Consider the following 461373-nt stretch of genomic DNA (forward strand, 5'->3'; position numbering starts at 1 on the left):
GAGCATCTCCGACGAGAAGGTGCACGCCCGGGCTGGCGACCAACGGAAGATTCCCGGCGCCAAGCCCGAGGTTATGGATAGTATCGTGGCCGGGTGAGGCGATATAAACGGCCCTATTGAGGATCTGCGTCGCATTCAAAACAGTTCCATCGGCGAAGATGAACCTTTCGATGCCGGTTTTGTCCCCCGGGGCCCCCGTGTGACCATCGGTTGACGCGCCGGCGAACTCGCCGGCGACGGTCAGGCGCTCGCCGGTTGCGTTGTCGATGATGATGAGATCGATCTGTTGAGCGGCTGCAACCGCGAAGGTTACATCGCTCAGATTAAGGCCGCGCAGGCGCAGGGCGTCCGCCTTGACCCAAGCCGGGGAGTCGATCTCCGCAATCGTGTCATTGCCGTCACCGCCACCCCAGAAATAGACATCATTGCTCGCCGTTCCGGAGAGGGTGGTGTTGGGAGCCATGCCGTCGAACGAGCGCGCCGTGACGCCGTTTGGACTGGACGCAATCCCGCCGTCCGCCATCAGAACGAGGTCCGTTGCGTCCCAAATGGTTCCATCGTCGAACACGACGCGCTGGATAACGTTGGCAGGGCTCGTATCGGTCTGACCCTGCAGGACAATAGGGCTCTGGCCCGCCATGGTGAGGATCAGATCGTGTGCGTCAGGCGTTGGATTGCGAGTGACCCTCACGTCAGACGGTCTTACGCCCTTGATCTCGAGCGTATTGATCTGGTCATAGAAAACACCCTGGTCTCCATTCCCCTGAGGGGAGATCCAGGTTGGGCCGTCGCCGGAGGTCCAGACATAGGTATCGTTGCCGAGACCTCCGACGAGCGTCCGGGCGCCCTTTCCGGCATAGAGCGTATCGGAGCCATCGAAGCCATAGATGGTGACGTTCATGCCCGTCTGTTGCTGCTCCTGCGCCAGCAGCTTCGCCTCGATGTCGGCCTCGCTCCAGACGACGCCATCGGAGAACGCGATCCGCTGGATCGCCGCATCGGCGGGGTTGGTTCGGTAACTGAATGCGCTCGTGGAGCCGTAGTTGAACTCGTCCGCGATGGTGATCTGCCCCTGAGGCGAACCGTTCTTGCCGTCGATCTCGATGACGAGGTCGTTGATGCCTTTGCCCGGCCAGCGCAGCAGCGACACATCGGTCGAGGCAATGTCCGGCAATGACAGCGTGTCGACATAGCCGGAGCCCGGCGCCTTGTTCACCACGATCTTGTCGAAGCCGTCGCCGCGCCGGTAGACGAAAGTGTTGTTGCCTTTGCCGCCCTCAAGCACGTCGTCCCCGGGACCAGAGGTGATGGTTTCGTTTCCGTCGAACGCATAGATAGTGTTATTTCCGGTCGACAATGCCGCTTGATCGAGCAGCATCTGCTGCACTTGCGCCCTGGTCCATACGGTGCCGTCGTCGAACACGAGCTGATCGAACGGCAGCACATTGGCCGAGGAATTGTCGATCAGAAGGCCGCCGGAGGTGGTCTCCTTCGCCGAGATCAGAATGCCGGCGCCGCCGTCAGTGAAGATATCCGGAAAACGCACGCGCTGGATATCGACATCGGAAGACAGAATGCCCGAGACGCGGATCGTGACCGTGCCGCCCTGACCGTATTGCGGCGTGGCAATCGCGTAACCCTGCGACAGGCTATAGTCGTACTCGTAAGATCCGCCGTTCTGGTTAGCTACCAGGCTGGTGCCGGCCTGCAAGCGGGCCTGGACGTCGGCGGTGGTCCAGGTCGTGCCGTCGGCGAACACCACGCTGCCGATTGGAAAGCCGTACACCTGGTTGTCGACATAAGCGATCCGGTCGTTGGTCCCATCGAAGGTGAAAACCATGCTCGTGCCGAGCTGATAGATGTGGACCATGCCCGGTGTGATCGCGGCGCCGAAGTCGATCGTGTTGGCGCCGGTGTACCGGGGGTCGGCGACCACGTCGCGGCCATCGCCGGCGTCAAACTTTATCGTGTCGCCGCCACTGCCGATGATCACATCGCCGGGGGCACCCTGCATTGGCGGGTGGCTGAGCGAGGAGAGCACGTTCAAATTGGTCGCGTCGAGGGTGTCGGTGCCGCCGGTCCCCTGCATGACCAGGGCGTAGACGTCGTCGCGGGAAAGCACGGTTCCACCGGCAAACTGGAACGCAGTGATATCAGCGCCCGCAAACTCGTCGAGAATGTTGAGCGAGGAATTCGACCTCTTGAGTTTTACGATGAGGTCGGAGCCGAGCTTCGACCATTCGACGTCACTCTGGCTTACGTCCGCAGTGAACGCGACCGTGCCACCGAGGTCGTCGATGGTGTCGTGGCCGTAGCCGTGGCCGAACACGTAGGTGTCGTTGCCGTAGCCGCCGGCCAGGTAATTGTTGCCGGGACCGCTGTCCATCACGTCGGTATAATCCGACCCCAGAATGACGTTGTTCCCGGCTGTCTTGGCCAGCAGTTGCTGGCGGATCTGGTCGAACGTGATGAGAGTGCCGTCCGCAAACTGGAAATTCTGGACAACATCTGGAGCGAGACCGCCGACCCCGGCAAAGCCCCGAGCGAACTCCCCCTTGACCCACAGCGTCGAACCGTCGCTCAGCGTGACAACAAGATCGGGCGAGTTTCCGAGGCGAGCGAAGGTCACGTCTTGAGGCCGCACGCTGGCGCCGAACTGGATCGTTCTCGACGAGTCGCTCAGGGGGTTTCCCTGATGGTTCTGGACGACGTCGAAGGCGTCGCCGAAGTCGAAGACATAAGTTTTGTTGCCGTTGCCGCCGGATAGGTAGTGGATGCCGGTGCCGGGATCGAGCGTGTCGTTATAGTCGAAACCGTAGATCAACTTCTGTCCGGTGGTTTTGGCCTGCGCATCCAGCAGCTGGATGATCTGGTCCCAGGCGAAGCTGGATCCGTCGGCGAACGCGAGGCCTTCGATCCGATCGATCCAAATGGTTCCAACGACGCCGGTATATTCGGCCAGGAATTGACCAATGATGGTCAGCCGATCCGAGGTCCCGTTGATCGTGATATCGAGGTCGTTGGAATTGCCCTGGCGCGCGAAGCTCAGATCCGACAAGGCGATGCCTGGCCCGAACTTGACGTAGGCGGGCAAATTGTCCAGCGCCCAGGTCCGCTTTTGCTCGATCGTGTCGTGACCATAGCCGCGGCCGAAGAGATAGATGTCGCCGCCGCCGCCGCCGGACAGATAATGGCCGCCGCCCAGACCCGGATCGAGCACGTCCATGTCGGGCGTGCCGAGGATGATCTGATCGGTCGGGTCCGGATGCGAGACTGCCCAGGAGATGTCGGGCTTGTTCCACACCACCCCGTCGGAGAAGACGATCTGCTGCACCCCCATCTTGGGGTTCAGGTTGCCGCCGGCGAGCCCGGGCTTGATACCGATGAATTCGCCGACTACCCTGATCTGCTCGTTGGTGCCGTTGACGGTCAGGATCAGGTCGAGGCCGTCGCGGGTCGCGGTAACATCGGTCGAGCGCACATTGGTGAGGCGCAAGATGTCATCACCGCCGCTGCTGCCGCGGTCGGCATTGATCACGTCGTGTCCGAACGCGCCGCCCATGACGAAATTGTCGACCGATGTGTTGCTGGTGGTCACGGTCTGATCGCCACCGTGAAGATAGAAGATGTTCGGGCTACCCGACGGCCCCGCGATCGAGCTGCCGCCATCGATGATCTCGCCGGGCGGGACGCCCAGCGCTTCTCCGGCATGAACGATGCTGATCGGCAGGCCGACGCTCTCGTAGGACCGCACCATGCTGGCGAACTGATATCCATAGGTGACCAGGCGTCCTTCGCCGCGGTCGAAATCGCCGAGCACGATGTCGATGATCGGCTTCCATTGCGTCAGCCACGCGGTGGCACCGGCCGCATCCGCCGGCGCCGCGGCAAAAATGGCGCCGTACATCGGCGACAGTTCCTTGTCGCTGGTCGCCGAGAATTTGTCCGTCGATGAGTTGTAGACGAGGCCCGGGAAATACGAGGCGAGCGGTCCCTGCATCGCAAGCCGCACCGCCTCGAGATTCATCGCGGTCCATGCGCCGGTCACGAAAGACTGCATTGCGGCGAGCAGCGCGCCGGTATTGCCCAAGCTGCTATCGATCGGCAGCGGCGTGCCGAGGTAGCGCTCCATGAAGCCGATCTCGCCGGCTGTCAACACCGTCCAGCCAGGTTGCGCCATCACCTGCGCGAAGGTCGGACGACCGATGGTGTTGCCCTGCGCGTCGGTCACAGCATTGCCGCTGGCGAGCTTGAAATAGCCGCCGCCTTGCGGGTCGGTGAACCAATAGGCGAAATCGCTCACCGTGCTCGTGCCGCCGGAGTCGGTGTTGACCAGGATCGCCATGTCGGAATGGCCTGCGGCCGGGTCCAAGACCTGCAGATTGCCATTGGCGTCGGGCAGCGCCACGGCATGTGCCCATGCCTCAAAAATCGGCACTGCAGCGGCGCGCAGCGCGTTCAGATCGATTTGGTTCAAGTTGGAAAGATTAACGTTAATGGTGTCGATCAATGTTGGCGCAGCGCCTGCCTGCCCGGCTGTGGCCAGGGCCGGATCGATGGTCATGGCGACCCGCAGGTCGGTGAGCGTGCCGTATCCCTTCAGGTTGGGCAGCGCCGCCGCGGCCGCGCTCACGCTCTTGTCGCCTTTGTAGACGGAGTTGAACGGATCGGTCGAGAACGTCACGTCGTCGACCGCACCGGTAGTGCCGTCGGCACGCGTGAAACTGCCTGACGCGAGCACCGCGTTGCCCGCGATGCTCGTCCCGGTCGGCGCCGTGGACGCGACGTTGATCGACGCGATGCCGGCCTGCGCCAGCGTCATCAGTTCGCCGGGGTCGACCTTGCCGTCGCCGTTGCTATCGCGCCAGATGCGCAGCTGCGCATAGATCGGATCGCTGGCGTCAATCACTCCGTCGCCGTTGGTGTCATACTGCGCCAGCGCGGCGAATCCGCCGCCCTGCCCGCCCACGACCTCGCTGATGTCGTCGATCTGGCCGTTGCCGTTCTTGTCGATGACCAGGATGCCGTCGTTCTGCTCGAACCAGCCGGTATGCACACCAAAGCCGGTGTGGTTGGCATCGAACAGCGGTGCAGCAGCACTGACGCCGGTGAGATTGATGCCGCCGCCGGTGAGATCGAACACCAGCGGATCGTAGCCACCGGGAAAGAAGCACTTGCCGGTTCGCACGAAATACAACTCGTTGCCGAGCCTGAACGTCGTCGGGATGTTCTCTTCGTAGGGACGCTTCAGATCGAGCAGCTTTTCCGCGTCCGCGGAGGCCAGGCCGATGAAAATGCCGGCGGTCTGCTGGGTGAACGGGACGTTCGGGCCGCCCTGATAGTTCGCAACATACGTGATGTTGCCGAGCGTATCCTTGATGGCGAGTTCGCCGTGATTATCGACAGCATAGCTTGTGCCGTCCGGTCCGACGACCCACGGGCTCTCCGATCCGATTTGCCCCACCCCGCCGTGCTCGACGGTGCCGGCCGCGTTCACAATCTCATCGGTCGGCTTGGCGCCCTTGATGAGGATGTCGTTCGATATCACAAAAGCATCAAGCCCCTGACCCGCATTAATGACGGACCCGCGTCCGGCGTGCTTGAGAAAATTAGTGCCGTTCCCGAAATTGATGACGAGGTTGATGACCGAGCTGTCGATCGCGTCTTTGCCATTCCCGGTGTCTATCTGTTGAAGATGCGGAACATCGGCATTATCAAGTTTGACGGTAACGTCGGCATTTGGGAGGATAAGGTGTTCGAAGTTATAGGCGTACATTGAACCAAAGAGCGTCTTCGTTCTGAAGCTCAACGCCTCGTTGCCGCCGATGATTGGTCGGCTTTGAACGTTGACGCCAACTTGCATTGTGGAAAGGTCGAGGGTGTTAATCCCTTTTCCGCCATCGACAATACCCTGGATAGCTGGGAGATCGCTCATCTTGACAGTATCGTCCGCGTTGCCGGCTCGGACGATGATTCTTGACGACAGTGTCGTCGACGTCAGATCGATCGTGCTATTGTTGCCATTGATAGTGCCGGGAGCATCAAGCTTTCCCATGTAAATGGTAATTGAAGTAGTTAGGGCATTGTCCGTGTCGCTGGGATTGAAGTATGTATTGAACATACCATTCCAGTTTTGATAATAATTGCTGCTCATCCAGCCGTCCATTTGGCTAGATAGCGCCTGCAGATTCGCGACCGTCTGAGCACCGCCAACCGAATTGTGATTCATCACATAAGTTCGATTGTATTGACTCCACGGATTGTTGTCCGAAAGCAAGAAACTCCAGAATGCGGCGCTAGACGGCTTAGGCAGCGCCTGTTGCATCGCGTACATCGATGCAAAGACATCGTAAGTTCCGTAGGGGCTGGCTGATGGATCTAGAGTGGCAAAAGGTGTGTTGGTTCCGAAATAATCAAAAAGCGCGTTGCCGACCCATCCACCTTGTTCTTGTTTGAAATACCCATCAACGACAACGCGAGCGTCAGCCTGTGCTATCGTATCGATATCTGGAATTTTGCCATTATTGTTTAAGATGTCCTTCATGACATTGAAGGCGATGCCGTTCGACATCTTGTTGATCGTGCTGTCGCCCGGGTCTGTCCCAAACCGCAACTCATATTCAATTCTTGTATACTCTCTGGCCGTGAGAGCTTCGGCTGTTGCCGCGCCAGCGTTGATATTGGCCCCCGCGCGCAGAAACGTCCAAGCCGACTTGTCGACTCCGTCTATCGCTTGCGGGTTGCTTGGATCGCTGTTGTCGGTGATCCATCCGCCAACAGTCTTGTAGGCCCCGATGAACGCACCTTGCGTATCCGGCACACCTGTGGGGTCCTTCGCTAAGATCGCAACTTTCAGAGCGTCGATCTCTTGCTGCGTAAGGTTTGTGTTGTCGGCCGACACGAGACCGAGAACCTGAGCAATCTGAATAACCAATTGGTTGATCTGGTCCAGCGAAAGCACAAACGGATCGGCCATGCCTCAATCTCCCCATGTATCGGAACGACTAACTTCGTTGGCTATGGATTCTTGGTCAGACTGTCGAGCCACGCGCGGATATGCCTGTCGAAGACAAGGACGCCATCGGGTTCGTACATCGCACCTGGGGAAGCGACCTGCCCCGGTTCGATGATCGGCAAGTGGTCTTGCCGAAACTCGTATTGCACACTGAGTCCTCCGAGATATGAATAGGCAATCGGGGTGAAGCAATTGCGCCCTCGCAAATGACCCGGGTCTCCTCCACATGAGATTTCGATGGATGTGGGCGACTCATTGCCAATCCCAGGATAGACCAACCGATAAACCCGCGCTGACGGCGACGGATGGGGATCTGCACGAAAAGCACTGCGGGTGATCTCTTCGATGTAAGGCTCCGCCGTCTGCCTCAACGGCGGCGCATTCGGAAGGTCCAGCTTGGTCATACGACCTAGCGGAAGCTCGGCTTCATTCCTGATCACGAAAAACAAAAATGGTTGGCCGAGCGTGGCCGGTATATTCGCGGCGTCCAGCGTTAGTTTACTGAAATAGATGGAGGAAATCGTGACCGGCTGCGACGGACAGTTCGAGCCGAACCGTTCCGACAGAGGTGCGAGCGATGCGATATCAAGCCAACGCGGATCAACAAAGAGCGATAACGAGCCGACGACAAACTCGACCCGATGGCCGGGCGGACAAGCCTTGTTAAAATGTCCGGGTACTGGCGTCGGCAGTTTGTTCATCTTGCTGGAGTCTTGCGCAAAGGCGGACCCAAACACCATCGCTGACATGAAGCTCAGCACCGCGACGATTCCGCCTCGCTTGGCCAGCACACCCATCATGCCTCCGAACGCTTTCTATTTTCAGTCCCGCAGCCGAGATCGCCATCGCCATGTCGAGTTACAGTGCCATCGGGAGTTGCTCGTCGACCGCGTCCCGGGGCCGCACAGAGGGCGAGACGCGCGAGTGATCGACGACAGCGATGTCGTATAGATGGAACTTTCACTTGAGCTCCAACGAAAGGAAGATCAACTCTTTGCCAATCTCTGCCGGATTTGCCCGACAAAACGAAACTCCTTCTGCTCTCCGAGCAAAATTCGGAAAATGGAGAAATCGATCCAGCAACGTCCTAGCTCCAAAAACACTTCACTTGTTATTTTCAACGCTACGGCGACTCACGCGCTCCGACAAGTGAAGATTGCATCAATCTAAACGAACTACGTAAAATAGCTCGACAATTTTCAACGCTCGTTGACACGACAGTATTCTTATCTCTCCCGCAAACTCTCGTGCCCATACCGCAACAACGGCGACATCAAATATTCGATCAACCGCCGCCTGCCCGTCTTGATCTCGACCGTCACCGCCATGCCCGGCGCAAGATTGACCATCCTGTCCTCGATCTGCATCTTGCTTCCATCGAGCGCGACCCGCGCGGAATAGACGAGTTCCTGTCCCTCGGGCTCGCTCGAATCGGACAGCGCGCCATCGGGCTTTGCGAGGCCGGCTTTTGAGCCGGGCTTGTCGCGGACGATGGCGTCCTGCGACACGCTCACGACTTTTCCCTGCAGCAGCCCGTAACGGGTGAAATTGAACGTGTCGATCTTGACCTCGGCTTGCTGGCCGGCACTGACGAACCCGATGTCGCGGTTGGAAATCATCGCCTCGGCCTCGAGCCGGCTGTCGGCGGGCACCACGATCATGAGCTGCTGCGCCGGCGTCACCACGCCGCCCACGGTGTGGACCGCCAGTTGCTGCACGGCGCCGTCGATCGGCGAGCGCAAAATCTGCTCGCCGGTCTTGCGTTCGGCCTTGACAAGGTCCTGGCTGAATTCCGCCGCCTTCTTTTCCGCGTCCGCCAGATCGTTCAGCACTTGATGCTCATAGGCGGCCTTGGTCTGTTCGATCTGCTGCTCCAGCGCCTGACGGGCGGCAGTAACTTCCACGATCTTGCGCTGCTGCACCAGCCGCTCGTTCTGCTGTTCGACCAGCTTGGTCTGCGCGTCGAGATAGGCGATGCGGTTGCCATACTGGATTTCCATCGCCTTGCGCCGGACGGTCGCCCCCTCTTCGACAAGCGGAAGCGAGGCATCGATCTTGGCGATGGTCGCAATGATCGACTGCTGTTCGGCCTGTTTCTGCTCGATCTGCTGGTTGATGGAGGCAAGCTTTGCCATTTGCTCGGCGGCCTGGGCTCGCATCGACGCCCGGGTTCGCGCAATGTCGGCGTCCGTTGCGCCGGCGGGCGCCACCAGGTCGCGGGGAATCGTTGCCGCTTCAAAACCGTCACGAAGTGCGGTGAGCCGCGCGACATCGAGTTGGCTCGCGGTCAGATCCTGCGCGACGTGCTTGCGCTCGGCCTGGGTGACCGTGCGGTCAAGCTCGATCAGGACCTGATCGGTGGTGACGGTGTCGCCGTCCCGCACATGGATCGCCGAGACGATGCCGGTCTCAAGCGGCTGGATTGTCTTCGAGCGTCCGGTCGGAACGATTTTTCCGGATGCGGTGGCGATGATGTCGACATGACCGAAAATCGCCCAGACAATCGCGATCACGAAAAACAGGATGATCGTTGCGCCGATCGCCCGACCGACTGGCGAGGCAGGCGTCTCAAGGATTTCCAGCGCCGCCGGCAGAAACTGCCGCGCGGTGTCCTCTCGCTTCCAGCGCGGCTCGCTGGGCTTCGGTCCCGGTTCGTTTGGCAACGCCTCAGCCGACGACATGCAAACCCGCCTGCAATTGATGGAGGGTGGCGTAGCGCCCGGCCTTTTTCATCAGTTCGTCATGGGTTCCATCCTCGACCAGCCGCCCGCCCTCGATGGTGATGATGCGGTCGGCCTGGCGCACCGCCGACAGACGATGCGCGATGATCAACACTGTCCTGCCCGTCGCGATCTTGCGCATATTGCGCTGGATGATGTTCTCACTCTCGTAGTCGAGCGCGCTGGTCGCCTCGTCAAAGATCAGGATTCTCGGATTGGTCACCAGCGCCCGCGCGATTGCGATCCGCTGGCGCTGGCCGCCTGACAGACTCGCGCCCCGCTCGCCGACGATGGTGTTGTATCCGTCCGGCAATTCGAGAATGAATTCATGGGCGCCGGCGAGCTCGGCCGCCGCGATCACCCGCTCCATGCTCATGCCCGGATCGGCCAGCGCGATGTTGTCCCGGATCGAGCGGTTGAAGAGCACGTTCTCCTGCAGCACCGAGCCGATCTGGCGCCGCAGCCAGGCGACGTCGGCGACCATCAGATCGATGCCGTCGATCAGGATGCGGCCGGCCTCCGGCACATAGAGCCGCTGCACAAGTTTTGTCAGGGTGGATTTGCCGGAGCCGGAGGGACCGACGATGCCGATCACCTGCCCTGCCGAAATCTTCAAGGAGATGTCGGTGAGCGCCGTCGGCCCGTCGATGCGATAGCGGAACGTCACATGATCGAAGGTGATATCGCCGCGAATCGGAGGAAGTGCGGCACGGGAAGCATCGAAGGCCGGCTCCGGCGTGGTGTTCAGGATGTCGCCAAGCCGCGCGATCGACACCCGCGCCTGGTGAAAATCCTGCCAGAGCTGCGCCAATCGCAGCACCGGCTGCGCGACGCGGCCGGCCAGCATGTTGAAGGCGATGAGTTCGCCGACGGTCAATTGCCCCGCGATGACGAGATGCGCGCCGAAATACAGCGTCAGCGCCGTGACGATCTTGCTGATGAACTGGACAAACTGGCTGGTCCAGTTGCCGAGCGACAGCACGTCGAAACTGGAGCCGACATAGCCCGCGAGCTGCTCTTCCCAGCGCCGCTGCATCTGCGGCTCGATCGCCATCGCCTTCAGCGTCTGGATCGCGCTCACGCTCTCGACCAGGAACGACTGGTTCTCGGCGCCGCGATCGAACTTCTTTTCGAGTCGCCGCCGGAACACGGGCGTCACGCCGGCCGAAAGCGCGATATAGAAAGGAAACGACCCAACAACGATCCAGGACAACAATGGCGAGTAATAAAACATCACCGCCAGAAAGACAAAAGTGAAGCCGAGATCGATGACCAAAGTGAGCGCGGAGCTGGTCAAGAAATTCCGGATATTTTCGAGCTCACGCACCCTCGCAACGGAGTCGCCCGCGCGCCGTGTCTCGAAGTAAGCAATCGGCAAGGCTACAAGGTGTTTGTAAAGCCGGGCGCCCAGTTCGACATCGATGCGGTTGGTGGTGTGGGAGAACACATAAGTACGCAGCGCGCCCAGCACGGTCTCGAATATCGACACCGTGATCAACCCGACAACAAGCACGTCGAGCGTCGTGAAGCCGCGATGGGTCAACACCTTGTCGGTGACGACCTGAAAGAACAGCGGCGTAACCAGCGCAAAAAGCTGCAGAAAGAACGATGCGATCAACACCTCGCCCAACAGACCGCGGTATTTGTGCATCGCCTGCAGAAACCACGTGATGTCGAAGCGGCGCGCAACATCGGCCAGCGACGCGCGGCGGGCCATCAGCACGACGCGCCCGGTCCAGTCGTACTCGAACTCGGTGCGCTTGATGATCTGGGGACGGTTTTCCGATGGATTTTGGACGAGTGCGTCGTCCGCGGTCACCTTCCCGACAATGATAAAATTCTGGTCTTTGAGCTCGACGATCGCCGGCAGCGGCAGCTTCATCAAGCCTGCCCAGTTTTCGGTCACGGCGCGCGCCTTCAGCTTCAAATCCTTGGCACAGCGCAGCATCTCGGCCACGCCGATCGGGGCGCCGGAAAATTGATGCGCGATTTGCGCGGGATCAACCGAAACTTGATGGAAGCGCAGCAGCAGCGCCAGGCACTGCAAGCCCGTATCTTTAGGTACGGTTTCCATCTAAGCGGGTACTACCTGAAGTCGTTTTGAGGACTATCGCACGTATTCTCCAAACGCAAAATGCAAAATTTATTTTTTTGGGGAGGAATTTTCTTGGAAGTGTAATCCATTTGCGTGATCGCCCTCTGACCGTGTCACACCGACGGTCAAGGGTCGATCTTCCGCGTCAACAACACAGGCCCGCATACCAAGGGGATTTCTATCGACGCTAGGACTCTTACCCCACGCTCAGCCTGATGGGCTTTGTATTGTTGTTGGTGAGTTCGCTGCTCAACGTTTGCGTCTCACCAACGGCGCCGGCATACAGCTTCGACGAAATGCTCACTTTTCAAGCAGCGGAGATTCGCCGATCAGATGTTATGGAATAATCTTGCGGCAAGACGTCTGCTTTGAAGCGTAACGGACATCGGTCGTTGCTCGCTGACGAACGGCAGTGGCGCGGTGCGGCTCGTTTGGTGTGACCATAGTCAAGCCACACTGGGGTCAGCAAACATCCCTCTCACCATGAGTTGTCGAGTTCGCGGACCTCCCCAATGAACCTCAGCCTCCTTGCCAGCAGCCCGCGCATTATCCGAGGGCAAGGGTCATGTGCGTTGGCACGTGCGCGTCAATCGATACGCAAAATCGGACATAACGTTGGTGATCAGAATGGACCCGTCCAATACTACTATTCAGGACTACTTTCTGATTCCTTCGGCCGAATTAGCAAAAACGACGATCACGAAGCTTCGCGTAACCAGCCGGGTCTTTGGGGCGTCATGCCGACATGACACCCTCGACGCGTTCTACGGGATGCGCGCGCGCAATGCCTAAAACGCAGCCGGGCTTGATGCGATGTATCGCTCGATCTCCTTGGCAACTATGATCGCCGATCTCTCATCCATGTGAGCCGAGTCTACCCAGCGCAGCTCGGATCGATGAAAGTCGAATTCGGGCCAGTTCTTCGGGTCTGGAAATGTGGCATGCATCAGGGTGCGTGTCAGCACCGCAAAATGATAGTCTCCGAGCTGGCCCGGGTACGGAAGTTCATAAAACACCACGTGGCAACCGCGCCGCTCCAATTCTTCGACCATCGGCTTGATAGCGGCCACGTTCTTGGCAATGGCTTCGTCAAGGTTGCTCGCGCCGTATTCTCTCGCGGCGCTTTCAACTGAGGCAGCGATATCGTAGTCCGAAGGAGGAAGTTGCGGGAGCTTGGCTACGTCGTCCGCTACCGATTTCGTTTTGATCCAATAGTAGACGAGGGAAATGACCGCTCGAAATGGCCGAAACCATTGATACGGCGCGGCATCACTTTTTCCAAATTGTTCAAGGAGCCCGTGGTCGATTGGCCGGGACATGATATTCACTTCGACCATCGCGAGATGCGGGATCGAACTATAGCTTCCAACGATTGCGAGGCCGGTGAGCGGTGACCCTCCGGAAATCGCGATGTTTCGAACGGGCGACTTGAGGAAATAACCTTCCATCACGCGGTAGGTCATCGAACTACCGACCAAGACCACGCCGGGAGTTCTCTCAAAAACGTATCGGCTTAATGCGGGAAATGAACGGTCCTGTTTTACTATCGCGTAGAGCGATGGAAGCTGGACCAAAAATTCCGTCAAACCAATCACCAGCAGCGCACCGGCCACCGCCACCGAAGCCTTTGCGGGCCTTTTCATGCCCGCGCTTGCCTAGTCTTCTTTTTTAGTGCCGGCGGCAGCAACGCACATCCGAATGTTCGGCCAACCATCGTCTGCAAATACATCATGCGCGGGTTATCTAAGGACGAATCTAAACCAATCGACGCCGCGATCTGCAAGAGAATAATCCTTGTGGGCGTCAAGGAATGTCTGTTCTGGAATTGCAGTAAGTGTGTATCTCACGGCCTTTCCACTGAATTTTCGGATCGTGCCGGGTCCGTTTTCGCCCAAAAGTGAAAGCTGATTTTCCCGTTTGGTTGTTTTGGCAGATAGCGCAATCTTGGCCCAATACATCTTCTTTGCCCGTACTTCGCAAAGTGCATTCAGGGTTCTTGCCGGGTCTGGCACATATTGAAGGGCGCCCATTGAATGCATGACATCCACGGAACCAAGCCAGTTCGCGGCATCTCGCACCGAAGTAAAAAATCTAAGACGATCTGTCGCTAACTCTGATGCTCTTTGAACCATTAGCGGAGTTTCAACTACGGCCCAACGGACAATCGGTGATCGCGCCTGTTTATAGTGAACTCCGCAGCCGCCGCCAAAATCCAAAACCGTCGAGACGCCGGCCATCTCCGGCCAGTCGCTATCTGGTTCATAGGCCACTGTCTTTTTGAAAATGGTATCAACCAATTCGGATTGCTCGTAGCCCTCCAGGGTTTCGGAAAACGACGCAATCCGGCGTATGGTGGCGGCGATCAACTGGCGCATTCTTACTTCTCTACCACCACAATCCTACAGCGAACAATAGGTGATTTACCCGCTAGGAAATAGCGCGGCAAGTCCAGATTTACATATCTCTCTCCAAAAATTTGTCGTCAGTACGGGACCAAGCATCGGTTTTCCGGCTTCAGCCAGCCGCGCCAGTGCGGCGAGGGTCGTGTTCCGGATATTGGTGACGAGAAAACTTCCGGCGCTTGGGGCGGCGGCATGTCCCAGCGCATCATGGTCGTTATCGAATAGAGGTTACACATCAGGGAATCGTGTGAGAGCATGTAGCTTCTAAGACTGAAGACGGTTTGGGCGGGTGCCGAACATGCGCAGTGTCTCAATGACTGTCCGCTTGTCCTGATCCTGCATCATTGATGGAACGCAACAAGCGGACAGCGTTGGCTGGACTCTTAAGAAGGTGAACGGTCTCCATAAGACCCTCGTAGTCTTCCGCTGACATGAGGACGACGCTGCGACCATTCTGACGAGTTACGAAGAGGGGCGTGCGGCTGTCGCAGACTTCGTCCATGTAGGACGAGAGACTGCTGCGTAGCTGGGTATAAGAAACGTGTGCCAAATAAAACTCTCCAGGCAGGCTCAAGGCGTCCAAGAGTAAATGCGGTATGCGGTGCGCCGCAAGGGCAATAGCGAGGTTCGTCCGGTGAGTTTGCGGGTAACCATCAATGACGGTTTCGTCTGAATGTTGTTGATCTCGCGCTCTGGTTGCGCTTGGATGCCCGCCTGGCTTGGGGGAGTCTGTCGTTATGCGTGTTGTGAAGATTGTGGTGCTGTGTGCCATGCTGGGCGGCTGCGCCGCGTCTGCTCCGGAAGTCCGGACCCGATTGGGACAAGAATATATTGGAAAGAAATGTTGACACACTCGTGGTCCAATGGGCCTGGGTTCACGACACAAGTGCAACACCTGATAGGGTGTTGTGGCGATGGGACAATGTTATGGCCAGCTCAGCCTTGAGGAGCGCGTTGAGATTTACCGCCTGCATGCAGGCGGTAAATCTCAAAACGAAATTGCGTCTGCGCTCGACCGGGCGCCGTCAACGATCAGTCGGGAACTGCGGCGCAATTCCCGGCCTACCAAGGTCTGGACGGGGGGCTACGAGCCTGTCCGGGCGCAGCAATTGGCCGAGCGCCGGCGCCGGTGGGATGGCCGCTTCAAGCTGGCGCGTCAGCCGGACCTGCGGGACTGCGTGGGCAATAGCCTTGCGATGGGACATTCCCCAGAGCAGATCGCTGGCCGACTGGCGCTGGAACATGGTCGCGTCATCATCAGCCATGAGTCAATCTATCGTTTCATCTATCATCGTGCGGCTCAGAAGGATTACTGGCATCGTCTGCTGCCGCGCCGCAAACGAAGACGAGGGCATCGTCCAGGACGCAGCCCCGCCAGCCTCATCAAACAACGGCGTTCGATCACCGAACGCCCCGCCGAGGTCGAAGGCCGCGGGACGCCGGGCCATTGGGAAGCCGACTTCATGCTGTTCGCCCGATGTGGCCAGGGGTTGCTGGTTCTCCACGAACGACAAACTCGCTTCAGCATGGTTCAGCACCCGGTCGATCGAAAAGCTGTCCTCACCGCCCGGACCATCGCCCGTCAACTCGGCAAACTTCCACAGGCGATGCGCAAAACCATCAGCTTCGACAACGGAAACGAGTTCGCCGAGCACCACAGGCTTCACCAAACCCTCGGCGTCCAAACCTTCTTCTGCGATCCCCATAGTCCCTGGCAAAAAGGCGGCGTGGAAAACTCCATCGGGCGCCTACGACGCTCTCTGCCCCGCAAAACTGACCTCAAGCTTATCACGGCAGCCGACCTCAAGCGGCACGTTCAGCGCCTCAACGATACCCCGCGCAAATGCCTGGACTTCAAGACGCCCGCCGAGGCATTCTCAAAACTCAAATCAATCGTTGCACTTCAAACGTGACTTCATCGGGCACCGCCTACGAGCATGTTCAAGATGAATAGCGGTGAGGCCTCATACGTTTGGCAACTTTCGTCTGTGACCAATATCGCGGTGGACCACGGGTACGGGAGCGCAGCCACTTACGCCTGCGAGGTCAGTGTTATCGCGTCTCCGACCGGGTTGTCACGCAGCTCAACACCGAAGATTACAACCCCGGCGGCTCTGGATTGATAGGACTGGCCGGCGCTCTCGGTGCATACGGCAGCATGTGCGGCCAACGGCTCGGAATGAAGCCGCAGGGCTGATTGCTGAAGTCCCGCTTCAGTTTTCGCTGTCCCCAATGGGGATCCTTGAGCGATGACCAGCCGGCGACCGCGCGGAAGCGATGTCGGATCGTCAAGCGGTCGTTTCCAACCGCGGTTAACCGTCAAGCAGCAGTCTGATCTTCCTTGTCGGCACCACGAGCGACGATGCTAAGCGCATCATCGGGCAACGGTCGCTGCAGCGTCCTGGCTTCATCCCACGGCGCGCGCATCCAGACGTCGCGCTCTTCCTCCGTCGTCAGGATCACGGGCATCGCCTTCGGATGTACCGGCTCAACGATCGCGTTCGGCGTCGTCGTCAGGAAGCCGTAAACCAGGTGAGGGCCGGGGATTGGCTTGGACTTGGTGCCGCGGTCGCCCCGAAATTCAATCCAGATTCCGGCGAAGGCGAACAGCGGCCGGTCATCATTCAGCGCAAACCACACGACGTCTCTTTTGCCGGTCGCGGGATTGTGCTCCGGTGCATATTCCGCAAAGCTGTTCGCCCGGACTAAGCAACGGGTTTTCGGCTTCAGCCGGCCTCGCCAGTGCGGAGAGCTCGTGTTGCGGATGTTGGTCACCGGCGGCCCGCCGTTGCGCGGCGGGGGCGGCATGCCCCAGCGCATAATGGTCAGCGCGCGCTCGCCGCTGGTGGTGCGGACCACCGGTGCCGGATAGTCGGGAAACACCCCAGGCATTGGCGGCAGGTTGCCGACGTAGCGGTTCATCACGCGGAAGAGCGCGATGATAGCGGCCTGGTTGGTCGTGATCGAATAGAGGTTGCACATCGCTCGACGCCCTGACTTCCTGAAAACCTAAAAGACAAGCACTTGTGCCGTCGGGCAAATCAGTGATCTATGAGGTGCCCTGGCCTTTGTCAGGAGCCCTGCATGTCCGAACCAAATTCCGAGCTTGTCGAGATATCGAAGCTCAACGGCGACTTCAGACGCAACTACGGTAAGCTGATCGGCGCTTATCTTTACCTCCGCTCCATCAGTGCCGCGCGCGGCCGGACTCTCTTTTGGAGCGGCCTCTTGTTCGCGGCGTTCTCGGCAGCCGTGACTTGGTTGGAACGGCACGGCTTTTCATGGTTACACGTCGAGTGATTGACCTAGTCAGTGCATCCGGTGTTTCAAAACGCCGGCATTTGCGGCGCTTCAAGGCCTTGTCCGTAAATCTTATCATGCCCCGGGCAAGCTCACTTGTCTCAAACAGCAGATAGTCAAGCTCTGCGCCATGACCCCTTGCCAGCCTGATGACGACAATCCATCCAGGAGGCACATACGAGGGGCGATGGAAACCCCAGCGAAGCGAGTGGCTCTCCTTTTTAGGTGGCTCCGTCCGTGCGATTCGAAACGAGATGCCGAGTGCACGGTTGATCAAGAGGCAGTCCGCCGCGTTGTTGATATCGACGCGACCACCAGCCTTCTCGATTGTCGCAGCAATTTGGGAGGAGAGATTTGTTACTACGTTGGACCAACGACGCTTCGAATCGATCCAATCGCAATCACGCTTTGGGGTATAGCCGATAAGGCTGTACGCCTTTCGCAGTGTGCCGAAATGATCAATGTAGGTCGCCGAGGAAGGAAGACCGGGTGTTTCATTTATTATCTTGCTGGTGAGACGGCCATTCTTGTGGAGGGCTTTACGCAGGTGCGTTAGCATCTCGTCCTTGGGAAGGCTGATCCAACGTCCAAACATCAGTTGTTGAACCCGAGCGAATACGCTCGGCTCAATGATTGGCGGCAACGCGCCATTGGTCCTGACCCACAGGTGTTCCGGATTTTCGACGAGTTTCTGTTTCAGACGGCGTGATCGGCGATTATAGATCAGATTTCCAATGTAGCTCTCGTTGGTTAGAATGAAATGCACCGATATCCGGCTCCATGGCCTGCCTCTGCTGTTTGGGATACCCCTTCTATTCAATTCGCGGGCTATTTGACTTTCCGATCTGGTGATGAGGAACTGTTCGAATATCCACCTTACGGTAGCGACCTCGGTCGACGAGCCGGGCTGCAACCTAACGTGGTCAGTGAGCAAGTACTTGCGTTCGCCGCTCTTCAGTAAGTGTTTGGGTCGTGCAGTCTCGTCGACAAGCTCTCGACAGAGCCCATAGTTGGCCGGCCCGCCTTGCTTGAAGCCGAGGCTCGCCAGCCGACATTGCCCGGCGTGGACCTTCGCTGACAGGTCGCGGCTGTATTCTGCGGCCATCACTCGTTTCACATTTTTCACGATGCTCGATATCAAGCTTCCGTCGTTGTCAAACTGCTCCGCACAGTACGCAATCTTGATCCCGGCTCTTCTGCAGATAAATTCGTAATGTGCACTTTCATCGACGTCTTGGAAACGACCCCAGCGGCTCACGTCAAAGACGAGGATGTGGCCGAAGTCGGCGCGGCCGTGTTGAATGTCTCGGAGCAGATTTAGCAGCCCTGGTCTGTTCTTGATTGTGAGGCCGCTCTCACCGCTATCGCGATAGGTGCGTACAATCGTAAGATGGTGAGCTTGCGCATGTGCAGCAATTACGGCCGCCTGATTTTCAATCGAGTATCGCTGGTAATCGGTCGACATGCGGACATACTGTGCCGCGCGTAAAGCCGTTTGTGATTGAGGCAGTCGAGTCCTTTGGACCACTAATGCATTGCCCATCATCCGCTCCTAGAGTGGCGCAGCGGTGATGCTCGCTGGATTACGTCGTTTCCCTGCTCGACAGCAGCTTAACGCCAGCTGTGAGGGCGGTGCACGCGCTATCGCTCCCCCGGCCACCACGTCGAAGACGGATCACTGGCTGATATCTTGGTTGGCCGCAGCGCCACAATGTGGCTGCGTCCATAGGGGTAAGGCCGAACCGTCGCTCCACCACGCCTCCGCTAATGAAAATCCGTATCACAATCGGGGAATAAAAAGCCCTCAAAGCTGTCCTGTTAGGCAGATCAAGCCACGAACCGTCGCCGGGCGACCCTGGCACGACGTTATCGCGGCGAATTAATTAAGACTGGGCCACCACCGATGCGCCGGATACTGCCCCCTCAGCAGCAATCCGAATTCGTACGGGGATACTGCGCGTGGCCGGTCCTCAAACGCCTCATGACTCCGCCCATACCGACTGGTGGAAATCTTGGGTAACTCGACCTAAGGATGTTCGACAACGGAAATTTTTCTGGCGGCGGCTGTGCGACGTGGCAGCTTAATGGTCATCTACTTTGAAGTTGTGCAGCTATGCATCGCCTCTTCCACGAGTTTATTGAACACGTATCGAGCGCTCCAGACCCGGAGACCCTTCATGATGCCATGGCCAAGGCAGCCACAACGCTTGACCTGTCCAGCTTCGCCTACCTGTCCATGCCGCATCGAGCAGGCATCGCCCCGCGACTGATATCAAACTATCCGTCGGCCTGGACAACGCATTATCTGCAAAGGCGCTATGAGCGCTTTGACCCAGTAATCGCGCAGGCGCTTAATAATCCCGAGCCCTTTGAGTGGGGTCTCGGGGTCGGATCGATGATAGCATCCAAGCCCCAACAAGAACTGCTTGCAGAGGCCGCCAAATTCGGAGTCCGCTATGGCTTCACAGTCCCCATCCACGATAGTCGCGGCCCTGTCGCCGCGGTGACCTTCGCCACCGACGAGCGGAGACCGCAGTTCGAACGCTCAGTTAAACTGCATGCACGTGTGCTTCAGCTCATGGCGATGTACTTTCACGCTCATGCCCACCTCAGGTTCTTTCCCGCAAGAGCGATCGCAGGCGTGTCATTATCACCTCGCGAATTCGAGTGCCTCGAATGGGCTGCGCAAGGTAAGTCGGCTTGGGAGATCGGACGGATTCTCGGCATTTCACGGCACACCGTCGCCACCTATCTATTAAATGCCAAAACGAAGCTCGGTGTGCGCACCATCACTCAGGCCGTCGCGCGCCTAACGGCGTCAAAGTTGACTTTGCCGTGATACCAAGCTCGATCGCCTCCCTCAACTTCGGGAGGTGCATCGATCGACCTACTCGCTTTCAATGGAGCCCAGAGCATCCAGAGCAGGAGGCGAGCATGATGCAGCTGATAACGGCAGATTATTTTGGGAATTTTGTTCACGAGATTTCGGAAATGCACCGTCTGCGGTACCGCGTGTTCAAGGAGCGGCTCGATTGGGACGTTCAGTTCAGTGGCGATATGGAGATCGACGAATTCGATGCGCTTGATCCCGTCTATCTGCTGCATCGAGCAGGCGACGGCCGTGTTCAGGGCTGCGTGAGACTGCTTCCCTCGACCGGCCCCACTATGCTGCGCGATACGTTTCCGATCCTGTTGAACGGAGCATCCGCTCCTGCTAGCTCAGCAATCTGGGAAAGCAGCCGCTTTGCGCTCGATATTGACACGGAAGCACCGAAGACAGCTCACGGCCTCGCCAACGCGACCTACGAGCTTTTCGCCGGGATGATCGAGTTCGGGCTGTCGCGCCAGCTCACTGACATCGTTACCGTTACCGATGCGCGGATGGAGCGGATCTTACGGCGCGCGGGTTGGCCTTTGCGGCGAATTGGCGAAGCTCGCAGGCTCGGAAATACCTTGGCGGTCGCAGGCTATCTCGATGTGTCGATCGAGAGTTTGGCACGCGTCTGCACTGCAGGTGGCCTCAAGAGTCCTGTGCTTTGGGCGCCGGTCGCGCTCGTGGCTGCCTAAAAAGGACAGCAGCGGCACGCCGTGCGATAAACGGAGGCTCAAACACGAGCTAGCGGCCGAATCGTCGCTGCTTGTCGCCGTGACGGGCTCCGCATGGTGATATCACACTCTGCAAGTGTAGCGCGTCGAGAATTGCAACATGATTGATGGTGGATTATTCAAAGACACCAAGCCTCCGAGCCGAATGTCGGCTATCAACTTTCAGCACCTCCGATACGCGGTTGCAGCTGCAGACCATGGCAGCTTTCGGCGCGCTGCTGACGCGTTACTTTTGCGGCAATCGACGCTGAGCCGCTGCATTCGCCAACTAGAACATTCAGTTGGTGTGGCGATCTTCGAGCGATCAAGCGGCGGTGTACGCGCGACCGAAACGGGCCGCAATTTTTTGCGCATCGCTCGATCGATCCTGGAACAAATGGACTCACTCATCACCAATGCGTATATGGCCGGCCGCGGCGAAGCTGGCCGGCTCTCGATCGGCTTTTACACTTCGCTTTCAGCCGGCAATTTACGTGCAACACTTGTCGACTATGCGCAACGGTTTCCGCAAATCGACGTCGGCATGATCGAATGTTCGCGGACGCGACTTGTGACCGCTCTCCGCAATGGAACAATAGATCTCGCGATCGTGACCGGCGAGACACCTTTCTTGGAAAGCAAGTCGATGCCGCTTTGGAGCGAACGAATTTTTGTCTTACTACCGGAGGGCCATCGACTGACCAGCAGCGAAACTATCTATTGGACCGATCTGAAGGGCGAGACGCTGGTGCTAAGCCAACGTGATCCCGGACCCGAGATTCAGGACCTACTCATTGCCAAGCTCGCGTCACCGGAGGATCGGCCCAAACTGGTCCGTCACGATGTAAGCCAGGAGAGCATCAAGAGCCTAGTCGGCGCCGGCTTTGGTATCGGCTTGACGATTGAAGCCTCTCTCGGTGCTAGTTTTACCGGCGTGATTCTTAGGGAAGTCCGTGACGGGATTGGCCCAGCGCGAATGGGTCATTCGGCGAACTGGCGGGAGCACAATGAGAATCCTGCTCTGGCAAGCTTCCTGAAGCTTCTCAGAGAGCGCTATCCCTCCCCTTCAATCTGATTTTTACGCCGACCCTTTGCAAAGGCCCGGTCGGTCGTCATGAAACGCGCCAGCATCGGCGCCACCAGTTTTGAGGGATCGGTGATCGCTTGCCCGGTTTCGCGGGCTAGCGCTTCGGCGTAGGCAAGCAGATCACGATGCACTGCCGCCGGCAGTTCGATCGTTAGCTTGACCGGCTTGTCGTCCACAATGGCGCCGAGCTTGAGCTTTACCATATTTGTCTTCCTAACCTTTGTAAGGCTCGAGCACGAGGTCACGATTGACGATCACGCGGACCGGGAAACCAGGCCTAATCGTTAGCGTCGGTTGAATGTTGAGATTCCGTTGGACGACCTTCTGTCCCGTCTGATTCAAGCTATCGCTGGATCCGCGTCTGAGCGCCTGGATGATGTCGCCATTGTTGCCGGTATCGGAGCCGGCGCCGAGTTCACTTCCAACGCCAAGCAACGTGGACAGCAGCGCGGCCTTGAACAGACCGCCCCAATGATTGTCGACTTCATCCTCGAGGCCGGCATAACCCGCGGTGTCGGCGCCGGGCTGGCGCTCCAGCACGATGGAACGGCCGTTCGGCATGATCAGGCGGGTCCAAACCAACAGCACACGCGACTGACCGAACGAAACTTGGCTGTCGTAAACACCAATCAGTCTCGTCCCTTGCGGAACGAGAAGGAAGCGTCCGGTCGGACTATCGTAGACGTTCTCGGTCACCTGGGCGGTGATCTGGCCGGGCAGATCCGAGCGAATGCCGGTAATCAGCGACCCCGGGATGACATTGCCCGCCTGGACCACATACGACGATGCGGGCGCGGCGATCCTGTCCGGACTTGTGGTACGGCGATCGACCGATGCGTTGACGAAGGCAAGTTTACGGTCCTGGCCGTTCTGCCCGAGCGTCTCGTCGACTGAGGATTGGGCCGGTTGACCCGGCTGGGTTGACGTGGGAGCCGAGGAATCACTCGAAGCGGATTGGACGGACGGCAACGCCAACTCGCGAATACTGGTCGAGGCAAACAGCCGGCTCAGACGCGCGGCTTCGATCTCTTGACCGATGCGTTGCTGCTCCCCATCAATGGAAGGCACCGCCCCCGAAGGCGCGTTTTGCGCGTTCAATATTGGGCGTCCGAGATCGCCGGGCAGCGCTGGTCCGAGCGGTGGCACCTGGCGGGGCACACCGGCATAGTCCCGCGGAAGGCCGTTCAGTCCGTCGGCGACATTATGATGATCGATAGTATAGAGCTCGGATGGCGCGGATGTATGCGACCGATTATTCTGCAGCGCCCAGAACACGGCACCGAAGATTGCAAGCGATCCGATTGCCGCGCCTCCTGCAAGGACTTTTCGGGAGAGCCGAGTGACGCGCGGGCGCTCTGCGCGCAATCGCATCGATGCCGCCCGGTCTGAATCATTGTCGCCTCCCGGCCGAATGTCGGGTTCCGGCTCTAAACTCACCGCCCCGTCCCGTCGGTGCGGCTGATGCGGACGGTCTGCTGATGGTCACCTCCGATTCTTAGTTCTGCCGCTGCAAACAGGCGGTCGACGATGTAATAGTTCTGCCGCACGCGGTAATTGACGAGTTGACCATCGCCCTGCGGCCCGATGACAAACAATGGCGGGGCCTCTCCCTGCGCGATGCCGCTCGGCATCTCGATATAGACCTTGGACCCGTCATCGAAGGCGGAGACTGGGCGCCAGGGCGGGTTGTCGCCCTCGATCGCATAGCGAAACCGCAATCGCGAGATATCAACACCCTCGACAATTGGCGTGGCCGCCTCGGCGCTCGCGTTCTGGCGGCGCAGCGCGATCAGTTGGTCCTGCGGATATTGCCAAGAGACCGAGGCCATGTAGGTCTTCTCCGCCGAGCGAATCTCGAGGAGATAGGTGCGGCGATCGGTGTTGATGACAACATTGGAAACGAGATCAGGCCGTGTAGGTTTAACCAGGATGTGGATGCGCTTGGTCGGACCTGCTCCACTCTCGGTGTCGCCGATAATCCAGCGCACGGTATCCCCGGCCGCGACCGGACCGGAACCAACAAGTTGCTCGCCTTCCTGCAAGGCGACATCAGTCACCTGGCCCGGCGCGGCATAGACCTGATACAGCGCGCCCGGCGAGAACGGATAGACCTGCACCGCGTTGATGTAACCATTGCGGGTCGGTTGCACCCGGGCTGCGGCGTTGGCTTTCTCGACGCGTCTACGCGGATCGCCGGACTCTGGCTTCGAACGCGCGCCATGAAGCGGCTTGAGCTGGCCGGGAAGCGGCAACAGTTTTGGCAATTCGACCACCTCAACTGGCTTCGGCGGATCGGCGAGTTGGACGGCCGGCTCGGCGTCGTCATAGGAGATTTCCGGCGGGGGCTTTAGCGGAACAGCGCAGCCGGCAAGCGTTGAGACCGAAAAAAGCAGAACCGGCAATGCGGATCTACTCATGCAAAATGAACTCATTGCCCCAGTTCCTTCGACCAGTTGATGGCGTTAACGTAGACCCCAAGAGGATTCTTGCGCAGACGATCGGCGTCGCGGGGCGTGTCGATCACGACGGTGAGGATCGCGGTCCAACGCTCGGTCGCGCTTAAGCTGCCGTTCTCGTAAGCCCGCTGGATCCAGGCGACGCGGAACGAGGTCGGGGAAGCGCGGATGACGCTGGTGACCTCCACCGAAATCTGCAGTTTACCCAAATTGGCAAAGGGATCGTTGGTACGCGCGTACTCGTTGAGCGTGGCAGCACCACGGTCCGTGGTAAAGTCATAGGCGCGCAGCCAGTCCTGCCGCAGCACGATGCCATCGGCCGGCAATCCCCGCACGTCCTCGATGAAGCGCGCCAGGTGGAAAGCGATCTGTGGGTCAGCCGGCTGATAGCTGCTGTCGGCCGGCGCCACGGCCTGAGCCTGTCCGAGGCGATCGACTTGCACCACCCACGGCGTCACCGTGCCCCGCACCGACTGCCAAATAAGGCCTGACGCAAGGCCGCCTGATAACAGCAGACAACTGAACGCCATCAGCCGCCAATTGCTGGCCTGAATCCGGGCAGAGCCAATGCGCTCGTCCCAGACCTGTGCTGCCTTCTGATACGGGGTTTCGGGTGCGGGCGTGCGGCCGTAGCGCACGGAAGATCGTTTAAACATCAGCGTTCACCTTCAGTGAGATCGACGGAGGCCCCTCCGCCGCCGTGATCGGCGGAGCGGACCGCATGGGTTGCCGCGGAGGCGCCGTGGTTCACGGTCTGCGAGCGCTTCATGCGCGTCGCCCACGCGGGTGATGTACCAGCGGATGATGAAGCAGTTGACCCTGCGCTCTGCCCTGCTTCTGATGCTGCCGCACCTGCGGATCGACGAAGCGAGCCGGCGATACTTGAGACGCTAGATTGTGCGACTCCCGTAAGTCCGCCCGCGCGATAGGTGGCGGACGCTCCGGCAACCACCGAAGCGCTGCCTCGCGCAGCACTGGCGAGGGCTCCGCCTGCCGCCCCCGCGCCGATGACGGCACCCGCCGCTCCAGCGGCAACGACGCCACCCGCGGCCAAGCCCGTGCCAATGGCCGCGCCGGCGCCGAGTTGCGGACCGCCGGAGACAATGCCGTTAGCGATGCCGGGACCGAAGATGCCGAGGCCGAGCAATGCAAGAGCCGCGAGCACCATGGGCATGGCGTCTTCAATGGTCGGCTGGTTGCCGCCAAAGCCTGCGGTAAACTGAGAGAATAGATTCGAGCCGATGCCGACGATCACGGCTAACACCAGCACCTTGACCCCGGACGAGATGACGTTGCCGAGAACGCGCTCAGCGGCGAACGCGGTCTTGCCGAACAGGCCGAAAGGAATCAGCACGAAGCCCGCAAGCGTCGTCAGCTTGAACTCGATCAGCGTGATGAAGAGCTGGATCGCCAGGATAAAGAAGGCTAGCAGCACCACGATCCAGGCGAACAGCAGCACGACGATCTGAACGAAGTTCTCGAAGAAGCTGATGTATCCCATCAGGCCGGAGATCGAATCCAGGATCGGACGTCCGGCATCGATGCCAACCTGGGCGATGCGTCCCGGGCTGAGCAGATCGGCGGTCGACATGCTTGTGCCGGATGCCTTGAGACCGAGGCCTGCAAAACTCTCGAAGACGATACGGGCGAGATTGTTCCAATTGCCGATTAGATAGGCGAAGACGCCGACGAACAGCGTCTTCTTCGCCAACCGGGCAATGATGTCCTCGTCGGCTGCCCAGCTCCAGAATATGGCTGCAAGGGTTATGTCGATTGCCGCCAGTGTCGTGGCCAGGAACGCAACTTCACTGTTGAGCAGACCGAAGCCTGAATCGATGTAGCGGGTGAAGACCTCGAGGAAACGGTCAATGACGCCGGTGCCGCCCATCAGCGCTTCTCGCTCTGGACTTCAAACGGCGTGACCCGGTCCTGGCTCTTCGCCGGCCCGGTGACTGCGCTGGGGATTGGCTCCGCTGGAATCCGGATCGGTTTCACGGGCGCGAAGAAGTGCTGACGATTTTCAGCCCACGCGCGGCGGCAGCTGTCGAGTGCAATAGCTTCGTCAGCCGTGATGGTTCGACAGCGCGCGAGCTCTGATGCGAGCGCATCCGCTTGCTCGTGCTCCAGGGGCGCGATGATACCAGCGTCTTCGCCGCGCCGACTATGGATGACAGCGACGACCGCGGCGAACGCAAGAAACGCCATTACCGCGATCCGCACGAATTGTTGTGGCGTGATGTGGTCGGTCATCAGTGAAACATCTGAACGCTGGTGGACTGGTAGCCAACGCCAGGCGTCAGGAAGTGGCGAAGCTGCTCCCTCCCCTGATCCTGCGCAGCCGCCCGTTGCGCAGCTTCTAGGCTGGCGGCTCGACCTTGCGCCGCAACCGTCGCGGTGAGATCCGCGAGTTGTTGGGCCTGCAGCGCGACCAGTTGGTTACCGGCTTGCGTTGCCTGCAGCGCACCGGTGGCGGACTGGCTTGACGTCACCAGTGCGGACATCTGGGTTCGGTTGGTGTCGAGGTTGCCGACGACGCCGGCCTGCACCCGCAACGCATCTTGGAATGCCGCGACCGAGGTCTGCCAACGCACTTGCGCATTTGATATCAGCGTCTGGCTCGATGTAGACGCCGAAACCGGAGCGTAGGTCGTGGAAAAGGCGCGGTCGATCTGCTGGACGTCGTAGGCGATCCGCTGGGCCTGGGTCAGAAGCTGCTGCGTGCGTTGGATCGACTGCTGAAGTTGCTGCAAGGATGAGTACGGCAGGCTCGCAAGATTTCTCGCCTGGTTGATCAACATCTGGGCCTGATTTTGCAGAGACGTGATCTGATTGTTGATCTGCTGCAGCGCGCGGGCCGCGGTGAGCACGTTCTGCACATAATTGTTGGGATCGAAGACGACGATCTGCGCCGAGGACGGTACAGCCGTTGCTGCGATGGAGATCATGACGGCGCTTGCCGCCGCGAGATGACGGATTTTCATGGTAATCGCCCCTGGGTCGAGATATTGGGCATGACGTCGACAGCCCATTCGACACCGCGATGGGCCAGCCACGCGGCGGCAAAGGCACCGCCGCGACCGTGTTCGGCGACGATTTTCTCGATCGCGGCCTGATCCGATTTTGCCGAAGCTGCCGTGAAGGCGAGCGCGACGGCACCAAGCCCGAGCTCAAACAGTCGATTGCCGCGCCGCGACTGACAATAATAATCCCGCTTTGGCGTTGCCCGGGCAAGAATCTCGATCTGCCGGTCGTTGAGGCCAAAACGGCGATAGATCGCCGTGATCTGCGGTTCGATGGCGCGTTCGTTCGGCAGGAACAGCCGCGTCGGACAACTCTCGATGATGGCCGGAGCGATGGCCGAGCCATCGATGTCTGATAAGGATTGCGTGGCAAAAATGACCGACGCATTCTTCTTGCGCAACGTCTTCAGCCATTCGCGCAGTTGTCCTGCGAAACCTTCGTCGTCGAGGGCGAGCCAACCTTCGTCGACGATCAACAGGGTCGGGCGTCCGTCCAGCCGTCCCTCGATGCGATGGAAGAGATAGGCGAGTACCGCAGGTGCCGCACCGGTCCCAATCAGGCCTTCGGTTTCAAACGCCTGGACTTCGGCCTCTCCGAGACGTTCGGCCTCGGCGTCGAGCAGGCGCCCATACGGACCGCCCAAGCAATAAGGTTGCAGCGCGCGCTTGAGCCCTTGCGACTGCAGCAGCACCGACAGACCGGTCAGCGTGCGCTCCGAGATTGGCGCCGATGCCAGCGATGACAGTGCCGACCAGAGATGGTCTTTCGCTTCCGGCGTGACATTGATTTTTTCACGCGCCAGGATGTTGGCAATCCACTCGGCCGCCCAGCCGCGCTCAGCGGCATCGTCGATCGCGGCCAAGGGTTGGAGTGCGACGGGCTGGCTGGCATCATCCGACAGCGCGCCACCGAGGTCATGCCAGTCGCCGTCCATGGCAAGCGCGGCGGCGCGGATCGAGCCGCCGAAGTCGAACGCGAATACCTGCGAGCCCGGATACCGCCGGAACTGCAGCGCCATCAGCGCCAGCAATACGCTCTTGCCGGCGCCGGTCGGACCCACCACCAGCGTATGGCCGACATCGCCGACATGGAGCGAGAAGCGGAACGGGGTCGAGCCTTCGGTCTTGCCAAATAACAGCGGCGGTGCGTTGAAATGCTCGTCACGTACCGGTCCGGCCCAAACCGCCGATAGCGGAATCATGTGGGCGAGATTTAGCGTCGAGACCGGCGGCTGACGCACGTTGGCGTACGCGTGTCCCGGAAGCGAGCCGAGCCAAGCTTCTACCGCGTTGACGCTCTCGGTCATGCAGGTGAAGTCACGCCCCTGGATGACTTTCTCGACCAGCCGGAGCTTTTCGTCGGCGACCCGCGGGTCATCATCCCATACCGTCACTGTCGCTGTGACGAAGGCTTGCCCAATCGCGTCAGACCCGAGTTCCTGCAGCGCGGCATCGGCGTCCATTGCCTTGTTATGGGCATCGGTGTCGACGAGCGCCGAGGCCTCGTTGGTCATCACCTCCTTGAGGATCGCGGCGATCGATTTGCGCTTGGCAAACCATTGGCGGCGGATCTTGACCAGCAGCCTGGTGGCGTCGGTCTTGTCGAGCATGATCGCGCGAGTCGACCACCGGTAGGCGAAGGCCAACCGATTGAGTTCGTCCAGAATTCCAGGCGTCGTGACGGTCGGGAACCCGACGAGGGTGAGGACACGCAGATGCTTGTCGCCGAGCGAGGGCTCAAGACCACAGGTCAGCGGCTGATCCGCCAGCAACGCATCGAGATACATCGGGATCTCGGGCATGCGAACGCGCTGGCGATTGGTCGAAACGGTCGAATGGAGGTAGGTCAGTGTCTGCGAGTCATCGAGCCACCGGATCTCCGGCATGAAGCCTTCGACGAGCTGGAGCACGCGGTCGGTGCGATCGACGAAACCGCGCAAGATTTCGCGGGCATCGGCTCCTTCGTTGCGGTCGCGCCCTTCGTAGAGGAAGCGCTCGGCCCGCGCGGCGTCTTCTGGCGGCGGCAGATACAGGAAAGTGAGGAAATAGCTCGACTCGTAGTGGGCACCCTCCTCTTCGAATTCCTCACGGCGTTCCAGGTCAACCAGCGCCGATGCCACATCCGGAAATTGACCTTCGGGATATCGGCTAGCGGCATGACGCTGCGCCTCGACGAAGACTGCCCAGCCCGAACCGAGCCGTCGGAAAGCATTGTTCAAGCGGCCGGCGACGCCGACCAGTTCGGCCGGCACCGCGGAATCCAGATCTGGACCACGAAACTTCGCGGTGCGCTGGAACGAGCCGTCTTTATTGAGAACTACCCCCTCATCGACCAGAGCGGCCCAGGGCAAGAAATCTGCAAGCTGCGTGGTCGAGCGGCAATATTCTGCGAGGTTCATCATCGGCTCACACCCCCAGATAGCCAGCGATGCGAAGGTGCCGGCGCACCACATCGACAAATTGCGGATCGCGCTTCGCGGCCCACACCGCCGCCGCCTGCCCCATCACTCCCAACAGGATTCCAGCGATCCACAGCCGCAGGCCGAGGCCCAATGCGGCGGCCAGCGTGCCGTTGAGGATGGCGACCGCACGCGGCGCGCCGCCGAGCAGGATCGGTTCGGTCAGGGCGCGATGCACCGGCACACTGAAGCCAAGGATCGGTTCGGATCCTTCCATCACACCAGCACTCCACCACCGAACGAGAAGAACGACAGGAAGAAGGAACTCGCCGCGAACGCGATCGACAGACCGAACACGATCTGGATCAGTCGCCGGAAACCGCCTGACGTGTCGCCGAATGCCAGCGTCAACCCCGTGACGATGATGATGATCACGGCAAGGATCTTGGCGACCGGCCCCTCGACCGATTGCAGGATCTGATTCAGCGGCTGCTCCCACGGCATGTTCGAACCGGCCGCCCAAGCAGGGACGGATGCGAGAGATGCGATGCTGGTGATCGCGAGCGTTGTGGCGTAGCGATGGACGCGATGAAACGGTTGGAACATGATTAATCTCCGGCGGCGTGAAGCACGTAGTCGCCGTTCAGTCCGAGCCCTTGGACGCGGGCAAGCTCGGCGAGGCGTCGATCTCTTCCGCGGCCGGCCAGTACGGCGATGAATTGAATGGTCTCGGCGATGAGCGCGCGCGGGACGGTGACGACGGCTTCCTGAATCAACTGTTCCATCCTGCGGAGCGCGCCGAGTGCCGATCCCGCATGGATGGTGCCGACGCCACCCGGATGCCCGGTGCCCCAGGCCTTGAGCAGGTCGAGCGCTTCGGCTCCGCGCACCTCACCGATCGGGATGCGATCAGGACGCAATCGAAGCGAAGAGCGAACCAGATCGGAAAGCGAGGCGACGCCATCCTTGGTACGCAGCGCCACGAGATTCGGCGCTTTGCACTGCAGTTCACGGGTATCTTCGATCAGCACGACGCGATCGGCGGTCTTTGCGACCTCCGCCAACAGCGCATTCGTGAGTGTGGTCTTGCCGGTCGAGGTGCCGCCGGCGACAAGAATGTTACGGCGATCGGCCACGGCCGCACGCAATGTCTCGGCCTGCCCCGCCCGCATGATGCCGGCCGCGACGTAGTTATCGAGGGTGAAGACCGCGACAGCGGGTTTGCGAATCGCGAAGGCCGGCGCCGCCACGACTGGTGGCAGCAGGCCCTCAAAACGCTCGCCGGTTTCGGGCAACTCGGCTGATACCCGCGGCGAACCCGGATGCACTTCGGTGCCGATATGGTGCGCAACCAGACGGATGATCCGTTCGCCGTCACTGGGCGACAGACGCTCGCCGGTATCGACCAATCCGCCGGCCAGCCGATCGATCCAGAGCCGGCCGTCGGGATTAAGCATCACCTCAACGACTGCGGGGTCCTCCAGCCAGAGCGCAATGCTCGGGCCAAGGGCGGTGCGCAACATGCGCGCGCCACGCGACGTCGCTTCCTGATTGAGATCATGGATTGCCACTTGCGTCCCCCAACATCACTGACCAATTTTGGCGACCGCGAGTTGCGGTCGTGATGCCGGGATGATTAGAAAAGGCAGGATGTGTGATCGCGCAACAACATCTGATCAGGCGTAGTGCTCTGGCGTAGAAAGGCAGGGCGACGGCGGAACCGCTTAGGAGGAACTATCTGTTCGGTCCGACGCTCCGTCCGTGGGATTCACGTCTCGCGATATTTCCTGCGCCAGACTCTGTCCCCTTGCCAACCGCCGTCCAAGTGCTTCGACAAATCCTTCATAGCGTTCACGGCCCTTCGACTGAGCGGCGGCCTGCGCAGCATCCGGCAGCGGTGGCGTGACCGTCAACCAAAAGCGCACGAAGAGCGCCAATGCTTCGTTCGAAATGGTGAGGTGACGCTCCAACCGCTCAACCTGCCGCGTTAGGCGATCAAGCCTGCGGCCGAGCGCCGCCTCCATCCGTTCCGAATTATCTGGCGACAGGTAGGAGGAGAGTGCCGTTTCGACGACGAGTGCCTGCGGCACGCGCTTACAGCTCGCGTAATCGGCGAGTTGTCCCGCGAGATCCGGCGGCAGACGAAATGTGTGCTTGGTTCGCATCGATCAGTCCCTAGAGGTCGATGCCGTCGCCTGGATCCATCGCCGCCTGACGGGCCAGACCACGAGCTTGCTTACGGAGCGAGCGAGCGCGCACGGCGTCATCATCGGGGTCTTCCTCCCCGAAGACAAATTCCGGCGACGGTTTCGCTTGCTCAGGCAAAATCTCTTCGTGTTGGGGAAGTTCCGGCTCTCGGCGAATACCGCCATTCGCGGGATCATCGATATGCGTCTCGCCGGACGAACTGATGTCCCGCCCAGCGCTGACCGCAGGAGCTGGCAGTTGACTCCAATCGTCAGGCGAAGGCGCACCAGTATGCTTACTCACGACCGGTGGCGCCAAAACCCGTTCCGTCAATTGTGGATCTTCAAAATAACGAGCCTTCTTTGCCCGGATCGGCGCAACGCCTGAGACCAGCACCAGCTCATCGCCTGGCGGCAGCTGCATCACTTCGCCTGATGTAAGCAGCGGTCGCGCCGTCTCCTGACGAGAGACCATCAAATGACCAAGCCAGGGGCTGAGCCTGTGGCCGGCGTAGTTCTTCATCGCCCGCATCTCGGTCGCGGTTCCCAGCGCGTCCGAGACGCGTTTGGCGGTGCGCTCGTCGTTGGTCGCAAAGGACACCCGCACGTGGCAATTGTCGAGGATGGCGTTGTTCGGTCCGTAGGCCTTCTCAATCTGGTTAAGCGACTGGGCAATCAAGAAGCTCTTGAGGCCGTATCCTGCCATGAAGGCAAGCGCCGACTCGAAAAAGTCGAGGCGACCGAGTGCGGGAAATTCATCGAGCATCAGCAATAGCCGATGGCGCCGCCCTTTGGCATGCAGATCCTCTGTCAGACGCCGGCCGATCTGGTTGAGGATCAAGCGCACCAGAGGCTTAGTACGACTGATATCGGACGGTGGCACGACGAGATACAGAGTGGTGGGCCGATCGCTCTCGACGAGGTCGCGGATGCGCCATTCACAGTGACGGGTCACATTTGCCACGACCGGGTCGCGATAAAGTCCGAGGAACGACATCGCGGTTGAAAGCACGCCGGATCGTTCATTCTCGCTCTTGTTGAGAAGTTCCCGCGCGGCCGAGGCGATAACCGGATGCGGCCCGGCTTCGCCGAGATGCGCGGTTGTCATCATTGCCCGGAGCGTGGTCTCGATCGGCCGTTTCGGATCGGAGAGGAAGCCGGCAACACCCGCTAGCGTTTTGTCTGGTTCGGCATAAAGGACGTGAAGGATGGCGCCGACGAGCAAGGCGTGGCTGGTTTTCTCCCAATGGTTGCGACGTTCGAGCGATCCCTCGGGGTCAACCAGCACATCGGCGACGTTCTGGACATCGCGCACCTCCCATTCGCCGCGACGGACCTCAAGCAACGGATTGTACGCTGCCGACTTCGTGTTGGTCGGGTCGAACAGCAGCACACGGCCATGCCGGGCACGGAAGCCCGACGTCAAACTCCAGTTCTCGCCCTTGATGTCGTGGACAATGCAACTGCCCGGCCAAGTCAAAAGCGTCGGCACCACCAGGCCAACGCCCTTGCCCGATCGCGTCGGGGCGAAGCACAGCACATGTTCCGGCCCATCGTGGCGCAGATAATCGCGCTCAAATTGGCCGAGGATGACACCGTCTGGCGCGGCAAGGCCGGCGGCACGAATTTCCGCCAGCGTTGCCCAGCGGGCCGAGCCATAGGTCGCGGCAACCTTGGCCTCACGCGCCCGCCACACCGACATGCCGATAGCGACCGCGATCGAGATGAACCCGCCGGAGGCCGCGATGTAGGCGCCCTCGACGAAGACATGTGGCGCATAGGCATCGAACGCATACCACCACCAGAAGAACGACGGCGGTAGGTATACGGGAACGCCGGTGGCAATTTCGAACCAAGGCTGGCCTAGTTGCGGCTGGTAGCCGAGCTTCCAGGCGACCCACTGCGTCGCCGCCCACGTCGTGGCGAGCACGATCGCAAGTACGACGAGGATCTGGCCCCACAAGATTCGGGTTGCGGACATGGCCATCGAGGTTAAATGCCGCGCGGGACGCGGTCGGCAAGCGCCACATTGTTCGGTGCGTACAACCGACAGCTGTCGGCTAGGATTCGGATGGCCGCGGTCGCCACGCGACAGGTGGTCGCAAGGAGGCGCGCGGCATCACGAACCAAATCCATGCGGCGACCTGGAAGGCAACATTGAGAGCGAAGGCGGTTCGGTAGGCCTCTTCCGGATAATGTCCGGCATCTGGGAGCCATTGTTGGACCACGAGGCCCGTCGCATATTGCACGGCGAATGCCATGGCGACATGAAACAGATTCAGCGCCCCGTTCGCCCGCCCGGTCAATGCCTTGGGGAAATACTCGGCCAGAATGGCGTAACTTAGCACGGTTGCCGCGCCGGTCGCCGCCACACCGCTCCACAGCACATAGGACGGCAAGGGCAACCGCAGGATCAACGCCAACTGAATCGCGATAAAGAGGGTCGCGACCAGCCCCAGCAGTACTTCCGGTCCGACACCGCGGCGCCGCAGCCGATCGGCCGCGATGCCCAGCCCGATGCCACCAACACCGAGCGCGATCGCCATCATGAAGAGATGTCGCACCACCCCGGCCCGGTCGAAACCATCGACGTCGGCGAACCACTGTGCTGCCCACAGCCCCTGCAACGCCCAGGCCGTTCCGATAGAGCTCGCCGAGAGCGGCGCGAGACGCCAGAAGCGCGGATCGCCAAAAACCTTCTTCAAGCCGACCGAGACCGCTTTGCTTCTCGCCGGCGCCGCCTCCGGCACCACGAGGTGGACCAGGATCGCGCAGACCGCGGTCAGCGCCGCCAACAGACCGAAGAGTTCACGCCACCCGATCCGGGCAAGCAACAGTTCGGCCGGCCACGTCGCGGTCACCGCCCCGAGTGCGCCCAGCATGACCATCAAACCGTTCAGGAGCGGCACTCGCTCCCTGGGAAACCAGAGAACGAGGGCTTGCATGCCCGCGGTCAAGGCGGCGGCGACGCCGAGACCGATCAGGGCGCGGCCCAGAAGCAGCATCGGGAAATTCTCCGACGCCGCGAACAACGCCGAGCCGAGCGCCGCCACCACCATCAATGCGCTTTGGACCCGCCGCGGACCATAGCGGTCCAGGAGGATGCCGATCGGGATCTGGGCGGCGGCGAATGTCAGGAAGTAGACCGACGTCAGCAAGCCGAGATCGCCGGCACCCAACCCCAGATCTGTCGCGAGGGGCGTTGCCATGACCGCATTGATGGACCGGAACAGATAGGCCGCGTAATAGCCGGTGACGAAGGGCAGGAATACGCGAAGGATCAACGACCCGTTCGCGGCCAGGTTTGCTGCCACCTGTCGCCCGGTCACGCGCGAGGACTGCGCGGATTTTTCCGGGACAGCCGCCTCATCTTCATTGTTATCATCGTTGTTGCCGCGGCTGATCGTGGTGTCGATGAAACGTGCCTTCAAGACGTCGTCTCGAGGGGCAGCCGCCCTCGCCGCGCTGACCCTGTCGATCGTTTCTTGAATGAGGGGAACGCCCCGATCGACACGCCTTTCCACCTGCGCCGCGAACTCCTCGAAACGTTTGGCCCCGAGCGCAAAGGCCGCCTCTTGTGCGGCGGCCGGCAATAGCGGCGTCACCGCCAAATGGAAGCGTGCGTGAAGTGCGACCGTCTCATTCACGATCCGGAGATTGCGATCGAGTTGCTCGAGCTGGCCACTCATGGCCGCGAACTGACGGGCCAATGTCGCAGTATCGCTGAAGTCATCCTCAGATCCCAACAAACGATCGAGGGCCTCTTCGACCAGCGCCGATTTGGTAACGCCGGGACGGGTGGCCGCTTCAGCCAAACGCGCGGCCATGCCGTCGGAGAGATAGACACCAATTCTGGGCTTCATGTGAAAATTCCGCTCAAACGCAGATGATCGCGATCACTTCAGATCCAGGCGAAACAATTCAGCATCGGCCCGCTCCTGATTGAGATGGGACATGAACGCCGTGGGCTCTTCCAGATTGATGCCATGGCCGGTATTGGGGCAGATCCATAGCCCGGCATTGGGCAGCACGGATTTGAGCATCAAGTTGGTTTCGAGACAGGTGGCGTCCTCGTCACCCACGGCGAGCAATACCGGGATCGTCATTTCAGCGAATTTGTCGCGCAAATCGTGCAATGACGGCCGCACGGCTTGACAGCGCGCCATCGTGTGCGCCAAGCCCTGCGTCGAAAGCTGGCGCAGACGAGCGACGAATTCTTGCCAGCTTCTCGGATCCTTGTATTTCAACTGGATGCGAGCCGGCCCCCGCGCCATCCGCTCGGCCACGGCCGCCATCCCATGATCGATGAAGATCCGCGCAAGAACGGAAGTTTCCCGCAACCAATCGTCCCGCTGGGTGGGATGAGAACCCGACCCCACGCTGGCCGCAACGATGGCGCCGACTTTCTCGGGATAGCGCAGCCCGAATTGCAGGGCAGCATAACCGCCCGTGCTTAGTCCCACTAGATGGGCGCGTTCGATCGAAAGACCTCGCATCAGGGCGGCGATGTCGTCGGCCGCGCATTCCCAACCATACAAGACGGCATCTTCGGGGACATCGCTTGGCGGATAGCCCCTAGCGTTATAGGCAATGCAACGGTAGCCGCGCGAGAAATGGCGAAGCTGGGCTTCCCATCCACGGAGGTCGGAAGCGAATTCATGGATGAAGATGATCGGGTCGCCGTGGCCGCTGTCCTCGACGTAAAGCCTCGCCCCATCAGCATCGACATATGGCATCGCTTCTCGTCCCCATTCCACAACCTGCGCATCGCACGCGCAGAAGCAGAACATTCGATCGAGATACAATCGGTCCACCCGGAGCATCGGGCCTTGGCGTGGCGTGGCGTGGAATCACCGATAGGCCGGACCTCATCAGGATTTGCAGAACGCGGTTGGGCCGCCGTCGAGCCGATTTCCCTGAGAATCAAGGTCCGCGCGACCGAACACGACCGCGGCCTTTCGGATGACGCACGGACGAAGCGGCAGGTTGCAGCTCAGAGTCCGAGCCCTCGCTTTCGACCAAAACTCCAGTCGACTCCGCCGCCCGGTAACGTGACGCCGGAAACATGGCGACCGAGCTGCTGTTCGAGCGCCGGACGCCAGGGCACGAGTTGGAAGCCGATACCATCGTCGAGCATCGCGAACCGGCCGGAGCTCAAGATCATCCTCTGGCGGTAAACTCCCGCGACAGCCTCATCTTCCGCCGAGGCGCGGTAGATCAGCCCGGTCTCGGCGCTTATCTTCGCGGCCGCCGCGCTCAGTTCTTGCTTCCGCAGGGTATTGAGCAAATCACGCGCGAAGATGACACGCTGTCCCTGCCGGCGTGCAAGGCCTTCACCGGCGAGATGTTCGACGCGCCGGTCCATGGCCTCCCGCACCTCCTCCCCGAAACCGCCTCCCATCACAACAGGCTCGCGCGCGAGAAGCTGGCGGTCCAACCAAGTCGCACCAGGCGCCATGATCTGATGCTGCAAGGAGAGGTCCGATCGAACAGCCAGAGAGCGTCTGTTCCGACCGTTGGCGTCCTGATAGGTGCGTGCCTCCACGATCGCGCCAGGCGCAGCATCGCCGGTCAACTCAATATCCTGGAACTGAAGATGGTGCGTCCTGCCGTCGACCCCTTCGACGATCGCATACGCGGAGCCCCTCAATTCGTCATGGAGGCCGCGCGCCACCAGCCGACCGCGCACGGGATCGCCAAGGTCATCGCCATGCACGGCAAAACCCGACATATCGGCCTCACGACCTGCGCCCGTCATGACCCGGTGCATGGTCTTGATGATGTCGCCACGGATCCCGAGATCGCGAAGCGTCTGCTCGAGGCCCGACTTCAACGTCCAGCAAGCCGGAGCAACTTGTTCGGCCAAACCCAAGCGCTCGAGTTTTGCGGCTCGGCCGAGCAAAAGGCGGCGAAGCTGAGGGTCCTCACTCGAAGCGCCAGGGCGTAGATCGGCGAGCCCGGCACCTTCGTCTGCGATGTTGCGCAACGCCCGGTCGAGGCTGGTCCAGCGTTCAGCCTCGACTTCCCGTTCCAGAGCGGATCGGATCTCGTGTTCGCTGCGCGGCCCCAGTTCCAAGGTCACCCGTTCAGACGCACGGTCGCGGAAGCCACGACTGATGTAGTCGCGGCTGATGACGAGATCCTTCCCATCCTCGCCACGACCACGGATCAAAACATGGACATGCGGGTTGTCGGTATTCCAATGGTCGACCGCCACCCAATCGAGTTTCGAGCCAAGGTCGCGTTCGACGTCGCTCATCAATTCTCGTGTGAACGTGCGCAGGCTATCCAACTCGGCAGCGTCTTCGGGTGAGATGATGAAGCGGAAATGATGCCGGTCATCCTCGCATCGCTCGGCAAACGCCTTCTCGTCGGTGGCGTCACCGTTCGCATCGAACATCTTGGCCTCCGCGCCATCGCGCGTGACGCCTTCACGCTTCAGATAGGTGATGTGCTTGGGTAGCGGCGCCGAACGGAAGCGTGTCCCGTGATGACGGACGACCCGCGCCTTCATGACCACCCTGCGAGAAGTGGAGCGCAACGACAAGGAGAGCGCCGCACGCCGGCCACGGCCGAAACGTGAGCGGCTGGCGCCGGCCCTACCATGGCCGAAACTCTCACCGATGTGCCCGGCCCTCTTTGCGGCCCTCATCACCTGCCCCACGAAGCTCTTCGGGCGCCTAGCCCCTTGGTTGCCGTGGCGGATGCGACCGGGCCGAATGTGGATGTCGTCGTCACGCGTGCTCATGGCGCTGGACGTCCGTAAGAAAGAGACCGACGGCGCGCGGAACGTTGAAATTGTTGCACTTTGTGCCGCAAGAGCCAGCAGGTGCTATTGTCTCGATGTCCAAAATGTCTAGACCAACCAACCACATGCGCACGACGGAGGTCGGCGCTTTTCCCTTGCCATCCGTGGCTCGTATCTCCCCGTTCCCACAGCCTCACATCAGAGCACGCGACAATCCACGATGGACTACGATGAAGTGCGATCCAGGTCATTGCGGGCGAACCTCGTCAGCACGACGGACAAACAGGTTGTGCGACTGCGGCACGAGAGCGGAAAGATCGACAACTGCACGAACACCCGACGGGCGGCCTGGTTGCATGTCGGGTGATCGTCGATCATCAATCGAACGGCTCTCGCCGCGCACGACAAACAATGTCGCGCGCTGCCAATTAGACGAATCCGCAGCAGCGACCTTACGTTCGACCTGTCTGCCCCCGATCATCGGCGCAAGTGTCGCCACGCACGTCTGCGTTTCGTCGGGCAGCGGTCGGCCAGTTGCCAGATGGTGCTCGTAACGTCCAGGCCCTGCATTGTAGGCGGCAAGGAATCCTGGAGTGCCATAGCGGTCGTGCATCTCGCGCAGATACGCGGCGCCGGCCAGAATATTGTCGTGCGGATCGTAGGGATCGGTGCCGAGATTATAGCGGGCGCGCAACTCGATCCATGTCTCTGGCATGATCTGGGTCAGCCCCATGGCGCCTTTTCGCGAGCGCGCTCGGATGTCGCCAGCACTCTCAACACGCATAACCGCGCGTATCCAATGTTCCGGGATAGCGAACCGTTTGGACGCCTCGGTGATAAAACCCGCCAAGGGATCGATGGGCAGACCGTTCGCTTGATGCGTGGACGACAACGCTCGCTCGGCATGCGCCGCAACGCTGAACAGCATTGGTGATGCGAAAATCGCGACTATGCACGCTATCGCCCCGAGAGATCGCAAGGCTGCCATCGTGCTCGCGGCCGTCCAGGGTAAAGCGCTATCGCGCCGGCCTCGCGGCCGCCCTGGACCGCCGCTGCGCGCGACGGCCATCACGAACTTGGTCGGGACGGAGGAATGGTGCTGCATTGAATCGAACAGAGGAATGACCGATTTTTCGGGACGGACCATCACGATCACTCCTCCCTGGTCCAAACAGGAAGCGCCTTGCCGATGACGGAAGAACTAGGAACAACCCCAAAGTAGCGGCCGTCCAAAGAGTCTCCCGATTGCCAATTCATGAGAAAGAGCTCGTCCGCGCCAACGACGCGACATCCTTGCCAGACAGGCAAGGGACGGCCGCGGGTATCGCGCGACAGCGCTTCTCCCATGTCGATCTCATCGACCGAGATCGTCAGCCCTTTCCTGCAGACCGTTTGTCCAGGCAACGCCAGCACCCGCTTCAGCATGGGAACGCCGATCGGCAAATAGCCGTTCAGATCGAGAAAGGTCGCAAGCGGCTCGGGCGGTCGGACGGCCACGAGTTCGGTGACGGCAAGCCTGCCAGCGGGCTTCAGCTGGTAGAGACCGACCGGAACGCTCTTCGAGGCGTTCCAAATGTAGGCTGGCGTTGCCTCTCCCATCGTCGACATGACAAGGGCAACAGCTCCGAACGTCATAACAATTGTCGCCAACCGACGCTTCATGGCGCGATCCTCCGTCGATGAAGCCAAGCTTGATGGCGCGAACGTGTGTACGATCGCGGCTGTTCATTGACGGACAGACGGTTGTGGACGTGGTGCCAATAGTCGGGTGCTGCGTCGGCCGGATCGACGCCGAGCGCTTCAACGGAGTCGACAATTTGCAACACTCGCTCGACCTTGGGCCAACCGGCTAGCCGCAACAGGATATCGCCGCCCGGCCGCACATAGGGCACGGTCGCGCAGCGCTGGCCGGAAGGAACGGCCCGCACAATATCGATGCGCGAGATGACGGTGCCGAAGTCGTTGGAGGTCCAGCGCACGAACGCGAATATGCTGCCGGGTGAAAAAGAAAGGATGCGCCGCCGCTTATCGAGAATCTGTTCCTCGGCATGACGGCCGAATCGAATCCAGTTCTCGATACGCTTTTCGAGCCACAGAAGTTCGACATGCGTGAGGTTGCTCATGCAGTTGCTCCTTCGCAGGAGAATTGCCGAGCCGAAAAACGCGCAAGGCGCGTTACCAGGGTGGCCTTACCGCCAGCGCTCCTGTCGAGGAGCGCGCCGGTCGTGGCATTCCGTGCAACCAATCGCTGGCTATCCCCAGCGGTCGAGAACGGGCGGCCCGTTAGAAAGAATCCGAAGGATTCCAGGTTAGAGAAGTTACGGGTGTGGCAAGGCGTTGAATACCTAGACTTTTCAGCGGATTTTGGTCCCCGATAGCACGAGGATCGGGTCCCCGATAGCACGTGAGTTACGGTCCCCGATAGCACGAGATGATTCACAGCTTGTCCACCGATGCGGTTGCGAGGCCGCGACGGCGCAGAGCAGCCGTCAGCGGATCGACAGGAATGGGTGTGAAGTTGAGAAGCTCAGCGCCGCGCAGGCCGTGCTCGATGACGAGCCGATAACCGGGCAGTGTCTGGCGCCGGACGATCTCCCGCAGATCGTAAGCGAAGTGCTTTAGCGGCGAGAGGCTGCCGGATTTGGCGTGGAGATGGATGAGGTCAAAGCTCCAGCCTCCGTCTTGGCGACCGCCGTGCTTACGTACGAGCCGATAGAGCCAGCGCTCCAGGCCGCCGGTCAGGTCGAAATACGCCCGGTCGATGGTGAGGACGAGCGCTTCCTGCAGCACGCCGGCGTAAAACCAGTCCGGCAGGATCAATTCGAGTCCGCGCGGGTGTCCGTGCGTGTCCGCTGTCTCCTTCCATTCATTGATCCAGGAGAAGCGGTGCCGTCGACGTTCCGTGGGCTGTCGAATCGACGTCATTACAGTCGTTGATTGCAGCCGATCGAGCGCGGCTTTCAAGCGGTCGTAATCGCGCAAGCCGGTGCCGCGGCCGACAAAGGTAAGGATTTCGTACGGCGTTGCCGCCATTAGACGCGATGTTTTCAGACCGGCGTCGCGAGCTTCGACAATCTGCGAAGCAGCCCAGATCAGGACGTCCGCATCCCAGATGGTCGCCATGCCGTGCTCCGGCACAGCTTCGACGCGAATGGTGATCTTGCCGGCACGGAAGTCGATCGGAACAGTGCGCTTGGATTTGGCAAGCGAGAAGAAGGGATAGGCCATGAGATCCTGCGCGTCGCGCGGTGCGAGATCGCCGGGAAGCGCACGAAACAGATCAAGCTGCTCGCGTTCTGAGGTCTGTCTGCGCCGCATCGACACTGTGCTCCCGTGGCGATTAGCGGCGCACTTGGCCGGCGTAGGGCCGCGGAACGGCGGCATGCCGCTTAGCAGGCAACACGGTCCCGGCGCCGGGATCGGAGGTCGAGGTCTTGGCGCCTCGGTCGGCCCACGCCTTCAGATCCTCGAGCGCGTAGACGACGCGCCCACCGAGCTTTCGATAAGCGGGACCGGTCCCGTAAGTCCTGTGCTTTTCGAGTGTGCGGCCGGAGAGGCTGAGGAATCGCGCAGCTTCGGGCGTGCGCAGGTATCGCTGCGGCAATGCGGCATTCGGATCGGTCATCTGAGGGGCTCCATGATCTTCTGGAGCGCCGGCGAGGTCGGCGGCGCGTCGACGGTCACAGTGGCGGAGCAGAGCCTCGAAGGGGGATGCCGAAGATGAGGGGGCGTGTTTTCGATACCCCCGAAAAATCGCTTACTTCTTACGAGATGGCGGGCGCAGCAACGCTCGGTAGCCGCCGCGCATCAAAGCGAAACCGCTCTGAACCAGGCGAATGGTCCGATTGCGCAAATCGTGGGTTCGCCAGTCGCGTTCGGAAATGCGGCTGGCATCGAACAGGACTTCTGCAATTTCGCGATAAGTGCCGCCGTCCATGCGCGCGTCGAGCGCGCGCAGGGCGAGCGCCAGTCGTCGCCGGCGATGCGCGGAAAGCGCGTGTAGCGGCGCCCCCGGAGGCCTGCCATTAAGGGCTCGCCACAATCGCCTGCCTGCATCGGCGCGGAATTCAAAGTCGCGGTCGAACGGAAGTTCGACAGCATAGGTGACGGCAACGACTGACGCTTCTTTCAACCAAACGCGGTGCTCGGCACCGTGCAAATACAACACGGCGTGCCAACCGTCAGGCCCTTGCCTCAGTTGACCTTTGTTCAAGTCGCTGAGATCCAGGCTGACGTGCGAATGCGAACTCACCTGCAAGGCAGGCCGCACTGGCACGACCGTCGGCAGGACCTCCGGCGCCCAGAAGATCGTCTGTTCAAGACAAGATTGATCGGGATCAGCTGCGAAAAACCAACCCCCAACGGTGGCGAAATTCAGCACTTACGGTGAGACTGGCTGGTGAGGCACTCTGACGATCGTGTTGGAAACCGGGATTACGGCGCAGACATTCCCACGCAAATCCGGTGATTTCGGCCTCTTGGGCGCGGTCGTAGGCGTCCTGTGATCTCCAATCAAACGTAGACATTTGCGTCCCCATCGCATTGCGAGATTGCGGCGGGATAATTCTGAGGGGCAACGGTTGTGGGAAGTCCCCGATCATGCATCGCGTGATGCAGCAGATCGAGTTCTGATATCAAGGGAGCAACTTTTTCTATGGCACGCGGAAATTGGAGTTAAAGATTCGGATTTGATGCCCCGCCTCGCAAAAGGTGACGATATCCATGCTCCGTCATCCATTTTGCGCGGGTCAGATGAGTATCGAATGCACGCCTTGCACGGTCGAGCTCAAGGTCCGGATCAATGTGCAATACCAGTTGCGCCACCTCACGCCAGTCCGCTCCCTCCGCGTCCGCATCGAGCATTCGCAGATAGGTTATAATGTGCTCCTCGTCGTACACCGTGAGAACGGGGTCCGTCGGCGCTATCTCGGCAACGTCGGGATTTAAAGGCGGTTTCTGCATAAGATCCAATCTGGAGTGCTACCAGACTCTACGCCATAGTTTGGCCGCAATCCAGTCCGGCCGATCTTTGTAGTGATCGTATCTCGAAAAATCCGATCCAAGAGCAGCCTGTGACAATCATCGGCGGTCCCCGTTCGATGAGATTGGCCGTTGATGAATAGCACGCCTTGAGACGAATAGGAACGATCGTTCCTAGAACGATCGTTCCTATTCAGGTTCCGATGTCGCCATGGATCTTAAGGAGATCATGGCAGTGAACCTGCGTCGGAAACGCCACGATCTGCAAATGACGCAAGAAGAGCTGGCCGAGCGCGCGGGCCTAAGCGCCCGCTACGTCGGCGCGATCGAGCGCGGCGATGTATCGGCAAGCGTCACCGTGCTTGGGCAGATTGCGGAAGCGCTGGGAACCGAACCGGGAGACTTACTCAAGCGGTTTGGACGGGCGACCAGATCGTAGGTCGCAATCCCGGCGTACGGGGTCTCACCTCAAGGGCACCGATTTCCTCCGGCGGCTATCTTCATCAAGTCGCCGTAGCAAGCCTAGTGAGACATAAGCCTTCCGAAAACTTGATTCTTTTGTTGTGGCGATTCCCGGCCTCGGCATGTCCCGCGGGGCAGTCGCCGGTCACATCTATCCGATGGTGACAGCGATAATCTACCACCGACAACGCCGGCAGCAACCTAGGGGCCGACATTTTTGGTTTCGGGTCTGCGGTGGGGCGGCGGCACAATCAAAACCGCGCCGGCAAAGCGCCCCGCTCGATGAGCGGGGCGTTGAACTCCGGGTTTGCTCAGTCGCCGTTGGGCTTGCGGCTGCGGGACCAGATCAGGGTGTAGGTCTCGGCGTCTTCGTCGTCGAAGAGGTTGGCGTAGATCGGAGCGTTGAAGCTCGGATCGTCCAGCTTGACCGAGAGATAATCGCGACCCTCGGTGGAGCGCTTCGGCCAGGCGGCCCCGATCTCGGCGCGACCGACGTAGACCCGGTGGCTCGGAGCGTTGTCGTTGGTCCGGTCAGTCTCGGGGACGATGCGGACGCCCTTGGTCTGGAGGCTCAGGGTGACGATCTCGCCCTGGAATTCCTGGCCGGTTTTCTTGAATGAGCCGATGTTAGCCATGTCACTTCTCCTTGCTGTTTTCGAGCTCCGCGACCACCGCGGCCTCGATGGCGATCTGAAAGCCGAAGGCGATCGACGCCGCACCCGTTCGGGCCGAAGCGCAGCGGAGGATGGCGGCGGTGAGACTTTCTTGTCTCGCGAGGAATGGGCAAAGCCCAGGGGAAGAAAGTCTCACCGCCGCCGTTGCGGTTCAGGCGATCGAGGCGTAGCCGGCCTTCGGCCAGATCAAGCCAATGAGAGGCCAGGTGCTTGCGTGCGCTGAACAGCATTTTGGAGACGTGCCAGCTAGCGATCGGCCCACACAAGAGGCCCTACATTCCAGACGAAGGAAAAGAAAGCCTGGCGTGCAGAAAGGTGGCCATGTGTCGGCAAGCAGACCGGACCAACGAGAACGCGCCGAGCCACCGGACCATAGCCTGCTGACGAGATCCCCCCGCTCAGTCGAAGTGTGGGAGAGGACCGCGATGTCGCGGTCATGTTGGACGAACCGATATCGGCGCTGATCCCAACCGAGAGACGATAAACCCGTAGAGTCACCTGACCTTGGTCGTTGCCCCAATCGGCGGCTGGGCTGGGCTGAATGCAACGCCCGGTCTGAGAGCGGGCTGGGTCAAGATCGACACGCGTGCCCAGGCGGTGCACCCGACGCCGATGGCGCCAAGCATGGCGAACGATTCCCGCCACCATTCCTGTGGAATACCGTAGTGTGCAAGGGTAAGGGTCACATCATACCCGGCGCGAGCCGCCGGAACCGCGAACAGCAGCCGAATGAGAAGGCGGACAATGGGCGAGCGCGCGACGGAGAAGGCGTACTGTCCGAGCACGAGTGTGAAACCGGCCATAACGAAGCCAACAACGATGGCACCGAACGGACCTGCTCCGGCTTGATATGAATAGATCCCCACGGTCATGCCGACGAAGAACGGCAATGCGTGGGTCGCAAGCGCGAATAGTGCCCAGCAGAAGATGCCGAGACCGACGATATTAAGAAGAACACCTATGATGAGCATGGTGATGGTCCCCGTGACAAAGGTTGCAAGGGTCGCGCCTTCCACCACCACCACGGCGCGATCCCAAGAATAACCGATCCCGCCCGTGTTTGGAATCCCTTACGGTCAAGTTTCAGGCATGAACAAGCAATACAGGAGAGCAGCCCGGTCGCTTTGCGAGGGAGACCGACATTGAACGGTGGCGCTGACGTGTCGCCGTTGCCGGCCTTCGAGACGGCAATCAGGAAGGCCGGCATTTCGATTGTCGTTAGCTAAGCGGCAAGCTTGATCAGCCCAAGCTGCTGCAGCGCGGTGACGCCGTCGTCGAGTCCGATTTCCTCGGTGATCTTGCCGTCTTTCAGCTTTAGAACAGTCGTACCGGTAAATCGCATTTTCCGACCGGTGTTCGCGGGCAAGGAGCCGGCCAGGAAATCGCCGAACGCGGGGCCGGTGTGGGTCCCACCACCTTCCCAGCGGCCGACCACATAGTCGCCCTCCGCGATGAGATCGGCGGCGCCCCAGAAATTGAGATCGGGAAAGGCCTTACGGAAATCGGTCATGAAAGCCTTGATGTCTTCCCGTCCCCGACGTGGCTCGTGCAGTGAGTACTGAAGGAGCATATCCGGCGCGGCGAGTTCGTCGACGATTCCGAGATCGCACGTCTCACCCCAGAACTTGGTGAACCAGCGGCCGACGATGGCCTTGTTTTCATCTTCTCTTGACATGCTCTATCTCCTGTTTTGCTTCGTCGTCTCAGCTGACGACCGGGTCGATCGATGCGATGGACTCTGGAGCAGAGACGTACGGTCTGCCACCCGATTTCCGTTCTCTTCGCAAGGCGGCAAGCGCAGCCTTTACGAGAGGGCAACCGTTACAGCTGCGCAAGCGAGTCTAATGCGTACATAATATGCGAGGTGGGAGGGGTGGCGCTTACGCGCCACCATTGCCGAATTTCCAGACGGGAATGCCGAGCTTCCGCGCCTTGTCGGCCATGTTCTCCTGGATGCCGGTGCCGGGGAAGACCAGGACGCCAATCGGCAGCACATCGAGCATCTGATCGTTGCGCTTGAAGGGTGCTGCCCTGGCGTGTTTGGTCCAGTCGGGTTTGAAGGCGATCTGCGGAACCTTGCGGTGATCGGCCCAGCGGGCGGCGATACGCTCGGCGCCCTTCGGCGAACCGCCGTGCAGCAGCACCATGTCCGGATGTTTGGTATGGACCTGATCGAGCTTGTCCCAGATCAGGCGATGATCGTTGAAGTCGAGGCCGCCGGTGAAGACGATCTTCGGTCCCGCAGGCAATAGCACGTCGGTCTCGGCTCGGCGCTTGGCGGCAAGGAAGTCGCGACTGTCGATGACAGCCGAGGTCAGGGCGCGGTGGTTCACCATCGAGCCGCTGCGCGGATGCCAGTGCGATCCGCTGTGGCGGGCGAAGTGTTCGGCTGCCTGGTCGCGGAAATATTCCATGCTGTTGCGTCGCTCGATCAGTGTCATGCCCTCGGCTGTGAGGCGTTCCAATTCGACCGAGCGGATTTCGGAGCCATCCTGGTCGCGCTGGCTGCGCTTTTGCGCTTGTTCGTTGTCGTCGAGCTCACGTTCGACGCGCTCGTTGGCGCGGTGGAAGAGATTGACGGTCGACCACAAGAGATCCTCGAGGTCGGGTTCGAGGCGGGTTTCGCTCAAGCTCGCGATGAGTGCGTCGAAGATGTCGGCGACGGCGGCCGCCATGATACGGGCTTCGGGAAGCGGTCTCGGGTCGGGTTCGTCCTGGAAGGGGCGATAGCCGTGGAGCTGGAGTTCGGTGAGGATGTGGTCGGTCGGAGATGTGGCGTGCGGCGGCTCGTGGTCGGTCTCGTTGCGCTCGATCATCATGGTGGCTTTCCTTGGTCGGATCGGTCGCGCTCATCGCGGCCTTCATGGCGACGAAAGGCGGCGGGCGGGCCGGACCTGCACCGCGGAGCGCAGCGAAGCGGCCGAAGCAAAGCGGAGGATGGCGGGAGCCGGCTATTTTGCTTCGCGATGTAAAGCGCCCTTTAGGGCGCGACGGAAAATAGTCGGCGGACGCCATTGCGTGGCCGGACCGCTTGCCGCAGGGTCGCCCTCTCAAGAAGGCCGTGAGCGCGGCCCTCTCCGACAACAGAAGAAGCCTCGGGATTGATGGCGCATCGTCAGAGCGGGATACCTGCGTCATCCCCTGTTCCGGTCTAAACCCTCGTACTCAAGAACCGGACCGCGTCTTCAGGGGCGAGCTGGATGCGCAACGCTGCACGCAGGGCGTTGATGTCGAAGTTCCGCAGATCCTCGTTGAAGTCCCCACACTGCGGCGACAGCACGATCGCCTCGATCCTTGCCACCCGTGTTCGGCCGATCAAGCCGTTCATCGCGCCATCGCCGGCGCGATCGTCGTCACGGACGATATAGAGACGCCGTAACGTTGCCGGGAACAGGATGGCTCCGAGATGCGCGGCCGAGAGTGCAGCCACCATCGCCATGGTGGGCATGACGCAGCGGAGCGACAGCATGGTCTCGATGCCCTCGCCAGCCGCCATTACGTCGCCTGCCGGACCGAAACGGACCGCATGCCCGAGAAGGTGACCCATCGCGCGGCGTGGGGTATCGACCGGCGCCTTGTCGCGCCCGGACGGATCGAGCCAGGTACGGTGCGCGCCGGTGATGTGGCCCTGAAGATCGGTGACAGCAGCGATCATCGCCGGCCAGATTTCGGTCAGTGCGTCTGCCTCGGGACGATAGTAACAGCGTGGATGGAATCGCAGGCTACCTATACCATGCAGGTTAGTGATGCCGCGTCTCCGCAGGTAAGTCTCGACGACCGTCCCGACCATCGGCTTCGACTTGGCGAACAAACGCCGTGCCGATTCCGGCGAGCCAGTCGGCGCAGCAGACCAACGCGGTCGATAGTCCGACTCCGGCTCGGATCGCGGCAGGCTTAGAAAGCGTCGCGCCTCGTCAGCAACATCGTGGAAATCGACGAGGCCGCAACTTTCGCGGATAACGTCGAGCAGATCGCCGTGCTCACCGGTTGCCGCGTCGGTCCATTTACCGGCGGGGCGGCCGCCGGTGGCGCCGCTTTTCAGGCGGACGAACATCGATCGGCCCGTCGTGTTCCTGACATCCCCGACCTGCCAGTAATTTCCAACCCGCCGCCCGTTGGAGAGATAATGACGGCACACCGCCTCGGCCTCGCGCGCGAGACGATGTGCCAGCTCTGCCGCGTTGCGCGGCATGTCACGCCGCCGCCCGATCGGCGACCCGCGCAATCGGATAGCACCCCAGAACCTTGGCCAGGATCGCAGGACCGGTCGCATCGACCGGGACAAAGAAACGCAGCTTCCACGAAATGATCTCGCCGAACAGACCGTAGGCGCGCAGCCGGTCCCGCATCGGCTCGGAAAAACCGGTTAACTCGATCCGGTTCACACCCATCACGCGGACGCGCCTGACTTGAAGACCCTCAGCGAGATCGAGGATGGCCTTGCCATCGATCAGCGCGGTGAAGGCGTCGTCCGGCGAAAGATTCGACGTCCCGGCTTCCAGCGCACCGGCGACCCACGCGGGTGAGACCTTGCGGCCAATGATGCGCTCGCCGCTGTCGGTCTGGAGCCGATACACCCGCGTCGACTCGTTCGGCAGGCGCTTCCAGATCGGCAACAGCAAGCCCGCAACGATATGGATCTCGCTATTTGTGAACTCCGGAACCTCGGCGATTTCGGCCGCCCAGGCACGGGCGAAGGTGTCGCGATCGACTTCCCGCCAATGGGTCTGCGGCATCATTGCCAGCGGTATGGTCGGATGTTCCATCGGGCGGATCAGGCGAACCCGGCGTTCGACCTCGCCGTCGTCGAGCATCAGACTTCGGGCCGGAATCTGAACGGCGGCGCGGCCCGACTGGCTGTTGACCAGAGCAACCGCGCGGGGATTGGAGAGACGCTCCAGCGCCTCATCGAGCGTCACCGGACGGTTACGCTCGCGCTGGGTAATGGTCAGCAGCCGTGTCTCGGCAGACGTGCCGGGATGGGTGTAGATCGTCTGCCGGTCAGCGACGACGAAGCTCTCGGCCGTCAGCGTCTCCAGTCCAACATCGTAACTGCCGGACGCGATGGCGCCCTCAATCCGTGCGGTCAGCAATTGCTCGAACGCGGTGAACAGGATGTTTTGGAGATCGATGGTCAGCGCCAGTAGGCGATTGAGGAACGTCGTGATCGGCGGAAACTCGTCCTTGATTCCGTTGGAGTCGGTGAGCTTCAGCCCGGTCGCGTCCTCGAACGCCCCTAGCGAACAATCCCTGACCTTGCCGGTGACCAGCAGGACGTAGAGCTGGCGCAACGCATCGCGCGCGTAGTGACTTTCGAGATTGTCTTCGGGGCGGAACAGGCCCTGCCCGCCGGTCTGGCGCTGGCCTTTGGTAATGGCGCCCAACGTGTCGAGACGCCGCGCGATGGTCGACAGGAAGCGCTTTTCGGCCTTCACATTGGTGGCGATGGGCCGGAAGAGCGGCGGTTGCGCCTGGTTGGTACGGTTGGTGCGGCCCAATCCCTGGATGGCCGCGTCGGCTTTCCATCCGGCCTCTAGGAGATAATGCGTCCGCAAGCGCCGATTCTTCGCCGACAGCTCGGCGTGATAGGAGCGGCCCGTGCCGCCCGCGTCGGAGAAGACGAGGATGCGCTTGACGTCGTCCATGAATGCCTGGGTCTCGCCGAGGTTGGCGGAGCCGGCGCGATTCTCGACGACGAGGCGGTCGACGCCATCAGATCCGGTCTTGCGGATGATCCTCCGGGAGCGGCCCGTCACCTCGGCCACGATGTCGGTGCCAAAACGCTGCACGATCTGGTCGAGCGCGCCGTGAACCGGCGTCAACGACGCCAACTTCTCGATCAAGCGATCACGACGCGCGACGGCGTCCCGGCATTGTACCGGCTGGCCATCTCGGAAGGCCGGTCGCGACGACAGGTTACCTTCGCCATCGGTAAAGGGCTCGTGGAGTTGGGTCGGGAAGCTGTGCGCCAGATAATCCAGCACATATTCGCGCGGCGTAATGTCGACCTGGACATCGCCCCATTCCTCGGTCGGGATTTCGGCAAGCCGACGTTCCATCAACGCCTCGCCGGTCGAGACGATCTGGATCACGGCGGCATGGCCGTCCCTCAGATCGCGCTCGACTGCCGCGATCAGCGACGGCGTCTTCATCGCCGTGATGAGATGATTGAAGAAACGCTGTTTCGCCGATTCGAACGCTGATTTGGCGGCGGACTTGGCCTGCCCATTCAGCGTGCCGGTCGCGCCGGTGATGTTCGCCGCCCGCATGGCCGCGGCGAGATTGTTATGAATGATCGCGAAGGCGCCGGCATAGCTGTCATAGATGCGGATTTGCTCATCCGTGAGCTGATGCTCGATCAGCTCATACTCGATGCCTTCGTAGGACAGCGACCGCGCCGTGTAGAGACCAAGCGCCTTGAGGTCGCGCGCCAGCACCTCCATCGCCGCGACGCCGCCCGCCTCGATTGCCTCAACGAACTCGCTGCGCGTCGCGAACGGAAAGTCCTCGCCACCCCACAGCCCGAGGCGCTGGGCATAGGCGAGGTTATGAACTGTGGTGGCGCCGGTCGCCGAGACATAGACGATGCGCGCGTTAGGTAGGGCATGCTGAAGGCGAAGCCCCGCGCGACCCTGCTGCGACGCGGCCTGGTCGCCGCGTTCGCCCTTGCCGCCTGCGGCATTCTGCATCGCGTGGCTCTCATCGAAAATGATGACACCATCAAAATCGGCGCCCACCCATTCCACGATCTGTTTGACCCGAGAAGCCTTCTCGTCGCGCGCGTCGGATCGCAGCGTGGCGTAGGTGGTGAAAAGGACGCCCTGCTCCAGACAGATCGGCGCGCCCTGGCGGAAGCGCGACAGCGGCGTGACCAGCAGCCGTTCCATGCCGAGCGCCGACCAGTCACGCTGGGCGTCCTCGATTAGCTTGTCGGACTTGCTGATCCACACCGCGCGGCGGCGGCCCTTCAGCCAGTTGTCGAGCAGGATGCCGGCGACCTGACGGCCCTTCCCGGCGCCGGTGCCGTCTCCCAAAAACCAGCCGCGCCGGAAACGCACGGCATTGTCTGCGTCCTCGCGCGCCGCGCAGACGAGGTCAAAAGTCTCGTCAACAGTCCATGATCCCGCAAGGAGCTGGGAATGCGCCTCGCCCGCATAAATGACCGACTCAAGCTGCGCATCGGACAGCAGAGCTTTGGTAATGGTATCCATCGGAAGGTGCGGCCGATAGGACGGGACCGGCGGCGCCACCGAGGCCATAGCGGCGGATTGGACCAGCCTGGTGGGATGTGGCTGGGAACCGGGAATACGGATCGATTGAAGTGCATATTCTTCGTAAAGCGCATCGGTGATCCGGCCACCTTCAGCCGGTGTCCAAGCAACGGTCTCATAGACGAGTTCAGCCGCTGCGGGATCCGCTGTACGAGCCGCGACGCCGGACGGACGGATAACATGGGCGCGGACCGGTCCCGAAATGGACGGACGCGTGATCGACGGAGCTGCGGCAACAGCCGTTGCGATCGGCAGCCGTGCCGGAACGTACTCCGTGACCCATCCGAGCAGCGTGGCAACGTCTTGCGCCACGTCGAGAGGCGACGGAAACGTTATCGCGTCGACCGCAGGCAACCGATCAATCACGGTCAGCCGCGTCTCGATGGTGGTGCCGTGCTTGGCGAACACCGCGCCAGCAATGGCGGCGGTGAAGACGACTCGCCCCCGTTCCTGCAACCGGACGAAAGCGTCGGTCCAGACCGGGTTGTCCGGGGAGCAACTCGCTCCGGTGATTGCGACCAGCCGACCGCCTTCAGGGAGCCTCGCCAAGGCCGACGCGATATGTCGCAAGGCAGCGTCGGCCATGCGGCGATCGACGTTGGTGACGACCGAGAATGGCGGGTTCATCAGCACGACGCTTGGCTTGATGGCGGTGTCAAGATGATCATCGATGTGCGCAGCGTCTAAGCGCGTCACAGGCATACCGGGAAAGAGACGTGAAAGAAGTCCAGCGCGGGTTTCGGCGAGTTCGTTGAGAGCGAGCGATGCGCCCGACAGCTCGGCCAGGATCGCGAGCAGACCTGTACCGGCGGAAGGCTCCAGCACAATGTCCGCCGGGGTTATCGCGGCCGCGGCGCTCGCTGCGAAGCCGAGCGCGATGGGTGTGCTAAACTGCTGAAGCGCCTCGCTCTCTTCCGAACGGCGGGTGTGGGTGGGAAGAAGCCCGGCGATCTTTGCCAGCATCGGCAGCATCGCGGCAGGAGAATCGGCACGCGCGCGCATGGCCGGACCGAACTTGCGAAGGAACAGAACGGTGACCGCCTCACAGGCGTCGTAGGCCGTCTTCCAGTCCCATCCACCATCGGCGTCGGAGGTGCTAAAGGCGTTTTCCATCGCCGTGCGCAACATCGGCGCATCGACGCGCTGACCGCGCTCTAGATGTAGAAGAAGCTGTTGCGCGGCGCTAGCGATCGCGTCGGCCTTGTTCAGAGAGGTGGGCGTAACGGGAAGAGGCGCGGCCCCAACAGCGGCCACGGATGCGGGAATGATCGTCATGGAGGAAGCCTCGGAGAGCGGGGAAGGATCGAGCCGCAGGGCGCTCTCTCGACCGCGCCGGCTCAAACCCGTCCCGGCCTGCCTCTCCCTCTTACGGAGACGCTGACTGACCGCCAAGAAGATGCAGGCCTAGTTGCTCCGCACCGAGGAAGTGAAGGAAACAGCGCTTTCGTCTCATGACTCGGCGCGCTATCTTTCTGCCCATCGAGAATCGCAACAAAGTGACGAGATGAACGACCAAGAGCTCAAACGACGAGTCACTACGCCAGCCGAACGAGAGGCGCTGAAAGTGTTCAGGCGAGTTGAGGCCGAGAAGGCCATGACCGAGCACGAGAAGGCGCAAAAGGCGCTCAACGAAAATCGCGAGCGCCTTAAGGCGTTGCGATTGGCGCGGGACGCTGCCGAAAAGGCAAAGAGAACATGACGCCCACGCTTTTTCCTTCGGTCTTTACGATCGAGATCGGCGGCATCCCAACGGTGACGTTCGAAGCAAAGAGCTTGCGTGAAGCAAGCGAGATCTGCGACGCGCCGTGGCTACGAGAAGATTTCGCATCAGCGCATTCCAATGGTGCACCGCTATGGGACGGCAAAGCTCAGCTGAGAGCGCGCATGGGTTACGAGGGCGAGATCGCGACATTCGGCGACGCTTCCAAAGACGCTCAGCCATCCGATGGAATGTTGCTGGTCTATCTCATCGAATTGGACGACAACGACAGCGCAGAGGGTTCCGAACCCAGTTTATTTACGCAACAAGGCTGAGAAGCGACGGTAGAAGATTTCGTGCAAGCGGGGTCATGGATGACGCTTTTGTTCCTCGAAAGAAAAAGCCCGGCACAGAATGCCGGGCTTGGGACGGACCAAGGATAAGGAGATGCGGGCTGGTCGGAGCGCCGCACCTGGTAGATTATTCTGCCGCTATGATGTGCGGCCGTTCGTCGTCGGCCTCGGTGTCAGCTTCGTCCTCGCCAGCCGCGAGGAACTCCGGTAACGCATCGGGATCTGCAGTGGGGTCTCCTACCGCGCCCACCTCATCGAGACGAAGTGGTTCAGGCAACCAGCCGGTTCCCTCGAGCAGTCTCTCGGCCTCCCGCACCATGTCGCTCTTTTTCAGGTGGTCGATGAGTTGGACTGAGTGCTCGCCCTTGGCTTCGCGCACTGCTTCGAGAATACGAGGCTTGGTGACTCGGCCGAGATAGTTGTCGACGGTCGGCTTCCAACCCACTGCTGCCATGTCGAGTCCGACGGAGCGTGCAAGGACGTTGGCATGATCGAGCCTTCGGCGGACGCCGTGGGCGTTGACGCGGCCCTCATTGTAGCGGTTGGCCGGCTCATAGAGCGCATTGACCGCGGATGACGCGCAATGCGCGAACAACGCGGCCTGCTCTTTCCCGTCCAACGCCGTGAGGGCGTCCCAGAGGTCGCCTTCGTCCTTGGGAAGGCGGGCTTTCCATCCGTCCTGGCTCCCGTCGATAGCTTCCGCTGATGCACTCTCCTTCAAGCCGGGCGCTTGAGCGGGAAACGTCGGGGTCCGGATCGCAATTTCCAGGCAGCCGCTCGAGGATGCGAAGCGGTAGAAGGTTGCCAGGACAAAATTATGCAGCACCGCCTGGAAGGCGACAGCCGGATCGTTTGCCAGCGCGTTGCGCAATGCCAATGTGCGATGTGCGGTCAGCTCGGTGATGAGCCGATCCGGCAGCGGCTTGACCGTGTCGTCGTCCTCCTCCTCGACGGGTTCGGCTGGCGCGCCTCCGACCGTGATGACCGCGCGTTGGGCCACACCATTGGTAGTTGGCGCGTCGCCGTTCGTCTCTCCGTCGCCTTGTACCTCGCTTTCGGGATCGACGACGCTGGGTGCCTCGTCCTCCGGCCGCACGTAGCCACGGGCGATCGACAGCAAACCGTCGGCATCGATGCTGACGAAGACGCCGGCACGGGCGATCTCGGTCCGATCGTAGACGAGCGATCGAGTTTCGAAGACGGACCGCGCCGCCTCGATTTCTCCGAGACGCTGATCGATCTCGTCCGGCAGTTCGTCGGCGTCCTGGTAATCCTCCTCGATCTTGACATACTCGGCGTTGAGGGCGTCAAGCGTCGCGCGCTCCTCGTCCGTCAGATCAGCCAGTTCCCCCTCAATCTCTTGCAACCCGCTGGTGTGGCCGTACGGGAAATCGACCGCCACTGCGATCCACTTCCAGCCCTCAGCTGCGATCGTCTCGGCCTCGGCCTTCAGCCTCTCGGTGACCAGACGATCGAGCAGCGGCACATCCTGCAACCAGCCGCCATCGTCGTGTTCGAACAGATCCCGCATGACGGTGCCGCCGACCTGCTCGTAAGCATCCAGTCCGATGAACTGCGCACGGCGGTCGGATGCACGAACGGTGTTCTCCGTCAGCATCCGGCGGATCTGGTACGGCTCATCGTAATTGGAGCGTTTCACATTTTCCCAGACCTGCTCCTGACGCGCCTGGTCGGCCGTGACCGAGAACGCCATCAACTGTTCGAGGGTCATGCCATCGTCGGCATAGACGTCGTGCAACTTCGGCGACACTGACGCCAGACGCAGGCGCTGCTTGACGATCGCCGGCGAGACGAAGTGCCGCGCGGCGATATCCTCTTCGCTCATGCCACCGTCACGCAACAGCTTGAACGCGCGGAACTGATCGAGCGGATGCAGACCAACCCGCTGGTCATTCTCGGCGAGGGAATCGTCCTCGGCGATACCGCCATCGCGGACTACGCAGGGGACAGGTTGCGCCTTCGCCATACGCTTCTGCTTCACCAGCAGTTCCAGTGCGCGATAGCGGCGTCCGCCCGCCGGTACCTCGAACATGCCGGTCTCCTGGCCGTCGGCATCGACTACCGCACGAACGCTCAGGCTTTGCAGCAGGGTGCGTTGAGCGATGCTCTCCGCCAGTTGCTCGATCGAGACGCCAGCCTTCACGCGCCGGACGTTGGACTGGCTCAAGACCAGCTTGTTGAAGGGAATATCGCGGGAGGGACTGAGTTTGATTTTCTGAACGGTGCTTGCCATGTTGGATTCTCCACGACGGGCGGCCGAAAGACTCCCTCTCGGCCTCCAACCCGTCACAGACAATCCGGCTCTCCTCTCACTCTCTGACTGGCGACGGCGACCGAAAGCGGAAGCAGCGGGCTGACTCATCACACCGCCTCCTCGTTGCCCTCTGCGACGGCGCCGATCGCGAGCGGCAGAAAGGAGAGCAGGAAATCGGCGGCCTTCGATGCCGCGCTCGCGGCGCGCACGACGGCGCGATTATCCTCGCGCAGCACCTCCAGCCAGGAACCGATGTAATCGGCATGCCGCACGGTCGGAACGATACCGAGCGAGGCGCAGACGAACGCGCCCGCCATTTCTGCAGCCAGTTCCTCGCGCGCGTAGGATTTGGAGCCGAATGAACCCGAGTGGTCGCGGTTAAGGCGGGATGCATGTCCGGTCCAATGACCGAGTTCATGGAATGCGGTCCTGTGCCAATTGATCGGTTCGAAATAAGCCGCTGGCGGCGGCACCTGCACAAAATCCCCCGTTGTGTTGTAGTAGGCGCGCGCGCCGCCGATGCGGAAATCCGCGCCGGTGGCGGCTATCAACGCCTCGGCTCGGGGCTCAGCCTGGCCTGGTGGCGGCGGGACGACCGAGGCAGCGACCCCCTCGGGCAAGCCATCGCACTGGTCCGTGTTGAAGACGGTAAAGCGCTTGAGAAACGGGATAGCGCCTGGCTCTTCGCCGGCATCCGCTGCGCGCCGACGTTCGTCGTCTGGCGTGAAGCGATCGGCAAAGACGACGGTCGTTCCCCGTTCGCCCTTCCTGACGTGGCCGCCAAGCCCGAGCGCCTGACGAAAGGTGAGCCAGCTCTGTCCAGAGAAGCCGTAGTCGATAAGGGAACCCCATAGGATCAGTACATTAATCCCGGAATATCCGCGCTGCGTGGCAGCGTTGCGTGGCATGGCGAGCGGCGCCTTGATCGCCGCCGTCCCCCAGGGCTGGACCCAAGGGATACGGCCGACCTCCAGCTCGGCGATGATCTTGTCGGTGATTTCGGTGTAAAGACTCGGGCGGTCGTTGCCGGCACGAACTCGGGCGGTGTGTCTGGACATCGCGGTTCTCCGCGACGGGCGCCGGAAGCCTCTCTCCCGACCTTCAACCCGTCACGGCAGTCCCGGTCCACACTCTTACTCTCAACGGCGGTAACCCCGTATCTACTTCGGGGGAAACACACTCTGCACTCACGCGGCGGTTTTTGCGCCAGGGATGGAAGCCCGAAGGGTGAAGACCCGCGAAGCGGGGCTTCAGCGCAGCCAACAGCCCGGTCCCGCAGGGAGGCGCCGACAAGCCACGCAGGTTCTCGGCTTCGGTAGACTATCGATCGACCCACCAGCGCGCCGGTCAAAATAAAGGCGCTTCCGATGCAGATTGTTGCCGACATGCTTGCTCTACCGAAGGCAGCTCCTATGGCAGCGGGCCGCCATTGGCTAAATCAGCCTGCATCGCCATCAACAACTTTTGGGCCGATTTAGGCATGCCTGGATAGACTTCCCGGCCACTCTCCGCGTATTGGCGTGCGAAAAACCAGTCTTGAAATGAGCGATGCGCGAAGCGCAAACCTTAAGGGCCGCTCGAAGAGCGGGTCTGCATAAGCGCATGACTGCCCGCGACGATTCAGGATGTGAGGAAGCGCGGAAGACCGGGGATACCGCTCGGGTCGGCGCCGGCGTTTCGCCGGCGCTTCACCCTGGTGCGCGCGAGGGGCGGAGCCCCATAGTTCTTCACTAGAAAAAAAGAAGCGTATGGGTGGAGCGTCAGCGGAGACCACTCGCGGGTCGCGAGACCGGTTAAAAGGGCAGCCGCAGGAGCGTCAGCATAGCGCCGCCGAAGGCGGGACGCGGGACCGACTGCCCCCGGCGAGCGACTCAAGAGCGACTTCACCACGCGTTGGTATCAATTTTGCATTTGTGATATCGTCTCAATGTTGTGCATGTCGATACACGGCGTGTGCATGTTCACTGAGCCAGTTTTTTATAGAGGACGACATGGCCAAGAAAGCGAAGAAGGCAAAGAAGACCGCGAGGGCAGCCACCAAGAAGGTGGCAAAGAAGACTTCAAAGAAAAAGAAGTAGTCGTATCCGCGACTGAGAGATTGCGCCTCCGGGTCGCACCCCGGACGCAAGGCGAAACCTCTCCAAAGGATCTGAAATGTCCTTTGCAGCCGTTGGGTATCGCGGCAAGGTAAGATAAGGCCGGACCTTTGTGCAGGTGGCTACTGCATAAAGGTCCGGTTTTTCGTTTCTGCCCGGCGAAGGGAATGATCTGCTCTTGCGTGAAGGATCGATGCCGCAAGGCCGCGACGCTCTCGCGGCGCGGTTCACGAGAGCCTGGTCCGCGAATGCGGACGCGCCCACTATCGCGTTTCATTTGAAGCCATGGCGTGAGCGCAGCCGCACCTCTCGCACGACTTTCTCACGCGGCCGCGCGATCTTCCTTATCGGGGCCACGTGCCACGATCCGTAAAGCGTCATCCGGCAACGGCCGCTGCAAGGCCTTCGCCTCGTCCCAAGGCGCACGCATCCACACGTCGCGTTCTTCGTCGGTCATCAGGATCACCGGCATGGCCTTGGGATGGATCGGCTCGACGACTGCATTCGGCGCTGTGGTCAGAAAGCCGTAGACAAGATGAGGTCCGGCGATCGGCTTTGATTTGGTCCCGCGGTCACCTTTGAACTCGGTCCAGAGTCCGGCGAAAGCGAACAGGGGGCGGTCGTCGTTCAACGCGAACCACACGACATCCTTCTTGCCGGTCGCGGGGTTGGGCTCCGGAGCGTATTCGGCAAAGCTGTTGACCGGAACCAGACAGCGGTTGTCCGGTTTCAGCGAGCCGCGCCAATGCGGCGACGTGGTGTTGCGAATATTCGTAACGGGGAAGCCGCCGGCGCGTAGCGGCGGCGGCATGCCCCAGCGCATCATGGTCATTTCGCGTTCGGCGCCAGCGTTGCGTACGACTGGAGCAGGATAATCCGGAAACACGCCAGGCATCGATGGCAGATTGCCGACATAGCGGTTGATCACGCGAAAGAGCCTGATGATGGCCTCCTGATTGGTCGTGATCGAATAGAGATTGCACATTGTTTGACTGACCGTCACCCTCCGGTCAGGCCCCTTCGTTGTTCCGGCCCTGCCAATCTGTTAAAGTAATCGAGCCTAATCCGGATTTCGGGTCGATGGCTAACTCGCTTGTCATACGCAAGGGTACGAGTTTAGCGAAGCGCGACAAGGCCCTTCGGGCCGCCCAATATGTCCGCATGTCGACCGACTATCAACGGTATTCGATACAGAACCAGGCTGCGGCCATCGCGGCATTTGCCAGCCAAAAGAACCTCACGATCGTTCGTACCTATTTGGACGAGGGACGCAGCGGCCTGCGTATCAAGGGGCGGCCGGGGCTCATCGAGCTGATCAAAGATGTTCGCGCGGGTCAGGCGGATTTCGATCACGTCCTGGTCTACGACGTCAGCCGGTGGGGACGCTTCCAGGACGTCGACGAAAGCGCCCACTACGAGTTCGTCTGCAAGCAGAATGGCATCAAGGTCACCTATTGCGCGGAACAGTTCGACAACGACGGGAGCCTGCTGTCGAGCATTGTCAAAAACATCAAGCGGGTGATGGCGGCCGAATATAGCCGCGAGCTCTCGGTCAAGGTGCATACGGGTCAGTGCCGCGTTGCTAGCCTGGGCTTTCGGGTCGGCGGGCCTCTCACGTTCGGACTCCGCAGGGAATTGATCGACGAGAACCGGCACTCGAAGGGGGAACTCACCAGGGGACAGCGCAAGTCGCTTCAAACGGATCGCGTCCGGATTCGAGCAGGGTCTGACGAGGAGGGGGCGATCGTCAAATGGATATTCCATCAGTTTGTTGTCGAGTGCCAATCCGACATTGAAATCGCACGCCAGCTCAATCGGGCCGGCATTGCCAACGACAACAGGCGGCCGTGGACCGACAACATGATCCACCGGATTCTCAAAAACGAAAACTATGTCGGGAACATCATTTATAACCGCACGTCCCGGCGCCTTGGCCAAAAGTTGGTCAAGAACCCCCGCCATCAGTGGGTTCGCGGTGAGGCCCTGATCGATCCAATCGTCGATAGGAGCCTTTTTGCACAGGCGCAAAAGATCATGGCCGAGCGCTATCTTTCGCTTCCCGATGATCAAATGTTGTTGCGGCTGCGCCTGCTCCTGCATCGCAAACGAAAACTGAGCTTCAGAGTGATAGAAGATGCGGCCGGTGTCCCGTCGGTGGCGTCTTACGTCAAGCGCTTCGGGTCGCTTCGGAAGGTTTACGCGCTCGTCAGATATGTATCGCGGCGCGACTGTGACTGGATCGACACCAGAGGATTCTGGTCCGAGGTGCTGACAAGGCACGTGACTGAGGTCGTTGAAGCGCTGAGGTCAGACAAGGGATTTCGCGTCGATGTTGACGAGAAGCGCTCCTGCGTGACGATAAATGGAGAAACCAGGATATTCTTTTTGACAGCCCGCCAGGCCGCGAAGCGAAGACTGAACCATTTGCCTTATTGGAGAGTATATCGGAGACGGGAGATGTCCGGCTTTCTCGTAGCGCTGCGATTGGACGAACGGAACAAAGAAATAGAGGACTATCTGATCCTGCCGGCGTCGAGAATGCGGGGGGCCTATATCGGCTTTTCGAACGCGATGATTCACGGTGCAACGCGCGTCGAAACTCTGGATGACTTGATAGTGCAGATAAAAAAGTATTTTAGAAAGGGCTCCAAGTCAGGCGCCCCAAAGAGGTCAAGTGCCCGGCGGCGCACGCGGTAGCATCTGTGGCGAACGGCTTGGAATAGCACCTCTCAAGGCTACGGGTGTGCATTCGCGTCATCGGAGCACGTAGACGGTTTGCCGCCCGCCCGTATGCAGGCGCGATAGAGCCAAGGTTCGACATAGCTGCCCTTCCACATGCCGCGTCCGGCGTGTTCGGCCTCGCGCTGCACGGGGTCATACTTCGCTTTGGAATATTGAGGCCAATCCAGCGCAAGGCCGTTGCGCACCAGCCATTCACCCAGATCCGCCCCGTCTACCGAGCAGGTAGCGACGGTGCGTCCGTACTGATCAAGATTGATCGTCAAGCAGATTACCGTCCGCCGCGCGATGAAGCTATCGAGGTCGTTCGCGGCTTGCGCACCGCATCGGTACGGATAGCTCTCCTCGTCGCGGCAAAGCTGGGTGCTTTCCGGCGCATCGATGCCCCAAAGGCGGATGCGGATTCCGTGGATTTCGAGCGTATCGCCATCGATGACACTGGCCTGACCTGTCGGTTGATCGGCCATCGCGGGGCCAATCATCAACAGCAAGGCCATGATCGCGCCTGAGAATGTCTTGGTCATTTCCTTCGCCTGCTAGCGCATGTCGCGCGGATTGAATTTCGGCCAGTTTTCCAACGGTTTCAGCGACGGCAAGTTCTTCGGTCGCTCGGGGTAATGAAACTCCGAGCCGCGCAGCCAGCGGCCCTGGAAGCGATCCCAGAACAGGATGGCGTCCATCTGCCAGGTAAATTCGTGGACGCGCCAGACGCCTTCATTCTGGATGACTTCGCCCGTCGCATTGAATGGCAGGCTGTTGAGGCGACATAGCGCATTGATCTCGCTCCAGTGCTCGAGAATGTACATATCCTCCAGGGCGACATGATAAGGCCGGTCGGCGCGCCAGCGTGGCCCTCCCCCTCGTGGGTAAAAACCCTGACGCTGCGACATGAATTCCGGAATGCGGCTGATCGCCTTGCCGATCCGGCGCGCCTCGTCCGACGTGAGCTTGCAGGCGCCAAAGCTGTATCGCTGGGTATCGTCGCGGCAGAACAGCCACGCCACCGTCACGCCGTTGGCGTCCCGGACGGTGTAGCACTCGGAATTCTCCCGGATGAGGGTCCAGGGCGGCTTGAAATGCCGGGTTGGCTGGCTTGACACCATGAGAACAAAATAGGAACATAGCGACCAGCGGGTCAACCTGGAACGGCGTCATGTCCTCTGGTTCACAGCCGAACGCACATGACGCGGACGGGTTGGAGGCTGCCGTCGATCAGGCGGTCGCGGCGTGCGGCGGCGATATGCGCTCGACCATTCGCGCGCTGATTGTAGCCAACGACTATTTGGAATCTGAGGTAAGCGAACTGATGAAGGCCGTCTCTCACGCCTATGTGCGCGGGAGATTTCAGACTTATTCAGGCTGATCAATCTAGCGCTTGGGGAAACGCTTGCAAACGGGCTGTCGGCGGAGGATGAAAGCTGAGCGTTTAAATTTTCGTCTTAGGTCCCCATGGTTGAATTGACTTATAACATTGCCGATCTTCCTGATTACCCCGCGCTGCAACAGTTGGCGCGCGCCTTATGGCGCAACGGTTCTGTTCGGGGCGCTGCGGTTCTGATCGGGGCCGGCCTCAGCAAGAATGCGGAGCGGCCCGGGGACGATACGTTAGAACCTCCCTTATGGTGGGAATTAATGGAGGAAATGGTCGAGCGGCATTATCCGCACGACAAGAAGAGAGCACCAAGCAGCCCTCTGCGCATTGCCGAGGAATACCGAACCTATTCTGGTCAGGCAGGGCTCGACGACTTTCTGCGAACGCGCTTCCCGGACAAATCCTGGTCCCCCGGACCACTGCACGGAGCTCTGCTCGGATTACCGTGGAGCGACATACTCACGACCAATTGGGACACGCTCCTCGAACGCGCCGAAAATATGAACGATTATTCGTACGAAGTCGTACGAACTGAAGCCGATCTTACACACGCCCGATCGCCGCGCATCGTGAAATTGCATGGAACCATCGGTGATCCCGGTCCGCTTATTTTCGCGGAAGAGGATTACCGGACATATCCCGTGAAACATGCTGCCTTTGTCAATCTTGCCCGCCAGGTATTTATCGAGAACGAATTATGTTTGGTTGGATTTTCCGGCGACGATCCCAACTTCCTACAATGGGCTGGTTGGGTTCGTGATCATCTCGGCGGCAGCGCGCGTCGGATTTATCTCGTCGGCAATCTGCGCTTGGAACGGGCGACCAGAAGGTATTTGGAAGCTCATAACATTGCGCCCATTGATTTTGCCCCCCTCGTTGAGAAACTGACGCCGAACCTTCAGCATGCTACGGCGACTCGGATTTTTATCGATGAACTTCGCAAGGCGAAACCACCTCCGCGGCACGAATGGAAGTTAACCCCGCACGATCAGTTCCCTCTCGCGAAAGCAGGCATCGATGCGCACCAACGTGTGCACAAAGATAACGAGTTCGCTGCCGATCTGCTGAAGAATACGATCCCCCTCTTTAAGACCGACCGGGAAAATTATCCGGGATGGCTGGTCTGCCCGGCTCGACTCCGCCGATCGATCGCTTACACAGGCGATGCGCACTGGTTAGTGCGAAAGCCGGTGCTCGAACTCTTAGAACCCAAGCTTCGCGCCGAGGCCTTGTTCGAGATTCTGTGGCGTCGCACGGTCGCATTCGTTCCTTTGGACGTGCGGCTTGCCGATGCTCTCGCGGAACTTGTCGACAACAAGCCGGTAGAGATTGATCCCGATCTGCGCTTGCAGTTTGCCTTGGCGCTTATGCGTGACGCACGCGTGTCGCGCGATGAGGCCGGCTTGAAGCGGTGGGCTGGCGTCATCGAGGCCGAAGCCGCGGCCGACACGAGTGTACGGCAAGAGGTTGAATATCAATGGTGCTTGCGCGCGCGCGATCGGATGGATTTCGATACGCTGGCTGTGCGGCTCACCAACGTAAAGTCAGAAGACCCGATTTGGAAGTTGCGGTGCGCCGCCTTACATACGGAGCTCGGCGAATACGCAAAAGCAACGAAACTGATCAAAGACGCGACGGCGGACCTCGAACGTCGTCACAGACTCGATCGCAATTCGTTGGTCGTCAAATCGCACTTGGCGTGGGCTAGCTGGATCAGCGGGGCGTGCGACATGTGGGGCTCCATTGGTCAACCCAATCGCTCGCTTCCCTCCAGAGACTTCAAGGAGCTCGACATCGATCCTCGGGGAGAGCTCGAATACATCGAAGATAGCGCTGCCAGGATCGAAAAGAAACGCCGCGAAGAAGCCGTGGCAGTTCAGCCGGCATTCGAGCCGGGCCATTATCGCGAGGGATCTGCAACAACGCACGTGGGTTCGGATCCCGGTGTCGAGTTGCTATATGAGTTCGATCAACTCATCGAACATGCCGGTCTTCCTCTCCGGATCAATCGGGTCGATGTTTGCGGATCGACGGCACTTGTCGTCCTCGAAGCGGCGCCTCAGACCGATCCGGAATGGTATGTCTGGCTGTTCCGCGCCTTGCATTCTCATTTTGACAAACCGTTTGAGCGTCATTTCGGCCGGATCGCGACAGCACGGATACCGATCGCGACAACTTCGACGCTTCTTTCCATCGTCGAATCTGCCGTCACGTTGTGGACGCTCCGGGTCACCGCAGCGCGCACTCCCGAGCTTCGGGACGATGTCGATGCGTTGCGCCTAATGCTGATGACGTTATCGCGCCTGACGGTTCGGATGAGCCCGGATCAGGCGGCTCAAGCGCTCCGCAGAGCGATTGAACTGGCGAAAGAACCACTCGTCACGCATCATTGGTTGATTGATGCCATCGGCGAATTGGCAAAGTACGCAGTTAAAGCTATTCCCACCGCCCAGCGAGGCGCTTTTGCATTGACAGTGCTTGAGTTTCCGCTGCCTTCGGAGAAAGGCGTGCGCGGTCCGCATCCTCCTTGGCCGCAGATTGTTTTTGATATTTGGAATGCGCCGCCGACTCGGAATCCCGGCGACACCAGTTGGGATCATCGTGTGCGTCAGCTCTTAGCCATTGCGCAAAAAGGCAACATCGACAGGGAGTAAGCCACTTCGCAGCTCGCCTATCTCGCCGTCAGTGGGGCACTCAAGCCCGACGAAACAACCGCGTTCGGAAGCGCGCTTTGGTCGGATGTCGATGCGCAAGAGGGAGGTCTTCCCGCGGAATACGGGCCTCAATGCCGGCGTGTTTCTGCGGCTACCCGCAATAGAAGGCGTTGATAGACAAGCGAGGCTATCGGGTCGGCTGCTTGGCGCGAATTTGCGCGAAGTAATGCGGTTGTCGCCGCCAGTTGGCACGGTCGAAATAAGCCAGAAGGCCAATCATCTTGTCTCAATTACCAATGCAGCACGGTCCGGCCTTGTCGTACCAGCCGATCGGGCCGCGGAAATGTTTGACGAGATCGTTGCTTGGGAGTTCCAGCAGGTAAGGGACGATAGAGACCCTTTCGCCGTGTCGTTCGCCAAGAATTTTAACGATACCATTCGGCTTGCCGCGGGCTATGTGTTGACCGTTGCCGTAGTACCCGCCATGCGCGCCGAGCAACGCACGGTCGAGCGGGCGCGAGCCCTTATTGCTTTCATTCGACGAGCGCAGTCTTGGACCAGCATGCAAGCGTTGCCGCACTTTCTCGCGTCCGCTGTAGAGGTCACAGCCGACGTGATTTCGATCGTTCGGGCGGGATTGCTGGGTTCGGATTCCCAACAAGTGGGGAGCGCAGCTCAGGCTATTGTCGGCCGGGCCGAATTGGTCCGAAACGGAACACTTCCACAGTTGCCTCAAGCCCTTGTCGAACGGCTTATGGCAACGATCGAAGTGCGCCGCGTGTTTGGCCTTACCGCCATGCTCGCTGCGGCGCTGAAATTGCTGACTCTTGATTTCCTTGGGGCGGAAGACATCAAACGCCTGACGGAGACGATCTCAGAAATTCGTGGAGTACGTTACGAGGATATTGCGCTAAACACGATGGAGGCTGTTTCCGCGTCCCTTGTGCGCGCGGAGTGCGTGAAACTAGCCGTTGCGCTAAAGGACCGGGTCGCGGATGACGAGGCGCTGCTGGCCTGGATCGATGAAGCGAAGAGCGATCCGTTGCCTGAAGTTCGCTTTAGCTTGACCCAGCCAGCGGAAGACCATCCAGAATGAGCGGCCGGCGCGTCAACCTCCAACTCTTCGACGTCGGAGATTGGAAGGGGGATATCCGCTTCTTGGGCGTCATCGGCCTTTGCCTGTCTCCGCTGCCCGGCGCGCATGAGGCATCAGGAACGCCGTAAGAGACTCGAGGACGCTCGGCAAAGAACCAGGATCTATTGCGACGTCCTGGACGAACGCGGACCATTGTTGCTGCTTTGTGGGATCGTTGGCGAAGGCGGGTGTGAGTCCATCAGGCCGTTCGGTCGGGATTTTAGTTTTTCGCCGTGTGAACGTTGCGGCGATGGCTCGTGCGAGCCGATCGTCCTTGAAGTCGTAGGTTCGCATCAGAATCCAGATATCGTAAAAGTCCTTGAGCCGAGTATTGGCAAGACCCAGTACGACCATCGCCTGAAACTTCTCGGCGATGACTGTTTCTGGCGGATAGGCTTTCAAGTTCGGTGCCGGCTGATCCAGCAACACCGGCAGCTCAATCTCGTTCAAACCTGGTTCGGTCGCGTCGCCATAACCGATGTCGATAACGACCCTGACCCGGGCTCCATCAACCGTTGCATAGGTCTTCAAACGCAGACCGCTATATCCGGAATCTTCGCGGACCTGGTCGATAACGAGTTCGTTGATATTGAACACGACCGCATCGTCGGCCTTGATGGTGCAAATCTCGCGAAAAATCTTGAGCGTGAGTGCGGGATCGCTATCGCCGAATCCAAGCAGATCGAGGTCGCGTGTCGGGCGATGCGGATCGTCAAGCCAATGCCGCATAAGCATGGCGCCTTTCAGGACGAAGCTGTCCCGGTGTTTGGTCGTGCTGAGACGATAGAGGAGCCGCTCGAGCGTATAGCGCACGAGCAGCAACTCGAAAGGCTGATTGCGTTCTTTCGCAAGATTGAGCAGTCGCGCGCGGACCGAGGCGCCAATGTTTTGAAGCGGCTTACGCATCCACCGTGAGCGCCTCCAGACGGGGCTGTACGACTTTTTCCCAAATTCCTGCGTCGACCGCAAATTTGGCAATTTCCGCCGGAGTGGCTTTGCGAAGTCGAAGTGCGTCTTTCATGGCTTGGGTCGCGTTTGCAAAGCCTGTCGCCGAATTATAGAACGCTTTTTGATATTTGCCGCTCTTGAATAGGTCAACGATCGTTTTGGCTGGCGAGTAGATTTTGACAGACACGTCTTCGATGAGATGGTGCTCTACGCCCTTATCAAACTCCTTGTATCCGAAACGCGTAATTTGGATGCGCGGACGCGTAATCTTGGGACGCCAGTCGCGCGGACCGATGGCCATCCATACATAGGGAGGGATGCGGTCCGTCAGCTCGTGGAAGGCAAGCGCGGAGTCGTAGCAAATGATGCCGTTTGGAACGAGTTTCGCAGCGACGGCGAGCGAGTGATTACCGTCAAGCGAGGCATCGGGCAGTTGATAAAGGCCGCGGCTGAGCTGGTTAAGGGCTCCCTTCTCCTCCATGCGTGAGATGGTGGCGGCTGTGATGCCTTCTTTTAGAAATTCGGACAGCCGCATCATGCCCCGCTTGTGAAGCAGCGAAGTCGCCCGATCTTCTTGGCGTGGCAGCTCCTTTTCCATGAAACTGATATGATACAAAACATTGAAAAAGTCAATACATTGAATAGGATATGTATCATTACGGTTCTTAAGCCATTGATAAAACTCGTATTTACGACAACGAAAACAGCGTCACATTTCCTCACTGCCCGCTACCGCTAGTTTTACAATGACCTCGAACTACCAACTCTCAATTCCCATGTCGGCGCAGCGCTTAATCCCTTTTTATGCGACCGGTGACTCGACGGGATTGGCACATGGTATCGCAACATGGACCTTGAGACCTATTCACGATCGAAGCTCGCCGACTACGCGGCCCTCGCGGAGATCGTCGCGGCTATTCTAAAGGCGGCAATTTCGGCCTATCCGGAACCCCTTCGGTTGCAACAGGTCCAGCACCGGCCGAAAGACCCGGCGTCGTTAAAGAAGAAGCTAGAAGACCGTGGCCTCGCCGCAACCACCAGCCTCGAGAACGACATCAAGGATTTGGCCGGCTGCCGCCTTATCTTTTACACCAACTCCGATGTGTCGCACTTCCTACAGAGCGGCATCATTCAAGATAATTTCGATGTCGACTGGGATCGGACCAAAATTCATCATCCGGTTCCGGGGCAAACTGAACCCGACAATCTGTTTGTCTCTAACAACTATGTCCTAAAGCTCAAGACCGCACGAACGATCTTACCCGAATATGCCCGTTTTGACGGACTCTGGTGCGAGGTTCAGGTGCAAACAACCCTGAACCACGCCTGGTCTGAAATGGCGCATGACATCATCTACAAGAAGCCTGCATTGGCCGGCTTCGGCGCGAAGCTCTTTGAAGCCATCGATCGACGTCTTCAAAAGATAATGAATACCCATCTATTGCCGGCTGGCTACGAATTCCAAAAAGTTCTCGACGATTACGAACGTCTTCGGAGCGGCAAAGAACTGATCGACCGGGGAGCGCTCAAGACTCTCTCGGAATGCAGCGATAACAACGCCCGGTACGATTTGCTGGAACGATTTCGCGATTACGTCCTACCGAACTACGACGATCCGAAGAGCGTCTATCCGGAAATCAAAGAACGGCTTGTTGCGGCGGTCGCGGAGGCGCGTCTGACCAAAACACGCCCGCGCGAGACACCGTTCGGCAATTTTCCCGGCGTGGAAATCGGTCGGATCGTCGAGGTCACTTGTGACATTCTCGCACTGTATCGCTTCGTCGACATCGAACTTACTTTTAGCGCGATCTGTGACCTATTTAGGGGCGCTGAGAACGCCGATGAGCGCAAGCACCTGCTCGCGGCGGCCGAACGGCTGGCCCGAAACGACCTCGAAGTTTGGAAACAAGCCGGCCCCTACGTGCAAATTGTTCTGGTGGACACGATCGACGGGCTCGATCGTAGCCGATGGGAGCCCATCCGGCCGGTGTTGGTGGAGGTACTTGGCGAAGCACTCAAGAATGAGATTCAAGGGGTATCGAGTACATACAAGACGTTTACGTTATCTAGGGGCTCAACGCCGCCAAGCGAAGCACTTGCAGGCATGCGCGGCAAGGCTATCGACCTCCTCAAGGAGCTCTACCGGACGGGTTCAGCCGATAGTGAGAAGCGCCAAGTCAAGCTGGCGATGTTGGAAGCGACGCGCCGGCCCATGAACGGCACGAGCTCCCAGGCACAACTTCAGTCCATTCTGGAGAACAGCCGCGTGATCGTAGACTTCTTCGCCGAAATTGCGCCCGGTGAGTCATACGAAATGCTGCAAACGCTTGAACGCAGTCTGCTCTGGATGTACCGCCACAATCAGGGCACGGCCGGCACCGTTGAACCGGATGCGGCCGTTCTCGCGGCTCGTGACGCGCTCAACGCGAGCATCCTCAAATTCCGGGACATTGCGAATACGAACAAGGGTTTTGTGGTCTACAAAACTTTGGTCGGCCATGAGTCGGTCTTTCCTCCAGCGTGGGAGGGCTCCGCTTTCGACGTAAAGGGGCAAACGCAATATCGAAAAGAGCGCATCGATGAACTGGTAGGCGATGTCACCGAGCAAAATGCCGAGGAGTGGCTAAATATCTTGAAGCGCTGCGCCGCGACGGAATCCGACGATCTCGCGACATTTCCCAGTCTCGGAGAATTCTTGCAGAAGCTAAGCGAGACCAAACCGCTCATTGTGCTCGGATTTGTTGATCGGCTGGGCGATCGCCTGACCGGCTTTCTTGGCGTTATGTTGAGCGGGCTGGCGAAAAGTCATCAACGTGCGGCACTAGATGCGAGGATTGCGGAATGGCTTGCGCAAGAGAAGCATTTGGCCGAAATGGCGCATTATATCCAATTCGCGCCGGGATTTGATGGGGAGTTGCTGCGGAAGATCCTGATGGTTGGGATCAAGAGAGACGATGATGCTGTGGTCGTCCAGGTTATGGCCTCCTTTGCCAGACGATACGCCGATGCACAGGAAGGGACCATCACGACGATCTTCATGGCAGCGGTCCAGTACTTTACGGCGCGGAAGGACGCCCGTTGGGTCAACCTCGTGTGGTACATACCAAAAGAGCGGTCGCCGCTCCGTAAGCTTGATGCTGGGCAAGTGGACGCAATTCTCGAGAGCCTCGTGCATCTTCAGAGTATCGAGACTCATGGTGAGTGGGTATTGGCCAGTTTGGCGGAGAAGTATCCGGAAACGGTTTTCGATTTCTTCGTCGCGCGCTTGCAATACAAGGAGACGCGTGAGGAAGGCGAACGGTATGAGGACATTCCCTTTCAATTCGAATGTCTCCAGAAGTCGTTCGTCCGCATCGCCGAGCATGCGGTTGCGACTGTCCGCAAACGGTTCGTGAGCGGAGATTCGATGTTTCAGTTTCGCGGGGGACGCTTGCTGGCGATCAGCTTCCCCAATTTCGCTGAGCCCGTCCGTCGCAAATTGTTGTCCCTCGTTGAGACCGGCCATCGCGCAGACATCGAGTTCGTTCTGCGTGTGCTCACTAACTATCATGGACAGACTTTTCTGCACGAAATCTGTAAGGCCATCGTAAAGGCCCTGCCAGACGACGATCCTTTCCTCACTGACGTCGAGATCATTCTTGAAAGCACCGATGTCCTGACCGGTGAATTTGGACGGGTACACGCCTATACGGCCAAGAAGCAGGAAGTCGCGGATTGGCTCGCGGACCCCGACGCGCGAGTAAAGGCTTTTGCCAAACGCTATGCGCTGCTTCTTGATCGTCAGATTTCAGCCGAACAGAGACGCGCAGAGGAGAGCATCGAGTTGCGCAAGCGGACATACGGTGAGCCCGACGACAAAGAGAAATCTTGATCTTGCAATGCTGGTGCTGAATGACCGTACGATCTGACAAAACTTGAGAGACTGTTGAACGCTCTGTTTGAAGAGGCCTCGCTTTTAGGCGAATCGGCTCTCCCGGCACTGTCGCAACGGGACAGCTTATGAATGGACCGTATTGGCGGTCCTGGCGCATGACAGCGCGCATAAACCCTCGAGCGCAACGCCATCTGTGTAAACATGCTGATAGACGCCGTCGTTGCGAGATATCCTCATCTCGATCAGGACAAGTTCCATATGGGCTTACCGGGGCCACTTGATCCCGGAAATTGATAGCCCAACTGCGTTACGGTATTCACGACTGCACAGGCCAACTCGGCGACATGCCGCTGCAATTGCTTTAAGGCGGCAATGTTGATTGGAGTTTCAAAGACGCCACGCTTTTTGTCGACGTAAAGCGGAAGAGAACGTCCTTGCTCGTCAGGCACTCTCCATGAACCGTGGCAAATCGTGTTTCGCCAAACGGAAGCTTCACGGAGTTGCTTCAGCAAATCATCCAGATACGGAGGCGCGTCTTGATGTTTTCGTGCTGAGCTACCGTAGGAATCAATAAGGCCACCGAGCGGATCTTCAAGCGCCCTTTCTAGAGTAGGACGCCATTTTGCGTATTCGGATTCTATTTGATCGGGAAGAATTTGACGTGTTGCAGTGAAAGCAAATATCGCTTTTCCTAGAACCTCTTCAAGGAATCCGAAAGTACCGATGGCGCGTCCCAGCGTCTCCCAAAATGCGGCGTCATGCCGATGGGTTGGAAAATTCTCAGGTATCCGATCGATATCGACAGTAAACCTTTTGATCTCAGCTTCGTTCGTCATATTGACCAATTTCTTTTCGGTCGTGTCTCTAACCCGACTCCATCCTCGGGTGGCGTCAACTGATGCATATCACGACCAAAAGCGGGAAGGATCATTTTTACAAACCTTTGGGTCACTTTCGGCACAAATCGAAGCTGCCACCCGTCGCTTTGCCCACCATGAGAGGATCGCCGAACGAGCGTCAAACACGGTACCGAGCCAGGTATCTCACAACCCGAGGATCGACTTGAGTTTGTTGTATGCTCTCGCAACAACCGCTCGGACTCGGCTACCCCATGACCGCCGCTTGGCATCAACTGCTGCGTGCCGGGCTATCTGGCCACGCATAACCGACCCTGCCAGAGCGTCTGAGAAGGCAGGAAGCCACTCGACGCGCCCAGCGGTGATGAAATAGTGTGATTTACATGGAGCATCGCAAACCGCGATAGATGGCCGCACCGTAGCCATCCCGCCCTCCGATGTTACTTGATGGCTGTCTGGCACTAAGAACATCACTCGATGTCCGCATCCACATGCGCACAGCAGAGCGGCAACTTCGAATTCTTTGCTGTGATACACAACGCCAGCGCTTGGCTGCTTGGGAATGCGCTCTACAGCTTGGTAGACGAAACTCACTTAGCCCCTCCTTCCGCAACTATCTCAAGCATCGCGGTATCGAAGATGTAGCACGTTGCGTCGTCGAGGCGATCAAGAAGCTGGAAGTGCTGCTTGAACCTGATGACCGCCATCACAGCATTGAAGGCGTTGAGCTCGGTGATCTGGGCCTGTCTGCGGTATCCGCCCGCTGGAGCTTCACACAGCACGGAAGATTTTTAACGAGGAAGGATATGCGGATGTCATGATGGCGCTTAATGGCGTCAGTCAGATGTGGCTTTTTGCCTTATACGAGTTTCTGCGTACCTGGCGGCAACGCGCGATGCAGCTACTTCAGCTCGCAGACCAGTACGCGAAGACCAAACCTGCAAAGCAGAAGGCATTCCTTTCCAAAACCCTTGCTGACGCGAAGGGGAAGGAAAAGCATATTTTCTCGGGGAGTTCTTTTTATTCACACCACATTTCAAGAATCGCGGATACTGATTTTGTGGCTTCCATAAAAGCCTACTACGACAAGACTGACGGGTGGTTCGGCTTTATTGAAGAGCTGCGTATGAACCTCGCTAAACACGAGGTGCCGAAGAAGCGGGGGATGGTTACTGAAATGCCGGGTTACGCTCGCATGGGCCTGGTGACAGGCACATTGTATTGGCAATTCATCGACGCTCAGGGCGGACTTCAGAAACTGGACCGGCGAGAAGCGGCGAACTTTTTTCTCGACATTCAAGTGCCCGATTACGATGACGATAGGGACGAACTGCTAGAGTAACAGTTGCACATATTTATCGACGAGACCGGCACCTTCACCGGAATTGGACAGCCGCTTAGCATCTCCATGATCGGAGCGCTGATTGTCCCTGACGCGCGCCTGCGTAGTTTGGAGCGGGAATACGGCAAGCTGCGCAAATATCTGCCGACCGAAAATGGTGAGGTGAAAGGCAAACGTCCACCCGTAGCCGCCTCGGCGTACTGGTCGATCGCAACGATGATTGCCTGGAAGTGAAAATAGCACCACCCTTCCCGTACCGCGATGTCACGGGCTTTTGCCAATTGGCTTTGTGGTCGTGCCATTTTAGAAGCCCTACCAACTTCGCCCTCCAGAGCCCCGAGCCTGCGCGCCGGCTGCTGGCGCCCCACCCGGACGCGCATGTGTTCGATTTCTTGCCTGACGAAATCGAGGACTGGCATTTTTGGCCCCGTGGCTAGAGCCGCTACTGGTTGGTGTTCCGTCTTTCCGAGCCCCTATTCCTTCCAAACCACCAGTACGTCGAACCCCTCCGTGAATTTCTTTGGCTCCGGGAGCATTTTCGCTATTCGGGCGAATAACTCCTCAAGAGCTTTTATACAGGCCTCCGCGTCGGCCAGGCTTATGTTGTCTAGCTTGTGGAAGAACGCGTCCCCAAACTTGGTATTCGTCGGGACCGAATACCTCGCCTTCCAGATCACGACCTCTGACAGCCATGCGAGCAGTTTCGTTTCCGGCGCGCTGAAGGTCACACCGGCGTCTTTCGCCAGCTCCAGCAGATCGTGGCTCTTCAGGCTTTGGGAGAGCTTGTCGGCCCCAATGAGACCAGGGTCGTTGTGGACCATGACCCCCTTGAGGAGATTCTCTAACGCCGAGCCGAACAGACTGAAGGCTGGCAGCATGTCAGGGTGCGGATGGCTTACCGGGGCTTTGCCCTCTTCCCCAATCTCCTCCAGCGCTTTTTTATAAGCATGGTCGTAAAGCCGAAGGTCAGGAAGGTCCGCGTTGTACAAAATCAATGCGGCGCGCTTCAGTTTATCGGCCTTGCCGAGCCAGTGGTGCCATTCTTGGTAGTACTTGAAATTCTGCCGAAGGAACGAGTCTTCTGGTTGGTTGGACATTGATCACCGCATTATTAGAACGCCCGTCCTGCGGACCTTTCAACAAGCCCAACCCACCCGATGGCTGGATCTCGATTCTGGCCCTGATGAAAGACACGGGGCTACAACACCCATTGTGCTTGAGGCCGCGACCCAGCGGCCCATCAGAGCCAGAAGAAGCGTAAGGCAATCGCCAGAACGGCCAGAAGCAGTATTCCGACCGACAGGTATAGCAATCCGATCCCCCGTTGGAGGGGCTTCATATCGAAGCCCGAGATATTGTTTTGAAGAACCGCAAGCCTGAGTTTGACGTGACCGTTCGAGATATCAATATATCCAATCACGGCGATGATGAACCCCGCCGCGAACGCTGCAATAACTAAACCGATGTGCTTGAGCTGAGTATTCGTGCCGTAGTCTTCGAGTTGATAGAGGCAAGCCAGCTTTGCACCACTGTGTGCAACCAGCAATGAATTGGCTCCCCCCTGAAGAAGGTCGTGCCAGTCGTCGATGTCGGCCCTTACCTCAGCCTTGGCTGCGGCAAGTTTTTCCCCTTCGTCCATTTGCTCCTCCCACTAAACGCGACAGTGGTCGAGCATATCACCCTTGGCTTTCGCCCCGGCGGGCATCGCCCCGACTCCGCTCCAGGTATTTTCCCCGTCGCGATACTTTCAAGCAACCAACCGACCAATCACCCAGTTTCGATCGCAAGAGGGCTGACCGATAGAGTCTCGACTGACTTTGTATGACTGTCTCGCTTGGCAGTCCGTAGAGAGGATTCCCGATCCAAGGCTTTCACGGTCGGAGAACCCAACGAAATCGCCCCCCGCCACCCGCACGCAGTGCTGCTGTTTCTGGGCTTAATTGCCCGCGAATTGGCCCGGAGAATACGCGGCCTTCGGCAATCTGGCGGAGCAAGAGGGACTCGAACTGTCGGTGCGATTTACCTCTGCTTAAGCGCCCCCCGATCACAATTGAGTCATTACATCGCAGCCAACCCTGCCGGTTTTACGCTGCGACTTTCCTCCTGCCGCTTCCACGACGCTTCCACGAACGACATTTCAGGCTAAAATCCGGGCAGCAAAAAGCCCTCGAAAACGAAACGTTTTCAAGGGCTTGATGTCTGGTTGCGGGGATAGGATTTGAACCTATGACCTTCAGGTTATGAGCCTGAAGGTTCATTGAGATCCATTCGGGGACTTGAAGTCGGCTGTATACTTCGCGCGCATTGCGCGATTGCTATACTTGATTGCCCACGGCGCTTGGTAGCTCAACCCTTGCTCGGCGTAAGTGAAGCAGTTCACAAAGGTGCGCGGACCTCTCGCCCGCCAAGAATGGGAATCCCCTGACGTCGACCTTGCAAATCGGTAGGACGCTGACGGAGCGCGGGGCCGTCCCATGCGGGTTTGGCTTGATCGGAAGGGGGCCCGCCGGTTCACGCCGGCGAGTTTCACGAGGTGTCGCCGCGTTTTGGCCGGATGTTTGGCTACGATCGTAACGCTCTTCCCGAGGCTGAAATAGCGCCGTAGCGCAGCCCGTTCAGTTTGGGTGCGCATATCAGCAACGGGATACCAGCCAATGAGTTCAACAGATGCTGTGACGCGCCAAACGCAATCTCGGCCAAAAAGTGGCGCGGCCATGATGCGAATGACTATCGCGGTTGCTGCTCTGATTGTGATTGTAACCACCATGTTGCGGTCGCGATCTTCTTCGATCGAGCTATCGGCCGCTGCCAAGCCGCCGTTGCAAGAACTCCACACAATGGTGGGGGATCTTTCGCTCTTCCGGTATTTTGGCAGCTTGAGTTTCTAGTCAGCTCGCTCGGTACCGACTCTGGGATTAGGACAGCGCACGACACGGTCAGCCGCGGGCTTTGGGACTAGGAGCGCGAAAGAAGCCCGGCGAACCGTGAGGCCACCAGGCTTCTCGTTCACGGTACCACGCGCCGCATTGACTTCCGGCGGCGATATACCTTGACCGGTTTGGGTAGAATGCCAGTGCCACCGCAGCTAGGACAAGGCTGATATTGCAAACCTAGATCGGTCAAACACCCATTCGGGTTCTCATGAATTTGATTATGGAGATATCCCCCATGTCGAACATCTCGGCAAAATTCGCTTTCGCACTATTAGTGGCCTTTGCCTCCCTTGCCGCCTTATTTGCGCGACACGGAAGCTTGGCGGCAACGCGAAACATGCCAACGACAATCGGTTCTGGCGGGGTGCGGAAATGCTTCCAAGGCAGCCGTGCTGCCGCAACAGAGCGTAACGAATTTGTTCATTCCGATGGTGTCTGTCGGGCCCCACAGAATACCGTCGATGGGCCGGGAGTTTAGCCCTTGTCGGCAGCCACGAGCGACAATCCTCAACGCGCGTCATTGGGGCAACGGCCTGAGATCAGGGAGTCTGCTCGTTCCTGCCGCCACCGATGCCATAGGGCTTGTTCAAAAAGAACTGCCGGTTACCTAAGGCCGCCTCGGCATATTGGTCTATTAGCCCGTTTTTGTTGGGCTTCTGAGTCCTCTCCCCCAAGTCAATTCCTGCCCTATCCCGACCAATACTAACCGGTCCGGTGGCAATCGCGGTGGCAACCAGTGCGTAGCCAAGTTAGCCTATTGAACGTACGATTCGGAGACCGTCTTGGACCGACAGCATAGCGCGCCCATCATCCTTACTGCGGACGGCCGCTCAGTTGCTCTCGAACCCGTTCCGCAGCAGGGCATTGAGGCCACCTTGATGGAGGCCGAGATCCAAGCATTAGTCCACCTCCACCCCGCCGCCCTGCCGATCGCGGAAATCGACCCGATGTTCGTGGGTGCCGTGGCCGTTTGCCGGGAAATGCAGCTCGGCAAAGCGGGGCGCGTCGACAACTTTCTGGTCACTCCGTCGGGCTTGCCTGTGCTGGTCGAATGCAAGCTCTGGCGCAATCCGGAGGCGCGGCGCGAGGTGGTTGGTCAGATCCTCGACTATGCCAAGGTTTTAAGTCGCTGGTCCTTCTCTGATCTTCAGCGCGAAGTGGGCAGCCGCACCGGCCTGGGGCCCAATGCTCTACTGGAGCTGGTCCGCGCAGCTGACCCGAACGTGGGGGAGATTCAGTTCACCGACGCTGTCACCGCCAATCTACGCCGCGGCCGCTTCTTGCTGCTGATCCTGGGCGACGGTGTACGAGAGGATGTCGAGGCCATCGCTAGCTACCTGCAAGCCCATGCTGGCCTGCACTTCACCTTTGGCTTAGTAGAGTTTCCAATTTACCGTCTGCCCAGCGGTGAACGCCTAGTAGCCCCGCGCGTCGTCACCCGCACAACCTCTATTGTCCGAAACGTTGTTACAGCTCCCGAAGGCTATATAGTGCAAGAGCCGTCCGAAGCCGCGGCCGAGGCCGACGCGGACGCTGATCCCGACCGCGCTGCCCAGGCGGCTACCCACCAGGCCTTTTGGAAGGAGTTCCTGGACCATCATCTGCATCTCGACGACCGAACCCAAGACATTCCCAAGCCTGCCCGACAAGGTTACCTCGCCTTCATGCTGCCCGCTCCCCAAGGCAGCAGCTGGCTCGCCGTTTACCGAGACCTGCACAAGGGGGAGGTCGGCGTCTTCCTCTCGGCCAGCCAAAACAGCCCCGGCGAGAGCGCCATGAATGCCATCCTTGCGGACTGGAATATCATAGGCCCCAGTCTGAATGGTACGGCTCGCCTCACCGAAGACCGGTACAATCGCAAGCGGATCATCGATTCTAAGACCGTAGGAAATCTCAAAGACCCCGCAGTCCGAAAGGAGGCCTTTGATTGGCTGGCGGAACGCGTGAACACGTTCGTCAACGTCCTGCGCCCCCGCGTTAGGGACGCAGTCGCAGATCAATCTGTACCGCGCGACTAGGCGAAAACAGCGGGTCCCCTCTCACCCCCTACGTTTCCAAAACGACCCCGGCACCCGATTTCAAAATTCGTGAGTAAAGCCGTCGCCGCTGCCCAGCTCAGCGCTGCGGTGCCCGCGTATCCCGTCAGCGGGCGATGACGGCGGCGATCCATGCCGCGCCCTCGTGTGTGGAGGATTTTATAACCCCCAAGAAGCTTGCTGAAATTTGGTGCGCGGAGGCCGCTCTTGGCGGCTTCAAACCAGTATGGTGGAAGCAGATTTACATTTGGGCCGTCCTTAGGATCAGCCCACCACGCCTCCCTGAAATTTCAAACTGAGACATTCGCGATAAACAGGCCAGCGCCGCCGCGCGATAGCGGCGCCGGTGCGAGTTTGCGGGTTGGAGCTGGCCGAGTACCGGCGGCCGCTGGAAATGTATCCACGGCGATGCGAGAGCTTTGGCCTTATTGGCCCTCACTTTTGTGATCTAGCCGACAGACCGCCTTTCGCGAATCTGGCATTTTCGGGCGGCGTTTCTAATGAGCGTGGCCATGAATCTCTCCAGTACCGAAACAATCATTAAACCGAAGACGACCGGACACCGGAGGTGCGACCGCTGCGGCGCTCAACCCAGGCTGATTGGCAAGTTGTTGGACACCAGACGCGGCTGCACGGTGAGCAGGTTCGAATGCATCTGCGGCGAACGCATCTGGGCCGAAGATCGCGAGTAAGGGGGCCCCCGCCTCGCGCTTATCCGGATGGTCTGCACCGCGCGGTAGCGCCGCCATGCGAGTTCGCGCTCGCGGGCTGGCAAACATAGGCCGCCGCTAGAACGCATCCAGCGGCTGATGCCAAAAGGCTGGCCCAACCGCGTTCCGTCAGGGACCGGACCGACTGCACCAGGGCATTGCTGATACATGACGAAATTGGAAGGCCACGCTCAGTGTTTTCAAGGGCGGCGCCATCATGCCGATTCGTGTTCGCCTTTTTTACCAGTATTTGAAGCTTCTGATCTTCATCGCAGTGTGGATCGCGTTGGCGTGGTCTATTTGGCGATTGCTGTCTTAGGCGAGTCCCGGCATACAACTTTTTAACCATCCGTTAACCATAGCTATTCATGATGCTGGTCGAGTGTGTGTGTGTTCGCGACGGGCTTGAACTACATGGTGCAGCGTAATTCCAGAGCGTCAGTTGGAGGGGACGACAGCGTCCTGAGCTTTCCCCCACCGCCGGCACCAGACAGGGGAGCAACGGCCCTCGATCTGGTGTATCAAGCGGCCGATGTCTTCCGCGGTATGGAGAAGCACGCCCGTGAGACTGAAGCCCGCGCCCAGTCGCTTTGCACGAACGCCTTAGAAAGATTGCGGCTTGCCGAAATGCGAGCGGAGGCCGCCGAGCGGGCACAACGTGAACTCATCGTCAGCGCCGAACGTAAGCTGCAAGATGCGTGCCGAGCGCTGGAACAAGCCCAGTCCTGTATTGAAGCTCAGAAGGATAAGTTGACGGCCGTAGAGCTTCGCGCCGAAGTTGCTGAAGCCGAGGCGCGCCAAGCCAAGGAAGCGCTCGCGCTCGTTGAAGAGGCCATTCGCAAGCGTCTGCTTCGCGCAAACCCGGATGCCGATGGCAGGTTGACAGCGGTAGCCTGATCCATTGCGACTGCCATGGCTCACTGGGTGCTACCATGGGCAGGCGCGGCACGAGCGAACACACCCCTGCTGTGAGCTTGGCGGCGGCCGCCGCCCTTTAAGTCGACAGTTTGAAGTCGGGGGGTCGAGGTCGAGCAAAAAGGGGCCCGGTGTCTTCGGAGAGGCTCATTTTCATCATGGGACCACGCACGGCGTGACCCAACGCGCCTACGCTCCGTACCCTATCAGCCAGAATGCTGCCGCGCCGAACAGTGCTGCTGCCACGCGACACCCAATCGCCACTGAGAGCACCGCGAGGCCGCAGAAGATTGTGCTGATTGCCATGGTGTGTTCCTGTTACTTCGCCGCGCCGAGCCGGGTGAGCAGTCGTGACACCGCAGTTGGATGCCAAGTGTTTCGGCCGATTTCTGCCCAAACTGAATTGTCATCTCGACGATCACGGGCCACAAGCGCCGCAAAAACCAACGAAAGATCGTGCGGTCTCGCCCCAATGAAATCAAGATTTCTCCCAAATCGCGCCGATGGTCTCGCTATTTAGGCCTCGGGAGCAGGGTCCCGTTAAGAAGCTCATGCCAGGATGCTCGATGTTGCGTTTAGCGTGGGGACATCACCGATGGCGACGAACGATCTTATTTCCCTCCGTCTCTCCGTTCATGCCGAAGAACCCCAGCAGGTGGGCATCTTGAAAGCTTGGGACAGAGCGGTTACTGCGTCACAAATCATGAAAATGAGTATTTTGGTCGTAACGACGGCAGGGATCGTCTTCGCAGTTCTATCGGTGGAAAATCCAATCGTGCTTGCGAACGCCACGGCTTCCCTGGTCGGCACATCGGCGCCTCTGGATGGCACCCAGTCGATGCCAAAAATTCAATCAACCGCCGACGCCCCGGCTTTGTTGCCGACAGCAAGCGAAGCGCCGACGGGCGACGAAATTGCTGCCGCTTTTAAAACTGCTAATCAGAGCCAGACCGAAATCAGTCAGCCACCGGCCGAAGCCTTGTTGAAGCAATTCCAAGCTTGGGCGGCCGAGGAAGAGACGCGCGACGAAATTACCGGCGCTATTGAGCCTGCCGATCAGAGTCAGACCAAAATCCGTCAGCCGCCAGCCGAAGCCTTGTTGAAGCAATTTCAGGCTTGGGCGGCCGAGAAAGATGCAAGGGCAGAGGTCCGGCCCGTGAAAAATGCCCGCGAATATGTACGGTCCGAGCATAATGTCCGAGCAAAGGTCCGGCGTGTGCATAATGCACGGGTACACGTCCCGCCTGTGAAAAATGCCCGAGCAGAAGTCCGCCAAGAGCAAAATTCTCAGGCACAGGACCGGTCCGGGCAAAATGCCCAGGCATCGTGGCCCGAGCGAAAGTTCGGTTGGCTCGATTAGACGTAAAGGAAGTGACGCTGCACCTTGCCAACGCGGCATCGGCGCAGAGCCCGCTTTAGAGCAAACCGGTAGCCGCCACTTCGCCGGACTGCCCTCGTTCGTCCGCTGCACCCAATGATTCCTCAGGTCCAAGAAACGGCGCCAGCTCGGGGGTGAGCTGAGGCCGCTGGGGGCTTTGTCTCATGGGGGGCCTATAGAGACAGACCAAACATTACAATGCATTGCCACTCGTCCCCAAGACACCCATTAGGGTGTCAAGGCCCACCGCGCCGGTCCGCTGGACGCCCTTCTCATCGTGATTCCGCAGGCTGGAGGAGGATGGCCCGGGTAGGTCCCCGGCTTGAGGTCATGGCTGTCACTACGCCGCCATCCGCTGCGCCCGCTGATCGGCCGGCCGCCTGGGCCGTCCCGACTTGACGGCGGCACGACATTTACGGCCGATAGCGTCGGTGGGCTCAAGAATGGCCGCAAGCTTGTTGCGAAGGGCGATCGCATAGTAGTGCCAAAGCGTCTTCTCGCTGAAGAGGTCCAGACCACGCATTGTCCGCATGATCGCCGTCAGCGGGATCTTGTCAAAGGCCTCGATCCAGGCGAGCCCCTTCGTCGTCCACTCTGGGAGCATGCACAGCGCGACGGCGCTGACGATCGGTTCGATCAGCGCGTCCTGGTTTCCTTCCGACTCCAAAATGGTTCGGATCAGCAGCGTCACTTGACCGCGACCATCGCCATCACCGTACTTTTCAGATCGATAAAGGAGGCGCTGCAGAGCAAGCCGCACCTGTGCGTCGATCAGTGGTGCTTCGAACGAGACGAGAATGTCCTGTACCTGCCTTGCGACAGCATCCTTACATCCCTCCTGGAACGAAGCCGATAGGTTATTCGTGGGTTTAGGCCGCCGCTTTTCGCCATTAGAACGGGCTCGGTAAGGTCTTGTTAACTATCGGCAAGGCAACCTCAAAGAAGTGCTGAGCGACTCACGTTGTCATGGAGATTATGATGCTGACCCGAACGTTTGCCGCTTTGATCGCCGTCTTGGCGCTGGCCGCGCCTAGGGCTGCGTTGGCTGATGATGCCGTTGCAGGCGCCATCGTTGGAGCCATCACGGGCGCCGCGATAGCGACAGGCGCCGTCGTTCCGCACGAGCGTCGTGAGCCTTTGCGGGAATATATCGTCCGCGAAAACCGCCCATCGTATCATTACGACGAGGAGGTCGTCGTGGGCCGCGAGCTACCTCCTGGCGCGTATGAGTCTTATGAAGTGCCAGAGGAATACGTTCCGCGTGGGCATCACTATGCTATCATCAATGATCGGCCTGTAATCTTTCACCACGAAACGCGCCGCATCATTCACGTCTACGAATAATCCAGCAGGCGATTGTCGCATAGCCGGCCGGTTTACGCGGTCGGCAGCCGCGGCATCGTGAATTCGATTTGACCGTCGGAAGATAGCACCAGTTTTTGGCATCTACCCGCCGGTACTATTCGAAGGTTGTTCCAGCGTGCACGGCTATATTTCACGCCCGCGTCTCCGAGTCTCGATTAAACGCGCCGATGGTGTGATGGCACGATCGGCTGCGTCTGACGCGTAAAATGGGAAACTGGTCCGATGTTTTCCGGTTCTAGCGCACTGGCCGCTAATCATCCGCAGAATTGCGGGATCGACTGCTCTTGGAAACAGCTAAGAGCGCGCCGCCGAATGCCACAAGTATTGCGCAGACGCCAATCGCTACAGAAGCCAAAGCGAGCCATTGTTCAGTGGATCCCCTCCAGCTGGAGCTTAAGATCGGTTCGGCGGCTTCCAACCAGAAGAGAGCCGCCGCAACTAGACCAAAGCCGAGCGCGACTGAGATCTGGGTAGTAAAGCTGATTTTGCGGATGCGCATTGAAGCCTCCTTCAATCGCCCCAAACAATGATATGTAATGCCCAAAGGTTCCCGGCGGCCGTCACCTCACAAACGTGCGGGGAGCCCGTAGCAGTCTTTAGTTAGCTCGGGCTGAAGGTGGAAATGACGATAGTGAGGGTGTAGTTCCAGCGGGACAGACGTCGTGTGTGCCCGACCTCACCCGCCGCCGATCTCCAGATGTCCCCGAAGAATGCGCGCACAAAATTGGAAGAGCAATTCGACGCGCCGGTCGAACTCCCCGACTTTCTACGGCAGCTCTTTGAACTTGCCGAAGCTGTCAACCACGAGGGACACTTCCTTGCCGGATTTGACCGCCTTATAGGTCGTGACTTTGCCGGATCTGATTTCGCGGATTTGCGAATACCCAGCGGATTCAAGCTTAGCTACAAGCTCCTGTTGGGTCAGGCCAAAAGCGGGCGAGAAAACGGGAATGATCACTAGTGCGCAAAGCATCGCTTGGACTACTCGCAACATGATTCGTGCTCCTTGCCTTCCAGAACTACGTTCAACGCCCAGTTTGCCCAGGCGGTTCCGGAAACTGCCCACGGGGTAAGCGAAAGCTCGGAGGGATCAATGATCGCCTTTGATCCGATCCCGCTGCCGCGCGGTCGCCAGCTCATCACGCTCGAGGATGCCGGCGGAACTCCCGAAAGCCGAGCACGAGGCCGCGGAGTGGCAGGCGGCGATGGAAGCCCTGATCCTGGTCGCGGAACAGGACGGGCCGGTAATGTTTGCCAGGATCGGCATCATGCCGGCGCTAAAATCGTCATGTCGAGCGCGTGTTCAATCCCGACCGCAAAGATCATCGTTGGGGACGGCGGAAACTGGCGCGGGATCGATGAAATCGCCACCATCAACGTTTGCGGAACGATTTGCAGGCCGTACGCATTGACCGGCTGTGCTGCGCGGAGAGGCGCGAACGATCCGGAGAATGGCCTCGGCGTCCTGCCCACCCGAGGTCATTTTCGTTTCGCGGTGCGGCCATGGATCGCGTATTTCTCGCTCTGATCTTCACCGCCATCCTCGTTCTCGTCGCTGCATTGAGCGCGGCGCCCGGACCGCATGGCGATGCCATGAACCCCTCGAAAAAGGGGATAGTTTCAGTCCCGGCGAACAGCTTCTCGAAGTACGCTCCCGAGCGGAACCTCGTGACCAAGAAAAAGACGCAGTCTGGTTCGCGCTCACGATGACCGGCCGCTGTTTGCCTTCGCGGGCATCTGGACCGAGTTCAGGGGGGACCGCGGGACAAAATCGAAGCCAATCCCCGGCCCTCACCTGGTCTACGGCATCCTGACGACGGCGCCGAATGCGATCGTTGAGCCGATACACAGCCGGACGAATGCGGGGAGCCATCCCTTGGCTCGCTTGATCGCATCATGAACCAAGAGCAGTCTTGGTACCGCGAAAATCCGCTCTCGATCGACATGGAAACAGATTAGTCGAACGGCCGCCGGCTCACCCCCGGCGGGTTTCCTTAAGGCAGGGCAGATGGCGATCTACACTCAAAATGACGAATACGATAGCCAGGAATTGGACGATCTGGCGCTTGCCATCGGCTTGCTCACCGGCCGTCACGACTGGAAGGATGGACTGCCGCAAAAACGCTACCTAAATCCGGACGAGGAATTTGTAGCCCGCAAGGCGTTGGCTAGGTTATTGCGTAACCCCAAACCTTTAGACTCTGCGGTTCGCCGACAGCTAGCGGCTCTGTTCGATCCCGAAACAGAAACGGCGCCGTTTTCCTCATTCGACTCCGCTCCGATTGAGCGACGTTTGGAATTCAAGACACGTCACCGTGGCGGCGGCAAGACTCAGGCCCTCCGAAAGCTCGAAATCGGGATTGCATTTGACGGTCTGATGAAGCACCCGAAATACATCAGCGACCCGACTCTGCGGGCCATTGTTAAGCGGTACGAGGTGCGCAGAATAGATGATTTTGTATTGCCTGAGGGCGAGCGAATTCCGCAAGGGTATGCCATCGCGCGGGAGGACGCCTTGGCGGCAATCGCGGAGAGATTCAAAGTTTCCACGCGCTCCGTTGAAATGGCTGATGCTCACCTGAAAAAGATTGTCGGTAAGCGATGAAGGCATAAGGCCCTTATGCCTTCGCTGCATGTTGGTCGAAAAAGGTATGAACAGGAACCATCTTTAACAAACAAGGCGGTTTTCCAATGGACTCTACCTCATCGCCCTTTCTGACGCGCGAGCAAGCATTGCAGCGTCTCAATGAGCGCGGCTACCGCCGTTTTAGGCGCAGCAATTGCGCTTATAGCAGCCTATTCACTCTGGACGCTAAGAGGACGCGAATGAGGGGCCGTCGGGAAACGGCAGCCCGATCTCGAGCTACTTTCGTGTCTGTCGCTCTATTCGCCGCCGCGATCGCCACGCAGCGATCTCCTTCTACCGAGCTGTCTGCCGGAATGGATGCCGTGTTCACAGTTGCAGGCGATCTCGACGGTGGCCGGCATAAATAAGCTACGTCGGAATGAGCTGTGCGGTTGATCAAACAAAAGCCGGGCTGTGAGCTAGATCACGTCTTGCACCCCGAGAGAAATGATAGCGTGGGACGTGGGAATTGATGGTGATGATCAGAACGGGGTTCGATCATGCCCGCCTTATTCGACTTCCTCTACCGCGAATACTGCCGTGCCCGGCTCGCCGAAATGCGGAAACAGCTTCTGCTGGTCTCGGCTGAGAGCCATGATGTCCCAGAAGCGAATTGCGATGCCAGCCGTCCTGACTGCGCGGTTGATCGGGGTAGTAGCCGTTTCGGCGACTCGCAGCGCGAAGCCGGCCACCGAAGGCTAAGTTGAGGCACGCTGCGATGGCCCGGAGGCTCGTTGCGCCGGCCGCCTGTAGCGCTTGGCCGGCGCCCTACGCAGAGATCATGCGCGACACTGCCGTCGCGGCATAACGCTTGCCGTCGGCCGTGGTGTGGCCCGCAGCCTCTAGCTCAGCCGCAACGTCGCGTAGGGACCGCTTGCGTCCGTTAACGGTGTAACGCGCCAGCTTCTTCGCCAGGGCAACCATCTCAGGATTCCGCTCCTCATAGTTCTTGCGGCCGCCGCACTTGCCAGTAGCAGCCTTCTTTCGATCGCGCGCGCCCTTCAGCTTGGCCACCAGCATGGCCTTCTCGAATTGGCTGACTGAGCCAAGGATCTGGCGGATCATCACGGCCGTTGGCGTGTCATCGAGGAAAGCGTCGGGGCTGTCCGCCGCGATCAGCGTGATGCCGGCATCCTTCAGGTATCGCCAGCCTGTCTCCTGCACGATCAGGTCACGTGCAAATCGGCTCGCGGTCTCAACGATGATGGTGCGCACGCCGTTGCCGGCGATATGTTTCATCATGTCGGCGAAGCCTGGCCGTTGGTCGACGGGGTCGGCGCCCTTGATGCCGTCGTCGCTGTATTCGGCGATCAGCTCATAGCCGGCACTCTGGGCATATTTGGCGACGGCCTGGTGCTGGCGCTGCAGGGTGTCCTTGTCGGCCCCAACATTGGTCTCTGAGGAGGTGCGGAAGTAGGCAATAGCCTTTGTCAACTCTTTGCGAGACATGGGTTTATCCCTCAGTGCTGTATCAATTCTCGGAGGAAATGTAACAGAAGCAACAATGAGCGCAAGGCGATTCTCTGAGGAACTGTCGTGGCAGTAGCCGATTGAATGACTCCCCCCAAACTTGCACCAGGAGCGCTGCTGCCATGCGCCTTCAGACATATCGCGACGAAAACTGCTTTAGACATTTCGATTTGACTGGCGGAGGCGGCCACCCCTGGTCAATTGACCTAGTCGAAGTAACAGCGTCGGGCATCCTGCTGGTGGGCTTCGCCTGTGCCCTCGTAGCCCTATGGGCCCACTAGGATTCATCCGACGCACCCCCGCCAGTGAGCCCGGAACGATCCACGGCTCTAAGCGTTGGCCGCTTTATGGATAGGCAGACAAAGCACGAAATCCTGCTCTTGGCGTTCGGCACGATCATGATCGAGGCGCCGTTCCTCGCGATCGCCGTCGCCATTTTGAGCCGCTAGACCGTTTGGCAGGAGCCTACCGTGAGTGCGGCCGCAAGAGGCCGCCCTAGCCAAGGAACGGCAGTGCCGATCCGATCATGAGTGACCAGCGCTGCCAAGAGCCACTTTTTGCTCAGAATTTTTTTCGGGCCGGCGTCTGTGCGCCCAGCCATGAATTACGGCAGTTTCGCGCGCTCATGGAAACCCCTTCCGATCCAACCAATGATCCAGCCCATGATCAGCAATCCGAGAGGCGGTAATGAGAGGAGTGCCGCATCGTCCTTTTCGCTGTCCCAGATTCTAGTCACTTGGCGTGCCAACCTTTGCATGATTGGCGCAGCCGCTTCACAGGCGATGAGTTTTTGCGTAGTCGCCGCCACCCATCGGTTTCTTTCGGGTATAGAGCTGGCCTGCCAAGCCCCTTTTTTCTTGTTGATTTCGACATTGCTGGAATTGTCCACCTCTTCGCCGAGGTCCCACCGGTCGAAAGGCTGACCGTCAGGCCATTTGGCGAGCCGGGTCCAGCATTCACCTTCTGTACGGATCGACGCGGGCGCCCAATTCACATTCCACGGCTTGTTAACGTACTCGTACCATCCAATTGAGCCGACCCATGCCAGGGAAAGGGCCAGCCAAGCCCGAAAGAATCCTCGGCTCCAGTTCACTTTCATCCGAGATCCCCCCTCGCTCCGCCCGAAATCAAAAACTGACAGCGACCTGCAATAAGTCAACGGCTCCGACGTCGCCTGGCCGTACTCCTAGCGGGACATACCTCCGCCTCCGTCTGTCCTCCCCTCCCGAACTCGGAAAGAGAACACGGTCTTGGACCACGACTTCCAATCGCTTTATCCGGGCATCGCTTACGGCGATCAGTCGGTCCTCCAGATGGGATTTGGACCCATCTGAACGGGGGATATGAGTTGCCTCGGTTTATCGCTCGCCGATCGTGATGCTGCGAGCGGGGCCGGAGAACCTGACATGCGGCTTCGTCGTCCGTTCCGCCAGGATGAGAGCCCGCAATGTTGCCGGTGTCCTTTAAGTCAGAACCGGCTTTCTGGCTCGGGATGATGCGACCGAGCGCGCGCACTGTCGTTTATCGGGCGGCAGATCAATTGATCTCGCCGGCGGTGCGGAAAGGCAGGATCAAAACGCATCGCTATTCTCGCGACGGTCGACCGTGTTTCGTTGATTGCGGCGGGAGCCACCGAGCAGATACTTGGCTTTTAGGCGCCCCTCGATCAACGTCATCGCATAGTGAGCGACGTCGATGCCGATCCAATGCCGACCGTTCTTTTGAGCGCTCTCGAGGCTGGTTCCGCAACCGCAGAAAGGATCCAGAATTACGTCGCCGGGATTCGACGAAGCCTGGATGATGCGATCGAGCAAGACAACTGGCTTTTGAGTAGGATATGCTTTACGCGAGATAAATCTGGGCCTGGGTACAGCACGTCCGGTCGAAGCTGGGTTTCGATAATTAGGCATTACCGACGGTTGTCATCTCGCCACGGCAGGCGCGCCAGCCCCTGCCCCAATGATTGGTGGACATTGCGCCGTACAGCCGTCCAAACTTGGGGCCTGATTCCTCGCCCATGCGGACGCCAATCATGGCGTGTGGCCATTGTCCCCACCATTCGGCAATGACATCCGGATCCGTGGTCGCGCGGTTGAGGCCGCCCGCGATATATGGCGCCTTGTTGCTGGGCTTGCATGGAAACACGTGCCAACCGCGGCGCGCGTAATCTAGGGCGTACTCGCCAAGACTCTTCGCGGCTTGAAAATCGATAGCGGGGACGTTAGACTTTTCGCTGCTGATACTGCTTTGCGAATTTGCCCTGTCACTTTGCCGAGTGGCGGGGCTTCGCATTTCTGGGTTAGGAAATGCGAGCATTCCGCACCTCAGAAAGTTTGGGGAGCGCCTTCAAAACCCTTTGGAGATCAATGGGAGTAAGTTCTCCCAAATCTCGCGCTAAGTGTTTGATGTTGCGCCATAGCGCTCCTTCGCTTGGGGAGTGGAACGACCCCGCCCGGATCTGCACCATCTTCCGCGACGGCAAGGATCTCGTGTGCGAAGGCAACATCACAGTCGTTCCCGGAATTGAACCCATGGCGTTCGCGGGGCTGACGTTCCTTGCCGTCGCGTCGCTGATCGCGTTTCTCGGCGCCGTGTTCGGAGGCATGCCGCGGTCGGCGCACTCGTAAGAAACACCAAAGCCTAAAAATTCCGGCAGGGGCTTCACGATCAACGAGACCTTTCGGCGGTTATCTTATTTGTCGCTGTCTCCATGTCATTCAATTCAACGCTGTGAGGTTGCTACGCCCTACTCAACGACGCGCAACGCCCTGTCAAACCAAGCTATGTAGGATCGACGGCATTTGGCGGCCACCGGCTGCAATTGCGTGAGAACGAAAGCGAAAGAATAGTAGAACATGCATGCACAGGATTTGCACACGACTCTTGTCTAACTATTTGATCTTTATGAACTCTCCATCCAATCCATCATAGGACGAAGAACACAGCTCGTCGGCACACTGCTGTTGAGGGACTGCACTCGGCTGCGGAGTCTCTCCATTGCGGGTGCGACATCTCGAACGATCCGACGGATCAGAGTGCCCCCGCTAATAGCGCGACGCCGTTCTTCACGTTTTGGAGAGCCAAAGGCTAGCGAAAACCGTTTGAAAAACCGTTTTAGCCCGCGCTTCTCAAACGGTGAAACCGGCTAAGTTCTTGAAAGGATTGGTGGGCGCACCAGGGCTCGAACCTGGGACCCGATGATTAAGAGTCATCTGCTCTACCAACTGAGCTATGCGCCCGGAACTTAAGGCCGGGAAGCCTTCGCAAGAGGGCGTCGTTTAGCAAAGCGACCCCGCGATGTCCAGCAAACCGGCGGGGTTTTCCCGGCCCTCGGCAGGGGCCGGAAAACCCGAAAAAGCCGCCGGAATCCAACGGCCTTTCCGGTGTTCACGGCAATTGGGGACGGGGCGCGGTCAGAGCCGCTCCGCGCCACCCCGGTCGCCGTCGTCGTGATCCCGATCCATGCCCCGCTCGAACCGATGGTGCCGCCAGCCCTCGCCGCCAAAACGGCCCATATGGGTCAGGATGGCGAGACGACGCTTCTGGCCCTCGTCAAGGGTTTTGTAGAGCGGGTCAGCCGCATCCGCGATCTTCTTCAGAGCCGTAGCCGAAGCCGCCATGTTGTCGGCACGTTCGCGCAGGCGGGCGACCGGATCCTCGGATTGCGCATCCTGCGGTTCATTCATCCGCGCATTGGCGCGGTCGATCCGCAGTTTGGCAAAATCCCGCACCGCGGTCTCGACCGGCGGCCACAGCTTTTCCTGGTCCGCGTTGAGCTTCAGACCGGCGTGCACCGCAGCGATCCGCGCGTCAGCAAAGGCGGCGCGGTCTGCGGGATTCATCCGCGAGTGCTCCATGTGCTCATTGAACCACGGACGGTGCTGGGCATAGACCGCGGTCGAACCGGCGATGGCGAGTGCCGTGACGCCGGCAAGTGCAAACCTCTTCATGTGAACCTCCTTTGAAAGGTTACCCAAGGATGGGCGCGCTCGCTGTCGCAATCAACTTACAGTTTGGCAACAGTGCCCTCGCTGACGGAGATGTAATTCGCCGCGGTAACGGGCTAGTCAAACTATCTCAAATCATGCCGAGCAGCCGCGGCAGCCACAGCGAAATTTCGGGGATGTAGGTGATCAGGGCGAGGAACACCAGCATCGCGCACAGCCAGGGCAGCACCGACACCGTGATTTCGCTGATGCCCATTTTTGCGATGCCGCTGGCGATATAGAGATTGAGGCCCACCGGCGGATGGCACAGTCCGACTTCGGTATTGACGATCATCAGGACGCCCAGATGCACCGGATGAACGCCGATCTTGGTCGCTAGCGGAAACAGGATCGGCGCCATGATCAGAAGGATCGACGACGGGTCCATCACATTGCCGGCCGCCAGAAGTATGACGTTGACCACCAGCAGGAATGTCCAGACGCCAAAATTCTTGTCGATGATCCAGGCCGCCATCTCCTGCGGGATCTGCTCATGCGTCATCAGAAACGAGAACAGCACCGCGTTGGTGATGATGTAGAGCAGCATCGAACTCATGCTCGCCGCCTGCAGCAGCACCTTTGAGACTTCGCGAAGCTTCAGTTCCTTGTAGACGAACACGGTGATGAAGAAGGCATAGACCGCGGCGACCGCGGCGGCTTCGGTCGGCGTGAAGATCCCGCCATAGATGCCGCCGAGCACGATGACGATCAGCAACAGCCCCCAGACGCTTTCGCGGAACGCAGTCCATTGCTGGGCAATGGTTGCCCTGGGCAAGCGCGGATAGCCCCTGCGCCAGGCGATGTACCAGGTCACCGCCGCCAGCATCAGCGCCAGCATGATCCCCGGCACGATGCCGGCCATGAACAGCGCCCCGATCGAGGTGTTGGTGGAGACGCCATACAGCACCAGAATGATCGACGGCGGCACCAATATGCCGAGCGCGCCGGAGGTCGAGATCACGCCGACGCCGAAACGCCGCGGATAGCCGTGTTCCACCATCGCCGGCATCATGATCGAGCCGATTGCGACGACGGTCGCGACGCTCGATCCGGAAATCGCGGCGAACATCGCGCAGGCCGCCACTCCGGCAAGCCCAAGCCCGCCCGGCAAATGCCCGACCACCGAGGTGGTGAAGGCGATCATGCGGCGCGCGACGCCGCCGCGGGTTAAGAAGGTGCCGGCAAGGATAAAAAACGGGATGGCCATGATGCCGAAATTGTCCAGACCGGAAAACAGTTTCAGGCCGACGCTTTCGATCGGCACTTCCGTCATCGTGAACAGGAACGTCAGAACGGTCAGGCCGAGCGAAATCGAGATCGGCATGCCCGTCAGCATCAGGGCAAACAGCAATCCGAAGATCAGCGCCGCACTCATCAGGCTTCTCCGAGCGCGACCGGCGCTTTGGCACTGACTTCGACACCGTCGACATGGGTGACATCATGGTGCGGCAGATCGCCGGTCCAAAAATAGGTCCATGACACCTGCAGGAAGCGGAAGCACATCAGATAGGAGCCGAGCGGGATGCAGGCATAGACCAGCCAGCTCGGCAATTCGAGATCGGGCGAGACCTGATCGGTGCTCATCAATTCGAAGACGAATTTCGCGCCCATGGTGCCGACGATGAGGGTGAACAACGCGCCACCCAGCAGGCCGAACAGGATGACGCCCTTCTGCCAGCGCGGATTGAGCCGGTTGATCAGGACGTCGACGCCGACATGGATGCCGGTCCGCACGCCATAGGCGGCGCCGAACTTCGCCATCCAGATGAACATGTAGATGCACAATTCCTGCGACCAGGAGATGTGAATGCCGATCAGATAGGGATAGAGAAACGGCACCCCGGTGCCGAACCGGTGCACGACGGAGATGAAAATCAGGATCGTCGCCGCTGCCATCAGCGTGCTGATCAGGATTTCCTCGAGCCGATCAAGGATACGAAGCAACATCTTTCCTCTCGCGCGCCCGCGTGACCGGCGCCGTCCAAATCAAAAGCGGGCTCCCGCACTGTGCCGCGGAAAGCTCGCTCGTATTTCCCTCTAGTGGCTGGCTCCGCCGGTTTCCTTGATGAACTCGTCGATCAAGGGCTGGCCCACCCTGGCGGCGACGTCCTTGTAGACCGGCTCCATCGCCTTGCGCATGGCGGCATCCTGCTCCGTCGTCAGGGTGACGATCTCGGTCTTGCCGGCCTTCTTGATCGCCTCAAGCGCGTCGTCGTTTTCCTTGGCCGACTGCCCATTGCCGAAGGCGGTGGCTTCCTTCATCGCCTTTTCGAGCTGGGTGCGAATATCGGCCGGCAGGCCGTCCCAGAATTTCTTGTTCGTCACCACGACATAGCCGATGTAGCCGTGATTGGTCACGGTGGCGTATTTCTGCACCTCATGCATTTTCTGGGTGTAGATGTTCGACCAGGTGTTTTCCTGGCCGTCGACCACGCCGGTCTGCAGCGCCTGGTAGACTTCGCCAAACGCCATCACCTGCGGGATCGCGCCCAGCGAACGGAATTGCGCCTCGATCACCTTCGAGGACTGGATGCGGAATTTCAGGCCTTTGTAGTCCGCGGGCGTCACCAGCTTCCTGTTGGCGCTCATTTGCTTGAAACCGTTGTCCCAATAGGCGAGACCGGTCATGCCCTTGGGCTCGAGCAATTTAAGCAGTTTGGCGCCGAGCGGCCCGTCGGTGACTTTGCGCAAGGCGGCAAGGTCGGGCAGGATGTAGGGAAGATCGAACACTTCGAACTCGCGGACGCCGATCGGGCCGAACTTGGAGTTCGACGGTGCCAGCATCTGCACCGCGCCGAGCTGCAGCGCTTCCAGCTCTTCCTTGTCCTTGTAGAGTGTCGAATTCGGGTAGATTTCGACCTTGACCTTGCCGTCGGTATATTTCTCCGCGAGTTCCTTGAACTTTTCGGCGGCAGCGCCCTTCGGCGTGTTCGACGCCACGACGTGGCTGAATTTTATGACGATCGGCGACTGCGCCGACGCCGGCCCCACCAGCGCCAATGCCGCGACCGACGCCGCAACCATCACCAAATTACGCATGTTTCCTCCCGCCTGAACCTTACAAAGCGCGCGCAGCGCGGCTCCTAATTTTGTATGCCAGCGGCACCAATACAGAGAAGCGGTGCGAAATACCATTGCCCCTTTAGCAGGGGCTTTTTTGTAAGGATTTGCTGCAATGCAAAATAAACCCATCCCTTGTCATTCCGGGGCGCGCGACGCGCGAGCCCGGAATCCATACTCCCGATCGTGGTTATGGATTCCGGGCTCGCCGCGACGCGGCGCCCCGGAATGACAGTGAGTTTCAGTTTGCAAACAACCACGCCAACCCAAGACACGACTTCGCAATCTCGCGGCGCGATACGCCCGAGGTTTGCTGGAAAAGTTCCTTACCCTCTGATCAGAGGGCGCAGGGAATACCGGGTGCGCGCTGCACCCGCGGTCTCGTGTGCAAAAGTGTGCAAAAGAAACGCACACGAGCATACAGGTTCAGCGGAGGCAATCCGGCATTCCCTGCGCAGTGGTTTTAACGCTTATATCGTGCTCTCCCCGGCGATCGGGCTTGTTTGACACCGTCGCCTGCGAATATGGCTGTCAGAGCCCGGTTGGGATGACAGGCCTCCGCAGACTTGACGCCAACCGCTGAGGCGTCAGGACCACACGACTTCGCCGTCCGCTTCAGCGCCGTTCGTCTGCGCGCCCTGCCATCGCTCACGGATCGATAAAACCCGCCCTGCGATCACACCTGCGCGCGGGCACTGCCGCGTCCACCGCTCCCCGCCCCAACGTTCGTGACGATGGCCAACGCCCCTCTCTCGGGACGGGATGGCAAATCATGTAGCCTGATTTGCATTTCGGAAAAACAGAAATATTTTTGCAAATGGGGCTGGACAAGCGATTCACCGGGCTACTCACTGATTTGCCCGTCGGGTCAAATCAGTTGGTCCGTTTTGTCCCCGATAGCCGACGAATCCTTGTCGTAGCAAAGCGACGCGATGTGTCAGTAGCTGACCTTCGCTACATCGGTAGCGCCGCAAACTCGCCATCCGTCGTCGATAACGCACGATAGGTTCAATCCGTAATTCAAGAGCACACCTCCGAAGAGCTGATCCCAAACGCCGTCCCTTTGGGATTAACATTGAACCATAAAGCAACTCGGCTCGACACACCATCGTCACCCCAGTCTTTGAGATGGACTCATGCGCAAGCAAAAGCGCCCCGTGCGATTTGGCAGGTAGTCTAGTGGCGTCTTCGATTACTTGCTTCGGCTTCCTCCGTTATGGCGTCGCGCGGCTACTCTAGCGATTTTATCAAGACTCTGCGGAATGAAGGCGATGCGATTCAGTTGGACCGGCCTGATCCTGGCGCCGTTGTTAGTGCCGGTGATTTTCAGCGCCACGTTTAGTATCCTCGCGGAGGGGGACGGAGACCCGTTGCTGGCATTCCTGACGATGCTGGTCTTGGGTTGCATCGTGTCTTATGGCAGCACAATATTGCTCTTCCTGCCTTGCCTGTTCTTGCTCTCTTTGGACTATCAAATGACTGGCTTCAAGGTCTGCCTGCTTGGATTGGTGCTAGGCGCAGTGGAATTCGTATCGCTGGCATTGATTGCTTGGGGCAGCCGTGGTCCCGACCTCCCGATAAAGAATTTCTTTGTGTTCTTCCTCCTCTGGGCTGCCGGTCCGGTCACGGCGCTGTTTCCGCTCGCCGGACTGATAACGGCTGGGCTGTATTGGTGGCTGGGAAAGCGACGGACCGGCCGGTCGGTACCCGTGGAGTGATAGTTACCATGTGATGTCCGTTGTGGGGTCAATCGCGACCGAATCCGACCTTGGCGGAATACGCTTCGCTATTCCGCCCTACGGGCTGCCGCGTCCACCGCTCCCCGCCCCGCGTATGTGACGATCATGATACGCCCCTCTCTCGGGGTGGGACGGGAAAAGATATAGATTTGATTTGGGGGCGAGATCAACGACGATAACCGCGGCACATTGGCACGACGGGCAAAGCGGGGGGTATAGTGATAGCTCCAAAATGAACCAATTTTGACCGTCTAAAGCGCGGCTACCAGCGCTTCGAGGTACGGCAACAGGGCAATGGTCGATTTCTTTACTTGCGCGAACGTCGGCTTCGACACAACCTAGCTTTGGCGCGTGGGGTGGTACGTACGAGATGAGCGACGGAATACCGTTAATTCCAGAGATGCCACGGGTGCTGCGCGAATCAGCACAACGCGGAACACTCATTCCGTTCATTGGAGCCGGCGCGTCACGACTTGCCGGCTGTCCGAATTGGTCGGAATTGGCCGACAGAGCATTGCGTTTTTTCGTTGAAAGCGGAAAGTTTAGTTACAGTCAACTTGCGCAAGTGGGAAATCTAACGCCGCGTGTGAAACTGTCGGTCGCCCTCGGGCTCCAGGCCGAACACAAGCTCAAGATAGATTTCGGTGCGCTCCTAGCTCCTAAAGACGGATATAACAACGCATTAGGCCGAAGGCTATTTGGAAGTCTCGCAAGATTAGGAAAAACGTTCGTCACAACAAATTATGATTCTTGGCTTGATACAGAATTCTCGGAGACAGGCAACGTCGTATCAAGCCCCGATCAGTCAGTCGCACAATCTTCAACACCAACGCGACGTATCACGTTTGACAGCGTTAATGATTTCACTCCCGCAAATCTGAATAAGCCAAACACCGTTTTTCATTTGCACGGCTCTCTCCGCAATCCGAACGATTTGGTCATAACGACCAAACATTACATTCAGCGGTACGCCAACGATCGCAACAATCTTGACCCAAACAAAGAAAACCGAACGCTTACGTTTCTAGAATATCTATTCGCGAATAAAACCGTTCTCTTTATCGGGTATGGGTTGGAAGAACGACGATTTCGGCTGCTCGCTTACAGCACCAGATTTGTTCGTGTACTTTCTGATACCGGTCTTGGTGTAGGAAACTTTCTTGGCCATCTGCTGCCCCTTCAGTCATAGCGTTGTCGATCCAGACTTTTCAAAAGGTCTTCAATAGCGGTCTCAAGCCACCATTTCAGGCCGAAATTATCTGGTTTTTAGATAATCTGTAAATCGGATTATTTGATCGACCTCTCTTTTTGAGCGGTCGGTCATATCGCGGACATTGCAATCTTCACGACATCAAGCCTTGAAGGACTTTTTGGTCGAGAAGCGCAAGAAAGCGGGCATGACTCAGGCCGAGGTTGCGAAGAAGCTCCGCCGATATCAGTCCTTTGTCGCGACCGTTGAAGGCGGGCACTGGCCATCGCTCGTAGCGCAATCCCCCTTACCGCTTGTGCGGAGTCTACTCCTCGATCTTGGTCGATCAAGCGGTTCGTGAAATTTGATCAGCCGTTGGCGGAGGCTGAGGTGTTTGCATCAAATGGAGCCGCACTTTTTGTTGGTTGCCGTTTCTCGGATAGAAAGCTCGAAGCGTTCTTAGGATTCCCTCACCAAAAGTAACTTGAGGTCCGCCACGGGTGGGAATACGCTTCCTGTATTGGCGAAGTGAAGGAGAAATGGCCCGATAACCCGGCAGAATAGGCGTGGTTTACATGCCCCATACGATTGAGACCGCACCGAGGAATGAAAACGTCGTCGAGGATAGGACGTTTGGGACCTATGATGTCGCTCACTGGTCGCCTGAGGCCGGTGGATGGGTCGGTGAAAACGGCGAGCCGATCAAGTTCCGGCCGTTGCATCCAATGCCAGGGGAAAATTATCTTCAGCAAGGGGACGGTCTGTCGAGCAGCCTCTCCGAGGCGTCGACGTCCGCATCGCGGGCGCGCCGCCATCGCTTCTTTCCCTTTTTCTTGATCGGCACAACCCTAGTCGCGGCGGCGCTCATCGGCGTAGCTGCGCTCGTCAGGCAGGCCCTGCCGACGCCGGAGGCGCGACAATCTTCGGAGAACGAGCCACGTCAAGAGGTTTTGGCGAAGGAGCCTGCCGAGGCCCGCCGCGCCGTCGATGGGCTCAATCTGAAGCTGCAAGCGGAGGCCGCGACCGCCGCACAATCGCTCGGCCAGGAGCGCAAAAAGATGGCCGCCCTCGCGCGAGATGCCGCCGCGGGAAAAGAGCTGGCGGCCAGCACGGTGCAGCACGCGCTCGGAGAAGAACGCGCTCGCAGTGCCGCGCTAGCAACCGAACTGGCGAAGGCGCGGCAGGCCGTGGAGACGCAGGTGGCGCTGTCGAGCAAGAGAGGCGACGAGACGGCGCAGCTCAAGCAGGCGGCCGAGAGCGAGACCGCGGAACTGCGGCAGTCTCTGCAGCAGGAGCACGACAGGGCCGAGGCGCTGGCAACCGAACTGGCGAAGGCGCGGCAGGCCGTCGAGACGCAGGTGGCGCTGTCGAGCAAGAGAGGCGACGAGACGGCGCAGCTCAAGCAGGCGGCCGAGAGCGAGACCGCGGAACTGCGGCAGTCTCTGCAGCAGGAGCACGACAGGGCCGAGGCGCTGGCAACCGAACTGGCGAAGGCGCGGCAGGCCGTGGAGACGCAGGTGGCGCTGTCGAGCAAGAGGGGCGACGAGACGGCGCAGCTCAAGCAGGCGGCCGAGAGCGAGACCGCGGAACTGCGGCAGTCTCTGCGGCAGGAGCACGACAGGGCCGAGGCGCTGGCAACCGAACTGGCGAAGGCGCGGCAGGCCGTGGAACAGAAACCCGCTGCTGTGGAAGAGAGGCCCCGTATCTCCTTGCCCGCCTGGGCAAACAATGACGCCTTCGTGAAGCCCGCCCAGGCCGCAAAGCAACCGGACGTGGCGCCAGACAACAGCAAACCGGCAATTAAACTTGAAACAGTTCCATTACCAAAGCGCGTTGAGCACGAGCCGCGCGGGCGCGCCATGAGCGCAGACCATGGCTACGGCTGCCAGCACTATCGGACCTACGATCCAGCATCCGGAACCTACAAGGGGTATGATGGACAGCGCCATTCCTGCCCATAGCTCAGTCGGCATTTTGGAGACAAGTCTAGCTGACCATGCGCATTCTGCCGCTATGGGCACCAAGATGCACTGCCCTAACCTCGTCTACGGCTTCCGGCGCCGAACGCGGTGGTCGCGCCGATCCATCCGAAGGCAATGCCGGTGATCCTCACGACCGATGAGGAGCACGATGTCTGGATGCGCGCGCCATGGGATGAGGCCAAGGCGCTGCAAAGGCGGTTGCCAGATGACGCGTTAAAGGTCGTCGCGCGCGGTGCCGACAAGGAAGATCGGCTGGCGGCGTAAGTAGACAAGGACGGGCTGTGCCTGTCGTAAATTAAATCCGGACATATTGGTGGTGTAGCCCGCCGAGAATTGGGCGGCAAAGAATATGTCCGGCTAGTTCGACGGCGCGGGAGATCGGCGCATCTTTCTCCAGGGATAGATGCGTGCGGGCCCCATTGTAATATTTCATGTAACAGAGCAGGAGGTGACGGAGGTGGCGCTCGCTGAATACAATAACGTGGTCAAGGCATTCCCGTCGGATCGAACCGATCAACCTTTCAGCATATCCATTTTGCCAAGGGGAGCGCGGCGTGTTTCGCCAGAAAGATGGGCACGCACCGCTTCGTACAATAGCTGTGCGGCGACCCAAATCTCGGAGATGGGGTCGAGCAAGCACCTCCGTGGCGCTAAGAAGGCACTCTCGATCATTTAGTGGCCGTCTCTCTGGTAGTTGAACGAAAGTTTATATTGCCTGCTAGAGTTACCTCGCCGAGGTAGTCGAGAATGCGAACCGCAATGAGATCATGACGCGCTGGGAGGCGTTCGCACGCCAGGTGCAAAATCTCGCTCTCAATAAGGAGCCGAGTGCTGCCCGATTGCTCCACCAGATGCGAAAGAAATTCCCCGGTAAGGCAGTCCCCGGTGACAAATATATCTGGGTCGTCAATGACGCCGACATGAAGCTTTAGGTTTGTTGGAAGCGATTCGCATAATGAGCGTTTATGGAATGGCCACTTGTGGCGCGAAGCGGACATGGTGAGGTATCGTTTGACTGGTGGGAAGTGCCAATCAAGGCATAACGAGTGTTATGACACCGTCGTCGATGCCCCTGTTGTTGATGCCGTCGCGCGCCATCGACTCAATGACAGCCATTTCTGCCGAAAGAGAGCCGACGCCTCGTGTATGTTTAAGGCGTCTACCTTGACACAGCACGCCCGCCGTCCACCCTCGTTCGCTATGCCACACCGACGAGGCCCACCTATGGATTGCTTGCAAGGCAAAATGTATTCTTGCGGGCTTTGGATGTAGATGACCAATCGCCTATTAAGCACGAGAGGATTGTGGAGTGGATTTCACTCTCCTACCTTTGGGGCGACGAGCCACTCGATTCGCCGACGATTTCTCGGCTTTTTAAGGACGAGGATTACATTCACACCGCCATAAGTTTTTTCTGGCAGGTTCGTGGGGATAAACTAAGCGATGAGCAAAAAGACAGAGTATTTCAATTTTGGGAGGCATGCGTTGAGTGGGCAAAGGCACAACGAACCATACCAACTAGGTTGATCTCTCATTTGGCACGGTTAGCCGTTTACGTGAAAGTTATTGAACCGCGTGAGAAAGCCCTTCTTCTCTTTGTCGCGCCGCATGTCCACACCGAATACAACTTCGATGCGTTCATTGAGAATTTGTCTCGCGTGTTAAAAAGCAATCCCAGTGCCGTGAGCGAGATTCTTAAGCGTGCCATTGAGGCCGATACGCCCAGCTATGATTACGAAGATAGGCTAAAGAGACTAATTCAAGGCTTGGCAAGGTCGGGCTTCAAAAAAGAAGCGATCCAATGCGTAGAAATTGAGTTCGAACTTCCCGGGAAAAATTGATCTGTACAAAAGCCTGTAGTTCGGTCTTGTGCGCTCCTGCCGCGACCGCAGAAGCCGAAGGTGACGCGCAAGAAGCCTTCGCGGCCGGTTCCTCGGAAATCTCAGAAATCATGAGTTCTGATGCACGGCCACTCGCCAAGCTTGGCCTTCGTCTTTGCCCTTGTTAATGCGGCTTCCCATTGTTCGCGACTGGCATTCTGCGTAGGGGCGTTTACGAAGACCGAATCGGCGACTTTGAACTTGTCGTGCCGGGAGCAATCAAATCCATCGGCGTCGCTAGTCTTATCGAGAGGCTTCGCGATGGATTTGCAGATTGGACAGATAACCGTTGCGTCAGCCATCCATAGAGCTCTTTCTGGTTGTGCGAGAGCCAAGAGTACACTTCGGTCTTATTCAATCAAGTATATACCCTCCCCCGCAAGGGGGGAGGGAGAAGAAAGAGCAGCGCAATCAGCTCGCGGCCGCCGCCACCACGTCGCGCTGGCGCTTCATGACGATTTTGTTGAGCGCCCCGAGATAGGCTTTGGCCGAGGCCACCAGCGTATCCACATCCGATGCGCGCGCGGTCATCGACCGGCCTTCATGGGCAAGCCGCACCGTCACTTCGGCCTGTGCGTCGGTGCCTTCGGTGACGGCGTGGACCTGGTAGAGCTCAAGCTTGGCCTCGTGCGGCACCAGCGCCTTGATACAGTTGAACACCGCATCGACCGGACCGTTGCCCTCGGCCTCCTCGATCCTGGCCTGGCCCTCGACATCGAGCTTCATGGTGGCGCGCTGCGGACCATGGGTGCCCGCGATCACCGTCAGCGAGGTCAATTTGATGCGGTCGTGGGAGGCCGCGATTTCCTGATCGACCAGCGCCTCGATGTCCTCGTCATAGATGTCCTTCTTGCGGTCGGCGAGCGCCTTCATCCGCACGAACGCGTCTTCCAGCTGGTTCTGGCCGAGCTTGTAGCCCATCTCCTCCAGCTTGTGCACGAACGCATGCCGCCCGGAATGCTTGCCGAGCACCAGCGACGACTGCTTCAGGCCGACCATTTCGGGGCGCATGATCTCGTAGGTCGAGGCATCCTTCAGCACGCCGTCCTGATGGATCCCGCTTTCATGCGCGAAAGCGTTACGGCCGACGATCGCCTTGTTGTATTGCACCGGGAACGAAGTCGCCGCCGAGACCAGTTTTGAGGCCCGCGTCAGCATGGTGGTGTCGATCTTGTTCCACCAGGGAAACTTGTCGTTACGCACGTTGATCGCCATCACGATTTCCTCGAGCGCGGCATTGCCTGCCCGCTCGCCGATGCCGTTGACGGTGCATTCGATCTGCCGCGCGCCGCCGGCAATGCCGGCCAGCGAATTGGCCACCGCCATGCCGAGATCGTTATGGCAGTGCACGGAGAACACCGCCTTGTCCGAGTTCGGCACCCGCTCGATCAGCGTGCGCATGAAATGGGTGTATTCCTCGGGCACCGTATAGCCGACCGTGTCGGGAATATTGACCGTAGTGGCGCCGGCCTTGATCACGGCCTCGACGATCCGGCACAAAAAGTCCATTTCGCTGCGGGTGCCGTCTTCCGCCGACCATTCGACGTCGTCGATATGATTGCGCGCGCGGGTGACGTTGGCAATCGAGAGCTCCAGCACCTGCTCCGGCGTCATGTTGAGTTTTACCCGCATGTGCAATGGCGAGGTCGCGATCACGGTATGGACGCGGCCGCGTTTGCCGAATTTCACCGCTTCCGCGCAGCGGTCGATGTCTTTCGGATGCGCGCGCGCCAGGCCGGCGATCACCGCATTCTTGGAACGCCGGGCGATCTCGCTGACGGCCTGGAAGTCGCCTTCGGAGGTGATCGGGAAGCCGGCTTCGATGACATCGACGCCCATGTCGTCGAGCATTTCGGCGACTTCGAGCTTCTCCTCGAAACTCATGGTGGCGCCGGGGCATTGTTCGCCGTCGCGCAAGGTGGTGTCGAATATAACGACGCGGTCCTTGTCGGACTTGTTCACGGTGGTCATCTGGAAATTCCTTGTATCTGGTGCGCTGTCGTCTTAGCGCTGAAGGGTTCTGGTGATCTCGCGCAACCCCTGAGTGCCCAGGCGCAAATCGCCCAGACGGCCCTCAGGGGCAGATAAGAAGCAGAAGCCCGCCGAGAAGCAGGGTGGGCAGGGACGCAGCCGGAATCGCGCGGGCACCGGCGATAACGGCCGATTTCCCCTGAACTCCATACATTTGGCTGCGAATCAGCATTGCCAGACCCTTTGGAAGCCCGATCCTCGGCCAAAACCATTGACGGTTCGTTGCCGGAGGGAGCTTCCGGGCCCGTTCTAGACGAGAATTGGCGGGCGCCGCAATGCCAAAAGATAGTCAGGATGGGTGACCTAGTTTGCCAGCTGCTCGATGCACCCTCCCCCGGAGGGGAGGGGAAAGGGCGGCGCTCCCTCATCGTCATTGCGAGCCAACGGGTCGGCGCGAAGCGCCGCCCGATGACAGGCTCCGCGACTTGTCCGCCGTAGCTCGAAGAGCGAAGGCGGAAGCAATCCAGCTGTGGCGCCGGGACGCAGAAAGCTGGATTGCTTCGTCGCAAGTGCTCCTCGCAATGACGGCTGGATACAGCTTCGCATTCCCGCGGCGCATTGCGCCCGAGTTTTGCTTTGATCTCCGCCCCTCAGAGGGCGTGGGGAATGCCGGGCACCGATGCACCCGCAGCCGCGCGTGTAGTGTAGTAAACATGCGCGTTAGTCACCACAGGTCCACCGGAACATCCCGGCATTCCCGCACGCAAGCGAATAGCGCTTGGCGCCTATGCGATGCGGTTCACCGTTTGCGATGAGCCCGGCCGCTGCGCTAACCTCGGCTGGCAAAAATGCCGGGAGGAACGCATGGGTCGGAAGATAGCTATCGTCGGAGCGGGTGCCGTCGGCGGGTATGCCGGCGCCCATATGGTGCAGGCCGGCGAGGACGTGACGTTCATCGATCCATGGCCCGAGCATGTCGAGCACATGAGGAAGCACGGCCTGCGCGTCACCCACGCCAGGGACGTCGCGGAATTTTCGGTTCCCGTGCGCGCGCTGCACGTCACGGACGCGCAGCAGCTAGCCAAGGAGACGCCGGTCGACATCGCCTTCGTGTGCATGAAATCCTACGACACGGCCTGGGCCACCACGCTGATCCAGCAGTATCTGGCGCCGGACGGCTATGTCGTGTCGCTGCAGAACTGCATGAATGAAGAGACGATCGCCGGCATCGTCGGCTGGGGCAAGACGCTCGGATGTATTGCGAGCAGCATCACGGTCAACCTGCCGGAGCCCGGCCACATCCATCGGGGCGCCGGCAAGGGCGGGGCGGCGCACACCGTATTTCGCGCCGGCGAAGTGCACGGCCGCATCACGCAACGTGCGGAGGAAATCTGCCGCCTGGTCGGCTACGCCGACAGCGCGAAAGTAACCGGCAATCTATGGGGCGAGCGCTGGTCGAAACTGGTTGCCAACGTCATGGGCAACGGTCTCTCAGCCTGCACGGGCCTGACCGGCGGAGCGATGTTGGAAAGTGAGCCGATCCGCCGCTTCTCCACTCGGCTCGGGAGCGAAGCGATCCGCGTCGGGCAAGCGCACGGCTATCAACTGGAGGAGATTTTGCATCTCGCACCCGAGATGATAGCGCGTGCCGGCGAGGGCGACGAGGCGGCGATGGGTGTTTGCGATGAGCAACGCTTCAAGGACGGCCGGCGGACCTCCTCCGAGCAGCGTCCCTCCATGGGCCAGGACATGCAAAAAGGCCGGCGCACCGAGATCGAATTCCTCAACGGTTTCGTGGTGCGCGAGGGCGAAAAAGTCGGCCTCTCCTGCAGCGCCAATGCGGTGTTGACGGACATCGTCAAGCGCGTGGAGCGGAGTGAGCTGAGCCCGGATCCGCGGCACATCACTGAGCTAAGGCTGAACTAGGCGTGGACTCACTAGCACGCAGCCAAATTCGGATTGAAGCGAATCATTTCCACGGCCGTACCATCAACCTGCCATGGCCTACGGCGTTGCCCCTAATGCCATGAATTTACTTCCGCTTTCGGCGGCACAGCCGACATGGCCGGACTTGCTGCTGGCTCGACCCGGTCGCGACTGCCCCGAATCGGAAGTCCGCGACTTTCACGGCTCGGCCTGTGCCTGATTGGCGAACCGCGCCAGCAACTGCTCAATCTCACGCGCATTGTCGCCCAGGCCGCTCCTCTGGCGGTCCAATGATTGGCCGCTTGCGTCGCGACCTGGGTCGAGACGGCGGGTAGAATTGACTATCATCGGTTCCTGCCAAGGCGGAATGCCCGTGTGATTGGTCGGCTCCTCTGTCGGCCGCTCCGGTGGGTTCAAGCTGGTATAACGTTGCGGCCGTCGCCGCATCCGGGCCATTCGATAGATCGCGCTTCCCGTGAGCCACAACACCGCGATCGCACCGAACGTCCCCAAAAGTAACATTCCGAGAGAGGCGGGCGTTCCCATCGCGGACGTTTCCACCTTGGTCGGCGCGACAGGAGGGACCTTAGGCGTCAGATCCGTGTGCGTGCTCGCGTCCAAGTTGGCATCCGGCGCCGCCGACGCAACCACGAACGAAGGTGATATCGGCCGTTCGGTGGCCGAGGAGAACACGCCCGTTGGCTCTGGCCAACGCGAGGCCAACGGCGACTGCGCGGTTTCGGGGGAGGCATTGTTCGACAGCTTCTGCTCAGCGCCTCTCGGATCGACCGACGTAGCCGGCGTCGTTGGCGAGATTTTCAGGTCAGCCTCGACGAGGGTTTGTGGCAATGGCAATTCGGCATGGGCGTCTGCGGCCGAGCGCGCCAGTTTGGTCTCCCTATCGGGCGCCACCTCAGGCGCAGCTCGTCGAGCTGGTGTCGATGTTGCCGCCTGGGAAGAGGTTTCGCCTTCCTCCCGCAAGTACCAGCAATGGCGTTTAGTGCCGCGTTCGATGCGATAATACCAATGCTTGCCCGGTGGGGTTTCGTCTTTCGGTGTGGTGAGACATTCTTCAGCTGCGCCTACCGTGCTCAGAGGGATCATTGCGATCGGCGCACTTGCGACAACGCCGGCAGACACAGCCGATAGAAATCTCACCACTAGGTTCGTCATGCGGAACTCCAACGCTACCCACCCTCCCTATAGGTTCAACTTTTGCGATAAGTTGGTTCGCAATGTGGCCCTTTGAGGTTCAACGGTATTGCGTTCAGTCAACGAAGCCGCTCCATCGTCGGACAACGGAAACCGGCATGACGATCGGTGTGCGAACGCTCCAAGATCCGCTTGCCGTCCTCGATGCTTGGATCGCTAAGCAGAACGCTCCTGAACTTTCAGTTATGTAAAATGTCAATCCAAACGTTGTAAGTTTACGTTTGCCGTTACTGGGCCCATTAGCGTCGCGCACTAGTCGCCGCTACGGTCAAAGCGATTGCCGCGGGATCGCAGCAGAGCACCATCAAAAGTATCAGCCATCGCACCGCGGTTTCGGGCTCGGTACCGGTCATCATCGCGAGATATCGGATCGGGCCGGCGGATGCTTCGACGCGTACACGTTCGCCGACCAGCGCCGCGCGTTGCGTCTGTAATCCAACCAGCGTTGCCGTTGCCGCCTGCCGTTTTGTATCGAGTCCGTCCCGCGTCGCGCGCAGTTGCGTTGCCATGGTCATGGCACCAGCCACCCGGCCGCGCCGCGTCGACTCGTCCACCGCGTTATCGATTTGCGCAACGCGACGGTCTAGGTCCGCAACGGTCGCCGATTGCGCCGTGACGCGGGCGTCGAGGGTTTCAATGCGTTCGTCGACACTGGAACGTGCCGAGGCCGCCACGCTGACATGCGCCTCGACCAACTTACCGAACACGCCGGCGGCGTTGATGAGTACAAGGCCGGCAACGAGGGCGACCAGGACCGAGCGCATTTTCCATCCAACCGAGCGCCAATGCGCGGCCAGCCATCCGGCTATAACGAGTTTGCCGGCCTCCATCGTGGCGGCGAGCACCATGACCGCAACCGGAGCGCCGGGAAATATTTCAGCCATGCCCTTGACTGAAAAGAATGCCGCGACTGTCGCCAGTGCAACGGCTGCAACGAGGGCAACGGCGCCGCTGGCGCGGTCCGTGGTGGCCGCAACGGCCTCCGGGGCGATGGATGCTGCGGAAACCGTCGGCGACGCGCTGGACGCCTCTTGTTTGCCATTTGCATTAGTGCGCTTGCGCGCCCGATGGAGGCGGCTGCGTTCCGCTGCAGACAAGGGCGCGTTGCCAGATGATTCAGCACTTAATTTTTCCACGGTCATTGTCTCGTTGTCGCCATGTAATTTACGGGGTGCGATTTCCCCACCTTTCCCCACCCCACTTTGAAAGGTGTGGAGCGTCAGTACGGCGGTGGCGGTTGAACAGGCGATTCAACATCCAATTTCGTCGAAGCGGTGGCCATTGCAGGCGATTCAACAGCTAAGTTCGTCGGAGCGATGGCCACTGCAGGCGCCTTATCGCCAACGTGCCTTACCTCATCTCTCGTGCCCGATGATTGGTTCTATCGATACCAGACGGCGAGCCCTTTATTGGCAGCAATGTTCTACCGCGCAAGCCGCTGACGCGTTCTGTTGAAACTCAACTCTAGAGAGGCAACAAATGACCTACTTCTTGTGCAAAACGATCTTGCCGCGCTCGGACTTCGTACAAACGATGACCGACAGCGAAAAAAACATAATGAAGGCTCACGGCGACTACCTTCAGAGCCTGACAGAAGTTGGTTCGATCGTGTGTCACGGCCCTGTAGATGATCCCAAAGGTGGGTGGGGGCTGTCGATCTTTTCTGCAAGGGACCAAACGGAGGTTGAGCGTCTGACAGCCGCCGACCCGATAATTCTGGATGATGTTGGTGCGAGGTATGAAATTCTTCCGATGAAACAACTTCAGATGAAGGGAGCGAGCTGAGCAAGCCGAGCGCCGCTGAAGTTCCCTACATGCGCGTCATCGGTGAGCCGGCAGTGAATTCACTGCACGGTCGATGTCGCCTATTGGCACATCGCGTCATTTCGTTGCGCTACGGAATTTGGGCGCTATCGGGGCATAGCGGACATCGATCAGCCACACCAATCAAGCTCGATTTATGAGCACGCGCTCTAAGCCGGCTTGTGCGAATGCGATCACGCGCACCCTCGGGACAGATACCTTTCGCGCTTGCACGAGCCAAACGGCGGCGATTGCTTCGGAGCGGTCTTGGGCGACACGTGGTGGCTGGCAATTTTCCAGTCGTTGTCTTCGCGAACGACCACCCATGTCAGTCGAAAGACACAGGCGGCGTGGTTTCACTCACGACGAAAGAAAGTCTTCGCATTGAACGAACCTATTATTTGCTGGGGAAAGTCTGCATCAAAGCGCAACCCGAGCGTTGCGGTCAATCACGATCTGCCCGCGACCCGGGGAGCTTCATCCGGCAACAGCGATCTGACCGCCATATTTGGCGCGAAGCTCGATTTTGAGCAGCTTGCCGGTTGCGGTATGCGGCAGCGATTCCACGAAGATCACATCATCCGGCATCCAGAATTTGGCGATGCGCGTCGACAGGAATTCCAGGATCGATTCCTTCGTTGGATTGGTGCCGGGCTTGGCCTGCACCAGCAGCAGCGGCCGCTCCTGCCACTGCGGATGCGGGATCGCGATGACGGCTGCCTCGAACACGTCGGGATGCGAGACGGCGAGATTCTCGATCTCGATCGAGGAGATCCATTCGCCGCCGGACTTGATGACGTCCTTCAGCCGGTCGGTCAATTGCACGTAGCCGTCGGGACTGATGGTCGCGACGTCGCCGGTGCCGAACCAGCCGTCATCGTCGACGACCTTGCCGCCCTCGTCCTTGAAATAACCTGAGATCACCCAGTTGCCCCGCACCTTGAGCTGGCCGACCGACTTGCCGTCGTGCGGCAGCGCCTCACCATCCTCGCCGACGAGGCGCAGTTCGACGCCGGAGACCTGACGTCCCTGCTTGACCTGCATGTCGACGATCTCGGCTTCCGTCGCGCCGTCGTGCTTGCCGAGCGGCGAGCCGAGCGTGACCAGCGGGCTCGTTTCCGTCATGCCCCAGGCGTGCAGCAGGAAGACGCCGAGCAGGTCACGGAATTTCTCGACAGTGGCGCGCGGCGCAGCGGTGCCGCCGCTGAAGACGAGCTTCAATTTCAGCTTCGAGAAATCGAGTTTTGCGCGATTGTTCTCGATATAGGCGAGGAAGTTGAGCCAGATCGTCGGAATGCCGCCAGCCTTGGTGCAGCCTTCCTGCTCGAGCAGCATGTAGATGCTTTCCGGATCGAGCCGCGGTCCGGGCAGCACGAGCTTGGCGCCGCACATCGCCGCCGAAAACGGCAGGCTCCACGCGTTGGCGTGGAACAGCGGCACGATCACCAGGATCGAATCCTTGGCCGAGAGCGCGAAGCCGTCGGCCGCGCAGGCGGCAAAGGCATGCAATATGGTCGAGCGATGGCTGTAGAGAACGCCCTTGGGATTGCCTGTCGTGCCGGAGGTGTAGCAGAGCGTGCAGGCGGTGTTCTCGTCGAGCTGCGGCCATGCGTAATCGGGCGAGGCCTGCGCCAGCAGCGTCTCGTAGCACAGGAGATTGTCGACGTTGACGGAAGGCATGTCCTTTTCATCGCACAGCGCGATCCAGCCGCGCACCAGCGGCAAGTGCGGCGCGAGTTGCTCGACGAGCGGCGTGAAACCGGGATCGAAGAAGATGTAGCCGTTTTCGGCATGGTTGATGATGTAGACGAGTTGTTCGGCGAACAGGCGCGGATTGACCGTATGCAGCACGCGGCCGGAGCAGGTGACCCCGTAATAGAGTTCGAGATGCCGCCACGAATTCCAGGCGAGCGTCGCGACGCGATCGCTTTGGCGGACGCCGAGCGCCGTGAGCGCGCCCGCGAGGCGCTTGGCACGCGCCGCGACCTGCCCGTAATTGGACCGGTGCATGAGACCTGCCGGATCGCGCGAGACGATCTCGGTTTCCGCGTGCCAGGTCGCGACATAATCGACCAGGTTCGAGATCAGCAGCGGCCGGTTTTGCATTAGTCCAAGCATGAGTCCCCCCGTTCTCGTCGCGCTTGACGCTCGGCATTATCGGCATCATTACGCCCTACGGAACCGGTACAAGTCCAGCCTAAAGGAGTCAGCAAGGAATACCACTGGGCTCAAGCGTCAATGGTTGAGGGTCAGCGCGCGATGGCAGGCCGCGAAACTCCGTATCTCATCACGTCAGGCATTGGTGAGGTCCGCTTCGCACGCGCTGCTCGTAAAATCATCCGACGAAAAACGCTCCTCACGCCATTGCGGGCATCCTGCCGAACAGGTGATCCAGCGCCGTGCGCAAAACGTCCAGCGGACTAGAAGCGCCTGAACGGCTACGCCACGCGACATGGCCGTCCGGTCGGACCAGTACCGCGCCATCCGTGTCGACGCCGTACGCGTGGTGCCAGTTGCCGTCGGGGTCGCCGAGATCTCCGTCCTTTCCGACTGTAAAGGCAAGGAGCGGAGGCCATGACGGGCCGATCGCTTGCGCAGCCCGTCGCCATGCCTCGCCGTCGGTGCCGGCCAGCAGCACGAAGTGCGGCCCGAACAGGTCGATGGTCGAGATTTGCTCATTGCTACGCGTGAGCCAGACATGGGGCGCGCGGCTACCGGGCCGCGCGGAGGGCACATAGTCGGTGACGGGGTCGTCGACGACAACCGGTGGCGTTCCGTCCGGCACGACCGCCGTCGATTGATAGCAGGCCCCGAAGATGAGCCCCTGCTCGTTCAGGAATTCGCGCCGCGGCAGGACCTTGCTTTGCCGCGCGTTGCGCCCCATCGACAGGGCGTTGGCCAGCGAATTCTCGGTGATAATCCGGCCGAACGGCTGGCGCTCGGCGTGGTAGCTGTCGAGCAGCGAGCCGTCGGCTTTTCCGCTGATCACGGCGGCGATCTTCCAAGCCAGATTGTGAACGTCCTGCACCCCGGTGTTGAGGCCGAAGCCGCCGGTCGGCGGCATCTCATGGGCCGCGTCTCCGGCCAGGAAAACGTCGCCGACGCGATAATTGTCGGCAACGATGGCGGATGCTTCCCACGGACTGACGGCCAGCACCGATACGGCAAGGTCCGGTACGCCGGCGCCTTTGCGGATCAGCGCCGCACAAAACTCCGGGGTAAAATCCTGCGGCTGCCAGCCGAATTTCTTGGGGCTGTGAATCAAAAAACCCCAGCGATCCCGGCCGTTGATGGTGAGGAATGTGGCGCGCAGATCTTCCTGCTCGACAAAATACAGCGCCGCAGGCCGATGTTCGACCCATTGGGTGAGATCGGCGTGGAACAGAATATTGACGCTGTCGTAGACCTTCTCCTCGCCGGTCATCTTCACGTCCAGCGCGCGACGCACGCGGCTTTGCGCGCCCTCGGCGGCAATCAAATAGCGCGCGGTGAAAGGCGTCTCCTCGCCTGTCGTGCGATCGGTCAATTTGCCCGTGACGGCACCGGGCCGTTGGCTGAACGAGGTCAACTCGGTATTGAAGCGCAGCGCTCCCGGCCCCCCGGCTTGCTCGGCAAATCGACGAATGACCGGCTCGAGGTCATCCTGGGCGCAGAGACAATTCCTGACCGGCGTCGCCGCCATGTTCTTCGCCGTGGCGCGACCGGGCACGCGACGCTCGATCTCGTTACCGGCAAGGGATTCGGCCCAGACGATCAGTCCCAGCCGCCCTTCCGCCAGGCCTGCGTCCCTGATCGCGGTATCGATGCCGCATTGCCGGAAGACTTCCATGGTGCGGGCATTGATCCCGCGTGCCTTTGGCGTGAGCGCCGTGCTCGGGTGACGTTCGACGAGCAGCGAGCGCACACCGTGGCGGGAGAGCAGCAATGAGGCGGTGAGACCCACCGGACCGCCGCCGGAAATAAGAACGGGGATGTCGAGCATCTCTTCTCCTTGTTTCGATCCGCGTGCCTGATTTATCCAAGCTCCATTTATCCAATATCCATGGGCTTGCCGTGGGTTTCCTTGCGATAGGCGAAGATTGCGATGAACGCTGCAAGTTCGCAGGCGGCCAGGAACAGGAAGGCAGGTGCGACGGCATCGGCAGTCGCTTTCGGCGAAACCACGTCGTTACTTCCTGCGATCAGCGCCAGACAAACCGGTCCCAGGATTTTACCGACCCCGTTGGAAGCCTGCGCCAATCCGAACGCCCGGGCACCAAGCGAGACCGGAAACACCTCGACGACATACGGCGTGATGTTGGAAAAAGAGCCGCTGTAAAAGGCCGCACCAAAAACCACCAGCAGCGCAAACACCGACCAGCCGGCGATGAACTCGCGATAGAACGCGAAAATCGCGAGCATGACAAGGACGGACATGAACGTTCCGACCAGTGCTGAGCGGCGGCGCCCGATATAGAGCGGCAGAAACGAAAATAATACGCGGCCGAGAATTGAGGCGATGCTCGCGTAGACGAAATACTGCGCGGCCTCGTGCGCCGTGATCTTGAGAAGCTGGGACAGAACAGTGGGTCCCCACAGCGCCACGCCATAGGTGCCGGTCGATATCCCGATCCAGATGACGACGACCCACCAGAATCGCTTCTGGTCCTGGTACAACTCCGACAACGACGCCGGCTTGCTGGCCGGCGCGATCGCGGTCGGCAACGCGACGGCTTGCTCGGGAACGCCAAGCAGCTTTGCGGCCTCGCGCCGCGCGTCGGCATTGCGGCCGCGCGACAGCAGCCAGCGCACCGATTCCGGCGCGATCCACGCGATCAGCAGGGACGTGACGATCGGCATCGCGCCGGTGGCGGCAACGCCGCGCCAACCGATCACCGGTAAGAGGCTCGCCGAAATCATGGCGGCGAACATCGTGCCGAGCGCGACGGGGACGACCATCATGCTGGAAACGAACGTACGGTATCGGGTCGGCGTAATCTCGACGACCATTGGATTCTGGGCGCTCACCGCGGCAATCGATCCAAAACCCACGACGAAACGCAGGATTGAAAACAGTATCCAGGCGCCGTCCGGTATCAGTGCACATCCGGCGGCGCCGAGCGAAAAGATCAAGCCGCCGCCCCAGATCATCTTCTTGCGCCCGATCGTATCGGCGATGGGGCCGCCGACCAGTGAGCCGAAGATGGCGCCGACGCCCGACGACAACAGCATCACCGCGCCCTGGCCGTAAGTGAGATGCCAGCTTGGCGCGAGCACCGAGACGAGATAGCCGACCAGGAAGAAGTCGTAATATTCGAACATCTCCTGCAGGACGAGCAGCCCGATGGTCAGATAATAGCGTGGCGCGAGATTAGGCTTCTCGATCGCGCTCAGCCAGTCCTGCGCATCTCGCTGGGCCGTGCTGCGGATTTTGTCTGGAAAATTGCCGGCAACGGCGCCTTGCGCGTCGAGCGAAACCTCGGCCATCTCTCTCCCCGGAGGCCCGACTGCTCGCCGTCATGCGCGGCGATTTTAGAGTGCCGAGACGATCCTCGATAAAACTAGCAGCTGAAATTGAAAACACAATCGGGATCGGCCGAGTTGCCCGCTGCACTGCACGCGCGGTGACTGCTCCGATCATGCAAGGCCGGCAATCGCTATCGCCACACACAGTCGCGCCAGACGGGCCGATGCTTTATCTTGCCACAGATCTCAAACTCGGAGGAGCGGCCCAGATGATTGCCGACGAGACGCAGGGGCAATATGTGCAACTGGCAGAAATCGAAATCGATCCCGCCCAGCTGGAAAGCTACAAGGCCGCGGTCAAGGAGCACATCGAGACGGCTATTCGGGTCGAGCCGGGAGTTCTGGTGCTATACGCCGTTTCTGAAAAAGATAACCCGGCCCACGTCAGGGTTTTTGAAATCTACCGGGATATCGATGCATACAAGGCGCATCTGGAATCCGCGCATTTCAAAAAATACAAGGCCACCACCGAGAACATGGTCAAGTCGCTCAAGCTTGTCCAGGTGACGCCGATCATGCTCGGCGCGAAGGCGAAGTGAAGACGTCACCCGGCCAAAAAGCCAACCCCTCACAAGAGGGGCTGGCGCGCATTTCAGGCTTCGTTTTTGGGAATGTATTTACCCATGACGCACTTATAACTTTGTAATTTCCACTCATGATACGGACTATTGGCGAGCCAGTCGGCAATACCGATTTGCGCGTTAACCTGACAGGCGGTCATGGTGATGCCCGACTGATCACTGTTGGTGACGACTTTTTCCATGCAAAGCTGGCCATTGCAGAGAACAGCGACGAGAGTAACAAGCATGATAACCTTCGTTAATGAGGATACCCGGTCAGTTCGACGCATGCAGAGTTCATGCCAGCATTGGTAGGCGCCACGCCCTGATAGGTTCACGCGTAAAATCCTACCTTTCGGGTCGCTTTTGTCGCCGGAGAACGGGTTGTGATGTCACCGCACCGACGTCAAGTCTTGCTTTTGACGGCCGCTGCCGTGCTGCTGTCGCGGCTCGATGGCCGGCCTTTGCGCAAGGCGACTACGAAATCGGAAAATTTGTCTACCGTAGTTTTACGGTCGATACCTCCGCCGCTCAGGATGTCCCGAACCCTGCGGTGATCGAGGCGTCGCTGAGACACCAGATCGACATTGTCGCCGATTGCGGCGTCAGTCCCACCATCCTCAGCTTTTTCAAAAGCCAGGAGGTTGTCATAAAGCCCGGTCAGGGCGACGGCGGCGGGCACTTTTCGAAAGACAGCAAGGGCGTCACCATCGACGCCGCCGTGCAGGCGCCGGAGAAGCCGGTGCTGCTGCATGAATTGCTGCACGCCTATCACTTCCGGGTTTTGCCGGGCGCGTTGCAGAACCCCGACCTCGTGATGTTCTACAACAATGCCAGGGATGGCGGGCTCTATCCGGCCGACGCCCACGTCCTGAAGAACGTGCAGGAGTTTTTCGCGGTGACGGGCAGCCTCTATCTCTGGGGCAATGTCGACCGGCCGCCGCGCACCAGGGAAAATCTACGTGAGAAGCAGCCGGCCTACTACAAATGGCTCGGGGAGTTATTCGGGGTGCAGAAGGATAGTTGAATCGGCGACGGCAACTGTCGTCCGGACAAACAACCTCCGGCCTCATCCTGAGGAGCGCGCTCTCGCGCGCGTCTCGAAGGATGGCCGCGAGTCCATGCGCTGCGTCCATCCTTCGAGACGCTTGCTGCGCAAGCTCCTCAGGATGAGGTTAGTGCGTGCGTTGTCGCGTGGCCCCTCACGCCGCGCGAACGGAATCCATGAACTTCGCGACCTCGTGCTTCAGCCGATTGCTCTCGGTCGACAGCGATTGCGCGGCTGAGAGCACCTGGGAGGAAGCCCCTCCGGTTTCGGAGGCGCCGCGCTGGACGTCCGCAATGCTGGCCTCGACCTGCGAGGTTCCTTCCGCGGCGCGCTGCACGTTCCGGGAGATTTCCTGGGTGGCGGCGCCCTGCTCTTCCACGGCGGAGGCAATCGTCGCCGAAATTTCCGATATCCTTGCGATCGTCGCGCCGATCTCCTTGATCGCGGTGACGGAATCCTTGGTCGCCGACTGGATGTCGGCGATCTGCTGGCTGATTTCGTCGGTGGCTTTCGCGGTCTGCTCGGCGAGCGTCTTCACTTCGGCCGCGACAACCGCAAATCCCCTGCCGGCTTCGCCGGCGCGCGCGGCTTCGATGGTCGCGTTCAGCGCCAGCAAATTGGTCTGCCCGGCAATGGTCTGGATCAGATCGACGACATCGCCGATGCGGCCGGCAGCCTGCGACAACTGGCTGATGCGAGCGTCGGTCTTCTTGGCCTGTTCGACAGCTTCGCCGGCAATGGTGGCGGAAGCGTCGACCTGACGGCTGATCTCGCCGATCGAGGACGCCAGCTCCTCGCTTGCTGCTGCGACCGAATGAACGTTCGCGGAAGCCTCTCCCGAGGCGTTCGATGCGCGCTGGCTGACCTGCTCGACGGTATCCGCCGTCTTGGTCAAGGTCGAGGACGACGCCTCGAGCTGGCCGGCAGCACTGGAGACCAGCGTGACGATTTGACCGACTTCGCTCTCAAACTGGTCGGCGAGGCGGTTCATGTCGATCCTGCGCTGCTCGGCCTGCCGCTTTTCGCCCGCCGCCTGATCCTCGCGCATACGGTTGGTTTCGATCATGGCGTCGCGGAAGATCTGCACCGTGCGGGCCATTTGACCGATTTCGTCGGTGCGCTCGGCATTGGCGACGGGCGCCTCTAACTCGCCGGCGCTGAGCGAGGCCATGCGGTCTTTCAGGCCCGACAGCGGCTTGACCACGCTGCGGGTAATCGCCCAGGCGACCGCGATCGACAACAGCATCAGCACGGCAATCACAACCGAGGCGGTCCGGACCATCGACCAGAACGATGCATCGACGTCGGAAATATATTGCGCGCTTCCGATCATCAGGTGCCAGGGCGCGAAGCCGCGGGTGAACGCCACCTTGTCGAGCGGGGTCGGATCGGTGCTGCTGCGCAGGAACGAATAGCGGAGGCTGCCCTCTCCTTTGCGCGCGAGATCCATCAGCATCGACGCAAAGGGAAGACCATAGGCGTCCTTGACGCCGCGCATATCCTTGCCGAGCAAGGTCGGAACGCCGGTATTGGAGACGCAGATTCCGGTCTCGTAATCGTAGATATAGACGTAATTGGTGTGATTTTCATACCAGACGTTACCTGCGGCCTCGAAGAAGCGCTTCTTCGCTTCCTCCTCCGTCATCTGGCCCGAGGCTGCGGCATGCTGGAAGCCGTCGGCCAACTGCCATACGGCGTCGACGATCGCGTGCGCCTTCTCGGTACGCTCGGTAATGAGTTGGCTGCGGGCAACCAGCAAGATCGTGGAGGCCACCAGCGCCATGCAGATCGCGCCGACGATGGTCATGGCGGAGAGCTTGGCGCCGATCGAGCGATTCGAGAACAAAGTGCTTATTTTTGGCATTCCAATTGCCCATTCTGCTATGGCGGGCCGGCCTGGAAGCGGCGCGCGACAAAATCATGATTTCCACAGGCGTCAACTTAGAAGAAAAATATTAAGGACTTAGTTACGCTGCTTGCGGCCTTGAGGCCGCAACGCGGCCCGCGAAACGCCGCGGCGCTTCGCGTTAATCCTTCGTTAAGGATGGGGTTTATCAGCGCGACAACAGGTTGGTCTTGGCCAAATCCAACACCTCGTCGCCTTTGCCGCTCATGACAGCGCGAAGCACCCACAGGCTAAAGCCCTTGACCTGCTCGGCGGTGATGGTGGGCGGCATCGAGAGCTCCTGTTTCGCGGTCACCACGTCGAGCACGGCGGGGCCGTCATGGGACAACACATCGCGGATCGCGGCCGGAAGCTCGCCGGGATCCTCGACCCGAATCGCATGGATGCCCATGGCGCGGGCCATGGCCGCAAAATCGGGATTTTGCAGATCGGTCCCGGTTTCGATGAAGCCGGACGCCTTCATCTCCAGCGCGACAAAGCCGAGCACGCCATTGTTGAAAATCACCACCTTCACCGGCAGCTTCATCTGCGTCAGCGTGACCAGATCCCCCATCAACATCGCAAATCCGCCATCGCCCGACATCGACACCACCTGGCGGGCGGGCTGTGAGGCCTGAACGCCGATCGCGTGGGCCATCGCGTTCGCCATTGAGCCATGGACCCATGATCCGACCAGGCGCCGCCGTCCGTTCATGGCAAGATAGCGTGCCGCCCAGATCGTCGGCGTGCCGACATCGGCGGTGAAGACGGCATCGTCCGAGGCCTGCTCGCTGAGCAGGCGGGCGAGGTATTGCGGGTGGATCGGCTTGTTCCCCGGGGTGCCGCGGGCGAGTTCGTCGAGTCCCGCCCGGGCCTTTTTGTAGTGGGCCACGCTGGCGTCGAGATGCTTGCTGTCGCTCTTCGCCTTAAGCTCCGGAAGCAGCGCCGCGATCGTGGCGCCGACGTCGCCGACAATGCCGAGATCGAGCTTGCAGCGACGGCCCAGATTCTCGGGCCGGATATCGACTTGCGCGATTTTGGCGTCGGAGGGGAGAAACTGCTTGTAGGGAAAATCGGTCCCCAGCATCAGCAGCACGTCGCATGCATGCATGGCCGCATAGCCGGAAGAGAAGCCGATAAACCCGGTCATGCCGACATCGTAGGGGTTATTGAACTCGACGTGCTCTTTACCGCCGAGCGCATGCACGATCGGGCTCTTGAGCGTTTCGGCAAGTCGCATCAGGCTGTCATGGACGCCGGCGCAACCGCGCCCGCAGAACAAGGTGACGCGTTTGGCGCCGTTGAGGAGTTCGGCCAACGCCGTCAATTCGGTTTCGGCAGGCCGAACGACCGGCGGCACCGGCAAAAGCCCGGCGTTGGGTGAAATGCCGCGCTTTGGCGCCGGCCGCAGCGCCACGTCGCCCGGCAGCACCACGACCGCCACGCCGCGACGCCCGACCGCGGAGCGGATTGCGTTTTCCAAGACGTAAGGAAGCTGCGCGGTGTCGGAAATCAGCTCGCAATAGTGACTGCATTCCCGAAACAATTCCTGCGGATGGGTCTCCTGAAAATAGCCGCCCCCGATCTCGGCGGAGGGAATTTGCGCAGCGATCGCCAGCACGGGCGTGCGACTGCGGTGAGCGTCGAACAGGCCATTGATGAGATGAAGATTGCCCGGACCGCATGAACCGGCGCAGACGGCGAGACCGCCGGTGATTTGCGATTCACCCGCGGCCGCGAAGGCTGCGACTTCCTCATGACGAACATGAATCCAGTCAATCGCATTTCGCTGGCGCAGCGCCTCGGTCACGGCATTGAGGCTGTCACCGACCACGCCGAAGATTCGTTTCACGCCTGCTTGAATTAGCGTCTCCGCGATGAGATCAGCGACATTCTCGATTGCCATGGCAGCTGTCCATCCTGATGTGGCGAGGGTGGGCTTCTCCCAATCTTACCGGAAGCGGCCTGTCGGCTCCAGGGTGTTCGACGTGGAAGGAGCTTGCCGCGGAGCTGACATGTTTCGACGCGGGACCGTCGCATCGGCAACTGTCGGTCGAGCAGCCGACCAAGTAAAAAATATGTTCCGTCCCGCCCCACCCAAGGAGGTGGGTTTGTCACAGGGGCCGAGCCGTCCAGAAAAAACTTCTTGTGATGGGCGTAGCTCTTCCAATGCGGAAGATCTGAAACCAACTGTGCTGGCGCTGGCGGTCATTGGCAAATATTTCCCCGAATTTCCCGCCTTGGAGAACAAATGGGCGAAGTTGTTCAATTTATCCCGAAGCGTGACCTCGAACGGGCCCGTCTTATTCACGAGGCCCGCGCGATATATGAGGGCATATTCCCGACGGCGGGGGGCCCCGCCAGCGAGCAGCTCGGGACCAAGGAATGAGCGGACGCCTAAGAGCGCGAAGCCCCCGCCGACGTAATCGGAGCCGCCATCATGGTCAGCAGGATTAAGCCTCGGGGCATGCTACCTCTTAGACCCGAGGTAAGTGGTCCATACGGCGCTGGCTAATGTCTGCGACGTTTGCTGAGCGCATGTCTTTTCGACTTCGGCCACTATCGCCGCCACGTCAATTTTCGCCTGTGTCTGATCACTTGCTGCGGCAACGTAATTGAGTCCCGTCCAGAAACCGTAGATCCAGACAGTTCCCTCTAATTGATGCTCTTGCGTAGACCGCCAGTGAGCGCAACTCATGCGCCCTATTCCGATCATGTCGACGGAAACCTTGGCATCCTGCGCTGAGACCAGGCAGGCCGGAGCGGCAAAGACCAGCGCCGCAAATAAGACTCGTTTTTTCATGCGCCAAATCCGCGCGCCCCTCACCCGATCACCAAAAATTCGCTGACTCGTAAGTCCACCCATCGGGCTATTACCGTGGCCCTTGCGAGCTCGAGCAATGCCGCCACCAAGAGATGCCCGGAACGGCCGCGGCACAGAGGTTCGGTCAATGTGTAATCTCCACAGCATCACTACGAATCAGGCCGCAGCGTGACGGCTGATCGCGGCGGCTGGAAACGACCATTTGATGATCCAATACCGTTACCGTCGGAAGCGGAACCGATCTCAGCCCCGCCTCGCCTGATCCCTGCCTAATTCAAATCGAAGAGCCGCCTTCGGACGGATTTTCTTTGCATCGCGGATGTCGGTTCATGACACATCGCGTCATTTCGCTGCGATGCGGAATTTGGTCGCTATTGGGATACAGCGGACATCGATCAAACCGCGCAAATAAAGTTCGATTTATGAGTACGCGCCCTATCCGCCCTTCGCCGCCACACGCTTTCCGGCCTTCGCCACCTTCTTTCGCCTGCCCTCGCCTTCCTGTTCCAGCGCCTTGCGCACCCGCTTGAACTCCTCGAGGGATGCCTTGTCGGCGCGCGGAAAGCGCAGGTTGAGGCTGTCGAGCGCGCTGACGATCGCCGAGCCGATCACCACGCGGGCGAACCATTTGTGGTCGGCCGGCACCACATGCCATGGCGCCACCGCGCTCGAGGTATGCCGGACGATGTCCTGGTATACGGCCATGTATCTGTTCCACAGCGCGCGCTCGGTGATATCGGCCATCGAGAATTTCCAGTTCTTGGCGGGGTCGTCGAGCCGGTCGAGAAACCGTTTGCGCTGCTCCTCCTTCGAGATATTGAGGAAGAATTTCAGGATCACGTTGCCGTTGCGCGAAAGATACCGCTCGATCGCGGAAATATCCTCAAACCGTTCGCGCCAGATGTTCTTGGTGATCAGCTTGGGAGGGATCCGCTCCTGCTTGAGCAATTCCGGATGCAGCCGCGTCACCAGGCATTCTTCATAATGGGAACGATTGAAGATGCCGATGTGGCCGCGCGCCGGCAGCGCGATCACGTGGCGCCACATGAAATCATGATCGAGCTCCTGGGAGGTCGGCTGCTTGAAGGAATGCACCTCGCAGCCCTGCGGGTTGACGCCCTCGAATATGTGCTTGATGGTGCTGTCCTTGCCGGCCGCATCCATGCCCTGAAAGATCAGCAGCACCGACCAGCGATTCTGCGCGTAGAGCTTTTCCTGAAAATCCTTGAGCCGTTTCCGGTTGGCTTCGAGGATTTCTTCCGCCTTGTCCTTGTCGAGACCGCCCCTCTCATCGGTCTTATACGCCTTGAGATGAAATTTGCCGGAGCCGTCGAAACGGAACGGCGTGACGAAGGCTTCCGGCTTGGCTGCGGGGGATCGCGCAGGCGTCTTGCTCATGAGATCGGGGGCTCCGGTTCGAACCCGAACGGTACAGGGTGCGCGCCGGGAGAGGCAACCAACAAAAGAGAGGCCCCAGCCATCGCCGGGGCCTCTCGTCAGCGCTTAGTAGATATCGCACACGTTGACGCGACGTGGGCCGAATTCGGTGAAGATCGTCTTGTAGCAGCTTCCACCGATGTAGAATCTCGAACGGTAGTAGTGGTCGTGACCCCAACCCCAGTGACCGTGGCCACCACCCCAGTGACCGTGACCACCACCCCAGTGACCACCACCGTGACCACCACCCATGCCATGGGCGGAAGCGGCGGAGGGAGCAACCGCGACAATCGAAGCGGCAGCGAGAGCGCCGAGAGCAAGTTTACGAAACATTATGGTTCTCCATGTCTGTGATGCATTGCACCGGTTACGCTCATCAGACGTGGCCTGAACGAAGTCGGTTCACGGGAATTTTATGAACGCTCGTTCAGCAATGCTTTGAAATTTTTGCGTGAGGATTTCGCTGCTTCACCCTCCCCTCCAGGGCCCCTGGAGGGGAGGGTGAAGAGAGGCAAACTACGAATCAATTTTTCAACTGCGCTTCGATGAACGCGGCGACATAGCGCGGCGTTGCAGAGGTGAGATCGCTCACCTCGCGCACGAGATGGATCGCGGAAAGCTCGGGTTGCCGTTGCCGCGCGAGATTGGCTTCGATCCGCTCGCGCAGCGCCTCGCCTGAGCTATCGACATCCAGGAGCCGGATCATCGCAATCGCACTGCCGGAGACGACGCAGTCCCAATGCGCGCAGGCGCGATAGTCCGCCGGCGTGAGACCGGTTTCCTCCTCGAGCTCGCGGGCGACACTGCCCGCGATATCGACCGCGCCGCCACTGAGATCGTCGAGATCGGGCGTTCCGGCCGGAAAATAGATGCGGCCGGCATTCGCGGTGTGTCGACCCATTTCACCGAGGATGAATGCGCCGTCGGAACAACGCAGCGCGCCCATGCCGAAACCGTTGAACACGTGCTTGTCGGGAAAGCCCCAGTCGCGCCAGGCCAGGAAGCTTGCGAAGTCGGCCTCGAAATAAGACGCGCTGAAGCGCGCGCCGGCAAAGAGCGGATCGCGCGCCAACAGGATGCGGCCGTTCCAGATCGGCTTCTCGCGCTGCTCGATCGCAAAATGCGCATCGATATCGGCACGCCGTTCGTCGGCGAACGGCCACGGCTCGGGACGAAAGCTCAGATCGAGCGTGGTGACGCGATGAATGACGGGAAGCGTCATGCCGCCGGATAAAGGTTATTTCGCATTCATCCCCGTCGTCTTCTTGGCCTGGTCGACGAATTTGTTGGTCCAGGTCTTGCTGACATCGATATTGGCCTTGGCGACTTCGGGCGAACTCTCGCTGAACACCGCGAGCACCGCGTCCGCGCCCTTTGGATCCATCTTGCCGGTCTCCGAATACATCGGGATCGTGTTCTTGAGCGCGGCGAGATAAAGCTCCTTGTTCTTGCCGACGATTTCGGGCGGCATCTTGGCCATGATGTCTTCCGCCGAATGCGAATGAATCCAGGCCAGCGTATTCAGCATCGCGCTGGTCAGGGCCTGCACTTCCTTCTCATGCGAACTGACCCACTTGGCCGTCGAGTAAAGCGCTCCGCCCGGATATTCGCCGCCGAACACATCGAGCGTATCTTTCTGCGTGCGCGTATCGGAGAGGATGCGTAAGTCCGGATGGCTGCCTTGCAGCACGGTGACCGACGGGTCCAGCATCACTGCCGCATCGATCTGGCCCTGCTCCATCGCCGCAACCGCAGTGGCGCCGAGGCCGACGCCGATCACGGCGACGCTTGCGGGATCGAGGCCGTTTTTCTTCAGGAGATATTTGAGGAAGAAATCGGTCGAGGAGCCCGGCGCGCTGACGCCGACTTTCTTGCCGGCCAAATCCTTGATCGATTTGATTTCGCCCGCATGCGAGGGCGACACCACCAGCACGAGGCCGGGATAGCGGTCATAGACGACGAAGGCCTGCAGCTCCTGCTTCTTGGCCGCGAGATTGACGCAATGATCAAAATAGCCGGAAACCACGTCGGCGCTGCCGCCGAGCACGGCCTTGAGCGCGTCCGAGCCGCCCTTCAGGTCGACCAGTTCGACCGCAAGGCCGGCTTTGTCGAACTCGCCGAGTTCCTTCGCCAGCACGGTCGGCAGATAGCACAGACAGGCGCCGCCTCCGACCGCGACCGTGATCTTGGTTTGGGCTGCGGCGAGACCGGAGGTCAGAAATAGCGCCAACAGCGCTGATGCGAGCCTGCCAAACATCATCTTCATGGTATCCTCCGGGGTCTCGTTGGTTGGGTGCAGGATAGAGCAGCGTGCCGCGCTTGAGAAGGTGGCGGTGGATCTCCCTCTCCCCGCCCCTTTGCGGGGAGAGGGTTGGGGTGAGGGGCTCTCTCCACAAGCTCGACTCGCGGAGAGTCCCCCCTCACCCGGATTGCTCCGCAACATAGCCGAAGCTTCGCTTCGGCGTTCTTATCTGAGGACGGCCGCCGAAGGCGGCCTATGCCTCTCCCCGCAAGCGGGGCGAGATGGCATCAACCGCGTCCCTCAAGCGCATCCGGCCGCCACGCCAGCAGCCGCCGCTCCACGACCGTCACCACCATGTCGATCAAAATGACAAAAGCGGACAAGACGAACATGCCGGCAAAGACGCCGGCAACGTCGAACACGCCTTCGGCCTGCTGGATCAGATAGCCGAGGCCTGCGGCCGAGCCGAGATATTCGCCGACCACGGCGCCGACGACGGCAAAACCGACCGAGGTATGCAGCGAGGAAAACATCCATGACAGCGCCGACGGCCAGTAGACATGCCGCATCAACTGCTGTTCGCTCATGCCGAGCATGCGGCCATTGGCCAGCACGGTGGTCGAGACTTCCTTGACGCCCTGATAGACGTTGAAGAAGACGATGAAGAATACCAGCGTGACGCCAAGCGCGACCTTCGACCAGATGCCGAGCCCAAGCCACAATGTGAAGATCGGCGCCAGCACGACGCGCGGCAGCGCGTTGCCCATCTTCACATAGGGATCGAACACCGCGGCGACGTGCGGCTGACGCGCGAACCAGAAACCGACCATGACGCCGCTGAGCGAGCCGATCGCAAACGCGAGGATAGATTCCCACAGCGTGATCAGGAGATGTTTCCAGATCACGCCGGTCCGGAACCAGTCGAAGATTTGACTGAAGACATCGACCGGATTGGAAAAGAAGAATGGCGGGAGCCACGTGTGGCCGAAGATCGCCACACTGGCAAGCAACTGCCATAGTCCCAGTCCGACCACCGCGACCAGCAATTGCAGTAAGAGGAGCCCGATCCTCGACACGCTCACACCCCTCTCATTTTTGCCTTACGATGCGCCGTCACGGTTTGGAGAACGTGCCGATCAAGCCGGTCGCCAATTTGGCATGGCCTTCCAGCGCCTTGAACAGCTCCTCGCGGGTCAGACCGGGCTGCAGCGCGGTCGGCTCGAGATCGGTCGCGATCAGCGTGAAGATATAATGGTGCGGCGCGCCCGCCGGCGTGCAGGGCCCGGTGTACCAGGAGAACTTGTTGGTGCCGATGCCGCCGACATATTTGTCGCTGAGCTTCGAGACTTCACCCTCGGCGAAGCCGGTGACCGAAACTGGAATGCCATAGGCCACCCAATGGCTGACGCCGCCGGGCGGCCGGCCTTCCGGATCGAGCATCAGCAACGCAAAACTCTTGGTGCCCTCGGGCGGATCCGCCCAGGATAGCGTCGGTGAAATGTTCTCGCCGACGCAATTCGGATTGGCCTTGTTGTTGCCGGCGTTCTTCAGCGGCAAGCGCTCGCCGTCCTTGAAGTCCGGCGAGGACAGCGTGAATGCGCCTTGCGCGCGCGCATCATGCGAGCCGCAAAAGCCGGCCAGCGTGACCGCCGCCGAGAGAATTAAACTGCGTGAGAACATGACATCTCCGTTTGTTGGCATTGGTTAAATCTCCGCGACACGATGGCAGCGCTATCCGGCTGCCGATTGTGCGTAGCCCTTCAACACTTCGTCCTTCAAAACACTCCATATCTCACGGTGAAGTGTGTGAAATTCCTTTTCCAGCCGGACCTCGAGAATGTCGCGCGGCCGCGGAAGCTGCACGCGCCAGTCGCCGATGATGCGCGCGCTGGGTCCTGCCGACATGATCACGACGCGGTCGGCGAGCGCGATCGCCTCCTCGAGATCGTGGGTGACGAACAACACCGCCTTGCGATCGGCGGTCCAGAGCTCCAGCAGCAGATTGCCCATGATCTGCCGGGTCTGGGCATCGAGCGGCCCGAACGGCTCGTCCATCAACAAGATTTTTGGATCCTGGATCAGCACCTGCGCCAGCCCGACGCGCTTGCGCTGGCCGCCCGACAGCATATGCGGATAGCGGCCACTGAAGGCACCGAGACCCACCGAGGTGAGCCAGCCTTGTGCGCGCGCCAGCGCCTCGGTGCGCGGCGTGCCCTTGATCTCGAGTCCGATGGCGACATTGTCGATCGCGGTCTTCCAGGGAAACAGCGCATCGGCCTGGAAGAGATAGCCGGCGTCCCGGTTTAGGCCGCTCAAGGGCGCATCGAAAATCCGCACCGTGCCTGAAGCGGGTTTGAGCAGGCCGGCGGCGACATTGAGCAGCGTCGATTTTCCGCAACCCGTGGGCCCGACAATGGCGACGAACTCGCCCGGCTCCACCGACAGCCGGGCTTTTTCCACTGCCGTATAGACACGGCTATCCGCAAGGCGAAACGCCACCGTGGCGTCGTCGAGCGCGACCGCCGTCGGCTTTGCCGTTTCCACCTGCATTCCACCTCCAAGTCTTGGAGGATGCCTTAGCGCCTTGGGAGAACAAGTTCAACGCGATCCGGCGACGTGGTAGTTGATCCCTTCACCCTCCCCTGGAGGGGGCCCTCCAGGGGGAGGGTAAGAGCCGCAAGCACAAGGCCGACCGTATGCCAACCCCGCCCCTGATCGCATTCGCGCATGTCGGCAAGAGCTTCGACGGCGGCCGCGGCGCCGAGCGTGTCTTGGCCGTGGACGACGTCTCGCTCGAAGTCGCCGCGGGTGAATTCCTCGCCGTGGTCGGCGGCTCCGGCTCCGGCAAGACCACGCTGCTGCGGCTGGCGAACCGGCTGATCGATGCTGACCTTGGCCACATCACGGTCGAGGGCTGCGATGTCCGCGCGGTCGATCCGGTCGCGTTGCGCCGCCGCATCGGCTATGTGTTCCAGAGCGGCGGATTGTTTCCGCATCTCAGCGTTGCCGGCAATATCGGGATCACGCCAAAACTGTTGGGCTTGCCCGCCGCGGAGATTTCCGCACGCGTCGACGACTTGCTCGAGCTGGTGCGGCTCGACCGCACGCTTTACCGCGATCGGTTTCCCCATGAGCTGTCGGGCGGCCAGCGCCAGCGCGTCGGCGTCGCGCGGGCGTTGGCGGCGAAGCCCAAAATCGTGCTGATGGACGAGCCGTTCGGCGCGCTCGATCCGCTCACCCGCGACGCGCTCGGCGACGACTACCGCAGGCTGCACGACAGGCTTGGGCTGACCACCGTCATGATCACCCACGACATGACCGAGGCCATTTTGTTGGCCGACCGCGTCGCGGTGATGCGCGCCGGACGGCTGTTGGCGCAGGGCACGCCGACAGAGCTTTCGCGCAGCGGCGATGCTTATGTCGGTGAACTCCTGCGCACACCGCGCCGGCAGGCGGAGCGGCTGCAGGTACTGCTGCCGCGGGATGGCGCGGCATGAATTTTTTCAGCGATCCGCGCTGGGGCGAAGCGTTCGCGCATCTTGGCGATTATCTCGGCAATCATGTGCGGGTCAGCGTCGCGGCGCTGGCGCTCGGGCTTCTCGTCAGCCTGCCGCTCGCTATCGCCGCGCGCAACCGTCCCCTGATGCGCGGCGCGCTGCTCGGTTTGGCCTCGATTGTGCAGACGGTGCCGGGGCTGGCGCTGCTGGCACTATTTTATCCGCTGTTGCTCGCGCTCGCATCGTTGACGATGGCGTGGTTCGGGTTTGGCTTCTCCGCGTTCGGATTCCTCCCGGCCGTGCTGGCGCTGGCGCTCTATTCGATGCTGCCGGTGTTACGAAACACCATCACCGGCCTGCAAGGCGTCGACCTCGCGATCATCGAGGCCGCGCAGGGCGTCGGCATGACGGAGCGGCAATCGCTGTTCATGGTCGAGCTGCCGCTGGCGCTGCCGGTGATCATGGCCGGTATCCGCACCTCGGCGGTCTGGGTGATCGGCACCGCGACGCTGTCGACGCCGATCGGCCAGACCAGCCTGGGGAATTACATTTTTGCAGGGCTGCAAACCCAGAACTGGGTGTTCGTGCTGTTCGGCTGCCTTGCCGCGGCGGTATTGGCGCTCGCGGTGGATCAATTGCTGGCGTTGATCGAGACCGGTATTCGTAACCGCAGCCGCGTACGGACAGCACTCGGCGGCGCCGGGATCGCCGCGCTGGTCGTTGCAACATTGGTGCCCTCGATGGCGCGCGGGCCATCGAGCTATGTCGTCGGCGCCAAAACCTTTGCCGAGCAATACGTGCTGTCCGCGCTGATCGCGCAGCGGTTGCGGGCGGCGGGACTTTCGGCGACCACACGCGAGGGCCTTGGCTCCAACGTGATTTTCGATGCACTGGTATCCAACGACATCGATGTCTACATCGATTATTCCGGCACGCTGTGGGCCAACCAGTTTGGTCACACCGAGATCAAACCGCGCGAAGAACTGCTGCGTGAACTGAAGGCGACGCTGGCACAGCGTAACGTCACGCTGCTCGGCGAACTCGGATTCGAAAACGCCTATGCGCTGGTGCTGCCGCGCAAGCGCGCCGAGGCGCTCGGGATTCGATCTATTGCCGATCTCGCCTCGCATGCGGCAACCATGTCGATCGCCGGCGATTACGAATTCTTCTCGCGGCCGGAATGGGCCGGATTGCGCAAGGCCTATGGATTATCATTTCGCGCACAGCGCCAGATGCAGCCCGACTTCATGTATGCCGCGGTCGCCTCAGGCGAGGTCGACGTGATCGCGGGCTATACCAGCGACGGGCTGATCGCGAAATACGATCTGGCGGTGCTCGACGACATCAAACACGCGATCCCGCCATATGACGCGATCGTGCTGCTCGCGCCGAAACGCGCGGATGATCAGGCGTTGCAGGCAGCGCTGCAGCCGCTGCTCGGCAAGATCGACATCGCGGCAATGCGGGAAGCAAACTTGCGCGCCGCCGGCGGCGACGGCGCGTCATCGCCGGATGCGGTGGCGCGCTGGCTGTGGGAGAGGATCGGAAAGCGTTAGGGGGATCGTAGGGTGGGTTAGCCCAACGGGTCCGCGCAAGGCGCGGCCCGATGACAGGCTCCGGCGTAACCCACCACCTTTAGGACGGCGCGGCGGATTACGCTGTCGCTAATCCGCCCTACCGAATTCGAACTTGCTTCGGCCTTAGCTGCGCAAGCCCGGCGCCTCCTGGCCGGTGCGCGCGACATACTCGGTATAGCCGCCGCCATACTGGTGAATCCCCTCGGGCGTCAGTTCCAGCACCCGATTGGACAATGCGGCCAGGAAGTGCCGGTCATGCGAGACAAACAGCATGGTGCCCTCATATTGCGACAGCGCCGCGATCAGCATCTCCTTGGTCGCCATGTCCAAATGGTTGGTGGGCTCGTCCAGCACCAAAAAGTTCGGGGGATCGTAGAGCATCTTCGCCATCACCAGCCGGGCCTTCTCGCCGCCCGACAGCACCCGGCATCTCTTCTCCACGTCGTCGCCGGAAAACCCGAAGCAGCCGGCGAGCGCCCGCAGCGAGCCCTGGCCTGCTTGCGGGAATGAATCCTCCAACGACTGAAACACCGTGCGTTCGCCGTCCAGGAGATCCATGGCGTGCTGCGCGAAATAGCCCATCTTGACGCTGCCGCCGAGCGCCACGGTGCCGTCGTCCGGCGGCGTTGAGCCCGCCACCAGCTTCAACAGCGTGGACTTGCCGGCGCCGTTGACGCCCATGACACACCAGCGCTCCCGCCGGCGCACCTGGAAGTCGAGGCCCTGGTAAATCGTCCGGACACCATAGGTTTTGTGCACCTTCTTCAGGCTCACCACGTCCTCGCCGGAGCGCGGCGCCGGCAGGAAATCGAACGCCACGGTCTGGCGGCGCCTGGGCGGCTCTACCCGCTCGATCTTCTCCAGCTTCTTCACCCGCGACTGCACCTGGGCCGCGTGCGAGGCGCGCGCCTTGAAGCGCTCGATGAAGTTGATTTCCTTGGCGAGCATCGCCTGCTGACGTTCGAATTGCGCCTGCTGTTGCTTCTCGCCGAGCGCGCGCTGCTGCTCGTAGAACTCGTAGTCGCCCGAATAAGTCGTCAGCTGACCGCAATCGATTTCGACGACCTTGTTGATGATGCGGTTCATGAACTCGCGGTCGTGCGAGGTCATCAACAATGCGCCCTCATAGCCTTTCAGGAACTGCTCGAGCCAGATCAGACTTTCCAGGTCCAGGTGGTTGCTCGGCTCGTCCAGCAGCATGGCGTCGGGGCGCATCAGGAGGATGCGGGCCAGCGCCACGCGCATCTTCCAGCCGCCGGACAGCGCGCCGACATCACCGTCCATCATCTCCTGGCTGAAGCTTAATCCGGCGAGGACCTCGCGCGCCCGCCCCTCCAGCGCGTAGCCGTCCAGTTCCTCGAAGCGCGCTTGCACCTCGCCATAACGCGCGATGATCTCGTCCATATCGTCGGCCCGCTCAGTATCTCCCATCGCGGCCTCGAGCTCCGCCAGCTCGCTGGCCACGGCACTGACGGGGCCGGAGCCGTCCATCACTTCCGACACCGCGCTGCGGCCGGACATCTCGCCGACGTCCTGACTGAAATAGCCGATGGTGACGCCACGATCGACGGCCACCTGACCCTCGTCGGGAAGCTCCCCGCCCGTGATCATCCGGAACAGCGTCGTCTTGCCGGCGCCGTTGGGGCCGACGAGACCAACCTTCTCCCCCTTCTGGAGCGCCGCGGAGGCCTCGATGAAGAGGATCTGGTGACCGATCTGCTTACTGATGTTGTCAAGTCGAATCATGTGTACGGGAGCCCGAAAGAAATGTTTGGGCCGCTCTTAAGCCATGCGGCGCGCTTGCGGAAGGGTTTTGGCGGAATGCCAGCCCCGTTCTTGGATCGGCAGAGCCGCGTGTTATAAACACCAATGAGATCAGGAGCGTGTTATTTCATGAGGTTTGTCGATCGCGCCGTGCGCGATAGTTTCGTCGCCGCGTCTCTCACTCTGTTTGCCCTATGCGCGCTCGCAGCCCCACAAGCCCGTGCCGCAGCCGCCTATCCGGACCGGCCGGTGCGTATCGTGCTGCCGTTTGCGGCGGGCGGCGTCGCCGATATCACGGCGCGCATTGTTGCCGAAAAACTCGGCAGCAAGTTCGGACAGCGGTTTTTCATCGAGAACCAGCCCGGCGCCGGCGGCATCGCCGCGGCGCGGACGGTGATCTCGTCGCGGCCCGACGGCTATACGCTGGCGCTATTGTCGAACGGCACCGCGGTCAGCGTGTCGCTGTTCGAGAAATTGCAGTTCGATCCCACCAAGGATTTTCAGCCGATTTCGAGCCTCGGCTTTTTCGATTTTATCCTGGCGACATCAGCCAATTCCGAATTCAAGACGCTCGGAGATTTTGTCACGGCCGCCAAGGCAAAGCCCGGCGCGCTCAATGTCGGCACTATCAATATCGGCAGCACCCAGAACCTGTCGGCCGAATTGTTCAAGACCGCGGCCGGCGTCGATTTTGCCATTGTCCCGTTTCGCGGCACGCCCGAGGTCGAGGTAGCGCTACTGCAGGGCAACGTCGCGCTGATGATCGACAGTTTTGCCTCGATCAAAGGCAATCTTGCCGACAACAAATTCCGCGCGCTGGCCTCCTCGGGTGCGGTACGCTCGGAAAGCACGCCCGATATTGCGACCGTGCGGGAAAGCGGCGTTACCGGTTACGATGTCGTTTCCTGGAACGCACTGTTTGCGCCCGCCGGCACGCCGCTGGAGATCGTGGGGACGATCAACGCCGCGTTACAGGATATACTCACGGATGCTGACGTAAAAAAGCAATTGCTCGAGCTCGGCATCGAAGCGAAAGCGAGCACGCCGGAGGAGATTTCCGCGCGGCTCAAATCCGATATCGACAAATGGCATGAGGTGATCGAGAAAGCCGGAATTCCAAAGCAGTAATGGCGTTGGCTTGCCGGGCAACCGATCCAAATCAAGGAGATTGTTTCGAATGAGCGTGATCTCGACCGATCCGAAGCAATGGAATATCGGCCTCGTCGGCTATGGCGAGGTGGGCCGCATTCTCGCCGAAGATTTGCGCAAGCAAGATGTGAAGGTGACCGCCTACGACATAAAACTGCGCAGCGATCAGGCCGGCGGGCCGTTGCGCGATCATGCGTCCGCACATGGCGTTGCGCTCAAAACTTCCCATGCCGATCTCACCTCAGAAGCCGATTTTGTCATCTCCGCCGTCACCGCGAGCCAGGCCGTGCCGGTGGCACAGGCCTGCGCGGGCGCGGTGAAGCAAGGCGCCTGGTTCCTCGATTTTAATTCGGCCTCGCCCGGCGCCAAGCAGCGCGCGGCAGCGCTGATCGACGGCAACGGCGGCCGCTATGTCGAGGGCGCGGTGATGACGTCGATCCCGCCCTATCGCATCAAGGTCCCGCTGTTGCTTGGCGGCGCCGGCGCCGAAAAGCTCGCGCCGCTGCTCGTCGGACTCGGCTTCGACGCCAAGGTGGCGAGCCCCGAGCTCGGCGTCGCTTCGGCCGTAAAAATGTGCCGCAGCGTGATGATCAAAGGCATGGAGGCGATGGTGATCGAAGCGTTCACCACCGCGCGTGCCTATGGCGTCGAGGACGCGGTGCTGGCCTCGCTGAAGGAAACTTTTCCGAGCATCGATTGGGAGAAACAGGGCGCTTATTTCTTCCAGCGCGTGATCGAACATGGCAGGCGCCGCAGCGAAGAGGTCCGCGAGGTGGCCGAAACCGTGCGCGAGATCGGGCTAACGCCGTGGTCGGCGCAAGGCACCGCCGAACGCCAGGCCTGGGTGGCCGACCTCGCCGATCAGGGCCTGTTCGGTACGAAGGGCGAGGAAGGATTTGCCCGCAGCAAAGACTGGCGTACCGAAGCCGACCGCATCCTCGCCGGGATTGCGTCCAACAACAGCAAAAAGAACTGAGAGTAATTTCCGATGGAATTCCAGAAGACGCCCGGGTGGCTCGATTGGTATTCGGGCCCGTCCGCGCCCCGATTCAAAGTGCCGGCTGGCGCGGTCGATGCGCATTGTCATGTCTTCGGCCCCGGGGCTGAATATCCGTATGCGGCGGAGCGCAAATACACCCCCTGCGATGCCTCGCGAAAACAGCTCTATGCGTTACGCGATCATCTCGGCTTCGCGCGCAATGTCGTCGTGCAGGCGACCTGTCACGGCGCCGACAACCGCGCGATGATCGATGCGCTGGTGCATTCCGACGGTCGCGCGCGCGGCATCGCGACCGTCAAGCGAAGCGTCAGCGATGCCGAGTTGCAGGCGATGCATGATTGCGGCGTGCGCGGCGTGCGCTTCAATTTTGTCAGGCGGCTGGTCGATTTCACGCCGCGGGACGAATTGATGGAGATTGCGGGGCGTATCGCAACACTCGGCTGGCATGTCGTGATCTATTTCGAGGCGGTCGACCTGCCGGAATTGTGGGATTTTTTCACGGCGCTGCCGACGACCATCGTGGTCGATCACATGGGGCGGCCCGACGTGACAAAACCGGTCAACGGGCCGGAGTTCGAATTGTTCATGAAATTCATGCGGCAGCACCCGAACGTCTGGTCCAAGGTCAGTTGCCCGGAGCGCCTATCGGTTGCGGGGCCCCCTGCCCTGAACGGCGAGCAAAACGCCTATCGCGACGTGTTGCCGTTTGCCCGCCGCATCGTCGAGATGTTCCCGGATCGCGTGCTCTGGGGCACCGACTGGCCGCATCCAAACTTGAAGGATCACATGCCCGACGATGGGCTGTTGGTCGACTTCATCCCGCACATCGCGACCACGCCCGAGCTGCAACAGAAACTATTGGTCGATAATCCGATGCGGCTTTATTGGCCGGAAGTCTCCTGAGCCCCGCCGCACACAACTAACGCTTATGGCCATGGGTCCCTGCTTTCGCGGGGGTCACTGGTTTCGCAGGGACGACGGGGGGCGGGTTTAACTCAAGCGCGCCGACAGTCGCAATCTGGGTAAATTGGTTGATTGGCGCGGTCGGATGGACGGCGTCCAGCAATTGCTCCTCGCCGAGACCGATCGCTTGCAGTCGCTTTGGCGAAACCTTGAAGGTGTTCACCAGCACATCGCGGATCACGTCGGCCCGCCTCTGGCTGAGCGTCAGATTGTTGTCGCGCCGGCCTGCCGACGCGGTGTGGCCGATAATCAGGAATTTGTATCCGAGTAGCGACGGATCGGTGAGCGTATCGGCGATACGCCCCAGCACCCGGTAGGATTCGGGCCGCGCGACGGCTGCGTCTTCATCGAATTGAATTTCGGCAACGAGTTGCGGCAGCTTGAGCAACTGCATGGCGACCGGCGGCCGCTTTAACGGCACCGGATCGGTTCTCGACTTGATCCGGTCCAGCGCCTGCTGCCGGAGCGCGGCGAGATCCAGATCGGGCGGCGTGTCGAGCCCGGCGAGCTTGCCGACCCAATCTTCCGGTGGGCTGGCTGGTTGCGTTTGCGCCCAGCATGGCAGTGCCATGAGAGAAATCAGCGCCACGAGCACAAGGCCCGCGCCACGTCGACCTTTCTCCATCCGGAACATTAGCGATACCCCGCTTCGCTAACGGCCTTGTTGCAATTGATGCTCACCCCGCGCGGCCCCGTCAACAGGCAGGCAATCGCCTTGCTCCGATCGCCCTTCTGGACGCCGGGACAGAATTTGGCGACGTCGCGCTCGCATAATTTGGTGACGGCCGAGTGCGCGGCCACCCGTTTCTGGATCGCATCGAAAGCCCGAGCATAGTCATTCTTGCATTGAGGCGACAGGACGTCCTCGTTGCGGTAGAGGCAGTCCTTCAGCCTTGCAGGATCGAGATTAACGCCGCGGCAGTTCGCGACGATGTCCGGGGCACAGCTCGCCCCCAATAGCCCGGCCGAATCTTCAAACTTGATAGTCTGCGCCGAAGCCTGCGACCAGGCGGCGATTGCAAGAATCAGAATTAGCGATCGGATCGGGCCCATGGATTCATCTCAGAAGAAATAGGCGGCCGGGGTCAAGCCCCAGGCTGCGGAAAAAACTGAGATAGTGAGGTGGAGCGGTTTGCTCGGCCCCGGCCTTGGCGGGCTTTATTTGGCCGAAACCGTCGGGTCCGGTGGCCCTACAATCCGTGGATCAGGCCGGCGTCGATCAGAAGGCGGTTGAAGCGGCGGGCCTCCGCACCGTTCTTGCAGGCATAGAAGAGGCCGTTGCAGCGCAGCATGATGTTCTTCTGCTCCTCGAATGAGGGATCGAGCGGGATGCCGGCGGCCTCCTGGATCACCAGCGGCAGATAGGGCCCGTCGATCGTATCCATCACGACGGGACTTTTGACCGGCTCGAAGTTGATCGCATCGATCGCGTAATATGTGGCGAAATAGCGCGGGTCATAATTTTCCAGCTTCTTGCCGACGCCGGCCTCATCGAGGCCGGGATCGAGGACGTGCGGCGAGAATTCCGGCTGGTGATCGCCATAGCGCACGATCAGGAACGGCTGCGCCGCGAACTTCTTCTTCAAGCCTGCGAGGAAGGAAGCGTAATCGCCGGCGCTCATCGCCTGCCGGCGCAGATATTCATCGACCACGGGTTCGTTGCCAGGATTGCGCCAGGCCGGCATCAGATCGGAGCGAAACCTGGTCTCCCAGGGGAAATGATTGGCGGCGAGATAGACGAACATGAACACGGGCGTGTTCGGCGCCGCCTCCGACATCAGCTTCACCGCCTTGTCGTAGAAGAAGCTGTCGGGCTCGACATCCCCAGCGCCGAGATCGTGCGCGTCATAAAAATGCTGGATGCCGGTGGTCAATTGAAAGCTGCGCGCGCTCATGAACGCGCCAAAGGCCGGATAGAGCGAGATCGTGTCATAGCCGCAGCGGCGCAGCGCCAGCGGCAATCCGCGCTCGACCCGGCCGGAAGCAATGCGCGTGACAAAATAGGAGAACCGGCCGAACGAACGCGACGAGAGGCCGGCCAGCACGTTATATTCGGTGAACCAGCTCGGGCCGCCATTGCTCTCGGCGAGGAATTTGCGCTGCCTGCCGTCGAAGGACTTGAAATGGCTGCCGTAGCCCGGCGGCACCTTGATGCCCTGCGCCTCACGTATATCGAAGCTCGACTCATCATGGATCATGATGATGTTCGGCCTGCGGCCCGCGGGATGGCAGGAATCCACCAGCGGCACGTTGAGGCGCTCGGGGGCCGCCGCATCGGATTCCATGAAACCGTAGCTGACAAAATCCGACACCGCGGTGACGCCGGAGCGGGCGAATTTCGACAGATAGCCGTCGTCGTAATAGCCGCGCCAGGCTTCATCCGGCCATTCGAAGGAATAACCGACCAGGGCTGCAAGACAGGCCAGCTTGCAGGCCAGCGCCGGCAGACGGCGGATGCGGAACGGATCGAGCCACCACAGCGCGTACATCAAGGGCAGCGTGACGAAGGCGGCTGAAATCACCGACCAGCGCAGATTGGGGAAAATCGTAAAGAGAAATGCCGCTGTGTCGCGATCGATCACCATCAGGTCGACGAAGTTCGCGGTCATTTGCACGATGTCGTGCTTGAGCCGCGACAACAGGATGAGCACGACGACCAGCGTCAGCGACAGCGCGCCCGACAGCGCCGGACGCCGCAATAGCGTAATAAAGAAGAAGTTGAGGATCCCCCACGACAGCAGGAAGCAAATGCGCGAGCCGAAATCGGTTTCGGTCTGCACCATGATGGCCAGCGCCGAAAGATGCGGCGCCGCCACGGCCAATAATCGCCAGATGCCGATCGAGGCGAGACCGCTGGCGGCGGCCGCGGCGGATGGACCTGAACCTGGCCCTGGACCTGGATTTGGCGCGGGCGGCATCGGCTAACACGCAAACTCAACCCGGCGCTGCCACGAGGCCTTGGCTGGCGATGACCAGAAGACGGACGCCGCAGCCGGAACCTGCGCGCGCGTCATAAAAATGTAGTGGAACCGTCATGAACGCGCAATGAATTTGGCACCGGAGGCGAGTTCAGGACGTCAAATGCCCTGCCAACCCCCTGCCCCACCACGCTCATGGCTCCGCGCCAAGCGCCTTGAGTTCGGCATTGGCGGCATCCCACTCGAGGAAAGAGTGCGGGCAATCGCCCGCCGCGAGCCGGAACAGGTGGGCCGCCTCATCCTTCGAGCCCTTCAACAGCGACAGCTCGCCGCTGTAAAAGTTTGCCTCGCAGATCTGGCCCTGCTTCCTGGTGGCGTCCGGATCTTCGGCGGCGGCCAGCACGGCGGCGGGCGTCATCTGACCAAGGAACAGGCGGACCATGGGCGCCGGCCATTGGGTCATATCGACCTGCGAACTGGTCTGGGTCAGGCGGCTTGGGGCATGGTTGCGTTGGCCGACGATATCCAGCCACAGCGCCAGATAGGCGTCCCTGGGAGCGAGTGCGTTCGCCTGGTCGAAATCGGCGACCGCCTTGGCAAGATCACCCGCATAGAAATGCAGGCGACCGCGGATGCCATAGGCGGCGCTGTCTTTGGGATTGAGGCTTATCGCCTGGTCATAGTCGGCGACGGCGCGCGCGACGTCACCCTTCTTGCCGTAAGCGTAGCCACGGTTTGTATGGGCATCTGCGTTCCTGGGATCGAGGACGATCGCCTGGCTATAGTCGGCGATGGCGCGGTCGAGCTCGTCTTTGTTGCGGTAGGCGTAGCCACGGTTGGCGTAGGTAGCGGCGTTGCCGGGATTGAGGTTGATCGATTGACTGTAGTCGGCGATGGCGCGATCGAAGTCGCCCTTCTTGGCGTAGGCGATGCCGCGGTTGAAGTAGGCTTCGGCATAGTTGGGATCGATGCTGATCGCCTGGCTGAAGTCGGCGATGGCGCGGCCGACGTCGCCCTTGTGGCCGTATGCGGCACCACGGTTGCCGAAGGCCGCCGCGTTTTTGGGATCGATGCCGATCACTCGGTTGTAGTCGGCGATGGCGCGATCGTGGTCACCCTTCTCGTCATATGCGTTGCCGCGGTTGATGTAGCCAGGGACGTAGTTGGGATCGACGCGAATCGCTCGGTTGTAGTCGGCGATAGCGCGGTCGTGATCGCCCTGCTTCTCGTAGGCGTTGCCACGGTTGTTGTAGCCGACGGCTTGATCGTGTCCCTTCAATTTCCCGGAATTGATAATTTTCATGCAGGCAACGATACGAGACTCGGGGTCGCGCTGCTCCTCACATGGCTCAGCCGCGACCGGGCAACTCAGGAAGACCATCGCGGCAACAAGTGCGCCCGAAAATTCCAATCTGGTGCGCGTCATATTATTCCCTAAGCGAAATCAGTCGTTAGTATTCCGCCATTGCGCGAAGGTTCATCTTGGCTCGCCAAGCGCTTAGGTTGGCACTCGCCAAGTGGGCGAGCGTCGCGTCGATCCACAAATTCTTCCTGACCCGCGCGGCGGCGTCCTCGGCTCTATGGCTGGCTGCCCTCCAGGAGTTCAATGTATCGCGCGGCCGATCGTTGCGCGGCGCGGGCGCCGTCGGCCATCACCTGGCGTCCGGGGAAGGCCCCGTAGATCCGCTCGAACCGCCACGGCGCCAGCGTCTCGGCGATGCGGCGCACGCTTGCCGCCGCGAGCGGCATCATGTTGGGATAGCTCCAGAGGAACGAGACCCGGCTGACGTCGCCGGCGACCTGCACGATATCCCCGCTTAGAAGCGCGCCGCGTCCGTCGGCACCGTCAGCCCAATGCAGCACCGTGCCGCCGGGAAAATGCCCGCCGAGCCTGAGCAGCGTCACGCCCTGTGCGAGTTCGAGCGTTTCGCCGTCCCAGTGGCGGATCATGGCATCGCCTCGCATCACCCATTCGGCGTCGGCCGTGTGCAGATGCACCGGGCAATCGAAGCTGCGCGCCCAATCCTGCATGCACGTATAATAATGCGGATGCGAGATCGCGATCGCGCGGAGACCGCCCAATCCACGAACGAGCGCCTTGGTCGCATCATCCAGGAGCGCGATGCAATCCCATAAAATGTTGCCGTCGGGCGTCCGCAGCAGCAGCGCGCGCTGGCCGATGCCGAATTGCGGCTGGGTGTGGATTTCGAACAGGTCCGTCTCCAATTGCCGCCAGGCGTTGACATGGCCGCTGGCGAGCTTCGCCGGCGTGATCCAGGCCTGTCCGGCGCGCGGCACGTATTGGCGTTCGTCGTCACAGATCAGGCAGCGGGACGGTGGCGCGGACGTCTCGGGGTACGAGGTGCCGCAGGTATTGCAGATATGGATCGGCATTGGATTTCTCATGGCTGGTCGCGCGGCGCGGGGGCGCTAAATGTGTCCGATCCTCATCCTGAGGAGCTTGCGAAGCAAGCGTCTCGAAGGATGGCCGCAACACCTGGATCGCGGCCATCCTTCGAGACGCGCGCAAGAGCGCGCTCCTCAGGGTGAGGTCTGGGGCCGCTTTGCAATACCCTCGATGAACAGATCGAGGATGGCTTCCGCGGTGCGCTCGGCTTCCGCCTCCGCGATGCCCCAGCGCGGAAAATGGCCGTCGATATTCATCCGGGCAAAGCCGTAGACCAAAGCGCGGCCGGCGATCTGGACCTGCTTCAGATCGAAGGGGCGCAACTGCCCCTGCGCGCTGGCCTCGGCGAGCATGCGCTCGGTCAAGCCGATCAGCTCAGTGTTGTCGCGCGACAGCTCGGTCGCCTTGTCGTGGTCGAACAACCTCCCGCTCGAGATGATCTCGAAATGGGTCGGGTTGCGCATCGCCCAGCGCAGGTAAGCAAGGCCAAAGCTGCGGAACCGCGCCAGCGGATCGCCGGCCGGCGCCTCCGCCAGCGCCTTGTCGATCTCGCCCCGAAAACGCCGCTGCGCTTCTTCGGCGACCGCGGTCAGCAGCGCCCCGCGGCTTTGGAAATGCCGGAACGGCGCTCCCGGCGAGACGCCGGCGCGGCGCGCCGCCTCGCGTACGCTGACCGCTTCGACGCCGCCCTCCTCGACCAGGGTAAGCGCCGCGTCGATCAGGACGCGCCTGAGATCGCCGTGATGATACGGTTTTGGCAGTGGCGCGGCGCGGCGCGCGGGCCGGCGGCGCGTTTTGGCTGAGGCGTCTTTCATTGGCGAGATTTCCACTGCAGCGGCTTCATCCTTCGAGACGCGGCGAAGACGCCGCTCCTCAGGATGAGGTCTAGACCCTCATGGTGAGGAGCACGGCAACGCCGTGCGTCTCGAACCACGAGGCCGTGCTCTAGCATCACCCGATCGTGAATGTAAGCGGTGATTACACAATTGACGGCCTGCCCGGCCGATATGTAACTGGTGATTACATTATCTCACAGGGGGAGCCCATGATGTCGCCAAACCGTCAAAGCTGGTTCGAAGGCTGGCGGCTGTTCGCCGTGCTGACGCTGACCCTGATCGCGCTGTGCGTCTGGATCGCGGGCATGCGCCAGTTCGAGGTCGACGGCGTGCGCATGGTGGTTCGCTTCACGGCGCGGACCTCGCTGTTGTTCTTCTGCCTCGCCTTCTCCGCCGCGGCGCTGGCGCGGCTGTGGCCAAACGCCTGGACGCGGTGGCAGCGCCGCAACCGCCGCTATCTCGGCGTGACTTTTGCGGCGTCGCATGGCTTGCACGCCATTGCCATTGCCCTGTTCGCCGTGACGGCGCCGGCCGATTTCGCGGCCGCGACCTCAGCCGCCTCCTATATCTTCGGCAGCATCGGCTACGCCTTCATCATCGCCATGGCCGCGACCTCGTTCGACCGCACCGCTTCCATGATCGGCCCGCGCGCCTGGCGTATCCTGCATCTCACCGGAGGCTATTATCTGTGGTTCCAGTTCATGGTCTCCTTCGGCAAGCGCATCCCCGGCATGCCGCTATACGCGGCCTTCCTGATCCCGCTTCTGGCTGTCATGGCGCTGCGGCTGATCGCCATGGCGTCGGCGCGAACGCCGCGCACCGTGCAGGCGCGATAGCGGCAAGGATCGATAGCTGAAGGGATCACTGATGGCCGAGGCCTTCCAGCTCGCGGGCGCGCGCTTCCGTCATGCTGCGCATGCATTCGCCGGCGTCGATCCGGGCGATGGTGCCCTCGCCCAGGCCGTAGTAGAGACAATTGGCGTCGCGATATTGAATCCATAATCGCTGCGCGGCGCGCAGTTGCTCGCGCTGCTGCGGCATCGCGTCTTTCAGGGCCTGCTGATAGGCGACGTTCATCTGCTTGTCCCACTGCGCGGTTTTGCCCTTCAGGCATTCGACCATGTCGTAGGTGCTGCCGTCGCAGGATTGGGCGGGATCGCCCTGGTCGCCGGCGTACGCGGCCCGCGTCAGCAGGCAAATCGCGGCGGCGACCGCGGTCAACGCTCGCGGCATCGCGGGCATTTCAAGCTAATTTCGGCGGCATCAAGCCGAGCCGCTTGGCGATGATCCGGTCGACCGTGCGCTTCGGCAGCACCGAAGTGACGAGGTGCCGGATCGGGTCCGGGGCGACCTGGTAGCGCACCTTGGGGTGGGCCGAGGTCAGGGCCTCAGCGATGGTTTCGGCGATCTTCTCCGGCGGCAATCCGATTTCGCCGAGATGCAGCATGAATTTGCGGATTCGTTCCAGCGGCGGGAAGAACGGCGAGTTCTTGTAGGGAGAAATGTCGACTTCCTCGGCCTTGCCCCAGATCGGCGTCTTCACTGCACCCGGTGCTACGATGATGACGTCGATGCCGAACAGCATCATCTCACGGCGCAGGCTTTCCGACAGTCCCTCGACCGCGTGCTTGGAGGCCGAATAGGCCGACATCAGCGGATTGCCGTTTTTCCCCGCGACCGAAGAGATCATCACGATCCGCCCTTTCGCTCCCTTCAGCGACGGATCGGACCCGAGCAGCGGGCCGAAAGCTTGGGTAGCAATGATCGGCCCGATCACGTTGACGTCCATCTGGCGGCGGAATTCGTCGGCCGAAAGCTCCAGCACCGGCCCCGCCACCGCGATGCCGGCGTTGTTGACGAGGCCTGCCAGCGTCTCGCCATTGAGCGTCGCGCGGACCTCGCGGGCGGCTGCCAGCACCGCGGCCTCATCGGTGACGTCGAACAACAAGGGGGTAAAATTCGTGCCGAACTCGGCTTTCAACCGCTCGGCATCGGCCCGCTTGCGCACGCTGCCGAACACGCGAAACCCGCGATCGAGCAACAGTTTTGCGGCGGCCCAGCCGATGCCGGTGGACGCGCCGGTAATGACGACAGATTTCATGGTTGAATTCCTCTCCGAACGATTTTTTCGCTCAGCGCGGAAAACGCTGATCCCCCGTTTGCTCGGCTGCGCATGATATCACGCGCCGGCGGGTTCGACCCGTGCTTGTGACACCCAGGTCCGGTAAAGCCGGGTACGCCGCTTGGTGAGGATCTGCTGGCGGATCAATGCCAACAGCGGACTGGCGTCGGGTTTCGGCCGCTTGCCTTTGCCGAGGCGGCGCAGTTGCAGCTTCACCAGCGCCATCCTCGCAAAGCTCGCATAGGCCTTGTTGCGCCAGCCGACGCTCGGCATTTCGATATCGAGTGCTTCGCCGCCCTTCCACCGTTCGGGCAGCCTCGGCTCGAACGCCATGGCGCTGGCGATGCCGACCATGGCGACCCCCGGCCTGCCCTCGTTTGGCTTCAGCGCCTGCTCGGCGACGGCGCGCCGGCGGATACCGCCGGTGACCATGACCGGCATCCGCGCAACCGCGCTGATGTCGCGCGCGAAATCGAGAAAATAAGCTTCGCGCACGGCGGTGCTGCCGGCCTGCGGCGCGCCTTGCATGGCCGGGCTTTCGTAGCTGCCGCCGGACAACTCCACGAGATCGACCGGCAACTCGTTGAGCCAGCGCACCACCTGCACGGCGTCCGACGCCTCAAAGCCGCCCTTCTGGAAATCGGCAGAGTTCAGCTTTACCGCGACCGAGAAACCGGGCGAGACCGCGGCTCGCACTGCCCTAACCACATCGAGCAAGAGCCGCGCGCGATTATGCAACTCGCCACCCCATGCGTCGGTGCGCCGGTTGGTCAGTGGCGAAAGAAACTGGCTGATCAGATAGCCGTGGGCGGCATGGATCTGCACGCCGGAAAAGCCGGCGGCTTCGGCCAGTCTGGCGGTGGTCACGAAACGCGCGACAATCGCAGCAATGCCCGCGGCATCCAGCTCGCGCGGCACAGGAAACAGATGCGAATAGGAACCCATGTCGACGCCGACGGCCGACGGCGCCACCGCCCCTTGTCCCATCGCTGCGAACACCTGCCGGCCAGGATGGTTGATCTGCAGCCATGCTTGGCTGCCGCCACGTTTCGCCGCCCGGGCCCAGGCCTTGAACGGTTCGATCGGCTGGCGCTCGTCGAGCACCACGCCGCCGGGTCCGGTCAGCGCGGTTGGATCGATCATCACATTGCCGGTCAGGATCAGGCCGACGCCACCCTCGGCCCAGCTTTCGTAGAGGCGCCGCAGGCTTTCGCCCGGGAGCTGACCGCTATCCGCCATGTTTTCTTCCATCGCCGCCTTCGCAATGCGATTGGGAACGACCGCTCCATTCGGCAGTATCAGGGGAGCAAACAGCGACGACGGCGGCATGAATGCGTGCATGGATTGTCCTTGAATTCGGTGACAGACGGGGGCACTCTACACCTTCAACCTAACTTGAAGGTCAAGGTCTGTTCGAAGGAGACACCGCCATGCAGATTGGTGAGCTGGCGCGGCGGTTCGCCGTGGCGCCGTCCAAAATCCGCTTCCTGGAGGACGAAGGCCTGGTGAAGCCGGTCCGCAGGACGCGGGCGGGCTACCGCGAATATGACGAGAGTTCGGCTGACGCGCTAGCCATGATCCTGCAGGCGCAATCGCTCGGCTTTACGCTCGAGGAGATCAAGGGAGCGCTTGCGGAGACCAAAATTCACGGCCTGCGCCGTGATTACCTGATCAGGCAGATCGAGCTGAAATTGAATGAACTTGACCGTCACATCGCACAAGTGAACGAACTACGCGCGCGGCTGGTCTGCGCCAGCAACGAGCTCAAGGCGCGCATGAAGAACGGCGAGAAATGCGACACGAGACCTCCGGCGCCTCCGCAGATCGGAACGAACAAGCCGCGCCCGGTGCATCGGGTTCATCGTTGAAGTCCGACGATAGCGGGACAAGGGTGCTCTCGTTCCGCCGTCGCCGCAGGAATCCTACTACGCGTGCCCGTCGCTGATCGGGCCGAACAACTGCCATTTTGCGCCGGTGAATTTCAAGCGCAAGACATTGCTCATTGCGAGATCGTCGCATTTCGACCCAAGGCGGACGCCCCTCCATGCAGGAGTGATCAGGATCATTCGGCAGGTACGCCAACCACTGACGCCGGCATGCGGTTTGGAATGTGCAGAAACAGCGCGCAAATGATTGCAGCGATCAGGCCGAGCAAAGCGAGCCCGTAAAGTCCGCCCGAATAGCTGCCGGTCAGGTCTTTCATGACGCCGATATACCAGGGTCCGAAGAAGCCTCCGAGGTTGCCGATCGAGTTGATCCAGGCAATGCCTGCTGCGAGCGCCGCACCGCTGAGAAACATCGGTGGCATGGCGAAAAACGGGCCCTTCGAGCCATAAAAACCCATCGCGGCGATCGACATTCCAACGAGCGCCCACCAGGTCCCCATGGTCATGCCGGCGATGACAAGCCCTGCCGCCGAGAACAAGCAGCCAATGAACAGATTCCAGCGCCGCTCGTTCATGCGATCGGAGATGCGGCCCCACACCACCATGGCGATGGCGCCGCACGTATAGGGAATCATGGTGAGCCAGCCGACCGTCATGTTGCTGTAGTCACCGAGCGACTTGATCATTTGCGGAATGAAAATCAGCATGCCGAGGCTCGCAGTGACGATGCCGAGATAGTTCAACGCCAGCAGCAGCACCTTGGGATTGTAAAGCGCCTGCCACAGGGTGAATTTGCGCACCGCCTCGGTGGCGCGGCGCTCAGTGGCGATCGTGGTGACGAGCCAGTTTCGTTCCTCCGTGGTGAGGAATTTTGCCTGCTCAGGCCGATCGGTGAGCACGAAAAATGTAATCACCCCGATCACCACGGTTGGGATCGCCTCGGCGATGTACATGATTTGCCAACCTCGCAGACCGAACAAGCCGTCCAGGCCGAGAAGCCCCGTCGATATCGGTGCACCCACCGCCACCGCGACCGGCAGACCAATTAGAAATCCGGACACGATCCGGGCGTGATGATGGCCCGGAAACCAATAAGTAAAGTAAAGGATGATGCCGGGAAAGAATCCGGCCTCGGCGACCCCGAGCAGGAAGCGCACGATCGCAAAGCTCGTCGAACCCGTCACCACGGCGGTCAGCCCCGCCAGAATTCCCCAGGTGATCATGATCCGGGCGATCCATATTCTGGCGCCGAGCTTTTCCAGGATCACGTTGCTCGGGACTTCGAAGATGAAATAGCCCCAGTAGAACATGCCGACGGCAAACCCGAAGGTGCCGGCCGACATGCCGAGGTCCGTGCGCATGGTGAGCCCGGCGAAGCTCACATTGATCCGATCGATATAGGCGAACACATAAGACAGAACCGCAAACGGCAGCAGGCGCAGATAGACCTTGCGCATGGTCGATCGTTCGAGCGTACGATCCATGGTTTCCTCCCCGGGATTTTATGGCGAGCCCCGGCTTCTGCCGATGTTTTGATAATGTCAGCGTAACACAACGCGTAGCGTATCAATTGAGATGTGTATCAGTTTGAAATCTCCGAATGCCCGTCGATGATCGGGCCGAACAACTGCCATTTCTCGCCGGTGAAGCGCTCCATCTGCACCTGTTCGATCGGGTAGAAATCGGTCGGCGAGGTCTTGATGCGGATTCCCGGGATATAGGTGTCGATCTCGAAGTCCATGTCGGCGACGATCTTCATGACATTGGCGCGCGTGAGGTTGTCGCCGCACCGTTTCAGGACATAGACCAGCGCGGTCGACAGATTATAGCCCGTCAGCGGCCCGCTCTCGGACCTGTCGGCTTCCGGATAATATTTCGCCATGAAGGCGCGGTATCGCTGCATGCCGGGATAGCTGTCCCATTGCGGGTCGGTGACATCCATCTGGTAGCCGGCGCTCAGGATACCTTTGGAGTTGTCGAGGCCGGCGGGCCTGAGCACCGCGCCGACCGAGGCCGACACGTTGGTCATGATGTGGACCGGATGCCAGCCGAGCTCGGCGACCTTCTTGATCGCTTGCGCTGCAAATTTCGGCGTGCCGATGTTGACGAAGATATCCGGGTTCGCGGTTTTGATTGCCACCACCTGGGAATCCACGGTGGGCACGCTGATCTCGTAGGAGATGCTTGCGACCACCATGGCATCGTATTTGTCGCGCAGCACGTCCTTCAAACCGAGAATGTAGTCCTTGCCGAAATCGTCATTCTGATACAACACGCCGATCTTCGCGTTCGGATAGTGCTGCAGGATATAGGTCGCGTAGATGCGCGCTTCGGCCCGGTAGTTCGGCTGCCAGCCGATGGTCCAGGGGAAGTGCTCGGGATCGCCCCAGCGCGAGGCGCCGGTGGCGACGAACAGCTGCGGCACCTTCATGATGTTCATGTATTTCTGGATCGCGGCGTTGCTCGCGGTGCCGAGCGGAGCGAAGATCAAAAACACCTCGTCGCTCTCGACCAGCTTGCGCGCCTGCTCCACGGTTTTCGGCGGGCTGTAGGCGTCGTCGTAACTGATGAAATTGATTTTGCGCCCGTTGATACCGCCATTGTCGTTGATCATCCGGAAATAGGCGCTCATCGTCTTGCCGATGATGCCGTAGGCCGAAGCCGGCCCGCTATACGGCATGATGTTGCCGATCTTGATTTCGGTATCGGTGACGCCGGTATCGTATTTTTTCTGCGCGAGCGCCGGCACGGTAATTGCGGCGATGATCAGTCCGGAAAGTCCAAGCGAAAGACCAAGTGCAAGAATAAATCCAAGTGAAAGACAAAGCGTCCTGAAAAAATCCTTGAGCGCGCGCTTCATGAGAACTTTGCTCCTCGGGGCCAGGCGTGACGGCTTTGGTCGGACGGTTTCCTCGAATTTTTTTTGTGACGAGATCGACGATAGCAGGCGCGCAGGCTTGCCGGAAGCGGCAGCCGGAGGCGATTTGTCGCGTAACGCACACAAGGTGCGGCGCAACAAACCGCGTAAGATGATGGTGCCGCGTTTGCGCGCGATGCGGAACTAGCCATGCCAACGCGGCCGGGTTATCTGGAAACGATCGGGATTGCTGGCAAAAACCTGCGGGGAAGACATGCAGCGATCGGTCAGGCCTTGGCTCGTTGTGGCCGCGTTCGGCTTGCTTGCGGGCTGCGTCTATCGCTACCTCGCCGACGATCCGGACGAAGCCAGTCTCGGGTTCTACCTGCGCAGCTCCGTCCATGGCATGGGACTGGCGCTCGCCGGCTGGGCGGTTCATCTCTACTTCACCTCCCGCAGCAGCGAATGGTTGAGACGATGGCCGCTTGTCGTCGAGGTCGTCGTGCAGTCCGTGGTCATGGCGATCGTTGTCGCCGTCGTCGCCGTGGCTTTGCAGGCCGCCCTCTACGGTCACCGGACCGCGGCCTCGTGGCCCACCTACAACTTCCCTCGCATCGTTGCCGTCGCCTTTCTGATGTCCGCCCTGGTCGGGACATTCTATGAACTGACGCGACTCGTCGGCAGCCGGGTGCTCCTCAACGTCATCCTCGGACGGTACCGAAGGCCAGTGCGGGAACAGCGCGTGCTGCTGTTTCTCGATATCGTCGGATCGACGTCGCTGGCGGAAAAGATGGGGGAGTTGCGCATGCATCAGCTTCTCACGCAGTTCTTCTTCGACATCGACGCGGCGATCACAGCTCATGATGGCGAGGTGCACGCCTATGTCGGGGATGAGGTGATCGTAAGCTGGCGGCTTGCCGCCAAGGAGCCGGAACCGCGTTACCTCGATTGCTTTTTTGCGATCCAGGACAGGATCGCGGAGCGAGCGGATTTTTACCGGCGCGAGTTCGGCCTGGTGCCGAATTTCCGCGCCGGATTGCATGCCGGACCGGTGGTGATCAGCGAGTGCGGGGATTCGCGCCGGCAGATCGCCTATTTCGGCGACACCATGAACGTCGCGGCACGGCTGCAGGAATATGGCAAGGTGGTGGGCCGGGCGCTGCTGGTCTCGGGCGATCTGCCCCGCCTGGTGCGCCCCGGCAGCGATCTCATCGTCGAAGCGCTCGGCCCGACACAGCTGCGCGGGCGCGCCGCGCCGGTCGAGGTGTTCGCGGTGGAGCGGCGTCAGGTGGCGAACGAATGAGCCGAACGAGCGGCAGTCCGCTCCCTCGCCCCGCTCTTCGCGGGGAGAGGGTTGGGGTGAGGGGCTGCTGCCGCGAATGCGGTGGATGAGGAGTGCGCGGTGACTCCCCCTCACCCGGATCGCACCGGACGATGCTTCGCATCGCCGAGGCGATCCGACCTCTCCCCGCAAGCGGGGCGAGGTTAAGAGAAGAAAATCAATTCTTCGTCTTGTCGACCAGCGCGCCCTTCTTGATCCAGGGCATCATGTCGCGCAGCTTGACGCCGACTTCCTCGATCGGGTGGGCGGCGAGTTTGGCGCGGGTGGCCTTGAACGAGGTCTGGTTGACCTTGTTCTCCAGCATCCAGTCGCGCGCGAATTTGCCGGACTGGATGTCGTCGAGCACCCGCTTCATCTCCTTCTTGGTCGCCTCGGTGACGATGCGCGGGCCGGTGACGTATTCGCCGTATTCGGCGGTGTTGGAGATCGAGTAATTCATGTTGGCGATGCCGCCTTCATAGATCAGATCGACAATCAGTTTTACTTCATGCAGACATTCGAAATAGGCCATCTCCGGCGCGTAGCCGGCTTCCACCAGCGTTTCAAAACCGCCCTTGATCAGTTCGACCAGGCCGCCGCACAGAACCACCTGCTCGCCGAACAAATCGGTCTCGCATTCCTCCTTGAACGAGGTCTCGATGATGCCGGCGCGGCCGCCGCCGATCGCCGAGGCATAGCTCAGGCCGAGGTCGTGGGCATTGCCGGAGGGGTCCTTGTGGATCGCGATCAGGCAGGGCACGCCGCCGCCGCGCTGGTATTCCGAGCGCACGGTGTGGCCGGGGCCCTTTGGGGCGATCATCAGCACGTCGAGATCGGGACGCGGGTCGAGCAGGTTGAAATGCACGTTGAGGCCGTGGGCGAACACCAGCGCCGCACCCTTCTTCATGTTGTCGTGCAGATGCTCGCGGTAGATGTCGCCCTGCAACTCGTCGGGGGTGAGCATCATCACGAGGTCGGCCCATTTCGCGGCGTCGGCCACTTCCATCACCTTGAAGCCGGCGGCTTCCGCCTTCTTGGCGGAGCCCGATCCCTTGCGCAGCGCGATGGCGACGTCCTTGACGCCGGAGTCCTTCAGGTTCAGCGCATGGGCGTGGCCCTGGCTGCCATAGCCGACGATGACGACCTTCTTGCCCTTGATCAGGTTCAGGTCGGCGTCGCGATCGTAATAAACACGCATGGTCGTTCCTTTTTCGCTGGCCGGGCGGAGCGCCCGGATCGTCGTGTGTTCTGAAGGGGTGGCTGGTGATTTCCGGCGTTGTCTAGTCCATTTTTCGCTTCCTGGGAAACCCGTTTCTGCATGGCGCGCTGCGGCATCATGCGTCCATAAAGACCGGATAGAGCGAGGCCAGCAGCAATACCGCCATCACGATGTTGAACGCCCGCACGGCGCTCGGCGACGTCAAGAGAGGCCGCAGCGCGCTTCCGAACAGCGCCCAGGCCACCGTCGACACCGTCCCGACCACCAGGCTGATGGCGGTCTGGATCACGATGTTCCAGGGGAAGCTCGCGATCGCGGCGTAAGCGGTGATGGTCCCGATCACCATCACCCATCCCTTGACGTTGACCCATTGGAACATGGCGGCGCCCCAGAAGGTCATGGGGCCGCGCAAATTGTCCTGTCCCGTGGTTGCCGTCCCGGACATCGCAATTACGATGGCGAGATAGATCAGATAGGCGGCGCCGGCATATTTCAGGACCGTTTGCAGCACCGGATAGGTGATGAAGATCGTCCCGAGGCCGAGACCTACGGCGGCGATCATAAAACCCATACCGAGGGTGATGCCCGCGATATGCGGCAACGTGCGGCGAAAACCGTAAGTCAGTCCCGAGGACAGCAGCATGACGTTGTTCGGCCCCGGCGTGATGAACATCACCGTGGCGAACAGGACAAAGGCGAAAAGCAGCGATTGCGACATGAGACTGCTCACGCGATCTTCGGCAAGGTTTGCGGCCGCTTCGACAGCAGCATGATGGCGATGCCGCACACCACGATGACCATCCCGGAAAGCCGCAAGGGCCCGAACCGCTCGCCGAACACGATCGACGATGCGGCGGCGCCGACGAACGGCACCAGCAACGCGAACGGCACCACCTGGGCTGCCGTGTAATCCCGCAGCAGCCGGCCCCACAGCCAGTAGGCGATGCTGGTCGAAATCGCGCCGAGCGCCAGCATGCAGGCAAATCCGGCAAGCGACATGTGGATCAGCGCGTGCCAGGTCGCCTGCGGTCCGTCGGTGAGCAACGCCAGCGCCAATAGCGGCAGTGGCGGCACCAGGCAGAGCCAGGCGAACAGGTCGAACATCGGCACGTCGCGCGCCTGCCGCAGCAACAGATTGCCGATCGCAAAACTGATCGGCGATATCATCAGCACCGCGAACGCGCCGGCGCTGAAATCATAACCAACCGTGCCGCAAATCATCAATAGGCCAACGGTGGCGACGCCGATGCCGAGGCCTTGCAGCGGCGTCGGCATTTCGCGAAACGCGATCACCGCGAAAGCAATGGTGAACAGCGCCTGACTCTGCACGATCACGCTGGTGAGTCCGACGGGAACGCCTTGCGCGATGCCGTAAGCCTGCGCCAGAAACTGTCCAAGAAATAGCGTAAAACTGATCGCGATCAGAAGCGGCCAGGACACGTTCGGCCTGGGCACGAACAGGCACGGCACGGCGGCGATGGCAAAGCGCAGCGCCGTCATCAGCGCGGGGGGAAGTTCGTCGAGCGCGATCCGGCTCGCCACAAAGGCAAGTCCCCAGATAACCGCCACCAGGACGGCGATACCGATATCGGCCGGCTTCATCTTGTTCTTTTTCTAGCTCTGTTCGCCGGGTTTCGGTTTGCGCAACAAATAAGTGCCGTGCAGCGGCGCGTGGTAATCTGCCGAGACGAGGGTGAAACCGACATCGGTCAGCATCCGCTCGATCACCCAGCCGAAGGTCGAATATTCGTCGCGCATATGGGTGACGACACTGTCGCGCGAAAATCCGTGATTCTTGATGTTGAAATCCGCCCACTGCTCGACGTCGCGTTCGGGGCCGTCCGGCACGCTGACGAACACGATGTCGCGCAGGTAGAACATGCTTCCTGGTTTGAGCGCGCCGAAAATCCGCGCCAGCGCCACCGCCTTCCAGAAATCCGGCAGATGATGCAGCGCGAACTCGCTGACAATGAGATCATAGGAATTGGGCTGATAGGCAAAGCTCAATAGCCCCGCCGACTGGGTCCGGATCGCCACCCTGCGATCGCGCGCCTGGAGCTCCGCGAGCGCCAGCATCGCCGGCGAAATATCGATGGCGTCGACCTCGGCGCCCATCAGCGCCGCCTCGCACGCCAAAACGCCGTTGCCGCAGCCGATATCGGCGACCCGCCAGCCGCGCTGCACGCCCAGCATGTTCAGCGCCGCGCGGGCCCGCAAATCGCTGTCGTCATGGCGGTCGTAGATCGAGGCGACAGCGGAATCGAGCCCGATCTGCCGCCGTTCGTTATAATACCAGTCGCGCGCCAGCATGGGTCACATCCCCTCGGGCCCGCGGCCGATGGCGGCAACCCCGGTGCGCGAGATCTCGACCAGGCCGAGCGGGCGCATCAGGTCGATGAACTGGTTGATCTTGCCGGAATTGCCGGTGATCTCGAACACGAAGCTTTCGGTGGTGGCGTCGATCACGCGGGCGCGGAACGCTTCCGCCAGCCGCAGCGCCTCGACGCGGTGCTCGCCGGTGCCGCGCAGCTTTACCATTGCCAGTTCCCGCTCGATCGAGCGGCCGGACAGCGTCATGTCGACCACGCGATAGACCGGCACCATGCGGTCGAGCTGATGCTTGATCTGCTCGATCACCATCGGGGTGCCGGTGGTGACGATGGTGATGCGGGAGAGATGTTTCTGATTCTCGGTCTCCGAGACCGTGAGGCTTTCGATGTTGTAGCCGCGCCCCGAGAACAGCCCGATCACGCGCGCGAGCACGCCCGGCTCGTTTTGCACGAGCACCGAGAGCGTGTGCGCCTCGGTCGGCTCATGGCGATCTTCCATGAAGTAGGCGGATGCGGGCTGGTTCATTGTGGTCCCCATTGTCTTATTCGTCATGCCCGCCTCTCTTCGTCATACCCGCGAAAGCGGGTATCCAGTAATCGCTGACGCCTGAGATGGACTCGATAGCGCGCGGCGTGCTGGATCGTCCGGTCAAGCCGGACGATGACGGTGGAGTTTGCGGTCGCTGTTGCTTCACAACCATGATCTTCCTCACACCAGCACCTTGCCGTCGGCGACGGCGTCCGGAGCGATCCAGCGCTGGAACAAATCGAAATCGATATTGCCGCCGCTCAGGATCAGGCCGACCCGTTTTCCCCGGAGCTTCGGCTTGTCCTGCAGGGCTGCGGCGAGAGGCGCGGCGCCGGCGCCTTCCGCAAGGTTGTGGGTATCGGTCCAGTAGGCGCGGATCGCCGCTGCTACCTCGTCGTCGGTGACCTGCGCGATGCGCGAGGCACCCTTGCGGATGATCGCGAGCGCGTCCGGATCGGGGACGCGGGTCGCCATGCCGTCGGCGAGCGTATCGCTGCTGTTCGTCATCACGACCGTGCCGGCCGCGAACGACAATGCATAGGATGGCGCTTCGGTCGACTGCACGCCGATAATTTCGGTTTTCAATCCAAGCAGATCGCGCGCCAGGATGCAGCCACAGATGCCGGAGCCCTGACCGATCGGGACATAAAGGACATCCAGGTCCGGCGCCTTGCGCAGGAGTTCGAGTGCATAGGTCGCGACACCGAGAACGAGGTCCGGGTGGAAGGCCGGCACGATGTGAAGACCTGATGTCTCGGCATGGCGATAGGCCTGTTCGCGCGCGGCCTGGAAATCCTCGCCATGTTCGACCAGCTCGGCGCCAAAGGCGCGCATGGCGCGATTTTTCTCGACCGAATTCCCGCGCGGCACGTAGATCGTGACCGGCAGACCGTGACGGCTCGCGGCAAAGGCCAGGCTCTGGCCGTGATTGCCTCGCGTCGCCGAGATGATTCCGATCGTGTCGGGCCGTTCGCGCTTCAGGCGATCGACGTAAACCAGCCCGCCGCGCACCTTGAAGGCGCCGATCGGGGTATGGTTCTCGTGCTTGACGATAACGCTCGTGCCCAGCCGCTCCGCCAGCAACGGCCACGCATGCGCAGGCGTCGGCGGCATCGCCGCCGCGACGACAGTGTGGGCGCGTTCCAGTTGCGAAAGGTCAAACATTTTGGCTTCCGTCGATCTTCCCTGCACCCCAGCCACACCTCTCGTCATCCCCGCGAAAGCGGGGATCCAGTAAACGCAGGCACATCGGCTTGAACGCGAATGCCGCGGCGTACTGGATCGTCCGGTCAAGCCGGACGATGACAGCGGAATTTGTTTTCACCCTCACACCAGCGCCTTGCCGCCGGCGAAGGCCGCGGCGGTCGCTTCGTCGTTGGCTTCCGCCGGCAGCAGCATTTCGTTGTGCGCCTTGCCGGAGGGGATCATCGGGAAGCAATTTTCCAGCGCCGCCACCCGGCAATCGAACAGCACCGGGCGCTTTACGGCGATCATCTCCTTGATCGCGCCGTCGAGGTCGCCGGGCTTTATCGCCTGGAGGCCGACGCAACCGAAAGCGTCCGCGAGCTTGACGAAATCCGGCAGCGCCTCGGAATATGTGTGCGACAGCCGGTTGCCGTGCAGGAGCTGCTGCCACTGCCGCACCATGCCCATATACTGGTTGTTCAGGATGAAGATCTTGATCGGCAATTCGTGCTGAACGGCGGTCGACATCTCCTGCATCGTCATCTGCACCGAGGCGTCGCCGGCGATGTCGATCACGAGGCTGTTGGGATGGGCGACCTGGACGCCGACCGCCGCCGGCAGGCCATAGCCCATGGTGCCCAAACCGCCCGAGGTCATCCAGCGGTGCGGCTCCTCGAAGCCAAAAAACTGCGCCGCCCACATCTGGTGCTGGCCGACTTCGGTGGTGATGTAGACATCGCGCCCGCGCGTATTATCGAACAGGCGCTGGATCGCGTATTGCGGCAGGATCACATCGTTGTTCTTTTTATAGGACAGCGAATTGCGCGCCCGCCATTTGGCGATCTCCTGCCACCAGGAGCGAATATCCGGCTTTTTCGCTTCCGCCTTGAACACCTGCAACAGATCGCCGAGCACATTGGCGGCGTCGCCGATGATCGGGATATCGACGCGGATGTTCTTGTTGATCGAGGACGGATCGATGTCGATGTGGATTTTCTTCGAACCCGGCGAGAACGCATCGACGCGTCCGGTGATGCGGTCGTCGAAGCGCGCGCCGACGCACAGCATGGCGTCGCAGCCGTGCATCGCCATGTTGGCCTCGTAGGTGCCGTGCATGCCGAGCATGCCGAGCCAGTTCTTGCCCGACGCCGGATAGGCGCCGAGCCCCATCAAGGTGGAGGTGATCGGGAATCCCGTCGCTTCGACCAGTTCGCGCAGCAGTTTTGAGGCTTCCGGCCCGGAATTGATGACGCCGCCGCCGGAATAGATGATGGGACGCTTGGCGGAAGCGAGCAGCGCCACCGCTTTACGGATTTGCGTCGCGTCGCCCTTGACCCGCGGCGTATAGGACACGTGCACGTCGGACTTCCGCGGCGGGTGATAGGTGCCGAGCGCGAATTGCACATCCTTGGGCACATCGACAAGGACAGGGCCGGGACGGCCAGTGCTCGCGACATAAAACGCCTCATGCAGCACCTTGGCGAGATCGTTGACGTCGCGCACCAGCCAATTGTGCTTGGTGCAGGGCCGGGTGATGCCGACGGTGTCGCATTCCTGGAAGGCGTCGTTGCCGATCAAATGCGTCGGCACTTGCCCGGTGATGCAAACCAGCGGGATCGAATCCATCAGCGCGTCGGTCAGCGGCGTCACCATGTTGGTGGCGCCGGGACCTGAAGTCACCAGCACCACGCCCGGCTTGCCGGTTGAACGCGCATAGCCTTCGGCGGCGTGGCCGGCGCCCTGCTCATGCCGGACCAGGATGTGCTCGACATCGCTCTGCTGGAACAGTTCGTCATAGATTGGAAGCACCGCGCCGCCGGGATAGCCGAAGATGTGCTTGACGCCATGATCGATCAGCGCCCGCACGATCATCGCGGCTCCGGTCATCTTGTTCGGATCGTGGCTCTTGTCGCTCATGGCTTGCTCCGGATGCGCTGTTGTCAGCGGCTTCTTTCAGTTGCGTGGCTTTAGTGGCTTAGAAAATAAAAAGGGGCCCAAGAGGCCCCATGCACACCGCCCGAATTTGGGATGGCCTTAGCCATCCCCGGCGGTGTGCCTGGGTACGACGACGATAAGCAGTTTGGTAATTTTATTACGCATATAGCCGCCTGGACTTCCCAAAGGTTGCGCGGTTATAGCTGCCGAGGCCTAGAAGTCAAGGGAAGGCAGCACGAAGCGCGATTTGGGCAGCTTAGCCGGGTTTTTTGGCCCCGGCGAGAGCGAAAATGCGGCGTTCAGCCATGCGCGGGCTCCTCTCACCCGTCATTCCGGGGCGCGCGAAGCGCGAACCTCAGATGTGCAATTGCACATCGGGGAATCTCGAGATTCCGGGTCTGGTCCTTCGGACCATCCCGGAATGACGGTGGTGAGCCATCCCCCCGCCTCCTCCGGCTTGACCCATTGAAACTCCGGCAGCTGATGGCGGAACCAGGTGAATTGGCGTTTGGCGTAATGACGGGTGTCGGCGCGGCCGATCGCCGCCGCCTCTTCCAGCGTTATCTCGCCCTTGAGATGCCGGATCAGCGCCGGCACGCCGTGGGCCTTCATCGCCGGCAGCAGGGGGTCGAGTTTTCGCGCGGCCAGGCCGGCGACCTCTTCCAGCGCGCCGGCTTTCACCATCGAGTCAAATCGGGCATCGATCCGCGCGTAAAGCTGATCGCGATCTGGCTCGAGAAACAGCGCGCTGAACTCTCCCGGAGGCAACAGCGGCGGCAATCCCTCGCGATGCCAGTCGGTAAGCGACCGTCCGGTCGATTCGACAACTTCCAGGGCGCGGGCGATGCGGGTGCGATCGCGCGGCTTCAGGCGTTCGGCGGAGACCGGATCGCGCCGCCTAAGCTCGGCATGAAGCGCCTCGACGCCATCGCGATCGAGCCGCGCGCGTACGCCTTCGCGCACCTCGGCGGCAATCGGCGGCACCGCCGACAATCCGCGTGTCAGCGCCTTGAAATAGAGGCCGGAGCCGCCGACAAAAATCGACAGGCGATCTTGCGCGCGCGCTTCCGCAAGGACCTTGGCGGCATCGGCCACCCAGCTTCCTGCGGAGAAATTCACGGCGGCGTCGACATGGCCGTAGAGCCGGTGCGGGACCCGCGCCTCTTCATCGACCGTCGGCCGCGCGGTGATCACCCTGAGATCGCGGTAGACCTGCATGGAATCGGCATTGATGACGACGCCGCCGGTTTTTTGCGCAAGGTCGATGGCGAGCGCCGACTTGCCGCTGGCCGTCGGCCCTGCGATAAGCACGGCCTTGCTGCTCACTTGCGAACTCACGTCAAATGTCTCTCGTCGCCACGCTGATCTCCAATCCCGCCGACCCCGCGCTCGATAGCACGGTGGTGGATGGCGCGCGCGCCATTCTGCCATCGCCCGGCACCGCGCACTGGCTGTTCGACGAGGTGGCGGTCGATATTCCCTTTGCCGGCCAGATTCCTTTAGAAGGCCCGGATATCCGCGCCGTCGAAGCCCGCCTGCGCGAGGCGCGCGGCGATCTGCCGATCGACATTGTGGTGCAGCCTCAGGGGTTCCGGCGCAAGAAGCTTTTGCTGGCCGACATGGATTCCACCATGATCGGCCAGGAATGCATCGACGAATTGGCGGATTTTGTCGGCATGAAAGCCGAGGTCGCCAAAATTACCGAGCGCGCGATGCGCGGCGAAATCGAGTTCGAGCCGGCGCTGCGCGAGCGCGTCGCACTGCTAAAAGGCTTGCCGGTCGGCGTGGTCGACGAAGTGCTCAAGACACGCATCACCCTTAACCCGGGCGCCCGCGAGCTGGTCGCAACCATGCGGGCGCACGGCGCCTACACCTGCCTGATCTCCGGCGGATTTACGCTTTTCACCGGCGCGGTGGCAGCCATGATTGGGTTTGACGAACACCGCGCCAACGAGCTGATCGTCGAGGACGGCAAACTGACCGGCGAAGTCAAGGAGCCGATTTTGGGCCGCGCGGCAAAGCTCGCCACCCTGATCGAGCTCACCGACTCCTTCGATCTCGACGACATCGATACGCTGGCGGTGGGCGACGGCGCCAACGATCTCGGCATGGTCCAGGCCGCAGGCCTCGGCGTCGCCTACCACGCCAAGCCTGCGGTTGCGGCAGCAGCCGCGGCGCGGATCGACCACGGCGACCTCACGGCGTTGCTCTATGCGCAGGGGTATCGACGGGACGAGTTTGTGGGGGGATAGGCTCAATGCCGACTGTCCTGCGTTGGGGACCGTATCGTGCGTTCTTCTATTCGAACGAACGCGGCGAGCCGCCACATGTTCACGTCCGGGCAGCAGATTTCGAAGCCAAGTTCTGGCTGCATGACCTCTCAGTCGCGGTGAATGCGGGATTTCCCGCCCATGAAATCGGCGCTATTATCCGCCATCTGCGATCACAGCGCGATGTCCTCGAAGGCAAATGGCATGAGCACTTTGGAAATTGATGTCGGCGATATCAGGCCGGTCTCGGTTGTCTTCACCGCCGACGAGCTTGTGGTGACGCTGGCGGACGGCCGCAGGATCGCCACTCCGCTGGCCTGGTACCCGCGGCTGCGGGATGCGAACACCGCAGCGCGCGCGCGCTTCGAGCTTATGCCGATGGGCATCCACTGGCCTGAGCTTGATGAAGACCTTGGAGTTGCAGGAATGCTGGCTGGTCGGCCGGCTATTTGATTGTATGGGCGCATATAGCTGTCATGCCCGGACTTGATCCGGGCATCCACCAACCTTCAAAGTAATCTTGCAAAGAGGATGGATGGCCGGGTCAAGCCCACCACTGTCCGGTTCATTGGAAGTATAGTCCAAGTTTCAACTGATCGGGGTTTATCGGGATCGGCTGTAGGGGTTCGAGCAAATGGTTGATCGGGCGTCTGTGCATGAGGTTGGTGCGGACGAGGCGGGCAAATTCGAGAGGGCTGTGCACCGCTTTTTGAGCCAGCTGGGCCATGCGCAAGATGAGAAAGGCGATCAGGGCGATGGCGATCTGAATGCGGACGGCATTCTCGGAGACACCGATGAAGTGCCTGATTCGAAGCGTCTGCTTGACCCAGCGAAAGAACAATTCGATCTGCCAGCGCTGTTTGTAAAGCTCTGCGATCTCTTCTGCCGGCGCGTCGAGATCATTGGTCACGATGCGCAACAGCTTACCGGTGTCGATGATCACGGTGATCTCTCGGACCGGAACTTGCAGCGGATTTTTGCGGCTGTTGGCGAGCCGGGCCGGCAAATGACCGACGCGGTCGCGCAGAATATTGCTGTTTTTGGGGACGCGGTTCTCCTTTACCACGCTGAACGGGGTATTCTTCTTCAGTCGCGTCACGAAGCGGCAGCCGGCGTCATCGAGCCGCGCCCACCAGCCATAATCGTAATAACCGAGGTCGTAGACGTAGGTTGCGCCCGGCTCGATCGGCATCGCCTTGGCGGCTGTGATGTCGTTGACGTTAGCGGGCGTCACCGCAAAGTAAACCGGCCGATCGGCATTCGGATCGTAGACGATATGCGCCTTGGCGCCGAACACATCGGCCGAAAATGTCGCCCAGCCTTCGCTCAGGCTGGAGAGCCGAACACTGGTGGAATCAATGAGCCGGACCGCGTCTGCCGTCGCGCGCCGCAGCCCACGATGCGCTTGCGGCAGCATCTGCGCGAACAGCTCGCTGAACACTTGCCAAGGCCGCGTCGAATTGGCGTCCGACATCGTCGAACGCTTCACCGGTGCCGCCCCCACGTGATAAAGCCGCGTCTCGTGGCTCGCCATCCCGGTCACGACCTCCCGCAGGCTCGTCGAGCCGCTCAATTGCCCGTACAGCAATGCGATGAACTGACGCTTCGTCGTCAATTTCCGCACCAGCCGGTCGGCCCCGTACTTCTCCACGATCTGTTCGAACTTAGACCAAGGAACGTGCTTTGTTAGACTGTGAAATACGCTATTCTGATGCCGCATGGCGTGGACCTCCTTCGGTGTCTCGAACGTGTGCGAAGCGCTCAAAACACAGAAGAATCCTCGTCATGCACCCTGTCTACAAAAATCGAACCGGACAGTGGTGGGTCAAGCCCGGCCATGACGAGAATCGAATGCTACTGCACGCTCAGCGCCACGAAGCGCAGTTCGCCGTCGGCGTTCGATACCAATAGAAGAACCGATTTCTTGCCGTCCTTCTTGAGTTGATCGACGCGCTTCTTGACGTCGGCGGCGTTGCTCACCGCCTCCTGCGCCACCTCGACGATGACGTCGCCGGCGCTCAGCCGCTTGTCGGCGGCGTCGGACGTGCCGTCGACATTGGTGATGATCACGCCCTTGACGCTGTCCTTGATCTTGTAGCGCGAGCGCAGGTCCTTGCTCAGCGTGGCGAGGTCGAGGCCGAGCGCTTTTTGCGTCACCGGCTTTTCCGGTTCGGGCTGCGCCTTGTTCGACGCCTGCACCGGCTTGTCGGTATCCTCCAGGCGGCCGAGCGTGACCTTGACGGTTTGCTCCTGGCCCTTGCGGATGACGACGACGTCGACCTCCTTGCCGACCGCGGTGTCGGCGACGACGCGCGACAGATCCTTGGGCTCCTTGATGTCCTTGCCGTCGAATTTGACGACGACATCGCCGGGTTCGATGCCGGCGGGCTTGGCCGGCCCCTTGTCATCGACGCCGGCGATCAGGGCGCCGCGCGCGGGCTTGATGTTGAGACTTTCGGCGATCTCGTCGGTGACCTGCTGGATACGCACGCCGAGCCAGCCGCGGCGCAGTTCGCCGAATTGCCGGAGCTGGTCGACCACGCCCGCCACCGTCTTCGAGGGCACCGCAAAGCCGATGCCGATCGAGCCGCCCGAAGGCGAGATGATCAGCGTGTTAACGCCGATCACTTCGCCGTCGAGGTTGAACAGCGGGCCGCCGGAATTGCCGCGGTTGATGGCGGCGTCGGTCTGGATGTAGCTGTCATAGGGGCCGGAATTGATGTCGCGGTTGCGCGCCGAGACGATGCCCGCGGTAACCGTGCCGCCGAGGCTGAACGGATTGCCGATCGCGATCACCCATTCGCCGAGACGCAGCTTGTCGGAATCGCCGAACTTCACCGCGGTCAGCGGTTTTGGCGGCTTGAATTTCAACACCGCCAGATCGGTCTTCTTGTCGACGCCGACCAGCTCGGCCTTGATCTTGGTGCCGTCGTTCATGATGACGTTGATCTCGTCGGCATCCGCGATCACGTGATTATTGGTGACGACAATCCCCGAGGTATCGACGATGAAGCCGGAGCCGAGCGAATTGGTCTTGTGCGGCTGCAGGTCGCCGCCCTTGCCGCCCGGGCCGCCGCGGCGGTTCTTGAAGAAATCGTCAAAAAATTCCTCGAACGGCGAGCCCGGCGGCAGTTGCGGCATCGTGCCCCTACCCTCACCTCCGCCGCCGCCCTTGGCTTCGACGGTCTGCGACGTCGAGATGTTGACCACCGCATCGATCACCTTCTCGGCGACGTCGGCGATGCCGTCGGGGCCTCGGGCCAGGGCCGGTACCGACAAAACCGGCGCGGACGCCAGCACGCTCGTGGCGCCAAGGCAGATCGCGGCCAGCAAGGGGCGCAGGCGATGAGTCAAGGCTTCGGTAGCACCGGTCATATCAGCTCTCTCTTCTCGCAAAACGGGGGCGGAAATTGAAGCCCACAGTGCGCCCGAATGGGGCTGCGGCGCAAGCGTTCGGGCTCAAGCTTTTGGCCCCCATCAGCCGCCTTTATTACGGCAAAAAGCGGACGCTGCCACTCACGATGGCGTTGATCCCGCGGCATTTTTTTACGAGGTCTGAAACCAGCCGGGCCTAGCGCCGGACCACCCATATCAGGATGAGGCCGGCAACTGCCGATCCGATGCCGACGACGCGCAGGACATTGTCCGGCGTCGCCTGCGCGCTCTTCATGGCCCGGCGCATCCAGGCCGGGCCGGCCGCAAACATCAAACCTTCAAGCACAAACAAAATGCCCACACCGATGAGGAAGTCGGCGAACGCTATGGACCTCATCGGACTGGAACCTCCCGTTTATGTTGTTTTTACTTTTTCAGGACGGGCGAAGCGAGCCTCGTGCCGCCTGTCCTGTGCTGTCTGGAACAAAATGCGCCTTACGGCTTCGGCGCGGCAGGCACAGCCGGCACCGCAGCGGCCGCCACCGGAGCCGGTGCCGCCGCCGCCGAAGCTGGCGCGGGCGCTGGCGCCGGCTTGCCCGACGCGCTGCCGAAGAATTTGAAAAAGTCGGAGTCCGGGCGGAGCAGGAAGCGGGTATCGCCGCTCTTCAGCCCGTTCTCATACGCCGTCATCGAGCGGTAGAAGGCGAAGAACTCCGGGTCCTTGCCGTAAGCTTCGGCGAACAGCCGGTTGCGCTCGCCGTCGCCCTCGCCGCGAATCCGCTCGGCGTTCGAGTTGGCCTCGGCGACGATCACGGTGGCTTCGCGGTCGGCGTTGGAGCGGATCTCCTGCGCCTTCTGGCCGCCCTGGGCACGGAATTCGGCGGCCTCGCGCTGCCGCTCGGTCTGCATGCGCTGGTAGACGGCCTGGCTGTTCTGCTCGGGCAGGTCGGCCCGCCGGATCCGCACATCGACCACCTGGATGCCGTAGCCGTCGGCCTCCTTGTCGAGCTGGTCGCGAATCCGCGCCATCAACGCTTCGCGCTCGTCCCGCACCACCTGGATGAAGCTGACTTCGCCGAGCACGCGGCGCAGCGATGCGTTCAGGAGCGTCGTCAACTGGACGTTGGCGGCCTGGATCGAGCCGATGCTCTGATAGAACCGCAACGCATTCTTGATGCGGTAGCGGGCGAAGGCGTCGACCACCAGCCGCTTCTGGTCCGAGGCGATCACTTCCTGCGACGGATTTTCCAGATCGAGGATGCGCTTGTCGATCGAGATCACGGTGTCGATGAACGGCGCCTTGAAGTGCAGGCCCGGCTCGGTGACGACGCTGACGGGCTCGCCGAGCCGCACCACAAGCGCTTGTTCGGTCTGCGTCACGGTGAAGACCGAGCTGTAGCCGACGATCACGACGGCAAACAGCAGGATCAGCGCAACAATGCCTGTGACGGGGGATCTCATCGGGTTACTCCGCTCGGCTGCTGCGGCTGGCCCGTTGTCGCCGAAGGACGCCGCGGCGACAGTTCACTCAGGGGCAGATACGGCACGACACCTTGCGAGGACGAATTGCCGCCGTCATAGACGAGCTTCTCGGAACCGCCGAGGATGCGCTCCATCGTCTCCAGATAAATGCGCTGCCGCGTGACGTCGGGCGCTTTCTTGTATTCGTCGTAGACCTTCAGGAAGCGCGCGCTCTGGCCCTTGGCCTCGGCGACCGCCTGCTGCTTGTAGCCTTCGGCGACCTGGATGATCTGTGCCGCGCGTCCCTTGGCATCGGGCACGACGCGGTTGGCATAGGTCTGCGCCTCGTTCTGCAACCGCTCGAGGTCGGCGCGCGCCGCCTGCACGTCGCGGAACGAATCGATCACCTGCGCCGGCGGGTCGACCTTCTGCATCTGCACCTGCTGCACCAGGATGCCTGAACCATAAGAGTCCAGGGTCCTCTGCATCAGTTCCTGCACGCTCTGCTCCGTGGTGGTGCGCGCGCCGGTCAGGATCGGCTGGATGTTGGATTTGCCAACCACCTCGCGCATCGCGCTTTCGGCGACCGCTTTGACGGTGCCTTCGGGATTTTGAATGTTGAAGAGATAATCGGCGACGCCCTTCGGCTTGATCCGCCACAGCACCGTGAAATCAACGTCGACGATGTTCTCGTCGCCGGTCAGCATCAGGCTTTCTTCCGGCACGTCGCGCATGGTCCGGCCGCGCCGCGCCGGATCGTCGATCAACGTCATGCCGATGCTCAAGGTGGAGACGCGCAACGCCTTCGGCAGCAGCACGGTCTCGATCGGGTACGGCAGGTGATAGTTCAGTCCGGGCTGGGCATCGCGGACATACTTGCCGAAGCGGAGCACGACGCCGAGTTCTTCCGACTGCACGCGGTAGAAGCCGGACATTCCCCAGATCGCCAGCGCGCCGACCAGAACCAGCGCGACGCCGACGCCCGAGAAATATCCGCCCGGCAACAGCTGCTGAAGCCGGTCCTGGGCGCGGCGCAGAAGGTCCTCAAGATCGGGCGGCCTCGGCCCGACCGGTTGCGGGCCGGAGCCCCATGGCCCTTTCGGACCGGACCCCCATGGGCCTCCGCCTTGATTTTTCCACGGCATCGATTGTCTCCTCGGCGAGAGCCCAAATCCGCCTAAACCAGGCCGCCTGAACAGGCGAAGTGGCCGGGGGCCCCGCAATATCTGCATGGCCTTATAGGGGACAGAACCAGCCCTTACAACGCGGCTTGCTGCTCGAAGCAGCTAAGCCCGAACCCATAATTGTCAATCTAAACATTGCGTAACGGAGTTAATGCGACTTTCGTCGGCGATAGGTCACATAGGAAAAGTCCGCACTATCGTCCGAACCGGCCGGATTGCGCACGCGCGCGACCTCCTCCCATTCCGCCGCATCAATTGCGGCAAAATGAGTGTCGCCGTCGGGGTGGGCGTGGACCTCGGTGATTTCCAGGCGGTCGGCGGTCGCCATCCATCGCGCGTAGATTTCGGCGCCGCCGATCACGGCAATTTCCGCGACCGAACGCCGCAGTGCATCGCCGAACGCGACCGCGCGGGCGGCATCGAACGAGGTCGTCACCACCGCGCCGCCAGCGCGAAAATTGGCGTCCCGGGTGACGACGATATTGGTGCGTCCGGGCAACGGCCGGCGCAGCGAGATGAAGGTCTTGCGGCCCATCACGACGGGCTTGCCCATCGTCATCGCCTTCAAGCGTTGCTGATCGCTCTTCAGCCGCCACGGGATCGCGCCACCGGCGCCGATCACGCCATTGTCGGCAACCGCGACGATCAGGACGACCTCCATCAGCGCGCTCCTTGCGCGAGCGCCGTCAATGCCGCGCCGCCGATCCGGCACACCGTCCACTCGTCCATCAACTGCGCGCCAAGCGATTTGTAGAATTCGATCGAGGGCGTATTCCAGTCCAGCACCGACCATTGCAACCGCGACCACCCGTTCGCCACGCACTCCTTTGCGAGATGCTCCAGCAGCGCCTTGCCGATGCCCTTGCCGCGCTGCGCGGGACGGACGAACAGGTCTTCGAGGTAGATGCCGGAGCGTCCGGAGAAGGTCGAAAAATTGATGAACCAGACGGCAAAACCGGCGGGCTCACCGTCCCACTCGGCGATCTCGCAGAACAGCCTTGGATGGGGGCCGAACAGCGCGGAGGCGAGCATCGCCTCGGTTGCTTCCACCTCGTGGAGCAGTTTCTCGTATTCGGCAAGTTCGCGAACAAAGGACAGGACAAGTCCGGCTTCATCGGGACGCGCGCGGCGGATCGTGAGGGACATTCAATCGCTCACACCGCGACCTCGGCCTTGATGTGCGGGTGCGGGTCGTAGCCTTCGAGCGCGAAGTCCTCATAGCGGAACGCGAAGATGTTCTTCACCGCGGGATTGATTTTCATCACCGGCAAGGGGCGCGTCGGGCGCGTCAGTTGCAGCCGCGCCTGCTCGAGATGGTTGGAATAGAGATGCGCATCGCCGAGCGAATGAACGAAATCGCCGGGCTTTAAGCCCGTCACCTGCGCGACCATCATCGTCAACAGCGCATAGGAGGCGATGTTGAAGGGCACGCCGAGGAATACGTCGGCCGAGCGCTGGTAGAGCTGGCACGATAACTTTCCGTTCGCCACGTAGAACTGAAACAGGCAATGACAGGGCGGCAGCGCCATCTTGTCGACGTCGGCCGGATTCCATGCGCTCACGATGAGCCGCCGCGAATCCGGGTTGCGCTTGATCATGTCGATGACATTGGAGATCTGATCGATGCTGCGTCCATCCGGCGCCGGCCAGGACCGCCATTGCGAGCCATAGACCGGGCCGAGATCGCCATTGGCGTCGGCCCATTCGTCCCAGATCGAAACGCCGTTATCCTTGAGATATTTGATGTTGGTGTCGCCGGCGAGAAACCACAATAATTCGTGCACGATGGATTTCAGCGGCAGCTTCTTGGTGGTCAGCATCGGGAATCCGGCGGCCAGATTGAAGCGCATCTGGTGGCCGAAGATCGACAGCGTGCCGGTGCCGGTGCGGTCATGTTTTTCCGCGCCGTCCGCGAGGATCCGTTCGAGCAGATCGTGATACTGATTCATGGCGTTGCGCTGCGGGCCCTGGGATCGAATTTTCTAGCGGGATCGAATTTTAGCGGCCGGACCAGCCGATCGACAGCGGCGATTCGGCCGATGGCCGCGATTATACCCGGAAAAATGAGGGTTCGGTTGACAAACGACAAGGGCGGCGCGCGTTCCACCCGGCGCGCTGGCCGGTTTCAAAGGACTTTCATCCGATCAAGCCTGCAAACCCCAAAACACCCCCGGCCAGCAGCAGCCAGAACGGGTTGAGCCGGGTCGTAAAGGCGAGCACCGCCGAGGCGGCGGTGACCAATGCGGCGATCCAGGTCCGGTCGGAGGTCAGCGCCAGGATCAGGGCGCTCGCACCCATCAAGCCGATCGACAGCGGCACCAGCGCGGCCTGAATGATGGCGGGCCAACGCGAATGGCTCGATCGCCTGAGAAGCCCGCTGACATAATAGGCGAGGACCGCGGTCGGACCACACATCGCAAGCGTCGCTGCGAGTGCGCCGGCAACGCCGGCCACCGCATAGCCGATCAGGGTCACGATCAGCACATTCGGTCCCGGCGACATCTGCGATATCGCGAACACATCGGCGAATTGCTTGTCGGTCATCCAATGATGAACGTCGACGGCAAGGCGGTGCATTTCCGGAATCGCGGCGTTGGCGCCGCCTACCGCAAACAGCGACATCAGGCCGAATGTCGAGACCAACGCCCAAACCGGGTTGTTGTCTGAATTCATGCCGCGCCCCGCTGGCGCATGGCAAAGGTGATGGCGATGCTGAGCGGGATCGCCACCAGCAACACCGCCGGCAACGGCAACCGCAATAATCCGATCGCGACGAACACCGCGGCCAGCATCGCGAGGCCGACCAGAGCGCGCCGTTTGATGAGCGGCATCATCATCCGGAACACCGCCGACATCAAAAGCCCGACCGCGGCGCAGGACACGCCCGCCAGGATGCGCCGCAAGGCATCGATTTCGCCGAAATGGGCATAGAGCGCGGCCAGGATGGTCACGACCACGACGGGAGGACCGAGCAGCCCGGTGAAGGCCGCGACGGCGCCGGCGACCCCGCGAAAGCGCGATCCGAACACCACCGACAAATTGACGATGTTGGGGCCGGGCAGAAAATGACACAGCGCGTAGGTTTCGTTGAACTCGTCCGCCGTCATCCAGCGGCGCTGATCGACGATGCCGCGCCGCGCCCAGACCAGCACGCCGCCAAAGCCGGCCAGCGACATTTTGGCGAACGCGACAAATAGCGCGATCAGGCCGGGCGGGGTCGATGTCGGGGGTTCCATCGCCAGAATGGCGGCGGGCGGCGAATCCGGGGGCATGGGTAAAGATTTAGAACGGGTGGCGCCGCCAGGCCAACCCAAATCGGCGTGTTCCAGGGCCGGAAGCTGCGAATTTCAGGCCGGAAAACGTTGTAAAAGCTCTGTTTTTGTCAACTATTGCCCCCTATATTGGGGGTGCCGGTTCGCCGGCTATGGAAATAAATTGCCGCCGCAATAAACCATTCGGACCCGGGGGCAGCACCCGGCGCCTCCACCCAAGCCCGCCGCAAATGGCATCGCCTTAAACGAAACGGCGCGGGCTTCGGCGGGGGCGAAACAGGATCGACGAGGGCGTAAAGGGCGTGTTTTTTCTCGGTATTGTTCCGCCGTTATCGGGCTATGCAATAGTTGCAAACGACAACTATGCTCCGGTTGCTCAGGCCGCGTAAGCGGTTTGAAAAACCAAGTCTAAAGTCCTAGTGGGTTAAGCTCCGCTAGGCGGGGTTCGGAGGCACCTGGCAACAGAAGCCTCCACTTCATTTTGGGCAGCGGGAATTTGCCTCGAGCCTGAGCCTATCGCTGAATTTCCGACATCGGCAGCAACGGCTGCTGACCCGGGCCCGCCGCCGGGGTAGCATGGGTCAATTGGCGAGTCGGACGACCGGCTTCGCCGCCGGTCCGCCGGCAGCATGGACAGGACTTAAGAATGGCGACCGATCATATCCGATACGACGTGCTGGCGCGGGACGCGCTGCGCGGGGTGCTGCGCCGTGTGCTGGCCGACGCCGCCGAGCACGGGCTGCCCGGCGAGCATCATTTCTTCATCACGTTTCTGTCGACCGCGGAAGGCGTGAAGCTGTCGCCGCGGCTGTTGGCGCAATATCCGGAGGAGATGACCGTCATCCTCCAGCACCAGTTCTGGGACCTTGTCGTGACCGAGGACCGGTTTGAGGTCGGCCTGTCGTTCGGCGGCATCCCGGAACGTCTGGTGATCCCGTTCACCGCCATCAAGAGCTTCTTCGACCCGTCGGTGCAATTCGGCCTGCAATTCGAGCCGTCCGATACCGCGACGGACGCGCCGGCCACCAACCTTCCGGCGGCCCCCGCGCCCTCGGCGCTGGCAGCGCCTGCAGCCGAGAATCAGGACCAACCGGCCAAGCCCGGCGAGGGCGCCGAAGTCGTGCGACTGGATCGCTTCCGCAAGAAATGACCGGCGCGAGGCGACCTGCGCCAGTCGAAAAATGAGGGCGCGTGAACTTCTCTTCGAAAGATGCGGCCCTCGTGTAACGGACGTTGTTCATGGACCGGTCGACAACCTCATCGCAGTCCCATTCCACGCGCACTGAAACCGACAGTTTTGGGCCGATCGAGGTTGAGGCCAGCCGCTACTGGGGCGCGCAGACCGAACGATCGCGGCAGAATTTCCGCATCGGCCACGACCGCATGCCGATGGACATCATCCGCGCGCTCGGCATCGTCAAGCTTGCCGCCGCCGAGACCAACCGCGAGCTCGGGCTCATCGACCAGCGCCGCGCCCGCACCATCATCCGCGCCGCGCGCGAGGTGATCGAGGGCAAATTCGACGATCATTTTCCGCTGGTGGTCTGGCAGACCGGTTCCGGCACCCAGACCAACATGAACCTCAACGAGGTGATCGCCAACCGCGCCAACGAACTGCTCGGCGGCAAGCTCGGCGCCAAGAAGCCCGTGCATCCCAACGATCACGTCAACATGAGCCAGTCGTCGAACGACTCGTTCCCGACCGCCATGCACATTGCCGCGGCGATGCGGATCGTCGGCGATCTGATTCCGGCGCTGGAAGAACTTCTTGGCGCGCTGCGAGCGAAGGAAAAAGAATTCGCGCACATCGTCAAGATCGGCCGCACCCACACCCAGGACGCAACGCCGCTGACGCTTGGCCAGGAATTCTCCGGCTACGCCGCGCAGGTCGCAAGCGGCATCGCGCGGCTGCGCGTGGCGGTAAAGGAACTTTACCCGCTGGCGCAGGGCGGCACCGCGGTCGGCACCGGGCTGAATTCGAAACCGAAATTCGCCAGGCTGTTTGCAAAGCACGTCGCCAACATCACAAAAATGCCCTTCACCAGCGCCGCCAACAAGTTCGAGGCGCTGGCCTCCAATGACGCCTATGTGTTCGTGCACGGCGCCATCAACTCGGTGGCGACCGGGCTGTTCAAGATCGCCAACGATATTCGGTTGTTGGGTTCCGGTCCGCGTTCCGGCATCGGCGAATTGATCCTGCCGGAAAACGAACCGGGGTCCTCGATCATGCCCGGCAAGGTCAACCCGACGCAGAGCGAAGCGATGACCATGGTCTGCTGCCAGGTGTTCGGCAATGAAACCACCATCACGGTTGCCGGCAGCCAGGGCCATTTCGAGCTCAACGTCTACAAGCCGGTGCTGGCATATTGCATGATGCATTCCATTCAATTGCTGGCCGACGTCTCGCGCTCCTTCACCGAACATTGCGTCAAGGGAATCCGCGCCGACGAAAAGCGCATCCGGGAATTGATGGAACGCTCGCTGATGTTGGTGACTGCGCTTGCGCCCAGAATCGGCTACGACAACGCCGCCAAGGTTGCCAAGACGGCGCACGCCCGTGGAACCACGTTGAAGGAAGAAGCGGTGCGGCTGGGCTTTGTTTCCGGCGATGAATTCGACCGGCTGGTGCGGCCGGAAAAAATGACGCACCCGGGCTGATCGCGGCACGGCGACCCCGTGCGAATACGGGGTCAGCGAATAGTTGTGGGTGATAATGCCCAAAGACTGATAACGATCGTCTATCCTCGCTGCGTGGCGGCGTGGTAGAGGATGAATTATTTTCTGTTCCGCAGAGCGGAACATATTTATTGATGCTGTCAGAGGACGATTACGGGGATTTCCCAGATGATGAGCGAGCCGGTTAATACCCAGCGCGACCACCTACGCCTCCGTGAAAATGCCGCCAGCTCTCAACCTGTAAATTGACGGGGGCGAGCATGGGGGACGTAGTCAACCTGAAGCGATTTAGAAAGCGCGCTGAGCGAGAGCAGTCGGCGAAACAGGCCGACACCAACCGATTGCAATTTGGCCGAACCAAATCCGAAGGGAAGCGCGAGGAACAACGCACCAGGCGTGCGAGCGAACTATTGGATCAGCACCGGATCGACGGCGAGGACGCATCATGAAATCGCCCGTCGTGAAGCGCTCGATCGTGGTCGGCGGCCACAAGACCAGCGTCAGCCTCGAAGAGGCGTTCTGGAACGGCATGAAGGAAATCTCGGGAATGCGCGACATGACGCTGTCCGAACTGGTCGGCGAGATCGACAGCAATCGCCAGCAAGGCAACCTGTCGTCCGCCATTCGCCTTTTCGTGCTGGATTATTTCCGGACCCGCGCCACGCCCACCGCATCGGAATCGAAGCCGCAGAGCTAGGCCGTGCTTCGCTGAGGCACGAACTCGTAGACCAGGATCAGCGCTGCCCTCATGCCACCCGGCGCTTTTTGGTCGTGCGCTTCCTCTCCGCGAATGATGCGGACGCGATCGCTACGGAGTCCGCGACGTAAAGCCATCGGTCAGCGTCTGCATGAAGGCGACCAGCGCGTCCTCTTCTGCGTCAGACAGGCCGAGGTTCCCGACTTTGCTCGTGTTCATGTTCTGGGTCGACTCCGGCGCGGGCCAGCACGTCGTACCTTCACCGGGATCGTGGGGTTTGCATCGGGGCAGGACGTCGCGCGTGTTGTAGAAATGCACGATCTGTTTCAGGCTCGTGAAATATCCATTATGACCATACGCTTTCACGAAGGCCGGATACGGCCGCTTGTCGACATTGCGCAGCGTCGGCACTTGAATTCGCGCCTGGTTGTCCGGCGCCAGTTTAAGCCATCGCTGATCCACCGCGGAGGGCTGGCTGAGGAGATGCCCTTGACTGAGAAAAGTGCCGACGCCGCCATCGACGAATGACGGTCCCTGCGGGTTGGCAACATAGCCCAACGCGTCGGGCCGATTTTCCTCATAGTAAGGAAGCCTCGGATTGGCTGGAGTGCCGATATTGCTGGCGGTGAAGTCGGTGAACAGCGGGTCTTCGCCGGGGCCGCCGTCACGGTGACACTCGTTGCATCGCGCCTGGCCGCGGAACAGCTCGTATCCCTGCTGCTCCTGCGGCGTCAACTTCGCCTTGTTCGCGAGGACTGCGTCGAACTTCGAGGTGAACGACGTCACTTCGGCAGAGGCTTCATAGCCCGCGATCGATTGCGCCATCTGGTCGAAGCTGGTGCTGACCCGGCCGCGATCCATCGCGCTCAGATGAACCGGCAATGCTTGGCCGGCGATCGGCGGCCCCGGCCGGTTGCAGACCTCTTCCACATCGCCTGGCCATGCGATCGCGAAGGCCTGCGGCCCCCACAGGCTTTCGAACAACGCGCGATAAGGCCGCTGCGAGGCCCGATAGACCGCGCAGGCGATATCGGGCAGGCCCATTTCCACCGGATTGGTCGGCGGACCTTGCGCCTGCTCGGCGGCCGGGTTGCCCAGCCGGCGTCCCGTCGCGCGCATATCCCAGAAATTGCCGCCGACGAGGTCGCCCTGTCCCGGATTATAATGCAACACGGGCGACAGCGGTGCGTAGGCGTGCGATTGCGGCTTGCGATCACTAAATCGCGTGCGCACTGAACCGGGATAGGCGCCGGTCGTGCGGTTCAACTCCGACACCGGACCGGTAAAGCCCGTCTCAGGCATGTGACAGAAGGCACAAGCCTCGTTGCGATATACCGACAAATCCTTGTCGTACAGCATCAACTTGCCAAGCAACTCGATTTGCTGGATCTGATTGTCCGGCGGAGCTGCAAGCCGCTCGATAGCCTGCGCTTCGATACGGTCGATCTCGGCCTCGACCTGTGCAATTTCCTCAAGCGCCCGAGGCGAGAGCTTTGAGCTAGGCTGGTCCGCGTTCGGCGCACCCGCGCCCGGCGTGAGGACGAATATAGCCGCTACGATCCCCAAGAGCGTACGCTTTGTCTTCACTTTGGAACCCTGCCAGCGCTAAACCCCGCGCGCATGCCATAGCACCATGCTCCGATCGCTTTAAGACAGCGAACGCCCCGCAATACTAAATTCTATTTTATGATTTCCTCAAATCGGGAGCGCCCAGCGCCAGTGCGGCCATCGCAGGGTGAGCTACGTTTCACCGGCTGCGCGGCGCATCCACAACGAGACGCGCCGCGCAGTGGCATCGCGGCGTTCAATAAACGAGGCCGGTGCCGGGCGGTTGTTCGAGCGCTGCGGCCAGCGACCGGTACTCCGCGCAATCGGTCCCGCAAATCGCGGCGATTCGGCGCAGATGGTACTCCGCCTGATCGCGGTTGCCCTGCTCGATCTGCCACAGGCCGTAATAATTCCAGGTCAGCACATGGTTCGGATCGGCTTTCAGCGCGCGCTCGTACCAAATCTGCGAAAGCTTGTAGTCGCCGAGCTTGCGATAGGAATAGCCGATCAGATTGGCCACGTTCGGGTGATCGTCGCGGCCGAGCGTCTTAAGCTGCTCGATGGCGGCGGCATAGTCGTTATGGTCGTAGATCGTCGCATAGGCTTCGCGATAACCCTTGGCAAAGGCGGGGTCGTCAAACGCCGAGGACTGTTTGCTGGGCTTCTTTTTGGCCCGGTGGGTGGTGTAGGTCCCCTTGGTTTCCGACGCCCGCGGGGGAGCGGGGTGCATGATGTCTTCTCCACCAGGGCCTCCGCCTCCTCCGCCTCCGCCGCCGCCAGCGGCAAACGCCGGCATCATCGAGGGCGCGGCGATCAGCGCCATTGAAAAAGTTCCCAGCGTCAGCAACTTGACCACCGATTTGATCATGCCTGTCTCCTGCGTTCCCTGCGTGAACCCGCCAGCCGCCTCTATAAACCCCAGCCGGCAAAGGACATTCCCGAGGAAATTTTGCTGCCAGGAAACGCGATGAGTCCGGAATGTTGCCATTTCCGGACTCATCGCAACCAATCAATGCCTGACGTAAGCCGGGCGGCGATCTAATATCTGCCGCCGGTGGTGCCGGGGTGCATGCCGCCGCTGCCCATGCCACCGCCGCGACCCATGCCACCTCCCATGCCGCCGCCCATGCCGAGGCCAATACCAAGGCCGATCCCGACGCCTTCCATCACGGCGCCTGGCGGCGGACCGGACGGGTGCTGCTCGACGACGACCTCCTCGGGCGGCTGCTTGCGCTTCGGGGTAGGCTTATCGACCCGCTTGATGGGCAGATCGACATGCTTGATCGGCGGCGGCGGCGTGTCCTCCTTATCCACTTTCTTCTTCAAGGTCGGCGTCGGTACCGGCGTGATGTTGCAAGGACAGGTCGGCCCCAGCGCGACATTGGTCGGCTGAAGCAGCGACGCGTTGGCTGCGAGCGAGCGGTTGCGGACGCGCTCCTCCATCTTGCGCGCGGTGGCCGCCAGATCGCTGCTGCCATAGGTCGCGAGGAACGTCTCGAAGCCTGCCGCCGTATTGACCGCGACGGCATTTTCCCATGCCTCCATCACGCGCCGGCGTTCGAGCAGCGAGCGCACCCGCGGGGTATATGTCGATTGGGCGAACAGCACGGTAAACGCCTCATAGGCCGGGGCCGAATCGTCCGCGATCACGAGATCATAGGCGACCTTCGGCTCCTTGCCTTTCAGATCCCGGCGCCAGTCGTCCGCGCTCTTTGCCGGCGCTGAGGGCGGCTTCGTCGTCGCCGCGGCGCCTTGACCTGTTCCTTGCCCCGTACCCGTGTCAGAGGCGACGAACTTGAAGTCGGTCGTCAGCGACGAGCTTTCCCAGGGAACCTGGCGTCCATCGGTCGCCTGGTTCACCGCGACACGGACGCGTTTGAAGGCTTCTTCGATCGGCACGTTTGGCTGCTTCGCGACCGAGAGCAGCGCCGTGGTGTAGGGGCTGTCATCGCCGTTGCCGTCTTCGGCTTCCGCGCCCGGCGAGGTCGAAAACGAAATGAACGAACCCGGTGAGCCGGCCTTGGTATCGACGATCGCAAGCCCGTGGCCGGCGGTCCCATTCAGCGCCGGGAACGGATTGTTGCGGCAGGCGTCGAGCATGTAGATGCGCATCCGCGTCGGCAGCGCGCCGAGCGTGTTCATGAGATCGTTGAGCCGAACCGCCTGCAGCGGAATGTCGGCTTCGCGCTTCGGATCGACATCGACCGGCACCAGATAATTCTCGCCGTCGATCTGCAATCCGTGGCCGGCATAGAACACCGCTGCGACCGTGTCGGGTCCGCTAGCCTGGACCTTGGCGGCAAAGTCGCTGATGGCCTGGCGCATGTCGGCCTGCGACAGATCGGGCGCCGCGGTGACCTGGAAGCCAGAGTTCGTCAACAAATCCGCCATTCGCTTGCCGTCGTTCTCGGCGTTGGGCAGCGCCGGCACCGCGCGGTAGGCCGACTGGCCGATGACGAGCGCCAGCCGGTTTTCCGCGGCGCTAGCGTGAGAGGCGGAAATGAGCGGAGATAGCAAGAGCGTGGACGCAAGCAACAAATCGCGAAAAACGGAACGGCGCATGGCGACACCTCCATCGCAAATATTTGATCCGAAGATGCCAGCTTTTCTACGTTTCCGCCAATGCAGCGTCTGTGAGCCAGCTCACAGCCGGTCCGATATCTTGCCGAAAGATACGGCAGCAACGCTGACGGTAAGAGTAACACTAACCGTCATTGCGAGCCAACGGGTCGGCGCGAAGCGCCGCCCGATGACAGGCTCCGCGAAGCAATCCAGCTTAGCGAGCGAGGGGAGAAAGCTGGATTGCTTCGTCGCGGAGCCTGTCATCGGGCGCGCGTTCGCGCGACCCGTTGGCTCCTCGCAATGACGGCTGGAATAGGACATCGCGATCCCGCGGCGCAAAGCGCCCGAGTTGTGCTGAATTCTCCGCCCCATGAGGGCGTGGGGAATGCCGGGTGCCGATGCACCCGTAGCCGCGCGTGTAGTGTAGTAAACACGCGCGTTAGTCACCACAGGTCCACCGGAACATCCCGGCATTCCCGCACGCAATGGTTTTACGGCTTACTTCGTGCTCTCCCCGGTGACCGGGCTCTTTTGCCACCGTCGCCAGCGGAATTGTCTTCCGCCAACTTGACACCAGCGTCGGGGTGTCAGGACCACACGACTTCGCCGTCCGCTTTAGCGCTGTTCGTCAATAGCACCGCTTGCGTCCACCGCATCCCGTCCCGCGTTCGTGACGACCGCGAAGCGCCCCTCGAGTGGGACGAGACGGTGATTGATATACGGGTGATTTGGGTAAACGGCGAAGAGGAATATTTTTTCGAAAGGGGCTGGACACGAATCTAGTGATTTGCCCGTCGGGCAAATCAGTGGGGCTGTTCAGGAAATTGCGGGCGATGAGGTGCGCTTCGCTCGCTACTCTGGCGCGGCCGCGCGGCGGAATTCATGCAGCTCCCACTGGCCAGGAGACATCCATCCTGAAGTGCGACTCTTTTCAGTACATCTATCGCGGCTCGACAGTCACTTTCTTTCACTGTTGTCCAAATAAAGCGGCTTTCTAACCGCAGCTTTTTAAGAATGGTTCGGTCGATTGGGCAGTGAGGTGGTTCAGAAATCCATCCAGAGCACCACTGATATTTGAGATAACATTCAGCAGCTTCTGCGCGATTCCGAAAGGGTATCGATTGGACGGGAGACCAACTCCAAGGCGTGAGCCCGACTTTTCTAGGGCGTGAACCCAGAAATTTAGAGGCGTCGGCGGATGTCCGCTTTGATGCGCATTGGGGACTCAAGTCGGACATCGCGTGAGGTCCGAAAAGTGCCAATAACGGACGTTCCTTCAAAGCTAGCTTTGACCCAAAGGCTCAAGTCGCGGTCCTGACGCGCTTTGCCCACCGCGATCCATCGGATCGCAAGCTCGCGCATTATCGATCAGATGGGTTATTTGAAGCAGTCCGGCGGACCACTGCTGCATCATCAGATGTTGAAAATTAACCACTTGTTAACCCTACGGTCGCCTAATGCGAATGATTTGGAGGGAATTAGACTCACCATGTCGGCCCCTGCGACGCGAACGAAGTCGATGCCTTTGTCGGCCGATCTTGCGTTTCGTTCGTTTGCCAGGCTGGCGGTTCGCGTCACGGCTGTCCTACGCGGAGCAAAAAAAATGTTCGGAGAAAACGACTTAGTGGACAATCTCAGCCGCGATCTCGATCGCGCGCGCGGAAAACGCGACGTACTTGCATCCGATGTCACGACACTGACGGCTCAGATCGCCGAAATCGAAGCACGCCTTTCTGAGGAAAAAAAACGGCGGGAACGTAATCACGTTTTAGGCGAAATCGAAGCGATAAAAAAGCGAATCATACAAACTGCCAGCGCGTTTGCACCTGTCGTCAGTGAGCTCTGCGAGGCGACCGAGATGGCGGCGGCAGTCGTGCCCGAAGCTCGCGAGCTCAATAATTTTCTATCATCCGTCGCGACCGAAGTCGAAACCGTAGTCGATCCCTTATTGCGCGAACTGGACCGACGCGCGGATGCGGTGCGAGTCGGCCACGCTGCACTAGATCTCTCGTGTTTAGCCAATGAGGCGCCAACCGAGCTGCCAAAAGATAATAATGATCGCCTACTTCGCTTACTCCGCTTTCCAATATGGCTGTCTCGCTCCAAGGAGGTGGAAAAAAGAGAAACAGCGGAGAACCCGCACAGCGCAGCAGCGTGAATTATCGGCGCGCTGCGCACCTCAAAGAAGAGCCTCGATGCTCTTCTGCAGATCTGGCGGTCCGAAATCGGCTATGATAGGCCTCTGCGGCGAGCTCGCGATAACAAGCCATCCCCATTTGCAGCTCCAAAAGAGCGAGCCGCCCGGCTGCAATCGTTAGCCCCTCCCCTGTTCCCGGCAGAGTATTTCCCAGCGCCGAAAGAGTCGCGATCCGTACTTCGATCGCGTGTAAGAGTTTTTCCGCTTTTCCGTGATCTGCTGTTCCGCATTCTGCATGAGAAGGGTGCGCACCAAGCCGGAGAGCCGAGTTGCGTCCGCGTGCAGCTTTGACGGCGGACTTTTTGAAGTCGCGTCGCAGCGGTCTACTTCCGGCACTTGGAAACGAGTTACTTTGGTTCTTACGACGGCTCAGTTGCCCTGGCGGCGCAGGAAGGCCGGGATATCGAGAACGTTTTCCTCGATCAAATTGCGCACAGGAGCGGAGCGGCCGTACGGATCGAGGCCCTGCGGAGCCGTATGGTGCGCATATTCCGAACTCGGGTTTCCCGGTCGCCCTTCGGGGTGGCGGGCCGCCGGACTCTCTAATTGCGGCAGCGGTGCACTACGTTCGATCCGGCCGGCGATGCGACGGCTGTCGTTGCGCAGCCTGCCGGCGAGTTCCGTGAGTGAGCTTTCCGCCGGTTGCGTCTGGCGCGCCGGGTCGAGATTATCGATGCCGGTCGCGACCACCGAGACGCGGACGATACCTTCCAGGCTTTCATCGAAAGACGCGCCGACGATGATGTTGGCGTCCTGGTCGGCCTCTTCGCGAATGCGGGTAGCAGCTTCGTCGACCTCGAATAACATCAGGTCCTTGCCGCCAGTGATGGAGATTATGAGGCCACTGGCGCGCTTGATCGAGGGATTCTCGATCAATGGATTGGAAATCGCGGCCACAGCGGCGTTGAGCACGCGCTTCTCGCCAGAAGCCTCGCCCCTGCCCATCATGGCCTTGCCCTTCTCGCGCATCACGGCGAGAACGTCGGCAAAATCCAGATTGATGAGACCTTCCTTGACTATAAGGTCGCTGATGCAGGCTACACCCGAATAAAGCACCTGATCGGCCAGGGCGAAGGCATGGGCGAACGTGGTCTTTTCGTTGGCCACCCGGAACAGGTTCTGGTTTGGGATGATCAGCAGGGTGTCGACCACCTTCAGCAATTCCGCGATGCCGGCTTCGGCAAAACGCATGCGGCGTTGGCCCTCGAAGTGGAATGGCTTGGTGACTACACCGATGGTGAGAATGCCAAGCTCACGTGCGGTCTTGGCGATAATGGGGGCTGCCCCGGTGCCGGTACCGCCGCCCATGCCGGCAGTAACGAAAACCATGTGTGCGCCGGTCAAATGATCGCGGATCACATCGATTGCCTCTTCGGCTGCGGCGCGCCCCACTTCGGGCTGCGAGCCGGCGCCAAGGCCTTCGGTCACCCGGGTACCCATCTGGATGACGCGCTTGGCCATCGACATGGTGAGCGCCTGTGCGTCGGTATTGGCGACGATGAAGTCGACGCCTTGCAGCCCGGCCGCGATCATGTTGTTGACGGCATTGCCGCCGGCGCCGCCGACCCCAAGCACGATAATGCGCGCCTTCATCTCGCGAATATCGGTGATGTCGGTCATTTTTACCTCACGTTGCTCCGGCAAGCTGGGGAATGAGAGGACACGGCTTGCTACCTACAAGCCTTGCGGTCCGCCTCCACTATGCTCGCGGCTAGATGTCCCAGTCGGCGTGTAGCTTGTCCGCGGCTGTCGACCGAGCCGCCAGCTCGCAGAGCCGCCACCTCATCTTCAAGCCGTGCCGTCACCTCCTTGGCTGCCATAGTCTCGGCAGTCGCCTGCAGCAGCTCAACCGTCAGGCGATCGGCGCGCTCGCGCTCGCGCTCGAAATCTGCTCTGTCATCGACTGCCCTTGCTTCGAGACGCACGATCTCCGCCTTCAATGCCTCGATCTTTGCCGCAAATGGGGCGATGTTGCCTGCTTGGCGACCACGTGGCGGCCGGGGCGTATGCCGTATTTCAGCGAGATCAACGCTCACCAGGGCTTTGCCATCATCCGAAAGTGAGCGCGGCAACCGGCGTCGCTTGGCAAGCGAACGAGCGGCCTCTGGCGAGACTGCCAGGCGGGCACCTAGAGCGGCATATGTCAGCGCCTCAACGGACATCGGCTGTTCTCCTAGAACGAACCGGACGGTAATCGGCTGATGATGACCGGGCGATAAGCGCAAGCTATGCTGCGTTGGTTAATAGACTGTTAACGGGCGAACGGCGATCCGCTTGAGCGTGCCGCGGCCGGGATGCGTCAGACCATCTGACTTCGCCTCGGAAAGGGCCGGCATCGTGGGGCTTGCCGAGCCAATTTGTGTAGTCCGCTCTGCGCTAACCGAGGCAGAAACCCGCACCGAGCGAATTCAGCTGGTAGCCGCCAATGTCGCAAATGGGTCATTCGCGCCGATTTTGGCATGTCCGCGACATGTCCGGTTGGGGGGGTGGTCTCGGAACTGCCGGTCGTCCGGGTTTGCCGGTTGAAGGCATACATTTGGACGTGATTCAAGCGCACCGCAAACTCGCCGGGTTGAGCCGGATTTAGGTGCCCTGTGAGTCGCGTTCTGCAAACGATTCACTGTCGGCGATGGCGGCCTCGTTGTTTTTCAAATGCCGCCAGGCGTTGCCGCGCGCATCTACCTTCGGAATTTGCGGAAGCAGCCCCTCACCCCGACCCTCTCCCCGCGAAGAGCGGGGCGAGGGAGAAGAGATCGCTTCGCCGTTTCCACCCCAACCTAAACTCGTACACGCCCTAAAACCCCGTTCGCGGCGGGCTCGCGACCGGCGGCGTCAGCGCCAGCGGCGGTTGCGGCTTCGGCCTCGGCGGCGGGCGCGCGACAACGGACCCGGGCGCCGGGCGGACGTCGATCGGGGGCGGCAATGGCGCAAGCTGCTGGCTCACGACCGGTGCATTGATATTTGGCTGCGGACTTGGCGGCGGGACCGGCAACGCGGCCGACGGACGCGGCGCGCTCAGCCTTGGCTTCGGCGGCGGCGCGGCGGAAGGCAGCGCGGCCGTGGGCGGCGGGATCGACGCCGGCGTGAGCGGGGCTTGCTGTTCGCCGCGCTCGATCGAATCGAGCCTTCTGGTTTCGCGATCGATCGCCCGCACCGCGAGCCATGACGACAGCGAGGCGAAATCGATCGTGCGATGGAGCGTATCCGGCGGACCGGCGGCGAACAATTGGATCTCCGGACGGCCGGGCGCGGATCCTGCCGCGGCCGGCGCAAGATTGGGCGCCAGGCTGGCGCGAATGTCGGCCTGGTCGGCGGGAATATCGTATCCGCCTGAGATGATGGCGCTGGCGCCCTCGGCCTCGAGCGTGGTCGCGCTGACGCGCAAGCGGCCGTCCCGGATACTGAACGGAATCTGCGCCGACTTCACCGTCAGCGCGCCGGAGGACAACACCGGCTCGACGATCTGGCGCAGCCTGGTGTCGTCGGTCGCCTGCCCGTTATCGCTGGCGTGGATCGCGACGTCGAAGGCGCTCGGATTGAGACCTGCGATGTGCGCGGATTCCAGTGTCAGCGTTCCGCTGCCCGATAGCCCCCCGGTCAGCGCCGAGGCGCTGCGGCCCTGGCTCGACAGCGTCATCTGCATCGAGGTGCGGCCAGAAGGCATCGCCAAATTGCGGTAGCGCAAGGCGGCGCCGTCGACCCCCTTCAACTCGACGTTTGCGGTCAAGATAATCCCGTTCGCGCCCGGTTTGACATCGATATTGGCGGTCGCCTCGCCGCCGCCAATGCCGCCCTTGATGGCATCGAAACTCAGTGATGCTCCATCGCTCTTGATGATGCCGCTAACGGGGCGCAGCTCGCCGCCGCCTGGGAGCGCGCCGCGCAGCGCCTGAAACGCGATCCGGCCGCGCCAGCCTTTCACCAATCCGTAATCAAGCGGCTCGGCCGCGTCGTGACCGGCGGCGCCCACGGCGAGCGCGAATGCAGGCGCAAGATCGAGTGCGTCGAGGCCGACCTCGCCCTGGACGCTCCTTTCGCCGTCAAGCGACACCACAAGATGCCCGCGCAGCCGCGAGCCCGCGAACGCGCTGTCCATATCGTCGAAGGTCAGCTTGCCGCCGCTCAGAGACACGCGCGAGGACAGGCTGATATTTTGGGCAAGCGTATCTGACGGCCTGAGATCGAACAGCGGTGCGAGGCTGACGCGGCGAACCGTGAGAACGACGTTGGCTTTGGCATCCTGCGCCCACGGTTCGGCGGTCCCCTGCGCATCGGCATCGAGCCCGGCTCCTGATATCCTGGCTTTGAGCCGCAGCGGCGCACCCCACACGCCCGTCACAGACCCCTCGAATTGCGCCGGGCCATCGGCGACCGCCGCGATCGAGCGATCAAGGCCAAGCAGGACCAGCAACAAGCGGCCGCGCTCCGAGGAAAATTTCGTCTCGATGCCGATCTCGCTTTTCCGGAGTGCTTCGAGATCAAAGCTCCGGATCGCCGTGACAGGTGGCGTCGCCGTCATCGTGGCGCGGCCCTTAAGCTGCGGCGCGTCGATATCGAGAACGGCCTGCGCGGAAGGGCCATCGGCTCGTGCCTTGTTATTGTTGAGATCGAGCGCGAGTTTGACGCGCACCGGACCGGGACCCGTTCCCAGCGCATTAAGCCGCGAAGCAAACGACGGTGCGAACGGTGCGACAAGCCCGGTAAGCTGGCCCAGTGACGCTGCCGTTGCATCGAGCACCAGCTTTCCGGTCGAAGCTGTGCGATCGAAATTGCCGCCGCCCTCAAGCATGATGTTGTCAGGCTGACCAATCTTCAATCGATCGAGCAGAACCGTCTTCGGGTCGTAGGCGAGTTTCACCGCGAACGGATGCAGTTCCTGACCGGCCGAAATGGCGCGGCCGATATCCAGTGACAATTGCGCTTCCTCCGGCCATTCGCCCTGCGGCCCCGCCATCGCCCGCACAAAGGCAGCGGCGGCATCGAGATCGAGCCGGTCGGCCTTCAACTCCGCCTCGACCCGGGAGCCGGCGCCCGACGGCAAATCGGCGACCGCAAGGCGCCCTTCCACCGCGCCGCCATCGATCTCGGCCTTCATCGCATCGATCGCGACGCGGTTTGCGGCCACGCTGACATTGCCGTTCAGGCGCAGCGGCTTTTGATTGCGAAAGCTGACTTCGCTGCGGCCCTGCAACCACGCCACCAGCGTATCCGGATCCGAGGACTCGACGCTGAGCGCGCCGGTCAAGCCACCAGGCGGACCACTTCGCGCGCTGGCGCCGGCAAACGCCACATGGGTGGCGCCGGGAGCGCGCAGATCCAGCCTGTCGATGGTCCAAAACTTCTGATCAGCGGCCTGATCAGGTTTGGCATCGGCATGCAGCTCGGCGGCGAGATTTTGCACCGGACGCCCGCCCAGCATGATCTGCTCGGCGCTGAGCTCGATTTGCATCGGGATCGGCACCGGCGGCATCGCCGCCATCAGCGCGCGCAGGCCCGGCAGCAACCGCATCGGCTCGGCAGCGCTAGTGTCCTTGTTGCTTTCCTTGGCGACAAACTTGTCGGCGTCGAGCTGTCGCGCCGAGAGCACGGTATGCAACAGCGGCGAAGCACCAAAGCGAATATCGCCGGTGCCTGCGAATTTCAGCGCGCTGTCTTCAAGGCCGTAGCTGGCATCAACCTGTTCGAGCTTCGCGGCGGCCGGATCGGCCTTGACCCTGGCCGCGATCCGCCAGGGCGTGATGGGGCCGCCCTTGGCCTTGAGGCCTGCGGGGACCGCGAGAACCAGCGCGCCCTCGAAGCGCGGTGCCCGCGCCTCAAAACTCAGCACGCCGTCGAGATCGGCCGACAGCGCGCGCGCGCCGGGATCGATGTTGAGATGAAGCCGCGTGCCGCTGCCGTCGGCGCTTTGACCGGACGAGACCCGGAACGGATAGCGCGTTCCGGACAGGGAAAAATTGCCGTCTCCCCGCACCGAGCCTGCCAGCGAGCGCACGTCGCCGCCAAACACGATATCGTTGAGCTCGAGCGTGCCGCGACTTGCGGCGTCGTGCAGCGCGATCCGGCCGGTCAGGTTCAAGCGGTCGATCGACAGCGATCCGAGATTGAACTTGCCGGTCGAGGCCGGCCAGTCGATCCGCCCCAAGGGATCGAGGCCGAGATCGAGCGCGATGCCGTTGATGGTGAGCTCGGTGGCGCGCCATTCGCCGCGCATCAGCGATCCCAGGCTGAACTCGACGTCGAGCTTGTCGGCGCGGACCTTGCCGAGATCGTTGGCGCCGCCGGCCACGACCTTGCGCAGCCGCAGCGACGGCGTCGGCAGCAGCCGCGCATCGAGTTCGCCGGCGACCCGCACCGGCGCGCCGATGATCTCTGTTGCCTTGGCTTCGAATTGCGGCCGGAACTGATTCCAGTCGATGAAATACGGCCCGATCAGCGCGGCGATCAGTGCAATGATAAAGGCAATCGCCAGTCCGAGCAGCGTCGTCTGCACGGGGTCTCCTCTTGAGCACGTTCCGGCGCGCCCGCCTCACGCGGCATAACGCGGTCGATCTGCCGGGCTGCCGCGCTCAACGCTGCAGCCGTGCCATATATAGAGACAATCGTGGCGAAGTCACAGCAACGTCCGCGTGACGGCGCGCCGCTACCAGCTCGCGGGAAGCCTTTTGAGGCCGCGCAGGACAAAGGTCGGCCGCCATTCGGGGTTCTCGACGTCGTCGAGCCTCAGTTCCGGCAGGCGGCGCAGCAGGGTCGAGATCGCGACCTCGGCCTCAATCCGCGCCAATTGGGCGCCGAGGCAGAAATGAATACCGCCGCCAAAGGACAGCGGGCGCACATTGGGCCTGACGATATCGAGGCGATCCGGCCGGTCCGGATAGACCGCCGGATCGCGATTGGCCGAACCCAGAAGGCAAAGCACGCTCTCGCCTTTCGGGATTTTCTTGCCGCCGAGATCGTCGATGTCCTCCAGCGCCACCCGGCCGGTCAACTGCACCGAGGAATCGTAACGCAAAAACTCCTCGATCGCATTGGTGATGAGCGCCGGATTGGCCTTGAGCAGCGCGAGCTGGTCGGGGTTGCGATGGAGCGCCAATAGCCCGTTTCCGATCAGGTTGACGGTGGTCTCGTGGCCGGCGCCGAACAGAAGAATGATGTTGGCGGTCAGCTCCTCGTTGGAAAGCTTGCTGCCGTCCTCCTCGGCTTGCACCAATTGCGTCGTCAGATCGTCGCCGGGGCTTTTCCGGCGCAACTCGAACAGCTGCTGGAAATACGTCTGCGCCATCAAGTTGCCGGCGTTGGCCTGCTCGATTTCGGCCGGCGTCATCGGCACCGGATCGAGCAGCCGCCCGCCATCGCGCGAGCTTTTGTAGAAGACTTCGCGGTGGTCCTCGGGAATGCCGAGCATGTCGCAGATGATCGTCACCGGCAGGCGGAACGCAAAATCCTCGATCAAGTCCATCTGGCCCTGACCGACGATGGCATCGAGCGTCTGGTCGACAATTTGCTGGATGCGCGGGCGCATGTCCTCGACCCGGCGCGCGGTGAACGCCTTCACCACCAAGCCACGCAAGCGCGTGTGGTCGGGCGGGTCCTGCTGCAGCATCCAGTGGCTCATGCTGCGGAAGACCGGCTCCTCCATGATTTTCGGTCCGTAGCGCCGGATCGAGCGCTCGACATAATCCTTGCCGAAGCGCTTGTCGCGCAGCACGAGGCTCGCCTCCGCGTGCCGGCTCGCGACAAAATTGCCGAGCGGCGTCTGATGCATCGGATCGGTGGTGCGCAGCCGCTCGTAATGCGGATAGGGGTCGCGAATGAACTCCGGCGACAGCGGGTCGAAAAGCGGGGCGGTCGAAGCTGTCTGAACATGCTCGTTCATGGTGACCTCAATTGGTTGCCGTGCTGAAACGCCTGCTCATTCGAGCGCATTGATGGCTCCAAAACCGGACAAAGTGTGGTCATCCGGGCGCCCTGAAACTCGATACACTGTTGTATCGAGTTGCATTCTGACCTAAACTGGCGGGATGTCAAGGTTGCGAACCAGACCGACCCGGGACGATACCCGCGACAGACTGTTCGAGGCGGCGGCGCGGATCTTCGAGGAACAGGGGATCGGCGGCGCCAGCATCGAGGCGATCGCGGCCGCAGCCGGCTTCACGCGCGGGGCGTTTTATTCGAATTTCAAGAGCAAGGACGAGTTGATCATCGCCATGCTGGCGGATCACGTCGAGCAGTCCATTCGACGCAATCTCGATCTTCTGGACAGGCACAAGAATCTCGCGGACTTTATCGATGCGCTGAAGAACATGGACAAAAGCCGGCAGGATCCGCTCGGCCGTTCCCCGCTCCTGCACATGGAGATGATCCTGTTCGTGGCGCGCGCCGAAAAGCGCCGACCCGACCTCGCCAAGCGGCTGCGCGCCAGGCGAAAGCTGATCACCGATATCGTTGAGACCACGTTGAAGAACAGCGGCAGGAACGGATCGCTGAACCCCGCATGGACCGGCGCCATCGTGCTCGCGCTGGAGGACGGCTTTCGTCTGCACCGCCTGATCGATCCGGAGACCACGCCGGCTGATAGTTTTCTGCGTGCCATCAGCGATCTGCAGCGAGCGATTGGAATTTCATCGGCCTAAAGCATGATCCGGAAAAGTGGACACCGGTTTTCCGAAAAGATCATGCTCAATCAAAAAGATAGAGCGGGATGACGATTCGAAGAAAAGTCATCGCGCCCTAAAGCCGCGCCTCGCCCCTCAGCCGGCGCACCTCACCCGTGCACCCTGTGCAATTGTCCGGCAACCGCGCGGATTTTGCCGGGAGACGCCATCCAGATCGCCATCGCGGATAATCCGCTGACGGCGATACCGATCGCAAAAGCGAGCGTATAACTCCCGGAAAGGTCATGCAGAAAGCCTGTCAGCCAGGGCCCCGCCGCGCCGCCCGCGAGCGCCGCCAGCATGATGGTCCCGAAGATGCTGCCGTAGTGCTTGCCCTGGAATATCTCCAGCACCACCGCGCCCATGATCGACGTCAGCCCGTAGCCGAGCGCGCCCTGCGCCAGCACCATGAGGTAGACCAGCATCAAGCTCGGATAGATTTTCAGCGCGATCAGTGCGGCAAAGCAGATCGCAAAGCCCAAGCAGCTCGCGGCCCAGATCGATTCGCGCCCGATCCGATCGGAGAGGTGTCCGAGCCAGATCTGGCCGGGGATGCCGAGCAGCGAGACTGCGCCCAGCGCCCAGACCGCGACTGCGGGAGAAAAGCCGATATCGAGGAGGTATTTGGTTTGATGAACCTGCACCGCGTACCAGATGTACAATCCGCCGAAATAGCCGAGCGCTATCCACCAGAACCGCGCGGTCGCAATCGCGCGCCGCAAGGTCCAGTCGGTGCCGGCCCATTCGGGATCGACGATATTCGAGACCGGTTTGGCGCTCGATGCCGAGGGCGCCGCGTCCCCGTCAGGCAGAAGCCCGATGTCCTCGGGGCGCTTTCGCAGCAAGAGATTGATCGGTGCGAGCACGGCGAAAACCAGAATGCCCATCGCGGTGCAGGCGGTCCGCCAGCCGGTCTGCTCGATCATGTGCTGCACCCATGGCAACAGCGTCATCGAGCCGATGCCGACGCCGGCAAACGCCAGCCCCATCGCAAGGCCGCGCCGGCGAATGAACCAGTTCGGCAGGAACAGCGATTGACCGGAATAACCGAGACAGACGCTTCCCGCCCCGACCATGACGCCGATCGTCAGATACAGATGCCAGGGCTGCGTCGTCAGCGGCGCCAGCAGCAATCCTCCCCCCATCAGCGCAACGCCGAGCTCCATCACGGCGCGGGGGCCGAAACGATCCATCAGGCGGCCGATCAGCGGACTGACCGCGGCGGAAACCAGAAAGCCGAACGAGAAGGCGCCCGCCGTGATCCCGCGCTCCCATCCGAACTCGTCCAGGATCGGCGGAAAGAACAGCGAAAACGCGGTGCGCGCGTTGACGCCGATCGCCATGGTGACGAAGGTGACGACGATGATGACCCAGCCGTAAAAGAAGGGAAGCCGCATCGGATGGCGCGTTTCGTCCTGCCCGTTCGATTTTTTTGTCTGGTCCTTCGGACCATCTGGCAAGGATGAGGTCAAGGCCTTTTCGTAAAGCACGGCCGGAAGTTGTCGCCGTCGCAGCGTCATCGACGCTTTCGTCCCGGAACGAACTATGACGAGACGGGCGTATCCTTGCTCGCGCGTTCGCGCAGCCGATAGAATTGCAGGGCGGTGCGGGCGGTTTTCGGCTGCAGCTTGAAGAAGCTTGCAAAACAGCGGTCCAACCATTCCTTGGCGAGGCCACCACGGCCGGCCTGCAAGGTCAGGATGGCTTTGGTCGTTTCCCACGACAGATCGATGGCCTTGGCAAGCACGAGCAGCTGGTCCGGCTCGCTCCGCGCCAGCGCGCGCTCGATCGCGCCGATCGGAAGGTTACTCATCAGCGAGAGCGCGACGGCTGTCCGGTCGAAATTCCCTTCGCGAACGAAACCGGCTAGCCGCGCCTCGTCGAGTTGCCCGAGCGAATACAGCGACCGCACGTGGATCAGCGCCCTCTCGTACTCGCTGGAGCCGGCGCGCACCGTCGCCTGAATCCGGTCGGACGCATCCGCGACCGCGGCGCGGATCAGCGCGACCCGCTGCGGGTCGGCGGCCTCGAGCTTGAGCCGGACGATTTCAGACGCCTGCGCGAACAATTTCATGAGATCGCCGCGCGGGATGTCGGGGCGCGACCAGACGCTCAAGGCGAGCTCGCCATTGTCCTGCGCCCGCTTGACCAGGGTCGATAATCCGGACGTCGAGAAGCGGGCGCCGCGGTTGCAGGCGGTAGAGGCGGCGACCTGATGATTGCCGCGGTCGACCAGAATATCCGTGACGGCTTCGGCCAAGGTGCTGCGTGATGAAATCGCCAGCAGGTGGCCCTGGCTCTTGGTCCGCGCCGTCTCCACCAGCGCGGCGTCATCGAGCCGCGCCGAGTGTTTTAGAACCGGCGCGGCCACTTCGATCGCATCGTCGAATGCCAAAGTGCGGATCACCCTGGCGGGCGCGTCGGAGACCTGGGCGAGCCGGCTCCCGAAAGCCGCGCGCGCAGCAAGTTCGATCTGTCCGACCAGCATGCCCATGACATCGTCGAACAATTCGATCTGGTCGTCGGAAAACGTGCCCGAACCGTGGATGAAGAGATCCGTGACGCGCCGCAGGATGTCGGCGCGCTTCGACAGATCCTTGCTCGCCAGCACGCTTTCAAGCTGATCGATCAGGTTTTCCTGCGCGTTCATGGCTTATTGCCCGGACTTTGTCGGAAGAAAATCTTGCAAATCGAATACCATGACGATCAAGCGACGTTCTTTGCCATTGGAATAACCGCGTCCAGGTCGAGTTCGGCGTGCGGAACCGGGTGGCCGAACAGATAGCCCTGGGCAAAATCGACGCCAGCGGCCTGCAATGCCTCGAACTGCTCGCGGCTCTCAACCCCCTTGGCCGCGGTCGCGATATCGAGGCCATGCGCCAAGGCGAGCACGGAAGCGACGACTGCCGCGCAATCCCGGCGGCTCGCAAATCCTTGCGCGACCGACCTGTCGATCTTGATCTTGTCAAACGGAAATCCGGTCAGGTAGCTCGCCGAGGAATATCCCGTGCCGCAATTGTCGAGCACCATCGAGACACCAAGGCTCTTCAATTGCCGGATGGTCTGCAGATGCGCCGCCTGGTTTTTGTCCAATAGCGAGGCCTCTGCGATTTCCAGTTCCAGCCGTTCCGGCGCAAGCCCGGATTCAACCAGCGCGCACAAGACGACGTCGAACAGGTTTCCTTTGTTGAACTGCGCTGCGGAAATGTTGATCGCCACCCTGATGTGCGGCGGCCAGGCGGCGGCATCGACGCACGCCTGTTGCAGAATCCATTCCCCGAGCGGCAGCATCAATCCGGTCTGCTCCGCGAGCGGAAGAAATTGATCGGCGGCGAGAAGGCCGCGCGACGGATGATGCCAGCGGACGAATGCCTCCACGCCGCAGACTGCGCGCGTGCGGACATCGATCACCGGCTGATAATGCAGTTCGAGTTCGCTCTGCGCGATCGCCTCCCGCAATTCGCCTTCCATCGACTTCTGAATATCGGCCGCCTCGGTCAGTTCGGGCTCGAAGATGCGGAAATCGTTGCGTCCGCCCGACTTCGCCGCGTATAGCGCGAGATCCGCCCTCTTCAGTAGCGTCTCGGCATCGGCGCCATGTTCCGGCGCAAACGCGATGCCGATGCTGGTCCCGATGCTGACCCGATGGCCATTGAGGTCGAATGGCTGCTGGATAAGCCCAATGATCCTGAGCGCGAGCTTGATGGCGCCTTCGCTCTGGTTCTTCTCGTTTTCCTGGATGATCGCGAATTCGTCGCCGCCAAAACGCGCCAGCACGTCGGTATCGCGAAGCGACGAGTTCAGCCGCCGCGCGACCTCGATCAGCAACTGGTCGCCCGCCGGATGTCCCAGCGTGTCGTTGACGTTCTTGAACTTGTCGAGGTCGAGCGCCAGAACGGTAAAAGTGATGCCGTGACGCGCCAGCCGCTTTGCGGCATCGTCGAGCTTTTCGGAGAACAGCGCGCGGTTGGCAAGGCCGGTGAGCAGATCGTGCTGCGCGAGGAACGCGATCCGCCTCTCATTGCGCGCCCGGTCCGTAATGTCCTCGTGCGTGGTGAGCCAGCCGCCACCCGGCATGGTGTGACGGGCGATCGCGACGACGCGGCCGTCGGCAAGCTCCTGGATCTCGCTCGCCTCTTTCACATTTACCTTGAGGTAGACCTCGGGCGCTGTCGCAAAGCTGGTACCGGCCTGGCGGCGGAATTCGAGGATCTGCCGCAGCGAGGTGCCCGGCTTTATCTGGCCCCGTCCGAGGTTATAGATGTCGCCATAGCGGGCATTTGAAACCACGACCTTCTGCTCGGCGTCGAACATGCAGAGGCCCTGGGACATGTTGTTGAGCGCGGCATCGAAGCGGATGTTCATTGCCTCGAGTTCGGCGGCCTTCTCGGCCAGCAATTGCTCCGCGCGTTTCTGCTCTGTGACGTCTTCGTGGGTCGCGACCCAGCCGCCATCGGGGAGCGGCTTGCGCTGAATCAATATCTCGCGGCCGTCGGCCGGCACGTAGTTCTGCTTCAGTTGCGTCGGCATCAATTCGACATGCTGATCGACGGTGAGATCGCTTTGTTCGCCGCGGTCCGCATAGTGTTGAAGAATCCGGGCCAATGGCGTGCCCGGTAGCACCAGTTCGTCGGGCAAGCGGTACATCTCCTGGAAGCGGCGGTTGGAGACCACAAGCCGCTTCTCCGCGTCGAACAGGCAGAGGCCCTGTGACATGTTGCCGATGGCGGCATCGAGACGGTCATTGGCGCTTACCAGCCGAGCTTCGGCGCGCCGCTTTTCCGTGATGTCGCGGTGGGTCGCGACCCAGCCGCCATCCTTCATCGGCGTGCGCTGGATCAAGATCACCCGGCCGTCGGCGAGCGTGAGGGTGTGCGGCGCCCGGGCCTTTGCCCCTGCCGCAAATATGTCCGGGTCGAAGCCGGTTCCTGCGGTCTTGTAGTCGCTGACGATGCGACTGAGTGGGGTTCCGGGTCCCACCTGCTCCTCGGTCAGGTCGTACATCTCGCGGTAGCGGCTGTTGGAGACCAACAATTTCTCGTCGGCATCGAACATGCTGAGGCCGTCCGGCATGTTGCTGAGCGCGGCATCGAAGCGCGCATTCGTGCTCGCTAACGCCGCCGTATTCGCCGCCAGCGCATTGGTCTGCCGCACCAGCACGAACGTCCCGAACATGATGATGACGACGATCGCGGCGACCAGCGGACCGAATGTATAGAGGTGGTGGTACCACGGCGCCAGCACGTCACCACGGGCGTAGCTCACGATCAGGACCAGCGGCAACCGGGCTACGGCCTTGTAGCCTGCGATGCGAGACTCGCCGTCGATGGGGCTCGTCGATTCAAGCGCACCCGCATCAGATGTCGGCAGATATTTGGTGAAAAACGGGACATCCATGAAGGATTTTTCAAATGCGTCCGTTCTCTCGGGCCGCCGTGCGAGAACCCGTCCCTCGCGGTGCAGCAACGTTACGGATCCGCGTTTGCCGAGATCGATCGCGCGAAAGATCTTGAGAAAATAGGATTGATCGATCGGCGCGGTAACGACGCCGGCAAAGCTGCCGTCGGCATTGGTGAGCCGCCGCGATGCCGCGGTGAACCATTTGTCGCCCGCGGCTGAACGATAGGGTGCCGCAATGAAGAGCCGATCGTCGGTGGCATCGCGCTGGGCGATGAAATGCGACATCCCGGATATGTTGATGCGTGGTGGTGCGTGGTCGTAGGAGTGGGCGATCAATTGCCCGGACGCATCGGTCCATCCGATCGCGACAATGACGGATGAGCTTTTCTGCAACTGGCGAAGCGCGGCATTCGCCGTGCCGGGTTCGGTGTACCTTTTGCCGATTGCCGCCGCCTCGAGCAGGACTCGATCGACGTCTTCAAACGTCAGTGCCGTGTGTTCGGCGAGAACGGTCGCGAAGCTCTGGGCATCGGTTTTGGCGGTCGCGATCCGGTCGTCGTAGCGGCTTTGCAGATCGACAAGAAACAGCGCGACCGTCGCCACCGAAAGCAGCACGCCAAGTGCCGTCAGCGACGACACCGGCGACCGGGCCAGCTTTTGGTAGATTCCATGCATCACAAATGCGCGTCACCCAACGAGTGCCGCATCCACCGTCGCTCCGCATCGTTAATATATCGTTCATAATATTAACGTCGACGCGGAATAGGCTTAAGGGCTCGTCAAGCCGCACACGGTCACTCCCGCAGAGCTACTGAGTTTTTATCCAAATTGGCGTGCGGCTCAGCCCGGCCCCGTAGCAAGCGCCCCGCCGCTCAGCTCTTCGGGCGGGTGCGGATCATGAAGGTTTCGTAGCTGTATTCCGCGACCTGCCACCAGAGATTGCCGTCGTTGCGGAACTCCATCTGCGACTCGTAGATCTTCTTGAAGTCCGGGTTGGATGCCGAGGTCTCCGCATTGACCTCGTTCGATGCCTTCAGACAGGCTTCCATGATCGCCTGGCTGAACGGGCGCAGCTGTGTCCCGTTCGCCACCAGGCGCTTGATGGCCTGCGGGTTGCGCGCGTCGTAGCGCGCCTGAACATCCATGTTGGCATAGCCGCAGGCGATCGTGAGCAGCGATTTATACGCCTTCGGCAAGGCATCCCATTTGTCGGTATTGATGAAGAAGTGCAGCGCCGTGCCGCCCTCCCACCAGCCGGGATAGTAATAATATTTGGCGACCTTGTAGAAGCCGAGCTTCTCGTCGTCATAGGGGCCGACCCATTCGGTGGCGTCGATGGTGCCCTTTTCCAGCGCCGGATAGATATCACCGCCGGCGATCTGCTGCGGAATGGTGCCGAGCTTGGACAGGGTCTTGCCGGCCCATCCGCCGATCCGAAATTTCAGACCGTTGAGATCCTCGACGGTGTTGATCTCCTTTCTGAACCAGCCGCCCATCTGGGTGCCGGTGTTGCCGCCGGAAATGCCGTACAGCTTGTACTTCTTGCCGAACTCGTTGAGCATGTCCTGGCCGCCGTGATCCTGGAACCAGGCATTCTGCTGCCGCGAATTCAACCCGAACGGGACCGAACAATAGAGCGCGAAGGTCGGGTCCTTGCCGATGAAGTAATAGGCGGCGGTGTGACACATCTCGACGGTGGAGTTGGTCACCGCATCGACCGCCTGCAAGGCCGGGACGATTTCGCCGCCGGCGAAAGCCTGGATCTGAAACTTGTTGTCGGTGGCTTCGGCGACGTATTTCGAAATCGTCTCCGATGCGCTGAAGGGAACGTCGAGCGACTTCGGCCAGCTCGTGGTGCAGCGCCATTTCAGCTCGGGCATCGATTGCGCGATGGCGGGTGCTGCGACCGCGGTCGACGCGGCAAGCCCCGCGCCTGCCGTCTTCAAGAATTCACGACGTTTCATGGCGTTTCCCCCTGTTTGGTTTCCTGCAGAAGCCCCCAACTCCGTGGCGGCTTCGCGCGGTGTCGCTTGTCGGCGATCTTGGTCGCGATGGTATCAGACGCCGGGGCCGCCGGGTAGCCAACGTTCTCAGCACAAAGTCGCAGTATGTCAGGCGGTTATCGCGACGATCCAGGCCGCCAGCGTATCGATGATCTCGTCCATGACCTCGCGGTCATTGCGTCCCGAGCGCGCCAGGACGTGGAAGGCATGGTCCGCCTCCTGCACGGGATGGAGCGACGCGGATGCCCCGAGGCGTCTCACGACGGGCTCGATCAGCGGCCATTCCGCAAGCTTGTCGCGGGTGCCCTGCACGAACAGCATGGGGATATCGACATTCCCGAGGTGCTTTGCCCGCACCTCCGAGGGCTTGCCCGCCGGATGCAGCGGAAAGCCCAGGAACGCCAATCCGTGGACGCCGGCCAGCGGCGCGGCGGCCTGCGCCTGCGAGGTCATGCGGCCACCGAACGATTTGCCGCCGGCAATCAACGTAAGCCCGGGACAACATCGCCCGGCCTCCGCCACCGCGGCCCGCACCGCAGCATGCGCGATCGCAGGCGGATCCGGCCGCCGGCTGGCGTTTTCCATGTACGGGAATTGATAGCGCAAGGTCGCGATGCCGCGGTCGCCGAGACCGGTCGCAACCCTCGCCATGAATTCATGGTTCATCCCTGCCCCCGCGCCATGGGCAAAAACAAAACAGGCATGCGCATGCTGCGGGTGGAGCAGCAGCGCGGAGACCTCGTCTGCGCCATCGACGCTCAGTTTCAGCTTTTGCGGGCTGACGGCGCTCATGCCCCGTTCGCCGGTCGTTCACTGCCGCAAGATCGGATGTTCATTGAGCACGTCTTCCCGGATCGATACCGCCTGGATGGCGCGAAACAAGATCCGCGCCGTTTTCAAATCTTTCGCCGTCAGGCACAAGGTCACGATCTGACGCACCGAGGAATCGCGCAACAGGTCGTCGGAGATCTTGATGGCGATGGCCATCGCGGCCCTGGCAGCGCGCTCGTAACGCTCCCTCTCATATTTGTTCTTCTTGTTGTCTTTCTTCCCGCCGTCCGGCGCGCCGGCAAAGCCACCGGTTTTTTCGGCACTGTCGAGCGCGGAACGGCAGATCTCGCGTATCTTGTGGGCCGCCTCGATATCGCCGATCGGCCATTGGATTTCTTCGTCCCAGATTTCCTTGCGCTTTTCCCTGCTGAACCACCGCATCGGCGTGCCCCTGTCCGCAAGCATAAATGGCCAGGGTACGATTTCAATCGCCAATGCGCTGATGTTGCACCCGCACCCGCCTACTTTGCCTCCAGCGTGCTGACCGGCTCCCAATCCGTATCCGGCGGATGGCTTTCGAATGCCCTTGCCCGGGCAAGAAAAAGCGCCGACGGCTTGTCGAAACCGGCGACGCGCGCAAAGCATGTTGCCGCGGCGTCGAATTCGCGGGCCCGCCAATGCGCTAGGCCCTCGGCATAGGCCGCGGCAGCGGTGAGCTGCTGTGACGTCGCCTGCCCCGCCTCGGCAAGCAGTTCATAAATCTTTACCGGCGCGGAGCGGCCCTGGACCCGGATGGCGTCAAGTTCGCGCCATGCGAATCTCGATCCCGTCAGCGCGACGGTCATTTCCGAGGCGGCGATCGAGGTGCCGTAATATTTGTTGGCGCCCTCGAGCCTTGAGGCGACGTTCACCGCGTCGCTCATGACCGAATAATTGAAGCGCCGCCGCGAGCCGATATTGCCGACCAGCGCTTCACCCGAATTGAGCCCCATCCGATGCGCCACCTTGTAGCCCTGGAAAGCGGCGGAATTTTCGTTGAGCTCGTCAAGACGGGCGCGGCAGCCGAGCGCGGCATAAGCCGCATTGCTCGCATGGTCGCTGTCGTCGGCCGGCGCGCCGAACACCGCGACAATGGAGTCGCCGATATATTTGTCGATATAGCCGCCTTTGCTCTCGATGATGTCGGTCATCGCGGAAAGATACTCGTTCATGAACGCCACCAGCTCCGCCGGCGTCATTTTCTCGGCGATCGAGGAAAAGCCCGCCAGATCCGAAAAGAACACGGTGACGTCGCGGGTTTCGCCGCCGAGCACCGGCAGCCGGTTGGACGCCAGCATCTTGTCGATCACCTGCGGCGCGAGATAGAGCGCAAAACTCGAGCGCAGCAACCGCTCCCCTTTGTCGGTCACGACAAAGCGGTAGGCGCCGATCGCGGCCATCGCGGCCAGTCCGGCGACAAAGGGCTCGCTGAGCGGCAACGCCAGCGACCGTGTAAATGCAAGCGTCGCGAAGGCGGTCCAGAGCGCGACCATGCCAAGGTAGACGGCAGCGGCCGTACCCGGCGCCAGCATCCGCGCCGCGAGCGCGGCCAGCGCGGCAAAAGCAATGGCGATCATCGTCGCCGGCACACGGCCGGGTTCGACCACCGCGTCCCGGGCCATCAGATTGTGGACGGCGGTCGCATGAATATAGACGCCCGCAATCGAGGTGCGTTTGAATTGCCCGGCGGCCGGCGGCGCCGGTGGCAGCGCGCAGCGCGGCGCCCGCGAGCCATCGAGCTCGGTCGCAAAGCGCTTGGAGGTGAATTTCCGGTCCTCGGAATCGAGCAGCGTGCCGAAGATGACGATCTTGCCGGCGAACTGGCGGTGGAAGAAATCCACATCGTTGCGCTCGACGCAGGCCCGCAGGTCGGCGAACGAAAACGTCTGAATGTCGTCGGCGCCACCTTCGAAATTCAGGGTCAGCGTATTCGGCACCGTGCTCGGAATCCGATAGCCGGCAAGCGTCACGCTGCCATCCTCCGTCAATACCGGCGCGGCATTGAGCGCGCGTGACACGAGTTCCAGCGCCATCGAGGGAACCGGCTTGCCGTCACCCGCGAAGGTCAGCGGTATCCGTCGCACCACCTCGTCGGGGTCGGTAAAAATATTGAGCGGGCGGATATTCTTGGTTTGACCGACCGCGATCCGTTGTCCGGGCGACGGCCGGTCGCCGCGCAGCGTCTCGCCCAGCACTACCTTGCCGGCGGCAGCTCCCTTCGCCAGCGATCTGAGGAAATCCCGGTCGAAGCCGCGCATTCGCGCTCCCACCGAATCGCCGCCAAACGGAATCTCCGACAGTTCGATCGACGTCGGCAAGACGATGTCGAAACCCACGACGCTGGCGCCGCCGTCGATCACCGCGCTCAGGACCCGGCCGATCTCCGTGGTCCAGGTCAGCGTCGGCGATCCCTTGAAGGGCGGCGTCGCATAGGTCTCCTCGTCGACCGCGATCACGGCGACAGGTGCTGCGGCGGGATCATGGCGGGCGCCGAACGCCTGCCAGCGCAACGCCGTCAGCGCGTCGATCGACCAGCCATGGATCAGGTTGAACGGGGGCAGCGCGGTAACCAGGCCGCAGGCCAAAGCGACGAGAATGATCACGGCGGCATCTCGCCTGACGACGCTGCCCATGGCGGGGTCCGCGCGATCGACGCGACCCGGCTATTCCAGACGCACCAGGCGGCCGATGATCGGAGTTGCGCCGGGTTCGGCCTGGCGATCGACCAGGAAAACAACCCGCTGCGACCCCAGGCTTGCCGCGTAGGTGCCGCCCGGCTTCAGCGCCGTGCCGGCCTTGGCAAAGTCATAAAACTTGCCCCGCACCACCGAGGCAGGGGTGAGGTCCACCGCATAGCGCTCGCCCTTCACATCGAGCCGTTCAACCACCAGTTTTCCGCGCGGCCCGGTCTCGACAAAGGGCGAGAGGCCATAGAGCGTCAAATGCGGTGCCGGAACGTTCTTTTCATTGAGGCTGCGGACCACGGTCGCAGCGCTCTCGCCGATTTCGCTGCCGGCGAGCTGCGGCTGGCCGGAGTCGCATTGCACCTTGCCGGCCTTGACGTCGCCGAGATGGACCATGCTTTCTTCGGCGCCCACGATCACGGTTCCGATCCCGTTGATGGTTTCGCGCCAGCAGGATTTCATGTAGCTGAGCACGACCATGCCGCCCTGCCCGAGCTTGATGACTTTCCCAGGCGCGACGTAGTCCATGAACTCGACGCCGGTCACCTTGCCCTGCACTTCTTCGACGACGGCGACCGGGGTCTGCGCTGCAGCCAAGGTGGTGAAACCAACCAAACCAATGATCGCGGCGAATAGGCTTTTCATGATGCAAACCTCGACAAGGCTGTCGTCCCCGCAAAAGCAGAGCCGACAATAGCAGACGGCGGCATTACCGATAACCCTTCTGCTGAAATCAATGGGTGAGATAGCTCACACACGGCGGGTCCAATGATCGGCGTTGACCGCGCCTGCGGGAACCTTGCCGTTAATGATTGCTTCGACCTGGCGCACCGTCTCGAGCGACTGGCTTTCGATCGCCGGCGGGGTCAAGCCGCCGATATGCGGCGTGGCGATGACGTTTGGCAATTTTACCAGCTCCGGGGTCGGCATCTGATCGCGGGCGCGACCGACATCCATTGCGGCTCCGGCAATGCGATTTTCGCGCAATGCCTCCGCCAAAGCCGCCTCGTCGACGAGATTGCCGCGGGACAGATTGATGAAGAAGGCGTGCTTCTGCATCCGCGCCAAGGCTTCACGCCCGATCAGATTTTCGGTCTGTTCGTTGGCAACCGCGAGGCAGACAACATAGTCGGAACGCGCGAGAAGATCCTCGAGAGAAACACGTTCGATAGCGTCATCGACCGCTGTCACAAATGGATCGGCGACCAGGACCCTCATACCGAGCGATCTCGCGAGCGGCGCCAGATAACGGCCGATGCTGCCGTAACCAATGATGCCGATCGAGCTGCCGGCAAGCTGCCGCCCCATCAATATTTCCGGCATCCGCCCCGCATGGTAATCCGCGCTCGCGCGCGAAATGCCGCGCGACAGATCGACCAGGAAGCCGAGCGCGAGCTCCGCCACCGACGGCACGAAGCCGGGTCCGGCGCGGGTGACCAGCACCCCCGCCACTGATGCTGCCGTGACATCGATGTTGCGGATATCGACGGCGCAGCGAACGAAGGCGCGCAATCTTGCGAGGCGCGGGAAAATCTCGCCTGGCCCTTCCGTCAAACGATCGGCCACGATGATATCGACGTCGCGCGCCGCCGCGATCAGGCCGGATGCATCCAGTGCGTCATCGGCCTCATGCAGGACGACCTGCGCCAGCGCCTGGAGGCCGCTCAGGCTGCGTTCGCCGTAATACTGGCGACGGGCTTGAGGCGTATGGGTCAGCAGGATTTTCAACGCCAAAGATTCTCCCTCGTCAGTAGCCGAACGCTTGCGGCAACGCGGTGCTGATGGCAGGCACGAAGGCGATAACCAATAGGCACAGAAACAGCAAGCCGAGATAGCCCAGGATCGGCTTGACGGTCTGTTCGATCGGCACATTGCCGATCAGGCAGGCCCCGTAAAGTCCGAGCCCAAGCGGCGGCGCGAACAGGCCGATCCCCATCGAAATCACCAGCACCACGCCGAAATGCAATGGATTGACGCCGAGTTTGATCGCAACCGGCAGCAAGAGCGGCCCGAAAATGATCAGCGCCGCGGCGCCTTCGAGCACCGAACCCATCACGATCAAGACCGCGATCGACAGCAGCATGAACAGCCAGGTACCGTGCGCGCCCGACATCGACAGCATCATCTCGCCCACCGCATGCGGCACTTGCTGCAGCGTCAGCACGAACGCGAGCGACTGCGCGGCCGCTACGATGAACAACACCAATCCGGAGCGCGTCGCCGCCTGCACGAAACTATGCCCGGCGTTCTTGAGGCTGAGCTCGCGAAAAACCAAACTGCCGATGACGATGGCGTAGACCGCGGCGAATGCCGAAATTTCCGTCGCGGTCGCAAACCCGCTCTTGAAGCCCGCGAAGATCATGAAGATCAATCCGAACGAGGCGATCGCGCCGCTCCACAGGCCGGACATCGGTGTTTGCGCTTCGACCTCCGCGACCGAGGCGCGGGGTTTTCCGAAGACGATCGACACCGCGATGAGCGCAAGCGCCATCAGTCCGGCCGGCAGCACGCCGGCGACGAACAGGCCACCGATCGAGAGGTTGGCGACGAAGCCCAGGATGATCAGGTTGATGCAGGGCGGAATGGTTTCCGCCATCACGGCGGAGGCGGCCAATAGCGCCACCGCGCCGCCCGGATTTTGCTTCGAGCGACGGGCCGCGGGGATCAGCACCGATCCGACTGCCGCGACGTCGGCCATTTTCGAGCCGGAGATGCCGGAAAACAGCACCATCGATGTTACCATGACGACGTTGAGGCCGCCGCGCATGTGACCCACCGCGCGCTGCAGCAGCGCAATGAGGCGAACCGACATGCCGTTGGCTTCCATCAAATAGCCGACCAGAATGAAGAAGGGGATCGCGAGCAGCACGAAATTGTCGATGCCGCGCGCCATCTGCTGCGCGAAGATGACGCCGGGCAGCGTGCCCTCGACCCAGATGAATGTCAGCGCCGCCAGCGCCAGCGCAAAGCCGATCGGCAGTCCGCCGAACAGGGTCAAGAAAAAGCCCGCCAGCATCAGCGTGCCCGACGACGGCACCGAATCCGGCGCGACAAAATCCCACGCCAGATAGAGGGCGACGATTGCCGCGGTCGCAACCGCTCCGGCGATCATATCGCCGAGGGGACGCGTGCAAAAAAGCTCGGCGGCGAAAATCGTCATGAACAGCGCGCCGACACCCATCGGATAGAACGTCAGTTCCAGCGGCAGACCCGCACCGGTGGTCTGTCCCGTGGTGAGCCCGCCGAGCTTTAGGGCGTTGTACGCGACATAGCCCGCGATCACGGTCATCAACAGCGCAGCTACGGAATCCACCACACGCCGGACTCCAGCCGGCAGCCTGTCGATGAAAAATGCCACGCCGGCATTCTCGCTACGCGCCAGCGCGCTGGCCGCACCGAAGAAGCTCGATCCGACCATGAGGCCGCGGGCCACATCGTCGGCCCACTCGACCGGGGCGTTGAACAGGAAGCGCAGCAGCACCGAACCGACGACGACCAGGAGGTCGGCTGCAAGCAGGATCGCCGCAATGGCGTCGCTTGCCGCAAGCAGCGCGGCGATGATCCGGTGGCGGGCGCTTTGCGACGGCGCGACGCCTGACATGGTTTGTTACCTCAGGCCTGAGTCGCGCGGATCATATCCACCACGGGTTTTGCCTCAGGGCGCGCTTTTACAAAATTGTCGGTTTGCGGAAGGACGCGCTTGCGGAAGGCGTCCTTGTCGCATTCGACAATGGTGACGCCTTTATCCGCGAGAGTTTTGAGCGCCTCTTTCTCCATCTCAAGGCCATGGCTGCGGGTATCGGCAGCCGCCTTTTTGGCCGCGTCGAGAAATCCTTCACGGAGTTTCGGGTCCATCCGGTTGAACGTGGCATCGCTGAAATAAGTCGCCAGCGGGGAGAAGTTATGCTGCGTCAGCGCATAGTGTTTTGCGGTCTCATAAAACTTGCTGGCGAGGATGGTCGGGGGATCGTGCTCGAGCCCGTCGAGCACGCCGGCCTGCAGCGCCGTATAGATTTCGCCGAATGCCAGCGGCGTCGCCGCGGCGCCCATCAGGCGAAGACATTCGGTGATGACGGGATTGGGCAGCGTCCTGATCTTGAGGCCGGCGAGATCTTCCGGCGTCTTCACTGGCTTCTTCGCCAGCACGCTGCGGGCGCCGAAATTATACGCCCATGAGATGATCCGGATATTGGCGCCCTTGAGCAGCGCATCCTCGATCGGCTTGGCGGCGCCGGCGTCGAAGGCTTTTGTCTGCTGCGGAAAGCTGGTGAAGAGATAGCCGAGGTCGAACGTACCTACCAGCGGAACCAGATTGGCCGAGATCGACGAGCCCGACACCATCAAATCGATCACACCTAATTTGACGGAATTGATGACGTCGATTTCCTGACCCAACTGGTTGTCGGGAAAAAAGGTGACGTCGATCTGCTCGCCGAGCCCGTTCGCCTTCAGGCTTTTCACCAGATTGTCGTAATAGACACGCCCGTTGGCGTATTTGGGATCGTTAGGCAGCGATGACGAGCATTTTAGCTTCAAAGTTGCGGCCTGCGCGCGCCCGATGATGGCGGGCGAAACCGCAAGCCACGCGGCAGCTGCCGTCGATGATTTCAACAACACGCGACGGCTGACAGGCGCGGTCTTCATAGTGCTTCCTCCCGGCGTATTTTTCTTGTGCCACTGCATATTGTGGCTGTTCAGTTTGCCTTTGCTCACAAAGGTTGGACCAAACAGAAGTCTCGCGCAAGGGCGGGATGTTATCAGCCGGCAGCCGCGGCGTGGCTGTCGTGTCCGAAATAGGCGCGCTCGAGCCGCTGCGGCAAATTGGCTTCGCTGGTTGGCGCTTCCAGCACGATGTGCCCCTGCACCAGCGCATAGACGCGATCGGCGGCCGCGAGCGCTTTTTCCAATAATTGTTCGACCAACAGCACCGCGATACCCTGGCTCCGCAGCCTGGCGACGACGTTGAGCACGCGATCGACCAGGACCGGCGACAGACCGGCCGACGGCTCGTCGAGCATCAACAGGCGCGGACGACGCACCAGTCCTTGCGCCACCGTCAACATCTGCTGCTGCCCGCCGCTCAGCGCGCCGCCACGCTCGTGGCGTTTCTCGGCGATCTCCGGAAAGAACGACAAGGCTTCCTCGACCCGCGCCGCGCGCTCGCCGCGCGGCAAATCGTAGCCCGCCAGCAGCAGATTGTCGGTGACGGAAATTTGCGTGAAGACCCGATGGCCCTCGATGACATGTACGAGGCCCGCGCGCGCCGCCTCGCGCGGTGTGGCGTTCGTCATGTCGCGGCCGCCGAAGCGCACTTGACCGGCATTGACCGGCAGCAATCCCGACAACGCGCGCAGCATGGTGGTCTTGCCCGCGCCGTTCGGGCCGAGCAGCGCCACGACTTCGCCCGGCGCGACTGTGAGATCGATGCCATGCAGCACGCGGATCTTGCCGTAGCCGGATTCCAGCGCGGCAACGAACAGCAGCGGTTCAGCCGCCGAGATAAGCACTGACCACCTCCTTGTGGACGCGAATTTCCGCCGGCGTTCCGGCGGCGAGCGTGCGGCCGAGATTGAGCACGGTGACTTGATCGCAGATGTCGAAGATCAGGTCGGCATGATGCTCGACCAGCAACACGCCGGCGCCGCGGGCGCTGATCGCCCGGATCAGCGCCGCCAGCCGCTCGATTTCGTCGCTGGATAGGCCAGCGGCGGGTTCATCGAGCAGCAGGAAATCCGGCTCCAGCATCAGCGCGCGGGCGATCTCGATGAAGCGCAGTTCGCTGTGCTGCAGCCGGTCGGCGCGGACATCGGCCAGTGTTTCAAGCCCGACCACGCCCAGCAGCGCGCGGGCTCGGGCGGCGAGCACGCGCTCGTCGCGCCGGCTTCGCGGCAGTGCCAGCAGCGCCTCGACAAAACTCGCCTGTCCCTCGATGGTGCCGCCGATCATGACGTTCTGCAGCACCGAGGCCTCGCCGATCACGCGCGGCGTCTGGAAGGTGCGCGCGATGCCGTTGACGGCGCGCAGCGTCGGCATGCCCGGCGCCAGCGCGTCTTCTCCCAACTGCAGCGTCCCGGCCTTGGCGGCGTAGTAGCCGGAGATCACGTTGAGCGTCGTGGTCTTGCCGCTTCCATTGGGGCCGATCAGGCCGTGAATCTGGCCGGGCTTGACGTCGAGATCGAGGCCGTCGATGGCGCGCACATTGCCGAAGCTCAGCGCGATGCCGCGCAGGCTGAGCGTCCTGGCGCCCGCGCTCGTGCGCAGGATATCACCGAGCGCCGCGGGACGCGGCACGATCGCGCGATTGGCGGCGAGCGGACGTCGGTTGCGGAAATCCAACAGCGCCGCGATGCCGCCCGGCATCACCAGCACGATCACGAGGAGCAGCACGGCGTAGAGGAACGTCGACCATGCCGCGAGCGATGCGACCATCTCCGGCAGGATGGTCAGGATAATGGTGCCGAGCATCGGACCCAGGATCGAGCCCCGCCCGCCGATCAGGATCGCGATAAAGAACAAGACCGAGAGATCGAAGGTGAAAGCGTCCGGCGTGATGTAGGTCTGCAGGCTCGCGAACAGTCCGCCGGCGATCGCCGCCAAGGCTCCCGCGAGCAGGAAGATCGCGATCAGCATGCGCGGCTTGGAAATGCCGCTAGCTTCGGCGGCGACCTCGGCGTCGCGGACCGCGATCAGGGCGCGGCCGAACCGGCTGTGCGCGACATTGGCGCTGATCCAGGTCGCAAGACCGGCAAACGCAATGCAGAGGTAGTAAAAGCCCCATGCTGTATTGAAGGGCGGCGGGAATTCCGGGCCGACAATGCCGATGCCGCCACCGGTGACACTCTGCCAGGCCAGCGCAATCTGCGTGACGATAGTGGCAAAACCGAGCGTCGACATCGCGAAATAGAAGGTGCGCAACCGTAACGCCGGCAGGCCGACGATGACGCCGAACACCGCGCCGACGCAAGCGGCGATGGCAAGCGCTACGAATACCGGCACTGGAGGCGCGACATTGCCGGCGACCAACACGCTCGTGGTATAGGCGCCGAGCGTCAGCAACGCGACATAGCCGATCGCGAGATGTCCGGCAAAACCGACGATCAGGTTGAGGCCGGACACCAGCACCCAGTAGATGGCCGCCCGCGTGCCGATCAGCGCCCAATAGTTGTTGCTGACGAACGGCAGGATCATCGCCAATACAAAAATGCCGAGAAACGGCGCGAGCTGCGGCAGCACCGCGCGAAAGGCGCGCGTCTCGTGGCGTGCGGGAGCGGCGGTGACGGCGGTCATCACACCCTCCGCGCGGTGGCCGCGCCGAACAGGCCTTGCGGGGCCGCCAGCAGAACCACGATGAACAGCGTGAATACGGCGACGGAAGAAAAGATACCGCCGACCAGGAAATTCGCGGCCTGCTGGAACAGGCCGAGCGCGAGGCCGCCGATGATGGCACCGCGGTTATTGCCGAGGCCGCCGAGCGCCACCGGCACAAAACCGTAGAAGTTCAACAGCGCGCCATTGGCGAAGAACGCCAGCAGCAATTCGCCGCCGGAAAATCCGGCAACACCGCCGATCACGCCGGCGAGCGCATAGCTCGCGACGCGCAGATTGCGCTCCGGCAAGCCGAGCGCGCGCGCAGCGAAATTGTCCTCCGCGATGGCGAGGAACGCGCGGCCGACCAGCGTGCGGCGATAGAGATATTCGAGGCCTAAGATGGTGATGGCGCAGGCAACAACCGGCAGCCAGAATTTTTCATCGAACACGCCGCTGCCCAACCCGATCAGGCGCGGAAACGGCTGCGGTTCGGTGCCCCATTTGATCGCCGCCACCTGCTGGATCATCAGCGCCAGCGCCAGCGTGGACAGCACATAGAGATGCTGATCGAGGCTTTTCAGTACCGGCCGCACCGCGACGAATTCGGTGATGATGCCGATCAGCGCGCATCCGACCAGCGTCAGCAAGAATCCGACAATGATCGGCATGCCCAATTTCAGCATGAACATCGAGCCGAACACGCCGCCGAGCATGGCGAGCTGGCCGGCCGTGAAACTCATCACCCGCGAGGTCGAGAACATGGTGTTGTAGGTGACGCCGACGAGCGCGTAGATCGCGCCCGCCGCGAGACCGGATGCGATGATCGAGGCGAACATCGGCCGCGCTCTCCGCCGCCTTTATGTGTATCCGGGCGCCAGCGCGAAGGTGCCGTTCTTGGCTGTAGAAGCCTCCGACATCACGATTTCTTCGGTCGGATAGCCGTTATGCTGGCTCGGCGTGAAGGTGTAGGTGCCGAAATAGCCGGGATATTTCGACAGCGTGTTCCAGTATTTGATCAAACCTTCGCCGTCGGTCGATCCGCTTTCTGCGATCGCCTTGGCGATCAGCTCGATCGCATCGACGCCACCGGCGATCCACCACAGCAGCGTATCGTTGACGGCGACATTGGCCTTGAGCAGGCGGTCGACGAGATCCTGGCTCTTCGCGGGCAATTTGCCGGCGGCATCGTAACTGCAGCTCTTGTAGCCGATGGCATAGACCTTTTTCCAGTTCTCCGGTTTCTCAACCAGGCCGGCCAGTTCGCCCGAAGCCATCGAGGGATGACCGACAAATGGAACGTCCCAGTTCATCGTCGCGCGGGTGTTGAACATCCGCGCTTCCATGCCGGTCGAGACGCTCCAGACCACAATCACTTCCGTGCCGGCGTTCTTGGCGCGCAGCATATCCGGCGTCATGTCGGCCTGGGTCGCATCGATGTTGGCCTGATAGACCACCTCAGCGCCGTCCTTCTTGAACGCCGCCACCGAGGCGCCGACCGCGGTCACGCCATAGCCGGTAGTGTCGCCGATCACGGCAACTTTTTTCGCCTTCAGGATATTGAGGCAATAATTGCGCACCGCGTCGTCCCATTGGCTGTTGGAAGGCGCCAGCCGAAACGCGTTGGGAAATTTTGCCGTATCGATCAGGGTTTCCACCACGCAGGGGTGGAGGTTCGGCATTTTACCGCGCGCCATGATCGGCGTGGTGGCAAGCGCCTCGCCGGAATTGAACGGCCCCCAGATCGCGTGGACCTTGGCCTGGCTGATCAATTCCTGCGTGGCATTCACGGCCTTGGTCGGATCGCCCTGGGTATCGCGGGTGATGACTTCGAGCTTGCGGCCCTTGACGCCGCCGGCCGCGTTGATCGCATCGACCGCGAAGATCACGCCGCGGTTGAAGCCGATGGTCGGCGCCGAGCTCGGTCCGGTCATCGCGGCAAGAAAGCCGATCTTGATCGGCTCGGATTGGGCAATCGCGGGCTTTGGCAATGAAAATGCTGCAGTGCCGAGCACACCGGCGCTGCCCAATAAAACGTCACGACGTGAAATGGCCATGTGATGCTCCCGTTTGTTTCCTTTTGCGGCGCCCGTCGTTGCGCGGGCGTCCGGCGCCGTGATTTTCGGCGTGTCGCCGAAATCGCTGCCAATTCAAATTTGAGCCTGATGTGGAGGCATTGTCCAGAGCTTCCGGCCAAGCCGGCGTGACATTGCCGAGAGGGCGCACCAAGTCCGGAGATATCCGGAACATTGCGCCAGGCCGCTCCCATTCTTGCCGATTGTGACGATCCCGCCACACCACACGACGGCAGACGCTGATAGGCTGGATTCTGATCAGTATTTCGCATGTCTATCCCGCGGCGCTCGCGACCAATCTCGCAGATCCCAACATCCAGATTTCCACCCGGCTGCGCGACAACGTCTTCCGCGCCGGCCTGAACTACCACTTCTCTGTCGGCCCGCTGATCGTCACGGCGAGTTACTGAAGTGGCCTCGGCGGTTATGGCAAACTCGTCATGCCCGGGCTTGTCCCGGGCATCCACGTCTTAACGAGTGTTGCAGCAAGAAAGACGTGGATGGCCGGGACAAGCCCGGCCATGACGAAAAAGCGAGTCATTTTCAGGCTGTTAGAAAGAGGCTGAAAATGCAGGCTGCATTTCCGGTCATATTCTTAAGACGCTCGCCTTGGGCCGATCGCCTCGAATTGCGCCTTTTGTTCATCGCTCAGCGTTGCGTAGAAATCGTCAAGGGCCGCGCCTACCAGCTTGACCGCTTGCAGCATGGTATCGAGCCGCTTTCCGACTGCTGCGAGCCGCGCAGGTGGCGTGAGTGCATCGTCAGGCTGGCATGAGGTCTTGAGCATGTCCGCCGCCTGGGCGCTGGCGTCTTGCAGCGTTTCGAGGCCCGCACGTTGTGTGTCGGTTAGATGCAATCTGGCCTCGATCTCCCCGGTCGGCCATTGCAGGGCGGAAGGTTGCGCGGCGCCACAGCTCCCGACCAACGACCCTTTGACCTGCTTCGCGGCGGATATCCTGCGTTGATCTTCAACGACCCCGTTGAGCCGGGCTTTCTGCTCATCGTTCAGCAGGCCATAGAATTTCTCCAGTGCCGGCTGCACCGTTGCCACGGCCGATATCATCGCCTCGATACGCGCTTGCATGAACGCTAGTCTGCCTGACGCCGTCAGGATCATCTGTGTCGGGCATGCTGCCCGAATTTTCTGGGCGGCCGAGATCGAAGCGCTGGCGAGATCGTCAAGTGCGGCGCGTTGCGCTTCGGTGGGCTCAATCACTTGCTCAATTTGATCGATCGGAAGGCCGGCAATTTCAGGGCTGTCGTCACCGCACATCTGAGCCAGCCGATCGAGCGCTGTATTCCGGTGGCGGGACGATCGACGCGGCGAATAAAAATAACCCGACAGGTCATCGTAGCCGTAGGGTGCAAATATGCCGGCGTAAATGTCCGGATAGCCGTAGCCCCAGAACGGGGCGCCATATCCATAGCCCCACATCGCATAATCATAGATGTCGTGATAGGCGAACGGCCAGAACACCGGGCCGACCCATCCATATCCGCCGTTACCGTGTTGCCACCACCCGTTTGCGCGGCCGCGGTTATGCCAACCTGCTAGCGCGGCACCCGCGGCAATTTGCGCGCGAGCCGAGGGATTGCTCAACAAGCGCCCGTGTCGAAACGCCCCAGCATGCGAGAACGAGTTTAGCGCGTTGCGGACGCCATGGTCGTTTCGGATCGAATGGGAAACTGCGAATCGGCCGCCCATGTGGTGCCCGCCACCGAAATGCGCAGCATGAAAGCCGTGGCCTCCGGCATGAAAATGACCTCCGCCATGGCCGCCGCCGTGGCCGTGACCACCACCGCCGTGACCGCCGCCGCCTCGGGCCAGCGCGGCGCCGGACAGCACGGCCGCCAAAGCAACAGCCACAATCCCAGTCATTGATTTTCGGCATGGCACCTTCATCGCCCCGCTCCTCCCGAATTTGCGCCACTGGAAAAGACGCAAAAATGACGCAAAGGTTCCCTGCAGGGCGACCGAGCCGATCTCGATCACGCATTGTGCGCGGCTTATTATCCGATAAGTACCGGCCTTACAGCGCCGGCAAGATCTTTCCGGGATTGAAGATATTCTGCGGATCGAGCGCCTGCTTCAGCGCGCGCATCGCATCCAGCGCTTCCGGGCCGAGCTCGGCCCTGAGGTATTTCTGCTTGCCCTGCCCGATGCCGTGTTCGCCGGTGCAGGTGCCGCCCATCGCCTGCGCGCGTTCGACCAGACGATGCATGAAGTCTTCGCCGCGCGCCATTTCGTCGGGATTGTCGATGTCGCACACCAGCGAGCAGTGGAAGTTGCCGTCTCCGACATGGCCGACAATCGGCGACAGCAGATTGAGGCGCTTCAGATCCTCTTCGGTTTCGGTTACGCAGTCGGCGAGCCGCGAAATCGGCACGCAGACGTCGGTCGCCACCACGCCCGCACCGGGGCGTAGCGCCTTCACCGACCAATAGGCGTCGTGCCGTGCCTGCCAGAGTTTTGTGCGATCCTCGGGCCGTGTGGTCCAGGAGAATTCGCCGCCGCCGCATTCCTTGGCGATCTCGCCGAAATTTTTGGATTGCTCGGCGACCTCGTTCTCGCTGCCGTGGAATTCGAGCAGCAACAGCGGCGTCTCCGGAAGCGACAATTTCGAATAGGAATTGCAAGCCCTGACCTGCGCCGCGTTGAGCAATTCGATGCGCGCCACGGGAATGCCGGTCTGGATCGCCAGGATCGTCGCCTGGCAGGCGCCGCGCACGGTCTCGAACGAGCAGGCCGCAGCCGCAATGGTTTCGGGAATGCCGCGCAGTTTTATCGTCAGTTCGGAGATGATGCCGAGCGTGCCTTCGGCGCCGACGAAGAGATGCGTCAGGTCGTAACCGGCAGAGGATTTTTTCGCCCGCGTGCCGGTGGTGATGATCTCGCCGTCGCCGCGCACTACCTTCAGCGCCAGCACATTGTCGCGCATGGTGCCGTAGCGCACGGCGTTGGTGCCGGACGCCCGCGTCGACGCCATGCCGCCGAGCGAGGCATCGGCGCCGGGATCGATCGGAAAGAACAGGCCCTGGTCGCGCAGATACTCGTTCAGCGCCTTGCGGGTGACGCCGGGCTGGATCACGCAGTCCAGATCCTCGGCGTGGACTTCCAGCACCTTGTTCATGTCGCGCAGGTCGATGCAGACACCGCCTGCCGGCGCGTTGACCTGCCCCTCCAGCGAAGTGCCGGTGCCGAACGCGATCACGGGAACGCTATGGCGTGCGCAAATCCGCACCACGTCCTGGATGTCAGCCGTCTCCTGCGCCATGACAACCGCATCGGGCGGCTGGGACGGCAACCAGGTGGTGGTATGGGCGTGCTGGTCGCGGACCGCCTGCGAGGTGATCAGCCGGTTGCCGAACCGCGCCGCCAATGCTTCCACGGCGCTCGCCAGCGCCTGCGGTTCCGGACGTTTCAGTTGATTGGTGATGGTTAGGCCCAAGCGACATCCTCCCGGCTCAAGACCGACCGTGGCAAAGGATATATAAGGGGTCAAGAGAGCGAAATCGAACAATCGGGGATGGATAAATGACCGAGGTGACCACCGGCGACGATGTGCTGCTCCGGCCCGCGCCGTTCTTATCGTCGGTGATGCAGATCGAGCCGCAATGGATCGACTATAACGGCCATCTCAACATGGCCTATTACAATGTGATGTTTGACCGCGCCATCGACGAATTATGGGCGAAGCTCGGAATCGGCCCCGGCTACATGAAGGCGCGCCAGGGGTCGACCTTCACCGCCGAATGCCATGTGCGGTACTTACGGGAAATTCATCTCGGCGATCCCGTGCAAATTTCGATCCTGCTGCTCGGCGCCGACGAGAAGCGGCTGCATACGTTTGAGGAACTGCGCCACGCCAGCGAGGGCTGGCTGTCGGCCACGTCCGAAAACATGACCATCCATATCGACATGACGGCGCGCAAGACCGCGCCGTTTCCGACCGATATTCGCGACCGCATCGCGACGCTGGCGAACGCGCACTCGGCGCTGCCGCGTCCCGAGGGCATCGGCCGCAAGGTCGCGATGCCCTCGAAATAGCGATTGAAGCTAACGCGGGTGCGGCCTGGTGTTCCAGGCAGCAAGTTTGCGAAAATAGCCTGCGACTAAAGAAACAAGATCGGGGCAGGCTGGCGGGGCAGACTTCTTCGGCCAATCGCTCCCGTCTGTTCCGATTTCAACGCTTCGATTCCTTTATTGACTGCGTGTTCCGCTCTTGCAGGGCATGCATAACCCTCCCGTTCTTTGCGCCGTGGATGGCAAGACGAGCGCGCCGCACTGAACACAGGTAAAACGCTTGTCATCTGCCCTGCCGGCAATATCACTCGGGTTACAAAGCCTTGGGGGATTTGTCTTGGACGAGATCTGCAAAATAGGCGAATACATACTTGCGATAGATGTCCTGCGATCTGTCTCTAAGTGCAATTTCTGACTGAAGCCCTAAGCCGACTGCTGCCTCCAGCTCTGGTACCAAATGAAAGCGGCCTGCCACGTAGGCATCTTTGACGCTTTGCATAAAATAGCTGTTGTGTGCTGGATAGCCTCCTTGACCATATGCCAGAAGCATATTGCAAAGGATTTTTATGGCTGACCCCTCACGCAATAATCGCAAATCATCGGAATCCAGTCCCGTATCATCCGAAATGTCGATGTAGGAGAGCGGATCGAAAGTACCGTCCTCCCATCCGAAATCCTCGTGGAGCCCGCGCCAGAAGCGAACCAACTCGCGATACATGTAGAGGATGTCACGAATAGCGGACTGTGATTGTAGATATTCTTCGAATTTCCTCTCTTCGTCAGTCTGTGTTTCAAGCTGACCCGACGCATCCCCTAGCTGCGGTCGATCGGTATGCGGTGCTTTAGTTTGGGTCATAGCGCTCACCGAGATCCCCGGAGATGGTTAGCCTCGCAGCTGCCGTTCGCGCGACGGAAGCACCACCATACATGAGTTCCGCGGTAGCTGGCGGTGCAGCGTAGTGTCCGGCATGCGTAGCGCGCGAGTGGTTGTGTAATTCGTGAGTGCCGTGGACGTCAACCATAGCTGTTGATCCGGTGGACAACAGTTATTGCCGTTCGACGCAAGGCGCGAGCGGCGCTCGCGCATCGACCAGGAGCTAGTCTCGCCGCGCAACGGAAATCCAGCAGTTGGACGCAGGCCGAACTTGCGGAGCGAGTCGGCGTCGACACGGAGTTAATCTATCGATTCGAGCATGGCGCGGCGCTGCCGTCGCTCCTAGACGCGGGTGCGGCCGCGCGCGAGGCCGACTACGGCCGAGACCAGGAACAGCACCACTGCGATGAAGAAGATGGCCTTCGCGATTTCGATGGAAACTCCGGCGATGCCGCCAAAGCCCAAAATGCCCGCGATCAGCGCAATGACCAAAAACGTAACGACCCAACTCAGCATGATCAGAACCTCCGATTTCCACGCTCTATTTCGATATCAGCGCGGCCACTGGCGCCGCGCGCGGCTGGAGAATCAATCCGGCTTCGGAACAAACGTTCCCGGCCGTTTTCGGCACGTATCTTGGGAAAAAAGTGCGCCTCGAGGGAACAAAATCGGGGCTGGATGGCCAAACGCGCTTATCGGGGACAGCGGGATAAAACCTGTCAAATCCGCCGCCAAAACCCTATATGCCTTGCAATCCTGCTAAGAAGGCTCCCCTTCACCGCCCCGCGGTGCCATCGTGGGCGGAAGACGAATCGCAAATGACCGAGCCGAACCGACTGACCCCTCACGGCGTCCCCGATCACCAGCCCGCGGCCGGCGGCATCGCCGCGCGCGCGCGTGCGGCTGTGACCCCGCAATATCTCTCAGGCCTCAACCCCGAACAGCGCGAGGCGGTGGAGACGCTGGATGGCCCGGTGCTGGTGCTGGCCGGGGCCGGCACCGGCAAAACGCGTGTGCTGACCTGCCGGATCGCCCACATCCTGAGCCAGGGGCGCGCCCGTCCCGGTGAAATTCTCTCTGTCACCTTCACCAACAAGGCGGCGCGCGAGATGAAGCTGCGGCTCGGCCAGATGCTGGGCCACGCCGTCGAGGGCATGCCGTGGCTCGGCACCTTTCACTCGATCGCCGGGCGCATCCTGCGCACCCATGCCGAACTGGTGCAGCTGAAATCCAATTTCACCGTGCTCGACGTCGACGACCAGATCCGGCTGTTGAAGCAATTGTTGCAGGCCGACAATATCGACGACAAGCGCTGGCCGGCGCGCATGCTTGCCGGTCTGATCGACGGCTGGAAGAACCGCGGCTTGATGCCGTCGCAGGTGCCGGCGGGCGAAGCGGCAGTGTTCGGCAATGGCCGCGGCGGCAAGCTCTATGCCCTCTACCAGGAACGCCTGAAGATCCTCAACGCCGCCGATTTCGGCGATCTGTTGCTGGAGAACATCCGGCTGTTCCGCGAGCATCCCGACGTGCTCCGGAATTACCAGAACCGGTTCAAGTTCATCCTGGTCGATGAATATCAGGACACCAACGTCGCGCAATATCTGTGGCTGCGGCTTTTGGCGCAGGCGCCGTCTTCTTCCACCTCGCCCCGCCTGCGGGGAGAGGTCGAATTGCGAAGCAATTCGGGTGAGGGGGACTCTCCGCGAGTCGAGCCTGTCGAGAGAGCCCCTCACCCCGACCCTCTCCCCGTGAGGGAGAAGATTGTCGCGCCCGCCTCGCCCCCCAAAAACATCTGCTGCGTCGGCGACGACGACCAGTCGATCTATGGCTGGCGCGGCGCGGAGGTCGACAACATCCTGCGCTTCGACCACGATTTTCCCGGCGCCAAGGTCATTCGCCTCGAGCGCAATTACCGCTCGACCGGCCACATCCTCGCTGCTGCCTCGCATCTCATCGCACATAATGAGGGACGGCTGGGCAAGACGCTGCGCACCGAGGATGTCGACGGCGAGAAAGTCACCGTCACCGGCGCCTGGGATTCGGAGGAAGAAGCTCGCGCCATCGGCGAGGAGATCGAGGAGCTGCAGCGCGCCGGCCACAAGCTCAACGACGTCGCCATTTTGGTGCGCGCCTCGTTCCAGATGCGCGAGTTCGAGGATCGGTTTGTCACCCTCGGCCTGCCCTATCGCGTGATCGGCGGTCCGAGGTTCTACGAGCGCGCCGAAATCCGCGACGCGCTGGCCTATTTGCGCGTGATCAATTCGCCGGCCGACGATCTCGCCTTCGAGCGCATCGTCAATGTGCCGAAGCGCGGGCTTGGCGATGCCACGGTGCAGATGCTGCACGATCACGCCCGCAAGCGCCGCATTCCGCTTTCTGAGGCCGCCCGCGCCGTGGTCGAGACCGACGAATTGAAGCCGAAAGCGCGCGGCGCCTTACGCGACCTGATCGCCAGTTTCGATCGCTGGCGCGCGCAAAGCGAAGTCACCCTGCACACCGAACTCGCCGAGATCGTGCTCGACGAGAGCGGCTATACCGAGATGTGGCAGAAAGACCGCTCGGCAGATGCCGCCGGGCGCCTCGAGAACCTTAAAGAGCTGGTGCGCTCGATGGAGGAATTCGAAAACCTGCAAGGTTTTCTGGAGCACATCTCGCTGGTGATGGACCGCGAGGGCGGCGCCGAGGACGATGCGGTGTCGCTGATGACGCTGCATTCCGCCAAAGGACTCGAATTCGACAATGTGTTCCTGCCCGGCTGGGAGGAAGGGTTGTTTCCGAGCCAGCGCACGCTCGACGAACAGGGCCGCGCCGGCCTCGAAGAAGAAAGACGTCTTGCCCATGTCGGGCTGACGCGGGCGCGCCGCCGCGCCAAACTCTATTTTGCTACCAACCGCCGCATCCATGGCACCTGGTCGACCACGATCCCGTCGCGCTTTCTCGACGAATTGCCGGCGCACAATGTCGAGATCACCGAGTCAAAAGGTGGCTCCGGTTGGGGCGGCTCTGGCGGCTACGGCCCCTCGCGCTTCGACAATGTCGAAGCCTTCGGCTCGAGCTATACGACGCCGGGCTGGCAGCGCGCGCAGGCCAACCGCGCCCGCGGCCAAGGCGGGCGCGGCGGCGGTTTTGATGAACGCCAGTCGCCGTTTTCGAGTGGACGCGGTGACACCGGCGGTTTTTCACGCACCAAGCGCGCGCCCATGACGATCGAAGGCGAGCTGGTGGCAAAGTCCACCGGCACGACGTCGGAGTTTTCGCTCGACGACCGCGTGTTCCACCAGAAATTCGGCTACGGCCGGGTGGTGAAGATCGACGGCAACAAGCTCACCATCGCGTTTGAAAAGGCCGGTGAGAAGAAGGTGGTCGATAGTTTTGTGGAGCGGGTGTAAACCTTCCACGCTCAACGTGGACTAGCCGCCATTAGCCTTCCATCATATGATCGATGGGGGGCACGTGATGCTGAGGGATAGTCGTGATATTATCAGGCGCCTTGAGGAAGACGGCTTCAGGCTGGTTAGCGTACGAGGGTCCCATCACAAGTTTCGCCATCCGGTATCAAACAAGATGACGATTGTCACTCATCCGAAGCGAGACCTGCCGCTTGGCACTGTTCGTGCTATTTACCGGCAGGTGGGCTGGGACAAGGATTAGGAGATCGCGATGCCGCACTACATCGCATTGATCCACAAAGATACCGACAGTTGCTATGGCGTGTCGTTTCCGGACATTCCGGGTGTAATCACCGGAGGAGACACTATTGACGAAGCCATGCAGCAGGCCGCTGAGGTTCTGCAATTTGCAGCAGAGGACTGGACTAACCCTGACGGGTCGACCGGTTTCAAGCCGCCAAGCACCATCGATGAGTTGCGTAAGGACCCAGAGTTTCTTGAAGATGCAAAGGACGCCGTAGTTGCCCTGGTCGAATTTCCCGCGCCCGCCCACGCGGCGGAATGAGGGCGTTCGATCCTGCCGAAGCGCACTGACTAGACCGGCCGAAATATTCGTCCCAAAAGCCGGCCGTCGATCGCAGCGAGCCCCGAGCCGATCAGGGCCAACCCGACAAAATGCCTGACCTCCAGATGCTCTCCTAATCCAAAGGTACCCATCAGGATCGCGCTCACGGGGATCAGGAAGGTGACCAGCAACAGGTTGGTCGCGCCGGCGGTTGAGAGAAGACGAAAATACAAGACGTAGCCGAGCGCGGTCGAAAGCGTTGCGCTGCCGATAATGGCGGCCCAGGCCGGCAACGCCGGCATCGGCAAGGTCCAGGGATGGTCGACGAACATCGCGATCGGAAACAGCATCACGGCCGACGCCGTCACCTGCCCGGTCGCGGTCTGTATCGGCGCGATGCCCATGCGTTTGAAGCGACGGCCATAGACGCCAGCAAACGCATAAAATATCGCCGCGGTCAGAACCGCGATTTGCGCCAGCACATTCGTGCCCAAGCCGCTCAATGCCTCCGGACCGATCAACACCGTCACGCCGAAAAATCCGGCGACCACGCCGAGCAGCCGGTTGCCGGTGATTTTTTCGTCGTCGGTCAGCAAGTGCGCCACCACGACCGTCGAGATCGGCGTGGTGGCATTCAAGATCGCCGCCAAGCCGGAGGCGATGTGGTTCTGGCCCCAGACCACGAGACAAAACGGGACGGCATTGTTGAGCAGACCCATTCCGGTGAAGGCGAGCCACGCGGAGCTCGTGTCCGGCATGGTCATGCCGAGGGCTTTCAGCAGCCCATTCAGGATCACAGCGGCCAGTCCGACGCGCAGGAAGACGATGGTGAAAGGCGGCAATGTCTTGATCAGGACGGCCGCGAAGAAGAACGAACCGCCCCAAAGCACCGACAGCAGCAGCAGCGCCAGCCACTCGCCTCCATTCATGCGGTGGTTAATGAGTGCCTCGCTCGCCATTGGTTTTCATCGCCCGTTAACGCCGATCATCCGCGCGCGCCGGCCGGCGCCTCCGCGGATTTCATCGCGGAACGCGTCAGGGATGTTGTCCGACATGGAACCTCGGCGCGCCACCCGATTTCCGAAACATGGCGCTAAAGCCGGCCAATCCGCCGCGTGAGCCGCCGATCCGGGTGCGCAGTCGATCTTTGGAGAGCCGAGCGAGGCGTCGCGGCGCCGCCAACGACGACACTCGCGAAGCAAGCCATCAACGGGATCCGAACAAATTACGTCGCATTTTAACGAATTTTTAGAAGCAATACTTCTTCGCCACTTTTACGGAAAACTTGCGTCTGCGTTCTATGCTCGTTGCCCATATCGCTGGTGGGGCGTGATTGCGGCGTAAGGTTTGCCATAATGAGTGACGTAAAAACGTTTCTGAGGGGGTTAGACGAGGCGATCCAGCGGGGGACGCCCGAAAGCCGCATGAAGGCGCTGTGGCATACCACCGATCTGATGATCACCGGCCGCTATAGCGAGGAAGAGATATGGACCTTCGGCGAGGTGATCGGACGGCTCGCGGATGAGATCGAAGTGGCAACCCGGGCGCAGCTTTCCAAGCAGCTCGCCCGCTTCGACCAGGCCCCGGTCAATATCATTCACAAGCTTGCCTTCGACGACGAGATCGAAGTCGCAGGACCCGTGCTCCAGGAGTCCGAGCGATTGGAGCCTTACGCCCTGATCGCCAACGCCTGCCTCAAGAGCCAGACGCATCTGCTCGCGATCTCGAAACGAAAATCGCTCGACGAGACGGTCACCGACGAACTGGTGACGCGCGGCGATCAGGAGGTCGTGAAGTCGGTCGCTACCAACAACGGCGCGCGTTTCTCGGATTTCGGCTTTCTGCACATGATCAAGCGCGCCGAAGGCGATTCGATCCTCGCCGAGCAGCTCGGGCTGCGCAAGGACATCCCAAGGCATGTGTTTCAGCAGCTGATCGCCAAAGCGTCGGAAGACGTGAGAAAGCGGCTGGAACGCGAGCGGCCCGGCATGGTCGATCAGATTCAGTCCTCGGTGACCGACGTCGCGGGCGAGCTGCAGTCGAAATTCGGCCCGGTTTCGCGAACCTATTTCGTCGCCAAGCGGGTGGTGGCGACGCAGCACCGGCTGGGCAATTTGAACGAGACCAGCATATCGCTGTACGCGCGGTCTCATAAGATCGAAGAGGTCACCATCGGACTGTCCTTGCTGTGCGCGTTGCCGGGCGACGTGATCGAACGGGCCCTGCTGGACAAGAACAGGGAAATGCTCTTGATTCTCTGCAAGGCCCTCGATTTTTCGTGGGCGACGACGATGTCGCTGCTGTTCCTTGGCGCCAAGGATCACCGCATCACTGCTCAGGACCTCAGTGACCTGGAAAAGGAATTCGGCCGCCTCAATCTCGAGACATCCCGCAGCGTTCTGAAATTCTATCAGTCGCGCAAGAATGCCGCGGTTGCCGATTCCAACGCGCGACGGCAGTCCACCGCCGCGGGTGCATCGAGATGAGCGATCTGAAATTTGGCGGAGGAGCATCGGCAATGACATTCGGCACAGCCGCTCTTAAACGCCCCGGCGTCGCATCCGATGAACCGCAGGCGGACAAATCGCTGGATGCGGCATGGCTCGTGCTCGAAGCCGCCAACGATCTCGGCGACCATGCAACCGTCGAAGTGTGCCGGCGGGTCATCGATGCGGGCCTGAACGGAACACCTGCCTCGCCCTCCGAACTGCAACTCATTCTCGATTATTTCAGATGAATCCGGCGCCGTGCCGGATTTGCGGACGCCTGCCCTGAAGGCGGACCGGTCCCTGCCCGGCTAACCTCCCCATACGGCCTGGCTCACGACGCTTGCGCGATTGCCGGGGCGTCCCTATTTGTCGGTGCCACGCCCGTTTCGATCCGGCCCCCAATCCGCAAAGCCGCGGCCGGCCTCATTTTTCGATTTCCCCAGTGATCATCAAGCCAGGCATGTCCCCCATTATATCTGTTGCAAATCTGTCGAAAATCTACGGCTCCGGTTTCAAGGCGCTTGACAACATCAACCTGGAAATCCGCCGCGGTGAGATCTTCGCGCTGCTGGGCCCGAACGGCGCCGGCAAGACCACGCTGATCAGCATCATCTGCGGCATCGCCAATCCGACCCACGGCAAGGTCCTGGTCGACGGCCACGACATCATCAAATCCTATCGCGCGGCGCGATCGCTGATCGGCTTGGTGCCGCAGGAACTGCACACCGACGCTTTCGAATCAGTGTGGGCGACGGTGAGCTTCAGCCGCGGCCTGTTCGGCAAGCCGAAAAACCCCGCCCATATTGAAAAGGTGCTGAAGGACCTGTCGCTGTGGGACAAGAAGGACGCCAAGATCGTCACTTTGTCCGGTGGCATGAAGCGCCGGGTGATGATCGCCAAAGCGCTGTCGCACGAACCGCAGATCTTGTTTCTCGATGAGCCGACCGCCGGCGTCGACGTCGAACTGCGCAAGGGCATGTGGGAAGTGGTGCGGCAGCTGCAGGCCTCCGGCGTCACCATTATCCTCACCACGCATTACATCGAGGAGGCCGAGGAAATGGCCGACCGCATCGGCGTCATCAACAAGGGCGAGATCATCCTGGTCGAGGAGAAAGCCAAGCTGATGGAAAAGCTCGGCAAGAAGCAGTTGAAGCTGCATCTGCAAGGCAAGATCGATGCGATCCCGTCGGCGCTTACGCCCTATAACCTCGAACTGTCAGATGAAGGCTGCCAGCTGACTTACAATTACGACACCAAGGGCGAGCGCACCGGCATCACCAGCCTGCTCAGCGACCTCCGCAACGCCGGCATCCGCTTTTCCGATCTCGACACCACCCAGTCGACGCTGGAAGACATCTTCGTCAGCCTGGTGAGGGCGCCATGAATTTCAGGGCGGTCCGCGCGATCTATCTGTTCGAAATGGCGCGCACCTGGCGCACGATCCTGCAGAGCATCGTCTCGCCGGTGGTTTCGACGTCGCTGTATTTCGTGGTGTTCGGCGCGGCAATCGGCTCGCGCATCACCTCGGTCGAAGGCGTCAGTTACGGCACTTTCATCGTGCCGGGGCTGGTGATGCTGTCGGTCTTGACGCAGAGCATCGCCAACGCCTCGTTCGGCATCTACTTCCCGAAATTCGTCGGCACGATCTACGAATTGCTGTCGGCGCCGATCTCCTATTTCGAGATCGTGCTCGGCTATGTCGGCGCCGCCGCCACCAAATCCATCGTGCTCGGCCTGATCATCCTCGCCACCGCCGGCCTGTTCGTGCCGCTGCAGATTCACCATCCCTGGTGGATGCTGACGTTCCTGGTGCTGACCGCGGTGACCTTCAGCCTGTTCGGCTTCATCATCGGCATCTGGGCCGACGGTTTCGAAAAACTGCAGATGATCCCGATGCTGGTGGTGACGCCGCTGACCTTCCTCGGCGGCAGTTTTTATTCGGTCAACATGCTGCCCTCGGGCTGGCGCACCATCACGCTGTTGAACCCGGTGGTCTATCTGATTTCCGGCTTCCGCTGGAGCTTTTACGAGATCGCCGACGTCAGCGTCACCCTGAGCTTCGGCATGACGCTGTCGTTCCTCGCCATCTGCATGGTCGTGGTGTGGTGGATCTTTAAGACGGGTTATCGAATCAAGAACTGACGGCGCAGCCGTCATTCCGGGGCGCATCGAAGATGCGAACCTCAGATGTGCAATTGCACATCGGGGAATCTCGAGATTCCGGGTTCGCGCTAACGCGCGCCCCGGAATGACGTTGCTAGTGGAAGCAGTGGAAACGATCGTAGCGGTCGTAGTAGCCGCGGCAGCGGTAGCGATGCCCATAGGGAATTCCGAACACCCCATGAATGGCGCCCACCGCGCCGCCGACACCGGCACCGACGGCGCCGCCAACCACCCCGCCTACCGGGCCGGCAACCCGGTTGCCTTCCGCCGCCCCTTCTTGCGCGCCGCGCACGATGCCTTGCGTATGACCTGCGCGGGGGATTGCGAGCAATGCGAGGGCAAGGGCCGCGGCCGCAAGGAATTTTGCCGGTAAACCTTCCGGCATCGTTGCCGCCTTGATCTTGTTCATCTGAATTCCTTGGTTCTCGGCCGCGATTGCGCCGGTCGTGCGGGAATCTCCAACGCCGATGCGGCTAAATGGTTGCACGACTGTGACGAATTCGAGTCGGCACGATCCGGCAACACCTCACGAAAAATACCTCGGTCGGCTCGATAACACCCCACGGCCGCCTTGTTGGCGCCCTGCCGCACATTAACGATGCCCTCAACACGGCGCTGGAACCGAAGCCGAATTCCGGGCATATTGAGCGCGGGGGGACGGAGAGCGTGCTGCAGTCAGGGGCCCGGAGGCCAAGGTAAAGATGCGTTCCTTCCTCGTTGCTTTCGCTGGCCTGATGCTGTTCGCCACCGGCGCCGCGCAGGCAAATGTTTCCATCACCGTCGACAAGAATAGCCAGCAGATGACCGTCGCCGTCGATGGCGTCGAGCGCTACCATTGGCCGGTCTCGACCGGCATTCCCTCCTATGAGACGCCGAACGGCAGCTTCCGTACTTTCCGGATGGAGGAAGACCACTACTCCAAGGAATTTGACGACGCGCCGATGCCGCACTCGATCTTCTTCACCAAGATCGGACACGCCATTCACGGCACCGATTCCGAAGCCAAGCTCGGTAGCCCGGCTTCGCACGGCTGCGTGCGGCTGTCGCGCGCCCACGCCGCGACGCTCTATGCGCTGGTGCAGGAGCAAGGCGTGCTCAACACCACCGTGACGCTGACCGGCTCATCGCAGATCGCGCTGGCGCGCAATCCGCGACGCGGCGCCAATACCGCCGTCGCGCGCCGTGACCCGGCGCAACAGGACGAACAGCTGTACAACTCCGCCGGCGAGCCCATCGTGCTGACGCCGCAACAGCCGGCGCAAGCCCAGTATCCGCAAGAGCGGCCCGATGACGGCTACATCTATCCGGCCGACGGCAATCCGGACGTGGCGCGCTATCCGGCGCCGCGCAGCGCCAACCGGCGGCTCTACGACGCACAGGCCTATCCGCAGCCTCAGCAGCGCAATTACTACGACAATCGCGGCTATGCGCCGCAGGCCCAATATCCGCCGCAGGTCTACGCGCCGCGGCCGTATTACCAGCCGCGCGGGTTTTTCAACTGACAGGGCGCGCCGGCTTGTTGATCAAGCCCGCCACCCTTCAGCCATCATCCGCCGCCGGTCCGCAAAATTGACATTCCGCGGACCGCCCGTATTGTCACCACTCTTCTTTGTTGGTGATCAGACATGACGCAAGAGCAAATCTCGGAACTTTGTGTTGCTTCGCTGGCCAAGGTCCTGCGCTTGCCTAAGGACCGGGTCGAGACCGACACAAAATTCAACCGGCTCGGGCTGGACTCGGCGATGGTCGTCTATGTCATGATGGAGCTGGAGGAGAAGCTCGACGTCGAGCTCTCGCCGGACGATTTTTACGATCATCCGACCATTATTCAGCTCTCCCGTTTTCTCGCCGAGAAGCTTGCAACGCGTTCTGCCGCTTAAGGGCCTGCGGCCGCCGGGCATCGTTACCGACATGGAAACGTTTTCCTCGCTTGTGACGCTGCTCGCGCATCGCGCGCAATCCCAGCCGGATGACCGTGCCTACCTATTCCTCTCGGACCGCGGCACGGAAGAAGCCGCTCTGACCTTTCGCGAGTTGCAGGATGCCGCGCAGGCGCTGGCGGCACGGCTGACGAGAATGGCAAAGCCGGGGGACCGCGCCATTCTGGTGTTTCCACCCGGCCTCGAATTCCTGGTCGCCTTCTTCGGATGCCTGATCGCGGGGGTGATCGCGGTGCCGATGATGGTGCCGCGCCGGCAGAGCGCGCGGGATTCCAGTGCCGGGATCATGGCGAATTGCGAGCCGGTGGTCGCGCTTACCAGCCCCGCTTTCGCAATCCGCAGCGATTTGCGGGCCCGGTTCGCAAGCGAACGGCTGCAGTGGCTCTCGGTCGAGCTGACCCAAATCGGGGACGGCGCGGCCGATCTGCCGCCACCCGCGCCGGAAGCGATCGCGTTTCTGCAATTTACCTCAGGCTCGACCTCCGATCCCAAGGGGGTCGCGGTCAGCCACGCCAATCTGCTCGCCAATCTGGAAATGATCCGGATCTCGCTCGGCAACACCAGGCAATCGACCTATGTCAACTGGGTGCCGCTCTATCACGACATGGGATTGATCCTGAACGCGTTGCAGGCGCTCTATGTCGGCGCGCTCTGCGTCCTGATGGCGCCGAACGCATTCATGCAGCGGCCGCTCAACTGGCTGCGGGCGATCCATCATTATCGCGCCGAGGTCGGCTGCAGCCCGAATTTCGGTTTTGACCTGTGCGTCAGCCGCTATCGCGCCGACCAGATGGAGGGCATCGATCTCTCCTCCTGGAAGGTCGCGCTCAACGGCGCCGAGCCGGTTCACGCCGAAACCATAAGACGCTTCAGCGAGACCTTTGCCGGCCACGGTTTTAATCCCAACGCCACCTTCCCGGCCTACGGCATGGCGGAGGCGACCTTGCTGATCGCCGGTGGAAGGCGGGGCGCGGATCATGTGACGCGGGCCGTCAGCCGATCCGGTCTTCAGGCCCACGCGGTTCGTGCGCCGGTCGACGAATCCGACATTCAGACGCTGGTGGGCTGCGGCCGCGCGCTTACCGGCGAGCGGATCGCGATCGTCGATCCCGATGACTGCGTTCGATTGCCTTCCGGCCAGGTCGGTGAAATCTGGGTCGACGGGCCGAATGTTGCGCGCTTCTATTGGCGCAACACTGAGGCCTCGAAGACCAATTTAAACGCGCAAATCGCGGGCGAAGGCGATGGGGCAAGCTGGCTGCGAACAGGCGACCTCGGCTTTTTGGATGAAGCCGGCGAATTGTTCATCACCGGCCGGATCAAGGACCTCGTCATTGTCAGAGGCATCAATCATTATCCGCAGGATATCGAGCACACCGTGCAAGCCTTGCACCCGGCGCTGCGCGAAAATTGCGGCGCGGTATTTTCGGTGACCGACGATGAGGGCGAGGAAATCCTCGTCGTCGTCCAGGAGATCGAGCGCACCGAGCGCAACCGGATCGATCCGGTTGAAATGACGGGCCTGATCCGCGAAGGGGTGGCGGAGCAGCACGAATTGTTCGCGCGCCACATCGTGCTGATCAGGCAAGGAAATTTGCCGAAGACCACCAGCGGCAAGATCCAGCGCAGCTTCACGCGCCGGCTGTGGCTCGAAGGACGGCTCGACGCCATGACGGCGGAAGCCGATTGATCAGAAATCGATTGATCAAAATTCGATCTTGGCGGCCTCGCCGAGACGAAGGCTCGCGACAATGCCTTCTTGCACTTTGAGCGCGATTTTCGTCCGGTAATGATTGGTGTCGACGAAGTTCAGGGGATCGCGGGTCAGCGCATTATCGATCCGGTAATCGATCAGATTGCTATGCGGCCGACCGGCCACGATGCGCTTGTACGCGGCCTTGCAGGCTTCGCCTTCCGCCGCCTCCCGGCTGCCGGGCCGCGGGACGATCGCATAGAAGATCGGGGGCATCAGCACCAGTACGGACACGTCAGCCGGAAGCTTTTTGACCGCGCCGTCGAGCAACGTTGCCAGCGGGAAACCATCACTGACCTGGCCCGTGAATGCCGGCTCTTCCGCGGGCGTAATCGTTGGGTGCTTATCGCGGGGAAAAACATCCTCGTAGTTGAAGAAGCCGTCCGGCGCGGTGCGCTTCTGCACGCCACGGAAGATCATGATCCGTTGATAGGCGTGATTGACCGCGCGCCAGGAGAACAGCCGGCCGGCATAGACCAGCGAGCTGTCGCCGTAGAGCCAGAACGGAAACGGATTTTTGAGCGGCGGCGCGGGATCGTGGGTGCACCAGGCGGGATCGGTAACGAACACAAGCGCACCGATATGCCGATGATGCCGCACGAAGAAATCAAGGATCGCCAGCTGCCCGCGCGGATCGGAGCCAGGCGCGGTCAACTGCACGAAATGGTTGCCGGTCGCCTGCGACAGCTCCGCCGGATTGAGGCGCTGGCCGGTCGAATTGCCGAAGATCGCGGAATCGAATTGCGGATCGCGCGCCCGGCTGGCATTGGCGGTAACCTCAGTGGAATCGGCGACGCCCACGATGCCGAGCAGGCCGAACCGCCCGCTGTCATAGGGATCGACGGTGATCATGACGGCCAGCACCAACAGCGCGCCGAGCCCGAGCGCGCCGAGAAAGGCCGCCAGACTCCGGCCGCATTGGATGGCGTCGTCAGAACTTGAAATAGACGAATTCATAGACGTCCTGGTCTCCGAGTTCGATCAGTAGCGCCAGCATGGCGATACCCAGCAAACCGGCCAGCAGCGGTCTCGGCTTGCGGGTCAATAGCGCGATAACGTCCTGGCTCGCCGGCAACAGGCAGGCCGCAAGTGCTGCCACGATGATCGGCAACAGATGCCTCACCCGGCTCAGATCGGGCAAGGTTCCAAGGCCCTGAAAAACATGCGACGCGGCATCGAGCGTCCCGGCGCGGAAGATCACGCCGGTCAGCAGCACGACGGCGACGGTCAGCATCCATCCGAGCAGCGCCGGCAGTTTGGGACCAAAGCGGCGCCACAGCGAGCAAACCACCAGCGCCACGCCATGCAGCGTGCCCCAAAGTACAAACGTCCAGCTCGCGCCGTGCCACAGGCCGCACAGCGCCATGGTCAGAAGCAACGCCGCGAAGTACTGCACGGCGAGATACCGCCGCGGCAGGATGCGGGCATTGGCGAGCGGGTGAAACACATAGTCGCGCAGAAACAGCATTAGCGTCATGTGCCAGCGCTGCCAGAAATCCTGAATGTTGGTGGAGCGAAACGGCGCGTTGAAGTTGAACGGCAGTTGGATGCCGAACAAAAGCCCGAGGCCGATCGCGATGTCCGAATAGCCGGCGAAGTCGTAGAAAATCTGGAAGCTGAAGCAGAGCGCCAGCCAGGACTCCCCGTCCGGCACCACACCGAGCCTGGCCTGTTCATAGATCGGATCGAGCAGTCTCCCCATCCGGTCGCCGAGCACGATCTTCTCGAACAGCCCCATCACGATAAAGGTTGTGCCGAGGCAGAACTGGCGCTGCCAGCCGGGCGCATACACTTGCCGGCCAAACTGGTGCATGACCTCGGACCATCGCGCCAGGGGTCCTGCGATCGCCTGCGGAAAGAACGCGATGTAGAGCGCGTAGCGGGGCAGCGGAAAGGTTGGCGCCTTGCCGCGCCGCAGATCGACCAGATACATGATGTGATGGAAGGTGAAGAACGAGATGCCGAGCGGCAGCACGATGTCGAAATGAGGCATCGGGCGGCCCAGAACCAGGCCAAGATTGGTGGCAAAGAAGTTGGCGTATTTGAACACGCCGAGCACGGCCAGATCGATGACGATCGCGGCGGTCACGATCGCCTTCTGTTTTGTCCTTTCATAGGCCCGCATCGCCAGCCAGTTGACCAGGATCGACAGCGCCAGCAGCAGGATGAACGGCGGATTCCAGTAGCTGTAGAAGACGAACGACAGCAGCACCAGCGTCGCGATCCGCAGCCGTGGATGCGGATCGGCAAGGCGATAGAGCAGGATGGCGGCGGGCAGGAAGCCGAGCAGGAACGGATAATCGTTGAACAGCATCGGTCTACGATCCCGGGCATTTCGCCATGTGCGCCTGCTCGCCTTTATTCAAATCGGGCACGCCTGCATCACCGGTTTTCCCGGGAGACTTCTTGATCACCCGCGTTCGAGTTCGGCCGCTGCTTCGGGTTCTGCCTGGACTTGCTGGCGCGCCCGGCGAAGCGCGATCTTCTCGCGACTGGGGACTTTCACGTTCCAGGCGAGGCCCGTGAGTTCCAACAGCCGGATCAGCAGAAACCCGGGATCGAATTCGAACCAGCGCAGCCCGAAGGCCGCCGAATAGGGAAAGGCATGGTGATTATTGTGCCACCCCTCGCCCCACACCAACAGCGCCATCACGCCGAGATTCCGGCTGTGGTCGTCGCGGGTAAAGAACGGCCGCGAGCCAAACGTATGCATCACCGAATTGATCGCCGACATCGATTGCTCGACCACGAACATGCGCACGATGCCGCCCCAGAGAAAGCCGGTGAGCGCGCCCCACCAGCTTCCGGACACAAGTCCGCCAATCGCGGCGGGGATGAAAAGACCGAGCAGCACCCACGCATAGTATTGTCGATTGACCGCGACCAGCCTGCGCTCCGCCATCAGGTCCGGGACATAGTGGGCCACGTTCGGGTAATCATGCTCGATCATCCAGGTCAGATGCGCATGCAGGAAGCCCAACAGGCGGCCGAAAAAGGTGGTGCCGTGCAAATTGGGCGAGTGCAAATCGCCTTCGTGGTCCGAGAGTTCGTGATGCCGCCGGTGCATTGCGACCCACGAAATCATCGGACCGCGTCCCGCCATCGACCCCATGACGATGAAGATGCAGCTCATCGCCACGCTTGTCGAAAACGCGCGATGGGTGAAGAGACGGTGATAGCCGACCGTCAGGCCAAAACCCGTGATCAGCCACATGCTGAAGAACAGGCCGATCTCGAGCGCACGGATGGGCCGGTAAAACAACAGGCCCAACGCGATGAGCGTACCGAGAAAGGGCAACACATCGAAAATGATAAAATGCCGCCGCTGAATCTTATGAAGATGGCGGCTTCTGATTATCCGAATGTCGCGCATTTTCGCACAGGCGGGGATTCCGGGAGGGAACAATACGATATCAGTACATAGTCCGGTGAGCCGCTGCAACCCAAGCCCGCAGCGGTGGGTCACTGCCTGTGGAACCGTGTCGTGCGGGTGACAGGGCCAGGGGAACGGGGACCGTTCAGCGAGCCTCCGGAGGAGCGAAGGCGCGGGCGACGGGTTCGAGCATCTCCGGACTGGTCGTTCGCAGATCGTCGGCCGGCGTATGGAAAAAGCGATGCAGACCAGCCATGCCGAAAAAATTGGCTTACCCGGCCGCCTGAACGTCGCGCAACTCGCCGAGCGCCTGCTTCTCCGCGACCTGACGCGTCGCCGACATCGCTGCGGAGGTTTCGCGCGGTCATGACAGGGTGACCATACCGGCCCAGAACTGCTGCTTTTCCGCGGTCGCGTCGATATCGTATTTGCGCACGAATTCCAATTTCCCGTCGCCGCCGACGCGGAACATGCTGATCCCTGCAGGAACGACGGTAATATCTGTCCCCTGCCGCGTCGGCATCGGCCAGACTGACGCCGCGACGAGAAGATGACCGGTTGGATCGATCCCGAAGGTGCGGAGGTAGTTCGCATGTCCGTCGGCGTTTTGGATCAATGTCGGCTCGCCGGTGGTCTGGTCGATGGCGAAGACCGCAACCGAGTTCTCGCCGCCCGCGAACACTTTTTTGCCCTCGAAGTCGGTGAGCCAGAAAGCGCGGTTGGTGAGATAGACGAACCGTCCGTCAGGACCGACGTGGATCGGGCCTGCGGCCTGCCGTGTCTTTGACGAGGGATCGCTGAGCGTCTCCTTGATGAACAATGGCTCGCGCGAGATGCCGGTCGCGGGATCGAGCCTGTAGACAGCAAGCTTGTTTTGGCTCTCGACCGAAACATAGACCCATGGCTGCGTCGGGTGAAAGTCGAGATGCCGCGGCCCGAACTGCATACCGTCGCCTGGGTGAATCGCCGCGAGGTTTGCGAGCACACCGTTTTTGAAGCTGAAGGTCTTGATCGAGCCCGGGTTCACCGGGTTGTCGGTCGGCGCGTTGTTGCCACGCGTCACCATGATGACCCGTTGGTTGTCGGGCATGGCGCGGACCTGGTGCGCGTATTTACCGGTGTCGAGCGTATCAGGTTGATCGACGCGCTCGCCCAGCGAGCCGTCCCCGTTGATGCGATGCACGGTCAGGCCGCTCGGATCGTTGTAGGCGGTCAGCAGAAATTCGCCTGATAGATCGACGCTGGTGTGGATCGGACGCGAGGGCAGCGGTAGCGGCCCTCCATGTGGCGTGAGTGCGCCGGTCGAGGGGTCGATCTTGAAGGCGTTCGCGAAATGCCTGTCGCCGGCGACACCGGCCGAGCCCGGACCGCCGTTGCTCGAGACGACATATAGAAAACGCTTCGACGGATGCGGCCATGCATATTGGATATTGGCCGGCATCGACACGGTACCGCGCCTGATGAGGGCGGCTTCATCGACATCAACGCTGTAGAGCGTGAGCTCCGGACCTACCCCTGAATAGAACACGTTTTTCACCTTGGCGTTCTGGGCAAACGACACGCCGGGCGCTGCAATGCCGCCGGCAAGAAGCATGGTAAATGTGCGACGGTCGACCATGGTTTCCTCCGTTGCATATTTCGATCGCCGCTTTGCGCGGTCAGTCCACCACCCGGTACATCGGCGGCCGCTTGCGAACGGGTTCGAGCAGCGACCAGTCGCCCTGCTCGACGACATGGCCCTTGGGGAATGGCGAGCGCGGCTCCTGGCCGAGCGAGCGCATCACCCGGTCATCCCGGTAATAGCAAAGCAGCACCACGCGAACCAGCGCGGTCAGCGCTGCGCCGCCGGCCTCGCGAAACGTTGCGGCTACTTCAGCCCGGCGCGGCGGTTCAAGGTCGGCGAACGCGCCGGCGGCGAGCGCAGTGAGATGCGCCAGCGCGCGGCAGACATCGTCGCGGTCGCGCTCGAGGCTTCGCAGGATGTCGGCAAAAATCCTCTCATCATCGGCGCCCGGCACGTCATAGGTTGCGCTCGGAGGGATGATGATGCCGGCCAATGCGCGGAGGTCGCGGACTTGTTCGGCAGTGAGGTCATGGTTTGGCATGTCGATCTCTCAGTCGAACAAATCAGCGAGGCGCTGCTTGATGCTGTCGGCAATGTAGAGCGCCAACGCCTGGATGGTGGAGGTCGGGTTGACCCCGCCGGAAGTCACCCAGATGCTGCCATCGACGATGAACAGGTTTTTGACGTCATGGCAGCGGCCCCACCCGTTGACCACCGAACGCTCGGGATCGGTGCCCATCCGCGCGGTGCCGAGCAGATGCCAGCCGCCGTTCAGAATCGGGCTCTCGACGCAGATATTGCTGGCGCCGGCGGCAGTCAGGATTTCCCTCGCCCGCGCAATGCCGTGCTGCATCATCTTATGGCTGTTGGCGCTGATGGTGTAATCGATCTTCGGCGCCGGGATGCCGCTGGAATCTTTCAGGTCAGGATCGAGCGTGACGCGGTTGTGCTCCTCCGGGAGGTCCTCGCAGATTGCGGACAGGCCGATGCGGCGGTTCACGAGCTTGCGGTAGGCTCCGTGATGCTCCTCGCCCCAGGGCAGCCTCCCCGCAGCCGAACTGACGATCGCCTCGAAGATCGAGCCGACGCCGCGGCCGAACTGAAAGGTATAGCCGCGCACGAAATCGCGCCTGGAATCGGTCTCATAAAATTGCTGGCTCCAGAGACATAAAGGCGGGCCATGATTGCCGTCGAGCGGTTCATCGACATAGCCGTAGTTCAGGGCGTAGGGATGAAACATCAGGTTCTTGCCGACCAGGCCTGAAGAATTGGCGATGCCGTTGGGAAATTTCGCCGACACCGAATTGAGCATCAGCCGCGGCGTGCCGACGCCGTTGCAGGCGAGGATGACGATTTCGGCTGGCTGAAAATGCTCTTTGCCTTCGGCATCGTAGTAGATCACACCCGAGGCCATGCCCTGCGCGTCGACCGTGATTTCGCGCACCCGGCACCGCGTGCGCAATTCGACGCCGGCGCGGATCGCAAGCGGCCAATAGGTGATGTCGGTAGAAGCCTTGGCGCCCTGCGCGCAGCCCGGCGTGCAGTGGCCGAGATTGATGCAGCGCCCGCGTCCCTCGTAGTCGGTAGTAGCGATGGTGGTGTCGGATGGCCACCAGTGCCAGCCCAACTCGTTCATCGCCTTGCCGAAGCGCGTGCCGGATTTACCGAGCGGCAATGGCGGCATCGGCGGCTGCTTCGGCGGATAAGCGGGATCGCCGGCGAGACCGGAGACGCCCATCATGCGGTCGTTCTCGGCGAAATAGGGCTCCAATGTCGCGTAGTCGATCGGCCAGTCGTCGGCGACGCCGTCGAGCGTCCGCACCTTGAAGTCCGAGGGGTGCAGACGCGGAAAATGCGCGGTGTACATGATGGTGCTGCCGCCGACGCCGTTGAAATTCACCACCTTGATCGGCGAATTGGAATCGTTGATCGGGTAATCGGTCGGCCGGGCGCGGCGGTTGGGATTGATGGCGAAATCGGAAAACAGCCGCGCCTCCCAGTCCCGGCCATTGCTGGGATAGTCGGTCGGCTTCACCCAGTCGCCCTGCTCGAGGCAGAGAATCCGCATTCGGGTGTCGGCAAGGCTCCACGCCACGGCGGCGCCCGATGCCCCGGAACCGATGATCAGGACATCGACCTTGTCGTGCATCGGATTTCCGTGCCCCTGAGTCTATTGGATGGATAGACGGTCGGCGCTTGCTTGACCGCGCTCCGATCGATTCCAGCACGACAACATCCCGTCGGCAAAGCTCGATTGCAAGCCCTTTCATCGCATGGTAGCGCCGCCCGTCCCGAGTGGCGGACCGAACCATCCTGACAGCCGACGACACCAACGCGCAGACAGATCACCTCCGGGAGCAAGGACTGCAGATGAGTAACTCTATGCCCGATCGAATGACGGTGACATTTGCAATGACCGCCGACGATTACGCGCGTTACTTCGCCGTTCGCAGCCGGCGCGCGTCCCGATGGGCGAACTTTCTCGCTTATGCCGCGGCGTTGTTTGCTGCGATCCCGGTTGCGCTGATGTTCCGATTGATCGGAGCGCGCCAGTCCGCCAGCGCCGCAACGATCGATTTGATCGGCCAATTCAGCCTGGCGTCATTCCTGCTTGGTACAGTCGCGATAGTCGCCGCCGGCATTTTCCTGCGTCGAAAGTCGATCAATACATTAGTGGCTGGAACGCTCAACGCGTTCGAGCCGAAGACCGCCGTCTTCGATGCGACGGGGATTACCCTGACTGGCCAGCTGTCGCAGGCGATGTGGCGGTGGGCCGCCATCAGCGGGTTTACGAGTGAAAAAGGCTTGCTGCTGATCTGGATCGGGCAGTCAAACGCGGTGGCGATCCCCCTGCGCGCTTTTGGAGACGATAGTGCATGGGAGGCGGCGAAAGCATTTCTCCGCACACAGCTGTCGGGGGCGCGCCCAGCCTAAGGCCGCTGACCGTCCGCCAAAACCCTACTGCTCGCCGTCGCGGAGCCGGCGATAGACCGCGCCGAGCACGTTGGAATAATCGTCGGTCCAGACCCGCTGCTTCTCGTCGGCCTCGGTCAGCGCCCACTCGTCTGACGAGGCGAGCTTGCCCACATCGGCCTCGTCGCGCGCGCAGACCACGACGGAAGTGGCAAAAATGTATTCATTGTCGCGCCCGGAATCCTCGCTGTAGACCCAGCTCTGGAGCTCGTTGGCCTCGGCAATGCCGACCACGACGCTGGACAATTCCAGATGCCGGTTCGAGACGTGCATCACGACAGCGCCCTGCGGCGCCAGCCTGTCCTTGTAGATCGCCATCGCCTCTTTGGTGGCGAGATGGATCGGGATCGCGTCCGACGAATAGGCGTCGACGATGATCAGGTCGTAGATGCCGTCAGGCTCTTTCGCAAAAGTCAGCCGGGCGTCGCCGATCACCGGCTTCAGGTCCGGCTCGCAATTCTGGATGTAGGTGAAATATTTCGGGTCGCGCGCGGTATCGACCATCGATTGATCGATCTCGAAGAACTTCCAGGTCTCGCCGGGCTCGGAGGCACAGGTCAGCGTGCCTGAGCCGAGCCCGATCACCGCGACCCGCAATGGCGCGCCCTTGCGCTCGCGCACCGCCGCGATCGCCTGACCGATGCCGCCGTCCTTGTGATAATAGGTGATCGGCTCGGGCCGTCCGGTAATCGGCGTGCCGTCGTCATTCTGGAATTTTTGCGCGCCGTGAATTGTAGTCCCGTGCATCAGCACGTGATACTGGCCGTGCGGCGTCACCACGATCTTGTGGACGCCGAAAAAGCTGCGCACGGTTTCAACCCGCCCGTCATCGGCCGGATAGGCGCGGATCAGCACCAGCGCCACCACCACGGTGGCAAAGATCTTCCAGCGGCTGGCGTTCAATCCGAGCGCCAGCAGGGCCGAGAGCACGCCGACCGCGCCGATCATCCAGACCCGATGCTGATCGAGCCACGCCATGACCTTGCCTTGCGAATAAGAGGGCGCGATCAGCGCGACCGCAAGCGCGGCGAGAAACGGCCAGTACCAGGCGCTCCAGCGCGGCAGGCGCTCGTCGCCGGGCGGCCGGCACAACGCCGCCAACGCCAGCAGGATCGGGTATTCGGCGACCCAGGAAAATGCATAGGGCGCGATCAGGCCGGCGAACAGGCCGCCGAGCATGCCGCCGAACGACAGCGCGACATAGAAGCCGGTGAGATATTTCGCGGCCGGGCGGGTGCGCGCCAGTTCGCCATGGCAGGCCATCGCGATGACGAAGAAGCAAAGCTGGTGCCCGCCCAATGTCAGCAGCAAATTCTGCTCGCCGCCGAACGCGAGCAGCACGATCACGCCGGCGATCGCCAGCGGTTGGGCCATCAGCATCCATTTGTGCGGCAACAGCGGGCGCGACTGGAACACCAGCACCCAGGTCAGGAGATAAAGCGACAGCGGCAGCACCCAGAGCAAGGGTGCGGCCGCGACGTCGGTCGAGATGTGCGCGGTCACCGCGATCAGCAGGCCCGAGGGGACCGCGGCGAGAAAGATCCAGCGCGCGCGCAGCATCCAGGACGGCGGCGGCGCGTCAGTCTGTTCCGCCGGCCTATCGACCACCGCGTTCGCCGGCGAGCGCAGCAACAGCGCGCCGCAGGCGGCGATCAGGACGATCAGCAAGCCATAAAAGCCGCTCCAGATCAGGTTTTGGGTGCGCAGGGTGAACATCGGCTCCAGCAGCACCGGATAGGACAACAGCGCCAAAAAGCTGCCGATATTCGAGGAGGCATAGAGGAAATAGGGGTCGGGACCGTTCGGATGACCTGATCGAACGAACCAGGCCTGCAGCAGCGGGTTGTTGGCGGCGAGCGCGAAGAACGGCAATCCGATAGACACCACAAACAGGCCGAGCAGCCAGAATGCATAGCCCGAATTCGGCGGCTCGCCCCAGCCGCTCGCGATCGACAGCGGCAGGGTCAGCAGCGCGACCACCAGCAGCACGAGATGCACGGCCACGGGAATCCATCGGCTGCGGATCTGCATGAGGAAATGCGCATAGGCGTAGCCGGCGAGCAATAGCGACTGGAAAAACACCATCGCCACCGACCACACCGCCGGCGAACCGCCGAGCCGCGGCAGCACCATCTTGGTGAACAGAGGCTGCACCGAGAACAACAACAGCGCGCTGACGAAGATGGCGGCGGTATAGACGATCAGCACCAGCCGGTTTCGGCCCGCGGATGGCTGGTCCGTGACGGCGGACGGATCAGGAGAACGCATAAAAGCTCCGGCTTGAACCCGGCGGGCGCCGGTGGCTGGATTTTCCGGCGGGGTTCCTGCCGGCGCGCGCAATGGAGCATAGTGCGGCGCGGCGGGCAATGCGGGGACGCGGAACCGTCATCGGCAATTGGTGCTGGGCTGATGTTCACATCTTCGCTAAGCATTGGCATGTCATTCCGGGGCGCGCGAAAGCGCGAACCCGGAATCTCGAGATTCCGGGTCTGGTCCATCCAAGTCGGCTGTTGCCGACTTGGACAAATGATATTGCTGAACTCGGGTGAACCCGAGTTCAGGCGGACCATCCCGGAATGACGGGACTAAGCAATAATTCTTGAAGCGAACATGAACGAAACGGACGTTGTCATCATCGGCGCCGGGCATAACGGCCTCACTTGCGCGGCTTACCTCGCGATGGCGGGCTTGCGCGTCAAAGTGGTGGACCGCCGCAAGGTGGTGGGCGGCGCCGCGGTCACGGAGGAGTTTTGTCCGGGTTTTCGCAATTCGGTCGCGGCCTATACCGTCAGCCTGCTCAACCCGCGGATCATTGCCGATCTGAGGCTGCACGATCACGGCCTGAAAATCGTCGAACGCCGCGCGCAGAATTTCTTGCCCGCCCCGGATGGTAGTTATTTGCTAACCGGCGAAGGCCGCACCCATGCCTCCGTGGCAAAGCTCAGCGAGCACGACGCCGATGGGATCGATGCCTTCAACCGCGAGTTGGAAGTGATCGCCGACGTGCTGCGCGAATTCGTGTTGCGTGCGCCGCCGAACCTGGTGGAGGGTATTGGCCCGGGAGCGATCCGCGAGGCGTTCAACGCGCTCGGCACCGCCAGCATCCTGCGAAAACTGTCGCTGGAACAGCAGCGCTCGCTGCTCGATCTGCTCACGCGCTCGGCCGGCGAGATGCTGGACGACGTCTTCGAGAGCGATCTGGTCAAGGCGCTCTACGGGTTCGACGCCATTGTCGGCAATTACGCCAGCCCCTATGCGGCGGGTTCGGCCTATGTGATGCTGCACCACGCGTTCGGCGAGGTGAACGGCAAGAAGGGCGTCTGGGGCCACGCCATCGGCGGCATGGGCGCGATTACGCAGGCAATGGCGGCCGCGGCCCGCGGGCATGGCGTCGAGATCGAGCTCGACGCCGGCGTGCGCGAAGTGATTGTCGAGCGCGACCGCGCGGTCGGCGTCATTCTCGACAATGGCGAGGCGGTTCGGGCGAAATACGTCGCCTCCAGTGTCAATCCAAAACTGCTCTACACGCGGCTATTACCGGCTGATGCCTTGCCCGCTGCCTTCCTCGCCCGCATCAAGAACTGGCGCAACGGCTCCGGCACGTTCCGGATGAATGTCGCGCTGAGCGCCCTGCCCTCGTTCACGGCGCTGCCGGGCGAAGGCGACCATCTCACCGCCGGCATCATCATCGCTCCCAGCCTCGGCTACATGGACCGCGCCTGGCAGGACGCCCGCACGCACGGCTGGAGCCGCGAGCCTGTGGTCGAAATTCTGATCCCGTCAACGCTGGACGACACGCTCGCGCCGCCGGGCCAGCATGTCGCCAGCCTGTTTTGCCAGCACGTCGCGCCGCAATTGCCGGACGGCAAATCATGGGACGACTATCGCGAGGAGGTCGCCGATCTCATGATCGCAACCGTGGACAAATACGCGCCGGGTTTTGCGGCGAGTGTGATCGGCCGGCAGGTTCTTTCGCCGCTCGATTTGGAGCGCCAGTTCGGCCTGCTCGGCGGCGATATCTTTCATGGCGCGCTGACGTTGAACCAGCTGTTCTCGGCCCGCCCGATGCTCGGGCATGCCGATTATCGCGGGCCGCTGAAGGGGCTCTACCACTGCGGCAGCGGCGCGCATCCCGGCGGCGGCGTCACCGGCGCGCCGGGCCACAATGCCGCGCGCGTAATTCTCGGGGATCACCGCGCGCTGTTTGGGTGAGTGCGCCGACAGACTTCGCGCCTGTCAGAGCGACGCGTGGATCGACTTGCAATGCGAGACAAGGTTTTCTTTTGACATGAGACACTCCTTGAGCGGCGTGTCGATGTCATAGAAATAGATGTTGGCAATGAATCCATAGAGCGCCGCGTCGATGCTGCCGGGCTTCGCGCCGAACATGTATCCGCTTTCGGGAAGCAGGCTCGCAAGCGCATCGAGATCGGCGACGCCCCTCGCGTAGGCGTCGGCCGGCTCGTAGCGCCCGATGCCCTGAAAATGGTAGCGCTTGAAATTGAATTCCCGCGCCGTCTCGAGGATTTCCGCGGTTACATTCGGGTTGGCGCGAACAAAAATGTCCCTGAACAACGGCCAGAAGCGGTCGTCCTTCCAGCGCGAGTACGACATCACCCAGTAGAGATCATCAAGCGTTCGCCTGATGAGAAGATGGGTGTTGCGCTGGTCTGGCTTCAGTCCGTCATCGATCGTGAGCGTGTATTTTTGGATCAAATGGCTGATGATCGCGTCGCTGTCGCCGATGGTCGCGTCGTCGTCCACGCATAAGGCAACTGACCGCGCGGCGCTTTCGATGCGTCGAGGATGTGCTCGTGCCGGAATGCGACCTTGCACAATTTCAGGAAGGCGTAGACCTTGAGGCCATAGCCATTGTTGTCGGCGACGCCACACAGGTCCGGGTAGGAAAACAGGGTCAGCATGCGAAGTCCTGCGATGGAGTGAGGGGCTCTGCCGCCGATTGCTTCAAGGCCCGGCCTCGCAACCCTACACGATCGCGCCGGTGTGAAGGGGCTTTATCCCTGAGGCCCGCATTCGGGCGGCGGCGTCACCGGCGCGCCCGGCGCTCCTCGCGATGGCGATTGCAATCGGTTGAAAAGTCGGTGGATAGGCTGTGGAAAACGCGTTGATAACCCCGTGCAGAAGCCAGTGGATTTCAGGTAGTGTCTCGGTTTGAAAATTTAGCTTAGAGACGGTGGGAGACTTTTCCGATGGGCGACGCCAGATGCAGCTGCGGTGCAGTCACGCTCTCGCTTCCAGAAGAACCATCCAAGCTAGTCGTTGCTTGCCACTGCATCGACTGCCAACACCGAACCGGCGCGCCGTTCGGTGTAGGCGCTTACTACCCCGCTGAGGTTGTCAACATCTCAGGAACCTCAAAAGAGTTCACGCACGCCGCCGCAAGCGGCGGGAAGATCCATAACTATTTTTGTCCACAGTGCGGCTCAACAGTCTACTGGAAACTCAGCAATCTGCCCGCGCTGATCGCCGTAGCAGTCGGCGCGATGGCAGACCCAAAATACCCAGCCCCCGTCATATCAGTTTTTGAGCAGTCGAAACATGACTGGGTTCGAATTGATGGTGCCGTTGAGCACTTCCGGCAAAGCAGCCTCCCAAAAATTTCAAACTGAGACACTACCGGATTTCAGGTATCGATCTGCGGGGGACCAGGGGGACAAGCCTGTGAAAAACCAGGGTATGTTTCCGCAAATAACGCTGTGAACAGCCCTTGCGCCTGGAGTAGACAGGCTGTGAACACGCGGTAGTGCCTCAGTTTGAAATTTTGAGAGCGCCGATGATGATCAAGGCAACGAGGCCGTAGACAACCGCATTCACGGCCCACCCAATAGCTGTGCCCACGATGACGGAATTGCCTACCGCTCCCCAGAACAAGTACGCCGCGCCCATGCCCGGAAGTTCTAAGGACGCCCACTCGTTAGTGGATGGTATGGCCATAAAAACCGTCGAGATGAGAAACCCAATCCCCATTGCGATCATAAAACTTCTTTTCATGTCCGCGCGCCTCCCTTGCGAAGCTTACCGCTAAGCATTAGCATCCTGATGACTTGGTGGAAAGCATGGAGGGTGTGTTGCCAAATTATAAAGCGGTCCTTCTGGATTGGGATGATTACCGCGATTTGGGGCCGATAAACGTTGCTGACGCCGACGACGATAATGCAGCTAAGGCGCTCGGGATAAATCGCTCTATCACGTGGCTGACAGAAAACGGCGTATCTCGTGTTCGTCTACAGATAATGAAAAACGGTGTTGGTTTAGGAACATATGAGGTGGGTTCCTGATGCCCAGAGGACCTAAAGGCGAAAAGCGCCCCGCCGACGTGATCGGCGCTGCCGTCATGATCGGCAAGATCGCGACCGGTGAGATCGAGGACATCACTACCGAGGACGGCAAGAACGCCGCCGCCGTGGCGCTGGGGCGCATGGGCGGCAAGGCGCGGGCGGCGGGAATGACGGCCAAGAAGCGGTCTGAGATCGCCAAAAAGGCCGCTAAATCGAGATGGGATAAATAGCTCAGCGAACGACGCGAAGCTTGAAGCACTGCAATCATGCCCGGAAGTTCCAAAAACGCCCATGCGCTAGTGCCGTTTCTTAGCGACGGTACGGCCAGAAAAATCATCGAGATGAGCGCCCCGATTGCCATTGCGATAATAAGTCTAGCCTTCATGGTCTATGGCTCCTTGCGAAGCTTACCGCTAAATTTCGAACTGAGACACTACCGAACACGCGGTGGCGCTTCCGTTTGAATTCTCCCTTATCGTCGGACTTCTGCGGCCGTCCTTGCTATGCTCCTTGGAATGCGCGGAAGGGAGCGGCTATGGCGGTGATCAATCGTAAATTTTACTGGAGTTCGCGTGGGCCTGCCCGGGCCGACGAAGATTCGTGGTGTCTGGTTTTCGATACCGAAACCAGGCGTCTGCTGGTGCGTCACGAATGGCAGGCGTCCGGGCATAACGGCCTCGACGAGTTGCCGGTCGCAGAATTCCTGGAACCGGATGGAGCCGCACAAACGGCCCTGATCGACAGCCTGTTCCGGGTTCCCGCAGATGCCTAGCGGGCCAAGGGAACAAGGGTTGCGAATGCCGGGTAGTTGAAATGGCGAAGCAGAGCGCCACAGCCGTGCGGCAATAGTCACAGATGAATTCGACCCCCACCCCCTCTACCCACCGCGCCAGCTTCGCCATCGGCAACGAACAAACGGCAAAGCGCGTGGTCGACCTCCTCACCGAAAGCTTTTTCGAGGGCCAGGCCGCGATCGCCGCATTCGAGGGTTCTGGTGGGCGCTGGGACATTACCGCGCATTTTGCGCAAGCGCCCGACGAAACCTCAATCCGCGAACTCGTCCGTCTAGCCGCCGGCGATGAGGCCGCGCGAGACATCGCGTTCGACACGGTCGAAACCAAGGACTGGGTCAAGGCGACGCTTGAGGAACTCGTTCCCGTCCGCGCCGGGCGATTTATCGTGCACGGCCATCATGACCGCGCAAAAATACCGCCGAACAAGCTCGGCATCGAGATCGAGGCGGCGTTGGCGTTCGGCACCGGCCACCACGGCACCACCCGCGGCTGCCTCTTGCTGCTCGATTCCGTGCTGAAGGCGCACCGCCCCAGACGCGTGCTCGACCTCGGCACCGGCACCGGCGTCTTGGCGATCGCGGCGGCCAAGGCGCGCCACCGCGGCGTGCTGGCGAGCGACATCGATCGGCTTTCGGCGCAGGTGGCCGGCGACAATTCGCGGCTCAACGGCGCCGGAAATCTCGTGCGGACGGTCCATGCGACCGGGTTTTCAGCACCGGAATTCGCAAAGCATGGTCCGTTCGACCTGGTGCTGGCGAATATTCTCGCCAATCCGTTGCGGGCGATGGCGACGCCGATGGTGCGGCATCTCGCGCCCTCGGCGCTGGTCATCCTATCGGGCTTGCTGCCGCATCAGGCGCAAGGCGTGATCGCGGCCTATCGCGCGCGCGGAGTTTTGTTGCTGCGGCAGTTGCGGATCGAGGGCTGGAGCAGCCTGCTGTTGCGTAAGGCTCACTGATCGTCATTCCGGGATGGTCCGAAGGACCAGACCCGGAATCTCGAGATTCCGGGTTCGCGCTTCGCGCGCCCCGGAATGACAATAATTGTTATTCGTGAACTCTACTTCGTCGGCTTCTTCGAGTTGCGGGCGATCACGCCCTTTTCCGCGCGCCGGCTGCGCCTGACGCGCGCCTCGACGAAACGATCCAGGATCTGAACGATGACACCGCGCTGTTTCTTTACGATAGGAGCAAGCGGGCCGCGGCGAACCGGCGGCGAGATCTTCTCAAATGTAAATACAGGCATTGTGTATCCCCTCGCCGTTGAGTTGAAACACCCCTGGAGTTCCTCCGGATCGATCAACTGCCCCCGACCGTCTGACAGTAAGTCGTTGACAGTAAATCGTTCCATCCCGTCTAACGCAGGTGCAGCAATTCAAGCATACCTTTTGCCAAATTGAAAGGATTTGTGACGCATTGCGGAAACATCCACTCAATCCTAGGATATCGGCGCGATGTTCGAAGCCCATTTCCAGACATTCGAAGAACCCGAAGGCGGCGTCGCGCTGACCGCGCGGTTGTCGGCCTTTCGCGAGGAACTGACGCGGCGCAAGCTCGCCGGGTTCGTGGTTCCACGCGCCGATCAGCAGCAAAACGAATATGTCGCGCCATCGGAAGAACGGCTGGCCTGGCTCACCGGCTTTACCGGATCGGCCGGCCTCGCCATCGTTCTGTCACAAACGGCCGCGGTGTTCGTCGACGGCCGCTATACGCTGCAGGCGGCCAAGCAGGTCGACAGCAAGGCGTGGGAAATCCAGCCGCTGGTCGATCCACCGCCGGAAAGCTGGCTGACGAAGCATCTCAAACCCGGCGACCGCCTCGGCTTCGATCCATGGCTGCACACCACGGCGGCCGCCGAGCGGCTGGCGGCGGCCTGCGCGAAAGCCGGCGCGGAACTGGTCCCGGTCGACACCAACCCCGTGGACGCCGTCTGGCCCGAGCGCCCGCCGCCGCCACTTGGTCCGGTATCGGTTCACGGCACGCCGTTCGCGGGCGAGGCAGAAGCCGAAAAGCTCACCCGCATCCGGCCCGAGATCGAAAAACTCGGCGCCGAGGCGCTGGTGCTGTCGGATTCACATGCGGTGGCCTGGACCTTCAACATCCGCGGCGCCGATGTCTCGCATACGCCGCTGCCGCTGTCCTACGCGCTGGTGCCGAAGGACGGCCGCCCGACCGTCTTCATCGATCACCGAAAACTCTCCAACAGCGCCCGCGACCATCTCGAACAGACCGCCGATGTCAGGGAGCCGGAAGCGCTGGTTTCAAAACTCACCGAGCTTTCGCGAAGCGGCGCATCGATCGCGCTCGACAGCGCTACCGCCGCCGACGCGCTGAGCCGCCTGATCACTGCTGCCGGCGGCAAGCCGGTCCGCGGCAGCGACCCGGTCACTCTCCTCAAGGCCGTCAAGAACCCGACCGAGATCAAGGGCACCCAGACGGCGCACCGGCGCGACGCGGTGGCGCTGGCGCGGTTCCTGGCCTGGATCGACCGCGAGGCGCCGTCCGGCGCGCTGACCGAGATCGACGCCGTCGAGGCGCTGGAAACATTTCGGCGCGACACCGGCGCGCTCAAGGACGTCTCGTTCCCGACCATCGCCGGCACCGGGCCGAACGGCGCCATCGTGCATTACCGCGTGACCCGCAAGACCAACCGCCGGATTGCGCCGGGCGATCTGCTGCTGATCGATTCCGGCGCGCAATACGAGGACGGCACCACCGACGTCACCCGCACCATCGCGATCGGGGAACCGACGGCGGAAATGCGCGACCGCTTCACCCGCGTGCTGCGCGGCCACATCGCGATCGCGCGGGCGGTATTTCCCGACGGCACCACCGGCGCGCAGATCGACACCCTGGCGCGGCAATTTTTGTGGCAGGCCGGCATCGATTTTGAGCACGGCACCGGCCATGGCGTCGGCAGCTATCTCTCCGTGCATGAGGGGCCCGCGCGAATTTCAAAGCTCGGCACCACGCCGCTGAAGCGCGGCATGATCCTGTCCAACGAGCCCGGCTATTACAAGACCGACGCGTTCGGAATCCGGATCGAGAACCTTGAACTGGTGGTTGGTATCGATATTCCCGGCGCGGAAAAACCGGTCAACGCCTTCGAGACGCTGACCCTGGCGCCGATCGACCGCCGGCTGGTCGATCTGAACATGCTCACCGGCGATGAGCTGAGCTGGCTCAACGACTATCATGACCGCGTCCGCCACGCGGTCCGAGCGCATCTCGACGAGGTCACCAAAGTCTGGCTCGACGCTGCGACCGCCCCGCTGTCGCTGTAGGGTAGAGTCGTCGTAGACAACGCGCCGTCGCCCCAACAACAGTCGTCATATCCCGCGAAAGCGGGGTATCCAGTACGCCGCGGCTTCTCGATTGGATCACAACCGTCTCTGGAATACTGGATCACCCGCATTCGCGGGTGATGACAGCTTTATTTTTGGCCGCGACCTGCCCGCTCGCTGAGCAATTGCCGCATCCCGAAAACGGGATAGCCGCATTCCGAAACATCCGTATTCGCGCTGATGGATAACGCTACAGTCTGATTCACGCGATTGGATCAGGTTAGAATGCACGGAGCGATGGGCAAGCCGCCTCTGGCGGCGAAAGACGGCACCGGCGCGACATCCCGGATCATGCTGTTGCTGCTGGTCGCGATGACCGGCGTTGCGCCGATCTCGCTGTATTTGCTGGTGCCGGCGCTGCCGCAGCTCGCCACAACGTTCGGCCGCGACATTTCGATCGCGCAGATGACGGTGTCGCTCTACATGGTCGGCATCGCCTGCTCGCAAATCATCATGGGGCCGCTGTCGGATCGCTTCGGACGCCGCCCGGTGCTGCTCGCGGGTCTGGGCCTGATGGTTTTAGCGAGCGTGGCGTGCATTTTCGCGGAAACCCTGCCGCAACTGATCGCGGCGCGGTTTCTGCAGGCGCTCGGCGGCGCCACCGGTATGGTGGTGAGCCGCGCCATCATCCGCGATCTCTATAGCCGCGAGCGCATCGGCGCCATGATCAGCCTGGTGATCGCGGTGATGATGATCGCGCAGATGCTGAGCCCCTTGACCGGCGGCCTGATCGAGACCGCCTTCGGCTGGCGCGCGATCTTCTACCTCATCACCGCGGCGTCATTGGTGATCGCGGTCGCCATCGCGCTGACGCTGCCGGAAACGCGACGCGACCGCGTCGAGGCCGGCGGCTTCCGCGGCGATGTCGGCAGCCTCATCACCAGCCGCGCCTTCATCGGCTACATGCTGTGCCAGGTGCTGGCCTCGCAGATCATCTTCACCTTCGCCGGCGCCGGTCCCTATATCGTGGTGACGCAAATGGGCCGCTCCAGCGCCGAATACGGCGCGTGGTTTGCGAGCACCGGATTTGCCTATCTGATCGGCAATTTGTTTTGCGTCCGCTTCGCGCCGCGCCACTCGCTGGAAAATTTGATCTGGTTCGGGCTGGCGCTGCAATTTGTCGGCAGCCTGTTGAATTTGATCTGGGGCATCGCAGGCCTCAATCTGGCGCCGTCCTGGCTGTTCGGCACCCAGATGCTGGTGATGTTCGCCAACGCCTTCGTGATGTCGAACTCGGCGGCCGGCGCCATCAGCGTCCGCCCCGAGGCCGCCGGCACCGCTTCGGGCACGATGGGATTCCTGCAGATGGGGATCGGCTCGCTGTTCTCGCAATTCGGCGCTTATCTCGGCGGCCATTTTGCGACGCCGGTGGCGCTCAACGTGGCCATTGTCGTTCTATCGGCAGCCTGCGCCTCGACCATGATCTTCCTCGTCCCCCGACGCATCCTCCTGGTCAGCGAGGAATTGATCGAAAAGGCGGAGGAGGAAGAGTCGGGGTTGTTGTAGGGGGCTGCTTCTTCAACCTCTCCCCGCTCTTCGCGGGGAGAGGTCGGAGGCGGCGCGAAGCGGCGACGCCGGGTGAGGGGCGAGGCACGATCGCAAACGCGAATTCTTCGGGTCGAAGACAATTCCGCTGCAGTTAGCGGCGTGCCCTGCCCCTCACCCCAACCCTCATTTGCGCTAGGTTTAGCTCTGGACACAAGGAATCGCGATATGATTCAAGCTTGGGATGAAGATTCGCCCTGAGATTTTGGATCACTGGCCGGAGGTGAGCGCGCGCCTTCCGGCGGATTTTGACGTGGAAGCAACGGCGCGGGCGCGAGGCGCCTTCACGCGGGCGCGGGAAATCAAGAACGCTGAAACGCTGTTGCGGCTGGCGCTGGCCTATGGAGGCCTCGGAATGTCGCTGCGCGAGACCTGTGCGTGGGCTGAGGCCGGCGGGATCGTCAGCTTGTCCGACCCATCCCTGCTCGATCGGCTGTGCAAAGCAGCGCCTTGGCTCGGCGACATTGTGGCTGCGCTGATTGCCGAACAGGCAAAAGTACCCGCTGGACGCTGGGCCGGGTATCGCTTGCGTGCATTGGATGGAACGTCGATCTGCCAACCGGGAGCTGACCGCACGACATGGCGCCTGCATGTCGGCTACGACCTGGCAACGGGTCAAGTCGATCAGCTCGAGTTGACCGACGGGTATGGTGCCGAGAACCTTCAGCGCCTCACCTACCGGCCGGGCGATATCGTGCTGGGTGATCGCTACTATGCGCGACCGCGCGATCTGCGGCCCGTGGTGGAGGCCGGTGCAGACTTCATCGTGCGGACCGGCTGGAACTCGTTACGCCTGTTGCAGGCGAACGGCGAGCCTTTCGATCTCTTTGCCGCACTTGCCGCTCAGGCCGAACAGCTAAGCGAGGTGCAGGTTCGCATCCACGAAGGCATCACGGGGTCTCCACCACCGGAGCCGCTGATGCTGCGCCTCATTATTCGACGCAAGGACCCGGAACAGGCGCAAGCCGAGCAGAAGCGTCTGCTCAAAGACGCCAAGAAGCGCGGCCGGCAACCCGACCCGCGCAGTCTCGAGGCGGCGAAGTACATTCTTCTCCTGACCTCGCTGCCGGTCGCCGCCTTCCCGCCGTCCGAGATCCTCGCCCTTTATCGCTTTCGCTGGCAAATCGAGCTGGCGTTCAAAAGGTTCAAAAGCCTGGCCGGCCTCGATCTGCTGCCGGCCAAGAAGCCTGAACTCGCGCGAGCATGGATCTACGCAAGGCTGATCGTCGCCATCATCGCCGAACAGATTGCCGGGCAAGTCCCGGACTCTTCCCCCTCTGGACCCGGCACCACGCGCAAGCCCATCGCGCTGGCGTCTCATGAAGATAGCCCTCGCCACCATTTGCGCCGCCATTCGCGGCCCACTCCTGTGGCAAACTGTCTGCAACCTCTTCACCAAAATCCGCCGTCACCTCTGTGAGCCACCGCGCCGACGCCGAAAACAATGCGACTATCTCAACGCACGCTTAACCTAGCGCAAATGACCCCAACCCTCTCCCCGCAAAAGAGCGGGGAGAGGGAGCACATCGACCTCACTCTCCGACCAGCTTCAGCCATTCATCCTCGGTCAGCACCTCGACGCCGTGCTTCTTGGCTTCCGCGAGCTTCGAGCCGGCGCCGGGACCGGCGACCACGTAATCGGTTTTCTTCGACACCGAACCCGACACCTTGGCCCCTAGCCGCTCGGCTTTTGCCTTTGCTTCGTCGCGCGTCATCTGTTCCAGCGTGCCTGTGAAGACCACGGTCTTGCCGGCGATCGCCGAATTGCTCTTGGGTTTTTCGGCATCGAGGATGGTGACTTCCTTTGTCAGCCGCTCGACGATGCCGCGGTTATGGCTCTCGCCGAAATAGGTCCTGATGCTGGCGATCACGGTCTCGCCGATCTGGTCGAGCGCGTCCATCTCGGCCATCGCCTCCTCGTCGCCCTCGGCGACCCGCAGGCAGGCGTCGTGAAACGCCTGCCAGGAACCATAGCCGCGCGCCAGCGCCAGCGCCGTGGTCTCGCCGACATGACGCATGCCGAGCGCAAAGATAAAACGCTCCAGCGAAATCCTGCGCCGCTCCTCGATCGCGGCGAACAGGTTGCGCACTGACGTTTCGCCGTAGCCCTCGATCTCCTCCAGCCTGATCTTGATGTTGCGCTTGGGCAGCGTGAAGATGTCGGCCGGCTCCTTCACCCATCCATTCTCGAAAAACAATTCGATCTGCTTCTCGCCGAGGCCCTCGATATCGAAGGCGCGGCGCGAGGCGAACAGTTTTAAGTGCTCGATCTTCTGGTAGGGGCAGGCGAACTCACCGGTGCAGCGGGCTCTTGCCCCCTCCTCGCCGGTCGCGGTCTCCTCGCGCACCACATCGGTATGCAGTGGGCACGGACATTTCTTCGGAAACTGAAAGACCTTCGCGTTCTTCGGCCGCTTCTCGATCACCACGTCCACGATTTGCGGGATCACGTCGCCGGCGCGCTGGACGACGACGGTGTCGCCGATCCGGATATCGCGGCCGTCGCGCAATTGCTCACCGTCGCCGCCGATGCCATTGATATAATCCTCGTTGTGCAGCGTGACGTTCTGCACGATGACGCCGCCGACGCCGACCGGCTCGAGCTTGCCGACCGGCGTGAACGAGCCGGTGCGCCCGACCTGGATTTCGATATCGCGCAGCACCGTCATGGCGCGCTCGGCCGGGAACTTGTGCGCGATCGCCCAGCGCGGCGTGCGCGATACGAAGCCGAGCCGCTCCTGCCAGTCGAGGCGATCCACCTTGTAGACGACGCCGTCGATATCGTAATCGAGCTCGGCGCGCTGCTCCTCGATCCTGCGGTGAAACGCGATCAGCTGCTCGACTGAATGACAGAGTTTTGTCAAAGGATTGGTCTTGAAGCCGCAGCGCTCGAACCATTTGATCATGCCCGACTGGGTAGCTTCAGGCATCGCGCTCATCTCGCCCCAGGAATAGGCAAAGAAGCCAAGTGGGCGCGAGGCGGTGATCGATGGATCCTTCTGGCGCAGCGAGCCCGCCGCCGAATTGCGCGGATTGGCGAAGATGGTGTCGCCGGCGGCTTTTTGGCGCTCGTTGAGCGCAAGAAACGCCTGCTTTGTCATGTAGACTTCGCCGCGGACCTCGCAGATTTCAGGCACGTTACGGCCCTTTAGTTTCTTCGGCACGTCCTCGAGCGTGCGGATATTGGCGGTGACGTCCTCGCCCTCGGCACCGTCGCCGCGGGTGGCGGCGGTGACGAACTCGCCGCCTTCATAGCGCAGCGACATCGAGAGCCCGTCGATCTTCGGCTCGGCGCTGAAGTCGATATTGTCGTCGTCGCCGAGCCTGAGGAAGCGGCGGATACGGCCGACGAAATCGACGACGTCTTCTTCGGCAAAGGCGTTATCGAGCGAGAGCATCGGTACCGCGTGCCGGACCTTTTTGAATTTCCCGGACGGCGCCGCGCCGATTTTCTGCGACGGCGAGGCGCTGGTGACGAAATCCGGAAACCTGGCCTCGATGGCGTTGAAGCGCTGGCGCAGCGCATCATATTCGGCATCCGAAACCTTCGGCGCATCGTCCTGATAATACGCCTTGTCGTGGTTCTCGAGCTCAAGCGCCAGCCGCTTGTGCTCGACCTTGGCCTGGGCCTTGGTGAGGGTGGCGACGTCGGGGGGGGTTATTTTCTTTGCTGCTTTAGCCATGGCCAATGGATACGACGAAGTTCATTTCGAGAAAAGCCGGCGCGGCTTCCAAACCTCTCCCCGCTCTTTTGCGGGGAGAGGTCGAAATTCGCGCGAAGCGGGAATTTCGGGTGAGGGGCAAGGCACAATGCCGTTGCGAATTCAGCGTTCGCGGATAGAGCCCCTCACCCCGACCCTCTCCCCGCGAAGAGCGGGGCGAGGGAGCAGACTCACGCCGTCGCCGCTCGCAGCAACCGTTCCGCCGCCGCCCGCGCTTCGGCTGTGATTTCGGCGCCGGCCAGCATGCGGGCGATTTCCTCGCGGCGGTGGTCGGCGGCGAGCGCGTTGACACGGGTGGCGACGCGCTTGCCCTTGTCGAGCGCGTCCTTGGAAATCAGCAGATGCTGGTTGGCTCTTGCGGCGACCTGCGGGGCGTGCGTTACCGCCATCACCTGCACCTTGGAGGCCAGGCGCGACAGCCGGGCACCGATCGCATCCGCCACCGCGCCACCGACGCCGGTGTCGATTTCGTCGAACACCAAGGTCGGCGCCGAACCGCGATCCGACAGCACGACCTTGAGCGCCAGCAAGAACCGCGACAGCTCGCCGCCGGAGGCGACCTTCATCAGCGGCCCCGGCCTTGTGCCGGGATTGGTCTGGACCCAGAATTCGATGCGGTCAAAACCCTGTGGGCCCGGCGACTCCCGGTCGGATTCGATCTGGGTGGTGAACGTTGCGCGCTCGAGTTTTAGGGGCGCCAGTTCGGTATTGACCGCCTTGTCGAGCTTTTCCGCGGATTTTGCGCGTGCGGCGGAGAGTTTGGCGGCGGCGGTCGTGTAACGCTTGTCGGCCTCGTCTGCGGCTGCCTCCAGCTTCTTCAACTGATCGGCGCCGGCGTCGATCAGCGCGACGTCGGCGGCATATTTCGCGGCCAGCGCCGCCAGGCCGTCGACCGGCGTCGAATATTTGCGTGACGCGGCGCGCAAGCCAAACAGCCGCTCCTCGATACGCTCAAGCTCGGCGGGATCGAAATCCGCCGCGACCAGCGCGGCGTTGAGGTGCTGGTCGGCTTCCTCCAGCGCATTGATCGCCGCATCGATCGCCTTCACCGCGGGCTCGACCAGCGCGGGCGAGTTTCCGGCGCGCCGCTCCAGCCGCCGCACCGCCGCCGACAGCGCCGGAACCGGCGAATGGGTGCCGCCGACGGCTTCCTGCGCCTCGCGTAAATCGGACGCAATCTTCTCGCCCTGCATCATGGTGGTGCGGCGCTCGGCGAGCGCGGTCTCCTCGCCCTCTTTCGGCGTGAGCTTCTTCAGCTCGTCGGATGCATGGCGCAGATAGTCGGCCTCGCGCGCGGCGCGCTCCATGTCGGCGCGATGCTCCTCGAGCACATTGTTGGCGGCGCGCCGCGCATCCCAGAGCGCTTCCAGCGCTGCTACGTCTTTCTCGAGCCCCGCAAACGCATCGAGCAGGCGGCGGTGGGTCGAGGCGTCGACCAGCGCGCGCTCGTCATGTTGGCCGTGAATTTCCACCAGCGCTGAGCCGACCGCCTTCAGGGTCTGCACGCTGATCGCCTGGTCGTTGATAAAGGCGCGGGTGCGGCCATCGGCAAGCTGCACCCGGCGCAGGATCATTTCACCGGAATTCTCGGAACCTGGATCGTCCAGCCCATTGCCCTTAAGGATTTTCGCGGCCGGGTGGTTTTTCGGCACGTCGAACACGGCGGTGACCTGCCCCTGTTCAACGCCGTGACGGACGAGACCGGCATCGCCGCGGCCACCGAGCGCCAGCGCGAAGGCGTCGAGCAGGATGGATTTGCCCGCGCCGGTTTCCCCGGTAAGCACCGCAAGGCCACGGGAAAACTCGATATCGAGCCGTTCGATCAGGACGATGTCACGGATCGACAGACGCGCCAGCATGCGGAATCAATCCCGGTGTGGTTGGTTCGTACCAATCCGTAATTCGCCCAAGAGGATGCCGCAAGGTCCAGCCAACCCTAGGGTCCAAGATATTAGAGCGTCTTCAAGCGCAGTGGATACCGGTTCGCGTCAAGAAAGCGCGCCAAAACAAAAGATTAGAGCCTCGATTCTATTCAACCAGAACCGATCGGGCTCTAGCCTAGTCCCAGTTTCTTGAACGCCTTGGAGATGTAGGAACTGGTGTTCTCGCTCGGCTCGACGCCGCCGGATTTCACGAGATTATAGGCGTCCTGGTACCAACGGCTGTCGGGAAAATTGTGCCCGAGCACGGCGGCGGCGGTCTGCGCCTCGCCGACAATGCCGATCGCCATATAGGCCTCGGTGAGCCGGGCCAGCGCCTCCTCGACATGCCGCGTGGTCTGGTACCGGGTGACCACGGTCTTGAAGCGGTTGATGGCGGCGGTGTAGTCGCGCTTTTCCATGTAATAGCGGCCGACATTCATTTCGCGCCCGGCGAGCTGGTCGCGCGCGCCTTCGAGCTTTGCCTTGGCGCTAACGGCATATTCGGAGGTCGGATATTTGCGGATCACCTCTTCCAGCGCGGCGGTCGCCTTCTCGGTACGGCCCTGGTCGCGGGTGATGTCCGGAATCTGGTCGTAATGCGAGGCCGCGATCAGGTATTGCGCGTAAGCGGCATCGGGGCTGCCGGGGTGCAGGGTGACGTAGCGGGTCGCCGCACCGATACAGCTGTCGTAATCGCCGGCGTTGTAGAAGGCATAGGCCGACATCAGCAGCGATTTGCGCGCCCAGTCGGAATAAGGATGCTGGCGGTCGACTTCCTCGAATTTCTTCGACGCCGCCTTGGGATCTTTCCTTTGATTCATCAGGTACAAGCCCTCATTATAGAGCTTGTCCGCGGGCTCATCGACGAAGGTGTCGTCTTTCGCCAAAAACTTGTCCCACAGCGCGCCGGTGCCGCAGCCGCTTAGGGGTATCGCGAGCGCGATCAGGCCGGTGGCGAGCCGCAATTGCCGGCCGAGCCGGCCGCGGCCAACGTTAGCCAATTTCCTGCGCAGTTCGAGCGTCATACGCTGTGCCGACATGAATCCTGAGACCTGACGCAAATCTAACAACCTGACGCTGATACGGTGCCCGCCGCGCCGCGCGCCCCTGAGCGTGGTCATGGCCGCAATGCTTGCCGCCCGTAGCGCCCTGCCGTGCAACCCGGGTCTGTGTAGCCGAAAAAAGTCCGTTAACCAACCGGATACGCAGGCATTTCGCCCGGATTAAGGCGGTCCGGGAGGATCGTGGCCGATCATGGTTACTACGGTAAATGAGGGATTTTGGGGGCGCGCGGCCAACGTGCTGAGGACGTTCAGGAGTTCGAGGAGACGTCCTGAGAACGCTCAGGACACGTCGGGGCTGTAAGCCGGGGCGATCAGGCCGCCCACCATCCCGCTGCCGACCTCGGTCTGGGCGCGCGAGCGCCGCACGGTCTCGGCCTCGATCACCCGCCAGGCGCTGCGATCGGCCATCAAGGCCGTCAGCACCGCGTGGTTGAGCTTGTGGCCGCCGCGCACCGAGCGGTAGGCGGCAAGCAGCGGCAGTCCCGCCAGCGCGAGATCGCCGATCACGTCCAACACTTTATGACGCGCGCATTCGTCGCTGTAGCGCAGTCCTTCGGTGTTGAGCAGGCGGGTTTCGTCGAACACCACCGAATTCTCGAACGAGGCGCCGAGCGCAAAGCCGGCGCTCCAGAGCCGCGCGACATCGTTCATGCATCCAAAAGTCCGGGCGCGGGAAATCTCGCGGCGGAACCGCTCTGGGCTGAGATCGAGCACATAGTTCTGGCGGCCGATCATCGGATTGGCGAAGTCGATTTCGACTTCGGCGCGGAAGCCGGCCGCGTAGGGCCGCAATTCGCCGAACGAATCACCCATCGTGACCTGCACCGGCTTCAGCACCTGGATGAAGCGGCGCGACGCCGACTGATTGACAATACCCGCCTGATCGATCGCGGCAACGAAAGGCGCCGCACTACCGTCCATGATCGGAACTTCGGGTCCATCGACTTCGATGGTAGCGTTATCGACGCCCATGCCCCGCAGGGCAGCAAGCACGTGTTCGGCGGTGGAAACCAGCGGACCTTCGCGGTCGCCTAAAACGGTTGCAAATTCGGTGGCGATGACGGATTCGGGTGAGGCCTGAACCTCGCGGTCGCAACCCTCCAGTCCGGTGCGGACAAAAATAAAACCCGCATCAACAGGTGCAGGTCCAATCGTCAAACTTACCGGTAAACCAGAGTGAACACCGACGCCTGTCACGGTTGCTTGCGACCGAAGCGTTGTCTGCCGGCTAAATTTCATCTTAAACCGCCCACTACCGACTTTACTTAAAATCGGAACGACGCGCTTAAGCGCTGATTCCGTCTCAAGTATCCCCAAGTCACGGCAGACCATAGTCACCGCCTGAAAGCGCGCCAACTCACGCTTTTTTACCGATTGTTACCCCATCTCTGCCGTATTCACGCCAAAGGTTAACCAAATAAGGCCGCGGTTGGGGGCGGCTCCGGCAAATTCATCCCATCACGAAATACATAATTAATCATTTAATATCAGTTGCTTGAGGAAGCGCTTGCGGCCGTTTCCCGGCAAAAACGAAGGCCCCGGCTTGCCCAGCCGGGGCCTTTTCCGTCTCCACAATTGTAACAAATGTCAGTTGGTCTGGCGGCGCAGGAAGGCCGGAATATCTAAATGATCGTCGCCCTGTGGCGCCGCTGCAACAGGTGCCGGGCGCCCATGAACGTCCAACCCTTGCGGGGCGGGCCGGCGCGCATACTCCGATACCGGCTCGTTCGCGGCGATTTGCTGCGCGACCGAACGCTGAGACTTGCGCTCCGGCAGCGGAGGCATCGGCGCCATCGACGGACCCGAGGCGCGGGCCGCGATCGGCGGCTCGGTTTCCTCGTCGCGGCGGCCGAGGCCGACATTGGCAAGTCGCTGCAACAGCGACATCCGGGTCTTTTGCGGATGATCCTCCTCGACCTCGCCGCGGGCCTGCCGGATCTCGTTCTGCGCCGGCATCGGCAGGTCTTCGAATTTCGGCATCCGTGGCGTGCGAACCGGCGGGCGTTCCGCGGCCTGCGGAATGAACGTCTCGGGTGTCGCGGGCTCGGGGACCTCGACGCGGGCGACATCATGATCCGGGAACAAGGTCGGCTTCTGCGCGATCGGCCGCACTGTGACGTCGCCATAGGAGGCGGGCTGCAGCGGTGCTGCGGCCGCCTGCGGGACGTCAGGTGCAACGGCTGCTGCAATCGCCGCCAGTGCCGCGCGTTCGACGCTGCTCGCGGCGCGCGGCGGCGCAGCCGCTGCCGCTGGGGCCGGGCTCGTTGCCTCGAGCTTCTGGGCGCGTTCGGCCAGACGGGCATTGTCGGCGCGCAACCGCGCCGTCAGATCAGCGAGGCGGCTGTCCGGCGTTGCGCCCGGGGCCGCGGCGTTGACGGCGGGTGCCGACGGCGCGCCGGCGTTGCGCGAGATCAGCGCCTGCTCGATGCCGGTGGCGACGACGGAGACGCGGATCAGGCCGTCGAGACTCTCGTCGAACGTGGCGCCGACGATGATATTGGCGTCCTGGTCGACCTCCTCGCGAATCCGGGTCGCGGCTTCGTCGACTTCGAACAGCGTCAGGTCCTTGCCGCCGGTGATGGAGATCAACAGGCCGCGCGCGCCCTTCATCGAAGAGTCGTCGATCAAAGGATTCGCGATCGCAGCTTCCGCCGCGGTCAGAGCGCGCTTGTCGCCGGAAGCCTCGCCGGTGCCCATCATCGCCTTGCCCATTTCGCGCATCACGGCGCGGACGTCGGCGAAGTCGAGGTTGATCAGGCCTTCCTTGACCATCAGGTCGGTGATGCAGGCGACGCCCGAATAGAGCACCTGGTCGGCCATCGCGAAGGCGTCGGCGAAGGTGGTCTTTTCGTTGGCGACCCGGAACAGGTTCTGGTTCGGGATGATCAAGAGCGTATCGACCACCTTGTGCAGCTCTGCGATACCGGCTTCCGCCGTGCGCATGCGGCGCTGGCCTTCGAAGTGGAACGGTTTTGTCACCACGCCGACGGTGAGGATGCCCTGGTCGCGCGCGGTCCTGGCGATGACGGGCGCGGCGCCGGTGCCGGTGCCGCCGCCCATGCCGGCGGTGACGAACACCATGTTGGCGCCGGAGAGATGGTCGCGGATCTCGTCGAGCACTTCCTGGGCCGCGGCCGCGCCGACATCCGGCTGGGATCCGGCCCCTAGGCCCTGGGTGACCTGGGTGCCCATCTGGATGATGCGCTGCGATTTCGACATCGTCAGCGCCTGGGCGTCGGTATTGGCGACGACGAAATCGACACCCTGAAGGCCGGCAGTGATCATGTTGTTGACGGCGTTACCGCCCGCGCCGCCGACGCCGAAGACGGTGATCCGCGGCTTCAGCTCGCTGATGTCAGGGGGAGTAAGATTGAGTGCCATGGTTGCCTCTCGATTACGCGCGCGTTGGTTCGCCCCGGCCGACGGCCGCGGGAGTTGGTGAAAATCGAATGTGATGGAAAAGATTCATCAGAAGCCCTCGCGAAGCCATCGTCCGACTTTTCCGAAATAGCCGTCAGTCCCTGTCCTCAGCTGCCGCGTATGCCGCGGTTCGACATGTTCAAGATGAGCGTATTGCGGGTAGACCAGAAGGCCCGTGGGAACCGCGAACGAAGCGCTCTTGGCCTCGTTGGGCAGCCGGCCAAAGCCGAGCGGACGGCCAAGCCGCACCGGCCGGCCGAGGATCTGGGTTGCAAGCTCGGGGAACCCGGTGAGCTGCGCCGCGCCCCCGCTCAAGACAATTCGCGCCTTTGGCTCTGCCGCAAAAGGAGAATCCGCGAGGCGGTCCCGGACCATTTCAAAAATCTCCTCGGCGCGGTGCCGGACGATGTTCACGATCGTGGCGCGGGACACGACCTGAGGAACATCCAGCTCGTTGTCGCCGGTGGTCGGCACGGACATCAACTCACGCGCGTCGGAACCACCGGTCAGCACGGTGCCATATAACGTCTTGATTCGCTCGGCATCCGCAATGCATGCGCTCAAGCCCCGCGCAAGATCCATGGTGATGTGGTGGCCGCCGACCGAAAACCCGCTGGCGTGGACGAAGCGGCCGCCGGAATAGGTCGCGATCGTGGTGGTTCCGGCGCCCATCTCCACCACGGCGGCGCCGAGATCGGCTTCATCGTCGGTCAGGACCGACAACCCCGCCACATAGGGGCTCGCCGCCATGGCTTCGACATTGAGATGGCAGCGCTCGACCACCAGCATCAGATTCTTGGCAACCGTGGCATCCGAGGTGACGACGTTCATGTCGACGCCGAATTGCCGCGCTACCATGCCGCGGGGATCGCGGATGCCCTTGACGCCGTCGAGCGCGTAGCCGACCGGCAGCGCGTGCAGCACGGTGCGGCCCGCGCCGGTGGCGTGGCGCATGCCGGTCGAGGTGACGCGGCTGACATCGGCCGAGGTGACGGCGCCGCCGCGAATATCGGAGGCGGCCTCGATCAATTGGCCATGCAGCCGGCCGCCGGAAACCGAAAGCAGCACGGATTCGACCCGGACCTTAGCCATCCGTTCGGCCTCGGCCACCGCCTGACGCACCGCCTGCTCGCATTCGGCGAGATCGACCACCGCGCCGGCCTTGACGCCGCGCGACTGGATCTGGCTGTAGCCGATCAATTCGACGGCATGGCTGCGGCCGCGCAGCGCATCGCTCGGCGGGCACGGTTTTAGCCGCGCGATCATGCAGGCGATCTTGCTGGTGCCGATGTCGAGCGACGCCACCAGCGCGGTGCGCTTCTGCGGCATCGGGCGCGTCTTCGGCGTCTGGTTGCGGTCAAGGCCGGTCATGCATCACCGGCCTTCTTCTTCGATTTCTTGTCCTTGAACAATTCTTCGCGGGCTTTCGCCGCCTCGTCGGACAATTGCACCGTCAGCCGGTCCGGCAGGCGCATGTCGACGGCGACGATGTCGCGCGAGAACAGCTTCTCTTCCTTGTCGAGCCTGCTCAGGCTCGCCAGCGCGTTGCCGACGTCGTTTTCCGGCAGGCGGATATCGAGACCGTCCTTGAGCCGCAGGTTCCAGCGCCGCTCGCCGACGAAGATCACCGCCTTGGTGACGGAGTTCACTTGCGGATAGCGGGCGAGCAGCGCCAGGAAATCGCGCGCGCGGGTCTCGGCGCCCTTGCCGACCACCAGCGGCAGCGAAAGGAACCGGCGCGAGACGTAGGGCTCGAGCACCGCGCCATCATCCGCAATCACCGAGAGCCGGCCATCCTGCTGCCATAGCGCGAATGCCGTGCGCTCGACGATGTCGATCTGGAGCTGACCGGGATAGAATTTCAGCACGGTGGCGTCGGCGATCCAGGGATTGGCCTTCAGCTTGTCGCGCACGGTCGCGGCATCGAGGAACAACAGCGACGAGCGGCCATTGACGCCGCCCGTCGCGAGCACCTCGTCCTGGGTCAATTGCTTGCGGCCGTTGATGGCGACGGTAGTGATGCGAAATCCGACGGAATTGGCGATCGCGTTGCGGGTGTCGCTCAAGGCCGAGGTTAGTTCCTCGAGATGGCCGCCTTTGACGACGCCGAAGCCTGTGCTGCCGAGCAGGATCAGCACGGTCGCGGCGATGCCGGCGCGGCGCGGGATATAGCGTTCGATCATCGCGATCAGCCGGTGCGGCGGTTCGCGCTCGAGTGATGGACCGGTTACGACACGCTTTGACGCCAGCCACTCGCGCAGCAGCATGCCCGCGCCGATGGCGGCGGCTTTCAGGTCAGTTTGGGGCCTCGGCGATCTCAGCGACCGAGCGAGGCGTCCTGCACCATCCATTGCACGAGCTCGTCAAAAGTTGCGCCCGCAAAAGCTTTGCGAGTTCCGGCACATATGACGTCTCGGTCATGCCGGGCTGGTGCCGACCTCAAGTCAGAGGAGGCCACCCGTTCCCTCGATGCGGTCGTCGAAGCGGAAATCCGCAACAGCTCACGCCCCGGCAGCCAAGCGCCACATGCGCCGCCAGCGTTAACCTTCGGACTTCCTGGTAAACAAAGTGTAAATTAGGTCTGAGCAGGGTGCGTTTTGGCCCGCTTTCTGAGTAGTTTGGCTCGAAATGTTAAAATTTTACTAATGGAACAATTTCGATGCCATTGGCGGCTTCCCTTGTCGAAGGCGAGGGAGATATTTACGACTGAGCAGCGGTAGACGAATTTGGGGCCTCACAGGGATGGGATGAAGGATGCGGCCATTGAATCGGCGGCTTCCATGAGCACGGGACCGCGCCACTTTATCCTCCAGGCCCTTGACCCCGATCATGGCAGTCCCGTGCTTGAGGCCATGTTACTCGTCACCGACCTCGAAGACCTTCGACCCCTGCTCGACATTGATGCCAGTGACGCAGGACCCCGTTAAGGCCCAGCCCTACTTCTGCGCGCGCTTTACCGCCAAGGCGATCTGGTCTTGCAGGAAATCAACAAAATCGATGCCCTTGGCCTTGAGCGCCTTCGGATAGAGCGAGGCCTTGGTCAGGCCCGGCAGGGTATTGGTTTCGAGATAAACGAGACCCTTGGCCGAGACGATGAAGTCCGAGCGGGAATAGCCGCCGCACGACATCGCCTTGTGCGCCCGCAGCGCCTGGTCCATCAACTGCGCGGTGATTTCGGGCGCGAAGCGTCCGGGGCAGATCTCCTGGGTCGCTTTGGCCAGATATTTCGCCCGATAGTCGAACCCGAACCCGCCCTCTGCCGGAATGATCTCGATCGGCGGCAGCGCGATCACCGAACCGTCCAACTGCTCCAGCACGCCGCAGGTCGCCTCTGTCCCTGCAATGAACGGTTCAATCACATATTCTTCCGTGTTGGCCGCGCGACGAACGGCGGCAAGATCCTGTGTCGCGTTGACGAAGATCAGGCCGTAGCTCGAGCCGTCGCGCGCCGGCTTGGCAATCAGCTTGCCGTATTCGGCCAGCGCCGTCTCGAGCTCTTCCAGCGCCACGCCTTTCGGCGCCTTCACGCCCGCGATCTCGGCAAAGCGTTTTGCTGCGATCTTGTCGAAGGCGAGGTGCGACGACGCCGAACTGGAGCCGGTGAACGGAATCCCGCGCCCTTCGCACATCGCCTGCAGCTCGCCGTTCTCCGCCATGCCGCCGTGCAGGCCGAGCACCAGGAGGCGATCTTCGGATTTTGCGATATCGAGCGCCTGTTCGATCCGGCCGATGCTGGGCGCGCCTGATTTGAACGGGTCCTCGAATGGCCGCGAATGGTTTTCAAGCAGCTGGGGCTGCGTTGCGTGCACGGTGTCATCGACATCCCAGAACCACAAATCGGCGTCAGGCAGCGCCGCATGCAGCGCCTGCGCGCTCGCCACCGAAACCAGCCGCTCCTTGTTGGTGCCGCCGAAAAGAATGGTAATCCGCATCAGTTTTGTTCCGCTGTTTCGTCATTCCGGGATGCACCGAAGGTGCAGACCCGGAATCTTTCTCCGTATCACCTGAGATTCCGGGTTCGCGCTACGCGCGCCCCGGAATGACGACTACCTTGGAATCCCGATCCGCTTGATCTCCCAGTGTAGCTCGATTCCACTAATTTCCATTACCCGCGCGCGCACCGTCTCGCCCAGGGTTTCGATATCATGGCCGGTCGCGGCCCCCGTATTGATCAGGAAATTGCAATGCATCTCCGACACCTGCGCGCCGCCGAGGCGCAAGCCCCGGCAGCCGGCGGCATCGATCAGCTTCCAGGCGCTATTTCCCGGTGGATTCTTGAAGGTCGAGCCGCCGGTCTTTTCGCGGATCGGCTGCGCGGTTTCGCGGTGGGTTTGCACCTCGTTCATCCGCGCCCGGATCGCCTCGGGCGCAGCAGGCGCCCCGCGAAACCGCGCGGAAGTAAAGATGATGGAAGGATCGACGCCGCTGTTGCGGTAGACGAATTTCATATCGGCATTGGTAAACGTGTGTTTCTTGCCGTCGCGGCTGACGCCGGTGGCGCCAAGAAGGACATCCCTGGTTTCGCTGCCATTAGCGCCGGCATTCATGCGCAGCGCGCCGCCGATGGTGCCGGGAATGCCGAAGAAAAATTCGAGCCCTGCAAGATTGGCCGCCGCCGCCGTTTCCGCCACGCGCTTGTCGAGCGCCGCCGCGCCGGCGCTGACGATATCGTCTTGTGTGCCGGTCTCACCAAAGCCGCGCGGTGAGAGCCTGATCACCACCCCCGGCATGCCGCCATCGCGCACGATCAAATTGGAGCCGACGCCGACGACATAGAGGGGAAGCTGTTCCGGCAAATGCGCGAGGAAATAGGCCAGATCGTCTTCATCCATTGGGGTGAACAGCACCTGCGCCGGGCCGCCGACCCGAAACCAGGTCAGTTCGGCGAGCGACTGGTTCGCCAACAAACGCCCGCGCAAGTCCGGCATCGCGGCTTTGAGGTCGGGCGTGATGTCAGGAAACGTCATGCGAGCGCGCCATAGCATCTAATTTCGTCATGGCCGGGCTTGTCCCGGCCATCCACGTCTTGCACTTTCTCAGTATGGCAGGCGGGTACGTTTATTTTCTGACCAATCGACCCAACGGCATCCTCTATGTTGGCGTGACGAACGACCTCGTTCGCCGCAGCTTCGAACATCGCTCCGGATTCGTCGATGGCTTCACCAAGCGGTACGGGCTGAAGCGACTGGTCTATTTCGAAAAATTCGATGACATCCGTGATGCCATTCAGCGCGAGCACAACATCAAGCATTGGCCGCGCTCCTGGAAGGTCCGAAAGATTGTCGTCGATAATCCTAATTGGGACGACCTTTATCCGACGATAGCGCAGTAAAGACGTGGATGGCCGGGACAAGCCCGGCCATGACGAGCCTAGGCACTGTGAACCCATCATCCCAGCGCCTTCAATTCGCCCGGCAGGGCATAGGCCCATTGCGTGATGTTGCCGGCGCCGAGACAGACGACGAAATCGCCGGGGCCGGCGATGCCGTGAACCACGCGCGCGAGGTCGGCCGACTTCTGCAGCGGGATCACTTCGCGATGGCCGTGCGCGCGCAACCCCAAGACAAAATGGTCGCGGTCGATGCCCGCAATCGGCGTCTCGCCGGCCGGATAGACTTCGGCGACGACAACGGTATCGGCATCGTTGAAGCAGGTGCAAAATTCCTCGAACAGCGATTGCAGGCGGGTGAAGCGATGCGGCTGCACCACGGCGACGATCTTGCCGTTGGTGGATTCCCGCGCCGCCTTCAACACCGCCGCGATCTCGACCGGATGATGGCCGTAATCGTCGATGATGGTGGCACCGTTCCATTCACCGGTCTTGGTGAAGCGCCGCTTGACGCCGCCAAAGCCCGCGATGGCCTTGCGGATGGCGTCGTCGGAAAGTCCGAGCTCGTGCGCGACCGCGATCGCCGCGGTCGCGTTCGATGCATTATGCCGCCCCGGCATCGGCAACAGGATGTCGGCGATCTCATGCGTGGCATCGGTCTTGCGGTTGCGGAACACGACCTTGAATTTCGAGCCGCCGCCCATCGGCGCGAGGTCCATCAGCCGCGCGTCGGCCTGCGGATTTTCGCCATAGGTGATGATGCGGCGATCCTCGATCTTGCCGACGAGGGTCTGCACGACGGGATGATCGATGCACATCACCGCAAAACCGTAGAACGGCACGTTCTCGACAAAATTACGAAACGCGTCCTGCACGGCGTCGAAGGTCTTGAAATGGTCGAGGTGCTCGGGGTCGACATTGGTGACGATCGCGACATCGGCCGGCAATTTCAAAAATGTGCCGTCGCTCTCGTCGGCCTCGACCACCATCCACTCGCCGGCCCCTAACCGCGCGTTGGTACCATAGGCATTGATGATGCCGCCATTGATCACGGTGGGGTCGAGGTCGCCGGCGTCGAGCAACGCCGCGACCATCGAGGTCGTGGTGGTCTTGCCATGGGTGCCGGCGATGGCGACGCAGCTTTTGAGCCGCATCAACTCGGCCAGCATTTCGGCGCGGCGCACCACCGGGATGCGCTGGGCGCGGGCCGCCATCAATTCGGGATTGTCGCGCTTGATCGCGGTCGACACCACAAGCACATCGGCGCCGGCGACGTTTTCCGCTTTGTGGCCGACGGTAATCTTGATGCCCTTGTCGCGCAGCCGGCCGACATTGGCGCTCTCCGACGCATCCGAGCCCTGCACGGTGTAGCCGAGATTGCACAGGACCTCGGCGATGCCGCTCATGCCGATGCCACCGATCCCGACGAAGTGGATGGGTCCGATCTCGCGCGGCAGTCTCATGGTTGCTTCCCCAAGGCGTCATCGTCCGCGAAAGCGGACGATCCAGTATTCCGCGAAGCCCGCGATTCAGATCGGCTGCGCAGAGTACTGGATGCCCCGCTTTCGCGGGGCATGACAAGGGCAATTTTGCCCGCAATGGCCTAGATTCCGGCCACTTTCACTACCAGATCGGCCAGCCGCTCGGCGGCATCGAGCCGGCCCACGGTGCGGGCGCCGGCCGCCATGGCAGCGAGCCGGGCCGGCTCGGCCGCCAAGCCTGAGATTTCCGCGGCCAGGCGGTCGGGGGTGAAGTCGGCTTGCGTTATCCGCAGCGCGCCAGCCGCCTGCGCCAGCACACCGGCATTGGCGAACTGGTCCTGGTCGATCGAACCGGGCAGCGGCACCAGGATCGAGGGGCGGCCGATGGCGCCGAGTTCGGCGACGGTTCCCGCGCCGGATCGCGACACCACCAGCTGGCTCGACGCCAGCCGCGCCGGCAGATCGGGGAAGAATGGCGCGAGCTCGGCGTTGATCTTGAGCCGGTCATAGACTGCGCGCACCCGCGCCATATCCTCCTGGCGCACTTGCTGGGTCAGGACCAACCTGCTCCACAGCGACGGCTCCAGCCGCTCGATCGCGCCGGGCACGATGTCGGCCATCACGCGCGCGCCCTGGCTGCCGCCGACCACCAATAGCCGCAGCGGGCCGGCCGGGTCCGGGGTGACGAATTTCACCGCAGCCGCCGCCAGGATCGCCGGCCGCATCGGGGTGCCGACGGCGGTCGTTTTCGGCGCCAGCGCCGGATCGCGATCCAGCACGCCCGGCAGCGAGGTCGCGATCGCGCTGACGCGGCTCGACAAAAAACGGTTGGCACGGCCGAGCACAGCATTGGCCTCATGAATGATGCCGGGCACGCCAAAAAACCGCGCCGCGATCAGCGGCGGCACCGTCGGATAACCGCCGAAGCCGACCACGGCCGCGGGTCTTGATCGGCGCATCAGGTTGAATGACACGACGGCGCCGGCGGCGAGCATCATTCCGGTATAAGCGAGCGACCACGGCGTGCGGCTGCGCACGGTCTCGCTCGGCACCACATCGATCATGTCCCTGGTAAATAGTCCGCTGTAGCGCAGCGCGCGCGCATCGGTCGCAAGCCGCACGCGAAAGCCCCGCTTGATCAGCTCGACGCCCAGCGCCTCGGCGGGAAACAGATGGCCGCCGGTGCCGCCCGCGGCGAGCTGAATGAGAGGCGAAGAGTCCATGGGTCGCGCAATCTGGAGACGAGGAACCGTCATTGCGAGGAAGAAAAGAGCTGGATTGCTTCGTCGCTTTGCTCCTCGCAATGACGAAAAGTTACTCCGAGGTCAAGCGTAGCTGCGCGCCGCGTTGGCGTCGCCGATCGATTCCATCTCGGTGCGCGGCCGTTGCCGGGTCAAAGCCAGCATCATGCCGACCCCATAGGCCAATGAGACGATCGAGGAGCCGCCATAGGAGATGAACGGCAGCGTCATGCCCTTGGCCGGGATCAATTGCAGATTGACCGACATGTTGATCGCCGCCTGCACGCCGAACAAAATGGCAAGGCCGGAGGCGGCAAAGCGCGCAAACATGTCCTCGGTGGCGTAGGCCCGCGACAGCGCGCGGATCACGATGAAGGCGAACAGCGCCAGCAGCACGAGGCAAAGGATGATGCCGAATTCCTCCGCCGCCACCGCGAATACGAAATCGGTGTGGCTGTCCGGCAGGCTGCGTTTGGCAATGCCTTCGCCGGGGCCGAGCCCGAACCAGCCGCCGTTATAAAAGGCCTCCATCGCGGTATCGACCTGAAAGGTGTCGCCGGAGGCCGGATTCATGAAGCGCTTGATACGGCCGGCGACGTGCGGCACCAGGAGATAGGCCGCGAACAGTCCGGCGGTCGCCGCGCCTCCGAGCCCGAGCACCCAGATCATCCGCATGCCCGCGATGAAGAACAGCGCGCCCCACACCATCAGGATCAGCATGGTCTGGCCGAAATCCGGTTCCATCACCAATAGCGACACCAGCATCATCAACAGCACCAGCGCCATCGAGGTCGCCGGCATTTCCGGCCGCTTGGCCGATTCGGCAAACAGCCACGCCGCCAGCACCACGAAGGCGGGCTTGGCGGATTCGGAGGCCTGGATGTTGACGCCGATCAGGGTGATCCAGCGCCGCGAGCCCTTGACCTCGGGCCCGATCAACAGCGTCACCACGATCAGCGCGATCGAGACCGCGAACACGATCAGCGCGGTGCGGCGGATCTGCCGCGGCGACAGGAACGACACACCGATCATCACAATGAAGGAGGGCAACAGAAACAGCACGTGGCGATTGAAGAAATGAAAGGGTTCGAGCCCGATCCGCGTCGCCACCGGCGGGCTCGCCGCAAGTGACAAGATAATGCCGGCGAGCATCAGCGCGATAATCGCCGCAAGCTGCAGGCGATCCACGGTCCACCACCATTCGCTAAAGGGGGTGCGTTGTTCACGGGAGATCATGGGCGGTCCCAAACAGGCGGAGGTTTGCCCATTGGTCGCCTAGGATGGTTTCCAAGGGGTTAATGAATTGGAAATGTTTTGAGTGAGGCGCCCTCTCCACTCGTCATGCCCGGGCTTGTCCCGGGCATCCACGTCTTTGGTGCCAGAAGGAAGGAAGACGTGGATGGCCGGGACAAGCCCGGCCATGACGGTGCTAGTCACACCACTGGCTTGACGCCGGGCAACGCCGTCACGAGATCGCGGAACTTGGCGCCGCGGATTTCGAAATTGCGGTACTGGTCGAACGAGGCGCAGGCCGGCGACAGCAGCACTACGGGATCGGCGAGCCTGGAGGCCTCGGCATCGCGCGCGGCATTGGCAACGGCCACATCCAGCGTCTCGCTGATCTCGTGCGGCACGGCATCGCCGAGCGTCGTCGCAAATTCCTGCGCGGCTTCGCCGATCAGATAGGCCTTGTGGATTCGTGAAAAGTATTCGGTGAGGCCCGTGATGCCGCCCTGCTTCGGCTTGCCGCCGGCGATCCAGAAGATGTCCGCGAAAGACGACAGCGCGTGCGCCGCCGCATCCGCATTGGTGCCCTTGGAGTCGTTGACGAACAGCACGTTGCCGCGGCGACCGACCTGCTCCATGCGGTGTGCAAGGCCGGGAAAGCTGCGCAAGCCGTTTTGCAAGGTTTCAGTGGAGACCCCGAGCGCCAGCGCGCAGGCCGAAGCGCAAGCCGCATTCTGCGCGTTGTGCAGGCCGCGCAAGGAACCGATGCCGCCGATCCGCGCGACCTCGCTACGCGCGCCGCCGGCGGCGCGCCAGATGATTTCGCGCTCGACATAGATGCCGTCCGGCAGCGGATTTTTCACCGAGATGCGCACCACGCGCGCCCCGGCCTGCTCGATGCGGTCGGCGGTATTGCGGCTCCAGCCGTCATCGACGCCGACGATCGCGGTGCCGTCCTTCTGCACGCCCGCGACCAGCCGCTCCTTCACGGCGGCATAATGTTGGAGCGTGCCGTGGCGGTCGATATGGTCCTCGCTGACATTGAGCAGGATGCCGACGGAGGGATCGAGCGAGGGGCACAGATCGATTTGGTACGACGACATCTCGATCACATGCACCCGACCCATGCGCGGCGGTTCCAGCGACAGGATCGGTGTGCCGATATTGCCGCCCATCTGGGCGTCGTAGCCGGCGACGCGCATCAGATGCGCGATCAGGGCCGTGGTGGTCGATTTGCCGTTGGTGCCGGTGATGGCGACGAACGGCGCATCCGGCGCGTGACGACGCCGTTCGCGGCAGAACAATTCGATATCGCCGATCACCTCGACGCCGGCCTGTTGCGCCGCCAGCACCGTCCAGTGCGGCCCCGGGTGCGTCAGCGGCGCGCCGGGCGTCAGCACCAGCGCCGCGAAATTCGCCCACGACATCTTGCGCAAATCCGCGGTGATAAAGCCGGCCTGCACGGCCTCGGCGAGCTTGTCGGCGCCGTCATCGCTCGCGATCACCTCGGCGCCGCCCGCTCTCAAGGCGTGGCAACTCGCAAGCCCGGAACCGCCGAGGCCGAACACCGCGACCGTCTTGCCCGCAAAGGAGGTGACGGGGATCATGACAGGCACGTCATTCCGGAAACCGCACAGCGGTTATCCGGAATCTCGAGATTCCGGATTGCCGCGGAGCCTGTCATCGGGCCGCGCTTCGCGCGGACCCGTTGGCGGCCTCCGGAATGACGGCTGAGAGGATACAAGGTCATCACCGCAGCTTCAGCGTGGAGAGGCCGGCGAGCGCCAGCATCACCGAGATGATCCAGAACCGGATCACGATCTGCGGTTCGGTCCAGCCCAGTTGCTCGAAATGGTGATGGATCGGCGCCATCCGGAACACCCGCTTGCCGGTGAGCTTGAACGATACCACCTGCACGATCACCGACACCGCTTCCAGCACGAACAACCCGCCGATCACGGCGAGCACGATCTCGTGTTTGACCGCGACCGCGATCGAGCCGAGCATGCCGCCGAGCGCGAGCGAGCCGGTGTCGCCCATGAAGATCGACGCCGGCGGCGCGTTGAACCACAAAAATCCCAGTCCCGCGCCGAGCACCGCACCGCACAGCACCGCGAGCTCGCCGGTGCCGGCGACGTAGTTGATCTGGAGATAATCGGAGAATACCGCGTTGCCGACGAGATAGGCGATCAGTCCGAAACTGGCCGCCGCGATCATCACCGGCACGATGGCGAGACCGTCGAGGCCATCGGTCAGGTTGACCGCGTTGCCGGCGCCGACAATGATGAACGCACCGAACAGCACGAAGAACCAGCCGAAATTCAGCACGACCTCCTTGAAGAACGGGATCACGAGCGCGCTGGAGAGCTGGTCGCGTCCAAGCCGGACCAGCGCGTAGCACGCGACGATCGCGATCACCGCTTCGATCGCGAGCCGGATTTTTCCCGCAAAGCCGCTATGGCTCTGCTTCGTCACTTTCAGATAGTCGTCGTAGAAACCGACGAACCCAAAACCGAGCGTCACCGCCAGCACGATCCAGACATAGGGATTGGCCGGATTGGCCCACAGCAATGTCGAGACCACGAGGCCGGAAAGGATCATCAGCCCGCCCATGGTCGGCGTACCGATCTTGGTGATGAGATGCGACTGCGGGCCATCGGAGCGGATCGGCTGGCCCTTGCCCTGCCGAAGCCGCAGATGGTCGATGATCCAGGGTCCGAACAGGAATACGAACAATGCCCCGGTCACCATCGCGCCGCCGGTGCGGAAGGTGATGTAGCGAAACACGTTCAGAAACGGGTGCAAAAAGCCGAAACCGGGAACCGTATTGGAAAGCTCGATCAGCCAGTAAAACATTCAAATCCGCCCTATACCGCGGCTTTTTCATGCGCGGTTTTGCCGGGAAAGCGCATTTCGAGCGCATTCACAATTCTTTTCACCTTCGAGCCCGGCGACCCCTTGATCGTGATGATGTCGCCGGCGCTATTGCAGCAACCGCCCGCGCTTGGAGACCAGCCGCGCTTTCGCACATTTCCGCCCCGTTTACCCGGGGAAAGGACGTCCCACAAGGCAGTTAGCTATCAACTCGCCGGCGCCCTCGCCTGCAAGGCGGCCAACAGCCTCGGCACAAACTTGTTCACCCAGAACATCTTCTTGCTGCCCTTGACCACCACCACGTCGCCGTCCCTGAGCAGGGCCGCGATTTCCCTGGGCTCAAGCGTCGCCGGGTCTTCATGCCAGCCGAGGCCCTTGGCGGCCGGCAGCAGGTCATACAAATGGCGCATCAAGGGACCGACGCAGTACACGCCGTCGATTCCGGCAAGATGTTTGGCCAACCCTTTATGATAGGCCGGCGCCTCGACGCCAAGTTCCAGCATGTCGCCCAAAACCGCGATGCGTCGCCCGGCTTTCAACGGCCGCGCCATCAGGCTGTCGAGCGCCGCGACCATGCTGGCCGGATTGCCGTTGAAGCTGTCGTCAATCAGCGTCGCGCCGCCGGCGGTTTGCTCGACGCCGCGCCCACTCATGATGCCGACATGGCCGAGTTCTTTTGCCAGCGTCGCTTCATCCAGGCCCGCGGCGCGAATTGCCGCCAGCGCCGCCAACGCATTTTGTACACGGTGAGGCGCGCCGGGCGTCAGGCTGAACGCAACCTGCTTGCCCCCCAGTTCAGCGGTTACCTCCCAGTTCTCGCCGTGCGCCGCATGTTTCAACTCCCGCACGTCCGACGCATCGCCGAAGCGGACGGTTTTGCCGTTCCATTCCGGCGCATCGAGTCCCATCGGCAGCACCAGAACGCCGTCCTTGGGCAGGCCCTGCGCGATACTGACCTTCTCTCTCCGGATCGCTTCGAGGCTGCCGAGCTTTTCCAGATGGACCGGCTGCACGTTCACGATCAGCGCCACCGTCGGCTGCGTCAGACCGCTCAAGCGCGAAATCTCGCCGGCCTGGTTCATACCCATTTCGACCACCCATGCGCTGGCTTCGGGGTTGGCATTGCACAGCGTCAGCGGCACTCCCCAAAAATTATTGAAGCTGCTCGGGCTGGCATACGCTCCGGGGTAAGCGGCGATGAATTCCTTGGTGCTGGTTTTGCCGGCGCTGCCGGTCAGGCCGATCACCGGCCCCTTGAATCGCGTCCGCGCCGCGCGGCCGAGCGCCCACAGGCCATCGATGAGCGTGTCCTTCACCACCAGTTGCGGGACGCTCACGCCATCGATCCGGTGCGGAACGATCATCGCTACCGCGCCGGCCACCTCGGCATTGGCTGCGAATTCCCATCCGTCGCGCGCACTCGCAAAACTCGACATAAAACCGCCGCTGGGCGTTCCACTCAGCGCCACGAACAAACTTCCCGGTTTTACCAGGCGGCTGTCCTGGGTGACGAAATCGATTTCGGTTGCGGGAAATTTTTCCGACAGGCGCAGTGCCCGCGCGATTTCGGCAACCGTCCACAATGGCGTCGCGCTCATGCGACCCTCGAGGCAAGCGCGGAAGCCACCACATCATGATCGCTGAACGGCAATACGCGGTCGCCGACGATCTGTCCGGTCTCGTGGCCCTTGCCGGCGATCAGCAGCGCATCGCCGGGCTCTAGACCGGCAATCGCGTTATTGATCGCTTCCGCGCGGTCGCCGATTTCGCTGGCGTCCCTCGTCGCGGCCAGGATCGCCGCACGGATCGCTTCAGGTTTCTCGCTGCGCGGATTGTCGTCGGTGACAATGACATGATCGGCATTCTCGGCGGCAATCGCGCCCATCAGAGGCCGTTTTCCCACGTCGCGGTCTCCGCCGGCGCCGAACACCACGACCAACCTGCCTTTGGCATAAGGCCGCAGCGCCTGCAGCGCTTTTGCCAACGCATCCGGCTTATGCGCGTAATCGACAAATATCGATGCGCCGTTGCGCTCGCCGACCCGCTCCAGCCGGCCCTTTGCACCTTCCAAATGTTCGAGGGCTTCGAATACTTGATCGGCCTCGCTGCCGGTGCCGATCGCAAGCCCTGCGGACACCAGCGCGTTCTCGATCTGGAATTCGCCGACCAGCGGCAGCCGGACCGCTTGTCTCTCGCCGCGATGTTCGAGCGTGAGTTTTTGCGCAAAACCGTCGATCTCGGCCTCGAGGAGGCGAATGCCGTCGCCTCTCCCGTCGCCCTTGCGGCCCACGGTAAGAATCCGAAGTTTTCGCGCGCGCGCCGCATCGATCACGGCCTGCGAACAATCATGATCGGCCGAGATCACCGCGGCGCCATCGGGTGCGACGAGATCGCGGAACAGTCTGAGCTTGGCGGCGAGATAATGCGCGACGTCGGGATGGTAATCCATGTGGTCGCGCGACAGATTGGTAAAACCGCCGGCGGCAACGCGCACGCCATCCAATCGATATTGATCGAGCCCGTGCGATGAGGCTTCGAAGGCGAGGTGCGTGACGCCCTCCGTCGCGATCTCGTCGAGTTGCCGATGCAGCGCGATCGGATCCGGCGTCGTCAGCGATCCGTAGATGGTGCGCTTCGGCGACACCAGCCCGATGGTGCCGATGCTGGCTGCGGCATGCCCGAGCCTAAGCCAGATCTGCCGCGTGAAGGCTGCGACCGACGTCTTGCCGCTGGTACCGGTGACGGCGGCGATCGTTGCCGGCTGCCGCGAAAAGAAGCTCGCCGCCGCAAGCGCCAGCGCGCGGCGCGGATTGCGGGTAACGATGAACGGCACGGACAACGCGCCTCCCGGCGGATGATCGCCCGCGACCGCGACGGCTCCCGATGCGATCGCCGCATCGATGAAGCGCGCGCCATCGGTCTTCTGGCCGGCGAGCGCGAAGAACACTTCGCCCGGCTTGACCAGGCGGCTGTCCACCGCAAGGCCTGTGACCACAACCGCTTCCGCCTGCGGGGGGAGCGTGGCGTCATCGCCAAAGAGGTCGCGAAGTCTCATGGTCTTCCAGTCCGGCCGGCGCGTGATATTACGCCTTACTGGGTTGTCTTCGATGCCGCAAGAATAAGGCGGTCGGACGGCGGCAGATCGAAGCGCGGCTCGATGCCCAAAAGCGGCGCAATCCGGGCGATCACATTGCCGCCGGTCGGCACCGCGTTCCAGCCGGAAGTGATGAAACCGTAGGTTTCCTTCAAGGGCTGCGGCTCGTCGAGCATGATCAGAAGCTGATACTGCGGCTTGTCGGCCGGCAGCACCGCCGTAAACGCGGTGAGCACGTGCTTCTTGGCGTAGCGGCCGTTGATGACCTTTTCGGCCGTGCCGGTCTTGCCGCCGATATAGTAACCCTTGACGTCGGCTTTTCGGGCGGTGCCGATTTCGGCGTTGAGCCGCATCAAGAACCGCATCTTCTCTGACGTCTCGGGCTTGATCACCCGCTTTGCCACCGCCATCGCTTCCTGCTCGGTGCGCTTCAGGAAGGTGGGAGGAATCAGATAGCCGCCGTTCACCAGCGCATCGATGCCCATCACCGCCTGCAGCGGCGCGACCGCCATGCCGTGCCCGAACGCGATCGTCACCGTGTTCAATTCGCCCCAGTGTCGCGGCACGATCGGGGAAGCGCTTTCGGGCAATTCGGTGCGCAGCCGCTCGAGCTGTCCCATCTTGCGCAAGAACGCCTTGTGCGCCTCGACGCCCTGCGCCAGCGCGATGCGCGCCGCGCCGACATTGGACGAGAAGGTGAAGACTTCTTTCATGTTGAGGAAGCGGCCCTTCGGCTCGTCGTCATGGATCGTGAACTTGCCGTAGTGCAGCGGACCGCGCGCGTCCCACATCGAGTTGAGATCGTACTTGCCGGAATCCAGCGCCATCGCCAGGGTGAAGGCCTTGAACGTCGATCCCAATTCATAGACGCCCGTGGTCAGGCGGTTGATGCGATCGGGATCGTGCGCCTCTTTCGGGCTGTTGGGATCGAAGTCCGGCACTGACACCATCGCCACGATCTCGCCGGTCTTGACGTTGGAGACGAGGCCGGAGGCTGCCTTGGCGTGGAATTTATCCTTGGCCTTCAGGAGTTCGTCGCGCAGCGCATGCTCGACGCGCAGATCGACCGACAATTCCACCGGCCGCTGCAGCCGGTCGGTGGCAAAGCCGGCGCGATGCAGATCGGCAAGCCCGTTGCTGTCGAGCCATTTCTCCATCCCGGCGATGCCCTGGTTGTCGATATTGACGAGCCCGATCAGGTGCGCGACTTCGTTGCCGGTGGGATAGACGCGCTTGTTCTCGCGCAGGAAGCCGATGCCGGGAATGCCGAGGCGGTGAATTTCCTGCTGCTGCTGTGGGGTGATTTCGCGCTTCAGCCAGACAAAGCCTTTTTTCGACGACAGGCGGTCGCGCACTTCGCCGGTGTCGAGATCGGGCAATGTCGCGGTGAGCAGCTCGATCGCTTCGTCGCGGTCGATGATGCGGCGCGGCTCGCCGAACAAACTGGGCGCCTTGACGTCGGTGGCGAGTATTTCGCCGTTGCGGTCGACGATGTCGGGCCGGGCGGTGGCGATGGCGTCTTGCGCGGCGGTGCGGCGCGCGCCGTGAGCGTCGGCCCCGACCGCGAACATCACGAGCCGCCCGCCGATCACCGCATAGATCGCGGCGAATGCCAGGATCGCAAATCCGACGCGGGCGCGCGCCTTCGCGGCGCGGTCGACGTTGCGCCCGTAGAGCAGGCTGCGGATCAGCCGCTGCCGCCAGGGCTCGGCGGGTTTTACCGGTGCGGGCGCGGAATCGCTCATTGCTGCCCCTCCGATGCTGGCGCCGACGTCGGCACCGAGCCCGTGACCGAAGAGGCGTCGGCGGAGGCATCGATGGTCTGGATCATCGCGCCGATCGGATCAGGATCGCCCGGCCTGACCAGGCTAGGGGGCCGTTCCGGCAGGTTCTTCAGTGAATCATATTGCGTGGCGTTGAGCGGCTTTAGCGGCAGATGGCGCTCGGCGAGACCCTGCAGCCGCAGCGGCGCGTCGAGTTTTGCCCATTCCGAGCGCAGCACCGCGATGGCGTCGCGCTGCTCGCGAATTTCCGCATGCAGCCGCAACACCCGCTCGGTGCGGGCGGTTGAGTCCATTTTGATCCGGTAGACGTAAGCAGCGGCGAACACCAAAGCGCCGATGACGAGGAGATGGATGATCCGCACGGTCAGCCTCCCCTCATCACGTCGTGGAGCGTCGGCCATGCCGGCAACGAAGCGGCGGCATGCGCGGGCGCTTCCGTGCGTTCGGCCGCGCGCAGTTTTGCCGACCGCGCGCGCGGGTTGGCGGAAATCTCCGCATCATCCGGCGCGACTGGACGCTTGGTCAGGATGGCAAAACTCGGCGGAGCTAGCGCGATCTCGGGCAGATGCCGCGAGCCGCCGCCGGCCTTGCCGCGCTCGGCCATGAAATTCTTGACGATGCGGTCTTCCAGCGAATGAAACGACACCACCACCAGCCGGCCGCCCGGCTTCAGCACGCGTTCCGCCGCCGCCAGCGCCAGATGCAGTTCGTCGAGTTCCGCGTTGACGAAGATGCGCAATGCCTGGAACGTCCGCGTCGCCGGGTGAATCTCGCCCGGCTTCGAGCGCACGACCTTGGCCACAATATCGGCCAGTGCCCGGGTGGTCGCAATCGGCGCTTCCTTGCGCGCGGCGACGATCGCCCTAGCAACGGCGCGCGAATGCCGCTCCTCGCCAAAAATGTAGATGATGTTGGCGAGATCGGTCTCGGACGCTTTCGCGATCACGTCCGCTGCGGTCGGGCCATCATTCCCCATCCGCATGTCGAGCGGGCCGCCCAGCCGAAACGAGAAGCCGCGCTCGGCCTCGTCGAGCTGCATCGACGACACCCCGACATCCATCACGACGCCGTCGACCGCCGCAAAACCTTGTGCAGCGCAAATCTCGGCGAGATTGGAAAACCGGTCCTCGACCAGCGTCAGCTTGCCGCGGGATCGGTCCACCAGATCGAACCCGCCCAGGATGGCCGACCGGTCGCGGTCGATGCCGACGACGCGGGTTCCCGCGACGTCGAGAATAGCCCTGCTGTAACCGCCGGCGCCGAAAGTGGCGTCGATATAGATGCCGCCGTCACGGGGGTTCAACAGCTCAATCGCCTGGCGGCCAAGGACGGGAACATGGCGCGGAGGAGCAGGGCTCATGCCGCCGCCCCCGGCGCGATCCGGCGCAAAACATGGAACTTTGGCTCGAGCGGGCCCATTGCGCCTCAAATCCACAGGCTTCGCCGGGCTTTTCGATTCGAAAAGCCCTTGCAAGGCAGGACTGCCGATCCCGATTGTTCCCGTTCGCAAGCCCTGGTTTCCGCACGGAATTTCTTGGGCTGCCATGGGATTTCGAGCGTGAAAGAGGCCTCGGCCGTCCCCCAAAACTGGTTCGGCTCTTCACCACTTAGTAACGGCAGTTAGCGTTAAGAAAGCGTTGAAGGGATGGATACAATCAATTGTCCCCTCGGATCGGTGCGGGGGCACCCTTGCGGTGATGCTTCCCGCACACACCTTGGACAAAATGCGAAGGGATAACCCGATCGCACATTGCGCGGATGGCAGGGTAAAGGAATAGTAAACGAGGCTCGTGTTGAAAACGTAGCCGTTGCCGCTCTCTTGCCTGGTTTGAGCCATCCTATGCCGCTCGGTTCGTTCGCATCTGTTGGTGTTGATTCGAAGCGCCGCGTCCTCCCGCTCCCCAGGCCCAATGCGAACATGAAGACCTTCACTCCCGATTCATCGATCGCTTCCGACGTCATCCCGTCGATGAATTATGGCGACCGCAACAAGGGCCGCCTGCCCGACATGATCGTGCTGCACTACACCGGAATGCCCGACGTGGAGGGTGCGATCGCGCAGCTCTGCACCGCGGGCACCGACGTCTCGGCGCATTACATCGTGCTGGAAGACGGCCGAATCGTGCAATGCGTCCCCGAAGGCAAGCGCGCCTGGCATGCCGGCGTCGCCTCCTGGGCCGGCGAGGAGGACATCAATTCCTGTTCGATCGGCGTCGAGATCATCAATCGCGGCCATGACTGGGGCTATCCGGACTATCCGCTGCGCCAGATCGCCGCCGTGATCGCGCTGTGCCGCGGCATCATGCTCCGCCGCAAGGTGCCGACCCATCGCGTGCTCGGGCATTCCGATGTCGCACCGGCGCGCAAGAAGGACCCCGGCGAGAAATTTCCGTGGCATTCGCTGGCCAATTCCGGCGTCGGCCACTGGGTGCAGCCCGCGCCGGTCGTGCGCGGCGAAACGCTGAAGCTCGGCACCGACAGCGACGACGTCCGCCACCTGCAGCAGGCGCTGGCAAGATATGGCTACGCGATCCCGATCAACGGCAAATACGATGGCGCGACCATGGAAGTGGTCACCGCCTTCCAGCGCCATTTCCGCCCCGCCCGCGTCGACGGCATCGCCGATCATTCGACCTTGACCACGCTGCAGGCGCTGCTGGCGAGCCTCCCGGTCGGCGACAAGGTCGTCGCGGCGAAGTAGCGCTTGATCATCGCTTGCTTGGAATATCCCGCCAGCGGAAGTGCGCTCCCTCGCCGCGCCCTTCGCGGGGAGAGGGTTGGGGTCATTTGCGCTAGGTTAAGCGTGCGTTGAGATAGTCGCATTGTTTTCGGCGTCGGCGCGGTGGCTCACAGAGGTGACGACGGATTTTGGTGAAGAGGTTGCAGACAGTTTGCCACAGGAGTGGGCCGCGAATGGCGGCGCAAATGGTGGCGAGGGCTATCTTCATGAGACGCCAGCGCGATGGGCTTGCGCGTGGTGCCGGGTCCAGAGGGGGAAGAGTCCGGGACTTGCCCGGCAATCTGTTCGGCGATGATGGCGACGATCAGCCTTGCGTAGATCCATGCTCGCGCGAGTTCAGGCTTCTTGGCCGGCAGCAGATCGAGGCCGGCCAGGCTTTTGAACCTTTTGAACGCCAGCTCGATTTGCCAGCGAAAGCGATAAAGGGCGAGGATCTCGGACGGCGGGAAGGCGGCGACCGGCAGCGAGGTCAGGAGAAGAATGTACTTCGCCGCCTCGAGACTGCGCGGGTCGGGTTGCCGGCCGCGCTTCTTGGCGTCTTTGAGCAGACGCTTCTGCTCGGCTTGCGCCTGTTCCGGGTCCTTGCGTCGGATAATGAGGCGCAGCATCAGCGGCTCCGGTGGTGGAGACCCCGTGATGCCTTCGTGGATGCGAACCTGCACCTCGCTTAGCTGTTCGGCCTGAGCGGCAAGTGCGGCAAAGAGATCGAAAGGCTCGCCGTTCGCCTGCAACAGGCGTAACGAGTTCCAGCCGGTCCGCACGATGAAGTCTGCACCGGCCTCCACCACGGGCCGCAGATCGCGCGGTCGCGCATAGTAGCGATCACCCAGCACGATATCGCCCGGCCGGTAGGTGAGGCGCTGAAGGTTCTCGGCACCATACCCGTCGGTCAACTCGAGCTGATCGACTTGACCCGTTGCCAGGTCGTAGCCGACATGCAGGCGCCATGTCGTGCGGTCAGCTCCCGGTTGGCAGATCGACGTTCCATCCAATGCACGCAAGCGATACCCGGCCCAGCGTCCAGCGGGTACTTTTGCCTGTTCGGCAATCAGCGCAGCCACAATGTCGCCGAGCCAAGGCGCTGCTTTGCACAGCCGATCGAGCAGGGATGGGTCGGACAAGCTGACGATCCCGCCGGCCTCAGCCCACGCACAGGTCTCGCGCAGCGACATTCCGAGGCCTCCATAGGCCAGCGCCAGCCGCAACAGCGTTTCAGCGTTCTTGATTTCCCGCGCCCGCGTGAAGGCGCCTCGCGCCCGCGCCGTTGCTTCCACGTCAAAATCCGCCGGAAGGCGCGCGCTCACCTCCGGCCAGTGATCCAAAATCTCAGGGCGAATCTTCATCCCAAGCTTGAATCATATCGCGATTCCTTGTGTCCAGAGCTAAACCTAGCGCAAATGAGGGTTGGGGTGAGGGGCTCTTCTATCCGCAAGTGATGAGACGCGAGGTGGACAGTGTGCCCTGCCCCTCACCCGAAATTCGAGTTGCACTCGAATTTCGACCTGTCCCCGTAAAGAACGGGGAGAGGTAAGAAAGCATCCTCGCCCCTTACCTAGTCTCGCAGCTCCGCCAATCGCCTTGCATATAGCCGCCGCAATGGCTCCAACTGCGTCGCCGCCGTCGCCGCGAGATACGCCTCGCGCGCGGCGTCCTTGCGGCCGAGCCGGCGCAACAAATCGGCGCGAACCGCCGGCATCAGTTCATAGCCTTGAAGTCCGCCGCGCGCTTCCAGCGCGTCGATCAAGTCCAGTGCGCGCGCAGGTCCGTCCACCATCGACACGGCAGCGGCGTGATTGAGTTCGATCACCGGCGAGGGGCTGATGCGCAGCAGCACTTCATAAAGACCTGCGATCTGCGGCCAGTCGGTGTCTTGATAGTTCGGCGCCCGCGCATGAAGGGCGGCGATCGCGGCCTGCACCGCGTAGGCTTCCGGCCGGCCCGGCATCCGCAAGGCCACTTCCACCAACCTCAGCCCTTCGGCAATCTGCAAAGAATCCCATAGCCCGCGATCCTGCTCTTCCAAGAGCACGATGTCGCCGCCCGCGGTCTGGCGCCCGGCGCGGCGCGCGTCGTGCAGCAGCATCAAGGCCAGCAATCCCCTGACTTCGCCCCGCTGCGGCATCAATGCGTCGATCAGGCGGCCAAGCCGGATCGCTTCGCGCGCCAGATCCGGCCGCATCAAATCCTCGCCTGAGGTCGCCGCATAGCCTTCGGTGAAGACGAGATAGATCACCGCGAGCACGCCGCGCAGCCGCGGCGCCAGCGCTTCGCGGTCCGGCACCTCATAGGGAATGCCGGCGAGCCGGATTTTCTGTTTGGCGCGGACAAGGCGCTGCGACATCGCGTCTTCGCTGGTCAAAAAGGCGCGCGCGACCTGGGCGGTGGTCAGCCCGCAGACCGTGCGCAGCGTCAGCGCGACCTGAACGTCGGCGGCGAATGCCGGATGGCAACAGGTGAAGATCAGGCGCAGCATGTCGTCGTCGAGCGCCATCGCATCGGCGGCTTCATCGGAAGCTGACGCGTTGAGCAGCAATTCATGCGCCAGTTCGCTTTGCTTGCCGCGAAACGTCATTTGCCGGCGGACCCGGTCGATCGCCTTGTTGCGTCCGACATTCACCAGCCATGCCCGCGGATTCGATGGCGGCTCTCCCGCCGGCCAGCGTTCCAGGGCCACGGCAAAGGCGTCTTGAAGCGCGTCCTGGGCGAGATCGAAATCGCCGACGAGGCGGATCAGCGTTGCCAGCGCCCGGCCCGCCTCGTCGCGGAAAATTTTTTCGATAGCGGTGGGAGTCATGGGTAGCCGTTTCAACAAACTAGCCGTCATTCCGGGGCGCGCTCTTGCGCGAGCCCGGAATCACGAAGACGAAGTCGTTTAGTCATAAACCATGACCGGCCTGACCTCGATCGCACTTGTCCTGGCATGGGGAATGCGCGCGGCGATGGCGAGCGCGGTGTCGAGATCCTTGGCTTCGACCAGATAGTAGCCCCCGAGTTGCTCGCGCGTCTCCGCGAACGGGCCATCCGTCGTCAAGGTCTTGCCGTCGCGAACGCGCACGGTGGTCGCAGTCGTTGTCGGCTGCAGTCCATCGCCGGCCTTGAAATGACCGCTCTGGATGATGGACTGGGTGAATGCACCGTATTCCGCCGTCATCTTCTGACGCGCCGTTGCGTCCATTTTGCCGAATTCGGCTTCGTTCCGATAGATCATCAACAAATACTGCATGATTGGCTCCTTTTGATCGGCTTGATCGCCGGCATCCAGTCGAACGGGCCGATCGCAAAACGACATCTTCAGGATAATTTATTTTGCCGGCTTCCGCTGGCGTTATCGGCTTGACGTGGCGGCCCGGAGCCCCCATGCAAGGTGCGTCAGTCGGCTGGACGGCCGCTCCGGCAATCACCGAAAGGTGGCTGGAGAGGAAAGTCCGGGCTCCATCGACATACGGTGCCGGATAACATCCGGCGGGGGCAACCCCAGGGAAAGTGCCACAGAGAACGAACCGCTTCCCCCACCCTACCCTCCCCCGCTTGCGGGGGAGGGATAAAGGGTGGGGGCGCAGCAAGGGTGAAAAGGTGCGGTAAGAGCGCACCGCGGCTCCGGCAACGGAACCGGCATGGCAAACCACACCGGGAGCAAGACCGAATAGGGACGGCAACGCGGGCAGTTCGCGAAAGCGATAACGCCGCGGGAGCAATGTCAGGCTCGCCGTCCGGGTAGGTTGCTCGAGGCAATGTGCAAACATTGTCCCAGAGGAATGGCCGTCACGTATCGCCTGCCACAAGCAGGCGCTGCCCTACAGAACCCGGCTTACAGGCCGGCTGATGTTTTCTAAATGAGGGGTTCGGCGCAACAACGCCGGACCCCTCGCCATTTTTGAGACTGTCATTCCGGGATGGTCCGAAGGACCAGACCCGGAATCTCGAGATTCCGGGTTCGTGCTTCGCACGCCCCGGAATGACATTCAGTTATATAGTCCGTTGCTGACGATCTTCTCCAACAACGCCATCAGCGCTTCCGGCGCCGTCACATTCGGCGAATGGCTGGCGTCGATCTCGTAATACTTCCAGCCGGGCTCACTCTTGGCGCGTTTGGCAAACTGACCAAACGTGTCCGCCGGCGTGATGCGCTTGGCGTAGATATAGCTGCGCGGCAACGTCAGTCTGCCGCCATGCAGCTTGAGCGGCGTCAGAAAGCATTTGATCGGCATGTCGACGCGGCGCTCGGTCAGCCATTCGAGATCGGCTTGCGGCGTATCCGGTGGCGTCGGGTTCGGCGGTACGCGCCAGCCGTCGCCGGTCTTCGCGAGTTCCTGCATGCGCTGCCGCGCCGGCTCGTTCAGATCGAGCAGTGACTGTCCGTCCTCGGGCACGAACGCGTCGATATAGATCAATTGCGCGATGCGGTCGCGCGCGCGGTCGGCGACGCCGGTTGCGACCATGCCGCCATAGCTGTGGCCGATCAGCACGATGTCGCGCAGGTCTTCGTACTTGATGACGTTGAGGATGTCCTGGATGTGCGTCTCGAGATCGATCGACGGATCGGCGAGATGCGCGCGCTCGCCGAGACCCGTATAGCTCGGCGTCACCAGGCGATGCCCGGCCGCCTGCATCGGCTTGTGCATCTTTTTCCACGCCCATCCCGCCGACCAGGCGCCGTGGCAGACGAGAAAGGTTGCCCCCATGATTTTTCCTCACTGGTTATCGCGACCGGAACGCTATAAGGCACAAAACGTCTCTTCGCCAACTTTACAACCGTCATTCCGGGATGGTCCGAAGGACCAGACCCGGAATCTCGAGATTCCGGGTTCGCATCTTCGATGCGCCCCGGAATGACGTAGGAAATCCTGAACAGCAATGACCACGATCGCCTATGTGCTCCTATTTCTCGGCGCATTCGCCGGCGGCTTCGTGACCGGCCTCGCCGGCTTCGGAACCGGGCTCGTTGCGCTGGGGATCTGGCTCTATGCGTTGCCGCCTTCGATCGCCGTGTCGCTGGTCATCATCTGTTCCATCGTCGCGCAGACTTCGACGCTGCCGTCGATTTGGCACGCGATCGACTTCAAGCTGGTGTGGCCGTTCCTGATCGGCGGCCTTGCGGGGGTGCCGCTCGGCACCATGCTGATCGCGCACGCCGATCCCAATGTTTTCAAATTGAGCGTCGGCGTGCTGCTCTTGGTGTTTCCGACCGCGCTCTATTTCAACAGCACGCCCATCGCGTGGAGTTTCGGCGGCCGGCTCGCCGACGCCGCGATCGGATTTGCCGGTGGCATCCTGGGCGGCCTCGCCGGTCTGTCCGGCCCGATCCCAACGCTGTGGGCCAGCGTGCGCGGCTGGGGCAAGGATGAGCGCCGCGTCGTTTTTCAGACGTTCAACTGGACGGTGCTGACGGCGTCGCTGTGCGTGCAGGCCGGCACCGGTTTCATCACCCGGGAAGTCGTCTGGTTCGCGCTGCTGGCGCTGCCCGGAACGATTTTCGGCGCGTGGCTCGGCGCGCGCACCTATCAAGTGTTAAGCGACCATCATTTCCGCGATATCGTGCTTGGCCTGTTGTTTCTGTCCGGGATCGGCCTGGTCTGGAGCAGTCTCGGTCATTGAAGCGGCGCATCATCCCGCCTCGCGCCGATCACCATGCCGCCGGCAACGCCGACGCCCAGGACATACATCCAGCCCTCGTGAAAATCGAACAGGTGCGAATTGAACAGCGAGGTCGAGATATTTTGCACGACCACCAATAGCCCGATCCAGTTCACCAGACCCTCGCCGCGAAACAGCAGCAAATGCGCTATCCACATCGCATACAGCACGGCCACGCCGATCACGCCCCACTGCACCGCCACGTTCAAGGTCTGATTATGCGGATTTGAGACGATCTGGGCACGTGCACCGACCTCGCTGACCGCGGTCGTTTCAAACAAGCGGCGCGTCGCTCCGGTGCCGTATCCCAGCACAGGCGCCTCGGCGAAAAACCGCAGCGATTTACCCCAATAAATTAGCCGCGAACCGATGCCGGTCTCGTTGTTCCGGGTTGAGGTGACCTGATAGTCGGTGAAGAATTTCGAGACCGTGGCGCGGAGCTGCGGGGATGCGCTCCAGAGCACCGCCGCGAGCACCGCGGCGGCGCACGATACGGCAATCGCTGTTCGCCATCGCAAATGTAGCAGCGCGAATAAAGCCAGCATGATCGGCATGGTCACCAGCGCCGTGCGTGAAACGACGACGAACATCATGTTGATCAGCAGGCTTGCGGCGATGGCCGCGAGCAGCACCGCTAGCCAGGTCTTATTCGCCCGCAGGAACGTCATGACCGGATAGGCCAGCGCCACCGCGCATAAGACAAATTCCTGGCTTTGGTCGATGTAGTTCTTGACGACGATCCCGTTCGCCACCTGATAAGGACCGTGCGAGAAATAGAGTTTGAGCGACAGATCGGGATCGAAGGCGACCAGCCAGGACGCCGCCATCAGCAGTACACAGGACGCGAGAAAGGCGAGGAAAACCCACATCCCCCGCGACGTGCGTTCGAAATGATAAAGCAATAGCGGCATCATCAAGAACTTTGCGGTCGGGCCGACCGCAAAGATACGCTCGCCCCAGGGCGCGCTCGACCACAGCGTTCCCACCAGCGCCAGGCCGAACAAGGCGATCGGCAGAATGCAAATCGGCCGCGCCAGCGATCGAGCGAACGGGCGAATCTCAAGCGTCGGGAGCAGCGCGATGATCCAGAGCACCGCGACAATCAGGACGCCGCTGGTCGACCACGGCAGCAAGATCGCGATCAAAACCGCAAGCAGGTCGAGATTCAGGATCCGCGCAGCCGGATCGCGCCGGGCGGACATGACGAGGGCGAGCCCGGAAAGCCCGGGCTCATTTCTCGCGGCTTCAGTCATATCGGCCCCCTGCGCGCTTTAGGTCGTATTATCACGGATACCTAGCTCAAGTGGCCGAAACGCTGCAATCCGCATCCCTCATTCCGCCGCCGAGATACGATCGAATTCCGTCGCCTGGCGCTCGAACAGCCCGCGATAGATTCCGCCCGAACGATTGGCGAGCGCGGCGTGAGTGCCCTGCTCGACGATCTCGCCGCGATCAAACACCAGGATGCGGTCGAGGCTGCGCACGGTCGACAGCCGGTGCGCGATCACGATTGAGGTCCGTCCCTTCATCAGCCGTTCCATCGCCTGCTGAATCAGCGCCTCGGACTCTGAGTCGAGGCTCGAGGTCGCCTCGTCCAGGATCAGGACGGGCGCATCGGCGAGAAATGCGCGGGCCAGCGCGACGCGCTGCCGCTCGCCGCCCGACAGTTTCACGCCGCGTTCGCCGACCAGCGTGCCATAACCTTTCGGCAGCCGCAGGATGAACTCATGCGCATTGGCGAGCCGCGCCGCCTGCTCGATCGCAGCCCCGCTGGCACCGGGCCGGCCGTAGGCGATGTTCTCGGCCAGCGAGCGGTGAAACAGGATCGGCTCCTGCTGCACAATCGCGATCTGGCTGCGCAGCGATTGCTGCGTCGCCTTCGCGATGTCCTGATCGTCGATCAGGATTTTCCCGCTGGTGACATCGTAAAGCCGCTGCACCAGTTTGACAAAAGTGGTCTTGCCGGAGCCGGAGCGGCCGACCAGGCCGACGCGCTCGCCGGCACGGATGTCGACCGACAGGCCGTCGTACAGCGGCGCGCGGTGCCCGCCGTAATGGAAGGTCACGTCTTCGAACACGATGCGTCCGTCCTGGATATCGATCGGCCGTGCGCCGGACGCGTCGGCAATGCCGATCGGCTCGTCATGCATCGCGACCAATTCCTCCATGTCGTTGACCGAGCGCTGCAAATTGTTGATGTGCATGCCGACGTCGCGCAAATAGGCGTGGATGATGTAGTAGCTGGTCAGCACATAGGTCACATCGCCCGGCGAAGCGCGGCCGGCGATCCACAAGAGCAGCGCGCCGCCGATCACGGAGGCGCGCAGGCAGAGCAGCACCGCAAGCTGTGCGGTGGCGGTATAGGTATAGCGCAGCCAGGTCCGCCGCACCCGGGCGCTCCAGCGGTTGATGACGCGCTTTAGCCGCACGTCCTCGCGCTGTTCCGCGCCGAACGATTTTACCACGGCGTTGCAGGTCAAGGCATCGGCAAGCGTGCCGCCGACCTTGGTGTCCCAGGCGTTGGAGACGCGCGCCGCGGGCGCGATGTAGCGCGTCGAGAACAGGATGATCATCGGGATGTAGATCGCAGCGCCAACGGCGATCACGAGGCCGAGCGACGGCCAGTGCAGCCCGAGCAGGATCATCGAGCCCAACAGCACCACCAATGAGGGCAACAGCGCCATCAGGATGGTGTCGTTGAGCAGGTCGAGCGCCCACATGCCGCGGGTGATCTTGCGCACGGTCGAGCCGGCGAAGCTGTTGGCGTGCCAGTCGGTGGAGAAGCGCTGCACCCGCGTGAAGGCGTCGCGCGCCACGTCGGACATGATCCGCAACGTGAACGGCACGATCGTGTATAGCCCCGTCATGCGCAGGATGATCGAGGCAAGACCCAGCCCCACGATCGCGGCAAAGGCGGTATACGCCGCGCGGCGTGCGACGGGGTCCGACGCGGCGGAGGTCATGGCGTCGACGAGATGGCCTGAGAATACCGGCATGAACAGGTCGGCCATGGTGGCCCCTAACAGGCCGGCGGCGGTGGTTGCGGCCATCACAGGCTGGTTGAGCCAGTGGCGGAACACGAACGGCAACACCACACGAATGGCAGCGGCGCGTTTGGTGTGAAAAACGGTCATGGCGTCATCCGGCTACGCTTTCGCGCGCGCCGGCTCCGTTGATGGACGCGCGGACGGCAACGGGCCGAACGCAAGCGTCGTTGAAAACAGGTAACTTACTGGGAAGCTTGGGATGATCGGGACGTCAGGCCCGGTCGATGCTGACGGAAACCGCCCTCAAAGGGCGAAACAGGCGTCCAGCATGGGCATCGGACGCGGGCGTACGATCTGCGAATATGACGAAATCATGCAAATCTCCCCGGTTCGAGCGACAATGCGTTGCTTATAAATGCATCGCGGCTGATTTGCAATATCGGCGGCGCGCTCAGAACTGGAAGTACAGAAATTCGAGCCGTTGCCACATGCCGAACAGCGAGATCGCGAATGCGAATGCTGACACCAGCGCCCATGCCGCGTTCGGCCGCCATCGCAGCCAAATAGCCTTTTCCGGCGCGCGGCGGTATTCGCGATAACCGAACAGTTGCGGGACGTTCGGCAGGCAAAGCGCGATCAGAAGCGCCAGCGTCACCGCACCACCGCCGATCAGCAACAGCCGCTCCTCGCCGACCAGGACCGGCAAATCCATCAGCCGCAGGATGCCGGAGGAGGCGTAAGCGGAACTGCCGGCCTTAACTCCCACGAGGCCGCCCAGCATCTGCCATGCCCCCGCCATGGTCCGCGCGCGGAAGAACACCCAGGCGAAGATCACGGCAACGAACGTGATGAACCACGACAGTCCTTTTGCAACGAACCCCGTCGCAGCGGCGGGCTTATCGCCGCCACGCCAGGCGCGCCAAAGATGATTGATACTGAGATAGACCCCATGCAGCCCGCCCCAGACCAGAAAATTCCACCCCGCCCCGTGCCAGAGCCCACCGAGCAGCATCGTCACCATAAGATTGATGTAGCGGCGCTGCTCGCCGAGCCGGTTGCCGCCGATCGGAATGTAGAGATAGTCGCGCAGGAACCGCGACAGCGTGATGTGCCAGCGCCGCCAGAATTCGATGATCGAACTCGCCCGATAAGGCGAGCGAAAATTCACCGGCAGGCGGATGCCGAACAACAGCGCAAGTCCGACCGCCATGTCGGAATAGCCGGAGAAGTCGAAATAGATCTGCAAGGTGTAGGCTGATGTCGCAAGCCACGCCCATGATGTGGTGACGCTGCCGCCGGCATCGAGATGCGCGAATACCGGCGAGACGAACTGCGCGAGGTTGTCGGCGATCACGACTTTCTTGAATAATCCGGCAGCGAAGATCGCAAGGCCCCTCGCCGCCAGCACCGCGGAACGGGATGTGCGCCCGCGCTTGAACTGCGGGATCATCTCGGCGTGATGCACCAGGGGGCCCGCGATCAGATGCGGGAAGAACGACACGAATAACGTGTAGCTGACGATATCGCGCTCGACCTTGGCGCCGCGCATCACATCGACCAGATAGGCGATCTGCTGGAAGGTGAAGAAGGAGATGCCGAGCGGCAGCACGATGTTGAAGAACGGCAGCGGCGCGCCGGTCATTGTATTGATGCTGTCGAAGATGAAGTTGGTGTATTTGAAGTAACAGAGCAGCGCGAGATTGAGCGCGACGCCAAGGGTGCCGATGGCGCGGCGGCGCAGCGGGTCTTCCATCCGCAGGCCGAGCGAGAAATTCACCGCGATCGAGGCGAGCAGCAGCAAGAGATAGACCGGCTGCCACGCGGCGTAGAAGACGAGCGACGCCGCCGCCAGCACCATAATGCCGGCGCGCGGCGAATGGCGGCGCGCGGCGGCAAAGGCCAGCACGGTGCCGGGCAGGAACTGGAACAAGAAGGTGTAGGAGGAGAATAGCATCGCGGTGCGGCTAACGCTTCAGCCGCGACACGAGATAGCGCGTGTAGATCGGCACACCGGAGGCGTTGACGTGCATCTCGTCGGCGTAATTGGCCTGCTCCAGCCCGGGAACCGACTGGATATTGAGGACCTCGAAGCCGCAGCGGCGGCCGGCATCGGTGACCAGCGCGGCATATTGATCGTCCTTGTCGCGCCAACCCGGGTCATGTGCGCGGTCGTAGCGCGGCGCCCAGGGCGGCACCACGACCGTGAGCTTCTTGGTCAGCGCCACCATGTCGCAGAGCGCGCCGATCTCGAAGCGCGCCTTGGGACCGGACAGATCCCAATTGCCGTAATGGGCGTGCGAGCCGATATCGGCGGGCCAGCGGTCGTCGCCCTGCGTATAGTCGATGATCCTCAAGCCGAGCGAGGTGGGCGCCGCGCCGAGATCAGCGACATCTTGATCGGCAACGAGCCGCGCGTTGAAGGCTTCGCGGATGAAGCGGATCAGGGTGCCGATCCGCAGCGGCAGGAACGTAACCATCTGCTCGGCGACGCCGAGCCTTGCGGCGACGTCCTGCGGATAAACCGCGGCGGAGCGGACGCCCTCATTGAACAGGAATGGCGCGACGCTCATGACGACATGCGCCTTCTGGAACGACGCCGGCGCGCGGCGGATGGCGGCGAGAAGCGCCAATGGCTCGCCGGCGTCATAGGCGATGTTGACGGCAAAGCCCTTCGGCTTGCCGAGCAGTTGTGCGGCCAAGGCCGGATCGACCTGATAGACGGTACGGCTCTCGCCGGCGAAGATCAGTTCGGGACGCGACGAGAGCAGCGGCAGCTTTACGGCAAGCATGGCCGGCACGTCGTCATGGACGCGATCGGCGATCGCCAACAGTCCCGCCAGCGCCAATAGCCACACCACCGCCGTCAGCGCCAGCGCGGCGGCGATCCATCGCGCGGAGGCCGCCTGCACACGCTTCAGCGATCCGCTGTCGGAAATAGAAAGGCTGCGCATCATGGCGCCGTTCAAGCATGAACGGCTGCGCCAGACAATATTGCTAATGCGCCGGCTCGGTCGCGGCCACGGCCGGCTTCTTCAGCAGCATGACCAACAGGCTGAGGCCGAAATAGAACAGCGTCAGCATGAAAAAGGCGTCGCCATATCCCATCACCACCGCCTGGCGGTGCACGATCTGGGACAATTGCTTCATCGCCATCAGCGCGGAATCGCCCATGCCCTGCAGGCGCTGGGTGAACATCGAGAGCGTCTCGGTCGCCGTCGCATTGCCCCAGGTGACGCGCTCCTGCAGCCGCGTGATATGCAAATCGGTGCGCTCGTTGAGTACCTGGTTGATGATGGCGAGCCCGACCGCGCCGCCGAGATTGCGCGTCAGGTTGAACAATCCCGAGGCGTTCTTCACACGGTCCGGCGGCAGCGTCCCGAGCGCGATATTGTTGGTCGGCACCATCGCGAACATCATGCCGATGCCGCGCAGGATCTGCGGCAGCAACAGCTCGTAGAAATCATAGTCGCGGGTGATCCACGTCATCTGCCAGGAGCCGAGCCCGAAAATAATCAGGCCGGCGGCGATGATGTAGCGCATGTCGACCTTGAGCATCAGCCGTCCGACCAGCGGCGCGGTCAGGAACATGGTGACGCCGGAGACGAACATGGTCTCGCCGATCATCAGCGCGCTATAGCCGCGCACCTCGGCGAGATAGCGCGGATACATGTAGGTCAACCCGTAAAGGCCGATGCCGACGCCGAACGAGATCAGGCAGCCGATGCCGAAATTGCGGTCGGTGAAGGCGCGGATGTCGACAATGGGCTCCTCCGCCGTCAGGACGCGGTAGAAGAAGGCGATCGCCGAGACCGCGCAGACCGCGGCGCAGATCGCCACGGAAGTATCCTGCAGCCATTCATATTGCGGGCCTTCCTCGAGCACATATTCGAGCGCGCCCAAAAACCCCGCCATCGCGATCAGGCCGAACCAGTCGAAGCGATCGAGCAGTTCGAAATTCGGCTGGTCGAAATCGACCAGCGCCAGCACGCCGATGGTGATGCCGATGCCGGGGACGACGTTGATGAAGAACAGCCAGTGCCACGACATCAGGTCGGTGATGATGCCGCCGACGGTCGGGCCAATGGTCGGCGCCAGCGTCGCGACCAGGCCGATGATGGGGCCGACGATGTAGAATTTCGAGCGCGGAAACACCGTATAGGCCGAAGCGAACACCGTCGGGATCATGCCGGCACCCAAAAATCCCTGGATCGCACGCCACAGGATCATCTGTTCGATCGAGGAGGCGAACCCGCACAGGAAGCTCGCGATGGTGAAGCCGGAGGCGGAGATCGCGAACAACAACCGCGTGCCGAACGCGCGCGACAGGAACCCGGACAGTGGGATCGCGATCACTTCGGCGATCAGATACGAGGTCTGGACCCAAGATACTTCGGTGGAGCTTGCCGACAGGCCGGCCTGGATATCGGTGAGCGAGGCCGAGACGATCTGGATGTCCAGGATCGACATGAACATCCCGAACACCATGATCAGGAACGCGATCAGCCGCCGCGCCGGGATACGCTCGGACGACGGCGCCGCGGCGCGCATCATGGCGGGTGAGGCTGTGGTGGCGTCGGCCATAATCTGCTTCGGTTCGAGACGGGCTCAGGCACCGGGCCTCGTCGCCCGATGCGCAAAATCTATTGCGGATGGATCATGGTCGGTGCGTCGAGGTCGGCGTCACTGTCGGCATCGGCGGCGCCGTTGTGGGTGTCGACGGTGGCATAGACCGACATGCCCGCGCGCAACAGGTTTTGCCGCGCGACATCCTTCGGCACCTTCACGCGAACCGGCAGCCGCTGCACGATTTTTGTAAAGTTGCCGGTAGCGTTGTCCGGCGGCAGCAGCGTGAACACGGAGCCTGCCGCGGGCGAGATGCTGTCGACAAAACCTGCGAATTTGCGATGGCCGTAGGCGTCGACCGAGATCGTCACCGGCTGGCCCGGACGGATGCGCTTGAGCTGGGTTTCCTTGAAATTGGCGTCGATGAAGACGTCGTCGAGCGGCACCACATTGCCAAGCCGCTGCCCGACGACGACGAAGTCGCCGACATTGACCAGACGGTTGGAGAAGGTGCCGTCGACCGGCGCGCGCACATAGGTGAAGTCGAGGTCGCGCTGGGCCTTGGCGAGCGAGGTCTGCAGTTCCGCAAGCTGCGCGCGGGCCTCGGCCTGCTGGGCCTTTGTCACTTCGACATTGGTGAGCGCGGCGTCATAGGCGGCCTGCGCCGATTTGAGCGCGGCGACGCCCTGGTCGCGCGTGGCTTCGGACACTTCATAGGTCGCGTGCGAGGCAAAGCCCTTGGCGGACAGCGCCTGCTGACGGTCGAAATCGAGATCGGCCCGCTTCACGCCGGCTTGCGCCGAGACGACCTGGGCCTTGGACTGCTCGACCGCGCTTTCCAGCGCAGTGACCTGGCGGCCGATGCGGTCGATGGTGGCCTGCTGGGTCGCGATCTTGGTGCGCGCGGCGTCAACCGCGATGCGATAATCGCCGTCGTCGATCCGGAACATCACGTCGCCGGTCCGTACCAGCGTGTTGTCGCCGGGCAGGATCGCCGCGATATGGCCCGCCACCCGCGCGCCGAGCACGGTGTTGTTGGCGCGCACATAGGCATCGTCGGTCGACACATAAAAACGTCCGACCAGGACGTAATATCCGCCGTAGCTTGCCGCGGCGAGCGCGAGCAAGGTCAGGATGCCCATCAGGACAAATTTGCGTTTTCCGGATTTCGGCGCGACTGATGCCGCCGTCGCGGCAGGTGCAGCGGCCGGCTTTTCGATTGGTGGCTTGACCGGCGTCTCCGCTGGACGGCGTGCAACGGTTTCATCGGCAACATGCGAACGAAGCTGATCGGCGAGCGCGGCCGAATTGTCGCGCGCGGCTTCGCTCTCTGCCTTCTCTGGCTCGGTGCGAAGGATGCGCGCGGCCTGGTCTCTCGCTGCGGCCATCACGGCCTCCCCACTACAAATGCAGCGACGCACGCACGGGCAAGCAGTCGCCCGGCGACGTCGCATGTTGAAATTAGCATTGACCGAACGGTTCGGTCAAGATATATTCGTACGTACCTACCGACCATATAGAGGGTCATTTCGTTCCGAGGCGTTTTGAGGGCTCAAATCTTTCCCGAGAACCTAAACCAATGGTTGCAGCCGATCGTACACCTCTCCATCTCGTCGATGAAGACAGCGCCAAGCGCCGGCAAATCCTGGCCGGCGCCAGCAAGGTCTTCATGGATCTGGGCTTTGACGGCGCCAGCATGGGCGAGATCGCACGCGCCGCCGGCGTCTCCAAGGGAACGCTTTACGTCTATTTCGCCGACAAGAACCGGCTGTTCGAGGCCATCGTCGAGCAGGAAATGCTCGACCAGAAGAAGGTTAATTTCAATTTCGACCCCGAACGCGACGTCGCCACCACGCTGCGCGAATTCGGCCGGGCCTATATCCAGTTGCTGTGCCGGCCGGGCGGCGGATCGGCGATCCGCACCGTGATGTCGATCGCCGAGCGGATGCCCGATGTCGGCCGGCGCTATTACGAGCATGTGCTGGAAAACACCATCAACCGCCTGGCCTCCTATCTCGAGGCGCGCGCGAAGCGTAACGATGTTGCGATTCCCGAGTGCCAATTGGCGGCGTCGCAATTCATGAACATGTGCCAGGCATCGCTGTTTTTGCCGTTCATTTTCCAGGCCGCCCCGCCCCCTTCCCCCGAGCGCATCGCGCAAGTGGTCGAAAGCGCGACGCGGATGTTTTTGGCGGGGTACGGCAGGAAAGCGGGCTGAGCTTTGCTGGGACGTTACCTTTGGCCAGGTCGTCATACCCCGCGAAAGCGGGGTATCCAGTACGCCGCGGCTTATCCGTTCCATTGCTGGCATCTCTGGAATACTGGATCACCCGCTTTCGCGGGTGATGACAGCTGAAGTCAACGGCTGGATACAGCTTCACATTCCCGCGACACGAAGTGCCCGAGTTGTGCAAGAACTTTCCGCCCCAAGAGGGCGTGGGGAATGCCGGGCGCCGATGCACCCGCAGCCGCGCGTGTAGTGTAGTAAACACGCGCGTTAGTCACCACAGGTCCACCGGAACAACCCGGCATTCCCGCACGCAATGGTTTTAACGGCTTCCTTCGCGCTCTCCCCGGTGACCGGGCTCTTTTGCCACCGTCATCAGTGGAATCGCTTCCACCAACTTGACACCAGCGTCGGGGTGTCAGGACCACACGACTTCGCCGTCCGCTTAAGCGCTGTTCGTCGATAGCGCTGCTCGCGTCCACCGCATCCCGTTCCGCGTCCGTGACGACCGCGAAGCGCCCCTCTGTGGAACGAGACGGTGATGGATATACGAGTGATTTGGGTCAAGCGCGAAGCAGAATATTTTTGCAAGAGGGGCTGGACACAATTTACTGATTTGCCCGTCGGGCAAATCAAAACATCATTTGCCGAACGTGATTTCGCAAAACTTCAATGAAACTTCGCTCACCATCAAGCTCGTAGGATGGGAAAAGTTCTGATCGAAAAAGCCTAGCACGCAAGGCGCGGGTCGCGCTGTGGCGAGGGTCCGGCCGGCGCTGTGGGCGCGCCGGTTTCTCCGGCCGGGTCGGTGTTGGTGTAGGCCGCGACGGTGGGACTTGTCGAGATGGCCCAGGTTCGCGTCCGCTCCTTTTCCCTTTCGCCCGTTTTGACTTGTCAATCGAGTGTCCGATGACCCAAGTCGGTAAGCACGGGCTCCTCATTTTGCATCTCGACGAGGCCCATCTCGATCAAGGTCCGGAGATCGTCCGGACTGACCGGCATGAGTTTGGTTCGCTTGCCTTTGATGTCACGCAACGACCACCGGAGACGGATCGCCGTGGTTAGATCTAACCCCGCCAGTGGTGAGTCTGGCTGATCACTTGTCATCGTCTCATTTCTTCGCCTTCAGCCCACCGGAGCGAGCCGCAGCGATTGCGTGTGCTGCTTTCAGTCGTTCGCTGGGCAACGACTTCCGCTTGTCTTTCGGTAACGCTTGCGACTTGAGCGGAGCGCCCAGACCTCTTGGCCGTGCCCGCGCGGGGGATTTGTTCATCTGGTTCGATCCTCTTTCAAGACCGAAGCTTTAAGCCGCTAGCGCGGCGGCTTTAGATCGCCGGCCAGCCAGCCCAGGGCGTCGGTCTTCATTGGGTCCATAGGGAAGGAAACGGTCTCGAGACGATGACAGGTGCTGCACTCGAAGGTGCGTTGCTCGAAGCCCCGCTTGCCCGGCGAAATTCGAGCCAATCCCATCCTGTGTTTGCAGGCGGGACACATCGGCCGCTCCGCGGTGGAAGATGAAACACGCATCGCCCGTTGCCCTAACGTAATCATAGGTTTGGCGACAGAGTTTGGTCTGTTCGCTGGGCGACTCTGCGACAAGATTTTGTCATAACCCTTGGGGCGGCACGCAGGTAACAAGCCACCGCGGATGCGTCGAAGACCAAACGTGCAGAACACATTTTCAAGGATGCGGCCGAGGTCGAAGCGCTGATGACCGCAGAGGGATTTGAGCAGCTCCGCGTCAATACGATTACGCAGCAGATCACGTTCCCGTCGGCCCTCGACTATGTACGATTTCAACTGATTGCCACGCCGATGGCCAGCCTGCTTGGCGATCGAACCGACAGCGAACGCGAAACCGCCATCAGGGACATAGCGATCGAGGCCGAGGCGCTTCTCGACAAGGATATGTTGCGCGACGGTCGCCTGTCGTTTCCGCAACAGGCTTACGTCGCATCGGCCGTCCGTTGAAATCAGCCGGCCAGTCCGCCGTAACGCGCGGGGGACGGGTTACATGGGTTGAGAACCGCCAGAAAAGTATCGAGTGGATACACCAAAGCGTCTTGCGGGTGGTGTATGCGGTAATCTCTGTGATTGTAATACGATGGCCGCATCTGAAGCAGAATCAATAGCGGGGCGATAATGTTGACTATGCCTGCCAGGACGATCTTGATCAGTGCTCTGCTGTTTTCCGCCGCCTACGCCCAGCCGGCACCGTCGCCCCCAACGGCATCAGAACTGCCGCCGATATTCGTCCCGGAGCCGGCACTGATTCCGGTCCCCGCCAACGGTTGCGTCTGGGCCGGCCGATCTTTCAGCGAAGGGTCAGCCTTCTGCATCGCCGACAAAGTTTTGCAGGTTTGCACCCAAGGAAAGTGGGGACGCGAAGGCGCCACCGAAGGCTGCCGCGGCGCTCTCGCCGATTCAAAATGAAGTTGGGAGTGACAGACGGGCCGCCATTGTTGGCGGCCTCTTTCCGTAGCTGCCTAGCCCGTAGGCTGGGTTAGTGTCGTAGATGGGGTAACGTCGTAATGTTCTCGCCGTTTCCTCCCGGGATCACTCGCGCGAGGTGAGCTTTGCTTTGCGGACACGGTGCCACGCGGCGAAGGCTTCGATTACTTGGTTGAAGAATCGGGGCGGCAGGAAGCCATATTCATAGCGATCGCTGCGGCCGATTTTCCGAAGATCATAGCCCGGCCATTCGAACTCGTTGCCCTCGGCAACAACGATCCAGGAACGCGCGTCGTCAAGCCGGAGATGACGTTTGACCGTAGCCGGGATTTCAACCGCGGCCGCAGGATCGACCGGAGGAGCATGCATGATCGGCAGCACCACAACGATCGTCGTGTCATTCGCCGGGCGCTCGACCGCCAGCACAATCACGCTCGGGCGATCTTTGCGCCCTTCTTCTCGTCCCGCTTCATGTTCGTGGTGCCAAAGATAGGCATAGGAAATGACAAGGCCCGGTTCGGGCGTGGGTATCGGCACCCGCCCGCGCTATTTCTGTTCAAGCACGGAATCGAGATGCGCATGCCGCTCGTCCATGCGTGAGGAGCCGATCGCCTGAACCTTCTCGTCAGAAAGTTCGGCAGTCGCAAAGCTGCGACGACGCTGCTTGAAACGGCGGAATTCCTCGTACTCGTCCGGCGCAACGAAATAGCCGGTGATCGATCCGTGGCTCGATACCGCAACGGCCTCTCGCTGGGCGAGCATTCGATAGCGGCCGAAATTCCTGGTGAACTCCGAAGCCGGGATGGTGTCAGACATATCCAACTTACTCCTCTTTAGACCCGCAATATACGCAATTTACGTGAAAAGCGCAACTTGCGCTTTTCGAGAATTATCTTCAACCTTTTGACAGAACTCTGTTTTTTTCCTGCAGCGCTGGCCCACTGGCGGTCGGTCGAAGCTATTAGCCGTCTCTCGCGTCGCAGCCTGACATAGCGATGCGCAATCCGGGATGGCGATCTCAAGCGACGGCCCCGGATTTCGCTCCGCTGTATCCGCCGAGGCACTCATCTTCGTGATTTGACATTTCTCCTCATTTTGTCAAATTCGTCAAATGACGCCCCGCGACCGGATTCTTGATGCTGCGATGACCGTGTTCCGCCGGCATGGTTTTCGGCGGTCGTCGATCGAGCAGGCGGCCGAAGCCGCCGGGCTGACGCGGCAGGCGCTGTATCATCATTTCAAATCCAAGGAGGCGCTGTTCCGCGCTGTCCTCGAACGGCTGCACGTGAGCGCGCTGGCTGCGGGAAGCGCGGCGGCGAACGCAAAAGAGCAGGAAGGCGGCAGCCTCGCCGATATCCTGATCGCACAGATCATCGCGCGGTTCAGCCTTTTGATCGCTTCGCTCGACGGCTCGCCCCATATCGAGGAGCTGTTCTCCGAACACCTGGTGCACGCCGGCGACCTCTATCAGAAATATGCCGGCCGCTATGCCGAACAGGGTGTCGCAACGATCGAAAATATCCGCCGCAGGCAAAAGCTAGTGCTTGCCATCTCCTCGGCCGAGCTCGCGCGATGCGTCGAGATGGCCATCAACGGCAGCAAATCGATGCACCCGAAGATGCAGCCCGTCGACGCCTTCTTCGGAGATATTGAGACCATGCTGCGCACGCTGATCGCCGGCGCCATCGGCGCGTCGCCGAAGCCGCGCAGCGTAAAACCCAAGCTAGCGAAAAAATCCGCCCGCCCCAAACCTGGAGATCGCAAATGAGCACGATGATGATCAACGGCCGCTCCGCGACCTTGCCCGACGATCCCGATGCGCTTCTCATCGACGTCGTGCGCGGCGACCTCAACCTGACGGGAACAAAACTGGTCTGCGGGGCCGGCGTCTGCGGCGCTTGCACGGTGCTGGTCGACGGCGCGCCGGTCGTGAGCTGCCTGATGCCCGCGCGCGCGGCCGCAGGCAAAACCGTGACGACGGTCGAAGGCATCGGCGAGGCAAAACTGCATCCGGTGCAGAAGGCGTTCATGGCGCACGACGCGCTGCAATGCGGCTTCTGCACGCCGGGTTTTGTCGTCGAAGCTGCGGCGTTTTGCGACGCCTGGCGGGCGACCAAGGGAACGGCGATGCCGTCGCGGGAGGAAATTGGGGCCGCGCTGTCGGGCCATCTGTGCCGCTGCGGCGCCTATGACGGCATTTTTCGCGCGGTGGCGGAGGCGTGCGCCGGACGATTTGACGGCGACAACATCGCCTCCCCGCGCCTCGAGGCGCGCGACAAGGTGACGGGGGCGGCAAAATACACCGTCGACATCCATCATGACGGACAGCTCGAAGGCATGATCCTGCGCTCGCCGTTCGCCCATGCCCGCTTCACTGAGATCGACCTCGCGCCGGCGCGCGCGATGCCGGGCGTTAGCGCCGCGATTTCCCTGCTCGGCGACGACCGTATCGCGCGCTATGTCGGCGAACCCATCGCCGCCGTCGCCGCAAAAGATTCCAAGACCGCGCTCGCCGCTCTCGCCGCGATCAAGCACACGAGCGAAAATCTGCCCGCGGTGATTGGGCTGGACAACGCGCGCAAGAGCGATGCGCCAATCGTGTTCGAAAAATCGAGCCGCAAGAAAGCGGGCAACGTCTCGGAGGGCGGCGGCGCGCCGGCGCCCTGGAGGGGCAATGTGCGCGGGCCGTCAGGGGCGTTCTCGCACAAGGCCAAGAAGGCGCGAAGCTGGCTCGACGACGCGCGAAAGGCGCACGATCCGTTGCTGGTCGAGGGGATTTTTCGGACCGGCACGCAGCAGCATGCCTGCCTGGAGCCGCACGCCACCGTCGCCCGCTTCGATGGCGACCGCCTCACCGTGCACGTCTCGACGCAGGGCGTGTTCGAGCTGAAGGAAGCGATTGCAAAACGCTGCAAGCTCGACCACCACAAGGTCCATGTCATCGCCGATCACGTCGGCGGCGGGTTTGGCTCGAAGGGCAAGCTCGGCATGGACACGGTTGCGGCGATTGAGCTCGCGCGCGCGGCGAAGGCGCCGGTCAGGGTCGCCTATGACCGGCATGAAGAACTTTCCGTCACGGGCTACCGGCCGGCGGCGCAAGTCGAGATCGCGCTGTTACCATCAGAACAAGGCGACCTCAAAGCCGTCTCGTTCAAGGCCTATGCCGACACGGGCGCCGCCGTGAACTCGACGATCGCGGTGCTGGCGCGTTTGATTTACCCGGCGCAGGCCAAAGAACTCGTCGATTTCGATGTCATCAGCAATCTGCCGCCCGGCTCCGCGTTCCGCGCCCCCGGCGGACCGCCGATGGCATTCGCGCTGGAACAGGCGATCGATGAAGCAAGCTTGCGCATGAAGGTCGATCCGATTGCCTTGCGCAAGCGCTGGGATACCGATCCGAACCGGGCGCGGCTCTATGATTGGGCATCGAGCCTCGAGCTCTGGCGCGACCGGAAGACGCAGGCCGCGCAGACCGGGCGCTATCGCCGCGGCACAGGCGTCGCCGCCGGATACTGGCTTTATCTCTGGCAGCCCGGCTCGAAGGTCGAGCTCGCGGTCAAGGGCGGGCGGCTCGTTGCCAGCTCGGCCATACAGGATATCGGCAACGGCTGCCGCAGCGTGATCGCCAATACGGTCGCGCATGAATTTGGACTTGAGCCGCACGACATCGAGGTCCGGATCGGCGATTCCAGTCTGCCGGAAGGCCCGCCGTCGACCGGCAGCCGGACCACCGCCTCGGTGATCCCGCCGACCTTGCTTGCGGTGAACGCGCTGAAGGCCGCCATCTTACAAAGCTCGAAACGGCCGCCGACGCCCGGCTCCAACGCGCCATGGCGCGAATTGATCGCGGCGTCGCCTGATCTTGCGAGATCAGCGGTGCGGCCGGAAGACGCAAAACCGACGCTTCCGGGAATCCGTTCGCCCTTGAAGGAGGCGGGATTGATGGGGACGATCTTTGGCTGGATGATGCGCCGCATGTCCAACATCGCGATCGGCGCAGGTGTGCCGAGCTCGGTGCAGGTGATCGAGGTCGAGGTCGATACCTGGCTCGGTCATGTCCGCGTGCTGAATGTTGCGACCGGGATTGCGGTCGGAAAAATCGCGGCGCCCGCGCTAGCGCGGAGCCAGGCGACGGGCTCTGTCATTCAGGGCATCGGCTATGCGCTCTATGAAGCGCGCGAGGTCGATCCGCGCACCGGCGACATCCTCACCGGCGGAATGGAGGATTACCGCATTCCCGGCATCGCCGACACGCCGCCGATGGACGTGCATTTCGACGAAATAGGTTTTGACCACGTGCTCGGCGGCAGCGTCGGCATCGGCGAGGTCGCAACCGTGCCGACCTCGCCCGCGATCGCCAACGCCATCTGCAACGCGATCGGGATCAGGCTGACGGAGATTCCGATCCGGCCTGATCGTCTGGTTGCCGCATTAAAAGGGAGGGCGGCCGCATGAATTCCGCAACGATGACCGCTTTCACGCAAGCCGCCGAATTCCGCGCCGCCGGCACCGACCTTTCCGAACGCCGGCGCAGCGGCGTGTCGAAGGGACCGCTGATCGATATCGCGGCAACACCTGATGCCGTCGGGATCGCCTGGGGCGCCGACGGCGCGGCGCGGATCGGGGCGCTGATGACGATCGCTGCGATCGCGGCCGACGCCCGCATCGCGCAGGCCTATCCGGGTCTTGCGGCTTCCGCGCTTGGCCTCGCGACGCCGCAGGTCCGTCATCTCGCGACGCTTGGCGGCAATCTCGCGCAGCGCTCACGGTGCTGGTACTTTCGCAATCCGCATATCGATTGCCTGAAAAAGGGCGGCGTGGAGTGTCCGGCCCGGTCGGGCAATCATCTCTACGGCGTCGCCTTCGATCTTGGCCCCTGCGTGGCGGTGCATCCCTCGACCATGGCGGCGGCGCTGCTGGCCTATGAGGCGAAGATCGACACCAATAAAAGGCACGGGATTTCGGTTGGCGAATTGCTGGGCGACGGCTCGAGCGCCGCCGACCACACGCTGGCGCCGGGCGAAATGATCGCGAGCGTCGAACTGCCGGCGCCGGTCGCGGGCGAACGCGCGCTCTACAAGCGCGCCATCAGCCGGACGCATGCGGAATGGCCGCTGGTCGAAGTCTGCATCCGCGCCGTGGTCTCTGGCGGCACCTTCCAGTTCGTCCGCATCGCGGCCGGCGGCATCGCGCCGGTGCCGCTGCGGCTTTCGGCGGCGGAAGCGGCGCTGCAGGGCAGACCGGCGAAGGCGGCGACGATTGCGGAGGCTGCGAGGGCGGCGACGACGGGGGCAAAACCGTTGCCGATGACGGGGTACAAGCTCGATCTGCTGCAGGGCGTCGTGCAGGATTTGCTGGAGCGGGTCGTGGCATAACGGCCTCGTGGTTCGAGACGCGCGGCGTTGCCGCGCTCCTCACCATGAGGGTTGGACTTCATCGTAAGGGGTTAGAGGACCTCATCCTGAGGAGCGCGCTTTGGCGCGCGTCTCGAAGGATGGCCACGAGTTCACCCTAGTTACTCGTCCTCGAACTCGTCTTCCTCGTTGACCTTGTCGTTCGGCCGGTGCCGGTGCGCGACGTGCTTGCCGCCGAGCGATCCCGTTACGTAGGGATCGCGCGAGGCGTAGGGATTGCGGCCGGCGGCGCGCGCCGCGATCTCTTCGCCTGACACCGCCGAGGGTTCGCAGATCAGTAGAGCGAAGCCGTAGGGCGGATTAGCCGAAGGCGTAATCCGCCGTTCCAAGCCAACCGGCACGATCACCGTCGTTCGCCAAAATCACCGCTCGTTTCGCTGTCGCCACCCCAATCTTCCGGGAACAACCCAGCGCGTACATCGCGATGGAACGAGGAATATAGGGCCAATCCCGCACGCGCGTGACCAGTCGGTGCTTGAGCGGATTTATATAACAATATTCGACGTGGCGCGTATAATCAGCCTCATCGCGGATCAGATGCTCCCAGAAGCGCCGTTGCCAGATGCCACGCTCGTTGCGCGCGGCTCGAACGGCGCTGAGCCGCTCCCGCTTCGGCAGCGCTCTCGCAAAACGGTTCTTTATCAGCCGCCAACCCGTGGAAAAATCGCAATCGTCCGGCGGCAGTTTCCAGATCGCATGCAGATGATCGGGCAGCACGACGAACGCGTCGATCGTAAAGGGATGGCTCTCGCGAGTAGCGGCGACCGCATCGCGAAAGGTCGCGATATGGTCGACAAGCAGGGTCTGCCGCCGATGCAACAGGTTGACCGTGAAGAACCTGCATCCGCCCGGCACGAATGCGCGACGATAATTCGACATGAGGCGCAGGATAGCACAGTAACGAGAGTGGCGGATTACGCCTTCGGCTAATCCGCCCTACGACACTGCGCTCGCAACGCCGCCGACGCTACTCGTCCTCGAACTCGTCTTCCTCGTTGACCTTGTCGTTCGGCCGGTGCCGGTGCGCGACGTGCTTGCCGCCGAGCGATCCCGTCACGTACGGATCGCGCGAGGAGGCGTAGGGATTGCGGCCGGTGGCGCGCGCGGCGATCTCTTCGCCTGACACCGCCGAGGGTTCGCAGATCAGGCGCCGCGAGGCACGGCGCATCAGGTCGACATGGATGTGATCGTAGTGATAGACGTTGGAGCCCGGCGCGAGCACGGTGGTGAACTGCTGGCACGCAGCCGCCTGGATATCGCGCAAAAAGCCCTGCTCTTCCGGCATGCCCTTCCAGCCGTCTTTCACGGTGATGCGGCGTCCGTCGGCAAGGGTGAAGGCTGCGATATCGAGCGCATTGCCGAACGCATGCTCGGAAATGTGGGCGTAGGCATTGCCGTTCATGCCGCGGCAGGAATAGGCGGAGATCTGCTTGATCTCGACCACGCGCGCGCCGAACCAGCGCTGCGCCGCCGGCTGCACGGAATCTGAAAGCCAGTGATCGAGCACGGAAACGATCGGACAGGCAAGCGTCGCCGCAGGTTTTACGGCGACCGGCCCGAACGCCGCGACGGAATTTTGCTGCGCCGGCCCAAGCCGCGGCAGCGGTTCGGCTGGCTGCGCCGGGACAGTATCGGGGCGCGGCGAATAGGGCGCGGAAGTGCGGTCGCGCGGCGGATAGGCTTGGGCATCCGGATATGGCCGTTGGTACGACCCCTGATATTGGCCTTGATACGATCTCTGAGCCGGCGGCTGGCTCATGCCGGGCGTGCCCTCGGGCGGCAGCTCGATCTCGTCTTCATCAGGTGCTACGCCCGGCGCCGTCAGTGAGATCGGCCCATTTTGCTGCGCGCCATAACCCGGCTGGCGCATGGCCGTATCCGGATAGGACGATTGCGGCGGCGCGGGAGGCGGTGAAACCGGCCAGCGCGGTGCATTGCCGATATTTCCGGGCGGCCGCAAATCTTCGTCGGCAAAGCCAAAACTGCCGCTGCTTTCGCCGAGCGCTGCGACTTTCAGGGGAAACTCCGCGCCGCAAACGCCCGGGCCCGAAATCGGGTTGATCCGGACCAGATCGGGGCTTTCCTTGACCGCGCCGGACTTCAGGCAGGCGATTTCGGCCTCGGCCCGCCACGGCTCGCGCTCGGCGGACTGGAAGAATCCGCGGCCGCAACCCGCTAGCGAGACAAGGACGAAGGAGCCGACCAGATAAAAACGAACTCCGCGCGTCATCCGCGCACGTTCGACGAATTTATTTAAGGACTCTTCAACGCGTTGTTTTCACGACTTTTTAACCATGTTGACGGCGGTGCAGCACGATCGGGATGTCGGGGATGGACAGCAGCGCTGACTTTTTCAGCCGGGAACCGTTTGCTAGTTTTGCGCGTTACAGCGGGCAGCGACGTGAACCAGGGAGCTTTCTAAAAATGACGTCCTTCGGTCCTTTCGTCACCAGATTGAGCGTTGTCACCGCGTATGTTGCATTCGCCTTTGTCGGCGCCATCGTGCTCGGCGTGTTCTAGGACGGCCAAGCCTCACAAATTGCATCACACCTTTGGATTTTGAGAGCCCGGCGGATTGGATCATTCCAACAGCCGGGCGTTTTTCGTTGCGCGCCCCGCCCTTCAAAAATTCGAGCAGCTCGATCCGGTGATGCCGCCGATCGTAAAATCCTTGCACATCAGGCCGGGGTTGTCGGGGTCGGGATACATGCCGTCTCTCGAGTGGTCGCGCACGGTGTGGCCAAAGCGCCAGCCGCGGGAGAGCATGCAGCGTTTGTATTCGCGCGACGTCGGCGTGCCGCTCTGCGGCGCGCCCAACATCTGCGAGCAATAGCTAGTGTCGGCCTGCAGCGCGTCGTCGCTGCGCGGATGCCTGGTGATGTTGTTATAGACGTCGTTGTCGGCCTGCGCGCTCAGCGCACCGCCGAGCAGCAACAGCGTAACCAGAAATAAGCGCTTTATCTTCGATCTCCATCTTCGCGATAGCGGTTTCAGCTATCGGTCGTGTCAGATGGAGACGCCGGTTCAGATGGATTCGATTACAAATTGGAAATGCTGCGCGTGAGCGAAGCGGCCCTCACCACGCGTAGCGCACCACGCCCTTGCCGGCGTAGCTCTGGGTCACATTGGAGAACTCGCCTTCGAACGTCGCGGCCGCGGACCAGCCGTTGAGCCATTTCATTTCGGCGGAAGCGGTCGTCAGCGCCGAGTCATGTGCCTGCGCCGCACCGCCGACGACGAAGCTTGCGCCGGGCAGCGTCTGGAAGGTGGCGGCGATATTGCGGTCGGGGTTGAAATCGTGCGCCCAGGCGAAGCGGGTGCGCAAGGTGAGAATCGCGCCTTGCATGGCATAGGATTTGTCGGTGCGGATGCCAAGCTCACTGCGCGTGTCGGTGACGCTCCTCGAACCGTAAGCCAGCGCGAATGTGTTGGTGCCAGTAATCGCCTGCTCGGCATAGGCGGGCAGATCGAACGTCGTGAATTGTCCGGCGGCATATGGCGTGATGCCCATTGCCATCCACGGGGTGACGAAGCGATAGCCGCCTTCGACCCGGCCGGAATAGGCGTTGGCGTTGAAGTCCGCATGCAGCCGGTCAGGGCCGGCGACAGTGACGGTTCGATCGGTCGTGATGTCCTGCCAGCCATAGGCCAGCGCGCCGGAGATATAGGCTTGCCCGACGGTGTGCTTCACAAAGGCGCCGGCCTGGAACAGGTCGGAGCGTCCGGAGCCAAATCCATTGGCGATCGAAAAATTGGTGCCGCCGCCGGCGATCGCAAAACCGGCGATGGTTCGCGGCGACAACAGATAGTCGGCACCGGCGGCAACGCCGAACACGCGGCTTGTCGTGTTGTTCGATCCAAGCGCGGCATTGCCGTCGGTGGTTTGAGAACCGCCGAAGCCGGCCGCCCAAACGCTCCAGCGCGGATCGTAGGTTTGCGCCAGCGGCGCCTTGCGATAGATCGCGGCATAAGCATCCCGCTCGCTCTTGCTGCGCGACTTTCCGTTCGCCGCGTAGGCGCTGGCGCTGTCATCTTCCTCCGCGAACGGCGCAGCGCCACTCGACGGCGTCACCGGATTGCCGCGTCCTGTGATAAACGGATCGGTGAGCAGGCCGAGAAACAGGTTCATCGCATCGAACGTCGTCTGCTGCGATCCGGTTGCGACCTCGCCGGAAACCTGCGCGAGATTCTGGACGATGTTGCTGGTGAAGATCGCACTGAGCGGGCCGCTGACCCCGCCGGCCGCATTGAACGCGGCATCGAGCGCGGATCCGACGGCGCGCTGGTTGACCGTCTCGCCCGGAAGCTGGCCGAGCCCCGACATCAGATTGAGCAGCACATTGTTGCCGCTATAGATCAGCGATCCATTGATGCCGGCCGGTGTCGTCAGCGCGTTGAACCGGCCGCCGCCCAGTCCGCCCGAGGTCAGGATCGTGTAGGGCGAATTGAACCGGTAGGAATTGGTCGGCGATGTCACCTGCACGGTGCCGGCAAGCGCTGCGGTGCCCGTGACATTGGTGAAGGTGGTCGCGGTGGAATTGATCTGCAGCAGATAGAGCGCGCCGGACTGGAAGGCGAGATTGCCGTTCACGGTCATGAAGGTGCCCGGCGTGCCGTTGCCCGGCGCGAAATTTGCGCCATTGTTGATGCTGGTATTGCCGACCGTGCCGGTGCCGGCAAGCGTGCCGCCGTTCACCGTCATGCTGGAATTTTGCAAAGTGCCGTTGACGTTGAGGGTGCCGGCGCTGATGGTCCAGGGCATTGCCGTCGCATTGCTGCCGGTCAATGTCCACGTCGAGGTGCCGATCTTGTTGAAGACGGCATAGCCGGAAAATTGCGTGGTGAACAGGCTGGCATTGAAGCTCGCCGTGCCGTCGCCGGCGAGTTGGAAGGTATCGGCGCCAAAACCGTGCGCGGTCCCGTTGATGACGCTGCCGGGCGCGAGCGTCAGCGTATTGCCGCCGCTGGAGAATTGAATCGCAGGACCAGAGTTGGTGGTTATGGTACCGGCGTTGAAGATCGACGTGTTGCCGGTCGCCGCGATGGCAATGAAGTCGCCGCTGATGACGCCGCCGGCATTGTTGGTGATGCTGCCGTTGTTCAACCCGATGGCTTGTGCGCCGGTGCCGGGTGCGGACAAGATGGTTCCGGAATTGACGACATTGACGACATTGCCCTGGACAGCGGCACCTCCAAAACCAGTCACCGAAATCGTTCCGAGATTGGTGATGGTGAGGGTCGGCGTCTGGTTGCCTGAAACGCCAAATTGGTCGCCGGTGATGACGCCGGACGCGTAATTTGTCAAAACCACTGTATTGGCGTTGAGGCCCGTGCTGCCGGGGTTCACCCCGGATATGGTTCCATAGTTGAAAACCACGGCGCTGATGGCGTTGATGCCGTTTGCGTCGCCGGTAATCACGCCGGTGGCATTGTTGGTCACCGTGAGCACGCTGGGGATGGCGAGAGAATTGATCCCGTCGCCGCCACCGCCGCCGATGATCAGACCCGAATTCATCACCGTGCCGGAGCCCAAGGCCTGGATGCCGAACGTTCCCTGGAGGGTCCCGCCGGCATTGTTGGTGATCAAGAAGGTCGAAGCAGCGATGCCGGCAGCGTCGAAGATATTGTTCTGAATATCGAGCCTGCCGATGGTGCCCGAGTTGGTAACGGTTAAATTCGTATTGCCCTGGATGCCGAAAACATCGTTTCCGGAGGTCGTGATGGTGCCGAGATTGTTGATGGTATTGTTATCGCCGACATTGATGCCGATGCTGGTGCCGGTCACCGACGCAGCCCCCTGCACATTGATCGTCACCCCGTTCTGGCCGGCGGTGCTGCCGTAGCCGATATTCAGCCCCGGACCCTGATTCAGGGTCGTGCCGCTGCAGGTCACCGTGACGTTATCGCCGGTGGGCGGTGCGCAGGCAGCGAAGGCTGCCGACGGCGCGGACGCGCCAGCGCCGACCAGGCACATCGCGGCAAACCACAGACGGTCAACACGATACCGACTGCGCATTTGCGCGGCGCTCCAAAACAGCGATCTCATTTTTCTTGATTTTGCCCGACGCAACCCAACACCCCGCACGAAGCCTCCCCAGCCGAAACGTGCTTGCGGCGCATTTTAGCGGGATATGTTGGGCGCCGGGCGAGCAATCGCCTAACAAAGCGTCAGAATCCGGCGGGATGCGGCAATTCGGCAACATCCTGCGGTAGCGAAACAGGTGACTTGCTCGGGCTGTCTACGCAGGAGCCTGCATTTTTTCCCTCCGTCGTCGCCAGCGCTGCGCCTTCCCCGGGGCTCGGCGGTCGCTTTCCAAGGATACGCAGCGCAACGACATCGCGGGTTCGTCACAACACCATTGCTATGACGGCGGCGCCGGCGATAGCTGCCGAGAGGTCACCAGCTTGTCCGGCTGCACTGCGATGCGGGTCCAGAGATTGCCGGAGCAGAAGAACCTGCCGAGCGCGCAGGCTTCGACCCGCAGCGAGTTCGGGCTCTTCATCGTCATGGTCGCGTAATAGGTGTTGCCGCTGTCGCGGCTGAAAATGTTGCCGGACCATTCGGTGTCGGCCTTCTCGGAGGCTGTCTCGTTGGAGGCAGTCTTGTCAGAAGCTTTGGGCTTCATGTTGACCAGCAGCGTTTCGCCGGCGGCGTTCGAGGCGGGGTCGATGATATAGCCGCACAGCAAATGGCCGCACGGCTCGATGCGGACCGATCCCTTTTTGCCTTCGGTCTGCCAGTCGCCAAGCGGGGTCGCAGGCAGCGCATCGTCGGCTTCGTGCGCGACTTTTAGCGGCGGCGGCGCGGCGACGGGAACGGGCGGCGCGGCAACGGTCAGCGCAGCGATCGGCGACGGTGCCGGCGGTGTGACAACTGGCGGCGGCGCCGGCATCACTATGATGGACCCGGTCGCCTTCGGTGTCGTCGACGCTGTCGTGGCGGCCTCGACCGGCGTTGGCGGCGGCGCGACGACCCTCGTCGTGGACGACGCGAGCGTCACGGTCGCCGGCGCTGGCGCCAAGGCGACCGGCTGCGAGACAACGGACTGCGAGACGACAGGCTGAACGGAAGGTTTGATTGCTGGCGCAACAGGAGCGGGCGCCGAAGCCTGTTGCGGCGGCGGCGCGGCCACCGGTTTTGCCGCCGCGGCCTCGTCGCGATCATCGTCTCGATTGCGCCAACGTCGCGTCTCATAAATTCCCGGAATTGAAACGGAGAGGCACGACGGCGAGCGGCAATGCCTGGACACTTCGATGTGGATGCGGTGACCGCCGATGCTGAAGGAAAGCGAACTGCCGGCGTGGGCGGATGAACTGAGCAGCATCGGCACGACGAGATAAAAAAATCGCTTCATCGCAATCGCCTCCCAGGAGTATGCGGAAATTAGAACTCCGGTAATGCGCCGCTGAATGTGATTTGGGTCACCGTGGCCGGACCTGCGGCGCAACCGGCTGGCTTTCGCCGGCCTTGTGACCTGCATCACGGAAAGGACCACCCGCGAGGCCTAGGGTCGCGCCGAATTCAAGGACCGCTCCAGGAGGCTCTCATGAAAAAACTCGTCATCGCCGCCGCGTTATTGATTGCCACGACCTCGGCCCATGCCGGCAATTCGGTCTCGTTCGAGATCGAGGGACACAAGATCCATATCCAGTCGCCGAAAGGTTGCGACTCGCTGTCCTGCGTCCAGATCACCGCGCCGGGTCTCACAGGCTCCGGCTTTGGCCTGAAGAACCTCAAAACCAATCACGACGATGACGATGTCGCGCAGCGCACCGACCCGCCCGCGCCGACGCCTGCCCCCGCCCCCGCGCTCGAGGCGGCGCTGCCGCAGCCTAGTCAAGATACGAGCCGGACCCCAGCAGCGGTTACGTCAACCGCGTCGGCGCCCGCCGCCAAGGGCGACGTCATTACGGCCGTTGCGCCGCCGCCCACCGTATCGCCTGCCGCGACGCCGCCGGTCGCCGTCGCGCCCGCGCCTGTCGCCGCGATACCCGCCCAGGCACCGACGACACCGCTCGGCGTATGGGCCACCGAAGAAAACAAAGGCAATGTTCGCATCGAGCAGTGCGGCCAGAACCTGTGTGGATACACTATCGGTACCAACGAGAAAATTCTCATCAACATGCGGCCGCAGGACGCCAAATGGGTCGGCCACATTCATGATCCCGACAGCGGCCGGACCTACGATTCCAACATCGCGATGAAGGGGCCGAATACCTTGCGGGTGCAGGGCTGCGCCTTCGGCGGCATGTTCTGCGGCGGCCAGACCTGGAAGCGCGTCAGCTAAAGTCACGCCGAAATGACGTTAGCGTGAAGAGGCCCCGCGGTTTCGCCGCGGGGTCTTTTAGCGATACCAAAACGGCCAGGAAGATAACAAACGCGCCATCGCGGCGCGGCGACGAAACAATTCGGAAAGCTCACGAAACCGTTTTGTGTTTTTGAAGCAAACGCCAGGAAATCATGACTACCTAGTTTTCGCACCCGTCGAGGCGACAGATCGGCGCCTGACATAGCGATCAACAGGGGACGTCCCATGATTTCGACGCGTTCGAATTTCGGTACCTGCAAATTGATGGTTGCGACGGCGTTCATGCTGGCAATGACGAGCGTGTCGCACGCCTATACGCTCGAGGAGCAGGAACTGTGCTCCGGCGATGCGATGCGGCTGTGCAGCTCGGAGATCCCGAACGTCGAGCGCATCACCGCCTGCATGGCGCGGCAGCGCGACCAGCTGAGCGAAGGCTGCAAGGCGGTGTTCGAAGTGGAGACGCCGGCGGCCGCGACGGAAACGCCGGCCTACGAGCGACCCGTCGCAAGGCCCGCGAAGCCGATCGATCTGACGCCGAAGTTCAAGCACGGGTAAGCAGTCGTGGTGGTTCGTCATGCCCCGCCACGGGTCTCGCCTTCGGCGAGCCCCGATGACAGGCTCGAGCGGGGCATCCAGTATTCCAGTGAATTTCATTTGAATAGAGCCGTCACGGCGTACTGGATCGTCCGCCTTCGCGGACGATGACGGGGAATTGCGGGCTCGATCGACCCACCCTCTGCATTCATCTGGCATTCAGGCGGCAGAGTCCTCAATCGCAAACTGTTCTTCGCCTGTTTTCTCCTCGCTCGGGATCTTCACGTGACGCGGCGCCGGTGTTCATTCGCGCTCTCGCTTGCGGGCGGCTTCATGCTGGCCGGCATCGCGAATGTTCTGGCGATCCCCTCGCCGATCGAAGTTGAAAGTCGCTCGCTCGGCCTGGGCGCGACGTCGAGCCTGACAAAACTTGCGCAGACCCAGCCCGCGCCGGCAGCGACACCTGCACCTGCAGCGCCGACGACAACGCCACAACCCGCGCCGACAACGCCGCCGGCCGCTCCGCAAACGGCAGCCGACGAGCCGATCGGAAACGTCGCGACGCTGACCGGCATCGCGACCGCCATCCGCAACAAGAATTCGATCGCGGTGAAATTGCAGGACGACATCTATCTGAACGATTTGCTGCAGACCTCGGCGAATTCCACGCTCGGCGTCACCTTCAACGACGGCACCACGTTCAATCTCACCGCGAACGCCAGGATCATGGTCGATAATTACGTCTATGAAGATGGCGGCAAACAGAACTCGGCCGTGTTCGATATCGCAAGAGGAACGGTCGCCTTTGTCGCCGCAGCGGTCGCCAAAAGCGGCGACATGAAAATAACGACGCCGACGGCAACGCTCGGCATTCGCGGCACCACCGGCCTGGTCGAGGTGCCGGAAGGCGCTTCGGCGACCAGCGCGAACAATGTCGCGATAAAACTCTATCCCGATCCGGACGGCCGGGTCGGGCGGATCGAGGTCAACGATCGCATGGGCGCGCGGCTCGGCGCGCTGACGCAAGGCGCGAGCGGCTTTGCGATCCGGCCCGGCGCCGGCGGGCGCGTCGCGGCGGCACCGATCGCGATCTCTCCGCAGCAGGCGCAGCGCGACCAAGGCATCGTGCGCCAGGTGCACGCGGCGCAGAGCGTCGGCCGCCAGATCGTCACGCAAAAGCAGATTCAGCGCCAGCAAAACCCGAACCGGCCCGCGGCGCCCGGTGCCGCCCCGCCGCGTCAGCCTGGATTGCCGAAGCAGAACAGCCTGCCGAAGCAAAACGGCCTGCCGAAACAGAACGAATTGCCGAAGCAGCCGGGAGCGCCGAAGCAACCCGGACTACCAAAGCAGCCGGGATCGCCGAAGCAGCAGGGATTGCCGAAACAAGGCCAGCAACAATCGCCGCCGACGCCGGGCGCGCCGCAGCCGCCGAAAGCGCCGGGTTCACCGCGTGAGACGACCGCCCCCGTCACACCGCGTGAACCGACGACGCCAGGCGTGCCGCGTGAATCGACTACGCCGGGCACGCCGCGTGAGACGAATGCGCCCGGCGCGCAGCGGCCGGCCTTGCAGAACAAGCCGCCGGCGCCGCCGCGGCGTCCGCCTCCGCCGCCACCCAAGGGAAAGAAGCGAAGGTAAAGCGCTGCGGGAAGCGTCACATACAGTTGTCATCGCCCGGCATAGCCGTCCGAAGGACGGCGTCGCTTCCGCTTGCCTATGACCGGGCGACCCAGTAGCCCGCAGCGTTAGTGATCAAGCAGAAAGGCCGCGGCGTACTGGATCACCCGCTTTCGCGGGTGATGACGAGTTATTGCTCGGCTGTTGTTGCGTTCCCGGTGAGGGATCAACCCGGCTTGCGCAGCAGCGGTTCGCCGGCGCGGATGCAGGCGCCGTCCTTTACGTTGTCGCAGAATTCAAAATGATCGGGCAACAGCACGATGATGGTCGAGCCGTGCTCGAACCAGCCGAGCTCATCGCCCTTGCGCACGCTGACATCGCAAGGAAAAGCCGTTGGCCCGCGGCTTTGGGCGTTGAGCAGCACATCGAGGAAATGCAGCCGGATGCTGGCGACCAGGATCGCTGCGACCGGCACCAGGGTCAGCGCCTCGCCTGTCGCCAGGTGCGTTTGAATCACCGCGCGCTCGTTCTTGCAAAACAGCTTTTCGATGCGCTTTAGCGCGATCGGATTGACGTTCCAGGTATCGCCGGAGATAAAATTGACCCGCTCGATCCGGCAATCATGCGGCGCGTGAAAGCGGTGGTACATGCTCGAGGTCAGCCGTAAGGTGATAAATCGTCCGTTGCGGTGGGTATCGACCAGCGCGGGATCGCCGAGCAGGTCCAGCAGCGAATACCCGGCGCCCTTGACCTGAAACAATTCGGTATCGGCGATCGCGCCGTGTGCGCCGATGATGGCGTCGCACGGGCTGACCACGATCGACGGGTCCGGATCGGGCGGCCGCAGGCCGGGGCGCAGCTCGCGGGTAAAACAGTCGTGCAGGCTCTTGAAATGGGTCTTGCGCGCTTCGGTAAGATCAAGATCGGAGAACAGCCGCCAGCACGCGATCGAGAGATCGCGAATCAACGGCTGTTCGATCTTGCTGAACCAGCCCATGAACCGGGTCAAAGCGGCGCGGGGGACACGGTTGGTCAACAGGAAGTTGAGGTCTTCCTGCTGGGTAAAGGTGGCAATGAGGCTTTTGACTGTCATGAATCTGTCAGAAGGACTGGTTAGCGCTTTTGTCATGGATTCGCAGCTCTCGATTCTATCTCTCGCCGCCGGCGCGGTCGCCGCGACCGCCGTGGTCGCTCCCAAGGTGAAAGCCCGGCTGGCGCTGTCGCGCGCCAAACACCGCTCGCTGACCGGGCATTCCAAGATGTCGCGCGCGGTGGCGCGGCTGATCCCGTTTTACGAGTTCGACCTCAACCATTTTTTCAAGTCGGACGGCGCGCCGTCCGAAGTGGCCACGCAGCGCCATGATGGCTTTTTTAGGCTTGCGGGCCTCTACGAGGACCGTTTTGCGCGCAGCCGGCAGATGACCAAGGAAGCAGCAGGCCAGATTTCCGACTTGCAATTCACCCAAAGCTACCGTGTGCCGTTTCAATATAGCCGGCTGGTCCGTGAGCATCTCGGCGCCGGCAGTTTTATGCAGGCGTCGAGCGGCGTCACCCTGACCGACCTCGACGGGAATGTGTTTTACGATCTTGCCGGCTCCTACGGCGTCAATATTTTCGGCAATGATTTTTACAAGGAATGCATTGCGGGTGCCGAGAAGCGGGCGCAGGCGCTGGGCCCCGTGCTCGGCTTCTATCATCCCGTTGTCGCCGAAAACGTCCGCAGGCTCGCCGAGATTTCCGGGCTCGACGAAGTCTCGTTCCACATGTCCGGCACCGAAGCCGTGATGCAGGCGGTGCGGCTCGCGCGCTACCACACCAAGCGCTCGCATCTGGTTCGCTTTGCCGGCGCCTATCACGGCTGGTGGGGCGACGTGCAGCCCGGCGTCGGCAATCCGATTTCGCCGCACGAAACCTATACGCTGGCCGACATGTCCGAGCGCACGCTTCACGTCTTGAGGACGCGGCGCGATATCGCCTGCGTGCTGGTCAATCCGCTGCAGGCGCTGCATCCGAACGCCAATGCGCCCGGCGATTCCGCCCTGGTCGACAGCTCGCGCGGCGCAAGTTTTGATCGCGCGGCCTATGGCGAATGGCTCAAAGCGCTGCGGCAAGTCTGCACCGAGCGCAATATCGTCCTGATCTTCGACGAGGTATTCGTCGGCTTCCGGCTCGCCGCCGGCGGCGCGCAGGAATATTTTGGCGTGCGCGCCGACATGGTGACCTATGGCAAGAGCCTTGCCGGTGGGCTGCCCGTCGGCGTCGTCTGTGGACGCAAGGAATTGATGCGCCGCTTCCGCGACGACCGGCCCGCCGACGTCTGCTTCGCGCGCGGCACCTTCAATTCGCACCCTTACGTCATGACGGCGATGGACGAATTCCTGAGCCGCCTCGCCAGTCCGAATTTCCACGCGGTCTATAACGGGCTCGACGAGATCTGGAATTCCCGCGCGGCGCAGCTGAACGAGGCGCTTGCCGCGCAAGACCTGCCGGTCCGCGTCGCCAATATGTCCTCGATCTGGACCGTGCATTATACCGAGCCGTCCCGTTACAACTGGATGCTGCAATATTACCTGCGCGCCGAAGGGCTCGCGCTGAGCTGGGTCGGCACCGGCCGGCTGATCTTCAGCCTGAACTACACGGAAGCGGATTTCGCCGAAGTCGCAAAGCGCTTTGTCGCCGCCGCGGAAAAAATGAAAGCGGACGGCTGGTGGTGGAACGGCGCGTCCCTCACCAACAAGCAAATCCGCCGGCAGATTCTGAAAGAGATGCTGGCCAGCCGATTTTCCCGCTAGCGCATTTGCCAACACGGGGGCCTCGTCCTTCGAGACGCATCGCTCTGCGATGCTCCTCAGGATGAGGTTCGCCGGACCCTCATGGTGAGGAGCGCGGCAGCGCCGCGCGTCTCGAACCACGAGGCCGTGCATAGCCGTCCGAAGGACGGCGTCGCTTCTTGCGGTTAGACCGCCAAGACGTGGATGCCCGGGACAAGCCCGGGCCTGACGACGTTGAGACTGCACTGCGAGTCAAAGTTCAGGCGTGCTGCTCTTCCAGCCCGTGCTCGATGAGATCATGGCCGGGGTCGATCAGTTCGCCCTTCAACAGATAGAGCGGCGCCTTGTGATAGAGTTTGAAGTCGTTGAAGGGATCGGTCAGGATCTTGGTCATCCAGACCAGGCCGGTTTCGACATCGCGGATGAAGAACAGGTGCACGGTACGGAACAAAAGCCCGCCGACGCCCACCACCAGCCAGATTTTTGCTACTTGACGCATGAAATCGGCCGGCGAGGCCCAGGGCGTGAAGAGGCCGAACAGGGTCGGATCGAAGTACAGCACCACCGGCGATGCAGCCCAGATCGACATCAGCACGACCTTGCGCCGCAGATTGTACCCGACCTTGATCTCTTCCTTGTGCTCGTGGGTCGCCTGATTGAGGTGGTCGTAGCCCCTCGGCTCGAAGAAGAAGTGCCCGGCCTGGCGTGACGTCATCGAGACCAGCCAGCCAATCAGCGCGGACGCCACCGGATCGAAAAACATCATCGCATAGCCGATCATGAAGCTGACTGCGCTGACGAAGTGCAGGCTCTGGTTGATCCGGCTGTGATGGTAATAGCGGTGATCATCCCAGCGTTGGATGCGCAGCTGCTCCCGGAAGTTCTTGATCATTCTCTCACCCCAAAAAATAGGTTGATTCGTTTTACAAGGATTCGATGTACGGCATATGACATCATCAAAATGTCACATGACGTGACGCGATGACGTCGCCATACGGCGAACGTCAGCCGCCCTAATTCAGGCGGCGACCGCCATTTCGGTTTTCCGGATGCGAACCAGCGAGAAGTGACCGAGCGGCGGTACCAGGCGGCGCTCGACCAATTCCACGCCATGCGCGCCCGCCAGCCATTGAGCATAGCGCGACCAGGCGAATTCAGCCGTGCGGAAGCCGAGCGGACGCACCACCGGCTGCAACCGCTGCTCGATGAAACGGCGCACCCCGGCATCGGCGCTGACCCGGGTCAGGATGATCAGTTCGCCGCCGGGCCGCAGCACCCGGGCGAACTCGTCGAGCGCCACTTCCGGGTTAGGCACCGCGGTGACGACATATTGCGCCATCACCACGTCGAACGAATTGTCGGGAAATTCGATTTTTTCGGCGTCCATGACGGCGAGGCCCTCGACATTCTTCAGGCGGAGCTCGTCGACCCTTCGTTTGGCCTTGCGCAGCATCGCTTCGGAAATATCGGTGCCGAAGATGCGAAGATGCGGGGCGTATTGCGGCAACGAGATTCCGGTGCCGACGCCGACCTCGAGCACGCGGCCGCCGATCTTGTTGGTCGCCGCAATCGCCGCCTTGCGTCCCTTTGAGAACACGCCGCCAAACACGAGGTCGTAAACCGGCGCCCAGCGGTCATAGGCCTGTTCGACCGTCTCGCGGTCGAAATCCAACTGCCTTGCGCCGTCAAGCTTCATAATTTCTGCCATGGTAACTCTCGTTTGTCGTTGTAAGGGTTTTAAATCAGCCTTGATTGAGTAAGACTCGCCAAATCAGCCTTTGCCAAATCAACCTTGCACCGTGCTTCTGCCGGCCACGCGGACGGCAGGCCGCAGCGAGCGGCTCGGCTGCAACGCACTCAAATTGCCGATGAACTGCCTGGCGCTGTTCTCCCAGGAACGCTCCAGCGCAAAACTCCGGCAGGAGTCGCGGGACATGGTCAGCGCGCGCAGACAAGCGCTGCGCAGATCGTTGTCCAGCGCGCCGATCGGATGATCGGCGATCACATCAAGCGGGCCGGTGACCGGAAAAGCCGCGACCGGCGTGCCGCAGGCCAGCGCTTCGAGCTGAACCACGCCGAATGTGTCGGTCAGGCTCGGGAAGACGAAGACGTCCGCTGCCGCCAGATGCGAGGTCAGGTCTTGGCCGGTTTTTTCGCCCAAAAACCTCACTTGCGGATAGCGCCGCTCAAGCTCGGCTTTCTGCGGCCCGTCGCCGATCACGACCTTCGATCCCGGCAGGTCGAGGACAAGAAACGCTTCGATGTTCTTCTCCACCGCGACACGGCCCATCGTCATGAAAATCGGTTTCGGCAGATCGAGTTTCGCCGGATCGTCGGGGTTGAAGAGATTTGTGTCGACGCCGCGGCCCCAGAAGCCGAGCTTCTTAAAACCTTTGGCGGCAAGCTCCTGCCGGAGCGACGGAGTCGCGACCATGGTCATGGCGCCCGCGGCGTGAAAATGCCGCAGCACCGCATAGCTCAGCGCGGCGGGGATGATCGAGCGTACCGCGATATATTCCGGAAAGCGCGTCGTATACGAGGTCGTAAAGGCAAGCTTGCGGCGCAGGCAATGGGCCCGCACCGCCCAACCGATCGGCCCCTCGGTTGCGATATGGATGGCTTCAGGTGCTGCCGCCTCGACCCGGCGGGCGATTTCGCGCCGGTTCGGCAAGGCGATCCGAAGCCCCGGATAGGTCGGCACGCCCACCGACGGAAACCCCTCGGGGGTCAAGAAGGAGACGTCGGCGCCGAGCGCCGAGGCGCTGCGGGCGAGCGAGGTTAACGTGCGCACCACGCCGTTTACCTGCGGATGCCAAGCGTCGGTCGCAATCAATATCCGCATGACGGGAATCCACGGCCTTAAGGTGATTCTCAAGGCGCGACGTTCAACCACGGATATTTCAGGCGTGTGACGTCATCGATCCGTAACCATTCTTTTTCGCATCCCCTTCACGGCTTTTTGGCCGGCCACGACACACTAACGAAACATTTCCTTACCTCGACGAAACCATTTTGCGGTTTCGACGCAAACGTTCTGAAACGGCCGCCCTGTACATGTCCTCCCCAACGAGGCGCCGAATGGGCGCCAGGGCGCTACAGACAGACTAAAAACACAGGGGACGTTCGATGCTCAATCTGGATGCATTCAAGCCGTATGCCCGCCGTGCCGCTGCCTTCGGGGCGCTGGCGATCGGCGCGCTTTCGTTTTCCGGCTCCGCTGTGGCCGCGCCGCTGGAGCTGTTTCCCTTTGTCATGACGCCGCCGGTACAATCGGCGCCGCCGCCGGTCCAGGCCGCGCCCTCCGAGGACGAAGGCACCGCCACAGAACTGCCGGCCCGCTTGCGCCGCCAGATCGTGACCTATGCCAGCCACGAGGCGCCCGGCACCATCATCATCGATACTCCCAACACCTATCTCTATTATGTGCTCGGAGGCGGCCAGGCGATCCGCTACGGCATCGGCGTCGGCCGCGACGGCTTTACCTGGTCCGGCGTGCAATCGATCACCAAGAAGGCGGAGTGGCCGGATTGGACCCCGCCGCCGGAAATGATCGCGCGCCAGCCCTATCTGCCGCGCCAGATGGCCGGCGGCCCCGGCAACCCGCTCGGCGCGCGGGCCATGTATCTCGGCGGCACCGTGTACCGCATCCACGGCACCAACGCGCCGGGCACCATCGGCACCCATGTTTCGTCCGGCTGCATCCGCCTCACCAATGACGACGTCACTGACCTCTATTCGCGGGTCAATGTCGGCACCAAGGTGATCGTGCTGCCGATGGACCGCCGCGCCGACAATACCAACGGCAAGCGCGGCTGATCGGCCCAGCTGAAAATCTAGCGGAAAGAATGGCGCGGTCTCCGCGCCATTTTTGTTTCTGACCGGACACAAACTTTTGTCGTCTCCGCTTTCGCAGGGACGACATCGTGGGGACGCTTTGCCGTTCCTCTCGCGCCATCCCATCGCCACAGTAAGGCCCCGGATTCTTTCGATTTATTCACATTGCCGCGCTATGGCGCGGCTACCGGCCGCTCTATAGTCTGTGCCGCGGAATCAGTCCGGGGACATGATGCGCCAGGCGGTGAGCCTCAAAACCATCCTGCTCGCGATCGCCGTGATCGTGGTTTCGTTTTTCGTCAGCCTGAAAGCCATGGACTGGCTGTCGCCGCGCGCGGCGATCGCCCCTCCGCCGCTGACGCAATTGCCGCCGCTGCCGCCGGCCGCGCGCAACTCCAGCATCATTGCGCCGGTCTCGGTTGCGCTGTCGGCGATTCGCGACGCCGCCGATCGCGCGGCGCCGCGCGATTTCGCCGGCAAGGCCGACAACCCGGTGTCGCAGGTATTGCAAAACGCCGATATCGGCTGGACCGCGTCGCGCGGGCCTATCGCGGCGACCGGCGCGCAGGACGTGCTGTCGCTGTCGACCGCGCTGACCGGAAAGCTCAATGTCACGGGTTCGCTATCGTCGAAAGCAACGGGTGCGGTCGGTGACGCGATCGGCGGGTTGCTCGGCGGCAATCTCGGCAAGCAGATCGGCAGCGTCAATATCAAGGCGCTCAACGCCAGCGCCGAGATCAAGGGCGGCGTCACCTTCACCTCGCGGCCAAAAATCGCCGCCAGCTGGCACCTCGAACCTAACCTGGCCGCGCAGGTCGATCTGGGCGACACCAGCCTTGCGGTGGCCGGCGCCCGCGTCAACGTCCCGGCGCAGGTCAAGCCATTGCTCGACAAGACGGTCGGCGAACAGATCGCCGCCGTCGAGAGCCGGCTGCGCACTGATCCGACGCTGGAGCGCAACGCGCGGGCGCAATGGGCCAGGGCCTGCCGCTCGATCCCGCTGCAAGGCACTGCCGCGACCACGGCACTGCCGGCGCTTTGGCTGGAGATGCGGCCGACGCGGGCGATCGCAGCCCAGCCGCATGTCGATGCGTCCGCGGTCACGCTGACCATCGGTATCGAGGCGGAGACCCGCATCACCCCGGTCGAGACCAAACCCGATTGCCCGTTTCCCGCCATTATCAGCATCGTGCCGCCGACGCCGGGCGGGGTCGCCATCGGGGTGCCGATCGACGTACCGTTTACCGACCTCAACAAGATCCTGGAGACGCAGCTTTCGGGGCGGACCTTTCCCGAGGACGGTTCGGGCTCGGTCGACGTCGCCGTCAAGCGCGCCAGCGTCACGGCCTCGGGCAACCGGCTCCTGATTTCGCTGCGGGTGCGCGCCAAGGAGAAAGAGAGTTTCTTTGGATTTGGCGGTGAAGCCGACGTGCACATCTGGGGCCGACCGGTGCTGGACGAAGCGCAGCAGACGCTGCGGCTGACCGACATCGAGCTCGCGGTCGAATCGGAAGCCGCCTTCGGGCTGCTCGGCGCGGCCGCGCGCGCGGCCATGCCGCATCTACAGAAGGCGCTGGCGGAGAAGGCAACGATCGACCTCAAGCCGTTCGCCGCCAACGCCCAGAAAAAGATCGCGGCCGCGATCGCGGATTATCAGAAGAACGAGGACGGCGTGCGGGTAGCTGCGGAAATCACCAGCCTCCGGCTAGCCGACATCGCCTTCGATTCCAAAACGCTGCGCGTGATCGCGGAAGCCCAGGGCGCGATCAATGTCGTCATCACGGCGCTGCCGGGGTTTTAGATGTTCTCGCTCGCCCGCTTCCTTCTCCCTCGCCCCGCCCTTCGCGGGGAGAGGGTTGGGGTGAGGGGCTCTCTCCACAAATTCAGACTCGCGGAGAGTCCCCCTCACCCGGATTTTGCGCCACGCGCAAAATCCGACCTCTCGCCGCAAGCGGGGCGAGGTAAGAAAGAAATGCCGCCCGCTTTTTAACCATTCCCCCACGTTCCCTCCCCGCCTTTGGCTTTGCAGCCGTCGTCCAAGCCGGATACAAGCAAAACTTCAAACCGAAGCCCTTAAACAAGAAGCCTGGGAGAAGAAACCATGAAGTCAGTTGCAGCCGTATTCGCGGCCGGCCTCGCGCTAGCCGTTTCCGGTGCGGCGAACGCGCAGATTTCCGACGACGTCGTCAAGATCGGCGTGCTTACGGACATGTCGAGCCTCTATGCGGATGCGACCGGCAAGGGCTCGCTGGCCGCCGTGCAGATGGCGGTCGCCGATTACGGCGGCAAGGTCAAAGACAAGCCCATCGAGGTGATCGCCGCCGACCATCAGAACAAGCCGGACGTCGGGGTTGCCATCGCGCGCAGCTGGTACGACAACGACAAGGTGGACGCGATCTTCGACGTGCCGACCTCGTCCGTCGCGCTGCCGGTCTCCGCGCTGACGCGCGAGAAGAACAGGATCCACATCAATTCCGGCGGCGGCAGCTCCGACATCACCGGTGTCGCCTGCTCGCCCAACACCGTGCACTGGACCTACGACACCTACGCGCTCTCGAACGTCGCCGGCAGGGCGATGGTCAAGCGCGGCGAGGACACTTGGTTCTTCGTCACGGCGGATTACGCCTTCGGCATGGCGCTGGAGCGCGATGCCGCCAACGTCGTCAAGGAGAGCGGCGGCAAGGTGCTCGGCGACGTGCGCCATCCGCTCAATTCGTCGGACTTCTCCTCGTTCCTGCTGCAGGCGCAGGCCTCCAAGGCCAAGGTGGTCGCGCTCGCCAATGCCGGCGGCGACACCACCAATGCGCTGAAGCAGGCCTCCGAATTCGGCATCACCGATGGCGGCCAGAAGATGATCGCGCTGTTGCAGGAGATAACCGATACGCACGCGCTCGGCGTCAAGGCGACCCAGGGCCTGATCGTCACCGACGCGTTCTACTGGGACATGAATGACGAGACCCGCGCGTTCTCGAAGCGGTTCATGGACAAGGTCGGTCATATGCCGACCATGATCCAGGCCGGACTCTATTCGGCGACGATGCATTATCTGAAGGCGATCGATGCCATCGGCACGGATGAAGCGCCGAAGGTGATGGCGCAGATGCGCGCCACCCCGATCAACGACTTCTTTGCCAAGAATGGGAAGATCCGCATCGACGGCCGCATGGTCCACGACATGTATCTGTTCGAGGTGAAAAAGCCGGAGGAGTCCAAGGGCGAGTGGGATCTCTACAAGCTGATCGCGACCGTCCCCGGCGACGAAGCCTTCCGTCCGCTCGACAAGGGCGGCTGCCCGCTGGTGAAGACGAATTGAGGTTCTTCGCTTCTCCCTTGCCCCGCCCTTGCGGGGAGAGGGTTGGGGTGAGGGGCTCTTTCCACGCACTCGGACTCGCGGAGACTCCCCCTCACCCGTATTTTTCGCTACGCGTAAAATCCGACCTCTCCCCGCAAGCGGGGCGAGGTAAGAAGCCGCACTCCCGCTGCCTCAATCCTCGTACTTGAACGAGACGTTGAGCTTGGCGCGGTAGGCTTCGATCTTGCCCTTGGCATCGAGTTGCAAATCGAGTTTGACAACTTCGGCGACACGAAGATCCCGGAGGGTTTTCCCGGCCCTTTCCACCGCTGCAGCGGCCGCCTTTTCCCATGAGTCGTTGCTGGTACCGATCAGTTCAATGACTTTGTAGACGCTCTCACTCATGTCGTCCTCCCGTTCGGCATTAGGCAGGAGGCAGGTGCTCCTGCCGGAGGCGAGCCTAGCATGAGTTAAAGCAAAGCGCGCCCGGCAAAGCCGGACGCGCCAGCCGGTTCAGCCGGTCAACCCGGTGATGGCTCAGGTCGAGAATTTGAACTCCGGCATTGCCTTCAGCTCATCCTTGGTCGCGTTGAAGACGGCATGATCCGGGTACCACGGATTGGCCGCCGACGTCGTCGCGGCGCCAGACGTCGTGCTGGTGCTCGAGCCCGTGGTCGTCGATGAAGCCGGCCGGTTGGCTGGTGCATTGGAAGCGCCGGCGCCCGTGTAGGCGACCGGCTGATCGACAAATTTGACCTTCTCGTAGGGAACGGCAACCAGATGGCTGCCCATGCCGAGGAAGCCGCCGACACTGAGCACGATGCCTTGAACCTTCCCGTTTTTGTCCATCAGGAGTTCGTTGATCGAGCCGAGATTCTCGTTGTTGTCATTGTAGACATTCAGCCCAATGATCTTCGAGCCGCGCCAGTCACCCTGGAACGACGAACTTGACGCCGCGGCCGGCGCCATGTTGGCGCGGTCGGTGGTTGTCGTTGGAGTTTGGGCGAACGCCGCGCCCGCAAGCAATGCGGACCCGACCAAACCGACTGCGATATATTTTGCAAACATGTTGTTTTCTCCCTGAGCTTAAACATTGTTCGGAGAAAACCCGGAACGCGATCTGCCGTTCCAGTTCCATATCGCATTTCAACATTGCAACGCATCTTCGTTGCAATGCATCGTCGATGTTGCGAGGTGACGAAGAAAACAAGTGATGAAGAACGCGGATCGCGCCACATTAACAGTCGTCATCCCCGCGCACGCGGGGATCCAGTACGCCGCGGCCCCTCGATCAATCACTGCCGTCTCTGGATACTGGATCGTCCGGTCATAGGCGAGCGGAAGCGACGCCGTCCTTCGGACGGCTATGCCGGACGATGACGGTGGTGATGTCAAGCCCGACGATGACAGTGTTGACGATGACAGTGCTGGTGCGGATGCGCCCTCCGCACGAAGCGCAAATTTCGTGCGCGATCAGAACCCGCCCCAGTAGGGCGGGGTTCCGTAATAGCGATGCAGTTCGGTTTCCTGCGAGCGGTCGCCCCAATCAAAATCCTTGTCGGCGCCGAACGATGGCGCGTGGCGGAGTTCTTCATCGTCGATGTCGAGTTCGTAGGCCTCGAACCTCGGATTGTAGGTCAGCCGCGCCCAGGGCAGCGGCAACAGATTGGTTCCGATGCCGAGGAACCCGCCGAAACTGAGGATCGCGTAGGAAACCTTGCCGCTGATCTTGTCGATCATCAACCGCTCGATGTGACCGATCCGCTCGCCATTCGGCCGGCGCACCGCCGTGCCCTCGACCCGGTCGCTCGCGATCAACTGATGCGGTTTCGCCATGACGTCGATCATCATCACCCTCCCATGGGGTTGGTGAAGTGGAACCAACGCTTGGGCCGTTCCCCGGTTCCATCAGATCGCAATTGAAGTCGGGCTATCGGCTGCCGTCTGCGTGGCCGCCTGGCCGGGAGACGGCAACACGGCGCGAAACTCAACCCCGTGCAGATTGATCGTCGGCATTATTCCGAAATAGTTGCCGCCGAACACCCTGATGCGGCGCTCCAATTCATCCTTTGCAATGTCGAGGGGGATGTTGCAGATCGCGCGATAAGCGCGACGTGAACAGTTCCGGCTGCCCCATTTGATCGGGCGCGTTTGCGGCGGCTCCGGATCGGTCGCAAGCGATTTCGCCATGGACCAGAATAGATGCGCAAGGTGAGCATAAGCCAGTCCCTCCAGGCCAAGGACGGAGATATCGGCTGGAACAGGAAACAGCGCGAGGTCGATAATCGGGCCCGCATCGACCTGTTCGACCATGACGTGAACCGTCGCGCCGAACTCGGTCGCCTGATCGTAAAGAGCAAACTGCGAGGGCGCCCATCCGGGGTAGCGGGGCGGACCGGGATGAAAATTGAAGGCGCCGTAGCCAAGCCGGGCGAGGATGCTCCCCGGCACGATGACGGGCGTCACGAACGCAATCAGCCGGGCCCGCCGCAGCAAATCGGCGTCCAGGGCGGCGAGTTCGGCGCGGGTCCCGACGGGTATCACCGCGAGATGCGGATTGTGCCCACGCAACACCGACGGCAACACGGTCAGCTCGGCCGGACCCGCAAGCAGAACGATGGTGTCGAACATGCGTTCCACGATCTAGTGGCCGCCGTCTGCATGGGTCGGCTTGAGGTCAGGTCTGGTAGTTGATCAGCAGCGCCGAGAACGACGAACTGCTGCCGCTGGCGGAATTGGTGCTGCCGTTTGCGCTGTACAACGACGTCGATGAGGCCGACAGCGAATCCTGCAGCGACTTGATGAACTGCTGCAAAAGATCCGCCGCGCTGGTGGTGCTGGTCGAGCTGCTGGAGCTACTGCCGGACGACGAACTGTCACTGCCGCCGGACGGTGGGGACGGCGGCGGGCCGCCGGCGCCGCCTGGACCACCCGGCCCACCATTGGCGAACGTGGCCTTGAAGACGTTCTGCAGCTCGGTGGCCTGGTCGCTGGTCAGTTTGCCGCTCGACACTTCGCCGGCGATCAGATTGTCGATCTTCGACTTCAGATCGCCGGGCGAAGGCCTTGTGCCGCTGGTCTGATCACTCGCCCGGCTGCTCTGCAGGGAAGAGTCGATTTCGGTCAGCGCGGAGGACAGCGCGCTCTGGTCAGAGGAACTGATGGCGCCGGATTTTACTTCCGCCTGCAGCTCCTCCTGAAGCTTCTGGAGGGGCGAGGTGTAGGTACTGCTGGTGGTCGCTGAGATCGAGGTCATGGTGGCTCCGAAGTGCTTGTGAGACGCCTCGACCGTAGGGTTGAGGTTGTTAACGCGGCCTTTTTATTGCCCTGCCGGCGTGTTGCGCTGTGTTACCTCCGCGAATCCAGAAACATTCCGAAACAAAAATCTCCGGGTAGTGTCCTCGAATCAGGGGCAAAGGGTCCAGATGGCCACCGCATCACCGAACATTCTTGTCGTCGAAGACGACCGCGAGACGCGGGCGCTCATCGCGAAATACCTCCGCAGCAACGCCTGCAACGTGACGACCGCGACCGACGGACGCGAGATGGTCAAGGCGATGGCCGACCATCGCGTCGACCTCTTGATCCTCGACGTCATGCTGCCGGGCGAGGACGGCCTCAGCCTGTGCCGCAAGGTCCGCGCGCAATCGCAGACGCCGATCATCATGCTCACCGCGCGCGGCGAGGACGTCGACCGGATTTTGGGCCTCGAGATGGGCGCCGACGATTATCTGGCAAAACCGTTCAATCCGCGCGAATTATTGGCGCGGATCAACGCCGTGCTGCGCCGGCAGGCGGCGGCGCAGACCGCCAGCGCCATCAACGGCGCGACCGCGCTGACTTTCCTCGGATGGCGGATCGATTTCAGGCTGCGCGAGCTGCGCAATCCGGCCGGAGCGCGGGTCGCCATGACCAGCGCCGAATTTGACCTGCTGCGGACGTTTTGCGAGCGGCCCGGCCGCGTGCTGTCGCGCGACAGTCTGCTCGATCTGACCCAAGGCCGCAGCGCCGGCTCGTTCGAACGCAGTATCGATGTGCTGGTCAGCCGCATCCGCCGCAAGATCGAAACCGATCCGCTGGAACCCACCATGATCAAGACGGTGCGCTCCGGGGGCTACCTGTTCACCCCCACCGTGGACGCGGTGACGATCCCGATCAATGGCTGACCATGAAGCTATCTGGGTTTTTCAACCTGAAAGGGATCAGCGGACAGATCGCGGCGCTGGTGGTGACCTCGATCATCGTCATTCACGTCATCATCACCGCGACCTTCCTGATCCATCGGCCGGACCGGCCCGATCCGGGGATCGACCGCGGCCACGGCCAGCTCGCGGCCGCCGTCCAGCTTCTCGGCGCGGCGCCTGCGGAGGCGCGGCCAAAATTGTTCACCGACATCGCGCGCGCTTTTCCGCAACTGGACATAAGGGATCTTGTCGAAGCCCCCGCGCCCGCCGAGATCGAAGCCGATGACCGCGCGCTGCACAGCCTGCATCGCCGGCTCGGCTCTGGCTACAGGATCTTTTCGCTCGATCCCGAGCACGGCGACCACAAGGTCGGCATCGCGCTGCCCGACGGCGCGATGATTTCCGCTACCTTGCTGCCGGACCAGTGGCAACGTCCGTTCTGGGGCGGACCGTGGATGATGACCTTGCTGTTTGCCGTCATCAGCCTCACGCTGCTTGGGCTGTGGGCGGCCCGCGCCCTGACCGCGCCGCTGTCGTCATTTGCAAAGGCCGCCGAAAATTTCAGCTTGAACGGCGCCGCCTCCCCGCTGCCGGAGCGCGGTCCTGAAGAAATTCGTTCCGTTGCAAAAGCGCTCAATCGGATGCGCGAGCGCATCTCGACCCTGATCGACGACCGCACCAAGATGCTGGCCGCGATCAGTCACGATTTGCGGACGCCGATCACCAGGATGCGACTGCGTTCTGAATTCATCGAGGACGACGCGCACAGAAACCGCATGCTGGGCGATCTCGACCAGATGCGATCGATGCTGGAACAGGTGCTGTCCTTCCTGCGCAACGATCGCAAGCTGGAAGCGATGACGCTGGTCGATATCGCCAGCTCGCTGCAGCTCATCACTGATCAATTCGCCGACATGGGCCACAAGGTCGCTTACGACGGCCCGGCGCACGCGATGGCGACCGTCCGGCCCGACGACCTGCATCGCAGCATCACCAACCTCGTGGAGAACGCGGTCCGGTTCGGCGCCGAGGCCACCATCCGCCTCAGGGTGTCGCCGGATCATCTGACGATCGATGTCGAGGACGATGGTCCCGGCATTTCCGATGCGCGCAAGGATGTCATGCTTGAACCATTCGTGCGCGGCGACGACGCCCGCAATATGGATGAGACGGCAGGCTTCGGCCTCGGGCTGTCGATCGCGCGCGCGATCGTGCTGGCGCATGGCGGCGCATTGTCGCTCAACGACCGGCAGCCGCATGGCTTGATCGTCCGGATTCAGTTACCGGTTCGTCAGCAGGGCCAGCAGTCGGCGGCGTGAAAGCGCAAAGCGGTCAGGCCGCGAGCGGCGTGGAATCGGATTCTTCCTGCTCGAGAATGGCCATCGCCTCGAACTGATAGCCGCAGGCCCGGCAATTCCAGAGATACCAAATGCGGCGCGGGCCGCTCTCGATCCATTCGGGCGCGGCGATCGGCTTGCCGCATTGGGCGCAGGGATTTCCTTGGGGCACATAGCCGAGATTTTCTCGCGCCATCATGCGTCTCCCTTGTGTTTTTTTGTTTGAACGTGAGTTTGGACAGGATTGCTGCCGGATGCGGAGCGCTCCGGTCCGCCTGATCATACACCTTCGGCGGCCTTGAGTCATTTTAACTGCAGCCCATCAATGCAACGACCGCTTGCCATTGAAATGACTCAATGTTGCCCGGCGATTGCAACAATTGGGGTCCTTAAGCGCTCAACCGCTATACCACGCTTGTCCGAGGCCTTACGCGAAATGAAACGCCAGCTATCGCTTGCATCGTTCGCCGCCATCGCGGCGCTGTCGCTTTCGCAACCCGCTTTGGCACAACGCGCCGAATATGATGCGCTGGTCGCCAGCCACGCGAGGGCCAATGGCGTGCCGGAAGCGCTGGTGCATCGCGTGATCGTGCGTGAAAGCCGCTATCAGCCGAGACTGGTCGGACGTGGCGGCACCATCGGGCTGATGCAGATCAAGCTCGCGACCGCGCGCAGCCTTGGCTACACCGGCAGCGCCGAAGGACTACGCGATCCCGACACCAATCTCACCTATGCAGTAAAATATCTCGCCGGCGCCTATCGCGCCGCGAACGGCGATCACAACCGCGCCATGCATTATTACGCTAGCGGCTATTACGAAGCCGCCAAGCGCCAGCGGCACGAACATTTAAGGTACACCGAACCGGTGCTGGCGAGTTCTCCGTCGAAGAGCCCGGCGGACGCCAATGCGCAACAGGTTCCAGCGAAATGACCGTCATGGCCGGGCTTAGCCGTCCGAAGGACGGCGTCGCTTCCGCTCGCCTATGCCCGGCCATCCACGTCTTTGTGTGTTGCAGCAGACAAGACGTGGATGCCCGGGACAAGCCCCGGGCATGACGAAGGGGGGTACGTTGACACTTCCTGCCATCGGCCTACATTGGGCGTGTTCCGAGGGGAGCTCCGATGAGGAGCTGAGAGACCGCACGCTCAAATCCTGTGCAAGGACGCGAGACCGCGGTGACCCTTTGAACCTGATCCGGGTCATGCCGGCGAAGGGACAGGGATGTACCAGAGTTTCAGCGCACGGCGCGGGCAAGGTCCCGTCGCGTCCAGGGGGGAATCCCCCGTTTCCGTGATCGGCGCGGGCATCGCCGGCGCATGGCAGGCATTGTTATTTGCGCAGGCCGGCCACGATGTCACGCTGCATGAGCGCAGCGACGAAGCAATGACGCTCGCCACCAGCCACTGGGCCGGTGGCATGCTGGCGCCCTGGTGCGAGGCCGAGACTTCGGAGCCGGTGATCAGCCGGCTCGGCCTGCGCGCGCTCGACCTGTGGCGGAAGGAATTGCCGGACACCCCGTTCAACGGCTCGCTGGTGGTGGCGCACGCCCGCGACCGCAGCGATTTCGAGCGCTTTGCGAGACTCACGACGAGCCATCAGCGACTGGACGCCAACGCCATCGCAAAACTCGAACCCTCGCTCGAGGGCCGGTTTCGCGAGGCGCTATTCTTTGCCGGCGAAGGCCATGTCGAGCCGCGCCGCGTCTTGCCAAAACTGCATCAGCGGATCATCGCCGCCGGCGGAACGATAAAATTCAACAGCGAGCCGGCGCTCAACGACATCGACGGCATCGTGATCGATTGCCGCGGAATTTCCGCGCGCGACGCCGAGCCCGAGCTGCGCGCCGTCAAGGGCGAACTGATCCTGATCGAATCCTCAGAGGTAAGACTTTCGCGCCCGGTGCGGCTGATCCATCCGCGCTGGCCGCTCTACGTGATCCCGCGCGAGGACAATCTGTTCATGCTGGGGGCGACCTCGATCGAGGCCGAGGACACCGGCGTCAGCGTCCGCTCCGCGCTGGAGCTTTTGGGCGCCGCCTATGCGGTGCATCCGGCGTTCGCCGAAGCGCGCATCGTCGAATTCGGCTCAGGGCTACGCCCGGCATTCCCCGACAATCTGCCGCGCATCGCGGTTCAGAACGAGCGCATCGCCGTGAACGGCCTCTATCGCCACGGTTTTCTGATCGCGCCGGCGCTGGCGGAATTGACGCTCGCTTATGTCGAGCGCGGCCAGATCGACAATGAGGTGATGCAATGCGCGTGATGGTCAATGGCGAGGCGCGGGAGATTGTTTCGACACGCGTCGACGCGCTGCTCTCCGAACTCGAATACGAAGGCGCGCATTTTGCCATCGCGCTGAATTACGACGTGCTGCCGCGGAGCAAGTGGGCGGAGACGCGGCTGAACAGCGGCGACGAGATCGAGATCATCACGCCAAGGCAGGGAGGGTGAGGATGCTGGCGTCGGCATTCGAGCTTTCTCTTACCTCGCCCCGCTTGCGGGGAGAGGTCGGAGACGGCGCGCAGCGGCGTCTCCGGGTGAGGGGGACCCTCCGCGAGTCCTCCCTTGCCGAGAGGCCCCTCACCCCAACCCTCTCCCCGCAAGAGCGGGGCGAGGGAGCGCAGCGCCGTCCGGAGAAGGATAAATGCTGAAATTCTACGACCGCGAATTTTCTTCCCGCCTCTTGATCGGCAGCGCGCTGTATCCGTCGCCCGCGATCATGCAAGGCGCGATCCGGGCCTCAGGCGCGCAGATCGTCACGGTGTCGCTGCGGCGGGAGGCCGCCGGCGGCAAAACTGGGGACGCGTTCTGGTCGCTGATCCGCGAGCTCGATGTCACCGTGCTGCCAAACACCGCAGGCTGCCGCAGCGTGCGCGAGGCCGTAACCACCGCAAAACTCGCGCGCGAATTATTTGCCACTTCCTGGATCAAGCTCGAGGTGATCGCCGACAACGACACGCTGCAGCCCGACGTGGTCGGGCTGGTCGAAGCCGCCGCCATCCTGATCAAGGACGGCTTTGAGGTGTTCCCCTATTGCACCGAAGATTTGAGCGTCGCGATGCGGCTCGTCGATGCCGGCTGCAAAGTGGTGATGCCGTGGGCGGCGCCGATCGGCAGCGCCAAGGGCATCATCAACCCCGATGCGCTGAGATTGCTGCGCGACCGGCTGTCCGATATCACGCTGGTGGTCGATGCCGGTTTGGGCGCGCCGTCGCACGCGGCGCAGGCGCTCGAACTCGGTTACGACGCCGTGCTGCTCAATACGGGAATCGCAAAGGCCGCCGACCCCGTGGCGATGGCGAATGCGTTTCGCCTCGGCGTCGAGGCCGGCCGCGCGGCTTACGAAGCCGGGCTGATGGAAGCCCGCGATTTTGCCTCTCCTTCAACCCCTGTCGTTGGGACCCCGTTCTGGCATGCCGTATCCTGATCGCTACGCGTATCCTGATCGCTTTTATCCCGTGGTGGACAGCCTCGATTGGGTCGCGCGCCTGACCAAACTCGGCGTCGGCACGATCCAGTTGCGTTCGAAAAATCTCGATGACGCCCAGTCATTGCAGATCGTCAGCGATGCGCTCGAGGTGACAAAGGGCACGCCGACAAAACTCGTGGTCAATGATTATTGGCGCGCCGCGATTGTCGCCGGCGCCAAACATCTGCATCTCGGCCAGGAAGATCTGGTCGACGCCGACGTCAAGGCGATCCGCGACGCCGGGCTGACGCTCGGCATCTCGACCCACGACGATGCGGAGCTCGAGACGGCATTGCGTGCCGACCCCGACTACATCGCGCTGGGGCCGATTTTCCCGACCACGCTGAAATCGATGCGGTTCGCGCCGCAGGGCATCCCAAAGATCACGGAATGGAAGAAGCGCGTCGGCGACATTCCGCTGGTCGCGATCGGCGGCATCAAATTCGAACAGGCGCGCGAGATTTTTGCCGCCGGCGCCGATTCCATCGCGGTCGTCAGCGACATCACGCAACATCCCGATCCCGACGCGCGCGTGCGCGCCTGGCTCGGGCGGGACGCGGAGGCTGCGTGATGATTCCATCCCCGTCATTGCGAGGAGCACTTGCGACGAAGCAATCCATCTCTCCATTCGCGCGGCTGCCAGTGGATTGCTTCGCTGCGCTCGCAATGACGATCAAAATGCAAAGCAGCGATAAACAGTTTCAAAGGAGGACCCCATGAACATTCGCTCTAATCCCGACACCACGCTTCCCGCCGTCACGACAGGCCCGCTGCCCTCGTCGCGCAAGATTTTTGTGACGCCGGACGAGGCGCCGGATGTGCGCGTGCCGCTGCGCGAGATCATGTTGAGCGAGGGCGCCGGCGAGCCGAACCTGCCGGTGTATGACACTTCGGGTCCCTATACCGATCCGGCCGTCACGATCGACGTCAATGCCGGGCTGGCGCGCGCGCGTATCGAATGGGTCAAGGAGCGCGGCGGCGTCGAGGAATATCAGGGACGCGAGATCAAGCCGGAGGACAACGGCAACGTCGGCGCGTCGCACGCCGCAAAATCGTTCAATGCCCATCACAAACCGCTGCGCGGGCTCGACGGCCACAAGATCACCCAGCTCGAATTCGCCCGCGCCGGCATCATCACCAAGGAGGTGATCTACGTCGCCAACCGCGAGAATCTCGGCCGCAAGGTTCAGCTCGAACGCGCGGAAGCCGCCCTTGCCGACGGTGAAAGCTTTGGCGCATCGCTGCCCGCTTTCATCACGCCCGAATTCGTACGCTCCGAGATCGCGCGCGGCCGCGCCATCATCCCCTGCAACATCAACCATGGCGAACTCGAGCCGATGATCATCGGCCGCAACTTTTTGACAAAAATCAACGCCAATATCGGCAACTCCGCGGTGACGTCCTCGGTCGAGGAAGAAGTCGACAAGATGGTGTGGGCGATCCGCTGGGGCGCCGACACCGTGATGGACCTCTCCACGGGCCGCAACATCCACACCACCCGCGAATGGATCTTGCGAAATGCGCCGATCCCGATCGGCACCGTTCCGATTTATCAGGCGCTGGAGAAGTGCGAAGGCGATCCCGTAAAACTGACCTGGGAGCTCTACAAGGACACGCTGATCGAGCAGTGCGAACAGGGCGTCGATTATTTCACCATCCATGCCGGCGTGCGGCTGCCTTATATCCACTTAACCGCCAACCGCGTCACCGGTATCGTCTCGCGCGGCGGCTCGATCATGGCGAAGTGGTGCCTGGCGCATCACAAGGAAAGCTTTCTCTATACGAAGTTCGACGAGATCTGCGACCTGATGCGCAAATACGACGTGTCGTTCTCGCTCGGCGACGGCCTGCGTCCCGGCTCGATCGCGGACGCCAACGACCGCGCGCAATTCGCGGAGCTCGAGACGCTCGGCGAACTGACAAAGATCGCGTGGGACAAGGGCTGCCAGGTGATGATCGAAGGCCCCGGCCATGTGCCGATGCACAAGATCAAGATCAACATGGACAAGCAGCTTAAAGAGTGCGGCGAGGCGCCGTTCTATACCCTGGGGCCGCTGACCACCGACATCGCGCCGGGCTACGACCACATCACGTCAGGCATCGGTGCCGCCATGATCGGCTGGTTCGGCTGCGCGATGCTGTGTTATGTGACGCCGAAGGAGCATCTCGGGCTGCCCGACCGCAACGACGTCAAGACCGGCGTCATCACCTACAAGATCGCCGCCCACGCGAGCGATCTGGCAAAAGGCCACCCCGCCGCGCAACTGCGCGACGACGCGCTTTCCCGCGCGCGGTTCGACTTCCGCTGGATGGACCAGTTCAACCTCGGCCTCGATCCCGAGACCGCAAAACTGTTCCACGACGAGACCTTGCCGAAGGAAGCCCACAAGGTCGCCCATTTCTGCTCGATGTGCGGCCCCAAATTCTGCTCGATGAAGATCACCCAGGACGTGCGGGATTACGCGGCGACGCTGAACGATCCGGCGGCGGTGGGGATGAGCGTGGCCGGCACCATTGAGGATGGAATGGCGCAGATGTCGGCCAAGTTCAAGGAGATGGGGAGCAACGTGTATCTGGATGCGGAGAAGGTGAAGGAGAGTAATCGGGTGCTCTAATGCGTTCAGTCCAATATGCGGCAGCGCGGGGATTTCTCAGCGCTGTCGCTTCGCCTAGACTAGACTAGACTAGAGTCTCTTTTTGTTCGTTGGCTTTGTCGCCAACAAGGCGGAATATGGTTGTCCAGGAGGCGATGATCCCATTTTCTGGAACAATGGAATATGGTTCTCCGTTTGTAAAGAAATGTTGCGTAATTCCCCCGAAAGCATCTGGGGCGAAGGGATGCTTTGCATTTGGATTATGGAAAATCTGGAGTTCGTCGGACCAATTTTCTTTGTATTCGGTGTCGTTGACTTCAAGGCTGAATACTTTGGGAACGACCGCATTGGGATCTGAATCATAGGAAATCCCGATGCGAAAGTAGCTGTGATCTGGCGGTGCAAATCCGGCCGCGACTCCCATGCGATCGAATTTGGCCAATGTTCCGGCGTTTGAAAAAAGGACGGCAGACACGTTTTCCGAACCTGGCAGATCAAAGAATCCCGTTGGTATCACTTTTCCCCTGTAATGGTGGTCGGGATTCTTAACGGCCTTTATGATCAACTTTCCTTCGACCCTTTCCCAATCTACGCGATGCCCATACAAATAGGGCCACAGCGCTGAATGCGTGTAAGTCATCGACCCAACTTCCTCTTTCGAGCCAGGAATGTGAAAGTCGGCGATCGCTAGGATGAATGGCTTGTTTGCCGTGTCTCCACGCTCCCAATAGCTTTCTCCGTCCTTATTCTTCTTGTTCAATTTACTCGTCAGGCTAGAGCCGAATTTCATCGGCATATAGTGGGCCAGAAACTCTCGCATCTCATCCGGTGTCTTTGGGTCTGGATGTGCTGCTAGCGGGCCATCCTTTGAAGGTCCTACGGTTGTGGCCTCGACGGTGAACTCCATACCCGGTGCTCGGCATAGAAAGTCCGGCGCCTCCGGTTGCTTTATGTCAAAGCCCAACTCGCGAAATGTCGCCCAAAGATATAGTTCCCAAAGTCGTTGATCGAATTGCTTGAATTGAAATTCACTGACGAAGTGTGGATCGCTGGGCGCGAGCCACGGACCGATTTCCCTAAGAACGGCACGCGCCGGAGCTCTTCCCGATTCCTCTAGTAATATTTTGAAATATGGGTGCAGCTTAGTCCTATCAACTGTCGAAGGCACATAAAGCAAATCGAAGGGTTCGTTAGGCTCGTCCGCTTGAAACCCAAGTTCCGCAAGATTTGGGTCTTCAAGCGCCGTGGCTATCCGCTCACGAATTCCTCTTGTCGCATACGACTCATTTCGTAGGCTTGCTTGCACGTCTATACAACGGAATCTGCCAATCCGATCGCGGGCCAGCAGTATCCACCCGTAATCGTCATCGACTAGGTCACGAAAGACCATCCCCAATAGCCGCTCGTCAGCGTCCGACCAATACGTAAGTTCTTCAGAGATCATTCGCGAAAAAGATAAACGAGTGCCCATCGCGTAAATGTCAAAGCGTGCCGCAGTTAAGGGCCGACTGAGACCCTCGCGCTTCACGCGGATTTTTGCTTTGCGGCTCGCTTCGCCCATCGTGGCCTTTAACCCCAACGAATGATCCTCGAAACTAAGATAGCAAAAGGCCCGCTCTACGCAGCTGCGGAGCGGGCCTTCCGTATAGGGTGAGGGATTCGAACCCTCGAGACCCTTGCGGGTCTACCTCCGTATCAAGGAGGCGCCATCAGCCACTCATGCCAACCCTCCACCATCTTAGATAGTATGCGCGCAGCTATCTGCAAGAGAGTTAAAATAAGTTCGTGATCCCAATAATTTACGAGTAGGACACGTCTAGCGCGTTGAGCCGATTGGTGCAGCGTCATCCGGCCATTTTCCGTCCTCCTCCGGCGACGACGGCGCTATACTCTCCCGCCTCAAACTGAGAGGTACCCCTATGGCCCTCATCGAACATTTCGCCGCTCCCGCCGGTCCCACCACGCCGCCGCTGTCGTTTGCGATGCGGGCCGGCGACTTGCTGGTTGTCTCTGGCATTCCCGGCTTTGACGCCGACGGCGCTATACCGGAGACCTTTGAGGCGCAGTTCGGGTTTGTGGTGCGTAACATCAAGCGAGCGTAGCCCGGATGAGCGCAGCGATATCCGGGGATGGCGGAAATCCCCATATCGCCAAGCTCATGCGGGCCACTCGCGCTCTAGTTAATTGGAGTCAGCAAAAAACAACTCATCAATTCGGCAGGCAGCCTTGAAAATCAGCCCCATCAGGTCCCCTTGATCTGCAGCTTCAGCGAAGGTTTTACCGACCCCTAGCGCACTTAATAGGGCCTCCAGTTTCGCTGTCGTCTTCCTGACTCCCGTGACCCCTTGGGCGAAGAGAGCCGCCTCTTCTGCAGTAGTAGGGAGAGAAACTACTCCTTTGGCGATGTCGTCCCTCCACCGTTTAGATGCTTTGGTGACGGCCTTCGCAAAGGCCGACTTCTGTTCGTCCAATCGATCAACAAGAATTTTTTTCTTGCCCTTTTGCGCGACCTTTAGTGCGTCAACCAGCGGTGCAATTTCTTTGTTCGACTTCTTGCACATCCGCGCATAATAGAAGATCGGTAACCACATTCTTGACTGAGCTAGGCCGGCGTATATGTATTCAATTGGGTTATCCACTTTCTCCTGTTTGAGAAATTTGTCGAGAATGCTTTCCTGAAATATAGCCGCATGAGCAACTATTGTGGTCGTTGGACCTTTGACGGTAACCGGAGCGACCTCGCCGACAAGCTTCAAGGTGGGTGCTCCGAGTTTCTCTTCGAATTCACCCTCTTTGATGAACTTTAGGTTCTCGGCTAACTTTTGATCGATGAGAATTGAATGTCCTCCGTCTTCGAGCACATTTCTGTGCGTATCGAGGATCATTGCGTGTCTGGTGCCAATGTCAGCGATTCGTCCGGCCGCCTGTGCAAGCGCCGATTGAGCCAACCGGTCTCGTTCATCGAGCATAGCTCGAAGATCTCCAAATTTAATGCGAGATGATTGACCAGGATAACGGAAAAGAATTTCGCCCTCGTTCAACCCATCCCCATCTCGGTAAACGATGACTGGAGGATTTAGATACTTGGCGACCTGCAAAAACCCTACCAACAATCCGTCAAAATCAATTGTATCCTTGGCAACGATCGTCGGCGTAGGCGAGAGATGAGCCTTTAGCTTATCGACGATCTGCACAATATCTGTCTTGGAAAACTCCTCCCCAATGCCCTCAACCTTAAAGCCAGTGTTGGAAACACCGAAAAAGATGTGGCCTCCCTTATTGTTCGCGAGTGCGGCGACGGCCTTAACAATCGCGGTCATCTTCTTGGGATCAAAATCTTTCTTGCACTCGCAACTTTCGTGCTCGCCGCCCTCAAGGCTCCACGTACCGTCGTTCGATTTGCGAAAGAGCGCTCTTGCTCTTTCTCCAATCGTGCGTTCGATCTTTTTGCCTCTTGTGCTTTTCGAAGATTCATCAAAGGATCGAAGGAAAGCTTCTAGCTCGTCGTCAGAGGTGGCGGTTATCTGACTCGAATTGCTGTACGATCCGGATCGAATAGTCGAAATACGACCCGTGTTGACAGGACGCTCGGGCCGATTGAAGAAGAACTGAATATCTTTGTTTTTCAATCCGCGAGCCAGCATCGCTTTAATCAGTGCGATTTCCCGCTCTGTAATGCTCCGAGTCTTCAATTTGGACCATACTATTTCGGTTAAATTCGGCAGACACAACTCTGGAGAGAGTACACCACTGAGCCTTCATAGGGAAGGCAGGAAGGATTAAGCTTTCCCTTTGCTAGCCCGTAGGATGGTTGAACCCTTGCGAAACCCATTGCCTGTCGCGATTGTCACGATGGGTTTCGCTTCCGCCTTCCCTCGTTGAACTTCGGCGGACGAGATCGCTCAACCCACCCTACAGACCTCGTCACTTGCCTTGCCCTCATACGCCTTGACAGATACGGGTGGCTCAACGGACGCTCGAAGCAAGCCTTCCTGCAAACGAGATCGACGTGAGAAACTTTTCCGCTGTTGTTGCGATCGGCCTGCTCGGTGCCTCGGCCATCCCATCGCGCGCCGAAAGCCCGGTGCCTTCGTCATTCACCGTGATCTCGCCGGTGTTCGGGCAGTTGGTGCGGTATTCGATGCCGGCAAAAATTCGTCACGGCGTCCGAGAACACCGAGGAGAATTTCTATATTCGTGAAGCCGTGCTCAAGGACGAAACGGGCAATGCGTGGACGCAAATGATCACGGTCACCGGCTCCAGGGGAATGGCGACATCAGCCAATTTCTCGCCGCAAAAACTCGCGGCGTCGATCGCGCTGGGTTTCAAGAAGGCCTGTCCTGAAAGCTTCGTCGTCAAGGATCTTGGGGAAACAAAACTCGGCGATCAGGATGCCTATCTCGCGGTGGCAAGTTGCGGCAAGGTCAATTCGAGCGCGGACGGACACAGCGAAACCGCGCTGATCGTTGCTGTGAGGGGCACCTCCGATGCCTACACGATCCAGTGGGCCGAGCGCACGCCGCAGGCGTCATTGCCGCCTGGGATCAACGAGGCGATGTGGCGGGAGCGGCTGCGCGAGTTGATGCCGATCCGGCTGTGCGCGATCGTGCCGGGTGAAGCCGCGCCCTATCCAAGCTGCCTGCAGGGGAAATAGCGCGCACCTTTGCACGGCCTTGCCCGCAGCCCGTGAGTTCGCAGGGCGGATTGGCAAAGCGTAATCCGCCAACCTGTGCCTCCATAGCTGCTCTTGCGATAGGAAGACTCGGACCTCATCCTGAGGAGCTTGCGAAGCAAGCGTCTCGAAGGATGGACGTAACATATGGACTCGCGGCCATCCTTCGAGACGCCACGCTGCGCGTGGCTCCTCAGGATGAGGTCGGAGATAAGTTCGCTCATCCTCGCGCAAGCGAAGTCGTGACGCGCCGAGCCGCGACAAAACACCACGACGGGCAAATTTCCGCTTAACCCGTCGGGCAAATCAGTGATTTAGCTTCGCGTGTCTCACCCGATGAGAGGGGCGGGTCGCGATCGTCACGAACGCGCGGTGGGATGCGGTGGACGCGAAAGCGGCGAATGACGAACGCTGTTGTCGCGGACGGCGAAGCCGTGTGGTCCTGGCGCCCCGACGCTGGCGTCAAGTTCTTGAGAAGCAAGCTTCTCAGGGATGACGGTGGCAAGAAAGCCCGGTCACCGGGGAGAGCACGGAATAAGCCGGTAAACCACCGCGCAGGGAAAGCCGGATTGCCTCCGCTGAACCTGTATGCTCGTGTGCGTTTTTTGTGCATTTTTGCACACGAGACCGCGGGTGCAGCGCGCACCCGGCTTTCCCTGCGCCCTCTTGTTCATTGAGAGGGTGCAAATTGACGCAAAGCTCGGGCGCATCGCGCCGCGAGAATGCGGACGCACATCCTCTCGCTGTTTGACAATCGAATCTGTATTTCCGAAAGCCCGTCACCAGTGGAGTGCCGGACGGTGGGCACGGCGCAATAGCGTATTATCTTCACCAACCAGGCGCCCTTGATCCCCTGCCTCACCCCAGGAGGTACCCCATGGCCCCCATCAAACATTTCGCCGCTCCCGCCGGTCTCACCACGCCGCCGCTGTCGTTTGCGGCGCGGACCGGCGACTTGCTGTTCGTCTCGGGGCTACCGCGAACAATTTGCGGCCTTTCGACTTGAAACCGTCAGGCTTTTGCCGCACCACTTGCGGGCTCAACCATCGCGAAAGATGGGCACCGCCTCGGCGTCCTGCGGAGCCCGGTGCAGCATTTCTAGCCAGGAGGTTTCTTCATGCGTCGCCTTCCCGCCCTTTGTGCCGCTGCCTGCATCGCAGTTGCGGCCGTCGCCGTCGTCAGCCCCGCAGAGGCCGGCTATTATCTGATCCGCTGGGACAACACCGGCGTCTGCCAGGTCTGGAACGACACCCTGACGTTCAAGCCGTGGCAGTGGCCGTCGAATTACAAGGTCATTAGCAAGCCGGTGCCGACCTTCTCCGCCGCGTTTGCGGCGAAGGAAACATTGCGGCAACAAGGCCGCTGCACGGTCTAACGCGAGCGGCAAGGCGGACGAGCGTAGGGTGGATCAGCGGCCCGTCCGCCTTCGCTCGTTGAGCTACGGCGGACAAGTCGCCTAACTCCACCTACGTACTAGCTTCACGAGACGCGTCCCACTGCGCTAAAGTCCCCTGCCTCACCCCAGGAGGTACCCCATGGCCGCCATCAAACATTTCGCCGCTCCCGCCGGTCTCACCACGCCGCCGCTGTCGTTTGCGGTGCGGACCGGCGACTTGTTGTTCGTCTCGGGCATTCCCGGCTTTGACGCCGACGGCGCTATACCGGAAAAGTTTGACGCGCAGTTCGGGTTTGTGGTGCGCAACATCAAGCGCGTGCTCGATGAAGCCGGCGCGACGTTTCGCGATCTCGTCAAGGTCAATGTGCTGTTGACGCGCGCCTCCGACGTCGGGCCGATGAATGCGCTGTATGCTTCGGCGTTCGGGCCGGCGCCTTATCCGGCGCGCACCACCTGCGTGGTGCATGCGCTGCCCAATCCGGCGATGCTGATCGAGATCGAATGCGTCGCCTCGCTCGCGGGGAAGTGATCTGGGCCAAGACGCAGCGATGTAGGGCGGATTAGCGCACGCGTAATCCGCCCTCCTCTCCTCACCCGGTTATCGGCTTTGTAAGCTGAAACAGCTCGACAACGTGCGTCAAGGGATTTCGAACCAACCGGGCAAGCCACAAGCCGCGCAAGGAAATAGCAAGGCCAGGCAAAAAGACCGCCGCCATGGCCACGGCAACCGTTGGCCAGTCGGCAAACCTGTGGATCAGTAGCGCCAGAAATATGAGCACACCAGGAGCCCAAACCATATACGGCGAAAGTTTCAGGATTCCCCAATCTCGGTCAGCGATTGTGGCATATGGTATCGCGCCAAACCCCAGCAAATTACCCAAGAAGAACATTTCCGAATCATCCGACCTATAGTCGTCCGGCCCCCTCCATGACAGGAATATGCAGCATAAGATGCAAATCCCGGTCAGAGAGACGATGACCATTTCGACTGGCTTGTTGGGCCATGCCTCGACAGCCAATCTAGGTACTTCTGTCAAAGCGGCGAGCGAAATCAGCGTCCAAAGAAGCCGGACAGCCAAGAAGTGCCAGCTCGATTCAAACTGATAATGAAACGGCTGCCAGATTCTTCTCCAATGCCAGGGTGTTGGCCTCGGAGACATTCGAACCAGTTCCAAAAGAAATGGCAGTCGAATCTTCTTTGGGACCTGTAAAAGGAGCGGCGCCCATCGCTGGGTCATGAACTCGCGTTCAAATTTTTCTCCGACATCGGACCCTTTATCGGTAACCACTTCATTTTTGCGCAATCTGCCATAGCGAAGGTGGGGGTATTCTACCCGATGCAGACTGCGTGACCGCATCCAATCTTCCTCAACAAGTTCACTGGAGAAGAGCAACTCCATTTGAGCATTTTCAGGGATGCGCTCGGGAAAATCCGGAATTTTGCGTATCTCTGCATCCACGAATTGGCGGAGATACGATGTTATTTGAGGTTGCTGATCGATTAAGAGTGGCACAAAAAGGTAAGGACTTACGTTAGCAGTAGCAGGCATCGAACTAGCCGGAGCTTTTTGAAGGAGATATGCAATTCTTCCTACGACTGCGGTCATCGCATTGGACGTTCCGGCGTCGGTTCGCCATATCCAATCAAGCCGCTCGCTCTCGCCTGAATGAGACGGAATTGAATAATGTTCCATCACCTCCAAAAATTCCCGCCTCGTTATCATTCCGGCGAGCTGCCATGCAACATAGGGACTGCCGTTGTCGATCCGCCAAAGCAGATCAATCAATTGGATTATCGCTTCATGTGTGCCGACCGCGCTGAGATCATCCACTGCCGCGGTAGATCCGTTCGCAGCATGAGCGGCCAACGCGGGAACGGCAAGGTTGCCCAAGCGAACGAGCTTGGGCCTGATCCATTCATTTTGAATATAGTGACTGGATAGAACCTCGGCAGCCTTCGGTAAATTGGTGAACGATAAGGCGCTCGCTGCATGCTCGCGCGCAATCACATTGTGGCCAGCGAGGTTATTTTGCAAAATTTGAAACGTCTTGACCCCCCTGGGCCTCGCGTCCGCCGCAACTGCCGCGAAGGCTCGGATAACCGGTTCTTCCATCTGGTCGGAACCGGTCAACTGCGCCTCGAACGTATTTACAATTGCATCCGCAATCTCTGGCTTGATTTTTTGGGCGTCGGCGAGACACTCGAACGCCGCGATAGCGTCGATTTCCGATACCTTTGCGATCAACTCGGAGCTATCTCGACCCAACCCGCACCATAGCATCAGCGTCTCGCGCCATGCGTTGGGATCTGTTTGAAAGCGACCGAAAAGACCCGCCTGATCATTCTGGAGGGCGACTGCGGCGAAATACTCCTGGATTGTCAGGTGAGCGAATTGGTATTGGCTTCCGCCGTCCACGGCGAGCAATAGACCGCTTCGCTCGACAATTTCCTCAATTACCGACTCCGCTTGGTCCAAAGCGATGTTGAGATCCGGCAATATTTTCTTCACTTCGGCGAGCGCTGTGGGGAGATCGATACTCCTGCCACCCGGCCCAGATTCGCCACGACGATCTTGATTGAAGAGTGCCAAATGTTGGAGAATCAATCGCTTGTGGGCATCTCTGTATCGGTTCGAGCTTTGCTGCCAAATTCCCAGGAGAACATTGGTGGACTGTTCGTAAAAGCCCGCGCGGTTGTGCGGCAATGCGAAGTCCGTATCGGTGTACATGTACGCGATCACCGTGAGCAAAAGCGGGTTCCTCGCCAAAGCCATGATTCTTGGTCGATCTTGGAGCGTGCGCATCAGCTGTTCAACTGAGCGGTCGCCGCGCATTTTTTCTTTCCACGCAGCAAGGAATCGCACGATTTGCTGGTCGTTAAATTCAACAAGCTCAAGAGTGGCGTCCACGGTGGCAACAAACTCTTGATTATATACGGCGTTGCGGCACGTAATGATCGCCCGGCAACTTTCATATTGGTCAAGAAGATCTTGAATCTCTTTGACCACACGTGGACGACGCAGAATATTTACCTCATCCAGCCCGTCGAACATCAGGAGAAGCCGGCCCTCAGTAAGACCGGCATTCACGAAGTCCTCGCCATGCGGAAAGTCATTCAGTTCCAGGATTTTCGTTAAGTGCTCCTCCAAAGGGGTGTCTGAGTCGTTTAGCCGATTGAGCTCCAAGAGAATTGGAATTGGGTTTCCGGGTACCCCGGTAAGCCGCTCTTCCGCATAGGCCAGAGCCAGGCTTCTCAGCAGCATCGATTTTCCTGAACCGGGAGCTCCGATCGCCACCAATCTCTTGAATTCGGCAACTGATCTATCAGCGGCGATCTGATCTACGTCGCTGGAGCCAACCAATTTCAAGGGAACGTATAGCTCTCGCATATTGAGGGGCTGATCGGGGCGGAACGGAATTTTGATATTTTGGTACTTCTCGATCAGCGCCTTGCGGTAGCGACGAAGCGCCTTGCGACGCAGCCATCGATGCCCGGCGAGACGTCGATACAGTTGTTCACGCCACTTCTGGAGCAGCTCCTTCACGCTGTCTTTCAGAAAGGCAGCAAAAATGCCCAAGATGAAAGCGGCCCCTGCGGCTATCCAGCCGATCTTCGGTCCCAGGAAGTCCGACCACGATTTTGCTTTCTCATAAGCATCTTCATACGTACTCAACAACTCTAGAGGCGTGACTCCGAGCTGCGCTGCCTTATTACCGAAAAGAATGTTCAGCCCTGCGATCCCTTCCTGCGGATTGCCCAACTTGGCGTCCCGCTGAGCCCTTTCTTGCACGGACTGGATGAATGCTTTTCGCGCCGGGTCTTCAGCAACTTGCGCTGCCGAGCAAAGAACCGTCATAGCAAAAAGCACAATGGATATTATTAGCCGCGGGCCAATAGCGGAAAATTTCGCCATCGCTGCCTCCGAAATTGTGAAAATGTAAGGTCCAACAATTCAGATAGAATGTGCGGCGCAACACAACCCTGGCAATATGTTAGCGGAAAAATCCGGATCCGGTAAGGCGGATAAGCGAAGCGTCATCGTCGCATCCCCCTTTGAACCTGATCGCGACTTGTCGCTACTCAAGGCATGGCTGGGGCATCGCTTCCCGGCTTAACGCGCCCGCAAACTCAATGTTGCGGCGACGGACCGATATTTTTTCCAAGAGGAGCCATTATGATGCGTCGAATTTCCGCCCTTTGTGCCGCGGCCGGGATTGGCCTTGCCGCGCTGGCCGCCACCAGCCCCGCGAAGGCCGACCCGTTTCATCTGATCCGCTGGTCGGACACCGGTTTCTGCCAGGTCTGGGATGAGAGCATTCCTACCGCGCCGTGGCCGGCGAACTACGCGGCGGTCAGCACGCGGGTACCGAGCTTCATCGAAGTGCTGGCCGTCAAGGAAGGCCTGTTGCGCGCCGGCACCTGCGCGTTCTGAAACTTGTGCGTTTTGAAAGTGTTCGATCGGCGGAGAGGTGGGCACGGTCGCGGCATCGCGCCGTGCCCACTTATTCTCGCCTCGAACGTTCGGCTGGTGCCCTTGACAGTTGCAGGCGTCGCGCGCGCATGAAGCGCGCTGGCCCATTCAACGAGAAAGTCTTCCCGCATTGAGTTCAGCCCCGACAACATTCGCTGTCATCGTTGCGACCGGCCTGCTCTGCGCCGCGGCCACCCCATCGCGGGCCGAAAGCCCGGCCGCCGTGCCGGAATCGTTCACCGTGATCTCGCCGGTATTCGGCCAATTGGTGCGATTTTCGATGCCGAGCAAGTTCGTCGCCGCCTTCGAGAATACCAAGGACGCATTTTACATTCGCGAAGCCGGGCTCAAGGGCGAAACGGTCAATCAGTGGTCGCAGATGATTACCATCACGGCCAACAAGGGCCTTGCCAGCGCTCCCAACTACTCGCCGCAAAATCAGGCGGGATCGATCGCCGGAGGATTCAAGAAAGCCTGTCCGGACAGCTTCGCCGCAAAAAGTCTTGGCGAGACAAAATTCGGCGACCGGGATGCCTTCGTCGCGGTAGCCCGTTGCGGAAAGGTCGAGGCCGGCGCCAACGAGCACAGCGAAACAGCGCTGATCGTCGCGGTGAAAGGCGCATCAGACGCCTATACCATCCAATGGGCCGAGCGCGCGGCGCCGATCTCGGGCGCCGACATCGACGAGGCCAAATGGCAGGGGCGGTTCCGCGAGCTGCTGCCGATCCGGTTGTGCGCGATCGTATCAGGCGAAGCCGCGCCCTATCCGAGCTGTCTGCAACAGAAATAGCGCAGCCAGCCATGACCGGGAGACCCGCTTGATCGACCAGTTCCCCACTCCCGAGATCACATTCCTGGGCGAACAGGATGGCCCGGCCGCGCGGCGCCTCAAGGATGCGCTCGCCACGATGCTGCTTCAGGACATCACCGTGGACAAGGCTTACCTCGCCCGCGTGCTCTATGACGGCAAAACCAGCGGTGTGATCCTCGCCCTCAAGACCCGCGACGAGGTCGACAGCGAAAAGCTGGTCGCGCAGGCTGGCAAGAGTTTTGCGTCGATCTTCAACGCCAACGCCCATCTCGACATTATTTTTCTCAGCGATGCCCAGAACGCCGAGATCATAAAAGTGTGCCCTTCATTTTATGACCGGAAGGCCTAACCGGTGGGCCGGGCCAGCCGAGCGCGCGGGGCTCTCGCAAGCGCGGCAAAAGCCTATCTCTCCTTCATCAGCGCATCGCGCGCCGCGGACAGTTCCAGAAATTCCCGCGCGCTGCCGCCAGCGTCCGGGTGCGCCCGCTTGGCCACGCGTTTATAGGCTTGGTGGATCTCGACGCCGGACAGCCGGCGGCCGAGCGGCAATCCGAGCAGATGCCGGTATCGCTCCTCCGGCGTCGGCAATTTCGGCGCGACACCGCGCTTGCCGAACGGCTGGGTGGTGAGCGAATGCAGGACTTCGCGAACGACGCCGAGGCGGCGCCGCGCCGCGTCCTTGGTCGCCTGCTCGGCGGTTTCATCCGAGGCGCTGCGCAGGATCGGCAGCGCTTGGCTGGCCGCCTGCCGCAGCATCACCTCTTGGCTTGAGTGTGCGATCTCGGCGGCAAGGCACGCGGCCTCGTGATAGTCGGGCGCGGCCGCCGACCATATCCGATCAATACCGAGTTTCCATTCCCAGAGCTGTCTATCCATGGGCAGGCGAAATCAATACAACGCGGCGGTAAAGCTTTCCGTTTATGCGCCGGCAATTTTGAATTAGTTTGTAGCGAACGCGAAAAACCAAAAAGCAGAGGAAACCCCCATGCCCCTTCTCCAAAATCACATCGCAGTCGTCACCGGCGCCGGTTCCGGGATCGGGCGCGCGATCGCGCGCGGCTATGCGCGCGAGGGCGCGCGGCTTGTGGTGCTCGATATCAACGCGGAAGCTGCAGCCGAGACGGCGCGGGAAATTCGCGACGCGAACGGCAGAGCGGAGAGTTTTGCGCTCGATGTAACCAGGCGCGACGATTGCGTCGCAATGGCAAAGCAAGTCGCCGACAAGGTCGGGTCGGTTTCAATCCTGGTCAACAATGCCGGCATCGCACGGCGCAACGGCATGCTGGGCGCGGCCGAGGCCGTGACCAAGGATTGGGAAGACATCATCGCGATCAATCTCAACGGCGTCTTCAATGTGACGCAAGCGTTCCTGGAAAGCTTGCGTGCGGCCAAGGGGCGCATCATCAATATCGGCTCGATCCAGTCCTTCATGCATCTGCGCACGCCGACCTCGCCGGCCTATACCGCCTCGAAGCACGGCGTGCTCGGCCTGACGCGCGCGCTCGCGGCCGAACTTGGCAAGGACGGCGTCCGCGTCAACGCGATCGGCCCGGGCTTTATCGAAACTCCGCTGAACGAGAAGACGCGCGCCGGCAATCCGGAACTTGTGAAGGTCTTCGTCGATCACACCCCGCTCGGACGCACCGGCAAGCCGGAGGATATCGTCGGGCCGGCGATCTTTCTGGCGTCGGACCTGTCCGCTTTTGTCACGGGATCGATCGTGATGGCCGATGGCGGATATCGGACGATTTGAAGACGAACCAACGACTGTCATCGTCCGGCTTGACCGGACGATCCAGTATTCCAGAGACGGCAGTGATTGAGCCGAGGGGCCGCGGCGTACTGGATCCCCGCTTTCGCGGGGATGACGACCGGCGTGTTCGGAGGTGCCGTGCCCCCGTTAGTACTTTGTTAACCAAATCACCCCACCTTGCCGTTGGCAGGGGCTGGTCAGTTCACGATGTATTCGCTTCCAGTAAGGAGGCGAAACTTGATCGGGAGTTGCGTCCATGACCCAAGTGTTCCCTATTCATCTGTTCCCCGCCCCTTCGCCTGAAATTCCGCCGTCGCCAACGCTCGCTCCGAACGAAGTCGTGCCGCTCCTGATCGGCTCGACCGTCGACGAGATCGAGCGCGAGCTGGTGCTGCAAACGCTCGCCCGCTGCGACGGCAACCGGACCCGCGCCGCGCGCGTGCTCGGGGTGTCCGTGCGTACCTTGCGCAACAAGATCCGGCAATATTCGGCCGACGGATTAGACGTGCCGGCGCATTGTGATTAATGTCCGCGCCAGCCGGGCGGAAAGTCCCGGGTGGAGCGAAACACCATGTCCAATGCCCCGCATTTCGACATCGACGTTCCAGCGTTCTGGGCCGATCCCTATCCCGCGCTGGCAAGAATGCGGAGAGAGGCGCCGATCGCATTCGTGCCGCAGCTCGGCTCGACTGTGTTCACGCGGCGCGATGATATTTTCACGCAGGAAAAGCGCATCGACGTGTTTTCGTCGCACCAGCCGGCCGGGCTGATGAATACGTTGATGGGTCACAACATGATGCGCAAGGATGGCGATGCGCATATGAAGGAACGCGCGGCGATGTTTCCGTCGGTGTCGCCGCGCACCGTGCGCGACACCTGGATCAGGCAGTTCCAGGCCCATGCCGACCGCATTCTCGATGAGCTGGCTCCTCGCGGCCGCACTGACCTCGCCAAGGCGTTCGCACTGCCGCTGTCGGCGGAATGCCTGAAGGACATCACCGGGCTGACCAACATACGCTTCCAGGACATGGACGCGTGGTCGCAGGCGATGATCGACGGCATCGCCAATTACAGTGGCGACAAGGCGGTCGAGGCGCGCTGCCATGCCGCGACCGCCGGCATCGATGCCGCGATCGACGACATGGTTCCGGTGGTGAAAAAACATCCCAACAGCTCGATCCTCAGCGTCTTGCTCGCCGCCGCGCAACCGATGGAAAGCGTGCGCGCCAACATCAAACTGGCGATTTCGGGCGGCCAGAACGAGCCGCGCGATGCCATCTCCGGCACAGTCTGGGCGCTCTTGACGCATCCCGACCAGCTCGCGCTGGTTCGCGCGGGCAAAGCGAAGTGGTTGGATGTGTTCGAGGAATATGCGCGCTGGATCGCGCCGATCGGAATGTCGCCGCGGCGCGTCGCAAGACATTGGTCCTATGGCGGGGTCGATTTCGAGCCGGAGGACCGCGTGTTCTTCATGTTCGGCTCGGCCAACCGCGATGAGGCCTGTTTTGCCAGGCCTGACGATTTCGACATCACCCGCGACACCCAGAAGAGCATCGCGTTTGGCGCCGGCCCGCATTATTGCGCCGGCGCGTTTGCCTCGCGCGCGATGGTCGCCGACGTCGCGCTGCCGAGCATCTTCAAACGGTTGAACGGGTTGCGGCTCGATCACAGCGAGCCGGTGCGGATCGGTGGCTGGGCGTTCCGGGGCTTGCTCAATCTGCCGGTGATGTGGGACGGCGCGCAGCATTCATAAACCGCGCTGCCGCGATTTCATTGTTGATCAAATCAAGCGGAACCCTGCCGTTCAATTGATGCCGTCATCAAACGTCTGCTAAGAACCGACCAGAAATCGTGGGGGCAGCAATTGGCAGACGATACAGTCACCCGGCAGGGGCGACAGGGACCGCAAGGCGCGCGTGGCGAGATCGGTCCGCAGGGCAAGCCGGGCGTGCGAGGCGAAGCAGGTCCGCGCGGCGAACCCGGCCCGCCCGGGCAACTGCCTTCGATCGAACAAGTAATGCCGTGGCTGCATCTTTTGTTCGACGCCTATGAAGACTACAAGCGCCTGCGCGAACGCGAGGCCCAGGAAGCCAGCGAGCGCGAAGCCGCCGAACGCGAGGCGCTGGAAGCGATCGAGCATGATGATGCATCCGGCGACGATGAGGATGACGACCATCACCGCAAGGACAAGAAGAAGAAGCACAAGCACAAAGACAAGGATAAGAAGTAAGTCTGCGGCCTAACGCAGCGGCGGTGGCCAGCCGTCATTTTTTCTTCAGGACATTCAGCGCGAACTGAAACTGCCGATCTTGCGCTATGCTTTCCGGCGCGGCGGGATCAGCCGGCCTCGCATTTGGCGACGGCGCCGGTTGTTCGACGGCAAAATCGGGGCTCACTCCGTGTTGGTCGAGCGGTTGGCCGGCGGAGGTGTAGATACGCGACGTCGTCAGGCGTAACGCGCCGTTTCCCTCGCCCAGCGCGACCACGGTTTGAATAGTTCCCGCCCCCGCCGATCGCGCGCCGACGATGGTGGCGCGATGGTGCTCTTGCAGCGCGCTTGCCACGATCTCGGCGCCTGCGGCCGTCCCCCCGTTGATGAGAACGACGATCGGCTTGGCCGCGGTCAGGTCGCGGGAATTTGCCTCGAAACGCTGGGTCTCGCGATCGCGGCTGCGCGTGGTCGCGACAAGGCCGTTGCCGAGAAATCCACCGGCAATCGAAACCACGGCGTCGAGGAATCCCCCGGCATTGTTTCGCAAGTCGAGGATGTATCCCCTGAGCTTGTCCTTGCCCGCCCCCGACTGGAGCTTCTCGATCGCGATTTTCAGGTTCGGCGCGGTCAACTCGCCAAATCCGGTGAGCACGATGTAGCCGAAATCGTCATGACGCCTGACGAAAACATTTTGCGGATGTACCGTCGCCCGCGTGACCGCAAATTCGATTGGCTTCTTGCCGCGCGAGACCGTCAACAGGATCCTTGAATCAAGCGGGCCGCGCAGCCGGGCGACGACCTGCGGCAACGGAAGGCCCGCGACCGGCGCGCGACCGATCGCGACAATCCTATCGCCCGCGACGATGCCCGCCTTTTGCGCGGGCCCATTTTCAATCGCGCTGACGACGCCGACCTCTCCCGCATCGATGTTGAGATTCAAGCCGACGCCGCCAAGCTGCAACGCCGCCAAATTGTCGCGCCATTTCGGAGGATCGATGTATTGGGTATGCGGGTCGAGCGCCGTGATCATGCCGAAGATGGCGTAATCGACCAGTTTCTGGGTTTCGATCGCCCCGGCATTCTCCGCCTGAATTCGCTTGAAGGTCGATTCCAGGCGGCCGAGAAGTTGCTCGGTATCGCCTGCCGCGCCGGTATCCGGAACGTCGTTGCCGGCGGTCGAACGTGGATCGATCCCCGGGACTTTCCGCATCGCCTTGATCGCGGCATCGATGACTTTTGCGTCGTCGATCTCATCGACATAGTTGGCGCGGATTTGCCCGAAGGCCTCCTTCACCGCCGCGAAACCTCTGTCGTCACCGACCTCGGCGCTGCGGACAGGGAATGCGAACGCGCCGAGCATTAATGCGAAGATGACAATGCCGGGCCACCGTCTGATCATCATGGCGAGTCTCGCGCGTCGTTCACAGCTAGCCTCATCCAAACCGCAAGCGCGAGCGTTCGCGCGCCTTTTCGGCCTCGGTCTCGCGGTCACGGGCCGGCGCATGGGTATTCAGCGAGGCCAGGAGCCGGCGGGCCGAGGCCGAGACTTCGGCCACGGCGCGGTCGAAGGCTTCGGCGTTCGCCTGCGACGGCTTGTTGAAGCCGGAAAGTTTTCGCACGAATTGCAGCGCCGAGGCGTGGATCTCGTCATCCGTTGCCGGCGGTTCGAAATTGAACAGCGTCTTGATGTTGCGGCACATTTTTTTCTCCCTTGTCCACCGGACATCTGATCCAAAATACCTGCATCGCGCCTCATTTTGGCATAGAATGGGAGCGGAGTTCACCCCCGTCGTCCCCGCCAAAGCCAGCGAGCCCGCCATGTCCCACGTCACCTACAAGATCGTTCAGCATGACGGCGGCTGGGCCTACACCGTTAACGGTGTGTTTTCGGAAGCTTTTGCCACCCATGCCGCGGCGCTGTCCGCAGCCAAGCGCGCCGCCGCCGAACAGCGCGTGCCCGGGCGTACCGAGGCGATCGAATACGAGACCCCCGACGGCAAATGGCACACCGAGACTTCAGCCGGCGGCGACCGTCCGGAGACGGATGTCGAGGACACGGCGTAGTATTCCCCTGACAGGACGAAATTTTTTTGAGGCACCGGCGACGCCGCCATCTCCGCTCGCCTCGTGCGGCATGGTAAGCTCACGGCGAAACGGCGCCGAGAGCGGCCGTGCCGGGGAAGACGCACCATGAAATTTTCGCACCCAGTGTTAACGGCGATTTTTGCAATGACTTCATTCACGGCACTGGCCGCCGATTATCCCGCGCCGAAGCAAGGCGACTGGACAATGCGGGATTTCAAATTCCACACCGGCGAAACCATGCCGGAATTGCGGCTGCACTATACCACGGTCGGCGAGCCAACCGGCCAGCCGGTGCTGGTGCTGCACGGCTCAGGCGGCTCGGCCGCGACCATGCTGACGCCGACTTTCGCCGGCGAGTTGTTCGGCCCCGGCCAGCCGCTGGACGCGTCGAAATACTACATCATCATTCCCGACGGCATCGGCCACGGCAAATCATCAAAACCCTCCGACGGCATGAAGACGGCATTTCCGAAATATGATTACGACGACATGGTCGATGCGCAGTACCGCCTGGTCAAGGAAGGGCTCGGCATCAAACATCTGCGGCTTGTGATCGGCAATTCGATGGGCGGCATGCACACCTGGCTCTGGGGGGTGAAGTATCCGCACATGATGGACGCGCTGGTGCCGATGGCGTCGCAGCCGACCGAGATGGCGGCGCGCAATTGGATGCTGCGGCGAATGATGCTGGAAACCATCCGCAACGATCCCGATTACATCAGCGGCAATTACACAGCACAGCCGCGGATGATGAAATACGCCATCGCCGCCTATCGCATTGCTTCCGCCGGCGGCACGCTCGGCTATCAGACGCTCGCCCCGACGGCGGCAAAGGCTGACAGGATGGCCGACGAATTGCTGGCGACGCCAGTGACGGCTGACGCCAATGACTACATCTACCAGTGGGAAGCCTCGCACGATTACAATCCCTCTGCCGGGTTGGAGCGGATCGAGGCGACGCTGCTTGCCATCAATGCCGCCGACGACGAACGCAATCCGCCGGAAAACGGCGTCACCGAGGCCGCGATCAAACGCGTGAAAAATGCAAAACTTTATCTGATCCCGGCGAGCACCGAGACGCGCGGCCATCTCACGACAGGTGACGCAAAATTCTACAAACAGCAACTGCAGGAATTGCTGCAGACGGCGCCGCAACGCACGATGTGAGGCGGACGATTTCGCACCGCATCAATTGGTAAATGGCGCGCGTCGCTTATTTTTTGAGCGTGCATCCGCAGGAGAGCTCGGGCTTAATTGCATTTAGCCCTTTAAGATTCGTGCGCGCCGGGAAGTCCCGCGCGCAATGACGAAGCCGGATACAACGACGCTAATTTAACGATGCGGAGGATCGCATGCGAAGGTTCGCGCAGCTCGCCCTGCTGGCGTGCCTGTCTGCGCTGACCAGCGCGGCGCTCGCCTTCGACAACGGGCAATTTGAGAACGTGCCTTCCGACATCCGTGCCTGGTTCAAGGGCGTGATCGCGCCGAACGGCGTGCCCTGCTGCGACATCTCCGACGGCCATCGCACCGAATATGATTTTCGCGAGGGCGCCTATTGGGTGCCGATCGAGGGCCAGTGGATGCAGGTCCCCGCGCACGCCATCATCCGCGACCGCGGCAATCCGGTCGGCGAGGCCGTGGTGTGGTACGTGCATCACCGCGGCGGCATCGTGATCAGCTGTTTTGTGCCGGCGGACGCGGTGTGAATGCTACAACTGCCGTCATCCTGAGAGTCTGACCGGAAATGCGGCCAGCCCATCCAGGCACTTTCTAACCACGTCATGGCCGGGCTTGTCCCGGCCATCCACGTCTTTCTTGTTTTCCACCTGTAAGACGTGGATGCCCGGGACAAGCCCGGGCATGACGAGTTTCACTAGAACCACCGGTTCCATTGGCTGCATTTTCAGTCAGTCTCTGAGGTGCGAGCGCAGCGAGCCTCGAAGGATGGGCCACGGGCTATCATCCTTCGAGGCGCGCAAGAGCGCGCACCTCCGCGATGAGCGCACTTGCGCTCACGCTGGGATGACGACCGCGCTGCTTGCTGATACTCTCTCCAAAACCATGATCGGAGAATAGCCGTGACCGACCTCAGCGCCAGCGACCTCGCCACGATCTACGCAAAACCCACCCCGCGCGTGATCGCGAAGGCGCGGCCGGAGATCGACGTGCATGCGAAAAAATTCATCCAGATGTCGCCGTTCTGCGTGCTGGCGACGTCGGGCTCCGACGCCAGCGTCGATGCCTCGCCGCGCGGCGGCAATCCGGGTTTTGTCCATGTCGCAGGCCCTAACCAGCTTCTGATGCCGGATCGCTCCGGCAACAACCGGATCGACAGTTTTCGCAACATCGTCGAGGGAAGCGGCCTGCTGCAACTGATCTTCTTCGTGCCCGGCATCGACGAGACGCTGCGCGTCGGCGGCAAAGGCAAGCTCACAACGGATCCGGATCTGTTGGCGTCGATGGTGGAGTTCGGCAAGCCGCCACGCGTGGTGCTGAGCATTGCGGTAGACGAGGTCTACTTCCATTGCGGCAAGGCGCTGATGCGCTCGAAATTGTGGTCGGCAGATACCCGCGTCGAACGTTCCGTGCTGCCGAGCATCAGCCAGATGATCCACGACCAGACCAGCCTCGGCGAGGCTGAACCCCAGGCCGTGGTCGAAGAGCGTTACAAGACGCAGCTGTAAGGGAAGTATTTCAGCGCCGCACCAACGCTGTCATACCCGCGAAGGCGGGTATCCAGTACGCCGCGGCCTTTCGGCTCTATCGCCGACGTCTCTGGAATACTGGATCACCCGCCTTCGCGGGTGATGACAGCTATGAACGCGGTAAGGCCTAGTGCTCGCTCTCCAACCCGCCGACATGCTTCTGTGTGTAGAGCTCGAGCCCGATCCGTCCAATCAGATCGAGCTGGGTTTCGAGGAAATCGATGTGATGCTCCTCGTCCTTCATCAGGCTCTCGAACAGATCGCGCGAGACGTAATCCTTGACGCCGTGGCAATAGGTCGCCGCCTCCTGGTAGAGATTGCGGGCGCTGATCTCGGCGGCAAGATCGCACTCGATGATTTCCTTGACGTTCTGCCCGATCCGCAAGGGGTCGAGCACCTGCATGTTGGGAAACCCGTCGAGGAACAGGATGCGGTCGGTGAACTTGTCGGCGTGCTCCATCTCCTCGATGGATTCCTTGCGCCAGGTCTTGGCCATTTCCAGCAAGCCCCAATTGTTCAGGAGCCGGTAATGCAGCCAATACTGGTTGATGGCGGTGAGCTCGTGGCGCAGGCCCTTGTTGAGGTAGTCAATGACTTTTGCGTCGCCCTGCATGATGCACTCCGCTGGCCGGGTAAGGTAACTTAGAAGGCTACTAGCGCATGATCCGCCAAAGTGTAAGCGGTTTGGCGAAAAGATCATGCGCTAAATACAATATTAGAGCGCGATCGGACGCAAAACCGGATTCCACTTTTGCTGATCGCGCTCGGTCACATTACGCGCGGGAGCAACCCATCGGTTGAAAATGGCGGGCGGAAACAAACGGGATTTTGAGGGCTTCAGGAGGCAGCGAGGGCGAATTCGCCGTGGACATCCGCGTCCACATCGCTGCGGCTGTGCGGGCAGCCTGCACAGCAGGCCTTGGCGCAGGCGCCTAACGCATCGTCGATAATGGTCTTGATGGTGCGCGCGCAGCGGCCGCATTCGGCGCTGCAGCCGAGACAGCCGTAGATCTGTTTGGCGTTGCGCGGAAGGTCTTCCGAGGCGTTGACGGCGTTACGTACATCGTCGTCGCTCAGTACGTTGCAGGAACAAACAATCATGAAAACGCAAATGCCCTTCGGTGATGCTGAGCCATCAGATATTTAAGGCTGCGGCCGGATGCAAAAGGAAAAACCGTGTTTTGAAGTGATTCCAAACTGATCCCGATAGAGCCTAGAACGGCTCTAAAATGGGCTGGTTGCGGCAGATCCACATGGCGGTGCTTTTTCCGTCGGCGCGTCGCGTCAATCGCCTCCGCCGCCTCCACCACCGCCACCGCCGTCGCCGCCGCCGCCTCCTCCGCCGTCGCCGCCTCCTCCACCTCCCCCGAAGTCGCCTCCACCTCCGCCTCCGCCAAAGTCGCCGCCGCCGCTAGAGAAGCCGCTGGAATCGACCTGATGTCCCGAACCATCGAACGCGGAATGACCGCCGCCAAACCAGCTTGCGAAGGACCATCCATCGCCGCCGAAATAGCTGGCGGGGTCCGGCGCGACGCCATCGGCGGACGAGCGGCGAATTCGCCTGCGGTTCTCCAATCGGGTCATCAGCAGGTAGAACACCACCGCCGCACCGCCGACCGCGATCACAAATGCCGTGATTGCGTTGGTCATGATTCCTCGCGCCCGGACCAGCCCTTTGCCGTCCGATTGTGCACTGCAAAAATGCCTTGGGACGGCCCATATTGGTCGCCAAATATGGCGCCCTCGTTCATTGATCATTCAAGCGAAATGTGGAAGTTTCGCCGCGACGGACGGCCTCATCGGCCGTCCTTGCTCGATGAGAAAGGTGACGCCATGAAGAAGACTTTGATGGCATTCGCTGCCGTCGCTACCCTTGCTGTGTCCTCGGTGGCGGCGCCCGCCCCGGCCCATGCACAACGCGGTGTCGGCGCAGCGATCGCGGGCGGAATCATCGGCGGCGCCATTGTCGGCGGCGCGCTCGCCGGCCCTCGTTATTATGGGCCCGGCTATGGCTATTACGGTCCCGGCTACGGCTATTATGGCAGCCCGGCCTATATCGCCGACGACGACTATTATGGCGGCTGCGTCTGGCAGCGGCAGCGGTTCTGGGATGGCTATGGCTGGCGGATTCGCAACGTGCGGGTCTGCGGCTAAACGCGGTTCATCTTCGTTGCAAACAAGCCCGACCGTTCCCGAAACATAGCGTTTTCGGGAACGTTTATCGTTATCGGCCTGAAAAAACCGCTTTTTCAGGCCACGCACTGAGAACGTTTACTTTCGATTGACTGTTGTGCGCTTCCTTCTAGCGAGACGGCCAGTTTCGAATCAGGCGTGATTAACCATCAACCCGGCGCCGACCGAAGGCGCCATCTCCAGGAGAGCCCAAGACATGAAGAAGACATTTGCTGCCTTGGTCGCGGTCGCTACCGTCGCTGCTTCGCTCGCAGCGACCCCGGCAAGCGCACAGCGCGGCCTCGGCGCCGCTGTGGCTGGCGGAATCATCGGCGGCGCGATCGTCGGCGGTGCCATCGCCTCCAGCCGCCCGGCCTATGGCGGTCCGGTGTATGTGGAAGAAGCGCCGCCCCCCTGCCGCTGGGTTCGCGAGCGCTTCTGGGATGGTTACGACTGGCGCTTCCGCCGTGTCGAGGTCTGCTACTGATCCGATCGGCGATAACAGCCGCGATCTTGAACCCGGCCGATGCTTCGGCCGGGTTTTTTCTTTGTGCCCGTCATTGCGAGCCAACGGGTCGCACGAACGCGCGCCCGATGACAGGCTCCGCGAAGCAATCCAGCTTCCTACGTCCCGGCGTCAAAGCTGGATTGCTTCGTCCGCTGCGCTCCTCGCAATGACGAAAAAATAGTCAGCGCGCCGTGCTGATCGAACGCAGCACCGTTTCGCTCGGCCAGCAATCGACCTTGAGCCCGGCCGACTTCTGATAGGCACCGAGCGCCGCGCGGGTTTTCATGCCGGCCTTGCCGTCGACCTTGTCGGCATAGAGACCGATGCGCGTCAGTCCGCGCTGCATCGCTTCGACATCGGCGGTACGGAGCTGGGTGGACGCCGACCACGGCGTTGCGAAGGCGAGCGGGCTCAGCATGCGGTCCGCGAGGTGGCCGACGAACAGCACGTACAAATCGGAAAAATTATATTCCTTGATGACGAAATAATTCTTGGTGGTCAAAAAAGCCGGGCCGTAGATGCCTTCGGGCTGCAGCAGCGAGGCCGGCTCCGCCTGCTCGGCCGGCTTGAGCTTTTGCCCGCGCACCGGCACAAAACCTGCGCGCAGCCATTCGCCGATCGGTTTTGTCACCTCCGGCACGCCCTGCGTGCAATCGACATTTGCCGGCGCCTGCACCTCGTAGGCCCAGCGCACGCCGCTCTGCCAGCCCTTGTTGACGAGCTGCTGGGCTGCGGAAGCGAGCGCGTCCGGTACCGAATGCCAGATGTCCTTGCGCCCGTCGCCGTCGAGATCGACGGCATGCTTGTAAAATTCCGACGGCAAGAATTGCGTCAGCCCGGTGGCGCCAGCCCAGGATGAGCGCATGTCCTTGCGCGCCACCTCGCCGTCGCCCAGGAGTTTCAGCGCCAGGATGAACTCGGTGCGATATTGATCCTTGCGCCGGCCGACATAGGCCTGCGTCGCCAGCACACGCAACCCGTCATAAGGCAGCGTATAGCGGCCGTAATCGGTTTCGCGGCCCCAGATCGCGAGCACGATGGTCGCGGGAACGCCGAAGCGCGTCTCGATCTCGGTCAGCGCCGGGCGGTATTTCTGCATCAGCCGCTGGCCTTCGCTGGCGAGCCGCGCGATGCTTGCCTCCTTCACATAATCCGCCGGCACCTGCACGAACTCGGCCTGCGATGGCGCGCCGGTCGCCGGCCTGCCGGGCAGGATCAGATCGGGCAATTTGTAATCCGGCTCGAGGCCGCTTGTCTCAGTGTCGAACGTCGCGCGCGAGACGCCGGCGGCTTGCGCTTCCGGCCATAGCGAGGCGATGAATTGGGTGAAGCCTGCATCAGTGGCGCGGGCGGGATGCGATCCACCGAGAAAGGCGAACACCGCGGCAATGAACGCCAACCGCTTCATCTTCACCTTGTCAGCTTCTTGTACTTCACGCGATGCGGGATGATCGAATCCTGACCCAGCCTGCGCATCTTGTCTTTCTCGTAGTCCTGGAAATTGCCTTCGAACCATTCGACATGGCTGTCGCCTTCGAAGGCCAGCATGTGGGTGGCGATGCGGTCGAGGAACCAGCGGTCATGGCTGATGATCACGGCGCAGCCGGCGAAATCCTCCAGCGCTTCTTCCAGCGCGCGCAAGGTGTCGACATCGAGGTCGTTGGTGGGCTCGTCGAGCAGCAGTACGTTGGCGCCGGATTTCAGCATTTTTGCCAGATGCACGCGGTTGCGTTCGCCGCCCGACAGCGCACCGACTTTCTTCTGCTGATCGGCGCCCTTGAAGTTGAACGAGGAGCAATAGCCGCGCGAATTGACCTCGCGCTTGCCCAGAAGAATGAGCTCGTTGCCGCCGGAAATTTCCTCCCACACCGTCTTCTTGCCGTCGAGACTGTCGCGCGACTGATCGACATAGCCGAGATGCACGCTGTCACCCACCGTGATCGAGCCCTTGTCCGGCTTCTCCTGGGAGGTGATCATGCGGAACAGCGTGGTCTTGCCGGCGCCATTGGGGCCGATGACGCCGACGATGCCGCCGGGCGGCAGCTTGAAGGTCAAATCGTCGATCAAAAGCCGCTCGTCGCCAAAGCCTTTTGTAAGTCCCTCGAAATCGATCACGTTCTGGCCGAGCCGTTCGGCCACGGGAATCGTGATCTGCGCGGTCTGGGTCTGCTTCTCGCTGGCCTGCTTCAACAGTTCTTCATAGCGCTGGTAGCGCGCCTTGGACTTGGCCTGGCGAGCTTTCGGCGACGCCGCGATCCACTCCTGCTCGCGCGCCAGCGTGCGCTGATGCGCGGCCTCCTCGCGGCCCTCCTGCTCCAGCCGCTTTTGCTTTTGCACCAGCCAGGACGAGTAATTGCCCTCGTAGGGGATGCCCTTGCCGCGGTCGAGTTCGAGAATCCAGCCCGTGACATTGTCGAGGAAATAGCGGTCATGGGTGACGATCAGGATCGCGCCGGGATAGTTGCGCAAATGGCCTTCCAGCCACGACACCGACTCGGCGTCGAGATGGTTGGTCGGTTCGTCCAACAGCAACAGTTCGGGCTGGTCGAGCAACAGCCGGCACAGCGCCACTCGACGCCGCTCGCCGCCGGAGAGTTTTTCGACATCGGAATCGTCGGGCGGGCAGCGCAGCGCGTCCATCGCCTGGTCGACCTTGCTGTCGAGATCCCACAGGCCCGCGGCCTCGATCTCGTCCTGCAATTTGGTCATTTCGTCGGCGGTTTCCTCGGAATAATTGACCGCGAGCTCGTTATAGCGGTCGAGGATCGCCTTCTGCTTGGCGACGCCCAGCATGACGTTTTCGCGCACCGTCTTGGAGGCGTCGAGATGCGGCTCCTGTTCGAGATAGCCGACCCGGGCGCCCTCGGCGACCCAGGCCTCGCCGTTATATTCCTTGTCGAGGCCGGCCATGATCCGCAGCAGCGTCGATTTGCCGGAGCCGTTGACGCCGAGCACGCCGATCTTGGCGTCGGGATAAAACGACAGATGGACGCTATCGAGCACCTTGCGGTTGGGCGGATAGGTCTTGGACAGGCCTTGCATGAAATAGACGAACTGACGGGCCATCGCGATCCCTTGAAAACCGTGGATTTACGGAGATTTGCTGGCGCTGATGTAGCGGCGCGGCCCCCAAAGGGCAACCGCGGCCGCGGTGTTTTCCATCCGTTCACCAGTATCATTACGGGTAGGAACAATTGAAACCTTCTTTTAATGACTCACACCGGAAACTGCCCGCCAGCCCCCAAAAAAGGGCTCCGCGCGACCGAAGTCGTCGGACAAAAAGGCAGGACCGTCATGACTATGATCACCTCGGAATCCCTTTCGCCCACTGCGGGCAGCCGCGACGGGTCGAGCCCTTTCGCTGAATACCGCACCTTCTGGCGCCAGTTCTTCACCCGGGCGTTCAACCCCTACCGGCCGGAACTGCATTATATGCGCGGCCCAGGCCCCGCCTGGCACGCCAAGCATATGGCGGTGTCACCCGCGGTCCATTCGATGGTCGCGGAAATCCGCGCCACGAAGGCGCGCAGGGCACCTGCGCGCTAAACAGCCGGCGCTTTTTCTGCAGCAAGCCGCTTGCGCGCTTCAGGATTGCGCGCGACCATGGCGCTTCCCGGACGGCGTCTAGCTTGAGCCGTCATCATCGCCATGAACGGACCTCGCCATGACGCGGCTGCGCTGTGCAATTCTCGATGACTATATCAATTTGGCGTTGCGGGTCGCGGACTGGTCGAAAGTCTCCGACCGCGTCGACATCACGGTGTTCAACCAGCCCTTTGCTTCCACCGAGGCCGCAGCCAGCGCGCTGAAGGGTTTCGAGATCATCTGCGCGATGCGCGAGCGCACGCCGTTTCCGCGCGCGCTGTTTGCCGCATTGCCGAAGCTGAAGCTGCTGATCACCTCGGGCATGCGCAATGCCGCGATCGATATGGAGGCCGCCAAGGACCACAAGGTGGTCTTGTGCGGCACGCAATGGGGCCGCGACCCCACCGCGCCCTTGACCATGGGCCTGATCCTGGAACTGACCCGCAATATCGGCCGCGAGAATGCGCGCATGCATGCGGGCGAAGCGTTGCAGAAATTCGTCGGCATCGAGATCGAGGGCCGGACGCTCGGCGTGGTCGGCCTCGGCAAATTAGGCGCCAAGGTTTCAGGGCTGGCAAAAGCGTTCGGGATGAACGTGATCGCCTGGAGCCCGAACCTGACGGCGGAGCGATGCAAGGAGGTCGGCGTCGCCTACGCCACCAAGGAGGAGCTGTTTTCGACCGCCGACATCGTCACCGTCCATGTGGTGCTGAGCCAGCGCTCGCGCGGATTGGTCGGACGGGAGGATTTGGCGCGGATGAAGCCGACCAGCTACCTCGTCAACACCGCGCGCGGGCCGATCGTCGATGAAGCGGCACTTCTGGAAACCCTGAGCGAGCGGAAGATCGCGGGTGCAGCGGTCGACGTGTTCTCGGTCGAGCCGCTGCCGGTGGATCATCCCTTCAGAAAACTCGACAACATCGTGCTGACGCCGCATCTCGGCTATGTCACCGAGGAGAGCTTTCGCTCGCACTACAACCAGATGGTCGAAGGCATCGACGCCTGGTTCAAGGGCGAGACGCTGCGACGATTGGCGTAGCACGCACAACCGTCATTGCGAGGAGCCAACGGGTCGCAATGACGGAGCAATAAAAAGGCGCGCCGCGGCGCGCCTTTTTTGGATGGTGTTTGCCGATCTTACCGGTTAGCGCACCGTCACCGGCGCCGGCAGCTGCGGCACGACGGTCGGCTGGGTGCCGGGGGCGACGCCCGATACTTGGGCGGGTACTTGGGCGGGTGGCGGCGCGGCACCTGCGGGTCCGGGCGACAGCGGCCCGGGTGGCAGCGGCTGGGCCGACGCGGTGGTGGTTCCCGGCGGCGGGCCGCCGGGCCGCACGACCACGCGGGTGCCGACCTTGACGCGGTCGAACAGGTCCGAGACGTCCTCGTTCAGCATGCCGATACAGCCCGAGGAGACGAACTTGCCGATCGTCGAGGGTTGGTTGGTGCCGTGAATGCGATAGACCGTGTTACCGAGATACATTGCGCGCGCGCCGAGCGGATTGCCCGGGCCGCCCGCCATGAAGCGCGGCAAATAAGGCTGGCGGTCGATCATCTCCGGCGGCGGATGCCAATCCGGCCACTCGGCCTTGCGCGAGATTTTCTGCACGCCGGTCCAGGTAAATCCGTCGCGGCCGACGCGGACGCCGTAGCGGATCGCGCGCCCGCCACCCAGCACGTAATAGAGATAGGTGTTCGGGGTATCGACGATCAGCGTTCCCGCCGGTTCCTTGGTAGCGAAAGCCACTTCCTGGCGGCGCAGGTTCGGCGCGAGCTGCACCGGCGCGACCTCCGGCTGCTCGTCCGGCGGCAGCGCGGATAGCACCATCGGCTTGCCGTCGGCGCCGACCGGAGGCTGCTGCGGCTGCACCGATCCGGTAACGCTGCCTTGGCCGCCAACCGTCTCCGGCGGACGAGGTGCGCCGTCTTCGGGAGCGCGGTTGGAATAGATCACGGGCGGCGGTCCGTCGCGACGGCCGTAGCGCGGATCATCGGGGGACAGGATCGGACCGGTCGGCGCGCCGCTCCGGTCGGTATAGGCCGGCGGGGGTCCATCCGGGCGGCCGTAACGAGGGTCATCCGGCGACAGGATCGGACCGGTGGGCATCGGAGCGGGAGGCGTGCTGCGGTCGGTATAGACGGGACGGCGGCCGTAACGCGGATCGTCCGGCGAAAGCACCGGGCCGGGCGGCGGCAGCGCCGGGGAATTCATCGCCTCGTCATCGTCCAACGCATCGAAATCCGGCGTTCCCGGTCCGCGACGATAGTCGGCGGGGTAGCCACCCGGGACATACGGCTGCGGCGCCGTCGAATAAACACCGCCGGGGGGTGGCGGATAGGACTGTGCCAGCGCGAGCGAGGTTCCCGCCGCGACAGCTGCCACGGCAGTGCAAATCGTCAGAATGCGTTTGGTCATCATCGCTCTTGTATAGCCCCGAGCCCACACCGGACCGTCAGTGGCAATTGGCCGAAGATAGCGGCGCATTCAAGACAAATCCTCGAAATCACGTCAGATTCCCGTCATTTGTAATGATCGTGAACACCGTTGCAGCGAAGCCGCACAAGGTTAAAGAAGCGTTATCGGCGGTGCCGGCAGATCTTCGCGGCGCGGATTTTTAACAAGCGGCGAAGGGCCGTTGCGGTATTCTCGATCGAGCCTGATTCGCTCTCGCGCCGGCGGTGCCGGCCGCGTCGCGAACGCGGCCTGTTTTGTGGTCACCGCGTTCCCAATCGCTCAACGGCCTTCGCTCAAAAGGCGGAACTCGTCCTCTCCATGCTGCCCGGCTTTCGTTTTTTGTTCGCCGCGATCGTGCTGTCGATGTCGATCCTGATCTTCGGGCTCGGCGCGGCGGCATTGCTGCGCGCGGCGCACGAGCAATTCGTCAGCAATCCATCCTGGCACGCGACCCCCGAGACGATGTTTGCGCAGCAAAGCGAGGCCACGCGACCGGTGGTGGCGCTACTGCATGTCGATCCGCCGCCCGTGGAGCGGGAGCAAGCGCCGGATAATGTTCCCTCGGCCGCGCCTCCAGCCGATCAGGCCCCGGCCGCGGCGGCACCTGCTGAGCCCCAAACGACCGCGGCGTTGAGCGAGCAACCATTGCCGGCGGAGGTGGCAAAACCGGAAATGCCGGCCGCGCAAGACTCGCCACCCACCGAAATAGCGCCGGCGCAAACCGAGGCGGCCGTCGCAGCGGAGGCACCTGCGCCTGCGGCCGAAACCAGGATCGCAGCGACCGAGCAAGCCTTGCCGCCGCCGGCGAACGAAGTCGCCGCCGTTGCATCTGAAGCCACCCCGGCCGCACCCGACCCGGCCTTTGCGCCCACATCGGCGGCGGCCGACATCGCCGCGATCAAAATCGCAACGCTTGGCGGCCCGCCCGTCGCCATCGAGGCGCAGCCGCCGGCAAAGAGCGCCGACGCCAAGTCTGACGGCAGCGCCATCAACAAGCGGGCGCAGTCGCGGCGGGCAGCGCAGCGCCGAAAGATTGCCGCACGCGCCCGTCTCGCGCGACAGGTCACTCAGCAGCCGGCGAGCCCGTTCACGCAACCCTTCGCGCCGACGCCGGCGCGCACCCCCTGATCGCTTGTTCAGGCCGGCCCGGTCGCGACCTCCGGTCCGTCGGGCAGACCCCATTCAGCCCACGAGCCGTCATAGAGCGCCATGCCGCGCACGCCGAGCCGATAGAGCGCGAGCGTCAGAACCAGCGCGGAGACGCCGGAGCCGCAGGTGGTCACGATCGGTTTTGTCATGTCAACGCCGGCGCCTGCAAACGCCTGGCGCAATTCCTCAAGCGGCTTCATCGCGCCGGTCTTTGGGTCGAACAATTCGGCATAGGGTACGTTGCGGCTTCCGGGAATGTGCCCGGAGCGGCGGCCCGGCCACGGCTCAGCCACCGTACCCTCGAAGCGCGGACGCGGGCGCGCATCGACCAATTGCTCGGCCTGCGTCTTGAGATTGCCGATCAATTGCGGCTGGCTGCGGACGAAACTTGAATCGAGCCTGGCCTGGAATTTTCCGGGTGTCGCGGTGACCTTGCCGGAATGGGTGGGGCGTCCCTCCCGCAGCCATTTCTGCAGTCCGCCATCCAGCACTTTCACGTTGGGATGGCCGAACGACAGGAACATCCACCACGCCCGCGGCGCGGCGACCCAAGTGCCGGAATCATAGGCGACCACGGTGTCGCCATTGGAAATGCCGAGCGCTGCGACGTCGCGCGCGAACTGCGCGGCGTCCGGATACATATGCGGCCGCTTGTCGTTGCGATCGGCGATGGCGTTGACATCGAAAAACACCGCGCCCGGAATATGCGCGGCGAGATAATCGTCCGCGGGCAGCGGCAGCACGCCGGGCATCTTGTAGGACGCGTCGATGATCTTGACCTTTGGGTCGTCGAGACGGGCGGCGAGCCAGTCGGTGGTGACAAGGGGATCGTCGGTTGGTGATGTCATGGCGCATGTCTCCCTGCTCGTCATTCCGGGGCACGCCGAAGGCGTGAACCCGGAATCTCGCCGTCGTTTAATCGATCCAGATTCCGGGTTCGCGCTGGCGCGCGCCCCGGAATGACGAGGATACCCTAACCCTTCGGCTTCTTCGGTTCCCATTTCTCGATTGGCCCGCCGGCATCGCGCCAGGCGGCAAAGCCGCCGCCCATATGGGCGACCGGCTTCAGTCCCATGTCCTGCGCGGTCTTTGCTGCCAGCGCCGAGCGCATGCCGCCGGCGCAGTGAAAGATGAACTTCTTGTCCTGCTGAAAAACCGGCTTTGCGTAGGGGCTCGCCGGGTCGATCCAGAATTCCAGCATGCCGCGGGTGCAGGAGAAGGCGCCGGGAATCCTGCCATCGCGCTCGATCTCGCGGGGATCGCGGATATCGACGATCACGACGTCATCGCCCTTGGCGGCCTCGATGGCCTGCGATGCGCTCACCGTTTCGATCTGCGCATTGGCCTCATCGATCAGGGATTTTATACCGCGGTGAATGGTCTGGGGCATTTTATCATACCTCTCGCTCCGTCATTCCGGGGCGATGCCAACGGGTCCGGCCTACGGCCGGCCCGATGACAGGCTCCGCATCGAACCCGGAATCTCGAGGTTCCGGGTTCGCGCTAACGCGCGCCCCGGAACGACGACTAGTCTGTTACCGCACCAATTCCTTCATTGCGCCTTCGAGGCCCTCGATCGTGATCGGGAACATGCGGTCCGAAAACAGCCGGCGGATGATGGTGGTGGATTCCGAATAGTCCCAGTGCTTCTGCGCCACCGGATTGAGCCACACCGCGTGCGGATAGGTGCGGGTGATGCGATCGAGCCAGACCGATCCGGCCTCCTCGTTGACATGCTCGACCGAGCCACCGGGGACCATGATCTCGTAAGGCGACATCGAGGCATCGCCGACGAACACCACCTTGTAGTCGTGCGGATATTTGTGCAGCACATCCCAGGTCGGCGTGCGGTCGGTGAAGCGCCGGCGGTTCTGCTTCCACACGCCCTCATAGAGACAGTTGTGGAAGTAGAAATATTCCATGTGCTTGAATTCGGTCTTTGCCGCCGAGAACAATTCCTCGACCTGCTCGATATGCGAATCCATCGAGCCGCCGATATCGAAGAACACCAGCACCTTGACCGCGTTGCGCCGCTCGGGGCGCATGTGGACGTCGAGATAGCCGTGGTTGGCGGTCTCCTTGATCGTGGTGTCGAGATCGAGTTCATCCGGTGCGCCGGTGCGGGCGAATTTGCGCAGGCGCCGGAGCGCGATCTTGATGTTGCGGATGCCGAGCTCGACATTGCCGTCGAGATCCCTGAATTCGCGCTTGTCCCATACCTTCACCGCACGGTTGTTGCGGTTCTTCTCCTGCCCGATCCGGATGCCTTCGGGATTATAGCCCTCGGCCCCAAACGGCGAGGTGCCTGCGGTGCCGATCCATTTGTTGCCGCCCTGATGCCGGCCCTTTTGTTCCTTCAGGCGCTGGCGCAAGGTCTCCATGAGCTTGTCCCAGCCCATCGCCTCGATCTGCTTCTTCTCTTCCTCGGTGAGATATTTTTCGGCGAGCTTCTTCAGCCATTCGGCCGGAATGTCCGCCTTCTCCATGGCGTCGAGCAGGCTTTCCAGCCCCTTGAACACGGTGCCGAATACGCGATCGAACTTGTCGAGATTGCGTTCGTCCTTCACCAACGCCGCGCGCGAAAGGTAGTAAAAATTCTCCACCGTCTGCTCGGCGAGGTCGGCGTCAAGCGCCTCCATCAGCGTCAGATATTCACGCAAGGTCACCGGGACCTGCGCGTCGCGCAGCGATGTGAAAAATTGCAGGAACATGGGCTACAGATTGCTCGCTGGACCGCGAACGTCAAGGGGCTGGGCCGCGGATCAGGGCAGCGTGCTCACCAAAATCACCTGCCCGGCAGCCTAGACCTGCCGGGTTTTTCAACTAGAATTGAGCCGACAGGGCATTATATGTGGGGCATCATCAATGGGTATTTTAGCGGCACTCGTGATCGGCGCGATCGCCGGCTGGCTCGCCGGGCTGATCGTGCGCGGCGCCGGTTTCGGGCTGATCGGAAACATCGTGGTCGGCATCATCGGCGCGCTGGTCGCAAGCTGGCTGTTGCCGCAACTGGGCGTCGTGCTCGCTTCCGGTACGCTCGGCGCAATCATCGATGCTACCGTCGGCGCGGTGATCGTTCTCGTCATTCTCTCGCTGATCAGGCGCGTTTGACGCATAGCTTCATCCCCGAAAACCCCATGCAATCTGGCTCGATTCCTGCTTGCTTAGCGGCGCATCCTTGCTGCTGAAAAATAACCGACAAGGCAAATGCTCGATGAAATTTACCGGCACCAAAGACTATGTCGCCACCGATGACCTCAAGGTCGCGGTCAACGCCTCGATCGTGCTCGAGCGCCCGCTTCTGGTGAAGGGCGAGCCCGGCACCGGCAAGACCGTGCTGGCCGAGGAAGTTGCGAAAGCGATCGGCGCGCCGCTTCTGACCTGGCACATCAAGTCGACCACCAAGGCGCAGCAGGGCCTCTACGAATACGACGCGGTGTCGCGCCTGCGCGACAGCCAGCTCGGCGATGCCAGGGTTTCCGACATCTCCAATTACATCAAGCGCGGCAAATTATGGGATGCTTTTACGGCCGAGAAGCGCCCGGTGCTTTTGATCGACGAGATCGACAAGGCTGATATCGAATTCCCCAATGACCTGCTGCTCGAACTCGATCGCATGGAGTTCTTCGTCTACGAGACCGGCGAGAACATCAAGGCGAAACTGCGCCCGATCGTGATGATCACCTCGAACAACGAGAAGGAATTGCCCGACGCGTTCCTGCGGCGCTGTTTCTTCCACTACATCAAGTTCCCCGACGTCGACACCATGAACCGCATCGTCGACGTGCATTTTCCCGGCATCAAGAAACGCCTGGTGGAAGAAGCGTTGCGGATCTTCTTCGAGGTGCGCGAAGTGCCGGGCCTGAAGAAGAAGCCGTCGACCTCGGAGCTTCTGGACTGGCTGAAGCTTTTGTTGAACGAGGACATCACGCCCGAAATGCTCAGGGAGCGCGACCCGCGCAAGCTGATCCCGCCGCTGCACGGCGCGCTGTTGAAGAACGAGCAGGACGTGCATCTGTTCGAGCGGCTGGCGTTCTTGAGCCGGCGGGAAGTGTAGCTTCGCGACCAAACGGCACCGGACTTCCGGCGCAGGGCAGACCTATGGGCGAGCTTTTTTGACACGGTTAATGGATTTTCGCAATCAGACCTGCTGGCAAACCATATCACGCGTCTTTCTAGCGACACCGTCAACCTCGACGAGATCGAGTGCATGCTGATTGCCTTGCAGCGTGCCGGCCACATCACCCGCGATCGGCTCGTGCACCTCCAGGCCCGCTATCTGCGTGAAGCGGCGGGCTACGCGTCGTAGGACGCGCGCACCGGTAGAGCATATTCCGGGCGGGTCGAATCATCACCCACCAACAGCCTCATGGTTCGAGACGCGCGCCGTTGCCGCGCTCCTCACCATGAGGGTTTAGGAAGACCTGATCCCGAGAGTCTGACTGAGAATGCAGCCAATAAAATAGAGCATTCTGCCACGTCTTTGCTGCACGTAAGCAAGAAAGACGTGGATGGCCGGGACGAGCCCGGCCATGACGACTGAGCATTCCATCGAAGCGAGGCGGCGCCTTAACGATCGGTCCAAAGCGAAGCCATCATTGATATGACGGCAAGCAGGATGATGACGGCGCCGTAAATATACGCGGCGGTGGAAAGCCCGATCAGCGGGACTGAAAGTCCAGCGGCGACCGCCGGCAGGCTGAACGCCAGATAGGATTGCAGATAGAACGCCGAGAGAAGCCCGGCGCGCTGATGGGGCCCTGCCGTGGGCAGCAACGCGCGCAGCGTTCCCGAGAAGGTCGATCCGAATCCCGCTCCGGCGATCACCGTCCCGGCCAAGAGCGCGGCGACCTGCTGCTGCTGGATTCCGAACATCGAGACCGCTACCCCCAACGGCAACGTGCTGGTGCCCGTCAAAATCAGCCGCCGGGCCGGCCAGTCCCTGAACCTCGCTACCGCGACCGCCGCCGTTAACATCAGCGCTGACACCACGACGCCACCGACCCAGGGCGAGTGGACACCCATCGCCGTCGCTACCACGGTCGGCATCAGCGAGAGGTAGAGGCCGCCGAGCGCCCAGGCCGCCACGTTGGCGGGCGTGAGCCTGATAAGGACAGACCTCGACTGAGTTGGCACGCTGACTTGTGGGCGCAGCGACGCCAGCGCGCCGGCCTTTCGCGTGGTACTTTCGGGCATGACCCAGAGCAGCGCGATCATCAGCGCGGTCAGACCAAGCAGAACGTCGTAGACCCTGTGCAGCGGGTCAGGCGCGAAGGTAATCAGTGCCGCAGCTCCCAATGAACCGGCGGTCATACCCAGAAAGGCGGTGACGCTGTTGAGCAGAGGACCGCGCGCGCGATTGGTATCAAGGATCGCCGCGCCTAACGCAGTTGTGCCGACACCGACGCAAAGTCCCTGGACAGCGCGTGCCAGAATCAATTGCCCGACGTCCCGGGCCTCCGCGAAAAGGATCATCGCTGCGGCGTTCAGGAGTAGCGCCGCCAGGATCACAGGCCGGCGTCCCACATAATCGGACAATCCGCCGACCGTCAGCAGGGCGGCAAGCAGGCTTGCGACGTAGGTCGCAAATACGATCGTGATCCAGAACGGCGTGAGATGCATCGACTCCTGGTAGAGCCGATAAAGCGGCGTGACCGCGGCGCTGCTCGCGGCGATCAGCATCGCCCCTGCGAAACTGAACAACGTCATGGCGCCCGGAGCCAGGGAGCGGGTCCAGCCCTGGGATTTGCTGGGGAGGGTTTTGGCGGACGCATCACACTGGGGGCTTACTGGGCAGGCTTGCACGGAGGCTCCTAAAGCTAATATATTGCTTTAGTTATGCGGACCGAGGCCTTAAAGCAAATTATTTGCGTTAAGATCGACCTTCCTTTTGGCATGGCAAGGTTGCAGGGAGCACCACAGTGGCCGTCAAGGAACGCGTTCGGGTCGGAGGACGGAGCGCTCGAATCCAAAGCGCGGTGCATGACGCGGTGAGGCGTCTCAGCGCCGAGACCGATCGCGATGAGCTCACGGTGCCGCAAATAGCTGCCGAGGCCGGCGTGACACCGTCGACGATCTACCGGCGATGGGGCGACCTCGCGGCGCTGCTGGCCGATGTCGCCGTCGAGCGGTTGCGGCCGATCGCCGATCCCGAAGACACCGGCGCAGTGACCTCAGACCTGCGGGCCTTCATCGAACAATTTATGGAAGAGATGTCATCGCCGGTCGGCCGGGCGCTGGTCAGGGATGTGTTTTCCCCGCCGGGGGAAACCTACCCGGTCCAGTGCGGAGGCTTTACCCGCGAACATCTGACGACCATCGTTTCGCGAGCGAAAGCGCGCGGCGAAGCGGCTTTCGATATCGATGAGGTGATCGACCACGTCGTGGCGCCGATCATCTATCATATCTTGTATGGCGATCGGGAATTGACCCTGGACTACTGCCATGCCCTGCTGGACCGGGTTCAATCGATGCCTGCCGAGACAGCGCGACCCGCGTCGCGGAGCCTGTCACCGGGCGCGCGTTCGCGCGACCCGTTGGCTCCTCAATGACGGAAACTTACCTCAGACGCCCGCACCGGGAACAGCGACCGCCTCCAGCGGCGTGCGGCCGCGGATCAGGTCCGACGCCTTATCGGCAATCATCAGCGTCGAGGCGTTGAGATTGGCCGAGATCATCCGCGGCATGATGGAAGCATCGACCACGCGCAAACCTTGCAGCCCGTGCACACGCAGCTGATCGTCGACCACGGCCCAGGAGCTGTCGGCCGGGCCCATGCGGCAGGTGCAGCCGGGATGGAAGGTGGTGGTACCGCGCTGCGTCGCGGCGCCCAAAAATTCGTCGTCGGTCTGCACGCCCGGTCCGGGAAAATCCTCATAGGCGTAATAGGGTGCAAGCGGCGCGGAGGCGAGCAATCGCCGCGCCAGCTTCATGCCGGCGACGATGACGCGGCGGTCGAGTTCGGCGACCAGATAATTGGTCTGGATGATCGGCGGCGCAAACGGATCGGCGGAGCGGATGCGGACATAGCCGCGGCTTTCGGGCCGCTGCTGCCAGGAGGCGACGGTCATGCCGGGCTCGTCCTCGAGCTGTCCCTGCACGCCCTCCTTGTAGCTCGCGGGCGTAAAGGTCAATTGCAGATCGGAGCTCTCGGTGGTCTCGCCGGAGTGCCAGAAGCAGTAGACCATGGTCGGCGACAGCGACAACAGGCCGCGCCGCGTCGTCGCCCATTTGATCGCCTCCAGCGCGAGGCTCAGCCCGCGCCGGCGTTCGTTGATGGTTTTGATGTTCTTGACGCGGGCGACCGAGCGCGGCGCGTAATGGTCCTGCAATCCCTCGCCGACGCCCGGTAGCGCATGGCGCACCACGATGCCGTGCGAGCGCAGCAGGTCAGGCGATCCGACGCCGGATAATTGCAAGAGTTGCGGCGAGTTGTAGGTGCCGCCGGAGAGGATCACTTCCTTGTTGGCGCGCACCTCGAACGGCTTACCGCCCTTGCCGCCCTTGATGTAACGCACGCCGACCGCGCGCTTGCCCTCGAAGATGATCTCAGTCGCATGCGCGTGGGTACGGACATGGACGTTGGGCCGTTTCTCCGCCGGATGCAGGAACGCGGTCGCGGCACTGACGCGCAGGCCGTTCTTGATGGTGCGCTGGGCGTACGAGACGCCCTCCTGGATCGCGCCGTTGTAATCGGGGTTTTTCGGGATGCCGAGCGATATCGCACCGGCCATGAAGGCCTCGCAGAGCGGATCCTTCCAGTCCATGGTGGTAACGGTGAGATTGCCCTCGCGGCCGCGAAAAATATCCTCGCCCTCGCCGACCCGCCGCTCCAGCCGCTTGAAATAAGGCAGCACGTCCGGATAACCCCAGCCGCGATTGCCGAGCTGCGCCCAGGTGTCGAAATCCTGGCGCTGGCCGCGGTTGTAGATGTGACCGTTGATCGAGGAGGAGCCGCCGAGCGTCTTGCCGCGCGGCGCGTAGATCTTCCGGCCGCCGGTCCACGGGCCCGGCTCCTGCTGGTAGGCCCAGTTGATGCCCTTCATGTGGAAGGTTTTTATGAAACCCGCCGGCAGATGGATGTAAGGATGCCAATCCTTGGGGCCCGCCTCCAGCACGCAGACGCTGTTGCAGGCATCTTCGCTCAGCCGGTTCGCCAGCACGCATCCGGCGGAGCCCGCGCCCACGATCACATAGTCGAATGTCTCGGTCATCTCTGGCTTCTGGCGGTAAGCTACCGCGCCTTTTCATTCAGTTGATAATTCAGATGCGCCCTCACCGTCGGCCATTCGCTGGCGATGATACTGTAGACGACCGTGTCGCGCAGCGTGCCGTTCGGCGCGATACTATGGTTGCGCAGGATGCCGTCGAGTTTGGCGCCGAGCCGTTCGATGCCGCGCCGGCTCTGGTGATTGAAGAAATGCGTACGGAACTCGACCGCGATGCAGTCGAGCTTTTCGAACGCGTGGCCGAGCAGCAACAATTTGCACTGCGTATTGACTGCGCTGCGCTGCACGCGCTGCGCATACCAGGTCGAGCCGATCTCGACGCGCCGGTTCGGCGCATCGACGTTCATGTAAGTGGTCATCCCGGCGATTTTGCCGTCGGCGTCGAATACGGTCCAGGGCAGCATCGAGCCCGACGCCTGCAGGCCAAGCCGGCGATCGATTTCCTTGCCCATGTCTTCGGCGCGAGGGACGGACGTGTACCAGAGCTTCCACAGTTCGCCGTCCTTCACGGCCTCGACGAGCCCATCGACATGATCGTGTGACAGGGGTTTTAGCTGCGCGTAGGGACCGCTCAGCGTTACCGGTTCAGGCCAGGGCATTAGTTACTCCGCTTTTTAGGCCGTCATTGCGAGGAGCACTTGCGACGAAGCAATCCATTCTGCTTCGCGGTGCGATGGATTGCTTCGCTTCGCTCGCAATGACGGAAACCAATATCATCACTTGTTCAAAAAATTCAGCGGCAGGCCGGGCCGCGCCCAGTCCATCGCAATCAGCTCGCCCTTGCCCGACAGCGTGATGTAGGCGGTCTTCAGCTCCGGTCCGCCGAAGGCGATGTTGGTGGTGACGCGATCGCCGGTCGGCACCTGCTCGACGACCTTGCCGTCCGGCGCGATCACCGAGATGCAGCCCGAGATCAAGGTCGCGACGCAGACATTGCCGGAAGCCTCCACCGCGAGCGAATCGAACATCTGGTAACCGCCGAGCCCCGCGATCGGCTTGCCGCGTTCGCCGCGATAGATGACATCGCGCGGTTTTACCTCACCTGGTGCTGCGAGGTCGAACGCCCACAGCCGCGCCGTCGGCGTCTCCGCGACATAGACCGTGTTCTCATCCGGCGACAATCCGATACCGTTGGCCGGCAGCATGCCGAAGGAGCCTTCGACGATCTCCTTCATCCCCGGCTTGATGTAATAGAACGCGCCGACATCCATGTCGCGGGCACGGCGTTTGCCCAAATCGGTGAACCACAGCCCGCCGTGTCTATCGAATACGAGATCGTTCGGCCCCTTCAGGGGATGCTCGCCGCATTTGTCGAACAGGGTTTCGACCTTGCCGGTTGAAAGATCGACGCGCTGGATCGAGCCACCGATATATTCGGCAGGCGACGGCGGGCCCGGCATCATGGTGCCGCGCGAGGCGGTCCAGCTGAAGCCGCCATTATTGCAGATGTAGCATTTGCCGTCGGGCCCGATCGCGGCGCCATTGGGGCCGCCGGGAATTTGCGCGACCACCTGCTTGCGTCCATCCGGCCAGACCCGGGTCAGCCGGCGGCCGCGGATTTCGACCAGCACCACCGATCCGTCCGGCATGACAACCGGGCCTTCGGGAAATTCAAGACCGGTAGCAAGAACGCGGACATCGGGCATTCGGAATCCCCTGGCTTTTCTTGGGCGCCGGCGGATTTGAGGCTCATTCCGCGCGCGCAACGATTTCGTTGCGCAACGTTATGACAAAGTCGATATCGCTTGCCAAGCCGACATCAGGCTGCGCAAGGCAGCCCAGCGTTGCGGATATTCGGTTCTGATTAGATCAGAACCGAATCGGCTCTAGTCTGACGCGTTTTCTTCACGCGAACCGGTATCCACTTCGCTTGAAAACGCTCTACTCCCTGACCGGCACCCAGATCTCGAACCCGCCATGGCCGGTGAGCGGATCGAATTTCTCGTCATAGCGCTCGAAGTTGGGGGCATCCGCCGCCTTCAATCCCGATGCCGGCAGCCAGTGATTCCAGATCGTGTTGACGGTGCGGCGAATGGTGGAGATGTGGTCGCGATGGGTGAAGACCGCGTAGCGCTGTTCGGGAATCCGGACGCTTGCGAATTCGCGCGGCAGGTCGGAGAAGTCCAAAACTTCGACGCCGGCGATATAGTCGAAATTGCCGGCATCGTCGCCATTGCAGCAGACGCCATAAGCGACTTTCCCGATCCGCCCCGGGATCCTGTCGACGGATTGATGAAAACGCTGCCACTGGTTGGGAATGCCGGCACCGTTCTCGTGGCTGTAGCGATCGCTGAGACCGGCGATGAGCAGCGGCTTAGAGGTTTGAAAACGCGGCGGTTGAAGATTGTCTGCGGCGGTTGAATCCATCTGGATCGGCTCCTGAAGCTTGATGTGGTCGATACACGCCAGGCTGCGCACCGCCCCGGGCGTCACCCCGAAATGGTCACGGAAGGCGCGGGTGAATGCTTCGTGAGAGCCGTAATCCGCATCCAGCGCCAAAGTGAGGATGTCGGGCGCGCCGTTCGCGAGCGCACGCGCGGCTTCCGAAAGGCGGCGGGCGCGGACGTAACGCATGACGGAAAACCCGGTCGCCGCGGCGAACGAGCGGACCATGTGAAAGCGCGAGACGCCGGCGACGCCCGAGATCTCGTCAAGCGTCAACGGGTCGGCCAGATGGCTTTCGATAAACCAGAGCGCCTTCTGGGCTGGATTCATGGACGATGAGCCCTCATGCGAAGCGATGGCCTTTTTACTGGGTCACCTGCGTTGCGTTTGACAGTCCTTGCTCTGATGGCCCGCTTCACGGAACCGTCACCGGACGCTCTCAGACTGACGCCTTCTTCCACCCCACGGAAAATAGCAGCGCAGCCGTCGCTGGCAACCTCGCCCCGATCATGCATACTCAAGCGGCATTCAGCTCCGATGGCTCAACGAGCTGCCCCACAAAGAGGCGGCCTGAGCTTCGGCAATGACGTCAGGGAGGACGATGATGCACTACCGTGTCTTGAGCCACGTCAAATCCTTATGCCTTGCGGGAATTTTTGCGGTTGCGGTCGCGAGCAGCGCCGCTACTGCAGAGAAAAAATACGATCCCGGCGCGACCGATACCGAGATCAAGATCGGCAACATCATGCCGTATTCGGGACCGGCGTCGGCCTATGCGACCATCGGCAAGACCGAAGCCGCCTATTTCAACAAGCTCAATTCCGAAGGCGGCATCAACGGCCGCAAGATCAATTTCATCAGCTATGACGACGGCTACAGCCCGCCGAAGGCGGTCGAGCAGGCGCGCAAGCTGGTCGAGTCCGACGAGGTGCTCCTGATCTTCAATCCGCTGGGTACGCCGAGCAACAGCGCGATCGAGAAATACATGAACGCGAAAAAGGTGCCGCAAGTCTTTGTTTCGAGCGGTGCCGCCAAGTGGAACGATCCGAAGAACTTTCCTTGGACCATCGGCTGGCAGCCCAGCTACCAGGTCGAGGCCCGCATCTATGCCGCCTACATCCTGAAGAATTATCCCGGCAAGACCATCGGCATTCTCTATCAGAACGACGATTTCGGAAAAGATTACGTGATCGGAATGCACGAAGGATTAGGCGACCAGGCCAGCAAGCTGATCGTCGTCGAAAGCTCCTATGAGACAACTGCGCCGACGGTGGATTCGCAGGTCGTGCAGATCAAGGGTGCGAACCCCGACATTTTCATCAATGTCGCGACGCCGAAATTTGCCGCGCAGGCGATCAAGAAAATCGGCGAGCTGGCCTGGCACCCGGTGCAGTTCCTCACCAACGTGTCGGCTTCGGTCGGCGGCGTGATGAAGCCGGCCGGCTATGAATTCGACCAGGACATTCTCAGCGCGGCGTATCTGAAGGACCCCAAGGATCCGCAATGGAACAAGGATCCAGCCATGAACGAATGGCGGGCCTTCATGACGAAGTGGTATCCCGAAGGCGATCAGGAGGACGCGTCGACCACATTCGGCTACGGCGTGGCGAAGGGACTGGAGCAGGTCTTGAGACAGTGCGGTGACGACCTCACCCGGGAAAACGTCATGCGGCAGGCGGCAAGCCTGAACTTCGAGATCGGCGTGTACCTGCCCGGCACCAAGATCAAGACCAGCCCGACCGATTTTGCCCCGCTCGAGCAATTGCAGATGATGCGCTTCAAGGGCGAAAGTTGGGATTTGTTCGGACCGATCATGTCAGGGGAAAAGAGCTAGGTTCAATTCCAAGGAATTGTGACAATCTGGCGCATTCCGTCTGGGCGGAATGCGCCATTTCATTTTTGGCATGTGTGAAGGAATTCACATGCCGCCGGCGGAAGCTGCAGCTAAATTCGGGCGCGTGTTAAACGTCTCCTGGAAGAGATGCTGCACTGCGGTTCGATCAGCTCTACTTGTGATCCAATCAGCCGTGGATTATTTTGGCTGCTCTTCAAAGACAGGGATTGAACCAAAAATTTTTTTGAACGTGCTGTCACCAAGCTGCTAGTCGCCTCTCGCTTTAGGGAGATTATCGATGGCAAATGCACAGCTGACATATCTTTTGAAGATTGATGGAATAGCCGGCGATTCGACCATCAAGGGTTTTGAGGGCTACTTCACCGTCGACGAATTCACCTTCAACGAATTGACCAGGCTGGCGAACGGTGGCGCTGGCGGCAGTTCCGGCAAAGCGCAGTTCGATCCGTTGATGGTCGACATTGCCGGATTGCCGCCGGGTCTCGTTACCCTGCTCAAGGACGCAGCTACCGGCAAGCACATCCCGAGCGTGGAGCTCGTCGGATTGAAGCCGGACAAAGGCACGTTGGAAAAGGTCTACGATCTCACGCTCAACAACGTCACGCTGGCCGGCTATGCTGCGGACGGCAAGCACGATACGGCCCTCGCGTTCGACTACAGCAAGGTGACCGAGACCATCACAGGGCAAAATCCTGACGGCTCGCCGAATACTGGCCAGACTTTTAGCTTCGATCTCGCTCATGGCGGCGGCGCGATCGCCTCGGTCAACCACGACGCGCTCGCAGCCTTTGCCCATTCCCATAACGGGCCCGCGCTGACCTATCTCTTGAAGGTCGATGGGGTGACCGGCGATTCAACGATCAAGGGGTATGAGGGCTACTTCACCGTCGACGAATTCACCTTCAACGAACTGACCAAACTGGCCAATGGTGGCGCTGGCGGCAGTTCCGGCAAGGCGCAGTTCGATCCATTGATGGTCGACATCGCCGGATTGTCACCGGGTCTCGTCACCCTGCTCAAGGACGCGGCCACCGGCAAACACATTCCGAGCGTGGAGCTCGTCGGCTTGAAACCGGACAAAGGCGCGCTGGACAAGGTCTACGATCTCACGCTCAACAATGTCACGCTGGCCGGCTATGCCGCTGACGGCAAGCACGATACTGCACTTGCGTTCGACTACAGCAAGTTGACCGAGACCATCACAGGCCAGAAGCCCGACGGCTCGCCCGACACGGGCCAGACCTTTACCTTCGATCTTGCCCGTGGCGGCGGCTCGCTCGCCCCGGTCAACCACGACACCCTCGCAGCCTTTGCCCATTCCCATGTTGGGCCCGCGCTGACCTATCTCTTGAAGGTCGATGGGGTGACCGGCGATTCAACGATCAAGGGCTATGAGGGCTACTTCACCGTTGACGAATTCACCTTCAACGAACTGACCAGGCTGGCCAATGGTGGCGCTGGCGGCAGTGCCGGCAAGGCGCAGTTCGATCCGTTGATGGTCGACATCGCCGGATTGTCGCCGGGTCTCGTTACCCTGCTCAAGGACGCCGCTACCGGCAAGCACATCCCGAGCGTGGAGCTCGTCGGATTGAAGCCGGACAAAGGCACGCTGGAAAAGGTCTACGATCTCACACTCAACAATGTCACGCTGGCCGGCTACGCCGCTGACAGCGGCCACGATACGGCACTCGCCTTCGACTACACCAAGCTGACCGAGACCATCCAAGGACAGAAGCCTGACGGCTCGCTCGACACGGGCCAGACCTTTAGCTTCGATCTTACCCACAATGGCGGCTCGCTCGCCCCGGTCAACCACGACACCCTCGCGGCCTTTGCCCATTCCCATATTGGGCCTGCACTGACCTATCTTCTGAAAGTCGATGGGGTAACCGGCGATTCAAAGGTCGCCGGCTATGAGGGCTACTTCACGGTCGACGAGTTCACTTTCAATGAATTGACCAAGCTCGCCAATGGTGGCGCTGGCGGCAGTGCCGGCAAGGCGCAGTTCGATCCGCTGATGGTCGACATCGCAGGATTGTCACCGGGTCTCGTCACCCTGCTCAAGGATGCCGCTACCGGCAAGCATATCCCGAGCGTAGAACTCGTCGGCTTGAAACCGGACAAAGGCGCGTTGGAAAAGGTCTACGATCTCACGCTCAACAATGTCGCGCTGGCCGGCTATGCCGCCGACGGCGGCCACGATACGGCGCTTGCCTTCGACTTCACCAAGCTGACCGAGACCATCACAGGCCAGAAGCCCGACGGCTCGCTCGATACGGGACAGACGTTCACGTTTGATCTTGCCCACAATGGCGGCTCGATCGCCCCCGTCAACCACGACACCCTCGCAGCCTTTGCCCATTCCCATGTTGAGCCCGCGCTGACCTATCTTTTGAAGATCGATGGAGCGACCGGCGATTCAAAGGTCCACGGCTATGAGGGCTACTTCACCGTCGACGAGTTCACCTTCAATGAGCTGACCAAGCTTGCGAATGGTGGTGCTGGCGCCGTTGCCGGCAAGGCCCAGTTCGATCCGTTGACGGTCGATATCGCAGGATTGTCGCCGGGTCTCGTTACCCTGCTCAAGGATGCGGCCACCGGAAAGCAAATCCCGAGCGTGGAACTCGTCGGCCTGAAGCCGTCCGGCGACGGCCCGCCGCAGAAAGTCTACGATCTCACGCTCAACCACGTGACGCTGGCCGGCTACGCCGCTGACAGCGGCCACGATACGGCACTCGCGTTCGACTTCAGCAAGTTGACCGAGACCATCACAGGCCAAAAGCCGGACGGCTCGCCCGACACGGGCCAGACGTTTACCTTCGATCTTGCCCACAATGGCGGCTCGATCGCCCCCGTCAACCACGACGCCCTCGCGGCCTTTGCTCATTCCCATGTCGGGCCCGCGCTGACCTATCTCTTGAAGGTCGATGGGGTAACCGGCGATTCGATGATCAAGGGCTATCAGGGCGACTTCACCGTTGACGAGTTCGCTTTCAACGAACTGACCAGGCTGAGCAACGGGGGCGCCGGCGGCAGTTCCAGCAAAGCGCAGTTCGATCCGCTGATGGTCGATATCGCAGGATCATCGCCCGGTCTCGTCACCTTGCTCAAGGATGCCGCCACCGGCAAGCATATCCAGAGCGTAGAACTCGTGGGCTTGAAGTTGGGCGAAGGCACGCCGCAGAAGGTTTACGATCTCACACTCAACAATGTCACGCTCGCCGGCTACGCCGCCGATAGCGGCCACGATACGGCACTCGCCTTCGACTATGCCAAAGTGACCGAAACCATCAAAGGGCAGAAACCTGACGGTTCGCTCGACGCGGGCCAGACGTTTAGCTTCGATCTTGTCCACCATGGCGGCTCGATCGCCCCGGTCAACCACGACGCGCTTGCGGCCTTTGCCCATGCTCATGACGGATTTTTCATGGTGTGAGGTTGAGCGTGCGCTCCGGCGCGAAATGAAGGAACGGAAGCCGCAATCGCTGGACAAGTCCAACGCCCCGACCCTAGACTGCCTTAACGATCGGCAACAGCCGACGGCATAAGGGAGGTCGAGATGGCGCGCACCCGCGGCATTGTACTGGCGTTTGTCCTGCTCGGCCTTTCATTTAGTATCGATCCTGCCGCGGCGCAGAAGAAATACGACCTCGGTGCCAGCGACAGCGAGATCAAAATCGGCAACATCATGCCCTATAGCGGGCCGCTGTCGGCCTACGCGCTGATCGGCCGCACGCAGGAGGCCTTTTTCAGGAAGCTCAACGCCGAGGGCGGCATCAACGGCCGAAAGATCAACTTCGTTTCCTATGACGACGGTTTCAGCCCGGCGAAGACCGTGGAGCAGGCACGCAAGCTCGTGGAAAGCGATGAGGTGCTGCTGATCTTCCAGAGCCTTGGCACGCCAACCAACAACGCGATTCAGAAATACCTGAATGACAAGAAAGTGCCGCAGCTCTTCGTCGCCACCGGCGCCACCAAATTCGGCGATCCGAAGAATTTCCCCTGGACCATGGGCTGGCAGCCCACCTACCAGACCGAGGGGCGGATCTACGCAAAATACATTCTGCAAAACCTGCCTCAGGGAAAAATCGGCGTCCTCTACCAGAACGACGATTCCGGCCGCGACTATCTCAAGGGCCTCAAAGACGGGCTCGGCGCAGAGGCGGCCGCACGGATGATCGTTGGCGAAATCCCCTATGAGCCCACGGACCCTACGGTCGAACGTCAGATCGTGACGTTGAAAACCCTGGGCGCCGATATCTTTTTCAACGAGGCTTCGCCGAAATTTGCCGCCCAGGCGATCCGGAAGGCGGCCGAGATCGGCTGGAAGCCCACATTGTTCCTTGCCAGCATCTCGAATTCCGTCGGCTCGGTGCTGAGGCCCGCCGGACTGGAGAACTCGAAGGGCATCTTGTCGACCAACTATTTGAAGGACCCGACCGACCCCACCTGGAAGGACGATCCCGCCATCAAGGAGTGGGCCAACTTCATGGACAAGTATTTCCCGGAAGGCGACAAGACCAGCACCTTCAGCGTCTATGGCTATCTGACCGCGCAGACCATGGTTCAGGTGCTGAAGCAATGCGGCGACGAACTGACCCGCGAGAACATCATGCGACAGGCCGCCAATCTCCGAGATTTCGAACTCGGATTATTGCTGCCGGGCATCAGGATCAACACCAGCCCGACTGACTATTTCCCGGTCGAGCAGATGCAGATGTCGCGATTCAACGGTGAACATGGCGAGTTGTTCGGCGCCGCGATCGGCGGCGAGATCGGGACCCAGTAGCCGCGCCGCCCGAGATCCCTACTTGCCGCCATCCTTGACCGGCGGCGAGCCATCCTTGGCGGGCGGAGCGTCGGCCTTTTTCTTCAAATCCTCCGCCGCTTTCTTCTGCGCAGCCTGCAGATCGTCGACGGTCTTCTGCAAGCCCGCAACGGTCGCCTTCAGCCCCTCGATCTGCGCCCTGGCGGCCTCGAGCTTCTGCTGATGGTCGGCGCTAAGTTTGGTGATGGTCTTCTGCAGGAAATCGACATTGCTCTGCAGGCAAGAGGTGCGCCGTTCCATGGTCTTTTCGACGGTGCAGATTTCGATGCCGGGGACGTCCTGCGCCCGCGCGCCCGCCGGCGCCAGCACGCTGGGCGCAAAAACCAGCGATGCGACGAGCGCGATCCGGCCGATCATCAAGATCCCTCATTGTCAGCGAGCGCTCACTACAGTCAATTTGTTGCGAGCAATGTGGAACGAAAGCCAGGATATCATACGGAAACCTCAATCGCGCGTTGAGGTCCGTGGCCAAGACTTTTTCGGAGAATCAATAAAATGGCAACGCGCGAACGACGACTGGCCGAATTCGATGGCAACGGACAACCGCCGCCGGATCTGCCGGTGCAGGTTCTGTGCGAGGACCACAGCGGCACCTATCAGCTGCCGTTCGCCTGCCGCTTTGTCGATGGGGAATGGCGCAACCATGAGTCCGGCGGCACCGTCGAGGCGACCGTGGTCGGCTGGCGCCTGCAGCGCCCCAGGGGAACCGCGCAGCCGTAAGGGCGCGCTGTGCCAAAATGCGACGGAAACCGCCGGGAATTGCACTCAAGGCTTAAGGTTTGGAACGCGGGCGGAACGAATCGCGCCCGAATCAGCCGTGAAGCTGCGTACCCCGATGTTCACGGCTAGATATCGGCTTCAAGCCTGGACGGCGCACCACATCCAGCGGTGCTGTGACGGCCGCAAGCCCGCGGCCGTCGATAAACATTAACTCCCCCCGAAGACGGCCGTTATTTCCAGGGCGTCGTTATTTCCAGGGCGTCACTGGCGGCACCTTGTCGACGGCCGGCGGCACGTCGACGGTCTTGAAATCGGCTGGGCTGACGATTTCGAGATACTCCATGTCGGGCGAGTAATCGAACAGGTAGTGCACGATGCCGGGCCGCTGATGCACGACGTCGCCGGCCTGCACCAGGGTCGGCTTGTCCTCGTACATGAAGCGGGCCCAGCCCTTCATCATGATGACGATCTGGAAGTCGCATTCGTGCTTGTGCCAGCCGGTGCCTTCTTCCGGCGGCATGTCGGCATTGGCCTTGACCAGATGGCAGATCACCTGGCCGCCGGTGGCGTCCGCAATGCCGAGATCGCGGTACAGGAAGAAGTCGCGCAAACCCCCTCCCGTGAATTCGGTATCGGTTGGTTTGACGTGGGAAAATTTGCTGACGACCGCGTGCTGATTCATCTCAATGCCTCCACCGCTCTTTTCGCGCGATCGCGACGATCGCCGGCGTCCAATTTTTTGGCAGCGCGGATCGGCGCGTTCGAACCATCATTGTGCTATGCGAAAATCACGCCAGCCCGGTTGCAGCGCGGCGGTTTCCACAAGCGCTGCCGCGAACACGCCGAAGCTCTTGGATCGAAGCCAAAATTTGAGCTCAACGATTTTAAGCCCGGCGTCGCCGCGGCGGCGGAGCAGGCTGTCGAAGCGGCCTGGATGGCAGCAAGTTGAGCAAGGCTGCCCGATGCTTGAGCCCTTCAAACAGGCATCTGGGTGCCTAATATTCGACCTCGAGCTCCTCGATGTCGGCAGGCTCGGCTTTGGCGGCGGCGATCCATTCCACCATCTCCGGCATCGCCATGATCATGTCGGCATAGGCCTTGAGCCGGGGCTCGAGCTTGACGTCGTAGGTCGTGAAGCGGGTCACCACCGGCGCGTACATGGCGTCCGCCATGGTGCGTTCGCCATACAGGAACGGCCCGCCGGACTTGGCCAGGCATTCGCGCCAGATCGTGCAGACCCGATCGATATCGGCCTGCGCGCGCGACCAGATCTTGAAGCCGGGGAAATGACCTTTCAGATTGACCGGCAGCGAGGCGCGGAGCGTGGTGAATCCCGAATGGATCTCGCCGCAGATCGATCGGCAATGCGCCCGCAAGATGCGGTCCGCCGGCAATAGGCCGGCATCCGGCATGACCTCGTTGAGATAGTCCGCAATCGCCAGAGTATCCCATACGGTAACGCCGTCATGGCGCAGGCACGGCACCAATATCGACGACGACAGCAAGAGGATTTCGGCCCGCGCCGAGGCATCGTCCGGCGCGGTGATGATCTCTTCGAACTCGAGCCCGGAAAACTTGGTCAGCAGCCAGCCGCGCAGCGACCAGGAAGAATAATTCTTGCTGCTGATGGTAAGTGTCGCTTTCGCCATTTGGCTCTTCCTCACACCTGAACGCCCGCCAGGGCCATGCGGGCACCGCTTCCCGCCGAAGCGTGCCGCGGCCAAGCGCCCATAATCTACACATTACGGGCTTTGCGCAGCAAGCGACGTGCCAATTTACAAGGCTGATTGACTCCGCTCTGGCTTCGATATTGCATAGCAACACGGGCAGGGGCGGATCCGGATGATGTCTATGATGTATCAGGCGTATCAGAACCACATGGACCTCACGGCGCCATGGCGGAGCGGGGCTGCTCATGCGCTGAAATATCTCAATCTGGTTCCGCAAGGCGTCTCCGACAAACTGTTCGGGCGGCTCGCGGCGGCGCTGGAGCTGATCTCGCGCACCTCGCTCACCTATGCGCGCCCGGCTTACGGCATCGACAAGGTGCTGGTCGGTAACCAGGAACTGGAGGTGACCGAGGAAGTCGCTTACGCGACGCCGTTCGGTTCGCTCTTACATTTCAAGAAGGAGAATTCGCCGGAGCAGCCGCGCCTGTTGCTGGTGGCGCCGATGTCCGGTCATTTTGCCACGCTGTTGCGCGGCACGGTGAAGACGCTGTTGCAGGACCACGACGTCTACATCACCGACTGGCATAACCCGCGCGACATTCCCGTCAATCAGGGCAGGTTCGGTCTCGACGATTATACCGAGCACCTCATCGACTTTCTCGATCAACTGGGCCCGCGCGCGCATATGGTCGCGATCTGCCAGCCGTCGGTATCGGCGCTGGCGGCGGCCGCGATCATGTCGGAAGACAATCACCCTGCGCGCCCTGCGACGCTGACGCTAATGGCCGGGCCGATCGATACGCGAATCCAGCCGACCAAGGTCAACGAGTTCGCCAAGAGCAAGCCGCTGAAATGGTTCGAGGACAATCTGATCAATTACGTGCCGGTGCAGTGCAAGGGCGCGTTCCGCCAGGTCTACCCGGGCTTTGTGCAACTCACCGCCTTTGTCTCGATGAATCTCGAGCGCCATATCAAGCAGCACATCGATCTCGCCGATCATCTGGCCAAGGGCGAGACGGAAAAGGCCGAGACGATCAAGACGTTCTACGATGAATATTTCGCGGTGATGGACCTGCCCGCGGAATTCTACATCGAAACCATCCGCGACGTGTTTCAGGAACACCTTTTGCCGCAGGGCAAGCTGACCTATCGCGGCCGCCCGGTGAACCCCGCCTCGATCAAACGGATGGGCCTGATGACGGTCGAAGGCGAGAAGGACGACATCTGCTCGATCGGCCAGACCTTGGCGGCGCAAGATCTCTGCACCGGCGTGCGCGCCTATCGCCGGGTGCATCACATGCAGGCCGGCGTCGGCCATTACGGCGTGTTCTCTGGCCGCCGCTGGAACAACGAAATCTATCCGCTGCTGCGGGATTTCGTGCACGTCAATTCGTAAGCCCGTCATTCCCCGATGTGCAATTGCACATCTGAGGGCGCGCGTGAAACGCGCGAACCCGGAATCTCGCGCCGTTGCTTCGAGATTCCGGATCGGTCCGCGTCGCGGACCGTCCGGAATGACGGAAGAGCGGAAGCAGTAACTCCAGGCTAGCTCCGATTTGCCCGCTACGATCGTCTCGGGTAATCAAGGACGACCGCTCAAGAGCCGTCCCGGGAGGAATAACCATGAGTCTTGTATCCGTAAAAATCCGCAGTCTCGCACTCGGCGTCACCGCCGCGCTGCTGCTGGCGGGCACCGCGAGCGCGGCCGAGGTCCGGGTAATGATCTCCGGCGGACTGACGGCGGCCTTCAAGGAGCTGGTACCGGAGTTCGAGCGCACGACCGGCAACAAGGTGCTGATCGCATACGGGCCCTCGATGGGCACCACGGTCAACGCGATCCCGGTGCGGCTCGAACGCGGCGAGCCCGCCGATGTCCTGATCATGGTCGGCTATGCGCTCGGCGACCTCATCAAGCAGGGCAAGGTCAACGCCGACAGCCGCGTCGATCTCGTGAAATCGCCGATCGGGATCGCGGTGAAAGCCGGCGCGCCGAAACCCGACATCTCCTCGGCGGAATCGGTCAAGCGCGCGCTGCTGGCGGCGAAAACCATCGCCTATTCCGACAGCGCCAGCGGCGTCTATGTTTCGACTGAAATGTTCAAAAAGCTCGGCATTGCCGACGAGATGAAGGACAAGGCCAGGAAGATTCCCGCAACGCCGGTGGGTGAAATCGTGGCGCACGGTGACGCCGAGATCGGCTTTCAGCAGATCAGCGAATTAAAACCCGTCGCCGGCATCGACATTGTCGGGCCGTTGCCCGACGCGCTGCAGCAGATCACGGTGTTTTCAGCTGGGATCGCGACCGTCTCCAAAGAGCCCGAAGCCGGAAAGGCGCTGATCAAGTTTCTGGCTTCCCCCGCCGCCCGCGACGTGATCGTCAAGAGCGGGATGGACCCGATCGCGGCTGGCGCGACGCATTAAGGTAATGCCAGCATGAGCGCAATCGTTAGTCCCGCGGATTCACACTTTCCGAAGTTGCCATTGTGGCCGACTATCCGCCTCTCCTACGCGACTTATTTCCAGCATTTTGGGGATGGGCTGCGAATAGCCGCGCTTTGGCTGCCCGTGATTGCAACGCTTGACGGAATAGTGGGTTGGCTGCAGGCATCTTGGATGGCCGAACTGACAGCGAATCCGCAGATGCAAGCGAAGCTGGCACAATCGATGCCCGTGGTGGTCCTTGGTAACGTCGCAGGTTTGGGTCTCACATGTGCTGCAGTCAGCATCGCGGTCGCCTGGCACCGGTTGCTGCTTTTGAACGAAGCACCGGGTCTTAGCGGAAGCAATATCGGCACGCGTAGCCTATGGCGCTATGTTGGCATCGGCATCTTGATCAGCCTGATTGCAGCTCTCCCGGTGGCGGTCACCCTTTTGCCGATGTGGCCGCTGGGATTGTTGCCCGGCGTCGGTAGGGCGCCGGCGTTAATCGCCGTGGGTGTTCTGGCGTACATCGTCGGTGTCACGCTCGTGCTGCGCTTGTGTTTGCTTCTTCCCGCGCGCGCGGCCGGGGATTTTAATCTGACGTTCAAGGAGGCCTGGCGTCGCACCCGCGGAAATGTCTGGCGGATTTTTTGGGGCATCTTGGCCTGCGCGGTACCACCGTTCGTTCTTACCGACCTAGCTTACGTGGCTGTGATTTTGGTTCCTCTCGGAGCCGACATCAATCCCGCACAATGGGCCGCCGCCACCGCGATTGGCACATGCTGCTGGCTGCTCGCCTGGCCGATCTGGGTCGGCTTTCTCTCCCACACGTATCGACACTTTTTGAGCGCAGTGTGAGACGAGGCGTTTCTCTACTTTGTCCGGATCGGCGTGTCCTTCAGACCGTTATTGTCATAAGCCTTGCGCAGCACGCCGTTTGATAGGGCTTCCGTCATGAATTTGGTCACGAACGCCTGCGCCAGCGGATGATTTAATGGCACCGCCACCGCGGTCACGGTCTGTTTAAACGTTTCGTCCAGCACCCGCGTTCCCGGGATTTTCTTCGCCATGGCGTTGAGCTGGTCGCGCGACAGCGCGAAGGCATCGACCTCGCCGTTCTCGAGGAGGCCGAAGATCTCGTCATAGGTCTGATATCCCACGACCTTGGCGTTTTTCAGATGCGCTATCGCGCCGCGCATGGTGGTGGTGTTATTGACGGCGGCGACCTTGACCCCCGGCTGATCGAGCGACTTGAAATCCGTCACCGATGAACCCGGCTTCACGATGTAGGTCGCGTCAGCAACTTCATAAGTCGGCCCGAACGACATCCTGGTCTCGCGCTCTGGGTCTTTCGGCAGAAAGCTGACGTCCCAGGCGCCTTTCGATACCGCATCCGTGATCTCACCCGAATTCGGGTAGGCGACATATTCGACGGGAATACCGAGCTGCGCCGCCATCTCCTTGCCGAGATCGACTGGCACCCCGGCATATCCGCCGGCTTCGTTTTTGGTGGACCAGAACGCGCCGCCGGCCGGCGAGATCCCGATCGCCACCCGCAGTCTGCCAGTCGGCGCGATTTCGTCCTTCAAAGCATCGGCGCGTGCGGGGCCGGCGATCATGACCGCTACACCCAGAACGAGACCGGCGATGCGCGGCAACGACTGACCAGACATGAATTCTCCATCCTTTTTATTCCTCAACCCCTTGGCTCGTTATGGTCGAGCCTTCATCCCTTCACTTCACCCCGTAACCGTTCATTTCCTCGGTCAGGTCCTTGATCGCTTTCGACGCCGCGATGTCGGCCTTGCCGGCGGCGGCATCGCCTTTCCTCAGTTTCGCCATTCCCCTCCCGTACAAGGAATAGGCGGACTTTGGATTGATCTGCAGGGCGGCGTTGTAGGTGGCAATGGCATCATCGAGCTTACCTTGCTTCAGATAGACGAAGCCGAGCGAGTTCAGCGTCGGCGCGGAGCCCGGCCGCAGCCGCAGCGATTCCTTGCAATCCTTCAACGCGTCGTCGAGCTTGTCGGTGATCATGCGCGTCCAGCATCGATTGTCGAAGGCATCGCTATATCGGGAATCGAGGTTGATCGCCTGATCATAATCCTGGATCGCCCGCTCATAATCGCGTCTGGAAAAATACGCGAGGCCGCGCTCGCGATAGGTAAAGGCCAGTTGTTTTGAAGACTGCGGTCCGGCTTGAAGCACGGCCGTGCAGCTATCGATCCGAAGTTCCGGCGTCACTCCGGCCTTGCCGGCACACCAATTGCGCTCCTGGTTCAGTTGCGCGACCGCGACCGTCGGCACGAGCGACGCCAGGGCTGCCGTTAAGAGCAACGCAGGCAATAAGCACTTTCGAAAACGCATGTCCCCTCCGCGGCCGAAGCACAAGCATATCAGTGAACCGAAGGAAGTCACCAGAGGGACCACAGCGGGAAAACCGTTCGCAGCAACGTCACGAAGCTTTAAAAATCGACAGCTGTCCAATTTTTGGTCGCCCTTTGTCGACAGTTTCGCCTTGCGGCAAGCATTGCCACCATGTGAGCCTCGGCTCGAACCATCATAGGGTAACTCATGCTGAAGAAAATCATGCTCGGCCTCGTTATGATCCTTGGCGCAAGCGCCGCGCTGGCGCAGCAGCCAAAGCCGGGGGGCGTCGTCAACGCCGTGATCCAGCCGGAGCCGCCCGGCCTGATGCTGGCGATGATCCAGAATGGCCCGACCCAGATGGTGTCCGGCAACATCTTTGAAGGGTTGTTGCGCTACAGCCCGAAACTGGAGCCGCTGCCCGGGCTGGCCGAAAGCTGGACCGTCAGCGATGACGCCAAGGTCTACACCTTCAAGCTCAAGCCGGGCGTGACCTGGCATGACGGCAAGCCGTTCACCTCGGCCGACGTGCTGTTCTCGCTTGAGATGCTCAAGGAGACCCATGCGCGGGCGCGCAACAATCTGGTGCAGGTCGAAAAGGTCGAGGCGCCGGACGATCTGACGGTGGTCTTCACTTTGAAACAGCCGTTCGGCCCATTCCTCGGCATCTTCGAAGTCGGCTCGATGCCGATCGTCCCAAAACATCTTTATGCGGGAACCGACTTCAAGACCAATCCCTACAACAACGCGCCGATCGGAACCGGTCCGTTCATGTTCAAGGAATGGCAGAAGGGCTCCTTCATCCACCTCGTTAAAAATCCGAACTATCACGTCAAGGGCAAGCCCTATATCGACGAGATCTACTGGCAGATCATCCCGGATGCCGCGGCGCGTGCGGTGGCGTTTGAGACCGGCAAGATCGACGTGCTGCCCGGCGGCGCGGTGGAAAATTTCGATGTGCCGCGGCTGAGCAAGCTGAAAGATACCTGCGTCACCGGCGCCGGCTGGGAGTTCTTCAGCCCGCTCTCCTGGTTGTGGCTCAACAATCGCGCAGGCCCGACCGCCGACAAGCGGATTCGCCAGGCCATCATGTATGCGATGGACCGCGACTTCGCCAAGGACGTGATCTGGAACGGGCTCGGCAAGGTCGCGACCGGCCCATCGGCCTCCAGCATCAAGTTCTATACCGACGACGTGCGGAAATATCCTTATGACCCGGCCAAGGCCAAGGCGCTGTTGAAGGAAGCCGGCTACAACGGCGAGAAGATCCGGATGCTGCCGCTGCCTTATGGCGAGACCTGGCAGCGCTGGGGTGAAGCCGTGAAGCAGAACCTGCAGGACGTCGGCTTGAATATCGAAACAATTGCCACCGACGTGCCCGGCATGAACCAGAAGATCGGCGACTGGGATTACGACATCGCCTTCACCTATCTCTATCAGTATGGCGATCCCGCGCTCGGCGTCGGCCGCAACTATATCTCGAGCCAGATCATCAAGGGCCAGGTGTTCAACAATGTCGAGGGCTATTCCAACCCCGAGATCGACAAGCTGTTTGCCGACGGCGCGGTCGCGACGCCCGATTCGAAGCGCAAGGAGATTTACGACAAGGCGCAGAAAATCCTGGTCGAAGACGTGCCGGTGGCGTGGATGCTGGAATTGCAATTTCCGACCATCACAAGGTGCAAGGTCAAGGACCTGATCACGACGGCGATCGGCGTCAATGACGGCTTTCGCGATGCCTGGATCGACAAGTGAGCCGTGACGGCCACGTTGCGGGCTTCATCCTTCGAGACGCCGCGCAAGAGCGCGGCTCCTCAGGATGAGGTCTAGACCCTCATGGTGAGGAGCGCGGCAAACGCCGCGCGTCTCGAACCACGAGGCCGTTGGAGGCGCGAAGAATTCAGATCGCCGCCCGGAATCCGACCTCGATGATGGCGTCCTGCGGAATCTTGAAGAAGTCGGGGGCCCGGCTTGCGATCCGGTTGAGAAACGAGAAAACCGCAAAGGTGATCGGCCCCATCGACGAGCCTTCTTCGCTGCGAACGATGGTCTCGTGGGCGATGTAATAGTTCTTGTGCTCGAGATCGGCGTCGAAGCCGAGCCGGTTGCAGTTGATCAGGGTCAGCGGAATATCCGGCGTCTGCATGAACCCGAGCCGGACCTGGATCCGGTAGAAGCCGTGGCCGAGGCGGTGGACCGAATGGCGTTCGTGAAACGGCACCCGCGGCCGGCGATCGGATATGAACGTCAACAGCACCACGGTCTCGTGCAATACCCTGTTGTGCTCGATGTGACGCAGCAGCATCGGCGAGGCGCCGTGATCGACCTTGGTCAGCCACACCCCCATTCCCGGCGCCCGGCCGATCACGGCGTTGTCGGCGTAGACGAGAAATTCCGGCAGCGGCATCGACATCTCGTGCAGACGATGTTTGACTTCCCACGAGCCTTTGCGCCAGCACAGCATCAGGATCGCGATCACGGTGCCGACGATGAGCGGGAACCAGCCGCCTTCGACGATCTTGATGGAATTCGATACCAGGAACGTGGCGTCGATGGCGCCGAACACCGCGATGACCGGGATCGCGACAGCGGCCGGCCATTGCCAGCGCGACACCGTGACCCGATACAGAAGTATCGTGGTGATCAGCATGGTGCCCGACACCGCGATGCCATAGGCCGCCGCCAAATTTTCCGAAGATCGAAACAACACCACGGTGAACAAGGTGCCCACCATCAATAGCCAATTGGCGGCAGGCACATAGATTTGCCCGGCCTCGTCAAACGATGTCGGCGTTATCTTTGCCCGCGGCGACAATCCCATCTGCATGGCTTGCCGCGTCAGCGAAAACACCCCGGAGATCAGCGCCTGTGAGGCGATGATGGTGGCGAAGGTCGCCAGCAGCAGCATCGGGATCAGCGCCCAGCCAGGTGCCAGTTTGTAGAAAGGATTATCGGCGGCAGTAGGGTCAGCAAGGATCAGCGCACCCTGGCCGAAATAATTCAAAAGCAGCGCCGGCAGCACCAGGCCGAACCACGCCCGGCGGATCGCCGAGGCGCCGACATGGCCCATATCGGCGTACAGCGCCTCGCCGCCGGTGAGCGCCAGAAATACCGCGCCAATCACGACGAACGAGACTTTGGGGTCGGCAATCAAGAACTGCGCGGCCTCGGCGGGGTTGACCGCCCTGAGGATGGCGGGCGCCAGCCAGATGTTGGCGGCGCCCAGTCCGCCGATAACGACAAACCAGACCACCATGATCGGGCCGAACAGCTTGCCGATGATCCCGGTGCCGTGTTGCTGGATCACGAACAATCCGACCAGCACGGCGATCGTGGCCGGCACGATGAAATGCTCAAATCCCGGCGCGACCAGTTTTAGGCCTTCCATCGCCGACAGCACCGAGATCGCCGGCGTGATGACGCCGTCACCGTAAAGCAGGGAGGCGCCGATCACGCCAAGCAGGACAATGGCGGGAAGTTTTGCGCCCTTGGCGACCTGGTCGGCACCGACGAGCGAGAGCAATGCCAGGATACCGCCTTCGCCGTCATTGTCGGCACGCAGGACAAAGACCACGTATTTCAGCGAGACCATGACCATCAGCGCCCAAAGAATGAGCGAGACAATCCCCAAAACGTCGGCCGCGGTCGGCGCCGGATGGCCCGTGCCCGTCAAAGCCACCTGGAATGCATAAAGCGGGCTGGTGCCGATGTCGCCGAACACGACGCCGAGCGCGGTCAATGCCAAAAACCAGGGACTGCCCGCATGATGAAGGTATTTGGCCTGGTCGAGCCTGGCGTCCGAGGGACTTGAAACAACGCCCGTCGCCGAGCGATCGATCAAGCCGCCGACCGGGGCATCCGATGGCATATCCATATCAGCCTCGCGACGAGATCACATTGTCTTCGCTCGAAAGTTAGGCATTCAAGATTTAGGCCATGTCGGGGAATGGCGGGGCGCGACGCCGCCAGGGAAGCGGCAATGAAACCAGCAGGATCGCAAGCCCCTCTTCGTCGTGGGTATGGCGCTTGAGAGGTCTACGACAACGAAGGCGCGAGCGTTGCCGCACGCATTGTCGAGCAATGGCACGAAGGCCTGCCCAGCCGTCACGCGACGGCATTGGAGAGCAGCCTTTCATCCTGATGCGACAAAACTTGCGTGAGGCGGCGCGAGGCCGCGATCCCAGGGCGGTTCGGGTAAAAAACGGGTCGCAAGGAAGTCAATGAACCCGCGCACTTTCGCGGGCGGATGGCGATCGGGCAGGAAAACCGCATAGATGCCGGCCAGGTCGACGGTCGGCTGGTCCAGCGTGAGCGCCACCAGTGTGCCGGCACGCAGGTCATCGGCAACGATGAAGGTCGGCTGGTGGATCACGCCCTGTCCCGCGACCGCGGCGACCAGCAGGGCATCGCCGTTGTTGGCGCGCAGATTGCCCGCGATTTGAATGTCGACGTCCGCGCGAGCGCCAAACGCCCATTGGTCCACGGGCCGCTGCGATAACGTGTAGCCAAGACAATTATGGTCAGAGAGGTTTGAGACCGTGCGCGGTGTGCCGCGCGCCCCAAGATAAGACGGCGCGGCACAAACGACGATGCGACAGGGCGCAATTCGTCGCGCGATCAGGCTTGAAGTGCCGAGATTGCCGATCCGGATGGCGAGATCCCAGCCTTCTTCCGCAAGATCGACCAACCGGTCGTTGAGGCCAAGCTCGACGGTCACGAGCGGATGGCGCGCCGCGAACTCCGGCAGCAGAGGCGCGATCTGCCGCGTGCCGAACGAGACCGGAGCATTGATCCGCAACAGCCCCCTCGGCTCGACCCGATCGGCCGCAACCGCGGCTTCGGCTGCTTCGATTTCCGCAAGGATGCGGCCGGAGGATTCGAGGTAGTTGCGGCCTGCCTCGGTGATCGAAAGCCGCCGCGTCGTGCGATGGAAAAGCTTGACGCCCAATCGGGCCTCGATGGCTGCGATGTGTTTGGTGACCATGGTCTGCGACATCCCCATGGCCCGGGCGGCCGACGACAGGCTGCCGGAAGCCGCGACCTTCACGAACACTTCGAGACCGGTCAGGCGGTCCAGCATGGATCATCTCACTCTAAGAGTGTGAACTGTATTTCCAAATTACCAGATTATCCCCTCAAAAAGAATAGATCATACGTCCTTCAGAGAAATCAGGAGACCAAAATGATCGATACCCGGACCGCTCCCTACGCCGCGCTGTTGCTGCGCGTCAGCCTCGGCATCCTCTTCCTGGCGCATGTCAGCCTGAAATTGTTCGTCTTCACCCCGGCGGGCACGGCGAAGTTCTTCGGCAGCCTCGGACTGCCGCCCGAACTCGCCTATCTCGTCATGACCGCGGAAGTGCTGGGCGGCATCGCGCTGGTCCTGGGCCTGTGGACCCGCATCGTTGCGATCGCGGTCACGCCGGTTTTGCTGGGCGCCATTTTTTCGGTGCATGGCGCCGCCGGATTCTTCTTCACCAATCCCCATGGCGGCTGGGAATTCCCGGCATTCTGGATCATCGCGCTGATCGTCCAGGCGCTGCTCGGCGACGGCATCTATGCGCTGCGCTTGTCGCCGGGGGCTTCTTCCGTCAGCGGTCTGAGCAGCGCACATTCGCGTTGAACGAATACTGGCGGCGCCACGTCTACTTGATCCTAATGGTAATCTTGTCTGAGACGACCGGAGGGTTGAACGGATAATGAGCGGCGTCACCCAACACCAGTTGCAAGGTATGCTTGCCGGGCGGAAGTTCGATGCGCGCCTCGGTCTGGCCTGCTCCAAAATGAAGATGTGACTTGTCTTGCGGAATCGGTTCGTTGGGTTCGAGCGGTTCATTCACGTCGACCAGCAAATGGTGGTGGCCGCTGTTTTGGAAATTATCGCCTGCGTGAGTTACGCCCATGTTGCGCAGCCCGAAACGACACCAGAAACCGCCTTTGATCGTGGCGCCGTCCTGCGGCCAGACAAAATAGAGAAGGGCATCCTTTGGCGCGGGCTTTCCTTGAGCGCAGGCGGCAAACGGCAGAAAACTCAGAACTATGGATAGCGCGATCAGCCTCGTAATCTTCATGATACGTCCTCTTCTCAATTTAAGGGGACAGTGCCACGCGGAATCCGTGGGTGGGATATCGGACGTTGGTGTCGTAGCTGTCGCGGTTTGATGGCCGGACATAACGGGCGTCATTCTTCCAGGAACCGGATCGAATGACGTGCGAGCCGCATTCGCCCTCGACCCATGCTGAACCGTCCGCCGGAGCGCCCTGGTAATTCTTGTGCCAGCAGTCCTCGACCCACTGATCGACGCCGCCACCCATATCGTATAGTCCAAACGGATTTGGCTTGAAGCTGCCGACCTTCACCGGCTGCTCGGCGCCCGCGATGTCGTTGCAATTCTTGCAATTGGCCATATCGGATTGAAACTGATCGCCCCACCAGTACTTTGTTTGCGTGCCCCCGCGCGCTGCATACTCCCATTCGGCTTCGCTTGGCAGCCGATAGGCCTTTCGCGTTGCGCCCGCGAGCCAGGTGACAAATTGTTTTGCATCGCTCCAGCTTACGTTCGTGATGGGTGCATCATCTTTGCCGGTTGCCGCGAACGAACATGCCTTCGCAGCGGCGCATTCGTTCCAGTCGCGAACGGAAATCGGGTACTGACTCATCGCAAACGGCTTGATCGTCACCTGGTGAGTTGGTTTTTCGGTCACATCGTCATTGCTACCCATGGTGAAGATGCCGGCGCGCATCGTTTTCATCTCGGGCTCTCGGACCACTGAGGCCGGCTGCGTGGCAGGCGTGGCGCTGGACTCGGGTTTAGGTTGCCGCGCTGCTTGTTGGGTGGCTGGTGCCGCCGAAGGAGTGGGCGAAGGCCGTGGCGCCGCTTGTTGCGGAATTGGTGCTACGGAGGGAGCGGGCTGAGGTTGCGGTGCTGCCGGTCCCGCGGCGGGTGCCGGCAAGGAGGGCGCACTCGGCGGTGCCGCTGGGGCCGTGACCGGAGCTGACGCCAGGTTGCCCATTTTGCCCCGCGATTGCGAAAGCAGGTACCAGAGAGCCCCACCGGCGATAACCATCAAAGCAATGCTCAGCAAAAAAAGCAGAAAGTTCTCGCGCCGCCTCCGGGTCCTGTGAAAAGCGGCCGGGTCGGGCAGCACACGATAGACCCTTACCGGATCGGTGATATTCTTGACTCGACGATCGCCGAGCGACTCGTATCCGCAAACCAATTTGTGTTTTATCTGCTCGTAAATGCCGCCCGAGATGTAGACCTGGCCGGGATCGGCGATGCTCTCCAGCCGCGATGCAATGTTGACGCCGTCGCCGTAGATGTCGTCGGTCTCGATAATGACGTCGCCAAGGTTGACACCGATCCGATACTCAACCCAATAATCCCTTGGAAGTGATGCGTTGCGACCAACCAAATTTTGTTGGATGACAATGCTGCACCGCACCGCCTCGACCGGACTGTCGAAAATCGCAATAAAACCGTCGCCGGTGGTTTTGACGAGTCGTCCGTGGTGTTCTGTTATGGTGGGCTCAATCAGGTCACGCTCAATCCGCTTGACGCGATTGTGCGTGCCTTCTTCGTCCAATTGCATCAAGCGGCTGTAGCCCGCGATGTCGCCAGCGACGATCGCGGCAAGGCGACGTGGCGTCGCATCGTCCGGCGGCCCACGGTTTTTGCCCGATTTGAAGTTACGAATTTCAGCCATGGATCGAGTCTCCATGAACCGCAAACGGCGGTTCTAGAGGCGCAAAAAAATTGCCCCCGAAGACCTGACTTTACTTAGCCACCAAAAGGCTATCATATTCCCGGGTCGGAACAAGCCTGCCCCACACGAATGGACGCGCGAGTGACGCGGGAAATCGCCGCACTCAGTTCGCGCCCGCAGCAGGCACCTTGATCTCCGCCGGCAAAATGATCGCCGCCGCGATCACCAGCAAACATAACCCGGCGAAGGCATGCAGCATGGTGACAAAGCCGCCCTGCTGGTACAACCATGCCACCAGGCCGACGGACGCGCCGGCCGCGGTGAAGCCGATGAAATAGCGCACCGCATAGGCGCGCGAGCGCCATTCCTCGCTGGTGTATTTGCCGACCATGGCGTCGTTGACGGTGACCTGTCCGAACGCGCCCATCACGATGCCGATCGACACCAGAATCAGCGGCAGGTTCGACAGGGTCGCCGCCAGATACAGGAACGGCGCCAATACGAACGACAGCGGCAGCGAGACCGTTTTCAGCGAATGCCGATCGAGCAATTTGCCGATGGTGTATTGCGTCATCGCGCCGAACACGTAGACGCAGGCCGCGATGACGCCGAGCAGCGCCGGGCTCTTGGTCAGATCGGCCAATCGTTCGGCAAACAGTTTCGGTAGCGCCACCGTCACCGCGTTGAAGGTCGTGGAGATCGCGATCACCACGATCAACAGCGCCACGATCACCCGCCACATGTCCTCTTTCGCCACGCGCGCCTGCGCCGCCGCCTGCCTCGCACCGGTGCGGTCCTCATGGACCACTGAAAGCGCAAAGGCCACGCCGATCAGGATCGTCACGATGCCGGGAATGATGAAGGCAAAACGCCAGCCGAGATATTGGCCGATCACACCGGTGACCAGCGCCGAGGAGGCGACGCCGAGATTGCCCCAGACGCCGTTGACCCCCATCTCGCGGCCAAGCCGCTCGGCGTAGGACACGATCATGGCGGTGCCGACCGGATGATAGATCGATGCGAACACGCCGATCGACAGTAACGCCGCGCCGAGCTGAAGCTGGGTCTGCACCAGGCCGACGGCGATCATCGAGGCGCCGATGCCGACAAAAAAGATCACCATCATGTGGCGGCGGCTCCAGCGATCTCCTAACCAGCCGGTCAACAGCGAGCCGGCGCCGAACGCCACAAATGCCGGCGTGGCGTAGGGCAAGAGCTCCGAATAGGCCATGCCGAGCGCCGGCCCCATGACGATGACGGCGGCGGCAAAAATCAGCATCGAATAATGGTCGATGAAATGGGCGGCGTTGACAAACCCGATCACCCGGGCGGGGCTGTTCATGGACGATTCCTCTAATTTCTTGGGATAGGTTATATGTCCTTGCCCTGACGGGATGTCGCCAATGAGTATCGCCGAGACGCCAATCGCGGCCCTTCTGAGAGGCCAACGCACGACCGGCGATGGCGTGCATCTGGTGGCGCGCCATTACAAAAAGGGCGTGCGGCTCGACACCCACATGCACCGCGAGGCGCAATTGGTGTATGCGGCGCGCGGCACCATGCAGGTCACGACCCCGAAAGGACGCTGGCTGGTGCCGCCCGACCGCGCGGTGTGGGTGCCCGCGCGGCTCGAACATGCGATCGACGTGCTCGCCGATATCGACATGCGCACGCTGTATTTTGATGTGGCGTGGCTCAGGCGGGAACAGCGCAGCGCGAGCCTGGAAGCGGAATTCGTGGTGCGGGTGTCGCGGCTGTTGCACGAGACCATCCTCGCGCTGTTCGACGGCCGCAATAATTCCGAACGCACCGGGCTGCTGGTCCGATTGGCCATGCTCGAACTGCATCAGGCCGAGGATTCCGCGACCTTCATTCCATTGCCGCACGAGCCGCGCTGCCGGCGCGCGGCGGACATCGTGCTCGCCGATCCGACCGCGTCGCATGAGATCGAGACGCTGGCGCGCGAGGTCGGCACCTCGGCGCGGACGCTGTCGCGGCTGTTTTCATCGGAGACGCAACTAAGTTTCAAAAGCTGGTGCCAGCGCGCGCGCATTGCAGCCGCAATCGAAAGATTGTCGATGGAGCCCAATGTCCCGGTCAAGCAGCTCGCCTCTGAGCTGGGCTATGCCAGCATACCCGCCTTTTCCCACGCGTTCCGGCAGGTCACCGGCAAGACGCCGACGGAATATTGGGAACTGAAATAAGGCCGTTTCGGCCCGTGACCGATGGTGCCGCCGATCGGGCAAGAGCATGACGGAGTTGCGCTTGAATGTGATCCGCTCCGCCTTAAATCCATGTAATGTTCCGCCGTGCCTGGATTCGAATTGCCCGCCATGAACAACGCCTTTTTCTCGGACCTGCTGGCCTCGATTTCCGAGCGCGGCCGGACGCTGCTGCGCCGCGGAACGTCAGCGAACGGAAAACAGGATTCCTCCGGGCTGATCGAATTATGCGATGCATTGCTGTCGGGCCGGGGCGAAGCCTCCGGTACCGCGATGGCGAGCGAGGTGCTCGATCATTATCGCCATCTTGACGACGCCGGCCGGCTTGAGTTCTTCGAAACCCTGGCGCGTCACTTCGGTCCGGACCGCGAAAGGCTGGCGCAGGCGATCGAGAGCTGGCGCGCGCAGCCCAACGATGCCGACGCGGGCGAGCTGCATTTTGCTTCCGAACCACGCCGGCAGGAGCTGATCCGCCGGTTGAACCGCGCGCCCGGCGGCACCAGCGAGCTGGTGGCGATGCGCGCCGATCTGCTTCGCCTCATGAACGGCCACAGGGATCTCGCCGCGCTCGACCGCGACGTCGTTCATCTGTTGTCGTCATGGTTCAACAGGGGATTTCTCGTGCTGCGCAGGATAGATTGGTCGACGCCCGCCAACATTCTGGAACAGATCATCCGCTACGAGGCGGTGCACGAGATCCGCGACTGGAACGATCTGCGCCGCCGCATCGATCCCGACGATCGCCGCTGCTACGCGTTCTTTCATCCCGCCCTGATCGACGAACCGCTGATTTTCGTCGAGGTGGCGCTGACCGAGGCGATCCCCGGCGCCATTGCGCCGCTGCTCGCCGAAGACCGAAAACCGGTGCCGATCGAGCGCGCCCGCACCGCGGTGTTTTACTCGATCTCCAACACCCAGCGCGGCTTGGGCGGAATTTCCTTCGGCAATTTCCTGATCAAGCAGGTGGTCGAGGAATTGCGGCGCGAATTGCCGAAACTGGACACGTTCGTGACGCTGTCGCCAGTGCCGGGCTTCATGCAATGGCTGAAGCAGGCGGGCGACGTTCCGGTATCGGACGAAGACCGGGCACTGCTGGAAAGTCTCGACAAGCCCGACTGGTTTGGGAATGCGGAGCTCGCGGCGCAATTGCGGGCGTTGCTGGAGCCGCTCGCGGCGCATTATTTCCTGAAAGCGCGGACGCCGAAGGGACGGCTGATCGATTCGGTCGCGCGGTTCCATCTCGGCAATGGCGCGCGGCTGGAACGGATCGACTGGCTCGGCGATCTCTCGCCGAAGGGTCTTCGCGAGTCGGCCGGCATCATGGTCAACTATCTCTATCGCCTCGAGGATATCGAGAAGAACCACGAGGCCTACGCCAATCAGGGCGAGATCGCCGCGTCGAGTGCGGTGAAGAAGCTGTTGAAGAGCGAAGGCCGGCGGTTATTGGATATGCGGCTGTCGTAACGGCGCCTTCTACCACGCGCCGTCATTCCGCGGCGCGTTGAAAACGCGAACCTCAGATGTGCCATTGCACATCGGGGAATCTCGAGATTCCGGGTTCCTGCTTCGCAGGCCCCGGAATGACAGCACATTACGCCGCGAGCGCCTTCATCTCCGCATAGAGATCGGATTTCCCCTCAAAGCCGATACCCGGCAAATCCGGCATCGTGATGTGGCCGTTCTCGACGCGCACGCCGTCGGGGAAACCGCCATAGGGCTGGAACAGATCGGGATAGCTCTCATTGCCGCCAAGCCCGAGGCCGGCGGCGATATTGAGTGACATCTGATGGCCGCCATGGGGGATGCAGCGGCTTGGCGACCAGCCCTGGATTTTCAGCACTTCAAGCGTGCGCTGATATTCGCACAGCCCGTAGGACAGCGCGCAATCGAACTGCAGCCAGTCGCGGTCCGGCCGCATCCCGCCGTAACGAAGGAGATTGCGGGCATCTTGATGGCTGAAGAGATTTTCGCCGGTCGCCATCGGCGCGGGATAGAATTCCGCAAGGGCTGCCTGCAATTGGAAATCCAGGGGATCGCCGGCTTCCTCGTACCAGAACAAGGGATAGTCGCGCAGCATCTTGGCATAGGCGATCGCGGTTTCGAGATCGAAGCGGCCGTTGGCGTCGACCGCGAGTTGCGCCCCCTTGCCGATCTCGTTGAGCACCGCTTCGATGCGCTGGCGGTCTTCCTCGATCGGCGCGCCGCCGATCTTCATCTTGACGACGTTGTAGCCGCGGTCGAGATAGCCGCGCATCTCGCCGCGCAGCGCGGAGAGGTCCTTGCCCGGATAATAATAGCCGCCGGCGGCATAGACGAACACGCGCGGATTTGCGTTTCGCCCGTGGCGCTCGGCTAGCAGACGAAATAGCGGTTTGCCTGCGATCTTCGCCACCGCATCCCACACCGCCATGTCGATGGTACCGACCGCGACCGAGCGCTCGCCATGGCCGCCCGGCTTTTCGTTCGACATGAGCGTCGCCCAGATCTTGTCGGGGTCGAGATTATCGCCGCCCTCATCGAGCAGTTTCTTGGGATCGGCTTCCAAGAGGCGCGGCGCAAACCGCTCGCGGATCAGGCCGCCCTGCCCGTAGCGGCCGTTGGAATTGAAGCCGTAACCGACCACGCGCTTGCCCTCGCGCATGACATCGGTGACGACCGCGACGAGGCTCGTCGTCATTTTTGTGAAGTCGATATAGGCGTTTCGGATGGGTGACGAGATCGGTTTTGTAACTTCGCGGACGTCGACGATACGGACGGACATGGCTTTTGCTTTCGAGGGATGGCTAAAACTATCTACACCGTCATTGCGAGCGAAGCGAAGCAATCCATTGCTGCGTCACAAGCGGAAGAGTGGATTGCTTCGTCGCAAGGGCTCCTCGCAATGACGGGGAAACGAATCAGGACGGCCCCTTGTCGCGAAAATAAGGCTCGACCGGGCCGTGCACCTTGATGGTGAGCGGGTTGCCGTAGCGGTCTTTCGCGTTGCCGGCGGTGACGCGGACCCAGCCTTCGCTGACGCAATACTCCTCGACATTGGTCTTCTCGACGCCCTTGAAGCGAATGCCGACATCGCGCGCGAGGAGTTCGGCGTTGTAGTAAGGGCTTTTCGGATCGGTCGACAGGCGATCCGGCAATTGGTCGCTGACGGCGTCTTCGTTCTCGTTCATAGCAGGGCCTCGATTTCTTTGATCAGTCCTTCGGGCTTCGCGGTCGGCGCATGCCGCGCCGCCACCGTCCCAGCGCGATCGACCAGGAATTTTGTAAAATTCCATTTGATCGACGAACCCAGTAGTCCGGATTTTTCCCTCTTCAAATACTCGTAGAGCGGGTGGGCACCAGAGCCATTGACGTCGATCTTGGCGAACATCGGGAAGGTGATGGCATAATTGCTGGTGCAGAACTGCTCGATTTGTTTTGCGTCGCCCGGCTCCTGGTTGCCGAACTGATTGCAGGGAAATCCGAGCACCGAAAAGCCGCGCTGACTGAGTTCCTGATGCAGCGCCTCAAGCCCCTTGTATTGCGGGGTGAAGCCGCAGGCGCTCGCGGTGTTGACGATCAGCAACACCTGCCCCTCGAATCGCTTTAATGGCACGTCCTCGCCGGCAAGCGACTTTGCCGTGAAATCATAAACGCCAGACATCGCGCTGCTTCTCCGCGGGATCAGGTCATTGGTCTTTTTGTTTGAGCATGATCTTTTCGGAAAACCGGTTCCCACTTTTCCGGATCATGCTCTAGCTAACGGGATCGATCGGCATCCGCGGCGTTCCACCCGCCTCGATCGCCACACCCGCGGCCAAGCACAGATCCTCGCGGTAACGGGTGGAGACAATCTGAACGCCGACCGGTACGCGCCCGACCAATCCGGTGGAGACCGTTAGCGCAGGCAGGCCCATGAAGGGAATAGCAATTTGCGGCATCTGCGCCCGCCAGACCCGGGCAAACGAGGCGTCGTCGCGCCGGTCGAGGCCGTCGGGAAACGGCAGTTCGCCGGATACCGGTGTCAGCAACACGGCGTAGGTCTCGAAAAACTGCAGCCATTCGCGGGTCAATGTCGCCCGCCGCGTCAGCGCCTGCGAGAACGCCGCCGCGTCGAATGGAAACACTTTTGCCCTATTGCCGCGCAGGCAGGCAAGCGCGCCGGGATCGCCTTCGCGCTCGGCGGCTTCGAGTTGCGCTTCATAGCCGTCGCCGAGCCAAAGCTTGGTCTGCAGTTCGGCGGCCTCGCGCAGCGGCGGCGGCTCGACCTCTTCGACCACCCATCCGGCACGCTCCAGGCGCTTGCCCGCATCCGCGACCGCGGCTTTCACTTCCGCGACCGTCTCGAGGCCATCCGGCGCTAGACACAGCGCGGCGCGTTTCGGCATCGCGGGCCCCTCCAAGGGCGCCGGCACCCACCAGGGATCGCGCGCATCCCTGCCGGACATGACCTGGAGCGCAATCCTTATGTCGCCGATGGTGCGCGCGAGCGGGCCCGACACCGCGGAAATCTGCGGCCCGATCGGGCGCTCCGGCAGCGAGGCATTGAAGGCCGCGATGCGGCCGACGGTCGGCCGCAGGCCATGAACGCCGCAGGCATAGGCGGGATAGCGGATCGATCCGGCAATATCAGTGCCGTGCGCGATATGCCCGATCCCGGCCGCTGCCGCCGCCCCTGCCCCTCCGGACGAACCGCCCGGCGTGATGCCAGCGTCGCGAGGATTTTTGGTGTCGCCATGGATCAGATTGGTGGTGAACCAGCGGTACGAAAACGCCGGGCAGTTTGTGCGCCCCAGAATGACAGCGCCGGCCTTGCGCAGATTGTCGACCACGGGATTGTTGCTCTTAGCAATCACGTCGCGCTGCAGTTTGAGGCCGTTGGTGGTGGCAAACCCTTGCTGGTCGATATTGACCTTGACGGTGACCGGTACACCCGCAAGCCGGCCCAAATCTTCGTTTCGCGCGATCGCCGCATCGACGGCGCCGGCCTGGGCCAGCACGTCTTCCGGGCGGTGGTCGATAACGGCGTTGATCTTGGGGTTGACCGCGTCGAGGCGAGCCAGCGCCGCCAAGGCCGCCTCCTTCGCCGACACCTTTTTTGACCGTATCAGGGCAGCAATATCGGTGGCCGACAGGCGCCAGAGATCTTCCATGAGTAGCTCCGCTTGAACGCCCGCTTGTAGCGCCGCCTTGACGGCAGCGCCAGCGGGCGAACGTCATGGGGGATCAGCGCAGGCGGGCGATATAATAGGCAAGATCGGCGATCTGATCTGATGTCACCGGCTGCAGCACCTCGGCCATGGTGCCGTCATAGCCGTGGCGGGTATTGTCCTTGTATTCCCGCATGGTTTTGGTGAGGTAATCCTCGCGCTGATCGGCGATGCGCGGAACATTGTCTTTGCCGGAGAAATCGGTGTTGTGGCAGGAATTGCAGCGATGCTGCTGCACCAGCGCCTGGGCGCGAGCCAGCCGCGCCGGGTCGCCGGCGTCGGGCGGAGGCTGCGGTTTCGGCAATTTGGCGATGAAGTCGGAGAACGCGCGAAGATCGTCGTCGGTGAGCGGCTTCGCCATTTCGTTCATCGGCTCGAAGTCACGCAGCTTCTCGCGGAACATGAAAAGCTGGATCAGCGCATAGGGCGCCTGTTGGCCGCCGAGCGAGGGGGTAATTTCGGTCTCGGACTGTCCGTGCTCGCCATGACAGGCAAAGCAGGTCACGGCGCGCTCTTCGATGGTTTCGGCTTTGACGGAGGATGCAAGAAGCACGAGCGCGAGGGCGGCAAAAATTTTATGCATCGGTTAGTCCTGGCACCCTCATTCGTCATTACGAAGCGACGAAGCAATCCCGTCACTCCGTCATTCCGGGATGGTGCGTTAGCACCAGACCCCAGATGCGCAATTGCGCATCGGGGAATCTCGAGATTCCGGGTTCGATGCATCGCATCGCCCCGGAATGACTGCATCACTTACTGCGACGCCACCTTCGGCTTGCCGTAGGTGATGCGGTAGACGGCGCCGTTCCAGTCGTCGGAGACGAGAAGCGAACCGTCCTTCATCTGCAGCACGTCCACCGGACGGCCGACATATTTGTTGTCTTCCAGGAAGCCGGTGATGAACGGCTCGATCGACTTCACCGTGCCGTCCTTGTTCAATTTGACGACGACGACGTCACCGCCGGCCTTGTTGGACCTGTTCCACGAGCCGTGCCGGGCCACGATGATGGCGTCCTTGTAGCTCTTCGGGAACATGTTGCCGGTATAGAAGCGCATGCCGAGCGAAGCGGTATGCGGTCCCATCAGGCCGACCGGCGCGGTGAATTCGCTGCAGGAACGTCCCCAGCCGAATTCGGGATCCGGGATATTGCCCTGGTAGCAGTAGGGCGCGCCGAAATCCTCACCCACTTTGGTGACGCGATTGAGTTCGTCCTGCGGCACGTCTTCCGACAGCCAGTCGCGGCCATTGTCGGTGAAGTAGAGCTGCTTGGTTTCCGGATGCCAGTCGAAGCCGACTGAATTGCGGACGCCGAGTGCGACCACTTCCGCGCCCGTGCCGTCGAGATTGATCCGCCTGATCTGGCCATGGGCGTCGTCATGCAACACGTTGTTGCCGGGCTGCCCGACCGGAATATAAAGCTTGTTGTCGGGTCCGATGGCGATGAACTTCCAGCCATGGGCCTCGTCCTTCGGCAAATTGTCGTAGATCACCGTCGGCTTCGGCGGATTATCAAGATTGTCCTCGACCTTGTCGATCTTGGAGATTTTCGACAGTTCGGCGATGTAGAGCGTGCCGTTCTTGAACGCGACGCCATTCGGGCGGTAGAGGCCTGAGGCCAGAACCTTGACCGTCCGCTTGCCGTCCTTGTCGGAGATCGCATAGACCTTGTCGACGAGGCGGCTGCCGACAAACACCGTGCCCTTGTCGCCGAGCGCCAGCGAACGCGCATTGGCCATGCCGGCGGCATAGACCTCGATATTGAATCCGGCCGGTACCTTGAGCTTCGCCAATGGCAGTTTGTCAGTTGCCGCCGGGAGCGGCGGCGCCACGACTGGGGCCAATTTCGCCGCCGCCACGTTGTCGGGACGCCCGATCAGCGGTGAACCCGGCGGAAGCGGCGCGGCGGCAGCGGGCGCCGCCGCGGCGGGCGGATTGGCCGGCTGCTGCGCGGCGGCGGCACACGTGAATGCGCCGATAAAAGCGCCGGCGAGCAACAGGCTGCGCGGCGGTGAATAGATTCTCATGACGTTCTCCCCTATGGTGGAAGCCCTTTCCACGCGGCAACACGATGCCGGCGCCAAGTGAGCTTTCCTGGACGGCAGTCTCCGATATTTCTCCGCCCATGCGCAATCGGAAACATACGGGGTGAGATCGTAAGGTGAGACGCGACGCGGTGGAATATCGGCGAGCCGGGGGTGTCGCGCCCCGAGCGCGTCAGTGTTTTGTCGCGGGAATATCGGAGCGACCGAGAAGCGCCTCGGTAAACGGAAACTCCAGCACGATCTCGCCTTCATCGTCGGTCACTTCGATGACCGCATTCAACAAGCCCGCTTGCGCGCCTTCGGTTTTTAATAGTTCCCGGATCATCGCGCGCGCGACTTCCCAGGCGCGGTCCGCATTGCGCAGAGTTTCACCTTCGGGATCGGCGATCAGTTCATCACCGATACGGGTATTGAAGAAATAGCGCGGCATAGCTTGAAATCCACTTTGGCTGGGGCCGGGCTGTTAGGAACCGGCGAGTTCTCACGAGTTCTTTATCTGGAGTGCGCCGGACGGTCTCGACGTGGCGCGCGTGTCCGGATCAGCGTGCCCAGTCTGAACCCGTTGATCCATCTTTGGTTTGACAGCGGCGGCGCACAAATAAGTGAAATCCTTTCGCGATGCAGCATAGGAATCCAAGGCTTTATGACAAAAGATTTCACTGGCGAACTTTTCAATCCCGATTAGTTTATCTTGGGTGAGGGCGGAGTTCGTCCGGTTTAACAAGGAGAGCCAAAATGGCCTGGAAGACCCCGAAGATCGTCGAAGTGCCGGTCGGCATGGAAATCAACATGTATGCGTGCGCCGCCCGCAAATAAGCGGCTGCGAGGGCTTCAGGTTTTGAAGCTTCACGTTTTGACTTAAGGTGGACCTCCAGGCGTGACACGTTCCTGAATCGAGGATCGTGGCCATTCCCGGTGTCCACCTTCGAGCTTTTTCAAGCTCGGAATCTCTCAAAGCTTGGATTCTCCGGGAGACGGATCATGCTTCGCGTCGTCGTCCTGGGCGCCGCGGCAGGTGGTGGCGTTCCGCAATGGAATTGCGGATGTGCGGTTTGCAGGACAGCGCGAACCGAGCAACCCGAACTTCAGAGCACCCAGGCTTCGGTCGCGGTCAGCCGTGATGGTGAGCATTGGTTCTTGATCAATGCGTCTCCCGATCTGCGCCAGCAACTGATCGGAACACCGCAGCTTCATCCGAAAGCAGGTGAGCTTCGCCATTCTCCGATATCGGGCGTCATCCTGACCAACGGAGAAATTGATGCGGTCGCAGGGCTGTTGTCGATGCGCGAAGGCTCGCCGTTTTCGATCTACGCGCACGCAAAAGTGCTTGCGATCCTCAAGGCCAACAGCATCTTCAACGTGCTGAACGAGAAGAACGTGCGCCGCGAGGCGATCGAGGTGGACCAGGCATTCGAGCCGGCATTGCCCGACGGCTCGCCGTCCGGCATCGAGGTGCTGCCGTTCACGGTTCCCGGCAAGAGCGCGTGGTATCTCGAAGGCGAGACTCACCCCGGCGGCGATGACGGCGCCGGCGACACGCTTGGACTTCGGGTCAGCGACAGAGCGACGGCAAAACATTTCTATTTTCTCGCCGCCTGCGCCGGTGTCACGGACGAGTTGAAATCCCGGCTTGCCGGTGCGCCTTTGGTCTTCTTCGATGGCACGGTGTGGCGCGACGATGAGTTGATTGCCGCCGGCCTCGGTAACAAGACCGGGCAGAGCATGGGACATATCGCGATGTCGGGCGAACATGGCGCGATCGAGGCGCTGGCTCAGCTTGATATCGGGAAGAAGATGTTTCTGCATATCAACAATTCGAATCCGGCGCTGCTGCCCTCCTCGCCTGAGCGCAAGATGGCCGAGCGCGCGGGCTGGCAGATTCCCGCCGATGGAACGGAGATCGTGCTTTGAACGTAGTAACCTCGAACGCAGCGACCTTGAACGGGATGACCGCGTTTTCGCTCGGCAGCGACACACCGCTGAACACACCTGCGGAACTGGAAGCGGCGCTGCGCCAGATCGGGGCCACCCGCTATCACAATCTGCACCCGTTTCACCGGCTGTTGCATGGCGGCAAGCTGAACAAGGGACAGGTGCAGGCCTGGGCGCTGAACCGCTATTATTACCAGAGCACGATCCCCATCAAAGACGCGGTGGTGATCTCGCGCTTCCGCGACCGCGGCACCCGGCTGGAATGGCGGCACCGCATCGAAGACCATGACGGCGATCTCGGCACCGAAGGCGGCATCGAGCGCTGGCTCAAGCTGACCGAAGGGCTAGGGCTCGACAGCGCCTATGTGGAATCCGCCGAAGGCATCCTGCCCGCGACGCGCTTTGCGGTGGACGCCTATGTGCATTTCGTCCGGGACAAGTCCCCGCTGGAAGCCATCGCCTCCTCGCTGACGGAACTGTTCGCGCCGAACCTGCACGAGGAACGCATCTCGGGCATGCTGGCGCATTACGACTTCGTCAATCCCGACATCATGAGCTATTTCAGCCGGCGGATGCAGCAGGCGCCGCGCGACGCCAATTTTGCCCTTGATTACGTCAAGGCCAATGCCAAAACGCCGGCGGAGCGCGAAGCCGTCTGTAATGCGCTATTGTTCAAGACCAATGTGCTTTGGGTCCAGCTCGATGCGCTGTATCATGCCTATGTCGAGGGCCATGTGCCGCCGGGCGCGTTTGTGCCCAAAGCCAACTAGAGCATGATCCGGAAAAGTGGGAACCGGTTTTCCGAAAAGATCATGCTCAAACAACTAGAGGCAAAGCGATGGCAGGCAGCCGCAACATCAATGTCAGCGAGGCGAGCCGGCCCGTGCTGCCGCGGCATGCCAAGCTGAAATTCGATGAGACGCGGCAGGTCTGGGTGATCCTGGCGCCGGAGCGCGTGCTGGCCCCGGACGAGATCGCGGTAGAGGTGCTAAGGCTTTGCGATGGCGTCCGCAGCGTCGGCGAGATGGTCGACCAGCTCGCCGCGAAATACACAGCCGACCGCGGCGCGATTGCGACCGATGTCGTCGCCATGCTGCAGGACCTTGCCGACAAGGGATTTTTGATTGAAGCGCGGGAGAAGGCTTCGTGAGTCCGACGCTAACCGATGCCGGCGTAGCGGCAAGCGAACCCTCCGACGGGCTCGCGGTGCTGGAGGGCCGCGGCTCGACCGCCGAGACGTTCGGGATTCCACTCGCGGTGCTCGCCGAATTGACGCATCGCTGTCCCCTCCAATGCCCCTACTGCTCCAATCCGGTCGAGCTGGACCGCAGTGGCAGTGAACTCACCACCGAGGAATGGAAGAAGGTCCTTTCCGAGTTGGCCGAGATCGGTGTGCTGCAAATCCATTTCTCCGGCGGCGAGCCGACCGCGCGCAAGGATCTGGTCGAGCTGGTACAGCACGCCAGCGATGTCGGGCTTTACTCCAATCTCATCACGTCGGCGGTGCTGCTGACCAAGGAAAAGCTTGGCGCGCTGGCCGACGCCGGGCTGTGTCATGTGCAGATCAGCTTTCAAGGCAACGAGCCGGTGGTCGCCGATCGGGTCGCCGGCTTCAAGGATGCGCACAAAAAGAAAATAGAAGTCGCAAAATGGACGCGCGAACTGGATTTGCCGCTGACGGTCAATGCGGTCATGCATCGGCAAAACCTGCATCAGCTTTGCGACATCATCCAGATGGCGGTCGATCTCGACGCCGACCGGCTGGAAGTCGCCAATGTGCAATATTACGGCTGGGCCCTTAAGAACCGCGCAGCGCTGATGCCGACCCTGGCGCAGATCGAGGAAACTAGCCGCCTTGTCGAGGAGGCGCAGGCGCGGCTGAAGGGCGTCCTCGCCATCGACTATGTGGTGCCGGATTATTACGCGCTGCGCCCGAAGAAATGCATGGGCGGCTGGGGCCGGCAGTTCTTCAACATCTCGCCTGCCGGCAAGATTTTGCCATGCCATGCCGCCGAAAGCATTACCGGGCTCGAATTCCTCTCGGTACGTTCAAATCATTCGATCGCCTGGATCTGGCAGAATTCCGAAGCCTTCAATCGTTATCGCGGCACCGGCTGGATGCCCGAGCCCTGCAAGAGCTGCGAATTCAGGGAAGTCGATTTCGGCGGCTGCCGCTGCCAGGCTTTTGCCCTGACCGGCAATGCCGGCAATACCGACCCGGCCTGCACGCTGTCGCCGATGCATGAGCAGATCTTCAAACTGGCCGAGGCCGAGGCCGCCAGCAACAACAATCGTTTCATCTATCGCAATTTCGCCGGTGGCACGCTGGAGACAGGCGGCGACGATGGCGCCTGACGCCGACGCCGGCAAATCCCTAAACCAACGCGCCGATCCGTTCGCGCCGCTGACGTCAGAATGGCTATCGGTCGGCGACGGCCATGAGGTCTACGTCGAAACCCTCGGCCGCGCCGGCGGCATTCCCGCGGTCTACCTGCATGGCGGGCCCGGCAGCGGCTGCCAACCGGATCACCGCCGGTTGTTCGATCCCGAGCGCTTTCACGCCGTCTTGTTCGACCAGCGCGGCGCGGGCCGCAGCCGCCCCAAGGGCGGCCGCGAAAACAATACGCTCTCCCATCTGATCGCGGACATGGAGATCATCCGCGAGAAATTTGCCATCCCGCGCTGGATGGTTGTCGGCGGCTCCTGGGGTGCGACCTTGGCGCTGGCTTACGCGCAGGCGCACCCCGACCGGGTCACGGGCATCGTGTTGCGCGCGACTTTTCTCGGCACGCGCGAAGAATTGGAAGGCGCATTTCTCCACGCGCTGCCGCGCTTCCATCCGGACCTCAGCGACGATTTCCTTAAAGTCTTGCCGAGGAAAGAGCGCGTGAAGCCGCTCGATGCCTACTGGCGCCGCATTCTCTCTCCCGATCCAGCCGTGCACGGCCCGGCCGCCCGCGCCTGGCACGACACCGAGCGGGTCCTTTCCGAACACGCGCCCGGGCGTCTCCGGCTCGATCCTAATTCGCTCAATTCGACGCGCACCCTGCCCGCCACGCCGTTCATGGAAGCGCATTACTTCCAGAACGAGTGCTTTATGCGACCGGGTCAACTCCTGGCGGACGCGAAAAAGCTTAATCGAATTCATGGCATGATCGTGCAAGGCCGCTACGATCTGCTGTGCCCGCCGGCGACATCGCATGCGCTAAACGCCGCATGGCCGGACTCTGAAATTCGCATGGTCGAGGGCGCCGGCCATTCGCTGTACGATCCCGGCGTCAGGGATGCCGTGATGAAGGCGATCGCGGATCTGGCCTCAGAAATCACTCAATAGGGATTTTCACAACATGCCGCTTGCCGGAAAAGGAATGCTGCTGACCTCGATGCACATCGATCCATCCGATGAGGCCGACTTCAATCGGTGGTATGACCGTGAACATCTATTGGAGCGGGTCGCCATCGAAGGTTTTCTGGAAGCCCGGCGCTATGTCGCGCATCAGGGTTCTCCAAAATATCTCTGCCTCTATTCCACCGCGACCTTCGACGTGCTTGACAGCCCGACCTACCGCACCGCATTGATGAATCCGACCGATTGGTCGAAGAAAAACCTCGCGCGCTTCAAGAACATGATCCGCGCGGTCGCGCGCATCACCATCAGCCGCGGACAGGGCCGCGGCGCGGCGCTCGGCATCATCCGCCTCCGCCCCGCTGCCGGCAGCGGGGATAAATTGCGTAGCGCATTGCGAGACAAACTCGATCCGGAAAAACTCGACGGTATCCTCTCTATGCATTTGATCGAGAACGATCCCGTGCTTTCCAAGCCGCTCACCGACGATCCCCCGGTGTCAGATCCCGGCGCCGGCGACTGGTTCGTCCTGATCGATGCCACAGATGTGAACGCGGTCGCTGGCGCGATCGCTGCGCGCTTCACCGGACCCGCTGCCTTCGAGGGAGGAATACAGGTGTCCGCTGGGAGTTATAAATTGATGTGGGATTTGGCGAAGAGCGACATTTGATTGTCCTGATTCAAGGCGTGTGCCCAACAAGACGACAATGCTGCAGTGCCGCATGCATTGCAGCCGCGTTAAATGCTGGGCGGCTAATCCACCAGGGAATGACGATTAAGCAAATAATGGCTTTTCAGTGCAGCGCCGATCATGTTGAATGCTTGGATTCACTAAGCCCATGATATGGCAGGCAAACCACAAGAGCGCCGTGATGAGCGTTCACAACAGAAGTCAAAGGCCGAGCGGCTTCGCTTAAACCGCACGGAACAAGGTAGGAATGAAACCGACTGATATCGCGCCACCCGACTATTTTCACAAAGTGGTCGACTGCCAGTGGGCCTGTCCCGCACATACGCCCGTTCCCGAATACATCCGCCTGATCGCCGAGGGCCGCTACAGCGACGCTTACATGATCAATTGGAAATCGAACGTGTTTCCCGGAATTTTGGGGCGCACCTGCGATCGTCCATGCGAGCCCGCGTGCCGCCGCGGCCGTGTCGAGGAAACGCCCGTCGCGATCTGCCGGTTGAAGCGCGTCGCCGCCGACTTCAAGGACGACGTCAAGCACCGCATGCCGCGGCCGTCGGCGAAGAACGGCAAGCGCATCGCGATCATCGGCGGCGGCCCCGCCTCGCTCGCGGTCGCCCGCGATCTCGCGCCGATCGGCTATCACTGCACCGTGTTCGACCAGGACCCCAAGGCCGGCGGCATGATGCGCACGCAGATCCCGAAATTCCGGCTGCCGGATTCGGTGATCGACGAGGAAACCGACTACATTCTCGATCTCGGCATCGAGTTCAAAGGCGGGCATCGCATCGACAGCCTGAAGAAACTGCTCAGCGAAAATTACGACGCGATCTTTGTCGGCTCCGGCGCGCCGCGCGGCCGCGAGCTCGATATTCCCGGCCGCAAGGAAGCAGCCAGCAATGTCCACATCGGCATCGACTGGCTCTCCAGCGTGTCGTTCGGCCACACCGACAAGATCGGCAAGCGCGTGATCGTGCTCGGCGGCGGCAACACCGCGATGGATTGCTGCCGCACCGCGCGCCGTCTCGGTGGCGAGGACGTCAAGGTGATCGTGCGCTCCGGCTTCGAGGAGATGAAGGCGAGCCCTTGGGAAAAAGAAGACGCCATGCATGAGGACATCCCGATCCTCAATTTCATGGTGCCGGTCGCTTTCACCCACGACAATGGCAAGCTCACCGGCGTCACCTTCCAGAAGGTGAAGGCCGAATACGATGCCAAGGGCCGGCGCAATCTGGTGCCGACGGGCGAACCGGATCAGACCATCGCATGCGACGACGTGCTGGTGGCGGTCGGCCAGGAAAATGCGTTCCCCTGGATCGAGCGCGACTGCGGTGTCGAATTCGACAAATGGGACATGCCCAAGGTCGATCCGAAAACCATGGGCTCGACCAATCCAAAGGTGTTTTTCGGCGGCGACGCCGCGTTCGGCCCAAAGAACATCATCTGGGCGGTGGCGCACGGCCACGACGCTGCGCTGTCGATCCACAAGCTTTGCTCCGGCGAGGATATCACCGAGCGTCCGTTGCCTGAGGTGCAGATCTCCTCGCAGAAGATGGGCATCCACGAATGGAGCTACGACAACGACATCTCCGCCGACAAGCGTTACAGGGTGCCGCATCGCGACAAGGTGGTGGCGCTCAAGGACATCCGCGCCGAGGTCGAGCTCGGCTATGACGTCAAGCTGGCGCTCGGCGAGGCGCAGCGCTGCCTTAACTGCGATATTCAGACCGTGTTCACCGCGCCGCTCTGCATCGAATGCGACGCCTGCGTCGATATCTGCCCGATGGACTGCATCACCTTCACCGAGAATGGCGAGGAAGCCGATCTGCGCGGGCGGCTGAAGGCGCCCTCGCCGCATCCGGACCAGGACCTCTATGTCGCCGACGGCCTCAAGACCGGGCGGGTGATGGTGAAGGATGAAGACGTCTGTCTGCATTGCGGGCTGTGCGCCGAACGCTGTCCGACCGGCGCCTGGGACATGCAAAAATACCTCATCGATATGACTTACGCAGGTTCATCATGCCCGTCCAAAAGCCGATCAGCAGCGTAAACGACTTCGTCGTCCGCTTCGCCAACGTCAATGGCTCGGGTTCGGCGAGCGCCAACGAACTGTTCGCTCGCTCCATCCTGCGCCATGGCGTGCCGGTTTCACCGCGCAACATCTTCCCGTCGAACATCCAGGGCCTGCCGACCTGGTACGAGGTGCGGGTCACCGAGGACGGCCATCTCGGCGCCCGCGGTGGCGTCGACATGATGGTGGCGATGAACCCGCAGACCTGGGACAACGACCTCGCCTCGATCGAGCCCGGCGGCTATTTGTTCTACGACTCGACCAAGCCGATGCCGCAGTCGAAATTCCGCGCCGACATCTCCGTGATCGGCGTGCCGCTGACCGCGATCACCAACTCGACCTATACCGATCCCCGCCAGCGCCAGCTGTTCAAGAACATCATCTATCTCGGCGCGCTGTGCGCGCTGCTCGACATGGACCCGAAGCTGGTCGAGCAATTGATCGCCGAACAATATAAGGGCAAGGAAAAGTTGTTGTCCTCGAACGTCCACGCGCTGCATCTCGGCCGCGACTGGGCGTTGCAAAATCTGAAATGCCCGATCGGCCTGCGGGTCAAGAAAGCCGACAAGGTCGGCGACCGCATCTTCATCGAGGGCAACAGCGCGGCGGCGCTAGGGGCGGTCTATGGCGGCGCCACCGTGTGCGCGTGGTACCCGATCACGCCGTCGTCCTCGCTTGCCGACGCCTTCGCCAGCCACTGCAAGAAGCTGCGGCACGATCCCGAGACCGGCAAGGCCAAATACGCCATCGTCCAGGGCGAGGACGAACTCGCCTCGATCGGCATCGTGATAGGTGCGTCGTGGAACGGCGCGCGCGCCTTTACCGCGACCTCCGGCCCCGGCATCTCGCTGATGCAGGAGTTCATTGGGCTTTCCTACTTCGCCGAGATTCCGGCCGTGATCATGGACGTGCAGCGCGCCGGTCCCTCGACCGGCATGCCGACGCGGACCCAGCAATGCGACATCCTGGCCTGCGCCTATGCTTCGCATGGCGACACCAAGCACGTGTTGCTGTTTCCGGAAGACCCGGCGGAGGCCTTCGAATTCGCCGCCACCGCCTTCGATCTTGCCGAACGGCTGCAGACCACGATCTTCGTGATGCTCGATCTCGATATCGGCATGAATCACAGGCTGTGCCGCCCGCTGCGCTGGGACGACGCCAGGCAATATGACCGCGGCAAGGTGATGACCGCGGAGATGCTGGAAGCGGGCCGCGATTTCGGCCGCTATCTCGACGTCGACGGCGACGGCATTCCCTACCGCACCTATCCGGGCACCCATCCGACCAAAGGCTCGTTTTTCACCCGCGGCACCTCGCGCGACCGTTACGCGCGCTATTCCGAGGAAGGCGCGGTTTACGCCGACAACATGCAGCGGCTGGTGCGCAAGTTCGAAACCGCCCAGGACATGGTGCCGCGACCGTTGCAGGCCAACGCCGCCAAGCCGACCAAATACGGCGTGATCTATTTCGGCTCGACCTCACCGGCGATGGACGAGGCGATCGGGCTGTTGGAAGCACGCGGGCACGAGCTCGACCGCTTGCGGATCCGCGCCTTCCCCTTCCATTCCAGCGTCGCGAGTTTTATTGCCGACCATGACTTTGTGTATGTGGTCGAGCAGAACCGCGATGCGCAGCTGCGCTCGCTGATCGTCAACGAGAACGGCATCGATCCGGTCCGGCTGGTTCCGATCGTGCATTATGACGGTACGCCAATCACCGCGCGCTTCATCGCCGGCGCCATCGGCGACCATCAGGACCACCTCAAGGTTACACCGCTCCGCAAGGCTGTCACATGACCTACATCGCAAAGCCGAAGTTCCATCATCCGGGCCTTCCGAAAAACGATCTCGGCTTCACCCACCGCGATTACGAAGGCAAGATCTCGACGCTGTGCGCCGGCTGCGGCCACGACTCGATCACGGCTTCCATCATCGAAGCCTGCTACGAGCTGTCGATCGAGCCGCATCGGGTGGCAAAAATTTCGGGTATTGGCTGCTCCTCGAAGACGCCGGACTATTTCCTCGGCAATTCGCACGGCTTCAATTCGGTTCATGGCCGCATGCCGTCGGTCCTGACCGGCGCCAATCTCGCCAACCGCGACCTGATCTATCTCGGCGTCTCCGGCGACGGCGATTCCGCCTCGATCGGCTTCGGCCAGTTCGCGCATTCGATCCGGCGCGGCGTCAACATGACCTATATCGTCGAGAACAACGGCGTTTACGGCCTCACCAAAGGCCAGTTCTCGGCCACCGCCGACCGCGGCTCGAAATCCAAGAAGGGCGTGGTGAATACCGACAACGCCATCGACCTGGTCGCGATCGCGCTGCAGCTCGGCGCTAGTTTTGTGGCGCGGAGCTTTTCCGGCGACAAGACCCAGTTGGTGCCGCTGATTGCCGCTGCGATCCAGCACAAGGGCTCGGCCTTTATCGACGTGATCAGCCCGTGCGTGGCATTCAACAATCACGCCGGTTCGACCAAGAGCTTCGATTATGTGCGCGAGCACAATGATGCGGTGAACCGGCTCGACGTCATCACCGGCCGCGACCCGATCACGGTGGATTACGCGCCGGGGACGGTGCAGGTGGTCGAGCAGCACGACGGCACGCGGCTGGCATTGCGCAAGATCGACGCGGATTACGACGCGCATGATCGCGTCGCTGCGATGGCGTTCCTGCAGAAGCACGCCGCCAAGGGTCAGATCGTCACCGGATTGCTCTATGTCGATCCCGACTCGGAAGACCTGCACCACCATCTTGACACGGTCGAGACGCCGCTCAACGGGCTCGACGAGAAAGCGCTGTGCCCCGGCTCCGCGGCGCTGGACAAGATCAACGCCAGCCTGCGGTAAGTGGGAGCCTATAAACCCAAAATGCATACACCGCGGTTACTTGGTTGTGCCGTAGCCTTCCCTCGCCGGCCGCGCGATGATAGCAGTGAGGGATTGGTCCATGCAGCTGGAGGATTCCGATGGCTCTGAGCGTCGAGCGTGGTGTTTCAGGCGACGCCAGTGGGCCGATCGATGAGATTCCGACCGGAGCGGCGCTGGGCGCCGAGATACGCGGCATCGATCTCAGATATCTCGACGCATTGCAGTTCGAGGCCGTCAAGCGTGCCTGGCACGACCATCAGGTCATTTTGGTGCGTGGCCAGACGCTCAGCGACCAGGACCTCATCGCGTTCAGCCGCCGCTTCGGCGACCTCGACTGGGCGCCGGTACAGGAGACGGGCCGGCGCTTCGTCGACGGGCTGCCTGAAATCTACATCGTTTCAAACGTCACCGTGAACGGTCAGGCGATCGGCAGCCTCGGCGCCGGCGAAGCCGTGTGGCATACCGACATGTCGTATCTCGATGTACCGCCGATGGCGAGCATGCTTTACGCGCTTGAGGTGCCGCCGGCCGGCGGCAACACCTCGTTTTGCAGCATGTACGCGGTTTACGAAGCACTGCCGGACAAGTTGAAGCGCCGGATCGCGAACCTGAAAATCAAGCACGACGGCACCTACAATAGCGGCGGCTATCTGCGCCAGGGCGTCACCGCAACCGACGATCCGCGGACGTCACCAGGCGCCGTACACCCGCTGGTCTGCACCCACCCCGACACCGGGCGGCGCATGCTTTACCTCGGCCGCCGGCGCAATGCGTATCTCATGGGGCTCGAACTTGCCGACTCCGAGGCGCTGCTCGACGAATTGTGGGATTACGTCGCTCGCCCGGAGTTTGCCTGGGAGCACGTGTGGCGGGTCGGCGATCTGGTACTGTGGGACAACCGCTGCACCATGCATCGGCGCGACCCGTTCGACGCCTCGGCACGGCGCATCATGCATCGAACCCAGATCAAGGGCAGCGCGGCGCCCCTCTGATGCGCTGGTTGAGTGTCTCCAATACGGTCCTGCTGATCATTTGCCTGATGTACCTGATCCTCTATGTGGATCGGGTCAACATCTCGACGGCCGCGCCGCTGATCAAGGCGGACCTCAATCTAAGCAATACCCAACTCGGCCTGGCTTTCTCGGCATTCGCCTATCCCTACGCGCTGTTCCAGCTGATCGGAGGCTATTTCGGCGACAGATTCGGTGCCCGGCTGACGCTGTTCGTCAGCGGTCTGATCGTATGCGCGGCAACGGCGGCAACCGGCGCCGTCGGCGGACTCGCGAGCCTGTTCGCCGCACGGCTCGTTCTCGGGATCGGCGAAGGCGCGACTTTTCCGACCGCGACGCGCGCGATGGCGGCATGGGTGCCGGAACGCAGTTGGGGTTTCGCCCAGGGCATTACGCATTCCTCGGCCCGAATCGGAAACGCGGTAACGCCACCTCTGATCGCCTTGCTGGTCGGGCTGGTGTCGTGGCGCGGTGCGTTCGTAGTCCTGGCACTGTTGAGCCTGATCTGGGTCGTGGTCTGGTTGTGGAATTTCCGCGATATACCAGCAGCGCCGCCCCTGACCGCCGAGGAACTTGCGAGGCTTCCCACACGCAGCCGTGGAAGTGCGACCACGCCGGTGCCCTGGCTCAAATTATTTCGTCGCATGCTGCCGGTGACCGCGGTCGATTTTTGCTACGGCTGGACGCTGTGGCTGTTCCTGAGCTGGATACCATCGTTTTTTTACCAGAACTATCAGCAGAATCTGATGCAATCGGCATTCTATTCAGCGGGCATCTTCCTTGCCGGCGTGATCGGCGACACCTTGGGCGGTGTGGTGAGCGACCAGATCCTGCACCGTACGGGCGACCGGACCAAGGCACGGCGCAACGTTATCGTCGCCGGTATGCTCGGCGGCTTTCTGTTCCTGATTCCAGTGATGCTGGTTCACGATGTCAACGTTGCGGCGATCTCGCTCGCGGCGGCATTCTTTTCTGTCGAATTGGTGGTAGCACCGATCTGGGCAGTTCCGATGGACATTGCGCCAAAATATTCCGGATCCGCGAGCGGCATGATGAATTTCGGCTTCGGCGTTGCCGGCATCATTTCGCCCTTCGTGTTTGGTTATTTGATCGACCGAACCGGCAGCTGGACTTTGCCGTTTGCCGGCTCAATTTGTCTGTTGTTGTTAGGTGCCGGACTTGCCTTTCGCATGCATCCGGACCGGCCATTCGACGTGGGGCCTTAGGCGTATCGCTCGGTTCCGTATGGCGGCGTCTGGACGAAAGTGACGTTGCCGCCGGCATTCGCAAAGGCGGCGGTGAGCAGCGACGTCAGCTTTGGGTTGAAAAAATGATCGTTTTCCGCCGATACCCAGAGCAAGGGTGTGCGGGATGTCTTGCCATATTGGGCGAAGGCCGCGACAAGCTGCTTTTCGCCGCAAACCGTATCGTCGCTGGTGGATCCCCTTCCCGGCGCAAAGGCGATGGCGGCGGCGAGATCACGCGGCGGGTCGGCGGTCAGCGCCACCGTTGCGAAAGCACCGGCCGAAACCCCGACGCTGATCCACTTGCCCTTACTGACATAGGGCTGCGCGGTCATGAATTTTGCGACGGCGGCGATATCGGCCGCCCCGGCGCGCCCGGCATTGGCGTAATTCGGATTGGCGCAGGAGCCATAATCTTCGGCCCACCCTCCCTCGGAAAGACCATAGCCGCGGCGCAGGAAGGCGACCGCGACAAAGCCACGTCGCGCAAACGCCATCGCCTCCGACCACATCCGGTACGGCGACGTCTTGGGGCGGTCGCTCCGGCTTCGTGGCGAGCCGTGATTGAGCAGTGCGAGCGGATGGGGCAAATTGTCGTCCGGCCGAAGCACGATCGCTTCCAGCTTGACCGACACTGAGCCGCCCGACCAGGAAACGGCCGCCGGTATTATCAGCGCGTCAAGATGGATTTCCTCGGCCCAGCCTTGCCCGGCCGAAATGGCTGCAAGTGTAAGCGCCAGCAGGAACGCTTTCGCAGAAATTCCAATACGTGCCGTGTAACTCATTGATCCCGCCCGCTACTTGCGGGGCTAATCTGCATCGATCGGCGCGCATCCGGCAATCGCCGCCAGGGCGCAATACCCAGATATCGCGAAACATCAAGGGGCTGATCACAATTGGTGTGAATGAGGCCGGTTCTGATCGATCGCGTCGGTTTCGCCGTCGCTAAACAGCCGATTTCTGAGGGGATCGAGCGGTTGTGAATGGCGTTATGTCGGGGGGATTACGACATATTTTCCTCGCGAGCGCGGGCTAAGGACAGGTTGACAACATTCGGCGTCCGGCCGGAAGGTGCGGAACCCCAAAGCATGATCCGGAAAAGTGGGTACCGGTTTTCCGAAAAGATCATGCTCAAACAAAAAGTTAGAGCGGGATGACGTTTCAAAGAAAAGTCATCACGCTCTAGGAAATAGACCAAGCTCGAACAGAAGCAGGGCATCATGAATCCCGTCAAAGCACTCGAAAATCACAGCCAGTCGGTCTGGCTCGACTTCCTGGCCCGCGGCTTCGTCGCCAAGGGCGACCTGCAGAAGCTGATCGACAGCGACGGGGTCAAGGGCGTCACGTCGAACCCGTCGATTTTCGAGAAGGCGATCGGAAGTTCGGACGAATATGACGGCGCGATCGGCAACGCCTTGAAAAAAGGCGATCGCCCGGTGGCCGAGTTGTTCGAGCATCTCGCCGTCGAGGACATCCAGCACGCGGCCGACGTGCTGCGCCCGGTCTACGATCAGCTCAACGGCAACGACGGCTTTGTCAGCCTGGAAGTGTCGCCCTATCTGGCGATGGATACCAAGGGCACCATCGCCGAGGCCGAGCGGCTGTGGAAGGACGTCAGCCGCAAGAATTTGATGGTCAAGGTGCCGGCGACGCCGGAAGGCCTTCCCGCGATCGCGCATCTGATCGGCGAAGGCATCAGCATCAACATCACGCTATTGTTCTCGCAAAAGGTCTATGTGCAGGTCGCCGAAGCCTACCTGAAGGGGCTTGAAAAATATGTCGCCGGCGGCGGCGATCCCTCCCATGTCGCAAGCGTCGCCAGCTTCTTCGTCAGCCGCATCGACAGCGCGGTCGACAAGCAGCTCGACGAGAAGATCGCCCGCGCCAACGACCCGACCGAAAAGGAGCGCCTCGCCGCGCTGAAGGGCAAGGTCGCCATCGCCAACGCAAAACTCGCTTATCAGGAATATAAGCGGCTGTTTTCGGGGCCGCGCTGGAACAAGCTGGCCGCCAAGGGGGCAAAACCGCAGCGCCTGCTGTGGGCCTCGACCGGCACCAAGAACAAGGACTATCGCGACGTGCTCTATGTTGAGGAGCTGATCGGCCCCAACACCGTCAATACCGTGCCGCCGGCAACGCTCGACGCCTTTCGCGATCACGGCAAGGTGCGCGACAGTCTCGAAGAAAATGTCGACGAGGCGCGGCACGTGCTGGCCGAGCTCGAGAAATCCGGCATCTCGCTCGATGCGATCACGGCTGAACTCGTCAAGGACGGCGTCAAACTGTTCGCGGACGCCGCCGACAAGCTTTACGGCGCGGTCGCGCACAAGCGCGCCACCGTGCTCGGCGGCACCATCGACCGCCAGGACCTGAAACTCGGAAGTGATATCGGCAAGGCGGTCGAGACCGCCACCGAGGAATGGCGCCTCTCGGCGAAAATACGCCGGCTCTGGAGCCACGATAAATCAGTATGGACCGGAACCGACGAGGACAGATGGCTGGGTTGGCTGAACAGCCCCGCCGCCGCCGATGTCGCCGATTACGAGGATTTCGCGCGGCGCGTGAAAGGACAAAATTTCAGCGACGCCGTGGTGCTCGGCATGGGCGGATCGAGCTTGGGTCCGGAAGTGCTGGCGGAGACTTTTGCGAAGAAGCCCGGCTTCCCGAAATTGCACGTGCTGGACTCGACCGATCCCGCGCAGGTCCGCGCCATGGAGAAGGCGGTCGATATCGCAAAAACCCTGTTCATCGTCTCCAGCAAGTCCGGCGGCACCACCGAACCCAATGTGATGAAGGACTATTTCTTCGCCTGCGTCTCGAAGGCGATCGGCGCTGAGAAGGCCGGGCATCGCTTCATCGCGGTGACCGATCCCGGCTCGTCGTTGGAGAAGCTAGCGACCAAGCAGGGCTTTGCCCGCATCTTCCACGGCGATCCCACGATCGGCGGGCGCTACTCGGTGCTCTCGCCGTTCGGGCTGGTACCGGCCGCGGCCGCCGGCATCGACGTCCGCACGCTGATAAAGCAGACGCTGGCGATGGTGCGCTCCTGCGGGCCGGACGTGCCGCCGCAGGAAAATCCGGGCGTCCAGCTTGGCCTCGCCATGGGGCTCGCCGGCCTCGACGGCCGCGACAAGGTGACGATCGTCTCGTCGAAGAAGATTTCCGATTTCGGTGCCTGGGCCGAGCAATTGATCGCGGAATCCACCGGCAAGGAAGGCAAGGGCCTGATCCCGATCGACGGCGAGCCGCTGGGCGAGCCAGAGATCTATGGCAACGACCGCTTCTTCATCGACATTTCAACCGAAGGCGAAAGCGATGCCGCGCATGAGGACAAGCTCGCCGCGCTGGAAAAGGCCGGGCACCCGGTCGTGCGCATCGTCATGAAATCGGTCGACCACATCGGCCAGGAATTTTTCCGGTTTGAAGTGGCAACCGCTGTCGCCGGCGCAATCCTCGGCATCAATCCGTTCAACCAGCCCGACGTCGAGGCCGCCAAGATCAAGACCCGGGAATTGACCGCGGCGTTCGAGAAATCCGGCACACTGCCGCCGGAGCAGCCGGTGATGTCCACGGCGCAAGCCGATCTCTACACCGACCAGAAAAATGCCGCTGACTTGCGCAAGGCCGGCGCCGATGGCGATCTCAGCTCCTGGCTGAAAGCCCACCTCTCCCGCATCCATGCGGACGACTATATGGCGCTGCTTGCTTATATCGAGCGCGATCATGCGCATATCGACACGTTGCAGCACATGCGGCTCGAAGTGCGCGACAAGCGCCATGTCGCGACCTGCGCCGAATTCGGCCCGCGTTTCCTGCATTCCACCGGCCAGGCCTACAAGGGTGGCCCGGACAGCGGGGTATTTTTGCAGATCACCGCGGATGATGCCGAAGACGTCCCCGTCCCCGGCCAAAAAGCGAGCTTTGGCGTGATCAAGGCCGCCCAGGCCCGCGGCGATTTCGACGTACTGACCGAGCGCGGCCGCCGTGCGCTGCGCGTGCATCTGAAGGGCGATCTCGACGCTGGCTTAAAGATGCTCGATCGTGCGATTGTCGAGGCATTGAACTAGCGCATGATCGGCTTTCGGAAAGAGTTCATGCTCAGGGAATAAAGGTGCAAAGATGCAGCTCGGCATGATCGGCCTGGGCCGGATGGGCGGTAATATCGTCCGCCGGCTGATGAAGCGCGGACACTCAACCGTGGTCTACGACAAGGACCCGAAGGCGGTTGCGGCCATCGCCGCCGACGGCGCGGTCGGCTCAACCGCCCTGGAAGATTTTGTCAAGAAACTCGAGAAGCCGCGAACCGCCTGGGTGATGCTGCCGGCGGGCAAGATCACCGAAGCCACCATCGATGCATTGTCGAAGCTGATGGAGAGCGGCGACGTCATCATCGACGGCGGCAACACGTTCTGGCAGGACGACGTCCGCCGCGGCAAGGCGCTGAAGGAGCGCGGCATCCACTATGTCGACGTCGGCACCTCGGGCGGCGTCTGGGGCATCGATCGCGGCTACTGCATGATGATCGGCGGCGACAAGGCCGTGGTCGACCGCCTCGACCCGATCTTCGCGGCACTGGCGCCGGGTGCCGGCGACATCCCGCGCACCGAGGGACGCGAGGGACGCGATCCGCGCATCGAGCAGGGCTACATTCACGCCGGCCCTGTCGGCGCCGGGCACTTCGTCAAGATGGTTCACAACGGCATCGAGTATGGCCTGATGCAGGCCTATGCCGAAGGTTTTGACATTTTGAAGAACGCCAATATCGAGGCGCTGCCGCCGGAGCATCGCTTCGATCTGGATATTGCCGACATTGCCGAGGTCTGGCGGCGCGGCAGCGTGATCCCGTCATGGCTGCTCGATCTCACGGCCTCGGCGCTCGCGCAAAATCAGACGCTGGATAATTATTCGGGGTTCGTGGAGGATTCCGGCGAAGGCCGCTGGACGGTGAACGCCGCCGTCGACGAAGCCGTCCCGGCCGAAGTGCTGACCGCGGCGCTGTTTGCGCGCTTCCGCTCGCGCAAGGAGCATACCTTCGCGGAAAAAATTCTCTCCGCCATGCGTGCCGGTTTCGGCGGCCACAGGGAGCCGCCGAAGCAGTCCGGTTCGAAGGCTGATGCAAAATGACCGTCAGTCAAGCAAAACAAAAAAAGCCCGATCCCTGCTCCATTGTGATCTTCGGCGTGACCGGCGATCTCGCACACCGGCTGGTGGTCCCTTCTCTCTATAACCTTGCAGCTAACGATCTTTTGCCGGACAATTTCTGCATCGTCGGTATCGCCCGCAAGGCCATGTCGAACGAGGAATTGACCGACAGCCTGACCAAAGGACTCCACCAGTTTGCCACCCGCAAGGTAGACGACGCTCTCGCCAGACGCCTGCTGGCATGTGTCACTTGCATCGAGGCCGATCCGAAAGACCCGGCGTCGTTCGATGCGATGCGCGAGCAGCTCGACAGGCTGGAGGCCGCGCGGAAAACCGGCGGCAACCGGCTGTTCTATCTGGCGACCCCGCCCGATGCCTTCCTTCCGATCAGCAAGGAGCTCGGCCGCACCGGCATGCTGACGGAAAATGGTGCATGGCGGCGGCTGGTGGTGGAAAAGCCCTTCGGTACCGATCTCGCCTCGGCGGAGGCGTTGAACAGCGAACTGCTGAAGCTTGTCGACGAGCACCAGATTTACCGGATCGATCATTATCTCGGCAAGGAGACCGTCCAGAACATCCTGGTGCTGCGCTTCGCCAATGGCATGTTCGAACCGATCTGGAATCGCAATCACATCGACCATATCCAGATCACCGTCGACGAGAAACTTGGCGTCGGCCATCGCGGCAGCTTCTACGACGCGACCGGAGCCTTGCGCGACATGGTGCCGAACCATCTGTTCCAGTTGCTGTCGCTGGTCGCAATGGAGCCGCCGGCGAAATTCAATGCCCATGCGGTGCGCTCGGAAAAAGCCGAAGTGCTGGCGGCGATCCAGACCCAGAGCGAGGAAGAGGCGCTGCGCAATTCGGTGCGCGGGCAATATCGGGCGGGCAAGGTCGGCGATACCGAGATCGACGACTATCGCAAGACCGAAAACGTCAACCCCGGCAGCACCACGGAGACCTATGCCGCACTGAAGCTGACGATCGACAACTGGCGCTGGGCCGGCGTGCCGTTTTACCTGCGCACCGGCAAGGCGCTTGGCATCAAGCGCACCGAGATCGCGATCAAGTTCAAGCAGGCGCCGTTTGCGATGTTCCGCGACACGCCGGTGGAAAGGCTTTCGCAAAATTTCCTGATCATCTCGACCGAGCCGACCGAAGGCATCGCGTTGCAGTTCAATACCAAGGTGCCGGGACCGGCGATCGATATCGACGGCGTCGAGATGAAGTTCCGCTACAAGGATTACTTCCAGGCCGAACCCTCAACCGGTTACGAGACGCTGATCTATGACTGCATGATCGGCGACAACATCCTGTTTCAGCGCGCCGATGGCGTGGAAGCCGGCTGGCAGGCGGTACAGCCATTCCTCGATGCCTGGAAGAAGGCCGGTGGCAAGGGGCTGAAGGTTTACGAACCCGGCAGCGAAGGGCCCGAAGAGGCCAGCGAACTGTTGGAACGCGACGGCCGAAACTGGCGGAAGCTCACTTGACGATGGCAGCCGGCGATCAACGCAAGGTCATCCCGGTTGCCGATCCGGCGGCGCTTGCGCAAATCGCCGCGGACCGCGTCCTGGCAAGAATTTCAGCCAACAGCGGTCGGGTGGCGATCTGCCTGACCGGCGGATCGAGCCCGACAAAGCTCTATCGATTGCTCGCGACCGATCCCTATCGAAGCCGGATCCCGTGGCATCGCGTGCACTGGTTCATCGGCGATGAGCGCTTCGTTCCCGCCAGCGATCCGCGCAACAACATGGCGATGGCGCGACGGACATTTCTCGACGCTTGCGCGCCGGCGGCCAACGTACATCCGATTGCGACCGACACCGCCGATCCCGAACAATCGGCGCATGCCTATGAACGCGAGTTGAAATCGTTTTATGGCGCTGAAAACCTCGATCCGGCCAGGCCATTATTCGAGATGGTGTTGTTGGGAGTTGGCCCGGACGGTCATATCGCATCGCTATTTCCGGAATATCCGGCGATCAAAGAGGCCACGCGCTGGGTGGTCGGTGTCCCCGAGGCCCATGTCGAACCCTTCGTGCCGCGGGTGTCGCTGACGCTGCCGGCGCTGAATTCTTGCCGCGAAATCCTGTTCGAAATCGCAGGCGCCGAAAAGCGCGCGATCTTGACGCGCGTGTTTGATGGCGAGAACCTGCCGGCGAGCCGCGCGCGTGCCATGGGCGAGACGATCTGGCTCGTGGATCAGGCCGCGCTGCCGGAGGATTTTCGTGGGTGATCAATCCAGCCAAATGCCCTGCGTGCTGGTCGTGATGGGCGTATCGGGATCGGGCAAGAGCACAATTGGGGAGAAGCTCGCCGCGCAGCTCGGCTGCATTTACGAGGATGGCGACAGGTTTCACCCCGCCAGCAATGTCGCGAAGATGAGCGCCGGCCAGCCCCTGGCCGATGAAGACCGCTGGCCCTGGCTGCGCGCGATCGCCGAGGAGATCGACCGGGTCTGCGAGGCCGGCGAACACGCGGTGATCGCCTGCTCCGCGCTGAAGCGGGCCTATCGCGAGATCCTCGTGCATGGACGGACCGATGTCCGCATCATCTATCTCAAGGGCACGCAGGACCTGATCGCAGGCCGCCTCACCCGCCGCAAAGGTCATTTCATGCCGCCAGGGTTATTGGAGAGCCAGTTCAAGACGCTCGAGCCGCCAGGCGAGAGCGAGAATCCCCTGACGGTATCCATCGACGCGCCGGCCGACGCCATTGTCGATGACATCGTCCGCCAGTTGCGACAAACACCCGCTGTCGTCAGCGCACCGCGCAGGAACCGATCATGACCCGCATCGCGCTCGTTGTATCCGATGTCGACGGCACGCTCGTGACCAAAGACAAGACCCTGACCGACCGCGCCAGGGCTGCGGTGCGGCGATTGCACGATGCCGGCATCGGATTCACCGTCACGTCCAGCCGCCCGACCATCGGCATGCGGTTTCTGATCGAGCCGCTAGCGATCACGCTGCCGGTCGGGGCTTTCAACGGCAGCTGCATCGTCGATCCGCAACTGAACCCGATCGAGCAGCACCTGATCCCGCCGGCCGCGGTGCAGCGCAGTCTCGATATCATGAACCAATTCGGTGTCGATATCTGGCTGTTCACCAGCGACCTCTGGCTCACCCGGCATCCCGATGGCGATTACGTCCCGCATGAGAAGCGCGCGATCCGTGCCGATCCGACCATCGTTGCGGATTTTGCGCCGTACCTTGAGACCGCCTGCAAGATCGTCGGCTCATCCGCCGATGCGGCGCTGCTGCAACGCTGCGAAGCCACGATGCAGCAGGCATTGGGGTCAGCGGCCACCGCCGTCCGCTCGCAAAGCTATTATCTCGACATCACGCCGCCGGGCTACGATAAGGGCACCTTTGTCGAGGCGATCGCGAAGCGTCTCGGTATTTCGACCGATGCGGTCGCGACCATCGGCGACATGCAGAACGATCTCGCGATGTTTCGCAAGAGCGGCATGTCGATCGCGATGGGCAATGCCACCGACGACGTCAAGAAGATAGCGACGCAGGTCACGACCTCCAATGAGGACGAAGGCTTTGCCGGGGCGATCGAGATGATCTTGAAGCGGAACGAGGCGGGCTAGAGCGTGATGACTTTAGGTTGAGGCACAGCGGTGACTTCTCCCTCGCCCCGCTCTTGCGGGGAGAGGGTTGGGGTGAGGGGCTGTTTCCGCGAATGCTGAAGCACAACGCATGCGGAGAATCCCCCTCACCCGGATCGCTGCGCGACATAGCCGAAGCTTCGCTTCGGCGTCCTTCTTATCTAAGGACGGCCGCCGAAGGCGGCCTATGCCTCTCCCCGCAAGCGGGGCGAGGTGATCGAACTTGCGCAGGCGACGATTCAACTCAAAATCATCATGCTCTAGTCGATTGCTCATCGGGCGGCGCTTTGCGCCGACCCGTTGGCTTGGCCGGGACGACGTCTATTATTTGTCTGCGGAGCTAAGTCGCCCGCTGCATCACCCGCTTCTCCAGCGGCCGCCTCGCATCGCTGAGATTGTGGGCGGTATTGATCAGCGCGATATGGGTCAGCGCCTGCGGGAAATTGCCGGTCTGGCGGCCGACGCCGGGATCGTATTCCTCCGCCAACAGGCCGAGATCGTTGGCGACCGCGACCACGCGGCCGAACAGCGCCTCCGCTTTGGCAGTCTCGCCGGCCAGCACATAGGCATCCGCCAGCCAGAGGCTGCAGGCGAGGAAGGCGCCTTCGATCGGCTGCTTCTCATCCGAGATTTCGCGAGGATCGTGCCGCAGCACGAATCCATCCCGCATCATATATTTTTCGATGGCCCTGATCGTGCCGAGAACGCGCGGGTCGGAGGCGGGCAGAAAGCCGACGCAGGGCATCAAGAGGATGCTGGCATCGAGCAGATCCGAGCCGTAAGATTCGACGAACGCGTTCAACTTGGGATCAAATCCCTTCTCGCAGACATCGCGGCAGATGCTATCGCGCAATCCTCGCCAGCGATCGAGCGGCGCGTCGAAGCCGAATTTTTCGGCGCTCTTGATGCCGCGGTCGAACGCGACCCAGGTCATCACCTTCGACGAAACATAATGCTTGCCCGCGCCACGGCGCTCCCAGATACCGTGGTCGGGCTCGTCCCATACCTCCTCCAGATGCTGAAGTACCGCGAGTTCCAGGGCCCAGGTCTCTTCGTCGAGCTTCAGATTGGCCACGCGCGATTGGTGAAACGCGTCGATCAATTCGCCATAGACATCGAGCTGAAGCTGGGCATGGGCGGCATTGCCGACCCGAACCGGCCGCGCGCCTTCGTAACCCAACAACCAGCCGGCCTCCCATTCCAACAGGCGCCGCTGACCCATGATGCCGTACATGATCTGCATGTTCGCCGGCCAGCCGGCGGCGGCGCGCAGCAGCCAATTGTGCCAGGCCGCGGCCTCCTCGGTATAGCCGGAGTTCATCAATGCCAGCAGCGTAAAGGTGGCGTCGCGCAGCCAGCAGAAGCGGTAATCCCAGTTACGGGCGCCGCCCAGCTTTTCCGGCAGCGATGTCGTTGGCGCAGCAACAATGCCGCCGGTCGGCCCATAGGTCAGGGCTTTCAGGGTGATCAGCGAACGCTTCACGAGATCGCGGTGCTCGCCCTGATACGTGCAATGGCTGCTCCACTCGGTCCAGAAGTCCAACGTGTCCTGCAAGGCCCGGGCGGGATCGATCGGCTCCGGCAGCGGCAAATGCGAAGGCCCGTAGGTGAGCACGAAGGGAATGGTTTCGCCTTCGCGGACCTCGAAATTTGCCACCGTCGTCAAATCCTCGCCGCGGGTTTCGACCGGTGTTCGCAGCACGGTCATGTCCTGCCCGGCAATCGCCAGCAGCGCGCCGTCCTCGGTTCGCCTGACCCAGGGAATATCGACGCCGAAGTCGAACCGGATGACGAGCTGCATCTGCAGCCTCACCTTGCCCGCAACCCCGCGCACCAGCCGGACCACGTCGGAGGCCTTGCCGCGCGGCGGCATGAAATCGATCAGCTCGATTGTCCCGTTTGCGGTCTCGAACCGCGTTTCGAGGATCAGCGTATTGTCCCAATAGCGGCGCGAGGATTTTTTCACCTCTTCCGCCGGCTCGATCAGCCAGCGGCCGTTGCGGTTCGTGCCGAGCAGCGCCGCAAAGCAGGCATCGGAATCGAACGCGGGCCAGCACAGCCAGTCGATCGATCCGTCGCGGCCGACCAAGGCCGCAGTTTCGCAATCGCCGATCAGGCCGTAGTCTTCGATCCTTGAGGGCAATATTCTTTCCCCCGCTGCAAGGCCTGAGGCGTCAGTTCGCCGCGCGTGTCCGTACCGCCGTCGCGGCCTTCAGCGCAGGAACGTCGATTGCCGCGGCGATTTCTTCGATCGCGACCGGCAGCCGCTGCCGCCAGTTCGGATGTTCGTTGACGGTGCCGGGAATATTGGGCTGGTCGATCACGCCCAACAGATCTTCCAGCGAGATCGCCAGCAGGCGGGACTTGGTCCGTGCCAGAAAGCTGACCACCGCATAGAGATCATGTTGGTGGATCGCGTGATGCCGCAGCAGCTCGCTCAGCATCCCCAGGGCATGCCAGCGCGCATCGTCGCTCTCGCCGGGATCGATCCCGAGCGAGCGTTTCAGCTTCAGATCGCTGAACGAGCGCCAGCCCGCATAGGTCGAGAGATCGTGGGTGTTGAAGGTGACCAGCGCGTTGGACAAATAATGGTCCATACCCCGAAACGCGCCATGGTCGTCGCGCTCGAACATCATCACCTGGTACGACCATATGCCCCAATCGGCCATCTGCTCGCGAAAGCCTTCCGGCACGGTGCCGAGGTCCTCGCCGATCACGACGCAGCGATGCGCCACGCTCTCCTGCGCGGTCACGGCCAACAGCGCCTCGAACGGCATTTGCACATAGACGCCTTCTTTGGCGGCAAAGCCGTGCGGCACGAGATAGAGCCGCTTTAGTCCGAGCACGTGATCGAGCCGTATCGCGCCCGCATAGCGCATCGACGCCCGCAGCATCTCCCGAAACGGCCCGAACGCCTCCATTTCCAGGCCCGCGGCGTTAAAGCCGGCGAGGCCCCAATTCTGGCCCACGGTGTTCAGCGGATCGGGCGGCGCGCCGACGGCGAGATGGCGGGAAATCGCGCGCTGCTCGTTCCAGGCATCGAAGCCGTCCGATTGCACGCCGACGGCGACATCGAGGTAGAGACCGACCTTCATGCCAAGCCGACGGGCGAGATCGCGGCAGGCGCGCAACTGCCGGTCGGCGACCCATTGCACGAATTCGACGAATTCGACCTCGGCGGCATCCGGGCCCTCGCGCAGGCTGGCGCATTTGGCCGCGTCAGGCTGCTGCCATTCCGCGGGCCATTCCCACCACGGCTTGTTGAATTTATGCCGCAGCGCTTCAAAACAGGCGAACCGCGACAGCAACGCCCCGCGCTCGGCGCGAAACCTCATGAAATCGCGCTGGCGCCCGGTTGCCGGGTCAGCGCTGAATTTCTTGAAAGCCGATCGCAGCGCCCGCCATTTGAGCTCGGCAACACCGACATAGTCGACGATCTCGCCCGCTCTCAGCCGGGCGAGGCTGTCGCCAATTCCGGCCAGAGCGCCGGGCTCAAATTCGCTTATCTTTTCGACGTCGATATAGAGCGCGTTCAGAAACAGTCGGCTGTTCGGCGAATACGGGCTGCAATCACCGGGGCGGTCGTCGAACAGCGCGTGCAGCGGATTGAGCCCGACGCCGTCGGCGCCCAAATGCGCTGCCAGTTCGATCAGGGCTTCGAGGTCGGTGAAATCGCCCATTCCCCAATTGCGCGCCGAGCGGACGCCATAGAGCTGGACCGCCAGCATCCAGCAGCGGTCGAAATCGCCGCCGAACGCCCTTGGCGGCGCCACAACCAACGGCGCTTCTTCGGTGAGCGCGGCGGCGTCCGTCAGGTGCAGGCGGTAGGAGCCGACCGGCAAATCGGCCGGCCAGGCGATGAGGCGGTCATGGGCCTCGCCCTCGGCGATAACCTTAAGACCGTCAACGATTTTCCACCGCAGCGGAAACGTGGCAGCCTTGACTCCGGTCCGCGAGGGCCGGCCGGACCGAACCGCCACCACGCCGTCGAGAAGCCGGTGCGGCAACGGGGCCGGCAGGCCATCGAGGATTATCTTCAGGGCGGCTTCGCCTGTCACATGCAGGTGACCCTGACCGTCCACAAATTCGGTCTGGATTCCCAGCTCTTTGGCTCTGGTGAAAAGGTCCATTAGGCACGCCGTTTGCACGCGACGGTTCGAGATGTCGCGAAATTCTCTAGATGCAGGAAGAGGATAGCCGTGCTTAACTCTCAGGCGTCCCCGGTGTTCCCCGGGAACCAATGCCCGGCGAACGGCTTTCTATATAGGTCCGGAGCGTCTCCTTTCCCGCAATCGAAACGGGACGTTTCTTCCATGTCAATGGCATCACCGTGAACAAAACAGCCCAGACTGTCGAAAGCGCCGCGGCCGGCGGCGCTTTCTATATTGAGGATATCTATCCGCTGGTGGACGGCGGCCGCTTTCCTGTCAAGCGTATCGCTGGCGAACGCGTCGAAGTTTGGGCGGATATCTATCGCGACGGGCACGATGTGATCCGCGCGGCGCTGCTCTGGCGTCGCGAGCGCGACGGGGAATGGCGCCGCGAGCCGATGACCCATCACACCGACGACCGCTGGAGCGGATCGTTCGTCCCCGATCATCCCGGCCGCCATGTCTATGCGATCGAGGCCTGGACCGATGAATTCGCCACCTGGCGGCACGCTTTCGAGCTCAAGCAAAAAGCCGGCGTCGATCTCGCCCTCGACGCGCTCGAAGGCGCGGGTATGCTGACCAAGGCGCAGGCCGGCGGCCCCGCCGCGGCCGCCATCATCCTGCGGCAATGCGAGGATTTTCTGCAGACCGGCGAGGCCGCGCCCCTGTTGACCGATGAGTTGCAGGACGCCATGGCCGAAAGCCAATTGCGGCCCGACCTGACACGATCGCGGTTGTTTCCCTTGATGGCGGACCGGCCGCGGGCGCGCGCCGGCGCCTGGTACGAGATGGTGCCGCGCAGCCAGGGCGAGAGGCCGGACCAGCACGGCACATTCAAGGATTGCATCGCGCGGCTACCCGATATCGCGGCGATGGGCTTTGACGTGGTTTATCTGACGCCGATCCACCCCATCGGCCGCACCAACCGCAAGGGCCGCAACAACGCGGCGATTTCGGTCGAAGGCGATCCGGGAAATCCCTACGCCATCGGGTCAACCGAAGGCGGCCATGATACGGTGCATCCGGAATTGGGCACGCTGGAGGACTTCCGCGAATTCGTTTCGGCCTGCAAGCGGCTCGACATGGAAGTCGCGCTCGACTTCGCCGTGCAATGCTCGCCCGATCATCCCTGGCTCAAGGACCATCCGCAATGGTTCAGGCGGCGGCCCGACGGCTCGATGCGCTATGCAGAGGATCCGCCCAAAAAACACGAGGACTTCGTCTATCCCGATTTTTCGTCCGAAGATGCGCCCGCGCTGTGGAATGCCTTGCGCGAAATGGTGCTGTTCTGGATCGAACAGGGGGTCCATATTTTCCGGGTCACGGACCCCCATACCAAGCCGTTTCGGTTCTGGGAATGGCTGATCTGCGACGTTCAGCTCCGCCATCCCGAAACCATGTTCCTTGCCGGCAGCTTTGCCGGGCCGAAGCCGATGAAGGGGCTTGCCAAGCTTGGCTTCACGCAATCGGTGACCTACTTCACCTCGCGAACGCAGAAGTCGGAACTCGAGCAATATCTGAATGAGCTGACGGCCTATCCGGTGCGCGATTTTCTTCGCCCGAATTTCTTTGTCTCTACGCCCGACAACCTGGCTTACCATCTGCAGGGCGGCGAGCCCTGGATGTTCAAATCCCGCGCTGCCCTTGCCGCCACGCTGTCAGCGAGCTACGGCATCTATAACGGGTACGAACTGCTGGAGCACGATCCGCTCCCCGGCAAGGAGGAATATCTCGATTCGGAGATGTACGAGATCAAGGCGCGCGACTGGGACAAGCCCGGCAACATGAAGCCCTACATCCGCGATCTGAACCGCGCCCGGCGGGAAAACGCGGCGCTGCAACAAACCAGCAATCTGCGCTTTATCCGGATCGATGACGGGAATGTTATCGGCTTCGTCAAGGAATCGGTCAATCAGACCAATAGCGTCGTCGCGGCGATCGCCCTGTCGCGCGAGGCGCATGAGTTTTGGCTTCCACTCGGAGATATCCAGGTCGGCATGCAAGGCGATCGACGCAATGTCACCGCGGTCGAGAACGTGATCACCGGCGAACGCTACCCCCTTGAGTGGGGCGGCATCCGCCTGCGCATCGATCCGATGCACGATCCGGCCTTGCTGTTTCGCTGCCTGGCGTGAGGCGCCATGAAGCCATTATCATCCATCGACGCCACCGAGCTGCCGGTCACCGCGCTGGATGCCGACGAGCTTTGGTACAAGGATGCCATCATCTATCAGCTTCACGTCAAGGCCTTTGCCGACAGCAACAATGACGGCATCGGCGATTTCGCAGGCCTGACCGAAAAGCTCGGCTATCTGCAGGACCTCGGCGTCACCGCGTTGTGGCTGTTGCCGTTCTACCCCTCACCCGGCCGCGATGACGGCTATGACATCGCCGACTACGGCTCCATCAATCCCGATTTCGGGACCATGAAGGACTTTCGGCGCTTCATCACCGAGGCCAAGCGGCTGGGATTGCGGGTCATCACCGAACTCGTCGTCAACCATACGTCCGACCAGCACGACTGGTTCAAGCGCGCCCGCCGCAGCGACCCGAAGTCGAGCGCGCGCAACTGGTATGTGTGGAGCGACACCGACCAGAAATATCAGGGTACGCGGATCATCTTCACCGATACCGAGAAGTCGAACTGGACCTGGGACTCGGAAGCCGGCCAATTCTACTGGCACCGCTTCTTCTCGCACCAGCCGGATCTGAATTTCGACAATCCGCGCGTCGTCAGCGCCATCGTCAAGGTGATGAAACGCTGGCTCGATGCCGGCGTCGACGGCTTCCGTCTCGATGCCATTCCCTATCTGTGCGAGCGCGAGGGCACCAGCAACGAGAACCTCCCCGAGACCCACGCCATCATCAAAAAGCTGCGCGCCGAACTCGACGCCTACGCCAAGGGCAAGTTGCTGCTGGCGGAAGCCAATCAATGGCCGGAGGATGTGCAGGAATATTTCGGCCAGGGTGATGAATGCCAAATGGCGTATCATTTCCCGCTGATGCCGCGGATCTACATGGCGATCGCCCAGGAGGACCGCTTCCCGATCACCGACATCCTGCGCCAGACCCCGGATATCCCCTCCAGGTGCCAGTGGGCGCTGTTCTTGCGCAACCACGACGAACTGACGCTGGAAATGGTCACGGACGTCGAGCGCGACTATCTGTGGTCGACCTACGCCAACGATCCCCGCGCCCGCATCAATGTCGGTATTCGCCGGCGCCTGGCGCCCTTGATGGACAATGACCGGCGCAAGATCGAATTGATGAACTCGCTGCTGTTGTCGTTTCCGGGCACGCCGATCATCTATTACGGCGACGAGATCGGTATGGGCGACAACATCTATCTCGGCGACCGCAACGGCGTGCGCACGCCGATGCAGTGGACGCCGGACCGCAACGGCGGCTTCTCCCGCGCAGACCCCGCGCGGCTTTACGCGCCGACCATCATGGATCCGGTCTATGGCTATGAGGCGGTCAATGTCGAGGCGCAGTCGCGCAGCCTGTCTTCGCTCTTGAGCGCAAACAAGAAGCTGATCGCGGTGCGCAAGTCGACGCTGGCGTTCGGCCGCGGCACCATGACCTTCATCCGCCCGGCCAATCGCTCGGTGCTGGCCTATGTCCGGCAGTATCAGGACGAAGTCATTCTCTGCGTCGCCAACCTGTCCCGTTCGGCGCAAGCGACTGAACTCGACCTTTCCGCCTGGAAGGATCGCATACCGCTGGAGATGCTTGGCCGCAGCCGCTTTCCGGCGATCGGCGAATTTCCCTATATGATCACGCTGGGGCCGTATGGCTACTACTGGTTCCAGCTCAAGGAGCGCGACAAGTCCGAGCACGTGCAACCAACCGTGGTGCCGGAATTCGAGACCCTGGTGGTACCGCTCAATGCGACCTGGGTGTCGTTGGCCCGCACCCGCGGCGTGTTCGAACGCGACGTCCTGCCGGGGCATCTGGCGCGAACCCGCTGGTATCCGGAGCATTCGCCGAAGGCGATCCAGCCGACATTGACTTCGGCGATCCCGTTTTGCGATATCGGCGACAACCGGCCCTGGCTTGCGTTCTTTGAGGCGACCCAAAAGGGCGAGACGACGCGGTACGTATTGCCGATGCGGATCGAGTGGGTGCGCTTCGATCGCGAGCGCTATAACCCGCACGCATTTGCCGCCGTACGCCAGGGGGCGCGCGAAGGCACGTTGCTGGACGTTGCGACCGACCAGATATTCATGGCGCTGCTGCTGCGCAATCTCCGCGAAGCCCTGACCGTCGAGGAAAGCGGCCTGCGCCTTGAATTTCGGCCGACCGCCAAGCTTTCCGATGGGCCGATCAAGACTCCCGAGCATATCCGCGCCGTCGAAGCCGAGCGACCCGACAGCACGGCGCTGGTGGACCATGATTATGTCGTGAAGGTATTTCGCAAACTCGAAGACGGCGCCAACCCCGAAATCGAGATGGGGCGGTTCTTTACCGAGGTCGCGGGCTTTGCCAACACACCGGCGCTGCTCGGCAGCGTCGAGCTGGTGGAAGGCAACCAGCGAAGCGCGATCGCGGCCGTTCATGCCTTCGTTCAAAACCAGGGCGACGGCTGGACCGTGACTTCGGCCTATCTCGATCGCTTCGTCGACGAGCAGCGCCTGCTGGCGGCAAGCGAGCATGCGGGCGGAAGCGAGGAGCAGGTCCCCTATCTGCGTTACATGGCGCAGATTGGACGGCGCGTCGCCGAGATGCACCTTGCGCTCGCGGCAAGCAACCAACTCGCCGATTTTGCGCCGGAACCGATCCGGCCTGACCTCGTTAGCGATTGGATCGAAGAAAGACTTGCCCGCGCCGAGCGGACCTTTGACGCATTGAAGCAAAAACGCGATACGATCAGAGAGGTCGATCGTCCGCTGGTCGATCAGGCCCTGGCGCAAGGCGCGGCCTTGCGCGACCGCCTCGGCGCGTTGCTGCCGTCGGATATCGAGGGCCTGAATATCCGTCACCATGGCGACCTCCATTTGGGACAGATACTGATCGTCAAGGACGACGTCTTCATCGTCGATTTCGCCGGCGAGCCCGGCCGTACGCTGGAAGAGCGCCGGCGCAAGGCGCCCGCGGCGCGCGACGTCGCGGCCCTGATCCGGTCGATCGACTATTCGGCCAACGCTGCGCTTGAGCGCGCGCTCAAGGTCGCGCCCGATGAGCAGGGCAAGCTTGGGGCAGCGCTCGCGGAATGGCGCGATCGCGCGGCCGCGACATTTCTTGCTGCCTATCGCGAGACCATGGCAAATGCACCCCTGTGGCCGGCCGATCCGCGGGCCGGCGACGAGATGCTGCAGTTCTTTCTGCTCGACAAGACGCTTGCCGAGATCGAATACGAGTTGGCGAACAGGCCTGACTGGCTGCGCGTCCCGCTCCGCGGGATGCTTCGACTGTTGCATGCGAACGAGGCCTCATGACCAAACTGTCCGCGGAGGCCTATGCGATTGTCGAAGGCCGTCACTCCGATCCTTTTCACTATCTCGGCCTTCACACCGAGGGCGACAAAACCGTAGTCCGCGCGTTTCTGCCCGAAGCTTCGAACGTCGAGGCAATCGGCGAGCACGGCGAAGCGGCAACGCTCTCGCGCATTCATGACGCCGGCCTGTTCGCAGGCTCCCTGCCGAACGGCTCCAAGCGCTACCAGTTGCGCGCGCGCTTCGGCGAGACGGTGGTCGATCTCGACGATCCCTACCGCTTTCCGCCCGTCCTGAGCGACTTCGATCTGTATCTTCTGGGCGAAGGCACCCATCAGCGGATCTACGACAAGCTTGGCGCGCATCCGATAACGCTCGACGGCGTTCCCGGCATAGCCTTTGTGGTGCTGGCGCCGAACGCGCGGCGGGTCAGCGTGGTCGGAGATTTCAATTTCTGGAATCCGCGGCGGCATCCGATGCGCGTACGCGGCATCGGCTATTGGGAATTGTTCGTGCCTCATGCCACCGTCGGCGATCATTATAAATTCGATATCATCGGTCCGCAGGGCCAGCATTTGCCGCTGAAAGCCGACCCTCTGGCCTTTGCCGCCGAAATACGCCCGAGCACCGCGTCGATTGTGTTCGACGAGGCAACACTGCCGCACCCGCGCCCGGCGCCCGCCAATGTCAACGCGCGCAGCGCGCCGATGTCGATCTACGAGGTCCATCTCGGCTCGTGGCGGCGCAAGGGCCATAATGAATGGCTGACCTATCGTGAGCTCGCCGATCAGCTGCCGCGCTATGCCCACGACCTCGGCTTTACCCATGTCGAATTTATGCCCGTCAACGAGCACCCGTTCGACGGCTCATGGGGCTATCAGCCGACCGGCATGTATGCGCCGACCAGCCGCTTCGGCGGACCCGCTGATTTTTCCGCTTTGGTCGACGCCTGCCATCGCGAAGGTCTCGGCGTCCTGCTCGACTGGGTGCCCGGGCATTTCCCCGACGATCCGCACGGCCTCGGCAATTTCGACGGCACCGCGCTGTACGAGCACGCCAACCCGCTGCAGGGACGCCACCTCGACTGGGGCACGCTGATTTACAACTACGGCCGCACCGAGGTTGTAAACTTCCTGGTGTCGAACGCGCTGTTCTGGCTGGAGCGTTACGCCGTCGACGGCCTGCGCGTCGATGCGGTCGCCTCCATGCTTTATCTCGACTATAGCCGGCCCGCGGGCGGCTGGATTCCGAACAAATTCGGCGGCCGGGAGAATCTCGACGCCATCGCGTTTCTGCGCCGCTTCAATACCGAAGTGTTCGCGCGTTTTCCGCAGGCCACAACGGCTGCGGAAGAATCGACCTCATGGCCGCAAGTTTCGGGTCCGGTCGAATTTGGCGGGCTGGGCTTCGGCTACAAATGGAACATGGGCTGGATGCACGACACGCTGAAGTACATCTCCAAGGATCCGATCCACCGCAAATATCATCACGGCGACATCCTGTTCGGCCTGCATTATGCATTTTCGGAGAATTTCATCCTGCCGCTCTCGCATGACGAAGTCGTTCACGGCAAGCGCTCGATCCTGGGGCGGATGCCCGGCGACGACTGGCAGCGCTTTGCCAATTTGCGCGCCTATTACAGCTTCATGTTCGGCCATCCCGGCAAGAAATTGATGTTCATGGGCTGCGAGTTCGGCCAGGAACGCGAATGGAGCCATGATCGCTCGCTCGACTGGCATCTGCTCGAACAGAAGAAATATGCCGGCATCCAGGCGCTGATCCGCGATCTCAACCGGCTTTACCGCGCGCTGCCGGCGCTGCATGAACTGGATTGCGAGCCATCCGGCTTCGAATGGCTCGTGACCGACGACGCCAATGGCAACGTTTTCGGATGGATGCGCAAGGGCAACGATGCCCGCGCGCGATGCCTCGTGGTGGTGAATTTTTCGCCGAATGTATATTACAATTATCGCATCCCTGTGCAGATCGCAGGCAAGTGGCACGAAGTGCTCAATTCGGACTCCTCGCATTACGGCGGCAGCAATGTCGGTAATGTCGGCGAAGTCCTCACCCTGGACGGCCCCGCCCCCGCGCTCAGTCTCACCATTCCGCCCCTGGCTGCTATTTTTCTCGTACCGGAAAGCTAACGCATGCGTCTGTCCGCCGGAACGTCCGCACGCCTCGGTGCAAGCTGGGACGGCAGGGGCACCAATTTTGCGTTGTTCTCGGCCAATGCGCAGAAGGTCGAGCTTTGTTTGTTTGACAGCCAGGGCCGCCGCGAACTCGAACGCATCGAACTACCGGAACGCACCGAGGATGTCTGGCACGGCTATCTGAACGACGTTTCGCCCGGACAGCTCTATGGCTATCGCGTTCATGGGCCTTACCAGCCCGAGCACGGCCACCGCTTCAACGCCAACAAGCTGCTGCTAGACCCCTATGCCAGGCGGCTTGCCGGACGGCTGGTATGGACCGACGCGCATTTCGCCTATCGCACCGGCAGCCCGCGCGAGGACCTCTCGTTCGATCGCCGTGACAATGCGCGGGCCATGCCGAAGGCGGTCGTGGTCGACGAAACCTTCAATTGGGGCCGCCGCGAAATGCGCCCCAATATCCCCTGGGAAGACACCATCATCTACGAAGCCCATGTCAGGGGCCTGACCCAGAAGCGCGAGGACGTGCCGCCAAATCTGCGCGGCACCTATGGCGGCCTGTCCTCGCCCGCGATGATCGAGCATCTGAGGCGGCTCGGCGTCACCACCATCGAGCTGTTGCCGGTCCACGGGCTCGTTGACGACAGGGTGCTGGTGGAGAAGAAGCTATCGAACTATTGGGGCTACAATACACTCTCCTTCTTCGCGCCGGAGCCGCGCTACTCGCAGGATAATCCGCTCGATGCCTTCCGCACCACGGTGGCGCGGCTGCACGATGCCGGCATCGAGGTGATGCTCGACGTCGTCTATAATCACACCGCCGAGGGCAACCATATGGGCCCGACGCTGTCGTTCCGCGGCATCGACAACGCCTCCTATTACGTGCTGAAGCCGGAAAATCCGCGCTTCTACGACGATTTCACCGGCTGCGGCAGCTCGGTCAATCTCAGGCATCCCCGTGTGCTGCAGATGGTGATGGATTCGCTGCGCTACTGGGTCGAGGTCTGTCATGTCGACGGCTTCCGCTGCGATCTTGCCACCACGCTGGCGCGCGGGCCGAACGGTTTCGACCGCAACAGCGCCTTCCTCACCGCGATCCGGCAGGACCCGGTGCTGTCGTCGGTCAAACTCGTCGCCGAGCCCTGGGACCTCGGCATGGGCGGCTATCAGGTCGGCGCGTTTCCGTCGCAATGGTCAGAATGGAATGACCGCTACCGCAGCGCGATGCGACGCTACTGGAGCGGCGAAGGCAGCCTGATCGGCGAAGTCTCGAGCCGAATGACCGGCTCCTCCGACCTTTTCAACCACGACGGCCGCAAGCCGCGCGCCAGCGTCAATCACATCACCGTCCATGACGGCTTCACCTTGCAGGACTTGTTCAGTTACAACGAAAAGCACAACGAGGCCAATGGCGAAGGCAATCGCGACGGCGCAAACGATAACCACAGCACCAATTGCGGCCATGAAGGCCCGACCGACGATCCGGCGATCACGGCACTGCGCCGGCAGCTGCGGAGAAACCAGATCGCATGTCTGCTAATGGCGCAGGGGCTGCCGCTGATTCTGGCTGGCGACGAGGTCGCCAACTCGCAGTCCGGCAACAACAACGCCTATTGCCAGGACAACGAAATCGGCTGGGTCAATTGGGAGGGCCTTGGCCGCGAAGGCGACGACCTGATCAACTTCGTCGGCCACATGACCGCCTTGCGCAAACGATTTCCGCAAATCCGCTCGCATCGCTGGCTCGAAGGGCGGCGCGCGGATGGCACTTACGGCGTGTTGTGGCTGACGCCGGCGGCCGAAGACATGAAAGAAGAAGATTGGAAATTCCCCGAGGGGCGGTTTCTCGCTTACGTGCTGGGACCGATCGAGCGCGGGCAGTCGCCGATTTTCATCGTGCTGAACGCCGCCCCCGAAGAGATCGCATTCAACCTGCCGAAGATGCCGGAATACAAGAGCTGGCAGCAACTATTGAACACTGCGGACGTTAAACAAGGGACCGGTGACTTTGCATCCGGGAGCGCGGCGAAAGCACCTCCGCGTTCGGTTCTTGCATTCGTGGGGTCGGCATGAATGAGCGGCATTTCGGGGCCAGGCTGACAGCAGACGGCGCGTCATTTTGTTTATGGGCGCCGGCGGCGAAGCGCGTCGACCTGCTGCTGGAAAAATCCTATCCGCTGCGACGTGGCGAGGACGGCTGGTTTTCCGCTGACATTGCCAGCGTGAAAGCCGGCGCGCGCTACAAATTCCGGATCGACGACGAGATCGACGTGCCCGATCCGGCCTCCGCGTTTCAGCCTGACGATGTCTTTGGCCCGAGTGAAGTGATCGATCACACAGCCCACCCCTGGCGCGCCTCGCAATGGCGGGGACGGCCGTGGCAGGAAACCGTCCTGATCGAAACCCATGTCGGCAGCTTCACGCCGGAAGGCACTTACCGCGCCATGATCGACAAGCTCGATCACCTGGTGGCGTGTGGCATCACCGCGCTGGAATTGATGCCGCTTGCGGATTTCGCGGGATCGCGCAACTGGGGCTATGACGGCGTCTTGTGGTACGCGCCCGACAGCGCCTATGGACGCCCTGAGGATCTCAAAACCCTGATCGACGAGGCGCATCTGCGCGGGCTGATGGTATTTTTGGACGTCGTCTACAACCATTTCGGCCCCGAAGGAAATTACCTCGGCCGCTATGCGCCGACTTTTTTTACCGAGGCGCAGACACCATGGGGTAGCGTGATCGATTACCGCCTGCCGCAGGTGCGCGCCTTCGCCATCGAGAATGCGCTCAATTGGCTAAGCGAATATCGCTTGGACGGCCTGCGGCTCGACGCGGTGAATACCATCTCCCAGCCCGGCGAGATCTCGATGCTGCACGATCTGAGCCGCGCGGCAGGTGATCTCGCCGCGGAAACCGGCCGCCACATCCATCTGGTGGTCGAGAACGGCGACAACCTGGCGAGCTTGCTGGACGCCGAGCAAGACCCGCCGCGCGGCAAATACCGCGCGCAGTGGAACGACGATTATCATCACGCCTGGCACGTGTTGTTGACCGGAGAGACCCAGGGCTATTACGGCGACTACGCGGCCTCACCGCTACAGGACCTCGAGCGGGCGCTCAAATCCGGCTTTGTCTATCAGGGCGAGGCGTCGGCGTTTCGCGGCGGGCAATTGCGCGGCGAACCGAGCGGCCAGTTGGCGCCGACCGCGTTCGTCAATTTCCTGCAGAACCACGACCAGATCGGCAACCGCGCGCTCGGCGACCGGCTCGAAAATCATGTCAGCATTGCGGCGATCGAGGCCGCGCTGGCAATCATGCTATTGGCGCCCAACATCCCGATGCTGTTTATGGGCGAAGAGTGGGGCTCGAAAGCGCCGTTCCCGTTCTTTTGCGACTTCAAGCGCGATCTCGCGGAAGCCGTACGCAAGGGTCGGCGCCGGGAGTACGACTGGGCCTACGCGATCTATGGCAACGAGGTGCCCGATCCACTCGAACCATCGACGTTTCAATCCGCGGTGCTGGATTGGGGGGCGCGCAACGACGAGGCAGCAAAGAAACGGCTGGCCTTGGTCCAGCAACTGCTCGCGATCCGCCAACGCGAGATCGTGCCCCGGCTGGCCGGCGCGACGTTTGGCGACGCCCATGCGGCAGACAACGGTTTGTTGACGGCACATTGGCGCATGGGCGATCGCTCAAGATTGCGGTTGCTGGCCAACCTGTCGCACCGCGAGATCGCCCGTCAAAAAAGCGAAGCAACGGGCAGCCAAATCTGGGGCGGCGAGATCAGCGACCGCCTCGCACCATGGTCGGTGTTCTGGCATCTGGACGCGGGCTGATGCCTCCGGCGATTCCGATCGCGACCTACCGCCTGCAGCTGACGGCAGACTTCGACTTCGATGCGGCCGCTTCCATCGTCCCCTACCTCAAGGCGCTTGGCATCACCCATCTCTATGCCTCGCCCTTCATGAAGGCGCGCAAGGGCTCTAGCCATGGCTACGATATCGTCGATCACACCGAATTCAATCCGGAACTCGGCGGCAGCGACGGTTTTGAGCGGTTAAGCCGGGCGCTGAAGCGATACGATCTTGGGCTTATTCTCGATTTCGTTCCCAATCACGTGGGCGTGCATTTTTCCGACAATCCATGGTGGCTCGACGTGCTGGAATGGGGTCCGGCCTCGGCGCATGCGGCCTCGTTCGACATCGATTGGGACATACTGCCTCACCGGGGCCGGGCCGGCGTGCTGCTGCCGATCATCGGCTCGTCCTATGGCGAGGCGCTGGAAAAGGGCGAGATCGAACTTCGTTATGACGCCGGCGAAGGCAGTTTTTCAGCCTGGTATTTCGAGCATCGTCTGCCGATCGCGCCGGAGCGTTACAGCGAGATCTTGCGCAACGTCGTCAAAGCCGCAGGCGACGAGGATGGCGCGGCGGGAAAACACATCATCGAGCTCGCGTCGCGCTACAGGGGATTGCGCCATCCCAATCGCAAGGAAGCACCCGCCTTCAAGGCGGAGTTGAAAGCCCTCCCCGGCGCTGCCGAGATCATCGTGCGCGGCCTGGAGGCCTATCGCGCCGGGCCCGACCGCCCCGCGCCAACACTGGCGCTGCATCATTTGCTCGAACGCCAGCACTACCGGCTCGGGCACTGGCGGCTGGCTTCCAGCGACATCAATTATCGGCGGTTTTTCGACGTCAATACGCTCGCGGGATTGCGCGTCGAGGACGCAGGCACATTCAGCGCTGTCCACCAGCTGGTCAAAACGCTGATCTCGGAACAAAAGCTGCAGGGCCTGCGGCTCGATCACATCGACGGCTTGCGCGATCCCGTGCAGTATTTTCAGCGCCTGCGCCGTCTGATCCGGAATGCGCAGGGAAAGGCTGCAAAACCGTTCTATATGGTGGTCGAAAAAATTCTTGGCGAGCACGAGACGCTGCATGCCTTCGCCGGCGTCGATGGCACCACGGGCTATGAGTGGCTGAATGCCATTACAAGGGTGCTGGCCGAAGACAGCGGCCTCGACCCCCTCGACGAGGTGTGGCGGCAGATCAGCAATCAGCCGCCGAGGCTCGACCCCGTATTGAAAGAGGCGAAACGCCGGGTGCTCGAAACCCTGCTGACCAGCGAATTCACGGTGCTGACGCGCCTGCTCGCGCGGATCGCCAGCGGACATTACTCGACCCGCGATTATTCCGCCGTCGGCCTGCGGCAGGCGCTCGAACTCTACATCCTGCATTTCCCGGTCTATCGCACGTATCTTACACAAAGCGGTCCGACCGAGCGCGACCGCGCGTTGATCTCGGGCACAATCGAAAAGGCGCGCGCGGACTGGTTCGCCGCCGACGAGGGCATCTTCGATTTTCTGCGCGACACGCTGACCATGGACTTGATCAAGCCGGGCCGGGCAGCGCACAGCGCCCCGCGCGTGCGCCGCTTCGCGCTAAAACTGCAGCAGTTCACCGGTCCCGTGATGGCGAAATCGCTCGAGGATACCGCGTTCTACCGCTATCACCGCCTGCTGGCGTTCAACGAAGTCGGCGGAGACCCGTCGGCCGGGGCGCTTCCGGTCGATGCCTTTCACGACGCGATGAAAGCCCGCGCCAGGGATTGGCCGCACGGCATGACCGCGACTTCGACGCACGATACCAAACGCGGCGAGGACGCCCGCGTGCGACTATTGGCGCTAACCGAAATTCCCGGCGAATGGACCAGCGCGGTGGCGCGATGGAAAGTCATGAACGCGCCGCATCTTGTCATCGCCGGCGAGATGCGCGCGCCGTCGGCGACTTTTGAATATATGCTGTATCAGGCCCTGCTCGGCGCATGGCCCTCCGGCCACTACGACGAAACGTTCCTGGAACGGATGCAGGCCTATGCGCTGAAGGCGGCGCGGGAAGGCAAGCAGGAAACGAGCTGGCTCAATCCCAACGAAGCCTATGAGGCGGGGCTGCGCGACTTCATCGCGCGAATCCTGGATCGCTCGGTCCCGGCGGAATTTCTGAACTCGCTCGATACTTTAGCGCGGCGAACCGCGCTATTGGGGGCGCTGAATTCGCTGAGCCAGCTCACCTTGAAGGCGACGGTGCCGGGCGTGCCGGATTTCTATCAGGGAACGGAGTTTTGGGATTTGTCGCTGGTCGATCCGGATAACCGGCGACCGGTGGATTTCGCCGAACGCCGCGAGGCGCTGGCGTCGGCGGAAACGCCGGATTGGGAGAGCCTCGTGAAGAACTGGTCCAACGGCCATTTGAAGCTGGCCTGGACCCGGCATCTGCTCAAGATACGTACCGAACTCGCCGAATTGTTTGCCCATGGCGATTACGAGCCGCTGCCGGTCAGCGGGCCGCACCGCGATCATGTCATCGCCTTTGCCCGACGCCGCGGCCGCAACGCGGTGATCATCGTGGTCGCAAAATCATTCGCAGCATTTTCCGAAGGCGGCCGGGTCTGGCCCACCGCGGAAGGCTTTGACGCGTCGCTCGATGTGAGCGGCTATTCCGTGAAAGGCTTTGCCGAAGCGGATGCGACGGAGCTGCGCCTTTCCGACGTCTTCAGGCATCTGCCGGTCGCGGTATTGAAAGCCAAATTCGTGGGAGCCGTGAGGCCGGCGAGAAAGCGTGTGCGCGCTTAGATGCATCGGAAGCGAAAGGCCGCCCGGGATCGACGGCCGGACGGCCTGGCGGATGTCGTGCCGACTTGAGGTCGGTTCCCTCCCCCGCGGACTAAATATTCCAAAGAATTTGTTACCGGCAGGTTTAGAGGAATGAGCTGCGAGCGGTTTTAGTGGTCTTGTTGCAGAGCAATAAAATCGTGCTGCATCAGCTGCGTTTGGTCAGCAACAGGTTTCCGCGATTCCTGATCGCGACTTGCGCGACTTCAGCAAAGCGTTGCAGCAGCCATGGCAGCGTGACTTCGAGCCGGACATGATCGTCGGCCACATCGAGATGGCCTGACGCCGCCTGCCCCAGCGCGCGGACGCGAAAGACCATGCGATCATCCTCCCATCGCTCCTCGTCGACCTTCAGCACCGGGATGCTGGACACGGCGCGGGTCAATCCCGCCTTCAATCGGCGGGTCGCTTCCTCGCGGCCAAGGCGATGCGGGATCGAAACGATCAGAGGTGCGGACATCTTGGATTCCTCTTCGGACGAAAGTGCATGTTCTGACGTAGCTGCATGTAGTTCCACATTCCCGGGAAAAAAGAGCGCGGCATACCGCCGCCGAGGGAAGGAACGATCCAGGTTCCGATTTGTTTCTAGCCGACAATGACAGGACAATAAGTGCTGTCGGGTTGGAGGAGACTTCTGCATGTCTATTGGAACGATTATCCTGATCATTCTCATTATCGCTTTGCTCGGCGGATTCTCTGGCGTCGGCGGTGGGCCGTTCTACGGCACCGGATATTACGGCGGCGGCGGCCTCGGCCTCATCGTCGTCATCCTGCTGATCCTGCTACTGCTCGGAAGGATTTAAGCCGCCCGCCCGATCGGAGAATGGCGACAAATATTCCCGCCCAACCGCAAATTTTCAGCTCTCGCGGAAGACGAAATAGGTTGTATGCCTATCTCTCGACCAGGCGGCCGTCCCCCTCGCTCCTTCCTCGATCAAGGTCTTCATGCGCAAACGACTCTTCCCGGCATGCTTGCTGGCGGCGTTCGCGATGTCAGCGGCGGGCGAGGCACGGGCCGACGCTTGCCCGACCGCCAAGGATGAGATCGCGACCGACCGGCCGGATGTCACGAATTCCAGCCTGGTGGTACCGACGGGCAGTCTGCAGAGCGAGAACGGAGTGAATGTCAGCGCCCGGGACGGCGGCCGCAATATCGACGGCACCAATTCCAGATGGCGCCTCGGCGTAGCCCCTTGCCTTGAACTGCTGGTGGACGTACCGACCTATTTTGCCAACGTCCGCGCGCCGGGAAACTCGGGGTTTTCCGATGTCGCGCCGGCGGTGAAGTGGCAGGTCAGCCCGGTCCCGGGCAAGATCGACTTGTCCCTGGTGTTCGGCATGGCGCTCCCGACCGGGGCGGTCGACATCGCTGGCCGTGGCGCGCAGCCCTATCTGCAAATGCCGTGGTCGTGGGAATTGCACGATGGTTGGGGCGTGAGCGGGATGCTGACGGAGTTCTTCCGCCCCGCGGAGCTGACCACCAAACGCATCACTGAAACCACTTTTGTGATTGAAAAGAAGGTGACCGAGAAAGCCAGCCTGTTTGTGGAATATGTCGGCGACTATCCCGAGAACGCAGGCCCGAGCGTGCTGTTGAATTCGGGCGGGGTATTTCGCCTGAGCCCCACTCAGCAGGTCGATTTTCACGTCGCCTTCGGGCTCAATCACAATGCGCCGAGCTATATCGCGGGCGTCGGCTATTCGTTCCGGTTCGACGGATTGTTCGCCGGCCCGCCAAGGTGAAGCCTATCACCGTCATTCCGGGGCGCGCGATAGCGCGAACCCGGAATCTCGAGATTCCGGGCCTGGTCCTTCGGACCATCCCGGAATGACCGTTAAACCTTCTCCGCCAATTTCTTGATCGCGCTCTTTATCGATGCCGCCGCGTCATCATACCCTTCCCACGCCTTGGATTTGGCAAGCATCGCCGGCACGGTGCGAACCGTGTAGCGTTTGGGATCGAGATCGCCGCGCACCTGCGCCCAGGTCAGCGGCATCGAGACGGTGGCGCCTTCGCGCGCCCGCGGCGACAGCACCGCGACCGCGGTCGCCATGCGGTCGTTGCGCAGATAGTCGAGGAAGATCTTTCCCTTGCGCTTTTGCTTCGACATATTGAGCAAATAGCGATCGGGATTTTCATTGGCCATCAACTGGCAAACGCCCTGCGCGAAAGCCTTTGCTTCCTTCCACGTGACCTTGTCCTTTGCGCCGTAGGCGAGCGGCGTCACCACGTGAAGCCCCTTGCCGCCGGTTGTCTTGCAGAAGCTCTCAATTCCGACGTCGGCGAGATGCTGTCGCATGTCCTTGGCGGCCTCGATCACATCGGAAAATTCGACCTCCGGCGCAGGGTCGAGATCGAACACCAACCTTCCCGGGATGTCAGGCGCATACGGCGCGCAATTCCAGGGGTGCAACTCAACGCCGCCGATCTGCGCCACCGCCGCGAGACCTTCGACCCGATCAATCTGCAGATACGGCTTGCGATCGCCCGAGACTTTCACGAGCTCGAGAAGGTTCGAGGTGCCCGGCATCGCGTGGCGCTGAAAGAATTTCTCGCCATTGATGCCGTCGGGCGCGCGAACCACCGAGCACGGCCGACCCTTCAAATGGCCGATCATCCAGCCACCCACCGCCTCGTAATAACGGGCGAGATCAAGTTTTGTCACCGGCTTGCCGTCGCCGGCGTCCGGCCACAGCGCCTTGTCGGGTTTTGAGATGATGACGCCCATCACCTCGGCGGAGGCGGATTTGTTCGCCGCTGGCGTTGCCGGCGCGCCGCCCGACTTGGCCGCGGTCTTTCCGGCAGGTTTTGCCACCTTGGTCATGGCCGGCTCCTCCGCCGTCACCTCATCGGCCGGCTTGTCCTGGCGCAGCCCCTTGAACGCCGCCTGCCTGATGTTTCCGCCATCGGTCCAGCCGGCAATTTCGATCTCGGCGACGAGCTCGGGCTTCAGCCAATGCACGTCGCTGGTTTTACGAGGCGCATCCTTGCCGCCGAACGGACTCTTGTGGGAGGCCGCTTTCTTCAATGCCGGCATGATGCGCCGGACCGTGTCCTGGCCAAAGCCGGTGCCGACAATCCCGACATAGGCGAGATGATCGCCGCGATAGACGCCGGCCATCAGCGAGCGGAATTTGCCATTGGTGGTTTTCCATCCCCCCAGCACGACCTCATGCCCGGCGCGGGTCTTGGCCTTGGTCCAGTCCTCGGACCGGCCCGAACGATAGGGCGCACTGAGCTTCTTGGAGACGATGCCTTCGAGCGACAGCTTCTGCGCCGATTGCAGCACGGCGTCGCCGCCCTCTTCAAAATGCTCGACATAGCGAATCAGCTGGGCTTTGGCCTTGGCGCGCGCCTCCAGCAATTTTTTCAATCGCGCCTTTCGCTCACGGAGCGGCAGTGAGCGAAGATCCTCGCCGCCGGCAAATAACAGGTCGAACGCAAAAAAGATGAGGGTGTCGGTCTTGCCATCGGCAATCGCCGCCTGCAGCGCCGAAAAATCCGGCACGCCATTATGATCGAGGGCGGCGATCTCGCCGTCGATCAGGACATCGGGCAGCGCGCCGCCCGCTTTGGCGATGGCCTGAAATTTATCCGTCCAGTCCAGCCCCTTGCGGGTTTTAAGCCGGGCGTCGCTGTCCTCGACCCGCAATTGCACGCGATAGCCGTCGAATTTGATCTCGTGGCCCCACCCCTCTCCGCTCGGCGGGCGCTCGACCGCGACGCAGAGCTCGGGTTCGACGAAATCCGGCATCACGGCGACCTTTTTTGCTTTTGCCGCCTTCGCGGCTGTGGGTCGCAATGGCGCCTTGTTCTGCGCGCGCGCGGCCGCCGCATCGCCGCGGTTCGAATTCCACACCGCGTCCGCCTTGCCGCGACCGGCCTTCGCCGTCATGAAAGGTCTTGGTGCTTTGCCCTTGCCGCTGGCAATCTGATCCATCGTCCGTCCTGATGCCACCGATTGATCGGCGTCCAGGATGTCGTTGGCCTCGCCCTCTTTGGCGAATTCGTCGCGATGTTTTATCAACAGCCAATTGGTGCGCTTTCCGCCATCGCGGTCGTTGCGCATGCGCACCAGCACCCAGCTGCCGTGCAGCTTTTCGCCGTGCAGCGTGAATTTCAGGTCGCCCTTCTTGAATCCCTTCTCGGGATCGTCGGCCTCCCAATAGCCGCGGTCCCAGAGCTGCACCGTGCCGCCGCCATATTGATCCTTCGGAATGGTGCCTTCGAAATCGCCGTAATCGAGCGGATGGTCTTCCACCTCCACCGCCAAGCGCTTGTCGTGCGGATCGAGCGAGGGGCCGCGGGTGACCGCCCAGGATTTGAAGACGCCGTCGAATTCGAGCCTGAGATCGTAATGCAGCCGGGTTGCAGCATGCGCCTGAATGACGAAGCGCCGGCGTTTTGAGGGCGTCACCTCCGCCTCGCCGCTCGGCTCCGCGGTCTTCTCGAAGTCGCGCTTTTTCCGGTAGGTGGAAAGGTTTCTCAAGGACACGATCAAATCCCGCGCCGATATTGGGTCTGCACGCAACGCGCCGGAAGAGTGTAATGCGCCCGCGCGCCCGGTTGCGAGAAAATAATCTTGGCGAAGAAAGATGGTTCCGGTCACTATGTGTCTCCGTCATGGCCGAGCATAGCCGTCCGAAGGACGGCGTCGCTTCCGCTCGCCTATGCCCGGCCGTCCACGTCTTTCTTGCTGTAATGTGGCCAAGACGTGGATGCCCGGGACAAGCCCGGGCATGACGAGAATTGGATCTGCGGTCTAATCACCCGCCCGCAACCGGTACCCGATCCCGGTTTCGGTCAGGACGAATTGCGGGCGCTCCGGATCGACCTCGATCTTCTGCCGCAGCTGCCGCACATAGACCCTTAAGTATTGCGCGTCCGTCAGTTCATCCCACAATTCCTTCAAGAGAAACCTGTGGGTCAAGACCTTGCCGGCGTGCTGCACCAGCACGCGCAGCAATTCGTATTCTTTCGGCGACAGTTTTACATCCCGCTCGCCGACTTTGACGATGCGCCGCACCAGGTCGACCGAGAGATCGCCGGACCGGAACACCGGCCGTTCGCCGTGAACCTGCAATTGATGCCGCAGCGCGGCGCGCATCCGGGCCAGCAGCTCATCCATCCCGAACGGTTTTGTCAGATAATCGTCGGCGCCGAGATCGAGCGCCTGGACCTTGCCGGCCTCATCGCCGCGGCTCGACAGCACCACGACCGGCACACTGTCGTTGCGGCCGCGGATCATGCGCAGCAATTCGTGGCCCTGGATATCAGGAAGACCGAGATCCAGAATGATGAGCGCGGGATTTTCAGTCAGCAATTCGAGCGCAAGCTTGCCGCTCGAGGCTTCCAGAATCTCATAGCCTTGCGTGGTCAATCCCATCCGCAACAATTTGCGGATCGGCGGCTCATCGTCGATGACCAGGACCTTGATCGGGGATGCGCTCATGCGGCGGTGTCCAGCGCGTCGGATACGGCCGGGATCGGCAAGCGGATGGTAAGCACGGCGCCGCTTCGGTCGGTGCGATTAGACGCGGTAATCGTACCATGCATCGCCTCGACGAAACCGCGCGAGATCGCGAGCCCGAGACCCGTGCCGGGCCGGACATGATCGCCCTTTTGCGCGCGATAGAATTTGTCGAATACGCTCTCCTGCTCTCCCGGTGGAATGCCGCCGCCTTCGTCGATGATTTGCAGGGACACAAAATCCCGGTCCCGCGAACTCCTTATCGATATCGTGGTGTCGGTGGGCGCGTATTTCGCCGCGTTGTCCAAGAGATTGAAAAGCACCTGCTCGAACAGCACCGCGTCGAGCTCCAGCATCGGCAAATCGGCCGCGAGCTCGAGCGAAACCTTGTGATGCACGAGGATCTTGCTGGCGCGCCGCAACGCACTGCCGACGATCTCGCCGATATCGTGGCGCGCCGTATTCGGCACGATGGCGCCGGATTCGAGTTTGGTCATGTCGAGCAGATTGGCGATGAAGCGGTTGAGCCGCTCCGATTCATCGATCACGGTCGCGAGCAGATCGCGCTTTTCGGTATCGCTCAACGCAGAGGAAAGATCACGCATCGTGGAGGCGGCGCCGAGCACCGAAGCCAACGGCGTCTTGAGATCGTGCGAGATCGAGGTCAACAGCGCCGAGCGCAATCGCTCCGACTCCACCGTGCGCTTGACCCGATCCATATCCTCGACCAGCAGCACCCGTTCGATCGCAAGCGCGCCCTGATCCACCAGCGCATCGAGCAGGCGGCGCTGATCCGGCGTCAGCAGCGGTCCCGTCTTGTCGTCATCGATGCCGATGACGCCGATCGGCCCGCGCCCGGTCCGCATCGGCAGGAACAAGCGCTTGGCTCCCGGCAGCGTATCCGAGCCGCGCCCGGCGGAGCGGTCGTTGTCCCAAGCCCAGTTCGCGGCCGCAAGATCGGCCTTGTCGAGTTGATCTTCCGGCGGGTAGCCGGTCTTCACCGTCAACACGCCCTCCTCGGGCAACAGCAGCACGACCCGTACTTTGAGCATCAGCGCGATTTGATAGGCGGTCGCCCACAACACGTCGTCGAGCGTCGCAGTGCCTGCAAGCTTGCGGCTGAAGGCGTAGAGCGATTCCGTGGTCCGCACCCTGCCGATCGCGGAATCGGCCTGCGTGCGTACCCGCGCCGCGACGTTGGAAACCAGCACGGCGATCAGCATGAAGAAGAAGAAGGCCGCAATGTTGGTCGGATCGGTGATGGTGAAGGTGTAGATCGGCGGCAAGAAGAAGAAATTGTAGCTGAGCGAAGCGACGACGCTCGCCAGGAATGACGGCCACAGACCGTAGCGAACCGCGACGACGACCACGGCTGTGAGGAACACCAGATCAACATTCTCGATGCCAAACAATGGCTGGATCAGTGCGGCGGCGGCAAGGCCGATAGCCACGATCAAGAGCGCCATCAGATAGGGCCGCGGATTGAACGGTTCCGGGCGTTCCGCCGCGCGCACGGTCTTCTTCGGAACGGGGTCGGCTGCGAGTTCCTCGCCGGCGATGACGTTCACGCTGATGTTGCCGGCGCGCCGCACCAGATCATGCACTACCGAGCCGCGCGTGAGTTCGAACCACCAGGAGCGCGTCGACTTCCCGATGATGATCTGGGTCACGTTATTGGCGTGCGCGAAGCTGACGAGATCGTCGGCGATACGGCGTCCGACGCTCGGAATGGTGAGCGCTTCGCCTCCCAGCGCTTCGGCGAGCCGCAGCGTGTCGGCAAGCCGGTCGCGCTCTTCGTCGGTCAATTGCAGGCTGCGCCGCGTCTCGATGCTGACGGCGGTCCAGGGCGCATGCAGGCGGTCCGCCAACCGCTTGGTATAGCGCACAAGGCCTGCGGCCCGCGGATCCTCGCTGATGCAAACCAGGATGCGCTCACCCGCGGCCCAGGGCCCGGCGATGGCGTTGGCCTGCATATGAGTTAGGAGCTGTTCGTCGACCCGCTCGGCGGTCCGCCGTAACGCCAGTTCGCGCAGCGCGGTCAGATTGCCGGGCGAGAAATAATGCTCGAGCGCGCGCTCGGCCTGTTTGGGGACGTAGACCTTTCCCTCTTTCAGCCGCTGAATCAGGTCGTCGGGCGTCAGATCGATCAGTTCGATCGCGTCGGCACGGTCAAATATCGAATCCGGCACGGTCTCGCGCACCCGCACGTGGGTGATCTGGGCCACGACATCGTTGAGGCTTTCGATGTGCTGGATATTGACCGCGGTGTAGACGTCGATGCCGTGGGAGAGCAGCTCCTCGACGTCGAGATAGCGCTTCGGATGGCGGCTGCCGGGCGCGTTGGTGTGGGCGAGTTCGTCGACGAGGGCGATCTGCGGATGCCGCGCGATCAGCGCATCGAGGTCCATCTCCTGGAGAATCTGGTCCCGGTATTCAAGCCGCTTGCGCGGCAGAACTTCGAGGCCTTTCAAGAGCGCCTCGGTCTCCGCCCGGCCATGGGTCTCGACCACGCCGACCACGACATCGGCGCCGGCCTTGAGCTTGGCATGCGCGCTTTGCAGCATCTCATAGGTCTTGCCGACGCCGGGGGCGGCGCCGACGAAGATCTTCAGCCGGCCGAGGCGGCTGTCCGCCCGCCGGGCTGCTTCCAGCAGGGCTTCCGGCGAGGGGCGTTGTTCGGGATCGCGCAGCTGAACCATGAGCACAATATAGTCCTCCGGCCCGGTCCAGCCTAGCGTGGGCTATTTCGAGGCGGCACGATCCAAAGCCAAATTCAGCGCCAGCACGTTGATCCGGGGCTCACCAAGCACACCCGCGAGGCGGCCCTGGGTATTCTCTGTGACCAGCTGGCTGATGCGATCTTCCGGCATCTTGCGCGCCCTCGCGATACGCGGCACCTGGAATAGTGCGGCTTCCGGCGAAATGTCGGGGTCAAGCCCGCTGCCGGAGGTGGTGACGAGATCGGCCGGAACGGCGGCGTTCGGATTCTCGGCCTTCAATTTGTCGACGTCTTCCTTGACACGGTCGTTGAGCGCCTTGCTGGTCGGGCCGAGGTTGGAGCCGCCCGAATTGGCCGCGTTGTAGGGCGCCGGAACGGTCTTGCTCGAATCGGCCGGGTCGGGCGCCGTCGTCGCCGAGGGCCGGCCGTGGAAATATTGATCGCCCTTGAACTCCTGCCCGATCAGGGCGGAGCCGACCACCTTGCCGTCCCGCTCGATCATGCTGCCAGCCGCCTGCTTCGGAAAGATCGCCCCCGCGATCGCCGTCATGGCAAGGGGGTAGGCGAGACCCGTGATCAGCGTCAGCAGGATTAGCAGGATGATGGCGGGGCGAATTTCTTTCAACATGTGAGGTCTCCATTACTTCCGTCATTGCGAGCGAAGCGAAGCAATCCATTGAACGAGGGAAAGAGTGGTTGCTTCGTCGCTTCGCTCCTCGCAATGACGGGGTTAAGCCAGGTGCAAGGCCGCGACCACCATGTCGATGGCCTTGATGCCGATGAACGGAATGATGATGCCGCCGAGGCCATAGATCAACAGGTTACGGCGCAACAGCGCGCCGGCGCCGATGGCGCGGTATGCGACGCCCTTCAGGGCCAGCGGAATCAGCGCAATGATGATCAGCGCGTTGAAGATGATCGCCGACAGAATGGCGCTTTGCGGGCTTGTCAGCTGCATGACGTTAAGCACGGCAAGTTGCGGATAGAACGCCAAAAACATCGCCGGGATAATCGCAAAATATTTTGCGACGTCGTTGGCGATCGAGAAGGTCGTGAGCGCGCCGCGGGTCATCAAAAGCTGCTTGCCGATCTCGACCACCTCGATCAGCTTGGTCGGGTTGGAGTCAAGATCGACCATGTTGCCGGCTTCGCGCGCGGCTTGCGTGCCGGTGTTCATGGCAACGCCGACATCGGCCTGCGCAAGCGCCGGCGCGTCGTTGGTGCCGTCGCCGCACATCGCAACCAGTTTGCCCTTGGCCTGCTCGTCGCGAATGAGCTTTAGCTTGTCCTCAGGCGTCGCTTGCGCCAGGAAGTCATCGACGCCGGCTTCCGCCGCGATCGCCGCCGCCGTCATCGGGTTGTCGCCGGTGATCATCACGGTGCGAATTCCCATGCGGCGCAACTCCGCAAAGCGCTCGCGGATGCCGCCCTTGACGATATCCTTGAGCTGGACGATGCCGAGCAGGCGGCCGTCTTTGGCGACTGCGAGCGGCGTGCCGCCGGCTTTTGAAATTTCATCCGAGATCGCCTGGATTTCGCGGGCTACATCCGACATCGCGGGTTGCAGAACGCGGGCAGCATTTCCCGACGCAACGATGCGCGACTGTCCGCCATCGACGTAGTTGAGGATCGCGTCGACCGCGCCCTTGCGGACCGAGGATGCGCCGGCATCGACGCCGCTCATGCGGGTCTGCGCCGTGAACGGAATAAAGGTCGCGGCAAGCTCCGCCATGTCGCGGCCGCGGATGCCGTATTTTTCCTTCGCCAGCACCACGATCGAACGGCCTTCCGGCGTTTCATCGGCCAGCGAGGCAAGCTGCGCCGCATCCGCCAATTCCTGCTCGGTCACGCCGCGGACGGGCCGAAACGCGGTCGCCTGCCGGTTGCCGAGCGTGATGGTGCCGGTCTTGTCCAGCAGCAGGGTATCGACGTCGCCCGCGGCCTCGACCGCGCGGCCCGACATCGCCAGCACGTTGAAGCGCACCAGCCGGTCCATGCCGGCGATGCCGATCGCCGACAACAGCGCGCCGATGGTGGTCGGGATGAGCGTCACGAACAACGCCACCAGGATGATCACCGAAATCTGGCCGCCGGCATAGGCCGCATAGCTCGGGATGGTGACGGTCGCGAACACGAAGATGATGGTGAGCCCCGCGAGCAGGATGTTGAGCGCGATCTCGTTCGGCGTCTTCTGCCGCTCGGCGCCCTCGACCAGCTTGATCATGCGATCGATGAAGGTCGATCCTTGGGCTGCGGTGATGCGCACGCGGATCCAGTCCGACAACACCTGCGTGCCGCCGGTGACCGCCGAACGGTCGCCGCCGGATTCGCGGATCACGGGCGCGGACTCACCGGTAATTGCGGCTTCGTTCACCGAGGCGACGCCTTCGACCACTTCGCCGTCGGAAGGAATATTGTCACCGGCTTCGACCAGCACGATATCGCCGACCTTGAGGCTGGTGCCGGACACCAGACGAAAGCTCTTGTCGGAGCCGGTCAACAGCTTGGCCTGGCTCTCGGTGCGGGTCTTCCGCAGCGACTCGGCCTGGGCCTTGCCGCGGCCTTCCGCGACGGCTTCCGCAAAATTCGCAAACAGCACCGTGAACCACAGCCACAGGATGATCTGGAAGGTGAAGGCGAGGCCCTCGCCGCCGCCCATCACCAGATTGCGCAGGAAGATCACCGTGGTCAGGGCGGCCACGATCTCGACCACGAACATCACGGGGTTCTTGATCATCAGCCGCGGATCGAGTTTTGCAAAAGCCGAGCCGAACGCGGGGACTACGATCTTCGGGTCGAGCATCGCCGAGACCGGGACCCGCTTTTGCAGTTTCATGGTTTCCATGGAGGTAACTCCGAATTGAGATCGATCAGAACAGGTTGTTGGCGTTCATCGCGAGGTGCTCGACGATCGGACCTAACGCCAGCGCCGGGAAGAAGGTCAGCCCGCCGATGATCAGGATCACGCCGACCACCAGGCCGACGAACAGGCCGCCGGTGGTCGGCAGCGTGCCGGCTGACGGCGGGATCGACTTCTTTCCCGCGAGCGAACCGGCCATCGCCATCGCCGGCACGATCATGAAGAAGCGGCCGACAAACATCGCCATACCACCGGTGACGTTGTAGAAAAGGGTGTTCCCGGTGAGGCCCGCGAAAGCCGAGCCGTTGTTGCCGGTTTGCGAGGTGTAGGCATAGAGCACCTCGGTGAAGCCGTGTGGGCCTGCATTGGCCATCGAGGCAACTGCGGGCGGATAGACAACGGCGACCGCGGTCCAGCCGAGATACATCAGCGGCAACACCAGAATCGCGAGCATCGCCATTTTGACCTCGCGCGCCTCGATCTTCTTGCCGACATATTCCGGCGTGCGGCCGACCATCAGGCCGGCAACAAAGATCGAGACGATGACAAAGATCAGCATGCCGTAGAGGCCAGCGCCGACGCCGCCGACGATGATCTCGCCGAGCTGGATATTGATCAGCGGGATCATGCCGCCAAGCGCGGTGAATGAATCATGCATGGCGTTGACCGCGCCGCAGGACGCCGCCGTGGTGATGACCGCGAACAGCGAGGAGGCGACGATGCCGAAGCGGACTTCCTTGCCTTCCATGTTGCCGCCGGTCAGCCCCAGCGCATGGAGCGCGGTGGTGCCGTTGGCCTCCGCCCAATAGGTCACGGTGACGCCCGAGATGAACAAGACGCCCATCACGGCGAGGATTGCCCAGCCCTGGCGCTGGTTGCCGACCATGCGGCCGAACACGTTGGTCAGCGCCGCGCCGAGCGCGAAGATCGAGATCATCTGCACGAAGTTCGACAGCGCCGTCGGGTTCTCAAAGGGATGGGCGGCGTTGGCGTTGAAGAAGCCGCCGCCATTGGTGCCGAGCATCTTGATGGCGACCTGGGAAGCGACCGGACCGACCGCGATGGTCTGCTTGGCGCCTTCCAGCGTGGTGGCGTCGACATAAGCACCGAGCGTCTGCGGCATGCCCTGCGAGACCAGGAACAGCGCGTAGACGACGCAGATCGGCAGCAGCACATAGAGCGTGCAGCGCGTCACATCGACCCAGAAATTGCCGATGGTGCGCATCGAGGAACGGGAGAAGCCGCGGATCAGCGCAACCGCGAGCGCGATGCCTGTCGCCGCCGACAGGAAATTCTGGTGCGTCAGCCCCAGCATCTGAACGAGATAGGACAGCGTGCTCTCGCCGCCGTAGTTCTGCCAGTTGGTGTTGGTGATGAAGCTGATCGCGGTGTTGAAAGAGAGATCCGGCGCGACCGCGGATTGGTCCGCCGGATTGAACGGTAACATCGCCTGCAGCCGCATCAGCCCGTAAATAATGAGAAAGCCGCCGACATGGAACAGCAGCATCGCGACCGTATAGGTCAGCCAGTGCTGCTCGCGCCTCTCGTCGACGCCGCCGACCCAGTAAAGCCCCGCCTCGACCGGCCGCAGAATCGGCGAGAGGAAGGTGCGCTCGCCGTTGAACACCCGCGTCATATACCAGCCGAGCGGTTTTGCCAGTGCGGCGATGATGGCGCAGTACAGAATGATTTGAGTCCAGCCGATGGCGGTCATGGTCGTAGCCTCTGGAGGTTTACGCGGGGCGGGCGTGCCGAAACGCGGTCAGAACCGCTCGGGGCGCAGCAGAGCGTAGGTCAGGTAAAACAGCAGTCCGAGCGAGACGAGACCGGCGAGGGAATAATCGAAGATCATGATCGTTCCCCCTCTAGAGCCGCTCGCAGGCATAGGCGTAGCCTATGCCTGCCGCGAAGAAGCCGAACCCGAGGGCCAGCATGGCGATGTCCAGCATGAGATGCTCCTTGTCCCGATCGCGCTTGTCGGCGCGCGAGCGTGGCGCGTTGCCGGGAAGGCTGATGGCGATGGATCAAAGGGCCGATTGGATTGCGGTCCTGGCCTTACCCGTATTCTGTGTAGTGAGGTGCCACTCGCCGCATATGTTTTCGAGAAGGCCAAGCCGCCAATGTTATAGGAATCCTATAAACATTCGGCGTCGGGTCGCCGTGAACACCCGGCGTCAGCTTCCGGGCCGCACCGCGGAAGCGCTCGCCCTCCTTTATGACAACTTTATTTCAGGAGCCGCCGCGCCATCTTGTATTTAAATAGGGTTTTGACCACCTTGCGGATGCGGGTTGCGACTGCGCCCAGCTGAGATGACGCCATGCCGCTCCTCTCAAGATATCCCGATCCCGGCGAAATCAGCGATCGACTTCGCGACGCCCATGCGGTGACGGCGGAGCTGATCGCGGAGGTCGTCCGGCAGACCAGGAAATCCGCGCGGATCGAACAACTGATCGGGTCGGGAGCCTGGACCGATGCAGCCCTTGCACTGATCGACCTGGAGCTGCCGCAATGGCAGGTTCGCCGCATCGCCTATGACGGTGGTGAATGGTATTGCGCGCTGTCGCGCCAGCGCGAGCTCCCCGAATGGCTCGATCAATCGATCGAAATCCGTCACGCGGATTTGCCGCTGGCGATCCTGGGCGCGTTCGTCGAGGCCCGTTGCCTCACGGCGCCCCGAAGCCGGACCAGCGTCCCCGCCGCGCCGCGCGACGCCAACCCGCCCTATGTGCCGGCCTGTTGCGATAATTTCGCGTAGCGGCCCGAGCGGGCGGCATCGTCAAAGTCCGGTAAAATCTGTTCAGGCCCCCTCCCCCGAATAGCGGCCCAAGCCGGCTCTAATCCAATTGATCACTATGAAACATGATGGAATTCTCTATGGAATTCCCATGGGGGCGCACCCCATTGATGCGCTTAGGTTTCTGGTGCAGTGATGATCCCAACCTTTTGCTCGGTCTATAAAGGCAAACAAGCCGCGTTTCCGGCGCAAAAAGAGGCCCAAATGTATCGCAAAACCTCAATCGAACGCCCGACAGGACGGCGATCCTGCGGGACCCGCATAGGGCGGGGCGGGAGCAATCTTGGGCTTCGCCAAGGCATCGGAGGGACCCGATGACGGCCAGCAATGCAGACCTGTCGACGATCCTCAATCGCATTCTCGACGCAGCAGCGGACAACCTCAGGATCGCAAAGATCCTGACCCAAATGGGTCTCGACCCCAACAACGTCACCTACGACGCCATCTTCAACCGCCTGCTGGAAATCTTTTTGCACAACATCACCCTCGCCAACATGTTTGCCCTGGTTGGCGCCATCTTCTTTGTCGCCACCTTGCTGACACAGACCATGGTGCCGCTGCGGGTCGCGAACATGATCGGTTGCGCTTTCTTCGCCGCCTTCGGCGCGCTCACCGGAACCGTCACGACCTTTCTCTTGTATCTCCTGCTGGTCCCCATCAATGCCTTTCGCCTCCGTCAAATGCTCGTTCTCATAAAGAAGGCGCGAAGCGCAACACAGGGCGACACGTCGATGGAATGGCTCAAGCCGTTCATGACCGAGCGGAAATATCGCAAGGGCGATATTTTGATGAAAAAAGGCGACGCCGCTAACGAAATGCTTCTGACCGTCACCGGAAAATTCCTGGTGATGGAAATCAACGTCGAACTCCCGCCGGGACGCCTGATGGGCGAACTTGGCTTTCTTACCCCCGATAACCGGCGCACCGCGACGATCGAATGCATCGAGGATGGGCATGTGCTGACCATCACCTATGAGAAGCTGCTCGAGATCTACTTCCAGAACCCGCAATTCGGCTATTACTTCCTGGTGCTGACCAGCCAGCGCCTATTGGAAAATATCGCGCGGCTCGAAGGCATCCTCGCCCAGAACAAGCTCGCCCAGCAGGCTGCGGCCGCGAGCGGCCCGAACTGAGCATATCATTCACTCCGCAGCGGTACGCACCTCCGCGCGCTCGCACCTGACCGCGCAGAACTTGAATTCGGGAATCTTGCCGAACGGGTCGAGCGCCGGGTTGGTCAATAGATTGGCGGCGGCCTCCGCGTAGCAGAACGGCATGAACACCATGTTCTCCGGGACGTCACGATCGGAGCGCACTTTCACTTCGACCGCCCCGCGCCGCGTCTCCAGCCGGACGAAATCGCCCGGCCACACCTCCAGCCGCCGCATGTCCTTGGGCGACATGAACGCCACCGCCTCGGGCTCGATCTGGTCGAGCACCTGCGAGCGCCGCGTCATCGAGCCGGTGTGCCAGTGTTCGAGCACGCGCCCGGTCGAGAGCACCATCGGATATTCATCGTCGGGCAATTCATCCGGCGGCAACACGCGCGCCGGCACGATCTTGCCGCGACCGCTCTCGGTCGGAAAACCCGTGGTGAAGATGATCTCGTTGCCGGGTTTTGCGGGGTCGTCGACCGGATAGGTCACCGCGCCCTCGCGCACCAGCCGCTCCCAGGTGATATTTTGCAGCGACGGCATCACCTCTGTCATCTCGGTGAACACATCCGCCGGGCCGCTGTAATTCCAGGGCAGCCCCATGCGTTTTGCGATTTCCTGGATGATCCAGAGATCCTGCCGCGCATCGCCCGGCGGTTTTATCACCTCGCGCGCCAATTGCACGCGGCGGTCGGTATTGGTGAAGGTGCCGGATTTCTCCGCAAACGCCGAGGCCGGCAGGATCACGTCGGCATGAAACGCGGTTTCGGTGACGAACAGATCCTGCACCACCAGATGCTCGAGTTTTGCCAAAGCCTCGCGGGCGTGCTGCAAATCGGGGTCGGACATCGCGGGATTCTCGCCCTCGATATACATGCCGGTGATCTCGCCGGCGTGTATCGCGTTCATGATCTCAACGACGGTGAGGCCGCGAACCGGATCGAGCTGCTGATGCCAGAGTTTTTCGAAGGGCTCGCGCAGGTCGGTACGGCCGACCGGCTGATAATCGGGCAGGAACATCGGGATCAGGCCGGCGTCGGACGCGCCCTGCACGTTGTTCTGGCCGCGCAGCGGATGCAGCCCGGTGCCGGGACGGCCGACCTGGCCGGTGATCAGCGCGAGCGCAATCAGGCAGCGCGCATTGTCGGTACCGTGCACATGCTGGCTGATCCCCATGCCCCAGAAGATGATGGAGGCCTTGGCGCGCGCATACAGCCGCGCCACTTCGCGGATCGTTTCCGCGGCAATGCCGCAGATCGGCTCCATTTTTTCCGGCGTGAATTCCCCGATGCGCGCCTTGAGATCCTCAAAGCCTTCGGTGTAGCCGGCGATGTACTGTTCGTCGGTCAAACCTTCGGTGATGATGGTGTTGATCATCGCGTTCAACATCGCAACGTCGCTGCCGGCCTTGAATGCCAGATTCCTGTAGGCATGGCGTGACAGGGACTGCCCGCGCGGATCCATCACGATCAGCTTGGCGCCTTTTTTCACTGCGTTCTTGATGAAGGTCGCGGCGACCGGATGGTTCACCGTTGGATTGGCGCCGATCACGATGATGACTTCGGCATCCATGGCGGCGGCAAACGGCGCCGACACCGCGCCCGAATTCAGGCCTTCCATCAACGCCGCCACCGAAGAGGCGTGGCACAGCCGCGTGCAGTGATCGACATTGTTGGAGCCAAAACCGGTGCGCACCAGCTTCTGGAACAGATACGCCTCTTCGTTCGAGCCCTTCGCCGAGCCGAATCCGGCGAGCGCTTTCACGCCCTTCTCGTCGCGGATCTTGACGAGGCCCTTGGCGGCGATGTCGAGCGCTTCTTCCCAGGACGCTTCACGAAAATGCGTGAAGGGATTGGCGGGATCGACCTGGTCGTTCGCATCCTTCTTCGCATTCGGCAGCCGCACCAGCGGTTTTGTCAGGCGATGCGGGTGATGGATGTAGTCGAACCCAAAACGGCCCTTGACGCAGAGCCGATTGTGGTTGGCCGGGCCATCGCGCCCTTCCGCATAGATCACCTTGTCGTCCTTGACCTGATAGGTGACCTGGCAGCCGACGCCGCAGAACGGGCATAGCGAATCGACCTTCTTGTCCGCATAGGTGACGCGGGTCTGGTTTTCATCGAGCATCACCGCGGGCATCAGCGCGCCGGTCGGGCAGGCCTGCACGCATTCGCCGCAGGCAACGCAGGTCGATTCCCCCATCGGATCGTCGAAATCGAACACGATTTTTGAACCGTGATTACGATAAGCCATGCCGATGACGTCATTGACCTGGACCTCGCGGCAGGCGCGCACGCACAATCCGCACTGGATGCAGGCGTCGAGATTGACGCGCATCGCCGGATGGCTGGCGTCGCCATCCCAGCGCTCGGCGGCCGGAAAACGGCTCTCGGTGACCTCGACCTTTTCGGCCCAGTGCCAGAATTTTGACTCTGGATCGTGGGAGGTCTCGCGCGCCGGCTGGTCGGCGACCAAAAGCTCCATCACCATCTTCTGCGCCGCGACCGCGCGGGCGCTCGCCGACTTCACCTTCATGCCGACGCTGGGCGTCCGCTTGCAGGAGGCCGCCAGCACGCGTTCGCCTTCGATCTCCACCATGCAGGCGCGGCAATTGCCGTCGGGCCGGTAGTCCGGTTCGGGCGAATAGCACAGATGCGGAATTTCATGGCCCTGGCGTTTTGCCACCTGCCAGATGGTCTCGCCGTTGATGGCCTCGACCTGCTTGCCGTCAAGTTCGAACTGAATCTTCGTCATTCCGCAGCTTCCTTCGGCACGAACTCGCCCGGGAAATATTTTATCACTGACGTTAGCGGATTTGAGGCGGCCTGGCCGAGACCGCAGATCGACGCATCGCGCATCGCCTGGCTCAATTCGTCGAGCAATTGCCGGTCCCAGACCGGCTTTTCCATCAATATTGCCGCCTTCTGGGTGCCGACGCGGCACGGCGTGCACTGGCCGCAGCTTTCATCCTCGAAGAAGCGCATGAGATTGAGCGCCGCGCCCTTCACGCTGTCCTGTTCCGACAGGATGATGACCGCGGCCGAACCAATAAAGCAGCCGTATTTTTCCAGCGTGCCGAAATCGAGCGGAATATCGTCCATCGATGCCGGCAGGATGCCGCCCGAGGCGCCGCCCGGCAGATACGCATGGAAGGTGTGGCCGTCGGCCATGCCGCCGCAGAACTCCTCGATCAATTCGCGCACCGTGACGCCTGCCGGCGCCAGCTTCATGCCGGGATTTTTGACGCGGCCGGAGACCGAATAGCTGCGCAGGCCGTTGCGCTCGTTGCGGCCCTGGGCCTTCCACCAATCCGCGCCCTTCTCGACGATGTCGCGCACCCACCAAAGCGTCTCGATGTTGTTGATCAATGTCGGCAAGCCGAACAGCCCGACCTGGAACGGGTATGGCGGCTTGTGCCGCGGCAGTCCGCGCTTGCCTTCGATGCTCTCGAGCAGCGAGGATTCTTCGCCGCAGATATAGGCGCCGGCGCCGCGCCGCATGTGCAGCCTGGGGCCGCCTGGCGGCAGTTTCGCGATCTCGCGTTCCAGAATCTCGCGGCAGGCCGGATATTCGTCCCGGATATAGATGTAGATTTCGGGCGCTTCGACGATATGCGCGCCGATCAGCGTGCCCTCGAGGAAACGATGCGGATCGGTTTCCAGATAATAGCGATCCTTGAAGGTGCCGGGCTCGCCCTCGTCGCCGTTGACCGCCATCAGCCGCGGCCCGGGCTCACCCAACACCGCGCGCCATTTTCGCCCCGTCGGAAAGCCGGCGCCGCCGAGACCCCGCAGGGACGCATCGTCGAGCGCCTTCAACAGCTCTTCCTTTTTCAATTCGCCTGAGCGCAGGCGTTTGAGCAGCGTGTAGCCGCCGCCGGCGACATAGGCGTCGTAATCGATATATTTTGGAAGATGCGCATGGCTGTCGCCGGCCTTTGCGGCCGCAAGCACGCTTGCGACGCTGGCGTGATCGACAAAATTGTGACCGACCTCGGCGGCCGGCGCCGTATCGCAGCGGCCGACGCAGGGCGCGCGCACCACGCGGATGCCGGGGCCGGCGGTCGCCTGCAATTCCCCGAGCAGTTTTTCCGCGCCCAGCATGGCGCAGGTGAGCGAATCGCAGACGCGAATGGTCAGCGGCGGAACGTCTGCCTCGCCCTCCTTCACCACGTCGAAATGGGCGTAGAAGGTCGCGGTCTCGAACACCTCCGCAAACGCAAGCTTCATCTCGTCGGCAAGCGCTGCGAGGTGGGCTGCAGAGATCTGGTGATATTTGTCCTGGATGAGATGCAGATATTCGATCAACAGATCGCGCCGCCGCGGCCGGTCGCCAAGCAAATGCGCTATTTCTTCCGCGGCTACCGGATCGACCTGACGTCCCTTGGGCGTCGATTTAGCCCGCCGCCGTCCCTCGCCGGGATGCTCGAAGGAGCGGACTTGTTGAACGTCATGGCTCATCGGGACGTCTCGTTCCTGTTTCTTTGGCGATGCAACTTTAGTGCCTGGCATGCCAGATGCCAAGAGCAATATTGTTGCACAAATAATGATTTAAGGGGCACGCAGCCCTCCGCCGTCATGCCCCTTATCAAACACCTGTTGGCGCGGAAAGGCGAACCTCAGGTCTTGCCCATGCAGTCTTCGATGTAGAACCAGCGGTCGTCGCCGGCCAGTCCCTTCGATTTCACCTCTTTGCGACAGGCCTTAAGCTTGGGCTTGTTCGCACTCCATTTCGCCTTCATGTCCTTCAGCTTCTCAATGGTCAGCTTCATTTTCGAAGGCTTTGCCTCGGCAGGCGCCGTTGTGCTTTGGGCTGAAGCGGTATGCAGGCTGCAGGCGACAAGCAGCATGGCGGCGAGGCAAACACTGGTGCGAAGCATGAAAGTCCCCTTGGGTGTCATTTCCTTGATGGCGGTTGACCGCGGGACGCGCGTTCACGTCCCGTGGCCATTAGCGGCGATCAGAAGATCTTGATCGCGCCTTCCAGCGTCTTGTAGACGCCCCAGGCGAGCGGGATGCCGACGAACGCCCAGAACAGCGCCGCCCTGACGTCCAGCCCACCCTTGCCGATGCCGAACGAGCCGTGCTGCACCGCAGCCTCGCTCTTGGCGCTCGCCGCCTGCAGCCTGGCGACCTCGTCGGCGCTCATGTGCCATTTGTGGTCGACCGGCTTGACCAGGTAGTTGCAGATCAGGCCGCCGATCAGCATGGCGCAGAGGATGTACATCGTGCTGTTGTAGAGCTGGTCGCGCGGAACGCCGGCCGCGAGTTGGAACTCGCGGAGGTAGTTCACCACAAACGGACCCAGGATCCCCGCCGTCGACCATGCGGTGAGCAAGCGCCCGTGAATGGCACCCACGAACTGCGTGCCGAACATGTCGGCGAGATAGGCCGGCACGGTGGCGAAGCCGCCGCCATACATCGACAGGATGATGCAGAAGGCACCGACAAACAGCAGTTTCGAGCCCATATCAGCGAATGTCGGCGCCAGCGCATATAGCGCGATACCGAGCAGGAAGAAGCAGAAATAGGTGTTCTTGCGGCCGATATAGTCTGACAGCGACGCCCAGAACACCCGGCCGCCGATGTTGAACAGCGACAGCAAGCCGGCAAAGCCGGCTGCGATCCCGGCGATGGTTGCCTTCTGCTCGACGGTCAGCGCGTTGAAGCCGACGTTTGGCAATCCAATCAATTTGCCGGCGAAGATCTCCTGCAACATCGGCGAGGCCATGCCGATCACGCCGATGCCGGCGGACACGTTCAGGCACAGCACCCCCCAGATCAGCCAGAACTGCGGCGTCTTGTGCGCATCGTCGAGATGAACGTTGTAATGCGAAATCATCGCGTTGGTTTTTTCGGGCGGAGTCCAGCCGTCGGGGCGCCAGCCGACCGGCGACACGCGATAGGCGAAGGCGCCGATCATCATGAAGACCAAGTAGATCACGCCCAAGGTGGCGAAGGTTTCCCAGACACCGACCGAGGTGGGAGTCTTGTAGTAATTGATCAGCAAATTCGCCAGCGGCGCGCCGATCATGGCGCCGCCGCCGAAGCCTGCGATGGCAAAACCGGTCGCCATGCCGCGGTGGTCGGGGAACCATTTGATCAGCGTCGAAACCGGGGAAATGTAGCCGAGGCCGAGGCCAATGCCGCCGATGACGCCGGAGCCAAGCCACATCAGCCACAGTTGATGCGTGATGATTCCGATCGCGCCGAGAAACAGGCCGCCCGACCAGCACAGCGCGGCGACGAAGCCAGCCTTGCGCGGGCCCGCCCGCTCCAGCCAGCCGCCCCAGATCGCGGCGGAGACGCCGAGAAACACGAAGAACAGCGTGTACATCCAGCCCATGCTGGCCACTTTCCAGTCACAGGTGGTGGTGAAGAGCTCTTGCACCAGCGACATGTCGGGGCAGGCTTTCGGCGCCGTCAGCCCGATCGCGCGCGACAGCGGCAGCCAGAACACGGAAAAGCCGTAGGCCATGCCGATGCACAGATGGATACAAAGCGCCGCCGGCGGCACCAGCCAGCGATTGAAGCCGGCCTTGGCAATGGTGTGCTCGCGGTCGAGAATCCCCTCCGCGCCGCCGGACATGGTTCCGGCGCTTTGAATGGTAGCCATTCGAACCTCCCCTACAGCCGCCCATGCCGGGCATGTCTGCGATCCCACGATCCCGTTATCTTAATTTCCCGTCCTGCGTGCAAGCGTCCACCTTGCTGCCCCGCACGATTCCGTGACGCGCCGGGATCGCGGAGCGCATTCTGAATTCTAACAACCTTGGGGGACCGCTTGTGCCGCCCGCCATAGCCCGGGACTCTACCCGGGATCGCGGGTCCTGTGACCTGCTCGAATCTGCCCTCCACCCCCGCAGAAAAGGAGGATTGGGGCAGAACCGATGCGCCATGTCGATAGGCCAAAGGTAGCGATTTCCCGGGATTTGGGTCGGTTCCGGACATAGGGCAATGCATCTAACTACCCTGATTTCGAAGCCCGGGTTCCGCGCCGACGGGCGACAAGCCGTCCGCCTTTTCGATCAGGAACACGATTTGCTGCTCGGTGCGTTCGGTTATCTCGACCTTGTCGCCGGTCTCGCCGATCAGATTGGGGATATCGATCACCGCCAACGGATCGGTGCAGTGAACCTCCAGCCT

Annotated in this window: 402 protein-coding genes, 2 tRNA genes, 2 other RNA genes, 9 pseudogenes and 1 riboswitch (2 of these 416 running past the window's edge); of the genes and pseudogenes, 164 read left to right on the forward strand and 251 right to left on the reverse strand. The window is 61.6% G+C overall.

What is annotated here, in order from left to right:
- The 7 genes from B5526_RS09615 to B5526_RS39415 form a co-directional block, all read right to left on the reverse strand.
- Positions 1-6976 carry the 5' portion of a calcium-binding protein gene (locus B5526_RS09615; protein WP_079537986.1) on the reverse strand. Its footprint begins 6053 nt before the window's first position, so only the first 6976 of its 13029 coding nucleotides appear in the window; the start codon lies at positions 6974-6976; its stop codon lies off the left edge, out of view.
- A gap of 41 nt (positions 6977-7017) precedes the next feature.
- Positions 7018-7812, reverse strand: a complete 795-nt coding sequence (locus B5526_RS09620) for a hypothetical protein (protein ID WP_154071236.1) — start codon at positions 7810-7812, stop codon at positions 7018-7020.
- A gap of 429 nt (positions 7813-8241) precedes the next feature.
- The gene (locus B5526_RS09625) at positions 8242-9696 is read right to left on the reverse strand and encodes an HlyD family type I secretion periplasmic adaptor subunit (RefSeq protein WP_079537988.1); all 1455 of its coding nucleotides are present in this window, start codon (positions 9694-9696) and stop codon (positions 8242-8244) included.
- On the reverse strand, positions 9683-11809 hold the full coding sequence (locus tag B5526_RS09630; RefSeq protein WP_079537989.1) for a type I secretion system permease/ATPase: 2127 nt from the start codon (positions 11807-11809) through the stop codon (positions 9683-9685). The genes B5526_RS09625 and B5526_RS09630 overlap by 14 nt, the downstream gene beginning before the upstream one ends.
- Before the next feature lie 809 nt (positions 11810-12618).
- A complete protein-coding gene (locus B5526_RS09635) occupies positions 12619-13473 on the reverse strand; it encodes a hypothetical protein (RefSeq protein ID WP_079537990.1) in 855 nt (284 codons plus the stop codon).
- A gap of 96 nt (positions 13474-13569) precedes the next feature.
- Positions 13570-14205 (reverse strand): hypothetical protein, encoded by a 636-nt coding sequence (locus B5526_RS09640; RefSeq protein ID WP_079537991.1) that lies wholly within the window; start codon positions 14203-14205, stop codon positions 13570-13572.
- Positions 14206-14542: 337 nt separating this feature from the next.
- Entirely contained in the window at positions 14543-15004 is a 462-nt protein-coding gene (locus tag B5526_RS39415) for a type II toxin-antitoxin system Phd/YefM family antitoxin (RefSeq protein WP_283807615.1), read from the reverse strand.
- Positions 15005-15146: 142 nt separating this feature from the next.
- Here B5526_RS39415 and B5526_RS09650 point away from each other — a divergent pair, with 142 nt between their 5' ends.
- Positions 15147-16145 (forward strand): IS30 family transposase, encoded by a 999-nt coding sequence (locus tag B5526_RS09650; RefSeq protein ID WP_079537992.1) that lies wholly within the window; start codon positions 15147-15149, stop codon positions 16143-16145.
- Positions 16146-16551: 406 nt separating this feature from the next.
- Here B5526_RS09650 and B5526_RS09655 read toward each other — a convergent pair whose 3' ends face one another.
- Both B5526_RS09655 and B5526_RS09665 read right to left on the reverse strand, forming a co-directional pair.
- Entirely contained in the window at positions 16552-17214 is a 663-nt protein-coding gene (locus tag B5526_RS09655; RefSeq protein WP_079537993.1) for an SOS response-associated peptidase, read from the reverse strand.
- A gap of 205 nt (positions 17215-17419) precedes the next feature.
- Complete coding sequence (locus B5526_RS09665; RefSeq protein ID WP_349642770.1) at positions 17420-19078, reverse strand: recombinase family protein; 1659 nt, start codon at positions 19076-19078, stop codon at positions 17420-17422.
- A 567-nt stretch (positions 19079-19645) separates the two neighbouring features.
- Here B5526_RS09665 and B5526_RS09670 point away from each other — a divergent pair.
- The 3 genes from B5526_RS09670 to B5526_RS09680 all read left to right on the forward strand — a co-directional run bounded on the left by B5526_RS09670 (position 19646) and on the right by B5526_RS09680 (position 22192).
- Positions 19646-20371, forward strand: coding sequence for a LuxR family transcriptional regulator (locus B5526_RS09670; protein WP_079537995.1), 726 nt, complete (start codon positions 19646-19648; stop codon positions 20369-20371).
- Positions 20372-20466: 95 nt separating this feature from the next.
- Complete coding sequence (locus B5526_RS09675; protein ID WP_079537996.1) at positions 20467-21099, forward strand: acyl-homoserine-lactone synthase; 633 nt, start codon at positions 20467-20469, stop codon at positions 21097-21099.
- Between the two features lie 139 nt (positions 21100-21238).
- A complete protein-coding gene (locus tag B5526_RS09680; RefSeq protein WP_079537997.1) occupies positions 21239-22192 on the forward strand; it encodes a LysR family transcriptional regulator in 954 nt (317 codons plus the stop codon).
- Here B5526_RS09680 and B5526_RS09685 read toward each other — a convergent pair.
- From B5526_RS09685 to B5526_RS09800, 24 genes are all read right to left on the reverse strand, one after another.
- Positions 22171-22407, reverse strand: coding sequence for a DUF2274 domain-containing protein (locus B5526_RS09685; RefSeq protein WP_079537998.1), 237 nt, complete (start codon positions 22405-22407; stop codon positions 22171-22173). The two genes, B5526_RS09680 and B5526_RS09685, sit on opposite strands and share 22 nt — an antisense overlap.
- Positions 22408-22417: 10 nt before the next feature.
- Complete coding sequence (locus B5526_RS09690) at positions 22418-23575, reverse strand: TrbI/VirB10 family protein (protein ID WP_079537999.1); 1158 nt, start codon at positions 23573-23575, stop codon at positions 22418-22420.
- A gap of 62 nt (positions 23576-23637) precedes the next feature.
- Complete coding sequence (gene trbG, locus B5526_RS09695; protein ID WP_197688430.1) at positions 23638-24621, reverse strand: P-type conjugative transfer protein TrbG; 984 nt, start codon at positions 24619-24621, stop codon at positions 23638-23640.
- Positions 24622-24632: 11 nt separating this feature from the next.
- Entirely contained in the window at positions 24633-25316 is a 684-nt protein-coding gene (gene trbF / locus B5526_RS09700; RefSeq protein WP_079538001.1) for a conjugal transfer protein TrbF, read from the reverse strand.
- Positions 25316-26548, reverse strand: a complete 1233-nt coding sequence (gene trbL / locus B5526_RS09705) for a P-type conjugative transfer protein TrbL (protein ID WP_079538002.1) — start codon at positions 26546-26548, stop codon at positions 25316-25318. The genes trbF and trbL overlap by 1 nt, the downstream gene beginning before the upstream one ends.
- The gene (gene trbK-alt, locus B5526_RS09710) at positions 26548-26910 is read right to left on the reverse strand and encodes a putative entry exclusion protein TrbK-alt (protein ID WP_079538003.1); all 363 of its coding nucleotides are present in this window, start codon (positions 26908-26910) and stop codon (positions 26548-26550) included. Before trbK-alt ends, trbL begins: the two co-directional genes overlap by 1 nt.
- Entirely contained in the window at positions 26910-27641 is a 732-nt protein-coding gene (trbJ, locus tag B5526_RS09715) for a P-type conjugative transfer protein TrbJ (RefSeq protein WP_079538004.1), read from the reverse strand. Before trbJ ends, trbK-alt begins: the two co-directional genes overlap by 1 nt.
- On the reverse strand, positions 27638-30082 hold the full coding sequence (trbE, locus tag B5526_RS09720; RefSeq protein ID WP_079538005.1) for a conjugal transfer protein TrbE: 2445 nt from the start codon (positions 30080-30082) through the stop codon (positions 27638-27640). Before trbE ends, trbJ begins: the two co-directional genes overlap by 4 nt.
- 4 nt (positions 30083-30086) lie before the next feature.
- Positions 30087-30356, reverse strand: coding sequence for a VirB3 family type IV secretion system protein (locus B5526_RS09725; RefSeq protein ID WP_079538006.1), 270 nt, complete (start codon positions 30354-30356; stop codon positions 30087-30089).
- The gene (locus B5526_RS09730; protein ID WP_079538007.1) at positions 30356-30685 is read right to left on the reverse strand and encodes a TrbC/VirB2 family protein; all 330 of its coding nucleotides are present in this window, start codon (positions 30683-30685) and stop codon (positions 30356-30358) included. The genes B5526_RS09725 and B5526_RS09730 overlap by 1 nt, the downstream gene beginning before the upstream one ends.
- A 2-nt stretch (positions 30686-30687) precedes the next feature.
- Positions 30688-31602 (reverse strand): P-type conjugative transfer ATPase TrbB, encoded by a 915-nt coding sequence (trbB, locus tag B5526_RS09735; RefSeq protein ID WP_079544843.1) that lies wholly within the window; start codon positions 31600-31602, stop codon positions 30688-30690.
- Between the two features lie 201 nt (positions 31603-31803).
- Positions 31804-32244: a CopG family transcriptional regulator gene (locus B5526_RS09740; protein ID WP_079538008.1), complete on the reverse strand. Its 441-nt coding sequence runs from the start codon at positions 32242-32244 to the stop codon at positions 31804-31806.
- Between the two features lie 10 nt (positions 32245-32254).
- Positions 32255-34246: a conjugal transfer protein TraG gene (locus B5526_RS09745; RefSeq protein ID WP_079544845.1), complete on the reverse strand. Its 1992-nt coding sequence runs from the start codon at positions 34244-34246 to the stop codon at positions 32255-32257.
- Between the two features lie 79 nt (positions 34247-34325).
- A complete protein-coding gene (locus tag B5526_RS09750; protein WP_244562249.1) occupies positions 34326-36092 on the reverse strand; it encodes an MFS transporter in 1767 nt (588 codons plus the stop codon).
- A 69-nt stretch (positions 36093-36161) separates the two neighbouring features.
- Positions 36162-37070, reverse strand: coding sequence for an alpha/beta fold hydrolase (locus B5526_RS09755; protein ID WP_244562250.1), 909 nt, complete (start codon positions 37068-37070; stop codon positions 36162-36164).
- 188 nt (positions 37071-37258) lie between these two features.
- Positions 37259-39013, reverse strand: a complete 1755-nt coding sequence (locus B5526_RS09760) for a relaxase/mobilization nuclease domain-containing protein (RefSeq protein WP_079538009.1) — start codon at positions 39011-39013, stop codon at positions 37259-37261.
- A 247-nt stretch (positions 39014-39260) separates the two neighbouring features.
- Positions 39261-40160 carry a lytic transglycosylase domain-containing protein gene (locus tag B5526_RS09765; RefSeq protein ID WP_079544850.1) on the reverse strand — a complete coding sequence of 300 codons (900 nt, stop codon included), beginning with the start codon at positions 40158-40160 and terminating at the stop codon, positions 39261-39263.
- A 5-nt stretch (positions 40161-40165) separates the two neighbouring features.
- Entirely contained in the window at positions 40166-40675 is a 510-nt protein-coding gene (locus tag B5526_RS09770) for a S26 family signal peptidase (RefSeq protein ID WP_079538010.1), read from the reverse strand.
- Complete coding sequence (locus B5526_RS09775; protein ID WP_079538011.1) at positions 40672-41136, reverse strand: DUF2840 domain-containing protein; 465 nt, start codon at positions 41134-41136, stop codon at positions 40672-40674. The genes B5526_RS09770 and B5526_RS09775 overlap by 4 nt, the downstream gene beginning before the upstream one ends.
- A gap of 313 nt (positions 41137-41449) precedes the next feature.
- Positions 41450-42331 carry a replication initiator protein A gene (locus B5526_RS09780; protein ID WP_079538012.1) on the reverse strand — a complete coding sequence of 294 codons (882 nt, stop codon included), beginning with the start codon at positions 42329-42331 and terminating at the stop codon, positions 41450-41452.
- A gap of 22 nt (positions 42332-42353) precedes the next feature.
- A complete protein-coding gene (locus tag B5526_RS09785; RefSeq protein ID WP_079538013.1) occupies positions 42354-42638 on the reverse strand; it encodes a helix-turn-helix transcriptional regulator in 285 nt (94 codons plus the stop codon).
- 132 nt (positions 42639-42770) lie between these two features.
- Positions 42771-43394 (reverse strand): DUF2285 domain-containing protein, encoded by a 624-nt coding sequence (locus tag B5526_RS09790; protein WP_079538014.1) that lies wholly within the window; start codon positions 43392-43394, stop codon positions 42771-42773.
- Positions 43351-43614, reverse strand: coding sequence for a transcriptional regulator domain-containing protein (locus B5526_RS38925; RefSeq protein ID WP_349642771.1), 264 nt, complete (start codon positions 43612-43614; stop codon positions 43351-43353). Before B5526_RS38925 ends, B5526_RS09790 begins: the two co-directional genes overlap by 44 nt.
- A 73-nt stretch (positions 43615-43687) precedes the next feature.
- Positions 43688-43975, reverse strand: coding sequence for a DNA -binding domain-containing protein (locus tag B5526_RS09800; protein WP_079538015.1), 288 nt, complete (start codon positions 43973-43975; stop codon positions 43688-43690).
- A gap of 229 nt (positions 43976-44204) precedes the next feature.
- On the opposite strand from B5526_RS09800, the gene B5526_RS09805 reads away from it, so the two are divergent.
- Complete coding sequence (locus tag B5526_RS09805; RefSeq protein WP_079538016.1) at positions 44205-44432, forward strand: helix-turn-helix domain-containing protein; 228 nt, start codon at positions 44205-44207, stop codon at positions 44430-44432.
- Between the two features lie 334 nt (positions 44433-44766).
- On the opposite strand, the gene B5526_RS09810 is transcribed toward B5526_RS09805, so the two are convergent.
- The 6 genes from B5526_RS09810 to B5526_RS09840 form a co-directional block, all read right to left on the reverse strand.
- Positions 44767-45090 (reverse strand): DUF736 domain-containing protein, encoded by a 324-nt coding sequence (locus B5526_RS09810; RefSeq protein ID WP_079538017.1) that lies wholly within the window; start codon positions 45088-45090, stop codon positions 44767-44769.
- A 533-nt stretch (positions 45091-45623) separates the two neighbouring features.
- Entirely contained in the window at positions 45624-46154 is a 531-nt protein-coding gene (locus B5526_RS09820; RefSeq protein ID WP_079538018.1) for a hypothetical protein, read from the reverse strand.
- A 197-nt stretch (positions 46155-46351) separates the two neighbouring features.
- Positions 46352-46804, reverse strand: coding sequence for an ester cyclase (locus B5526_RS09825; RefSeq protein WP_079538019.1), 453 nt, complete (start codon positions 46802-46804; stop codon positions 46352-46354).
- Between the two features lie 205 nt (positions 46805-47009).
- Complete coding sequence (locus B5526_RS09830) at positions 47010-47945, reverse strand: DUF2493 domain-containing protein (RefSeq protein WP_433994644.1); 936 nt, start codon at positions 47943-47945, stop codon at positions 47010-47012.
- A 335-nt stretch (positions 47946-48280) separates the two neighbouring features.
- Entirely contained in the window at positions 48281-49321 is a 1041-nt protein-coding gene (locus B5526_RS09835) for a DUF7146 domain-containing protein (RefSeq protein ID WP_079538021.1), read from the reverse strand.
- Position 49322: 1 nt separating this feature from the next.
- Positions 49323-53675 (reverse strand): strawberry notch-like NTP hydrolase domain-containing protein, encoded by a 4353-nt coding sequence (locus tag B5526_RS09840; protein ID WP_079538022.1) that lies wholly within the window; start codon positions 53673-53675, stop codon positions 49323-49325.
- Between the two features lie 133 nt (positions 53676-53808).
- Here B5526_RS09840 and B5526_RS09845 point away from each other — a divergent pair, with 133 nt between their 5' ends.
- Both B5526_RS09845 and B5526_RS09850 read left to right on the forward strand, forming a co-directional pair.
- A complete protein-coding gene (locus tag B5526_RS09845) occupies positions 53809-54099 on the forward strand; it encodes a hypothetical protein (protein WP_349642772.1) in 291 nt (96 codons plus the stop codon).
- Positions 54096-54434 carry a hypothetical protein gene (locus B5526_RS09850; RefSeq protein WP_079538024.1) on the forward strand — a complete coding sequence of 113 codons (339 nt, stop codon included), beginning with the start codon at positions 54096-54098 and terminating at the stop codon, positions 54432-54434. Before B5526_RS09845 ends, B5526_RS09850 begins: the two co-directional genes overlap by 4 nt.
- A gap of 145 nt (positions 54435-54579) precedes the next feature.
- On the opposite strand, the gene B5526_RS09855 is transcribed toward B5526_RS09850, so the two are convergent.
- From B5526_RS09855 to B5526_RS09865, 3 genes are all read right to left on the reverse strand, one after another.
- Positions 54580-56706 carry a ParB/RepB/Spo0J family partition protein gene (locus tag B5526_RS09855; RefSeq protein ID WP_079538025.1) on the reverse strand — a complete coding sequence of 709 codons (2127 nt, stop codon included), beginning with the start codon at positions 56704-56706 and terminating at the stop codon, positions 54580-54582.
- A 128-nt stretch (positions 56707-56834) separates the two neighbouring features.
- Positions 56835-57785: an ArdC family protein gene (locus B5526_RS09860; protein ID WP_079538026.1), complete on the reverse strand. Its 951-nt coding sequence runs from the start codon at positions 57783-57785 to the stop codon at positions 56835-56837.
- A gap of 1360 nt (positions 57786-59145) precedes the next feature.
- Complete coding sequence (locus B5526_RS09865; protein WP_079544854.1) at positions 59146-59808, reverse strand: SOS response-associated peptidase; 663 nt, start codon at positions 59806-59808, stop codon at positions 59146-59148.
- A 95-nt stretch (positions 59809-59903) separates the two neighbouring features.
- Here B5526_RS09865 and B5526_RS09870 point away from each other — a divergent pair, with 95 nt between their 5' ends.
- Entirely contained in the window at positions 59904-61520 is a 1617-nt protein-coding gene (locus tag B5526_RS09870) for a recombinase family protein (protein ID WP_079538027.1), read from the forward strand.
- 38 nt (positions 61521-61558) lie between these two features.
- Here the strand turns inward: B5526_RS09870 and B5526_RS09875 are convergent, their stop codons facing one another.
- Positions 61559-62086, reverse strand: a complete 528-nt coding sequence (locus tag B5526_RS09875; protein WP_079538028.1) for a thermonuclease family protein — start codon at positions 62084-62086, stop codon at positions 61559-61561.
- Positions 62087-62098: 12 nt separating this feature from the next.
- Complete coding sequence (locus B5526_RS09880; protein WP_079538029.1) at positions 62099-62665, reverse strand: hypothetical protein; 567 nt, start codon at positions 62663-62665, stop codon at positions 62099-62101.
- A gap of 50 nt (positions 62666-62715) precedes the next feature.
- On the opposite strand from B5526_RS09880, the gene B5526_RS09885 reads away from it, so the two are divergent.
- From B5526_RS09885 to B5526_RS09895, 3 genes are all read left to right on the forward strand, one after another.
- Entirely contained in the window at positions 62716-62925 is a 210-nt protein-coding gene (locus B5526_RS09885; RefSeq protein WP_079538030.1) for a hypothetical protein, read from the forward strand.
- Positions 62926-63011: 86 nt separating this feature from the next.
- Positions 63012-65588, forward strand: coding sequence for an SIR2 family NAD-dependent protein deacylase (locus tag B5526_RS09890; RefSeq protein WP_079538031.1), 2577 nt, complete (start codon positions 63012-63014; stop codon positions 65586-65588).
- Between the two features lie 85 nt (positions 65589-65673).
- Positions 65674-66684, forward strand: coding sequence for a hypothetical protein (locus B5526_RS09895; protein ID WP_079538032.1), 1011 nt, complete (start codon positions 65674-65676; stop codon positions 66682-66684).
- 69 nt (positions 66685-66753) lie between these two features.
- Here the strand turns inward: B5526_RS09895 and B5526_RS09900 are convergent, their stop codons facing one another.
- Positions 66754-67629 carry a nucleotidyl transferase AbiEii/AbiGii toxin family protein gene (locus B5526_RS09900; RefSeq protein ID WP_079538033.1) on the reverse strand — a complete coding sequence of 292 codons (876 nt, stop codon included), beginning with the start codon at positions 67627-67629 and terminating at the stop codon, positions 66754-66756.
- Complete coding sequence (locus B5526_RS09905; RefSeq protein ID WP_154071238.1) at positions 67622-68269, reverse strand: type IV toxin-antitoxin system AbiEi family antitoxin domain-containing protein; 648 nt, start codon at positions 68267-68269, stop codon at positions 67622-67624. Before B5526_RS09905 ends, B5526_RS09900 begins: the two co-directional genes overlap by 8 nt.
- Positions 68270-68518: 249 nt before the next feature.
- Between B5526_RS09905 and B5526_RS09910 the strand changes: the two genes are divergently transcribed.
- On the forward strand, positions 68519-71542 hold the full coding sequence (locus B5526_RS09910) for a RelA/SpoT domain-containing protein (protein ID WP_079538034.1): 3024 nt from the start codon (positions 68519-68521) through the stop codon (positions 71540-71542).
- A gap of 245 nt (positions 71543-71787) precedes the next feature.
- Here B5526_RS09910 and B5526_RS09915 read toward each other — a convergent pair whose 3' ends face one another.
- Both B5526_RS09915 and B5526_RS39725 read right to left on the reverse strand, forming a co-directional pair.
- On the reverse strand, positions 71788-72381 hold the full coding sequence (locus B5526_RS09915) for a hypothetical protein (RefSeq protein ID WP_079538035.1): 594 nt from the start codon (positions 72379-72381) through the stop codon (positions 71788-71790).
- A gap of 207 nt (positions 72382-72588) precedes the next feature.
- Positions 72589-72873 carry a DUF6527 family protein gene (locus tag B5526_RS39725; protein ID WP_433994645.1) on the reverse strand — a complete coding sequence of 95 codons (285 nt, stop codon included), beginning with the start codon at positions 72871-72873 and terminating at the stop codon, positions 72589-72591.
- Between the two features lie 20 nt (positions 72874-72893).
- Between B5526_RS39725 and B5526_RS37570 the strand changes: the two genes are divergently transcribed.
- The 3 genes from B5526_RS37570 to B5526_RS37575 are packed head-to-tail and all read left to right on the forward strand — an operon-like array spanning position 72894 to position 73978.
- Positions 72894-73223: a hypothetical protein gene (locus B5526_RS37570; RefSeq protein ID WP_154071239.1), complete on the forward strand. Its 330-nt coding sequence runs from the start codon at positions 72894-72896 to the stop codon at positions 73221-73223.
- On the forward strand, positions 73220-73744 hold the full coding sequence (locus B5526_RS09925) for a hypothetical protein (protein WP_079538037.1): 525 nt from the start codon (positions 73220-73222) through the stop codon (positions 73742-73744). Before B5526_RS37570 ends, B5526_RS09925 begins: the two co-directional genes overlap by 4 nt.
- A gap of 3 nt (positions 73745-73747) precedes the next feature.
- Entirely contained in the window at positions 73748-73978 is a 231-nt protein-coding gene (locus tag B5526_RS37575) for a hypothetical protein (protein ID WP_154071240.1), read from the forward strand.
- A gap of 239 nt (positions 73979-74217) precedes the next feature.
- Here the strand turns inward: B5526_RS37575 and B5526_RS09935 are convergent, their stop codons facing one another.
- Both B5526_RS09935 and B5526_RS09940 read right to left on the reverse strand, forming a co-directional pair.
- On the reverse strand, positions 74218-74841 hold the full coding sequence (locus tag B5526_RS09935) for a hypothetical protein (protein ID WP_079538039.1): 624 nt from the start codon (positions 74839-74841) through the stop codon (positions 74218-74220).
- Positions 74842-74984: 143 nt separating this feature from the next.
- Positions 74985-75383, reverse strand: a complete 399-nt coding sequence (locus B5526_RS09940) for a hypothetical protein (protein ID WP_079538040.1) — start codon at positions 75381-75383, stop codon at positions 74985-74987.
- A 1015-nt stretch (positions 75384-76398) separates the two neighbouring features.
- On the opposite strand from B5526_RS09940, the gene B5526_RS37580 reads away from it, so the two are divergent.
- From B5526_RS37580 to B5526_RS09960, 4 genes are all read left to right on the forward strand, one after another.
- Positions 76399-76632, forward strand: coding sequence for a hypothetical protein (locus B5526_RS37580; protein WP_154071241.1), 234 nt, complete (start codon positions 76399-76401; stop codon positions 76630-76632).
- Between the two features lie 827 nt (positions 76633-77459).
- The gene (locus B5526_RS09945) at positions 77460-78695 is read left to right on the forward strand and encodes a hypothetical protein (RefSeq protein WP_172842025.1); all 1236 of its coding nucleotides are present in this window, start codon (positions 77460-77462) and stop codon (positions 78693-78695) included.
- Positions 78696-79837: 1142 nt separating this feature from the next.
- Positions 79838-80320, forward strand: coding sequence for a hypothetical protein (locus B5526_RS09955; protein WP_079544857.1), 483 nt, complete (start codon positions 79838-79840; stop codon positions 80318-80320).
- 613 nt (positions 80321-80933) lie between these two features.
- A complete protein-coding gene (locus B5526_RS09960; RefSeq protein ID WP_079538042.1) occupies positions 80934-81698 on the forward strand; it encodes a hypothetical protein in 765 nt (254 codons plus the stop codon).
- Positions 81699-82056: 358 nt separating this feature from the next.
- Here the strand turns inward: B5526_RS09960 and B5526_RS09965 are convergent, their stop codons facing one another.
- The gene (locus B5526_RS09965) at positions 82057-82476 is read right to left on the reverse strand and encodes a hypothetical protein (RefSeq protein ID WP_154071242.1); all 420 of its coding nucleotides are present in this window, start codon (positions 82474-82476) and stop codon (positions 82057-82059) included.
- Between the two features lie 218 nt (positions 82477-82694).
- Between B5526_RS09965 and B5526_RS09970 the strand changes: the two genes are divergently transcribed.
- Positions 82695-83060 (forward strand): DUF1236 domain-containing protein, encoded by a 366-nt coding sequence (locus tag B5526_RS09970; protein ID WP_172842026.1) that lies wholly within the window; start codon positions 82695-82697, stop codon positions 83058-83060.
- Between the two features lie 271 nt (positions 83061-83331).
- On the opposite strand, the gene B5526_RS09975 is transcribed toward B5526_RS09970, so the two are convergent.
- Together B5526_RS09975 and B5526_RS09980 are read right to left on the reverse strand one after the other, a co-directional pair.
- Positions 83332-83580: a hypothetical protein gene (locus B5526_RS09975; RefSeq protein ID WP_079538045.1), complete on the reverse strand. Its 249-nt coding sequence runs from the start codon at positions 83578-83580 to the stop codon at positions 83332-83334.
- Between the two features lie 267 nt (positions 83581-83847).
- Positions 83848-84075, reverse strand: coding sequence for a hypothetical protein (locus B5526_RS09980; protein WP_244562252.1), 228 nt, complete (start codon positions 84073-84075; stop codon positions 83848-83850).
- A gap of 99 nt (positions 84076-84174) precedes the next feature.
- On the opposite strand from B5526_RS09980, the gene B5526_RS38930 reads away from it, so the two are divergent.
- From B5526_RS38930 to B5526_RS09995, 3 genes and pseudogenes are all read left to right on the forward strand, one after another.
- Complete coding sequence (locus B5526_RS38930; protein ID WP_244562253.1) at positions 84175-84609, forward strand: hypothetical protein; 435 nt, start codon at positions 84175-84177, stop codon at positions 84607-84609.
- 95 nt (positions 84610-84704) lie between these two features.
- A pseudogene (locus tag B5526_RS38935) lies at positions 84705-84936 on the forward strand (SOS response-associated peptidase family protein); the annotation flags it as partial.
- Positions 84937-85089: 153 nt separating this feature from the next.
- Complete coding sequence (locus B5526_RS09995; protein WP_079538047.1) at positions 85090-85686, forward strand: hypothetical protein; 597 nt, start codon at positions 85090-85092, stop codon at positions 85684-85686.
- A gap of 789 nt (positions 85687-86475) precedes the next feature.
- On the opposite strand, the gene B5526_RS10005 is transcribed toward B5526_RS09995, so the two are convergent.
- The 4 genes from B5526_RS10005 to B5526_RS10020 all read right to left on the reverse strand — a co-directional run bounded on the left by B5526_RS10005 (position 86476) and on the right by B5526_RS10020 (position 89493).
- Positions 86476-87156, reverse strand: a complete 681-nt coding sequence (locus B5526_RS10005; RefSeq protein WP_079538049.1) for a recombinase family protein — start codon at positions 87154-87156, stop codon at positions 86476-86478.
- 625 nt (positions 87157-87781) lie between these two features.
- Positions 87782-88276 carry a hypothetical protein gene (locus B5526_RS10010; RefSeq protein ID WP_079538050.1) on the reverse strand — a complete coding sequence of 165 codons (495 nt, stop codon included), beginning with the start codon at positions 88274-88276 and terminating at the stop codon, positions 87782-87784.
- Positions 88277-88748: 472 nt separating this feature from the next.
- The gene (locus B5526_RS10015; RefSeq protein WP_079538051.1) at positions 88749-89087 is read right to left on the reverse strand and encodes a site-specific DNA-methyltransferase; all 339 of its coding nucleotides are present in this window, start codon (positions 89085-89087) and stop codon (positions 88749-88751) included.
- Positions 89080-89493 carry a bifunctional DNA primase/polymerase gene (locus tag B5526_RS10020; RefSeq protein WP_197688431.1) on the reverse strand — a complete coding sequence of 138 codons (414 nt, stop codon included), beginning with the start codon at positions 89491-89493 and terminating at the stop codon, positions 89080-89082. Before B5526_RS10020 ends, B5526_RS10015 begins: the two co-directional genes overlap by 8 nt.
- Before the next feature lie 89 nt (positions 89494-89582).
- On the opposite strand from B5526_RS10020, the gene B5526_RS10025 reads away from it, so the two are divergent.
- A complete protein-coding gene (locus tag B5526_RS10025) occupies positions 89583-89804 on the forward strand; it encodes a hypothetical protein (RefSeq protein ID WP_079538053.1) in 222 nt (73 codons plus the stop codon).
- A 536-nt stretch (positions 89805-90340) separates the two neighbouring features.
- On the opposite strand, the gene B5526_RS10030 is transcribed toward B5526_RS10025, so the two are convergent.
- From B5526_RS10030 to B5526_RS10050, 5 genes are all read right to left on the reverse strand, one after another.
- Positions 90341-90416 (reverse strand) — tRNA-Lys (locus tag B5526_RS10030).
- Between the two features lie 174 nt (positions 90417-90590).
- A complete protein-coding gene (locus B5526_RS10035) occupies positions 90591-91127 on the reverse strand; it encodes a Spy/CpxP family protein refolding chaperone (protein ID WP_079538054.1) in 537 nt (178 codons plus the stop codon).
- Between the two features lie 127 nt (positions 91128-91254).
- On the reverse strand, positions 91255-92538 hold the full coding sequence (locus B5526_RS10040; protein WP_079538055.1) for a TRAP transporter large permease: 1284 nt from the start codon (positions 92536-92538) through the stop codon (positions 91255-91257).
- Complete coding sequence (locus B5526_RS10045) at positions 92538-93110, reverse strand: TRAP transporter small permease (RefSeq protein ID WP_079538056.1); 573 nt, start codon at positions 93108-93110, stop codon at positions 92538-92540. The genes B5526_RS10040 and B5526_RS10045 overlap by 1 nt, the downstream gene beginning before the upstream one ends.
- A 90-nt stretch (positions 93111-93200) precedes the next feature.
- Positions 93201-94202, reverse strand: a complete 1002-nt coding sequence (locus B5526_RS10050; RefSeq protein WP_079538057.1) for a TRAP transporter substrate-binding protein — start codon at positions 94200-94202, stop codon at positions 93201-93203.
- A 1283-nt stretch (positions 94203-95485) separates the two neighbouring features.
- On the opposite strand from B5526_RS10050, the gene B5526_RS10055 reads away from it, so the two are divergent.
- The 4 genes and pseudogenes from B5526_RS10055 to B5526_RS37585 form a co-directional block, all read left to right on the forward strand.
- Positions 95486-95941, forward strand: a complete 456-nt coding sequence (locus tag B5526_RS10055) for a hypothetical protein (protein WP_079538058.1) — start codon at positions 95486-95488, stop codon at positions 95939-95941.
- Between the two features lie 391 nt (positions 95942-96332).
- Positions 96333-97151 (forward strand): SIR2 family protein, encoded by an 819-nt coding sequence (locus B5526_RS10060; protein ID WP_079538059.1) that lies wholly within the window; start codon positions 96333-96335, stop codon positions 97149-97151.
- Positions 97152-97726: 575 nt separating this feature from the next.
- Complete coding sequence (locus B5526_RS38940) at positions 97727-99112, forward strand: BA14K family protein (protein WP_079538060.1); 1386 nt, start codon at positions 97727-97729, stop codon at positions 99110-99112.
- 99 nt (positions 99113-99211) lie between these two features.
- Positions 99212-99397 (forward strand): annotated as a pseudogene (locus B5526_RS37585) (SOS response-associated peptidase); the annotation flags it as partial.
- 31 nt (positions 99398-99428) lie between these two features.
- Here the strand turns inward: B5526_RS37585 and B5526_RS38945 are convergent.
- A complete protein-coding gene (locus tag B5526_RS38945; RefSeq protein ID WP_244562254.1) occupies positions 99429-99773 on the reverse strand; it encodes a transposase in 345 nt (114 codons plus the stop codon).
- A gap of 664 nt (positions 99774-100437) precedes the next feature.
- On the opposite strand from B5526_RS38945, the gene B5526_RS10075 reads away from it, so the two are divergent.
- A complete protein-coding gene (locus tag B5526_RS10075; RefSeq protein WP_154071243.1) occupies positions 100438-100974 on the forward strand; it encodes a hypothetical protein in 537 nt (178 codons plus the stop codon).
- Positions 100975-101424: 450 nt separating this feature from the next.
- On the opposite strand, the gene B5526_RS10085 is transcribed toward B5526_RS10075, so the two are convergent.
- Positions 101425-102984, reverse strand: coding sequence for a 2-isopropylmalate synthase (locus B5526_RS10085; protein WP_079538063.1), 1560 nt, complete (start codon positions 102982-102984; stop codon positions 101425-101427).
- Positions 102985-103848: 864 nt separating this feature from the next.
- Here B5526_RS10085 and B5526_RS10090 point away from each other — a divergent pair.
- The gene (locus B5526_RS10090) at positions 103849-104910 is read left to right on the forward strand and encodes a ketopantoate reductase family protein (RefSeq protein ID WP_172842027.1); all 1062 of its coding nucleotides are present in this window, start codon (positions 103849-103851) and stop codon (positions 104908-104910) included.
- A gap of 198 nt (positions 104911-105108) precedes the next feature.
- Here the strand turns inward: B5526_RS10090 and B5526_RS10095 are convergent, their stop codons facing one another.
- Together B5526_RS10095 and B5526_RS10100 are read right to left on the reverse strand one after the other, a co-directional pair.
- On the reverse strand, positions 105109-106083 hold the full coding sequence (locus B5526_RS10095; protein ID WP_154071244.1) for a hypothetical protein: 975 nt from the start codon (positions 106081-106083) through the stop codon (positions 105109-105111).
- Between the two features lie 278 nt (positions 106084-106361).
- Positions 106362-107006, reverse strand: coding sequence for a hypothetical protein (locus tag B5526_RS10100; protein WP_154071245.1), 645 nt, complete (start codon positions 107004-107006; stop codon positions 106362-106364).
- 595 nt (positions 107007-107601) lie between these two features.
- Here B5526_RS10100 and B5526_RS10105 point away from each other — a divergent pair.
- Complete coding sequence (locus B5526_RS10105) at positions 107602-107907, forward strand: YciI family protein (RefSeq protein ID WP_079538067.1); 306 nt, start codon at positions 107602-107604, stop codon at positions 107905-107907.
- A 212-nt stretch (positions 107908-108119) separates the two neighbouring features.
- On the opposite strand, the gene B5526_RS39730 is transcribed toward B5526_RS10105, so the two are convergent.
- From B5526_RS39730 to B5526_RS10120, 4 genes are all read right to left on the reverse strand, one after another.
- Positions 108120-108257, reverse strand: coding sequence for a hypothetical protein (locus tag B5526_RS39730; RefSeq protein ID WP_154071690.1), 138 nt, complete (start codon positions 108255-108257; stop codon positions 108120-108122).
- 145 nt (positions 108258-108402) lie between these two features.
- The gene (locus tag B5526_RS10110; RefSeq protein WP_079538068.1) at positions 108403-110043 is read right to left on the reverse strand and encodes a long-chain fatty acid--CoA ligase; all 1641 of its coding nucleotides are present in this window, start codon (positions 110041-110043) and stop codon (positions 108403-108405) included.
- Between the two features lie 238 nt (positions 110044-110281).
- On the reverse strand, positions 110282-111907 hold the full coding sequence (locus B5526_RS10115) for an FAD-dependent monooxygenase (protein ID WP_079538069.1): 1626 nt from the start codon (positions 111905-111907) through the stop codon (positions 110282-110284).
- A 47-nt stretch (positions 111908-111954) separates the two neighbouring features.
- A complete protein-coding gene (locus B5526_RS10120; protein ID WP_079538070.1) occupies positions 111955-113391 on the reverse strand; it encodes an MFS transporter in 1437 nt (478 codons plus the stop codon).
- A 248-nt stretch (positions 113392-113639) separates the two neighbouring features.
- Between B5526_RS10120 and B5526_RS10125 the strand changes: the two genes are divergently transcribed.
- The gene (locus B5526_RS10125; protein WP_244562255.1) at positions 113640-113969 is read left to right on the forward strand and encodes a putative quinol monooxygenase; all 330 of its coding nucleotides are present in this window, start codon (positions 113640-113642) and stop codon (positions 113967-113969) included.
- Between the two features lie 53 nt (positions 113970-114022).
- Here B5526_RS10125 and B5526_RS10130 read toward each other — a convergent pair whose 3' ends face one another.
- The gene (locus tag B5526_RS10130) at positions 114023-114238 is read right to left on the reverse strand and encodes a hypothetical protein (protein ID WP_079544861.1); all 216 of its coding nucleotides are present in this window, start codon (positions 114236-114238) and stop codon (positions 114023-114025) included.
- 305 nt (positions 114239-114543) lie between these two features.
- On the opposite strand from B5526_RS10130, the gene B5526_RS10135 reads away from it, so the two are divergent.
- Positions 114544-115017, forward strand: coding sequence for a hypothetical protein (locus B5526_RS10135; protein WP_079538072.1), 474 nt, complete (start codon positions 114544-114546; stop codon positions 115015-115017).
- A 175-nt stretch (positions 115018-115192) separates the two neighbouring features.
- On the opposite strand, the gene B5526_RS10140 is transcribed toward B5526_RS10135, so the two are convergent.
- The 10 genes from B5526_RS10140 to B5526_RS10185 form a co-directional block, all read right to left on the reverse strand.
- A complete protein-coding gene (locus B5526_RS10140; protein ID WP_079538073.1) occupies positions 115193-116902 on the reverse strand; it encodes a methyl-accepting chemotaxis protein in 1710 nt (569 codons plus the stop codon).
- Between the two features lie 190 nt (positions 116903-117092).
- Positions 117093-118829, reverse strand: a complete 1737-nt coding sequence (gene poxB, locus B5526_RS10145; RefSeq protein WP_079538074.1) for a ubiquinone-dependent pyruvate dehydrogenase — start codon at positions 118827-118829, stop codon at positions 117093-117095.
- 564 nt (positions 118830-119393) lie between these two features.
- Positions 119394-119726: a hypothetical protein gene (locus tag B5526_RS10150; RefSeq protein WP_079538075.1), complete on the reverse strand. Its 333-nt coding sequence runs from the start codon at positions 119724-119726 to the stop codon at positions 119394-119396.
- Positions 119727-120182: 456 nt separating this feature from the next.
- Positions 120183-121145, reverse strand: a complete 963-nt coding sequence (locus tag B5526_RS10155; protein ID WP_079538076.1) for a polyphosphate kinase 2 family protein — start codon at positions 121143-121145, stop codon at positions 120183-120185.
- A 105-nt stretch (positions 121146-121250) separates the two neighbouring features.
- Positions 121251-121517, reverse strand: a complete 267-nt coding sequence (locus B5526_RS10160) for a hypothetical protein (RefSeq protein WP_079538077.1) — start codon at positions 121515-121517, stop codon at positions 121251-121253.
- 190 nt (positions 121518-121707) lie between these two features.
- Complete coding sequence (locus B5526_RS10165) at positions 121708-122406, reverse strand: NUDIX hydrolase (RefSeq protein WP_079538078.1); 699 nt, start codon at positions 122404-122406, stop codon at positions 121708-121710.
- A gap of 15 nt (positions 122407-122421) precedes the next feature.
- A complete protein-coding gene (locus B5526_RS10170) occupies positions 122422-123450 on the reverse strand; it encodes an ABC transporter substrate-binding protein (RefSeq protein ID WP_079538079.1) in 1029 nt (342 codons plus the stop codon).
- 263 nt (positions 123451-123713) lie between these two features.
- Complete coding sequence (locus B5526_RS10175; protein ID WP_079538080.1) at positions 123714-124502, reverse strand: ABC transporter permease; 789 nt, start codon at positions 124500-124502, stop codon at positions 123714-123716.
- Positions 124503-124539: 37 nt separating this feature from the next.
- Positions 124540-125106 carry a YbhB/YbcL family Raf kinase inhibitor-like protein gene (locus B5526_RS10180; RefSeq protein ID WP_079538081.1) on the reverse strand — a complete coding sequence of 189 codons (567 nt, stop codon included), beginning with the start codon at positions 125104-125106 and terminating at the stop codon, positions 124540-124542.
- 51 nt (positions 125107-125157) lie between these two features.
- Positions 125158-125976 carry an ABC transporter ATP-binding protein gene (locus B5526_RS10185; RefSeq protein ID WP_079538082.1) on the reverse strand — a complete coding sequence of 273 codons (819 nt, stop codon included), beginning with the start codon at positions 125974-125976 and terminating at the stop codon, positions 125158-125160.
- A gap of 146 nt (positions 125977-126122) precedes the next feature.
- Between B5526_RS10185 and B5526_RS10190 the strand changes: the two genes are divergently transcribed.
- Together B5526_RS10190 and B5526_RS10195 are read left to right on the forward strand one after the other, a co-directional pair.
- Entirely contained in the window at positions 126123-126923 is an 801-nt protein-coding gene (locus B5526_RS10190) for an ATP-binding cassette domain-containing protein (RefSeq protein ID WP_079538083.1), read from the forward strand.
- Positions 126920-128479 carry an ABC transporter permease/substrate-binding protein gene (locus B5526_RS10195; RefSeq protein WP_079538084.1) on the forward strand — a complete coding sequence of 520 codons (1560 nt, stop codon included), beginning with the start codon at positions 126920-126922 and terminating at the stop codon, positions 128477-128479. The genes B5526_RS10190 and B5526_RS10195 overlap by 4 nt, the downstream gene beginning before the upstream one ends.
- Before the next feature lie 144 nt (positions 128480-128623).
- Here B5526_RS10195 and B5526_RS10200 read toward each other — a convergent pair whose 3' ends face one another.
- The gene (locus B5526_RS10200) at positions 128624-130246 is read right to left on the reverse strand and encodes an ABC-F family ATP-binding cassette domain-containing protein (RefSeq protein ID WP_079538085.1); all 1623 of its coding nucleotides are present in this window, start codon (positions 130244-130246) and stop codon (positions 128624-128626) included.
- Between the two features lie 147 nt (positions 130247-130393).
- On the opposite strand from B5526_RS10200, the gene B5526_RS10205 reads away from it, so the two are divergent.
- The 3 genes from B5526_RS10205 to B5526_RS10215 are packed head-to-tail and all read left to right on the forward strand — an operon-like array spanning position 130394 to position 133316.
- Complete coding sequence (locus tag B5526_RS10205; protein WP_079538086.1) at positions 130394-131392, forward strand: tripartite tricarboxylate transporter substrate binding protein; 999 nt, start codon at positions 130394-130396, stop codon at positions 131390-131392.
- Positions 131393-131450: 58 nt separating this feature from the next.
- A complete protein-coding gene (locus B5526_RS10210; protein WP_079544863.1) occupies positions 131451-132389 on the forward strand; it encodes an NAD(P)-dependent oxidoreductase in 939 nt (312 codons plus the stop codon).
- A 12-nt stretch (positions 132390-132401) separates the two neighbouring features.
- A complete protein-coding gene (locus B5526_RS10215) occupies positions 132402-133316 on the forward strand; it encodes an amidohydrolase family protein (RefSeq protein ID WP_079538087.1) in 915 nt (304 codons plus the stop codon).
- 16 nt (positions 133317-133332) lie between these two features.
- Here B5526_RS10215 and B5526_RS10220 read toward each other — a convergent pair whose 3' ends face one another.
- From B5526_RS10220 to B5526_RS10245, 6 genes are all read right to left on the reverse strand, one after another.
- Positions 133333-133947: an OmpA family protein gene (locus B5526_RS10220; RefSeq protein ID WP_244562256.1), complete on the reverse strand. Its 615-nt coding sequence runs from the start codon at positions 133945-133947 to the stop codon at positions 133333-133335.
- Between the two features lie 62 nt (positions 133948-134009).
- Positions 134010-134429, reverse strand: a complete 420-nt coding sequence (locus B5526_RS10225) for a hypothetical protein (protein ID WP_079538089.1) — start codon at positions 134427-134429, stop codon at positions 134010-134012.
- Between the two features lie 137 nt (positions 134430-134566).
- Positions 134567-136294, reverse strand: a complete 1728-nt coding sequence (locus B5526_RS10230; RefSeq protein ID WP_079538090.1) for a sulfatase-like hydrolase/transferase — start codon at positions 136292-136294, stop codon at positions 134567-134569.
- A 193-nt stretch (positions 136295-136487) separates the two neighbouring features.
- Positions 136488-137720, reverse strand: a complete 1233-nt coding sequence (locus B5526_RS10235; RefSeq protein ID WP_079538091.1) for a tetratricopeptide repeat protein — start codon at positions 137718-137720, stop codon at positions 136488-136490.
- A 152-nt stretch (positions 137721-137872) separates the two neighbouring features.
- Positions 137873-138688 (reverse strand): MBL fold metallo-hydrolase, encoded by an 816-nt coding sequence (locus B5526_RS10240; protein WP_079544865.1) that lies wholly within the window; start codon positions 138686-138688, stop codon positions 137873-137875.
- Between the two features lie 147 nt (positions 138689-138835).
- The gene (locus tag B5526_RS10245) at positions 138836-139516 is read right to left on the reverse strand and encodes a TetR/AcrR family transcriptional regulator (protein WP_079538092.1); all 681 of its coding nucleotides are present in this window, start codon (positions 139514-139516) and stop codon (positions 138836-138838) included.
- A gap of 233 nt (positions 139517-139749) precedes the next feature.
- Between B5526_RS10245 and B5526_RS10250 the strand changes: the two genes are divergently transcribed.
- Positions 139750-140373 carry a hypothetical protein gene (locus tag B5526_RS10250; RefSeq protein WP_079544867.1) on the forward strand — a complete coding sequence of 208 codons (624 nt, stop codon included), beginning with the start codon at positions 139750-139752 and terminating at the stop codon, positions 140371-140373.
- 25 nt (positions 140374-140398) lie between these two features.
- On the opposite strand, the gene B5526_RS10255 is transcribed toward B5526_RS10250, so the two are convergent.
- The 3 genes from B5526_RS10255 to B5526_RS10265 form a co-directional block, all read right to left on the reverse strand.
- Positions 140399-140770, reverse strand: a complete 372-nt coding sequence (locus B5526_RS10255) for a lysozyme inhibitor LprI family protein (protein ID WP_244562257.1) — start codon at positions 140768-140770, stop codon at positions 140399-140401.
- Between the two features lie 10 nt (positions 140771-140780).
- Complete coding sequence (locus tag B5526_RS10260) at positions 140781-141638, reverse strand: SDR family oxidoreductase (RefSeq protein ID WP_079538093.1); 858 nt, start codon at positions 141636-141638, stop codon at positions 140781-140783.
- Between the two features lie 78 nt (positions 141639-141716).
- Positions 141717-143000: an NADH:flavin oxidoreductase/NADH oxidase family protein gene (locus B5526_RS10265; RefSeq protein ID WP_244562258.1), complete on the reverse strand. Its 1284-nt coding sequence runs from the start codon at positions 142998-143000 to the stop codon at positions 141717-141719.
- A gap of 89 nt (positions 143001-143089) precedes the next feature.
- Between B5526_RS10265 and B5526_RS10270 the strand changes: the two genes are divergently transcribed.
- A complete protein-coding gene (locus B5526_RS10270) occupies positions 143090-143527 on the forward strand; it encodes a MerR family transcriptional regulator (RefSeq protein ID WP_079538094.1) in 438 nt (145 codons plus the stop codon).
- Positions 143528-143721: 194 nt separating this feature from the next.
- Here the strand turns inward: B5526_RS10270 and B5526_RS10275 are convergent, their stop codons facing one another.
- Positions 143722-145029, reverse strand: coding sequence for an MFS transporter (locus tag B5526_RS10275; RefSeq protein WP_079538095.1), 1308 nt, complete (start codon positions 145027-145029; stop codon positions 143722-143724).
- 98 nt (positions 145030-145127) lie between these two features.
- Positions 145128-146405 (reverse strand): ABC transporter substrate-binding protein, encoded by a 1278-nt coding sequence (locus B5526_RS10280; RefSeq protein WP_079538096.1) that lies wholly within the window; start codon positions 146403-146405, stop codon positions 145128-145130.
- A gap of 301 nt (positions 146406-146706) precedes the next feature.
- On the opposite strand from B5526_RS10280, the gene B5526_RS10290 reads away from it, so the two are divergent.
- Entirely contained in the window at positions 146707-147705 is a 999-nt protein-coding gene (locus B5526_RS10290; RefSeq protein ID WP_244562259.1) for an adenylate/guanylate cyclase domain-containing protein, read from the forward strand.
- 196 nt (positions 147706-147901) lie between these two features.
- Here the strand turns inward: B5526_RS10290 and ilvC are convergent, their stop codons facing one another.
- The 8 genes from ilvC to miaA form a co-directional block, all read right to left on the reverse strand.
- Positions 147902-148921, reverse strand: coding sequence for a ketol-acid reductoisomerase (gene ilvC, locus B5526_RS10295; RefSeq protein ID WP_079538099.1), 1020 nt, complete (start codon positions 148919-148921; stop codon positions 147902-147904).
- 136 nt (positions 148922-149057) lie between these two features.
- A complete protein-coding gene (locus B5526_RS10300; protein ID WP_079538100.1) occupies positions 149058-149660 on the reverse strand; it encodes a LysE family translocator in 603 nt (200 codons plus the stop codon).
- An 8-nt stretch (positions 149661-149668) separates the two neighbouring features.
- Positions 149669-150544: an EamA family transporter gene (locus tag B5526_RS10305; protein ID WP_079538101.1), complete on the reverse strand. Its 876-nt coding sequence runs from the start codon at positions 150542-150544 to the stop codon at positions 149669-149671.
- A gap of 12 nt (positions 150545-150556) precedes the next feature.
- Positions 150557-151252 (reverse strand): class I SAM-dependent methyltransferase, encoded by a 696-nt coding sequence (locus tag B5526_RS10310; protein WP_079538102.1) that lies wholly within the window; start codon positions 151250-151252, stop codon positions 150557-150559.
- Between the two features lie 3 nt (positions 151253-151255).
- Complete coding sequence (gene ilvN / locus B5526_RS10315; RefSeq protein ID WP_079538103.1) at positions 151256-151798, reverse strand: acetolactate synthase small subunit; 543 nt, start codon at positions 151796-151798, stop codon at positions 151256-151258.
- A 183-nt stretch (positions 151799-151981) separates the two neighbouring features.
- Positions 151982-152965: a threonine dehydratase gene (locus B5526_RS10320; RefSeq protein WP_079538104.1), complete on the reverse strand. Its 984-nt coding sequence runs from the start codon at positions 152963-152965 to the stop codon at positions 151982-151984.
- Between the two features lie 162 nt (positions 152966-153127).
- Positions 153128-154903: an acetolactate synthase 3 large subunit gene (locus B5526_RS10325; RefSeq protein ID WP_079538105.1), complete on the reverse strand. Its 1776-nt coding sequence runs from the start codon at positions 154901-154903 to the stop codon at positions 153128-153130.
- Positions 154904-155248: 345 nt separating this feature from the next.
- Positions 155249-156259 carry a tRNA (adenosine(37)-N6)-dimethylallyltransferase MiaA gene (gene miaA, locus B5526_RS10330; protein WP_244562260.1) on the reverse strand — a complete coding sequence of 337 codons (1011 nt, stop codon included), beginning with the start codon at positions 156257-156259 and terminating at the stop codon, positions 155249-155251.
- A 5-nt stretch (positions 156260-156264) separates the two neighbouring features.
- Between miaA and serB the strand changes: the two genes are divergently transcribed.
- Genes serB through B5526_RS10345 form a run of 3 tightly spaced genes read left to right on the forward strand, consistent with a single transcriptional unit; the run spans position 156265 to position 157644 of the window.
- The gene (gene serB / locus B5526_RS10335; RefSeq protein ID WP_079538106.1) at positions 156265-157173 is read left to right on the forward strand and encodes a phosphoserine phosphatase SerB; all 909 of its coding nucleotides are present in this window, start codon (positions 156265-156267) and stop codon (positions 157171-157173) included.
- A 5-nt stretch (positions 157174-157178) separates the two neighbouring features.
- Positions 157179-157415, forward strand: a complete 237-nt coding sequence (locus B5526_RS10340; RefSeq protein WP_079538107.1) for a DUF4160 domain-containing protein — start codon at positions 157179-157181, stop codon at positions 157413-157415.
- Positions 157396-157644, forward strand: coding sequence for a DUF2442 domain-containing protein (locus tag B5526_RS10345; protein ID WP_079538108.1), 249 nt, complete (start codon positions 157396-157398; stop codon positions 157642-157644). Before B5526_RS10340 ends, B5526_RS10345 begins: the two co-directional genes overlap by 20 nt.
- A 112-nt stretch (positions 157645-157756) precedes the next feature.
- On the opposite strand, the gene B5526_RS10350 is transcribed toward B5526_RS10345, so the two are convergent.
- The 10 genes from B5526_RS10350 to B5526_RS10395 form a co-directional block, all read right to left on the reverse strand.
- A complete protein-coding gene (locus tag B5526_RS10350) occupies positions 157757-158911 on the reverse strand; it encodes an IS4 family transposase (protein ID WP_079544713.1) in 1155 nt (384 codons plus the stop codon).
- Between the two features lie 134 nt (positions 158912-159045).
- Positions 159046-160566, reverse strand: a complete 1521-nt coding sequence (locus B5526_RS10355) for a Do family serine endopeptidase (protein ID WP_079538109.1) — start codon at positions 160564-160566, stop codon at positions 159046-159048.
- A gap of 196 nt (positions 160567-160762) precedes the next feature.
- Positions 160763-160963 (reverse strand): DUF2065 domain-containing protein, encoded by a 201-nt coding sequence (locus tag B5526_RS10360; protein ID WP_079538110.1) that lies wholly within the window; start codon positions 160961-160963, stop codon positions 160763-160765.
- A gap of 98 nt (positions 160964-161061) precedes the next feature.
- Positions 161062-162027, reverse strand: a complete 966-nt coding sequence (gene hflC, locus B5526_RS10365; RefSeq protein WP_079538111.1) for a protease modulator HflC — start codon at positions 162025-162027, stop codon at positions 161062-161064.
- A complete protein-coding gene (gene hflK / locus B5526_RS10370; protein ID WP_079538112.1) occupies positions 162024-163172 on the reverse strand; it encodes an FtsH protease activity modulator HflK in 1149 nt (382 codons plus the stop codon). Before hflK ends, hflC begins: the two co-directional genes overlap by 4 nt.
- Before the next feature lie 187 nt (positions 163173-163359).
- Positions 163360-163872 carry a dihydrofolate reductase gene (locus B5526_RS10375; protein ID WP_079538113.1) on the reverse strand — a complete coding sequence of 171 codons (513 nt, stop codon included), beginning with the start codon at positions 163870-163872 and terminating at the stop codon, positions 163360-163362.
- Complete coding sequence (locus tag B5526_RS10380) at positions 163872-164357, reverse strand: GNAT family N-acetyltransferase (RefSeq protein ID WP_079538114.1); 486 nt, start codon at positions 164355-164357, stop codon at positions 163872-163874. The genes B5526_RS10375 and B5526_RS10380 overlap by 1 nt, the downstream gene beginning before the upstream one ends.
- An 8-nt stretch (positions 164358-164365) precedes the next feature.
- The gene (locus tag B5526_RS10385; RefSeq protein ID WP_079538115.1) at positions 164366-165160 is read right to left on the reverse strand and encodes a thymidylate synthase; all 795 of its coding nucleotides are present in this window, start codon (positions 165158-165160) and stop codon (positions 164366-164368) included.
- A 187-nt stretch (positions 165161-165347) separates the two neighbouring features.
- On the reverse strand, positions 165348-165884 hold the full coding sequence (locus B5526_RS10390; protein ID WP_079538116.1) for a chromate transporter: 537 nt from the start codon (positions 165882-165884) through the stop codon (positions 165348-165350).
- On the reverse strand, positions 165881-166483 hold the full coding sequence (locus B5526_RS10395; protein ID WP_079538117.1) for a chromate transporter: 603 nt from the start codon (positions 166481-166483) through the stop codon (positions 165881-165883). The genes B5526_RS10390 and B5526_RS10395 overlap by 4 nt, the downstream gene beginning before the upstream one ends.
- Before the next feature lie 98 nt (positions 166484-166581).
- Between B5526_RS10395 and ssrA the strand changes: the two genes are divergently transcribed.
- From ssrA to B5526_RS10420, 5 genes are all read left to right on the forward strand, one after another.
- Positions 166582-166959, forward strand: a transfer-messenger RNA (tmRNA) gene (gene ssrA, locus B5526_RS10400).
- Between the two features lie 170 nt (positions 166960-167129).
- Positions 167130-167633 (forward strand): SspB family protein, encoded by a 504-nt coding sequence (locus tag B5526_RS10405; protein WP_079538118.1) that lies wholly within the window; start codon positions 167130-167132, stop codon positions 167631-167633.
- An 89-nt stretch (positions 167634-167722) separates the two neighbouring features.
- Complete coding sequence (fumC, locus tag B5526_RS10410; protein WP_079538119.1) at positions 167723-169141, forward strand: class II fumarate hydratase; 1419 nt, start codon at positions 167723-167725, stop codon at positions 169139-169141.
- Between the two features lie 278 nt (positions 169142-169419).
- Complete coding sequence (locus B5526_RS10415) at positions 169420-169608, forward strand: DUF4169 family protein (protein WP_079538120.1); 189 nt, start codon at positions 169420-169422, stop codon at positions 169606-169608.
- Positions 169605-169856, forward strand: coding sequence for a ribbon-helix-helix domain-containing protein (locus B5526_RS10420; RefSeq protein WP_079538121.1), 252 nt, complete (start codon positions 169605-169607; stop codon positions 169854-169856). The genes B5526_RS10415 and B5526_RS10420 overlap by 4 nt, the downstream gene beginning before the upstream one ends.
- A gap of 111 nt (positions 169857-169967) precedes the next feature.
- Here the strand turns inward: B5526_RS10420 and B5526_RS10425 are convergent, their stop codons facing one another.
- The 3 genes from B5526_RS10425 to B5526_RS10435 all read right to left on the reverse strand — a co-directional run bounded on the left by B5526_RS10425 (position 169968) and on the right by B5526_RS10435 (position 173966).
- Positions 169968-171443: a cytochrome-c peroxidase gene (locus B5526_RS10425; RefSeq protein WP_154071248.1), complete on the reverse strand. Its 1476-nt coding sequence runs from the start codon at positions 171441-171443 to the stop codon at positions 169968-169970.
- A gap of 217 nt (positions 171444-171660) precedes the next feature.
- Positions 171661-172272 carry a tetratricopeptide repeat protein gene (locus tag B5526_RS10430; RefSeq protein ID WP_079538122.1) on the reverse strand — a complete coding sequence of 204 codons (612 nt, stop codon included), beginning with the start codon at positions 172270-172272 and terminating at the stop codon, positions 171661-171663.
- 170 nt (positions 172273-172442) lie between these two features.
- Positions 172443-173966 carry a caspase family protein gene (locus tag B5526_RS10435; RefSeq protein WP_079538123.1) on the reverse strand — a complete coding sequence of 508 codons (1524 nt, stop codon included), beginning with the start codon at positions 173964-173966 and terminating at the stop codon, positions 172443-172445.
- A 1324-nt stretch (positions 173967-175290) separates the two neighbouring features.
- On the opposite strand from B5526_RS10435, the gene B5526_RS10445 reads away from it, so the two are divergent.
- Positions 175291-176124 carry a hypothetical protein gene (locus tag B5526_RS10445; protein WP_244562261.1) on the forward strand — a complete coding sequence of 278 codons (834 nt, stop codon included), beginning with the start codon at positions 175291-175293 and terminating at the stop codon, positions 176122-176124.
- A 609-nt stretch (positions 176125-176733) separates the two neighbouring features.
- On the opposite strand, the pseudogene ftsZ (B5526_RS10450) reads toward B5526_RS10445, so the two are convergent.
- The 4 genes and pseudogenes from ftsZ (B5526_RS10450) to B5526_RS10465 all read right to left on the reverse strand — a co-directional run.
- Positions 176734-177783 (reverse strand): annotated as a pseudogene (ftsZ, locus tag B5526_RS10450) (cell division protein FtsZ); the annotation flags it as partial.
- Between the two features lie 50 nt (positions 177784-177833).
- Complete coding sequence (locus B5526_RS10455; RefSeq protein ID WP_079538126.1) at positions 177834-178325, reverse strand: hypothetical protein; 492 nt, start codon at positions 178323-178325, stop codon at positions 177834-177836.
- Positions 178326-178957: 632 nt separating this feature from the next.
- Positions 178958-182653, reverse strand: coding sequence for an AsmA family protein (locus B5526_RS10460; RefSeq protein ID WP_079538127.1), 3696 nt, complete (start codon positions 182651-182653; stop codon positions 178958-178960).
- Between the two features lie 150 nt (positions 182654-182803).
- Positions 182804-184036, reverse strand: a complete 1233-nt coding sequence (locus B5526_RS10465; protein ID WP_079538128.1) for a cytochrome P450 — start codon at positions 184034-184036, stop codon at positions 182804-182806.
- Positions 184037-184181: 145 nt separating this feature from the next.
- Between B5526_RS10465 and B5526_RS10470 the strand changes: the two genes are divergently transcribed.
- Positions 184182-184793 carry a TetR/AcrR family transcriptional regulator gene (locus tag B5526_RS10470; RefSeq protein WP_079538129.1) on the forward strand — a complete coding sequence of 204 codons (612 nt, stop codon included), beginning with the start codon at positions 184182-184184 and terminating at the stop codon, positions 184791-184793.
- A 131-nt stretch (positions 184794-184924) separates the two neighbouring features.
- Here B5526_RS10470 and B5526_RS10475 read toward each other — a convergent pair whose 3' ends face one another.
- The 16 genes from B5526_RS10475 to B5526_RS39585 all read right to left on the reverse strand — a co-directional run bounded on the left by B5526_RS10475 (position 184925) and on the right by B5526_RS39585 (position 206364).
- Positions 184925-186211 (reverse strand): MFS transporter, encoded by a 1287-nt coding sequence (locus tag B5526_RS10475; RefSeq protein WP_079544874.1) that lies wholly within the window; start codon positions 186209-186211, stop codon positions 184925-184927.
- 146 nt (positions 186212-186357) lie between these two features.
- Positions 186358-187464, reverse strand: coding sequence for a DUF2336 domain-containing protein (locus tag B5526_RS10480; protein WP_079538130.1), 1107 nt, complete (start codon positions 187462-187464; stop codon positions 186358-186360).
- Between the two features lie 56 nt (positions 187465-187520).
- Positions 187521-190889, reverse strand: coding sequence for a bifunctional diguanylate cyclase/phosphodiesterase (locus B5526_RS10485; RefSeq protein WP_079538131.1), 3369 nt, complete (start codon positions 190887-190889; stop codon positions 187521-187523).
- 197 nt (positions 190890-191086) lie between these two features.
- Positions 191087-192178 (reverse strand): TRAP transporter substrate-binding protein, encoded by a 1092-nt coding sequence (locus B5526_RS10490; RefSeq protein ID WP_079538132.1) that lies wholly within the window; start codon positions 192176-192178, stop codon positions 191087-191089.
- A 147-nt stretch (positions 192179-192325) separates the two neighbouring features.
- Positions 192326-193009, reverse strand: coding sequence for an alpha/beta hydrolase family protein (locus B5526_RS10495; protein WP_079538133.1), 684 nt, complete (start codon positions 193007-193009; stop codon positions 192326-192328).
- Positions 193010-193027: 18 nt separating this feature from the next.
- On the reverse strand, positions 193028-193429 hold the full coding sequence (locus B5526_RS10500; protein WP_079544876.1) for a hypothetical protein: 402 nt from the start codon (positions 193427-193429) through the stop codon (positions 193028-193030).
- 80 nt (positions 193430-193509) lie between these two features.
- Positions 193510-195660 carry an adenylate/guanylate cyclase domain-containing protein gene (locus tag B5526_RS10505; RefSeq protein ID WP_079538134.1) on the reverse strand — a complete coding sequence of 717 codons (2151 nt, stop codon included), beginning with the start codon at positions 195658-195660 and terminating at the stop codon, positions 193510-193512.
- Between the two features lie 30 nt (positions 195661-195690).
- The gene (locus tag B5526_RS10510) at positions 195691-196356 is read right to left on the reverse strand and encodes a hypothetical protein (RefSeq protein WP_079538135.1); all 666 of its coding nucleotides are present in this window, start codon (positions 196354-196356) and stop codon (positions 195691-195693) included.
- A 105-nt stretch (positions 196357-196461) separates the two neighbouring features.
- Positions 196462-197439: an NAD(P)-dependent oxidoreductase gene (locus B5526_RS10515; protein WP_079544878.1), complete on the reverse strand. Its 978-nt coding sequence runs from the start codon at positions 197437-197439 to the stop codon at positions 196462-196464.
- Between the two features lie 19 nt (positions 197440-197458).
- The gene (locus B5526_RS10520; protein ID WP_079538136.1) at positions 197459-199312 is read right to left on the reverse strand and encodes a TRAP transporter large permease; all 1854 of its coding nucleotides are present in this window, start codon (positions 199310-199312) and stop codon (positions 197459-197461) included.
- An 11-nt stretch (positions 199313-199323) separates the two neighbouring features.
- Positions 199324-200355, reverse strand: coding sequence for a TRAP transporter substrate-binding protein (locus tag B5526_RS10525; protein ID WP_079544880.1), 1032 nt, complete (start codon positions 200353-200355; stop codon positions 199324-199326).
- A 113-nt stretch (positions 200356-200468) separates the two neighbouring features.
- The gene (locus B5526_RS10530) at positions 200469-201218 is read right to left on the reverse strand and encodes an ABC transporter ATP-binding protein (protein WP_154071249.1); all 750 of its coding nucleotides are present in this window, start codon (positions 201216-201218) and stop codon (positions 200469-200471) included.
- On the reverse strand, positions 201199-202998 hold the full coding sequence (locus B5526_RS10535; protein ID WP_079538137.1) for a branched-chain amino acid ABC transporter ATP-binding protein/permease: 1800 nt from the start codon (positions 202996-202998) through the stop codon (positions 201199-201201). The genes B5526_RS10530 and B5526_RS10535 overlap by 20 nt, the downstream gene beginning before the upstream one ends.
- The gene (locus tag B5526_RS10540; RefSeq protein WP_079538138.1) at positions 202998-203855 is read right to left on the reverse strand and encodes a branched-chain amino acid ABC transporter permease; all 858 of its coding nucleotides are present in this window, start codon (positions 203853-203855) and stop codon (positions 202998-203000) included. Before B5526_RS10540 ends, B5526_RS10535 begins: the two co-directional genes overlap by 1 nt.
- Positions 203856-203876: 21 nt before the next feature.
- Complete coding sequence (locus B5526_RS10545) at positions 203877-205073, reverse strand: ABC transporter substrate-binding protein (protein ID WP_079538139.1); 1197 nt, start codon at positions 205071-205073, stop codon at positions 203877-203879.
- Between the two features lie 613 nt (positions 205074-205686).
- Positions 205687-206364, reverse strand: coding sequence for a Spy/CpxP family protein refolding chaperone (locus B5526_RS39585; protein WP_349642773.1), 678 nt, complete (start codon positions 206362-206364; stop codon positions 205687-205689).
- A gap of 387 nt (positions 206365-206751) precedes the next feature.
- On the opposite strand from B5526_RS39585, the gene B5526_RS39590 reads away from it, so the two are divergent.
- Positions 206752-206973 carry a hypothetical protein gene (locus B5526_RS39590; protein ID WP_349642774.1) on the forward strand — a complete coding sequence of 74 codons (222 nt, stop codon included), beginning with the start codon at positions 206752-206754 and terminating at the stop codon, positions 206971-206973.
- Between the two features lie 148 nt (positions 206974-207121).
- Here B5526_RS39590 and B5526_RS10555 read toward each other — a convergent pair whose 3' ends face one another.
- A complete protein-coding gene (locus B5526_RS10555) occupies positions 207122-208540 on the reverse strand; it encodes an FAD-binding oxidoreductase (protein ID WP_079538140.1) in 1419 nt (472 codons plus the stop codon).
- An 86-nt stretch (positions 208541-208626) separates the two neighbouring features.
- Between B5526_RS10555 and B5526_RS10560 the strand changes: the two genes are divergently transcribed.
- On the forward strand, positions 208627-209139 hold the full coding sequence (locus B5526_RS10560; protein WP_079538141.1) for a thioesterase family protein: 513 nt from the start codon (positions 208627-208629) through the stop codon (positions 209137-209139).
- A 289-nt stretch (positions 209140-209428) separates the two neighbouring features.
- Here the strand turns inward: B5526_RS10560 and B5526_RS10565 are convergent, their stop codons facing one another.
- A complete protein-coding gene (locus B5526_RS10565; RefSeq protein ID WP_154071250.1) occupies positions 209429-209980 on the reverse strand; it encodes a hypothetical protein in 552 nt (183 codons plus the stop codon).
- A gap of 162 nt (positions 209981-210142) precedes the next feature.
- Here B5526_RS10565 and B5526_RS39735 point away from each other — a divergent pair.
- Positions 210143-210292 (forward strand): annotated as a pseudogene (locus tag B5526_RS39735) (hypothetical protein); the annotation flags it as partial.
- Positions 210293-210331: 39 nt separating this feature from the next.
- Here the strand turns inward: B5526_RS39735 and B5526_RS10570 are convergent.
- A complete protein-coding gene (locus B5526_RS10570; protein WP_079538143.1) occupies positions 210332-210505 on the reverse strand; it encodes a DUF1328 domain-containing protein in 174 nt (57 codons plus the stop codon).
- 302 nt (positions 210506-210807) lie between these two features.
- On the opposite strand from B5526_RS10570, the gene B5526_RS10575 reads away from it, so the two are divergent.
- From B5526_RS10575 to B5526_RS10585, 3 genes are all read left to right on the forward strand, one after another.
- Positions 210808-213378, forward strand: a complete 2571-nt coding sequence (locus B5526_RS10575; protein ID WP_079538144.1) for an ATP-dependent helicase — start codon at positions 210808-210810, stop codon at positions 213376-213378.
- Between the two features lie 67 nt (positions 213379-213445).
- Positions 213446-213640: a type II toxin-antitoxin system HicA family toxin gene (locus B5526_RS10580; RefSeq protein WP_079544884.1), complete on the forward strand. Its 195-nt coding sequence runs from the start codon at positions 213446-213448 to the stop codon at positions 213638-213640.
- A gap of 9 nt (positions 213641-213649) precedes the next feature.
- Positions 213650-213943: a type II toxin-antitoxin system HicB family antitoxin gene (locus B5526_RS10585; protein ID WP_079538145.1), complete on the forward strand. Its 294-nt coding sequence runs from the start codon at positions 213650-213652 to the stop codon at positions 213941-213943.
- 29 nt (positions 213944-213972) lie between these two features.
- On the opposite strand, the gene B5526_RS10590 is transcribed toward B5526_RS10585, so the two are convergent.
- Positions 213973-214902 (reverse strand): DMT family transporter, encoded by a 930-nt coding sequence (locus B5526_RS10590; RefSeq protein WP_244562264.1) that lies wholly within the window; start codon positions 214900-214902, stop codon positions 213973-213975.
- A 396-nt stretch (positions 214903-215298) separates the two neighbouring features.
- On the opposite strand from B5526_RS10590, the gene B5526_RS10595 reads away from it, so the two are divergent.
- The 4 genes from B5526_RS10595 (at position 215299) to B5526_RS10610 (ending at position 218574) form a co-directional block, all read left to right on the forward strand.
- Positions 215299-216429, forward strand: a complete 1131-nt coding sequence (locus B5526_RS10595; RefSeq protein WP_079538146.1) for a DUF2336 domain-containing protein — start codon at positions 215299-215301, stop codon at positions 216427-216429.
- A gap of 32 nt (positions 216430-216461) precedes the next feature.
- Positions 216462-216680 (forward strand): hypothetical protein, encoded by a 219-nt coding sequence (locus tag B5526_RS10600; protein ID WP_079544888.1) that lies wholly within the window; start codon positions 216462-216464, stop codon positions 216678-216680.
- Positions 216681-216892: 212 nt separating this feature from the next.
- Positions 216893-217816, forward strand: a complete 924-nt coding sequence (locus tag B5526_RS10605) for an ABC transporter ATP-binding protein (RefSeq protein WP_079544890.1) — start codon at positions 216893-216895, stop codon at positions 217814-217816.
- On the forward strand, positions 217813-218574 hold the full coding sequence (locus B5526_RS10610; protein ID WP_079538147.1) for an ABC transporter permease: 762 nt from the start codon (positions 217813-217815) through the stop codon (positions 218572-218574). Before B5526_RS10605 ends, B5526_RS10610 begins: the two co-directional genes overlap by 4 nt.
- A 115-nt stretch (positions 218575-218689) precedes the next feature.
- Here B5526_RS10610 and B5526_RS10615 read toward each other — a convergent pair whose 3' ends face one another.
- The gene (locus tag B5526_RS10615; protein WP_079544892.1) at positions 218690-219004 is read right to left on the reverse strand and encodes a hypothetical protein; all 315 of its coding nucleotides are present in this window, start codon (positions 219002-219004) and stop codon (positions 218690-218692) included.
- Between the two features lie 292 nt (positions 219005-219296).
- Between B5526_RS10615 and B5526_RS10620 the strand changes: the two genes are divergently transcribed.
- The 3 genes from B5526_RS10620 to B5526_RS10630 all read left to right on the forward strand — a co-directional run bounded on the left by B5526_RS10620 (position 219297) and on the right by B5526_RS10630 (position 222225).
- Positions 219297-220097: a L,D-transpeptidase gene (locus B5526_RS10620; protein WP_079538148.1), complete on the forward strand. Its 801-nt coding sequence runs from the start codon at positions 219297-219299 to the stop codon at positions 220095-220097.
- Between the two features lie 123 nt (positions 220098-220220).
- Positions 220221-220475, forward strand: a complete 255-nt coding sequence (locus tag B5526_RS10625) for an acyl carrier protein (RefSeq protein ID WP_079538149.1) — start codon at positions 220221-220223, stop codon at positions 220473-220475.
- Positions 220453-222225 carry a fatty acyl-AMP ligase gene (locus tag B5526_RS10630; protein WP_349642775.1) on the forward strand — a complete coding sequence of 591 codons (1773 nt, stop codon included), beginning with the start codon at positions 220453-220455 and terminating at the stop codon, positions 222223-222225. Before B5526_RS10625 ends, B5526_RS10630 begins: the two co-directional genes overlap by 23 nt.
- A gap of 15 nt (positions 222226-222240) precedes the next feature.
- Here the strand turns inward: B5526_RS10630 and B5526_RS10635 are convergent, their stop codons facing one another.
- The 3 genes from B5526_RS10635 to B5526_RS10645 all read right to left on the reverse strand — a co-directional run bounded on the left by B5526_RS10635 (position 222241) and on the right by B5526_RS10645 (position 225589).
- Entirely contained in the window at positions 222241-223245 is a 1005-nt protein-coding gene (locus tag B5526_RS10635) for a hypothetical protein (protein ID WP_079538150.1), read from the reverse strand.
- Positions 223220-224602, reverse strand: coding sequence for an MBOAT family O-acyltransferase (locus B5526_RS10640; RefSeq protein WP_079538151.1), 1383 nt, complete (start codon positions 224600-224602; stop codon positions 223220-223222). Before B5526_RS10640 ends, B5526_RS10635 begins: the two co-directional genes overlap by 26 nt.
- 96 nt (positions 224603-224698) lie before the next feature.
- Positions 224699-225589 carry an acyl-CoA desaturase gene (locus tag B5526_RS10645; RefSeq protein ID WP_244562265.1) on the reverse strand — a complete coding sequence of 297 codons (891 nt, stop codon included), beginning with the start codon at positions 225587-225589 and terminating at the stop codon, positions 224699-224701.
- A gap of 313 nt (positions 225590-225902) precedes the next feature.
- On the opposite strand from B5526_RS10645, the gene B5526_RS39420 reads away from it, so the two are divergent.
- A complete protein-coding gene (locus B5526_RS39420) occupies positions 225903-226031 on the forward strand; it encodes a hypothetical protein (RefSeq protein WP_283807616.1) in 129 nt (42 codons plus the stop codon).
- On the opposite strand, the gene B5526_RS10655 is transcribed toward B5526_RS39420, so the two are convergent.
- Genes B5526_RS10655 through B5526_RS10665 form a run of 3 tightly spaced genes read right to left on the reverse strand, consistent with a single transcriptional unit; the run spans position 226026 to position 229374 of the window.
- On the reverse strand, positions 226026-227279 hold the full coding sequence (locus B5526_RS10655) for a lactonase family protein (protein ID WP_172842029.1): 1254 nt from the start codon (positions 227277-227279) through the stop codon (positions 226026-226028). The genes B5526_RS39420 and B5526_RS10655 overlap by 6 nt on opposite strands.
- Positions 227280-227319: 40 nt before the next feature.
- Entirely contained in the window at positions 227320-227766 is a 447-nt protein-coding gene (locus B5526_RS10660; protein WP_079538153.1) for a hypothetical protein, read from the reverse strand.
- Between the two features lie 9 nt (positions 227767-227775).
- Positions 227776-229374 carry a GMC family oxidoreductase gene (locus tag B5526_RS10665; RefSeq protein ID WP_079538154.1) on the reverse strand — a complete coding sequence of 533 codons (1599 nt, stop codon included), beginning with the start codon at positions 229372-229374 and terminating at the stop codon, positions 227776-227778.
- A 263-nt stretch (positions 229375-229637) separates the two neighbouring features.
- Between B5526_RS10665 and B5526_RS10670 the strand changes: the two genes are divergently transcribed.
- Complete coding sequence (locus tag B5526_RS10670; protein ID WP_079538155.1) at positions 229638-230159, forward strand: YcxB family protein; 522 nt, start codon at positions 229638-229640, stop codon at positions 230157-230159.
- A gap of 24 nt (positions 230160-230183) precedes the next feature.
- On the opposite strand, the gene B5526_RS10675 is transcribed toward B5526_RS10670, so the two are convergent.
- Positions 230184-232466 carry a spermidine synthase gene (locus B5526_RS10675; RefSeq protein ID WP_079538156.1) on the reverse strand — a complete coding sequence of 761 codons (2283 nt, stop codon included), beginning with the start codon at positions 232464-232466 and terminating at the stop codon, positions 230184-230186.
- Positions 232467-232808: 342 nt separating this feature from the next.
- On the opposite strand from B5526_RS10675, the gene B5526_RS10680 reads away from it, so the two are divergent.
- Positions 232809-234410 (forward strand): phytoene desaturase family protein, encoded by a 1602-nt coding sequence (locus B5526_RS10680; RefSeq protein ID WP_079538157.1) that lies wholly within the window; start codon positions 232809-232811, stop codon positions 234408-234410.
- Positions 234411-234434: 24 nt separating this feature from the next.
- Here B5526_RS10680 and B5526_RS10685 read toward each other — a convergent pair.
- Positions 234435-235120: pseudogene (locus B5526_RS10685) on the reverse strand (glutathione S-transferase family protein).
- Positions 235121-235408: 288 nt separating this feature from the next.
- Between B5526_RS10685 and B5526_RS10690 the strand changes: the two are divergent.
- Positions 235409-235828: a GFA family protein gene (locus tag B5526_RS10690; RefSeq protein ID WP_079538158.1), complete on the forward strand. Its 420-nt coding sequence runs from the start codon at positions 235409-235411 to the stop codon at positions 235826-235828.
- Between the two features lie 139 nt (positions 235829-235967).
- Here the strand turns inward: B5526_RS10690 and B5526_RS10695 are convergent, their stop codons facing one another.
- Positions 235968-236210 carry a hypothetical protein gene (locus tag B5526_RS10695; protein WP_079538159.1) on the reverse strand — a complete coding sequence of 81 codons (243 nt, stop codon included), beginning with the start codon at positions 236208-236210 and terminating at the stop codon, positions 235968-235970.
- A 65-nt stretch (positions 236211-236275) separates the two neighbouring features.
- Here B5526_RS10695 and B5526_RS37605 point away from each other — a divergent pair, with 65 nt between their 5' ends.
- The 4 genes from B5526_RS37605 (at position 236276) to B5526_RS10710 (ending at position 238249) form a co-directional block, all read left to right on the forward strand.
- Complete coding sequence (locus tag B5526_RS37605) at positions 236276-236497, forward strand: hypothetical protein (RefSeq protein ID WP_154071251.1); 222 nt, start codon at positions 236276-236278, stop codon at positions 236495-236497.
- Positions 236497-236727: an RNA-binding protein gene (locus B5526_RS10700; protein ID WP_079538160.1), complete on the forward strand. Its 231-nt coding sequence runs from the start codon at positions 236497-236499 to the stop codon at positions 236725-236727. The genes B5526_RS37605 and B5526_RS10700 overlap by 1 nt, the downstream gene beginning before the upstream one ends.
- 305 nt (positions 236728-237032) lie before the next feature.
- Positions 237033-237269, forward strand: coding sequence for a hypothetical protein (locus B5526_RS10705; protein ID WP_079538161.1), 237 nt, complete (start codon positions 237033-237035; stop codon positions 237267-237269).
- Positions 237270-237352: 83 nt separating this feature from the next.
- Entirely contained in the window at positions 237353-238249 is an 897-nt protein-coding gene (locus B5526_RS10710) for a 50S ribosomal protein L11 methyltransferase (protein WP_079538162.1), read from the forward strand.
- Positions 238250-238350: 101 nt separating this feature from the next.
- Here the strand turns inward: B5526_RS10710 and B5526_RS10715 are convergent, their stop codons facing one another.
- On the reverse strand, positions 238351-238536 hold the full coding sequence (locus B5526_RS10715) for a hypothetical protein (protein WP_079538163.1): 186 nt from the start codon (positions 238534-238536) through the stop codon (positions 238351-238353).
- A gap of 208 nt (positions 238537-238744) precedes the next feature.
- On the opposite strand from B5526_RS10715, the gene B5526_RS10720 reads away from it, so the two are divergent.
- The 3 genes from B5526_RS10720 to B5526_RS10730 all read left to right on the forward strand — a co-directional run bounded on the left by B5526_RS10720 (position 238745) and on the right by B5526_RS10730 (position 243599).
- On the forward strand, positions 238745-240574 hold the full coding sequence (locus B5526_RS10720; protein WP_079538164.1) for an aminopeptidase P family protein: 1830 nt from the start codon (positions 238745-238747) through the stop codon (positions 240572-240574).
- Between the two features lie 285 nt (positions 240575-240859).
- Entirely contained in the window at positions 240860-242140 is a 1281-nt protein-coding gene (locus B5526_RS10725) for a multidrug effflux MFS transporter (protein WP_079538165.1), read from the forward strand.
- A gap of 223 nt (positions 242141-242363) precedes the next feature.
- Positions 242364-243599 (forward strand): IS4 family transposase, encoded by a 1236-nt coding sequence (locus tag B5526_RS10730; RefSeq protein WP_079538166.1) that lies wholly within the window; start codon positions 242364-242366, stop codon positions 243597-243599.
- Between the two features lie 112 nt (positions 243600-243711).
- On the opposite strand, the gene ligA is transcribed toward B5526_RS10730, so the two are convergent.
- The 10 genes and pseudogenes from ligA to murB form a co-directional block, all read right to left on the reverse strand.
- Positions 243712-245862, reverse strand: a complete 2151-nt coding sequence (gene ligA / locus B5526_RS10735; RefSeq protein WP_079538167.1) for an NAD-dependent DNA ligase LigA — start codon at positions 245860-245862, stop codon at positions 243712-243714.
- Positions 245863-246071: 209 nt separating this feature from the next.
- A complete protein-coding gene (gene recN, locus B5526_RS10740) occupies positions 246072-247760 on the reverse strand; it encodes a DNA repair protein RecN (RefSeq protein ID WP_079538168.1) in 1689 nt (562 codons plus the stop codon).
- Positions 247761-247954: 194 nt separating this feature from the next.
- Entirely contained in the window at positions 247955-248863 is a 909-nt protein-coding gene (locus B5526_RS10745; RefSeq protein ID WP_079538169.1) for an outer membrane protein assembly factor BamD, read from the reverse strand.
- A gap of 303 nt (positions 248864-249166) precedes the next feature.
- Positions 249167-250126 (reverse strand): UDP-3-O-acyl-N-acetylglucosamine deacetylase, encoded by a 960-nt coding sequence (gene lpxC / locus B5526_RS10750; RefSeq protein ID WP_079538170.1) that lies wholly within the window; start codon positions 250124-250126, stop codon positions 249167-249169.
- 348 nt (positions 250127-250474) lie between these two features.
- Positions 250475-252268, reverse strand: a complete 1794-nt coding sequence (ftsZ, locus tag B5526_RS10755; RefSeq protein ID WP_079538171.1) for a cell division protein FtsZ — start codon at positions 252266-252268, stop codon at positions 250475-250477.
- Between the two features lie 87 nt (positions 252269-252355).
- Positions 252356-253678: a cell division protein FtsA gene (gene ftsA / locus B5526_RS10760; protein WP_079538172.1), complete on the reverse strand. Its 1323-nt coding sequence runs from the start codon at positions 253676-253678 to the stop codon at positions 252356-252358.
- Positions 253675-254658: a cell division protein FtsQ/DivIB gene (locus B5526_RS10765; protein WP_079538173.1), complete on the reverse strand. Its 984-nt coding sequence runs from the start codon at positions 254656-254658 to the stop codon at positions 253675-253677. The genes ftsA and B5526_RS10765 overlap by 4 nt, the downstream gene beginning before the upstream one ends.
- Positions 254625-254983, reverse strand: a pseudogene (locus B5526_RS10770) (D-alanine--D-alanine ligase); the annotation flags it as partial. The gene B5526_RS10765 and the pseudogene B5526_RS10770, both read right to left, overlap by 34 nt.
- A gap of 260 nt (positions 254984-255243) precedes the next feature.
- Positions 255244-256239 carry a D-alanine--D-alanine ligase family protein gene (locus B5526_RS10780; RefSeq protein ID WP_079538175.1) on the reverse strand — a complete coding sequence of 332 codons (996 nt, stop codon included), beginning with the start codon at positions 256237-256239 and terminating at the stop codon, positions 255244-255246.
- Between the two features lie 114 nt (positions 256240-256353).
- Positions 256354-257274 (reverse strand): UDP-N-acetylmuramate dehydrogenase, encoded by a 921-nt coding sequence (murB, locus tag B5526_RS10785; RefSeq protein ID WP_079538176.1) that lies wholly within the window; start codon positions 257272-257274, stop codon positions 256354-256356.
- A gap of 29 nt (positions 257275-257303) precedes the next feature.
- Here murB and B5526_RS10790 point away from each other — a divergent pair, with 29 nt between their 5' ends.
- On the forward strand, positions 257304-257639 hold the full coding sequence (locus B5526_RS10790) for a GIY-YIG nuclease family protein (RefSeq protein ID WP_079538177.1): 336 nt from the start codon (positions 257304-257306) through the stop codon (positions 257637-257639).
- 56 nt (positions 257640-257695) lie between these two features.
- Here the strand turns inward: B5526_RS10790 and murC are convergent, their stop codons facing one another.
- From murC to rsmH, 10 genes are all read right to left on the reverse strand, one after another.
- The gene (gene murC, locus B5526_RS10795) at positions 257696-259099 is read right to left on the reverse strand and encodes a UDP-N-acetylmuramate--L-alanine ligase (protein WP_079538178.1); all 1404 of its coding nucleotides are present in this window, start codon (positions 259097-259099) and stop codon (positions 257696-257698) included.
- A 140-nt stretch (positions 259100-259239) separates the two neighbouring features.
- Positions 259240-260340, reverse strand: coding sequence for a UDP-N-acetylglucosamine--N-acetylmuramyl-(pentapeptide) pyrophosphoryl-undecaprenol N-acetylglucosamine transferase (locus B5526_RS10800; RefSeq protein ID WP_079538179.1), 1101 nt, complete (start codon positions 260338-260340; stop codon positions 259240-259242).
- Positions 260341-260442: 102 nt separating this feature from the next.
- A complete protein-coding gene (gene ftsW / locus B5526_RS10805) occupies positions 260443-261594 on the reverse strand; it encodes a putative lipid II flippase FtsW (RefSeq protein ID WP_079538180.1) in 1152 nt (383 codons plus the stop codon).
- A 197-nt stretch (positions 261595-261791) separates the two neighbouring features.
- Positions 261792-263192, reverse strand: a complete 1401-nt coding sequence (gene murD, locus B5526_RS10810; protein ID WP_079538181.1) for a UDP-N-acetylmuramoyl-L-alanine--D-glutamate ligase — start codon at positions 263190-263192, stop codon at positions 261792-261794.
- Positions 263193-263334: 142 nt separating this feature from the next.
- Entirely contained in the window at positions 263335-264441 is a 1107-nt protein-coding gene (gene mraY / locus B5526_RS10815; protein ID WP_079538182.1) for a phospho-N-acetylmuramoyl-pentapeptide-transferase, read from the reverse strand.
- 224 nt (positions 264442-264665) lie between these two features.
- Positions 264666-266057, reverse strand: coding sequence for a UDP-N-acetylmuramoyl-tripeptide--D-alanyl-D-alanine ligase (locus B5526_RS10820; RefSeq protein WP_079538183.1), 1392 nt, complete (start codon positions 266055-266057; stop codon positions 264666-264668).
- Positions 266054-267514, reverse strand: coding sequence for a UDP-N-acetylmuramoyl-L-alanyl-D-glutamate--2,6-diaminopimelate ligase (locus B5526_RS10825; protein WP_079538184.1), 1461 nt, complete (start codon positions 267512-267514; stop codon positions 266054-266056). The genes B5526_RS10820 and B5526_RS10825 overlap by 4 nt, the downstream gene beginning before the upstream one ends.
- Positions 267515-267549: 35 nt before the next feature.
- Positions 267550-269298: a peptidoglycan D,D-transpeptidase FtsI family protein gene (locus tag B5526_RS10830; protein ID WP_079538185.1), complete on the reverse strand. Its 1749-nt coding sequence runs from the start codon at positions 269296-269298 to the stop codon at positions 267550-267552.
- Positions 269295-269699, reverse strand: a complete 405-nt coding sequence (ftsL, locus tag B5526_RS10835; protein ID WP_079538186.1) for a cell division protein FtsL — start codon at positions 269697-269699, stop codon at positions 269295-269297. Before ftsL ends, B5526_RS10830 begins: the two co-directional genes overlap by 4 nt.
- A 2-nt stretch (positions 269700-269701) precedes the next feature.
- A complete protein-coding gene (rsmH, locus tag B5526_RS10840) occupies positions 269702-270697 on the reverse strand; it encodes a 16S rRNA (cytosine(1402)-N(4))-methyltransferase RsmH (RefSeq protein ID WP_154071252.1) in 996 nt (331 codons plus the stop codon).
- A gap of 558 nt (positions 270698-271255) precedes the next feature.
- Between rsmH and B5526_RS10845 the strand changes: the two genes are divergently transcribed.
- A complete protein-coding gene (locus B5526_RS10845) occupies positions 271256-272038 on the forward strand; it encodes an N-acetylmuramoyl-L-alanine amidase (protein ID WP_079544898.1) in 783 nt (260 codons plus the stop codon).
- 146 nt (positions 272039-272184) lie between these two features.
- Here the strand turns inward: B5526_RS10845 and B5526_RS10850 are convergent, their stop codons facing one another.
- The 3 genes from B5526_RS10850 to B5526_RS10860 all read right to left on the reverse strand — a co-directional run bounded on the left by B5526_RS10850 (position 272185) and on the right by B5526_RS10860 (position 275300).
- Entirely contained in the window at positions 272185-273420 is a 1236-nt protein-coding gene (locus tag B5526_RS10850) for an IS4 family transposase (RefSeq protein ID WP_079538188.1), read from the reverse strand.
- Positions 273421-273629: 209 nt separating this feature from the next.
- Positions 273630-274871, reverse strand: a complete 1242-nt coding sequence (locus B5526_RS10855; protein ID WP_079538189.1) for an RNA polymerase sigma factor — start codon at positions 274869-274871, stop codon at positions 273630-273632.
- Positions 274872-274949: 78 nt separating this feature from the next.
- Positions 274950-275300: a YciI family protein gene (locus tag B5526_RS10860; RefSeq protein ID WP_079544900.1), complete on the reverse strand. Its 351-nt coding sequence runs from the start codon at positions 275298-275300 to the stop codon at positions 274950-274952.
- 146 nt (positions 275301-275446) lie between these two features.
- Here B5526_RS10860 and rnpB point away from each other — a divergent pair.
- An RNA gene (rnpB, locus tag B5526_RS10865) (RNase P RNA component class A) lies at positions 275447-275904 on the forward strand.
- Between the two features lie 135 nt (positions 275905-276039).
- Here rnpB and B5526_RS10870 read toward each other — a convergent pair.
- Positions 276040-276759, reverse strand: coding sequence for an alpha/beta fold hydrolase (locus B5526_RS10870; protein WP_079538190.1), 720 nt, complete (start codon positions 276757-276759; stop codon positions 276040-276042).
- 172 nt (positions 276760-276931) lie between these two features.
- On the opposite strand from B5526_RS10870, the gene B5526_RS10875 reads away from it, so the two are divergent.
- Positions 276932-277672, forward strand: coding sequence for a sulfite exporter TauE/SafE family protein (locus tag B5526_RS10875; RefSeq protein ID WP_079538191.1), 741 nt, complete (start codon positions 276932-276934; stop codon positions 277670-277672).
- Here B5526_RS10875 and B5526_RS10880 read toward each other — a convergent pair.
- The 6 genes from B5526_RS10880 to B5526_RS10905 form a co-directional block, all read right to left on the reverse strand.
- Positions 277666-278964, reverse strand: a complete 1299-nt coding sequence (locus B5526_RS10880; RefSeq protein WP_079538192.1) for an O-antigen ligase family protein — start codon at positions 278962-278964, stop codon at positions 277666-277668. The two genes, B5526_RS10875 and B5526_RS10880, sit on opposite strands and share 7 nt — an antisense overlap.
- A 78-nt stretch (positions 278965-279042) precedes the next feature.
- Complete coding sequence (locus B5526_RS10885; RefSeq protein ID WP_079538193.1) at positions 279043-280845, reverse strand: ABC transporter ATP-binding protein; 1803 nt, start codon at positions 280843-280845, stop codon at positions 279043-279045.
- A 304-nt stretch (positions 280846-281149) separates the two neighbouring features.
- Positions 281150-282652 (reverse strand): MBOAT family O-acyltransferase, encoded by a 1503-nt coding sequence (locus tag B5526_RS10890; RefSeq protein ID WP_079538194.1) that lies wholly within the window; start codon positions 282650-282652, stop codon positions 281150-281152.
- A 10-nt stretch (positions 282653-282662) separates the two neighbouring features.
- Entirely contained in the window at positions 282663-283652 is a 990-nt protein-coding gene (locus B5526_RS10895; RefSeq protein WP_154071253.1) for a hypothetical protein, read from the reverse strand.
- Positions 283653-283692: 40 nt separating this feature from the next.
- Entirely contained in the window at positions 283693-285279 is a 1587-nt protein-coding gene (locus tag B5526_RS10900) for a DHA2 family efflux MFS transporter permease subunit (RefSeq protein WP_079538196.1), read from the reverse strand.
- A gap of 59 nt (positions 285280-285338) precedes the next feature.
- Complete coding sequence (locus B5526_RS10905; RefSeq protein WP_079538197.1) at positions 285339-286649, reverse strand: HlyD family secretion protein; 1311 nt, start codon at positions 286647-286649, stop codon at positions 285339-285341.
- Positions 286650-286840: 191 nt separating this feature from the next.
- On the opposite strand from B5526_RS10905, the gene B5526_RS10910 reads away from it, so the two are divergent.
- Positions 286841-287479 (forward strand): TetR/AcrR family transcriptional regulator, encoded by a 639-nt coding sequence (locus tag B5526_RS10910; RefSeq protein WP_079538198.1) that lies wholly within the window; start codon positions 286841-286843, stop codon positions 287477-287479.
- Positions 287480-289198: 1719 nt separating this feature from the next.
- The gene (locus B5526_RS10925; protein WP_079538200.1) at positions 289199-289459 is read left to right on the forward strand and encodes a hypothetical protein; all 261 of its coding nucleotides are present in this window, start codon (positions 289199-289201) and stop codon (positions 289457-289459) included.
- A 585-nt stretch (positions 289460-290044) separates the two neighbouring features.
- On the opposite strand, the gene B5526_RS10935 is transcribed toward B5526_RS10925, so the two are convergent.
- Together B5526_RS10935 and B5526_RS10940 are read right to left on the reverse strand one after the other, a co-directional pair.
- Complete coding sequence (locus B5526_RS10935) at positions 290045-290476, reverse strand: hypothetical protein (RefSeq protein WP_079538202.1); 432 nt, start codon at positions 290474-290476, stop codon at positions 290045-290047.
- 9 nt (positions 290477-290485) lie between these two features.
- Positions 290486-290755 (reverse strand): prevent-host-death protein, encoded by a 270-nt coding sequence (locus B5526_RS10940; protein ID WP_079538203.1) that lies wholly within the window; start codon positions 290753-290755, stop codon positions 290486-290488.
- A 295-nt stretch (positions 290756-291050) separates the two neighbouring features.
- Here B5526_RS10940 and B5526_RS10945 point away from each other — a divergent pair, with 295 nt between their 5' ends.
- From B5526_RS10945 to B5526_RS10955, 3 genes are read left to right on the forward strand one after another with little or no spacing between them, the layout of a single operon-like run.
- On the forward strand, positions 291051-291707 hold the full coding sequence (locus B5526_RS10945; RefSeq protein WP_079538204.1) for a TetR/AcrR family transcriptional regulator: 657 nt from the start codon (positions 291051-291053) through the stop codon (positions 291705-291707).
- Complete coding sequence (locus B5526_RS10950; RefSeq protein ID WP_079538205.1) at positions 291704-294394, forward strand: molybdopterin-dependent oxidoreductase; 2691 nt, start codon at positions 291704-291706, stop codon at positions 294392-294394. Before B5526_RS10945 ends, B5526_RS10950 begins: the two co-directional genes overlap by 4 nt.
- Positions 294391-295314, forward strand: a complete 924-nt coding sequence (locus B5526_RS10955; protein ID WP_079538206.1) for an FAD binding domain-containing protein — start codon at positions 294391-294393, stop codon at positions 295312-295314. Before B5526_RS10950 ends, B5526_RS10955 begins: the two co-directional genes overlap by 4 nt.
- Before the next feature lie 140 nt (positions 295315-295454).
- On the opposite strand, the pseudogene B5526_RS10960 reads toward B5526_RS10955, so the two are convergent.
- From B5526_RS10960 to B5526_RS10970, 3 genes and pseudogenes are all read right to left on the reverse strand, one after another.
- Positions 295455-295631: pseudogene (locus B5526_RS10960) on the reverse strand (extensin family protein); the annotation flags it as partial.
- Between the two features lie 65 nt (positions 295632-295696).
- Positions 295697-296232 (reverse strand): annotated as a pseudogene (locus B5526_RS10965) (REP-associated tyrosine transposase).
- Positions 296233-296320: 88 nt separating this feature from the next.
- On the reverse strand, positions 296321-297583 hold the full coding sequence (locus B5526_RS10970; protein WP_079538208.1) for an extensin-like domain-containing protein: 1263 nt from the start codon (positions 297581-297583) through the stop codon (positions 296321-296323).
- Between the two features lie 101 nt (positions 297584-297684).
- On the opposite strand from B5526_RS10970, the gene B5526_RS37610 reads away from it, so the two are divergent.
- Entirely contained in the window at positions 297685-297873 is a 189-nt protein-coding gene (locus tag B5526_RS37610; protein ID WP_154071254.1) for a hypothetical protein, read from the forward strand.
- 102 nt (positions 297874-297975) lie between these two features.
- On the opposite strand, the gene B5526_RS10975 is transcribed toward B5526_RS37610, so the two are convergent.
- From B5526_RS10975 to B5526_RS10985, 3 genes are all read right to left on the reverse strand, one after another.
- Positions 297976-298287 carry a hypothetical protein gene (locus tag B5526_RS10975; RefSeq protein WP_079538209.1) on the reverse strand — a complete coding sequence of 104 codons (312 nt, stop codon included), beginning with the start codon at positions 298285-298287 and terminating at the stop codon, positions 297976-297978.
- Between the two features lie 142 nt (positions 298288-298429).
- Entirely contained in the window at positions 298430-301369 is a 2940-nt protein-coding gene (locus B5526_RS10980; RefSeq protein ID WP_244562267.1) for an autotransporter outer membrane beta-barrel domain-containing protein, read from the reverse strand.
- Positions 301370-301715: 346 nt separating this feature from the next.
- Entirely contained in the window at positions 301716-302708 is a 993-nt protein-coding gene (locus B5526_RS10985) for a DUF2147 domain-containing protein (RefSeq protein WP_079538210.1), read from the reverse strand.
- Positions 302709-302900: 192 nt separating this feature from the next.
- Between B5526_RS10985 and B5526_RS10990 the strand changes: the two genes are divergently transcribed.
- The 3 genes from B5526_RS10990 (at position 302901) to B5526_RS11000 (ending at position 305834) form a co-directional block, all read left to right on the forward strand.
- Positions 302901-303641 (forward strand): DUF2147 domain-containing protein, encoded by a 741-nt coding sequence (locus tag B5526_RS10990; RefSeq protein ID WP_079538211.1) that lies wholly within the window; start codon positions 302901-302903, stop codon positions 303639-303641.
- A gap of 246 nt (positions 303642-303887) precedes the next feature.
- Positions 303888-304217 (forward strand): hypothetical protein, encoded by a 330-nt coding sequence (locus tag B5526_RS10995; protein ID WP_079538212.1) that lies wholly within the window; start codon positions 303888-303890, stop codon positions 304215-304217.
- A 264-nt stretch (positions 304218-304481) separates the two neighbouring features.
- Complete coding sequence (locus B5526_RS11000) at positions 304482-305834, forward strand: FecR family protein (RefSeq protein ID WP_244562268.1); 1353 nt, start codon at positions 304482-304484, stop codon at positions 305832-305834.
- A 205-nt stretch (positions 305835-306039) separates the two neighbouring features.
- Here B5526_RS11000 and asd read toward each other — a convergent pair whose 3' ends face one another.
- Entirely contained in the window at positions 306040-306906 is an 867-nt protein-coding gene (gene asd, locus B5526_RS11005; RefSeq protein WP_079538213.1) for an archaetidylserine decarboxylase, read from the reverse strand.
- 34 nt (positions 306907-306940) lie between these two features.
- On the opposite strand from asd, the gene B5526_RS11010 reads away from it, so the two are divergent.
- Complete coding sequence (locus B5526_RS11010; protein WP_079544907.1) at positions 306941-308605, forward strand: aminotransferase class III-fold pyridoxal phosphate-dependent enzyme; 1665 nt, start codon at positions 306941-306943, stop codon at positions 308603-308605.
- A gap of 238 nt (positions 308606-308843) precedes the next feature.
- Here B5526_RS11010 and B5526_RS11015 read toward each other — a convergent pair whose 3' ends face one another.
- The 3 genes from B5526_RS11015 to B5526_RS11025 all read right to left on the reverse strand — a co-directional run bounded on the left by B5526_RS11015 (position 308844) and on the right by B5526_RS11025 (position 311426).
- Positions 308844-309476 (reverse strand): hypothetical protein, encoded by a 633-nt coding sequence (locus B5526_RS11015; protein WP_079538214.1) that lies wholly within the window; start codon positions 309474-309476, stop codon positions 308844-308846.
- Positions 309477-309602: 126 nt separating this feature from the next.
- Positions 309603-310292, reverse strand: coding sequence for a class I SAM-dependent methyltransferase (locus B5526_RS11020; protein ID WP_079538215.1), 690 nt, complete (start codon positions 310290-310292; stop codon positions 309603-309605).
- A gap of 78 nt (positions 310293-310370) precedes the next feature.
- Positions 310371-311426 carry a glycosyltransferase family 4 protein gene (locus tag B5526_RS11025; RefSeq protein ID WP_079538216.1) on the reverse strand — a complete coding sequence of 352 codons (1056 nt, stop codon included), beginning with the start codon at positions 311424-311426 and terminating at the stop codon, positions 310371-310373.
- A gap of 284 nt (positions 311427-311710) precedes the next feature.
- Between B5526_RS11025 and B5526_RS11030 the strand changes: the two genes are divergently transcribed.
- The 3 genes from B5526_RS11030 to B5526_RS11040 all read left to right on the forward strand — a co-directional run bounded on the left by B5526_RS11030 (position 311711) and on the right by B5526_RS11040 (position 315731).
- The gene (locus tag B5526_RS11030) at positions 311711-312400 is read left to right on the forward strand and encodes a L,D-transpeptidase (protein WP_079538217.1); all 690 of its coding nucleotides are present in this window, start codon (positions 311711-311713) and stop codon (positions 312398-312400) included.
- Between the two features lie 250 nt (positions 312401-312650).
- Positions 312651-314219, forward strand: coding sequence for a DUF4403 family protein (locus B5526_RS11035; protein WP_079544909.1), 1569 nt, complete (start codon positions 312651-312653; stop codon positions 314217-314219).
- 300 nt (positions 314220-314519) lie between these two features.
- On the forward strand, positions 314520-315731 hold the full coding sequence (locus B5526_RS11040; RefSeq protein WP_079538218.1) for an ABC transporter substrate-binding protein: 1212 nt from the start codon (positions 314520-314522) through the stop codon (positions 315729-315731).
- Between the two features lie 171 nt (positions 315732-315902).
- On the opposite strand, the gene B5526_RS11045 is transcribed toward B5526_RS11040, so the two are convergent.
- From B5526_RS11045 to B5526_RS11065, 5 genes are all read right to left on the reverse strand, one after another.
- Positions 315903-316115 carry a dodecin family protein gene (locus B5526_RS11045; protein WP_079538219.1) on the reverse strand — a complete coding sequence of 71 codons (213 nt, stop codon included), beginning with the start codon at positions 316113-316115 and terminating at the stop codon, positions 315903-315905.
- Positions 316116-316247: 132 nt separating this feature from the next.
- A complete protein-coding gene (locus tag B5526_RS11050) occupies positions 316248-316778 on the reverse strand; it encodes a PRC-barrel domain-containing protein (RefSeq protein ID WP_079538220.1) in 531 nt (176 codons plus the stop codon).
- A 405-nt stretch (positions 316779-317183) separates the two neighbouring features.
- Positions 317184-317558 carry a PRC-barrel domain-containing protein gene (locus B5526_RS11055; protein ID WP_244562269.1) on the reverse strand — a complete coding sequence of 125 codons (375 nt, stop codon included), beginning with the start codon at positions 317556-317558 and terminating at the stop codon, positions 317184-317186.
- Between the two features lie 60 nt (positions 317559-317618).
- The gene (locus B5526_RS11060; RefSeq protein ID WP_079538222.1) at positions 317619-318341 is read right to left on the reverse strand and encodes a formyltransferase family protein; all 723 of its coding nucleotides are present in this window, start codon (positions 318339-318341) and stop codon (positions 317619-317621) included.
- A gap of 46 nt (positions 318342-318387) precedes the next feature.
- Positions 318388-318966: a hypothetical protein gene (locus B5526_RS11065; RefSeq protein WP_079538223.1), complete on the reverse strand. Its 579-nt coding sequence runs from the start codon at positions 318964-318966 to the stop codon at positions 318388-318390.
- Between the two features lie 169 nt (positions 318967-319135).
- Between B5526_RS11065 and B5526_RS11070 the strand changes: the two genes are divergently transcribed.
- Both B5526_RS11070 and B5526_RS11075 read left to right on the forward strand, forming a co-directional pair.
- The gene (locus tag B5526_RS11070; protein ID WP_079538224.1) at positions 319136-319876 is read left to right on the forward strand and encodes a response regulator; all 741 of its coding nucleotides are present in this window, start codon (positions 319136-319138) and stop codon (positions 319874-319876) included.
- A gap of 2 nt (positions 319877-319878) precedes the next feature.
- A complete protein-coding gene (locus B5526_RS11075) occupies positions 319879-321213 on the forward strand; it encodes an ATP-binding protein (RefSeq protein ID WP_079538225.1) in 1335 nt (444 codons plus the stop codon).
- Positions 321214-321226: 13 nt separating this feature from the next.
- On the opposite strand, the gene B5526_RS11080 is transcribed toward B5526_RS11075, so the two are convergent.
- Positions 321227-321427: a hypothetical protein gene (locus tag B5526_RS11080; protein WP_079544910.1), complete on the reverse strand. Its 201-nt coding sequence runs from the start codon at positions 321425-321427 to the stop codon at positions 321227-321229.
- Positions 321428-321667: 240 nt separating this feature from the next.
- Here B5526_RS11080 and B5526_RS11085 point away from each other — a divergent pair, with 240 nt between their 5' ends.
- The 6 genes from B5526_RS11085 to thiC all read left to right on the forward strand — a co-directional run bounded on the left by B5526_RS11085 (position 321668) and on the right by thiC (position 327315).
- The gene (locus B5526_RS11085; protein ID WP_079538226.1) at positions 321668-322162 is read left to right on the forward strand and encodes a lytic transglycosylase domain-containing protein; all 495 of its coding nucleotides are present in this window, start codon (positions 321668-321670) and stop codon (positions 322160-322162) included.
- A gap of 169 nt (positions 322163-322331) precedes the next feature.
- A riboswitch (TPP riboswitch) is annotated at positions 322332-322466 on the forward strand.
- Positions 322454-323494: an FAD-dependent oxidoreductase gene (locus tag B5526_RS11090; RefSeq protein WP_079538227.1), complete on the forward strand. Its 1041-nt coding sequence runs from the start codon at positions 322454-322456 to the stop codon at positions 323492-323494. Its footprint overlaps the riboswitch before it by 13 nt.
- Positions 323485-323682, forward strand: coding sequence for a sulfur carrier protein ThiS (thiS, locus tag B5526_RS11095; RefSeq protein WP_079538228.1), 198 nt, complete (start codon positions 323485-323487; stop codon positions 323680-323682). The genes B5526_RS11090 and thiS overlap by 10 nt, the downstream gene beginning before the upstream one ends.
- Before the next feature lie 193 nt (positions 323683-323875).
- Positions 323876-324658 carry a thiazole synthase gene (locus B5526_RS11105; protein WP_079538230.1) on the forward strand — a complete coding sequence of 261 codons (783 nt, stop codon included), beginning with the start codon at positions 323876-323878 and terminating at the stop codon, positions 324656-324658.
- Positions 324645-325271 carry a thiamine phosphate synthase gene (locus B5526_RS11110; protein WP_079538231.1) on the forward strand — a complete coding sequence of 209 codons (627 nt, stop codon included), beginning with the start codon at positions 324645-324647 and terminating at the stop codon, positions 325269-325271. The genes B5526_RS11105 and B5526_RS11110 overlap by 14 nt, the downstream gene beginning before the upstream one ends.
- A 145-nt stretch (positions 325272-325416) precedes the next feature.
- Entirely contained in the window at positions 325417-327315 is a 1899-nt protein-coding gene (gene thiC / locus B5526_RS11115) for a phosphomethylpyrimidine synthase ThiC (protein WP_079538232.1), read from the forward strand.
- Positions 327316-327379: 64 nt separating this feature from the next.
- Here the strand turns inward: thiC and B5526_RS11120 are convergent, their stop codons facing one another.
- Complete coding sequence (locus B5526_RS11120) at positions 327380-328855, reverse strand: hypothetical protein (protein WP_079538233.1); 1476 nt, start codon at positions 328853-328855, stop codon at positions 327380-327382.
- Between the two features lie 83 nt (positions 328856-328938).
- Positions 328939-329026: transfer RNA gene (locus B5526_RS11125), tRNA-Ile, on the reverse strand.
- 187 nt (positions 329027-329213) lie between these two features.
- Here B5526_RS11125 and B5526_RS11130 point away from each other — a divergent pair.
- Positions 329214-329390 (forward strand): annotated as a pseudogene (locus B5526_RS11130) (RidA family protein); the annotation flags it as partial.
- An 84-nt stretch (positions 329391-329474) separates the two neighbouring features.
- Here the strand turns inward: B5526_RS11130 and B5526_RS11135 are convergent.
- Positions 329475-330938: an AlbA family DNA-binding domain-containing protein gene (locus B5526_RS11135; protein ID WP_154071257.1), complete on the reverse strand. Its 1464-nt coding sequence runs from the start codon at positions 330936-330938 to the stop codon at positions 329475-329477.
- 365 nt (positions 330939-331303) lie between these two features.
- On the opposite strand from B5526_RS11135, the gene B5526_RS38960 reads away from it, so the two are divergent.
- The 5 genes from B5526_RS38960 (at position 331304) to B5526_RS11150 (ending at position 333892) form a co-directional block, all read left to right on the forward strand.
- Entirely contained in the window at positions 331304-331495 is a 192-nt protein-coding gene (locus B5526_RS38960; protein ID WP_244562270.1) for a hypothetical protein, read from the forward strand.
- 40 nt (positions 331496-331535) lie between these two features.
- Positions 331536-331949, forward strand: a complete 414-nt coding sequence (locus B5526_RS38965) for a hypothetical protein (RefSeq protein WP_244562271.1) — start codon at positions 331536-331538, stop codon at positions 331947-331949.
- Between the two features lie 895 nt (positions 331950-332844).
- Entirely contained in the window at positions 332845-332973 is a 129-nt protein-coding gene (locus B5526_RS39425; protein WP_283807617.1) for a hypothetical protein, read from the forward strand.
- Positions 332974-333084: 111 nt separating this feature from the next.
- Positions 333085-333342, forward strand: a complete 258-nt coding sequence (locus tag B5526_RS11145; protein WP_079538235.1) for a hypothetical protein — start codon at positions 333085-333087, stop codon at positions 333340-333342.
- 160 nt (positions 333343-333502) lie between these two features.
- A complete protein-coding gene (locus B5526_RS11150) occupies positions 333503-333892 on the forward strand; it encodes a RidA family protein (RefSeq protein WP_079538236.1) in 390 nt (129 codons plus the stop codon).
- Between the two features lie 61 nt (positions 333893-333953).
- Here B5526_RS11150 and B5526_RS11155 read toward each other — a convergent pair whose 3' ends face one another.
- Positions 333954-337277, reverse strand: coding sequence for an NACHT domain-containing protein (locus B5526_RS11155; protein WP_079538237.1), 3324 nt, complete (start codon positions 337275-337277; stop codon positions 333954-333956).
- Positions 337278-337541: 264 nt separating this feature from the next.
- Here B5526_RS11155 and B5526_RS11160 point away from each other — a divergent pair, with 264 nt between their 5' ends.
- The 3 genes from B5526_RS11160 (at position 337542) to B5526_RS11170 (ending at position 338995) form a co-directional block, all read left to right on the forward strand.
- Positions 337542-337796: a hypothetical protein gene (locus B5526_RS11160; protein WP_079544911.1), complete on the forward strand. Its 255-nt coding sequence runs from the start codon at positions 337542-337544 to the stop codon at positions 337794-337796.
- A 169-nt stretch (positions 337797-337965) separates the two neighbouring features.
- Complete coding sequence (locus tag B5526_RS11165) at positions 337966-338625, forward strand: hypothetical protein (RefSeq protein ID WP_079538238.1); 660 nt, start codon at positions 337966-337968, stop codon at positions 338623-338625.
- 28 nt (positions 338626-338653) lie between these two features.
- On the forward strand, positions 338654-338995 hold the full coding sequence (locus B5526_RS11170; RefSeq protein WP_079538239.1) for an enhanced serine sensitivity protein SseB C-terminal domain-containing protein: 342 nt from the start codon (positions 338654-338656) through the stop codon (positions 338993-338995).
- A gap of 53 nt (positions 338996-339048) precedes the next feature.
- Here the strand turns inward: B5526_RS11170 and B5526_RS11175 are convergent, their stop codons facing one another.
- Entirely contained in the window at positions 339049-339522 is a 474-nt protein-coding gene (locus B5526_RS11175) for a hypothetical protein (protein WP_079538240.1), read from the reverse strand.
- A gap of 109 nt (positions 339523-339631) precedes the next feature.
- Between B5526_RS11175 and B5526_RS11180 the strand changes: the two genes are divergently transcribed.
- The 4 genes from B5526_RS11180 to B5526_RS39430 all read left to right on the forward strand — a co-directional run bounded on the left by B5526_RS11180 (position 339632) and on the right by B5526_RS39430 (position 342629).
- Positions 339632-340399: an SDR family NAD(P)-dependent oxidoreductase gene (locus B5526_RS11180; RefSeq protein ID WP_079538241.1), complete on the forward strand. Its 768-nt coding sequence runs from the start codon at positions 339632-339634 to the stop codon at positions 340397-340399.
- Between the two features lie 256 nt (positions 340400-340655).
- A complete protein-coding gene (locus B5526_RS11185) occupies positions 340656-340925 on the forward strand; it encodes a helix-turn-helix domain-containing protein (protein WP_079538242.1) in 270 nt (89 codons plus the stop codon).
- Between the two features lie 45 nt (positions 340926-340970).
- Positions 340971-342152 carry a cytochrome P450 gene (locus tag B5526_RS11190; RefSeq protein ID WP_079544913.1) on the forward strand — a complete coding sequence of 394 codons (1182 nt, stop codon included), beginning with the start codon at positions 340971-340973 and terminating at the stop codon, positions 342150-342152.
- Between the two features lie 111 nt (positions 342153-342263).
- Entirely contained in the window at positions 342264-342629 is a 366-nt protein-coding gene (locus B5526_RS39430; RefSeq protein ID WP_079538243.1) for a hypothetical protein, read from the forward strand.
- A 34-nt stretch (positions 342630-342663) separates the two neighbouring features.
- On the opposite strand, the gene B5526_RS11200 is transcribed toward B5526_RS39430, so the two are convergent.
- Both B5526_RS11200 and B5526_RS11205 read right to left on the reverse strand, forming a co-directional pair.
- A complete protein-coding gene (locus B5526_RS11200) occupies positions 342664-343821 on the reverse strand; it encodes a S41 family peptidase (RefSeq protein WP_433994646.1) in 1158 nt (385 codons plus the stop codon).
- A gap of 223 nt (positions 343822-344044) precedes the next feature.
- Positions 344045-344311 (reverse strand): DUF2277 domain-containing protein, encoded by a 267-nt coding sequence (locus tag B5526_RS11205; RefSeq protein ID WP_079538245.1) that lies wholly within the window; start codon positions 344309-344311, stop codon positions 344045-344047.
- A gap of 118 nt (positions 344312-344429) precedes the next feature.
- On the opposite strand from B5526_RS11205, the gene B5526_RS11210 reads away from it, so the two are divergent.
- The 4 genes from B5526_RS11210 (at position 344430) to B5526_RS11230 (ending at position 347380) form a co-directional block, all read left to right on the forward strand.
- A complete protein-coding gene (locus tag B5526_RS11210) occupies positions 344430-344675 on the forward strand; it encodes a DUF2188 domain-containing protein (RefSeq protein ID WP_079544914.1) in 246 nt (81 codons plus the stop codon).
- Between the two features lie 126 nt (positions 344676-344801).
- Positions 344802-345863, forward strand: a complete 1062-nt coding sequence (locus B5526_RS11215) for an alpha/beta fold hydrolase (RefSeq protein WP_079538246.1) — start codon at positions 344802-344804, stop codon at positions 345861-345863.
- Positions 345864-346048: 185 nt separating this feature from the next.
- Positions 346049-346402 carry a hypothetical protein gene (locus B5526_RS11220; RefSeq protein WP_079538247.1) on the forward strand — a complete coding sequence of 118 codons (354 nt, stop codon included), beginning with the start codon at positions 346049-346051 and terminating at the stop codon, positions 346400-346402.
- A gap of 372 nt (positions 346403-346774) precedes the next feature.
- Positions 346775-347380, forward strand: coding sequence for a pyridoxamine 5'-phosphate oxidase family protein (locus tag B5526_RS11230; protein ID WP_079538249.1), 606 nt, complete (start codon positions 346775-346777; stop codon positions 347378-347380).
- A gap of 148 nt (positions 347381-347528) precedes the next feature.
- On the opposite strand, the gene bfr is transcribed toward B5526_RS11230, so the two are convergent.
- The 3 genes from bfr to B5526_RS38435 all read right to left on the reverse strand — a co-directional run bounded on the left by bfr (position 347529) and on the right by B5526_RS38435 (position 349051).
- Positions 347529-348014, reverse strand: coding sequence for a bacterioferritin (gene bfr, locus B5526_RS11235; protein ID WP_079538250.1), 486 nt, complete (start codon positions 348012-348014; stop codon positions 347529-347531).
- A gap of 224 nt (positions 348015-348238) precedes the next feature.
- Positions 348239-348502, reverse strand: a complete 264-nt coding sequence (locus tag B5526_RS11240; RefSeq protein ID WP_079538251.1) for a (2Fe-2S)-binding protein — start codon at positions 348500-348502, stop codon at positions 348239-348241.
- Between the two features lie 183 nt (positions 348503-348685).
- On the reverse strand, positions 348686-349051 hold the full coding sequence (locus B5526_RS38435) for a hypothetical protein (RefSeq protein WP_079538252.1): 366 nt from the start codon (positions 349049-349051) through the stop codon (positions 348686-348688).
- Positions 349052-349234: 183 nt separating this feature from the next.
- On the opposite strand from B5526_RS38435, the gene B5526_RS11250 reads away from it, so the two are divergent.
- Positions 349235-349555, forward strand: a complete 321-nt coding sequence (locus tag B5526_RS11250; protein ID WP_079544915.1) for a hypothetical protein — start codon at positions 349235-349237, stop codon at positions 349553-349555.
- Positions 349556-349790: 235 nt separating this feature from the next.
- Positions 349791-350060 (forward strand): hypothetical protein, encoded by a 270-nt coding sequence (locus B5526_RS11255; RefSeq protein ID WP_079538253.1) that lies wholly within the window; start codon positions 349791-349793, stop codon positions 350058-350060.
- A 202-nt stretch (positions 350061-350262) separates the two neighbouring features.
- Here the strand turns inward: B5526_RS11255 and B5526_RS11260 are convergent, their stop codons facing one another.
- Together B5526_RS11260 and ettA are read right to left on the reverse strand one after the other, a co-directional pair.
- Positions 350263-351489 (reverse strand): lytic murein transglycosylase, encoded by a 1227-nt coding sequence (locus B5526_RS11260; RefSeq protein WP_079538254.1) that lies wholly within the window; start codon positions 351487-351489, stop codon positions 350263-350265.
- Between the two features lie 2 nt (positions 351490-351491).
- A complete protein-coding gene (ettA, locus tag B5526_RS11265; protein WP_079538255.1) occupies positions 351492-353147 on the reverse strand; it encodes an energy-dependent translational throttle protein EttA in 1656 nt (551 codons plus the stop codon).
- Positions 353148-353375: 228 nt separating this feature from the next.
- Here ettA and B5526_RS11270 point away from each other — a divergent pair, with 228 nt between their 5' ends.
- Together B5526_RS11270 and B5526_RS11275 are read left to right on the forward strand one after the other, a co-directional pair.
- Entirely contained in the window at positions 353376-353627 is a 252-nt protein-coding gene (locus B5526_RS11270) for a hypothetical protein (protein WP_079544916.1), read from the forward strand.
- A gap of 118 nt (positions 353628-353745) precedes the next feature.
- Entirely contained in the window at positions 353746-354705 is a 960-nt protein-coding gene (locus tag B5526_RS11275; protein WP_079538256.1) for a D-2-hydroxyacid dehydrogenase family protein, read from the forward strand.
- A gap of 105 nt (positions 354706-354810) precedes the next feature.
- Here B5526_RS11275 and B5526_RS11280 read toward each other — a convergent pair whose 3' ends face one another.
- Positions 354811-356085, reverse strand: a complete 1275-nt coding sequence (locus tag B5526_RS11280; RefSeq protein ID WP_172842199.1) for a L,D-transpeptidase — start codon at positions 356083-356085, stop codon at positions 354811-354813.
- A gap of 354 nt (positions 356086-356439) precedes the next feature.
- Between B5526_RS11280 and B5526_RS11285 the strand changes: the two genes are divergently transcribed.
- Positions 356440-357249 (forward strand): hypothetical protein, encoded by an 810-nt coding sequence (locus B5526_RS11285; RefSeq protein ID WP_079538257.1) that lies wholly within the window; start codon positions 356440-356442, stop codon positions 357247-357249.
- Positions 357250-357257: 8 nt separating this feature from the next.
- Here B5526_RS11285 and sseA read toward each other — a convergent pair whose 3' ends face one another.
- The 3 genes from sseA to B5526_RS11300 all read right to left on the reverse strand — a co-directional run bounded on the left by sseA (position 357258) and on the right by B5526_RS11300 (position 359981).
- Positions 357258-358118 carry a 3-mercaptopyruvate sulfurtransferase gene (sseA, locus tag B5526_RS11290; RefSeq protein ID WP_079538258.1) on the reverse strand — a complete coding sequence of 287 codons (861 nt, stop codon included), beginning with the start codon at positions 358116-358118 and terminating at the stop codon, positions 357258-357260.
- A gap of 125 nt (positions 358119-358243) precedes the next feature.
- Entirely contained in the window at positions 358244-358660 is a 417-nt protein-coding gene (locus B5526_RS11295) for a rhodanese-like domain-containing protein (protein ID WP_079538259.1), read from the reverse strand.
- Between the two features lie 145 nt (positions 358661-358805).
- Positions 358806-359981, reverse strand: coding sequence for a vWA domain-containing protein (locus B5526_RS11300; RefSeq protein WP_079538260.1), 1176 nt, complete (start codon positions 359979-359981; stop codon positions 358806-358808).
- 154 nt (positions 359982-360135) lie between these two features.
- Between B5526_RS11300 and B5526_RS11305 the strand changes: the two genes are divergently transcribed.
- A complete protein-coding gene (locus tag B5526_RS11305) occupies positions 360136-360381 on the forward strand; it encodes a GlsB/YeaQ/YmgE family stress response membrane protein (RefSeq protein ID WP_079538261.1) in 246 nt (81 codons plus the stop codon).
- A gap of 103 nt (positions 360382-360484) precedes the next feature.
- Positions 360485-361327, forward strand: coding sequence for an AAA family ATPase (locus B5526_RS11310; protein WP_079544918.1), 843 nt, complete (start codon positions 360485-360487; stop codon positions 361325-361327).
- Positions 361328-361839: 512 nt separating this feature from the next.
- On the opposite strand, the gene B5526_RS11315 is transcribed toward B5526_RS11310, so the two are convergent.
- A complete protein-coding gene (locus B5526_RS11315; RefSeq protein ID WP_079538262.1) occupies positions 361840-362979 on the reverse strand; it encodes an MFS transporter in 1140 nt (379 codons plus the stop codon).
- A gap of 212 nt (positions 362980-363191) precedes the next feature.
- On the opposite strand from B5526_RS11315, the gene B5526_RS11320 reads away from it, so the two are divergent.
- Positions 363192-363821 (forward strand): TetR/AcrR family transcriptional regulator, encoded by a 630-nt coding sequence (locus B5526_RS11320; protein WP_079538263.1) that lies wholly within the window; start codon positions 363192-363194, stop codon positions 363819-363821.
- Positions 363822-363833: 12 nt separating this feature from the next.
- Here B5526_RS11320 and B5526_RS11325 read toward each other — a convergent pair whose 3' ends face one another.
- The 4 genes from B5526_RS11325 to B5526_RS11340 all read right to left on the reverse strand — a co-directional run bounded on the left by B5526_RS11325 (position 363834) and on the right by B5526_RS11340 (position 368213).
- Entirely contained in the window at positions 363834-365483 is a 1650-nt protein-coding gene (locus B5526_RS11325) for a GMC family oxidoreductase (protein WP_079538264.1), read from the reverse strand.
- A gap of 20 nt (positions 365484-365503) precedes the next feature.
- Positions 365504-366097 (reverse strand): GNAT family N-acetyltransferase, encoded by a 594-nt coding sequence (locus B5526_RS11330; RefSeq protein WP_079538265.1) that lies wholly within the window; start codon positions 366095-366097, stop codon positions 365504-365506.
- Between the two features lie 117 nt (positions 366098-366214).
- Complete coding sequence (locus tag B5526_RS11335) at positions 366215-367144, reverse strand: SMP-30/gluconolactonase/LRE family protein (RefSeq protein ID WP_079538266.1); 930 nt, start codon at positions 367142-367144, stop codon at positions 366215-366217.
- Positions 367145-367379: 235 nt separating this feature from the next.
- A complete protein-coding gene (locus B5526_RS11340) occupies positions 367380-368213 on the reverse strand; it encodes an AraC family transcriptional regulator (protein ID WP_079538267.1) in 834 nt (277 codons plus the stop codon).
- 271 nt (positions 368214-368484) lie between these two features.
- Between B5526_RS11340 and B5526_RS11345 the strand changes: the two genes are divergently transcribed.
- The 3 genes from B5526_RS11345 (at position 368485) to B5526_RS11355 (ending at position 374527) form a co-directional block, all read left to right on the forward strand.
- Positions 368485-369717 (forward strand): ABC transporter substrate-binding protein, encoded by a 1233-nt coding sequence (locus tag B5526_RS11345; protein ID WP_079538268.1) that lies wholly within the window; start codon positions 368485-368487, stop codon positions 369715-369717.
- 298 nt (positions 369718-370015) lie between these two features.
- Positions 370016-373174, forward strand: a complete 3159-nt coding sequence (locus B5526_RS11350) for a type VI secretion system tube protein Hcp (RefSeq protein WP_079538269.1) — start codon at positions 370016-370018, stop codon at positions 373172-373174.
- 123 nt (positions 373175-373297) lie between these two features.
- Positions 373298-374527 (forward strand): ABC transporter substrate-binding protein, encoded by a 1230-nt coding sequence (locus B5526_RS11355; RefSeq protein WP_079538270.1) that lies wholly within the window; start codon positions 373298-373300, stop codon positions 374525-374527.
- A gap of 18 nt (positions 374528-374545) precedes the next feature.
- Here the strand turns inward: B5526_RS11355 and B5526_RS11360 are convergent, their stop codons facing one another.
- A complete protein-coding gene (locus tag B5526_RS11360) occupies positions 374546-374923 on the reverse strand; it encodes a hypothetical protein (protein WP_079538271.1) in 378 nt (125 codons plus the stop codon).
- Positions 374924-375061: 138 nt separating this feature from the next.
- On the opposite strand from B5526_RS11360, the gene B5526_RS11365 reads away from it, so the two are divergent.
- The gene (locus tag B5526_RS11365; protein ID WP_079538272.1) at positions 375062-375286 is read left to right on the forward strand and encodes a hypothetical protein; all 225 of its coding nucleotides are present in this window, start codon (positions 375062-375064) and stop codon (positions 375284-375286) included.
- 247 nt (positions 375287-375533) lie between these two features.
- On the opposite strand, the gene B5526_RS11370 is transcribed toward B5526_RS11365, so the two are convergent.
- Both B5526_RS11370 and B5526_RS11380 read right to left on the reverse strand, forming a co-directional pair.
- Positions 375534-375968: a cupin domain-containing protein gene (locus B5526_RS11370; RefSeq protein WP_079538273.1), complete on the reverse strand. Its 435-nt coding sequence runs from the start codon at positions 375966-375968 to the stop codon at positions 375534-375536.
- 313 nt (positions 375969-376281) lie between these two features.
- Positions 376282-376935, reverse strand: a complete 654-nt coding sequence (locus tag B5526_RS11380; RefSeq protein WP_079538275.1) for a glutathione S-transferase family protein — start codon at positions 376933-376935, stop codon at positions 376282-376284.
- A 193-nt stretch (positions 376936-377128) separates the two neighbouring features.
- Between B5526_RS11380 and B5526_RS11385 the strand changes: the two genes are divergently transcribed.
- From B5526_RS11385 to B5526_RS11395, 3 genes are all read left to right on the forward strand, one after another.
- The gene (locus tag B5526_RS11385) at positions 377129-378352 is read left to right on the forward strand and encodes a polyhydroxyalkanoate depolymerase (RefSeq protein WP_154071259.1); all 1224 of its coding nucleotides are present in this window, start codon (positions 377129-377131) and stop codon (positions 378350-378352) included.
- A 227-nt stretch (positions 378353-378579) separates the two neighbouring features.
- A complete protein-coding gene (locus tag B5526_RS11390) occupies positions 378580-379377 on the forward strand; it encodes a substrate-binding domain-containing protein (RefSeq protein ID WP_079538276.1) in 798 nt (265 codons plus the stop codon).
- A 12-nt stretch (positions 379378-379389) separates the two neighbouring features.
- A complete protein-coding gene (locus tag B5526_RS11395; RefSeq protein ID WP_154071260.1) occupies positions 379390-380235 on the forward strand; it encodes a hypothetical protein in 846 nt (281 codons plus the stop codon).
- Positions 380236-380249: 14 nt separating this feature from the next.
- Here B5526_RS11395 and B5526_RS11400 read toward each other — a convergent pair whose 3' ends face one another.
- Both B5526_RS11400 and B5526_RS11405 read right to left on the reverse strand, forming a co-directional pair.
- Positions 380250-381050 carry a transporter substrate-binding domain-containing protein gene (locus B5526_RS11400; RefSeq protein ID WP_079538278.1) on the reverse strand — a complete coding sequence of 267 codons (801 nt, stop codon included), beginning with the start codon at positions 381048-381050 and terminating at the stop codon, positions 380250-380252.
- 61 nt (positions 381051-381111) lie between these two features.
- A complete protein-coding gene (locus B5526_RS11405; protein WP_079538279.1) occupies positions 381112-381744 on the reverse strand; it encodes a tetratricopeptide repeat protein in 633 nt (210 codons plus the stop codon).
- 207 nt (positions 381745-381951) lie between these two features.
- Here B5526_RS11405 and B5526_RS11410 point away from each other — a divergent pair, with 207 nt between their 5' ends.
- Complete coding sequence (locus tag B5526_RS11410; protein WP_079538280.1) at positions 381952-383499, forward strand: ABC transporter substrate-binding protein; 1548 nt, start codon at positions 381952-381954, stop codon at positions 383497-383499.
- A gap of 145 nt (positions 383500-383644) precedes the next feature.
- Here the strand turns inward: B5526_RS11410 and B5526_RS11415 are convergent, their stop codons facing one another.
- Together B5526_RS11415 and B5526_RS11420 are read right to left on the reverse strand one after the other, a co-directional pair.
- Positions 383645-385618 (reverse strand): potassium transporter Kup, encoded by a 1974-nt coding sequence (locus B5526_RS11415; protein WP_244562272.1) that lies wholly within the window; start codon positions 385616-385618, stop codon positions 383645-383647.
- Positions 385619-385876: 258 nt separating this feature from the next.
- A complete protein-coding gene (locus B5526_RS11420; RefSeq protein ID WP_079538281.1) occupies positions 385877-386824 on the reverse strand; it encodes a LysR family transcriptional regulator in 948 nt (315 codons plus the stop codon).
- Between the two features lie 102 nt (positions 386825-386926).
- On the opposite strand from B5526_RS11420, the gene B5526_RS11425 reads away from it, so the two are divergent.
- The gene (locus tag B5526_RS11425; RefSeq protein WP_079538282.1) at positions 386927-387367 is read left to right on the forward strand and encodes a DoxX family protein; all 441 of its coding nucleotides are present in this window, start codon (positions 386927-386929) and stop codon (positions 387365-387367) included.
- A gap of 22 nt (positions 387368-387389) precedes the next feature.
- Here the strand turns inward: B5526_RS11425 and B5526_RS11430 are convergent, their stop codons facing one another.
- The 3 genes from B5526_RS11430 to B5526_RS11440 all read right to left on the reverse strand — a co-directional run bounded on the left by B5526_RS11430 (position 387390) and on the right by B5526_RS11440 (position 390793).
- Positions 387390-387815: a DUF4399 domain-containing protein gene (locus B5526_RS11430; protein WP_079538283.1), complete on the reverse strand. Its 426-nt coding sequence runs from the start codon at positions 387813-387815 to the stop codon at positions 387390-387392.
- Between the two features lie 19 nt (positions 387816-387834).
- Positions 387835-389451 (reverse strand): SUMF1/EgtB/PvdO family nonheme iron enzyme, encoded by a 1617-nt coding sequence (locus B5526_RS11435; RefSeq protein ID WP_079538284.1) that lies wholly within the window; start codon positions 389449-389451, stop codon positions 387835-387837.
- Positions 389452-389614: 163 nt separating this feature from the next.
- A complete protein-coding gene (locus B5526_RS11440) occupies positions 389615-390793 on the reverse strand; it encodes an MFS transporter (protein ID WP_079538285.1) in 1179 nt (392 codons plus the stop codon).
- Between the two features lie 61 nt (positions 390794-390854).
- Here B5526_RS11440 and B5526_RS11445 point away from each other — a divergent pair, with 61 nt between their 5' ends.
- Together B5526_RS11445 and B5526_RS11450 are read left to right on the forward strand one after the other, a co-directional pair.
- Positions 390855-391655, forward strand: a complete 801-nt coding sequence (locus tag B5526_RS11445; protein WP_079544921.1) for an AraC family transcriptional regulator — start codon at positions 390855-390857, stop codon at positions 391653-391655.
- Between the two features lie 129 nt (positions 391656-391784).
- Positions 391785-393137 carry a malonyl-CoA decarboxylase gene (locus tag B5526_RS11450; RefSeq protein ID WP_079538286.1) on the forward strand — a complete coding sequence of 451 codons (1353 nt, stop codon included), beginning with the start codon at positions 391785-391787 and terminating at the stop codon, positions 393135-393137.
- A 127-nt stretch (positions 393138-393264) separates the two neighbouring features.
- Here the strand turns inward: B5526_RS11450 and B5526_RS11455 are convergent, their stop codons facing one another.
- The 7 genes from B5526_RS11455 to B5526_RS11485 all read right to left on the reverse strand — a co-directional run bounded on the left by B5526_RS11455 (position 393265) and on the right by B5526_RS11485 (position 399332).
- Positions 393265-394434 carry a mandelate racemase/muconate lactonizing enzyme family protein gene (locus B5526_RS11455; protein ID WP_079538287.1) on the reverse strand — a complete coding sequence of 390 codons (1170 nt, stop codon included), beginning with the start codon at positions 394432-394434 and terminating at the stop codon, positions 393265-393267.
- Between the two features lie 136 nt (positions 394435-394570).
- Complete coding sequence (locus B5526_RS11460; protein ID WP_079538288.1) at positions 394571-394840, reverse strand: DUF3297 family protein; 270 nt, start codon at positions 394838-394840, stop codon at positions 394571-394573.
- Positions 394837-395313 carry a glutathione peroxidase gene (locus B5526_RS11465; RefSeq protein WP_079544922.1) on the reverse strand — a complete coding sequence of 159 codons (477 nt, stop codon included), beginning with the start codon at positions 395311-395313 and terminating at the stop codon, positions 394837-394839. The genes B5526_RS11460 and B5526_RS11465 overlap by 4 nt, the downstream gene beginning before the upstream one ends.
- 91 nt (positions 395314-395404) lie before the next feature.
- Complete coding sequence (locus B5526_RS11470; protein WP_079538289.1) at positions 395405-396802, reverse strand: amidase family protein; 1398 nt, start codon at positions 396800-396802, stop codon at positions 395405-395407.
- 73 nt (positions 396803-396875) lie between these two features.
- Entirely contained in the window at positions 396876-397442 is a 567-nt protein-coding gene (locus B5526_RS11475) for a c-type cytochrome (RefSeq protein WP_079538290.1), read from the reverse strand.
- A gap of 170 nt (positions 397443-397612) precedes the next feature.
- Complete coding sequence (locus B5526_RS11480; protein WP_154071263.1) at positions 397613-398884, reverse strand: PQQ-dependent sugar dehydrogenase; 1272 nt, start codon at positions 398882-398884, stop codon at positions 397613-397615.
- A 190-nt stretch (positions 398885-399074) separates the two neighbouring features.
- Positions 399075-399332: a DUF6894 family protein gene (locus tag B5526_RS11485; RefSeq protein ID WP_079538291.1), complete on the reverse strand. Its 258-nt coding sequence runs from the start codon at positions 399330-399332 to the stop codon at positions 399075-399077.
- 305 nt (positions 399333-399637) lie between these two features.
- Between B5526_RS11485 and pqqA the strand changes: the two genes are divergently transcribed.
- The 12 genes from pqqA to B5526_RS11545 all read left to right on the forward strand — a co-directional run bounded on the left by pqqA (position 399638) and on the right by B5526_RS11545 (position 412044).
- Positions 399638-399718 (forward strand): pyrroloquinoline quinone precursor peptide PqqA, encoded by an 81-nt coding sequence (gene pqqA, locus B5526_RS11490; protein WP_009031067.1) that lies wholly within the window; start codon positions 399638-399640, stop codon positions 399716-399718.
- 165 nt (positions 399719-399883) lie between these two features.
- Positions 399884-400813 carry a pyrroloquinoline quinone biosynthesis protein PqqB gene (gene pqqB, locus B5526_RS11495; RefSeq protein WP_079538292.1) on the forward strand — a complete coding sequence of 310 codons (930 nt, stop codon included), beginning with the start codon at positions 399884-399886 and terminating at the stop codon, positions 400811-400813.
- Between the two features lie 35 nt (positions 400814-400848).
- Positions 400849-401604: a pyrroloquinoline-quinone synthase PqqC gene (gene pqqC, locus B5526_RS11500; protein ID WP_079538293.1), complete on the forward strand. Its 756-nt coding sequence runs from the start codon at positions 400849-400851 to the stop codon at positions 401602-401604.
- Positions 401605-401672: 68 nt separating this feature from the next.
- Positions 401673-401984: a pyrroloquinoline quinone biosynthesis peptide chaperone PqqD gene (gene pqqD / locus B5526_RS11505; RefSeq protein WP_079538294.1), complete on the forward strand. Its 312-nt coding sequence runs from the start codon at positions 401673-401675 to the stop codon at positions 401982-401984.
- Positions 401981-403189 (forward strand): pyrroloquinoline quinone biosynthesis protein PqqE, encoded by a 1209-nt coding sequence (gene pqqE, locus B5526_RS11510; protein WP_079538295.1) that lies wholly within the window; start codon positions 401981-401983, stop codon positions 403187-403189. The genes pqqD and pqqE overlap by 4 nt, the downstream gene beginning before the upstream one ends.
- Positions 403179-404168, forward strand: coding sequence for a prolyl aminopeptidase (gene pip / locus B5526_RS11515; protein WP_079538296.1), 990 nt, complete (start codon positions 403179-403181; stop codon positions 404166-404168). Before pqqE ends, pip begins: the two co-directional genes overlap by 11 nt.
- 13 nt (positions 404169-404181) lie before the next feature.
- The gene (locus tag B5526_RS11520; RefSeq protein WP_079538297.1) at positions 404182-404850 is read left to right on the forward strand and encodes a DUF4286 family protein; all 669 of its coding nucleotides are present in this window, start codon (positions 404182-404184) and stop codon (positions 404848-404850) included.
- Between the two features lie 268 nt (positions 404851-405118).
- Positions 405119-406918, forward strand: coding sequence for an FAD-dependent oxidoreductase (locus tag B5526_RS11525; RefSeq protein ID WP_079538298.1), 1800 nt, complete (start codon positions 405119-405121; stop codon positions 406916-406918).
- On the forward strand, positions 406888-408735 hold the full coding sequence (locus tag B5526_RS11530) for a 2-oxoacid:acceptor oxidoreductase subunit alpha (RefSeq protein ID WP_079538299.1): 1848 nt from the start codon (positions 406888-406890) through the stop codon (positions 408733-408735). Before B5526_RS11525 ends, B5526_RS11530 begins: the two co-directional genes overlap by 31 nt.
- Positions 408732-409787 (forward strand): 2-oxoacid:ferredoxin oxidoreductase subunit beta, encoded by a 1056-nt coding sequence (locus B5526_RS11535; protein WP_079538300.1) that lies wholly within the window; start codon positions 408732-408734, stop codon positions 409785-409787. The genes B5526_RS11530 and B5526_RS11535 overlap by 4 nt, the downstream gene beginning before the upstream one ends.
- 119 nt (positions 409788-409906) lie before the next feature.
- Complete coding sequence (locus tag B5526_RS11540) at positions 409907-410800, forward strand: TauD/TfdA dioxygenase family protein (RefSeq protein WP_154071265.1); 894 nt, start codon at positions 409907-409909, stop codon at positions 410798-410800.
- Positions 410800-412044, forward strand: coding sequence for an MFS transporter (locus B5526_RS11545; protein ID WP_079538301.1), 1245 nt, complete (start codon positions 410800-410802; stop codon positions 412042-412044). Before B5526_RS11540 ends, B5526_RS11545 begins: the two co-directional genes overlap by 1 nt.
- On the opposite strand, the gene B5526_RS11550 is transcribed toward B5526_RS11545, so the two are convergent.
- Positions 412041-412847: an alpha/beta hydrolase family protein gene (locus B5526_RS11550; RefSeq protein ID WP_079538302.1), complete on the reverse strand. Its 807-nt coding sequence runs from the start codon at positions 412845-412847 to the stop codon at positions 412041-412043. The two genes, B5526_RS11545 and B5526_RS11550, sit on opposite strands and share 4 nt — an antisense overlap.
- A 435-nt stretch (positions 412848-413282) precedes the next feature.
- Between B5526_RS11550 and B5526_RS11555 the strand changes: the two genes are divergently transcribed.
- Genes B5526_RS11555 through B5526_RS11580 form a run of 6 tightly spaced genes read left to right on the forward strand, consistent with a single transcriptional unit; the run spans position 413283 to position 420802 of the window.
- A complete protein-coding gene (locus tag B5526_RS11555) occupies positions 413283-416129 on the forward strand; it encodes a bifunctional transaldolase/phosoglucose isomerase (protein WP_079538303.1) in 2847 nt (948 codons plus the stop codon).
- 52 nt (positions 416130-416181) lie between these two features.
- Entirely contained in the window at positions 416182-417186 is a 1005-nt protein-coding gene (gnd, locus tag B5526_RS11560; RefSeq protein WP_079538304.1) for a phosphogluconate dehydrogenase (NAD(+)-dependent, decarboxylating), read from the forward strand.
- Positions 417183-418694 (forward strand): glucose-6-phosphate dehydrogenase, encoded by a 1512-nt coding sequence (gene zwf / locus B5526_RS11565; RefSeq protein ID WP_079538305.1) that lies wholly within the window; start codon positions 417183-417185, stop codon positions 418692-418694. The genes gnd and zwf overlap by 4 nt, the downstream gene beginning before the upstream one ends.
- A 2-nt stretch (positions 418695-418696) precedes the next feature.
- The gene (pgl, locus tag B5526_RS11570; protein WP_079538306.1) at positions 418697-419440 is read left to right on the forward strand and encodes a 6-phosphogluconolactonase; all 744 of its coding nucleotides are present in this window, start codon (positions 418697-418699) and stop codon (positions 419438-419440) included.
- 34 nt (positions 419441-419474) lie between these two features.
- On the forward strand, positions 419475-419993 hold the full coding sequence (locus tag B5526_RS11575; RefSeq protein ID WP_079544925.1) for a gluconokinase: 519 nt from the start codon (positions 419475-419477) through the stop codon (positions 419991-419993).
- On the forward strand, positions 419990-420802 hold the full coding sequence (locus B5526_RS11580) for a Cof-type HAD-IIB family hydrolase (RefSeq protein WP_079538307.1): 813 nt from the start codon (positions 419990-419992) through the stop codon (positions 420800-420802). Before B5526_RS11575 ends, B5526_RS11580 begins: the two co-directional genes overlap by 4 nt.
- A 358-nt stretch (positions 420803-421160) precedes the next feature.
- On the opposite strand, the gene B5526_RS11585 is transcribed toward B5526_RS11580, so the two are convergent.
- Both B5526_RS11585 and malQ read right to left on the reverse strand, forming a co-directional pair.
- Positions 421161-422963 carry a glycoside hydrolase family 15 protein gene (locus tag B5526_RS11585; RefSeq protein ID WP_079538308.1) on the reverse strand — a complete coding sequence of 601 codons (1803 nt, stop codon included), beginning with the start codon at positions 422961-422963 and terminating at the stop codon, positions 421161-421163.
- A 31-nt stretch (positions 422964-422994) separates the two neighbouring features.
- Positions 422995-424950 carry a 4-alpha-glucanotransferase gene (gene malQ / locus B5526_RS11590; protein WP_079538309.1) on the reverse strand — a complete coding sequence of 652 codons (1956 nt, stop codon included), beginning with the start codon at positions 424948-424950 and terminating at the stop codon, positions 422995-422997.
- 200 nt (positions 424951-425150) lie between these two features.
- Between malQ and B5526_RS11595 the strand changes: the two genes are divergently transcribed.
- The 6 genes from B5526_RS11595 to treY are packed head-to-tail and all read left to right on the forward strand — an operon-like array spanning position 425151 to position 439190.
- Positions 425151-427106 (forward strand): maltotransferase domain-containing protein, encoded by a 1956-nt coding sequence (locus tag B5526_RS11595; protein ID WP_079538310.1) that lies wholly within the window; start codon positions 425151-425153, stop codon positions 427104-427106.
- A 6-nt stretch (positions 427107-427112) separates the two neighbouring features.
- On the forward strand, positions 427113-430409 hold the full coding sequence (gene treS, locus B5526_RS11600) for a maltose alpha-D-glucosyltransferase (RefSeq protein WP_079538311.1): 3297 nt from the start codon (positions 427113-427115) through the stop codon (positions 430407-430409).
- Positions 430406-432553, forward strand: coding sequence for a 1,4-alpha-glucan branching protein GlgB (glgB, locus tag B5526_RS11605; protein WP_079538312.1), 2148 nt, complete (start codon positions 430406-430408; stop codon positions 432551-432553). The genes treS and glgB overlap by 4 nt, the downstream gene beginning before the upstream one ends.
- Before the next feature lie 3 nt (positions 432554-432556).
- Positions 432557-434632, forward strand: coding sequence for a glycogen debranching protein GlgX (gene glgX / locus B5526_RS11610; protein ID WP_079538313.1), 2076 nt, complete (start codon positions 432557-432559; stop codon positions 434630-434632).
- Positions 434629-436395, forward strand: a complete 1767-nt coding sequence (gene treZ, locus B5526_RS11615) for a malto-oligosyltrehalose trehalohydrolase (protein ID WP_079538314.1) — start codon at positions 434629-434631, stop codon at positions 436393-436395. The genes glgX and treZ overlap by 4 nt, the downstream gene beginning before the upstream one ends.
- Positions 436395-439190 (forward strand): malto-oligosyltrehalose synthase, encoded by a 2796-nt coding sequence (gene treY, locus B5526_RS11620; protein ID WP_079538315.1) that lies wholly within the window; start codon positions 436395-436397, stop codon positions 439188-439190. The genes treZ and treY overlap by 1 nt, the downstream gene beginning before the upstream one ends.
- Before the next feature lie 187 nt (positions 439191-439377).
- On the opposite strand, the gene B5526_RS11625 is transcribed toward treY, so the two are convergent.
- Entirely contained in the window at positions 439378-439689 is a 312-nt protein-coding gene (locus tag B5526_RS11625; protein ID WP_079538316.1) for a polyhydroxyalkanoic acid system family protein, read from the reverse strand.
- A 178-nt stretch (positions 439690-439867) separates the two neighbouring features.
- Between B5526_RS11625 and B5526_RS11630 the strand changes: the two genes are divergently transcribed.
- Both B5526_RS11630 and B5526_RS11635 read left to right on the forward strand, forming a co-directional pair.
- Entirely contained in the window at positions 439868-440032 is a 165-nt protein-coding gene (locus B5526_RS11630; RefSeq protein WP_079538317.1) for a DUF3309 family protein, read from the forward strand.
- A gap of 142 nt (positions 440033-440174) precedes the next feature.
- On the forward strand, positions 440175-440972 hold the full coding sequence (locus tag B5526_RS11635; RefSeq protein WP_079538318.1) for a transporter: 798 nt from the start codon (positions 440175-440177) through the stop codon (positions 440970-440972).
- Positions 440973-441064: 92 nt separating this feature from the next.
- Here B5526_RS11635 and ligD read toward each other — a convergent pair whose 3' ends face one another.
- The 7 genes from ligD to B5526_RS11670 form a co-directional block, all read right to left on the reverse strand.
- Entirely contained in the window at positions 441065-443725 is a 2661-nt protein-coding gene (gene ligD, locus B5526_RS11640) for a DNA ligase D (RefSeq protein ID WP_079544926.1), read from the reverse strand.
- A 267-nt stretch (positions 443726-443992) separates the two neighbouring features.
- Positions 443993-444682: a response regulator gene (locus B5526_RS11645; protein ID WP_079538319.1), complete on the reverse strand. Its 690-nt coding sequence runs from the start codon at positions 444680-444682 to the stop codon at positions 443993-443995.
- Positions 444679-447399 (reverse strand): sensor histidine kinase, encoded by a 2721-nt coding sequence (locus tag B5526_RS11650; RefSeq protein ID WP_079538320.1) that lies wholly within the window; start codon positions 447397-447399, stop codon positions 444679-444681. Before B5526_RS11650 ends, B5526_RS11645 begins: the two co-directional genes overlap by 4 nt.
- 42 nt (positions 447400-447441) lie before the next feature.
- Complete coding sequence (locus B5526_RS11655) at positions 447442-448047, reverse strand: K(+)-transporting ATPase subunit C (RefSeq protein ID WP_079538321.1); 606 nt, start codon at positions 448045-448047, stop codon at positions 447442-447444.
- A 102-nt stretch (positions 448048-448149) separates the two neighbouring features.
- Positions 448150-450264 carry a potassium-transporting ATPase subunit KdpB gene (gene kdpB, locus B5526_RS11660; protein WP_079538322.1) on the reverse strand — a complete coding sequence of 705 codons (2115 nt, stop codon included), beginning with the start codon at positions 450262-450264 and terminating at the stop codon, positions 448150-448152.
- Between the two features lie 25 nt (positions 450265-450289).
- On the reverse strand, positions 450290-451993 hold the full coding sequence (gene kdpA, locus B5526_RS11665) for a potassium-transporting ATPase subunit KdpA (protein WP_079538323.1): 1704 nt from the start codon (positions 451991-451993) through the stop codon (positions 450290-450292).
- Positions 451994-452041: 48 nt separating this feature from the next.
- Positions 452042-452131: a K(+)-transporting ATPase subunit F gene (locus B5526_RS11670; RefSeq protein ID WP_016846764.1), complete on the reverse strand. Its 90-nt coding sequence runs from the start codon at positions 452129-452131 to the stop codon at positions 452042-452044.
- Between the two features lie 466 nt (positions 452132-452597).
- On the opposite strand from B5526_RS11670, the gene B5526_RS11675 reads away from it, so the two are divergent.
- Together B5526_RS11675 and B5526_RS11680 are read left to right on the forward strand one after the other, a co-directional pair.
- Positions 452598-453035 carry a hypothetical protein gene (locus B5526_RS11675; RefSeq protein ID WP_079538324.1) on the forward strand — a complete coding sequence of 146 codons (438 nt, stop codon included), beginning with the start codon at positions 452598-452600 and terminating at the stop codon, positions 453033-453035.
- Between the two features lie 353 nt (positions 453036-453388).
- A complete protein-coding gene (locus B5526_RS11680) occupies positions 453389-454207 on the forward strand; it encodes a Crp/Fnr family transcriptional regulator (protein ID WP_079538325.1) in 819 nt (272 codons plus the stop codon).
- Positions 454208-454216: 9 nt separating this feature from the next.
- Here B5526_RS11680 and fdhF read toward each other — a convergent pair whose 3' ends face one another.
- The 5 genes from fdhF to B5526_RS11705 form a co-directional block, all read right to left on the reverse strand.
- Positions 454217-456982, reverse strand: a complete 2766-nt coding sequence (gene fdhF, locus B5526_RS11685; RefSeq protein WP_079538326.1) for a formate dehydrogenase subunit alpha — start codon at positions 456980-456982, stop codon at positions 454217-454219.
- Complete coding sequence (locus tag B5526_RS11690; protein WP_079538327.1) at positions 456979-458688, reverse strand: NADH-ubiquinone oxidoreductase-F iron-sulfur binding region domain-containing protein; 1710 nt, start codon at positions 458686-458688, stop codon at positions 456979-456981. Before B5526_RS11690 ends, fdhF begins: the two co-directional genes overlap by 4 nt.
- A 158-nt stretch (positions 458689-458846) precedes the next feature.
- Positions 458847-459107, reverse strand: a complete 261-nt coding sequence (locus B5526_RS11695) for a hypothetical protein (protein WP_079538328.1) — start codon at positions 459105-459107, stop codon at positions 458847-458849.
- An 80-nt stretch (positions 459108-459187) separates the two neighbouring features.
- Complete coding sequence (locus B5526_RS11700; protein ID WP_079538329.1) at positions 459188-460843, reverse strand: OFA family MFS transporter; 1656 nt, start codon at positions 460841-460843, stop codon at positions 459188-459190.
- A 347-nt stretch (positions 460844-461190) separates the two neighbouring features.
- A protein-coding gene (locus B5526_RS11705) for a sulfurtransferase TusA family protein (protein WP_079538330.1) crosses the window boundary here: on the reverse strand, positions 461191-461373 show its 3' portion. It continues 93 nt past the right edge of the window; the window shows 183 of its 276 coding nt (coding positions 94-276); its start codon lies beyond the right edge, outside the window — the gene reads right to left on this strand; the stop codon is at positions 461191-461193.

The organism is Bradyrhizobium lablabi, from assembly GCF_900141755.1.
Lineage (GTDB): Bacteria > Pseudomonadota > Alphaproteobacteria > Rhizobiales > Xanthobacteraceae > Bradyrhizobium > Bradyrhizobium lablabi_A.

Excerpts from the sequence above, each read along its gene's own strand:
- B5526_RS10160 (WP_079538077.1), bottom strand. The coding sequence starts at position 121,517 with ATGTTTCGTAAACTTGCTCTCGGCGCTCTCGCTGCCGCTTCGATTGTC.
- B5526_RS11635 (WP_079538318.1), top strand. The coding sequence starts at position 440,175 with ATGCGCAAACGACTCTTCCCGGCATGCTTGCTGGCGGCGTTCGCGATG.
- B5526_RS10375 (WP_079538113.1), bottom strand. The coding sequence starts at position 163,872 with ATGGAGGTCGTCCTGATCGTCGCGGTTGCCGACAATGGCGTGATCGGC.
- B5526_RS09655 (WP_079537993.1), bottom strand. The coding sequence starts at position 17,214 with ATGTGCAACCTCTATTCGATCACGACCAACCAGGCCGCTATCATCGCG.
- B5526_RS10455 (WP_079538126.1), bottom strand. The coding sequence starts at position 178,325 with ATGTCCGTTGAGGCGCTGACATATGCCGCTCTAGGTGCCCGCCTGGCA.
- B5526_RS10435 (WP_079538123.1), bottom strand. The coding sequence starts at position 173,966 with ATGCGCCGTTCCGTTTTTCGCGATTTGTTGCTTGCGTCCACGCTCTTG.
- B5526_RS11160 (WP_079544911.1), top strand. The coding sequence starts at position 337,542 with ATGCGTCGAATTTCCGCCCTTTGTGCCGCGGCCGGGATTGGCCTTGCC.
- B5526_RS09875 (WP_079538028.1), bottom strand. The coding sequence starts at position 62,086 with ATGACCAAGACATTCTCAGGCGCGATCATGGCCTTGCTGTTGATGATT.
- B5526_RS10170 (WP_079538079.1), bottom strand. The coding sequence starts at position 123,450 with ATGAAGATGATGTTTGGCAGGCTCGCATCAGCGCTGTTGGCGCTATTT.
- trbK-alt (WP_079538003.1), bottom strand. The coding sequence starts at position 26,910 with ATGACCGACCACATCACGCCACAACAATTCGTGCGGATCGCGGTAATG.
- B5526_RS10710 (WP_079538162.1), top strand. The coding sequence starts at position 237,353 with ATGAATTCGACCCCCACCCCCTCTACCCACCGCGCCAGCTTCGCCATC.
- B5526_RS39415 (WP_283807615.1), bottom strand. The coding sequence starts at position 15,004 with ATGGCACACAGCACCACAATCTTCACAACACGCATAACGACAGACTCC.
- B5526_RS09840 (WP_079538022.1), bottom strand. The coding sequence starts at position 53,675 with ATGACGATCATTCCCGCATCCGTGGCCGCTGTTGGGGCCGCGCCTCTT.
- B5526_RS09665 (WP_349642770.1), bottom strand. The coding sequence starts at position 19,078 with ATGATGGGCAATGCATTAGTGGTCCAAAGGACTCGACTGCCTCAATCA.
- B5526_RS10990 (WP_079538211.1), top strand. The coding sequence starts at position 302,901 with ATGAAAAAACTCGTCATCGCCGCCGCGTTATTGATTGCCACGACCTCG.
- pqqB (WP_079538292.1), top strand. The coding sequence starts at position 399,884 with ATGCTTCGCGTCGTCGTCCTGGGCGCCGCGGCAGGTGGTGGCGTTCCG.
- B5526_RS38965 (WP_244562271.1), top strand. The coding sequence starts at position 331,536 with ATGATCACGGTCACCGGCTCCAGGGGAATGGCGACATCAGCCAATTTC.
- B5526_RS11310 (WP_079544918.1), top strand. The coding sequence starts at position 360,485 with ATGAAATTTACCGGCACCAAAGACTATGTCGCCACCGATGACCTCAAG.
- B5526_RS09865 (WP_079544854.1), bottom strand. The coding sequence starts at position 59,808 with ATGTGCAATCTCTATTCGATCACGACCAATCAGGAGGCCATCATCAGG.
- pip (WP_079538296.1), top strand. The coding sequence starts at position 403,179 with ATGGCGCCTGACGCCGACGCCGGCAAATCCCTAAACCAACGCGCCGAT.
- B5526_RS09750 (WP_244562249.1), bottom strand. The coding sequence starts at position 36,092 with ATGGCCGCGCGTTTGGCTGAAGCGGCCACCCGTCCCGGCGTTACCAAA.
- B5526_RS10060 (WP_079538059.1), top strand. The coding sequence starts at position 96,333 with ATGAGCGACGGAATACCGTTAATTCCAGAGATGCCACGGGTGCTGCGC.
- B5526_RS11400 (WP_079538278.1), bottom strand. The coding sequence starts at position 381,050 with ATGTCTGGTCAGTCGTTGCCGCGCATCGCCGGTCTCGTTCTGGGTGTA.
- B5526_RS11015 (WP_079538214.1), bottom strand. The coding sequence starts at position 309,476 with ATGATCAAGAACTTCCGGGAGCAGCTGCGCATCCAACGCTGGGATGAT.
- B5526_RS11670 (WP_016846764.1), bottom strand. The coding sequence starts at position 452,131 with ATGATCTTCGATTATTCCCTCGCCGGTCTCGTCTCGCTCGGACTGCTG.
- B5526_RS11275 (WP_079538256.1), top strand. The coding sequence starts at position 353,746 with ATGACGCGGCTGCGCTGTGCAATTCTCGATGACTATATCAATTTGGCG.
- B5526_RS11485 (WP_079538291.1), bottom strand. The coding sequence starts at position 399,332 with ATGCCGCGCTATTTCTTCAATACCCGTATCGGTGATGAACTGATCGCC.
- B5526_RS09675 (WP_079537996.1), top strand. The coding sequence starts at position 20,467 with ATGATGCAGCTGATAACGGCAGATTATTTTGGGAATTTTGTTCACGAG.
- B5526_RS11460 (WP_079538288.1), bottom strand. The coding sequence starts at position 394,840 with ATGAACGAGAACGAAGACGCCGTCAGCGACCAATTGCCGGATCGCCTG.
- poxB (WP_079538074.1), bottom strand. The coding sequence starts at position 118,829 with ATGGCAATCGAGAATGTCGCTGATCTCATCGCGGAGACGCTAATTCAA.
- B5526_RS11450 (WP_079538286.1), top strand. The coding sequence starts at position 391,785 with ATGAACAACGCCTTTTTCTCGGACCTGCTGGCCTCGATTTCCGAGCGC.
- trbE (WP_079538005.1), bottom strand. The coding sequence starts at position 30,082 with ATGATGAACCTCGCAGAATATTGCCGCTCGACCACGCAGCTTGCAGAT.
- B5526_RS10025 (WP_079538053.1), top strand. The coding sequence starts at position 89,583 with ATGTTGCGCCATAGCGCTCCTTCGCTTGGGGAGTGGAACGACCCCGCC.
- B5526_RS09860 (WP_079538026.1), bottom strand. The coding sequence starts at position 57,785 with ATGTCCAGACACACCGCCCGAGTTCGTGCCGGCAACGACCGCCCGAGT.
- B5526_RS11650 (WP_079538320.1), bottom strand. The coding sequence starts at position 447,399 with ATGGTTCAGCTGCGCGATCCCGAACAACGCCCCTCGCCGGAAGCCCTG.
- zwf (WP_079538305.1), top strand. The coding sequence starts at position 417,183 with ATGACCGTCAGTCAAGCAAAACAAAAAAAGCCCGATCCCTGCTCCATT.
- B5526_RS37610 (WP_154071254.1), top strand. The coding sequence starts at position 297,685 with ATGGACAGCAGCGCTGACTTTTTCAGCCGGGAACCGTTTGCTAGTTTT.
- B5526_RS11220 (WP_079538247.1), top strand. The coding sequence starts at position 346,049 with ATGCGAAGGTTCGCGCAGCTCGCCCTGCTGGCGTGCCTGTCTGCGCTG.
- B5526_RS10625 (WP_079538149.1), top strand. The coding sequence starts at position 220,221 with ATGACGCAAGAGCAAATCTCGGAACTTTGTGTTGCTTCGCTGGCCAAG.
- B5526_RS11355 (WP_079538270.1), top strand. The coding sequence starts at position 373,298 with ATGGCGCGCACCCGCGGCATTGTACTGGCGTTTGTCCTGCTCGGCCTT.
- B5526_RS10035 (WP_079538054.1), bottom strand. The coding sequence starts at position 91,127 with ATGAAGAGGTTTGCACTTGCCGGCGTCACGGCACTCGCCATCGCCGGT.
- murB (WP_079538176.1), bottom strand. The coding sequence starts at position 257,274 with ATGACGTTTCCTGACATCACGCCCGACCTCAAAGCCGCGATGCCGGAC.
- B5526_RS11075 (WP_079538225.1), top strand. The coding sequence starts at position 319,879 with ATGAAGCTATCTGGGTTTTTCAACCTGAAAGGGATCAGCGGACAGATC.
- B5526_RS11175 (WP_079538240.1), bottom strand. The coding sequence starts at position 339,522 with ATGGATAGACAGCTCTGGGAATGGAAACTCGGTATTGATCGGATATGG.
- B5526_RS11325 (WP_079538264.1), bottom strand. The coding sequence starts at position 365,483 with ATGACCGAGACATTCGACTATGTGATCGTGGGCGCGGGCTCCGCCGGA.
- B5526_RS11415 (WP_244562272.1), bottom strand. The coding sequence starts at position 385,618 with ATGGATATGCCATCGGATGCCCCGGTCGGCGGCTTGATCGATCGCTCG.
- B5526_RS11580 (WP_079538307.1), top strand. The coding sequence starts at position 419,990 with ATGACCCGCATCGCGCTCGTTGTATCCGATGTCGACGGCACGCTCGTG.
- B5526_RS10665 (WP_079538154.1), bottom strand. The coding sequence starts at position 229,374 with ATGCACGACAAGGTCGATGTCCTGATCATCGGTTCCGGGGCATCGGGC.
- B5526_RS11680 (WP_079538325.1), top strand. The coding sequence starts at position 453,389 with ATGACGGCCAGCAATGCAGACCTGTCGACGATCCTCAATCGCATTCTC.
- B5526_RS11305 (WP_079538261.1), top strand. The coding sequence starts at position 360,136 with ATGGGTATTTTAGCGGCACTCGTGATCGGCGCGATCGCCGGCTGGCTC.
- B5526_RS11625 (WP_079538316.1), bottom strand. The coding sequence starts at position 439,689 with ATGTCCGCACCTCTGATCGTTTCGATCCCGCATCGCCTTGGCCGCGAG.
- pqqA (WP_009031067.1), top strand. The coding sequence starts at position 399,638 with ATGGCCTGGAAGACCCCGAAGATCGTCGAAGTGCCGGTCGGCATGGAA.
- B5526_RS10230 (WP_079538090.1), bottom strand. The coding sequence starts at position 136,294 with ATGCCGCCCGCGCCAAATCCAGGTCCAGGGCCAGGTTCAGGTCCATCC.
- B5526_RS11315 (WP_079538262.1), bottom strand. The coding sequence starts at position 362,979 with ATGACGTTGTTCAGTTTCGCAGGGGCGATGCTGATCGCCGCGAGCAGC.
- B5526_RS11065 (WP_079538223.1), bottom strand. The coding sequence starts at position 318,966 with ATGACCTCGATCTCAGCGACCACCAGCAGTACCTACACCTCGCCCCTC.
- B5526_RS10415 (WP_079538120.1), top strand. The coding sequence starts at position 169,420 with ATGGGGGACGTAGTCAACCTGAAGCGATTTAGAAAGCGCGCTGAGCGA.
- B5526_RS10715 (WP_079538163.1), bottom strand. The coding sequence starts at position 238,536 with ATGCCTGTATTTACATTTGAGAAGATCTCGCCGCCGGTTCGCCGCGGC.
- B5526_RS11285 (WP_079538257.1), top strand. The coding sequence starts at position 356,440 with ATGCTGCCCGGCTTTCGTTTTTTGTTCGCCGCGATCGTGCTGTCGATG.
- B5526_RS11085 (WP_079538226.1), top strand. The coding sequence starts at position 321,668 with ATGAAACGCCAGCTATCGCTTGCATCGTTCGCCGCCATCGCGGCGCTG.
- B5526_RS10675 (WP_079538156.1), bottom strand. The coding sequence starts at position 232,466 with ATGCGTTCTCCTGATCCGTCCGCCGTCACGGACCAGCCATCCGCGGGC.
- B5526_RS10615 (WP_079544892.1), bottom strand. The coding sequence starts at position 219,004 with ATGAACAAGATCAAGGCGGCAACGATGCCGGAAGGTTTACCGGCAAAA.
- B5526_RS39585 (WP_349642773.1), bottom strand. The coding sequence starts at position 206,364 with ATGTGCGGTGACGACAGCCCTGAAATTGCCGGCCTTCCGATCGATCAA.
- B5526_RS39590 (WP_349642774.1), top strand. The coding sequence starts at position 206,752 with ATGGTCGTTTCGGATCGAATGGGAAACTGCGAATCGGCCGCCCATGTG.
- B5526_RS11010 (WP_079544907.1), top strand. The coding sequence starts at position 306,941 with ATGGATTCGCAGCTCTCGATTCTATCTCTCGCCGCCGGCGCGGTCGCC.
- B5526_RS10180 (WP_079538081.1), bottom strand. The coding sequence starts at position 125,106 with ATGTTCTCACGCAGTTTAATTCTCTCGGCGGCGGTCACGCTGGCCGGC.
- treS (WP_079538311.1), top strand. The coding sequence starts at position 427,113 with ATGAAGCCATTATCATCCATCGACGCCACCGAGCTGCCGGTCACCGCG.
- B5526_RS11390 (WP_079538276.1), top strand. The coding sequence starts at position 378,580 with ATGAGTCTTGTATCCGTAAAAATCCGCAGTCTCGCACTCGGCGTCACC.
- B5526_RS09885 (WP_079538030.1), top strand. The coding sequence starts at position 62,716 with ATGTCCTCTGGTTCACAGCCGAACGCACATGACGCGGACGGGTTGGAG.
- B5526_RS10890 (WP_079538194.1), bottom strand. The coding sequence starts at position 282,652 with ATGCTATTCTCCTCCTACACCTTCTTGTTCCAGTTCCTGCCCGGCACC.
- B5526_RS11035 (WP_079544909.1), top strand. The coding sequence starts at position 312,651 with ATGCGCCAGGCGGTGAGCCTCAAAACCATCCTGCTCGCGATCGCCGTG.
- B5526_RS10590 (WP_244562264.1), bottom strand. The coding sequence starts at position 214,902 with ATGGCGAGCGAGGCACTCATTAACCACCGCATGAATGGAGGCGAGTGG.
- B5526_RS10215 (WP_079538087.1), top strand. The coding sequence starts at position 132,402 with ATGGAATTCCAGAAGACGCCCGGGTGGCTCGATTGGTATTCGGGCCCG.
- B5526_RS11435 (WP_079538284.1), bottom strand. The coding sequence starts at position 389,451 with ATGGCTGAAATTCGTAACTTCAAATCGGGCAAAAACCGTGGGCCGCCG.
- ligA (WP_079538167.1), bottom strand. The coding sequence starts at position 245,862 with ATGGCTAAAGCAGCAAAGAAAATAACCCCCCCCGACGTCGCCACCCTC.
- B5526_RS09635 (WP_079537990.1), bottom strand. The coding sequence starts at position 13,473 with ATGAAAAGGCCCGCAAAGGCTTCGGTGGCGGTGGCCGGTGCGCTGCTG.
- B5526_RS11025 (WP_079538216.1), bottom strand. The coding sequence starts at position 311,426 with ATGCGGATATTGATTGCGACCGACGCTTGGCATCCGCAGGTAAACGGC.
- B5526_RS11540 (WP_154071265.1), top strand. The coding sequence starts at position 409,907 with ATGGCTCTGAGCGTCGAGCGTGGTGTTTCAGGCGACGCCAGTGGGCCG.
- B5526_RS09880 (WP_079538029.1), bottom strand. The coding sequence starts at position 62,665 with ATGGTGTCAAGCCAGCCAACCCGGCATTTCAAGCCGCCCTGGACCCTC.
- B5526_RS10385 (WP_079538115.1), bottom strand. The coding sequence starts at position 165,160 with ATGAATCAGTATCACGATCTGCTCGAACGGATCCTCGCGGACGGCGCG.
- B5526_RS10765 (WP_079538173.1), bottom strand. The coding sequence starts at position 254,658 with ATGGATGGTGCAGGACGCCTCGCTCGGTCGCTGAGATCGCCGAGGCCC.
- B5526_RS10275 (WP_079538095.1), bottom strand. The coding sequence starts at position 145,029 with ATGGATCGTACGCTCGAACGATCGACCATGCGCAAGGTCTATCTGCGC.
- mraY (WP_079538182.1), bottom strand. The coding sequence starts at position 264,441 with ATGTTTTACTGGCTGATCGAGCTTTCCAATACGGTTCCCGGTTTCGGC.
- B5526_RS10195 (WP_079538084.1), top strand. The coding sequence starts at position 126,920 with ATGAATTTTTTCAGCGATCCGCGCTGGGGCGAAGCGTTCGCGCATCTT.
- B5526_RS09770 (WP_079538010.1), bottom strand. The coding sequence starts at position 40,675 with ATGAAGCGTCGGTTGGCGACAATTGTTATGACGTTCGGAGCTGTTGCC.
- B5526_RS10495 (WP_079538133.1), bottom strand. The coding sequence starts at position 193,009 with ATGAGCGCCGTCAGCCCGCAAAAGCTGAAACTGAGCGTCGATGGCGCA.
- ettA (WP_079538255.1), bottom strand. The coding sequence starts at position 353,147 with ATGGCCCGTCAGTTCGTCTATTTCATGCAAGGCCTGTCCAAGACCTAT.
- B5526_RS10900 (WP_079538196.1), bottom strand. The coding sequence starts at position 285,279 with ATGGCCGACGCCACCACAGCCTCACCCGCCATGATGCGCGCCGCGGCG.
- B5526_RS10620 (WP_079538148.1), top strand. The coding sequence starts at position 219,297 with ATGCGTTCCTTCCTCGTTGCTTTCGCTGGCCTGATGCTGTTCGCCACC.
- B5526_RS09745 (WP_079544845.1), bottom strand. The coding sequence starts at position 34,246 with ATGTCCGCAACCCGAATCTTGTGGGGCCAGATCCTCGTCGTACTTGCG.
- B5526_RS10925 (WP_079538200.1), top strand. The coding sequence starts at position 289,199 with ATGACCGCAGAGGGATTTGAGCAGCTCCGCGTCAATACGATTACGCAG.
- thiS (WP_079538228.1), top strand. The coding sequence starts at position 323,485 with ATGCGCGTGATGGTCAATGGCGAGGCGCGGGAGATTGTTTCGACACGC.
- B5526_RS10680 (WP_079538157.1), top strand. The coding sequence starts at position 232,809 with ATGAACGAAACGGACGTTGTCATCATCGGCGCCGGGCATAACGGCCTC.
- B5526_RS10465 (WP_079538128.1), bottom strand. The coding sequence starts at position 184,036 with ATGAACGAGCATGTTCAGACAGCTTCGACCGCCCCGCTTTTCGACCCG.
- B5526_RS10880 (WP_079538192.1), bottom strand. The coding sequence starts at position 278,964 with ATGACTGAAGCCGCGAGAAATGAGCCCGGGCTTTCCGGGCTCGCCCTC.
- B5526_RS11550 (WP_079538302.1), bottom strand. The coding sequence starts at position 412,847 with ATGAGTTACACGGCACGTATTGGAATTTCTGCGAAAGCGTTCCTGCTG.
- B5526_RS10895 (WP_154071253.1), bottom strand. The coding sequence starts at position 283,652 with ATGATGCGCAGCCTTTCTATTTCCGACAGCGGATCGCTGAAGCGTGTG.
- B5526_RS09895 (WP_079538032.1), top strand. The coding sequence starts at position 65,674 with ATGTCGATGCGCAAGAGGGAGGTCTTCCCGCGGAATACGGGCCTCAAT.
- B5526_RS10280 (WP_079538096.1), bottom strand. The coding sequence starts at position 146,405 with ATGAAGCGCGCGCTCAAGGATTTTTTCAGGACGCTTTGTCTTTCACTT.
- B5526_RS10360 (WP_079538110.1), bottom strand. The coding sequence starts at position 160,963 with ATGAGGTCCATAGCGTTCGCCGACTTCCTCATCGGTGTGGGCATTTTG.
- B5526_RS11475 (WP_079538290.1), bottom strand. The coding sequence starts at position 397,442 with ATGCATAAAATTTTTGCCGCCCTCGCGCTCGTGCTTCTTGCATCCTCC.
- B5526_RS10355 (WP_079538109.1), bottom strand. The coding sequence starts at position 160,566 with ATGACCGGTGCTACCGAAGCCTTGACTCATCGCCTGCGCCCCTTGCTG.
- B5526_RS11295 (WP_079538259.1), bottom strand. The coding sequence starts at position 358,660 with ATGCCCCAGACCATTCACCGCGGTATAAAATCCCTGATCGATGAGGCC.
- sseA (WP_079538258.1), bottom strand. The coding sequence starts at position 358,118 with ATGACATCACCAACCGACGATCCCCTTGTCACCACCGACTGGCTCGCC.
- B5526_RS09900 (WP_079538033.1), bottom strand. The coding sequence starts at position 67,629 with ATGCGTAAGCCGCTTCAAAACATTGGCGCCTCGGTCCGCGCGCGACTG.
- B5526_RS11255 (WP_079538253.1), top strand. The coding sequence starts at position 349,791 with ATGAAGAAGACATTTGCTGCCTTGGTCGCGGTCGCTACCGTCGCTGCT.
- B5526_RS09800 (WP_079538015.1), bottom strand. The coding sequence starts at position 43,975 with ATGCAGAAACCGCCTTTAAATCCCGACGTTGCCGAGATAGCGCCGACG.
- B5526_RS09630 (WP_079537989.1), bottom strand. The coding sequence starts at position 11,809 with ATGGAAACCGTACCTAAAGATACGGGCTTGCAGTGCCTGGCGCTGCTG.
- B5526_RS11690 (WP_079538327.1), bottom strand. The coding sequence starts at position 458,688 with ATGAGCCATGACGTTCAACAAGTCCGCTCCTTCGAGCATCCCGGCGAG.
- B5526_RS10225 (WP_079538089.1), bottom strand. The coding sequence starts at position 134,429 with ATGGGCCCGATCCGATCGCTAATTCTGATTCTTGCAATCGCCGCCTGG.
- B5526_RS10595 (WP_079538146.1), top strand. The coding sequence starts at position 215,299 with ATGAGTGACGTAAAAACGTTTCTGAGGGGGTTAGACGAGGCGATCCAG.
- B5526_RS09975 (WP_079538045.1), bottom strand. The coding sequence starts at position 83,580 with ATGCGCATCCGCAAAATCAGCTTTACTACCCAGATCTCAGTCGCGCTC.
- B5526_RS09960 (WP_079538042.1), top strand. The coding sequence starts at position 80,934 with ATGGCGACGAACGATCTTATTTCCCTCCGTCTCTCCGTTCATGCCGAA.
- B5526_RS09955 (WP_079544857.1), top strand. The coding sequence starts at position 79,838 with ATGGTGCAGCGTAATTCCAGAGCGTCAGTTGGAGGGGACGACAGCGTC.
- B5526_RS11080 (WP_079544910.1), bottom strand. The coding sequence starts at position 321,427 with ATGGCGCGAGAAAATCTCGGCTATGTGCCCCAAGGAAATCCCTGCGCC.
- gnd (WP_079538304.1), top strand. The coding sequence starts at position 416,182 with ATGCAGCTCGGCATGATCGGCCTGGGCCGGATGGGCGGTAATATCGTC.
- B5526_RS10585 (WP_079538145.1), top strand. The coding sequence starts at position 213,650 with ATGCCGCACTACATCGCATTGATCCACAAAGATACCGACAGTTGCTAT.
- B5526_RS10240 (WP_079544865.1), bottom strand. The coding sequence starts at position 138,688 with ATGCCGATCCATATCTGCAATACCTGCGGCACCTCGTACCCCGAGACG.
- B5526_RS10610 (WP_079538147.1), top strand. The coding sequence starts at position 217,813 with ATGAATTTCAGGGCGGTCCGCGCGATCTATCTGTTCGAAATGGCGCGC.
- B5526_RS10390 (WP_079538116.1), bottom strand. The coding sequence starts at position 165,884 with ATGAATTCAGACAACAACCCGGTTTGGGCGTTGGTCTCGACATTCGGC.
- B5526_RS10250 (WP_079544867.1), top strand. The coding sequence starts at position 139,750 with ATGTCGCCAAACCGTCAAAGCTGGTTCGAAGGCTGGCGGCTGTTCGCC.
- treY (WP_079538315.1), top strand. The coding sequence starts at position 436,395 with ATGCCTCCGGCGATTCCGATCGCGACCTACCGCCTGCAGCTGACGGCA.
- B5526_RS09725 (WP_079538006.1), bottom strand. The coding sequence starts at position 30,356 with ATGGAAGGATCCGAACCGATCCTTGGCTTCAGTGTGCCGGTGCATCGC.
- B5526_RS09625 (WP_079537988.1), bottom strand. The coding sequence starts at position 9,696 with ATGTCGTCGGCTGAGGCGTTGCCAAACGAACCGGGACCGAAGCCCAGC.
- B5526_RS38940 (WP_079538060.1), top strand. The coding sequence starts at position 97,727 with ATGCCCCATACGATTGAGACCGCACCGAGGAATGAAAACGTCGTCGAG.
- B5526_RS10100 (WP_154071245.1), bottom strand. The coding sequence starts at position 107,006 with ATGGCTGAAATATTTCCCGGCGCTCCGGTTGCGGTCATGGTGCTCGCC.
- B5526_RS11350 (WP_079538269.1), top strand. The coding sequence starts at position 370,016 with ATGGCAAATGCACAGCTGACATATCTTTTGAAGATTGATGGAATAGCC.
- B5526_RS10605 (WP_079544890.1), top strand. The coding sequence starts at position 216,893 with ATGTCCCCCATTATATCTGTTGCAAATCTGTCGAAAATCTACGGCTCC.
- B5526_RS10910 (WP_079538198.1), top strand. The coding sequence starts at position 286,841 with ATGGTTGCAGCCGATCGTACACCTCTCCATCTCGTCGATGAAGACAGC.
- B5526_RS10845 (WP_079544898.1), top strand. The coding sequence starts at position 271,256 with ATGAAGACCTTCACTCCCGATTCATCGATCGCTTCCGACGTCATCCCG.
- B5526_RS09825 (WP_079538019.1), bottom strand. The coding sequence starts at position 46,804 with ATGTCAAGAGAAGATGAAAACAAGGCCATCGTCGGCCGCTGGTTCACC.
- B5526_RS39725 (WP_433994645.1), bottom strand. The coding sequence starts at position 72,873 with ATGTTCTTAGTGCCAGACAGCCATCAAGTAACATCGGAGGGCGGGATG.
- B5526_RS10995 (WP_079538212.1), top strand. The coding sequence starts at position 303,888 with ATGATTTCGACGCGTTCGAATTTCGGTACCTGCAAATTGATGGTTGCG.
- treZ (WP_079538314.1), top strand. The coding sequence starts at position 434,629 with ATGAATGAGCGGCATTTCGGGGCCAGGCTGACAGCAGACGGCGCGTCA.
- B5526_RS11060 (WP_079538222.1), bottom strand. The coding sequence starts at position 318,341 with ATGTTCGACACCATCGTTCTGCTTGCGGGTCCGGCCGAGCTGACCGTG.
- B5526_RS09760 (WP_079538009.1), bottom strand. The coding sequence starts at position 39,013 with ATGAGCACGCGTGACGACGACATCCACATTCGGCCCGGTCGCATCCGC.
- B5526_RS11655 (WP_079538321.1), bottom strand. The coding sequence starts at position 448,047 with ATGTTGAAAGAAATTCGCCCCGCCATCATCCTGCTAATCCTGCTGACG.
- B5526_RS09935 (WP_079538039.1), bottom strand. The coding sequence starts at position 74,841 with ATGTCCAACCAACCAGAAGACTCGTTCCTTCGGCAGAATTTCAAGTAC.
- B5526_RS10045 (WP_079538056.1), bottom strand. The coding sequence starts at position 93,110 with ATGTTGCTTCGTATCCTTGATCGGCTCGAGGAAATCCTGATCAGCACG.
- B5526_RS10380 (WP_079538114.1), bottom strand. The coding sequence starts at position 164,357 with ATGTCCCTCACGATCCGCCGCGCGCGTCCCGATGAAGCCGGACTTGTC.
- B5526_RS11520 (WP_079538297.1), top strand. The coding sequence starts at position 404,182 with ATGCCGCTTGCCGGAAAAGGAATGCTGCTGACCTCGATGCACATCGAT.
- B5526_RS11545 (WP_079538301.1), top strand. The coding sequence starts at position 410,800 with ATGCGCTGGTTGAGTGTCTCCAATACGGTCCTGCTGATCATTTGCCTG.
- B5526_RS09940 (WP_079538040.1), bottom strand. The coding sequence starts at position 75,383 with ATGGACGAAGGGGAAAAACTTGCCGCAGCCAAGGCTGAGGTAAGGGCC.
- B5526_RS10430 (WP_079538122.1), bottom strand. The coding sequence starts at position 172,272 with ATGATCAAATCGGTGGTCAAGTTGCTGACGCTGGGAACTTTTTCAATG.
- B5526_RS11425 (WP_079538282.1), top strand. The coding sequence starts at position 386,927 with ATGATCGATACCCGGACCGCTCCCTACGCCGCGCTGTTGCTGCGCGTC.
- B5526_RS10800 (WP_079538179.1), bottom strand. The coding sequence starts at position 260,340 with ATGGACTCTTCGCCTCTCATTCAGCTCGCCGCGGGCGGCACCGGCGGC.
- B5526_RS11200 (WP_433994646.1), bottom strand. The coding sequence starts at position 343,821 with ATGCGGAAAGTCCCGGGGATCGATCCACGTTCGACCGCCGGCAACGAC.
- B5526_RS11020 (WP_079538215.1), bottom strand. The coding sequence starts at position 310,292 with ATGGCAGAAATTATGAAGCTTGACGGCGCAAGGCAGTTGGATTTCGAC.
- B5526_RS11365 (WP_079538272.1), top strand. The coding sequence starts at position 375,062 with ATGGCAACGCGCGAACGACGACTGGCCGAATTCGATGGCAACGGACAA.
- B5526_RS09775 (WP_079538011.1), bottom strand. The coding sequence starts at position 41,136 with ATGAGCAACCTCACGCATGTCGAACTTCTGTGGCTCGAAAAGCGTATC.
- B5526_RS10970 (WP_079538208.1), bottom strand. The coding sequence starts at position 297,583 with ATGACGCGCGGAGTTCGTTTTTATCTGGTCGGCTCCTTCGTCCTTGTC.
- murD (WP_079538181.1), bottom strand. The coding sequence starts at position 263,192 with ATGATCCCCGTCACCTCCTTTGCGGGCAAGACGGTCGCGGTGTTCGGC.
- B5526_RS39425 (WP_283807617.1), top strand. The coding sequence starts at position 332,845 with ATGGCCCCCATCAAACATTTCGCCGCTCCCGCCGGTCTCACCACGCCG.
- malQ (WP_079538309.1), bottom strand. The coding sequence starts at position 424,950 with ATGGACCTTTTCACCAGAGCCAAAGAGCTGGGAATCCAGACCGAATTT.
- B5526_RS11675 (WP_079538324.1), top strand. The coding sequence starts at position 452,598 with ATGCCGCTCCTCTCAAGATATCCCGATCCCGGCGAAATCAGCGATCGA.
- B5526_RS11190 (WP_079544913.1), top strand. The coding sequence starts at position 340,971 with ATGTCCAATGCCCCGCATTTCGACATCGACGTTCCAGCGTTCTGGGCC.
- B5526_RS10255 (WP_244562257.1), bottom strand. The coding sequence starts at position 140,770 with ATGCCGCGAGCGTTGACCGCGGTCGCCGCCGCGATTTGCCTGCTGACG.
- B5526_RS09830 (WP_433994644.1), bottom strand. The coding sequence starts at position 47,945 with ATGATCGAGCGCAACGAGACCGACCACGAGCCGCCGCACGCCACATCT.
- B5526_RS10125 (WP_244562255.1), top strand. The coding sequence starts at position 113,640 with ATGATTGCCGACGAGACGCAGGGGCAATATGTGCAACTGGCAGAAATC.
- B5526_RS11040 (WP_079538218.1), top strand. The coding sequence starts at position 314,520 with ATGAAGTCAGTTGCAGCCGTATTCGCGGCCGGCCTCGCGCTAGCCGTT.
- B5526_RS10340 (WP_079538107.1), top strand. The coding sequence starts at position 157,179 with ATGCCGACTGTCCTGCGTTGGGGACCGTATCGTGCGTTCTTCTATTCG.
- ftsW (WP_079538180.1), bottom strand. The coding sequence starts at position 261,594 with ATGATCTCCCGTGAACAACGCACCCCCTTTAGCGAATGGTGGTGGACC.
- B5526_RS11210 (WP_079544914.1), top strand. The coding sequence starts at position 344,430 with ATGTCCCACGTCACCTACAAGATCGTTCAGCATGACGGCGGCTGGGCC.
- B5526_RS10980 (WP_244562267.1), bottom strand. The coding sequence starts at position 301,369 with ATGCGCAGTCGGTATCGTGTTGACCGTCTGTGGTTTGCCGCGATGTGC.
- B5526_RS10560 (WP_079538141.1), top strand. The coding sequence starts at position 208,627 with ATGACCGAGGTGACCACCGGCGACGATGTGCTGCTCCGGCCCGCGCCG.
- B5526_RS10635 (WP_079538150.1), bottom strand. The coding sequence starts at position 223,245 with ATGAATTCGTCTATTTCAAGTTCTGACGACGCCATCCAATGCGGCCGG.
- B5526_RS10090 (WP_172842027.1), top strand. The coding sequence starts at position 103,849 with ATGGGTCGGAAGATAGCTATCGTCGGAGCGGGTGCCGTCGGCGGGTAT.
- B5526_RS10245 (WP_079538092.1), bottom strand. The coding sequence starts at position 139,516 with ATGAAAGACGCCTCAGCCAAAACGCGCCGCCGGCCCGCGCGCCGCGCC.
- B5526_RS11105 (WP_079538230.1), top strand. The coding sequence starts at position 323,876 with ATGCTGAAATTCTACGACCGCGAATTTTCTTCCCGCCTCTTGATCGGC.
- B5526_RS10055 (WP_079538058.1), top strand. The coding sequence starts at position 95,486 with ATGAAGGCGATGCGATTCAGTTGGACCGGCCTGATCCTGGCGCCGTTG.
- B5526_RS09730 (WP_079538007.1), bottom strand. The coding sequence starts at position 30,685 with ATGTTCCAACCGTTTCATCGCGTCCATCGCTACGCCACAACGCTCGCG.
- B5526_RS37580 (WP_154071241.1), top strand. The coding sequence starts at position 76,399 with ATGAGTTCAACAGATGCTGTGACGCGCCAAACGCAATCTCGGCCAAAA.
- B5526_RS09855 (WP_079538025.1), bottom strand. The coding sequence starts at position 56,706 with ATGGCAAGCACCGTTCAGAAAATCAAACTCAGTCCCTCCCGCGATATT.
- B5526_RS10875 (WP_079538191.1), top strand. The coding sequence starts at position 276,932 with ATGACCACGATCGCCTATGTGCTCCTATTTCTCGGCGCATTCGCCGGC.
- B5526_RS10860 (WP_079544900.1), bottom strand. The coding sequence starts at position 275,300 with ATGCAGTATTTGTTGATGATCTATCGGAACGAAGCCGAATTCGGCAAA.
- B5526_RS10490 (WP_079538132.1), bottom strand. The coding sequence starts at position 192,178 with ATGAAACGTCGTGAATTCTTGAAGACGGCAGGCGCGGGGCTTGCCGCG.
- B5526_RS11030 (WP_079538217.1), top strand. The coding sequence starts at position 311,711 with ATGCTCAATCTGGATGCATTCAAGCCGTATGCCCGCCGTGCCGCTGCC.
- B5526_RS10310 (WP_079538102.1), bottom strand. The coding sequence starts at position 151,252 with ATGCTGGCGCGCGACTGGTATTATAACGAACGGCGGCAGATCGGGCTC.
- B5526_RS11555 (WP_079538303.1), top strand. The coding sequence starts at position 413,283 with ATGAATCCCGTCAAAGCACTCGAAAATCACAGCCAGTCGGTCTGGCTC.
- B5526_RS10105 (WP_079538067.1), top strand. The coding sequence starts at position 107,602 with ATGACCTACTTCTTGTGCAAAACGATCTTGCCGCGCTCGGACTTCGTA.
- B5526_RS10545 (WP_079538139.1), bottom strand. The coding sequence starts at position 205,073 with ATGGCCATTTCACGTCGTGACGTTTTATTGGGCAGCGCCGGTGTGCTC.
- B5526_RS10200 (WP_079538085.1), bottom strand. The coding sequence starts at position 130,246 with ATGATTCGACTTGACAACATCAGTAAGCAGATCGGTCACCAGATCCTC.
- B5526_RS10885 (WP_079538193.1), bottom strand. The coding sequence starts at position 280,845 with ATGACCGTTTTTCACACCAAACGCGCCGCTGCCATTCGTGTGGTGTTG.
- B5526_RS11455 (WP_079538287.1), bottom strand. The coding sequence starts at position 394,434 with ATGTCCGTCCGTATCGTCGACGTCCGCGAAGTTACAAAACCGATCTCG.
- B5526_RS09910 (WP_079538034.1), top strand. The coding sequence starts at position 68,519 with ATGGACCTTGAGACCTATTCACGATCGAAGCTCGCCGACTACGCGGCC.
- B5526_RS10485 (WP_079538131.1), bottom strand. The coding sequence starts at position 190,889 with ATGCATGGAATCTACCAAAAGCTGGCCCGGTCGCCGGTGTCGTCGCTG.
- B5526_RS11145 (WP_079538235.1), top strand. The coding sequence starts at position 333,085 with ATGCGTCGCCTTCCCGCCCTTTGTGCCGCTGCCTGCATCGCAGTTGCG.
- thiC (WP_079538232.1), top strand. The coding sequence starts at position 325,417 with ATGAACATTCGCTCTAATCCCGACACCACGCTTCCCGCCGTCACGACA.
- fdhF (WP_079538326.1), bottom strand. The coding sequence starts at position 456,982 with ATGACGAAGATTCAGTTCGAACTTGACGGCAAGCAGGTCGAGGCCATC.
- B5526_RS11270 (WP_079544916.1), top strand. The coding sequence starts at position 353,376 with ATGACTATGATCACCTCGGAATCCCTTTCGCCCACTGCGGGCAGCCGC.
- B5526_RS11180 (WP_079538241.1), top strand. The coding sequence starts at position 339,632 with ATGCCCCTTCTCCAAAATCACATCGCAGTCGTCACCGGCGCCGGTTCC.
- B5526_RS10050 (WP_079538057.1), bottom strand. The coding sequence starts at position 94,202 with ATGCGTAATTTGGTGATGGTTGCGGCGTCGGTCGCGGCATTGGCGCTG.
- B5526_RS11120 (WP_079538233.1), bottom strand. The coding sequence starts at position 328,855 with ATGGGCGAAGCGAGCCGCAAAGCAAAAATCCGCGTGAAGCGCGAGGGT.
- B5526_RS09850 (WP_079538024.1), top strand. The coding sequence starts at position 54,096 with ATGACGCCCACGCTTTTTCCTTCGGTCTTTACGATCGAGATCGGCGGC.
- pgl (WP_079538306.1), top strand. The coding sequence starts at position 418,697 with ATGGCAGCCGGCGATCAACGCAAGGTCATCCCGGTTGCCGATCCGGCG.
- B5526_RS11050 (WP_079538220.1), bottom strand. The coding sequence starts at position 316,778 with ATGTTTGCAAAATATATCGCAGTCGGTTTGGTCGGGTCCGCATTGCTT.
- rsmH (WP_154071252.1), bottom strand. The coding sequence starts at position 270,697 with ATGAGCCCTGCTCCTCCGCGCCATGTTCCCGTCCTTGGCCGCCAGGCG.
- B5526_RS10350 (WP_079544713.1), bottom strand. The coding sequence starts at position 158,911 with ATGCGGCATCAGAATAGCGTATTTCACAGTCTAACAAAGCACGTTCCT.
- B5526_RS11575 (WP_079544925.1), top strand. The coding sequence starts at position 419,475 with ATGGGCGTATCGGGATCGGGCAAGAGCACAATTGGGGAGAAGCTCGCC.
- B5526_RS11445 (WP_079544921.1), top strand. The coding sequence starts at position 390,855 with ATGAGTATCGCCGAGACGCCAATCGCGGCCCTTCTGAGAGGCCAACGC.
- B5526_RS10730 (WP_079538166.1), top strand. The coding sequence starts at position 242,364 with ATGAAGATTCGCCCTGAGATTTTGGATCACTGGCCGGAGGTGAGCGCG.
- B5526_RS10850 (WP_079538188.1), bottom strand. The coding sequence starts at position 273,420 with ATGAAGATTCGCCCTGAGATTTTGGATCACTGGCCGGAGGTGAGCGCG.
- B5526_RS10260 (WP_079538093.1), bottom strand. The coding sequence starts at position 141,638 with ATGAAATCTGTCGTCATTACCGGCGCGTCCACCGGCATCGGCTGGGCC.
- B5526_RS09995 (WP_079538047.1), top strand. The coding sequence starts at position 85,090 with ATGGCGATCTACACTCAAAATGACGAATACGATAGCCAGGAATTGGAC.
- B5526_RS10510 (WP_079538135.1), bottom strand. The coding sequence starts at position 196,356 with ATGAAAAGCCTATTCGCCGCGATCATTGGTTTGGTTGGTTTCACCACC.
- B5526_RS10300 (WP_079538100.1), bottom strand. The coding sequence starts at position 149,660 with ATGTCGCAATCGCTGCTTTTCGCCTTTGTCCTGTTCGCCACGGTGATG.
- B5526_RS10020 (WP_197688431.1), bottom strand. The coding sequence starts at position 89,493 with ATGCTCGCATTTCCTAACCCAGAAATGCGAAGCCCCGCCACTCGGCAA.
- kdpA (WP_079538323.1), bottom strand. The coding sequence starts at position 451,993 with ATGACCGCCATCGGCTGGACTCAAATCATTCTGTACTGCGCCATCATC.
- trbB (WP_079544843.1), bottom strand. The coding sequence starts at position 31,602 with ATGTTGCGCACCGCCCTTGGCCCGAGCATTGCGCTCTGGCTGGAGGAC.
- B5526_RS11405 (WP_079538279.1), bottom strand. The coding sequence starts at position 381,744 with ATGCGTTTTCGAAAGTGCTTATTGCCTGCGTTGCTCTTAACGGCAGCC.
- B5526_RS11395 (WP_154071260.1), top strand. The coding sequence starts at position 379,390 with ATGAGCGCAATCGTTAGTCCCGCGGATTCACACTTTCCGAAGTTGCCA.
- B5526_RS11430 (WP_079538283.1), bottom strand. The coding sequence starts at position 387,815 with ATGAAGATTACGAGGCTGATCGCGCTATCCATAGTTCTGAGTTTTCTG.
- B5526_RS11630 (WP_079538317.1), top strand. The coding sequence starts at position 439,868 with ATGTCTATTGGAACGATTATCCTGATCATTCTCATTATCGCTTTGCTC.
- B5526_RS10470 (WP_079538129.1), top strand. The coding sequence starts at position 184,182 with ATGTCAAGGTTGCGAACCAGACCGACCCGGGACGATACCCGCGACAGA.
- B5526_RS09905 (WP_154071238.1), bottom strand. The coding sequence starts at position 68,269 with ATGGAAAAGGAGCTGCCACGCCAAGAAGATCGGGCGACTTCGCTGCTT.
- B5526_RS09620 (WP_154071236.1), bottom strand. The coding sequence starts at position 7,812 with ATGGGTGTGCTGGCCAAGCGAGGCGGAATCGTCGCGGTGCTGAGCTTC.
- B5526_RS10235 (WP_079538091.1), bottom strand. The coding sequence starts at position 137,720 with ATGACGCGCACCAGATTGGAATTTTCGGGCGCACTTGTTGCCGCGATG.
- B5526_RS10165 (WP_079538078.1), bottom strand. The coding sequence starts at position 122,406 with ATGACGCTTCCCGTCATTCATCGCGTCACCACGCTCGATCTGAGCTTT.
- B5526_RS10475 (WP_079544874.1), bottom strand. The coding sequence starts at position 186,211 with ATGCGGCTTCCCTTCTTTTACGGCTGGGTCATCATCGTCGTCACCTTC.
- B5526_RS11695 (WP_079538328.1), bottom strand. The coding sequence starts at position 459,107 with ATGCTTCGCACCAGTGTTTGCCTCGCCGCCATGCTGCTTGTCGCCTGC.
- B5526_RS10525 (WP_079544880.1), bottom strand. The coding sequence starts at position 200,355 with ATGAAGACCGCGCCTGTCAGCCGTCGCGTGTTGTTGAAATCATCGACG.
- B5526_RS10780 (WP_079538175.1), bottom strand. The coding sequence starts at position 256,239 with ATGCGGATTACCATTCTTTTCGGCGGCACCAACAAGGAGCGGCTGGTT.
- B5526_RS10150 (WP_079538075.1), bottom strand. The coding sequence starts at position 119,726 with ATGAAAAAACGAGTCTTATTTGCGGCGCTGGTCTTTGCCGCTCCGGCC.
- B5526_RS39420 (WP_283807616.1), top strand. The coding sequence starts at position 225,903 with ATGCAGACCAGCCATGCCGAAAAAATTGGCTTACCCGGCCGCCTGAAC.
- B5526_RS10205 (WP_079538086.1), top strand. The coding sequence starts at position 130,394 with ATGAGGTTTGTCGATCGCGCCGTGCGCGATAGTTTCGTCGCCGCGTCT.
- B5526_RS10640 (WP_079538151.1), bottom strand. The coding sequence starts at position 224,602 with ATGCTGTTCAACGATTATCCGTTCCTGCTCGGCTTCCTGCCCGCCGCC.
- B5526_RS10220 (WP_244562256.1), bottom strand. The coding sequence starts at position 133,947 with ATGGCACTGCCATGCTGGGCGCAAACGCAACCAGCCAGCCCACCGGAA.
- B5526_RS09915 (WP_079538035.1), bottom strand. The coding sequence starts at position 72,381 with ATGACGAACGAAGCTGAGATCAAAAGGTTTACTGTCGATATCGATCGG.
- B5526_RS11090 (WP_079538227.1), top strand. The coding sequence starts at position 322,454 with ATGTACCAGAGTTTCAGCGCACGGCGCGGGCAAGGTCCCGTCGCGTCC.
- B5526_RS10265 (WP_244562258.1), bottom strand. The coding sequence starts at position 143,000 with ATGCACGCATTCATGCCGCCGTCGTCGCTGTTTGCTCCCCTGATACTG.
- B5526_RS10345 (WP_079538108.1), top strand. The coding sequence starts at position 157,396 with ATGAGCACTTTGGAAATTGATGTCGGCGATATCAGGCCGGTCTCGGTT.
- B5526_RS11380 (WP_079538275.1), bottom strand. The coding sequence starts at position 376,935 with ATGGCGAAAGCGACACTTACCATCAGCAGCAAGAATTATTCTTCCTGG.
- B5526_RS10820 (WP_079538183.1), bottom strand. The coding sequence starts at position 266,057 with ATGAGCGCGACGCCATTGTGGACGGTTGCCGAAATCGCGCGGGCACTG.
- B5526_RS09740 (WP_079538008.1), bottom strand. The coding sequence starts at position 32,244 with ATGCGAACCAAGCACACATTTCGTCTGCCGCCGGATCTCGCGGGACAA.
- B5526_RS09925 (WP_079538037.1), top strand. The coding sequence starts at position 73,220 with ATGATGGCGCTTAATGGCGTCAGTCAGATGTGGCTTTTTGCCTTATAC.
- B5526_RS11070 (WP_079538224.1), top strand. The coding sequence starts at position 319,136 with ATGGCCACCGCATCACCGAACATTCTTGTCGTCGAAGACGACCGCGAG.
- B5526_RS10705 (WP_079538161.1), top strand. The coding sequence starts at position 237,033 with ATGGCGGTGATCAATCGTAAATTTTACTGGAGTTCGCGTGGGCCTGCC.
- B5526_RS10575 (WP_079538144.1), top strand. The coding sequence starts at position 210,808 with ATGACCGAGCCGAACCGACTGACCCCTCACGGCGTCCCCGATCACCAG.
- B5526_RS11335 (WP_079538266.1), bottom strand. The coding sequence starts at position 367,144 with ATGCCCGATGTCCGCGTTCTTGCTACCGGTCTTGAATTTCCCGAAGGC.
- B5526_RS11340 (WP_079538267.1), bottom strand. The coding sequence starts at position 368,213 with ATGAATCCAGCCCAGAAGGCGCTCTGGTTTATCGAAAGCCATCTGGCC.
- B5526_RS09980 (WP_244562252.1), bottom strand. The coding sequence starts at position 84,075 with ATGTTGCGAGTAGTCCAAGCGATGCTTTGCGCACTAGTGATCATTCCC.
- B5526_RS10155 (WP_079538076.1), bottom strand. The coding sequence starts at position 121,145 with ATGAGCAAGACGCCTGCGCGATCCCCCGCAGCCAAGCCGGAAGCCTTC.
- pqqD (WP_079538294.1), top strand. The coding sequence starts at position 401,673 with ATGGCAGGCAGCCGCAACATCAATGTCAGCGAGGCGAGCCGGCCCGTG.
- B5526_RS10540 (WP_079538138.1), bottom strand. The coding sequence starts at position 203,855 with ATGTTCGCCTCGATCATCGCATCCGGTCTCGCGGCGGGCGCGATCTAC.
- B5526_RS09650 (WP_079537992.1), top strand. The coding sequence starts at position 15,147 with ATGGGACAATGTTATGGCCAGCTCAGCCTTGAGGAGCGCGTTGAGATT.
- B5526_RS11345 (WP_079538268.1), top strand. The coding sequence starts at position 368,485 with ATGATGCACTACCGTGTCTTGAGCCACGTCAAATCCTTATGCCTTGCG.
- B5526_RS11330 (WP_079538265.1), bottom strand. The coding sequence starts at position 366,097 with ATGCCCTGGCCTGAACCGGTAACGCTGAGCGGTCCCTACGCGCAGCTA.
- B5526_RS10500 (WP_079544876.1), bottom strand. The coding sequence starts at position 193,429 with ATGCGGTGGTTCAGCAGGGAAAAGCGCAAGGAAATCTGGGACGAAGAA.
- B5526_RS10405 (WP_079538118.1), top strand. The coding sequence starts at position 167,130 with ATGGCGACCGATCATATCCGATACGACGTGCTGGCGCGGGACGCGCTG.
- B5526_RS09780 (WP_079538012.1), bottom strand. The coding sequence starts at position 42,331 with ATGCGGCGCAGACAGACCTCAGAACGCGAGCAGCTTGATCTGTTTCGT.
- B5526_RS10720 (WP_079538164.1), top strand. The coding sequence starts at position 238,745 with ATGTTCGAAGCCCATTTCCAGACATTCGAAGAACCCGAAGGCGGCGTC.
- B5526_RS11465 (WP_079544922.1), bottom strand. The coding sequence starts at position 395,313 with ATGTCTGGCGTTTATGATTTCACGGCAAAGTCGCTTGCCGGCGAGGAC.
- B5526_RS11185 (WP_079538242.1), top strand. The coding sequence starts at position 340,656 with ATGACCCAAGTGTTCCCTATTCATCTGTTCCCCGCCCCTTCGCCTGAA.
- B5526_RS11055 (WP_244562269.1), bottom strand. The coding sequence starts at position 317,558 with ATGATCGACGTCATGGCGAAACCGCATCAGTTGATCGCGAGCGACCGG.
- B5526_RS11240 (WP_079538251.1), bottom strand. The coding sequence starts at position 348,502 with ATGATTGTTTGTTCCTGCAACGTACTGAGCGACGACGATGTACGTAAC.
- B5526_RS10480 (WP_079538130.1), bottom strand. The coding sequence starts at position 187,464 with ATGAACGCGCAGGAAAACCTGATCGATCAGCTTGAAAGCGTGCTGGCG.
- B5526_RS09870 (WP_079538027.1), top strand. The coding sequence starts at position 59,904 with ATGGCTAACTCGCTTGTCATACGCAAGGGTACGAGTTTAGCGAAGCGC.
- B5526_RS11410 (WP_079538280.1), top strand. The coding sequence starts at position 381,952 with ATGCTGAAGAAAATCATGCTCGGCCTCGTTATGATCCTTGGCGCAAGC.
- B5526_RS10140 (WP_079538073.1), bottom strand. The coding sequence starts at position 116,902 with ATGCCAAAAATAAGCACTTTGTTCTCGAATCGCTCGATCGGCGCCAAG.
- murC (WP_079538178.1), bottom strand. The coding sequence starts at position 259,099 with ATGAGACTGCCGCGCGAGATCGGACCCATCCACTTCGTCGGGATCGGT.
- fumC (WP_079538119.1), top strand. The coding sequence starts at position 167,723 with ATGGACCGGTCGACAACCTCATCGCAGTCCCATTCCACGCGCACTGAA.
- B5526_RS38930 (WP_244562253.1), top strand. The coding sequence starts at position 84,175 with ATGATCGCCTTTGATCCGATCCCGCTGCCGCGCGGTCGCCAGCTCATC.
- B5526_RS11645 (WP_079538319.1), bottom strand. The coding sequence starts at position 444,682 with ATGAGCGCATCCCCGATCAAGGTCCTGGTCATCGACGATGAGCCGCCG.
- B5526_RS10085 (WP_079538063.1), bottom strand. The coding sequence starts at position 102,984 with ATGACCACCGTGAACAAGTCCGACAAGGACCGCGTCGTTATATTCGAC.
- B5526_RS10120 (WP_079538070.1), bottom strand. The coding sequence starts at position 113,391 with ATGGCCGAGGTTTCGCTCGACGCGCAAGGCGCCGTTGCCGGCAATTTT.
- B5526_RS10690 (WP_079538158.1), top strand. The coding sequence starts at position 235,409 with ATGGGCGACGCCAGATGCAGCTGCGGTGCAGTCACGCTCTCGCTTCCA.
- B5526_RS09835 (WP_079538021.1), bottom strand. The coding sequence starts at position 49,321 with ATGCCGCGCAACGCGGCAGAGCTGGCACATCGTCTCGCGCGCGAGGCC.
- B5526_RS10395 (WP_079538117.1), bottom strand. The coding sequence starts at position 166,483 with ATGCCCCCGGATTCGCCGCCCGCCGCCATTCTGGCGATGGAACCCCCG.
- recN (WP_079538168.1), bottom strand. The coding sequence starts at position 247,760 with ATGCTGGCGCGTCTGTCGATCCGTGACATCGTCCTGATCGAACGGCTC.
- B5526_RS11470 (WP_079538289.1), bottom strand. The coding sequence starts at position 396,802 with ATGGAAGATCTCTGGCGCCTGTCGGCCACCGATATTGCTGCCCTGATA.
- B5526_RS11385 (WP_154071259.1), top strand. The coding sequence starts at position 377,129 with ATGATGTCTATGATGTATCAGGCGTATCAGAACCACATGGACCTCACG.
- hflC (WP_079538111.1), bottom strand. The coding sequence starts at position 162,027 with ATGAGATCCCCCGTCACAGGCATTGTTGCGCTGATCCTGCTGTTTGCC.
- B5526_RS10660 (WP_079538153.1), bottom strand. The coding sequence starts at position 227,766 with ATGCCAAACCATGACCTCACTGCCGAACAAGTCCGCGACCTCCGCGCA.
- B5526_RS09805 (WP_079538016.1), top strand. The coding sequence starts at position 44,205 with ATGGATCTTAAGGAGATCATGGCAGTGAACCTGCGTCGGAAACGCCAC.
- B5526_RS10190 (WP_079538083.1), top strand. The coding sequence starts at position 126,123 with ATGCCAACCCCGCCCCTGATCGCATTCGCGCATGTCGGCAAGAGCTTC.
- B5526_RS10320 (WP_079538104.1), bottom strand. The coding sequence starts at position 152,965 with ATGTTTGACCTTTCGCAACTGGAACGCGCCCACACTGTCGTCGCGGCG.
- B5526_RS11260 (WP_079538254.1), bottom strand. The coding sequence starts at position 351,489 with ATGAAGCGGTTGGCGTTCATTGCCGCGGTGTTCGCCTTTCTCGGTGGA.
- B5526_RS09765 (WP_079544850.1), bottom strand. The coding sequence starts at position 40,160 with ATGGTCCGTCCCGAAAAATCGGTCATTCCTCTGTTCGATTCAATGCAG.
- B5526_RS10830 (WP_079538185.1), bottom strand. The coding sequence starts at position 269,298 with ATGAGCGATTCCGCGCCCGCACCGGTAAAACCCGCCGAGCCCTGGCGG.
- B5526_RS09690 (WP_079537999.1), bottom strand. The coding sequence starts at position 23,575 with ATGCGATTGCGCGCAGAGCGCCCGCGCGTCACTCGGCTCTCCCGAAAA.
- B5526_RS10655 (WP_172842029.1), bottom strand. The coding sequence starts at position 227,279 with ATGGTCGACCGTCGCACATTTACCATGCTTCTTGCCGGCGGCATTGCA.
- glgX (WP_079538313.1), top strand. The coding sequence starts at position 432,557 with ATGCGTCTGTCCGCCGGAACGTCCGCACGCCTCGGTGCAAGCTGGGAC.
- B5526_RS10570 (WP_079538143.1), bottom strand. The coding sequence starts at position 210,505 with ATGCTGAGTTGGGTCGTTACGTTTTTGGTCATTGCGCTGATCGCGGGC.
- B5526_RS11205 (WP_079538245.1), bottom strand. The coding sequence starts at position 344,311 with ATGTGCCGCAACATCAAGACGCTGTTCAATTTCGAACCGCCGGCAACG.
- B5526_RS10505 (WP_079538134.1), bottom strand. The coding sequence starts at position 195,660 with ATGGGCAGCGTCGTCAGGCGAGATGCCGCCGTGATCATTCTCGTCGCT.
- ilvC (WP_079538099.1), bottom strand. The coding sequence starts at position 148,921 with ATGCGTGTTTATTACGATCGCGACGCCGACCTGAACCTGATCAAGGGC.
- B5526_RS11360 (WP_079538271.1), bottom strand. The coding sequence starts at position 374,923 with ATGATCGGCCGGATCGCGCTCGTCGCATCGCTGGTTTTTGCGCCCAGC.
- B5526_RS10790 (WP_079538177.1), top strand. The coding sequence starts at position 257,304 with ATGGCCGGGCTTGTCCCGGCCATCCACGTCTTGCACTTTCTCAGTATG.
- B5526_RS10115 (WP_079538069.1), bottom strand. The coding sequence starts at position 111,907 with ATGCTCGACATCCCCGTTCTTATTTCCGGCGGCGGTCCGGTGGGTCTC.
- B5526_RS10010 (WP_079538050.1), bottom strand. The coding sequence starts at position 88,276 with ATGAAAGTGAACTGGAGCCGAGGATTCTTTCGGGCTTGGCTGGCCCTT.
- B5526_RS38925 (WP_349642771.1), bottom strand. The coding sequence starts at position 43,614 with ATGATCGGGGACTTCCCACAACCGTTGCCCCTCAGAATTATCCCGCCG.
- pqqC (WP_079538293.1), top strand. The coding sequence starts at position 400,849 with ATGACCGCGTTTTCGCTCGGCAGCGACACACCGCTGAACACACCTGCG.
- B5526_RS11110 (WP_079538231.1), top strand. The coding sequence starts at position 324,645 with ATGCCGTATCCTGATCGCTACGCGTATCCTGATCGCTTTTATCCCGTG.
- B5526_RS10700 (WP_079538160.1), top strand. The coding sequence starts at position 236,497 with ATGCCCAGAGGACCTAAAGGCGAAAAGCGCCCCGCCGACGTGATCGGC.
- bfr (WP_079538250.1), bottom strand. The coding sequence starts at position 348,014 with ATGCAGGGCGACGCAAAAGTCATTGACTACCTCAACAAGGGCCTGCGC.
- B5526_RS10015 (WP_079538051.1), bottom strand. The coding sequence starts at position 89,087 with ATGCCTAATTATCGAAACCCAGCTTCGACCGGACGTGCTGTACCCAGG.
- B5526_RS10305 (WP_079538101.1), bottom strand. The coding sequence starts at position 150,544 with ATGAAGCCGGCCGATATCGGTATCGCCGTCCTGGTGGCGGTTATCTGG.
- B5526_RS10110 (WP_079538068.1), bottom strand. The coding sequence starts at position 110,043 with ATGCTTGGACTAATGCAAAACCGGCCGCTGCTGATCTCGAACCTGGTC.
- B5526_RS10905 (WP_079538197.1), bottom strand. The coding sequence starts at position 286,649 with ATGGCCGCAGCGAGAGACCAGGCCGCGCGCATCCTTCGCACCGAGCCA.
- B5526_RS11280 (WP_172842199.1), bottom strand. The coding sequence starts at position 356,085 with ATGATGACCAAACGCATTCTGACGATTTGCACTGCCGTGGCAGCTGTC.
- B5526_RS10040 (WP_079538055.1), bottom strand. The coding sequence starts at position 92,538 with ATGAGTGCGGCGCTGATCTTCGGATTGCTGTTTGCCCTGATGCTGACG.
- B5526_RS11535 (WP_079538300.1), top strand. The coding sequence starts at position 408,732 with ATGACCTACATCGCAAAGCCGAAGTTCCATCATCCGGGCCTTCCGAAA.
- B5526_RS38435 (WP_079538252.1), bottom strand. The coding sequence starts at position 349,051 with ATGACCAACGCAATCACGGCATTTGTGATCGCGGTCGGCGGTGCGGCG.
- B5526_RS09680 (WP_079537997.1), top strand. The coding sequence starts at position 21,239 with ATGATTGATGGTGGATTATTCAAAGACACCAAGCCTCCGAGCCGAATG.
- B5526_RS10945 (WP_079538204.1), top strand. The coding sequence starts at position 291,051 with ATGACGCCCCGCGACCGGATTCTTGATGCTGCGATGACCGTGTTCCGC.
- B5526_RS10130 (WP_079544861.1), bottom strand. The coding sequence starts at position 114,238 with ATGCTTGTTACTCTCGTCGCTGTTCTCTGCAATGGCCAGCTTTGCATG.
- B5526_RS10600 (WP_079544888.1), top strand. The coding sequence starts at position 216,462 with ATGACATTCGGCACAGCCGCTCTTAAACGCCCCGGCGTCGCATCCGAT.
- B5526_RS10420 (WP_079538121.1), top strand. The coding sequence starts at position 169,605 with ATGAAATCGCCCGTCGTGAAGCGCTCGATCGTGGTCGGCGGCCACAAG.
- kdpB (WP_079538322.1), bottom strand. The coding sequence starts at position 450,264 with ATGGAAACCATGAAACTGCAAAAGCGGGTCCCGGTCTCGGCGATGCTC.
- B5526_RS09785 (WP_079538013.1), bottom strand. The coding sequence starts at position 42,638 with ATGACCGATCCGAATGCCGCATTGCCGCAGCGATACCTGCGCACGCCC.
- B5526_RS10745 (WP_079538169.1), bottom strand. The coding sequence starts at position 248,863 with ATGTCGGCACAGCGTATGACGCTCGAACTGCGCAGGAAATTGGCTAAC.
- lpxC (WP_079538170.1), bottom strand. The coding sequence starts at position 250,126 with ATGAAATTTAGCCGGCAGACAACGCTTCGGTCGCAAGCAACCGTGACA.
- B5526_RS10695 (WP_079538159.1), bottom strand. The coding sequence starts at position 236,210 with ATGAAAAGAAGTTTTATGATCGCAATGGGGATTGGGTTTCTCATCTCG.
- B5526_RS11440 (WP_079538285.1), bottom strand. The coding sequence starts at position 390,793 with ATGAACAGCCCCGCCCGGGTGATCGGGTTTGTCAACGCCGCCCATTTC.
- B5526_RS10825 (WP_079538184.1), bottom strand. The coding sequence starts at position 267,514 with ATGAGACTTCGCGACCTCTTTGGCGATGACGCCACGCTCCCCCCGCAG.
- serB (WP_079538106.1), top strand. The coding sequence starts at position 156,265 with ATGTCTCTCGTCGCCACGCTGATCTCCAATCCCGCCGACCCCGCGCTC.
- B5526_RS11150 (WP_079538236.1), top strand. The coding sequence starts at position 333,503 with ATGGCCGCCATCAAACATTTCGCCGCTCCCGCCGGTCTCACCACGCCG.
- B5526_RS09890 (WP_079538031.1), top strand. The coding sequence starts at position 63,012 with ATGGTTGAATTGACTTATAACATTGCCGATCTTCCTGATTACCCCGCG.
- B5526_RS10670 (WP_079538155.1), top strand. The coding sequence starts at position 229,638 with ATGACCGCCGACGATTACGCGCGTTACTTCGCCGTTCGCAGCCGGCGC.
- B5526_RS11370 (WP_079538273.1), bottom strand. The coding sequence starts at position 375,968 with ATGAATCAGCACGCGGTCGTCAGCAAATTTTCCCACGTCAAACCAACC.
- B5526_RS37605 (WP_154071251.1), top strand. The coding sequence starts at position 236,276 with ATGGAGGGTGTGTTGCCAAATTATAAAGCGGTCCTTCTGGATTGGGAT.
- B5526_RS10325 (WP_079538105.1), bottom strand. The coding sequence starts at position 154,903 with ATGAGCGACAAGAGCCACGATCCGAACAAGATGACCGGAGCCGCGATG.
- B5526_RS10870 (WP_079538190.1), bottom strand. The coding sequence starts at position 276,759 with ATGGGGGCAACCTTTCTCGTCTGCCACGGCGCCTGGTCGGCGGGATGG.
- ilvN (WP_079538103.1), bottom strand. The coding sequence starts at position 151,798 with ATGAACCAGCCCGCATCCGCCTACTTCATGGAAGATCGCCATGAGCCG.
- B5526_RS37570 (WP_154071239.1), top strand. The coding sequence starts at position 72,894 with ATGCGCACAGCAGAGCGGCAACTTCGAATTCTTTGCTGTGATACACAA.
- trbL (WP_079538002.1), bottom strand. The coding sequence starts at position 26,548 with ATGGGCGGCACCGGCGTCATTGACCGTTTCCTCGAGGTCTTCACCCGC.
- B5526_RS10270 (WP_079538094.1), top strand. The coding sequence starts at position 143,090 with ATGCAGATTGGTGAGCTGGCGCGGCGGTTCGCCGTGGCGCCGTCCAAA.
- hflK (WP_079538112.1), bottom strand. The coding sequence starts at position 163,172 with ATGCCGTGGAAAAATCAAGGCGGAGGCCCATGGGGGTCCGGTCCGAAA.
- B5526_RS11155 (WP_079538237.1), bottom strand. The coding sequence starts at position 337,277 with ATGGCGAAATTTTCCGCTATTGGCCCGCGGCTAATAATATCCATTGTG.
- B5526_RS09640 (WP_079537991.1), bottom strand. The coding sequence starts at position 14,205 with ATGCGCCAGTTGATCGCCGCCACCATACGCCGGATTGCGTCGTTTTCC.
- B5526_RS09970 (WP_172842026.1), top strand. The coding sequence starts at position 82,695 with ATGCTGACCCGAACGTTTGCCGCTTTGATCGCCGTCTTGGCGCTGGCC.
- B5526_RS11250 (WP_079544915.1), top strand. The coding sequence starts at position 349,235 with ATGAAGAAGACTTTGATGGCATTCGCTGCCGTCGCTACCCTTGCTGTG.
- B5526_RS11135 (WP_154071257.1), bottom strand. The coding sequence starts at position 330,938 with ATGCTGGCTCGCGGATTGAAAAACAAAGATATTCAGTTCTTCTTCAAT.
- B5526_RS10535 (WP_079538137.1), bottom strand. The coding sequence starts at position 202,998 with ATGACCGCCGTCACCGCCGCTCCCGCACGCCACGAGACGCGCGCCTTT.
- B5526_RS11045 (WP_079538219.1), bottom strand. The coding sequence starts at position 316,115 with ATGAGTGAGAGCGTCTACAAAGTCATTGAACTGATCGGTACCAGCAAC.
- B5526_RS10950 (WP_079538205.1), top strand. The coding sequence starts at position 291,704 with ATGAGCACGATGATGATCAACGGCCGCTCCGCGACCTTGCCCGACGAT.
- B5526_RS11215 (WP_079538246.1), top strand. The coding sequence starts at position 344,802 with ATGAAATTTTCGCACCCAGTGTTAACGGCGATTTTTGCAATGACTTCA.
- asd (WP_079538213.1), bottom strand. The coding sequence starts at position 306,906 with ATGACAGTCAAAAGCCTCATTGCCACCTTTACCCAGCAGGAAGACCTC.
- B5526_RS10005 (WP_079538049.1), bottom strand. The coding sequence starts at position 87,156 with ATGTCTCGCAAAGAGTTGACAAAGGCTATTGCCTACTTCCGCACCTCC.
- B5526_RS10580 (WP_079544884.1), top strand. The coding sequence starts at position 213,446 with ATGCTGAGGGATAGTCGTGATATTATCAGGCGCCTTGAGGAAGACGGC.
- B5526_RS10095 (WP_154071244.1), bottom strand. The coding sequence starts at position 106,083 with ATGACGAACCTAGTGGTGAGATTTCTATCGGCTGTGTCTGCCGGCGTT.
- glgB (WP_079538312.1), top strand. The coding sequence starts at position 430,406 with ATGACCAAACTGTCCGCGGAGGCCTATGCGATTGTCGAAGGCCGTCAC.
- trbG (WP_197688430.1), bottom strand. The coding sequence starts at position 24,621 with ATGAGTAGATCCGCATTGCCGGTTCTGCTTTTTTCGGTCTCAACGCTT.
- B5526_RS09670 (WP_079537995.1), top strand. The coding sequence starts at position 19,646 with ATGCATCGCCTCTTCCACGAGTTTATTGAACACGTATCGAGCGCTCCA.
- B5526_RS11420 (WP_079538281.1), bottom strand. The coding sequence starts at position 386,824 with ATGCTGGACCGCCTGACCGGTCTCGAAGTGTTCGTGAAGGTCGCGGCT.
- B5526_RS10940 (WP_079538203.1), bottom strand. The coding sequence starts at position 290,755 with ATGTCTGACACCATCCCGGCTTCGGAGTTCACCAGGAATTTCGGCCGC.
- trbF (WP_079538001.1), bottom strand. The coding sequence starts at position 25,316 with ATGTTTAAACGATCTTCCGTGCGCTACGGCCGCACGCCCGCACCCGAA.
- B5526_RS10185 (WP_079538082.1), bottom strand. The coding sequence starts at position 125,976 with ATGCAGGTGGAAACGGCAAAGCCGACGGCGGTCGCGCTCGACGACGCC.
- trbJ (WP_079538004.1), bottom strand. The coding sequence starts at position 27,641 with ATGAAAATCCGTCATCTCGCGGCGGCAAGCGCCGTCATGATCTCCATC.
- B5526_RS11300 (WP_079538260.1), bottom strand. The coding sequence starts at position 359,981 with ATGTTCCTGCAATTTTTCACATCGCTGCGCGACGCGCAGGTCCCGGTG.
- B5526_RS10855 (WP_079538189.1), bottom strand. The coding sequence starts at position 274,871 with ATGACTCCCACCGCTATCGAAAAAATTTTCCGCGACGAGGCGGGCCGG.
- ftsZ (WP_079538171.1), bottom strand. The coding sequence starts at position 252,268 with ATGGCACTCAATCTTACTCCCCCTGACATCAGCGAGCTGAAGCCGCGG.
- B5526_RS11530 (WP_079538299.1), top strand. The coding sequence starts at position 406,888 with ATGCCCGTCCAAAAGCCGATCAGCAGCGTAAACGACTTCGTCGTCCGC.
- B5526_RS09685 (WP_079537998.1), bottom strand. The coding sequence starts at position 22,407 with ATGGTAAAGCTCAAGCTCGGCGCCATTGTGGACGACAAGCCGGTCAAG.
- ftsA (WP_079538172.1), bottom strand. The coding sequence starts at position 253,678 with ATGACCGGCCTTGACCGCAACCAGACGCCGAAGACGCGCCCGATGCCG.
- B5526_RS11700 (WP_079538329.1), bottom strand. The coding sequence starts at position 460,843 with ATGGCTACCATTCAAAGCGCCGGAACCATGTCCGGCGGCGCGGAGGGG.
- B5526_RS10520 (WP_079538136.1), bottom strand. The coding sequence starts at position 199,312 with ATGTCAGGCGTCGCGCCGTCGCAAAGCGCCCGCCACCGGATCATCGCC.
- B5526_RS10985 (WP_079538210.1), bottom strand. The coding sequence starts at position 302,708 with ATGAAGCGATTTTTTTATCTCGTCGTGCCGATGCTGCTCAGTTCATCC.
- B5526_RS11480 (WP_154071263.1), bottom strand. The coding sequence starts at position 398,884 with ATGAGAATCTATTCACCGCCGCGCAGCCTGTTGCTCGCCGGCGCTTTT.
- B5526_RS11525 (WP_079538298.1), top strand. The coding sequence starts at position 405,119 with ATGAAACCGACTGATATCGCGCCACCCGACTATTTTCACAAAGTGGTC.
- B5526_RS09810 (WP_079538017.1), bottom strand. The coding sequence starts at position 45,090 with ATGGCTAACATCGGCTCATTCAAGAAAACCGGCCAGGAATTCCAGGGC.
- B5526_RS10725 (WP_079538165.1), top strand. The coding sequence starts at position 240,860 with ATGCACGGAGCGATGGGCAAGCCGCCTCTGGCGGCGAAAGACGGCACC.
- B5526_RS10955 (WP_079538206.1), top strand. The coding sequence starts at position 294,391 with ATGAATTCCGCAACGATGACCGCTTTCACGCAAGCCGCCGAATTCCGC.